We start from the raw sequence: 461373 nt of genomic DNA on the forward strand, positions 1-461373 counted from the left end.
TTCTTCGAGATCGCCGATGCCGCCGAAGAGGTCGTCGCCCCGGCGATGCCCGCGGAATGCCTGCTGGACCGCAACGCGTTGATCATGGGCTACTCGGGGGTGTACTCCAGCTTCCTCAAGCACGCCATCCGCCAGTCCGAACGCTACGGCGTACCGGCCCATCAGCTGCTGCACCGCGCCGGGCAACGCAAACTCATCGGCGGCCAGGAAGACCAACTCATCGACATCGCCCTGGAAATCAAACGCGAACAAGAGGCCCAGAACGCCTGATGTGAACATGATCGATGCGATCAGCGTTCCAGTTCACGGGCGCAGGCCGCCAGGATCGCCTCGAAATTCCACGGCAGCAGGCGTGAGGTGATCGCGTTCATCACCGCCCCGCCGGCCCACAACGGATGAGAGTAGCTGCTCACCCAGTCGACATGGGTGCCTCCGGCTTCCGCCGTCAGGGCCAGTGTCCCGCCTACGTGACCGAACGCCGGAAACGATCGCACGATGAGATACGAGTAGCGTTGCGGGCGATCGTATTCGGTGATCTGTTCGCGCAGCCACACCCCGGTGCAGACCACTGCTCGCACAGCGCCGTGACCGGGCTCCACCGAGTCCGAGGCCCAGTCGGCACGCAGGGTCATCGGGGCCGTGGCCAGGTTCACCGGGTCGGCAAGCCAGTCGAATACCTGGTCCTGCGGCGCAGTGATGACCCGTTCGACATGCAATCGCACCATGAGTCCCCCTCGACGGGAGACTACACCGGCGGCGCGTATCCCGGCTTGTTCATCAGCTCGCGCAACCCGGCGTCGATGAAGTCGGTGTCCACATCGTTGGCGCCACCGCCGGCGAAATGGCCCCAGATTCCGGGGATCACCCTGACTTCACCGTCGGGTATGAACTGACTGGCCCACTGCTCGTCTTCGGGCGGGAAGTACAGATCCTTCTCGGCGGGCATGGCCAGCAGCGGGCACTTGATCGAGGCCAGCGCCTTCTGTACATCGCCATCGAAACCCGGTGTGTTGCCGACATTTCCGCTGTGCCACGTGCCGATCATCGCGATCAGGTTGTTGGGGTCACGGCCGTCGCGGAAGAAGCCCTCCCAGAATCCGTAGAGGAAATCGTCGAAGGAGGTGTACCCGAGTTCACGCCACGTCTCTTCCCAATAGAAGGCCTGCGAGTAGCCCCATCCCGAGTACACCCGCGCGAACGCCCGCAGGCCCTTGACCGGTGGCCGGGCCGGGTCGTAGTCACCGTCGGCGAAGGCCGCATCGGCGGTCAATGCGGCCACCAGCGACTCCAGGAACACCTTGTTGTGCGGGGCGGTGATGCTGGACCCGCAGAACGGTGCGGCCCGCTGCACCATCTCCGGATGGCTCACGGCCCACTGATAGGTCTGTCCGGCACCCATCGACCACCCGGTCACCAGGGAAATCGAACTGATACCGAATTTCTCTGTCACCAAACGATATTGGGCTTCCACCTGGTCATGGAACGTCACCGCCGGGAAACGGGGTCCGTCATAGGGTGCCGGGGTGTTCGACGGTGATGACGACAGACCGTTGCCGAGCATGTTCGGGACGATGATGAATGCGGTCGCCGGGTCCAGGACGCGGCCGGGTCCGATGAGCCATTCGTTGTCGGTGTGCCAACCCGAATACCAGGTCGGGTAGACGATCACGTTGGACTTGTCGGCGTTGAGGGTGCCGTAGGTCTTGTAGGCGAGCCGAGCGTCGCGCAGCGTGAATCCGCTCTGCAGGGTGAAGTCCCCGAGATCGAAGTGTTCGGCGTCGGTGGGTGCGGGCATCAGTTGCTCACCGCGCACTGCCCGCGGTCGATCCGCTGCGGCGGCGTGCTGGACGGCCGTACATCGATATCGAAGATGGCGGTCGGAACATACAGCGTGGCACATGAATTGGGGACATCGACGACGCCGGACATCCTGCCCTCCACCGGCGCGGCACCCAGGATCAGGTAGGCCTGCTCCTTGGTCCAGCCGAATTTCGACAGGTACTCGATGGCGTTGAGGCAGGCATTCTGGTACGCCAGCGTGGTGTCGAGGTAGTGCTGGGTGCCATTGCGGTCTACCGAGAACCCGACGAAGGTGAGGAACTCCGAGTAGCGCGGTTCCACGATCCCCGGCATGAAGATCGGATTGGTGGTGACACCGTAGGTCTCCATCCCGCCCTTGATGATCTCCACGCGCAGATCGATATACCCACCCATCTCGATTGCGCCACAGAAGGTTATCTCGCCGTCGCCTTGAGAGAAGTGCAGGTCACCCAGCGACAGATTGGCGCCGTCCACGAACACCGGGTAGAAGATCCGGCTGCCCTTGGAGAGGTTCTTGATGTCCTGGTTGCCGCCGTTCTCCCGCGGCGGGGCCGTGCGGGCCGCCTCGGCCGCGGCACGCTCGTAGTCGGCTCCGGTGAGGCTGCCCAACACCGCATTGGACGGCAGCGGCGGCAAGGCGAGCGGCGGCACCCGGTCGGGATCGGTGGCGATGAGCTGAGCTTCGCGGTGATTCCATTTTGCCAACAGGTCCGCACTGGGCGCGGTGCCCATCAGGCCGGGATGGATCAAACCGGTGAACTCCACGCCTGGCACATGCCTACTGGTGGCCTTCTGGCCGGTGAAATCCCAGATCGCCTTGTAGGCGTCGGGGAACCAATCGGTGAGGAATCCACCGCCGTTGTCCTTGGCGAAGATCCCGGTGTAACCCCACCCTTGGCCGGCCACCGGTCCGGTCTGCTGGGGTACCGGCCCGACATCGAGAATGTCGACGACCAGCAGATCGCCGGGTTGCGCGCCTTCGACTGCGAACGGGCCGGACAGCTGGTGGACCATGGTGAGGTCGCAGTCACGGATGTCGTTGGCGTCATCGGAGTTGACGATGGTCCCGTCGAACCATTCCTTGGACTCCACCCGGAAGCTGTCGCCCGACTTCACCGTGGCCACGGCGGGGATGTCCGGGTGCCAGCGGTTGTGACCGACCAGCTGCTGCTCGCGAAACGGCTTGCTCTGGTCGACGGGAAAGATCACTTCGGGCATGTGTGCCTCCTCGGTTGACGGAAAACGTTCTGATACAAGGCTTTACGGTTTCGGCAGCATGCGGTGGCGCGGATCGGCGTACCGTAGGCGTGCGGGATCTGATGGACCTGGCGATCTGCGGACGACGCCGGGGTTGGCCTGGGACTGCGCATGCAGGTCCAGCGCGCGGTTGCCGGCCGGGTTCGAGCGCACCATCGCACCGCCGCCATAGACACGATTGCTTGCCGCGCAACACTGTTCGCACTCGATGCTGGCCGGTGCTGTCCCGATGGGGAAGGTCATGTCGAATGGCCCGTCGGCCGGGCAGCGATAGCGATAGCGTGGCACGGAAACCCTGTTCGTCAAATGTTCCCATTTGGGAATAATGTCGAACCTACACCGGCGGGACGCTCCGTCAAGGGCGAACCGGCGCATCTGCAGCACCGGCCGGGATTGTTCACACGATCGTCACGGCTGCGGTAGTTCACCCGGTGACCGTGGGCTGTCCGCTCTACAATGACGTAATACGCACGTCCTAGATTGGCGTGGGGTCGCCGTCCCGAAGGAAAACCATTGGGGTGATTGCCGACTCCGCGGTTCGGAGGAGTTCGGCACCATGCGACGACGACCGCAGCGTGGTTCGGCGGCGGTCCTGCGCCGAGACGGTGCGGTACACCGCGCCGAGTTCGACGAGTGCGTCGACGATGCGTGTCGCCGAGGTGGACGGAATGGCGAGCGCGTCGACGATATCGGACATCGAGCAGCCGGGGTCGTGGTGGATGACATGCAGCGCTCGCCAGCGATCGACCGTCAGGTCGGTTCCGGCGAGCGCGCCGTCGATGCTCGTGGCGACGACGGCGGCGCGCCTCAGCAATGCGAGGGCCTCGACGAGATCGTCCATGACATGCCTTCCCGATCAGGACTTCACAGCATGCCAGATCCGTTCGCCGGGACGGAACAACATCGACGCTCGCGTTCGGAGTTCCGGGTCGCGCTGGCCCTCCCGCGTCGCGGTCCGGCCGGCATCTTCGGGCTCGAGTGTCGGGCCGCCGCCGAACTGGCCGCCGCCGAGATCGACGCCGCGGGTGGGGTGGCCGGACGCGCGGTGCAGTTCGTGCACGTGGACGCCGGTGGTGATCCCGCCGGGGTCGCGAGTCGGATCAGGGAGCTGGTGGACTCCGGTGCCGTCGATGCCGTCACCGGCTGGCATCTGTCCAACGCCAGGCAGGCGATCGCCCGCGAGGTCGGCGGCCGCGTCCCCTACGTGTACGCCGCGGCCTACGAAGGTGGCGAACGCAGCGACGGAGTGCTGTGCAGCGGGGAGGTCCCCGGCGATCAGATCATCGCCTCGCTGCACTGGTTACGCACCGAACTGCGGTTGCGTCGGTGGTTCATCGTCGGCAACGACTACGTGTGGCCACGAGGATCGGCGCGGGCGACCCGGGCCGGCTTGGACGGTAGCGACATCTCGATCCTCGGCGAGCGGTTCCTGCCACTGGGTGTCGACGATCCGTGCGCGTGGGACCGGGTGCTCGCCGATATCGTCGCCGCCGGCGCCGACGGTGTCATCACACTGCTGGTCGGCTCGGACGCGGTGCGCTTCAACCGGGCGTTCGCCGCGGCAGGCCTGGATGCCACCGTCACCCGGTTCAGCCCGTTCACCGACGAGACGGTGGTACTGGCCAGTGGCAGCGAGGCGACCGGGAACCTTTTCATCTCGGCGGGCTGGTTCGCCGGCCTGGCGTCGGCCGCAGCCGCCGAGTTCAGCGCCGGATTCAGCCGCGCCTTCGATCTGGTCAACGGCACCGGCCCGATCGGGGAGTCCGCGGCACCGGCGCCCGGCACGATGGCCGAGACGACCTACTCGGGAGTGCACCTGCTCGCCGGTATCGCGACGACGTCGGTGCCCACGGTCGCCGACGCCCGCCGGGCCTTCGACGAGTGGGGTTGGGATTCCCCGCACGGCCCCGTCGATCTGCACCGGGGAGCTGCCCGGCACCCGGTGCATCTGGCCGTGGCGCGCGGTGTCGATCTCGACGTCATCGCCAGGGTGCGCTGAGCGGGCACGTCATACCCGGTTGGCACGATGGACCGATGACCACCCGCACCGACGCGCAGGCCATCCTCGAACAGCTGGCCGGGCCGCAGGCCGTCCTGCGCGATGACCAGTGGACGGCCATCGAGGCACTCGTCGTCCACCGCCGACGCGCGCTGGTGGTGCAGCGCACCGGGTGGGGCAAATCGGCGGTGTACTTCATCGCCGCGAAACTCCTGCGTGCCGCGGGCCGTGGGCCGACGGTGATCGTGTCCCCGCTGCTTGCCCTGATGCGCAACCAGGTCGAGGCCGCGCGCAAAGCGGGAGTGCAGGCGGCCACCATCAACTCGAGCAACGTCACCGAGTGGGAGGACGTGCACACCAGGGTGCGGGCCGGTGAACTCGACGTGCTGCTGGTCAGCCCCGAGCGGTTGAACAACCCGGACTTCCGCGACGCCGTGCTGCCCGCGCTGGCCGCCGACGCCGGTCTGGTGGTCGTCGACGAGGCACACTGTGTGTCCGACTGGGGGCATGATTTCCGGCCCGACTACCGGCGTATCCGCACCCTCGTCGCCGAGTTGGGCACCGACATCCCGGTGTTGGCCACCACGGCGACCGCCAACGACCGCGTCGTGGAGGATGTCGCCACCCAGCTGGGCGTCGGCGGCTCCGGGGACGGCACGCTGGTCCTGCGCGGTGGCTTGGACCGAGAATCGCTGCGGCTGTCGGTGGTACAGGCGGGCGGACCCGCGCAACGCGCGGCGTGGTTGGCCGCACATCTGGATTCCCTGCCGGGTTCGGGCATCGTGTACACGCTGACGGTGGCCCAGGCGCACGATATCGCCGCCCTGCTGCGCGAGCACGGCCACACCGTGGCTGCCTATACCGGCGGTACCGAGGCCTCCGAGCGCGAGCAGTTGGAAGCGGACCTGCTCGGCAATCGGGTCAAGGCGTTGATCGCCACCTCGGCGCTGGGGATGGGCTTCGACAAGCCCGACCTGGGTTTCGTCGTGCATCTCGGCGCGCCGTCCTCGCCGATCGCCTACTACCAACAGGTCGGGCGCGCCGGCCGATCGACCGACAGCGCCGAGGTGATCCTGCTGCCGGGCCGTGAGGACGTCGACGTGTGGCGTTACTTCGCCTCGGTCGCCTTCCCGTCGGAACCCATGGTGCGCAAGGTGATCGGCGCCCTCGAACCCGACCGCGCCCTGTCCACCGCGGCGCTGGAGCCGCTGGTGGACCTCAACAGGTCGCGGTTGGAGATGGTGCTCAAGGTCCTCGACGTCGACGGGGCGGTGCGTCGGGTGAAGGGCGGCTGGATCGCCACCGGGCAACCCTGGTCCTACGATGAGCCCCGATATGCGCGCCTCGACGAGGCGCGCAAACGTGAACAACAGGCCATGCTCGACTACCAGCGCACCACCGAGTGTCGGATGGTGTTCCTGCGCAAGCAACTCGACGACCCGGAGCTCGGTCCGCAGGCGTGCGGGCGATGCGACAACTGTGTCGGCCCGCGGTACCGATCCGAGGTCGACGCGGAGTCGGTGGAGGCGACCCGCGCGCGGCTGATGCGCCCCGGCGTCGAGATCGCACCGCGCAAACAATGGCCCACCGGCATGAGCCGGATCGGGGTGGATCTGTCCGGACGGATCGGGGACGGGCCGTCGGCGGGCCGGGTGATCGGCAGGCTGACCGATCTGGGCTGGGGTGCCCGCTTGCGGACGCTGCTCGACGAACCGGATGCCGAGGCGCCCGATGCCGTGATCACCGCGGCCATCGAGGTGCTCAAGGCGTGGGACTGGGCGCAGCGGCCGACCTCCGTACTCGCCGTCGATTCGGTGCGTCACCCGGTCTTGATCCGCAGCATCGCGACCCGGTTGGCGGCGGTCGGGAAGCTGAAAGATCTTGGTGTCCTGAACTACTCGCCCGAACACCGACCGGTGGTCGCTGCCAACTCGGCCTATCGGGTTGCCGCGCTGCGCGATGCCTGGGAGTTGCCGGCAGGCGTCGCTGGCGAGACGGTGTTGCTGGTCGACGATATGACCGATACCGGGTGGACGATGACGATGGCCGCGTTGACGGTCCGGGCCGCCGGGGCGGTCGACGTACTGCCGTTCGCGCTGGCGGCGGTGAGTTAGAACCCGGGCTTTATGCCCCCGAGGGATGCGGTGACCGCGTCGGCGGTCGCCATGAGCGCGTGCGCACGTGCCGCGATATCGGCATCGGTCAGTGCCGCGCCGATCTGCATCGTCGCCACCATCACCTGGCGGCGGTGGTGATCGAAGACGGGGGCGGCGATGACGCTGATGTCGTGGCGCGTCTCGGGATCATCGGTGCCCGGTAGGTAGACCCGCTCGCCGATATCGGAGACCAATTCTCCGAGCAGCGCCCGGAGTTCGTCGGGCAGCGTGTTCGACATACCCGCCATCAGCGCATACAGCCTTCGGCCACCCGGGGTGAGCCGCTCCACCAGATATCCGCAGGCGCGGCAGGCGGTGATCACCCGTGCGAACCGATCGCTGTCGGTATGCAACGGAATCGTGGGTTCCTTGGCGAGCCAGTCGCGGACCGCGCCGTCATCCCAGAGGACGAACATCAGCCCGACCGGCGGCGCGAACGGGTAACTCTGGCCGACTCGCACCGTGCTGGGCGTACCCGGGGGCGCGACGAGTTCGAGCAGCGTGATGCGGTCGTCGACGACACCGGACAGGGCCGCGGTGACCCCGAAGGCATCGGAGAGCGAACGCAATTCAGCCTGTGCCGCGGGGCTCACCCGCAGGGCCTGCTGCGCGGTGTGTCCCAGCGTGATCAGGGCGGGGCCGAGCCCGTAGGTCTTGTCCCGGGTGCCCTCGCCCGCCTGGCGCACGAGGTAGCCCGACTCGGTCAGGCTGGTCAGGATTCCCAGGCAGGTGGGCTTGCTGAGGTTGACCCGACGGGCCAGTTCGGAGAGTCCGAAGCGGTCATGCGGGTGCGCGGCCAGAAAGTTCAGCACTGCGACCACCCGTTCGGTGGGTGGGGACGCACGTCCGGTCGTCTGGTCCGGCACCGCACCTCCCGACGTTGACGCGAACTAGAACGCGTTCTAGTCTCAGGTCGGAAACTCTACCACGACGGTCCAATATTGGAACGAAAGGTGATGCCCGGATGTATTCGCAGCCGCTGGCCGATGCCATCGCCGAGGCCGAACGCCTCGTCACCGAAGCCCCCTTCATCGAATCCGAAGCCGATCTGCTGGAGGGCCTGCAGTATCTGGCGGGATGCATCGCGGCGTGCACGCATGTCGCGTTCGATTACGACCGCGAGCATCCGTTCCTGCACAGCGGAACCGGCCCGTTCACCAAGATGGGCCTGGACAACCCGGACACCATGTACTTCGGCACCCGCGTGCAACCGGGCCACGAATACGTCGTGACCGGGCGGCGCGGCACCACCACCGACGTCAGCTTCCAGCTCATCGGCGGTGAGTACACCGACGAGGTGGTGCCCGACAGCGAGACCGCGTTCGACGACCGCAAACTCGACATCGCCGCCGACGGCACCTTCGAATGGCGCTTCACACCGGACAAGCCCGCCCAGTTGGTCATCCGCGAGGTCTACAACGATTGGTCGGCCCAGCGCGGTGCCTTCGCGATCGCCCGTACCGACACCGCGGGTACTGCGCCGGAGCCGCTGTCCAAGGAACTGATCGAGAAGAGATTCAGCGTTGCCGGAAAGCAGTTGGTGCAACGGGTGAAGACCTGGCTGCAGTTCCCCAAGTGGTTCTATGACAACCTGCCGGTCAACACGCTGACCGCACCGCGGCTGACCCCTGGGGGGCTGGCCACCCAGTACTCCTCGGTCGGTCATTACGACATCGCGGGTGAGCAGGCGATCATCATCACCCTGCCGGTGACCGATGCGCCTTACCTCGGGTTCCAGTTGGGCAGCCTGTGGTACATCTCGCTGGATTACATCAATCACCAGACCTCGCTGAACGGCACTCAGGCCCAGGCGGATCCGGACGGCAAGATCCGCATCGTGGTGTCCGAGGGCAACCCGGGCGTGACGAACTGGTGTGAGACGCTCGGCCACCGCAAGGGGTACCTGCAGTTCCGCTGGCAGCGGGTCTCGCGGGAACTGACCGAGGCCGACGGTCCGACGATGGAGATCGTCGACCTGGACGCCGTGCCGGCGGCATTGCCCTACTACGAATCGAACAAGATCTCCCAGGATGATTGGCGTGCGCGGATCGCGCTGCGCCAGAAGTTGATCGGCGAAAGAATGGTGGGTTGAGCATGACCACGTCTGTTGGTGGACTGCTGAAGGACCGAGTTGTTGTCATCAGTGGTGTGGGCCCGGCGCTGGGCACCACACTGGCGCGCCGATGTGCCGAGGAGGGTGCCGATGTGATCCTGGCCGCCCGCACCGTGGAACGCCTGGAGGATGTCGCGGGACAGGTGCGGGCGCTCGGCCGCCGGGCGTTGGCCGTCGGCACGGATATCACCGACGAGGACCAGGTGGCCAACCTGGTGTCGACCTCGATGTCGGAGTTCGGCAAGGTCGACGTCCTGATCAACAACGCCTTCCGGGTCCCGTCGATGAAACCGTTCGCCAAGACCAGCTTCGAGCACATCCGGGAGACCGTCGAGCTCACCGTGCTCGGCGCGCTGCGACTCATCCAGGGTTTCACCCCCGCACTGACCGAGTCCAAGGGCTCGGTGGTCAATGTGAACTCGATGGTCGTGCGGCATTCCGATCCCAAGCAGGGTGCCTACAAGCTGGCCAAGTCGGCATTGCTGGCGATGTCGCAGTCGCTGGCCAGCGAGCTCGGTGAGGCCGGGATCAGGGTGAATTCGGTTCTGCCCGGGTATATCTGGGGTGGGACGCTGCAGAGCTATTTCGAGCACCAGGCGGGCAAGTACGGCACGACGGTGGACGAGATCTACAAGGCCGCTGCCGCCAACAGCGATTTGAAGAAACTGCCGACCGAGGACGAGGTGGCCTCGGCGATTCTGTTCATGGCCAGCGATCTGTCCAGCGGTATCACCGGGCAGACGCTGGATGTCAACTGCGGGGAGTACAAGTTCTGATGGAGCACTCGATATGACACGCACCGACGTGGGAACCGTCGAAGATCTGCATGCATCGGCGACCAAGGCCTGTGGGCTCGATGATTTCGGTGATGACAGCGACAACTACAAGGAGGCGCTCGCCGTTCTTCTCGACGCATATCAGCGCGATGCGGATCTGACCGAGTTCGGCAGCAAGATGCAACGCTTCTTCGTCAGGAATGCGTTGGTGGCCAGGCTGGTGTCGGAGGCGGCGTTCAAGCAGTACCCCCAGCACGCAGAGGTGCCGATCGAGCGACCGATCTTCGTGACCGGACTGCCGCGCACCGGCACCACCGTCATCCACCGGCTGCTCACCGCCGATCCGCGGCATCAGGGCCTCGAGCTGTGGTTGGCCGAGTTCCCGCAGCCGCGTCCACCGCGCGAAACCTGGCCGGATAATCCGATCTTCGCCCAACTCGACGCACAATTCACCAAGGCGCACGAGGAGAACCCGGACTACACCGGCCTGCACTACATGACCGCCGACGAGGTCGAAGAGTGCTGGCAGCTGTTGCGTCAATCGCTGCATTCGGTGTCCTATGAAACCCTGGCGCACATCCCGACCTATTCGCGTTGGCTTGCCCAGCAGGACTGGACCAAGTCCTACCAGCGGCATCGCAAGAACCTGCAGTTGATCGGCCTCAACGAGCCCGAAAAGCGCTGGGTGCTCAAGAATCCGAGCCACCTGTTCGCCCTCGATGCGTTGTTCGCGACGTATCCCGACGCGCTGGTGGTGCAATGCCACCGGCCTGCCGAGACGATCATGGCCTCGATGTGCTCGCTGGCCCAGCACACCACCGAAGGCTGGTCGAACAGCTTCTCCGGCAAGGTCATCGGCGAGGACTCCCTGGAGACCTGGTCCCGTGGGCTGGAACTGTTCAATGCCGAACGGGCCAAGCATGATCCGGCACAGTTCTGCGATGTCGACTATTTCGAGTTCATCAAGGATCCGGTCGCCGCGGTGGAGGGGATCTACCGCACGTTCGGGATCGAGTTCACCGATGCGGCACGCCAGGCCATCACCGACAGCCACGAGGAAAGCAAGAGGGGTCCGCGGGCGCCCAAGCACACCTACTCGCTCAGCGATTACGGGCTGACCGACGAGCAGGTCAAGGAGCGCTTCAAGGGACTGTGATTTCGGTGAGGATACGTACGCCGTGCGCACGTATCCTCACCGAAATCGCAAGAGAGAAGCTAGCCGTCGCCGGGGGAGGGGGCGCTGGAGAATTCCTCCAGGCAGCCCTCGGCGATGGCGTGCTTGATGCTGTCGGTGAGCCGGTGGCACGAGCGCGCCCGTGCCGGATCGCCACCGGACGCGCGGATCTCGTCGAAGACCGCGCAGCGCTTGGTCGCCGCCGAATTCCACTGCACCGACGTGTGTTCGGTGCCCAGCTTCTTGACCTGCACGGTGGCATGACAGTATCGGCAGTCCACCGAGGCCAACCCGGAGGTCAGATACCGCTGCTTGTCCCGCTCGGTAGCTTCGTGCACCGCCGCCGCCCGGAGCGGATCGGAACTGAAATCCGGTGCCTTGGACCAGTTCCCGGTACTCGGCCGGGGAGCCGGGTGGTGGTCGTGGTCGTCCTCGTCGTCGTGTCCGCCGTGCAGGAGCAGCATGGAGCGGGCCAGATCATCGACATCTGGTGTTCCGGCCCGCTCGTCATGCGTGGTCATCAGCTCGGCTGAGCCGGTTCTTTTTGCGGCTCACCCTGTTCGGCGGCATCGCGCTCGGCGGCGTCCTGCTGCAGCTTCAGGTTTTCCTCGACCTCGACATGCCACTTCTCGTTGGCGATGGTGGTGTCGACCTCCATCTCGAAGCGGTCGGTCATATCGGGGGTCACGTCGGCGACGTCGACGTAGAACTGCTGATACCAGCGGCGCATCTGATAGACGGCGCCGTCCTCCTCGACCAGCAGCGGGTTGTCGATCCGGGTCTTGTGCTTCCAGATCTCGACATCCTGCAGGAACCCCTTGGAAACACCCTCGGTGAAGACGCGGGCGAGCTTGTCGGTGGTCTTCTCGTCGAGCCCCTTGGGCTTTTCGACGATGACGCCCCACTGCAGCACGAAGGAGTTCTGGCTGACCGGGTAATGGCAGTTGATCAGGATGGACTCGGCCTTGAACCCGCCGTAGTTGTTGTGCAGCCAGTTGATCATGAACGACGGACCGAAGTAGGACGCCTCGGAATCCAGGTGCGCCTCACCGTAGGTGGTGCCGAGGTCGTTGACATCCGGACGGCCGACGTTGTGCAGGTACTGGCTGGCGATGTGGCCCTCGAAGACATTCTTGAAGTACGTCGGCAACCCGTAGTGGATGTAGAAGAAGTGCGCCATGTCTGTGACGTTGTCGATGATCTCGCGGCAGTTGGAGCCCTCGATGAGCATCGTGTTCCACCGCCAATCGGTCCAGTCGTCGCTGGCGAACTCGGGGATCTCCGGGATCCGCACCTCGGGCTGCGGTGGGTTGCCCTCGTGGTCATGCCAGACGAACAGCAGCCCGCCGCGCACATCGGTGTGCCAGGCCCGGGTGCGGGCCAGGCGCGGTGTGCGCTTGGCGTAGGGGACGAGCTTGCACTTGCCGTCGCCGCCCCAGCGCCAGTCGTGGAACGGGCAGGCCACGGTGTCGCCCTTGATCGAGCCCTGGGCGAGGTTGCCGCCCATATGCCGGCAATAGCCATCGAGAACTTTGAGTTCGCCTTCCGAATCGGCGAAGACGACGAGCATGGTCCCGAAGATCTCCACCCCGTGCGGCTTGCCGTCGAGGTAGTCCTTCACCGGTCCCAGGCAGTGCCAACCGCGCGCATAGCGGTCTGGCAGGTCGCCGGTGTCGATCTCGCGAATGCCGGCTGTCTCGGTAGTCACGGTGGGCCTCCCGTATCTGGTCTCTCTAACTAGAACACGTTACAGTTTTGACCCGGCACTGCGCAATGCAACCGCGCCAACAGCCGTTTTGTGCTCTTGATCGGTCGGAATGCGGCTCGGCTCGAGATATCGCCAGATGCGCCCGGCTCTACCGGGCGCCGAATCAGTTGTCGTCCTGCAGACCGGAGCGCAGCGCGATCTGCTGCATCTTGCCGACGGTGGTCACGTAACCGTCGGTGGTGGCGTCGCCGCCCGCGCTCTGGAACTCCAGGCGCGCCAGCGCGCGACCCTGGGTGAACATCAGCACGGTGATGTCCTTGGCCTCGTCCGGATCGGCGCCACGCACCATCACGCTGTCCGGCCCCACCCCGCCCGGCACCGGGTTTCCGGTCACCCTGCTGCCCAGCGTGCCCCGCGCTTCCTTGAGTGCGGTGGCGGCGGTGCCCGGGTTGTCATAGACGAGGATCGTCGAGCTGATGGCGCGGGTGTCCTCGGCGTTGACGAAGAACGCGCTCGCCCCCGGTAGCCCGCCGGGTGAGGCTTCGATATGCCGCTCGGTGAAGGTGTCCTCGGCGTCACTGAGATCGGCGGCGGTCACCAGCAGCCGGGTGTAATCGGTGGCCTGCGCGGGCGCACTGGTGGTGGGTGTGGCGCTGGTGGTGAATGCGGGCAGGGTCGGCGCAGCGCTACTCGGGGCACCCGGCTGGCTGGGAGCGCAGGCGGAGAGGCCGACAGCGAGCAGTGCGGCAGCGACTACATGTGATCGGGACAACATCAATTCGAGACACCTAGCGGACGAAATCGCTGCCCAGCCTACGCGATAGGCCGCGTCACACCCGGCCGTCACACCCGTTGTGCGCTGGCGGTCGCCTTGTCCACTTCCCAGTAGGCGCGCAGCGCAGCAATCTTGCCCTCGGCGTTCACGCGATAGGTGAACACGCCCTCTGCCACCACGCGGTAGCCGCCGGCGACGATGACGATATGCCCGACGTTCGCCTCCTCGTCACCGCAGACATAGGTCCTCTCAAAGTGGAATTCGAGCTGACTCGGGGCGATCGCCTTGTCGAAGAACGCCGCGATCGCTTCTCGCCCGCGATGGCCGGTGCCGTCCGGGTCGAAATGCGACGGCCCGATCGGATCCTCGACGATGGCGTCATCGGCGAACAACGCCAGCCAGGCGTCCTTGTCGCGGGCGACGGCCGCCTCCCGCGACCGCCGGCCCGCCAGCGTCACCGGTGCGGTCACCTGCTCGGCTTGTCCGCTCCGACCACCCACATGGAGTAGTACTGCGCCCCACCGCCGTAGGCGTGACCCAGCGCCTTGCGGGCACCCGGCACCTGATGATCGCCGCCCTTGCCCATCACCTGGATGGCCGATTCGGCGAACCGGATCATGCCGGAAGCGCCGATCGGATTCGACGAGAGCACACCGCCGGAGGCGTTGAACGGAATGCGCCCGCCGATCGCGGTCTCACCGGCCTCGGTGAGCTTCCAGCCCTCACCCTCGGGGGCGAAGCCCAGGCTCTCCAGCCACATCGGCTCGTACCAGGAGAACGGGACGTACACCTCGGCGGCGTCGATCTCGTCGATCGGTGAGGTGATACCGGCATCACGCCACAGCGCGGCCGCGGCATCGCGGCTGGCCTGCGGATTGACCTGATCGCGACCGGCGTAGGCCAGCGGCTCGGTACGCAGCGCGGTGGCGTGGATCCACGCCACCGGATTGCCGTTGGCCAGGTGCGCCTCGGCGGCCTCCTCGTTGCCGATCACCAGGGCCGCCGCACCGTCGGAGGACGGGCAGGTCTCGTCATAGCGGATCGGGTCCCACAGCATCGGGGACTGCATCACCTTCTCGACGGTGATATCGGGCTGATGCAGATGCGCCAACGGGTTCTTGGCCCCGTTGAGGCGGTCCTTGACGGCCACGATCGCCCCGATGTGGTTGGGTGCCCCGGAGCGGCGGATATAGGCACGGATGTGCGGGGCGAAGTATCCGCCGGCGCCGGCGCCGACCGGCTTGGTGAACGGCACCGGAATGCTCAACGCCCACATGGCATTCGATTCCGACTGCTTCTCCCAGGCCATCGTCAGCACGCGCTTGTATTTGCCCGACTGCACCAGGCTGGCTGCGACGATCGCGGTCGACCCGCCCACCGAACCGGCGGTGTGCACCCGGATCAGCGGCTTGTTGGTCGCCCCGGTCGCATCGGCCATGAACAGCTCGGGCATCATCACGCCCTCGAAGAAGTCGGGCGCCTTGCCGACCACCACGGCGTCGATATCGTCGAACGTGCAACCGGAATCAGCCAGCGCACGGTCGATCGCCTCGCGCACCAGGCCGTTCATCGACACATCGTGGCGCTTGGCGACGTACTTCGTCTGCCCGGTGCCCAGCACCGCGGCCAGCTGACCTGCCACTGTTATTTCCCTTCCAGGACGGCGACGAGGTTCTGTTGCAACGCAGGGCCACTGGTGGCGTGCGCCAGGACGCGCTGCGCGGAACCGTCGAAGATGTGTTGGGCGGCAAAGCCGATGCGCTCTAGACCCGCCGAGAACATCGGGTTGGCCGCCAGGGTGCCGCCGGACGGATTGACCTTGGTGTTGGAGCCGAGTCCGATGGCCTCGGTCAGGATCAGCTGCTGATGGGTGAACGGGGCGTAGATCTCGGCGATGTCGATCGAGCCCGTGTCACCTCCGGTGGCCGCCTTCGCCGAGGCCGCCGTGGACGGCGATGTGGTCAGATCGCGGGCACCCAGGATCGGGGTTTCGATGCGGTGCTCGATACCGGTGATCCAGGCCGGGTTCTCGCGCAGTTCGCGGGCCCTGTCACCGGCGGCCAGCACGATCGCCGACGCGCCGTCGGTGATCGGGGCGATATCGTGGCGACGCAGCGGATCGGCGAAGTACGGCTGCGACAGCAGGTCGGCCACGCTGCTGGTGACCTCGTGCCGATCGGTCCGGCCGCCCGCGGCGTAGGAATCCAGCGCCACCTGGGCCATCTGCTCCTCGGACCACTTGCCGGCATCCAGGCCGGCGCGGGCCTGCAGGCCCGCCATCGACACCGAGTCCGGCCACAGCGGGGCCACGGTGTACGGATCGGTCTGCAGCGCGAGAACCCGGCGTAGGGTGCCCGCCGAGGACTTGCCGAAGCCGTATACCAGCGCGGTCTCGACCTGCCCGGTGAGCAGTTTGATATAGGCCTCGTACAGCGCCCATGCCGCATCCATCTCGACATGCGATTCGTTGATCGGCGGGATCGCGCCGATCGAGTCGATCGCCGAGATGAACGAGAAGGCGCGACCGGCAAGGTAATCCGAGGATCCCGAGCACCAGAAGCCGATATCGGTCTGCTTGAGCCCGAGTTCGGAATAGAGCTGGTGGAAGCACGGCATCAGCATCTCGACGCCGTTGGTGGTGCCGTCGGTGCGGCGGACGTGGGGCGCGTGTGCGAAGCCCACCACTGCGATATCTGTCATGTCAGGTCCTTTGCTCTTCGCGCAAGCGCTCATCGGCGGGCACCTTCACAGATGGTGCTTGTAGGAGTCGTATTCGGCGTCGGGTTCGCCGGTGGGTTTGAAGTAGTCGATGTTGTCGATACCCAGGCCCCACTCCTCGCGCGGCTTCCACACGGCCTGCACGCGCATCCCCATCCGGACATCGGCGGGATCGATCTCGGTGACCAGATGCAGGAACGGGATATCGGCGCCGTCGAGCAGCACGTAGGCCGCGACATAGGGCGGCTTGATGCGCTGGCCGGGGAACGGGATGTTGATCACCGCGAAGGTGGTGACGGTGCCCTTGTCGACGAGCTCGATGAACTCGTCGAGCTCCAGGCCGGTGGCCGGGTCGGCCTCCTTGGGCGGGAAATACACCTTGCCCGGTTGGCCGTCGCGACCGTTCTTGGTGCGGCCACCGAGCAGCTTGCCCTCCTGCAGTGCCTTGAGGAACGTTGTCTCCGGCAGCGAGGCGGTGTGCTGGATCTCGATGAAGCTCGGCGTCACCTGCACGGTCACGGGCTCCCGGTCATCGGGCTGCCCCTCCGGCTCGGAATCCTCACCAGGGACGAAGTAGGCGATATCGGTGATCGCGCCGACGGGCTCGTCGATCCAGTGCGCATGCACCCGGTCGCCGGTCTTGATCGCGCCCTCGGCGGTCTTGACCGCGTGCAGCAGCGGGGTGTCGGCACCGTCGAGCAGGATCAGTGCCCACGCGAACGGCTTGTCCAGGGGCTGGCCCTCCAGCGGGGTGGACTGCCATGTCCAGGACTGCACCGTGCCCACCGCGCTGACCGGTACGACCTCGGTCAGTGCCGCGTAGGTGACGGGGTCATACTCGGCGGGTGGGACAAGGACCCTGCCGTCGGATCCGCGTACGCCGACGATGCGTCGCTGGCGTAGCGCGGTGAAGAACTGAGACAGGAGCGGTCCTACTGAACGGGTGTAGTCGAATGAGAGCCTCAGTGGCGCCGAGAGGGGCCGCTCATGCTCGTCGATCTGCACCGGGCTGCTTTGGCCTGTGGTCACAGCATCGAGTAGAACAGGTTCTAAGAATGGTTTCAACCACGGGTCTGGAGGCGCTTCGATGAAGCTGGGTTTGCAACTGGGTTATTGGGGCGCGCAGCCGCCGACCAACCACGCCGAATTGGTCGCCGCGGCCGAGGAAGCCGACTTCGACACCGTGTTCACCGCCGAGGCATGGGGGTCGGACGCCTACACCCCGCTGGCCTGGTGGGGCCGGGAGACCTCGCGGATGCGGCTGGGCACTTCGGTGCTGCAGCTGTCGGCCCGTACGCCCACCGCGCTGGCGATGGCCGCCCTCACCCTGGACCATCTCTCCGGCGGCAGGCATATCGTCGGCCTCGGTGTGTCCGGCCCGCAGGTGGTGGAGGGCTGGTACGGCGCGAAGTTCGGAAAGCCGCTGGCCCGTACCCGGGAGTACATCGACATCCTGCGCCAGGTGTGGGCACGCGAGGCGCCGGTGCACAGCGACGGCCCGCACTACCCGCTGCCGCTGACAGGCGAGGGCACCACCGGACTGGGTAAGAACCTCAAGCCCATCACCCATCCGTTGCGCGCCGACATCCCGGTGATGCTGGGTGCCGAGGGCCCCAAGAACGTCGCGCTGGCCGCTGAGATCGCCGACGGCTGGCTGCCGATCTTCTACTCACCGCGCATCGCGGGCATGTACAACGAGTGGCTTGACGAGGGCTTCGCCCGGCCGGGGGCGCGGCGCACCCGGGAGACCTTCGAGATCTGTGCCACCGCGCAGGTCGTCGTCACCGATGACCGTCCGGCGATCATGGAGCTGATGAAACCGCACCTGGCGCTCTACATGGGCGGCATGGGGGCCGAGGACACCAACTTCCACGCCGACGTCTACCGCCGGATGGGCTATGCCGAGGTGGTCGACGACGTCACCAGGTTGTTCCGCAGCGATCGCAAAGACGAAGCGGCCAAGATCATCCCCGACGAGCTTGTCGACGATTCGGCGATCGTCGGCAACCTCGATTACGTCAAGGAGCAGATCAAGGCCTGGGAGGCCTCGGGCGTGACGATGATGGTGGTCGGCGCCCGGTCGGTGGAGCAGATCAAGGATCTCGCCGCCCTCGTTTAGCTGCCGAGCAGACGCAGAACTGCGGTTTTGGCACCGCAATCGGCAGTTTTGCGTCTCTTCGCCGGAACAAGACGCGGCGCCACGAGTAGACACTTCCTTGCCAGGTGTCTACTGCGCGTCCTAGATTGGGCGCGTGACCCACGCCACATCGCAGTACTCGATAGCCGGCCAGACCGTGACCATGCCGGTGCAGATCCGCACGGCCGAGCAGCATATGGCGATGTTCTCGGTGGATGCCGATGCCGCGCAAGCCATGATCGACTACAGCGGGCTGACCGTGTGCCGCTACCGTCCGGGCAAGGCCGTGGTGGTGCTGATGTTGATGCGCTATATCGACGGCGACCTCGGGCCGTATCTGGAGTACGGCACCAACGTCATGGTGAACCCGCCCGGATCGACCGCATCCGGACTCAAAGCCCTCGGCGAGGCCGGCGCCTTCATCCACCACCTGCCGGTCGACGGCGAGTTCACCATGGCAGCCGGCCGCCAGATCTGGGGATATCCGAAACTGCTGGCCGACTTCACCATTCGTGACGGGCACAGCTATTCCTTCGACACCCACATCGACGGACAGTTCGCGGTCGGGATGGATTTCAAGCCCGGACTACCGATCCCGCCGGCGTTCACGGGCAAACCTCAAGTCCACCCGACCTATTCGCATCTGGACGGGGTGACCCGCCGGACGTCGGGACAGATGATCATGTCCGGCGTGCGCTACCGCCCCGGTGGTGTGACGGTCCGGCTCGGAACACATCCGTACGGCCGGGAACTGGCGGCGCTCGGTTTTCCCAAGCGCGCCATGTTCTCCGGCTCCGCCCGCAATGTGGAGATGACCTTCGCCGACGCCGAGGAGATCGCATGACAGGGGTTCTGACCGGTTCGGTCACCGAGGCACGTCCGGACGTCGACCTGGCCGACGGCCGGTTCTATGCCGACGGGCAAGCTCGCGACGCCTACCGCTGGATGCGGGCGCACGAGCCGGTGTTCCGCGACCGCAACGGCCAGGCCGCCGCGGCCAGCCATGCCGCCGTGCTCGACGCCGAACGCAACCCGGAGCTGTTCTCCAACGCCGGCGGCATCCGCCCCGACCAGCCCGGCATGCCGTACATGATCGATATGGACGATCCGGCACATCTGTTGCGCCGCAAGCTCGTCAACGCCGGCTTCACCCGCAAACGGGTGATGGACAAACTGCCCTCCATCGGCGTCCTGTGCGACACCCTCATCGATGCGGTGTGCGAGAAGGGCGAGTGCGATTTCGTCCGCGATATCGCGGCCCCGCTGCCGATGGCGGTCATCGGTGACATGCTCGGCGTACTACCCCAGGAGCGCGAGCTGCTGCTCAAGTGGTCCGATGATCTGGTCTGCGGCCTGAGCTCACATGTCGACGAGCAGACCGTCCAGTTGCTGATGGATACCTTCGCCGCGTACACCGCCTTCACCATGGATGTGATCGCCAAGCGGCGGGCCGATCCCACCGACGACCTGTTCTCCGTGCTGGTCAACTCCGAGGTCGAAGGTCAGCGGATGGAAGATGCCGAGATCGTCATGGAAACGCTGCTGATCCTCATCGGCGGTGACGAGACCACCCGACACACCCTCTCCGGTGGCACCGAACAGCTGCTGCGTCACCAGGACCAGTGGGCCCAGTTGACGGCGGATGAGGGCAAGCTACCGGGCGCCATCGAGGAGATGCTGCGCTGGACGTCGCCGGTGAAGAACATGTGCCGCACCCTCACCGCGGACACCGAGTTCTACGGCACGGCGCTGCGCAAGGACGAGAAGATCATGCTGATGTTCGAGTCCGCGAACCTCGACGAGCAGGTGTTCGGCGATCCGCAGAACTTCCGGATCGACCGCAGCCCGAACAACCACGTCGCGTTCGGGTTCGGCACGCACTTCTGTATGGGTAACCAGCTGGCGCGGCTCGAGTTGAAGATCATGATCGAGAAGGTGTTGCAACGGCTTCCCGACCTGCGGTTGGCCGATGAGAACATGCTGCCGCTGCGGCCCGCCAACTTCGTCAGCGGTCTGGAGTCGATGCCAGTGGTGTTCACTCCGACGGCGAAGGTGCGCGGCTGACCAGCGCAGCGCGCGCGGCCTGACTTCGACGGCAGTTGTCGTACCTTTGATCCGATGCGTATCGCGGTGGTGGAGGACGACGACGGCGTCGGTGAGGCGCTCGTCGACGCGCTCGCTCAGGTCGGCCATGCACCTATACGGATGCGGCGTGGTGCAGATCTGCTGCTGAACCACCGCGACGTCGACCTCGCGCTGTTGGACCTCGGGCTACCCGACGACGACGGGATGACCATCCTGCGCCGGTTGCGCGGCGTCAGCCAGATCCCGGTGGTGGTGCTGACCGCCCGTGACGACGAACGCTCAGTGGTGCGCGCCTTGCGGGCGGGTGCCGACGATTACGTGGTCAAGCCGGCACGGCTGGGCGAACTGCGAGCCCGTATCGAGGTTGCCGCGCGCCGGCGGACCGCCACGACGGCGACACCTGAGCTCGAGGCGATCCGGTCCGGTGACATCGTGGTCGACCTCGCCGCTCGCCGTGTCGAAGTAGCCGGTGACGAGATCACACTTGCACCAAAGGAATTCGAGATTCTGGCGCATCTCGTCGCACGTCGGGGAGAAGCTGTCAGCAGGCAGGAACTGATGGATGCCATCTGGGGCGATGCCTACGTGGCCATCTCTCGCAGTTTGGATGTGCACATGACCTCGCTGCGCGCGAAGCTCGGCAGGCCCGAGGCGATCGCGACCATCCGCGGGTACGGCTACCGCTGGGGCCCATGAGATGTGGCGACGTGTCCTGCTCGTGCTGGTCGTCTATTCGGCGATCGTGGTCGTCGGACTCGCGGTGCCGCTGGCGATCACGCTGGGCCGCGAGCGGATGCAGCGCTTCGGCGAGAATCGCCTCGCGGCGGCCTCCTATTTCGCTGATCTGGCCGCCCGTGCCGATGACGCGCCCGATCCCGAACTGCAGCAGGTGCTCCAGCGCTACCACCAGCTCTACGACGAGCCGGTGGTCGTCGTCGGACGCGACGGTAGGCCGCGTGCGGCGGCGGGGGTGGGCGATGACGACGGTGAGTTCGCCGATGCCGCCGCCGATGCGTTACGCAATCAGCGCAGCCGCCTCCCGGATACCGTCACGCCGTGGTCACCCGAGCGGGTGCTGATCGCCGTACCGGTCGGCACCGGCACGCAGGTCGATGGCGCGGTGGTGCTTGCCGCGTCGACGGCCGCCGCCCGCACCGAGATCAGTCGCGCGTGGGCGCTCATCGCCGCGGGCGCGGCGGGCCTGTTGGTACTGGCCTCGGCGATCGCGGTTGCGTTGTCGCGGTGGACGGTACGACCGCTGACCGATCTGGCGGGCCGCGCGGTGTCGCTGCGGCATCGCGTGCGCGACCGCGCCCCCGCCGATCCACCCACCGACGATGAGCCGATCCCCGGTCGGTACGCCGGACCGCATGAGGTGCGCCGACTGTCGGCCACCTTCGACGCGATGGCCCGCGATATCGACGCCGCCGACGCCGCACAGCGCAGGTTGATCGCCGACTCCGCGCATGCACTGCGAAATCCGTTGGCAGCACTGAGCATGCGTCTGGACACGCTGGGCATGGCGCTACCCGAATCATCGGCGGCCGCCTACCACAAGGCGACGCTGGAAGTGGACCGCCTGACCGGCATCGTCAACGATCTACTCGCCCTTGCGAGCGCGGAAAGCCGTGCCGAGACCGACCCGGCCGGCCACACCGATGATGTCGGTGCGGTCGCCGCCGAGCGGGTGGAGTTCTGGGCGGCGGCGATGGCCGAAGCCGGTATCGGCGTCACCGTCGAGATGCTCCCGGCCGTCCCGGCAGCGATATCGGAACAGGACCTGACCCAGATCATGGATATCGCCCTGAGCAATATCGCCAAGTACGCGGGACCGGATGCCCACGCACAGATCACCGTCGCCAGCCACGGCGCCGGTGCCATCCTGCTGATATGGGATGACGGCCGCGGTGTGCCCGCCAGGGACCTGCCGAGGGTGGCGACCCGCTTCTTCCGGGCTGCCAACACCGTGGGCCAGGGCTCCGGGCTGGGCCTTGCCATCGCCCGCGCCCTCGTCGAACGTGCCGGGGGCATCTTCGAGGTCGACTCCGGTCCGTCCGGCGGGCTCTGCCTGACGATGCGGATCCCGGCGCCGGTGGACACACATTCGTCCTAAGGGACTGTTAGGAGTTCATGCTGCGTCTTCCGATGTCGCTGTGACAGCCTTCACAGTAGGGAGCGACAACGATGTCGGCGCGGGCTCATCCGTGCGGGGCGTCGCGGACAAGGAGGACAGACATGACCAGTTCGGCCACCCGAGAGCCGGCCGGGGACGGGCCCGGAACTCCGCCCCCCGCATCCTCGCCGGCAGCCACCCGGCGGGCGATCTTCAACACCCTGCGCGGCTCGTCGGGCAACCTCGTCGAGTGGTACGACGTGTACGTCTACACCGTGTTCGCCTCGTACTTCGAGAACCAGTTCTTCGACTCGGCGGACAAGAACTCCACGCTCTATGTCTACGCGATCTTCGCGGTGACCTTCGTGATGCGCCCGGTTGGATCGTGGTTCTTCGGCCGGTTCGCCGACCGACGCGGCCGACGGGCGGCGCTGACGTTCAGCGTGTCGCTGATGGCCGCGTGTTCGCTGGTGATCGCGCTGTCCCCGGGCCGGGAGAGCATCGGGGTCTGGGCCGCGGTGATCCTGGTGTTGTGCCGGTTGGTCCAGGGCTTCGCCACCGGTGGCGAGTACGGTACGTCGGCGACGTACATGTCCGAGGCGGCGACCCGGGAGCGGCGCGGATTCTTCTCGTCGTTCCAATACGTCACGCTGGTCGGCGGTCACGTGCTCGCCCAGCTCACGCTGCTGGTCATGCAGGTGTTCCTGGACCGTCAGCAGATCGAGGAATTCGGTTGGCGCATAGCCTTCTTCATCGGGGGCGTGGCTGCCGTGGTGGTCTTCTGGTTGCGCCGCAGCATGGACGAGTCGCTGACTCCGGAACAGATCGAGGCGGTCCGCCGCGGTGAAGACCAGGGTTCCGGGTCCATGCGTGAGCTGGTGATCGGGCATTGGCGGGCGTTGTTGGTGTGCTTCCTCGTGACCATCGGTGGCACCATCGCCTTCTACACCTACAGCGTCAACGCGCCGGCAATCGTCAAGTCCACCTTCGAGGATCAGGGCATGACGGCCACGTGGATCAATCTGATCGGTCTGACGTTCCTGATGGCCATCCAGCCGATCGGCGGGCTGATCAGCGACAAGGTGGGCCGTAAGCCGCTGCTGGTGTTCTTCGGCGCCAGCGCATTGATCTACACCTACGTGCTGATCACCTACCTGCCGCAGACCACCTCGGCGGCGACGGCATTGACCCTTGTCTGCGTCGGCTATGTCATCCTCACCGGCTACACCTCGATCAACGCCATCGTGAAGGCGGAACTCTTCCCGTCCCATATCCGGGCGCTCGGCGTGGGATTGGGCTACGCCCTTGCCAACTCGGCCTTCGGCGGGACGGCGCCACTGATCTACCAGGCCGCAAAGGGCGGTGGTCATGTCGGATGGTTCATCGGGTACGTCACCGTGGTGATCGCGGTATCGCTGCTGGTCTACATCTTCGTCCTGAAGAACAAGTCCGAGACCGCGCTGGATCGCGAGCAGGGCCGCGCATTCGTGTGACGATCTACGCTGGCTGATCATGTCATCCGCGGTGTCGTCGAGCCTCCCGGTGTGGGATCGCAGGTCCGCACTCCGGGGCCTCGCGGCGCTCACGGCCGCGCTGGCCGCCTCCGCGTGCGGTCGCGGTGCCGTGGCGCCGGTCCGGTTGGCCGCCGGTGAGCCCGGCGGCTTCTTCTGGGAGTTCTCCGGTCTGCTCGCGGCGGCGGCCGACCGGGCCGGTTCAGTGCACCTCGAACCGGTGGTCACCGGCGGCTCGGCGGAGAACTTGCAGATGCTCCGCTCCGGGCACGCCGATTTGGCGATGAGTCTCAGTGACACCGCGCAGGATGACACCGCTGCGGACGGCCTGACCGCTGTCGGTCGGGTCTACGAGAACTACTTCCAGGTGGCGGTGCGCGGTGACTCTCCCATCGGGTCACCGGCGGAGCTCGCCGGCCGCGTCGTGAGCGTCGGAGCGCCGGGGTCGGGGGCGACAAGGTTGTCCGAACGGGTGCTCGCCGCGGCAGGATTGGCCGAACCGAGCGCGGTGCGGCGGGTGGTGCAGTCGATGCACGCGGCGGCGTCCGCGCTGAAAGCCGGCTCGGTGGATGCGGTCATGTGGGCCGGTGGTCTCCCGACACCGGCATTCGCCGACGTCGTCGGTATCCGGTTGTTGGATCTCACGACGGTGGTCGCACCCCTGCGTCGGCGTCACGGAACGACGTACGAAGCCGTGACCGTGCCTGCGGATGTGTACGGGCATCATCCGGCGGTGACCACCGTCGGGGTGGCGAACCTGTTGCTTGCGCACGGCGACCTCGCCGAATCGGTGGTCGCGGTGATGGTGGATCTGTTGCTCGACAAACCCGCCGCGCTCGTTCCCGCCCAGGCGATCGGCAGCCAGTTCCTCGACGCGCAATCCCTGATCCAGACCGGGGCCGTGCCCCTGCACCCCGGTGCTGTGGCGGAGTACCGCCGCAGGCACGGCTGACGAATACCACCGCCATTTTCTGCAACTGGCTTTTATTTTTTTCTCGGGTATGGTCGGGCCTCGAAGGTATTGCTAGCGCACAGGAGGAAAAATGGCTAGTAAATCTCAGGGGCGAGAGCTCCGAAAAGCGACCCTGACCCTGAAGGAGAAAAGGGCCGCCAAGCGCGAAAAACTCTCGGCCGAGACGGTGGTTCGCCGCAAAAAGCCCTCGCGCTGACCAGTTTTTACTGGTTTCTCATAATCGGACCGCCTCATCTCCGATGGGATGACGACGCGATCACGCGGCGGCGAATTGCAATTTCGCCGCCATTTTAAATGGTCTATTGAATCGTAATTAGGCGACGTCCGTATTTATGATCGACGTTTCATGGAAAGAATATGACGGAAAATGCTTCTCGATGAAGGGTGCGCAAACGCGGCTGCCGAACTGACGGAGGTGATCGCGATGATCGCGGCGACGGTTCCCGAATACGACGATCCGGAGTATCGGCGCGGCCACGCCGCGGCCACCAGGTACGCCCGGATCTGTGCATTGGACGAGATGGCGCGATCGGCCTCGGGCTTGCACCGCCACGGCATCGGTGCGACGCGACGGGAACGCGCGATGGTCCGCTCGGCACTCGCGCGGATCCTCGACCGGCTATCGGTCGCGGTGAACCGGGCGAAGGATGTGGGACCCGGTTACCACTGCGGTATCGCGCAGGCGTGCGCGGTGATCGAAAACGTACTGGCGGACGTCGAATCCCGGGCCGAGCCCGTGTGATCGGAGTGTGTCATGTCCAGCTCAATGGGGGCAGTTGCCATCTTGGGGCCGGAATCGGTGCTGGCGTCGAAGGTGGCCGAGCGCGTCACAGCGTCCGGCCGGGTGGTCGTGAGCGGTCCGTCGCCCTGTGTCCGGCACTCCGCGGATGGCGGGTCGGGGGACCTGGCCGCCCTATCCGAGAAGTCGGTCCACACGGTCGTGGTCATCGTCGATCCCGGCTGCGCGGCAAGGTCATTGGTGGACGGCGACGGCTACATCGGATGGCGTCGACGGGGACGCTGCGCGCGTGATACGTCGGATGCGGCCGTCACCGCGGTGCTCGGCGGCGGTGCCCGCCGGCTGGTGGTGGCGTGTCGGCTGCGGGGGCTCGCGCCGGACCGGCGGTCGGCGGTACAGACGTGGTTGCGCGACGTCGTTCGCCGGGTGCACTACGAATGCGCGATCAACGGGCGGACCGGACTCTCGTCGCACTACGCATTGGTCGATACCGACTCGGACGTCGACCGGGTGGCCGGTGCGGTCGCCACGTGGGGCTTGCGCACCGAGCGCCCGGCGCTCATTTCATCTGGAAGTTCGGCGCCCGCTTCTCCTTGAAGGCCCGCGGGCCCTCCTTGGCGTCCTCGGAGAGGAACACCGGTATGCCGTTGGCCGTGTCGGGCTTGAACGCGTCAAGCTCGTGCATGCCCTCGGTCTCGCGAATGGTCTTCAGGATCGCCTGCACCGCCAGTGGACCGTTGTTGTTGATCACCTCGGCGATCTCCAGTGCCTTCTCCAGCGCCGTGCCGTCCGGCACGACGTGCCCGATCAGTCCGTACTCCAGCGCCTGGGCCGCGGTGATGTGACGACCGGTCAGCAGCATGTCGCACGCGATGGTGTACGGAATCTGGCGAACCAGGCGTACCGCGGACCCGCCCATCGGGTACAGGCTCCACTTGGCCTCGGAAATTCCGAATTTCGCACTCTCGCCGGCGATGCGGATATCGGTGCCCTGCAGGATCTCGGTGCCACCCGCGATCGCGGGGCCTTCGACCGCGGCGATCAGCGGCTTCGTCAGACGACGACCCTTCAGCAACCCGTCGATCCGTGAGGGGTCGTAGCTGCCGTCCTTGAAGGAATCGCCGGGCGGCTTCTTGGCGGCACCCTTGAGATCCATGCCTGCGCAGAAATAGCCGCCGGCGCCGGTGAGGATGCAGGTGCGGATCTCCGGATCGCTGTCGACACGGTCCCAGGCCTCGACCATTATCGAGAGCATCTCACCGGAAAGGGCGTTGCGGGCCTCGGGCCGGTTGAGCGTCACGATGAGGGTGTGTCCGCGCTGCTCGATGAGGGCGTCGGGGCCTTTGGCGGTCTCACTCATCGGGTATCGCCTCTCTGCGTTCGGACTGCTGTGCGGGTGCTACTTGAACAAAAATGTAACACGTTCTAGTTTAGGTGCCATGGCCCTGAACATCGCCGATCTTGCCGAGCATGCCATCGACGCCGTGCCCGACCGCGTAGCCCTGATCTGTGAGGGCGAACAGCTGACGTACGCCCAACTGGAGGAGCGGGCCAACCGGCTCGCGCACTACCTGTTGGACCAGGGTGTCAAGAAGGATGACAAGGTCGGCCTGTACTGCCGCAACCGCATCGAGATCGTGATCGGGATGCTGGGCATCATCAAGGCCGGTGCAATCCTGGTCAACGTCAACTTCCGCTATGTCGAGGGGGAGTTGAAGTACCTGTTCGACAACTCCGACATGGTGGCGCTGATCCACGAGCGGCGCTACGCCGACCGGGTGGCCAATGTGCTGCCCGAAACCCCGTTGGTCAAGACGGTCCTGGTGGTCGAGGACGGCACCGACGATGACTTCGCGCGCTATGGCGGCGTCCCGTTCGAAGATGCACTCGCAAAGGGCTCGCCGGAACGCGATTTCGGTCCGCGCAGCCAGGACGACATCTATCTGCTCTACACCGGTGGCACCACCGGGTTCCCCAAGGGCGTCATGTGGCGCCACGAGGACATCTACCGGGTCCTGTTCGGCGGCACCGACTTCGCGACCGGCGAGCCGATCGCCGATGAATACGACCTGTCCAAGCAGGCCAAGGAGAACGCGCCGATGGTGCGGCTGCCTATCCCGCCGATGATCCACGGCGCGACGCAGTCGGCGACCTGGATGGCACTGTTCTCCGGCCAGACCGTGGTGCTGACACCGGAATTCGACGCCGATCAGGTGTGGCGGTTGATCCACGACCACAAGGTCAACCTGCTCTTCTTCACCGGTGACGCGATGGCCCGCCCGCTGCTGGATGCGTTGTTGGCGCATCAGGACGAGGGGAACACCTACGACCTGTCGAGTCTGTTCCTGCTTGCCAGCACTGCGGCGCTGTTCTCCACCAGCCTCAAGGAAAAGTTCCTGGAGCTGCTGCCCAACCGCGTCATCACCGACTCGATCGGATCCTCGGAGACCGGATTCGGTGGCACCAGCATCGTGGCCAAGGGACAGAGCCATACCGGTGGCCCCCGGGTGACGATCGACAAGAACACCAAGGTGCTCGACGAGGATGGCAATGAAGTCGTGCCCGGTTCGGGCGTGCGCGGCATCATCGCCAAATGCGGGCACATCCCGGTCGGCTACTTCAAGGACGAGAAGAAGACGGCCGAGACGTTCCGCACGTACAACGGTGTGCGGTACGCGATCCCGGGTGACTACGCCGAGGTCGAGGCCGACGGCAGCGTGACCATGTTGGGTCGCGGCTCGGTCTCGATCAACTCCGGCGGGGAGAAGATCTACCCCGAAGAGGTCGAGGCCGCGCTCAAGGGACACCCTGACGTGTTCGACGCGCTGGTCGTCGGCGTGCCCGACGAGCGCTTCGGCCAGCACGTCGCCGCGGTCGTCCAACCCCGTGAGGGCACCCGGCCGACGTTGGCCGACCTCGACGCCCACGTGCGCACCGAAATCGCCGGCTACAAGGTGCCGCGCAGCCTGTGGCTCGTCGACGAGGTCAAGCGATCTCCGGCCGGCAAGCCGGATTACCGCTGGGCCAAGGACACCACCGAACAACGTGCCGCCGATGACGTGCACGCCAAGCATGCAGGAGCAAAAGCATGAAAACTGAACTGTGCGAACGTTTCGGTATCGAATACCCGATCTTCGTCTTCACCCCGTCGGAGAAGGTGGCTGCGGCGGTCAGCAAGGCCGGCGGTCTCGGCGTGCTGGGCTGCGTGCGGTTCAACGACGCCGACGACCTGGAGAACGTCCTGCAGTGGATGGATGCCAATACCGACGGTAAGCCCTACGGTGTGGACATCGTCATGCCGGCCAAGGTGCCCACCGAGGGCACCAGCGTCGACATCAACAAGCTGATCCCGGAGACACACCGCGACTTCGTGGCCAAGACGCTCGCCGACCTCGGCGTGCCGCCGTTGCCGGAGGACGAGGAGAAGTCCGAGGGCGTGCTGGGTTGGTTGCACTCGGTGGCGCGCAGCCACGTCGACGTGGCGCTCAAGCACCCCATCAAGCTGATCGCCAATGCGCTGGGCTCGCCGCCCAAGGATGTCATCGACCAGGCGCATGCCGCCGGTGTGCCGGTGGCGGCGCTGGCCGGCAGCGCCAAACATGCGCTGCGCCATGCCGAGAACGGTGTCGACATCGTCGTCGCACAGGGGCATGAGGCCGGCGGGCACACCGGGGAGATCGGCTCGGTGGTGCTGTGGCCGGAGATCGTCGATGCCCTCGACGGCAAGACGCCGGTGCTGGCTGCCGGCGGTATCGGCACCGGGCGCCAGGTCGCGGCGGCACTCGCCCTCGGCGCGCAGGGCGTCTGGATGGGTTCCGCCTTCCTGACCTCTGCCGAGTACGACCTCGGCGTGCGGCAGTCCTCCGGGGTGTCGACCATCCAGCAGGCGATGCTGGATGCCACGTCGGCGGACACCGTGCGGCGAAAGATCTACACGGGTAAGCCCGCGCGACTGCTCAAGAGCCGCTGGACCGACGCCTGGGACGCCGACACCGCACCCGATCCGTTGCCGATGCCCCTGCAGAACATCCTCGTCAGCGAGGCGCATCAGCGGATGAACGAGTCCTCGGACCCGACCGCGGTGGCCATGCCGGTCGGTCAGATCGTCGGCCGCATGAACGAGATCCGGCCGGTCGCCGACATCATCGCCGAACTGGTCAGTGGTTTCGAGGCCGCCACCAAACGTCTGGACGGGATCGCACAGGGCTGAGCCGCGGCGGGTGGCACGCCGCCACCCGCCGGTACGGTTGAATCGGTGCATGACCGGTCGACCACGCGACGCCTCGATCGACGAACGGGTGCTGGCGGTGACCCGCGAGTTGCTCGTGGAGGTTGGTTGGGATGATCTCAGTGTGCGGTTGGTCGCCACCCGCGCCGGGGTCGGACGTGCCAGCCTGAACCGGCGTTGGTCCTCCAAGGCCGAGTTGGTGCTGCACGCGATTCTGGGAGAAAACCCGGACATGGCACCATTTTCCGGCACCGACCGGGCCGGTTGGATCGACTGGGTGGTGCGTGGCAGTCATCAGCTGTTCACCCGTCCCGATGTCCGGGCGGCCGTTCCCGGGCTGTTGTTGGCGTTGCGGGAGAACGCCGAACTGCGCAGGCAGTTGTGGACCGGGTTCAGCGGCCCGGCCGTGGAGCTGTTCGCCGAGGACGGTCACGGGGCCGAGCTGGATGCCAGGGCGGCCCTGGCAATGGCGGCCGGTGCGGCGTTGTTCGTGACGACGGTGGCCGACGAGGACAACTCCCCGCAGCTTCAGGACCGGATGGTCGAGCTGTTGACCTCAGCGCTGCAGGCTGGCCAGGATCGCCGGCCGGGGTGAGCGCCATGCATCGATACCCAGCGCGGTCCGGGTGTGCCGATCGTCGGTCGGTGTCGCCGAGGTCAGCAGCAGCGCTGCCTCGTAGCTGATCCCGTCGCCGAGCGGCAGCACCCGGCCGGTCAGATCGGCGACCCTTCCTATGCCACGAAAAAGACCGGGTGCCAGCGCTATCCGCCGAATCCGCCGGCCTGATCCCCGTTCCAACAGATCGATCATGTCGTCGAAGGCCACCATCTCACCGCCGCAGACGTATCGTTGCGGGCCGCGCCCGGGAACCATCGATCGCACATGGACGTCGGCGACGTCGACGACGTCGATCATCTGCATACCGCCCGGCATCCGCGGCGCCAGACCGTGAGCCACGATCGGAGCCCAGCCGCGTTCGGTCACCCCCGGTGCGGTGTGCCAGGCGGGGCCGACCACGCTGGACGGGTAGCTCACCACCACGGGCGCACCGCGTTCCTGCAGGCGTCGTGCCACCCGGTCTGCGTACGCCTTCGTCTGCGCATACGGGCTGCGTCCGGCGGCCGGCGGGGTGCTCTCGGTGATCACCCCATCCGGTGGCGGGAACAGGGCGCTGTAACTGCTCACGCAGACAACGGGATCCAGGCCGGCGTCGACGGCCCGGAGCAACAGGGTTTCGGTGGCGTAGGCGTTGATGTCCCACATCAATCGCGCTCGCCGGCGATCGGTGCCGACCACTCCGGCGGCGTGTAACACCGCGTCGCAGCCCCGCAACAGCCGCTCGACCGTGGCGGTATCGCGCACATCACCCTCGACAGGTGCCACTTCACCCTCGACTGTGAGGTGCCCGATGACCGGGTCGGCGCTCGAACCCGGCGCGACGAGCAGGCGGACCCGATGTCCGGCGGCGAGCAGTGCGCGCGTGATGTGTGCGCCGAGATACCCGGTGCCACCGGTGATGGCGATATGCATGCGAACTCCTGGTATGTTTCGATGCCAATGGTATCGAAAGCTTTCACACCACATCGGCTGGGTCCGCTGACCCTCAAGAACAGGTTCATCAAGGCCGCCACCTTCGAGGGGGTGATGCCGCGCGGTCGGGTGGGCGATGAACTCATCGCGTTCCATGCCGAGGTGGCCCGTGGCGGAGCCGCGATGACGACCGTTGCCTACCTGGCCATCTCACCCGGGGGCAGGGTGCACCGCGACACCATCGTCCTGGACGCGGCCCGAGCCGAGGCGCTGCGCACGCTCACCGACACCGTGCATGCCGAAGGAGCCAAGGTGTGTGCCCAGATCGGGCATGCAGGTCTGGTCGCCAACACAATGTCGAACCGGCAGCCGACGTTGGCACCGAGTGCGCGTATCAGCGCGCCGGCGATGGGCCGGGTCAGAACGGCCACCGCAGCCCAACTGGCCACTGTCGTCGACGATTTCGGCACGGCCGCAGCTCATGCGGTGGCGGCGGGATTCGACGCGATCGAAATCCACATGGGCCACGGATATCTGCTCAGCTCGTTTTTCAGTCCCAACCTCAACAAGCGGCGCGATGCCTTCGGCGGTGATGTGTGGCGCAGGGCGGAACTCGCCCGCCGGGTGGCAGAGCGGGTCCGCCGTGCGGTCGGCGGCACCGTGGCCGTCACGGCGAAGTTCAACATGGACGATGGTGTGCCCGGTGGATTCTGGCTCACAGACAGCCTGATCACCGCGAAGCTCCTGCAGGACGACGGGCATCTTGACGCCCTACAACTCACGGGTGGGAGTTCGTTGAGCAATCCGATGTACTACTTCCGCGGCCAGGTGCCGATGGCGGAGTTCATCGCCTCCCAGCCCGCACCGGTCGGGCTGGGCCTGCGTGTGATGGGGCGCAGACTGTTTCGGGAGTATCCGTTCGAAGAAGGCTTCTTCGTCGACACGGCGCGCCAGTTCCGTGACACATTGCGCATGCCGCTGATCCTGCTCGGCGGAATCAATCGATTGACCACCGTCGATACGGCGCTACAGGACGGGTTCGAATTCGTCGCCATGGCACGGGCGCTGCTGCGGGAACCCGACCTGGTCAACCGGTTCGAGCGTGGCGACCGCGAAACCGGTCTGTGCGTGCACTGCATGAAATGCATGCCGACCGTCTACTCCGGTACGCGGTGTGTGGTGCGCGAGGCGGCCATAATGCCGGGGTGAACGATGCCGAGCGGATCATACTGGTCAGGTGGAGTCCGGCCCTGGCAATGGGTGTGCTCGCCGGGACCGCGGTGCTCTGGGTCGTACCGCTGAGTTATCTGCTGTCCGGCTCGTACGCCGGCGCTGAACTTGTGCTGCGGTGGCTGGGGGTGGCCGCGCTGGCGGTTCCCTTCGGATGGGTGGCGTGGCGTGCACCGAAGGCGGTGCGCGGTATGGGTTTGATGATCGACGCTGCCGGCATTCACCCCTTCGACGGGCGCACCGTGGAGACCATCGGTTGGCATGAGATCGCCGGAGTCGGATTCGGTTCGTACACCGGCAACTACCGCGGCCTGCAGACCAGGACCATGGCGGCCCTGGAGATCTACCTGACCGATGCCGAGAAGACCACCGGGCACCCGCGGCTGCGAAATGACTGGCAACAGGTGGCGACACCGGCCCCGGGTCTGTCGGCCGGTTGCTTCCGCTTCACGGTCTCCCCGTACGGCGATGCCGGCGCCCGCATCGAGTCTGCGGTACGCCGGCATCGGGCGCATCTGTGGGTGGGCCCGTTCACCCACGGTTAGGGCGTGATGACGGTTTCGGTGTCGATCACATCGGTTGCCGCACCGAGGATATCGGCCTGGTCGGCCAGACCGTCCGCATTGAGCTGGAGCACGTAGAGACCGTCGCTTCCGGGGATGACGACGGTCTTCTGGGCGACGAACTTCCGCAGCCCATCCTGCTCCCAGGTCCCGGCGAGCTGATAGGCGTCGAAGCCGCTCAACTGACTGGTCGTGCCATCGGTCAGGGCCTCATAGTCCGGCAGGTTCTGCAATTCGCCGGCGGCGAGCTCGATGATCTTCGCCGGGTCGACATTCCCACTGAGTCTGGATATCAACGCCACGATGCTCGGGGTGTACTCGGCCGCCTCGGATCCGGTGTAGACGATCGCGCCGTAGGCCCATTCGGGGGTATCGGGGCCGGCATCCTGCCAACCGTCGGGGAATGGCAGATCGATGGTGGGCGAACCAGGATCGCCGCGCTTGACCGGTGTCTCCTGGATACCGTTCTGGCTGATATAGCTGGCAATGGTCTCGTACGAGCCGGGAGTGCCCTCGTCACGCGGCGCGGGCGGGGGCGCGGAGGTGCGACCCGATGTCGACGGTGCCGCAACCGGGGTGCCGTCGACGGTGGTCGAGCCGCAGCCGGACAGGAGCACGCCGACCGCGGTGGCCAGTGCGGCGACGCCGGTGAGCGCAGACGTCCTCATCAAACCCTCCGTCATGAGGTCTCAGGTTCATGGCATACGTGGCTTTGGTCGGCCATGCCCTCCGACCGGAAGCGTAGCCCACCTACCCCCGACGCAGCGCGGCTGCGACTCCGGCCACGGCGGGCCTCAGGTCAGTCCCGGCGGCAGGGATGGACGGGATCGGGACAGTCCAGTGCCTCGGCGGACAACTCCCGTTTGAGCACCTTGAACGTTTCGGTCCGCGGCAGTTCGGTGGCCACCCGCACGAAAGACGGCCATTGTTTGGGCCCGAGGTCGGGTTGATCGGCCAGGAACGCACGAAAGGCCTCGGGATCGAAATGCGCACCATCGGCGAGCACGATCGCCGCCATCACCCGGTCACCGACCGCCGGATCGGGGATCGGGTAGACCGCCACCTCGGTGATATCGAGATGCCGCAGCAGTATTCGTTCGATCGGGGCGGTGCCGAGATTCTCACCGTCGACCCGCATCCAGTCTCCGAGCCGTCCGGCGAAGTACACATAGCCGTCATCGTCACGATAGGCCAGGTCTCCGGAGTGATAGATGCCACCGGACATCCGCTCGGCCTCGGCATCGGGGGAGTTGTAATAGCCACGGAACCAACCCGACCCGGTCGGGTTGACGATCTCGCCGACGACCCCTGGTGGACAGGGTGTGCCCGTCTCGATGTCGACGATGGCGACCTCGTCGGTGAGCGGGCCGAGTGATCCGTCCGGGGTATCGGGGGTGCGCGCGATGGCCACCCCGCCCTCGGTGGAACCGAATCCGTCGACCACGTGCACGCCGAACCGCTGGGCGAAGCGTGGCAGGTCGCGGGGCGCACCCTCGTTGCCGTACAGGAACTTCAGTGGGTTGTCGGCATCATCGTCTTGCTCGGGGGTGGCCAGGATGTAGGACAGCGGTTTGCCGACATAGTTGGCGTAGGTGGCACCGAAGCGGCGGGCATCAGGGATGAAGCGCGAGGCCGAGAATTTCCGGCGCAGTGCGATGGATGCTCCGGCCGCGACCCCCACCGCCCACCCGGCCATCACGGCGTTGGAGTGGAACAACGGCATGGACAGGTAACACGTATCGGTGGGCCCGAGCCCGAACCGCTCGGCGAGCATCCGGCCGGGGAAGGCGACCTTGTCGTTGGTCACCCGCACCGCCTTGGGTTCACCGCTGGTGCCGGAGGTGAAGATCAACATGAACAGATCGTCACCGGACATCGGCGCGAACGTCACCGGAGTGCCGGAGTATGCGGCCAGTTCGGTTGCCCACGTATCGGATTCGACGTCGATGGCAACAACCCCCGCGGGTACGTCCGCACCGGAGTCAGCCAGCACGAACTGGCAGTCCGCACGTTCGGCATCGGCCGCCAGCGCCGCGCCGCGCCGCGTCGGGTTGAGTCCGACGGGGACCAGGCCGGATAGGGCCGCAGCGACCAGAACAGTCGAGAAGAACGGGGTGTTGCCCAACAGCACCCCGATATGCGGTGGCCGGGCGGCATCCAGGCGAGCGCCCAGGGCGGCGGCCAAGGCGGCGCCCGCGGCGATGTGGTCGCGCCACGGCGTGAACGACGTCTCGTCATGCACGCCGCGGTCAACGACGTCGACCAACGGTGCGAGCAGCTCGCCCACGGTCGGGCCGGTCGGGTTGTCCACGTCCTCAGACGGGGGTGTCGGCCAGTTCGCGGCCGATACGGAGCAACTGCCCGGTCGCGCTGCCGACCGCGAACTCGGTCTGCTTGGCTGCCAGGAAGTACCGGTGGATTGGGTGATCGATGTCGATGCCGACGCCGCCGTGCACGTGCACCGCGGTGTGTACCACCCGGTGCCCGGCGTCGGCGGCCCAGAACGCGGCACTGGCGACATCGATCGTCGCGGGGTGGTCCTCGGACAGTCGCCACGCGGCCTGCGTCAGCGTGGAGCGCAGCGCCTTGACGTCGATGTAGCCGTCGGCGAGTCGGGCCGAGACCGCCTGGAAGCTGCCGATCGGACGGTCGAACTGTTCGCGTTCGCGCGCGTAGGCAGCGGTGAGTTCGAGGGCGCGCTCCAGTACCCCGAGCTGAAACGCGCTGCGCCCCAGTGCGTGATGCACGGTCAGCCATTCCAGGACCTCGGCACCGCCGACCAGACGTCCCGGATCGACCGGCGTCGCGCTCAGCTCGAGGTGACCGACGGTCCCATGGCCGGTGGTGTCCAAGGTGGAGACCGTGACACCGGAGTCGGCGCGGGTGACCAGGAAGACCCGCAGGCCGTCATCGGTGTCGGCGGGGACAAGGAACGCGTCTGCCACCGGACCGTAGGCGACCTGGGTGCGCGATCCGGTCAGCCGGTAGCCGCCGTCGGTGGACTGCGCCTGCACCGGACCCTGGCCCATCTCACCGTCGAGTGCGACGGTGAGGATCGTCGTGCCGTTGATCGCCGGGGTGGCCCACTGCTCTTGCAGGGCGGCGGACCCGAACTTCGCCAGTGCGCCCGCGGCCAGCACCGCCGATTCCAGGTACGGCACGGCAGCCAATTGCCTGCCAAGGGCCGTGAGCACGGCCGATTGCTCCAGCACGCCGAATCCGCCGCCGCCCAGTGATTCCGGTGCGGCGGTGGACAGGATGTCGGCTTCGATCAGTTTGGCCCACAGGTCTCGGTCGAATCGTTCCTCGAGTCCGTCGAGTACCCGCTGGTGATCGTTGGTGACCACCGATTCGGTGATGGTGCGGACCAGTCCGCCCAGATCGACCGATGCTTCGCTTGGGGTGAAATCCATTGTCGTTCCTATCGGTTCACTCGGGGCAGGCCGAGCGCGACCATGCCGATGATGTCACGCTGGATCTCGTTGGTGCCGCCGCCGAAGGTGAGGATCAGGCAGGAGCGGTGCATGCGCTCGATGCGGCCGCGCAGCAGGGCTCCCGGTGACCCGGTACGCAGGGTGGCCGAGGTGCCCAGCACCTCCATCAACAGGCGGTAGGCCTCGGTGGCCAGTTCGGTGCCGTACACCTTGGCGGCCGACGCGTCGGCCGGTGAGGGAGCGGCGTCGGTGGCCGAGGCCAGCTCCCAGTTGATCAGTTTGAGGACCTCGGCCTTGGCGTGCACCCGGGCCAGGTTCAACTGCACCCATTCGGAGTCGATCAATCGCTTACCGTGCACATCCTTGGTGTTCTGTGCCCACTCGCGGACACCGTTGAGCGCCACGAAGATCGGCTGCGCGGAGACCAGCGCGACACGCTCGTGGTTGAGCTGGTTGGTGACCAGCTTCCAGCCGGCGTTCTCCTCGCCGACGAGGGCGGATTTGGGAACCCGGACGTCCTGGTAATAGGTTGCGCTGGTATCGACTCCGGACACGGTGTGCACCGGCGTCCAGGAAAAGCCCTCGGCAGTGGTGGGCACGATCAGCATCGAGATGCCGCGGTGCTTCTTGGCCTCGGGATTGGTGCGCACTGCCAGCCAGACGTAGTCGGCATAGGCGATCAGCGAGGTCCACATCTTCTGACCGTTGATCACATAATCGTCACCATCGTGCACCGCGGTGGTGCGCAGCGAGGCGAGGTCGGTGCCGGCGCCGGGTTCGGAATAGCCGATGGAGAAGTGCAATTGGCCCGCCGCGATTTTCGGCAGGAAGAACTTCTTCTGCTCCTCGGTGCCGAAATGCATGATCGTCGGCGCCACGCTGTTGATGGTCAGGAAGGGCACCGGCACATTCGCTATGGCGGCTTCGTCGTTGAAGATCAGCCCATCCATCGGCGGGCGGGCCTGGCCGCCGTACTCGGTCGGCCAGGACAGCGTCAGCCAGCCGTCCTTGCCCATCTGCTCGACGGTTTCGCGGTATACGTTCCCGCGGCCCATCTCGCCATCGCTGGCCGCCAGCGCCTCGGCACGTTCGGGAGTCATCAGTTTGGTGAAGTACGACCGCAGTTCGCGACGCAACTCCTCCTGCTCGGCGGTGTAACCGATCCGCATGGCGGCATCCTGTCTGTCTGAGGTTGCGGGGCGACCGGCCGAAACCGGTTGCCCGCCGATATGCTCGTTGTAACACGTTCTAGTCTTGCGGTCCAGGGCGGTACCGTTAGCCTGCACAGGGGCACACAGCCCGTGCCCGGAGCGCGAGGAGGTTCACATGCACGTAGAAGTCGACCGTGACCGCTGCGAAGGTAATGCGGTATGTGTCGGGATAGCGCCCGACCTGTTCGATCTCGATGACGAGGACTATGCCGTGGTGAAAGCCGACCCGGTACCCGCCGGCCAGGAGGAACTGGCCGAACAATCCGTGGCCGAATGCCCTCGGGCGGCCCTGATCCGTAGAGACTAGAGGTATTCATAACCGTGTCCCCTGAAGCAGCGATGAACGACAACCCGATCGACCTGTCCGGAAAGGTTGCCGTCGTCACCGGCGCGGCCGCCGGCCTGGGCCGGGCCGAGGCGATAGGCCTGGCGCGGGCCGGCGCGACGGTCGTGGTCAACGACATGGCCGGCGCGCTGGACAACTCCGACGTGCTGGCCGAGATCGAAGCGGTCGGGTCCAAGGGCGTCGCGGTCGCCGGTGATATCAGCGCGCGCAGCACCGCCGACGAACTCGTCGAGACAGCCGACCGGCTCGGGGGACTGGGCATCGTGGTGAACAACGCCGGCATCACCCGGGACAAGATGCTGTTCAACATGTCCGACGAGGACTGGGACGCGGTGATCGCCGTGCATCTGCGCGGACACTTCCTGTTGACGCGCAATGCTGCGGCGTACTGGAAGGCGAAGGCCAAGGAGACCGCCGACGGACGGGTGTACGGACGGATCGTCAACACCTCCTCGGAGGCCGGGATCGCCGGACCGGTGGGTCAAGCCAATTACGGTGCCGCCAAGGCCGGTATCACGGCGTTGACGCTGTCGGCGGCGCGCGGGTTGAGCAGGTACGGGGTGCGGGCCAATGCCATCGCACCGCGGGCCCGCACCGCCATGACCGCCGGCGTGTTCGGTGATGCACCGGAGCTGGCGGACGGACAGGTCGATGCCCTCTCGCCGGAGCATGTCGTCACGCTCGTCACCTACCTGTCCTCCCCGGCGTCCGAGGATGTCAACGGGCAGCTGTTCATCGTGTACGGACCGACGGTCACCCTGGTTGCGGCGCCGGTTGCCGCCCACCGGTTCGATGCCGCCGGTGATGCCTGGGACCCCGCGGCGTTGAGCGACACGCTCGGTGACTTCTTTGCTAAAAGGGATCCGAATATTGGGTTCTCCGCAACTGAGCTCATGGGTTCTTGATTTAGGAGAACGGCATATTCACCGGTCCGGGCCGACTAGAACCTGTTCTAGAATGACATCCGTCACACCGGCGCTGACCAGGAAAAATGCGAGTTTTACAAGAACTTTTCGGTTCTTTGACACTGTGAACGTGTTCTAGTTACTATGAGCCCGCTCACTATGAACGACGTGCACATCAGGGGTGGAAAGCCCGCCGGAGCGAACCGTTTCCCGCTATTGTCGGGTTCTTCGCCACGACGGGACGGCAGCCCCACTCGAGAATGGAGTCGAGGTTGATCGAACAGCTTTCGGCTCCGGCGCGAGCCGTGGGTGGGTTCGTCGAGATGACCATCGACACGTTCGTCAAGATGTTCCAGCGGCCGTTTCAGTTCCGTGAGTTCCTCGACCAGACCTGGATGATCGCGCGGGTCTCGCTGGTTCCCACGCTGCTGGTGTCGATTCCGTTCACCGTCCTGGTCGCTTTCACCCTCAACATCCTGCTGCGCGAGATCGGTGCGGCCGACCTCTCCGGGGCCGGTACCGCGTTCGGCACCATCACCCAGCTGGGCCCGGTGGTGACGGTGCTCGTCGTCGCAGGCGCGGGCGCGACCGCCATCTGTGCCGACCTGGGTGCCCGAACCATCCGCGAGGAGATCGACGCGATGCGGGTGCTCGGCATCGATCCGATCCAGCGCCTGGTGGTGCCGCGGGTGCTGGCATCGACATTCGTCGCGGTGCTGCTCAACGGGTTGGTGTGCGCGATCGGTCTGTCGGGCGGCTATGTGTTCTCGGTGTTCCTGCAGGGAGTCAACCCGGGTGCGTTCATCAACGGTCTGACCATCCTGACCGGACTGGGTGAGCTGGTGCTGGCCATGTTCAAGGCGCTGCTGTTCGGTCTGCTCGCCGGTCTGGTCGGGTGTTATCGCGGTCTGACCGTGCAAGGCGGCCCCAAGGGTGTGGGCATCGCGGTGAACGAGACCGTGGTCTACGCCTTCATCTGCCTGTTCGTCGTCAATGTCATCCTGACCGCCGTCGGCGTCCGGGTCCTGGAGCGCTGACCGCATGAGTTACGACGCCACACTTCGACTGCGCCGGTTCTTCCGTGGCGTGCCCCGCGCGGTGGACAACATCGGCGAGCAGGCACTGTTCTACGGCGAGTCGATGCGCTACATCCCCAACGCCATCACCCGCTACCGCAAGGAGACCATCCGGCTCGTCGCCGAGATGACCATGGGCGCGGGCGCTCTGGTCATGATCGGCGGAACGGTCGGCGTGGCGGCATTCCTCACCCTGGCCTCCGGCGGCGTCATCGCCGTGCAGGGCTACTCCTCGCTGGGCAATATCGGTATCGAGGCGTTGACCGGCTTCCTCTCGGCGTTCCTCAACGTGCGCATCGTCGCCCCGGTGATCGCCGGGATCGCGCTGGCGGCCACCATCGGCGCCGGCACCACTGCGCAGTTGGGCGCGATGCGGGTGGCCGAGGAGATCGACGCCGTCGAGGCGATGGCCGTGCATGCCGTCTCGTATCTGGTGTCCACCAGGATCATCGCCGGGCTGATCGCCATCGTGCCGCTGTACTCGCTCTCGGTCCTGGCGGCCTTCTTCGCGGCCCGCTTCACCACCGTCTTCATCAATGGTCAGAGTGCCGGGCTGTACGACCACTACTTCAATACTTTCCTGATACCGAGCGACCTGTTGTGGTCCTTCCTGCAGGCGATCGTCATGTCCGTCGCGGTCATGCTGGTGCACACCTACTACGGGTACAACGCCTCCGGCGGTCCGGTCGGCGTGGGCATCGCCGTCGGCCAGGCCGTGCGTACCTCTCTGATCGTGGTCGTCACGATCACCCTGTTCATCTCGCTCGCCGTGTACGGCGCGTCCGGCAATTTCAACCTCTCCGGGTAGGGCCAGACGATGTCAGACGGATTCGCCAAACGCAGCCATGTCAGGATCGCCGCCGCGATCCTGGCCACCATCGTGGTGATCGCGGTGGTGCTCACCTACCTGTTCTTCACCGCGGCGTTCACCGCCACCGACACCGTGACCGTCACATCGCAGCGGGCCGGTCTGGTGATGGAGCGCGATGCCAAGGTCAAATACCGCGGGATCCAGATCGGCAAGGTCGCCGATATCGAGTACGCCGGGGACCAGGCCAAGCTGACGCTGTCGATCGATCGCAGCCAGATGCGGTTCATCCCGTCGAATGCGGACGTCAAGATCGGCGGTACCACAGTCTTCGGTGCGAAATCGGTGGAGTTCCTGCCGCCGGAGGATCCCCGCCCCACCACCCTGCAGGCCGGGACCAATATCCAGGCATCGTCTGTCCAGCTCGAGGTCAACACGCTCTTCCAGACACTGACCGATGTGCTGCACAAGGTCGACCCGGTGAACCTGAATGCCACCGTCACCGCCCTCGGTGAGGGTCTGCGGGGTCACGGTGAGGACCTCGGCGTCGCGATGTCCGGCCTGAACAGCTATCTGGCCCAGCTCAATCCGAAGCTGCCCACCGTGCAGGACGACCTGCGTAAGACGGCCGTTGTCGCGGGGATCTACGGTGACGCGGGTCCCGATCTGGCCAGCATCTTCGACAACGCGCCGCGGGTGGCGCAGACGATCATCGACGAGCAGGACAGCCTCAACGCCGCGCTGCTGGCCGCCACCGGGCTGGCCCAGAACGGCACGGCCACCTTGGAACCCGCGGCAGACGACTACATCGCCGCCATCCAGCGGTTGCGTGCCCCGCTCAAGGTGGTCGGCGAGTATTCGCCGGTGTTCCCTTGCATATTGCAGGGCACCGGGAAGGTCATCGACACCTTCGCGCCCATCATCGGCGGGATCCGGCCCGGCCTGTTCGTGGCGTCGAGCTTCATCCCGGGTGCCCCGTCGTACACATACCCGGAAAGCCTGCCGATCGTGAACGCCTCCGGCGGGCCCAACTGCCGCGGTTTGCCCGATGTTCCCGGCAAGCAGTTCGGCGGATCCTGGTACCACACACCGTTCCTCGTGACCGACAACGCCTATGTGCCGTTCCAGCCCAACACCGAACTGCAGTTCAATGCGCCATCCACACTGCAGTTCCTGTTCAACGGTGCCTTTGCCGAACGGGATGATTTCTGATGAATAGCGAGCGCAGAACCCTCATCAACGTCGCGGTCTTCACCATGGCCATGGTGCTGGTGGCTGCCGGGCTGATCGTGGTGTTCGGGCAGTTCCGGTTCGCGTCAAGCAACCAGTACCACGCCACATTCACCGAAGCCTCGCGGCTCAAGAGCGGTCAGGACGTCCGGATCGCCGGTGTACCCGTCGGCTCGGTCAGTGCGGTCACCCTGAACCCGGACAACACCGTCGATGTGGCCTTCGATGTCGACAAGCGCTATCAGCTCTACACCTCGACCCGCGCGGTGGTGCGCTACGAGAACCTCGTCGGTGACCGATATATGGAGATCACCTCGGGCCCAGGGGAATTGCAGAAGTTGCCGGCCGGGTCGACGCTGTCGACGGCGAACACCCAGCCCGCGCTGGATCTCGACGCGCTGCTCGGCGGATTGCGACCGGTGCTCAAGGGCCTGGATGGGAACAAGGTCAACGAGGTCAGCAATGCCGTCATCGAACTGCTCCAGGGCCAAGGCGGCGCCATCCAGAGCATGTTGGCCAGCACCAGCTCGTTCAGTCAGAACCTGGCCGCCCGTGACCAACTGATCGGCGATGTGATCACCAACCTGAACACCGTGCTGGGCACCATCGATGAAAAGGGTGAGCAGTTCAATGCCAGCGTCGACGAACTGCAGAAGCTGATCACCGGCCTGGCCGAGAACCGCGACCCCATCGCCGGTGCGATCGCACCGTTGGCCAGCGCCGAGAACGACCTGACCGAGATGCTGAAGGCGTCGCGGCGGCCGTTGCAGGGCGTCATCGAGAATACCCGGCCGCTGATGCAGCGAATGGACGAGCGCAAGGCCGATATCAACAAGGTCATCGAGCCGCTGGCCGAGAACTACATGCGGCTCAACGGTCTCGGCGCCTACGGTGCGTTCTTCAACATCTATTACTGCTCGATCCGGATGAAGATCAACGGCCCCGCCGGTAGCGACATCCTGATCCCGTTCGGCGGACCGCCGGACCCGTCGAAGGGGAGGTGTTCGGCGAATGGCTAGTCCCGATCGCAGCAATCCGTTGCGCACCGGCATCCTCGGCATCTTCGTGGTGTCCTGCCTGGTGCTGGTGTCCTTCGGGTACACCGGCCTGCCCTGGTATCCGCAGGGCCGCAACTACGAGGCCTATTTCACCGATGCGGGCGGGATCATCCCCGGCAACGATGTGAACATCTCGGGGATCAACGTGGGCAAGGTCAGCTCGGTCTCGCTGGCGGGTGATCAGGCCAAGGTCGGGTTCACCGTCGACCGCAAGATCAAGGTCGGTAACCAGACGCTGGTGGCCATCAAGACCGATACCGTGCTCGGCCAGAAGTCGCTGTCGGTCACCCCCGGCGGCAGCGGGGATTCCACCGTCATCCCGGTGAACCGCACCACCACGCCGTACACCCTCAACACCGCGTTGCAGGATCTCGGCGGCAACGTCGCCGCACTCGACAAGCCCCGGTTCGAGCAGGCCCTGCAGACGCTGACCGATACCCTGCGCGATGCCACCCCGCAGTTGCGTGGTGCCCTGGACGGCGTCGCCGATCTGAGCCGCAGCCTGAACAAGCGCGATGCCGCGCTGGAGCAGCTGCTGCTGCACGCCAAGAACGTCTCGCAGACGCTGGCCGAGCGCTCCGGACAGGTCAATCAGCTGATCACCGACGGTAACCAGCTTTTCGCCGCCCTCGACGAGCGCAGGCAGGCGCTCAGCACGCTGATCGCCGGCATCGACGATGTCTCCCAGCAGCTTTCGGGGTTCGTCGCCGACAACAAGCGCGAGTTCCTGCCGGTGCTGCAGAAGCTCGACGCCGTGATGGCCAATCTGCTGGAGCGCAAGGAGCACATCGGGGAGGCGCTCAAGCGGCTGCCGCCCTATGCCACCGCGTTGGCCGAGGTCGTCGGCAACGGGCCCGGCTTCAACATCAACCTCTATGGGCTGCCGCCGGCAACAATGTCCGAGGTGCTGTTGGACACCTACTTCCAGCCCGGCAAGCTGCCCGACAGCCTCGCCGACATGCTGCGTGGATACATCTCCGAACGCACCCTGATTAGGCCGAAATCGCCATGACGCAACCGAAATCGAAACGATCCAGTTGGCTGCGCGGAGCCGTCGCGGTGACCCTCGTCGCGCTGCTCGCGGTCGGCGTCTACCTGGTGTGGCCGAACCGTGGTGGCCACAAGATCGTCGCCTACTTCCCGACCGCGGTCGGGCTCTACCCCGGTGACGATGTCCGGGTCGTCGGTGTTCCGGTGGGGCGCATCGACTCGATCCAGCCGCGGGCCGACGATGTCAAGATCACCATGACCGTGCAGGACGAGGTCCGGGTACCCGCCGACGCCCGGGCGATCATCATCGCCCCGAACCTGGTCTCGGCCAGGTTCATCCAGCTCACCCCGGCCTACACCGGCGGTGACACGCTTGCCTCCGGCGCCGAGATCGGCATGGACCGCACCGGTGTGCCGGTCGAATGGGACGAGGTCAAGGAACAGCTCACGGCGTTGAGCACCCAGCTCGGACCGAAGGAGGGTGGCCTGCAGGGGCCGCTGACCACCTTCGTCAACCAGGCCGCGGACACCTTCGACGGTAACGGCGATTCGTTCCGGAAGGCGCTGCGCGAGCTGTCCCAGACCGCCGGCCGCCTCGGCGACTCGCGTGCCGACCTGTTCGGCACCATCCGGAACCTGCAGGTACTGGTCAACGCGCTGTCCAACAGCAACGAGCAGATCGTTCAGTTCACCAATCATGTGGCATCGGTGTCGCAGGTGTTGGCCGACAGTTCGGCCGATCTGGACAACACCCTCGGGGTGCTCAACACCGCGCTCGGCGATGTCCGCGGACTGCTCAGCGAATCGAATTCCTCGCTGATCAAATCGGTGAACAGCCTGACCGAGTTCACCCAGATCCTCACCGATCACAGCGATGACATCGAGCAGATCCTGCACGTGACACCCAACGGCCTTGCCAACTTCTACAACATCTACAACCCCGCACAGGGCACCGTCGCGGGCCTGCTGTCGCTGCCCAACTTCGCCAACCCGGTCCAGTTCATCTGCGCGGGCACCTTCGACACCGGCGCGAACCCGGACAATTACAAGCGCGCCGAGATCTGCCGGCAGCGGATGGCCCCGGTGCTCAAACGCATCACCATGAACTACCCGCCGATCCTCTTCCACCCGATCGACAGCATCACCGCCTACAAGGGTCAGATCATCTACGACACCCCGGCCACCGAGGCCAAGTCCCGGACACCGGTTCCGTACCTGCAGTGGCAGCCGGCGCCGGGGGTGACCCCGCCCACCGCCCCGCCGGACGGCAACCTCAGCCAGCTCATCCTGCCGCCACCGGCCGTCGAAGGACAGATCTCCCCGGCCGGGCCGGTTCCGCCGCCGCCTCCGATGGGCACCGGCGCGCTACCCGGTCCGGCACCGGCGGAAGGAGCGGGTGGATGACCCGGAAGCTGTTGCGTGGCGGCGCGCTCGGCGCCTCGGCGCTGGTGTTGGCCGGCTGCCAGTTCGGTGGACTCAACTCGCTGAACATGCCGGGGACCGCCGGCCACGGTGCCGGCTCCTACGTCATCACCGCCGAGCTACCCGATGTCGCGACGTTGCCGCAGAACTCACCGGTGATGCTCGACGACGTCACCGTCGGCAGCGTCTCGGGTATCGAGGCCGTGCAGCGGCCCGACGGTACCTTCTATGCCGCCGTGCAGTTGTCCCTGGACGGCGATGTGGACCTGCCGGAGAACGCGACAGCGACGGTTGCGCAGACCTCGCTGTTGGGATCCCAGCACGTGCAGTTGGCGCCACCGGCCGACGATCCGGTGGGCAAGCTGAAGCAGGGGTCGCGGATCCCGCTGGGTGCCATCGGGCGCTATCCCACCACCGAGGAAGTGCTCTCCGCCCTCGGGATCGTGGTCAACAAGGGTAATCTCGGTGCGCTGCAGGACATCACCGATGAGGCCTACGCCGCGGTCGCCGGCCGGTCCGGCAGTTTCGCCGGTCTGCTGCCCCGCCTCGCCGAACTGACGGCCTCCCTGGACCGCCAGACCGATGACATCATCACCGCCGCCGACGGTCTGAACCGGTTCGCCTCGATCCTGGCCCGCAGCAAGGACAATTTGGGCCGCACGCTCGATACGCTGCCCAATGCCCTGCTTGTGCTGAACAACAACCGGCAGAACATCGTCGACGCGTTCGCCGCACTGCGCGGGTTCGCCGAAGTGGGCTCGCGGGTGCTCTCGGAGACCAAGGACGATTTCGCGGCCGATCTCAAGGATCTGTACCCGATCATCAAGGCGCTCAACGACAATGCCGATGACTTCATCAAGGACCTGGAATTCCTGCCGACGTTCCCGTTCCACTACAAGTACCTGCGCAATGCCGTCCGCGGTGACTACTTGAACGTGTTCGTGACCTTCGACCTGACCGTGCGCCGGTTCGGTGAGACTTTGTTCCCCACCTCGTTCTTCGACCCGAACATGAAGCGGCTCAACGAGGTGATCAACCCGCCGGACTTCCTGACCGGCGCGGTGGCCAACCTGTCCGGTCAGGCGGCCGACCCGTTCAAGATCCCGCCGGGTACCGCGACCCAGCACGAGGGGGCGCCGTAATGCTGACCCGCCTGACCCGCCTGCAGCTGTCCATCTTCGCCGTGGTGACGGTGCTGACCGTCACCGCCATCTCGGCGTTCTACCTGCACGTCCCCGCCACGCTTGGGATCGGCACCTACAACGTCACGGCCAATTTCGTGGCCGGTGGCGGTCTGTATCAGAACGCGAACGTGACCTATCGTGGTGTCACCATCGGACGTGTCGAGAATGTCGGGCTGACCGATGACGGTGTGGCCGCCAACATGCGGTTGAACACCGATACCGAGGTGCCCGCCAATGTCACCGCCACGGTGAAGAGCGTGTCCGCCGTCGGCGAGCAGTACATCGACCTGGTCCCCCCGGAGGGGCAGGCCGACTCCGAGCTGCTGCGCAACGGGTCGACCATCGGGGTGGAGCGCACCGCGATCGGCCAGGACATCGCCGGCATGCTCAAACAGGCCGATGATCTGGTCAACAGCGTCGGCGATGCCCGCATCCAGGATCTGTTATCGGAGACCTTCAAGGCCTTCAACGGGTCCGGTCCCGAGCTGGCCCGGCTCATCCAGTCCGGTCGTGATCTGGTCGACGAGGCCAATGCCGCCTATCCCCAGACCGCCCAGTTGATCGACGAGGCCGGCCCGTTCCTGGACGCCCAGATCGAGTCCGGGGACAGCATCCGTGCCACCGCCGACGGCCTGGCCCGGTTGACCGGTGAGGTCGCCAATGCCGATCCGCAGCTGCGTTCGGTGCTGCAGACGGTGCCCGGTGCCGCCGCCGAGGCCAATGTGACGTTCGAGGGAATCCGGCCGACGTTCCCGGTACTGGCCGCGAATCTCGCCAATGTCGGCCGCATCGGCGTCATCTATCACAAGTCGATCGAGCAGGCGCTGGTGATCTTCCCGGCCCTGCTGGCCGCGCTGTACACCGTCGGCACCGGTCTGCCCGCCGACGAGGGTGGCAAGCTGGACTTCAAGATCAACCTCGGCGACTCGCCGCCGTGTTCGGTCGGGTTCCTGCCCCCGACGGAGATCCGTTCGCCTGCCGACACCACGTTGCGTGAGTTGCCGACCGATTTGTACTGCAAGACGGCACAGAACGATCCGTCGGTCGTGCGCGGTGCCCGCAACTATCCGTGCCAGGAGTTCCCTGGTAAGCGGGCACCGACTGTGCAGCTGTGCCGCGATCCGGTCGGATACGTCCCGATCGGCAGCAACCCGTGGCGCGGGCCACCGGTGCCCTATGGCACCCCGATCACGGATCCGCGAAATATCACGCCGCCGAACAAGTTCCCGAACATCCCGCCGGCGGCGGATTACGATCCGGGCCCGCCCGCCGTGCAGTTGCCACCGGGTGTGCAACCGGGGCCGGGACCCGCGCCCAACGCGCCGTTCCCGAACCCGGTGCCGCCGAACAACAATCCGCCGGCACCCCCGTGGCCGTTCTATGCCCCGCCGGATCAGGTGCTGCCGCCCTACGGTCGCCAGGTGCCTGCTCCGCCGCTGCCGCCGGGTACGCCGATTTATCGGCCGCCGGGTTCAGAGGCGCCGGCTCTGGCGCCACCGCCGCAGGCGCTGGTGCCACCGGCTCCCGCACCTCCGCTGCCGGGTCCGCTACCGGCCGAACAGCCCGTGGCCAGCGCGTCCCTGACGACCACCTACGATCCGAAGACGGGAGTGTTCGCCGATCCGACGAATGGCGGCACCGGAGTGTTCGCATCAGGGAGTGACAAGTTCACCCCCGCGGAGAATTGGGTGGATCTGATGATGGCGCCAGGACAGCTGTAGATGGTCGACGGAGAAACGACCGAGAACACCGACACCGATGGCGAGCAGACCCGCAAGGTAGCGCGCCGACGGGCATCTCGGGCAGCCGGTCCCGCCGGCTCGGGTGCCACGGATGTGGCCACGACCCTGCCGGTGCCGCCGGCAGCGGTCACGGTGCCCACACCGGTGCGCGCAGCACCGTTGCCGCCGCGCCGGCCGCACCGGGCGCTGGTATCCCTGGTCTCGGCGGTGGCGGCTCTGGTCGCCGCGGCCATCCTGGTGACGGCCGTGGTGGTGCTCACGGTGCAGCGACGCGAGGCGGCCGAAAGCCAGGCCCGCGAACAGCAATTCGTCGACACCGCCTCGCAGACCGTGATGAACATGTTCAGCTACGACCAGGACAGCATCGACGAGAGCGTGAACCGCTTCGTCGACGGCACCAGCGGACCGTTGCGCGACATGATGAGCCAGGACAACAACGTCGACAACCTGAAGGCCATCTTCCGTGACACCAATGCCAGCTCCGAGGCTGTCATCAGCGGTGCGGCGCTGGAGAAGATCGACGAGATCGGCGGCAACGCATCGGTTCTGGTGTCGGTACGGGTGACCGTGACCGATATGGACGGTGTCAACACCCCGTCGCAGCCGTACCGGATGCGGGTGATCGTGCACGAGGACGGCAACGGCCACATGACCGCATATGACCTGAAGTACCCCGAAGGGGGCAATTGATGCGCACCAGACTCATCCAGGCGGCGTCGGTGCTCTTCGCCCTCGCTCTGGTCGCGCTGGCGGCCATCGCGGGCGGGCTGTACTGGGACAGGGTGCAGACGCAAGCGGCGCAGGCAGCCGAGGCCGAATTGCCCGCTCTGGCCATCCAGCAGATTCCGCGGGTCTTCGGTTACGACTTCCAGACGGTGGAGCGCAGCCTCTCCGAGGCCGCAACACTGCTGACGCCGGACTATCGGCGCGAGTTCGAGGACCGCGCCGCCAAGGACATCATCCCGCAGGCTCGGGAGCGTCAGGTGGTCAGCCAGGCACACGCCGTCGGCGCCGGAATGCTCAGTGCACAACGAGACTCGGCATCGGTACTGGTGTTCATGAACCGCACGGTCACCGACAAGTCCAAGGAGTCGGTGTACGACGGCAGCCGGCTGAAGGTCGACTACCAGAAGGTCGACGGTCGCTGGCTGATCAGCTACATCACGCCGATCTAGTCAGGGCCGGTCCCGGCAAGCGCATCCAGGAACGACCGCGCCCAGCGGTCGACATCGTGGGCGAGCACCTGCCGGCGTAATGCGCGCATCCGGCGCCTGCCCTCCTCGGGAGTCTGGTTCAGCGCCTGTTCGATTGCATCGCGAACACCATCGGTGTGGTGCGGGTTGCACAGATAGGCCTGGCGTAATTCCGCTGCGGCGCCGGTGAATTCGGAGAGCACGAGAGCGCCGCCGAGATCACTGCGGCAGGCGACGTACTCCTTGGCCACCAGATTCATCCCGTCGCGTAACGGGGTGACGAGCATGACATCGGCGGCGACGAAGAAGGCGATCAGGTCATCGCGGGGGACCGGCCGGTGCAGATAGTGCACCACCGGGTGGCCGACCTCGCCGTACTCACCGTTGATGTGCCCGACCTGTCGCTCGATACCCTCGCGCATCTCGATATAGCTCTCCACCCGCTCACGGCTGGGCGTGGCGAGTTGGACCAACACCGTGTCGGAGCGGTCGGCGCGATCTTCGGCCAGCAGCTCGGAGAAGGCCTTCAACCGGACATCGATGCCCTTGGTGTAGTCCAGTCGGTCGACGCCGAGTAGCAGCTTTCGCGGGTTGCCCAGCTCGGCGCGGATCTCGCGGGCACGCTGACGGATGCTGCGGGCGCGCGCCTTGCGATCGAGTTCGGCCGAGTCGATGGAGATGGGGAAGGCGCCCACCTTGACGGTGCGAAAACCGATCTGCACCTCACCGAAGCGCGAGCGGACGCCGATCGTGGCGCGGGAGGTGTTGGCGCCCAGTAGGCGACGAGCCAGGATCAGGAAGTTCTGCGCGCCCCCGGCCAGGTGGAACCCCACCAGGTCGGCGCCGAGGAGTCCCTCGATGATCTCGGTGCGCCAGGGCATCTGCATGAACAGTTCCACCGGCGGAAAAGGGATGTGCAGGAAGAAGCCGATGGTCAGATCGGGCCGCAGCATCCGCAGCATCTTGGGGACCAACTGCAGCTGGTAATCCTGGATCCAGACGGTTGCCCCCGGTGCGGCGGCACGCGCCGTGGCCTCGGCGAAGCGCCGGTTCACCTCGACATAGCGATCCCACCAGTGCCGGTGGTACTGCGGTTTGACGATGACATCGTGGTACAGCGGCCAGAGGGTGGCGTTGGAGAAACCCTCGTAGTAGAGCGCCACGTCCTCGGCCGACAACCGCACGGGATAGAGCTTGAGGTCCTCTTCGACGATGGGCTCTTCGTCACCGTCCGGAACGCCGGCCCAACCGATCCATGCACCGCTCTGCTTGCGCAGTATCGGCTCCAGCGCGGTCACCAGGCCGCCCGGGCTGCGTTTCCAGGTGGTGGTTCCGTCGGGGAGACGGACCTGGTCGATCGGCAGCCGGTTGGCGACGACAACGAAGTCGGCGTGCCCGGATTCCGGGATGGAGTCGGCGGAATCGACTCCGGGGGCCACTAGGCCTCGGACTTCGCGGGTCCGATACCCAGCATTGCCAGGAACATCCGGCACTCCTCGGCGTCGACGGCATAGGCGGCGACGACGCGGCGCGCCTGGCTGGCCGTATCGTCGGCGACGGGCTCGACCTCGCCGATGTCGGCGGCATCTGTTTTTGCAGGCATCCCTCAATGCTAGGCGACCGGCGTCGGCCGGGGGCTGCCAGGGAGGATTCCGTTGTCGCCGGAAACCTCGGCGCCGAGGTCAGCGGTGCCGTATAACTGGAACCTGTTCTAGTTAGGTGATCTTCTTTTCGCGGAGGTATGTCCATGCTGCTGTCGCTGGCCGAGCGCACCTATCTGGTCACCGGGGGTGGCAGCGGTATCGGCAAGGGGGTGGCGGCCGCCATCGTCGGCGCCGGCGGCAACGTCGTGCTCGCCGGCCGTAATGCCGACAAATTGGAGGCCGCGGCAGCGGAGATCGGCGGCGCGGGCACCGGTCAGGTGAACTACCAGCCCGCCGATATCACCGACGAGGACGAGGCCGCCCGCCTCGTCGACGCGGCGACCGCCTGGCACGGCAGGCTCGACGGCGTCGTGCACAGCGCAGGCGGTTCGGAAACGATCGGCCCGCTGACCCAGATCGACTCCGCGGCCTGGCGCAACACGGTCGACCTGAACATCAACGGGACCATGTACGTGCTGAAGCACTCCGCCCGCGAGCTGGTCCGCGGCGGCGGCGGATCGTTCGTCGGAATCTCCTCGATCGCCTCGAGCAACACCCACCGCTGGTTCGGCGCCTACGGGCCCAGCAAGGCCGCGCTGGATCATCTGATGATGGTCGCCGCCGACGAGCTGGGTCCGTCCTCGGTACGCGTCAACGGGATCCGTCCCGGATTGACCCGCACCGACATGGTGGCGCCGATCTTCGACGTGCCTGCACTGAGCGCGGACTACGCCGCATGCACGCCGCTGCCGCGGGTCGGCGAGGTCGAGGATGTCGCGAATCTGGCGGTGTTCCTGCTCAGCGATGCCGCGAGCTTCATCACCGGCCAGGTGATCAACGTCGACGGCGGGCACGGCCTGCGACGCGGGCCCGATCTCTCCGGGATGCTCGAGCCACTGTTCGGTGCGGACGGTCTGCGCGGTGTGGTAACCGACTAGCTGGGCAGGACGTCCGGGCAGTACACCCGGGCGGCGATACCGGCGAAGGTCGTGACGCCGTCCTTGCTCAGCTTGGTGTGATCGCGGACGTAGTAAACGGCCTTCTGCAGTTTTGCGCCGCTGCCGTCGCCGGCGATCTCGCACATCCGCTGGGCGATCCTCACGGCGTCCTCATCGCTGCCGACCTGCACGCCCTGCTGGGCGATCGCGGCGAGGAACTGCTCCTGGGTGAGTTCTTCGGCGGCGGCGGGCGCGGCGGCGCCGAGCCCGGCTCCGGCGGCCAGGACAACGGCGGCCAGCAAGCGCGTGACGGTCATGTGCTCTCCTGTCCCAGCGTCGAGCGGGATACCTCGGCAGACGCTGTGGGGACTATCGACGGGATGGCCGTCGACGTTACCCAACGGGGTCGGCGGCCAGGGATTCGGCGGCGCGTTTCACGGCGTTGACGATGCCCTGGTAACCGGTGCACCGGCAGAAGTTCCCGGACAGGCCCTCACGGATCTCCTGGTCGGTGGGATCGGGGTTGTCGCGCAGCAATGCCGTGATGGATGTGACGAAACCGGGCGTGCAGAAGCCGCACTGCAGCCCGTGACATTCGCGCATGGCCGCCTGCACGGCGGACAGGGTGCCGTCAGCATCGGCAATGCCCTCGACCGTGGTGACGTCCTGGCCGTCGGCCTGGACTGCCAACACCAGACACGCACGGACCGCCTGTCCCTCCAACAGCACCGTGCAGGCACCGCAGGCGCCGTGCTCACACCCCAGATGGGTTCCGGTCAGGCCGCAATTCTCCCGCAGGTGATCGGCCAGCGTGACGCGCGCCTCGACGCTGTCCCGGTAACGGCGGCCGTTCACGGTGATGTCGACCGGTAGTTCATGCATCGAGCGCCTCCTCGGTTGCGTCGGCCCATGCGCGGGCGACCATCGCCGAACCGACCCGGGTCCGGTAGGCCACCGATCCCTGCCGGTCGGCGGGGATGTCGAGCAGCTCGGACAGCGCCAACGCCCCGAATTCCGCGGCGGTGATATCGGTGACGGGCCGGCCGAGCACGGCGCGTTCGGCCGGGGTGCCGCGCAACGGTGTGGACCCCAGGCCCAGTAGGCCCACCGCGCACCGCCGCACCCGGTCATCGGCGTCGATCTCCACCGCCACGGTGGCGCCGGCAATGGCGAAATCGCCGTGCCGGCGCGCAAATTCGCGCACGGCGAAACCGGTGCGTCCAGACCAGACCGGGAACCGAACGGCACACAGCAGTTCGTCGCCGGCCAGCGCGTTCTCCCACAGTCCGGTGAAGAAGTCTGCTGCCGGTATCCGTCGGTCACCCCGTGCCGAGGCGGCATCGATGGTGGCGTCCAATGTCAGTGCCACCGCGGCGAACTCGGCGGCAGGGTCGGCGTGGGCGAGTGCACCGCCGAGGGTGCCGCGGTTGCGGATCTGGAAATGCCCGATATGCGGTGTAGCCAAGGACAGCAGCGGGACAGACTCGGCGACCTCGTCGTCCATCCCCACGAGTGCGTGGGAAGTACCCGCGCCGACCACCAGTTCATCGCCGTCGAGGTCGATGCCACACAACTCGGGGATCCGGGAGATGTCGACCAGGTTCTCGAAATGGGTGAGCCGCATGGCCAGTAGCGGGATCAGGCTCTGGCCGCCGGCGAGCACCTTTGCCTCGTCGCCCATCTCGGCGAGTGCCTGAAGCGCTTCGGCGACCGATGCAGGGCGGTGGTAGGCGAAGGGGGCGGCCTTCATGCCAGCAGCCTCGACAGGCCGGCGATCAGTTCGTCTGCCCTGGCCACCGCCGGACTCACGGAGTTGCGCCGGCGCCCGACGAGGAAGCCGATCACGCCCGCTGCGGCGGCCGCGCCGAGCACCGGCCCATACCGCTTGGCCATGGGAACGGCGACGAGCGTGAACAGATCGACCGAGTCGGCTCCCGGTTGGGCGGCCACCGCGGCGTTCTCCGCGGTCGGTGCTGTCGTGGATTGTGCGGATACCGTTGCGCCACCGAGCAACTCTGCTTCCAGGCGGCGTGCGAACTGGGCGATCAGATTTCCCGACACATCGGCGAGCACACCCCGGCCGAACTGGGCCGCCTTTCCGGAGATGGCCAGGTCGGTGGTGATCACCACGGTGGTGGCATCACCCTCATCCTTGAGCTGTGCTGTCACCGTTGCGGCGGCGGTGCCATTGCCGCGGGTCTCCTTGCCTTCGGCCTTGAGCACCAGCCGTCGGGCAGCAACGTCCTTCTCCTCGTAGGTGGCAACTCCCTTGTAGGACACCGTGATCGGGCCGACCTTGACCTTGACGGCGCCGGTGAAGTCGTCACCGTCGACACTGAGCAGGGTGGCGCCGGGCAGGCAGGGTGCCACCCGCTCCACGTCGGTGAAGACGTCCCAGACCGTCGCGGCCGGTACCGCGACCCGGAATTCATTGTTGAGTTCCACGATCAGCGGTCCTTCCGTTGCGCGGCAGCTTCGATGAGGTCGACGATGGCCGCAGGGGTGGCCGGCATCGAGGTGACGGTGACGCCGAGCGGCGCCAGCGCGTCGTTGATGGCATTGATGACCGCTGGGGGCGACCCGATGGCCCCGCCCTCGCCTGCACCCTTGTAGCCACCGACGCCGGGACCGGGAATCTCCACGTGGCCGAACTCGATGGGCGGGATCTCGGTGGCCGTCGGCAGCAGATAGTCGACGAACGTGGAAGCGACGGGGTTGCCCGCGTCGTCATAAGCCAGGTGCTCCAGCAGTGCACCACCGATGCCCTGGACCGTGCCACCGGCGACCTGACCCTCGACCACGTTCGGATTGATCATCGGCCCGACGTCCTCACTGACGATATAGCGGGTCAGCGAGACCTGTCCGGTGACGATGTCGACCTCACAGGTGCACACGTGGGTCGCGTTGGCCCAGTGGATCATCGCCTGCGAGTTGAACCGCGCGGTCGCTTCGAGCGTCGGGGGGACGCCACCCAGTTGGGCCGGCTCGTAGTAGGAACGGTAGGCGATATCGGCGAAGCTGACCGACCTGTCCGGATCGGAGCGCACCGTGGCGGTGGAGTCGCCGAGGGCGATGTCGTCGGCATCGACGCCGAGGATGTGTGCGGCGATCGCGACGATCTGTCCGCGCAAGATCGAGCCCGCCTCGTGCACGGCACCGGCCGTCATGGGGCCGCTGCGACTGCCTTGTGTCCCGGCCCCGTACGGTGTGACCGCGGTGTCACCTTGGATGGTGGATACATCGTCGATGTTCGCGCCAAGGGCATCCGCGGTCAGCTGGACGACGGTGGTCTCGATGCTGTTACCTGCCGAACCGCCGTTGACGTACACGTTGATCTTGCCGGTCGACTCCATCCGGATGGTGGCACCTTCGGTGGCCAGGTGCCCGGTCGCGGCGCCGGTCGGCTCGATATAGGCCGAGAAGCCCAGGCCGATATAGCGGCCGTGCGCCAATGCCTGCTCCTGCGCCTTGCGGAAGCCCTCGTGGTCGAGAATCTTCACCGCCTGCTCGAAGGTGTCCGCAGGAGCGCAGTTGTCGTACGGCATGCCGTTGGGGTTGAAGAACGGCATCTCGTCACCGCGCAGGATGTTGATCCTGCGCAACTCCACAGGGTCCATCCCGATCTTGCGGGCAGCGATGTCGAGAAGCATTTCCCGGGTGAGGGTTTCGTACTGCCACGGCCCGCGATAGGCGTGCAGGCCCGGGGTGTTGGAGAACACCGTCTTGTAATTGAAGCTGGCCTTCGGAACGCGGTACGGGCCCGGGAAGAACATCCCGATGGCCGCGGTGGTGAGCACCGGATAAGGCGTCGGGTACGCCCCGATGTCCTGGATGAAGTCGATGTCGGCGGCCAGGATCCTGCCGTCGGCGTCGAACGCCATTCGCACGGTGCCGTCGACGTGGCGGGATTGGCCGGCCGACATCAGATTCTCGCGGCGATCCTCGATCCATTTGAGCGGACCGGGCACCTTGCGGGCGGCCAGCATGATGCACATGTCTTCCCGCAGCGGCACGACCTTCTGACCGAACCCGCCACCGGTGTCCCGCACGATCACCCGCACACCCTGTGCCGGGATGCCGAGCAGACGAGCGGCGAAGGCGCGCAGCTCATGCGGGGTCTGGCTGGATCCCCACACCGTGAGCTCCGAGGTGCCCGCGGTCCACTCGACGACGATGCCGCGCGTCTCCATCGGAACCGGGACGTACATCTGCTGGTAGATGCGTTCCTTTACGACATGGGCTGCGTTGGCGAAGACGTCCTCGTCGGGCGGCATGCCGCCCATTCCGCCGGCCACGTTGTCGGGGTATGCCTGGTGCACCACGACTTCGGCGCCGATGGCTTTGCGGAAGTCGGCGAGGGCGGGAAGGGGCGTGTAGTCCACATCGACCAGATCGGCGGCGTCCTCGGCGAGCCTGCGGCTTGCGGCGACGACAAGGGCCACCGGGTCTCCGACGAACTTCACCTCACCGTCTGCCAGTGGGGGGCGGGGCGTGTCAGCGATGTCCTTACCGGCCACCGCATGCCAGGCCTCGCGGACGTCTGGATTGATATCGGCCGCGGTGAAGACCGCCTGCACGCCCGGCAGCGCCAGTGCCGCCGCGGTGTCGATGCCGTTGACGGTGGCGCGCGCGAAGGGACTGCGCACGAAGCAGGCGTGCAGCATGCCGGGTCGTTGGATGTCATCGACGTAGGTGCCCCGGCCGGTCAGCAACCGGGTGTCCTCGACACGGGGGACGCGGGCGCCGGCGTATCGGGTGTCGACGGTTCCCGTCACTGCTGACTCCCCTCGTTCGCCACTCTTCGTGCGTAAGCGACTGGCTCATGCCCGAATGCAAGTGAAATTATCCTACACAGAGAGGTCGCATTCCAGAAAGGGAGAGTCGCGTTATCGCTGGTCGTCCGCGCGTTCGTGGTGGATTCGCCCGTCGACCGCCGTGAGCGGCCGCCCGCCGCCGCCCCACCGGCGGGCGATGATCTCGGCGACGATCGAGACAGCGGTTTCTTCGGGAGTGCGCGCGCCCAGATCCAGTCCGATCGGGCTGGACAAGCGGTCGAGCTCAGCGGCACTCAGTCCCGCCTCGGCAAGTCGGGTCAACCGGTCGGAATTCGTGCGTCGCGAGCCCATCGCGCCCACATACCCGACCTCGGGGAGTCGCAGTGCCACCTCGAGGGCCGGCACGTCGAACTTGGGATCGTGGGTCAGTACGCAGATGGCGGTGCGGCCGTCGATGGCCTCGTCGTCTCGCTGGGCCCGCAGGTATCGGTCCGGCCAGTCGACCACCACTTCGTCGGCGGCCGGAAAACGGGCCGGGGTGGCGAAGACCGGACGTGCGTCACATACCGTTACGCGGTAGCCCAGGAAATCGGCCTGGCGTGCCAGGGCCGCAGCGAAATCGATCGCACCGACGATCACCATCCGCGGCCGGGGCGCGTAGCTGGCGACGAAGACCTCCATACCTCGATCGTCGGTCTCGTCGACCCGCTCGCCGTCCGGACCATAGGACAACACCGCAGTCTGTCCGGCCAGCAGCAGACCTCGCGCATCGTCGATGACGGCGGCATCGGCTCGTGCCGATCCCAGTGAACCGTCCGCACTGCCGGGCTCAATGAGGATCCGCCGCCCGATCCGGCCTGCATCGGGATGCGAGATCACGGTGGCGACGGATATCGGCCGGTGGTTGTCGATCGCCTCGGCCAGCGCCGAAAGCTGCGGAAATGTCTGTTCGGAGACCGCTTCGACGAAGACGTCCAGAATTCCTCCGCAGGTCAGTCCGACGGCGAAGGCGTCGTCATCGGTGATGCCGTAGCGCTGCAATTTCGGCGAACCGGTCGCTACGACTTCGGTGGCGAGCTCGTATACCGCACCCTCCACGCAACCGCCGGATACCGATCCGGCGACGCTGCCGTCGGGCGCCACCGCCAATGCCGCGCCGGCCGGCCGGGGAGCGGAATGGATGGTGCGCACGACCGTGGCCACACCGGCGGTACCGCCGGAACGCCAGATGTCCAGCAACTCACCGAGAATCTCTCGCACGACCGAAGTCTATGTGCGACCGCCGGTGCTGCTCGCGGCGGAATCGAATGCCGAACCGTGGATGTCCGACTAGCGGTTGCGGGTCCACATGCAGTGACCGGTCATGACGATATCGAACAATCGCGGCACCACCACGAGGGTCAGCGGTTGGCCGGGCGGGGCGTTCGTGGTCGAAGGGGGGCCGACGACACCTGCACTGACGACGCCCTGTTGCGTTGCACCGCAAGACGTTTGTGGATCCAGCGGGGTAGCAGTCCAGGTTCCCGAGGCCAGGTTCGGGTTACGCAGCCCCTCACCGTGCAGGGCCATGTCCGGACCGAAGCTCACCCAGCGATCGCTGGGATCCCCGGGCACCGTCACCGCCGCCCACCGTCCGCCCGTGCACACCAGCGGCAGGACGTGGCCGGCCTGCATCGTGGTGACACCGGTCAGGTCAGGTGTGCACGGAGTGTTCGGTGCCGGCGGATCGGCATGCGCCGGCGCCGCCGACACCAGCGCCGCGAACGTCACCGCCGTGATCGTGCGGGTACGCATGTCAGAGCTTGGCGAGGTCGGTTTTCACCAGCCACACGTTGTAGTCGTTCCACACCGAGAGGTTGAAGTACAGCTCGGTGCCGGTGCCCAGCGTCGAGGGCGACCACGGATGCATCATCGGCGCGTAGATGCCGCCACCCTGCTGTCCCATCAACACCGTCGGTGCCGACCATCCGCCCTCGGGGCGATCCGAGGTGCGCAGGATGATGTTGTTGAACTGATCCCCGTGCAGGGCAACGTATTTCCCGAGCTGCTTGTTGTACTGCACCGACATCTCGCTGACCTGGTTGCCGGCTTTGGCGATACCGCACGCCCCGGTCTCGCGACCGAAGATGGGGGAGGCCTTGCCCGGGTCGTTGCGGTACCAGCCGGCGCTATAGGCGCCGATGCCGAACAGCCAGCCGCTGCTGCCCGCACTGTAGTACTCGTACTTGGTGACATCCAGGATGTCCTTCTCGGCCACCCGCGATACGAAGGCCTGACCCTGCCGGCCGTTCGGCGTTCCGTAGGAGTACACGAACCCGTCACCGGGCCGCACGAATGCGCCCTGCTGGAAGTTCGCGTTACCGCCGAAGTTGGTGCGCACACTGCTCGGGGCGATGTACCAGTTCTCGCCGTTGTCCTCCGAATAGGCGATGGCCGAATAGTTGGTCGACCATTGTCCCGCCGCCCCCCACTGCTTGACCGACATGAAGCTGAGGTACTGGGTCGCACCGTATTTGGTACCCGGGGTGGGAACCGAGATGCCGGCCGTCGGGATCAGCGTCACGCCCGTCGGCAGTCCCTTGGGGAGCCGTTCGGGCAGGATGATCTGCCTGGCGTAATGCTCCTCCCACAGCGGGGAGCCGCCGAACATGTTGCCGTTGAACCACTGTCCGCCCGGCACGGCAAGGCCGTCGGCAAGGTTGCGGTCCGGGCTGCGGAACAGCGTGTTCAGCCGCCAGGTGCCGGTCATGTTGGGGCCGCCGAAGGTGTCGCCGAAGGCGATGAGCACCTGGCTCTCGTTGATCGGGGTGCTGGGGTCGTCGGGAATTCCGTTGTCCCACATGGTCCCGACGTCGGTGCCCCAGATCCCATACCGGTTGAAGGTGTCATTGGGGGCGAAGTTTCCGGTGACCCAATCCACGAAACTGGTAGACGGGCTGAACTGATAGCCCAGCGGGGGGAAGCCGGGACGCGGGTTGATCGCGGCCGCGGCCAGCGCGCGCGCCGAGGTGTCGGTGGCGGCGGCTGCCGCATTGGCCGCCGCGGCTGCGGCGGCGTGCGCGGGATCGAGTCGGCTGAGCAGGTTGTCCACCTCGCGCCGGGCGAAGGCCAGCAGCGCCCATGCCAGGGTCGGCGCGCTCGGGGAGCCCGGAACCACGCCCGCCGCCCAGTCGAGCACGTTGGCGACGACCTTCACCACGCCGGTCAGCGGATGCGCCGAGGCGGTGGCGGCCGGTCGGGCGGCACTGTCGGTGACGGTGGCGGTGGCCAGGGTGCGTGCCGGGGCGAACACCGCGACGTTGCCGGCCGCGGCCAAGGTGTCCGACGGGTCGGCGACCCGGGTGGTGGTCAGGCTCGCGGTCTTGGTGGTGGTCCGTGAGTCGGTGGCGCCGGGCGTGGCTGCACCGGGCTCGGGCGGCGAGCTGACTTGCTCCGTGGTCGGCGATACGCCGTGTGGCCGGTCGGATTGGCGTGCGGTGACGCGCGGTGCGGTCGGGGCCGGCTGCTCTGCCGGATCGTCCTTGTCGGTCGGCGTCGAACCGGGTTCGACGTCAGGGGACTCGTGCTCGGTGCCACCGGTGGAATCACCGGGCGGCTCGTCGTCGATCTTGGACCCGTCGATGACGTCATCGCCGGACTTTTCGTCGGACCCGGCGCCTTGTCCGGTACCACCGGACGTGACGCTCTTGTCGTTCTCGCGGTCGTCGTCGCGCTCTCGGGGCGTGCCGCCGATGCCGGGACCTTCGGATTCCTCGGTGTTCTGGCTGGTCTTCTGGCCCGAACCCGCGGTGCTGCCCGCACCCGACGACGTCGTCGTCGAGGGTCCGCCGGTGCTGTTGGACGCGCTCGACGAATTGCCGGCGCCGCCCGAATCGCTGCCCTCAGCCGCGGCGATGCCGTGCCCGCTGACGATCGCCGTTCCGACGCCCAGCGCCACGGCCAGGCCCCCGACGCGACCCACCGCCAGCCCCCCGCCCCGCCAGAAGAACGTCGATGAGCCCATGATGGTGCCTCCGTGCTGTCCGCCCCCGGCCCAACAAGTACCTCTAATAGAACCTCAGCAAAGCCGTTAACGGAAGAGGCAATTAACGCAAGCGCCGCGACCGGTCCGGCCGGCCGGGGGATTCAGCCGTGCAGACCGGCCTCACGCAGCGCCTCGATGTAGAGATCGGTCGCTTCGTCGATTCCGTTACCCGCCCAGGCGTCCACGATCGCGACGCGGTCGGCAACCAGTTGGACGCGGTTGGCCCAGCGCTCGAAATCGGCATCGCGACGCAGCTGATCGATCTGCGCTCGGCTGCCCTGGATGAGGAAGAAGCCACCGAGTTCGGTGGTCTGGGGCTTGAGGATGGCGGTGTCGTACCGTTCGATGCGCCCGGTCTCGGCCAGCTCGGTGAGGAAGTCCCGAGACGATTTCAGGGTCTCCAGTGCCAGCGCCTCGCGGCCCTGGGTGGGCAAACCCCAGGCAACCCAGAATCCGGCATCGGCCACGGCGCACCTCCCTGTCTCGCCTCACAAGCTACACATGCCCGGGTGTGGGTTCGGGCAAGGCGTTTAGTTTTCGGTCGGCGGGGAGAACCCGCGGGCATGGAACAGGACATCCAGGACGACAACGACCCGCCGGCCAACCCCGCGGACGCCACCAAGGCCACCGCCGACCAGCGCGAGGTGCAGGACCAGCTCGACCGTCGGCACGAGGATCCCGACGGACCCGGGTTACACGAGAGCCGCCGCCAGATCGCCGACGAGACCTGACGGATCGGCTGCGGGTCAGTAGGACTTCCCGTCGGCGTACCGCTGCCGCCGGATGCTCCGGCCGTTGCCGCGATTGCGGCTTTTGTACGTGGGCAGTTGGGAATCGCAGTTCGGGCACACCAGGCGCAGGTTTTCGCGCCGGTTGTTCTCGGAATTGCCGTCGATATGGTCGAGCACGAAGATCAGCGGAAGGCCTTGCCAGGTGTCCGAACAGCCGCAAAGTGCACAGCAGCCGCCCTGTTCGGCGGCCACGTACGAGCGGATGTAATGGCCACGCAGAGAACCGGCACGGCCCTGGCCGGATGCCAGCCACAGCTGCGTTCGCGTCGTGCGGCGGAACGCAATTTGACACGGATTGCTACAGAACACTTTCTGGCTGCGCCGTGTGAGTGCAACTCCGCAGCCTCGGCACTGTCTCATGCCCGCACGCTACGTTCGCGGTCCGACAACCAGCCGTGCCATAACTGAGCCCCCGGTCGGGATTGAACCGACGGCCTTTCGCTTACAAGGCGAGTGCTCTACCACTGAGCTACGGAGGCGTGTACTACGCCGGACAGCTTAGCCCTCTTCGTCGATGACGCGTTCGGAGACCACCGCGCGCGGCATGGCCGCCGTGCGGCGGCTGCGCTGACGTCCCAGCGGAATGCGCCCGGCGATGTTCGACAGCGGGTTGACCACCTGGGACAGCGTGATGACGGCTTCGTGCAGGGCGTCGATGGTCGGTGCCAGCGCCTCCAGCCCCGGCGCCAGGCGGTTGAGGGTGTCGGCGACATCGGCGAGCTTGAGCAGCGGCCCGTCCGGGTCGGTCAACGTGTCCAGCAGACCGCCATCGGCCAGCAGCGTGTCGACGACGCCGTCCTCCCGAAGGATCCGTTCGATCAGACCGTCGTCGGCGAGCAGCTGATCGGCCAGTCCGCCAGGTGCGATGAGCCGCGACAGCGCGCCGCTGTCGGTGGTCAGCCGATCGATCAGTCCGCCCTCGGCGGTGACCTGATCGACCAGACCGCCCTTGGCCAGCGCCCGGCCGACCGGGCCGTTCTCGGAGAGCAGTTGTTCGGCGACCCCGTCCTCGCGCAGTGCCCGCTCCACCAGGCCGTCTTCGGCGAGCAGTCGGTCGGCCAACCCGCCGGGAGCGATCACTCGGGAGACGACACCACCCTCGGCGGTCAGCCGGTCGGCGAGTCCACCTTCGGCGGTGATCTGGTCGATCAGCCCGTCCTCGGCCAGCGCGCGGGCAACCGGTCCGTTCTGATTGTTCAACCGATCCAGCAGACCACCCGGCGCGGTCAGCTGATCGACCAACCCGCCTGGTCGCAGCAGCTGATTGAGCGGCCCTTCGGGAGCGAGCGCCCGTCCGAGCGGGGCGTCATCGTCCATCAACCTGGCCAGCCGGTTGGCGCGGTCGACCGCATCATCGATGCCGAGCATCGCGGCAAAGCCGGTGGTACCACTGACCGGGCCGGCGTCGGTCAGTGATCGCTGCACCACCTTCAGCGTGCCACCAGCGATGTTGAGTCCGATGTCGGCAACGGCCAGCCCGACCCGCACCGGGGCCGTGGCAACCTGCACGATGGTGTTGCCGAGGTTCATGCGGCCAGTCTAGGGCGGCCGTCGGCGGGGCCGGCCGAGTTCGCATTCTCAGTGAGTTCACAGCCAGTCTCCAGGCGTGCTTCAACCAGAGAGTGCACTGTGAACTTCATGGCAATGGCAGCGATATCCGAATCTCACGACAGCATCCCCGAGGCGCGCATCCTCGTCGTCGACGACGAGACCAACATCGTGGAGTTGCTGTCGGTGAGCCTGAAGTTCCAGGGATTCGAGGTGCACACCGCTGCCAGCGGTCCCGACGCACTGGCCAAGGCCCGCGAGATCAAGCCCGATGCGGTGATCCTCGACGTGATGATGCCGGGCATGGATGGCTTCGGCGTGTTGCGGCGGATGCGCGCCGACGGCATCGACGCCCCCGCGCTCTTCCTCACCGCGCGCGACAACCTGCAAGACAAGATCACCGGCCTCACCCTCGGCGGTGACGACTACGTGACCAAGCCGTTCAGCCTGGAGGAAGTGGTGGCGCGGTTGCGCGTCATCCTGCGCCGGGTCGGCCGCGGTGTCGAAGAACCCAAGAACGCCCGGCTGAGCTTCGCCGATATCGAGCTCGACGAGGAGACCCACGAGGTGTGGAAGGCCGGCGAACCCGTATCGCTGTCGCCGACGGAGTTCACGCTGCTGCGCTACTTCATCATCAACGCGGGCACGGTGCTGTCCAAGCCCAAGATCCTCGATCACGTGTGGCGCTACGACTTCGGCGGCGATGTGAACGTCGTCGAGTCCTATGTCTCCTATCTGCGGCGCAAGATCGACACCGGTGACAAGCGACTGCTGCACACGCTGCGCGGTGTGGGGTACGTGCTGCGTGAGCCGCGGTAGACGATCATTCATCCATGATCGGTAGATACCGGCGGGCGGTGCCGCTGCGTGTCGGGTTGGTGGCGGCCACGCTCGTGTTGGTGGCTTTCGGACTGCTGGCATCCGGCATTGCCGTCACCTCGATAATGCGCCACACCGAGATCAAACGTGTCGACGACACCCTGCTGGAGGCGTCGGGCGGCTGGGCGCAGGCGCCGCACGCGTTCGCCGAACCGTTGCAGGATCCCAGCCCCGCGAATCCGCCCACCAACTTCTACGTCCGTGGCACCGACGCCGACGGCCGGATCCAGTTGGCCATCAACGACAGTTCGGCAGAGCCGGTCCTGCCGGTGAGCAACGACGTCGGACCTGAGCCGGTCACCGTCGGTTCCAAGGACGGTTCCGGCGTGCAATGGCGCGCGGTCACCGTCGGCGGTCCCGACGGCGAACTGACCACGGTGGCCATCGATCTGACCGACGTGGAGTCCAGTGTGCGCGCGTTGGTCTGGTCTCAACTAGGGATCGGGACCGCGGTGCTGCTGGTCCTCGGCGTCGTCGGTTATGCCGTGGTGCGCCGTAGCCTCAAACCGCTGGCCGAAGTCGAGGAGACCGCTGCTGCCATCGCCGACGGGGAACTGGATCGTCGTGTCCCGCAACGTGATCCGCGTACCGAGGTGGGCCGACTGTCCCTGGCGTTGAACGGCATGCTCGCCCAGATCCAGCGGGCGATGGCATCGTCGGCGGAATCGGCGGAGCTGGCACAGCAATCCGAGGAGCGGATGCGACGGTTCATCGCCGATGCCAGCCACGACCTGCGCACGCCGCTGACGACCATCAGGGGGTACGCCGAGCTGTACCGCCAGGGCGCGGCGCGCGATACCGAGATGCTGATGGGGCGTATCGAGAGTGAGGCGGGCCGGATGGGCCTGCTCGTCGAGGATCTGCTGCTGTTGGCGAGGCTGGACGAACAGCGTCCGCTGGAGCAGCGCCGCGTGGACCTGTTGGCGCTCGCCAGTGATGCGGTGCACGACGCGCAGACCGTCGCCCCGGCGCGCCCGATCGGAATGCAGGTCTTCGACGGACCGGGCACGCCGGAGGTGCTGGGCGACGAGGCCCGGTTACGGCAGGTGCTGAGCAATCTGATGGCCAACGCCTTGCAGCACACCCCGGAGAGCGCGCCGGTCACGGTGCGGGTGGGCACCGAAGGCGATGACGCGGTGATCGAGGTGTGCGATGCGGGACCCGGCATGAATACCGAAGACGCCCAACGTGTCTTCGAGCGCTTCTACCGCGCCGACTCGTCACGCACGCGGGCCAGCGGCGGCTCGGGGTTGGGGCTCTCGATCGTCGATTCGCTGGTGCTGGCCCACGGTGGCAGCGTGTCGGTGGACACCGCGCCCGGCAAGGGCTGCCGGTTCCGGGTCACCCTGCCCCGGATCGTGGAGGCCGCGGTTCAGCTCAGCTGAGCCAGCGCCGCGGTGATCTTCGCCTGCGCCTCGTCGAGGGATTCCGGCGACGGGTTGCGGTCCACACCGGCGAATCCGAAATCGCTGAGATCGCGGGCGGGGAACACGTGCACGTGCAGGTGCGGAACCTCCAGTCCGGCGATGATCACCCCGGCCCGTTCGGCGTCGAATGCGGCGCAGACGGCCTTACCGATCTTCTGTGCCACCGCCATGACCCGGCCGAAGAGGGCGGGGTCGAGATCCTGCCAGTTGTCGACCTCGGCGCGCGGCACCACCAGCGTGTGGCCCTGGGTCATCGGTTCGATGGTCAGGAATGCCACGATCTCGTCGTCCTCGTAGACGAATCGGCCGGGGATCTCACGGTTGATGATCATGGAGAAGACGGTCGCCATGGCATCGAGGCTAGTCCTTGGATCGCCTGCGATGCGTAGGCGGCACCATTAGCCTGGCCAGATGCATGGGCTGATGCAGGACCGGCCGTTGATGATCTCGTCGTTGATCGACCACGCGGCGACATTCCACGGCAACACCGAGATCGTGTCCAGGCTGCCGGAGGGCATGATCTCGCGGACCACCTGGTCGGCTGTGCGGGATCGGTCCAAGCAGGTGGCCAACGCGCTGACCGAACTCGGCATCGAGTCCGGCGACCGGGTGGGCACGTTGGCCTGGAACAGTGACCGGCATCTGTCGCTGTACTACGGAGTTTCGGGATCCGGCGCAGTCCTGCACACCGTCAATCCGCGGTTGTTCGCCGAACAGATCGTCTACATCATCAACCACGCCGAGGATCGGGTGTTGTTCTTCGACATCACCTTTGCGTCCCTGGTCGAACAGATCGCACCGCAGCTGCAGACGGTGCAGACCTACATCGCCATGACCGATCGCGACCATATGCCCGAGATCGGCGTCGACCGGTTGTTGTGTTTCGACGAGTTGGTGGGCGCGCAGTCGGTCGACTATCGGTGGCCCGAATTCGACGAGCGCAGCGCCTCGTCGCTGTGCTACACCTCGGGAACCACCGGTAATCCCAAGGGCGTCTTGTACTCCCACCGGTCGACGGTGCTACATGCGCTGGGTGCGATCCCGCGCGACAGCTTCGACCTGCACAGCGGATCGACCATCCTGGTGGTCGTGCCGATGTTCCACGCGAATGCCTGGGGTACTCCCTACACCGCCCCGATCGTCGGTGCCAAGCTCGTGCTGCCGGGGCCACACCTCGATGGTGAGAGCCTGTACGGGTTGATGCGCGACGAAGGGGTCAACTTCACCCAGGGTGTTCCCACCGTGTGGATGATGTTGTTCTCCTACCTCGACGACCACCCCGAGATCGACCCGCACGAACTGCGGCTGGAGTTCGCGGGCACCGGGGGAGCGGCCCTGCCGCAGTCCATGATCGAACGGTTCGAACGGGATTTCGGCTCGGAGGTGGTACAGGGCTGGGGGATGACCGAGACCAGCCCGCTCTGTGTGATCGGCAAGCTGGCGCCCCGGCACGCCGGCCTGTCCGCGGCAGACAAGATGAAGCTGAAACTCAAGCAGGGCCACGCCATCTGGGGTGTCGACATCAAGATCGTCGATGACGAGGGCAATCGGCTGCCGTGGGACGGCGAGGCATTCGGCGAGGTGTTCGTCCGCGGCCCGTGGATCGCCAGCGGTTATTTCAAGGGTGAGGGCGGCGACAAGCTCGATGCCGAGGGATTCTTCCCCACCGGTGACGTCGCCACCATCGACCCGGATGGTTACCTGCACCTTGTCGACCGCGCCAAGGACGTCATCAAATCCGGCGGCGAGTGGATCAGCTCTATCGACCTGGAGAATGCCGCCACCGGGCATCCGGCGATCGCCGAGGCCGCGGTGATCGGTGTGCCGCATCCGAAATGGCAGGAGCGTCCGCTGTTGCTGGTGGTGAAGCGGCCCGGACAGGATGCTTCGCGCGAGGAGATCCTGGACTATCTCGCCGAACGGGTGGTGAAGTGGTGGCTGCCCGATGATGTGGTCTTCGTCGATGAGCTACCGCATACCGCAACCGGCAAGCTGCTCAAGATCCAGCTGCGCAAGGAATACCGCGAGCACCGGTTGCCCGATACCGCTAGTTGACGGCGGCGGCGATCTCCTCGACCGTCCACGGTGGCGCGTCGTGATGGTCCCGGTAGGCGACGAATGCCGGCTGCTGCCGGTCGAAACGACCGACGAAACCCCCTGCGGCGATGAAGATCTGGCCGGTGATGTGGCGGGCGAGATCACCGGCGAGATAGGCGTAGGTAGGTGCGACATACTCCGGTGGACCGGCGTCGAGTGCCCCCTGCATGCTGACATCGTCGAGCAGGCCGCGCCGGTTCAACTCGACGATGTGCTGCTCGTACTCGGCGCCCGTCGACAACCGCGTCCTGGCACCGGGACACAACACATTCGCCCGGACGTCGTGCTCGGCGAGCTCCGCGGCGATCGCCAGGGTCAGGCTGTTGACCCCGCCCTTGCCCGCCGGGTACCCGGTGCCCCCGTAGTCGCCGAGGAAGGCGAACGAACTCGTGTTGACGATCGAACCCGAACGCTGCCGCACCATATGGGAAGCGGCAGCACGGCACGTCTCGAAGGTGGTCAGCAGATGCGCATCCAACAGGTCCCGGAACTGCGCCGAGGTGACGGTCAGGATCGAGGAGCCGGTTGGTTCGGCGGTACCGGCGCAATTGATCAGGATGTCGATGCGGCCGAACTCGTCGACGCACCGTCCGACGAGGGCGTCGGCGACCTGTGGGTCGGCAGGTGACCCTGCGAAGCCGACACCCGAGATGCGTTCGGCGGCTTCGGCGACCGCATCGGGATCGCGGCCGTTGACGACCACGCCGGCGCCCTGCGCGGCGAGCAGCTCGGCGACCGCCAGGCCGACACCGCGGGTGCCGCCGACCACGACGGCGCAGCTCTCTTCCAGCGGCCGCCCCGAAGTCCTAGCGATCGGAGGCCTCGGTGAAGGTCATGGCGTCCATGTTCCAGTAACCACGCAGGTTGGTGATCAGGCCCGCATCGTCGACGCGGTAGGTGAACACGCCCCGGACCGTGGCGACGAAACCGTTCGGAAACGTCGTCTCCAGCACCAAGATGTAGGCAATCTCCTGGGGACTGCTCGACGGAAACGTCGCCTCACAGGTGACACGCAACTGGTTGGGCCCGATGTTGGTGTCGTAGAACGCCGCCAGGGCGGCCTTGCCACGCACCCCGGTGCCGTCGGGGTTGGTGACGGCCTCCCCGATGGGATCTTCGACGACGATATCGTCGGCCATCAGCGCCAACCAGCCCTCTCGGTCACCCGATTGCACGCACCGCCACGAGTTCCGCGACGCCGCGACAACCGGGGAGACCGAGGTGTCCTGCGAGCTCTGGGTCATGCGTGGTTACCGGTCGGCGTCGGTGTAGCGGATGACGCCGCGGATGTTGCGACCCTCCAGCATGTCGGCGTAGCCGTCGTTGATCTGCTCCAGCCGGTACTGCCGGGTCACCATGTCGTCGAGATTGAGCCGGCCGGCCTTGTACATCGACAGCAGCTGCGGAATGTCGTGGTGGGGATTTCCGCCGCCGAAGATGGTGCCCTGCAGGCGCTTCTGCAGCAGGGTCAGCATCGACAGGTTGAGCTTGACGTCGTTCTCGGCCATGTTCGCCACCGCTGTGGCCACCACCGTTCCGCCCTTGGCGGTGATGTTCATGTAGTGGTCGATATCCTCGCCCTTGAGCTCACCGACGGTGACGATGGTCTTGTGCGCCATCCGGCCCTGGGTCACCTCGGCGACACCGGCCATGGCGCTGAAGATGTCCGGGTAGGCATGGGTGGCACCGAATTTGAGTGCGTTGTCGCGCTTGAACTCGACCGGGTCGACGGCGAAGATGTTGCGCGCGCCGGCGTTCAGTGCGCCCTGCAGGGCACCGGTCCCGACACCACCGACGCCCACGATGACGACATCATCACCGGGGCGCACGTCACCGCTGCGGACGGCCGAGCCGTAGCCGGTCGTCACACCGCAGCCGACCAGGCAGGCCACCTCGAACGGGATGCTCGGGTCAATCTTCACCACCGAGCTCTTGTGCACCACCATGTACGGGCTGAAGGTGCCCAGCAGGGTCATCGGGATGACCGGCTCGCCCGTCTTCACAGAGTGGATCCGGTGGGTGCCGTCGGAGACGGCCGTGCCGGCGAGCAGTCCGGCGCCCAGATCGCAGAGGTTGCGCAGGCCCTCCTGACATGCCGGACATTCACCGCAGGACGGGATGAACGACAGCACCACGTGGTCACCGGGGGCGATGTGCTCGACTCCCGGGCCCACCTCGGTCACCACGCCGGCACCCTCGTGTCCGCCCAGCACCGGGAAACCGGCCATCGGGATGTCACCGGTCACCAGGTGGTGATCGGAATGGCACATGCCCGAGGCTTCCATCTGGATCTTGACCTCGTCCTTGACGGGGTCGCCGATCTCGATCTCCTCGATCGACCACGGCTGGTTGAACTCGTAGATGAGAGCGCCTTTTGTCTTCATGCGCATATGCCTTCCACTAGAACCGGTGCCCATCAGACTAGAGGCAGTAGTTAGGTACGTCACACCCACCCCCAAGCAACCGCTTGGCCGGGTGGTCACCAGAGGGGTACGGGTGCCTCGCCGAGCGGGTAGTAGCCGGGCAGCTTCTCGCCCGCCAGTGAGCGCTCGATGCGCTTCTGCATGGTCGGTGTCAGATCGCCGGAGGAGATCAGCTTCATGAACGCCTTCTGCACATGTCCGAAGTCGAAGAAGTCGCGCTGCCACTCGATCAGCAAGTCGTCATTGAGGCGGAACCAGCTGCCGCCGATACCGTAGATCTCGTCCTTGGTGCCGTCGCTCTTGTGGGCGATCTGCTTCCAGAAGCCGACGATCTCGTTCTGCTTCTCGTCGATCAGGGTCTTCTGGTACTCGTACACCCAGTTCTCCAGCCCCTCCATCTCCAGTCCGAGTGCGACATCGCGGATCTCGTCCCGGTTGACGCACATGACGTCTTCCTTGGGGCCGATGTTCCAGCCGTATGTCGCATCCTCGGTGTAGAACTCCGCCATCGGCTTCCAGTCACCGGCCGCTTCGGCATCCCGGTTGGCCTGCAGCCAGCGCTGGACCCAGTCTTCGAGTGCTTCCCTTGACGCCATTGTCGTTGCCTTTCAGTCTTTTTCGATTATGGATAAAGCACGGGTAGGGCACATGTCGACAGCCATCTCGACAGCGTCGCGCAGATCATCGGGTGGCTCGAGGTCGAGAACCTCGACCACACCGCGTTTGGGTACCCGGAAGACATCGGGCGCCTCCAGCTCGCACATGGCGTGGCCTTGGCACAGGTCCTCGTCGAGTTCTATGCGATAGCAACCCATTGGCGATCAGTCCCGGACTCGCCTGCGGTAGCGGACCTTCGCCGGCTGCGCGAGTTGAACAACCATCTTCGAGTGGTCGTTCTGGTAGGTGTCGGCGGGCTGTGCCATCTCGAACTCGTACTCGCGCAGCAGCACCGAGAAGATCGCCTTGATCTGCATCTGCGCGAACGCCGCACCGACGCAACGGTGCTTACCCGCGCCGAACGGGATCCAGGTCCACCGGTTGACCAGGTCCTCCTGGCGTGGCTTCTGATAGCGATCGGGATCGAAGGTATCGGGATCCGGGAAGTCTTCGGGTATCCGGTTCGAGATCGCCGGGGAGGCGGCCACCATCTGGCCCTTGTGGATCGGGTAGCCCGCCACCTCGAACTCGTCCTGTGCGACGCGCATCAGGATGATCAGCGGCGGATGCAGGCGCAACGTTTCCTTCAGCGAGTTGTCCAGCTTCGGGATCTGGCGCAGGGCATGGAAACTCACCTCCTGGCCATCGGCGTAGAGCTCATCGAGTTCCTGCTGCACCTGGGCGTACACCGCTGGGTTGCGCAGCAGTTCGATCAGCGTCCAGGAGGAGGTGCCCGAACTGGTGTGGTGCCCGGCGAACATCAGCGAGATGAACATGCCGGTGACCTCGTTGGCCGTGAAGCGGGGTTCGCCCTGCTCATCCTTGATCGAGACCAGCACGTCGAGCAGATCGCGATCCTCTTTGCCCTTGGGTGGGTTGGCGATCCGGCCGTCCATGATCTCCTGGACCAGCGCAACCAGCTTCGCCCGCGACTCGTCGCGGATCCGGAAACTCTCGATATCGAGATAAGGATCGACGTAGCAGAGCGGATCGGTGCCGCGCTCCAACTGGTGATAGTAATGGGCGAACCGGCTGTCGAGTTGCTCGCGGAACTTGAGGCCGATGAGGCAGGCCGTCGAGGTGTAGATCGTCAACTCCGAGAAGAAGTCCAGCAGTTCGATCTCGCCCTCGTCGCCCCAGTCGGCGATGATCTTCTTCACCTCGTTCTCGATGGTGGCCGCGTGGCCCTTCATCTGTTCACCGCGCAGTGCGGTGTTGTGCAGCATCTCGGCGCGACGTTCGGGGTCGGCGTCGAACACCACACCCTCGCCGAAGATCGGCGTCATGAACGGATAGGCCTCGGCCTGGTTGAGCTCGGCGTCACTGGAGCGGAAGAAGAACTCGTTGGCTTCCGAACCGGACAGCATGACGACCTGTTTGTCGACGAGCTGGAACCAACCGACGTCGCCACATTCGGCGCGGACCCGCTGCATCAGTCCGATCGGATCGGTACGGAATTCCTCGAGGTGACCGTGCTCTTCCTCGCCACCTGAAACACGTTCTACTTCCTTCAGATCAGCCATTCTGCAGCATCCCTTCTTCGCCGAGGGCAAGCTTCTGGCGGTCCTTGGTGGTCGACAGCGGCGCCTCGGGCTGCAGCTCCATGTTGGCGATGAAGCCGCCGCGCGGTGTCTCGGCGACGAACGTGATGGCCCGCGCGAGGTCATCCGCGCGCAGGAAGTAGTCATGCCGGGCCTGGCCCCACTTGGCCCAGTCCTCCAGGGCCGGCCCGATGAGCTCGGCGGGCAGGCTCCAGCCCATGGACGTCTTGGTCGGTCCGGGGTGGACGATGGAGGCGCGCACGCCGGTGCCCTCGAGCTCCATCTGGTAGTTGTTCACCATCGCCACCAGGGCGGCCTTGGCCGCGCCGTAGGCGCCCATGTGCGGGCGTTGCCGCAGCGAGACGTCGGAGCCGACGAAGATCAGGTCACCGCGCCGGCGTTCGATCATCCCTGGCAGGACGGCGGAGGCGATGCGGTTGGCGCCGATCAGATGGATCTGCACCTGGGAGTCGAACTGCTCGGTGCTGATCGAGTCGAGCTTGCCGAAGTAGGTGTCGCCGGCGCCGGCGACCAGGACCTCGATATCACCGAGTTCGGTGGTGGTCTTCTCGACGGCCGCCTTCACCGAGTCCGGGTCGGTCACGTCGAGGTGCACCGCGATGGCCTCGCCGCCGTCGGCGCGGATCTTGCCGACGATCTCGTCGAGCTTCTCCACCCGGCGGGCGCCGAGCGCGACAGGAAAGCCGTTGCGGGCAAGCCGGATCGCGGTCGCCTCGCCGATACCGGAGGAGGCACCGGCCACCAGCGCGGGTCGCCGTTCGGGCAGGGGATCAAATCTGGGCATCTACGTCAGGAACCTTTCAAGCCGCTCAACGGAGGGTGACGGTCATCGGGAGGTGGGCGAATCCGCGCACGCTGCTGGAGTGGACGCGGACGGCGTTGTCCTCGTCGACCTCGTAACCGCGGATTCGTTTGAACAACTCGGTCAATGCCACCCTGGCCTCCATGCGCGCCAGGTGGGCGCCGAGGCAGAAGTGCGCGCCGCTACCGAAACTCACCGTCTTCGAACCGATCTCGCGGTCGATGCGGTACTCGTCGGGATTCTCGAAGACCCGCTCGTCGCGATTGGCCGAGCCGATCAGCAACACCAGCACATCGCCGGCCGGGACGGTGGTGTCGTAGAAGGTGAGGTCATCGACGACGGCGCGGGCGAGGATCTGACTGGATGCGTCGTAGCGAAGGGTTTCCTCGACCCAGGGCGTCACCAGGTCGTGGTTGTCGAAGACCGGAGCCAGCTGGCTCGGATTCTTGTGCCCCCAATACGCGGCATTGGCAAGCAGTTTGGTGGTGGTCTCGTTCCCGGCGACGACCATGAGGAAAAGGAAGGCCATGATCTCGTCGTCGGTGAGTCGGTCACCGTCGATCTCCGCCTCGACCAAGGCCGAGGTCAGGTCGTCGGAGGGATGTTTGCGGCGCTGTTTGACCATGTCCGCGTAGTACATCAACAGCTCACCGGAGGCCGCGATGGCCGAATCGGGAACGTCGGCAACCCCGTCCTCACGGTGCATCACCGCGTCGGCCTGGGCGCGGATGCGGACCCGGTCGGAGTCGGGAACGCCCATCAACTCCGAGATGACGTCCATCGGCAGCTTGCCGGCGAACTCGTCGACGTAATCGAAGGTGCTGCTCTGCAGGGCGGTGTCCAGATGCTGGTGGGCGATCTCGGTGACGCGGCCCTCGAGCTCACGGATGCGTCGCGGCGTGAATCCCTTCGACACCAGGGTGCGCAACCGCAGGTGGCCGGGATCATCGAGGGCCAGGAACGACATGACCCGGTGCGCCTCGTCGTTTCGGGAGATCGGGTCCAGTGCGACACCGTGCTTGTTCGACAGCGCGACGCTGTTGCGGAACCCCGCGACGACATCCTGGTGGCGTGACAACGCCCAGAACTTGAGCTCTTCGTTGTGGTAGAGCGGGGCCTCGTCACGCAGCCGCTTGTAGTACGGGTACGGATCCTCGTGGAAGTCGTAGCTGTAGGGGTCGAGTATCAGATCGACGGTGGGAGAGCTCATCTGGCGCCGCCTGGGCTCATGGTCATTGATCCTCTCCGAGGATGAGGCCGACGACGTAGGTGAGTCGGTCGGCGATCTGGTGGTAGGTGAAGGCGCCGCTGCCGGCGTTGACAAGCGCACCGAAGAACGTCATCTCCAGGGCTGAGACGATCCGGGGATCGGCGTCGGGGCCGACCGCCGAACGGATGCGCTTGTGGATCTCGGTACCGATGCGGTCGCGGACGGTGCGGACCGCGGGATCGCTGCTGCCGCTCAGCAGGGCGGTCGTGCAGGCGGCCGCGAGATCCGGCTCGTCGGCGACGACCAGGGTCAGGGCGCGCACGGCCTTGTCGACCCTGGTGCTCATGGCGTCGTTGACATCGGTGAAATAGGGGACCTGCTTGACGAGGTCGAGGTACACCTCGGCGATCAGATGGTTCTTCGAGGAGAAGTAGGTGTACGCCGTTGCCGGAGCGACCTTGGCCCGCGCGGCAACCGCGCGCACCGTCAGGTCGGCATAGGAGGTCTCGCGCAGCATCTCCATCCCGGCGGTCATGACCTTGCGGAAGGTCTCCTCCTGGCGGCGATTGCGCGTTGTCTCCGCCGGACCGCCGCTCGCGCCGTCTGTGACAGTCACCACCGAATCGCTGGACACATGTCCAAGTTATCCGACGCGGCGGCCGGTGAGCAAGCTCTGTGCTGAAAATAGCTGTACAGCGCCACAAACGGTGGCCAGTCCGGCTGGCTTCGAGTGGCCGGTCTTGCCACCGTCGCGACCGGGCGGCTATGGTTCGGTGAAATGTTGCCGGACAGCTGTCCAGGAAATCGCTAGGAGTGGGATGTCGATTCTGGCCGATCGCGAAAGCCGATTGCTCATCGACGGCAAGCTCGTCGAGGGGAGTGGCGGGACCTTCGAGACGGTCAACCCGGCCACCGAGGAGGTGCTCGGCGTCGCCGCCAATGCCGACGAATCCGATATGGGGGCGGCCATCGGGGCGGCGCGCACCGCATTCGACGAGACCGACTGGTCGACGAACACCGAGTTGCGGGTGCGCTGCCTGCGTCAGCTGCGCGAGGCCTTGCAGGCCAACATCGAGGATCTGCGGGAGCTGACGATCGCCGAGGTGGGTGCGCCGCGGATGCTGACCGCCGGAGCCCAATTGGAAGGCCCTGTCGACGATCTGGCCTTCTCGGCCGACACCGCGGCGAACTATCAGTGGCGCACCGATCTCGGGCATGCCACCCCGCAGGGCATGCCGACCAACCGTGTGGTGGCCCGCGAGGCGATCGGCGTCGTCGGCGCCATCACCCCGTGGAACTTCCCGCATCAGATCAATCTCGCCAAGATCGGGCCCGCCTTGGCGGCGGGGAACACGCTGATCCTCAAGCCGGCACCGGACACCCCGTGGGCGGCAGCGGTACTCGGCGAGATCATCACCGAGCACACCGATTTCCCGGCCGGCGTGATCAACATCGTCACCTCCGACGATCACGGGGTGGGGGCGTTGCTGTCCCAGGATCCACGGGTCGACATGGTGTCGTTCACCGGTTCGACGAACACCGGGCGTGCCGTGATGACCGATGCCGCGGTCACCATCAAGAAGGTGTTCTTGGAACTCGGCGGAAAGTCGGCGTTCGTGGTGCTCGACGACGCCGATCTGGCAGGCGCGTGCTCGATGGCGGCCTTCACCGTGGCCATGCACGCCGGGCAGGGCTGCGCGATCACGACCCGCCTGGTCGTGCCGAGGGCGAAGTACGACGAGGCCGTGGAGGCGGCGGCCGCGACGTTGGGTGGGATCAAGCCGGGGGACCCGAACAGCAAGCGCACCGTCTGCGGACCCGTGATCTCGGCGCGTCAGCGCGACCGCATCCAGGGCTACCTGGATTCGGCGATCGCCGAGGGCGGCCGGTTCGCCTGTGGCGGAGGTCGCCCCGCTGACCTGGATCGCGGCTTCTTCATCGAGCCGACCGTCATTGCCGGACTGGACAACTCGGCCAAGGTATCCCGCGAGGAGATCTTCGGCCCGGTGCTGACGGTCATCGCCCACGACGGTGACGATGACGCGGTGCGCATCGCCAACGATTCGCCATACGGGCTCTCGGGCACCGTCTTCTCCGGTGACGACGCCCGCGCGCAGGCGGTCGCGGCACGGCTGCGGGTCGGCACCGTCAACGTCAACGGCGGCGTCTGGTACTCCGCGGACGCCCCGTTCGGCGGCTACAAGCAGTCCGGGATCGGCCGCGAGATGGGCGTGCCCGGTTTCGAGGAGTATCTGGAGACCAAGCTCATCGCCACGCTCGCCACCTGAGTCGACTGGCCATTTAAGACACGCAATAACGGTCATACCGTGCAATAACTGGCCACTCGGCCGAGAGGAAGAACATGTACGCGGAATTCAAGGACAAGGTCGGCATCGTCACCGGCGCCGGCGGCGGTATCGGCCAGGCCTACGCCGAGGCGCTGGCCCGCGAGGGTGCGGCCGTCGTGGTCGCCGATATCAACCTCGAGGGCGCCCAGAAGGTGGCCGACGGCATCAAGGGCGAGGGCGGCAACGCGCTGGCGGTGCGGGTCGACGTGTCCGATCCCGAATCGGCAAGGGATATGGCGGCGCAGACGCTCGCTGAGTTCGGTGGGATCGACTACCTGGTCAACAACGCCGCGATCTTCGGCGGCATGAAGCTCGACTTCCTGGTGACCGTGGACCCCGAGTACTACAAGAAGTTCATGAGCGTGAACCTCGACGGTGCGCTGTGGTGCACCCGCGCGGTGTACAAGAAGATGGCCAAGCGTGGCGGTGGGGCGATCGTCAACCAATCCTCCACGGCGGCTTGGCTGTACGCGAACTTCTACGGGTTGGCCAAGGTGGGTGTCAACGGTCTGACCCAGCAACTGTCCCGGGAACTGGGCGGCCAGAACATCCGCATCAACGCGATCGCCCCCGGACCGATCGACACCGAGGCCAACCGCACCACCACCCCGCAGGAGATGGTCGCCGATATCGTCAAGGCCATCCCGCTGTCGCGGATGGGCCAGCCAGACGACCTGGTGGGCATGTGCCTCTTCCTGCTCAGCGATCAGGCCAAGTGGATCACCGGGCAGATCTTCAACGTCGACGGCGGACAGATCATCCGGTCATGAAGCTCGGGTATATCGGCCTGGGCAATCAGGGTGCTCCGATGGCCAAGCGGCTCGCCGACTGGCCGGACGGCCTGATCGTCTTCGACGTCCGCACCGAGGCGATGACGCCGTTGGCGGAGCTGGGCGCGCAACTTGCCGACAGTGTCGCCGATGTGGCCAAGGCCGATGTCATCAGCGTGACGGTGCTCAACGATGCTCAGGTGCGCGAGGTGGTCATCGAACTGGGCGAGCACGCCGCACCGGGCACCGTCATCGCCATCCACTCCACGATCGAGCCGGGTACCGCGCCCGAGCTTGCCGAACGACTGGCCGCCAAGGGGGTCCACATTGTCGACGCCCCGGTCAGCGGGGGAGCCGGGGCGGCGGACAAGGGTGAGTTGGCGGTGATGGTCGGTGCCTCCGAGGAGGCCTACGCCGCGGTCAAGCCCGTGTTCAAGAAGTGGGCCTCGCTGGTCGTGCGCGCCGGTGAGCCCGGCGCGGGGACCCGGATGAAGCTGGCGCGCAACATGTTGACCTTCATCGGGTTCGCCGCCTCGTGCGAGGCGATGGCATTGGCCGAGGCGTCGGGCATCGACCTGCAGAAGCTCGGCCGGGTCGTCCGCCACAGTGATGCCCAGAGCGGTGGGCCCGGTGCGATCATCCTGCGCGATGACACCAGACCGCTGGAGCCCGATCATTGGCTGTTCGACATGTTCACCCACACCCGCGGTCTCGGTGAGAAGGATCTTTCGCTGGCGCTCGGGCTCGGTGAGGCTGTCGGAGTAGAACTTCCGTTGGCGCAGGTGGCGTTGCAGAACCTGGCCGACGGCCTCGGAGTGCCACACACGAAGGAGCAATGAGGATGACCGACCGTCGGCAGCAGGGCCTGCAGAAGATGAACGAGGTCTACGGCTGGGAGATGCCCGATATCCAGGGTGATCCGTATTTCGATTTGACCGTCGAGCACCTCTTCGGTGACATCTGGACCAGGCCCGGCCTGTCGATGCGGGACAAGCGGTTGCTGACCCTCGCGGCGGTGACCGCGGTGGGGAACTCCGATCTGGCCGAGATCCAGATCAACGCGGCCCTGCACAACGAGGAACTCACCGCCGAGGAACTCAAGGAGGTGGCCGTGTTCATCACGCACTACCTGGGATTCCCGCTCGGTTCCAAGCTGGACGGCGCCGTCAGCAAGGTGGTGCGGCAACGCCGCAAGGCCGCCGAGAAGGCCCAAGGCGCGGGCGCGGAGGACAAGCGGGCCAATGTCGATGCCGCACTGCGGATGCACTCCGGGAAGTCGCTCGATGACCAGTAGGTATGCCGCGCTGTCGCGCGATGAGCTGGCCACCCTGGTACCCGAGCTGCTGCTGATCGGTCAGCTAATCGATCGTTCCGGAATGGCATGGTGTATCAGCAGTTTCGGTCGTGAAGAGATGTTGCAGATCGCCATCGAGGAGTGGGCGGCATCGAGTCCGCTGTACACCCGGAGGATGCAGAAGGCGCTTAGATACGAGGGCGTCGACATCTACACCCTTTTCAAGGGCCTGCAGCTCGATATCGGTGCCCCGCCGCAGTTCATGGATTTCCGCTATATCGTGCACGACCGCTGGCACGGCGAGTTCTATCTCGACCATTGCGGGGCGTTGCTGGACGTCGAGCCGATGGGCCCCGACTACGTGCAGGGCATGTGCCACGACATCGAGGACCCGACCTTCGATGCCACCGCCTTGGCGACCAACCGCAAGGCGCAGGTCCGGCCGATCCACCGGCCGCCGCGCACCCCTGCCGATCAGCACCCGCACTGCCGGTGGACCGTCATCATCGACGAGTCCTACCCCGAGGTCCCGTTCATCCCCGAGATGGACATCGTCGCCGCGACCAACGCGCACGCATGTGAACTGGACCCGATCGACCCCGACGACGACGGTGCGAGCGACTATTCCGGTGAGCTGCTCGCCGATGTCGACTTCGCCGCGTTCTCCCATTCGGCACTGGTGCGGATCGCCGACGAGGTGTGCCTCCAGATGCACCTGCTGGTCAAGTCGTTCCAGATCGCCGTGGAGAAGCGGGCCGGTGCGGACACCGAACTGGCCAGGTCGATCCGCACCAAACAACTCATCGGCATCGCGGGTGTGGCCGCCGATCGCATCCATAAGGCGCTGAAGCTGCCGACGACCACCGCCGGCGCCCTGCGGGTGCTGGAACTGCACCCGCTGCTCAACCCTGCGGCCTATGTGTCGGCGGATATCGACCCGGGCTTCGTGCATGTGCGCCGATCCCCGGCGTATGAGGACGGGGCCTGGATCTCCCTGATCTCACCGGTCGCCGACGCCCCGTTGCAGGCCATCGTCGCCGCCGTCGACCCGCACCTGCGCGCAGAGGTGGCGGGCACCGAATCGGACTGGACGGTGCGGGTGATCGAGACCGATACGGCGGCCAAGAAGCTGCCCGAGGTCGAGGTATGCGAGTTCAGCGGTGGCGCGTCCTGGGTGTTCGAGGAGCGTAAGTCGCTGCCGCTCACCGTGGTCTGACCGCGATTTGTGGAGCCGCACCCGCGATGAGCGCGGCCGGGACTCCACAAATCGCAAGAGGGGTCAGGGTCGCAGGGCCGGGGCGACCCAACGCCGCAGGTAGGCACGCAACTGCTCACCGGTGCGTGGCGGCCGCCCCGGGTCGACGACGAACGACTGGATGATGCGCAGCAGGTGCTCGGCGAGCTCGTCGATCTCATCATCGGCGAAACCGGCTGCGGCCCAGTCGACATCGAAGCGCCGGACGACCGACTGCGCGAACCGCAGGCCGATATCGGAGGTCACCGATCCGCTGAGCGATGGTGACCGCTCGGGGGCGAGCAGCAATCCGATGTGTTTGTCCTTGGGCAGCCATTCCAGCGCCGTCGCGATGGCCTCGGTCGCGGCGTCGGCGGGATCGGTGATGCCGCGGATGTGGTTGGCCAACCGCTCCAGGAAATCGGTCGCAGCCACCACACCGGCCTGCATCAGCAGTGCATCGGTGCTCGGAAAATAGCGGTACACGGTCTGGCGGGTGACCCCGAGGGTTCTGGCGACATCGGCGATGGAGAAATCGGCGCCCCGTTCGTCGATGGCCCGGCCCGCGGCCGCCAGGATACGGGCGACGGCCTCTTCGTCACTGGCCGGCGCCGCACCCGACCACCCGTGGGTTCGCACGCGCAGAATTGTAGCGATCAGGAGTAGGAAACCTGCAGTTCCTTCACCCCGTTGATCCAACCAGACCGAAGGCGCTGCGGCTCAGCCAGTTTGGAGATGTCGGGGATCTGGTTGGCGATCTCGTTGAACATCAGCTTGATCTCCATGCGGGCCAGATTGGCGCCGATGCAGAAATGAGCGCCGTTTCCGCCGAAAGCCAGATGCGGATTGGGGTTGCGCAGGATGTCGAACCGGAACGGGTCGGTGAACACCGATTCGTCGTAGTTCGCCGAGCTGTAGAACAACCCGACCCGCTGTCCTTGCTTGATGGTGACACCGCCGATCTCGGTGTCCTGGAGCGCGGTGCGCTGGAAGCAGTGCACCGGGCTGGCCCAGCGGATGATCTCCTCGATCGCGGTGTCGGGCCGCTCGCGCTTGAAAAGCTCCCACTGGTCCGGGTTTTCGAGAAACGCGTTCATCCCGTGGGTCATCGCATTGCGGGTGGTCTCGTTGCCGGCCACGGCCAGCAGGATCACGAAGAAGGCGAACTCCACTTCGGTGATGCCCTCTTCCTCACCCAGATCGGCCTGGACCAGGCGGGTGACGATGTCATCGGCGGGACACTTCCGGCGCTGCTCGGCCATGTTGTACGCGTAACCCATCAGCTCCGCGTTGGCGGTCGTCGGGTCGCTGTCGAAATCCGGATCGTCGGTGTTCATGATGCAGTTCGACCAGTGGAAGATCTTCGCCCGGTCCTCCTCGGGCACCCCGATCAGATCGGCGATGGCCTGCAGCGGTAGCGGCATCGCCACGTCATCGACGAAGTTGCCGGAGCCGCGCTCGGCGGCCCGTGCCACGATCTCGCGCGCCGCCACCGCCAGCTTCTCTTCCAACGCGGCCACCGAGCGTGGGGTGAATAGACGCGAGACCAGCTTGCGCAACCGGGTGTGCTCCGGGGCATCGTGGTTGATCAACAGGGCCTTGGTGAGGTCGAGTTGGTCGGCGGTGATGCCGTCGGGGAGCCGCATGACCGCGCCCTTGGCGTTGGTGGACCAGATGTCGCCGCTGTTGCGGGAGATGGTCTTGACATCCTCGTGCCGACTGATGACCCAATAGCCGCCGTCATCGAATATCGACTCGCCCTGTGCGTTCCACCAGATCGGGGCGGTCTTGCGAAGGTGGGCGAACTCGGTGACCGGAAGCCCCTGCAACAGCACCTCCGGGTCGGTGAAGTCGTACCCCGCACCGAACGGACACGCATCCATCGTCGTCATCGACAGCCTCGTTTCTGTGACCTACCGCACTCGTCCCATCGACCATACATGTTGCTGTCAAGTGTATGGCCGCGGTCCCGGCACGCGGACCGTCGCGATGCGGATAGGCTTGTCGTCCGTGCGCGTCCTCGTCATCGGATCCGGAGCCCGTGAACACGCCCTGCTGCTGGCGCTGCGGCGCGACCCGCAGGTCGATTGGTTGGGGGTGGCGCCCGGCAACGCCGGCACCGCGGCCCTCGCCGACCAGTACGAACTCGACATCACCTCGGGCCCCGCCGTGGTGGCGCTGGCTCGCAAGGTCGACGCCGATCTGGTCGTGGTGGGTCCGGAGGTACCGCTGGTACTGGGTGTCGCCGATGCGCTGCGTGCCGCCGGGATCGCCTGCTTCGGGCCGTCCAAGGATGGCGCCCGCATCGAGGGGTCCAAGGCCTTCGCCAAAGACGTCATGACCGCCGCCGGCGTGCGCACCGCGACGAGCGAGATCGTCGACAACCCCGCCAAGCTGGACGCGGCCCTGGACCGGTTCGGTCCGCCCGCAGGCCAGGCGGCCTGGGTGGTCAAGGACGACGGGCTGGCCGCGGGCAAGGGCGTCGTCGTCACGACCGACCGGGACGCCGCCAGGGCGCATGCCGCCGCGCTGCTGGACTCCGGTCATCCGGTGTTGCTCGAATCCTTCCTGGACGGCCCCGAGGTATCGCTGTTCTGCGTCGTCGACGGCGAGACCGTCGTGCCGCTGCTGCCCGCGCAGGACTTCAAGCGCGTCGGCGACAACGACAGCGGCCCCAACACCGGGGGGATGGGTGCCTATACCCCGCTGCCGTGGCTGCCTGCCGAGGTGGTCACCCAGATCGTCGACGAGATCGTCAAACCGGTTGCCGCCGAGATGGTCTCGCGAGGTAGCTCATTTTCCGGACTGCTCTATGCCGGTCTGGCAATCACGTCTGCGGGACCGTCTGTGGTGGAGTTCAACTGCCGATTCGGCGATCCGGAGACCCAGGCGGTGCTCGCGCTGCTGGAGTCCCCGCTCGGCGGTCTGTTGCACGCCGCGGCCACCGGAACGCTGGCCTCCTTCGGGGAGTTGCGCTGGCGGGACGGCGCGGCCGTCACGGTGGTGATCGCCGCCGAGAACTATCCCGGCCGCCCCCGCACCGGTGACGTGATCATCGGGGCGGAGGCGCCGGGAGTGCTGCACGCCGGTACCGCCCGGCGCGAGGACGGTGCCGTGGTCTCCGCCGGTGGGCGGGTGTTGTCGGTCGTCGGTACCGGCGACGACCTGGATGCCGCGCGGGCCGCGGCATATGCGCTGATCGACTCGATCAAGTTGCCCGGCAGCCACTTTCGTACCGATATCGGGCTCGCGGCGGCCGAGGGTCGGATCAGCCTCTGACCAACAGCGGTGCCAGCCAGGAGATCTCGGCGGGCAACTGCTGGCTCCAGAACCCGCCGTCATGGCCGCCCGGGGAGAACCCGCCGGCAGGCGGGTTGGGCAGCTGGGCGATGAACTCCCGCGTCGCCGACGCGAACGGGTCGCTGTTGCCGCAGTCGATCCGCACCGGAATCTGGCCCAGCGCGGGCAGGCCCCACACGCTGTTGGCCTCGTAGTCGGCGGCATCGTCGAAGGCGCCCGGTGCGGCAGCCCCCGGCGAGGTCCACAGCGCGGGACTCACCGCGCAGATGGCCGCGGTGCGGGCCGGTCCCAGCCGCGCGCCGAGCAGCAGCGCTCCGTAGCCGCCCATCGACCAGCCGATGAACCCGACGCGCGAGGTGTCCAGACCCTGGTCGGTGAGCATCGGCAGCAGCTCGTCGAGAACCATCGAGCCGGCATCGTCACCGGATGCCCGTTTGTGCCAGTATCCGCCGCCGCCGTCGACCGCGACCACCGCGAACGGCGGCAGCCCCGCCGCCACCGCCTCTGCCAGGCCCTGCTCCACACCGCCGGCCATCACCGTCGCGGCGTCACTGCCCTTGCCGTGCAAAGCGATCACCGGACGCAGCGGCGCCGTCTGGCCCGGCGGTCGGGCGATCGCCCAGTTCGTCTGTAGCCCGCCGCGGGCGGCCGAGCGGAACGAACCCGACTGGTATGTCGGTGCCGGTTGCGCGTGTGCGACCGGCGCGGTCGCGGATCCCACGGCATAACCGGCGAGAGCGCCCAGACCCATCCGTAACAGGGCGCGGCGATTCGGTGCGGGCATGTGCGACATCCTGCCATCGGGGTTTGATCTTGGTCCCACGGCGATACATGTGTAACGCCGTAATGATTGCCGAAAAAGCCCATGCAACTGGGATTTCGCTGGCACGATGCAATGCGTGACGGCGGCGGTGACCCCCAAGGGAGAGCGGCGGCGGGGCGCTCTGGTCAGCGCCGCCGCCGACCTGCTCTGCGAGGGCGGCATCGACGCGGTACGCCACCGTGCGGTCGCCGCCCGCGCCGGGTTGCCGCTGGCATCGACCACCTACTACTTCTCCTCGCTGGAGGACCTCATCGCCAAGGCGGTGGAGTACGTCGGGATGCGGGAGGCCGAGCAACTCCGGGCGCAGGTCGCCACCCTGTCGCGGCGTCGCCGCGGCGCCGAGTCGACGGCGGATCTGCTGGTGGACCTGCTGGTGGGCGACGCCCCTGGTGCGCGTATGCCCGAGCAGCTGATCTCGCGCTATGAACGTCTCATCGCATGTGCGCGGCAGCCGGAACTGCGCGATATCCAACGTCGCATCCTGCGGCAGCGCACCGATGCGGTGGTCGAGGTCGTCGAGCGGTCGGGCCGTGCGGTGCGCAGCGAGCTCGTCACCGCCCTGGTGTGCGCGGTGGACGGAGCTGTGGTTGCCTCATTGGTGGATGACGGGGAGGGTCCCCGCGCAACTGCACGAGCGACGTTGATCGATGTGATCGATGTGCTCGCGCCGGTCGACGACCGGGTCGCGCACGTCTGAGACCAGTGAGGGGGCGGCAGTGTCAGAGCCGAAAACCAACGACGAACCACAGCTGCGAAGGGTCATGGGACCCGGGCTGCTGCTGTTGTTCATCGTCGGCGACATCCTGGGCACCGGGGTCTACGCGCTCACCGGTCAGGTCGCGGGCGAGGTCGGCGGCGCGGCATGGCTGCCGTTCCTGATCGCGTTCCTGATCGCGACCGTCACCGCCTTCTCCTACCTGGAGCTGGTCACCAAGTACCCGCAGGCGGCAGGCGCAGCCCTGTACGCGCACAAGGCTTTCGGCATCCACTTCGTCACCTTCCTCGTCGCGTTCGTGGTGATGTGTTCGGGCATCACCTCGGCGTCCACGGCATCGCAGGCCTTCGCCTCCAACTTCGTCAAAGGGTTCGGGCTCGACTGGGGCAAGTTCGGCATCGCCGCGATCGCGTTGGCGTTCATGGCGATTCTGGCGGCGATCAACTTCCGCGGCGTCAGCGAGAGCGTCAAGTTGAACGTGGTCCTCACGATCGTGGAGATCACCGGCCTCGGCGTGGTGATCCTGGTCGGGCTGTGGGCCTTCACCCAGGGCGGCGACGTCGACTTCTCCCGGGTGACCGTGTTCGAAAGCGAAGGAGACCGAAGCACATTCGTCGCCGTGACGGCCGCGACCTCGCTGGCGTTCTTCGCGATGGTGGGCTTCGAGGACTCGGTCAACATGGCCGAGGAGACCAAGGACCCGGTCCGCATCTTCCCCAAGGTCCTGCTCACCGGGCTGGGTATCGCGGGTGTCGTGTACGTGCTGGTGTCGATCATCGCGGTCGCCCTGGTGCCGATCGGTGACCTCAAGGAGAGCTCCACCCCGCTGGTCGACGTCGTCGAGGCCGCCGCACCGGGCCTGCCGATCGACACGTTGTTCCCGTTCATCACGATGTTCGCGGTCTCCAACACGGCGCTGATCAACATGTTGATGGCCAGCCGGCTCATCTACGGCATGGCGCGCCAGCACGTGCTGCCGCCGGTGCTGGGCCAGGTGCACCGCACCCGCCACACCCCGTACGTCGCCATCGCCTTCACCACCGTGATCGCGTTCGGGCTGATCTTCTACGTGTCCGCCTTCGCCAGCAGTAAGGCCATCTCGATCCTGGGCGGTACGACATCACTGCTGTTGCTGGCGGTCTTCACGATCGTCAACATTGCGGTGCTGGTGCTGCGTCGCGATGTGAAGGCCGACGGCGCGCATTTCCGGACGCCGACGGTACTGCCGGTCATCGGGGCGCTGGCCTCGGCTTATCTGGTCACCCCGTTGTCCGGGCGGCCGGCGCAGCAGTATCTGCTGGCCGGCCTGCTGGTCGTCACCGGTGTCGTCCTCTACGGGGTGACCACGCTGATCAATCGGCAACTCGGGATCCGCGGTGAGGGCATCACCGACCCGAGCCACCTCGAGGACGCACCCTAAGCTGTGTGTCCGTGACGATCCCGAATGTTCTGGCCAACCGCTACGCAAGTGCCGAGATGGCCGAGATCTGGTCGCCGGAGAACAAGATCATCGCCGAGCGTCGGCTCTGGCTCGCTGTCCTGCGCGCCCAGTCCGAACTGGGCATTCCGCTTCCGGACGGGGTCGTCGAGGACTACGAGCGGGTGATCGGAACCGTCGATCTCGGCTCCATCGCGGCGCGCGAACGGGTGACCCGCCATGATGTGAAGGCCCGTATCGAGGAGTTCAACGCCCTAGCCGGCCACGAGCACGTCCACAAGGGCATGACCAGCCGGGACCTGACCGAGAACGTCGAACAGCTGCAGATCCGGCAATCGCTGGAACTGGTGTTCGCCCACGGTGTCGCGGTCGTCGCGCGGCTGGCCGAGCGGGCGGTGCTCTACCGCGATGTGGTGATGGCCGGGCGCAGTCACAACGTCGCGGCCCAGGCGACCACGCTCGGCAAGCGATTCGCCTCGGCCGCCGAGGAGACGCTGGTGGCGCTGACCCGGTTGCGCGACTTGATCGACCGGTATCCGCTGCGCGGGGTGAAGGGCCCGATGGGCACGGCCCAGGACATGCTCGATCTGTTCGGTGGCGACGCGGGCAAACTTGCCGAGTTGGAACGCCGGGTTGCCGAGTTCCTGGGCTTCACCGATGTTTTCACCAGCGTCGGGCAGGTGTACCCACGGTCGCTGGACCACGATGTGGTCTCCGCCCTTGTCCAGCTCGGTGCCGGCCCGTCCTCGTTCGCGCACACCATCCGCCTCATGGCCGGCCACGAGCTGGTGACCGAGGGATTCGCGCCGGGGCAGGTCGGGTCCTCGGCCATGCCACACAAGATGAACACCCGCTCCTGCGAACGGGTGAACGGGCTGCAGGTGGTCTTGCGCGGTTACGCGTCGATGGCCGCCGAACTGGCCGGCGCGCAGTGGAACGAGGGTGACGTGTTCTGCTCGGTGGTGCGCCGGGTGGCACTGCCGGACGCCTTCTTCGCCATCGACGGACAGACCGAGACGTTCCTGACCGTGCTGGACGAGTTCGGCGCCTATCCGGCCGTCATCCAGCGCGAACTCGACCGTTACCTGCCGTTCCTGGCCACCACCCGAATCCTGATCGCGGCGGTGCGCGCCGGCGTCGGCCGCGAAACCGCGCACGAGGTCATCAAGGAGCACGCGGTGGCGGTGGCGCTGGCCATGCGCGAGAAGGGTGCCGAACCCGATCTGTTGGACCGGCTGGCGGCCGATCCGCGACTGCCGCTGGACCGCATCGCCCTCGATGACGCACTGGCCGACAAGGCGGCGTTCACCGGCGCCGCCGGTGACCAGGTCGACGGTGTGGTGGCCGCCGTCGGGGAACTGATCGGCCGCTATCCCGACGCGGCGAAGTACACCTCGGGCGCCATTCTGTGACACTGGCCGACCTCACCGATCTGGACAATTTCGCGCAGGGATTCCCGCACGAACTGTTCGCGCTGCATCGTCGTGAGGCACCGGTCCACTGGCACGCACCGACCGTGCACACCCCCGACGGCGAGGGCTTCTGGTCGGTGGCCACCTACGCCGAAACCCTTGCCGTACTGCGTGATCCGGAGACCTATTCGTCGGTGACCGGAGGTACCCGTCCGTACGGCGGAACGCTGCTACAGGACCTCGCCGTTGCCGGTCAGGTGCTCAACATGATGGACGACCCGCGCCACGCCCAGATCCGGCGACTGGTCAGCTCCGGGCTGACCCCGCGGATGATCACCCGCGTCGAAGAGGATCTGCGCGCCCGTGCCCGCTCCCTGCTGGATGCGGTCATCCCGGGCCAGCCGCTCGATTTCCTGGTCGACGTGGCCGCCGAACTGCCGATGCAGATGATCTGCATCCTGTTGGGGGTGCCCGATTCCGAACGGCACTGGTTGTTCGAGGCGATCGAACCGCAGTTCGACTTCGGCAAGGCGCGAAGCGCGGCGGTGGGCCAGCTGAGCGCCGAAGAGGCCGGTTCGCGGATGTACAGCTACGGGATGGAGTTGATCGCCGCCAAACGGGCCACCCCGACCGACGACATGCTCTCGGTGGTCGCCAATGCGGATCTGGACGACTCTGTGGCACCGCTGTCCGATCTCGAGCTCTACCTGTTCTTCAGCCTGCTGTTCAGTGCCGGTGCGGAGACCACCCGCAATGCCGTCGCCGGCGGACTGTTGGCGCTCATCGAGCATCCCGAGCAGTTGCACCTGCTGCGCGGCGACCTGTCGCTGTTGCCGTCGGCCATCGAGGAGATGGTGCGCTGGACCACCCCGTCACCGTCGAAGCGGCGCACCGCCACCGCCGCGGTGACACTGGGTGGCTGCCGGATCGAGCCCGGGCAGAAGGTGCAGATCTGGGAGGGTTCGGCCAATCGCGACCCGGCGGTGTTCGTCGACCCCGACAGGTTCGATATCACCCGGAAACCGAACCCGCACTTGGGATTCGGTCAAGGTGTCCACTACTGCCTCGGCGCCAACCTGGCCCGCCTCGAGTTGCGCGTGCTGTTCGAGGAACTGCTCGCCCGGTTCGGCACGGCTCGCTTGGTCGCGCCGGTCGAGTGGACCCGCAGCAACCGGCACACCGGAATGCGGCACATGTTCGTCGAGTTCGGCTGATCGTTACCCTCGCAGATATGGTTTCGAGTCCCGACGATCACCTCCGCGTCTCCGATGCCGACCGGTCCCGGGTGAACGGACTGCTCGAACGCGCCGTGTCCGAGGGCATGCTGACCCTCGACGAGTTCGCCGACCGGACCGATTCGGTGTTGGTCGCCCGCACCCGTGGGGAACTGCGCACCGTGCTCGCCGATCTGCCCGCCCAACAGCTCGGAGTGCCCGCCCGCCCGCAGTTGCCACCCGATCAGCTGCGCGGCTGGATGACATCGATCGACCGCCGGGGGATCTGGACCGTCGCGCCGATGCTCCAGCTGCACACCCGGATGTGCAGCACCACCTTGGACTTCACCTCGGCGGTGTTGCCGGGGCCGGTGGTCCAGGTGGTCATCGACGACTACTGCAGCTCCACCGAACTCATCCTGCCCACGGGGGCCACCGCGGATGTCAACGGTGTCGACGCATTGATGGGCAGCTCGACGGTCAAGGTGCGGGGGACCCCGCCCTCGGATCAGCTGCATGTCATCGTGCGCGGGCGGATCCGACTGGGCTCGGTCACCGTGCGGCATCCGTTCGGGAGTTGGCTGCGCCGACTCGGCGGCGGAGGCTGATCCGCCTAGGTTAGGCTGGCCTAATGCTGCGCGTCACGGCCATGCTGGCCACCCTCGTCCTTGCCGTCGGCGTCCTCGCGGGGTGCGCGAGCAGCGAGCCGGCCGATCCCGCGGCCGCCGGGGATACCGTCACCATCTCGCACAAGTTCGGCGAGACGACGGTGCCTGCCAATCCGCGCAATATCGTCACGATGGGCTGGAACGACCAGGACTTCGTACTGGCCCTCGGTGTCGTCCCGGTGGGCACCCGCGCCTGGTACGACAATTACAACGACTTCCCCTGGGTCAAGGCGGAGACCGACGGTAAGGGTGTGCCGGTCATCGAGGGTGACACCATCAACTTCGAGGCCGTCGCCGCGGCCAAGCCCGACGTCATCTTCGCCATCTACGAGACCATCGACCAGAAAACCTACGACCAGCTGTCCCAGATCGCGCCGACGGTGATCCAGTCCGCCGATTACCCGGACGAGGAAACCCCTTGGGACGTCCAGCTTCTGACCACCGGCAAGGCGCTGGGCAAGGAGCAGCGGGCCACGGAACTCGTCGACCAGGTCGAGGCCAAGATCGCGCAGGCCACCAGCGAGCATCCGGACTTCGCAGGCAAGACCCTGGTCGCCGATTTCAGCTCCGAGGTCGACGCGCCCTACCTGATCGGCAAGGGTGACCCGCGCCGTGCCCTGTTCGACGAGCTCGGTTTCGGTGCGCAGGACACCGTCGGCGAGGTGTCCCAGGAGAAACTGAGCCTGCTCGAGGGGGACGTGCTGTTCGTCAACGGGGTCACCAAACAGCAGCTGGCAGGCTCACCGGCTTTCCAGCGACTGGCAGTGGTGCGCGAGGACCGCACCCTCTACGCCGGATCGGAGTCGACCCTCAGCGGCGCCCTGGCCTACGGCGGGCCCAACGCCCTGCTCTACGCCATCGACCTGCTGGTTCCGCAGTTGAGCAATGCCGTGGCCGGCAGGCCGGTCGCCGACCTGTCGGACTCTTAGCGCCGGCGGGCGCGGTCGCGCGGCGAGGCCCGCGGAACCACCAGCGGTGTGCCGGTTTCCGGGTCGTCGATGATCTGGCATTTCATGCCGTAGACATCCTCGACGAGGTCCGCGGTGATCACCCGCGCCGGTTCGCCCTGGGCGACGATGCGGCCGGCCTTCATCGCGATGATCTGATCGGCGAAGCGGCACGCATGGTTCAGATCGTGCAGCACCGCGACGATGGTGCGGCCTTGGGTGTCGTTGAGTTCGGCGAACAGGTCCAGCAGTTCGATCTGGTGGGCGATATCGAGGAACGTGGTCGGCTCGTCCAGCAGGATCAGCGGGGTCTGCTGGGCCAGCACCATCGCCACCCAGACCCGTTGGCGCTGACCGCCGGACAACTCGTCGACGGCCCGTCCCGATAGGGCCGTCACACCGGTGGCCGCCATCGCCTCGGCCACGGCCACCTCGTCGTCGCGGGTGAATTGGCGAAGTACCCGCTGATGCGGGAATCGGCCCCGCGCAACCAGATCTGCGACCGTGATGCCCTCCGGTGCGATCGACGACTGTGGGAGCAGACCCAGCTTGCGGGCGACATCCTTGGTGCGCAGCGAGCTGATATCGGCGCCATCGAGGAGCACCTGCCCCCCGGCGGGACGCAGCAGCCGAGCCAGTCCCCGCAGCAGCGTCGACTTTCCGCAGGCGTTCGGCCCCACGATCGCGGTGATGGCACCCTCGGCGATCTCGGCGTTCAAACCGGACACGATCGGGGTGTCCGAGTAGCCGAGCGTCAGGTCCTGTGCGCGCAACGTTGCCATGTTCTCCCTATCGCCGCGCCTGAATGATCAACAGCCACACCAGATACAACCCGCCGGCCACCACCGTGACCGCGCCGACCGGAAGCTCGGCGGGGGCGAAGATACGCAGCGCGATCAGATCGCTGGCAAGCAGCAGAACGGCGCCCATCACCGCCGAGGACACCAGTCCGACGCCGGGCGTCGCGGTCAACCGACGAGCCAATTGCGGGGCTGCCAGCGCGACGAACGATATCGGCCCGGCGGCCGCAGTCGCCACTGCGATCAACAACACCCCGGCCCCGAAGTAGGCCAGCCTGGCGCGTTCCGGGCTGACCCCGAGCGCACCCGCCATATCGTCACCCATCTGCAGCACCTGCAGTTGCGGCCCGATGGCCACGACACCGAGCAGCGCGACCGCGACGCAGACCAGCACCGGCCCGACCTGTTCCCACCGCAGACCGTTGAGCGTGCCCTGCTGCCAGATGGCCGCCGTCACGGCCTGGTGCAGCTTGAGCTTGAGGATGATCCATTGGTTGAGCGAACTGAGCACGGCGCTGACCGCGATGCCGACGATGATCAGCCGGAATCCGGCAATGCCGTTGCGGTAGGCCAGCAGATAGACCGCGACCGCGGTCAGCAGACCGCCGATCACCGCGCCGCCGGCGGTGAGGTAGTAGCCGCCACCGAAGAGAGCGATGGCCACCAGCGCGCCGGTGTAGGAACCGAATCCGAAACCGATGACATCGGGACTGCCCAGCGGATTGCGCGTCAGGGCCTGGAAGATCGCGCCGGACACCCCGAGTGCGGCGCCGATGACCAGGGCCGCGATGATGCGCGGCAGGCGCCATTGCAGCACGACGACACTGGTGAAACCGTGGTCGGAACCGGTCAATACGGCGACGACCTCGGCGGGGGAGACCGGGTACTCACCGACCCCGAGTGCCAGCACCGCCAATACCAACGCGGCGGCGCCCAGCGCCGACAGCACCGCGATGCTTCGCCAGGAAGCCCGCAGGGCGACCCGCGATCCGCGCCGGACCACCAGCTGCGGGCGGCCGAAATCGATGCTCACAGCGCGCTGGCCTTGCTGCGGCGTACCAACCAGATCAGGACCGGGGCACCCAGGAACGCGGTGACGATGCCGGCCGGCAGCTCGCCGGGGGACACCACCACGCGCCCGACGACATCGGCGGCCAGCAGCAGCGCGGGCCCGGCGATGACGCAGAACGCGCAGATCCACCGCCAGTCCGGGCCGGTGAACCACCGCACCGCATGGGGGACCATCAGCCCGACGAAACCGATCGGACCGGCCGCGGCGGTGGCGGCCCCGGCCAGCAGCGTCACCGCGATGAGCCCGAGCGTCCGCGTGCGCACCATGTTGCCGCCCATGGCGACGGCCAGATCATCACCGAGCGCGATCGCGTTGAGTCCGCGACTGACGTAGAAGCACAACACCGCGCCCACCACGATGAACGGCGTCACCACCCACACTCCGTCCAGACCGCGGCCGTCGAGCGCACCGGCATCCCAGAATCGCATCGAGTCGAAGGCCCGCGGGTTCTGCAGCCGGATGGTGAAGGAGACACCGTCGGCGACCGCACCCACCGCGACACCGGCCAACAGCATCCGCACCGGGGTCACGACGGCGCGACCGGCGGTCCCCACCAGGTAGACCAGCACCATGGCGACCGCCGCGCCGAGGAAGGCGAACCAGACGTAGGTCAACAGCGAACTCATGTGCAGGAAGGCGATCGCGGCCACGACGAACAGTCCGGCGACGGCATCGATGCCCAGGATCTGGCTGTCCGCCAACGGATTACGGGTCAGGCCCTGGATCAAGGCCCCCGACAGACCCAACGCGATGCCGACCACGATGCCCAGCACGGTCCGCGGGATGCGCAGGTCGTGCACGATCCACTGATCACCGCTATCGGTGTAATCGGTCACGGCCTGCCACACCGTCGAGAGCCCGACGCTCTCGGTGCCGATCGCCAGACTGAGCACGCACATCAGCCCCAGCATCGCGACGGCCAGGAGCAGACCGGCGGGGCGGCGGTCGCGGATGCTGACTGCGACGGCCGACGACATAAGGGCACGCTAACTCACCGTCCGGTGGGCGTGCGTGCCCACGTCCCTACAGGCGCACGCCCGCCGCGTGCAGTTCGAGCAACGCCAGACCGCGGATGGCAAGGCGGTCGTCACGACGCCACGCCCCGATCGGATCGGGATCCACCGCCGTCAGCTTGGCCAGCGGACGGTTGGCCAGCGCCCGCATGGCCAACAGTTCCTGCCCGGCATGCGTCGAGGCCAGCGTCAGCACCGTCAACTTTCGGCGGAAGAATCGAATCCGCAGGTAGAGCCACGGCATGGCCACCGCAAGGATCGGTGTCGCCGCCACCGCGACCGCCAGCACCCAGGCCAGCCAACTCGCCGTGGAATCGAGATTCTGACCCGCGCCGGCGATCTCGGCGGCCGCATCGCTGGCAGCGCGCAACGGTCCGCTCAGCCCGTTGCCGATCAGCGGCACATCGTCGACGCTGTTGCCTGCGGAGTCGAGGCTGCCGGAGACGCCGTCGGCGCCGTCGTGTACCTGACGGCCCACTTCGGCGATGGTGGCGACGGCGGCATACACCGCGCTGCCGACCAGCACCCAGATCGCGGTCCATGCGATGACGACGACATCGCTGACGATCTGGGCCAGCAACCGACCGGGTTTGGTCGCGTAGGGCAGGTACCGCAGTCTCATGGAGAAGATCCCAGCACATAGGGTGGGCCAATGCGCCCAGCTCTGACCGACTACCAGCATCTGGCCAGCGGCAAGGTACGCGAGTTGTACCGCATCGACGCCGACCATCTGCTGTTCGTCGCCTCCGACCGCATATCGGCGTTCGACCACATCCTGGACACCGAGATTCCGGACAAGGGCCGGATCCTCACCGCGATGAGCGTGTTCTTCTTCGACCACCTCGCCGTGCCCAACCACCTGGCCGGACCGCCGGACGACGAGCGCATCCCGCAGGAGGTGCTCGGCCGCGCCCTGGTGGTCCGCGCGTTGGAGATGCTGCCGGTGGAGTGCGTGGCCCGCGGTTACCTGACCGGCTCGGGGTTGCTGGACTACCAGAGCTCGGGCTCGGTGTGCGGGATCGAGTTGCCGGCCGGCCTGGTCGAGGCCAGCAAGTTCGCCGAGCCGCTGTTCACCCCGGCCACCAAGGCCGAGATCGGTGCGCACGACGAGAACGTCTCCTTCGACGCGGTCGTTGAACTGGTGGGTGCCGAGCGCGCCGCCAGGTTGCGCGAGGCCACGCTGAAGATCTACGCGCGCGCCGCCGAGCACGCGTTGAGCAAGGGCATCATCGTTGCCGATACGAAGTTCGAGTTCGGTATCTCGACCAGTGGGGACACCGCCGGTGAACTGGTGCTCGCCGACGAGGTGCTGACCCCGGACTCGTCGCGGTACTGGCCGGCGGACTCGTACCAGGAGGGCGTGGTGCAGCCCAGCTATGACAAGCAGTTCGTCCGTAACTGGCTGACCGGGCCGGACTCGGGGTGGGACCGCAACGGTGATGCGCCACCGCCACCGCTGCCCGCCGAGATCGCGGCCGCCACCCGGGCCCGCTATATCGAGGCCTACGAGAGGATTTCGGGTTTGAGTTTCTCTGATTGGATCGGCGCATGAGCGACGCTCGCGGAGCGAATCAACAGCCGCTGAGCGACGCCCCGGCCCCGGTGGCCAAGCGGGTCGAGCACCGCCGCGAGCACCACGGGGATGTGTTCATCGATCCCTACGAATGGTTGCGCGAGAAGGACAATCCGGAGGTCATTGCGCACCTGGAGGCCGAGAACGCCCACACCGAGGCGGCCACCGCCGTGCTGGCGCCGCTGCGGCAGCGGATCTTCGACGAGATCAAGGCGCGCACCAAGGAGACCGATCTCTCCATCCCGACCCGCCGCGACAACTGGTGGTACTACGCGCGTAGCTTCGAGGGCAAGCAGTACGGCGTGCACTGCCGTTGCCCGATCAGCGATCCGGACGACTGGACGCCCCCCGAGCTCGACGAGAACACCGCGGTCGCCGGTGAGCAGATCCTGCTCGACGAGAACGTCGAGGCCGAGGGGCACGAGTTCTTCTCCCTCGGCGCGGTCAGTGTGAGCGTCGACGGCAACATCCTGGCCTACTCGGTCGACGTCAAGGGCGACGAGCGGTACACCCTGCGGTTCAAGGACTTACGCACCAACCAGCTCTACGAGGACACCATCGTCGGCATCGGCTCCGGGGTGACCTGGGCTGCGGACAACCAGTCGGTGTACTACGTCACCGTCGACGACGCATGGCGTCCCGATACCGTGTGGCGGCATCGTCTCGGCTCCGGGCTGCCCGCCCAGAAGGTGTACCACGAGGCAGACGAACGATATTGGCTGGGCGTCGGGCGCACTCGCAGCGACAAGTACGTCATCATCGCCGCGGGCAGCGCGATCACCACCGAGATCCGCTACGCCGACGCAGCCGATCCGGAAGCGCCGTTCACGGTCGTCCTGCCGCGGCGCGACGGCGTCGAATACTCCGTCGAGCACGCGGTGGTCGGCGGTGAGGACCGATTCCTGATCCTGCACAACGACGGCGCGGTCAACTTCACCCTGGTGGACGCACCGGTCAGCGACCCGACCGCGTTTCGGACGCTGATCGAGCACCGCGATGATGTCCGCCTCGACGGGGTCGACGCCTTCGCAACGCATCTGGTGGTCAGCTACCGCCGCGAGGCGTTGCCCCGTATTCAGCTGTGGCCCATCGAATCCGATGGCTCCTACGGTGTGCCGACCGAGATCGCCTTCGAATCCGAGCTGATGTCGGCGGGCCTGGGCGGCAACCCGAACTTTTCCTCGCCGAAGCTGCGGGTCGGCGCGGTGTCCTGGGTGATTCCGGTGCGCATCTACGACCTGGATCTGGTCACCGGCGAGCGGACGCTGTTGCGCGAGCAACCCGTGCTGGGCGACTACCGACCCGAGGATTACGTCGAACGCCGCGATTGGGCCGTCGCCGCCGACGGTGCGCGGATCCCGATCTCGATTGTGCACCGGGCCGGCCTGGCGTTCCCTGCGCCGACGCTGCTGTACGGCTACGGTGCCTACGAATCCTGCGAGGACCCGCGGTTTTCCATCGCGCGGCTGTCCCTGCTGGACCGCGGCATGGTGTTCGCCGTCGCGCATGTCCGCGGCGGCGGCGAATTGGGGCGGCCCTGGTACGAGGACGGCAAGCTACTCAAGAAGGCGAACTCGTTCACCGACTTCGTCGCCGTTGCCGAGCATCTGATCACCACCGACCTGACCCGGCCCACCAATCTGGTCGCACTCGGCGGTAGTGCCGGTGGTCTGCTGGTCGGTGCGGTGCTCAACATCGCCCCGCACCTGTTCGCCGGGGTGCTGGCCCAGGTGCCCTTCGTCGACCCGCTGACCACCATCTTGGATCCGTCCCTGCCGTTGACCGTGACCGAATGGGACGAATGGGGAAACCCGCTGGCGGACAAGGATGTCTACGAGTACATGAAGGCGTACTCGCCGTACGAGAATGTCGCGTCGCTGGACTACCCGGCCGTGCTGGCGATGACCTCGCTCAACGACACCAGGGTCTACTACACCGAACCGGCCAAGTGGGTCGCCGCCCTGCGGCACGCGCAACTGGCTCCCGATACCGCCAGGGTGCTGCTGAAGACCGAGATGGTGGCCGGGCACGGCGGGATCAGCGGGCGATATGAGCGCTGGAAGGAGGCGGCCTTCCAGTATGCCTGGATCTTGGCCACCGCCGACCCGGAGAATCACGGGCAGGGACAGGTGCACAGCCTGTTCGGCGGACCCAAACTCTAGCGTCGGGCAGGATGGGCCGCTAGCGTCGAGATGGTGAGCTTGCACGAGATACCGCTGACCACGCTCGACGGTGGTGCCGCGACACTGAGCGAATTGTCCGATGGCGCAACGCTGGTGGTCAACGTCGCCTCGAAATGTGGTCTGACCCCGCAGTACACCGCCCTGGAGAAGCTGGCACGCGACTACGCCGCACGCGGTCTGACCGTCGTCGGGGTGCCGTGCAACCAGTTCATGGGACAGGAGCCCGGGACGGCCGAGGAGATCCAATCCTTCTGCTCCTCGACCTACGGGGTGACCTTCCCACTGCTGGCCAAGACCGATGTCAACGGTGCGAACCGGCATCCGCTCTACGCCGAGCTCACCAAAGCGGCCGACGCGGAGGGAACGGCGGGCGATGTCCAGTGGAACTTCGAGAAGTTCCTGATCGGACCGGACGGCACGGTGGTCAACCGGTTCCGGCCGCAAACCGAACCCGATGCCCCCGAGGTGCTCAGCGCCATCGAGGCCGTACTCCCCAGATAGCCAACTGGTGTCCGGGTGTTCGCAACCGTCGCGACATCTGACGTTGCCAGACTGCGGGTGTGACTGCCGAACTGATCGTCTCGATCTCCGGGATCAGGGACCGCACCATGGGCGCCGCCGACAGGTTCTGCGAGGACCTCGACAACCGCGGCATCCCGGTTTCGCTGCTGGTGGCCCCGCGCCTGAAGGGCGGATACCGGCTGGAACATGACCCACGCACGGTGGGCTGGCTGGCCGAGCGCCGCGCCGCCGGGGATGCCATCGTGCTGCACGGGTTCGACGAGGCCGCCACCAAGAAGCGCCGCAGCGAGTTCGCCACCCTGCCCGCGCACGAGGCGAATCTGCGGCTGATGGGCGCCGACCGGGCGATGGAACACCTCGGACTGCGCACGAGGCTGTTCGCCGCCCCCGGATGGACGGTATCCGACGGCGCCGTCGCGGCATTGCCGCGCAACGGCTTCCGGCTGCTGGCCGGTCTCACCGGGGTCACCGACCTGGTGCGCCGCCACACCGAGCGCAACCGGGTGCTCGGTATCGGTGCCGGATTCCTGACCGAACCGTGGTGGTGCCGCACGCTGGTGCTGTCCGCCGAACGCACCGCCCGCCGGGGCGGGACCGTGCGGCTGGTGGTCTCGGCCCGCCAGCTCGCCGAGGCCGGCCCGCGCCGGGCCGTCTTCGACGCCATCGACCTGGCTGTGGGGCACGGCTGCCGCCCCGACACCTATCGGTGGGAGGCCGATCCCGCCCTCACCGACGCCGCCTGACGGCTAGTTTGGTCGGCATGGCTGATGCCGATGTGATCGTGGTGGGTGCGGGACTGGCCGGACTGGTCGCCGCTGCGGAGCTGATCGAACGCGGACGCCGCGTGCTGATCGTCGACCAGGAGAATGCCGCCAACATCGGCGGGCAGGCGTACTGGTCCTTCGGTGGGCTGTTCCTGGTCGACAGCCCCGAACAACGCCGCCTCGGCATCCGTGACAGCCACGAACTGGCCCTGCAGGACTGGCTCGGCAGCGCGGGCTTCGACCGCGAGGAGGACCACTGGCCGCGCCAGTGGGCGCATGCCTACGTGGACTTCGCCGCGGGGGAGAAGCGCAGCTGGTTGCGTGAGCGCGGGTTACAGACCTTCGCGATGGTCGGCTGGGCCGAACGCGGTGGATACGGTGCGCTGGGGCATGGCAACTCGGTGCCGCGGTTCCACATCACCTGGGGAACCGGACCCGCGCTGGTCGACGTCTTTGCGCGCCGGCTGCATCGACAACCGCGGGCGAGGTTCGCCCACCGTCATCGTGTCGACGAGCTGATCGTCGAGAACGGGTCGGTGGTCGGGGTGCGCGGCGCGGTGCTGGAGCCCTCCGATGCGCCGCGCGGCGCACCATCGTCACGCAACACCGTCGGTGAGTTCGCGTTTCGCGCCCAGGCCGTCATCGTGGCCAGCGGCGGTATCGGCGGCAACCACGAGCTGGTGCGCAAGAACTGGCCGGCCCGGATGGGGCGGGTGCCCAAGCAGCTGCTGTCCGGGGTGCCCGCGCACGTCGACGGCCGGATGCTGCAGATCAGCGAGTCGGCCGGGGCGAGCATTATCAACAGCGACCGGATGTGGCACTACACCGAGGGCATCACCAACTACGACCCGATCTGGCCCGATCACGGCATTCGGATCCTGCCCGGCCCGTCGTCGCTCTGGCTGGACGCCACCGGCAAGCGCCTGCCGGTGCCGCTGTACCCGGGTTTCGACACCCTGGGCACGCTGGAGTACATCGCCACCACCGGCCAGGACTACACCTGGTTCGTGCTCAATGCCCGCATCATCGCCAAGGAGTTCGGGCTGTCCGGTCAGGAACAGAATCCCGACCTGACTGGGCGCAGCGTCCGGGCGGTGCTCGCCCGCGGACGTGATGGCGGACCGGCGCCGGTGCGTGCCTTCGTCGACAAGGGTGTCGACTTCGTCACCGGGAACACGTTGCGGGAGCTGGTGGCCGCGATGAACAACGTCCCCGATGTCGAACCGCTTGACTACGCCACCGTCGAGGCCGAAGTCACCGCGCGCGACCGGGAAGTGGCCAACAAATTCAGCAAGGACAGCCAGATCACCGCGATCCGCGGCGCCCGCGAGTACCTGCCGGACCGGATCGCGCGGGTGGTCGCGCCGCACCGGCTGACCGATCCGAAGGCCGGACCGCTGATCGCGGTGAAACTGCACATCCTGACCAGGAAGTCGTTGGGCGGTCTGGAAACCGATTTGCAGGCCCGCGCGCTACGCCAGGACGGCACGGTGTTCGACGGGCTGTACGCCGCCGGCGAGGCCGCCGGATTCGGCGGCGGCGGGGTACACGGTTACCGCTCCTTGGAGGGCACGTTCCTCGGCGGGTGCGTGTTCTCCGGCCGGGCGGCGGGCCGCGCCGCCGCGGACGCCACCGCCTGAGGCCCGGCGGCCAGGATGGCCAGGCACACCATCGCGGTGGCGAAGAACACCGAACCGATGTTGTCGGTCAGGTAGTGCAGATCGGTGGTGGCCATGCTCAGGGCGCCGATCACCCCGACCACCCCGGCCAGCACCGCCACCCACAGCACGTAACCGGTGGCCACCACCAGCATCGCCGTGACCGTGATGGCGACCGCGGTGTGTCCGCTCGGATAGGCCAACGCATCGCCCTTGTAGCGTCCGAACACCGGTTTGAGCAGCCGGGTGATGAGCACCGACACCAGCGGACAGAGTGCCACCACCACCGCCAGCCGCCACCTCCGCCGGATCAGCGCGATCAGCACGGCGATGGCCAGTGTCACCATCATCGTCAGCGACCAGCTGAAGTAGAGCATCCAGATCGGCTCGGGACCGAAGATGCGCTGCAGCACCGTCAGCGCCGAATCGTCGAAGGCCGTCGGCCCGCGGCCGACTACCACTCCGAGCAGCACCATCGCCGTGATGCCGATCGGCGGCCACCACAGCAGGATCCGGCGCGGGATCAGAACTGGGTTCCGTTCTCGGGATCGAGCACCTGGAAGTCGGTGTCGGTCATCTCCGAGAGCCTGCCGTAGAAGATGCCCCGCGCGGACGCCTCGATGATGCCCTGATGGATGGGCACCGCCCGGGCCGGCGCGACGGCGCGCAGGTAATCCACGGCCTCGGACACCTTCATCCAGGGTGCGGCCGCCGGCGTGGCCAGCACGTCGACCGGTTCGCCGGGCACGAACAGCGCATCGCCGGGATGCATCAACCTGGCCGGGTGGTCGGCATCGCCGATGAGATAGGACGTGTTGTCGATCACCGGCAGCTCGGGGTGGATGACCGCATGGGTGCCCCCGACCCCGCGCACCGACAGGTGCCCCAGGGTGAAGCTGTCCCCGGCGTGCACGGCCCGCCAGCCGCCGCCGAGCTGCGCCGCGGTCTGCGGGTCGGCGTACAGCGCGGCCTGCGGGTTTGCCGCCACCAGCGCCGGTAGCCGGGCGGGATCGGCATGGTCGGGATGCTGATGGGTGATCATGATCGCGTCGAGTCCGGTGATGCCCTCGAAACCATGCGAGAAGGTGCCCGGGTCGAACAGCACCGTTGTCTGTTTTCCGGTGCCATCCGGGAAGCTCGCGAGCAGGCACGAGTGGCCGAAGTGCGTCAGTTGCATGGGTCCATTGTGGCCCGACGGCGCGCCGGTACAGTTATGACCGTTCACGACCCGTACCGAACCCAAGAAGGAGCGCCCGTGGCCCGCGTCGTAGTGCACGTGATGCCCAAGGCCGAGATCCTCGACCCGCAGGGACAGGCCATCGTCGGCGCGCTGGGCCGACTCGGCCACGACGGCGTGTCCGATGTGCGCCAAGGCAAGCGATTCGAGCTCGAGGTCGACGATTCGGTGTCCGACGAGGCGCTCAACGAGATCGCCGAGTCGCTGCTGGCGAACACCGTCATCGAGGAGTTCTCGGTGAGCCGGGAGAATTCGTGACCGTCGGCGCCGCCGGCAAGATCGGCGTCATCACGTTCCCCGGCACGCTCGACGATGTCGACGCCGCCCGCGCCGTCCGGCTGGCCGGCGGGGAAGCGGTCAGCCTGTGGCATGCCGACGCCGATCTCAAGAGTGTCGACGCGGTCGTGGTGCCCGGCGGCTTCTCCTACGGTGACTATCTCCGTGCCGGTGCCATCGCGAGCTTCGCGCCGGTGATGCGTTCTGTCGTCGATGCGGCGGCCAAGGGACTGCCGGTCCTGGGCATCTGCAACGGTTTTCAGGTGCTGTGCGAATCCGGTTTGCTGCCTGGGGCGCTGACCCGCAACGAGGGACTGCACTTCATCTGCCGTGACGTGTGGCTGCAGGTGGCATCGAATTCCACGGCGTGGACGACCCGCTACGAGCAGGACGCAGATCTGTTGGTGCCGTTGAAGTCCGGCGAGGGCCGTTACGTGGCGTCGACGCAGGTGCTCGACGAGCTCGAGGGGGAGGGCCGGGTGGTCTTCCGGTACCGCGAGAACCTGAACGGGTCGATGCGCGGTATCGCCGGGGTCAGCTCGGCCAACGGCCGCGTCGTCGGATTGATGCCCCATCCCGAGCACGCCACCGAGCCGTTGACCGGTCCCTCCGATGACGGCCTCGGTCTGTTCTACTCCGCACTCGATGCGGTGCTGACGGCCTGACCCGCGATTCAACGCACCGAATTTTTGGTGGCCATCACGACGGTCGCGTCCGTCGTCGATGAGGTGTCCGCGGACTTAGACTGCTGATGTTCGCGCCCGCTCATCCGGTTCGGACATTCGGCGAGCGAGTTCATCGGAAGGGCCCATATGAAGATTCGTGTCGTGCTCGGGGTCCTCGCCATCCTCGCGGCATACGTCACGACGATCGTCCTGTACGCGGCCACCGGTCTCGGAGGGCCACAGGAGATACCGGTCGACCAGCCGCAGGCGGACCGAACCTCGGTCACCTTCGACCTTGAGGAGGTGCACGCGGTCAAAGGTGAGATGGTTGCCAATGTCACCGTCACCCCGGGCCCGGGCCTGATCGATCCGGACACGCAGGGCCTTACCGAAGACCTCAGTGTCACAATCTATTCGGCCGTCACACCCACTACTCGCAGCTGGCCAGAGGGCACCGTGCCCGGTGTCTTTCCGGTGGCGCTGACCATCGGCGGCGACCCCGGTGCCTACCCGTTCGACCGGTATCACTCCGGACCCATCACCGTGTCGGTGGTCAGCGGCGACGACCGGACTCCCGAGCCGACGTGGGCAACGTTCGTCGACCGGGTGCCCGGCTGGATGTTCAGCATCCCCTCGCACGGTGAGTCCGACGCATCCTCTGCGTACCGCGTGAACCTGCACCGGTCGCCGAGCACCGCCGCGTTCGCCGCGATCATCGTGGGCGCATTGATCACCATCGCCGTGCTCGGTGTGGTCGTCGCGGTGCAGACCCTGCGCAATCGACGCAAGTTCCAGCCGCCGATGACGACATGGTTCGCGGCGATGCTGTTCGCCGTCGTGCCGCTGCGCAACGCGCTGCCCGACGGGCCTCCCATGGGCGCGTGGGTGGACGTCACCGTGGTGCTCTGGGTGGTGGTGGCCCTGGTCACCTCCATGAGCATCTACATCGCCTGCTGGTGGCGGCACCTCAAACCCGAGCCCGACGACAAGCGCTGAGACACCCGGCCGGGCCGGGGGATCAGGCGGACAGCGCGACCGACGCCTCTGCGGTGTAGTTCAGGAAGGTGAAGGTCTCCTGTAGGTAGAGCTGCACGGTGTCGGCGTCGTGGCTCAGATAGCCGATCGACACATCGGTGCCCAGCTGCAGATCGAAATCGCCTCCGCGGGTGGACAACACGAAGGCACCATCGATGGCCGGGGCCCAGATGATGTCCCCGTCGACCACTCGGTTCAGGTGTTCGCGCAGCGGGTAGCCGTGTTCGGTCGTCTCGCTGACCTTGGTGTACGCGTCGGCCGACAGCAGCACCGAGTAGGGACCGTCGACACCGGCAAGCCGCAGCTCCGAGAGCGCCTGGGCGATCACGTCGGGATAGCCGCGCGGATCCTCGGGCAGCGCCAGGCCGGGATTCGAGCTGCCCGCCCGGATGCCCTGGATGTTGGCCGCCGCGTAACCCTCGAAGATCGCCCGGTCCTCGGCGAATGCCAGCTTCTTGGCGGCGTCCTTGACCGGATCCCAGTCCGAGTCCTGCGAGCCGCGTTCCACGTCGTCGATGGCATCGCGGGTGATGGTGAACGGCACCCGCAGTCGAACCAACGGACGGCTGTCGCGAAGGTGCGCGATGACACCGTCACCCGGGGAGGTCACGTCCAGCAGATGGCCGGTGGATACGGCCGCGGTGGTGGCGCCGGTCGGGCCGGTGCAGTCGACAACCCGACGCCCGGCGATATGCCGCTTGAAGGTGCGGGTGGCCTCCTGCTCGATCTCCCCCCATGCCTCGTCGGTGATCGGTGCCAGTTCGCGATACAGGTTGTTCATTGGGGTTGTCCTTTCAGGCTGCCGATCGACAGTGAACCGGAATACGTGGGCGTGCTGGCGGCTACTGCGGGGACCGGTTCGGTCGCCCCGGGCATGGGTGGCGGGTCGTCGAGGAAATCGGCCGTCGGGGTGAAGAACAGGCAACCGGTGACCGCGGTGGAGAACTCCAGGATGCGGTCGGTGTTGCCGGGCGGATCGCCGATGAACATGTTGCGCAGCATCCGCTCGGTGACCGCCGCGGTGCGCGAGTACCCGATGTAGTAGGTGCCGAATTCGCCCTTGCCGATCTCACCGAAGGGCATGTTGTGACGCAGGATCTTCAACTCGTTGCCCTGCTCGTCGGAGATGACGTTCAGCGCCACATGGGAATTGGCCGGCTTCACCGCGTCGTCGAGTTCGATGTCGTCGAGTTTGGTGCGTCCGATCACCCGCTCCTGCTCCTCGACCGACAGCGCGTTCCACGCCGACATGTCGTGTAGATAGCGCTGTACGTGCACGTAACAGCCACCGGCGAAATCGGGGTCTTCATCGCCGATCTGGCTGGCGCTCACGGCTACCGGGCCGTCCGGGTTCTCCGTGCCGTCGACGAAACCGAGCAGGTCGCGGTTGTCGAAGAACTTGAAGCCGTGCACCTCGTCGACGATGGTGATGGCACCATCCATCGCTGCGACGATCTTGCCGGCCAATTCGAAACACACGTCCAGTGATTCGGCCCGGAGGTGGAACAACAGATCACCCGGTGTCGACGGGGCGGTGTGCCGCGGCCCTTCCAGCGCGATGAACGGATGCAGTTCGGCCGGCCGGGGCCCGCTGAACAACCGGTCCCAGGCCTGCGATCCGATCGATGTGATCACCGACAGATGCTTGGTCGGATCGCGGAAGCCTATGGCGCGGACCAGACCAGAGATATCGCCCAGGGCATCGTGCACGATCTGTTCGCCGCCGTCGTCGATCGTGGCCACCATGAAGATGGCCGCCGGGGTCAAGGGTGCGAGCACCGCCTGCGGAACAAGATCGGACACATCGCAGACCCTAGCGCGGCCGGACGGCGTCGCACCGGTCAAGATGAAAAGATGCCTGCTACCCCCCAGAGCCTGTGTGAGTTCATCGACGCCTCGCCGTCCCCGTTCCACGTGTGCGCGACGGTCGCGCGGCAGCTGGCGGCCGCCGGTTACACCGAATTGTCCGAATCCGATGCCTGGCCCGACTCGGGCGGCAGATTCTTTCTCGTGCGGGCCGGTTCGCTGGTGGCCTGGGACTCGACGCCCGGCGATCTGCCGTTCCGGATCGTCGGCGGGCACACCGACAGCCCCAACCTGCGGGTCAAGCAGCATCCCGACCGGGTGGTGGCCGGTTGGCAGGTGGTCGCCCTGCAGCCTTACGGCGGGGCCTGGCTGAACTCCTGGCTGGACCGCGATCTCGGCATCAGCGGCCGGCTGTCGGTGCGTGCGGGAACCACCGTGATGGATCGACTGATCCGCATCGACGAACCGATTCTGCGGGTCCCGCAACTGGCGATCCATCTCTCCGAGGACCGCAAGGGTGTCAGCCCGGACCCACAGCGGCATGTCAATGCCGTCTGGGGGACCGGTGAGCGACGCTCCTTTGTGGGCTATGTCGCCGAGCAGGCCGGCGTGCGCGAATCCGATGTGCTCGGTTTCGACCTGATGACCCACGATCTGACCCGGTCCGCGGTGACCGGGGTGGACGGTGATTTCGTCAGCGCGCCGAGGCTGGACAACCAGGTCACCTGCCATGCCGGGGTGCACGCGCTGCTGGCCGCGCAACCGAGCGGGCAGGTGCCGGTGCTGGCACTCTTCGATCACGAGGAGGTCGGCTCGCAGTCCGATCACGGTGCCCAGTCCGATCTGCTGATGACGGTGCTGGAGCGCATCACCCTGGCCGCCGGTGGTGACCGGCAGGACTTCCTGCGCCGGCTCTCGCAATCGATGGTCGCCTCCGGCGATATGGCACATGCCACCCACCCGAACTATCCGGAGCGCCATGAGCCCGGTCACCTGATCGAGGTCAACGGTGGCCCGGTGCTCAAGGTGCACCCCAACTTGCGTTACGCCACCGACGGGCGCACGGCGGCAGCGTTCGCGCTGGCCTGTGCCCAAGCGGGTGTCCCGCTGCAACGCTACGAGCACCGCGCCGACCTGCCGTGCGGTTCGACGATCGGGCCGATGACCTCGGCGGGCACCGGTATCCCCACCGTCGACGTCGGGGCAGCCCAGCTGGCCATGCACTCGGCCCGCGAGATCATGGGCGCCCATGACGTGGCCGACTACGCGGCCGCCTTGCAGGCGTTCCTGGCGCCGGCCTGAATCACGCCAGCCCGGTCACAGCCGTCAGGGCAGGTCGATCGTGGTGGTGACCGTCACCAGTTGAGGGTCGGTCGGTGCCGACGAGAACCCGAACCGCACCGGCGGGTGCAGGTCGGCGGGCCCGCCGAGGGCGACGCCCCCGAATGTCCCCGAGACCGAGTCGATCTGCCGGGTGCGCCGGACCCCGTAGTACTCGCGCCTACCGTTGCCCGCACTGCCCGCGGTATGCACGCCGGGCACCAGCACCGCGGCGATCGGATTGATTAGGCGAAGCCACCACGGTGCCCGCGCCAACGGTGCGGGCACCAGCCGCAGCAGCCCGTCGAACCGGGCGGCACCGCCGAGGCGCACCGTGACGTCGAGGCTGTCGGTGCGCACACGCAGCCGGTCGTCGTCCAGATCGGCGGATACCGGAGCCACCCGGATCTCGTCGAAGGAGTATGTGGCCGAGACGAACTCGGCGATCTCGGCGCTGGGTGCCAGCAGGATGCGGGTGTCATCGCGGGTCTGCACCATCACATCGGCGAAGCGGCCGAACGGTGAACTGTGCCAGACTCCCACGACGAACCGGACCCCGGCGTCGGTGCCGAAGCCCGCGATGTGACCACTGAAGACCAGCCGCTGCATATGACGATTGTGCCGGTTGCGCGCGGCGGTCCGCGGCGGGCGAAAATGCCACCGGAAATGTCAGAGCACTGCCCTATGGTGCGCTCATGACGCTCAGCCCAGAAATGATCACCTTCGACTGCACCGATCCGGACCGTCTCGCCCAATGGTGGACCGACGCCACCGGCGGCACGCTCAACGCCGAGATGCCCGGCGAATTCGTCATGGTGGCGTTGCCGAGCGGGCCCCGGCTCGGGTTCCAGCGCGTGCCGGACCCGACGGCGGGCAAGAACCGGGTGCACGTGGATTTCTCGGCGCCCGATCTGGAGGCCGAGGTGACGCGGCTGATCGCGCTCGGCGCCACCGAGACCGGAAGGCACGATATCGGCGACGCGTTCCGCTGGGTGGTGCTTTCCGATCCGGACGGCAACGCGTTCTGCGTCTCCGGCGGGCACTGATCCCCGCCGGGTGAGATCCCCGGTGGCGGCGCGGCGTCACCGGTGACGCGGAGCGAATAAACTGTTCGGGTGACATCCGCGCACCCGCAGGAAATCGATACCGTCGAGCGCGCCGCAGCGTCGCCCGACCAACCCCAGCCCTTCCGGGAACTGGGCCTCAAGGACGACGAGTACCAGCGGATACGCGAGATTCTCGGCCGCCGCCCCACCGACGCCGAGCTGGCCATGTACTCGGTGATGTGGAGCGAACACTGCTCCTACAAGTCCTCCAAGGTGCATCTGCGCTATTTCGGTGAGACCACCACCGACGAGATGCGCGCAGGCATGCTGGCCGGGATCGGCGAGAATGCCGGCGTGGTCGACATCGGCGACGGCTGGGCGGTCACCTTCAAGGTCGAATCGCACAACCACCCGTCCTATGTGGAGCCCTACCAGGGCGCGGCCACCGGTGTCGGCGGCATCGTCCGCGACATCATGGCCATGGGTGCCCGCCCGGTCGCGGTGATGGACCAGTTGCGTTTCGGTGCCGCCGATGCGCCCGACACCCGCCGGGTGCTCGACGGCGTGGTGCGCGGTATCGGCGGTTACGGCAACTCCCTGGGCCTGCCCAATATCGGCGGTGAGACGGTCTTCGACCCGTCCTATGCCGGCAACCCGCTGGTGAACGCGCTGTGTGTGGGCGTGCTGCGCAAGGAGGACCTGCACCTGGCCTTCGCCTCGGGCACCGGGAACAAGATCATCCTGTTCGGCGCCCGCACCGGCCTGGACGGTATCGGCGGGGTGTCGGTGCTGGCCAGTGAGACCTTCGGCGGTGACGAAGGATCCGGTCCGGGTCGCAAGAAACTGCCCGCCGTGCAGGTCGGCGATCCCTTCATGGAGAAGGTGCTCATCGAGTGCTGCCTGGAGCTCTACGCCGCCGATCTGGTGGTTGGCATCCAGGACCTCGGCGGGGCTGGATTGTCATGTGCCACTTCTGAATTGGCCTCCGCCGGCGACGGTGGCATGCGGGTGGAGCTGGATGCGGTCCCGCAGCGCGCCGCCGATATGACCCCGGCCGAGATCCTGTCCAGCGAATCGCAGGAACGGATGTGTGCGGTCGTCACACCGGAAAACGTCGAGAAGTTCCTGGCCGTCTGCCGCAAATGGGATGTGCTGGCCAGCGTCATCGGCGAGGTCACCGATGGTGATCGCCTCGAGATCACCTGGCATGGTGAGACCGTCGTGGACGTGCCGCCGCGCACCGTCGCTCATGAGGGCCCGGTGTACCAGCGTCCGGTCGCGCGCCCGGACACCCAGGACGCGCTGATCGCCGACACCTCGGCCAAGCTGGCCCGCCCGGCCACCGGCGAGGAGCTCAAGGCGACCCTGCTGGCGTTGCTGGGCAGCCCACACCTGTGCAGCCGCGCGTTCATCACCGAGCAGTACGACCGCTATGTGCGCGGTAACACCGTGCTGGCCGAGCATGCCGACGGTGGCGTGCTGCGCATCGACGAGCAGACCGGCCGCGGTGTCGCCATCTCGACCGACGCCTCGGGCCGCTACACCCAGCTCGACCCGTACACGGGTGCGCAGCTGGCACTCGCAGAGGCCTACCGCAATGTCGCGGTGACCGGGGCCACCCCGGTCGCGGTGACCAACTGCCTGAACTTCGGCTCGCCGGAGGATCCCGGTGTCATGTGGCAGTTCTCCCAGGCCGTCCGCGGGCTCGCCGACGGCTGTGCGGCCCTTGGTATCCCGGTCACCGGCGGCAACGTCAGCTTCTACAACCAGACCGGCAGCACGGCGATCCTGCCGACCCCGGTGGTCGGTGTGCTCGGGGTGATCGACGATGTCGCCCGGCGCATCCCCACCGGGCTCGGCAACGAGCCCGGTGAAACGTTGCTGCTGCTCGGTGACACCCGCGACGAGTTCGACGGGTCGATCTGGGCGCAGGTCACCGGTGATCACCTCGGCGGTGTGCCCCCGAAGGTCGACCTGGCGCGGGAAAGGCTGCTTGCCGAGGTGCTGACCGCGGCCTCGCGGGACGGATTGGTCTCCGCGGCACATGATCTGAGCGAAGGCGGGTTGATCCAGGCGATCGTCGAGGCCGCCCTCGCGGGCGAGACCGGTGCGCGGGTGGTGCTGCCCGAGGGGGTGGATCCCTTCGTCTTCCTGTTCTCCGAATCGGCGGGCCGGGTTCTGGTGGCGGTGCCGCGCACCGAGGAGAGCCGATTCCGGTCCATGTGCGAGGCGCGCGGACTGCCGGTGGACCGGGTGGGCGTCTCAGACGAGGGCAGCGACTCCCTGGAAGTCCAGGGCCAGTTCAGCATCACGCTCGACGAGCTGCGAGCCACCTCCGAGGGCGTGCTGCCCGGGTTGTTCGGGTGATCGAGCGGACCTCGGTCCGGCACCCCGTACTGGTATGGGGCTGGAGCTTGGTCCGACTCGATTTCGTCGGTGTCGCCGTCGGTGCGTTGTTCTTCTGCATCTCGCTGACACCCTCACTGCTACCGAGAGACTGGCTTTTCGCCGGATTGATCGGCGGGATCAACGCCGCCATCGGTTACGGCCTCGGAGTATTGCTGGCAAAGCTGCTGCGGCGCTTCGTGCTTCGCAGACGTGTCTGGTGGCCACCGCGCACCCCGGTCCTGCGCGCCATGAAGGTCGCGACGGTGGTCGGCGCGCTGACTGCCCCGGTGGTCATGCTGGTGCCCGCGGCGCGCTGGCAGCGCCAGGTGTCGGCGCTGATGGGTATCGAGGGGCCCGCGACCCCCGGTTATATGCGCACCCTGGTTCTGGCGGTGTTGGTCGCCGCGGCGTGCATCGCGACCTGGCGGGTACTGGTCGATCTGGTGAAACTCATTGCCCGCACCTTGATCCGGCGTTGGCACCTGCACAGCGAGGTGGCGTTCTTCATCGGTACCGCCGTCGTGGTGGTGCTGTGTGTCATGCTGGCCAACGGTGTGCTCTACCGGGGCTTCCTGGCCGGCGCCAGCCAGGTGTTCCAGCCGCAGAACGCGACCAGCGCCCCCGGGGTCAGCCAGCCCTCGGCAAGCCAGCGGTCCGGCAGTCCGGCCTCGTTCGCGTCGTGGGACTCCCTGGGATATCAGGGCCGTAGCTTCGTCTCCGGCGGTCCTGATGCGGCCGACCTGACCGCTCTGAACGGACGTCCGGCCCGCGAGCCGATCCGGGTGTATGCGGGCTTGCAGACCGCGGACGATGACGAGCAGCGGGTGGCGGTCCTGCTCAGTGAGCTCGAACGCACCGATGCCTTCGACCGCGCGGTGCTGGTGTTGATCCCCACCACGGGTACCGGCTGGGTGAATCCGGTGGCCGCCGACGCCATCGAAGCCATGTACAACGGTGACACCGCGCTCGTCGCGATGCAGTATTCGTATCTGCCGAGCTGGATCTCGTTCCTGGGTGACCGGGAGAAGTCCGTCGACTCGGCGCGCGCGATGATCGCCGGCGTGCACGACCGCTGGGCCGCGCTGCCCGAAGACCGTCGCCCGGAACTGCTGTTGTACGGCGAGAGTCTGGGCTCCTACGGCGGTCAGGGGGCGTTCGGGTGGTTACCCGATATAGCGGAGATGGATTTCGCCGCCGTGCTGTGGGTCGGTCCGCCGCACGAGAGTTCGTTGTGGAGTGGTCTGGTGCAACGCCGAGATCCCGGGAGCACCGAGGTCGAACCCCGCTACGACAACGGCCGAACCGTGCGCTTCTCCCCGGCCTACGACGCCGCCGATGTGACCAGGACCGCCGCACCGCCATGGGAGGGCACCCGGGTGCTGTTCCTGCAACATGCCTCCGATCCGGTGGTCTGGTGGTCACCGAATCTCGTTTTCTCCCGGCCTGATTGGTTGACAGAACCGCGTGGCGCAGACCGTACGGCCTCGATGCGCTGGTACCCGATCGTGACGTTCTGGCAGGTGAGCGCCGATATGACGAATGCGTCCGGCGTCCCCGACGGGCACGGGCACAACTACGGCGACACCGTGCTCGACGGGTGGGCCGCGGTGGCACCACCGCCAGGGTGGACTCCCGCGGACACCGAGCGGATCAGGGCCGGGCTGGAACGCGGCTGGGATCGCGGCTAGGGCGAACGGGTCAGGGATTGATCGTCGGTGCGCCGATCTGCCGGCCCCACACATACTCGGTGAATATCGGCGATCCCAGTTCGACATGGTTGTACGGAGCGATGGACAAGCCGGTGTCCATCACCAGATACGGTGCGGGCCAGAGCTCCCGGGTGATCTTCTGCCAGCAGCCGGGACGCCCGCCCGGGCCGCCGCGGGCGTTCACCCGCGGTAGGTTGTCCGGGAAGACATAGGCATTGCCGACCCCGCCGAGGCCGAAGATGGTGCCCGCCGAGGCCAGCGAGAACCCGTTGTCCCCACCGAACACCTGGGCCATCAGCGGTGCCGCATCGTGATAGTTGCGCAGTGTGCACAACAGTTGCGGACTGTAGTAGTCGAACAGCGTCGCGGTGGGAAGGAGATCTTGGACCCCGCGCGCGAGATACGGTCCGGAGCGTTCGGCGATGTCGGTGCCGGTGCCCCCGACACCGACCGCGGCCAACAGGGCCGCATCCAGGGCGTCGCGTTCGTCGTCGACGGAATCCGCCGTGGTGGCCGCGGCGGACAGCGCGTCGAACAGGTCGGGACCGGCTCCGGCGTACACATCGGCCAGCGCCGTCACCGCGCGGACATCGCGGCGGAACTGTGGCAGCTGCGCGTTGAGCGAGGCCAGGATGGCATTGCCGTCGGATAGCGCGGCCCCGAAGGTGCCACCGCGACCGCCCAGCGCCTGGGCGGTCGCGGTCAGCGTCTGATTCAGCTGCACCGGGTCCACGTGTTCGGCGATGGCCAACACCGTTTCGAACAAGGAATTGAATTCGGTACTGACCCAGGTCGCGGTGATCTCGTCGTGCGCACGGGCATGCGGTCCCACCGGATGCCGTGGTGCGGCCAACGCCACGTATTTGTTGCCGAACACGGTGGTGGCCTTGATCTCTGCCCCGATATTGGCAGGCAACAACGACAGGTACCGCGGATCGACCAGCAGTGTCAGCCGGGCCTGACCGGACGAGGCCGGCGCGATCCGGCCGACGCGACCGATCTCGACACCGTTCAGCGTGACCTTGGTACCCGGATCCACCACCAAACCGGCGCGCGGTGAGAGCAACGTGAGCTCCACGCGCGACCGGAACTCACCGCGGAACTGCTGATAGAGCAGCACGCCGGCGGCGGCCAGCAGCACCAGGGCCACTGCACCCGCCACCCGGTACGGCGGTGCCGACCGGTCGACGAAAGCCACTTTGCGACACTATTCCGATGGTGGCCCGCCGCACTGCCGATCCGGCAGAGACACGCGCCGCGGTATTGGCCGTGGCGCACTGGTTGTACGACGAGGCCCAACCCGCGCCGGCCCGGGCCGATATCGCCGCCGCCGTGCGGCTGACCGCACGCACCCTGGCCGCGGCCGCCCCCGGCGCCAGCGTCGAGGTGCGGGTTCCGCCGTTCGTCGCAGTGCAGTGCATCGCCGGTCCCCGGCACACTCGCGGAACACCGCCCAATGTGGTGGAGACCGATCCCCGCACCTGGCTGCGTCTGGTCACCGGTCTGACCGCGATGACCGATCCCCGACTGCACCTCTCGGGCGCCCGGGCCGCTGAGATCGCCGACGCACTGCCCCTGGTCACCCTGCCCGGCTAGCGCATGTAGGGGTACTCCTGCACCCAGTGGAAGCCCCGGTTGCGCAACGGAAAGCTCTCCAGATCAATCGATTCCAGCTTCATGGTGACCGGGCGACCCTGCACCGTGCCGGCCAGTTCCAAGCGATCCGGTGCGGGCCTGGTGAAATCGAACTCGGCGAACTCGGCCGGATCCACCGCCGGAGCGGTCACACCGTCCGGTTTCGGGAGCGGGGTCGTGATCGTGAGATGCCGCCTGCCTGGCTCGAACTGTAGCGGTGCGTCGCGCAGGTCACCGTCCATCCACTGGATCGTCACCACCCCCTCTTTATCGAAAATTATTCGCTGCCAACGGAATCGGTCGGTGGTCAGCGGTGGTGCCTGCCGATCGTCGACGCGGAAGTCGGTGACCGTCCAGATCCCGTAGAGCTCTGGTTTGTCCCGTCCGTCACCGTATTCGTGCCACGCCTGCCAGCCCGTGACGGCCAGCCCGATGCTGATCCATACCCCGAGCCCGATCTGCACGGCGGTGGCGATGCGGTTCGCCCGATCCGATGCGAACAGCCGTGGCGTCGGCGCCGGTTGCACAGCACGGTGGCGCACGAGCACATCGACCAGACGCCGCAGATGCGGGGCGAGAAGCACGATGCTGATCAGCATCAGGTGGAACGAGAGGATCTTCACGGGCACGTCGAAGGCCATGTTGAGCAGGAACACCTGGCCCATGCTGAGCAGGCTCAACAATGCGCCCAGCAGGGCGGTGCGCGGCCAGAACAGCAGCAGGCCTGCCGTCACCTCCACCGCACCGAGGGCCATTTCGTAGGGATGGGAGGTGCCGACCTGCAGCCACAGCATCGACATCGGGCTGAACTCGCCGAGGGGTTGCACCAGCGCCGCCAGCGGCGGGGTCGGCATCTGGGTGGGGATCAGCTTGGCGAACCCGTAGAACAGCATCTGCCCGCCGAGACACAACCGCAGGAAGACCGTGAACCAGACGGCCTGCCGGGCGTAATCGGTCCGCCGGCGGTCCAGGACCGACCACAGCGCGGTGCCGAGCACGGCGATGATCAGCAGACAGAGGATCGATACCCAGATCGCGGCCTGGTCCCCGCTGCCCGAGTCCCGGCGGATCGCGGCATCGATACCGAAGACCGTGCGGCCCACCCAGCTGTTGACCGGATCGGTCACCAGCATCTGCCACATCACCGCACCGGGCGGCAGCCACAGCACGAGGACGCCGGTGAACGCGTAGGTGATCTGCGCGAACCACAAACAGAACAATCCGAAGTAGATGACGCAGAAGCGAAATGCGACCTTCGTCACTAAATTCCACACGCCAGCTGACGGTAGTTGCCGGATACCGGCCGCGGAACGGGGTAAACCCCCGTCCGGAGGTGGCGAAAACCATCTTGCTGTTGAGTTTTTCGGTGCCGATGACCGTAGACTGGCCCCGTCACCCCCAGCCCCCAGGGAGCAGCCATCGTGACCTCCGCGCCGGTAGAGCCTGACGAGACCGACCCCAAAGAGGAGTGTGGCGTCTTCGGCGTCTGGGCTCCCGGTGAAGATGTGGCCAAGCTCACCTACTACGGCCTGTACGCACTGCAGCACCGCGGCCAGGAGGCCGCCGGTATCGCCGTGGCCGACGGTGCGCAGGTTCTCGTCTTCAAGGACCTGGGTCTGGTCAGCCAGGTGTTCGATGAGCAGACCCTGGCCGCCATGCACGGACACGTCGCGGTCGGGCATTGCCGCTACTCGACTACCGGCTCGACGACGTGGGAGAACGCCCAGCCGGTCTTCCGCAACACCGCCGCGGGTACCGGTGTGGCCCTCGGGCACAACGGCAACCTGGTCAACACCGCCGAATTGGCGACCCGCGCGCGGTCTGCCGGCCTGATCGACACCCGCGGCGCGCCGGCCGCCACCACCGATTCCGACATCCTGGGTGCGCTGCTGGCGCACGGTGCCGCCGATTCCACCCTTGAGCAGGCGGCGCTGGCGCTGCTGCCCACCGTGCGCGGCGCGTTCTGCCTGACCTTCATGGACGAGAACACTCTCTACGCCGCCCGCGACCCGCACGGCGTGCGCCCGTTGTCGCTGGGCCGCCTCGACCGTGGCTGGGTGGTGGCCTCGGAGACCGCCGCCCTCGACATCGTGGGCGCCTCCTTCGTGCGCGATATCGAGCCCGGCGAACTCCTGGCAATCGATGCCGACGGCGTGCGGTCCACCCGGTTCGCCAACCCGACCCCCAAGGGCTGTGTCTTCGAGTACGTCTACCTGGCCCGGCCAGACAGCGTCATCGGTGGCCGCTCGGTCCACGCCACCCGGGTGGACATCGGCCGCCGGCTGGCCGCCGAGAATCCCGTCGAGGCCGATCTGGTGATCGGCGTACCCGAATCGGGCATCCCGGCCGCCGTCGGCTACGCACAGGGTTCCGGAATTCCTTACGGCCAGGGCCTGATGAAGAACGCCTACGTGGGCCGCACCTTCATCCAGCCCTCGCAGACCATTCGTCAGCTGGGCATTCGGCTCAAGCTCAACCCGCTCAAAGAGGTGATCCGCGGAAAGCGGCTGATCGTCGTCGACGATTCGATCGTGCGTGGTAACACCCAGCGGGCCTTGATCAGGATGCTGCGCGAGGCAGGGGCGGTGGAGGTGCACGTCCGGATCGCATCCCCGCCGGTGAAGTGGCCGTGCTTCTACGGAATCGACTTCGCCACCCCCGCCGAACTGATCGCGAACGCCGCCAGCAATTCCGCCGACGAGTCGGAGATGTTGGAAGGGGTCCGGCGGGCGATCGGCGCCGACACCCTGGGCTACATCAGCCACCACGGCATGGTGGCCGCCACCGAACAACCCGCATCGCGGTTGTGCTCGGCATGTTTCGACGGTGATTACCCGATCGAACTTCCCGGGGAGTCCGCGCTGGGTAAGAACGTCATCGAGCACATGCTGGCCAGTGCCGCGCGCAACGGCCTCCCGCTGGAGTCCACGAACGCGGGCGGGGACAACGCGGACGCCGTACGACGGCCGTGACGGCGTCCCCGGGCCGGATCATTCGAAAGGGCAGCCCGGGTTGTCCACCGAGTTGGCCAGTGGGGAGCCGGCGGGCACGATATAGCCCACCCACATCACCAGCGGGTCGGGGCCCAGGTTGCGGCCCTCGTGCACATAGCCCGGCCCGACCGTCTCGGTGATGGCGCTGCCCGCCGGGTAGGTCCCGTCGACGGAACAGTCGGCCGAGTAGTGGGTCAGCGTCCCGGACCGGATCACGCCGTACACCTGCCCGGGATGCCAGTGCCAGCCCGTGCTGCCGCCCGGGGCGATGGTGAGCTCCTTGGTGACGAAGTCCTGGCCGTCACCGGTGGACTGCACCAGGACACGTCCCTGCACACCCTCGCCGGGGGTGGCCGCCGCGGGAGCCGGCCAACCCAACGACAACATCCCGACGAGCAGCGCCCCGCACAATCTGGTCATGACCGGTCACGGTCTCACAACTGCGGTGAGAGCGGGTCGGGTCTGCAGGATGCGATCGGCGGACGCCGACCGGGTAGCCTTGGGCCCGATGAGCGAGCTTCAACGGGCGGGTCGCTGACATGGGTCAGGGACACGACGAACAACACGGTATTTCCTATGCAACGGCCGGCGTGGACATCGAGGCGGGCGATCGCGCCGTCGAGCTGTTCAAGCCGCTTGCCAAGCGGGCGACCCGACCGGAGGTACGCGGTGGCCTCGGCGGGTTCGCCGGGCTGTTCGCGTTGCGCGACGGGTACCGCGAGCCGTTACTGGCGTCCTCGACCGACGGGGTGGGCACCAAGCTGGCCATCGCCCAGGCGATGGACAAGCACGACACCGTCGGTCTGGATCTGGTGGCCATGGTCGTCGACGATCTGGTCGTGTGCGGTGCCGAGCCGCTGTTCCTGCAGGACTACATCGCGGTGGGACGGACGGTCCCCGAACGCGTCGCCGCGATCGTCTCGGGTATCGCCGACGGCTGCGTGCTGGCCGGCTGCGCCCTGCTCGGCGGTGAGACGGCCGAACATCCCGGTCTGATGGAACCCGACCACTACGACATCTCCGCCACCGGCGTGGGCGTCGTGGAGGCCGATAACGTCCTCGGGCCGGACCGGGTCAAGCCCGGCGATGTGATCATCGCGATGGCGTCCACCGGCTTGCACTCCAACGGCTACTCGCTGGCGCGCAAGGTCCTCCTGGAGATCGATCGCATGGATCTCTCGGGCCACGTCGAGGAGTTCGGCCGCACCCTCGGTGAGGAGTTGCTGGAGCCGACCTACATCTACGCCAAGGATTGCCTCGCGCTGGCGGCCGAGACGCAGGTGCGCACGTTCTGCCACATCACCGGTGGCGGGTTCGCGGGCAACCTGGAGCGCATCATCCCGCCCGGCCTGGTGGCCGAACTCGATCGTGGCACCTGGACCCCGGCGCCCGTCTTCGGCATGATCGCCCAGCGCGGGCGCATCGAGCGTGCCGAAATGGAACGGACGTTCAACATGGGCGTCGGTATGGTCGCCATCGTCGCGCCGGAGGACACCGACCGCGCGTTGGCGATTCTCACCGCTCGCCACCTCGCGTGCTGGCCGGTGGGGACGGTGGCCAAGGGCGCAAAGGATGGGGTTCGAGCTCAGCTCGTCGGGCGCCACCCGCGGTTCTAGAGACCCGTCGAGGGTCGCCGGCCGCGGGGACGCCGGCCGGCGTCAGCGACGCCAGTCGTCCTCGTCGGCATAGCGATCGACGGGCCCACCGAAATCATCGGCGCTGCCGTTGAAGTCGTCGGCACCGCCGCTGCTGCGACCGCCGTTGGACAGTTCGCGCTGAAGCCGCTCGAAATCAGTCTCTGGCGTGTTGTATTTCAGGTCTCGAGCAACCTTGGTCTGCTTTGCCTTAGCCCGGCCGCGGCCCATAGGGGACCCCCTCGCGCAATAACGGAGCGGCCCAACGTGCAGGCGGCTCCGATCTGAGTGTGTTTATTGTCCTGCCGATACCTTACCGTGCCTCGGGGCGGACCGCTGGTAGGCCCTACCTGCCAGCGGTGTCAGCGCTGGAGTCAGCGGGTGCCGCGCAGTCTCTCGACCGCCAGCCTGCCCGCGCCGACGTGCTCCGTGTCGGGCATCGACTCGGCTTCGATCGCGGCGGCGGTCTCGACCTCACCCCCGGTCACCAGGGTCGTATCGGCCGGGATACCGCGTTTGACCAGCGCCAAGGCGATCGGACCGTCATCGACATGGTCGACGACGGTGCCGAGGCGGCCCACCGCGCGGCCGCCTGCCAGCAGCGGATCACCGGTGCTCGGTCGGTCGGCGGAACCGTCGAGTTGCACGAGCACCAGCATCCGCGGCGGCTTGCCGAGGTTGTGCACCCGTGCGACGGTCTCCTGGCCGCGGTAGCAACCCTTCTCCAGGTGCACCGCGCCCTGGCCGGGCCCACCGATCCAGCCCACCTCGTGCGGGATGGTGCGTTCGTCGGTGTCCACGCCGAGTCGGGGCCGCAGCGCGCTCACCCGGTGCGCCTCGTAGGTCCACACCCCGGCCTGCCGGACGCCCACCCCGTCGAGCCGGGACAGCCAGTCCTGCTTGTCGGACCGGGGTACCACCAGGTCGAACTCGTCGGAGAACACCGCGCGCAGGAAGCCACCGTCGGGCAACGGTGTCGCGGTCCACGGTGCGGACGGCACCACCAGGCCGAGATCGGCCAGCGCCTTCGGTGCGGCGGGACCGATGAGAGAGAGCACCGCGAGGTCGACGGGGTCGACGACGACATCGGCCCAGAAGATCATCTTGCGCAGGAAGTCCAGCAACGGTTGCCCGCGCCAGCCTTCGGTATCCAGCACGGTGACCCCGTCGAGCTGGGTCTGGAGCCAGTGGTCTTCGACACGCCCCTGGCCGTCGAGGCTGAGGTTCTCGGCCACCGCGCCGTCGGGAAGCTCGCTGACGTGCTGGCTGGAGATGGTGTGCAACCAGCCCTTGCGCTCACCGCCGGTCAGTTGCAGCGTGGCCCGGTGCGAGCGGTCGACCACGACCGCGGCGGTGGCCGCGGCCCGCTGCTCGCCGAGGGGATCGCCGTAATGCCAGACCGCGCCGGCGTCGGGACCTGTTTCGGGGGCGGGAACGGCAGACATGCATCCATGCTACGACCGCTACGCTGCCCGGATGCCCCCTCGATCCGCCGACGTGGTGGTGACCCTGGATGGCGTGGTGCGGTCCCCGTCCGCCCCGCTGATCGGTGCCATGGACCCCATGTTGGTCCGTGCTGCCGGGGTGTTCGAGACGGTGCTGCTGCGCGCCGGTACCCCCTGTCTGCTGGATGCCCACCTCGGCCGGCTGGCGGCGTCGGCCGCGCTGGTCGGGCTTCCCGCGCCCGACCCGCAGCGCTGGCGGGCCGCCATCGAGGTGGCCCTGGCGCAAAGGCCAGGTGACGGTGTCCTGCGACTGGTGCACGGACCGCGGGTGTCGTTCGTGACGGTCTCGGATCTGCCGGACCGGGCCCTGCGGGCGCGCCGCGACGGGGTGGCGGCGATAACCCTCGATCCCGGGCCGCGGGGGCGGATCGCCGGTGCGAAATCGCTGTCCTACGCCATGAACTCGGCGGCCCTGCGGTATGCGCAGGCATGTGGTGCCGACGACGTTGTCTTCGTCGATACCGCGGGGGCCGTGCTGGAGGGGCCCCGCTCGTCGGTCGTGATCGCTATGGGCGAAACGCTGCTCAGTCCGCCGCCCACCCCGCAGATCCTGGCGGGCACGACGGTGGCCGCGTTGTTCGATATCGCCCCGCATTGCAGCTGGCGGCCGCTCACGGTCGCTGATCTTGTTGCCGCGCAAGGTGTTTGGTTGCTCTCTTCGGTGACGCTGGCCGCCAGGGTGCACACCCTGAACGGGGTGGCGCTGGCGCCCGCGCCCGGTGCCGACAACCTGGCCCGATTGGTCGAGACCGCGATCACCGGCTAAATCGGTTGTCGGACCCGGGTTCTGGGAGTACGGTCGCTCGTACACAGGAAGGGAGGTGGTCCGAGAAATTGAGTGACATACGGACAAGTGAGGTGGCTGCTAGCTAGCAGCACCAGGAGTGTGATGAGCGTCTTGGCTCTTCGCACACGCGTTTCGCGCACCCTGCGAGCGCTGGCGAATACCAAGTAGCCACCCGGCCCCCGAGCCCTTGGTTGGTCCAACCAAGATCAAACGGCTCGGGGGCTGCTCTTGTTTAAGGGGCTCAGCCGATGAAGCGGGTGAGCCGCGCCGAAAGATGTGGCACCAGTCCGCCGTCGGCGTCGACGCGTTCCTCGACATAGGCCAGATCGCCGCCCTCGACGATGCCGTAGAGCCGCTTCGCGCCGCCGACCAGTTGGCCGGACTTGCTGCGGGCCAGTGCATCGGTGGCCAGCTCCCAGGACGCCTGGTTCAGCGGGGTGCCGTAGAAGAGTTCGATATAACCCGACGCGTGGGCCAGCAGCAGCTCGATGGCCTGGGTCTCGTCGGGATCGGCGGGGTCGCTGACGAACCGCCAGTAACCGGTCTCGCGCAACGCGGGACCGACGTACTCACCGGTTTCCGACAATCGCCACGAACGGGAATCCCAGTTCAGATAGTCCCCGCCGTCGTGCGAGACGATGATCTGCTGGCCGAAGTGGTAGTCACCCGAGGCGTCGCGGCCCTCGCCGGAACCGCGCCACACCCCGACGAGGGGGAGTAACGCCAACAGACCGTCATGGAGATCGGCGCCCTCGCGCAGGTTCGCGGTATCGGCGGGAATCGGGAGGTCGTCGAAGGCGGGGATGTTGCGGCCCGCGGTGATCTTGGCCCGTTCGGCCGCAGCAGCCACCGCCCGGTCACCCGACCCGGGGGCAACGGACTCGCCGTCCGAAGGCCTCGGACCGCTCACCCCTCGTCGGTGACGAGCCGGTAGACGGCGTACAGCGCGAACCACGTGATGACGACGACGGCCACCACGAGCAGGAATTCGAAGAACAACACCACGGGATGATCCTAACCGCCGATGGGCACCGCGCTCGAGCCGAGGCCCGGGCGCGGTGCCACCGCACATCGACTAAGCAAACTCGACCAAGCGATCTTGACTAAGCGACCTTGACGTCGATCTCGTGGATGCCTGCACCGGTCGGGCTGATGCTGGCATCACCGTTTCCGGCGGGCGAGAGAGCACGCAGGGTCCAGCTGCCCGGCGCCGCGAAGAAGCGGAAGTCACCGGTGGCCGATGCGACGACCTCGGCGGTGAACTCGTCGGAGCCGTCGAGCAGCCGGACGAAGGCACCGCCCACGGCCTGGCCGGAACCGTCGACCACGCGGCCGGTGATGACGGTTTCCTTCTCCAGGTCGACGCCGGCGGGCAACGTCAGTCCTTGTTTAGGGGCAGAGCACATATCAACTTCCCAACTCGATCGGGGCACCCACCAGGGAGCCGTATTCCGTCCAACTACCGTCGTAGTTCTTGACGTTCTTGTGGCCGAGCAGCTCCTGCAGCACGAACCAGGTGTGCGAGGACCGCTCACCGATGCGGCAGTAGGCGATGGTCAGCTTGTCGCCGTCGAGGCCCGCGTCGGCGTACAGCTTGGCCAGGTCCTCGTCCGACTTGAACGTGCCGTCCTCGTTGGCAGCCTTGCTCCACGGCACGTTGATGGCGGTCGGGATGTGGCCGGCACGCTGGCTCTGCTCCTGGGGGAGGTGCGCCGGGGCGAGGATCTTGCCGGAGAACTCGTCGGGGGAGCGCACGTCGACCAGGTTCTTCTCACCGATGGCGGCGATGACCTCGTCGCGGAAGGCGCGGATGTCGTTGTTGGGAGCCTTGGCGGTGTAGGACGTGGCAGGACGGTTCGGCACCTCGGTGACCAGCGGGCGTCCGTCGAGCTCCCACTTCTTGCGTCCACCGTCGAGCAGCTTGACGTTCTCGTGGCCGTAGAGCTTGAAGTACCAGTAGGCGTAGGCGGCGAACCAGTTGTTGTTACCGCCGTAGAGGATGACGGTGTCGTCGTTGGCGATGCCCTTGTCCGACAACAGCTTCGAGAACTGCTGCTGGTCGACGAAGTCGCGCTTGACCTGGTCCTGCAGCTCGGTCTTCCAGTCGATGCGGACGGCGCCGGCGATGTGCCCGCCCTCGTAGGCGGAGGTGTCCTCGTCGACCTCGACGAACACCGTGTTCGGTGCGTCGAGATTGCTCTCGGCCCAGTCGGTGGAGACCAGGACGTCGGAGCGTGCCATGAAGTGGTTCCTTTCGGTTGGTGAAGCGTGTCGTTGGTGAGTCAGGGGTGGGCGGGAACGCGGCGGAACCGCGCGACGAGGGGATAGATCTGGCAGCCCAGGCAGATGCCGAAGGCGGCGTTGAGGAACGCTGCGAACAGGGCGAACGCGGTGGCCACCAGGCCTACCGTCGGGAATCCCGCGACGAAGCCGAGCGTGCCTGCCAGCCCGAAGACGAACCCGACGAGCTGGGCGAATTTCAGCGGCGGCACCGGTTCGCGTTCGGTGACCGGTCCGCGGCGCGGCGCGATCAGCGCGGCGTAGACCCGGCCGTAGGGATGGCGACGTGGTCCGGCGGTGGCGCCGATGACGAACACGACGGTCTGCAGGCCGAGGATGACCGCTGCAGCGGGCGCGCTGACCGCCGAGACGAGCAGCGTGGTGATCAGTACGGCGGTGGTCACCCAGGCGACGAACCGAGGGCCGCGGACGTCTACCTGATCGATCTGGTCGGTTGGCATATGAGTGCTCCTGTTGCTTGGCTGGACTGGGCTGGGGCAGGCCACGAGGGCGCCTCCGCGAGCATGCGCACCAAGAAAGGGGGCGCGGCTACTCAGCAGCTACAACAACAACAGCAACAACCCGCCGTGCGGCACAGATCAACTGCGCGGCGTTTCGTGAGCATCAGCTCAAGACGGGCGGTCACGACCGACATGGTACCCGTTCGCACCGTCGTCAGGCCAATAGAGGTTGCAGGGCCGAGCGCAGGTCAGCGGCCTTGGGGACACCGGTCGTGCGGTAGCGCGGATGCCCGTCGGCGTCGAAGATGACCGTCGTCGGCAGCGACAGCACCGAAAGTCGTCGTGCCGCCTCGGGATTCTCGTCCATGTCGATCTCCACATGGCCGACCGTGTTGCCCTGCTCGGCGAGGTCGGCGATCACCTGGTCGACCACCCGTCGCACCGCCGCGCACGGACCGCACCAGGTCGCGGTGAAATGCAGGATGGTGGGTCCCTCGGTGGACAGGCCCAGGCCGCCGGTGTCGATCGAGGCGGCCTCGTCGGCGGCGCGCAACATCCCCGAACGCAACGAGACCAGCTTGCCGACGATATAGCCGAGCCCGAGCACCGCGATCACCACCACGATCACGATCGCCAACGAAGTGTTCATGACTGTCTGAACCCGTCCAGGTCGATGGTTAGTCCTTCGGCGATGCCCTCGATGATCAGATCGGAACCGCGCGCTCCGGCGGTGGTGGGTTGCAGCCCGAACGGTAATCGCTGCCCGGGGATGCGGCCGGCGAACGCGTCGAGCACATCGGCGGTCTTGTCCTCGGGCACCGCCTCGTCGGCCGTGCCGGGGCCGGTCAGCACCCCGGTGGGCGTCATCACCAGGGTGGTGTCGCCGGGGTCGGCCAGTGACAGGTCCACCGCGACGCTGACGCGTTTGTCGAGACCGTCGGGCGTACCGGTGAACACCAGATCCTGGCCGCTGGAGATGCCGGACTCGGTCACCCCGGGTGATCCGTCCTCGGTCTCGCGGGTGGGTGCCTCCACTAACAGGTCCTTCATGCCGATGTACCTGCCGATGTGGGTGGAGTCCAGGATGATCCGGCTTTCCACCTTTCCGACGGGCAGGCGCGCGTCGGGCCCGATCAGCCATCCGGTGCCGGTGATGTCGATATCGTGCAGCGTGGCCTCCAGCGACACCTTCCCGGTGACCGGGTGGTCGACGCCGGCGGCCCGGATCTCAAGCTCCTGGTATCGGTGTGCGCGGGCCTGGGTCGCGAACGGGAAGCCCAGGATGCTGACCCACGGATCGAAGTCCAGGTGATTGGCTGTCCGCACGCTACGGGCGAGGCGGTATTCGGCATAGATGGCGGCTCCGAAATCGGTGCCGACGGCCCCGACAACCACCGCCACGACGGTCGAGATGGCCCCGATCAGCATCTTGCGCACCGCCACATTCTGGCGCACACCCGTGCGCCGGGGCGGGCACCCGCCGGTTCCGGTCTGCTAACTGCCAGGTGGCACGGTATTGTGGGGCGATCGTCGGTCGTAACGGCCACGTGTCAGTCATGAATCTGGAAGATGACCTCCGACACCGTTGTCCAGGGGAAGTCCACGACACCGCAAGGCGATGACGGGAGGGCACCGTGGAACTCTTACTACTGACCGTGGATCCGCATCCCGATACCGTGTTGCCGTCACTGTCGCTGTTGGCCCATAACGTGCGCACCGCTCCCACCGAGGTGTCCTCGCTGCTGGAGGCTGGCACCGCTGATATCGCGATCGTCGATGCGCGCAGCGATCTGGCGGCCGCCCGCGGTTTGTGTCGGCTGCTCGGCACCACCGGCACCTCCATCCCGGTCGTGGCCGTGGTCAACGAGGGTGGGCTGGTCGCGGTCAATGTCGAGTGGGGGCTGGACGAGATCCTGCTGCCCGGTACCGGCCCGGCCGAGATCGATGCCCGGTTGCGGCTGCTGATCGGCCGCCGTGGCGGTGTCGCCGACCAGGAGAGCGTCGGCAAGGTGACCCTCGGGGAGTTGGTCATCGACGAGGGCACCTACACCGCGCGGTTGCGCGGACGGCCGCTGGACCTCACCTACAAGGAATTCGAGCTGCTGAAGTATCTGGCCCAACACGCCGGTCGGGTCTTCACCCGCGCGCAGTTGCTCCAGGAGGTGTGGGGGTACGACTTCTTCGGTGGCACTCGCACCGTCGACGTCCACGTGCGTCGACTGCGCGCCAAGCTAGGGCCCGAGTACGAGGCGCTGATCGGTACCGTGCGCAACGTCGGGTACAAGGCGGTCCGACCGGCCCGCGGCCGCGCCCCGGCGCCCGCGGCCGAGGACGATCTGGACGAGGAGTTCGGCGGCGAACTCGACGCCGACCTCAGCCAGTCCGAATTCGGTTCCGCGGCAGGGTCGTTCGGGCCCCTGCATGGCCAGTGATCGAATGGCGCAGCGGTCTGTCCGTCGACGACCGGTCCGGCATCACCGAGCTGATCGCTGCCGCCACGGCCAGTGACGGTGTGGCTCCGGTGGGGGACCAGGTGTTACGTGAACTCGGCCGCGATGAGACCCGGCACCTGCTGGCCGTCGATGGCGACGATGTGGTGGGCTACCTGAACCTGAGTGCGAGCATGGCCGAGGCGGTGGTGCATCCGGACTTCCGTCGACGCGGTATCGGGGCACAACTGATCGGCACCGGTCTGGACGCAGGGAGTGCCGACACCCGCATCTGGGCGCACGGTGACCTCCCGGCCGCGCGCGCCACCGCCGCCACGCTGGGGCTGCAACCCGTGCGCGAACTGCTCCAGATGCGCCGCCCGCTGGCCGATCTGCCGCCGTTGTCGCCCACGCATGACGTACGCACCTACGCCGGACCGGCCGACGATCAGGAGCTGCTGCGCGTCAACAACGCCGCATTCTCCTGGCATCCCGAACAGGGCGGCTGGACCGAGGCCGATATCGCCGAACGGCGCGCCGAATCCTGGTTCGACCCGCAGGGACTGTTCCTGGCCTACGAGGGCACCCGGTTGCTGGGCTTCCACTGGACGAAGGTGCACGATCCGTCGTTGGGTGAGGTGTACGTCGTCGGTGTGGACCCGGCGGCCCAGGGGCGCGGTCTCGGAGCCGAACTGACTTTGCTGGGGTTACATCATCTGGCCGGTCGACTCGGTGCTGAGGCGGATGTCACGCTCTATGTCGAGGGCGACAACACCGCGGCGGTCAAAACCTACCGCCGCCTGGGGTTCGAGGTTTTCAGTGCCGATATCGCCTATGCCCGCCCAGCTGTGAACTAGCTGTACCTGTTCACCTCGCGTTCACTTTCCGTCCCCGGTCCGTCCATGGCGGCCGAATACGTTGCCACGGAGTCTGAAGCCGTCAACACAGGAAAGTGGGATTCGTGAAGCTCAACATCGGCATGGCCTTGTCGGCGACCGCGATCGCCGCGCTCACGCTCACCGCGTGTGGCAGCGACAACAACGCAGGCACCTCCGCCGGCGGTTCCCAGACCGGTTCTGCCTCGGCCGCGGACTGCGGCGGCAAGAACTCGATCACCGCGGAGGGCTCGACCGCCCAGCAGAACGCCATCGCGCTGTTCAACCAGGTGTGGAGCCAGAAGTGCCAGGGCAAGAACCTGTCCTACAACCCGACCGGCTCGGGTGCTGGTCGTGAGCAGTTCGTCGCCAAGAATGTGGACTTCGCCGGATCCGATTCGGCCATCAAAGAGGCGCAGGCGCAGCAGGCCGCCGAGCGCTGCGGTGGCAACCCGGCCTGGAACCTGCCGCTGGTCTTCGGTCCGATCGCCATGGCCTACAACGTCGAGGGCGTCGACGGCCTGGTGCTCAACGGCGACCTGCTGGCCAAGATCTTCCAGGGCCAGATCACCAAGTGGAACGACCCGGCCATCGCCGCGTTGAACGAGGGCAAGACCCTGCCCGACACCGCCATCACCCCGATCTTCCGTTCCGACTCTTCGGGCACCACCGACAATTTCCAGAAGTATCTGGAGGCCGCCTCGGGCGGTGCCTGGACCAAGGGTGACGGCAGCGAGTTCCAGGGCGGCGCCGGTGAGGGCGCCCAGAAGTCGGCGGGCGTCGCGCAGGCCGTGCAGGCCACCCCGGGTGCCATCGGCTACGTCGAGAAGGGCTTCGCCGACCAGGCGGGTCTGCCCTACGCGAAGATCGACAACGGCAGCGGTGCGGTCGAGCTGACCGACGAATCCGCGGGCAAGGCCATCGACGCCGCCAAGTTCGCCGCCGAGGGCAACGACCTGACCCTGGACCTCGCCTCGCTGTACGGAACCACCGAAGCCGGTGCCTACCCGCTGGTGCTGGCCACCTATGAGATCGTCTGCTCCAACGGTTACGACGCCGAGACCGCCGCGGCCGTCAAGTCCTTCCTCACGGTGGCCGCCAACGACGGTCAGCAGGGGCTGTCCTCCGCCGGCTACGTCCCGCTGCCGGAGAAGTTCAAGGAGCGTCTGCTGACCTCGATCGAGGCAATCGGACCCGCCTCCTAGTTGCACTGGCACATCGGCGAATTCGACGCGAGGATGGGTGCGGGGACCGAATGACGTACAAAGGTATCGACAAGGGTTCAGACGGGAACTCAGTGACTATTCCGAATCCAGCCGACTCGGGGTCGGGTGAGGCGTTGGCCGCACCGTTCCCCGAGCCCACACCCATCTCGACGAATCCGTCGGGGAACGCGAAGGTCCGCCCCGGCGACCGCATCTTCAGCGGTCTTGCCACCGGTTCGGGCGTGCTCGTCATCGCGATCATCGCCGCCATCGGTTTCTTCCTGCTGTGGCGCGCCATCCCGGCGCTGCAGCGCAACCAGCAGAACTTCTTCCTGTTCGGCGGCAACTGGGTCACCACGGACACCTCGGCGATGAGCTTCGGCATCCTGGACCTGCTCCAGGTGACGGTGTTCGTCTCGGTGTTCGCGTTGGTGCTGGCGATGCCGATCGCGCTGGGCATCGCGATCTATCTGACCAACTACGCGCACAAGCGGGTCAAGGGACCGCTGGCTTACATGGTCGATCTGCTGGCCGCCGTGCCGTCGATCATCTACGGCGTGTGGGGCCTGTATGTCCTCGCACCGGCGATCAAGCCGGTTGCGGTGTGGCTCAACGAGAACATGAGCTGGCTGTTCCTGTTCTCCACGGGTAATGCCTCGGTGGCCGGCGGCGGCACCATCTTCACCGCGGGCATCGTGCTCGCGGTGATGATCCTGCCGATCATCACCGCGGTCACCCGCGAGGTGTTCGTGCAGACCCCGCGCGGCCAGATCGAGGCAGCACTGGCCCTCGGTGCCACCCGCTGGGAGGTCGTGCGCACCACGGTGTTGCCGTTTGGCATGTCCGGCTACATCTCCGGGGCGATGTTGGGGCTGGGTCGCGCGCTCGGTGAGACGATCGCGCTGCTGATCATCCTGCGCGGCACCCAGACCGCGTTCGGTTGGTCGCTGTTCGACGGTGGCTTCACCTTCGCCAGCAAGATCGCCTCGGCGGCATCGGAATTCAACGACCAGTACAAGGCGGGCGCCTATATCGCCGCCGGTTTGGTGCTGTTCATCCTCACGTTCGTGGTGAACTCGCTGGCGCGTGCCGCGGTCTCCGGAAAGGACAGGTCCGCATCATGACCGCAGCGCTGGAGAAGCCGGTCAAGGCCCCCACCTTCCAGGGGGTCAGCGGCCGCCGGAAGGTGGCCGACAAGCTGGCCACCGTTCTGGTCACCGCCTCCGTCGTGGTCGCCATCGTCCCGCTGGTGTGGGTGCTCTACACGGTGGTGTCCAAGGGCATCGGGGTGGTCACCTCGAGCACCTGGTGGCTGAACTCCCAGTCCGGTATGACGGCCTTCGCCGCGGGCGGCGGTGCCTATCACGCCATCGTCGGATCGCTGTTGCAGGCGTTGGTCTGCGCCATCATCTCCATCCCCATCGGCATCTTCGTCGCCATCTACCTGGTGGAGTACGGCGGCGGCACCCGGCTGGGCAAGGTCACCACGTTCATGGTCGACATCCTGACCGGGGTGCCCTCGATCGTGGCGGCACTGTTCATCTATGCGTTGTGGGTGGCCACCCTGGGCTTCCAGCGTTCGGGTCTCGCGGTGTCGCTGGCGCTGGTGCTGCTGATGATCCCGGTGATCGTGCGCTCCACCGAGGAGATGTTGCGCATCGTTCCGATGGACCTGCGCGAGGCCAGCTACGCACTGGGTGTGCCGAAATGGAAGACCATCTCCGCCATCGTGGTACCCACCGCGCTGTCGGGCATCGTCACCGGTGTGCTGTTGTCGCTGGCGCGGGTGATGGGCGAGACCGCACCGCTGCTGATCCTGGTCGGTTACGCGCAGGCGATCAATTTCGACATGTTCAGCGGTTTCATGGGCTCGCTGCCCGGCATGATGTTCGACCAGACCTCGGCCGGTGCCGGGGCCAATCCGGTCCCCACCGACCGGCTCTGGGGCGCCGCACTCACCCTCGTCGTCCTGATCGCGGTGCTCAACGTGGGTGCGCGATTCATCGCCAAATTCTTTGCCCCGAAAAAGGTTTAGGAGTATCCGAGATGGCCAAACGCCTGGATCTGAAGGACGTCAACATCTACTACGGCGCATTCCACGCCGTGCAGAACGTCTCGCTGTCGGTGGAACCACGCAGCGTGACCGCATTCATCGGCCCGTCTGGCTGCGGTAAGTCGACCGTGCTGCGCACGCTCAACCGCATGCACGAGGTGATCCCGGGTGCCTACGTCAAGGGCTCGGTGCTGCTCGACGGGGATGACATCTATGGCTCGGGTGTCGACCCGGTCGGTGTGCGCAAGACCATCGGCATGGTGTTCCAGCGCCCGAATCCGTTCCCCACCATGTCCATCCGCGACAATGTGGTGGCCGGGCTCAAGCTGCAGGGTGTGCGCAGCAAGAAGACCCTCGACGAGGTGACCGAGCGCTCCCTCAAGGGTGCCAACCTGTGGAACGAGGTCAAAGACCGGCTCGACAAGCCCGGTGGTGGTCTCTCGGGTGGTCAGCAACAGCGGCTCTGCATCGCCCGCGCGATTGCCGTGCAGCCCGACGTGTTGCTGATGGACGAGCCCTGTTCGGCGCTCGACCCGATCTCGACGCTGGCGATCGAGGATCTGATCTCGGAACTGAAGCAGGACTTCACCATCGTGATCGTCACGCACAACATGCAGCAGGCCGCCCGCGTCTCGGATCAGACGGCGTTCTTCAACCTCGAGGCCACCGGTAAGCCCGGTCAGCTCATCGAGATCGACGACACCGAGAAGATCTTTTCCAACCCCACCCAGAAGGCCACCGAGGATTACATCTCGGGTCGGTTCGGCTAGGCCGCGCCGTCAGGGTGTGAGTACCACCCTGGTGCCAGACGGGTCGGCCGTGGTCCACGCGTCGGTGATATCGGCCAGCGGCCGTGCGGCCGTGCGCATGTGGAGACTGCCGTTGCCGACCATGTCGAACAGTCGGGGTAGTGCCTCGGTGCGCGCTGCGGCCAGGACTGCCGGCGGGACGCTACCGATGCCGACCCCCGAGAGCTGGATACCGGTGCTGCGCAGCACCGCGGCGGGCAGCGGCATCGTCGGATCGGCCATCGCGCCGACCTGGATGAACCGGGTGCGGTGATAGGTGCCGGTCGGACCGTCTGCCAGGGCGGCGAGCACCTGCGCCGCGGGGTTGCCCCACAGGTAGTCCAGCACGACGTCGAAGGGCTGCGCGGTGTGCAGGGCGTGGACCCTGGCGCGCACATCGTCATTGCGCAGGTCGATGATGTCGTCGGCCCCGACGGTGCGTAACCAGTCCAACCGGGCGGTGTCGCGGCCCGCCACGACCACCCGTCCGGCGCCGAACACCGATGCCGCCAATTGTGCGGCGAGCGAGCCGGTGACGCCGGTGGCCCCGAGGACCAGCACGTGTTCACCGGGGCGCAGCGCCGCGGCGTGTTCGAGTGCGAGCCAGGACGATATCCCCGGATTGGGTACGGCCGCTGCGGTGACGGCGTCGATCCCGTCGGGCAGTTCCACCATGTCGTGGGCGTTGAGCAGGGTGCGCTCGGCCAGCATTCCGTACGGTGGCACCGCGCCGGTATAGACGCGTCTGCCGTCGTCGAGCCGCGCGACGCCGTCAACGCCCGGGACCATCGGCAATCGCATTTCCCTGCTGGCGTAATGGGTTCCGTTGCCGATGCCCTTCGTCAGATTGGTCAGCGCGCTGGCTTCGACGGTGGCGGTCAGCGTGCCGTCACCGGGCTGCGGCTCCGGGAAGTCGGCGTAGCGGGGCGGCTGTCCCCATTGGTCGATCACGGCGGCTTTCATCGCGTCTCCTGCGTTTCCGTAGAAATGGTTTCTATGGAAACAATGTACGGCGCGCGGCATCCGATGGCAATATGGTTTCCGTGAAAACCAAGTCTCGGCTGATCGAGGACATCAACCAGCTGATCGACGCGGTGGGGGACAAGTTCGAAGGCGGCGAGGACGGCGATCCCGAGCGCGATTTCATGGTGGCGCGCTGCCCGCCGCGACTGGCGAGCGTGATCCGTGAACTCCCGCAGCTCTCGGTGCACCTGCTCGCCGAGCTGGCCGAGGGGCCGTCGAGCCTGGTGGGGTTGGCATCTCGGTCTGGTCAGTTGAAGGGCACCGTCAGCAAGCGCGTCCAGCGGCTGGTCGAGGCAGGACTGGTACACCGGGGCCCGGTCCCGGGCAACCGTAAGGAGACCCAGCTGATGCTCACCGAGGACGGTGAGCTGATCGTTGCCGCCCATCGCCGGCTGCACGAGGAGATGGACCTCGGCAGGCGGGAATTCCTGAACCGCTACACCGGTGCCGAACTCCAGGTCGTGGCAAAGGTGCTGGCCGACCTGATGGCGGCGGGCCGCGACGGTGTGCGGATCGTCGCCGACGATTCCTGAGAGCTACCGGCTACTGCGGCTCGGCCAGGTTGTCCTCGGGCAGCTCGCCGGTCGCGGTGAAGATCACCCGGCGGGAGATCTCGACCGCATGGTCGGCGAACCGCTCGTAGAAACGGCTCAGCAACGTGACATCGACGGCGGCGGTGACACCGTGCTTCCAGTCCTTGTCCATCAGCACCGAGAACAGGTGCCGGTGCAGATCGTCCATCGCATCGTCCTCGTCGCGGATCTGGCGCGCCTTCTCCGGATCGAGGGTGTCGAGGACCTCGCGTGCGCTGTGGGCCAATTCGACTGCTACGCGTCCCATTTCGGCGAAGTACCCGTTGACCTCCTCGGGTAGCGCATGCTGGGGGTGGCGGCGCCGCGCGATCTTGGCCACGTGCAGTGCCAGCGCGCCCATCCGGTCGATATCGGCGATGATCTGGATGCCGCTGACGATGGCGCGCAGATCACCGGCGACCGGTCCCTGCAGGGCGAGCAGCATGAACGCCGCCTCTTCGGCGCGCACCCGGATCTCACCGAGCCGATCCTGTTCGGAGATCACCTGCTCGGCCAGTGCCAGATCGGCCTGCAGCAGGGATTGGGTTGCGCGCTCCATCGCCACACCGGCCAGCCCGCACATCTCACTGAGCTGAACGGTCAAGGACGACAGTTGTTCCTGGTACGCAGTACGCATGTGAACACCTTACGTTCAGCGAGCTTGCAGGTCACGGCGCCACAGGTGAACGAAAGGTGAATGCCCATGGATGCCCTTGGCAGCGGTCCTACCGCCCTATTCGCAGGTGGTGTCCGCCGCGTTGGTGACCGTGAGGTCCTCCGGTAGCTCGGTGGTGGTGGTCCCGGACGACGATGAAGATGACGCCGTGCCGCGGACCATCTGGACCTGGACGGTGGAACCACTCGGCGAGGGCGGCGTGACGGAGGTGAAGTCCGTGCCGAGCACCACCCGCACCACATCGCCCATCCCGGTGGTCCGCTCGATGGTCGCGTTGTGGAACGACGATGCGACGGTCGCCGCGGCCTGCTCGTTGCCCGGGGAGAAGAACACCGTCGTGGAATGCAGCGGGCCGGGGTAGTCGTCGGGGGTGTCGACCTGGAAACCGTGCTGCTGCAGAACGGAGGCGGCGTTGGCGGCGAGTCCGGACTGGCCGGTGGAATTGGACACCCGCACGGTCACCGCGCCGGGATCGGTGGCCACCGCGTCGACGGTTTCGGCACCGTTGGCATCGGTGGTGGGGGAGCTCGAGCCGCCGTGGCTTTCGGCTGCCGGCGGGACCGGGGTGTTGTCGTCGTTGTGCTCTTCGGGCAGCGGATCATCGTCGATGATCGCGGCGAACAGTGCGGCCATATCGTCGACGCGGGGCTGCTCGTTGCCGTAGGCGTCGGCATAACCGGTGGTGGGCACCGTGACGAAGGTGATGCGCCCGGCGTTGACACCCTGCACCGATTGACCGAGGTCGACCAGGTCCTTGGTCTTGATGTTGTCCACGTAGCTGTCCTCGATGAACATGTTCACCACGTTGTTGAGCTTGGACAGGCTGAAGAACACCTCTTTGGAGATCATCGAACGCAGCAGCGAGGACAGGAACAGCTGCTGACGCTTGATGCGGCCGTAATCGCCGTTGAACTCGGTGGTGACCTGCCTGGCCCGCACATAATTCAGCGCGGTGTGACCGTCGACGATCTGGCGGCCGGGGTTGGCCAGCACGGTGCCCAGCTCGTAATCCTCGAGCGGGGTGGTGCTGCACACCTCGACGCCGCCGAGGGCGTCGACCATCTTCGAGAACCCGGTGAAATCGATGGCCATGAACCGGTTGACCGACAGTCCCGAGAGCTTCTGGATCACCTTCACCAGGCACCTGGGACCGCCGACGGCGTACGCGGAATTGAGCTTGGTCTCGGTGTACGCCTCGTCCATCCCGTACATCGGGGATTCCGGATCGGTGATCGGACCGTAGGCGCGGGTCTCCGGGTCCCACGGCTCGCACTTCATCGGCGTGATGGACAGGTCGCGTGGGAACGAGACCGCGACCACGCGCTTACGGTCGGCCGGGATGTTGACCAGCATGATGGTGTCCGACCGCGCCCCGGCGGCGTCATCGGTGGTACCCGCGCCGACCTCGGCATTCGCGCCCAGCCGGCTGTCGGTGCCCACGATCAGGAAGTTCTCGTCGCCGAACTGCTTGTTGGGGTCGAGGATATCGCGGGAGTTGGGGTCCAGCGCGGAAACCTGGTTGAGGCTGTTGTTCTTCATCGACTGCCACTGCCATGCCCCGCCGGTCACCAGCAGGGCGCAGATTGCGGCCAGCGCGGCGGCAACCCGGCCGGCAGTGCGCGCGGTCCGACCGGCATGGTGCCGGGGGCGCGCGGCGTGCACGGGCGGCCGGGCGGCGGCGAGGTCGGGAAGTTCCGGGGCGTACGCCGACGGGACGTACATCACCTCGGTCGGCGGCTCCAGCGCATCGGCACGGTCGGGATCGGCACGGTTGGTGTCGGTATCGAAGATGGCGGCCTCGACCGGGGCCACCGGGTCGGTGATCTCGGCGTCGCTCTCGGGTGCGACACCGGCGGACCCGTCCGATTCTTCGATCGCACGGCGCCGGGAGCGTCCGGTGCTGTTCGGGTTCTCGTCGGCCAGCTTGGCGATCAGATCCGCGACGGTGACGCCATCGGTGTGGTTACCGGTGTCCTGCGTGTTCGTCTGCGGGGTACTCGTGTCGGGCGTGGCGGCCCGCTCCCACGGCGCGGCGCCTGGTGCCGGCCGCTCGGATCGGGTAAGCCAGTCGTTGTCACCGCGGGCATGGTCGGGCCGGCCAGGAGTGGCGTTGTCGCCGTCACTCATGTCCTACCGACCTTCGACTCGAGGGGCGTGCGCGCCATTGCGCACGGATGTCGTATGGGCTGCCCGGATCCGGCGTTCGGACGCGGCGCACTACTTCTTGTAGCAGGCCCATGCCCGGCCGCGCCACCGGAGTCCGGGCACGTGGCCACTCATCGTACTGAGACAACCTGAGCGCGGGCCAGCGCAGTGCTGTGACGGAGCGGTCTCGGGACGATCTCGGCTCAGCCGCCGGAGTGCATCACATCGGCCGCCTCGGGCACGGTGTCATCGTCGGGATCGTCGAGCCACCCCGCGGGCAGGGACACCGATCCCGGTGAACCCTGTCGACCGCGCGGACCGTCGCCCACTTCGGGGAACGGCGCGTCCTGGTCCAGCTGGGACAGCAGTTCGTCGAGCTCCTCAACCGTCTTGACCAGCGCCAAAGCCCGCCGGGAATCGCCGCCGACGGGGAAACCGTGCAGGTACCAGGCGACATGCTTGCGGATGTCACGCATGCCCTTGTCCACCCCGAAATGCTCGGCGAGCAACTCACCGTGGCGTCGCACGATATCGGTGACCTCGCCGAGGGTGGGCGGGGTGGGGATCGGGCGGTCGTTGAAGACGGCGGACAGTTCGGCGAACAGCCAGGGGCGGCCGAGACACCCGCGACCGATGACGACTCCGTCACACCCGGTCTGAGACATCATGGCGATGGCGTCACGCGCGTCGAAGATGTCGCCGTTGCCCAGCACGGGGATGCCGGTCACGTGTTGTTTGAGTTCGGCGATGCGCGACCAGTCGGCCGCGCCGGAGTAGCGCTGGGCCGCGGTGCGGGCGTGCAATGCGACGGCGGCGGCACCCTCCTGCTCGGCGATGCGCCCGGCATCGAGGTGCGTGGTGTGCTCGTCGTCGATGCCGACCCGGAATTTGGCGGTGACGGGGATGTCGGTGCCCTCGACACCGCGGACGGCCGCCGCGACGATCTGGCCGAACAGCCGTCGCTTGAACGGGAGGGCGGCGCCGCCGCCGCGCTTGGTGACCTTGGGCACCGGGCAGCCGAAGTTCATGTCGATGTGATCGGCCAGGCCCTCGTCGGCGATCATCTTGGCCGCGCGGTAGGTGGTCTCCGGGTCGACGGTGTAGAGCTGCAGCGAGCGCGGCGTCTCATCCGGGGCGAAGGTGGTCATGTGCATGGTGACCGGATGCCGTTCGACCAGGGCGCGGGCGGTCACCATCTCGCAGACGTAGAGGCCGCTGATGGTGCCGGCACGGGTCATCTCCAGCTCGCGGCACAGTGTGCGGAAGGCGACGTTGGTGACGCCGGCCATCGGGGCCAGGACGACCGGAGAACGCAATGCGATCGGCCCGATCTGCAGGGCAGACCGGGCCGTCGGCGGGTTGTCGAGCAGCGTCATCCGGCTGCGGAGGAACTCACCAGCAGGTTCTTCATCGCCTTCTTCTCGGCGACCTTGCGCTCCCGCTCCAGGCGCCGTTCCTTGGCGATCTCGAACTTCTCGCAGGTTTCCTCGAGCTCTTCGACATGCTTGGCCAGTTCGTCGCGCAGCTTGGCGCCCTCACCGGTGAAATCCTCGCGTTCGAAGATGCGCCACTTCTTGAGCACCGGCATCACGATGTCGTCGAGGTGGATGCGCGGGTCGTAGACGCCGCCGGTGGCGATGACGACGGCCTTGCGGCGGAAATCGGGGATGGTGTAGCCGGGCATCTTGAAGTTGGTGAGGATCTTGTGCAGCGACTTCATCGCCTGGTTGGGCGCGATCTCCATACCAGCGGCGGAGACGTCCCGGTAGAAGATCATGTGCAGGTTCTCGTCGGCGGAGATGCGGCCCAACAGCTGGTCGGCGACGGTGTCATTACAGGCGCGACCGGTGTTGCGGTGGCTGACTCGGGTGGCCAGCTCCTGGAATGTCACGTAGATGACGGAGTCGAACAGGCTCTGGGCGAACAGTTCGTCACCGCCCTGCAGGTTCTGGCCGGGGGAGAAGCCACGGGTGACCTGCTCGACGCGCAGCTCTTCGAGTTCGATCGGGTCGATGGCGCGCGTGACCAGCAGGTAGTCGCGCAGGGCGATGCCGTGTCGGTTCTCCTCGGCCGTCCAGCGGTTGACCCAGAAACCCCACGGCCCGTCCATGCTGAAGTTCATCGCGATCTCGCGGTGATACGAGGGCAGATTGTCCTCGGTCAACAGGTTGGTGATCATCGCGATACGCGCGACCTCGGAGAGTTTGGACTGCTCGGGATCCCACTCCTGGCCGCCGAGGGCGTAGAAGTTCTTGCCGTCCGACCACGGGATGTAGTCGTGGGGGTTCCAGTCCTTACGCATGCTCAGGTGCCGGTTGATCTGCTTTTCCACCACGGGCTCGAGCTCGTGCAGGAGCTGCAGATCGCTCAGTTCCTCGGTCATGAACCCTCCGATGTATCTGTACCTGTTGGTTGCAGTCAATATATCTGTGTCTCACGGTGACATTCAAGTTCCGTCGGCGTGAGTCGCGTAACGGTTACCCGTCTTTTGGGCATGCGCACCGTTACCGATGAACTGCGGCGCGATTGAGCAGCAACGTGCTGCAGTGGTCGACGAATTGCTCGCGGCCCGCCGCCAGACGTCCGTTCAGGTAGGCGGTGAACAGCGCGGTCAGTGCGCCGACCAGTCCGGTGGCCACCATTTCCTGCACCGCCGGGTCGGCGATCTGGGTCAGCTTGCGCTGGATGAGGGCGATGAAGTCGGGCATCCACTCGGCACCGGAGGCGACCAGCACCGGCTCGCGTTCGGGGGCCAGCAGCAGTACTCGGCCGCGAGTCGGGTCGTCGACCATCAGCTCGACGAATTGCTCCACCGCCGCCCGCGGTGTCTGCGCCGAGAGCAGCGCCGTCATCGCCGACTCGCACACCTCGTCGTAGACGGCACGCACGAAAACGTCGCGGTCGGTGAAGCTTTCGTAGAAGTACCGCTCGGTCAGCCCGGCCGCCCGGCAGACCGCGCGGACCGTCAGCGCCGGTCCGTCGGCGGCGCCGAGCAGCGCGATGCCCGCGGTGAGGAGCTCGCTGCGGCGCAGCGCCTGGCGGTCCTGCAGGGGGACGCCGGACCATCGACGGCGTCGTTGACCGGACGGCACATCACTCCTAAGCTACTTGGTGACAACGGGTGTAGTCAGAATTGCTTCCCCGACCGGAACGGAAGGTCGTCAGTGACTCAAGATACGTCCGAGACATGCCCGGTGACCAGCGATTCCGCCGGGGCTGCCGGTTGCCCCGTGAGTGCCGGGTACGACGACATCCCGCTCGGACCCGACTCGCTCACCTGGAAGTACTTCGGGCAGTGGACGGGACTGTTCCAGGGCACCTGGGCCGGCTCGATGCAGAACATGCACCCGCAGCTCGGGGCCGCGGTCGAGGAGCATTCGATCTTCTTCATCGAGCGCATCCCCAGACTGCTGCGGTCGATCTACCCGATCGGCGGCGTGGTCTTCGACGGCGACCGGGCGCCGCAGACCGGGGCCGAGGTCCGCGACTATCACATCGGCATCAAGGGTGTGGACAAACAGGGGCGGCGCTACAGCGCGCTGAACCCGGACGTCTTCTACTGGGCACACGCGACGTTCTTCAAGTCGACGCTGTTGGCGGCCGAGAAGTTCGGCGGTGGCATCTCGCTGGCCGACAAGCGTCAGCTGTTCGACGAGCACGTGCAGTGGTACCGGATGTACGGCATGAGCATGCGGCCGGTGCCCAAGTCCTGGGAGGAGTTCGAGGCCTACTGGGAGCACATGTGCACCGAGGTGCTGGAGCGCAACTGGGCCGCGGTCACCGTGATGGATCTGTCCACGATGCCCAAACATCCCTCCCTGCAATGGATTCCGGACCCATTGTGGAAGCTGAACCTGAAGGTGATGCAGCGCTTCCTGACGTTCATGACCGTGGCGCTCTATGACGAGCCGGTGCGCGAGCTGATGGGGTACACCTGGACACCGCGTCAGCAGTTCCTGCACGACCGGCTGTGTGAGGTCATCACGTTCGCGGGCAAGGTGCTGCCCAAGCGTTCGTTGATGCACCCGCGCAAGCGCTCGGCGGTGGATCGGGCCAGTGGCCGGTTGCCCGCCGATTCGCCGCTGGTGCAGACCCCGGCCCGCAATCTCCCGCCGGTGGAATACCGGGGGAACCCGAACTTCTACTGCCCGCAGGTGTAGCCGCCGCGCGGTCTACGGTGGACCGCATGCAGCAGCCACTCGGCGGTCGCTACGAACTGCGCGGACTGCTCGGCCGTGGTGGGATGGCCGCGGTGCACGACGGCTGGGACACCCGGCTGGGACGCCCGGTCGCGATCAAGCTGATGGACCCCACGGCAGGCGACCGGCGGCGCTTCGAGTCCGAGGCGCGTGCGGTCGCCACGTTGAACCACCCGAACATCGTTGCCGTGCATGACAGCGGCGAGCACGCCGGCTTGCCCTACCTGGTGATGGAACGGCTTCCCGGGCGCACGCTGGCCGATGTGTTCGCCGCCGGTCCGGTGCCGGCCCAGCAGGTGCGGGCGCTGTTGTCGGAGTTGCTCGCCGGTTTGGCCGCCGCGCATGCCGCGGGGATCCTGCACCGCGATATCAAGCCGGCCAACATCCTGGTCACCGCGGCCGGCGGTATCAAGATCGCCGACTTCGGTATCGCCAAGAGTCCCACCTCCGCGCACACCATGACCGGTCAGGTCGTCGGGACGCTGGGCTATCTGAGCCCGCAACGGCTGGCCGGGCACCCCGCGACCGTCGCCGATGATCTGTATGCCGCCGCGATGGTGGCTGCCGAGGGTCTCGTCGGTCGCATCCCGCTGCCACACGAGAATCTGGCCGCGTTGCGCCCCGACGCCGACGCGGCGTTGGTGACGGCGATCCAGCGCGCCCTGGCCGCCGACGAGCGCGTGCGCTTCGCCAGTGCCGAGCAGATGCTTGCGGCGCTGTCGGCGCGGCCGGGGACCCTGGTGTTGGATCAGCCGCTGCCCGATCCGGCCACGGTCATGGTGGCGGTGCCGCGGCCGCGCAGCCGTCGGCGCACGGTGCTTGCCATGGCGGGCGGGGCGGTGGCGTTGCTCGTGCTGCTCGCCGCCTTCCTCGTCGACACCGCCTCCCGCAACGGGACGCCCACGCCGGCGCCGAGACCGAGCGCGACGAGTCCGTCTCCGGTCGCGCCGGTGTCCTCGCCGCCGGGCCTGTCGACGACGACCGTCGCGCCCGCCCCGGCACCCGCGCCGGGTCCGCCTGGGGGTCCCGGGCGCGGCAACGATGGGAACGGGAAGGGTGACAAGGGGCCGAAGCCCAAGCCGGACCGCTGACGCGTCGGTGATGACGCGAGAGTGACGTTCTTGCGGTCAAAGCGGCCGTCAGAGCGCAGAAACGTCACTCTCGTGGGCCGGAGTTGTCGTGGTGCCCCCACCAGGGCTCGAACCTGGGACCTGCGGATTAAAAGTCCGTAGCTCTACCGACTGAGCTATAGGGGCGTGTGCTCGAAAAGGATACTTGGCCCGCTGATCAGACGGGTGGGGGCATCCGGTTTGGGATTTCGCGCAGCTGTGTCCTAAGCTATCGAAGCTTCCAACGTCACCGGCGTTGAGAGCGGCCCGGAGAAATCCGGATAGGCCCCCATCGTTTAGCGGCCTAGGACGCCGCCCTTTCACGGCGGTAGCACGGGTTCGAATCCCGTTGGGGGTACGGCGCGACGGTGGTGACACACCGGAGTGCAGCAGTACAGAGCAAGGCCCTGTGGCGCAGTTGGTTAGCGCGCCGCCCTGTCACGGCGGAGGTCGCGGGTTCGAGTCCCGTCAGGGTCGCCATCTCGGCGAGGTATCCCGGTCGAAAGGCCGGGGCCTTCCGGCCAGGTAGCTCAGTTGGTACGAGCGTCCGCCTGAAAAGCGGAAGGTCGCCGGTTCGATCCCGGCCCTGGCCACTGCACATCGGCCCATCGCGGGCCCGTTCACCTTTCCAATGTTCCGCTGACAGCCTCACCATGCCTATATAGGCACGGTGAGGCTGTCAGCGGAACATTCGGTTCGGCACGGTAATTGTCATTTCCGTAACATCCTTCCCACCGATCACGATCAACAGTCGTGTCGCAATCATTCGGGGATGAAACACGTAATCGCCTGACCGCCGCCGCGGTCGCGCTCGTCAGCGCCCTGCTCGCGGTGTTCGCGCTCGCCGGCGCACCGGCGGCCCAGGCCCAACCGGCGGGCAAGGACTTCTCCAAACCCGCCATCGTGATCCTTGGCTACGGCCTCACCCCCGACGGCTGGATGCGACCCATCCTGTTCACCCGGGTGCTCACCGGACTGGCCGTCGCGCAGGCTTTCCCGCAGTCGCCGATCATCGTCACCGGCGGTAACCCGCGCCAGGGCCGCACCGAGGCAGGCGAGATGCGCAACCTGCTGCAGATGCTCGGGTTCCCGGCCAACCGGATCATCCTGGAGGACAAGGCCAACAGCACCGTGCAGAACGCGCGGTTCTCGGTCCCGCTGGCCAAGAAGGCCGACACCTCCGGCATCATCCTGGTGACCTCGTCGACCCATCAGGACCGCGCCGACACCAACTTCGTCGACGCCGGGGCCAATGTGCTGGCCACCGTCAGCTTCCCCGACGGCGACCCGGCGACGAACATCGGTCAGTTCGTCAAGGATGTCCTCAGTCCGGTGATGGCCATCCGATGAGGGCGGTACGCTCCGGCCATGGAGCTACTACGCAGCGTAGTTGTGCTGCTGCACATCGTCGGTTTCGCCGTCACCTTCGGCGCCTGGGCGTCGGCGGCGCTCTCGACGCAACCCCGGTTCACCAGGGTCATGGACTACGGGCTGTTGATCTCGCTGATCACCGGACTGGCACTGGCCGCGCCGTGGCCGTCGGACGTGGTGCTCAACTACCCCAAGATCGGGGTCAAGCTGGTGCTGCTGGTCATCCTGGGCGGCGTGTTGGGCATGGGCAGCGCCCGGCAGCGACGCACCGGTCAGCCCGTCGCCGCGTTGCTGTTCTACCTCGCCGGGGCGCTCTCGCTGACCGCGGCGGGTATCGCCGTCATATGGTGAGCGGGTGACGACGGATGCAGCCGGGGCCGATTTCCGCACCCGGTTGCTGGCCGCGTGTGAGGCCTCCATCGCCGAGGACGGCTACGCCAAGATGACGATCGCCGATATCGTCCGGCGGGCCAGGACATCGCGGCGCACCTTCTACGAGTACTTCTCCAGCAAGGAGGAGTGCTTCATGGCGCTGCTGGCCGACGCGAATGCCGATCAGATACGCCAGATCTCGGCCGCCGTGGACCCCGACGCGCCATGGCGCGATCAGGCCCGGCAGGCCATCGAGGCGTGGATCGCCTCGGGTGAGGCCCGCCCCGATGTGACGCTGAGCTGGATCCGCGACGGCCCGTCGCTGGGTGCCGCCGGACGCGCGCTGACCCGCGATTCCATGGAGCAGTTCATCGAGATGGTGAACGCTCTGATCGACAGCCCGCGGTTCCGCGAGGCCGGTATCGGGCCGGTGTCCCGTCCGCGCATCATCATGTTGCTCGGTGGTCTGCGCGAGCTCACCGCGGTCACCGTGGAGAACGGCGGGACGATGAGCGATATCACCGAGGACGCCGTCGAGGCCACCATCGCGCTGGTCGCCGCCGGTTGATCAGGCGGTGGCGCGGGCCTGCTGCAACAGGATCGGGTCGTGGGCGTTGACCATCAGCAGGTCGGATTCGTTGCGCGCAGCGAGCTCTGCGAGCCGGATGTGGTTGTCGCGCACCTGCTTGCGGTCGAAGGCCAGCACCATCTCCATCCCCAGGATCTTCGGTATCGGCCTACCGTCGATCCGGCCGCGGTGATAGAAGGCATCACCGGTGTGCAGTACCCAGCGGTGCCCGGCGTCCACGGCCACGCAGGCATGCCCACGGGTGTGCCCCGGTAGCGGGATCAGCACGATGCCCTCCAGGATCTCCTTGGCGGCCCCGAACCCGCGCCACGGCTCGCCGTCAGGCTCGTGCTCGACAAGCGTCGGACCGTGTGACCACTGGATGCTGCGGTAGCGCATCCGTTCCCGCAATGACGGCGCGTGCACCGCACCTGCCGCCTCCGCGGCGGTGACATGCACCTGCGCGGCGGGGAAGTCGGCGATCCCGCCGATGTGGTCGAAATCGAAATGCGTGACGACGATGTGCCGGACGTCATCGCGCGCGAACCCCATGGCCTCGATCTGGCGCGCCGCGGTCTCGGCGGGGTCCAGTACCGGCCGGGAGGCGAACCGGAAGGGTCCCAGGCGTCGCGCGGGCTCGGCGCAGTCGAGTAGACCGTAGCCGCTGTCGACCAGGACGAGTCCGTCGTCGGACTCGATGAGCATGACATGGCACACCAGCGGTGCGCTCGGAACGGGCATGCTGCCGCAATTGAGATGATGGACGCGCAAAAGTCTTACCCCCTGTGGACCTTTGCTGTGAGCTTATGGACTCCGCCCGAGCGGGTGCATCGGGGGTTGTTCGGCCTGGGGTACGTTGAGCCGATGGTCCGCCCCGCGCAAACGGCTCGCAGTGAGCGCACCAGGGACGCGCTGCGTAAGGCCGCCATGGTGCGCTTTTTGGCCCAGGGTGTCGAGGACACGTCCGCCGAACAGATCGCCGCCGATGCCGGCGTCTCACTGCGCACCTTCTACCGGCACTTTTCGTCCAAGCATGACCTGTTGTTCGTTGATTACGACGCTGGTCTTGAGTGGTTTCGCGCCGCACTGGCCAACCGATCCGCCGACGAATCCATCGTCGAGGCCGTGCACGCCGCCATCCTGGAATCCCCCTATGACGTCGACGCCGTCGCGCGTATCGCCGAGTTGCGCTCCGACGAGCTGGATCCCGGGCGCATCGTGCGGCACATCAGACAGGTCGAGGCATCCTTCGCCGAGGTCGTCGAGGAGCACTTGCGCGAGGATCAACCGCCGGCCACCGATATCGACACGCGGTTGCAGATCACCGTCACCGCGCGATGCATCGCCGCGGCGGTGTTCGGTGCCATGGAGGTGTGGATGCTCGCCGAGGACCGGTCGTTGCCCGAGCTGGCCCGGTTGTGCCGCACGGCGCTGGACTCGTTGGAATCGGGCGTGGTTCCGCACCGCTAGATGTTTTGTCAATATTGACAAAACATGGGGTCCGATGTCAGCCTCGGGTGATGTCGGACAGCTTTGATGCCATCGTCATCGGTGCGGGTCACAACGGCCTGGCTGCCGCAGCCCTCCTGCAACGGGCGGGTCTTCGCACCCTTTGCCTGGACGCCAAGCTCTATGCCGGCGGAATGGCCTCCACCGTCGAGCTTTTCGACGGCTACCGTTTCGAGATCGCCGGGTCCCTGCAGTTCCCGACCTCGGCGGTGGTGAGCCGCGAGCTCGGCCTGGACGCGTTGCCGTGCATCGACGTCGACGTCATGTCGGTATCGCTGCGCGGTATCGGTGACGATCCGGTGGTCTACTACACCGACCCGATGAAGCTGCTCACCCACCTCAACGAGGTGCACGGCGCCGAGGCGGTCAACGGGATGGCGGGGCTGATGGCCTGGAGTCAGGCCCCGACCCGCGCGCTCGGGCGATTCGAGGCTGGCCTGCCGCCCAAGACACTCGATGAGATGTATGCCTGCGCGACAAACGAATTCGAGCGTGCGGCCATCACCGACATGCTGTTCGGGTCCGTCATCGACGTGCTGGACCGCTACCTGCCCGACGCAGAGAAGCACGGTGCGCTCCGCGGCATGCTGTCGTTTCTTGCGGTCAACACCACCTACCGCGGCCCCGCGACACCGGGTAGCGCCGCGGCGTTGGCATTCGGGCTGGCGGTGCCCGACGAGAACGCGGTGCTGATGAAGAAACTCCTCGGCGGCATCGGCGCGCTGACCAATCACCTGCGCGACATGCTCGTCGACGGCGGCGGCGAGTTGCGGTTGCGATCCAAGGTCGACCAGATCCGCACCGCCGCGGGCCGGGTCACCGGGGTGCGGCTGGCGGACGGCAGCGAACTGAGCGCGCCCGTCGTCGTATCCGCACTGGCGCCCGATGCCACCGTGACCCAGCTGCTCGACCCCGTGGCACTACCCGGTGATGTGCGCGACCGCTTCGCCCGCACCGACCACCGCGGCAGCTACCTGCAGATGCATTTCGCGCTCGACGGCCTGCCCACCTTCGCCGACCCGTACACGATGCTCAACGATCCCGAGATGCAGTCGGCGATAGGTCTTTTCAGCACTCCGGAGGAGCTGCAGGAGCAGTGGGAGCAAAGCCGGCGCGGTATCGTGCCCGCCGACCCGGCGATCGCCATGCAGATGCCCTCGGTGCAGGATCCAGACCTCGCCCCGCCCGGCAAGCATGCGGTGTCGGCCTTCTCGCTGTGGTTCCCCGTCGAAGGCAACGCCCGGGCGTCCTACGGCGATCTCAAGGCCGAGATGGGTCGTCGGGTCATCGACAAGATCACCCGACTGGCACCGGATTTCGAGCAACGGATCATCCGGCACACCACCTTCACGCCCAAACATATGGGCACGATGTTCGGAGCTCCCGGTGGCGACTACTGCCACGGGCTGATACACCCCGAGCAGATGGGTCCGAACCGTCCGGGACCCAAAGGCTTTGCCGACCAGCCGATCCCGGTCGACGGCCTCTACCTCGGCAGCGCCGGATGCCATGGCGGGCCCGGTATCACGTTCATACCCGGCTACAACGCCGCGCAGGCGGTGTTCGCCGACGCGGGCTAGGCGTGTTCTTCGCCGGCCGGCGCACCGCCCTCGTCGGACCAGTCCGAGCGGTCCTCGGCACCCTTGGCCGGGTCGCTCAGGACATCGTCCTCGGCGCCCGGTTTACCTGCGTCTGACTCGGTGGTCTTGGGATCTGCGCTCACGCGATGTCGATACCCGTTTCGCGGGTGTCGAAAACGGTGCTCAGCGGTCCCGATTCTGCAGCTGCTGCATCCAGTCCGCAGGCACCCGCGAGCGGGGACCCGGCACCGACTGGTCGGTGGGATGCGCCTGGGGTGCACACAATTCCGGGCCGTCGTAGTACTGATCGGTGTCGTAGTTCCAGAACCAGTCCTCACCCGGCTCGAAACTGCGGATGATCGGGTGGCCGGTGCTGCGCCAGTGTTGTGCGGCGTGCCGGGCCAGCGAATCGTCACAGCAGCCGATGTGGCCGCAGGCGGTGCAGCGACGCAGATGAACCCACCACCCGCCGTCGGCGTCGCACTCCACGCAGCCGCTACCTGATGGGGGAACCGAGGGATCGACGTCCACGCCGGTGAGTCTACGCAGCCCGGACGCTGTGCATCACCGTGATCGAATCAAGCTGAGCTAAATCGTGCGAGGAAAGGCCACCAGCCAAATCGCATATTGACGTCGGCATATTGCTGATAGTTGCCTTTGACAGCAAATTCCGCCGGTCATAACGTCCGCCGCGATGAGCACCTCCGGTCAGTTGACGAAGTCCATGGATGCCGTGGGCGGCTTCATGGTGCTCAGCGCGGAATCGTTCGGTGCCATGTTCCGCCGCCCGTTCGCGTGGCGGGAGCTCTTCGAACAGATCGCCTTCGTGGCCCGGGTATCGATCTTCCCGACCATCATGCTGTCCATTCCCTACACGGTGCTGATCGTCTTCACGCTCAACATCGTGCTGCTCGAAATCGGTGCCGGCGACCTGTCCGGTGCCGGTGCCGCACTGGCCTCGGTGACCCAGGTGGGCCCTGTCGTCACGGCCATCGTCGTCGCCGGTGCCGGTGCCACGGCCATGTGCGCCGATCTCGGTGCCCGCACCATCCGCGAAGAGATCGACGCGATGAAGGTCATCGGCGTCAATCCGGTGCAGGCGCTGGTGGTGCCCCGCGTCATCGCGGCCACCTTCGTCGCCCTGATGCTCTACTCGGTGGTGGCCGTGGTGGGGTTGACCGGCAGCTACCTGTTCGTGGTCTACGTGCAGAACGTCACCCCGGGCGCCTTCGTCGCGGGCCTGACACTGCTCACCGGCCTGCCGCAGGTCATCGTCTCGCTGGTCAAGGCGCTGCTCTTCGGGCTCTCCGCCGGGTTGATCGCCTGCTACAAGGGATTGTCGGTGGGCGGCGGACCGACCGGCGTGGGTAACGCGGTCAATGAGACCGTGGTCTTCGCGTTCATGGCGCTGTTCCTGATCAACATCCTGGCCACCGCGCTCGGCGTGAAAGTGGCGCCCTGATGACCACTTTCGGGCAAGGGTTGGTCGACCGGACCCGCCTGCTCGGCGAGCAGACCGCCTTCTACGGCCAGTCCCTGGCCCATATCGGAGACGCGGTCCGCCGCTACCCGGGCGAGGTGCTGCGGCTGATCGCCGTGATGGGCATGGGCACCGGCGCTCTGGCCGTGATCGGTGGCACCGTCGTCATCATCGGTTTCCTGACGTTGTCCACCGGTGCGCTGATCGCCGTGCAGGGGTACAACACGTTGTCCAATGTCGGCATCGAGGCGCTCACCGGATTCCTGTCGGCCTTCCTCAACGTCCGGTTCATCGCACCCGCCACCGCCGGGGTTGCGCTGGCCGCGACCATCGGTGCGGGTGCCACCGCGCAGTTGGGCGCCATGCGGATCAACGAGGAGATCGATGCCCTGGAGGTGATGGGCATCCGGGCCATCACCTATCTGGTGTCCACCCGCATCGTGGCCGGTGTCGTGGTGGTGATTCCGCTCTACACCGTCGCCGTCCTGATGTCGTTCCTGGCAACACGATTGGGCACAACCTTCGTCTACGGTCAATCCGCCGGCGTCTACGACCACTACTTCTCGACGTTCCTGCGGCCCTCGGACCTGCTGTGGTCGTTCGTGGCGGCGCTGTCGATGGCCGCCGCGGTGATGGTCGTGCACACCTACTACGGATTCACCGCGACCGGGGGTCCGGCCGGCGTCGGGGAAGCGGTGGGCCGAGCCGTGCGGACCTCGGTCACCGCAACGGTGTTCGTCCTGTTGACCATCACGCTGTCGGTGTACGGGCAGTCCGGCAACTTCCATCTCTCGGGGTAGCGCGGTGAACAATGCGCCGCGCAGCGAGAAGATCGACCCGATCTGGTATGCGCCCATCCTGCTGATCGTCATCATCGCGCTGACGGTCATGACCGCGCTGTTGTTCTCCGGGACGCTGCGCACCTTCGTGCCCGTCACGCTGATATCCGACCGGGCCGGCTTGGTGATGGAGAACGGTGCGAAGGTCAAACTGCGCGGCGTGCAGGTCGGTGAGGTCGGATCGATCGGCACCGAATCGGGTTTCGCCGCATTGCATCTCGACATGTACCCCGGGCCGTTCGAGCATCTTCCCGCCAACGTCGAGGCTCAGATCAAGTCCACCACGGCATTCGGTGCCAAGTATGTGGATCTCATCGTGCCCGACTCCGGGCCCAGCCCGGACCGGCTCGCGCCCGGTGCGGTGCTGCGCAGTCGTAATGTCACCGTCGAGGTCAACACGGTGTTCGAGAACCTGCAGGCCGTCGTGCAGGCCGTCGACCCGGCCAAGCTCAACGCCGTGCTGGCCGCGGTATCGGAATCGCTGCGCGGCAGAGGGGACCGGATAGGCCGGGCGATCACCGAGGCGAACAAGGTGCTGCTGGCCGTCAATCCACGGATGCCCACCGTGCAACGCGACTGGCAGTTGTTCGGACAGACCGCCGCCGCGTATTCCGCTGCGGCGCAGGACATCGTATCGATCCTCGATTCGTTCTCGACCACCTCGGCGACGATCACCGGCCACGCGCAGTCGCTGGACACCCTGCTGCTCTCGGCGGTCGGCTTCTCCCGATCGGGTATCGACGTGATCGGCGGCAACCAACCCGCTCTGGTTCGCGCCATGAATCTGCTCGACCCGACCACTGCCCTGCTGATGAAGTATTCGCCGACCTACACGTGCCTGTTCCAGGGCGCGGTCTGGTTCCTGGAGCACGGTGGCCGTGATGCCCTCGGCGGCAACGGGAAATCGGTCATCATGGACGCGGCGATGCTCGCCGGTGACGACGCCTACCGATTCCCGCAGAACCTGCCCAAGACCAATGCCACCGGTGGCCCGGGTGGGAAGCCGAGTTGCGGTTCACTGCCCGATGTCAGCCAGAACTTCCCGGTCAAGGCACTGGTCACCGATACCGGTTGGGGCACCCTGCCCAACGAGATCCGCACCAACCCCGGTATCGGCTTCCCCGGCTGGGCCGACTACCTTCCGGTCACCCGCGCGGTTCCCGAACAACCGAGCATCCGCCATCCCGGCGGCCCCGCCCCGGGCCCAGGACCGTTCGGAGCTCCGGCACCGCCGTTCCCGCTTCCACCTGTCCCGGCGACATTCCCGCCCGCCCCGTGAAAGGCCCTGTCATGCGCCGCAAGAGCATCACCGGCACCGTGATGCGGGTCGCGGGATTCACCGTTATGTGCCTGGTGTTCCTGTTCGCCCTTGTCACCGTCTTCGGGCAGTTCCGCTTCGACTCGCGTGTTACCTACAGCGCCGTGTTCACCAACATCTCCGGTCTCAAGGGCGGCAACTTCGTCCGCATCGCCGGTGTCGAAGTGGGCAAGGTGACCAACCTGACCCTGCACAAGGACGGCACCGTCACCGTCCAATTCGCCGTCGACAGGGGTCTTTCCCTCACCGAGGGAACCACGGCCGCGGTGCGCTACGAAAACCTGATCGGCGACCGCTACCTCGCGCTGGAGGAGGGGCCCGGTTCGGTGCGACCGCTACAGCCGGGCCAGACCATCCCGCTGGAGCGCACCCACCCCGCCCTCGATGTCGACGCGTTGATCGGCGGCTTCCGGCCGCTGTTCCGAGCGCTGGATCCCGACCAGGTGAACGCCTTGTCCGGCCAACTACTCAAGGTGTTCCAGGGCCAAGGCGGGACGGTGTCATCGGTGCTGGCCCAGACCTCGGCGCTGACCAAGACGCTGGCCGGACGCGACGAACTGATCGGGCAGGTGATCACCAACCTCAACACCGTGCTGGGTACGTTCGCCGCACGCGATGACCAGTTCTCCGCGGGGCTGGGTGATTTGTCGAGCCTGGTGCAGGGTCTGGCCGACCGCCGCGACGATATCGCGACCGGCGTGGCGCATATCAGCGCCGCGGCCGGCACCGTCGCCGACCTGCTGGTGCAGGCCCGGGAACCGGTGAAAGAGGCGGTGGCACAGACGGACCGGGTCGCCGGACAGATCATGGCCGACCACGACTACGTCGATGAGCTGGTGCGGACCCTGCCTGATACCTACCAGATCCTGGCCCGGCAGGGCCTCTACGGCGACTACTTCGGCTTCTACCTGTGCGATGCCGCGCTCAAGGTCAACGGCAAGGGCGGTCAACCCGTGTACATCAAGCTGGCCGGCCAGGACACCGGAAGGTGCACACCGAAGAAATGAAACCCATCGCCGAACGTAACCGCGCGGCCGTCGGAGCCGTGGGCACCCTCGTGCTGGTCGCCGTCGTGGCAGCCGCGTTCTCCTACGACAAATTGCCCGTCATCAAGGGGACGTCGGACTACACCGCATATTTCGCCGAGGCCGGTGGCATCAAACCGGGCAGCGATGTCCGGGTCTCCGGATACGGCGTCGGTCGCGTGTCGAGCGTGACGTTGGAGGGCACCAAGGTTCTCGTCGAGTTCACCGTCGACGACGACGTCGAACTCGGTGACCGCACCGAGGCGGCCATCAAGACCGAGACGGTGTTGGGCACCAAGATGCTCGAGCTCACCCCGCAGGGCGACGGCGCACTCGCCGGGACCATCCCGCTGGAACGGACCACCTCGCCCTACGATCTACCCACCGCCCTCGGGGATCTCACGACCACCATCAGCGGGCTGGACACCACCCAACTGTCCACCGCATTGTCGACCCTGGCCGAGACCTTCCAGAACACCCCGGCCGACCTGAAGCTCGCCCTCGAAGGTGTCGCGCAGTTCTCCGACACCCTCAACACCCGCGACGCCCAGTTGCGCGCCCTGCTCGCCGACGCGAACAAGGTGACCGGAGTACTGGCCAAGCGCAGCGACCAGATCGCCGCGCTCGTGGTCAACGCCAACTCGCTGCTGGCTGAGCTGCTGTCACAACGAGATTCGGTGGACGCGTTCATGGGCAATCTGGCAGCGGCATCGGCCCAGCTGTCCGGCCTGGTGGCCGACAACCGCGAACAACTCACACCCGCCCTGGACAAGGTCAACGGAGTGCTGTCGATCCTGGATAACCGTAAACAGGAACTGCAGCGCACGCTGTACCTCTTGCGTCGCTACGCGATGTCCTTCGGTGAGGTGCTCGGCTCCGGCCCGTTCTTCAAGGCCTCGCTGGTGAACCTGTTGCCCGGCCAGTTCGTCCAACCGTTCGTCGATGCGGCCTTCTCGGATCTGGGTCTGGATCCGAACGTGCAGGTGCCCTCGCAGCTCGTCGACCCCGGCGTGGGCCAACCCGGTACCCCGGCGCTGCCGGTGCCGTTCCCGCGCACCGGCCAGGGTGGCGAGCCGAATCTCACACTGCCCGATGCCATCACCGGACATCCAGGCGATCCGCGGTACCCGTACCGGCCGCCGCTGCCCGGCCCACCACCCGGTGGCCCACCGCCGGGTCCGCCGGCAGCACCCCCGCCCGGCTTCTCCGGTCCTGCGCCGGTCGGCCCGACCGCGGTGTACGTTCCCGCACCCGGTGAGGTCGCACCATGACCGCGAAGGTGCGGATCGCGCTGGCCGCCGCGTTGTCGGTGCTGCTGGTCGCCGGCATCTCGGTCGTGGGCACCTCCTGGTGGGACCGCGTCGTCACCAACACCTACGTCGGCTACTTCGCCAATACCAACGGCCTCTATGTGGGTGACGAGGTCCGGATTCTCGGTGTCGCCGTCGGTGCCATCGAAGCGATCGAGCCACAACCGCAGAACATCAAGGTGACCTTCTCGGTGGACGCCCGCTACCCGGTGCCCGCCGACGTCCGGGCCGCCGTGCTGTCCCCATCCCTGGTGAGCGCCCGCGCCATCCAACTGGTACCCGCCTATGACGGTGGACCGAAACTGGCCGCCGGCGCCGCAATCCCGCAGGAGCGCACGGCCGTTCCGGTGGAGTGGGACGACTTCCGCGCGCAACTGCAGAAGCTCACCGAATCCCTGCAACCGACCACGCCCGGCGGCCCGAACTCCGTCGGAGAATTCATCAACAGCGCAGCGGAGAACCTGCGCGGCCAGGGTGGCACCGCCCGGGACACCGTCCTCAAACTCTCACAGGCCATGTCGGTGCTCGGTGACCACAGCACCGATATCTTCAGCACTGTCCGCAACCTGCAGATGCTGGTGTCGGCGCTGTCGGCCAGCAGTGACCTGATGGCCCGGTTCAACGTGAATCTGGCCGACGTGTCGACCGTGCTGTCGAACACACCCGACGAGATCGCCGACGCCACCTCAGGTCTCGATGCGGCGGTCACCGACCTGCGCGGGTTCATCGCCGACAACCGGGAATCGCTGGGCACCACCGTCGATCGGTTCACCGCCGTCACCACCGCCCTCAACGATCGCCGAGGTGATGTCAAGCAGGTCCTGCACGTCGCACCGACGGTGTTCCAGAACTTCATGAACATCTATCAGCCTGCGCAGGCCGCGGTCACCGGCATCATGGCACTGGGCAATTTCGCCAACACCGTCGGATTCATCTGCGGCGCAGTGCAGGCCGCCTCCCGGCTGAACAGCGAACAATCGGCCAAACTCTGCACGCAGTATCTGGCGCCGATCGTCAAGAACCGGCAGTACAACTTCCTGCCGATCGGTGGAAACCCGTTCGTCGGTGCGACCGCACGCCCCAACGAGATCACCTACAGCGAGAACCATCTGCGACCCGACTTCGTCCCGGCTGCGCCACCGCCGCCGGACCCGATCGACATGCTGGCCGCCGAGGGCCCCGCGGTACCGACCGATCCTGCCGCCGGTCTACCCGGTCTGATGGTGCCGGGCGGCACTCCGTGAGCCGCAGTGCGGTGGTCGGGATCTTCATCGCGGTGTTGGCGTTGGTGCCGGGATGCCAGTGGCGAGGCCTGAACTCGTTGAGCCTGCCCGGTACCGCAGGCACCGGCGACGGGGCCTACACCATCCAGGCGCAGCTACCCGACGTTGTGGTCATCCAGCAGAACACCCGCGTCCGGGTTGCCGACGTCAACGTCGGGAACGTCACCAAGATCGAGGTTCAGGACTGGCACGCCCTGGTCACCATGCGGATCGACGGAGGCGTCGTGCTGCCCGCCAACGCCACGGCCAAGGTCGGCCAGACCAGCTTGCTGGGCTCCATGCACATCGAGCTCGCCCCACCCACCGACGCGGTCCCGCAGGGTCGGTTGACCGACGGTTCGGTGATACCGCTGTCCGCGGCCGCGACCTACCCCACCACGGAGCAGACCCTGGCCTCGGTGTCGGTCCTGCTCAACGGCGGCGGGCTGGCTCAGTTGCAGGAGATCAACCAGAGTTTCGCGACAGCACTGGCCGGGCGTGAAGACGATATGCGGAGTCTGCTCACCCAACTGGACACCTTCATCAGCGCGTTGAACGCGCAAACCGACGACATCATCACCGCCACCGAACATCTCAACGACCTCGCCGGACAGGTCGCCGCCAACGACGTCGTCGTCGACCGGGCGCTGACCACCATGCCGCAGGCGCTGAAGGTTCTCGCCGACTCGCGAACCAAACTGGCCGATGCCATCGACGCGCTGGGCAAGTTCAGCGCCATCGCGAACTCGACGGTGCAGCAGAGCCGCGAGTCGTTGGTGAACAATCTGCGCCAGATCGCGCCGGTGTTCCGCGAGCTCGCCGATGCCGGACCCGCCCTGACCAGGGGCCTGGACTTCCTGTCCACCTACCCGTGGGTGAAGAGCACCATCCCGAACTGGTTCCGCGGCGACTTCGCCAATATCAGCCTCATCGTCGATCTCACCCTGAGTCGGCTGGACAGCAGCATCTTCACCGGTACCCGGTGGGAGGGCAACCTGACCGAACTGGAGATGCAGTGGGGCCGCACCATCGGCACCATGCCGAGCCCGTACACGGCGGGCAACCCGCTGGTCGCACCGTACCGGTGGGGGTCGTACTGAAGTGATACGTCTGCACCGCAAGGTTTGGATCCAACTGGCCGTCCTCGGCTCGATCACCGTGATCGCCGGCGCGGTCATGCTTTTCGGATTCGTCCAAGCACCGGCACTGCTGGGTGTCGGGCGCTATGAGGTCACCCTTGAACTGCCCCGTTCCGGCGGGCTCTATCCGACATCGGTGGTGACCTACCGCGGTGACGAAATCGGTCGCGTCACCTCCGTCGATGTGACCGACGTCGGGGTTCGGGCCGTCCTCACACTGGAATCGGACACCCCGGTGCCCGCCGATGTTTCCGCCGCAGTGCACAGCCGGTCGGCCATCGGTGAACAGTTCGTCGAACTGACCCCGAACGGGGCGGATGGCCCGAACCTGCGCGATGGCGATGCCATCGCATCCGACAGGGTATCGGTGCCCGCCGATATCGCCGGTCTGCTCGATGCGACCAATACTGCGCTGCAAGCCATTCCGCGGGAGAATCTGCGCACCCTGGTCGACGAGGCCGACACCGCGGTCGGCGGTCTCGGGCGTGAACTCGCCCGGATCGTCGACGGTTCGACCGCTGTCGCCACCGATGCCGGTGCTGTCACCGATCAGCTGACCACACTGATCGACCAGTCACCGGCAGTGCTGGACTCCCAAGCGCGGACCGCTGATTCGATCCAGACGTGGGCGTCGCGGATGACGTCGGTGACCGGCCAGTTCGCGGCCCAGGACGCCGCTTTCGGCGATCTGCTCAACCAGGGCGGACCCGCCCTGCAGGAGGGCCAGGCGCTGTTCGACCGGTTCGCTCCCGCGCTACCGGTCCTGCTGGCCAACATGGTCAGCCTGGGCGATATCGCGGTGACCTATCGCGCCGATCTGGAGCAACTGCTGGTGTTGTACCCGCAGGGAACGGCCGTCATGTCCGCCATCACCGCGGCCAATGCGAACACCAAACAGGCCTACCGCGGAATCTATCTGGACTTCAACCTGAATCTGAACTGGCCGCCGCCATGCAACACCGGATTCCTACCGGCCCGACAGCAGCGCATCCCCACCGACGTCGACGCCCCGGACCGCCCATCGGGGGAGCTGTACTGCCGCGTGCCACAGAACTCCGATCTCAACGTCCGCGGGGTGCGCAACATCCCGTGCGAGACGAAACCGTGGAAACGCGCGCCCACCGTGGAGATCTGCGAGAGCGATGAGGAGTACGTCCCACTCAACGACGGCTACAACTGGAAGGGCGACCCGAACGCGACGCTCAGTGGGCAGGGTGTGCCGCAGTACCCGCCCGGGGTGTCCGCGCCGGGCGAACCGCCACCGCCGATCGCGGGAAGCGCCCCGAACAGCACCGGTGCGCCGGCGCTCGCCGCTCCGGTCACCGGGACACCCGTGGGCGGCGCACCGCAGAATGTCGCGGTCGCGGTCTACGACCCCGCCACCGGTGGTTACATCGGACCGGACGGTCGCCGCTACACCCAGGGCGACCTGGCGCAGTCGGGCGAGCGCACGTGGGAGTCCATGCTGGTGCCGTCGGCATAGTGCACCCGAGGCGGTCCCGGGGTCGCTACTGTCAGCCCATGGCAACCAGCGTTTCCCGTGAAGTGGTCATCGAGGCGACCCCGGAGGAGATCCTCGCCGTCGTCGCCGACGTCGAATCCACCCCGTCCTGGTCCCCCCAGTACCAGAAGGCCGAGGTGGTCGACCGGGACGCGGAGGGCCGTCCGCACCGCGTCATCCAGACCATCAAGACCGTCGGTATCAGCGATCAGCTGACGATCGACTACACGTGGGAGGAGAACAAGGTCAGCTGGGTGCTGGTCAAGGCCAGTCAGTTGAAATCCCAGGAGTGCAGCTACACCCTGACACCCGAGGGGGACAAGACCCGTGTCCGCTTCGACATGACCATCGACCTGGCGATCCCGTTGCCCGGCTTCCTGCTCAAGAAGGTCATGTCCGGTGCCATCGACGTGGCCACCGACGGCTTGCGCAAGCAGGTGCTCAAGGTCAAGAAGGGGTGACCGGCGGGCAGGAGCGAAGCGACCGGGGATCAAGGAACGGCAGCGGTCCGCTGGCCGGCGTCCGGATCGTCGAACTCGGCGGGATCGGGCCCGGACCGCATGCGGCGATGATGTTGTCCGATCTGGGCGCCGATGTGGTGCGCGTCCGTCGGCCCGGCTCGTTGCAGATGCCTGCCGAGAACGTCGACCTGCTGCACCGCGGCAAGCGCGTCGTCGACGTCGATGTGAAGCGCGAACCGCAGTTGTTGCTCGATCTGGTCGCGAAAGCCGATGTGCTGCTGGACTGTTTCCGGCCCGGGACGTGTGAGCGGCTCGGCATCGGACCCGACGAGTGCACCGCGGTGAATCCGCGGCTGATCTATGCGCGCATCACGGGTTGGGGGCAGGACGGGCCGTTGGCGCAGACCGCCGGGCACGACATCAACTATCTGTCCCAGACCGGGGTGCTGAGCGCCATCGGGTATCGGGATCGCCCTCCGGTCGCGCCGCTGAACCTGGTCGCCGATTTCGGCGGCGGTTCCATGCTGGCGCTGGTCGGGATCATCGCCGCGCTCTACGAGCGTGAGCGGTCCGGCGTGGGGCAGGTGATCGACGCGGCGATGGTCGACGGGGTCAGCATGCTGGCTCAGATGATGTGGACCATGAAGGCGACGGGATCGCTTGCCGATCAACGGGAGTCGTTCCTCCTCGACGGCGGCGCCCCGTTCTATCGGACCTATGAGACGGCCGACGGCGGCCATCTGGCGGTCGGGGCCATCGAGCCGCAGTTCTTCGCGGCGTTGCTCGCCGGCCTGGAGTTACGCGCCGACGAGGTGCCCGGGCAGTTCGAACGTGACCGCTGGCCGCAGCTGCGCGCCGCGTTCGAGGCGCGAATTGCCACGCGCACGCGTGACGAGTGGGTGGCGGTGTTCGCCGGCACCGACGCCTGCGTCACGCCGGTGCTGAGCTGGGCCGAGGCCGCCGACAGCGCGCACCTGCGGGCGCGCGACACCCTGATCGACGTCGGGGGTGTGCGGCAGGCCGCGCCGGCGCCGCGGTTCTCCCGCACGCCGGCCGGACAGGTCGGTGTCCCGCCGCAGGGCGCCACCGAGCTCGCCGATCTGGGATGGTGACGGCTTTGCTGAAGAACTTGACGTCGATTGGTTAAAACCAGTTCGACAAAATCCTTGCGGCAATATAAGGACGGTCTTATATTTGCCTGATGGCTGTCAGAGCGTCGAGAGAGCTTCTCTTCGACGCCTCGCCGGAGGCGATCCTGGATGCGCTCGCCGACATCGACGAGGTGCCGACCTGGTCAACCCTGCACAGGGCCACCGAGGTGGTGGATCGTCATCCGGATGGCAGGCCCCATCACGTCAAGGCCACCGTGAAGATCATGGGCATCACCGACAAGGAGATGCTGGAGTATCACTGGGGTGACGACTGGATGGTGTGGGACGCCCAGGACACCTTTCAGCAGCGCGGTCAGCATGGTGAGTACAAGCTGATCCGCGAGGGCGACCGCACCCGGGTCCGCTTCGACCTGATCATCGATCTGGCCGCACCCATCCCGGAGTTCCTGATCCGACGCGCCAAGAAGCTGGTCCTCGACGCGGCGGTCGACCGGCTACGCGCGCGAGTCAGCCGGTTCTACGGCTGACCGGAATGCCGAAGACCAGAATCAGCGTGCGGCAAAAGGAATTCTGACCACCGTCCTGTCGCTGTCCGGTACATGCCCACCGGAATCGTTCTCGTTCCCAACCGACAGTCGGCCAACCATGTCGACGACGCCATCGCCCAGGCCCGCCGCGCCTACGACGCCGGGGTCCGCCAGATCTGGCTGGCCCAGCAGTTCGATCACGACGCCATCGGGTTGGCCGGCTTGATCGGTGCGGCCGTGCCGGGACTTGGTGTCGGGACCTCCGTCGTCCCGCTGAATCCGCGGCACCCGTTGATCGTCGCCGCGCAGGCCCAGACGGCGCAGGCCGCCGCCCACGGCAACTTCAGCCTCGGGATCGGGCTGGGCGCCCACAAACCCGAGCAGGATGCCTTCGGTCGATCGTGGCCGAACCCGGTGGCGCGGCTGCGCGAGCATCTGCAGGTGTTGCGCGCGGTGTTCGACGACGGCGCGGTCGACTTCCACGGGGACGAATTCAGCGCCGGCCCCGAGTGGCCGGTATCGGTGGCCGGTGGGACCCCGGTCCCGGTCTATGTGGCGGCGATGGGCCCGAAAGCGTTGCGGGTCACCGGTGAACTGGCCGATGGCACCCTGCCGTATCTGGCCGGTCCCCGCACGGTCGGCGAGTTCATCGGCCCGGCGATCACCGCGGCTGCCGCCGGCGCGGGCAGGCACGCCCCGAAGATCATCGCGATGGTGCCCGCACTGGTCACCGATGATGTCGCGGCCGGACGCGCGCTCGCTGCCGAGACTCTGGCCTTCTACGCGACGATTCCCTCGTACCAGAAGGTGATCGAGCGGGAACAGCTCGATTCGATCACCGACCTTGCCGCCGTCGGTGACGCCGCGACCGTGCGTGCCCAACTGCGTCGCTATCTGGACGCGGGAGCCACCGACGTGGCGCTGAGCCCGCTGGATCATTCGCTGCCGTCGTTGGAACGGCTCTGGGACGTCACCTCTTCGCTGTAGGCACGATCTTGGCAACACCGCGGCAACATCCGCGGCTTACCGTGAAGCGATGATGTCGGTACGACGTTCGGCGCTGCTCGACCACCTGGTCGCCGACCGGACCAGGACATCGCAGCACGAGATTCTCGTCGAGTTGCGGCGCGCGATCCTCGACGGTGGCGTCCCACCGGGCACCCCGATTCCGCCTGCCGAGGTGGCCGACCTGTTCGGGGTCAGCCCGATTCCCATCCGTGAAGCGCTCAAGACCCTGGTGGCCGAAGGGCTGGTGACACACCGCCGCAACGGGGGATACACCATTGCCCTGCTCACCGCGCAGGAGCTCCGGGAGATGTACATCGTGCGGGAGACGTTGGAGTCGGCGTCGCTCACCGCGGCGGTGTACAACGCCACCGATGCCGACCGCGCCGCCGCGGTGCTGGCCAATCAACGCCTCGAACAGGCCATCAACGATGGTGATGCCGCGGCGTATCACCGGGGTAGCCGACAGTTTCACGCCGCGTTGACCGCACCGTCCCGCATGCATCGCCTGCTCCACATGTTGGAGGCGGCGTGGAATGTCACCGAGCCGGTCCAGTCGATGGTCCATGTCAGTCCCTCCCATCGGGCCGAGCTGCACGCCGATCATCGCGCCATGCTGGAGGCGTTCCTTGCCGGCGATGTGGCCTGTCTGTTGGCGGTCGCCGAACACCATGCCGGGCGCCTCAATGCCGTCATCGCGACGCTGCCGCGCGATACCGGCCTGTTGGCCTGAGAAATATATTTCTCCCGCAACCGAGAAGATAAGTCCGGTGAAACGGTGGGGAAACAAAGCGGTCGCATAGTCGGCAACCATGACCGAAACCGTTGTCCCACCCAATAGCGCGCCACCTGGAGCCGCCGTCGGCGCCGGTGACATCGTCGAAGCCGCCGGACACCCCGTCGGCGGCGGCGTCATCAAGCCCGGCTACGACCCCCGGCTGACCAATGAGGACCTCGCACCGCTGGGCAAGCAGTCCTGGACCTCCTACAACATCTTCGCGTTCTGGATGTCGGATGTGCACAGCGTCGGCGGTTATGTCACCGCGGGCAGTCTGTTCGCGCTCGGCCTGGCCAGTTGGCAGGTGTTGGTCGCGCTGCTGGTCGGTATCACCATCGTCTACTTCTTCTGCAATCTGGTGGCCAAACCCAGCCAGGCCACCGGCGTCCCGTACCCGGTGATCTGCCGCACTGTGTTCGGTGTGCTCGGTGCGAACATCCCGGCCATCATCCGTGGGTTGATCGCGGTGGCCTGGTACGGCATCCAGACCTATCTCGCATCGGCGGCGCTGGATGTCGTGCTGCTCAAGCTCTTTCCCGGACTGATGCCCTACGCGGTGGTCGAGGACTATGGTTTTGCCGGGCTCTCGTTGCTGGGCTGGTGCAGCTTCCTGCTGCTCTGGGTGCTGCAGGCCTGCGTGTTCTGGCGCGGCATGGAATCAATCCGGAAGTTCATCGACTTCTGCGGTCCGGCAGTCTATGTGGTGATGTTCATGCTGTGCGGCTACCTGATCTACAAGGCCGGTTGGGGAGCCATCGACCTGAACCTCGGTGCGGTCACGCACACCGGTTGGTCGGCGGTGCCGGTCATGTTGGGCGCCATCGCGCTGGTGGTGTCCTACTTCTCCGGCCCGATGCTCAACTTCGGTGACTTCTCCCGTTACGGCAAGTCCTTCGAGGCCGTGAAGCGGGGCAACTTCCTGGGTCTGCCGGTGAACTTCCTGGTCTTCTCGGTGCTGGTGGTCGTCACCGCGTCACTGACATTGCCGGTGTTCGGGGAACTGCTCACCGATCCGGTGGAGACGGTGGCCCGCATCGACTCCACCTTCGCCATCGTGTTGGGCGCGTTGACGTTCACCATCGCCACCATCGGCATCAACATCGTCGCCAATTTCATCTCACCGGCCTTCGACTTCTCCAACGTCAGCCCGCAGCGCATAAGCTGGCGCGCGGGCGGCATGATCGCCGCGGTCGGTTCGGTGCTGATCACCCCGTGGAACCTGTACGCCAACCCGGAGGTCATCCACTACACGCTGGAGACCTTGGGCGCGTTCATCGGCCCGCTGTTCGGTGTCTTGATCGCCGACTACTACCTGGTGCGCAAGCAGAAGGTCGTCGTCGACGATTTGTTCACCATGGCCGAAACCGGAAAGTACTGGTACACCAAGGGATACAACCGCATCGCGGTGATCGCCACGGTGCTCGGCGCGATCTTGGCGGTGATCCCGGTGCTGCTCGGCGGCAGCGTCACAGGCATGTACACCGCCGCCCAGTACAGCTGGTTCATCGGCTGCGGCGTCGGCTTTGCGGTGTACTACCTGCTGGGCACCCGCGACAAGCTGGTTGCCGCATCGCTGTCCTGATCCTCGAGACGGCCGAGTGTGACGTTGTTGCGTCAATTCCTTGCCGAACAACGCAACAACGTCTCACTCGCGGCATCCGGCGGGTGTCATCGCCCCCGCAACACCTGGAGCCGGCGAATCGCCTCGTCCATGGTGTCGTCGCGCTTGCAGAAGGCGAAGCGCACCAGGTGATTCCAGCCGTCCGCGGGGTTGTCGGGGTCACCGCTCGTGAACGCGGACATCGGGATGGCCGCCACCCCGGCCTTGTGTGGCAGCTCGGCGCAGAACGCGGTGCTGTCGGTGTATCCGAGCGGACGCGGGTCGGCACACAGGAAATAGGTGCCGGCGCTGTGATGCACCTCGAAGCCCAGATCTGCCAATGCCTCGCCGAGGCGGTCGCGCTTGGCCTGCAGATCGGCGCGCAAACCGGCCACCCACTCATCCTCGTGATCGAGTGCGTATGCCACGGCGGGTTGGAACGGCGCGCCGCCCACATACGTCAGGTACTGCTTGGCCGCCCGCACACCGGCGATCAGGTCGGGCGCCGCACACGCCCAGCCGATCTTCCAACCGGTGGCGTTGAACATCTTGGCCGCGCTGGAGATCGTCACCGTGCGCTCCCGCATACCCGGGTAGCCGGCCAGTGGGTGATGCTCAACGCCGAAGACCAGGGTCTCGTACACCTCGTCGGTGATCACCAACAGATCGTGTTCGGTCGCCAGCGCGGCGACCGCCGACAGTTCGGCGTCGCTGAGGACCATGCCGGTCGGGTTGTGCGGGGAGTTCAGCAACAGCGCGCGGGTGCGTGGGGTGACCGCGGCCCGCAGCGCCTCGACGTCGAGGGCGAAGCCGCGGCCGGCGGGTGCCAACGGAACGGTGACCCGGTGGCACCCGGCCATCGCGATGACGGGGGAGTAGGAGTCGTAGAACGGCTCGATGACCAGTACCTCGGAGCCGGGCTCGACCAGACCGAGCAGGGCGGCCGCGATCGCCTCGGTGGCGCCGACGGTCACCAGCACCTCGGTGTCCGGGTCGTACTCGATGCCGTAGCGGCGCCGGCGCTGGGCGGCGATCGCGTTGCGCAGCTCCGGAATGCCGAGCCCGGGCGGGTACTGGTTGACCCCGCCGGCGATGGCGTCCTGAGCGACCTTCAGCATCTGGGCGGGGCCGTCCTCGTCGGGGAAACCCTGTCCGAGATTCACCGCGCCGATCCTGGCGGCCAGCGCCGACATCTCCGCGAAGATCGTCACCGCGTAGGGCTGCAGGCGGGAGACGGTCATACCGCCAGACTAGTTGCCCGCCCGGCAGCCCCGTGATGTCAGCCCAGTAGCGGCCGTAGGTCGGTGTCGATCCAGTCGGTGAAGCTCTGCCAGCCGATCTGCGGATACTGTGCGTGCAGTGCGGCAATATCCACGGTGTACCCACCGGCGGCAAGGAAGGTGAACATGGCCCGCATGTCGGGCGAGGCGATCTGCGACGGCTCGCGGGTCACCAATTCGACCGGACGGCCCAGGGTTTCGGACAGTGCGGCCGCCATCTGTCGACCGGACGGCTCATCGGAGGCGAGGTCGATGCGGGTGTTGCGCACCGGATCGGGATCGGTCAGCACCGCCGCGACGAACCGCCCGAGATCGCGCCGGGACAACTGCTGCAGCGGCGCGTCGGCCGGCAGCGGCAACTCGAAGACCCCAGCCTTGATGTCGGCGAGGCCGCCGAGCATGTTGTCGTAGAAGTACGACGGCCCGACGATGGTGTACGAGAGGCCGGATCCGGCCAGCTCGTGCTCGACGACGGCCTTGCTGTCGAAATGCGGGATCCCGGTGTGCTGATCGGCATCGGCCACCGACGAGAACACCAGGTGCGGAACCTCGGCTGAGCGGGCGGCCGCCAAGATGGTCCGGCCCTGCGCGATCTCGGCCTCGGGCCCCTCCTCGAACGGGGTGGTCAGCGCGTACGCCCCGGTCACGCCGGAGAAGGCCCGAGCGACGGACGCCTCATCGGACAGATCGGCGGCCATCACCTCGACACCGGCCTCGGCCAGGCGCCGCGCCGCGGGTGAGTCAGTACGCCGGGTGATCCCCCGCACCGTCGCCCCGGCCTCCAATAGCGGTTTGACCACTGCGCCACCCTGTGCGCCGGTGGCTCCCAGTACCGCGAAATATCCGCTCATCGTCCCAGCCTAGTTTCACGTGGCGAACAACCGCGAGGTCCGCTCCTCGTGACGCATTCCGCTGATCTCCAGTGCCGGTGACACGCTGCTCAACTCGCTCAGCGGCCGCTCGCAGGCCGCGTGCGCCAACACCGTCATCGCTTCGGCGTTGCGTAGCTGGATGCGCTGACTCTGCAGCGGGCCCAACCTGCCGAGCCGTACCGCCGCGCTCAGCAACGAGGCCATCATCGATCGCAGCACGCCGACGACGGCGACCTGCCGAGGGATGCCCAACAGCGACTGCACGACCCCGTCGACCACCGCAGCATGACCGGGCACCGACCCTGCCGACACCGCCAGCAGGTAGGGATGCCGTTCGCCGATCCCGACGTCGAGAGCGGTCGCCGCCAGTTGCCCGCCCGCGGACACCGAGGCGGTGCGGGTGTTGCCGAACAGCTTGTACGTCGCGGCAAGATCATCGAGTTCGGCAAGGGTGTCGGGATCATCAGCCAGCCAGGCATGCGCGGTGATGGTGGCGTCCAGCGTCCCGACACTGTGCCGCAGATATCCGCACACCACCGATTCGACGGCATCGGCATCGGCATCCGGGCGACGGTGCAGCCACTCCTCCAGACCGTGGCTGTGCACCATCCGCCCGGCGGGAAACGCACTGTCGTGCAACTGCAACCACAGCGCCAGCGCCGTCGTGACGTCAGTGGTGATGGCCAACATGGTCATCCGCGGATGTCCGCGCCCAGCCGCGGCCGGCCAATGCCAGTTCGGTCACCTCACCGGTGACACCCATCGTGGCGAGCATGTCCCTGGCGGCATCGGCACTGGTGAACAGTGGGACGGTCATACCGTCATCGTCGACGTCGACGGGGGCGTGCTGGTTGCCGAGCAGGTGACCCAACATCAGCATGGCGCGGGCGGTGTTGTCGGCGAACCGGACCCGGATGGCGGGTTCGGCCGGACGGCGGACCACCACGACGGCGTGGCCGTCGTCGGTGATCACGGCATCGTGGTGCAGGAACACGCCACGCGGCAGCATGATCCGTACCTCTATGCCGGTGTCGGTGGTGACGAGCTGCCGATGTTTGCCCGCATCACCCCAGCCGATGTCGACATGGTGCCGCCGGCGGCCGGCGAAAGCCGGATCATCGATGTGTCCGAGTACGGTATCGGCTATCACGGGGTGCTCCTGGTGATCGGTGTGGTGGGCAACATGACGCGGGCCGCATCGTGCAGTGCCCGCTGCACGGCGAGCAGCGGGGGTGCGCCATCAGTCCTGATCCGCACGAAAATGCCGGCATCAGAAGGAAGTTCGCCGGCGCCGCCCTCGATATCAGGATGATCAGCCAGCACCGCGCGCACCGCGGACAGCGCGCCTTTGACGCACCGGCCCGGCGCGAGGATCAGCAGGGTGGCCAGGTAGTCGGCCCCGATGACGGCATCCGCGGTGACCAGCTGGCGGTCCCGTGCCACCGCACGACCCTGTACCCGCACCGTGAACGCGGTATCGACGACGGCGTAGCGGAACCGCTCGCCGTGTGCGATCCGTCCGGCGGCGATCGCATCCCAGCCGATGTACACCCCGCCGGGTGCGACATCGACCTCCAACTGTTGGACGAAGCTCGAATCGGACTGCGGGATAATTGTTTTGGGCAGGTACTCCAGCGCCGCCCCGGACTCCACATCGAACGACAGACGGTGCCGGGCGCCGGGTCCGCCGCCGGCGAACACCTGGGTGGCGGCCTGGGAGGTGAGGTGCAGATGTGTGCCGGACGCACACCGCACGGTGGTGCTCAGATCGTCATCGGAGAACGTTCCGCCGCTGGGACTCTGCACACAGAGGTTGGCTGCACCGGGAAAGGCGGGATCACTGTGCAGTGCGGTGGTCACCCGCTGCGGGTATCGCTGCCGCAGCCCGGTGATCCGCGTCGCGCCGCTGGCATCGGCGCGGGTGTGCAGGCTCAGCACACCGGGGGCGATCATGCTCGCGCCGTGAGCATCACACCGCGCAGCAACTCCTCGGTCAGGGCGTCCAGGCCGGATCCGGAGCGCAGATCGGTGAACACCGTCGGCTTGGTGGGGCGGGCCACCGCGCAGTCGCGGCGCATCCGGTCCAGATCGGCACCCACCAGATCGGCGAGGTCGATCTTGTTGACCACCAGCAGATCGGCCTGCAGCAGCCCGATGCCCTTTTTGCGGGGGATGTCGTCCCCGCCTGCGGTGTCGATGACGAAGATCCAGTAATCCACCAGATCGGAGGTGAAGGTGGCGGCCAGGTTGTCACCACCGGACTCGATGAGAATCAGGTCCAGGTCCTCGAATTCGGCCGCCAACCGGCGGGCGGCGGCCAGATTTGCCGACGGGTCCTCGCGAATGGCGGTGTGCGGGCAGGCGCCGGTCTCGACGGCCAGCACCCGGTTCGGGTCGATGACCCCGCTGCGGCGCACCCGTTGCGCGTCCTCGTCGGTGACCAGGTCGTTGGTGATCACCGCAACGCCGAGACCCCTGCCGATCAGCTCGGGCACCAGCCTCTCCACCAGCCGGGTCTTACCCGATCCGACCGGACCGCCGATGCCGATGCGAAGTACCTCGCCCATCGCGTTCTCCTCTATTTCAACGTGTACCGACGGCCGAGCGGCACCGTGGTCATCGGCACGCTCTGGCACAGTTGACCGTCCACGATCACCCGGTAGGTGTCGGGTTCGATCCGGATGTCGGGAAGGTAATCGTTGTGTAGCAGATCGGCTTTGGTGAGTCCTCGGGAGCCACGACAGGCCACCAGCCGGGTCTGCAGTCCGAGCCGCGCACCCAGTCCGGCGTCGATCGCCGCGGCTGCCACGAAGTTCACCGACACATCGGCCGGTGTCTGCCCGTAGGCCGCCCACTGTGGGCGGTACTTCAACGGCTCGCACGTCATCAGCGACGCGTTGGCCTCACCCATCACCGACCATGCCGGGAAACCACCCTTGAACACGACCTCGGGGCGTATTCCGAAGAACTTCGGCTCCCACAGCACGATATCGGCGAGCTTGCCCGGCTCCAGCGAGCCGACCTCGTGATCGATCCCGAACAGGCGGGCCGGATTGATCGTCAGCTTGGCGATATAGCGCAGGATCCGGGCGTTGTCGGCGCCGGTGCTCTCGTCGGCAGGCAGGGGACCGCGTGTTGCCCGCATATGCGAGGCCAATTGCCATGTGCGGGCGATGGTCTCCCCGATGCGCCCCATGCCCTGGGAGTCCGACCCCATGGCCGAGATGGCGCCCATATCGTGCAACACATCCTCGGCGGCGATCGTCTCGCGCCGGATCCGCGATTCGGCGAAGGCCACATCCTCGGGGATGCGGGGATTCAGGTGGTGGCACACCATCACCATGTCCAGGTGCTCGTCGAAGGTGTTGAGCGTGTACGGATTCGTCGGGTTGGTCGAGGATGGAAGGCAGTACGGTTCGCCGACGACCTGCATGATGTCCGGCGCATGACCACCGCCGGCCCCCTCGGCGTGATAGGTGTGGATCACCCGGCCGCCGATCGCGGCCATGGTGTCTTCGTAGAAGCCGGACTCGTTGAGGGTGTCGGTGTGGATCTGCACCTGCAGGTCCAGTTCGTCACCGGCGTCCAGTGAGGCCCGTATCGCCGCCGGGGTGGCGCCCCAGTCCTCGTGGATCTTGAATCCGATGGCGCCGGCCAGTCCCTGCTCGATCAGCGGTGCGGTGCTGGATGCGCTGCCGTTGCCGATGAAACCGAAGTTCATCGGGAAGGCCTCCGCGGCCCGCAGCATGCGAGCCAGGTTGGTCGGCCCCGACGACGTGATGCCGACGGTCACCGGGCCGAGGCCGCCACCGATCATGGTGGTGATGCCGCTGGAGATGGCCTCCTCGACAAGGCCCGCGCTGTCGAAGTGCACGTGCACGTCGATGGCGCCCGCGGTGGCGATCAGGCCCTCGCCGGACCGGATATCGGTGCCCGCGCCGATGATCAGATCGGGGTGCACACCGTCCATGGTGCGCGGGTTGCCCGCCTTGCCGACCCCGACGATGCGTCCGTCCCGGATACCGATATCGGCCTTACGGATTCCCAACACGGCGTCGATGATGAGGGCGTTGGTGATGACGAAGTCCAGCGCCCCTTCGCCGTTGGTCATGTCACCGTGCACGGCCATGCCCTCGCGCATGGTCTTGCCACCACCGAAGACGGCCTCGTCACCGTAGACGCATGCGTCGGCCTCGACGCGGGCCAGCAGCTCGGTATCGGCGAGGCGCACCCGGTCCCCGGTGGTCGGTCCGTACAGCTCGGCGTAGCGGGCCCGGCTGATGCGGTATGTCATCTCAGCTCTTTCGAATCCGGCAGGATGTCCAAGAAACCGCGGGCGCGTACATCGCTCATCAGCGCTGCGCTCGCCGGGACATCGGTAGGGCCATTGGTGACATCGTTCTGGCCGATCACCACCCGGTCACCGCCGTAGCTGGTCAGCGATACCTCCTGCGTCTCACCGGGTTCGAAGCGCACGGCCAACCCCGACGGGATGTCCAATCGCATGCCGAACGCCGATCGCCGGTCGAAACGCAGCGCCCGGTTGCATTCGAAGAAGTGAAAGTGCGATCCGACCTGGATGGGACGGTCACCGGTGTTCTGCACACTCACCGACACGGTTGCCCGGCCCGCGTTCAGCTCGAGTTCGCCGTCGGCGGGCAGGATCTCACCCGGGGCGAAGGTGATCTCGTCGGCGGTCCGGGTGCCGGGGCCGATCGCATCGTGCACGGTGACGAGCTTCTGTCCGTCGTCGAAGAATGCCTCGACCTGAACCGAGCCCAACAGGGTGCGCACGCCGGGCATGACATCGTCATCGGTGAGCAGATCGGCCCCGATGGCGGCGGCCTCGGCCACCCCGGCACCGGATCGGGCCGCCTCGATGACCTCGTCGGCGATCAGTGCCCGGGCCTCGGCATAGGTCAGTGCCAGTCCCGCGGCGCGGTGCTTGCGGGCCAGTTCCGCGGCCAGGAACACCAGCAGTCGGTCTTCGTCCTTGGGTGTCAGATGCATGCGTCAGCCCGTGATTCCCTCGGCCCACGGATAGTTCTTGAGGAAGGGGTCGGGGGTGATGGGCTCCGGTGACTGCCAGACCTGGTCGATCAGGCCGCTGGGGACGACCTTGCCGACGCGTGCGGTCTTGGTGACGTGGTGGTTCTCCCCGTCGATGGTCACCGACCCCTCCGGTGCGTCGACGGTGACGCCGTCGGCCGCGGACTGGATGTCGGCCACCGCGAACGAGTCGGCCTTCTCCACCGTGGCCTTCCACAGATACACCGCGGTGTAGGCCGACTCCATCGGATCCGAGGTGACCCGGTCGGGGCCGTACTTGGCCTTGAAGTCGGCGACGAACTTCTTGTTGGCCGGGGTGTCGAGGGTCTCGTAGTAGTTCCACGACGACAGCTGCCCGACCAGGGTGTCGGCGCCGATGCTCTTGACCTCCTCCTCACCGACGCACATCGACATCACCGGCATGGTCTGGGCCGTCAGCCCGGCGCTGTTGTACTCCCGGAAGAAGGCCGTCAGTGAACCGCCCACCACGACGTTGAAGATGGCGTCGGCACCGGCGCTGCGGATCTTGTTGACGATCGTCGCGAAGTTCGTACTGTCCAGCGGCACATAGTCTTCGCCCTTGATCTCGATGCCGTTGGCCGCGGCGTAGGCCTTGACGATGGCATTGGAGGTGCGCGGGAAGACATAATCACTGCCGACCAGGTAGAGCGAGGTGACACCCTGCTGCTTGAGGTAGTCCAGGGCCGGGATGATCTGCTGGTTGGTGGTGGCGCCCGAGTAGAAGATGTTCTTCGATGACTCCAGACCCTCGTACTGCTGACCGTAATAGAGCAGTGCGTTGGAATCCTCGAACACCGGCAGCATCGCCTTGCGGCTTGCCGAGGTGTACCCGCCGAAAACCGCTGCGACACAATCGCTGTTGACCAGCTTGTTGGCCTTCTCGGCGAATACGGTGGGATCCGATGCGCCGTCCTCGGACAGCAGATCGAGCTGCTTGCCCAGCACCCCGCCGCTTGCGTTGATCTCGTCGACGGCCATCGCGATCGCATCATGGATGACCGACTCGCTGACGGCCAGCCCGCCGGACAGTGAGTTGATCGAACCGATGGTGACCTCCGAGCCCGATGTGTCCGCGCACCCCTGCGCCGTGGCGCCCGCGTCGTCGCCGGCCCGACTGCCGCACGCGGTCGCGAGCATGGTCGTTGTGGCGAGGAGGGCCACTCCCGCGGTGAATCTGTTCATGTGCTCGCCTTCGCTGGTCGTGGATCGTTGGCGATCAGCGTAGGAACCAGCGCATTCCCCGGGATATGGGAGGAATCTCCCATTTCCGCGGTGGGCGTTGCCTGTCCGCCGCGTGGGTGAAACATTCGCGAAACACGCCCTGCCCATCATTCTTTGGGGACGTGACAAGAAGGATCTGATGGCAGGCGCATATGCGGAGGTGCTGGGCAGCAGCGCGAGTATCGAGACGCGCGCCCACGAGATGCTCGAGGCGCTGAGCGCACGGGCGGCGTCGTCGGCATCGGCGATCAGCCTGTGGGATCCGATCCGTCGCCGGCACGTCGCCGTCGCCAATCACGGCTACCCCGATCATGTGATGGAGCACCTGAACACCTGGTTCATCGATCACGATCCGTTGTTCGACACGATGCGGGTGCGCGGTCTCGGCGCGCTGCGCTGGCGTGACTTCCCCCAGTATCGCGACACCTATTCCGTGCAGGGTGTTTTCGCCCCGGCCGGTTTCGACGAGGGGTTGTCGGCGCGGCTGGTGACCGCGGACGGCAGTTACGCCGGAACCATCCACGTCAACTGTGACGACGCCCGCCACCCCACCGATGGCGATGTGGCCGAGATCAATTCGCTGCGTGCGCAGATGGCTGCGCAGCTCGACTTCTCCTCGCGCCCGCGCATGGTCGCCGAGCTCATGGCACCCGAGGCGCAGGCTTGGGCGATCGACGGTGACGGGCAAGCGCATCTGCTGATCCACGGTGACAGCTTCGCGGCCCCGTTGGATCGCGCATTGGTGACCGAGATGGTGTTGGCCACCCGTGCAACGGGTTTGGGCTTTCGACCCGAGGCCACCCGGTGGTTCGACGGCACCACCTGGCTGCACGCCAGGATCATCGACACCGCCCGCCGCTTCGAGCGGGACAGCCTTTCCGGTGTGCTGTTGGTGACCCGCGACCCTTTGCCGTTCGGTATCACCGCCCGTGAACTCGATGCCTTGACGCTGGCGGCGCAGGGTCTGACGAACAATCAGATTGCCGCCCGCCTGTTCATCAGCGTCCGGACCGCGGGCCACCACCTGGAGAGTGCGATGGTCAAACTCGGCGCCAGTAATCGCGCGGCGTGTGTGTCGCACGCGGTGACCTGGGGCCTGCTGTCGGGGCGACTGCTGGCGGGGAATGTTTGGGCCGCCGACAGCGCTTAGACCCACATGACCGACCAGACCTTCCGTCTCGCCCCCGATGCCAGCCTGCTCACGCCGGTGCGGGTCGGAGCCACCGAAGCGGCCAACCGGGTGTTCATGGCACCTCTGACGCGCTCGCGCGCCCAGTCCGATGCCACCCCGTCGGATCTCGCTGCGCTCTATTACTCCCAGCGCGCCGCCGCCGGGCTGATCATCAGTGAGGCCACTGCGATCTGCGAGCAGGCCAACGGCGCCTATATGAACACCCCCGGCATCTACACCGACCGCCACCAGCAGGCCTGGGCCGATATCGCCGATGCGGTGCACGCCGGGGGCGGGAAGATGTTCGTGCAGCTCTGGCATGTGGGGCGGATGGCGCATCCCGATATCAGCGGGTTCGAGACGGTCGGTCCCTCGCCGGTTGCAGCGGACATGCTCACCCACACCCCCGCGGGCAAGCAGCCGCTACCGGTGCCGCGTGCGCTCACCGAGCATGAGATCGGCACCATCATCGGCCAGTTCCGCGGCGCGGCGCGCCGTGCCATCGATGCCGGCATGGACGGGGTGGAGATCCATTCGGCCAACGGCTATCTGTTGCACGAGTTCCTCTCCGATGTGGTGAACCTGCGCACCGACGCCTACGGCGGGTCGGCGGAGAATCGCGCCCGGTTGACCGCCGAGGTCGTGGAGGCGGTCGCCGACGAGATCGGTGCGGATCGCGTCGGGCTGCGGATCTCCCCGGGAAATGGTGCCGGAGATATGCGGGAGAACGATCAGGTCGGCGCTTACGAGGCGTTGCTGAACCGCATCCGCCCGTTGGGTCTGGCGTACCTACACGTCCTGATCGACCCCAGCACCCAGACGTTCGGGGCCCTGCGGGCGCTGTGGCCGGACACTCTGGTGCTCAACACCGGCCGCGATACCGATACCGATTTCTGCCAGCTCGAGTCCCTCGTCGACTGGGGTGCGGCGAGCGCCGTCGCGGTGGGCCGCAGCTGGCTGGCCAACCCGGACCTGATCGACCGGTTGCTGCTCGGGGCCGAGCTCAACGAGCCCGATGTGCCGACCTTCTACGCCTCCGGCCCCGCTGGGTACGTGGACTATCCGACGCTCGCGGAGGCCGAACCGCAGTCGGCTTGATCCCGGAAGGCCCGGTGGCCACTTGTCGCACGCTTTTCCCTGATGGCGTGCGATGGGTGGCCACTGGCGGATGGGTGGAAATTGGACCAACCAACAGGTTGGTTTACGATTTTGTTAGGGTGCGCGATCAGTGCCCTGTCACCCACCCGAAAGGGAACAACATATGTCCGAAGGTGCCTTCATCTATGAGGCCATCCGCACCCCGCGCGGTAAGCAGCGCGGTGGCGCCCTCAACGAGATCAAGCCGGTCAACCTCGTCGTAGGCCTGATCGACGAGATCCGGGCCCGCTACCCCGACCTCGACGAGAACCTGATCAGCGACGTCATCCTGGGTGTCGTGTCCCCGGTCGGTGATCAGGGCGGCGATATCGCCCGTACCGCGGTGCTGGTGTCGGGCCTGCCCGAGACCACCGGTGGCTTCCAGCTCAACCGTTTCTGCGCCTCGGGCCTGGAGGCCGTCAACCTCGGCGCCCAGAAGGTGTCCTCGGGCTGGGACGACCTGGTCCTCGTCGGCGGTGTCGAGTCGATGAGCCGCGTCCCGATGGGCTCTGACGGCGGCGCCTGGGCCGGCGACCCCGAGACCAACTACCGCGTCGGTTTCGTCCCCCAGGGCATCGGTGCCGATCTGATCGCCACCATCGAGGGCTTCTCCCGCGAGGATGTCGACGCCTACGCCGCGCGCTCGCAGGAGCGGGCCGCCGCGGCATGGTCGGGCGGCTACTTCGCCAAGTCCGTGGTGCCGGTCAAGGATCAGAACGGGCTGGTCGTGCTCGATCACGACGAGCACATGCGTCCGGGCACCACCGTGGAGAGCCTGGGCAAGCTCAAGCCCGCCTTCGCGGACCTGGGTGCGATGGGCGGCTTCGACGATGTGGCGCTGCAGAAGTACCACTACGTGGAGAAGATCAACCACGTCCACACCGGCGGTAACAGCTCGGGCATCGTCGACGGCGCCGCGCTGGTGCTCATCGGCAGCGAGGCCGCGGGTAAGGCCCAGGGGCTGACCCCGCGGGCGCGCGTGGTGGCCACCGCCACCAGCGGCGCCGACCCGGTCATCATGCTGACCGGCCCCACCCCGGCGACCAAGAAGGTGCTCGACCGCGCCGGATTGACCGTCGACGATATCGACCTGTTCGAGCTGAACGAGGCGTTCGCCTCGGTGGTGATGAAGTTCCAGAAGGACCTCAACATCCCGGACGAGAAGCTCAACGTCAACGGCGGCGCCATCGCGATGGGTCACCCGCTGGGTGCCACCGGCGCCATGATCACCGGAACCATGGTCGACGAGCTCGAGCGTCGCGGTGCCAAGCGTGCGCTGATCACGCTGTGCGTCGGCGGCGGTATGGGCGTGGCCACCATCATCGAGCGCGTCTAGGAGATATGACCATGGCAGAGAACACCATCAAGTGGGAGCAGGATGCCGACGGCATCGTCACCCTGACGCTGGACGACCCGACCGGGTCGGCCAACGTGATGAACGAGCACTACAAGCAGTCCATGCATGACGCGGTGGAACGCCTTGTCGCCGAGAAGGATTCGATCACCGGTGTGGTGATCGCCAGCGCGAAGAAGACCTTCTTCGCCGGCGGTGACCTCAAGGGCATGATCAACATCGGTCCCGACGATGCCCAGCAGGCATTCGAGGAGGTCGAGTTCATCAAGGCCGATCTGCGCAAGCTGGAGACCCTCGGCAAGCCCGTCGTGACCGCGATCAACGGCGCCGCGCTCGGTGGCGGTCTTGAGATCGCGCTGGCCACCCATCACCGCATCGCCGCCGATGTCAAGGGTGTCGTCATCGGTCTGCCCGAGGTGACCCTCGGCCTGCTTCCCGGCGGTGGCGGCGTGGCCCGCACCGTGCGGATGTTCGGTATCCAGAAGGCCTTCATGGAGGTGCTCAGCCAGGGCACCCGGTTCAACCCGGCCAAGGCCAAGGAGATCGGTCTGGTCGACGAGCTCGTCGGCAGCGTCGAGGAACTGATCCCGGCGGCCAAGAAGTGGATCAAGGACAACCCCGAGGGCGGCGTGCAGCCGTGGGATGTCAAGGGCTACAAGATGCCCGGCGGTACCCCGAGCAGCCCCGGCCTGGCCGCCATCCTGCCGTCGTTCCCGGCGCTGCTCAAGAAGCAGCTCAAGGGCGCGCCCATGCCGGCGCCGCGCGCCATCCTGGCCGCGGCCGTCGAGGGCGCCCAGGTGGATTTCGAGGGTGCGACCCGCATCGAGAGCCGCTACTTCACCCAGCTGGTCACCGGCCAGGTCGCCAAGAACATGATCCAGGCGTTCTTCCTGGACCTGCAGGCCATCAACGGTGGCGCGTCGCGTCCCGAGGGCATCGCGCCGGTGCCGATCAAGAAGATCGGTGTGCTGGGTGCGGGCATGATGGGCGCCGGTATCGCCTACGTGTCGGCCAAGGCCGGTTATGACGTCGTGCTCAAGGACGTCTCGATCGAGGCGGCGCAGAAGGGCAAGGCCTACTCCGAGGGTCTGGAAGCCAAGGCGCTCAAGCGTGGCAAGACCACCGAGGAGAAGTCCGCGGCACTGTTGGCCAAGATCACCCCGACCGCCGATCCCGCCGATCTGGCCGGTGTGGACTTCGTGATCGAGGCTGTTTTCGAGAACCAGGAACTCAAGCACAAGGTGTTCCAGGAGATCGAGGACATCGTCGAGCCCAACGCGCTGCTCGGCTCGAACACCTCCACCCTGCCGATCACGGGTCTGGCCACCGGTGTGAAGCGCCAGGAAGACTTCATCGGGATCCACTTCTTCAGCCCCGTGGACAAGATGCCGCTGGTCGAGATCATCAAGGGCGAGAAGACCTCCGACGAGGCGTTGGCCCGGGTCTTCGACTACACGCTGGCCATCAAGAAGACCCCGATCGTGGTCAACGACAGCCGGGGCTTCTTCACCAGCCGCGTCATCGGCACCTTCGTCAACGAGGCGCTCGCCATGCTCGGTGAGGGCATCGAGGCCGCCACCATCGAGCAGGCCGGAGCCCAGGCCGGCTACCCGGCCGCGCCGCTGCAGCTCTCCGATGAGTTGAACCTCGAGCTCATGCACAAGATCGCCGGGGAGACCCGCAAGGCGGCCGAGGCGACCGGTGAGACCTATGTGCCGCACCCCGCCGAAGCGGTCGTGGAGAAGATGATCGAGATCGGTCGTCCGTCGCGTCTGAAGGGTGCCGGTTTCTACGAGTACGCCGACGGCAAGCGGGTCGGTCTGTGGTCGGGCCTCAAGGAGACCTTCAACTCCGGTAGCGCCACCATCGAGCTGCAGGATGCCATCGACCGCATGCTGTTCGCCGAGGCTCTGGAGACCCAGAAGTGCCTCGACGAGGGCGTGCTGACCTCGACCGCCGATGCCAACATCGGCTCGATCATGGGTATCGGCTACCCGCCGTACACCGGTGGTTCGGCGCAGTTCATCGTCGGCTACGAAGGCCCGCACGGTGTCGGCAAGGCCGCGTTCGTGGCCCGTGCCAAGGAGCTGGCGGCCCGCTACGGCGATCGCTTCAACCCGCCCGCCTCGCTGGAGGGCTGATCGCGGCGCGCCACTCGGCGCGCGGTAAGACCAGAAGCCCCCGGGCCCGCTGTCCTCGAAACGGCGAGCCCGGGGGTTTTCTCGTGCGTGCCGGGGACTCCGCGGCGGGGGTGAGGCCATGGGCGAGCCCGTTGGCGGCGTGGATCCCGGCGGCGAATGCCTTCAGGGCGGACCAGAAGCGGAGAACGGGGCGTTGCTGGGTCATATCGACGACGATGCCGGGTCCGGTGGCGTCGGCACACCGGCACTGATGCCGTCTAACGATAAGATAGTGACATGCACATCGTCGCCATCCTGGCTTATGACGGGATGACCGGATTCGAATCCGGTCTTGCCGCCGAGATCTTCGGGATGGCCGAGTTGCCGGGACGGTTCTCCGCCGGAGTCGCCCCCGGCGGATACGCGGTCAAGCTGTGCTCCGAGCAATCCGAGATCCGGATGTTGGGCGGGGCCGTGGTGCGCACCTCCTACGGCATCGAGGATCTGGCGAGCGCCGATACCGTGCTGATCCCCAGCGTGCGCGATGTCGAGCAGGCGCCCTCGGATGCGCTGCTCGAGGCCATCCGCGCCGCCGATACCCGAGGTGCCCGGCTGGTCTCCATCTGCTCCGGCGCCTTCGCGTTGGCCGCGGCCGGTGTGCTCGACGGGCGCACTGCGACGACACACTGGATCTACGCCGACCTGTTGGCGCAGCGATATCCGTCGATCGATGTGGATCCGGCGCCGCTGTACGTCGACAACGGGCGGGTGCTCACCAGCGCGGGCTGTGCGGCCGGGCTGGATCTGTGCCTGCACATCGTGCGTGCCGACCACGGCGTGCGGGTGGCCAACGATATCGCGCGTCGGCTCGTCATCTCACCGCACCGCGCAGGCGGACAGGCGCAGTACATCGAGACCCCGGTCCCCGAACCCGCGGTCGACGGCCGGATCGCCGCCGGGATGGCCTGGGCGCTGGAGCATCTGGACCGTCCCATCACCCTCGACGAACTCGCCGAGCGGTCGTCGCTGTCAAGGCGCAGCTACCTGCGCCAGTTCGCCAGGGCCACCGGCACCACGCCCATCAAATGGCTTATCGAACAACGCATCCAGGCCAGTCTGGCGTTGTTGGAGTCCTCGGACCTCGGCGTCGAACAGATCGCGGCGCGGGTCGGGTTCGAATCGCCGGTGACCTTCCGTCATCACTTCGTCCGGCAGATGCGGACCACGCCGCGCGAGTATCGCGGGTGCTTCTCCGGATAGCGATCACGTTGTGTCTACCGACCCGGTAGAGCAGGCTGATCGGATGACCCACTTCGCCTCGCGTTCGGTAGCGAAGTTCCCGGCGATCGCCGACCAGTCGGTCCGGATCCTGCGCATCTACCTGTGCGCCACGGGATTTCTCTACACCTACGGCGTGGTGTTCACGATCTTCCCGGTGCGCACCGATCTGGAGTTCGCCAATCCCGTGGGCGGCATCCTCGCGGTCGCGCTCAGCGCAGCAGCGCTGATCCAGCTGGCTGTCCGCCCGGACCACACTGTGCCCGCAACCGCCGCCGCCGTCGTGGCGACCCCGACCGTGATGGCCTTCCACGTCACCCTGACCGCCGAATACATGTGCCTCATCGCGCCGATGTTCCTGGCGATGTACCTGCGGGCCTTCTATCCCACCCGCCGCGCGTGGACGTGGATCGCGGTACTGGTCATCTGCTGCTTCGGCGCGGTTGCGGTGGCTCCGGCACCGCACGTCGGGGTCATCACCTACCTGATCATCGCGGTCGTGATCACGGGAGCGGCGGAATCGTTCGGACTGTTGATGCGTGCCATGTTCGCCGCGGCGTGCACGGATCCGCTCACCGGCCTGGCGAACCGCGCAGGCTGGGAGATGGCGACCGCAGATCTGATCGCGCGGGCGGGTACGCGGCCGGTCACCGTTTTCGCGCTCGATATCGACGGACTCAAGACGATCAACGACACCCAGGGACATTCTGCGGGGGACCGGCGCATCACCGACTACGCGAGGCTGTGGTCGAGGTTGGTGCCGCGCGGTGCGGTGCTGGCGCGATTGGGTGGCGACGAGTTCGCGATCTGTCTCGCCGGCGCGGCCACCGCCGATCGCGAGCGACTGCTCGACGCCATCCGATCGAGCACGCCGGGGGTCAGTATCGGCACCGCCACCGATGCGCTGGCATCCGCCGGTATCGGCGAGCTCTATGCCCGCGCGGACGCCGAACTGTACCGCGGACGCGGTCGACCGCTGCGGGAGGTGTCCGACTCCGGCTAGAACGCACCCATATCGGCGGAAAACCAGTGCTGCGGCCGCAGATACACGGCCACGCTGGGCCCGTGCTCGCGCCGGGCCACCGCCAGATACGGTTCGACCGCCGCTGCGGGCAGGTAACGCCGGGCCATCTCGACGAGCTGATCGTCGGTGGCATCGTCTATCCGCGCCACCGCACCGTCGACGCTGACGTATCGGACCGTCGGCTCGACGCGATCGACCATCAGCGACAGATGCCCGGCCGCCTCGATCAGCTTGTGCTTGCGCGACCCGGCCCCAGTGAGGAACCACGGCTGTCCGCCGGGGATGTACTGGTACCAGATCGGCAGTGTCAACGGCCCACGGTGGGGGCCGGCCGCTATCGACAGCGCAGCCACATGCGGCTCGGCCAGGAATGCCTCACGCTCTTCCCTGGCCAGCGGCATGATCAGATGCAGGGGGTGAAGAACAGCAGTCGCGGCCCACAACCGAGCAGCGGACCCGGCAATCCCGGAGGCGGCGGCAGACCCGGCAAGCCGATCGGCGGCGGGGGCGGCAGCTGCGGGGGACCGGGCAGACCGATCGGCGGGGGCGGCGGGAGGCCGGGAAGCCCGGCGGGCGGCGGCGGCAAGCTGGGCAGACCCAATGCAGGCAGCGCCGTCGACATCCGTGCCACATCCGAGACCGCCGAGAAGGTCTGGCCGGTGGCCTGCACGGCGCCCAAGGTGCCGCCGAAGGGGGTGATCTCGCCGGGCAGCAACCCGAAGAAAGCCAGGGTGGCAGCGGTGTCGGCGGCGGCGCCGGCGAGCACCGCGGGCCAGCCGACGACGGTGTTGACGATGCCGAAGGACGTGCCGATGGTCGAGTTGATCTCGGGGATCGCGCCGACATTGCGAGCCAGCTGCACCACACCACCGAGCTGATCCGGGGTCAGTTTGGCAACGGCGGGCGTCCGGGCCTTCTGGACGGCGGCCGAGATCAACGACTGGCATTCGCCGGTGTCGGAGTTGCGGACCTGCGAGTCATTGCAGGTGTCGACGCAGTTGCCGTTGTAGGAGACCTGACCGCGTGAGCACTGCTCGGCGAGCGCAGGAGGTGCGAAGGCCACGGTCATGGCGGTCAGCGGCAGCGCAGCCGCCAGCGCGGCATTCGCGATGCGACGTCGGAGGGCAGTCATGACCATGTCCTTCATTTGGTGCAGCAACGATTTAAGTACAGCAACGATCCCGTCACAGTGTAGACGATGTAAGAAAGTGGCGCGTGGGCCTAAAGTCGATGGCTATGCGCTTCGGACTGTTCATCCCGCAGGGTTGGCGACTCGATCTCGTCGACATCCCCACCGAAAACCACTGGTCAGTGATGAATGAACTGGCTCGTCACGCCGATAACAGCACGTGGGACTCGGTGTGGGTGTACGACCACTTCCACACCGTTCCGCTGCCCACCGACGAGGCCACCCATGAGGCCTGGTCGCTGATGGCGGCGTTCGCGGCGGTCACCGAACGGGTGAAATTGGGCCAGATGTGCACCGCCATGAGCTATCGCAACCCGGCCTACCTGGCAAAGGTCGCCGCCACCACCGACATCATCTCCGGCGGCCGCGTCCAGATGGGTATCGGTGGCGGTTGGTACGAACACGAGTGGCGCGCGTATGGCTACGGCTTCCCCTCGGCGGGCGAGCGGCTTGGCCGCCTGGACGAGGGTGTGCAGATCATGCGGGACGCCTGGCGCGACGGCCGGGTCACCCTCGAGGGCAAGCATTATCAGGTGAACGACGCCATCGTCGCGCCCAAGCCGCTGCAGGAGGGCGGGCCGCCGCTGTGGATCGCAGGCGGGGGCGAGAAGGTGACACTCAAGATCGCGGCGAAATACGCCCGCTACACGAACTTCAGCAGCGCGCCCGAGGATTTCCGGCACAAGTCCGAGGTGCTGGCCGAGCACTGCCGAGCGGTGGGCACCGACTTCGACGCCATCATCCGCTCGGCGAACTTCAACTGCGTCCTAGGCACTTCCGAGGACGAGGTGAGCGGGCGCCTGCAGCGAATCCGGGACCGCCAGGTCGGCGCCGTCGGCGAGGATGCCGCACCCGCCATCGATGCCATGCTCGCCAACGTCGCCTCCCCGGACTCGGCCACCGGCACCCCCGAGCAGGTCATCGAACGCCTCTCCCGGCTACGCGATCTCGGGTGCGAGTACGCCATCATGTACTTCCCCGAAGCGGCCTACGACCGCTCCGGGATCGAACTCTTCGAGCGTGAGGTCATTCCGGTGCTGAGTCGGTGACAGCGCTGACCTGATACTGCGCTATGCGCCAACCCTCGGCGGTGTGGGTGAGGACAACCCCGAGGTTCAGGCTCACCCCCGTTCCGTCGGCGAAGGCGAAGTCCGCACGCAGGTAGCCCGACACCACGGTGGCGGCCAGGCGTCGCGTCTGTAGGAACGAGTAGCCGACGGTGAGTCCGGCCGGCTGCCCCGCGTAGTAGGCGTGCACACCGTCGCGACCGACGCTGTAGGGCTTGAGCCCCTGGAAGATGGTGTCCTCGGTGAACACCGCGGCTGTCCGGTCGGGATCGTGGGTGTCGATCCCGGCCTTCCACTCGTCGAGCACACCGGCCAGGATCGTCGCGGTGTCATCGCGTTCAGTGCCCGGCATGCTGGCCTCCATCGACGTGCAGGATTTCCCCGGTCACGAACCCGGCACGCTCCAGATACAACACCGCGTCCACGACATCGTCGAGCTCACCGATCCGCTGTTGCGGGTTCAGTGTCGCCAGCGCCGGATAGTCATCCGCGGCGTGCATCGGGGTGCGGATGATGCCCAGCGCGACGGCGTTGGCCCGGATGCCGCGCTCGGCGTACTCGACGGCCAGTGACCGGGTGGCGGCGTTCAGGCCGCCCTTGGTCAGCGATGCCAGCACCGACGGTGCGGCCTTGGTGGCCTGGTCGACCAGGCTGGTGGACACGTTCACGATGTGCCCGCCGGCGGGCATCACCGCAAGGGCCGCCCTGGTCACCTCGAAGAACCCACGCAGGTTCACCCCGGTGATGGCGTCGTAGTCGGCGTCGGTGTAGTCGGTGAACGGCTTGGCGATGAAGATGCCCGCATTGTTGACGACGGTGTCGACGCGGCCGAACCGCTCGATGGCCGCATCGATGATGCGCTGTCCGACACCGGGTACGCCGATGTCCCCTGCGACGGCCAGTACCGACGGGTCGTCACCGGCCACGATATTGCGTGAGTTCGCGACGACGGCGTAGCCGAGGCCGCGGTAGCCGGCGACCAGTGCTTCGCCGATGCCCTGGGATGCGCCGGTGATGACGGCGACGCGCGTGGGGTTGTTCATGATCGTGCCTTTCTGCTGTGTCTGCACCGCACAACGGCATTGCACTCGACGCCCGTCCCGGCCGATAGGACTGGAAAGCTCACTGGTGCGAGCCGGCGGCTACTACGCTGGGCCGGTGGAGTTGCGTCAGCTGCGGTACTTCGTGACCGTCGCCGAGGAACTGAACTTCGGCCGGGCGGCCGAACGGTTGCGTATCGCGGGACCGTCGCTGTCCCAGCAGATCAAGGCGCTCGAACGCGATCTGAAGGTGCAGCTGTTCGACCGCGACCGCCGGTCGGTGGCGCTGACGGCGGCCGGTGCGGCATTGCTGCCCGACGCGCGGTCGCTGGTTCGTCAGGCCGATGAGTTGCGCAGGCGGGTAACGGGTTTGGCCGCCGACGATCCGGTGCGGATCGGTTGTGTGAATTGGTGCCCGGTGGACTGGTCCGAACGTGCGGCCGGGGTGGCCACCCTGCGGGTCGACACCTGGGTGATGCCCTCGCATGCGCAGGCCGCCCGCGTCGTCGATGGCAGTCTGGATCTGGCGATCTGCTGGGTGCAGGACACCGACCTCGCCGAGTTGGACCTGTCCGCGCGCTTGGTGGGTGTCGATCGGCTCTATGCCCTGTCGGCGGGGACCGAGTCCGGGCCTGTCGAGGCGAAAGACACTGTGGTGCTGGTTGATACCGACACCGCGAGCTGGTCGTCGTGGAATCGATACGCCGAGCAGTATGCGGCGGCCACCGGTGCCCGCGTCATGCGCACCGATGACGGTGGCGTCACCGGACCGACGTTCTTCGAGCATGTCCGCCGGATCGGCCGCCCGGTGCTCAACAATCCCAAGGGGCAGAACGACACCGGTGCCGGCGACCTGGTCCGCCGGCCGGTGCGTAGCCCGGAACCGTTGTGGACGTGGTCACTTGTCTGGCGTCGCGCCGAGGACCGGGAATCGGTGCTGGCCGTCGTGGACGCTTTCACCCGAGAGCCCGTCGATCTCGACGAGGGTGCTGGGGGGCACTGGCTTCCGCCCGCCGATCCATATCGCGGCGCAGACCAGCGCAGCGACTGAGACGGTCGCCGCACCCGCCCCGAGTACGAGCCGAAAATCGCCGTGCAGCAATGGGCCGACCATCAGCGGACCCACGATCTGACCGGCCGAATAGCCGGCCGTCAGCACCGCCACCGCGCCGGGCACGCCGAGTCGGCGGCCATAGGCCAAGGCCAATGAACTGACCCCGATGAAGGTCCCGCCGAACAGAACTGCCCCCAACGTGGCCGCGGCCGTGGTGCCAAAGCAGGCCAATGCAATCCCGGCCGCCTGCAGCAGCAGCGCAACGGTCAACAGTGCCGGATGCGACCACCGCGCCGTCACGCGGTCCCACACGACGGCCGAGGGGATGACGGACAGCCCGACCACCAGCCATGCCACGCCGCCGATGGGACCGGGGGAGTGCTGCGCCATGGCGGCGACCAGGAATGTCGCGGCAATGATGTAGCCGATGCCCTCCAAGGTGTAACCGCCGAACAGCAACCAGAACCGGGACCCGTACCCGGGCCGGGTCACCCCGACCGCCGCCGGGCGCGGTCCGGGGCGCGTCCACCAGGCGGGCACGCTCAGCAGGGCGGCCAACACGCCGACCGACCACCAAGCCAGCCGCCAGTCCGCGGGCAGTGCCAACACCAGTGCCGCCGACGATGCGATGCCGATACCCACCCCGCCCAGACCCCACCCGGCGTGCCGAGGTGCCACATCGAGCAGGCCGTTCACCGCGACCACGAATGCCAGCGCGCTACCGAGACCGGCAATCGTGCGCAGTGCCAACCACATCGGTACGGTCGTGGTCAGCGCCATGGCGGGCAGGCTGACGGTGATCACCGTCAACGAGGTGAGCAAGACCGTGCGGGAGTGGGCAAGCCGGGGCAGCACCGTTGCGGCCACCGCGCCGGCCAGGTACCCGGTGTAGTTCGCCGTCGCCAGTTGCCCTGCGGTGTGCGGACTCAAAGCGGTCTGTGCCGTCATCAACGGCATGATCGGGGTATAGGCAAAACGGCCGATGCCCATCGCGGCCGCGAGCGTCGACATCGAACGCGCTACCGAACAGAGAGATTTCAGCTCCATCGGTCGATGGTCACCGTCCGGTCGCACCGGGGGCCACGACGCACGCTCTCCCAGCTGGGAGAGCAAGCCTTCCACGCGGTGGGATAAACGACCGCACCGGAGGTGTTGATCAAGACATACCGAAGGAGCGCATCATGAAAGACAACATCATCGTGCTGATCACCGGTGCCAATCGCGGCCTCGGCCGCCGGATCGCCGAAGATTTCCTGGCCCGCGGCGCCAAGGTGTACGCCGGGGCGCGGCGTCCCGAGACAGTCGACATCACCGGTGCGATCCCCGTCCAGATCGACATCACCGACCCGGAATCGGTTCGGCGGGCGGCCGAAATTGCCTCGGATGTCACGGTTCTGGTGAACAACGCCGGTATCTCCACCCGCGCCAACCTGTTGGCAGGGTCGATCGAAGATATCCGGTCCGAGATGGAAACTCACTATTTCGGCACCCTGAATGTCATCAGGGAGTTTGCGCCGGTACTCGAAAACAACGGCGGCGGAAAGATTCTGAACGTGCTTTCGGTGCTGTCCTGGGCTCATCCCGCGACCTCGGGTGCTTATGCCGCTGCGAAGGCCGCGGCGTGGGCGTTGACCGACGCGGTGCGCGACGACCTGGCACCCCGCGGCGTCACCGTCACCGCGCTGCACGTCGGCTACATGGACACCGATATGGTCAGTTACATTCCGGCCGAACAGAAATCGGATCCGGCAGCGATTGCCCGCCAAGCCGTCGACGGTGTGCTGGCCGGCACGACCGAGGTGCTGGCAGACGACACCGCGCGACAGGCGAAAGCGGCCTTGTCACGGATGAGATAGTGGCAGGTATGGAAAAGATCTCACTGACCGCCCTGGCTCGCGAGCATCTGGAGACCGCGCGTTCGGCCAACAGCGGTCGCAGTGCGCACACCGTCTACGGCGGACACGAGCACCGCCTGCGGCAGACGCTGCTCGCGCTGTCGGCGGGTAATGGGCTCGACGATCACGAGAGTCCGGGGGAGGCGACGCTGCAGGTGCTGCAGGGCCGGGTCCGGCTGACGACGGCCGAGGCGAACTGGGAGGGCTCGGCCGGCGATCATCTGGTGGTGCCGAAGGTTCGGCACGGGCTGTCGGCGCTAGAGGACTCGGTGGTGCTGTTGACCGTGGTGAAGGCCGTGGGTCCGCACGTCTAGAACGGGCTCGGATTGGACTGCCACTCGGCATCCTGCGGACGGGCGCCATAACGGCGCGCGTAGTCCTCGTGCAGGCGGGCGTTCTTCTCCCGGTTCATGGTGTCGATCAATTTGGGATCCAGCCCGTGCTGGGAAAGCCGGTGCCGACGCCACACCTTGTTCAACACGAAGGCCATGATCAATGCCCAGGTGTAGATGGGCACGGTCATCTCCAGGTGGACGTACAGTGATCCCGGCAACAGCCACAGCGGAGCGAGGATGACGGCCGGCGGGATCGCGTAGCGCAGCATGTGCCTGCGCACCGCGCCCGTGCCGGTCAGGTCGGCCGTCACCCAGTCGCGCATGGAGTCGGGCAGGCGGCGTCCGTATGCGTAGAGCACCCGCTGGAAGAAACTCGGTGTTGCGGCCATGTTTAGATAGTACCCTAATAGTTAGTAGGCAAAGCAAGTAGTACAGTGTGATGGTGGCCGCTGTGACCGAAGACCTCGACCCCCTCGCCCTGGAACGTCAGGTGTGTTTCGCGCTGGCGGTCACCAACCGCGCAGTGCTGGCGGTGTACCGCCCACTCCTGGAGCCGCTGGGCCTGACCCATCCCCAGTACCTCGTAATGCTGGCGCTGTGGGACAACGACAAGGCGGGCGGTGATGCGCTGTCGGTCAAGCAGATCGCCGGATTGCTGCAGATGGACTCGGCCACCGTCTCGCCGATGCTCAAACGCCTCGAGGCGCTCGGCTTCATCAGCCGCACCCGCAGTGTCTCCGATGAGCGCACCACACTGGTCACCCTGACCAAGGGGGGTTCCGCACTGCGTCGGCAGGCGCTGGCCATCCCGCCGGCCGTGGTGGCCCGGCTCGGGGTCGACATGGCCGAACTGGAGCAGCTGCACTCGGTGCTCACCCGGATCAACCTGGCTGCCGTGGCGGCCGGCGCGCTCGACTCCTAGCCGCGATGTGACAGCACGTTGACGATATTGCCCGCCGCATCGGCGAAGAAGAACCGCCGCACACCCCACTGCTCATCGGAGATGGGGTGCACGATGGTCAGTCCGGCGGCCACCGCCGCCGTGTACGCGGCATCGACATCGTCGACCTCGACCGACACCGTCGGATTCACCGCCGCCGTCTGATCTTTCGTCATCAGGCTCAGCTGGTGGCGATGCTCGTCGTCGGCGAGGGTGACGATCCAACCGTGATTCATCACCTCGGTCAGCCCGAGCGTCGCGATGTAGGCGGCGCGGGCGGCGTCGATATCGGACACGGTCAAGATCGGGACCACCCGGCCGACGGTCATATCGCCGGGCCCAGCAGGTCGTCGGCGTCCTTGATGAGGTAGCCGTAGCCTTGCTCGGCGAGGAACCGCTGCCGGTGGGCGGCGTACTCGGCATCCAGGCTGTCGCGGCTGACCACCGAATAGAAGATCGCGCCACCGCCGTCGGCCTTGGGCCGCAGCAACCGGCCCAACCGCTGCGCCTCCTCCTGACGTGACCCGAAGGTTCCCGAGACCTGGACGGCCACCGAGGCTTCGGGCAGGTCGATGGAGAAGTTGGCGACCTTGGAGACCACCAGGGTGCGGATCTCGCCGCGCCGGAACTGGTCGAAGAGCTCCTCGCGCTCCGCGTTCTTGGTCGACCCCTGGATCACCGGCGCACCGAGCTCCTGGCCGAGTTCGTCGAGCTGATCCAGATAGGCGCCGATCACCAGTGTCGGCTCGTTCTTGTGCTTCTCCAGGATCGACTTCACCACCGCGATCTTGGTGTGCGCCGTCGAGCACAGCTTGTAGCGCTCCTCCGGTTCGGCGGTCGCGTAGATCATCCGCTCGTTATCGGTCATCGTGACCCGGACCTCGATGCACTCGGCCGGTGCGATCCAGCCCTGGGCCTCGATGTCCTTCCACGGCGCGTCGTAGCGCTTCGGACCGATCAGCGAGAACACGTCGCCCTCCCGGCCGTCCTCGCGAATCAGGGTGGCGGTCAGCCCGAGCCTGCGGCGCGATTGCAGATCGGCGGTCATCCGGAACACCGGTGCGGGCAGCAGATGCACCTCGTCGTAGATGATCAGGCCCCAGTCGCGGCTGTCGAAGAGCTCGAGATGCTTGTACTCACCCTTGGTGCGCCGCGTGATCACCTGATAGGTCGCGATGGTGACCGGGCGGATCTCCTTGCGCTCTCCGGAGTACTCGCCGATCTCCTCCTCGGTGAGCGAGGTCCGCGCGATCAGCTCGCGCTTCCACTGCCTGCCCGCCACCGTATTGGTGACGAGGATCAGCGTGGTGGCACCGGCCTTGGCCATGGCGGCCGCGCCGACGAGGGTCTTACCGGCGCCGCACGGCAGCACGACCACCCCGGAGCCACCTGCCCAGAACGATTCGGCCGCGAGCTCCTGGTAGTCGCGCAGCGCCCAGCCGTCCTGGGCGAGGTCGATCCGGTGCGCCTCACCGTCGACGTAACCGGCCAGGTCCTCGGCGGGCCAGCCGATCTTGAGCAGCATCTGCTTGATCCGCCCACGTTCGCTGCCGTGCACGATGACGGTGTCGTCGTCGATGCGCGCCCCGAGCATCGGGGTGATCTTCTTGTTGCGCAGCACCTCTTCGAGCACCGCGCGATCCAGGCTGACCAGCGTCAGCCCGTGCGCCGGGTGCTTGACCAGCTGCAGGCGCCCGTAGCGCGCCATGGTGTCGACGATGTCGACCAGCAGCGGCTGCGGTACCGCGTAGCGGGAGAAGCTGACCAGCGCATCGACGACCTGCTCGGCGTCATGTCCCGCGGCGCGGGCGTTCCAGAGCGCCAGCGGGGTGATCCGATAGGTGTGGATGTGTTCGGGTGCGCGTTCCAGTTCGGCGAACGGCGCGATCGCGGCGCGCGCGGCGCCGGCGAGTTCGTGATCGGTTTCGAGCAGGACAGTCTTGTCGGACTGGACGATCAGCGGGCCCTCGGTGCTCATCCCATCTATTATCCAGAGTCGGCCGACACCACGGATGTCACGCGGTGGATCGCGAACTCCCGGACCCGTCCGGCGGCGGGGTCGAACGCCGTCAACTGGCCGCCCCGGATGTTGATCGGGGCCACCACCCGCTGGGTGGCCACCCCCGCCGGGTCGACGTAACCCATCACCACCGTGGTCTGCTCGACCGCCGCCTGTTGCAACAGCGCGATCAGCACCGCAGGATCCAGCCGCTCGTTGGACCGCGGCGAGGCAGCCACGCTGCGCATCACCGCGACGATCGCGCCGAGGGTCTGGTTCGTCGGCGCCGTCAGCGGCCGGAAGACCCGACGTCGGCTCAGGGTGGGCACCCGGGCCCCGCGGGCCCGGAGGTCGACCACCGCCCCGGAAGCGTCCTCGGCGGCGGGGACGAAACCGCCGGCACGCAGTGCGGCCAGCACGTCGCCGATCTGGGCCTGCGACACCGCGACGGTGGGCGCCAGGATGCGCAGCTCCAGCGGTTCGGCCGCCGGAGTGGCCACCGCCTGGGCCAACAGCGCCGGGTCCTCACAGCGCACGAATGATGCCGCCATCCCGACCCGCAGCTGACCGTGCCGTCGCGCCACATCATCGATGAGGTAGGTCAGACCCTGCGGGACGGGGGTTTTCGAGTGCTTCTCGAAAAACGCGTGCAACCCGCCCGCGGTCCGACCGGCATCGAGCGCGCGGCGGATGGACGCCTCGCTGATGCGGTAGACCATCGCCGCACCCGCGGACTCGACCGTGGCGACGACGTCGAGTTGCTCGGCGAGCTCGCGCAACAGCGGGCCGGGCACCACCACGGTCAGGTCGGCCTGCAACAGGAAATGATCCAGCGGCGCAGGCAGCACCTTGTCCATCGCGGCGATGGTGGCATCGGCGGCGTCCTCGGACTGCTGGGCCAGCATTGCCCGCGCCGGCGTCGCGATGGCGCCGCGGCCCACCAATCCGACCGCATGCGCCTCGCGCAGCAGATCGGTCACCGGGCCGAGTTGCAACCGGGCCGCCCACCGTGGGCGCTGCCAGATCATGGCCAGTGCCGCCGACTCCGCATCGACCCCGGAGCCGGCGGGCAGGCCGTCCAGCACCGTCAACAGCAGCCGACGATCCAGGGGCGCCGCCGTCGAATAGAGCGCATCGGACAGCACGCCGTAGGGCTTGCCATCGGGACCTCGCTGACCGACCAGGCTGGGCCGGGCCGGCAGATTCAACCAGGTCCACGCGATCAGCTGCCAGCGCGCTGCCGTGGACATCTCGATGAAGCGATCGGCACCGACGGTCGGTGCCCAGTACGGCGAGTTACCCGCGGCGGGCTCCGGGTCGGGGGTTCCCGGTGCGAGCAGGCCTGCCGCCGCGGACAGCTCCAGGATCAGCGCGAGGCGCTGTTCGTCGATGCCGGTGAGCTTGGTCAGTTTCTTGACATCGCGGACGCCGAGGCCGCCGCTGCGCAGCTCCGAAACCGGGGCGTCGGACAGTGTCTGGATCACCAGGTCGATCTCGCGCAGCAGGTCGATTGCGGCGCCGGCGGCGACCGAATCCACCTCGGCCCGGGTCGTGGTGTGCACCGCGGGATCGGGCGTGCGCAGGCCGGTCGGCCCCGGCAGGTCGCCGCGCAGCACCTGGCCCACCATCCGCGGCAGGATCACGGTGTCATCGGTATCGCTGGGTATGCGGTGCAGCAGCCCCTCGGCGAGCAGTCGCTGCGCGGGTCTGTCGGCGGGCGCCCCTGGGATCGCGTCCCTGGTGCGCCCGACCGGAGAACCCTCGACCAGCCGTGTCAGCAGCTCTCGGCTGGGGTCGTCGAGCCCGTCGATCAGCCGCCGGATCTCGTCGGCGGTCAGGGTGGGTCCGTCGTGCACGGCCTGCCCCGGATACCAGGGCACGCCCGCGCTCACCTCGGCGACCACCCGCAGGTTCTCGTCACCCCACACCAGCGCGCGGTCCTGCAGATCCTGGAGGACTCGGTCCACATCCGCCCGGTCGGCGCGGGCGCCGATGAAATCGGCCACCGCGTCCCTGGGCACCGCGGCGGCATCGGCATGCAGCACCAACAGCGCATCCAGGACGGCCAGGTGCAGGAAGGAAAGTGCGTCCGTGGCAGCCTTCACCGACTGGCGGGCCTGCGCCCGCGCGGCCAACGCCGCGATCGTGCTCGGCGGCGGCGCGGTGAGGTCGGGCCGCAGCTCGAGCAGCCGTACCAGGCGCTCATCGGGCAGGTCTGCCAGCCAGACGCCCAGCGGCACGCTCTTGATTCCCCGGGTCATTGCTGACCAGCGTAAAGCAGCGTCCCGGTCTCGCCACCGCGCGTAGTACCTGCCACAATGTCGGGTGTGGCAGACAAGAAGAACCAATACGTAGACAACGGCTGGCCCGAGGTGGCCGAGGGTGACCACGCGGTCAGCGAGCTCGTCAGCGACCGCACCGGATCGCTGTCCCCGTTCGGCGACGTCACCTTCCCACTGCCGGCCGAGGAACTGCCGTACGTCCACCCGGTCACCGTCGTCAACAAGTAGCGGTGAGCGGCCTTTCGCACCTCGACGAGGCCGGCGCGGCGCACATGGTCGACGTGACGGCCAAGTCCGCGACCAAGCGCACGGCCGTCGCTCAGGGGAGCGTGCACACCCGGGCCGATGTCATCGAACTGATCGCCACGGGTGGGCTGCCCAAGGGTGATGCGCTCCCCACCGCGCGGGTGGCCGGCATCATGGCGGCCAAACGCACCAGCGATCTCATCCCGCTCTGTCATCAACTGGCTCTGACCGGTGTCGACGTCGAATTCGGCATCGGGGCAACGGAAGTGACCATCACCGCGACCGTCCGCACCACCGACCGCACCGGCGTGGAGATGGAGGCGCTGACGGCGGTCAGCATCGCGGCGCTCACCGTCTACGACATGATCAAGGCCGTCGATCCCGCCGCCCGCATCGACGACGTGCACGTGCTGCGCAAAGAGGGCGGCAAAACGGGTACCTGGACCCCATGAGGACCGCGCGGGTCATCATCGCTTCCACCAGGGCAGCGGCCGGCATCTACGAAGACCGCACCGGCCCGATCATCACGGCCTGGCTCGGCGCGCGTGGCTTCGCCGCCGGTGACCCGGTGGTGGTGGCCGACGGTGACGATGTGGAGACCGCACTGCGGCAGGCGCTGACGGATCAGGTCGCGCTGATCATCACCTCCGGCGGTACCGGCATCTCGCCGACGGACCGGACCGCCGATATCACCGCCGCCGTCGTGGACTATCAGATCCCCGGGCTGGCCGATGCGATTCGACGCTCGGGACTGCCGGCGGTACCGACATCGGTGCTGTCCCGCGGCGTCTGTGGGGTCAGTGGTTCGACGCTGATCGTGAACCTGCCCGGCTCGTCGGGCGGGGTGAAGGACGGCCTCGGCGTCCTTGGCGATGTGCTGGAGCACGCGCTGGACCAACTGGCCGGGGGTGACCATGGGCGCTGACGTCCTGCGGGTCGGGCTGTCCGAGGAACCGATCTCGCTGACCGACCACGAGGACCTGGTGGCGCACGCCGCAGCCGGCGCGGTGGTCGGGTTCGCCGGGGTGGTCCGCGACCATGACGGCGGGCGCACGGTCACGCGGCTGGAGTACTCGGCGCACCCGTCGGCGCTGGAGACCCTCACCGAGGTCGTGCACGAGGTCGCGGCGGGAGCGGAGGGCGTGCGTGCCGTGGCCGTGAGTCACCGCATCGGCAATCTGAGTATCGGCGATGCCGCCCTCGTGGTCGCGGTGGCCGCCGACCATCGCGGTGCGGCATTCGCGACGTGCGCGCGGATGGTCGACATCGTCAAGGAGCGGTTGCCGGTCTGGAAGCACCAGCACTTCGGCGACGGCACCGATGAATGGGTCAATTCGGCCTAGGCTCCGCGCGACACCCAGAACCGAAGAAGCCCGCAACCTTTCGGATGCGGGCTTCTCGACGTGCTGTGTCAGGGCAGCGGCGCGGGCGGGACCGGCGTGAGGACCGGTGCGCCCGGGGCCGGCGGCGGCAGCGGTGCGCCGGGGGTGGGCGGAGCCATCGGAACCTGCGGCCCGGGGGCCTCGCCGGCCAACGAGCGCTGCGTGGTGATCGCGAGCAGGGCGTCGCGGCCGGTGATCTGCTGCTGCTGCACCGCGTTCCAGATCTGGCGCAGGTAGCTGACGTTCGGGCCCTCGTTGGGAAGCGCAGTCGGATTGAGGGTGGTTCCCGGCGGCAGGTTCTCCGGGCTGACCAGGTGCGGCACACCCTCGGCCGGGACGGCTTGATCGGCGGAGACGGGCTGGGCGGCCGGATCCGAGGCGGGCGGTGCGACGGGCGCGCCGGGCACCGGTGCCGGGGCAGGCACGGGAGCCGGGATCACTGGCGCGGGCTCCATCGGCAGCGGGGCTTCCAGTGACCACAGCTGCGGCTGGTTGGGCGCGGACTCCGCGGTATCCCAGTTCGCGGCGTTGACGGCCGGGGCCGGCGGCAGCGGGGCGTCCAGCGGCAGGGCGTCGACCGGGGCGCCGGGCAGCGGCACGGCGGGGTCCACCGGAGCCTGCGGGGCAGGAGCGGAGAGCGCGACGGCATCGACAGGTGCCGGGGCCGGTGCGGGCGGCAGCGGTGCCGGGGCGGGGGGCAGCGGTGCCGGTGCGGCCAGCGGGACGGCGTCCACGGGTGCCGGCGGCAGCGGAGCAGCGGGGTCGATCGGTGCGGGCGGCAGAGGTACCGGCGCGCCGAGAGCGACGGCATCGACGGGGGCCGGTGCAGGAGGCAGCGGTGCCGGGGCGGGCGGCATGGGTGCCGGGGCGGCCAGCGGGACGGCGTCGACCGGGGCAGGGGGCAGCGGAGCGGGCGGGGGCGGCAGCGGTGCCGGCGGCAGGGGAGCGGCGAGCGCGTCGACCGGGGCCGGAGGCAGGGGAGCCGGGGGAAGCGGAGCGGGCGGGGGAGGCGGCAGCTGCGGATTCACCAACGGGTTGTCCAGCGGAGCCGGCTCGGGCAGGACGTTGCGCGGCGTCGGGCCCGACAGGCCACGACCGCAGGTGGGCCAGGCGCCCTTGCCCTGGCTGGCGAGGACCCGTTCGGCGACGGCGATCTGCTCTTCCTTGGTGGCCAGATAGGCGGCCGGGGCGAACTCCCCACCACCGTGACCGGCCCACGTGCTCGGCGAGAACTGCAATCCACCGTGGTAACCGTTACCGGTGTTGATCGCCCAGTTGCCACTGGACTCGCAGTTCGCGACGGTGTCCCACTCGGCATCGGTGGCGGCGCCGGCGTGACCGGCGAGTGCGATGCTGCCGCCGCCGATCACTGCACCCGTGAAGGCGATCTTCGCGACGCTTATTGACGATGACGTGGGCTTACGGTGCCGTCCACTCATAAAGCTAGAAGGTCCTCTCATCAGCGCCCACGAGGTCAGCTGTCGGGTTCGGGCTGGAGAGGTTGCCCGGCTCTGTCGTGGTGACCAGTGCTTCACCCCAAGGAACCTTGCGGTCCCTGGTCTGCTTGTTCGGCGGACCGGTGGGTCCCCCGCCTCCATCCAATTTGTTGGTGTGGTCCCTTGGCTGATGGATGGAGCTCGGCGCAATCAGTCAAGGCGGGCCAACCGATTTGGGTCGAAAGGCTTGGCAAGACGGTAGCCCGTGAACCTTGGAGCGTCATCTCCGTCGACTCTCGGCGTTTCCCGTGCTTAAGAACTATGAGAGGACATTAAAGGCGCAGGGAGCTCGGGCGTTTCCGCAGGTTTTTTCGGGACGCAAACCGCAGGTATACGGCTGTTGGCCCGTACGCTATGTGACGCAAATCACGGCTATCCGCCGGCGAAAGGGGGTAACACGTCGAGCGTCTCGGACGTTGAGAGCGGAACGTTTTTATCGCGTACCGCCACCCCATCGACAAGATACGAGCAGCGTGCGAGCACCTTGGCCAACTCGGGGCCGCGCGCGGCCAGTTCGGCGACGACGGAAAGCACGGTCGTCCCACCCGGTAGTCGCAACGTTTCGGTCTCGGTTCCCGCCGCCGCCCGCGCGGCCGCGAAGTACCTGACCTCTATCTCTATCTCGCTCATGGCTAGCCGCCGATGGCGCTCATCGGTCGTGCGGGCTGGATGAAGTCGGGGTCGTTGATGCCGTGTCCGGCCGCCTTCGCCCACATCGCCGACCGCCAGGCCGCCTCGATGTCGTCGTCGTCCGCGCCGTCGCGCAGCAGCCGGCGCAGGTCGGTCTCAGTCGTCGCAAACAGACAGTTGCGGATCTGGCCGTCGGCGGTCAGCCGGGTGCGATCACACGCCCCGCAGAACGACTCCGAGACCGAGGCGATGACGCCGACGGTCCCGTTACCGCCGTCCACCCGCCACAACTGCGCCGGTGCCGAGCCCCGCGGGCTGGCGTCGGGCCGCAGGTCGAAGTGTCGGCGCAGGGTGTCCAGGACCGTCTGACCGTCGATGGTCTTGGCACGCGACCATTCATGGCCGGCGTCCAGTGGCATCTGCTCGATCACCCGGAGTTGGTAGCCGTGGTCCAGGCAGAAGCGCAGCAGCGGCACCACATCGTCGAGGCCGGTGCGCGGATCGAGGACCGCGTTGACCTTGACCGGTCCCAGCCCGGCCTCGGCGGCGGCTGCCAGGCCTGCCAATACGTCATCGAGCCGGTCGCGACGGGTGATCTGGGCGAAATGCTCGGCGTTGACCGTGTCCAGCGAGACGTTCACCCGGTTCAGGCCGGCTTCCTTGAGTCCCTTCGCGCGCCGCTTGAGGCCGAGGCCGTTGGTGGTCACGGCGATCTCGGGGCGCGGATGCAATGCCGCCGCGGCGGCGATGGTGGCCTCCAGATCGCGGGACACCAGCGGCTCCCCGCCGGTGAACCGGATGCTGGTGATGCCGAGCCGTGTGACGGCGATACGCAGCAGGCGAGCCAGTTCGTCCGCGCGCAACAGCTGGTCGTCCGGCAACCAGTCCAGCCCCTCGGCGGGCATGCAATAGGTGCAGCGCAGATTGCAGCGGTCGGTCAGCGAGACGCGCAGATCCGTGGCGACGCGCCCGAAGGTGTCGACCAACGGGCCGCTGGTCGGCATGCCCGTGGTGTTGGGCCGGGTCGGCATGGGCAACCCGAGATTGGTCACCGTCACCGCGCGACCCCGGCGAATGGCTCGTCGGTCGGCACGATCTCCTTGCCCAGCGGCATCAGCGAGACCGGGATCAGCTTGAGCGTCGCGATGGCCAGGGGGATCCCGATGATGGTGATGGCGAAGGCGATCGCGGAGAGCACGTGACCTATCGCCAGCCAGATCCCGGCCACGATCAACCAGATGATGTTGCCGATGGCCGCGCCCGGACGCACGCCGGGCTTGTCGACGACCTTGTATCCGAACGGCCACAGGGCATAGACGCCGATGCGGAACGCGGCGAACCCGAACGGGATGGTGACGATCAGGACGAAGCAGATGATTCCGGCGAGGAAGTAGCCCAGTGCCAGCCAGAGCCCGCCGAAGATCAACCAGATGACGTTCAGGATCAGGCGCATGGTCTCCTCCGGGCTGTCCTCCCAGCCTACTTGTTAGGATCAAAGCCATTGCGTCCTGCGCAGGCGGGACGCATTAATTGTGTGATCTACCGAGTGAACGGGTGACAGCAGTGCCGACCGGCAAGGTGAAGTGGTACGACTCCGAGAAGGGTTTCGGCTTTCTCTCCCAGGAGGAGGGCGAGGACGTCTACGTGCGCTCCTCGGCGCTGCCCTCGGGTGTCGAGGGGCTCAAGGCCGGCCAGAAGGTCGAGTTCGGTATTGCCGCCGGCCGCCGCGGCCCGCAGGCACTGCAGGTCAAGCTCATCGATCCGCCGCCGAGCCTGTCTCGTACGCGCCGCGAGGCTGCCACCGTCGAGCACAAGCACACCCCGGACGAGCTGCACGGCATGATCGGTGACCTGATCACGCTGCTGGAGAGCACCATCCAGCCGGAGCTGCGCAAGGGTAAGTACCCCGACCGCAAGGTCGCTCGTCGGGTCTCCGAGGTCGTCAAGGCAGTGGCGCGCGAGCTCGACGCCTGAAACGTTCGCGCCGAGACTGCGGGTTTGGCGTAGATCCGCTGATTTGGCGCGACAAACCGTAGTTCGGGCGCGAAATTGGGAACACTGGAGCCATGAGCTATGTGAACCCCGAGGGTGAGTTCAGCCGCGACACCAAGTACATCGACACCCGCATCACCGCCGACGGTGCCGACGGCTATCCCGTCGAGCCGGGCCGCTATCGGCTGGTGGTGGCGCGGGCGTGCCCGTGGGCCAACCGCGCGATCATCGTGCGCCGGCTGCTGGGTCTGGAGGACGCGTTGTCCATCGGATTCTGCGGACCCACCCACGACGAGCGCAGCTGGACCTTCGACCTCGATCCGGACGGGGTCGATCCGGTGCTGGGCATCCACTATCTGCGCGATGCCTACAACAAGCGAATCCCGGATTACCCCAAGGGCGTCACGGTGCCCGCCATCGTCGACGTGCCCACCGGAGCGGTCGTCACCAACGACTTCCCGCAGATCACCTTGGACTTCTCCACCGAGTGGACGCAGTATCACCGCGAGGGTGCGCCCCAGCTCTACCCCGAACCGCTGCGCGATGAGATCGACGAGGTGGCCCAGCGCATCTACACCGAGGTCAACAACGGGGTCTACCGCTGCGGGTTCGCCGGATCCCAGGACGCCTACGAGAAGGCCTACGACCGGCTGTTCACCGCACTGGACTGGTTGACCCAAAGGCTCTCCGCGCAAAGATATCTCGTCGGCGACACCATCACCGAGGCCGATGTCCGGCTGTTCACCACCCTGGCTCGCTTCGATCCGGTCTACCACGGACACTTCAAGTGCAACCGGTCCAAGCTCTCCGAGATGCCGGTGCTGTGGGCCTATGCGCGGGATCTGTTCCAGACTCCGGGCTTCGGCGATACGACCGATTTCGTGCAGATCAAGCAGCACTACTACATCGTGCACACCGACATCAACCCGACCCGGGTCGTCCCGAAGGGGCCGGAGCTGGCCGGCTGGCTGACCCCACACGGCCGGGAAGCCCTGGGCGGCAGGCCATTCGGTGATGGCACACCGCCCGGGCCCACGCGCGAGGGCGAGCGGGTACCGGCCGGGCACACGGCCGGTCAGTGACCGGGGTAGTCCGACACCGATTCGGGATACTGCGCCGAGGGCTCCCACACCGTACGCACCGACCATTCGGCGTGTGGTAGCGGGAACTCGTTGCCGAACTCGTCACGCACCAGGGTGGGCAGCTGCACCACCACTCCGGTCAGCTTGCCGTACCGCGCGTCGATCGGCGGGATCGTCACCGCCGTCCTCGTATTCGGGCGGAACTCCTGCACGATCGCGGCATCGGCGCCCTCGTACGTGCGCGCCAACCACCACGGCGCCCGCGCGATCGCCGGCTCGACGGACAGCTGCAGCGCACTGCGCGAGGTGAGGGTGAGTTCGCCTGTGGTCTCCGGGTTCTCGCAATCGTCGAGATTGTCGACACTGCAGTAGAAGTACGGTCCGATGCGGACGGTCTCCCCGTGGGAGTAGGCGCTGATTCGCGGAAAGGGACTGTGTGGCTGCTTGCGCAGCTGCATCACCAGTGCGACGGTGCCTGCGGTGGCCACCAGCGCGACGATGGCGAGCGCTGCCAGGCCGCGCTTCATCGGTGGCTCCGGACGGTGGGATCGGGGGAGTTCAGGATGCCGCCTTCGGTTTCGGCCAGGACGGGACGGTTACCGCCCAATCCCGGGATGAGTGATGCGCCGTTGTAACTGACCAATGTCTGGGCGAGCCCCAGAATCAGTATGGCGGTGATGGTGGTGAAGCCCGCCCACAGTTCGGTGTAGATGAGCACACCGGTCGCCCCACCGAGCACCCAGGCCAGCTGCAGCACCGACTCGGAGCGGCCGAAAGCCGAGGCCCGCGATTCCTCGGGCAGGTCGTCCTGCAGCGATGCATCCAGCGATGCCTTCGCGATGGCACTGGATCCGGAGGTGATCAGTGTCGCCGCCGCGGCGACCAGTAGGTTGCCGGTGACCGCGGCCGCCAGTGCCGTTGCCGTCACGACGATGGCCGCCCGCACCACGAGCAGGGCGGGCCTACCGAGCTTGAGCCGCGCGGCGGTGAAGTTCCCGGCGAAGTTCCCGATCGCCGCCGCGGCGCCGATGAGGCCGAGGATGCGCAGCTGCTCCCAACCACCGGCGCCGTGGGCCTTGGCCACGAAGGCCGGATACAGGAACAGGAACCCGACCATCACCTTGATCGTGCAGTTTCCCCAGAGGCTGGTGATGATGTTGCGGCCCAGGGGTTGCCGGGCGGCACTGCGATCCGGACGCCTGCGCAGCTGATCGGTGCCGCCGTGATAGCTCAGCGTGGCGGGCACCTCACCGGTGGTCACCTCCACCCATTTGGGGATGCGCATGGCCAGGACGGCGCCGCCGACCGTCGCTGCGACGAGCACATACAGCGCGCCGGGTAGCTCGAACATGTTGAACAGATACTCCGAGCCCGCGGCGATACCGCCACCGATCATCGTCCCGAAGATGAGGCCGAATGTCGTCAGCCTGGAGTTCACCCGCACCAGGTCGATCGTCGGCGGCAGCACGCGCGGCGTCACCGCACTGCGCAACACGCTGAAAGACTTGGACAGCACCATCATTCCGAGCGCACACGGGTACAGCACCCAGGACGGGAAGCTGCCCGTCGCGCCGTCGTAGTTCGCGATGAGGATGATGACCAGCACGGTACGGGCGACGAACGAGCATGCCAGCGCCACGCGGCGGCCGTGCTGCAGACGGTCGAGAGCCGGGCCGATCAGCGGTGCGATCACCGCGAACGGCGCGATGGTGATCAACAGATACAGCGCGACCTTGCTCTTGCTCTCCCCGGAGGCCGCCGCGAAGAACAGGGTGTTGGCCAGCGCCACCGCCATCGCCGCGTCCACCGCGAAATTGGCCACCACCGGCCACGTCAGCGCCGTGAGGCCGGATTTGTCGGCACCGTCGGCGGTGGCGGCCCGGTGCACCAGGCCGTACATCCGCGATCCCATCTCGCGGCTGCGCTGGGCGGCGGCGCGGGTGACGGTGATGCGCTCGCCGCCGGCGGTGCTCCTGCGCGGTGGCGGATCGGTGCGCCGGTGCGAGGTGGTCTGATCGTCCAGTGGCGGCAGCCAGCGGTTGGCGCTCGGTGTCTGCTGCCTACGCTGCCGGGGCAGGTCGGCGTCGCTGGGATAGTTGGCCATGCCCGGGTGCTCGTCCGCCGAGGGTGGCCGCGGCGGGTGGTAGCGGGGATCCCGGGAAGACACGTGCTCGATTGTCCCTCACGACGTGCGCGTCCGCGTGCAGGCCACCGGTGTGGCTCCGACGGGCCGGGTCGGGCAATATGGACGCCGATGGACAGCATGACCGAAGCCGAGAACTCCGCCCCGGACACCGAGGTGTCGCCCGAGCGAGCGCCCGCCCTGGAAGCCTTGCTGATGGGCGCCGTGGGGCCTGCGCGCGAGGCGATCGAAGAGGTCAGCGGCCCGGACTCGATCGGTGAGTACCTCGGCGCGGTGTTCGACGACCAGACGGCGGCAACTCATCGCTTCCTCGCGGTGCAACCGGGCTATCAGGGATGGCAGTGGGCCGTGGTGGTCGCCGCCTACCCCGGGGCCGAGCACGTGACGATCAGCGAGGTCGTGTTGGTACCGGGTCCGACGGCCCTGCTCGCGCCGCAGTGGGTGCCCTGGGATGAACGCGTCCAGCCCGGCGATCTGAGCCCCGGCGACCTGTTGGCCACCCCGCCCGATGATCCCCGTTTGGTCCCCGGCTACCTGTCCAGCGGTGACCCCGAACTCGATGAGCTGGCCGGTGAGATCGGCCTCGGCCGACGTCGGGTGCTGAGCCTGGAGGGGCGTCTGGACGCAGCAGAGCGTTGGCATGAAGGCGAATTCGGTCCCGCGTCGGCGATGGCGCGGGCCACCAAGCGGGTCTGCCGGGAATGTGGTTTCTACGTGCAGTTGTCCGGGTCGCTAGGCACGCTGTTCGGGGTCTGCTGCAACGAGATGTCCGCCGACGGCCGCGTGGTCGAGAGCACGTACGGCTGCGGCGCGCATTCGGACACCCCGGTGCCCGCCGGGTCGGGCTCGCCGCTGTACGTGCCGTTCGACGACGGCGTGCTCGACCTGACCTGACCCGCGTCGCTCAGCCGCGTTCGGCGGCGGCCTTGATGCGCGAGAGCGTCTGATTCATGCCGTCGACCAATTCCTCTTCGAAGCTCGGTACACCACCCATCATGGCGTTGACCAGTACCGTCGACACCTTCTTGATGCCGTTGGGTGCGCGGCGGCTCTCGATGACCCGGGTTCCGCCCTCGATGGGCTCCAGCTCGTAGCTCCACTCGGTGCCGTTCAGGTCCACCCGGAACGCCAGCTTGCGCTCGGGCTCGATCGCGATGATGGTGCTGGTCGTCGGCCACGCCTGCAGACCTCGCCGGTTGACGTTCACCGTCTTGGCGCCGACCCGCATGCTGCCGAGCAACTTCATCTTGCGGGTCTGCGGACTCCATTCGGGCATCCGGCTCAGATCCGAGATCAGCGCCCACACCTTCGCCGGCGGGGCGTCGATATCGATCTGGGCTTGTAGCAGCGGGGCTCCCATGTACGTTGTGCTCCTTGTCAGGTGAGGCCCTGTTGCGCGCCGCGGTCGCCACGTCGGGCCGAGCGCCGTTGCAACAGGAAGATCGAGGTGCCGAGGACGCCGACGCCGAGGCCGGCCACTGTGATCGGCCGCCACTCGTGCAGGGCAGGGACGGTGAAGGCGAGCAACACCGCGATCAGCCAGGCGATCGCGATCACCACGATCACCGGGACCGGGTCGAGCAACCGCGCCGGCAAGGCGGGGGGTTGCGGTGCGGCGGCGGGGCTGTTGTCGGGCATCGGTTGACAACCTAGCCGATGCCCGCTGGGTATTGTTCGGACCTGTGACAGACGACGTCGACGCCCGGTTGCCGAGCGATCTGTCGTTGGCCGTGATCCGGTTGGCGCGCCAGCTACGGTTCCGTCGACCGGACTCTCCGGTGTCGTTGTCGCAGCTCTCCGCGTTGGCCACGCTGGCCAAAGAGGGTCCGATCACCCCTGGCGCGCTGGCTGCCCGGGAGCGGGTTCGACCGCCGTCCATGACCAGGGTGATCGCGTCGCTTGTCGACCTCGGATTCGTGAACCGCATCGCACACCCGGATGACCGGCGCCAGGTGCTGGTGTCGGTGTCGCCGGCCGGTATGGAGCTGATCGAGGCCGAACGCCGGGCCAGCCGGGAATGGCTTCAGCAGCGGCTCGACGAGCTGACCGCCGATGAGCGCGCCACTCTGCTGGCCGCCGCCGACCTGATGCTCGCCATCGTCGACGAGGGTGCCTGAGCTGGCCGACATCATCGATATCGCGGATCCGGCCGACCCTCGCCTTGACGATTTCCGCGATCTGAACAGTGTGGACCGCCGCCCGGACCTGCCCAGCGGCAAGGGCCTGGTGATCGCCGAGGGTGTGCTGGTGGTGCAGCGCATGATCGCCTCGCGGTTCCGGCCGAGGGCGATGCTGGGTACCGATCGGCGTCTCGGCGAACTGGCGGCCGATCTGGGTGGCGTGGACGTGCCGTTCTACCGCGCCGGCGCCGAGGTGATGGCCGAGGTGATCGGCTTTCATCTCAACCGCGGTGTGCTGGCCGCCGCACCCCGACCTGCCGAGCTGACCGTCGCGGAGGTGCTCGACGGCGCCCGCACCGTCGCGGTCCTGGAGGGTGTCAACGACCACGAGAATCTGGGTTCGATCTTCCGCAATGCCGCCGGCCTCGGGGTGGACGCCGTGCTCTTCGGCACGGGGTGCGCAGACCCGCTGTACCGGCGCGCGGTGCGGGTATCGATGGGGCATGCCCTGCTGGTGCCCTATGCGTGGGTGCCGGCCTGGCCCGCCGAGCTCGACACGCTGCGCGACAACGGGTTCCGGGTACTGGCGATGACGCCGAATCCGGCCGCGCCGACCCTCGCCTCGGCGATGGCGGAACTCGGCGACGCGAAGATCGCGATGATGGTCGGTGCCGAGGGGCCGGGGCTGAAGGAACACACGATGCGGGCCGCCGACATCAGGGTGCGTATCCCGATGTCACGTGGCACCGACTCCCTCAATGTGGCCACGGCTGCGGCGCTGGCCTTTTACGAGCGGGCTAGATTGCAGTCATGAGCGACGCTTGCGGAGCGAATCGATGGGCATGAGCGAGTCGACACCGTGGGGTACCGGGCTGACCGTGGCGGCGTTCGTCGCCGGTGTGGTCGGCACGGCCATCGTGGTGCTCGGGCTGGGTCTGTTGCGCATCCACCCGTTGCTCGCAGTCGGCCTCAACGCTGTGGCCGTCGGTGGGCTGGCCCCGACCGTCTGGGGTTGGCGCCGGATTCCGGTGCGGCGCTGGTTCGTTCTCGGCTCGGCGGTCGGGGTGTCCGTGGGCTGGGTCGTCCTGTTGGCGATCACCCTGTCCCAGTAAGGAATCCGTCAGGCCAACATCTGCAGCGCGGGCGGCAGCGGCCCCAGATGCAGCACCCCGAGCCGCTGGGTGGCCCGGGTGAGCGCCACGTACAACTCGGCCGCGCCGCGCGGCCCGTCGGCCAGGATCTGTTCGGGTGCCACCACCAAGACGGCGTCGAACTCCAGGCCCTTGGTGTTCGCGGCGGTCACCGTGCCGGGCATGCCGGGTGGTCCGATCACCACGCTGGTGCCCTCCCGCGTCGCCTCGTCATCCACGAAAGCCGCTATCGCCGAGTCGAGTTCGTCCTCGGAGACGTGTTTGGCCCACGGTGATACGCCACAGGAACGCACCGACTCGGGGGGTTGCACGGTCGGTGCGAACTCGGCGAGCACCGCGGCGGCGACGGCCATGATCTCGGCGGGGGTGCGGTAGTTGACCGTCAGTGGCCGGTACACCCAGCGGTCGGCAGCGTAGGGCTTGAGCATCTTCGCCCACGAGGTGGCGCCCGCCGCACTGCGACGCTGCGCCAGGTCGCCGACGATGGTGAACGACCGACTCGGGCAGCGGCGCATGAGCACCCGCCAATCCATCTCGGAAAGCTCCTGCGCCTCGTCGACGACGATGTGCCGGTAGGTCCATTCGCGGTCGGCCGCGGCCCGTTCGGCGAGATCGCGGGTGTCGCGTTCGGTGAACCGGTCGGCCAATTCCTCGGCGTCGATCAGGTCCGCGGCGATCAGGTGGTCCTCATCGTCCATCAGGTCTTCACGGGCCACCATCAGATCCAGCACGCCCGCGGCGTAGGCCTGTTCCTCCTGGCGTTCCCGTTCGGCGGCCTTGTCGACCTTGATACCGCCCAGCAAGTCGACCAATTCATCGAGCAACGGAACATCGGCGACCGTCCACGCGGCACCGTCGGCGCGGTAGAGCGCCTGGTCGGCACCGGCGGCGGTGAGCCGCTCCGGGGACTCGTAGAGACCCGACAGCAGCGCCTGCGGGGTCAGCTCGGGCCACAGCTGATTCAACGCCTTGGCCAGACCCTCGTGGTCGTCGAGTTCGTCGAGCAGCTCGGAGCGCAGATGCTCCCAGGCCTGCTTGTCCTCGCGGCTCAGCCAGCCCTTGCCGATCCGCGCGATCGCCCGCTCGGTCAGCACCCAGGTGATGACGTCGACGAAGGTGGTGCGGGCATCATTGTGCGGTAGCCCCGTCTCGCGTGCCTCTTGGATGGCCCACTCCGCGGTCTCGGCGTTGATGGCCACCGTGACATCCGCCAGCTTGATCTCCAGCGGCTCCTCGGGGGTGCGCTGCCGGTCGGCGATCGCGGCTTTCAGGATGTCCAGCATTTTCAGCGAGCCCTTGATTCGGGCGGCATCGGGGTTGTCCTCGGCGGTGGTGCGGATGCCGGGGAACAGCTCGCCGGTGGTCAGGAACACCACATTGGTTTCGCCGAGGGAGGGCAGTACCCGGCCGACGTGGTTGAGGAACGCCGGGCTCGGGCCGATGACCAGGACGCCGTGGCGCTCCATCCGCTCCCGCTGCGTGTAGAGCAGGTAGGCGACGCGATGCAGTGCAACGACGGTCTTGCCGGTGCCCGGCCCGCCCTCGATGACCAGAACACCGGGATGATCCAGCCGGATGATCTCGTCCTGCTCGGCCTGGATGGTGGCGACGATATCGCTCATGCCCTCGGCGCGCGGTGCGTTGACCGCGGCCAGCAGCGCGGCATCGCTGGATGCTTCCAGTGCGCCGTCGTCCCCGGGCCTGCCCAGCACCTCGTCGGTGAAGTCGAGGACATCGCGTCCCCTGGTGTGGAACTGGCGACGTCGGCGCATGCCCTCTGGGTGCGCGGCGGTCGCGACATAGAAGGCGCGGGCCGCAGGCGCGCGCCAATCCAGCAGCAGCGGTTCGTAATCGTTCTGGTTGTCGAACAATCCGATGCGACCGATGTAGGACCGCTCACCCTCGACGCTTTCCAGTTGGCCGAAGCACAACCCGCTGTCGGCCACGTCGAGGCGGCTGACCTCACCGGCCAGCGCGCGCACATCGGCGTCACGCTGCACCAGCGTCGCACCGTCCTGCTTGTCGATATCGCCCCGAAGCGCGGCGCGATAACGCTCATCGGCGCGTGCGCGCTCGTTGTCCAGGCGTGCGTAGAGAGCGGCGACGTACTCGCGCTCGGCGAGCAGTTCCGTTTCGTACTCGTGGGAAGTCATGTGCCCCTTGTTGATTCGAATCGTCTCTGTCGTGCGTCGAGCAGCATCGCCGCGGCGGTGTCCGCCCCGTCGGTGGCGATGGTGGGGGCCAGGGCGCTCGCGCGGGTGCGTATCTCGGGCTGCAGTACCAGCCTAAGCGCTTCGGCGAGCGTGTTCACCGTCGGCGCAGGGCCGTCATGGGCGGCGCCGATCCCCAGCTCGGCGACGCGACGGGCGAAGTACGGCTGGTCGACGATCTGCGGCACCACCACCTGCGGGACACCGGCCGCCGCGGCCGTGGTGGTGGTACCCGCACCGCCGTGATGGATGACCGCCGCGACGCGGCCGAACAGCGCCTGCTGATTGACCTCGCCGATCACGAAGCAGTCCGCGGCGGAGCTGGTCAGGCCGGCCCATCCGCTGCCCAGGATGATGCGCCGGCCGTGGCTGCGGATGGCCTCGATGGCGGTGCGGGCGGCATCCTCGGGCGCGGTCACGCTGCCGAATCCGGCGTAGACCGGAGGAGGGCCGGCCGCCAGGAAGTCTTTGAGGTCGGGTGGCAGCGGGCGCCTGTCCACTCCGATCCAGGCGCCAGTCTGGATCGGAGTGATGTTCGGTGCCGGTGGCCAGGGACTGATCACCGGGTCGACGGCCAACCACGGGGTGTCGGTGAATGTGTGATCGCGGACGTCGGTGACGGCATCGAGGCCGGCCCTCGCGCGGTGCTCGTTGAGTGCCGGTCCGTAGAGGACCTGGACCTTTTCGGCGTCCAGCTCCCACAGCCGGGCGTTGTCGGTCAGGTCCTCGGGGAACGGCTTACCGGGCCGCGGCAACGGACGGTGATGCGGTGACGGCAGCACGTGCGGGGTCAACACCGCGCAGATGTACGGAATTCCGATCAGTTCGGCCACCGAACGCATACCTGCCGGCATCAGGCCGGTCCCGATGATGGCATCGCACCGCTTGGCGATCCGCAGCGTGCCGAACTGGGTGGCGACCAGTTCCGCGGCCAGCGCGGGCGCGTCCGCGTGGGTGGCCTTGCGGACGTGCACCAGTTCGTGCACCGACGGGCCGGTGGGCACGTGCTCCATGCCGTTGGCCGCGAGCAGATCCGCGAAGTCCGGAGGTGCGCAGAAGACGGCTTCGGCGCCTCGGTCGCGCAGCGCGATGGCCAACGCGAGCAGCGGCTCGATATCTCCGCGCGACCCGAATGTGTAGAGCAAAACTCGCACTGTTCCCCCTGAATTGTGTTCGAGGACAGTGATTCTGCGGCATACCCCGGGCCTTGCCGCAAGCCCGGGGGTGCGCTATAAAGTGAGAGTGGGAAGGCGCGATGCCTTCCCTTTTTTGATGCCGTGCTTGCTGTCGTGGCGTGTCACACCCCCTCGGTAGTATCGAAAGCATGTTCGAACGGTTGGAACTGTCGGAGATGAGCGATGAGGCGCTCATCGACGCAGTTGCGGCCGCCACCCGGGAGGAGTCCGCCGCTGCCGCTCGCCGGCTGGCCTTCATCGCCGAAGTCACCTCGCGCTGGTGCGATGACGAGGACGACGCTTCGGCGCTGAAGTTGATCGACGGCTGGGCTCAGGCGAAGGCCCAGGTCGGCGCGGCCTGCAACCTCGGCCCGCACGCCGCGAACACTCAGATGCATATCGGAGTCGCCCTGCGCGAACGGCTCCCGCGGACCGCCGCCGTGTTCAGTAGCGGGGCGATATCGGCCAAGGTGATCAACGCGATCACCTGGCGCACCCACCTGGTCACCGACCCTGGCGCGTTGGCCTTGATCGATGCCGGCATCGCCGAGAACGCCCACGGGTTCGGAGTGTTGTCGGAGAACGCGCTGACCGCGGCCGTCGACTTCTGGGTCCACAAATACGATCCGCTGGCGGTCATCCGGTCCAAGGCCGCGGCCAAGGACCGCTACCTCGAATTCGGCGACAAGGATGACCCCGACGGTGTCGTGTCCTTCTGGGGCCGGATGCGCACCACCGACGCCAAGATCACCGATGCCCGCGCCGATGAGTTGGCCGGCGGTGTCTGCCCCGATGATCCGCGCACCAAACGCGAACGCCGCGCCGACGCCATCGCCGCGCTGGCAGCCGGCGCCGACCGACTCACCTGCCTGTGCGGTGACAGCAGTTGCATGGGTTCGGGTAAAGATCCGCGCGCCAGCGCCGTCAACATCTACGTGCTCACCAGTCAGAACCCCGATGCCGGCGAGGGTGCCGAGCCGGGGCCGGTCGAACCCGATCGCGGGCCGGGCGACGGACCCGACGAGGATCAGCCAGCCGAGGAACTGGCCGCGCCCCGAGATCCTTCTCCGGACACCGCGCCCGGTGCCCAGCCGAAACCGGCCGCGCCGCCGGAAGCACCTGCCGCGCAGTACGCCCCGCCCGGCGCCGGAGCCGGCATCTCGCTGGACGGCGCCATCATCCCGGCCCACCTGCTCACCGAACTCATCAACACCGGTGCGAGAGTCCGGCCCCTCAGCAGTTCCGCCGACATGGGCTCCGAGACCCGATACCGCCCGTCTGCCAAGCTGTCGGCCTACGTCCGCATGACAGCCATGACCTGTGCCTTCCCCGGCTGCGGACGCCCCGCGCACAAAGCCGACATCGACCACCTCACCCCGTGGCCTGCCGGAGCCACCCACCCCGGCAACTTGCGCCCCTACTGCCGCGAGCACCACCTCGTCAAAACACTGAACACCGGTTGGACACCCACCGCCCATGCGGATGGCTCAACGACGTGGAGGGCGCCCACCGGCCACACGTACACGACCAGGCCGCTGGCCGCAGTTCTGTTCCCTCACAACACCATTCGCGCCGACGTACCGCGAACACGACGCATCAGCCTCATCGACCAGGACGACCGCGAACCTGCCCTGCCGACGCGACAGCGCACCCGAAAACAGGACCGTGAATACCGCGTCAATGCCGAGCGGGCCCGCAACGCACTACAGATCGCCCTCGACGGCGACCCGCCGTTCTAGCGAGCGATGGCAGATCAGCGCTGGGTGCCGGACCGCACGCCCAACAGCACGTCTTCCCAGGCGGGGACGGACGGCTTGGCCTTACGGGCGCGACGCGGCTTGGGGGTCGCGGGTTCGGGCGCGGCCTCTGCGACGGTGTCCTCGGTCTTCTCAGCCACGGACGCCTCTGCCACTGCGGGCTCGGGCTGGGTCACCGGCGGGGGAGTCGGCGCCGCTACGGGAGGCAGCGGAGCGGACTGGGCGACCGGCGGCACGACGGCGGCCGGCGCAGGCACCGGCGGCGTCACAGGACCGGCCACGGGCGCTGCTGCGGGAGACTCGAAGTCCAGCTGCGCGACCGCGGCCACCGGCCGCAGCGGCCTTGGCGCGAAATTCGGATCGATCAGCTCGGAGGCACTGTCGTCGAAGGCCGCCACGGTGCCCCCGTGCGATCCGGGAGTGAAGCGGAAATGTGCCTGCAGATCCGAGCGGCCGGCCTTCCAGGACAGCTGAACGGTCCAGCGGCCGTCCTCGTTGCGCCAGGCATCCCAGTTCGTCGCGTTCGGATCCAGGCCCCGGTTGATCATCGCGGTGGTGACGGTCTCCAGCAGGGTCAGCACAGACGGTCCGTCGGCCAGCACCGGATGTGCGGCGGTGGCGAGCTCGGCCGCACGCGCCCGTTCCAGCAGTACCGGGTTGGCGAAGCGGCGGATCCGATCGATGTCCTCACCGGCGATCGCGGCGACCTGTTCCACGGATGCGCCGGCCCGGATCCTGGACTGGATCTCTTTGGGGCGCAAGCCTTGGGTCACCTCGACCTCGATCTCGGTTTGATTTGAGGTCGCCTTGTCGCCGCGCACGGCAGCGCGCAGGCGATTGTCGACACGGATGGCGAAGTTGTCACCGGAGTCGGGAGCCTCGCAGATGATTCGTTTGCCGTCCACATCGAGTCCGACGACCTTGAGTTCCCGCATAGTGACCTCCTTCGCGCACCCTACGTTGTTATCCGTCCGTTACCGCGCAGACACGCTGGGGTCGGCAGGCTCAGAGGTTTGCGACCACCCAATCGACGCACTGGGTGAGGGCGCTGACGTCCTCGGGGTCGACGGCGGGGAACATCGCGATGCGCAGCTGGTTGCGGCCCAATTTGCGGTAGGGCTCGGTATCGACGATGCCGTTGGCCCGCAGCACCTTGGCCACCGCCGCGGCGTCCACGTCGTCGTTGAAGTCGATGGTGCCCACGACCTGCGAGCGCAGCGCGGGATCGGCGACGAACGGCGTCGCGAACTCCGAGGCCTCGGCCCACGAGTACAGCCGCTGCGAGGAATCAGCGGTCCGCTTGACCGCCCAGTCCAGGCCACCGTTGCCGTTGAGCCAGTCCAGTTGTTCGGCCATCAGGATCAGCGTGCCCACGGCCGGGGTGTTGTAGGTCTGGTTCTTCAGGCTGTTCTCGACCGCGATCGGCAACGAAAGGAAATCCGGCACCCAGCGACCACTCGAGGCGATCGCGTCGATACGGGCCAGCGCCGCAGGCGACAGCACCGCAAGCCACAGACCGCCGTCACCGGCGAAGTTCTTCTGCGGCGCGAAGTAGTAGGCATCGGTATCGGTGATGTCGACGGGTAGTCCGCCTGCGGCCGAGGTGGCATCGATGAGCACCAACGCGTCACCGGCGGGGCGCTGCACCGGCACCGCGACACCGGTCGAGGTCTCGTTGTGTGCCCAGGCCACCACGTCCACCGACGGATCCGAGGTGGGTTCCGGCGCGGTCCCCGGGTCGGTCTTGACGATGATCGGATCGCCGACGAACGGATTCTTGGCCACGCACGATGCGAACTTGGCGCTGAACTCGCCGTAGGTCAGGTGCAGTGAGCGCTTGTCGACCAGGCCGAATGCCGCAGCGTCCCAGAACGCCGTCGACCCGCCGTTGCCCAGGGCGACCTCGTATCCCTCGGGCACGGAGAACAGCTCGCGCAGGCCGTCGCGGACGCGGCCGACCAGATTCTTGATCGGCGCCTGCCGGTGCGAGGTGCCGAACAGGTCACCCGCCGCGGCCAGGGCGGCCAGCTGCTCGGGCCGGACCTTCGACGGTCCACAGCCGAACCGTCCGTCGTTCGGCTTGATATCGGCGGGGATCGTCAGTTCGGCCATGCCGCCAAGATTATCGGTCCGCGCACATGGTTTTTACCGCTGGGTCAGCCTTGGGCCTGGGGCACCACATAGGTCGGCTGGTACGGGTTCTGTCCATGCTCGATGGCGAGCGCCCGCAGATATGCCTCGACATTCGGATAGCCGGCGATCTCGGCCTGCTTCTGCAAGGCGACCTGGCGGGCGAGTTCGGTCTGCGCTTGGGCGGCGGCCCGGTCGGCTTCGGCCTTCGCGCGCGCGGCGTTGGCATCGGCGACACCCTTGGCCTCGGCGGCGCGGGCATCGGCGATGGCCTTCTGCTCGGCGATGATGGCGTCCTTGAGGCCCTGGTCCACGGGATCCGGTTTCATCACGGTCACCTGGAAGTTGGTGAAGAACTCCCGGCCGTCGGTGCGGGCCTTGGATGCGCCGGGCAGTGCGTCGCGCAGTGCGTTCTGGAATTCGATGCGCACCTTCTCGTCATTCCAGATCTCGCGCCAGGTGTATTTCTGGGCAACGCTGATCAGCACCTGTTCGGCGGGTTGTCCGATCACGTAGCGCAGCAGGTTCACCCAGCCGGTGGTGACCAGGCCGTCATCGTCCAGCCAGCCCTGGTACTTGGTACCGAAATCGCGGTGGAAGTCCATCAGCATGTCGCAGTCGCTGGTCAGATCGAAGGTGATGACGACGGGAACCCGAAGCTCGGCCGGCGCGGTGGCGTTGGAGACCACGATCGTGGGATCGGCTTCGGAATCGGGGCTGCCGGTGGCATCCCAGCTGATCTGTCGGGATGGGTAGCGGTAGGCCTTGAAGCCGCCCGGCGGGTTGAACGCCGAGGTTTCCGGTTCGATACACCCGTCGACCTTCGGGTCTGCGGGGATCAGCCAGTAGTCGTCGACTTTCACCGCGGTTTGTCCCGGCCCGATCTGGGTGGCGCAGGAGGACAGGATGATCGCGCCGATGACCACGAAGACCGCCGCGACGCCGATCAGGAGGAACTTCTTTTTCCCGCTGGAGCCAGACCCCGTCCCGGCGGTGATGTCGACGCGCTTGCGTGTACTCATGAGCTTCCCCGTCCGCCGAGAGTGACGGGCGAATCTTAGCTACGGGGATGTCACTTTTGCCGCTCAGCTCCACCAAAACAGTGACTGCGATCACATGTGACCCAGGTAACCCGGCTGTCCCACAGCTGGGCAAAACCCCTGTTTATTTAGTGGGACCGCGGGTACTGTCCCTAGACATCGAGCGATCGAATGTAAACCCCCGGGCAGGCGAGCCGGGCAAGGCAAGGAGGCCTCGACATGGCGGTCAAAGAAGCCAGGACACGCGTGATCCAGCGGTGGCGTAAGAACATGGACGTCCGGGATGACACCGAATACGTCGAGATGTTGCAGACCCTCTCCGAGGGCTCCGTCCGCCGTAGCTTCAACCCGTTCAACGACATCGAATGGGATTCGCCCGAGTTCGCCGTGATCCCGAACGACGAGCGCTGGATCCTGCCCGCCACCGACCCGATCGGCGGCCACCCGTGGTACCAGGCTCAGCCCGTCGATCGGCAGATCGAGATCGGCATGTGGCGCCAGGCCAACGTGGCCAAGGTCGGCCTGCACTTCGAGAACATCCTCATCCGCGGCCTCATGGAGTACTCGTTCTGGGTGCCCAACGGCTCACCGGAATACCGCTACTGCCTGCACGAGTCGGTCGAAGAGTGCAACCACACCCTGATGTTCCAGGAGATGGTGAACCGGATGGGCGTGGACGTCCCCGGTATGCCCAAGCTGCTAAAATGGCTGCAGCCGATCATCCCGCTGGCCGCAGGCCCGTTCCCCATTCCGTTCTTCTTCGGCGTCCTGGCCGGCGAGGAACCCATCGACCACACCCAGAAGAACGTGCTGCGCGAGGGCAAGTCCCTGCATCCGATCATGGAGCGCGTCATGGCGATTCACGTGGCCGAGGAGGCGCGGCACATCTCCTTCGCGCACCAGTACCTGCACAAGCGGGTCCCGACGCTGCGCCGCAAGCAGCGCTGGATGCTCTCGATCTTCGTCCCGCTCACCATGCGCACCCTGTGTTCGGCGATCGTGGTGCCGCCGCGTGAGTTCTGGAAGGAATTCGACATTCCGCGCTCGGTGCGCAAGGAGATCTTCTTCTCGGCGCCCGAATCCCGGATGTTCCTGCGCAACATGTTCTCCGATGTGCGCATGCTGTGCCATGACACCGGTCTGATGAACCCGATCGCGAAGCTGATCTGGAAGCTCTGCAAGATCGACGGACCGCCCGCCCGGTACCGCAGCGAACCTGCGCGTGAGCACTTGGTCAGCGTGGCCTAGCGCCGGTCATGCCGCATGTCGTCACCCAGTCGTGTTGCAGCGACGGGTCCTGTGTCTATGCGTGCCCGGTCAACTGCATCCATCCTTCGCCGGATGAGCCGGGTTTCGCGACCGCGGAAATGCTCTACATCGACCCGCTCGCGTGTGTCGACTGCGGAGCCTGCGTCACCGCGTGTCCGGTGGGGGCCATTTCACCGGATACCAAGCTGACCGATAACCAGCTGCCGTTCATCGAACTCAACGCGGCGTTCTATCCGAAGCGGGAGGGTCGGATTCCGCCGACCTCGAAGCTGGCCCCGGTGCTCGAGGCGCCGCGGATCGAGCCGCGCAAGGGACCGTTGACGGTGGCGATCGTCGGCTCCGGGCCGGCGGCCATGTACGCGGCCGATGAACTGCTCACCCAGCGAGGGGTCCGGGTGAACATGTTCGAGAAGTTGCCGACGCCCTACGGCCTGGTTCGGGCCGGGGTGGCGCCCGACCACCAGAGCACCAAGCGGGTCACCAAACTGTTCGACCGGATGGTCGAGCAGAACGGTCTGACGCTTTATCTCAATGTCGAGGTGGGCAAGCATCTTTCGCACGCCGATCTGCTCGAGCACCATCACGCGGTGCTCTATGCCGTCGGCGCACCCAATGATCGTCGGCTCGACATCGAGGGCATGAACCTGCCGGGAACCGGCACCGCCACCGAGGTGGTGGCGTGGTTCAACGGCCATCCCGACTTCACCGATCTGGCGGTGGACCTCAGCGGTGAGCGGGTTGTCATCATCGGCAACGGCAACGTCGCGCTCGACGTGGCCCGGATCCTGACCTCCGACCCGGATCAGTTGGAACGCACCGATATCGCCGATCACGCACTGCGCGCGCTGCGGTCTTCGCGCGTCCAGGAAGTGGTGATCGCGGCCCGGCGCGGTCCACAGTTCTCGGCCTTCACCCTCCCGGAGCTCATCGGCCTGACCAACACTTGCGATGTGGTGCTCGACGCGGCCGATCATCAGCAGGTGGTCGCGGACCTGGTCACCGCGACCGATGCGTTGACCAGGAACAAGCTGGAGATTCTCACCAAACTCGGGGACGCGTCGGCGCCGATCACCCGGCCGCGAATCAGGTTGGCATACAACGTGACACCGCATCGGGTGCTCGGCGACCAGCGAGTCACCGGTATCGAGTTCACCGGCTCCGGTGCCAGTGTGCTCGACGCAGCAATGGTGCTCACTTCTATCGGGTACCGCGGCAGGGCGATCGCGGATCTGCCATTCGACGAGGCCGCGGGCGTCGTCCCCAACGAAGGGGGCCGGGTGACCGATTCGCCGGGTACCTATGTGGCCGGCTGGATCAAGCGTGGTCCCACGGGCTTCATCGGCACCAACAAGTCGTGTGCGGCCGAGACCGTGCGCCGGCTTGTCGAAGACTACAACCGAGGACGGCTCGGCGACCCGGATCACAGGCCGGCGGCGCTGGACAAGCTGGTCCGAGGCCGCCAGCCCGCGGTCGTTGACGCCGCGGGCTGGCGTGCCATCGATGCGGCCGAGATCGCCCGTGGTGGCGGGGTACGTCCGCGGAGCAAGTTCACTCAGATTCCCGACATGCTCGGCGCGGCGGCCGTCGCGCCGCGTGCGCCACTGGGCAAGCGGCTGCTCGCGGGGCTGCGGCGCTGAAGACCGGCCAAAACGCGGTCACCGGCGGTGCCGAGCGTGTATACGGAAATGCATGCGTTGTGGTCGGGCGGCTGGATTGGCAATGGCGGTCGGTATCTGGACCGCCGTCGGAACGGGTTCACCGGGTGTGGCGTTGGCCGATTCACCCGCCGCGGACTCCCGCGATTCCCCGAGCTCTCAGGACGCGCCGGACAACCGCGAGTCGGTGACACCGGACGCCGGTGACGACACGACCGGCGGTGCGCAGACCCAGGTCGGCGCACCGGGACAAGGCGCGCCCGAGGAAGAGGCCGTCGAGGAAGAAGTTCCCGAGGAAGACGTTCCCGAGGAACTCGACACCGCTGAACCGGACGACACCGCTGAACCGGACGATGGCGGTGAGGCCGGCGCTGTCGAGGATGCCGAGGAGGGCGAAGCGTCTCCGGGCGACGTACCGTTGCAGCGGCCCTCGGATCGAACCGGCACGCGCACTGTGTTCGAGGCACGCGATACCCGGGTCGCCCGGGAATCACCCGAACCCGCCGACACCCGGCAGGACTCGCGCGCGGCCTCCGTCGAACGGTCGAGCACCACCGCTGCGCCGCTTCCCGAGGTCACTGCGATGTCCGCAGCCGCGCTGCCCACCGCCGCGGCCACCACGGCGGCCACCACGGCTTGGACGCCGACGCTGCCCAACCCGGTGACCGCTATCGGCTACGTGGTCAATGTGATCCGCAGCTTCGTGGGTGCGGTGTTGGCGCCTTTCGCCGCGGGCCTGCCTGCCGGCCCGACCGGTCCGCCGTCGCTGTGGGCGGTCCTGGCCTTCGTCCGGCGCGAATTCTTCAACTCCGGTCCGCGCATCGACTACTCCGGCGAGACCACCCAGACCAGCACCGGTCTGGTCACCGGCAACGTCGGCGCAACCGACCCCGACGGTGACGCCCTCACCTACACGGTGGTGGGACGACCGGCCAACGGTGGTTCGGTCGTGATCGACCAGAACACCGGTGCCTTCATCTACCGGCCGATGAACGCGATGGCTGCCGTCGGCGGCACCGACCGCTTCACCGTGGTGGTGTCCGACGAGCACTCCGGCGTGCACTGGCACGGCCCACTCGGATTCCTCCAGCACATACCGATCATCGGGCAGTTGCTGAATCCCGGCGGCGGTCACGCTGTGGCCAAGACGATCACCGTCACCGTCGCTCCGGTCGAAGGGATCGACCTGTCCTTCCCCGACGACTTCCATTGGGGCGTGGCGCACGCCGGATTCCAGGCCGAGGGTGGTCCCGGTTCTCCGATCGACCCGAACTCGGACTGGTACGCCTGGGTGCACGATCCCATCAACCAGGCACTGGGGTTGACCAAGGGCCTTCCGGAGAACGGGCCCGGCACCTATGTGTCCTATGAGTCCGATGCCGAGCTGGCCCGAAATGAATTGGGGATGAACACCTTCCGGATGTCCATCGAATGGAGCCGGATCTTCCCGAACTCGACGGCCGCCATCGACATCGGTGACGAAGGCGGCGGGGTCAGTCTCGCCGATCTGCAGGCACTCGATGCCTTGGCCGATCAGGAGGAGGTCGCCCACTACCGTGCGGTGTTCGCGGCGCTGCGTGCGCACGGACTGGAACCGCTGGTGACCGTCAACCACTTCACGCTGCCGATCTGGATACACGACCCGGTCGCGGCCCGTCCGCTGACCCAGTTGGGTCTGCCCGTCGAGCGTGCCGGGTGGCTGTCGGCGCGGACCCCGGTCGAATTCGAGAAGTACGCCGCCTATCTGGCATGGACGTTCGGCGATCAGGTCGACAACTGGGTCACCATCAACGAGCCGGTCCCGCCGGTGATGACCCAGTTCCTGTCCATCCCCGGCATCGTCCCGGCCTGGCCACCCGGCGTGCTGCGCCCCGACCTCGCCGTGCATTTCCTCGTCAACGAGGCCCGCGGCCATGTGGCGGCCTATGACGCCATCCACAAGTACGACGCGACGGCGTTCGTCGGCTTCGCCAACAACATGGTTCCGGCCCGCCCGTCCGATCCGGTGAACCCACAGGATGTGGCGGCCGCCGACGCCTGGAACCGGGTCTTCAACGAATGGTTCCCCAATGCCGTCATCGACGGCTGGGTAGACCTGAACTTCGACGGGCACAAGGACGCCGATGAGGTGCGGCCCGGCTTCGCCGACAAGGTCGACTTCATGGGCGTGCAGTATTACGGCTCGCAGCCGATGGTCGGCTTCGGGTTCGCGCCCGTGCCCGGATTCAACTTCCTGCAGGGCATCCCGCTGCGCTGCCAGGCAGCCGAGCAGACCTGTAGTGATTTCAACCAGCCCATCGACCCCGGCGGCTTCCGCGAGGTGCTCGAGGTGGCGGCGTCCTACGGAAAACCGTTGTGGATCACCGAGAACGGTGTCGCCGACGATGACGACACCAAGCGGCCCGGTTATATCGTCAACCACATCGCCGTGGTGCAGGATCTGGTGTCCCAGGGCACCGATATCCGCGGATACACATACTGGTCGTTCGTCGACAACCTGGAGTGGTCCGACGGCTATCACCTGCAGTTCGGCCTGTACGGTTCCGATCCGAGCACCCCTGAGCTGGAGCGCACCCCCAAGCCCGCCAGCATCTCGGCGATCAGTCAGATCACGGGGGCCAACGGCCTGCCGACGGACCTGCTGGAGTTCTACCTGCCCAGGGTCACGGGAACTCCTGCATAGCCTTCGACAGTTCCTCGTCGCTGACCTCACGCACCGGTTGGCCCAGCGACCACTTGTGTCCGAACGGATCCCGCACGACGCCGTACCGGTCGCCCCAGAACACGTCCTCGAGTGGCATCACCACCTCGGCACCGGCCTCGGTGGCCCGCGCGAAGGCGGCATCGACATCGGTGACCACCAGGTGGATGGTGACCGGTGTGCCACCGAGATTCTTCGGCGTCTCGGACTGACCGTCGCAGTACTCGGGATAGTCGTCGGCCAGCATCACCGTCGACCCGTTGATCTGTACGGCGCCGTGCACCAGTCGGCCGTCCGGGCCGGGCAACCTGCCCAGCTCGGTGGCACCGAACGCCTTGACGTAGAAATCGATGGCTGCGGCGCCGTCGTGGACGACCAGGTGTGGGATGACGGCGGGGGTGATGTCGATGGCCATGGTGCCTCCTCAGATGTCGGGATGGGTCGTCATATGGACCGGGCAGCACAGCGATTCTCATCGCGACAGCCTCAGACGACCGAAAATCCGTCGCCCAGCTCGGCGCGCCCGGTGAGGCCGAGCAGCAGTGCCCCGCCGCGGCCCGACCGGGTCGCGATCCTGGCTGCCAGGACGTTTGCGGCTTCCAGCACGTCCGCGGACGGCTGGTAGTCACGGCCTGTGGCACGGGCGATATCCAGGCCGTGCACCACCAGTTCGAAGATGCGGGTCTGCAGATACTCCGACAACGTGATGCCGATTCCGCCGATCACCGCGATTGCCGGGTCGCCGGCCTGCTCCACATCCGCGCACGCGGTGGCGACCAGTGCCGAGACCGCGGCAGCCGGGTCGTCGCCGAGATCGCGACCGGCCTGCCTGCCGCGCTCGACGATCGCCTCGGCCCCGGCTGCGACGCTGAAATCACGGACCGCGAGGTAGTACCCCGGCGCGTCGACCAGCTCGCCGGTGGGTGCGGGCTGTTTCAGGTACTCGATCACCGTCACCAGCGACCGCGACGTATGCCCGACCAAGGCACGCAGATCCCAGTCACCCAGGCCCGGCCCGTCCCAGTCCGTAGCGCCGAGTCCACGTATGAGTTGCTCGAAAGAGCGTGCGGCCGAGTCGAACACCGTCATGGACGGATCCAGCACCGTCATCGACGGATCCGGTCCCAGCCCGGCACGGATTCCGGTGTGCGCGGGGCAGGGCCGACGTAGACCGCGGCCGGGCGCACCAGCTTGCCCAACCGCTTCTGCTCCAGAATGTGGGCGCACCAGCCGGCGGTCCGGGCACAGGTGAACATGGCCGGCATCATCGACGGCGGCACCTGCGCGAAGTCGAGGATGACCGCGGCCCAGAACTCCACATTGGTCTCGATGGCCCGATCGGGACGGCGCTCGCGCAGCTCGGCCAGCGCCGCCTGCTCGAAGGCGGCTGCAGCCTCGAAGCGTGGCGCGCGCAGTCGTTCTGCGGTCGCACGCAGCACCCGGGCGCGCGGATCTTCGGCCCGGTACACCCGATGCCCGAAGCCCATGAGCTTTTCCCTGCGGTCGAGGATGCCGCGCACCACGGCAGCGGGATCGCCCGAGCGTTCGGCCTCCTCGATCATCGGCAGCACGCGCGCGGGCGCTCCACCGTGCAACGGGCCGCTCATCGCACCGACCGCCCCGGACAATGCGGCGGCCACGTCGGCGCCGGTGGAGGCGATGACCCGGGCGGTGAAGGTGGAGGCGTTCATCCCGTGCTCGGCCGCCGTCACCCAGTACGCGTCGATGGCCTCGACATGGCTTGGGTCCGGTTCACCCTGCCAACGGGTCATGAAACGCGCTGTGACAGTCGGGCATTGATCGATGGACCGCTGTGGCACCGCAGGCCGGTGGATTCCTCTGGCCGACTGGGCGACATAGGACAGCGCCATCGCCGATGCGCGTGCGAGTTGTTCACGGGCGGTGTGATCGTCGATATCGAGGATCGGTGAAAAGCCCCAGATGGGCGCCAGCATCGCCAACCCGGCCTGGACGTCGACGCGGACATCGCCGGAATGGATCGGCAACGGAAATGGCTCGGCGGGCGGCAGTCCGCGCTCGAAATCGCCGTCGACGAGCAGCCCCCACACATCACCGAAAGTGACCCGGTCCGATACCAGGTCGTCGATGTCGACACCGCGGTAGCGCAGCGCGCCGCCGTCCTTGTCGGGTTCGGCGATCTCGGTGGTGAACGCGACAACGCCTTCCAGTCCGGCGGTGAACGCGTCGGGACGATCAGGTGGAACCACTGATTCCTGCGCCATATCGAAGATTCTCGCACTCGCCGGGGAGGTGCGGCATGGGCGTACCGTCTTGCAAATGGAACCCGAGGAACTGGCCCGGATGCGCGCCGAGTACGGATCGGTGGAGAAGGACGGCAGTGCCGACCTCGACGCCGACTGGCTGGCAGACGGTTGGCTGGCGCTGTTCGACAGGTGGCTTTCCGATGCGCGTACCGCAGGGCTGACCGAACCCAACGCCATGGTCGTGGGCACCGTCGACGCGCAGGGGCGGCCGGCCACCAGGACCGTCTTGTGCAAGGGGGCGACAGAAGCCGGGATCACGTTCTTCACCAACTACGACTCCGACAAGGGTGAGCAGCTGGCAATACAGCCGTATGCCTCGGCGACCTTCCCCTGGTACGGACTCGGTCGGCAGGTGCACATCCGCGGCCCGGTCGAGAAAGTGTCCGCCGCCGACACGGCCGACTATTGGGCCAAGCGGCCGCGCGGATCTCAGCTCGGGGCGTGGGCGTCGCGCCAATCGCACCCGATCGCGTCGCGGGCCGTCCTGCTCGACCAACTCGTCGACGTCACGGCGCGTTTCGCCGAAACGGAAGCGGTTCCGGTGCCTCCGAACTGGGGTGGTTATCTGATCGCGCCCGAGGTGGTCGAGTTCTGGCAGGGCCGGGAAAACCGGGTGCATAACAGGATTCGGGTCACCGATGCCGGGGCGCGCATCGCGCGGCTACAGCCCTAGCGGTCGTGTCCGCGTGGCGAAGCCCACCGGAAACCTACCGTGCAGTCTCAGTCGCACGGGTTACCATCCTCGGGTGGCTGCGGCGAACAGGCAAACCGATCTCGGTTTGCGCGAACGGAAGAAGCAGCGGACCCGCACGACGTTGATCGACGCCGCGCTGCAGCTGTGCCTGCGCCAGGGATACGAGACGACCACCGTCGACCAGATCGCCGCGCTGGCCGAGGTGTCCCCGCGGACCTACAGTCGATATTTTGCCACGAAAGAAGCGGTCTTCCTGACCCTGCTCGAGGAGTTGTCCGAGGAGATCGCGCTGGAACTGCGTCGACTTCCACGGGGTATCGGACCCCTGGAAGCATTGCGGGCCGCACATGTTTCGGTGCTGACGCGCACCGCCGCCGGCGGAGTCGGCCGACTGACCAGCGAGCGTGTCGTGCTGATCCTGCGGATCATCAACAGCGCAGATGCGCTGCGTCAGAGTGCATTCGATTTCCGTAACGACAGCGTCGTCGCCGCGTTGTCCGACCAGATGGGTGTGCCTGCCGACGACCAGCGGATGCTGCTCGGCCTTTCGCTGTTCTCGGCGATCATCATCGCGGCCTGCGGTGATCTCGTCGCCGACGACGACGGGACGGCGCTGGGTCCACTGGTGATGGCCGATCGCCTGAACCGCGCGTGCCGGCATGTCGCCGGGTTCGCCGGGGAACTGTTCAGCACCGATAACGCTCCGGCGGACCTGTCCGGTCCGGTGGCGCCCATCGTGACCGCTCCGGTCCTGACCGAAACCGATCTACCCACGAATGTCTGATCAGCCGGAGGGGCTGCGGGCGCGCAAGAAATTGCGTACTCGGGCCACTTTGATCTCCAGCGCGGCCGAGCTGTGCCAGCGACACGGATACGACAACACCACGGTCGAACAGATCGCCGCGGCGGCCGAGGTCTCCCCGCGTACGTTCAGCCGTTACTTCCCGACCAAGGACGCCGTGGTGATCGCGATCGTCGAGGACACCGCCGCCTATGTCGCGGCGGAGTTGTCGGCGCTGCCCCACGGCATCACCGAGTACGAAGCGATGCTGCGGGCGCATCTGGTTGCCCTGCAGCCCGGGCCGGGCGGTGAGCAGACGCCGATCTTCAAGCGGATGGCTGCTCTGATCCAGATCGTGAACTCGTCGGCGAGTCTGAACGTGACCGCGATTCCGTACCGGGAACAGAAGGATCGATTTCCCACGGTGCGCGCCGTCGCTCAGCGGATGGGGGTGTCGACCGACCACGATGCGGTCTACCTGGTGCTGGAGACCTGGACTGTGGTGATGAACACAGCGTGTCACGGTCTCGGCACGCCCGGGTACCCACCGATCGAGCCTGAGATCGTCGCCACCCGTATCCAAGCTGCCTATGACCTGCTGGTCCGCACGTGGCGACCTTGGGGTCCGGAGGTGCCGTCGACCGAGGTACCCGAGGATGAACCCCGCGCAGGCGCGACGTAACGTAAGCGACTACCGTCCAGTAGTGACGCGCAGCCCAGACCACAGAAGGGGTTCAAGTGGCCGAAAACTCCAGCCCTGACGAGACGGCAACCCTGTCGTATCCGGGCGGTCAGATCGACCTCGACATCGTCAAGGCCACGGAGGGCTCCGACGGAATCGCCCTCGGGCCGCTGCTCTCCAAGACCGGCTACACCACGTTCGATGGTGGGTTCGTCAACACCTCTGCCACCAAGAGCGCTATCACCTACATCGATGGCGACGCCGGCATTCTGCGCTACCGCGGCTACCCGATCGAGCAGCTGGCCGAGCAGTCGACCTTCATCGAGGTCAGCTACCTGCTGATCTATGGAGAGCTGCCGACCGCCGAGCAGCTGGAGTCGTTCACCAACCAGATCCAGCGGCACACCCTGCTGCACGAGGACCTGAAGCGGTTCTTCGACGGATTCCCGCGCAACGCCCACCCGATGCCGGTGTTGAGCTCGGCGGTCAACGCCTTGAGCGCCTACTACCAGGACTCGCTGGATCCGCTGGACCGCAAGCAGGTCGAGCTGTCGACGATCCGCCTGCTGGCCAAGCTGCCGACGATCGCCGCCTACGCCTACAAGAAGTCCGAGGGGCAGCCCTTCCTGTACCCGGACAACTCGCTGACCCTGGTCGAGAACTTCCTGCGGATGACCTTCGGTTTCCCGGCCGAACCCTATGAGGTCGATCCCGAGATCGTCCGCGCCCTGGACATGCTGCTGATCCTGCATGCCGATCACGAGCAGAACTGCTCGACCTCCACGGTGCGGCTGGTGGGTTCCTCGCAGGCCAACCTGTTCACCTCGATCTCCGGTGGCATCAACGCGCTGTGGGGTCCGCTGCATGGTGGCGCCAACCAGGCTGTCCTGGAGATGCTGACCAAGATCCGCGACGGCGGCGACGATGTGGCGACCTTCGTCAAGAAGGTCAAGAACCGCGAGGACGGCGTGAAGCTGATGGGCTTCGGTCACCGCGTCTACAAGAACTACGATCCGCGGGCCCGCATCGTCAAGGAGCAGGCCGACAAGATCCTCGGCAAGCTCGGCGTGGAGGATCCGCTGCTCGACATCGCCAAGCAGCTCGAGGAGATCGCGCTCACCGACGACTTCTTCGTGGAGCGCAAGCTCTACCCGAACGTCGACTATTACACCGGCGTGATCTACCGGGCGATGGGCTTCCCGACCCGCATGTTCACCGTGCTGTTCGCCCTCGGCCGGCTGCCTGGCTGGATCGCGCACTGGCAGGAGATGCACTCCGAGCCTTCGAAGATCGGCCGCCCGCGCCAGATCTACACCGGCTACACCGAACGCGACTACGTCGACCTCGGCGCTCGCTGACGCGGTCTTCCGCCACGCCCCCGCCTTTCGAAGGGGTTCGGGTTGACGGTGGGACGGTTGTAGTTTCACAATAGTTGTGTGAATACAACTGTCCCCGGTCTGGGTCGCGATGCAGTGGCGGGCATGACGCCGGCGCGGAAACGCATCATTCTGGCGTCCTGCTGCCTGAGTCTGCTGATCGTGTCGATGGACGCCACCATCGTCAACGTCGCGATCCCGTCGATCCGCGCCGATCTCGGGGCGACGGCCTCCCAGCTGCAGTGGGTGATCGACATCTACACCCTGGTGCTGGCCTCGTTGCTGATGCTCTCGGGGGCGATGGGGGACCGCTTCGGGCGGCGCCGGGTGTTCCAGATCGGGCTCACCGTCTTCGCCGTCGGTTCGTTGTTGTGCAGTCTGGCCCCCGGTATCGACGCGCTGATCGCCGCGCGCTTCCTGCAGGCCATCGGTGGTTCGATGCTCAATCCGGTTGCGTTGTCCATAATCTCGCAGGTGTTCACCGGGCCGGTCGAGCGGGCCAGGGCCATCGGCGTCTGGGGAGCCGTCGTCGGCATCGCGATGGCGCTCGGTCCCACCGTCGGCGGTCTGCTCATCCATCTGATCAGCTGGCGCGCGGTGTTCTGGATCAACCTGCCGATCTGTCTGGCCGCCATCGTCTTGACTGCCCTGTTCGTGCCGGAGACGAAGTCCGCGACCATGCGCAATGTCGATCCGGTCGGCCAGATTCTGGCCGTGCTGTTCCTGTTCGGGACGGTCTTCGCGCTCATCGAGGGGCCGGCGCTGGGCTGGGACAATTACCGCGTGATCGGTGCCGCCGCGGTGGCGCTGGTGGCCTTCGCGACATTCCTGCGTTTCGAATCCCGGCGCGCGGACCCGTTCATCGATCTGCGCTTCTTCCGTAGCGTGCCGTTCGCCTCGGCGACGGTGATCGCCATTTGTGCCTTCGCATCCTGGGGCGCGTTGCTGTTCATGATGTCGCTGTATCTCCAGGGTGCGCGCGGTTTCTCGGCCGTACAGACCGGACTGATCTATCTGCCCATCGCGGTCGGAGCGTTGATCTTCTCGCCGCTGTCGGGACGCATGGTCGGGCGGTATGGGGCCCGGCCGTCACTGGTGATCTCGGGATTGATGATCGCGGTGGCCTCGACCGTGCTGGTGCTGCTGCCGGAGAACGCCGCGGTGTGGACGCTGATGCTGGTCTTCGCGGTGTTCGGTATCGGTTTCTCGATGGTCAACGCACCCATCACCAACGCAGCCGTCAGCGGGATGCCGCTGGACCGGGCGGGTGCCGCGTCCGCGGTCACCAGCACCAGCCGACAGATCGGCGTGAGTATCGGTGTGGCGCTGTGCGGTTCGATCGCCGGTGCAGCGCTGGCGGCGGCCGGATCGCCCCACGGTGCGGCGGCCGTGAATTTCGCCGACGCCGCCCGTCCGCTCTGGTCGACGTGTGTGGTGCTCGGTATCGTCATCGCCGGGCTCGGCGTGGTGTCGACCTCGTCGCGGGCGATGGAGTCGGCACGCCGGTTGGCGCCGCTCATCGAGGGGCCGAAGGTGCGCGCCGATGTCTGACCTCGCCGATGACGTGTGGCGGTTGATGTCCGCGGTCGTCATCAACAACCAGGACACCTGGAAACGCGCCGTCGTCGAACGAACGGGACTGCCGTTCAGTCGGATCCGCATCATCAGCCGGCTGGCCGACCGCGCGCTGTCGGTCAAGGAGATCGCCGACGCGGCCACCATCGACGCGCCGGCGGCCACCGTCGCGGTCAACGATCTCACCAAACGCGGTTTGGTGATCCGGGAAACCGATCCCGACAACAGGCGCTGCAAGAAGGTGTCGCTCACCGAGGCCGGCCGTGAGCTGGTGGCCGCCATCGACAGCGTCGACAATCCCGCTCCCGATATGATGCGCTCTCTCAGTGAAGCGGATCTGGCAGCGCTACAGGAGATTCTGCGAAAGACCGCGCGCGGCTAGCTCTCCAGCACCGCCATCGCGGCGTTGTGTCCGCCGATACCGGACACCGCGCCACCACGGCGAGTTCCCGAGCCGCACAACATGATCGCCCCGTGGGCGGTGGACACACCCCAGCGTTTCGCGGGGGTGTCCAGTTCTTCGGTGTCCTCGGCGAACGGCCAGCTCAGGGCCCCGTGGAAGATATTGCCCGCGGTCATACCCAACGCCTGCTCCAGATCGTCGGTCGTCTTAGCCTCGACACACGGTCGGCCATCCCGGTCCCGCATCACGACATCTTGAATCGGTTCGGCCAGCACGGTGTTCAACGAATGCAGGGTGGCCGCGGTCAGCCGGAGTCGGGCGGTGTCGGGATCCAACCCGTCCAACAGGTGATGCGGGGTGTGCAGACCGAACACGGTCAGGGTGTGCGCACCCGACCGGCGCAACGGTTCGGAAAGGATGCTCGGGTCGGTGAGCGAATGGCAGTAGATCTCACACGGCAGCGGCTCGGGCAAAGCGCCGGACGCCGCCGCCGTGTACGCCGAATCGAGCTGATGCAGCGTCTCGTTGATATGAAAGGTGCCCCCGAACGCCTGTTCCGGTGTCACGCCGGGGTCGCGCAGGCGCGGTAACCGGGTGAGCATCAGGTTCACCTTGATCTGCGCACCGGGAGCCACCGGGGGCTCGGGTTCACCGAGCAGCCGGGCAAGTGTCGCGGGCGTCACACCGGCCAGCACATGGCGACCCCGCACGAGGTTGTCGACTTCGCCTGTGCGGTAACGCACCTCGCCATCCGGGCTGATCGCGTACACGTCAGCGCCGGTCACGATCTCGGCGCCGAAACCGCATGCAGCCGCCGTCAGTGCACCGCTTACCGCTCCCATGCCGCCGACGGGCACCTCCCAGTCGCCGGTGCCACCGCCCAGCAGGTGGTACAGAAAGCAGATGTTCTGGATCAGCGAGGGATCGTCGGTGGCGGCGAACGTCCCGATCAACGCATCGGTGGCCAGCACACCGCGGACCAGGTCGCTGCTCACCGCCGCCCTTATGGTGTGGCCGATCGGCTCTTCGATGAGTGCTTGCCAGGCCGCCGCGGCCGCCGGATCACCGCTTGTCAGCACGCGGTCGCGTGCCGCCGCGCGGGTCGTCAGCGGAGAAAGCAGGGTGGGCCACAAGGCCGTCGTGACCAGTCGCACGCGGCGGTAGAACTCGGCGAACCGGGCCTCGTCGGCGCCGGCACCGACCGCGCCGAACGTGCTGTCGCGTCCGATGAGCAGGCCGGTCGCCCCGCCGGTCGCGGGGTCGGGTGTGTAGGACGACTGGCGGCGACGCACCAGTCGGAGCCGGGCACCCAGGTCGTCGATGATGCGCCGCGGCAGCAGGCTCACCAGATACGAGTACCGCGACAGACGGGCATCGACACCGTCGAAGGCGTGCGCGGAGACCGCCGCACCGCCGACGTGGTCCAACCGTTCGAGCACTCTGACGCGCCGGCCCGCGCGGGCCAGGTACCCGGCGGCGACCAATGCGTTGTGCCCGCCGCCGACGATGACGACGTCCAGATCGGTGTCCGCGTCCAAGGCCACAAAGTCAGTCTGCCCGACTACGGTTGTAAATCGTGGCAACGAAACCTGAGATTGAATTTCCCGATGGCCCGGCGCCCACCGAGCTGACCATCGAAGACATCATCGTCGGTGACGGCGCCGAAGCGGTGCCCGGGGGCAACGTCGAGGTGCACTACGTCGGCGTCGAATACGACAGCGGCGAGGAGTTCGACAGTTCGTGGAACCGTGGTGAATCCATCGAGTTCCCGTTGCGCGGACTGATTCAGGGCTGGCAGGACGGTATTCCGGGGATGAAGGTCGGCGGCCGCCGCAAGCTCACCATCCCGCCGGAGCAGGCCTACGGTCCCGCGGGCGGAGGTCACCGGCTGTCCGGCAAGACGCTCATCTTCGTCATCGATCTGCTCGGCGCCCGCTGAGCGACAGTCGATGGTCACCTCCCACCGGCGCCCGGCGGCGCGTTACTACCGGCGCGCGCCGGGCGTCGGTTGGTTGGCGGCGTTGATCGTGGTGCCGCTGGGCCTGGGGTTGATCGGTTGGGCGGGCTCACCGCAACGCCAGGCACTGCCCGACCTTCCCGTCATCGCCACCACCGCCACGGACACCGACACGGCCCGGCCGGACGCGATGGTGGCGCCGTTCTCGTTGCGGCGCAAAGGCAATGACGTCGTCTTGTCCGGTCAGCTGCCCGACCCGGCCTCGGTGGCGTTTGCCGTGGACAAGGTGCGCAACAATCTTCCCGGCACCACCGTGCTCGACCTGCTGACCCCCATCGACGGCGTCACGGCAGCCGACCTCACCCGATTCGACGGTGTGCTCAAGGCCGGTGCGCCGCTGTCGGACTTCGGATTCAGTATCGAGGGCGCCAACATCACGCTGTCCGGCACGGCGCAGTCCGATATCGCGAAAACACGCTTGGAACAGGCCGTCGGCGCAGCCTGGCCGGACCTCAAGGTCGTCGACGATATCGCGGTGCTCTCGACGGCACCGCCGGTGCCGGGATAGTCAGGGGCGGTCATGGATTTCCTGATGCAGTGGTTCGGTTACCTGCTGGCTTTCGCGCTCGGATCGGCGCTGACCTGGACGGTGCTGGTGCTGGCGGTCAAGCCGCACCCGCGGGAGAACGAGGATCGATCGTGAACACCGGCCTGCTGCTCGTGTCCTTCATCGCCGGCGTGGTGTGCACGCTCGCATTCAGCCTGCGCCGGTTGCCCTAGCTGCCGGCATGCCCTAATGCGGCGCGGGCAACCGCAACAACAACCGGGTCCCACCCAGCGGGCTTGCTTCCAGCGAGGCGGTCCCTCCGTGCAATTCGGCCTGCTGGGCCACCAGCGCCAGCCCCAGCCCGGATCCCGAGGCCGATGCCGTCGAACCGCGGGAGAACCGTTCGAACACCTTGGTGCGTTCCTCCTCGGGGACGCCGCAGCCGTCGTCGTCGACCGCGATCTCCACACCCTCGCGTGAGCTGACCGCCGACAGTTGGACCCTGGTGGCATCACCGTGCTTGACCGCGTTGGCGATCGCGTTGTCGACGGCCAACCGCAGCCCGGCCGCCAACCCGAGGATCAGCACCGTGGGCGCGGGCACCAGTGAGACGTCGAGCTCGGGATAGACCCGCATCGCGTCATGGGCGGCGCGGTCGAGCAGATCGGTCAGGTCGACCGGAGCGTGGTCGTCGGAGGTGGCCAACTGACCCTGGGCCAGTCGTTCCAGGGCCGAGAGGGTCGCCTCGATCCGCGACTGCGTGCGGATGACATCGCCGAGCACCTCCGCGCGTTGGTCATCGGGCATGTCGAGGGTGGCCAGCACCTCAAGGTTGGTGCGCATCGCGGTCAACGGCGTGCGCAGTTCGTGGGAGGCGACGGCGGCGAAGTCACGCGCCGACTCCAGCGCTGCCTTGGTGCGCTGCTGTTCGTCGCCGATGCGAGCGAGCATGCCCTCGACGGCCTCGCCGATCTCACTGGCTTCCCACACCCCGCGCACGTTCACCTCGTCCGGGTTGGACTGGGCGTTGATGGCGCGGGCCTGCTGGGCCAGTCGCCGGAACGGGGTGATCATGATTGCCGAGATGATCCACCCGACCACCATGGTGCCGCCGATGACACCGCCGCTGATGAGCAGCACCCGGCGGTGCTGGTTGTCGATCTGACGCTCGGTGTCGGTCAGTGTCGAACCCAGGGCAATCGATGCCTGGCCCGCGGTGAAGGTGCGGACCCGGTACTGCACACCGTTGATGGTGGTGGTCTGGAAACCGTCGGGGAACTCCGGCAGCACCACATCGGAGGGCACCGACACCGTCGCACCGCCGATGCGCGCGGTGCGCACCAGGTCGGGGTCGACCACCGGGGCGTCGCCGTCGTTCTTCATCGCGTCGGAGAGCAGCGTGCTGACATCGCCGAGGCTGCTGATCGAGTCGAGGCGCCGGTCGAGCTGGCTGTACTGCTCGTTGGTGACGCCGATCCACACCCAGGTCCCGATGATGATGACCGTGGTGACGACGCCGAGCGCCGCGGCCAACACGATCGTGCGCAGCGACACGATGCGCTTCGGCAGCCCGAGCGCACGGTAGAGCCGGTCGTACAGGTCCACGGGCTATTGCGTCCGCAGCACGAAGCCCACACCGCGCACGGTGTGCAGCAGTCGCGGTGCGCCGCCGGCCTCCAGCTTGCGGCGCAGGTAACCGATGAACACATCGACGACGTTGGTGTCGGCGGCGAAGTCGTACCCCCAGACCAGCTCGAGGAGTTGGGCGCGGGAGAGCACCGCGGTCTTGTGTTCGGCCAGCACCGCAAGCAGGTCGAACTCCCGCTTTGTCAGGTCGACGTCGGCGCCGTTCACCCTGGCGCGACGCCCGGGGATATCGACCTCCAGGGGGCCGACCGAGATGGTCTCCGATGAGAACGTCGCCGTCGACCCGCGGCGGCGCAGCAGCGCCTTGACCCGCGCGACCAACTCCTGCAGGACGAAGGGTTTCACCAGATAGTCGTCGGCGCCGGCCTCCAGACCGGCGACCCGGTCGTCGACGCTGGTGCGCGCGGAGAGCACACACACCGGGACGTCGTTGTCCATGGCACGCAGGGCGGTCACCACGCTGACACCGTCGAGCACCGGCATGTTGATGTCCAGAACGATCGCGTCCGGGCGGGTCTCGGTCGCGCTGCGCAGGGCCTCGGCGCCGTCGACGGCGGTGGAGACCTCGAAGCCGGACAGCCGCAGACCGCGTTCCAGTGATGCGAGGACGTCGGGATCGTCGTCGACGACGAGGACCCGAGGCGAGGTCGAGGAACCACTTTCCATGGCGCCAATACTGCCCCAAACGGCCCGGTGGCTGGGGGATGCTGGCCGGTCGGCGCTGCGCGGAAACAGTTTGACCTCATCCATTGTTCAGGTTTTACGGTGGGTACACAGCGTTAATCGGGTTGTCGGACCCATGCCGTAGAACTCAAGATGGTCGGGGGGAGGAGGTGATGGCGTATGTCGAATGCGCGTGACGGGCTGGTGTCGGCACCGGCCATCGCCGCACCGCCGCGACGCATCCGTTCTTCCTCGGACATCCTGCGGTTGCTGCCCTACCTGAAGCCCTACCGGGTCCGCTGGATCGCGATGGTGATCGCGGCCTTCGTCAGCCTCGGTGCGACCGTCTCGGTACCGCTGCTCACCAAGGCCGTCATCGACGGGCCGGTGCGGCAGAAGGATTCGGCCGGGCTGTGGACGCTGGGGTTGGCGGCGATGGCGCTGCTGGTCACTGAGGCCGTGCTGTGGTTCGTCCGGCGTTGGCTGGTGGCCCGCGCGACGATGGGCGTCGAGGCCGATATCCGCAAGGACCTTTATGCGCGGTTACAGGTGCTGCCGATGTCTTTCCACGGCAACTGGCAGTCCGGTCAGCTGCTCTCCCGCGTGATGAACGACCTGTCGGCGATCCGGCAGTTCCTGTCCTTCGGGCTGCTGTTCCTGATGCTCAACATCGTCCAGATCATCGTGGTGACCACGATCTTGTTGACGATGTACTGGCCGCTGGGTGTGGTGGTGATGGTCGCGATCGTGCCCATCACGCTCACGATCCTGCATTTCCAGCGCCAGTTCACCATGCTGTCGCGGCAGTCCCAGGACCAGGCGGGCAACGTGGCCACCCATGTCGAGGAGTCCGCGCTGGGGTTGCGGGTCATCAAATCTTTCGGCCGCGAGCAGCACGCCTACCGCGGTTTCGACGATCGCGCGACCAGCCTGTTCGAGACCGAGATCCGCAAGGTCGGGGTGTCGGCGAAGTTCTGGACGCTGCTGGAGGTCATCCCGAATATCACCCTGATCATCGTGCTGGGCTTCGGCGCCTATGCCGCCGGCCACGGACTGGTCACAATGGGCACGTTGGTGGCGTTCATCACCATGATGCTGTCGCTGGTGTGGCCGATTGCCTCGTTGGGTTTCCTGCTGTCCATGACCCAGGAGTCGATGACGGCGGCCAACCGTGTCGTCGAGATCTTCGACGAGCCGCGCACCATCACCGATGGGGCGGTGTCCGAGTTGCCCCGTGGCGGCCGGCTGGAACTGGTCGACGTGGGTTTCCGGTTCCCGGACTCGGAAGAATGGGCCCTCCAGCACGTGAATCTGACCGTCGAGCCAGGGGAGACCGTCGCGCTGGTCGGTGCGACCGGATCCGGGAAGTCGGTTCTGGCCTCGCTGTTGTCGCGGCTGCACGATGTCAGCGAGGGTGCCATCCTGGTCGACGGCACCGATATCCGGGATCTGTCGCTGCCTGCGCTGCGGCACACCGTGGCCACCGCGTTCGAGGATCCGACACTGTTCTCGATGTCGGTCGCCGAGAACCTGCGCCTCGGCAATCCGGACGCGACCGAGGAGGACCTGGCCCGCGGTATCGAGGTGGCGTCGGCCGGGTTCGTCTACGACCTGCCGTTCGGGCTCGACACCCGCATCGGTGAGCAGGGCATGAGCCTGTCCGGTGGCCAGCGGCAACGGCTTTCGCTGGCCCGCGCGATCATCGCCGAGCCGCGCATCCTGGTACTCGACGACACCCTGTCCGCCCTCGACGTGCACACCGAGGCCGAGGTCACCGAGGCGCTGGGCCGGGTGCTGCGTGATGTCACCGGCATCGTGGTGGCCCACCGCGCTTCGACGGTGCTGCTGGCCGACCGGGTCGCGCTGTTGGAGAACGGGACGGTCACCCGCGTCGGCACGCATGCCGAGTTGTTGGCCGACGCACCCGAATACCGGTACCTGTTGGCCGCCGACGACGAATTCGCCGGGGCCGAGCAATGACGGCGAACACGGATTGGCGCGGCCAGGCGGTCAGCGCCGATGACGAGAACCTGCCCATCGACGAGTCGGTATCGCGGCGACGCGAGGCCCGTTCGCTGCTGGGTTCCCTGCTGCGCCCCTATAAGGCGATGCTCGCGGTGCTGGCCATCGTGGTGGTGGTGGAGAACGCCGCTCGGCTGTCGGTGCCGCTGCTGGTGCAGCGCGGAATCGACCACGGCATCCCGCCGATCGTCGCCGGTGGCACCGCGCACGAACTCATCCTGATCCTGGCCGCGCTGTGCGGTGTGGTCGTGGTGCAGGCCACCAGCCGGATGTACTTCCTGCGCCGGTCCGGGCGGATCGGTCAGGAGATCCTGATCGAACTGCGGCGCAGGCTGTTCCGGCATTTCCAGCGCCTCGACGTGGCGTTCCACGACCGTTACACCTCCGGTCGGGTGGTGGCGCGGTCCACCAACGATGTCGACGCCATCCAGGACATGCTGGCCACCGGCTTCGACGGGCTGATCACCGCGGTGCTGACGATGTTCGGCACGGCCGTGCTGCTGGTGGTGCTGGACTGGCGGCTGGGTCTGGTCTGCCTCACGGCGTTCCCGATCCTGGTGCTGTTGACGTGGTGGTTCCGCAGCGAGTCGTCCAAGACATATCTGAAGGTGCGCGAGGCCGCCGCTCTGGTCATCGTGCAGTTCGTCGAGACCATGACCGGTATCAAGGCCGTGCAGGCCTACCGCCGCGAGCCGCGTAATCAGCAGATCTTCGAAGACGTTGCCGACCAGTACAAGTCCATCAACGAGCGGGCCTTCAAGCTGCTCGCGATCTTCATGCCCGCGGTGCGGCTGACGGGCAACCTCACCACCGGTGCGGTCCTGCTGTTCGGCGGGTACCTGGTGCTGCACGACGAGATGACGCTGGGCACGCTGACCGCGTTCCTGCTGTATCTGCGTATCTTCTTCGAGCCGATGCAGGAGATCTCGCAGTTCTTCAACACCTTCCAGTCCGCGTCGGCGGCGCTGGAGAAGATCGCCGGGGTACTCGCCCAGGACCCCGACATCCAGGATCCGGCGCACCCGGTGGCATTGTCGGACGTGAAGGGCCACATCGGCTTTCACGATGTGCAGTTCTCCTATGTGCCGGATCGGCCGGTGTTGCCGTCACTGACCTTGGACATCCCGGCCGGACAGACCGTCGCACTGGTCGGGACCACCGGGGCCGGCAAGACGACGATCGCCAAGCTGCTGGCGCGGTTCTACGACCCGGTCAGCGGCGCGGTGACCCTGGACGGGATCAACCTGCGTGACATCGCCCAGAGCGCGTTGCGCGAGCAGGTGGTGATGGTGACCCAGGAGAACTTCATGTTCGAGGGGACCATCGCCGACAACATCCGGTTCGGCAGGCCCACGGCCACCGACGCCGAGGTGCGCGCGGCCGCGGCGGCGGTCGGCGCCGACCGTTTCATCGACGGGTTGCCCGAGGGCTTCGGCACCGATGTCGCCAAGCGTGGCGGCCGACTGTCGGCGGGGCAGCGTCAGTTGATCGCGTTCGCCAGGGCGTTCCTGGCCGATCCGGCGGTGCTGATCCTGGACGAGGCGACGTCCTCACTGGACATTCCGAGTGAGCGGATGGTGCAGCGCGCCATGACCACGGTGCTGGCCGACCGCACCGCGGTGGTGATCGCACACCGGCTCTCCACGGTGCTCAGTGCCGACCGGGTGCTGGTGTTGGAGCACGGAGAGGTCGTCGAGGACGGACCGCCCAGCGAGTTGGTCGATGCTGGTGGTCATTTCGCCGGGTTGCACCGGGCGTGGGTGGAGTCGCTGGCCTAGGGGTTGCCGGGCTGGGGGCCGACGTCGGTGGTGAGCGTCGTGCGCAGCCAGTGCTGGGAGTGGTCGAGCCATTCGCGGTAGTGACGCATTGCGCAGTGATCATCGTCGGGGTAGAGCAGCAACGTCGCGTGCGGGGCAGCGTCGGCGATGTCGACGCTGTCCTGTGTGCTCAGCAGTGTGTCGCGGTCGCCGTTGATGACGAGAAGCGGGATCGTGATGTGCGAGTAGAGATCTTTGATCGACAGCGCCCGCAATGCCCGGAGAAGTTGAACCGGGTTCCTGGCGTCGAGGGTGTCGGCCAGCGCGTTGATGATCACACCGGGCATGCCGAGGCCGCCGTGGAACGAGCGATGGGTCGGCGCTCCGCAAGCGACGGCGCATGCCAGTCGGGTGTCGGTGGCGGCCATGCGCACTGACCAGTAGCCGCCGAAGCTCACCCCCACCATCGCCAACCGTCGGGGGTCCAACCGGGGGTCAGAGCTGAGCCGGTCGATGACGCGTCGGTAGATGACTTCAGAATGCGGCCCCATCGGATCGGTGTAGTCGTAGCTTCCGGGCATCTCCATCATGAAGGTCGCCAAGCCGGTATTCCGATAACGCAGTAGCCCGAATGCCAATTCGGCAACGGTTCCTTCCAGGCCGTTGGTCGTCAGGACCGCCGGGTACGGGCCCTCTCCTGTCGGCACGACGAGCCACCCGCGCACCGTGTCCTCGTCGGCGCAGGCTATGTCGTAACGCTCAACCCGCACTTCGATGGCCGGCGCGAGCGCCCGGATCAGGAGCTCGAACAGCCGCTGGGAGCGCCGGTAGGCCTCCATTCGGTGTGGGCTGTGGCCCGGAAACGCGCTCACCTGGTAGTAGGTGATGGCCTTCGTCAACGAGTCGATGACTCTGAACGCCTTGGCGATTCGCTCCCCGTCCCCGTTCTGCGGAGACGTGCCGACGATCCTGGCGATGTCGGTGCAGTGCGGCTGCGGGCCGTGGTCGGCGAACAATGCGGCGGCAGGGGTGATCAGGCTGGTCAGTGTCGCGACATCAGAATCGCTGAACGGCGCCGATCCGGTGAGTTCGGCCGGTCGCTGACCGGCGGACTGGGCGAGGTCGTGGATCAGGGCCTCGGATTCGGCGACATATTCCGCCGCGATCCGGTTCCAGTGGTCGCTCCACCGATCGTCCCGGAAGGAACGCACGGCGTCGATCTGGCCTTCGAACTCGGCGGGATCGAGACCGCCCATGTTCGCGTAACGGAGTACGAAAAGTTTCGGCAGGAACGGCTTTGCGCCGAAACGTCGGGTTGCCAGGTTGGTGGTTCCGCTGAGGGCACACGCGGTCACGAAAAGCCGCTGGGGTAGGCCGGTCCTGACCACGCTGCGATCCTCTCGAAGATTTCCGATTTCCGGAACACTTGTTCCGACTTTAGCAGGTGGCGTAGCGTGGACTCACGAATACGGCCTTCGACAGGTGGTGTGGAGATCGAGCAGGCGGAGCTACCCATGGCTGCAGGCCCAGCGGTCGGCGGCCGTCGTGCGGCCGGCAGACAGGACCGCAGGCGACGCTTGCTCGACAGTGCCGAAGAGCTTTTCGCCAACCGCGGTTACTTCGGTGTGAGCGTTCGGGAGATCACCGACCATGCGGGCACCCGACTGGCGGCTGTCAGCGAGGAATTCGAGGGCAAACACGAATTGTTCCGAGCCGTCGTCCTGCGCCGCATCCGGCCACTCAACGAGGATCGCCGTCAGCGTCTGGCGGCACGGCCCGCCGGCGGCCACCGCGTCGGGCGCCTGCGTGCGTTGGTCGAGGCGTTCGTCGAACCGATGCGGGAGCGTGCCGGCGATCCCGGCTGGGACAACTACTTTCGCCTGATTGCCCAGCAAGCCAATGCCGGACAGCCGATTCGCGTGCTCTTTGCCGATGATTTCAACGCGATTGCCGCCGAGTTCATCGCGGCACTGCGCACGATCTTCCCCGATGCCACAGAGGCGGCCATCTACGACGCCTATTTGCACATGGTGGCGGCTTCACTGCACACGTACTCCAACAACCTGCGCATGGTCAGTCTGAGTCGAGGTCGCATCCGCGGTGATGACGTCGACGAACGGCACCGCGCGTTGGTGGTGTTCGTCACCGGTGGTATCGCCGAGCTGGTCGGAGGCTGAAACGCCGGTACGCACGGTCCCTACGGAATCAGCCCGGCCCGGCGCGCCTTCGACACCGCCTCGTGCCGGGTCTTGGTCCCCAGCTTCCCCGCCGCACTGCGCAGATAGCTCTTCACGGTTTCGGTCTTGAGCGAAAGCCGTTCGGCGGCCTCGGCATTGGTGCAGCCCAACGCGATCTGGGCCAGCACGTCGATCTCCCGTGGGCTCAGATGGAACTCCGATGCCGCGGGTGCGGACAGTAGTTCGGCCAACCGGTGCAGTTCGGCGGCGGTATCGGTGTCGGCGCCGGCGGCCAGCGTGCGCAGTCCGGCATACACCTCGCGGATGGTCTCCGGATTCGCCGCGCCGGTCAGCCGCGCTTCCAGAAGTCGCATCCGGCGGTCCACCTCGTCGCGCACCCGCAGCTCGTGTGCCAGCCGACGTGCCGAGTCCACCATCAGGTCCGCGGCCAACCCGCCGAACGGTGCCCCCGAGCGGTACGCGCCGTACAGGATGGCCCGCGCAGATCCGTCGACCACGACGGGCACGGCGAGCACCGACCGGATGCCCTCGGTCAGCACCGGGGCGTCGTAATCGTGGGTGATCGATGCGGCGTTGCGGTAATCCGACACCGACAATGGCCGTCCGGCGACCATGGTCGCCCCGCCCAGCCCGGAATATGACCGCACCACCAGTCCGCGTAGCCCTGCGGTCCGGGTGCCGACGAACTCGCTCAACAACAGCGCGTCCTCGTGGACCTCACCGCCGAACAGCACCGGCACATCACCCTCGGCGGCGACCCGGCGGAGCGCGGCGCGCACGGCGTCGGTGTCGCGGGGACGCAACAGGGACGACACGGGTATCCCCTCTTCCGGGGGTAGCGGGCGGGTAAGTGTGACCTAGATCCTAGTCGCCATGAGCATCAACACCGAGCGTTATCGAGCCGCCCGCGACCAGTTGGTGGCCGTGATCAGCGATTACGACAAGGCGGTCGGCACCTTCGAGTGGCCGCATATCGAGGGCACCTTCAACTGGGCGATCGACTGGTTCGACGTCATCGCCCGCGACAACACGCGCCCGGCACTGTGGATCGTCGAGCAGGACGGCACCGAAACCAAGATCAGCTTCGCCGAGATGGCGCAGCGTTCCGATCGCGTCGCGACATGGCTCAAGAGCCTGGGCGTCGGCAAGGGGGACCGCGTCATCCTGATGCTCGGCAACCAGGTCGAACTGTGGGAGGCCATGCTCGCGGTCGCGAAACTCGGCGCGGTGATCATGCCGACCACCGCCGCGCTGGGCGCCGAGGACCTCGCCGATCGCATCACCCGCGGCGCGGCCCAGTACGTCATCGCCAACGCCGCCGATGCCGGCAAGTTCGATGCGGTGCCGGGGGAATACACGCGGATCAGCATCGGGCAGGTGGACGGCTGGCACTCCTACGCCGACGCCTACGCGGTGACCCCGCAGACCTTCGAGGCGGTGACCACGACGGGTGACCCGCTGCTCATCTACTTCACCTCCGGCACCACCAGCAAGCCCAAGCTGGTCGAGCACTCCCAGGTGTCCTACCCGGTGGGGCACATGTCGACGATGGCATGGATCGGCGTCACACCCGGTGACGTCCATCTGGCCATCAGCTCACCGGGGTGGGCCAAGCACGCTTGGAGCTGCTTCTTCGCGCCGTGGATCGCCGAGGCGACGATCTTCGTCTACAACTACAGCCGCTTCGATGCCGCCGAGTTGCTGCACCAGATCCGTCGGGCCGGCGTCAACACGTTCTGCGCGCCACCGACGGTATGGCGGATGCTCATCCAGGCCGATCTCGGGCCCAAGCCCGACGGCCTGCGCGAGATCCTCGGCGCCGGCGAGCCGCTGAACCCCGAAGTCATCAGCGCCGTCGAGCGGGCGTGGGGACTGACCATCCGGGACGGCTTCGGGCAGACCGAGACCACCCTGCAGATCGGCAACACCCCCGGCCAGCCGGTGAAACCCGGTTCGATGGGCCGCCCGATGCCCGGTGTGCCGGTGGTACTGGTCGATCCGCTGACCGGTGATCAGGCCGACGAGGGGGAGATCTGTCTGGATCTCGTTGCCAGACCGCTGAATCTGATGACCGGATACCTCGACGATCCGAAACGCAACGCGGCGGTGATGGCCGACAGCTACTACCACACCGGTGATGTGGCCAGCCGTGACGCCGACGGGTACATCACCTATATCGGGCGCACCGATGACGTCTTCAAATCCAGTGACTACAAGGTGTCGCCGTTCGAACTGGAAAGTGTGCTGATCGAGCATCCCGCGGTGGTGGAGGCCGCCATCGTCCCGCAGCCGCATGAGACCCGGCTGGCCGTACCGAAAGCCTATGTCGCACTGGCACAAGGGTGGCCGGCCGATGCCGAGACGGCCAAGGGCATCATGGAATACGCCCGTGACCATCTGGCGCCCTACCTGAAGGTGCGTCGCGTCGAGTTCTTCGAACTTCCCAAGACCATTTCCGGCAAGATCCGGCGCGTCGAACTGCGCAGGCGCGAGGATGAGGCGCACAGGTCGGGCAAGCAGATCGCGACCGAGCACCGTTACGAGGACCTCTTGGGCGAGCGAAACGATGGGAATTAGGCGGCCGGACAGATGAAAAGCTATGACGCGGGGCCCACCACAACCCCTCTCATCGAAGAGACCATCGGCGCCAACTTCGCACGCACGGTCGCCGCACACCCCGATATCGAGGCACTTGTCGACGTGGCGCAGGGAAAGCGGTGGACCTACCGCGAACTCGACGATGAGGTCGACATCATCGCGCGGGGCTTGATCGGCAGGGGTATCGCCAAGGGTGACCGCGTGGGGATCTGGTCTCCGAACAGATCCGAGTGGACCATCGTCCAGTACGCGACCGCCAAGATCGGCGCCATCCTGGTCAACATCAACCCCGCCTACCGCACACACGAATTGGCCTATGTGCTCAACCAGGCGCAAGTGCGGATGTTGATCTCGGCAACCGAGTTCAAGACCAGCGACTACGTCGGGATGGTCGCCGAGGTACGCAAGGAGGCACCCTCGCTGAGCGAGGTGATCTTCCTGGGCACCGACGACTGGGAGGCTCTGCGCGCCGACGCGGTACCCGCCGGCCGGCTGGCCGAACGTCAAGCGATGTTGTCCAACACCGATCCGATCAACATCCAATACACCTCGGGTACAACGGGTTTCCCGAAGGGGGCGACGCTGTCGCACCGCAACATCCTGAACAACGGCTTCTTTGTCACCGAGGGCATCAACTTCACCCCCGGCGATCGGCTCTGCATACCGGTGCCGTTCTACCACTGTTTCGGCATGGTGATGGGCAATCTCGGCTGCACCACCCATGGCGTCACCATGGTCATCCCGGCGCAGGGGTTCGATCCCGGGTTGACCCTGGAAGCCGTTGAGGCCGAACGATGTACGGGAGTATACGGCGTACCGACCATGTTCATCGCCATGCAGAACCACCCGAGCTTCGCCGACCGCGACCTGTCGAGCCTGCGCACCGGGATCATGGCCGGCGCGGTGTGCCCGGTCGAGGTGATGAAGCGTTGCATCAACGAGATGCACATGGCCGAGGTGGCCATCGCCTACGGCATGACCGAGACCTCGCCGGTGTCGTGTCAGACGTTGCACGATGACGATCTGGAGCGCCGCACCGCCACCATCGGCCGGGCGCACCCCCACGTCGAGGTGAAGATCATCGACCCGAACACCGGCGAAATCGTCGAGCGCGGACACCCCGGCGAGTTCTGCACCCGTGGCTACTCGGTGATGCTCGGGTACTGGGACGATCCCGACAAGACCGCCGAGGCGATCGACAACGATGGCTGGATGCACACCGGTGACCTGGCGGTGATGCGCGAGGACGGTTACTGCACCATCGTCGGCCGGATCAAGGACATGGTGATCCGTGGTGGCGAGAACATCTACCCGCGTGAGATCGAGGAGTTCCTCTACACGCACCCCGGCATCGAGGACGCCCAGGTGATCGGTGTCCCGGACGCGCGGTACGGCGAGGAGATCTGCGCCTGGATCAAGATGAAGCCGGGTGCGCAACCCCTCGATGCCCCGGCGCTGCGCGCGTTCGCCGAGGGTCGGCTGGCGCACTACAAGATCCCGCGCTATGTGCATCTGGTCGAGGAGTTCCCGATGACCGTCACCGGCAAGATCCGCAAGGTGCAGATGCGCGAGGAGAGTGTGCAGATCCTGGGTCTGTAGCGCATCGGGAATGATGGGGGACATGAGCGACGCTTGCGAGCGAATCATCGGGTACACATGCGGTAGCCGAGCCTGCGAGGCAACCGCATGACGTACCCGCAGCAGCCGCCGCCGCCACCGGCGCCGGTCTGCTACCGCCATCCCGGCCGCCCGACCTATGTCTCCTGCACCCGCTGCGGCCGCTACATCTGCGGGGACTGCATGCAGTCGGCCGCGGTGGGTCACCAGTGCCCGGAATGTGTGGCAGCCGGCGCGGCGACCGTCCGGCCGGTCCAGGGGCGGTTCGGCGGCAAGGTCGCCGGTGACACCCCGGTGATCACCTACGCGTTGATCGCCGTCAACATCATCATGTTCGTCCTGCAGATGGCGTCGGGGCGGTTGGAGAACGAGCTGACGCTGTGGCCGCCCGCGGTGGCCGACGGCCAGTACTACCGGCTGGTGACCTCGGCGTTCCTGCACTACGGGATCGCCCACATCCTGTTCAACATGTACGCCCTGTACGTCATCGGCCCGTCGCTGGAGCGCCTTCTCGGCCGGCTTCGGTTCAGCGCGCTCTACGGGCTGAGTGCCCTCGGCGGCTCGGTGCTGGTGTACCTGATCTCCCCGCTGAACACCGCCACGGCGGGCGCATCGGGCGCGGTGTTCGGACTGTTCGGTGCGATCTTCGTGGTGTCCCGCAAGCTCAACCTCGACGTCAAGTGGGTTGTCGGGCTGATTGTGCTCAACGTGGTGTTCACCTTCGCGGCCCCGCTGATCGGTGCCGGTGCCATCAGCTGGCAAGGCCACCTCGGCGGTCTGGTCGCCGGTGGTCTGGTGGCCGCCGGCTTCGTCTACGCACCGCGCGCGCAACGAAACGTGGTGCAGGCCGCGGTGGCGGGCGGGCTCCTGGTGCTGTTCGGCGTGCTGATCTGGTGGCGGACAGCACAACTGCTGGAGTTGTTCGGCGGGTATCTGCACCTGAGCTGAGGTGTGTGCTGAGATTGGTCGGTGGCAGATCCAAAACCGGCCGTCGTCGCCAGAGCAATACGGGTCAAGGGCCCGTGGGGTCCGGTCTATGGCCCGGTCGACCTGGACGTCGACGCCGGTGGCGTGACGGCCCTGATCCATCCGGCCGGTACCGGTCGCACCGCCCTGCTGTTGACGCTGGCCGGGCGGATGCGGGCGCAGTCGGGCACCATCACCGTCTTCGGGCACAGCGACGCTCGCAAGATCTTCGACGTTTCGGCACTGGCCAATATCGACGCGCTGGACAAGATCGCCGAATCGGTCACCGTCGCCGATCTGATCACCGAACAGCTGCGCTGGGACGCACCCTGGTATCGGTTCATCGGGAAGGCCGGCGCATCCGATCTCAGCGCCCTCTGCGCGACGACGTTCGGGGATGTGCCGCTGCCCGATATGGGCGCCTATTTCGACCAGGTCGGCGAGCTCAACCAGGTTCTGCTGCGCATCGCGCTGGCCAATACCGGCACCCCGCCGCTGCTGGTGGTCGGTGACCTCGACGGCATCACCGACGACAACAACCGCGCGGTGGTGCTGGACCGGCTGATCGCGCTGGGGGAGAACCAGACGGTGATCACCGCATCCGCCAATCCTGTTCCCGGCGCCAAAGCCGAGCTGAAAGTGAGTGAGTGACGATGCTGGCCGGAATGTCGCTGGGCACGGATCTGAAGCGCTTCTCCCGCGGGGCGATGCCGCGGATCGCATTGGTGACGGTGGTGCTGATGCCACTGCTCTACGGCGCGATGTACCTGTGGGCCTTCTGGAATCCGTTCGATGCCGTCAACAAGGTGCCGGTGGCGCTGGTCAACGAGGACACCGGCACCGAGGTCGACGGTAAGCCGCTGGACGCGGGCAGACAGGTCGCCGATGCCCTGATCAGCTCCGGACAGCTTCAGCTGCACGAGGTTTCGGCCGATGAGGCAGCCGACGGGCTGCGCAGCGGCAGGTATTACTTCACCGTCACCCTGCCCGAGGATTTCAGCGCCGATATCGCCTCACCCTCGGGCGGCTCACCGCAGCAGGCGCAGATCGACTTCGCCTTCAACGATGCCAACAACTACCTGGGCTCGATCATCGGGCAGAACGCCGCCCGCGAGGTCATCAATCAGGTCAACGCCAGCATCGGTCAACAGACGGTGGGCACGGTGCTGACGGGCCTGACCGATGCCGGGGCCGGTCTGGTGCAGGCCGCCGATGGTGCCCAACAACTGGCGAGCGGTAATGCCCAGGCCAACAACGGTGCTCAACGGTTGGCCGCCGGGGCGGGCGAACTGACCACCGGTCTGGTGACCGCGCGCGACGGGTCGGCACAACTGATGGCGGGCACCCAACAGCTGGCCTCCCGGGTGGATTCGGCGACCGGCCCGTTGTTGGAGATGCTGGATCGTGTCCATGGGCTGCAACTCGACCCCGACGAGGTGGGCATGCTTGCCCAGCGACTCAGCGCGGCGGTGCGCTCCACCACCGATCGGGTGGCCGCGCTGAACATCGATCAGGCGCAGGCCGCGGCGATCGTCGACCAGGCACTCGGCATCCTGCAGACAAACCCTGACCCGACGGTGCGGCACGCCGGTGACGTCCTGGCCGGTGCGCAACGACTGTTGCGCGACAACGGAATCGATCCCACGACCGATGACGGACTACTCAAACTGCGTGACAGCGCATCCCGGTTGGAAGGCGAACTCGGCGACCCGAACAGCAAGCTGCGGGTGTTCATCACCCGTGCGCTCAACGGTGGATTGCGCGATGACGTGGCCCGACTGCGCGACGGTGTCGACCAGCTGAACAACGGTGCCCACCAGCTCAACAGTGGACTGGTCCAGCTCGCCGCCGGTGGGCGCCAGCTCACCGATGGTGCCGACCAGCTCGCCGACGGCACGCAGAAACTCGCCGACGGCAGTGCGGAGCTGGCGAGCAAACTCAAAGAGGGCTCGGCCCAGGTCCCGTCCTGGACTCCGCAACAGCGCACCGACGTGGCACGCACGATCGCGACCCCGGTGGCGCTGGACCTGCACACCGACAATCCGGCGGCGACCTTCGGCACCGGATTCGCGCCGTTCTTCCTGCCTCTTGCGCTGTTCATCGGGGCGCTGATCATCTGGATGCTGCTCAAGCCGATACAGTCACGGCCCGTCGTGCACGGGCTCGGCGCCCTGCGGGTGGCGTTGGCCTCCTACTGGCCCGCGCTGCTGATCGTGGTGTGCCAGGTGGCGGTGATGTACGTCGTGGTGCATTTCGGCGTCGGGTTGCAGGCCAAACACCCGCTGGCGACGGTGGCGTTCCTGCTGTTGATCGGGGCCACCTTCCTCGCGGTCATCCAGGCCTTCAACGCCGTCTTCGGGGTGTCGGTGGGACGCGTGGTGACGCTGGCTTTCCTGATGCTGCAACTGGTGTCGGCCGGTGGCATCTATCCGGTGGAGACCACCGCCAAACCGTTCCAGATCCTGCATCCGTTCGATCCGATGACCTACGCGGTGAACGGGTTGCGGCAGACCATCGCCGGCGGGGTCGATCACCGGATGTGGATCGCCATCGCGGTGCTCGGTGGGCTGCTGGTCGCCGCGCTGACCGCCAGCTCGTGGGCGGCGCGGCGGGACCGGCAGTACACGATGGAGCGGCTGAACCCGCCGATCGAGGTCTGATCCCCGGTCAGCGCTGACGCCGCAGTGCCAGTGCCCCCGGCCCGGTGAACACCAGGAGCGCGAAGATGAAGCTGTACAGCGCCGCGGTCTCGCCGTCGTTGGCGATCGGCCAGAAACCGTCCGGGAAGTGCTTCCAGAAATAGGCGACGGCCATCACGCCGGAGGAGATGAACGCCGACACCCTGGTGGCGAAGCCCACGGCGATGAGGAGGCCGAACACCACTTCCAGCACCGCCGCCCACCAACCCGGCCAGGCACCGAAGGTGACCATCGGCCCGTTGGGAAAGGCGAACAGTTTGACCGTGCCGTGCATGGCGTACATCAGACCGACGAGGATCCGGAACACGCCGAGGGCCAGCGGGGCGCGGGCGGTCAGCGGATCCTGCAAGCGTGCAACGGCATCGACTGTCGAAGTGGTCATGGATCCAGATGTTGGCACGCACGTACCGGAAAGTGGGGGCTACCTACCTGCGGTTGATCGACAGCGCTCCCGGGCCGGTGAACACCAACAGCGCGAAGATGAAGCTGTACAGCGCGGCGCTCTCGCCGCCATTGTCGATGGGCCAGAACGCTTCCGGGAAGTGCATCCAGAAGTATGCGACGGCCATCATCCCGGAGGCGACGAATGCCGCCGCGCGGCTGAAGAACCCGACGGCGATCAACAGTCCGAGCACGATCTCCAGCACGCCGGCCCACCAGTTGGGCCAGGCTCCCAGCGTCGAGGGCGACCCGCTGGGGAAACCGAACAGTTTCATCGTGCCGTGCATGGCGAACATGAGCGCGACCAGGATGCGGAACACGCCGAGCACGATCGGGGCGTTGGCGGACAGGCGATCATCGACTGCCGGCGTGGCAGGCGTCGTGACGGTGGACTTCGAGATGGACACGGGGTCCGCCCCTTTCGGTGGATTGCCAGTTCGGTATGCCCCCAAGTCTTCTGGCCGGTCGAGCCGCCACCGCCACTCTCATAGACGATTCACATGATCTTTCCCGGCGAACTGCGGCAACAATGGAGCCGTGAGCACCGCACCAGTCGAGGACCAGGGACCGCGGCGTGCCATCCTCGGCCAGCTACCGAAGATGTACCGCCCCGACGGGTCCCCGATCCGGGTGCTGCTCGTCGACGACGAACGCGCCCTGACCAACCTGATCCGGATGGCGCTGAAGTACGAGGGCTGGGAGATCGATGTCGCCCACGATGCCGCCGAGGCGGTCGAGAAGTACCGTGCCAACACCCCGGACCTGCTCGTACTCGACATCATGCTGCCCGACCTGGACGGCCTGGGTGTGCTGGCGAAGATCCGCGAGTCGGGTCCCTACACCCCGACGCTGTTCCTCACCGCGCGCGATTCGGTCGCCGACCGCGTCACCGGGCTCACCGCGGGCGGTGACGACTACATGACCAAGCCGTTCTCGTTGGAAGAGTTGGTTGCCAGGCTGCGCGGATTGTTGCGTCGCACCGCTTATCTGACGCCGGCCGACGAGGAGTCTCTGATCGTCGGGGACCTCTGCCTCGACGCCGGCAGCCGAGAGGTGACCCGGGGTGGTGAACCGATCGCGTTGACCTCCACTGAATTCGACCTGCTGCGTTTCATGATGCGCAATCCGCGAAAGGCGCTGAGTCGCATGGAGATTCTGCAGCGGGTGTGGGACTACGACTTCGGTGGCAAGACCAGCATCGTCGACCTCTACGTGTCGTATCTGCGCAAGAAGATCGACACCGACCGGGAACCGATGATCCACACCGTCCGCGGTGTGGGATATCTCCTGCGGGCCGCGCCGTGAGGCGGATGTGGCGCAGCTGGACCCTGCTCAAGCAGCTCGTCGTCGGTCTGTCGCTGATGGTGATGCTCGCAGTGGCGACCATCGGCGCCATGTCGGTGCTGACGCTGCGGTCGTCGGTGCTCGGGATCATCGACACCCAGTTGGCCGGCGCGCTGCAGGGCTGCGTCACCTCGGTGGTGAAGTACCGGGCGACCCCCGGTGCCGATGGGCAACTGCCGGGACCGGGGGAGATGAAACCCCTGGTGAACCTGATCGGGCAGGCACAGGGCAACGTGGTGGCCCTCATCCAGGGTGGCGAAGTGGTCGATTCGGCACACTTCCTGCCCGATGACGCCGTGCCCGCACCGCCGGAAGCGGTATCGGCGATTGCCCGCATCCCGTGGGCCGACGGCGAGACCCGCACCGTGGAACTGCCCGGGCTGGGTTGGTACCGGATGGTCGGCCAACTCGGTGAGGACGGCGAGACGCTGGTCACCGGGGTCTCGCGCACCCCGGCGTGGGAGGCGATGATGCGTGAGACGGCGGTCGTCTCCGGTCTGACCCTGCTGGCGCTCGTGGTCACCGCCCTGAGCACCCTGGCCATCGTCCGGTTCGCGCTGCGCCCGTTGCACCGGGTGTCCGCGACGGCCGCCGAGGTGGCGGCGCTGCCCCTGGACCGTGACAACCACACCATCACCCCGCGGGTGCCGGTCGGCGACACCGACCCGCGCACCGAGGTCGGCCTCGTCGGCCACACGCTGAACCGGTTGCTCGACCATGTCGAGGGTGCGCTGTCCGATGTCGCCGCGTCCGACCGGCGGATGCGCCAGTTCATCACCGACGCCAGCCACGAGTTGCGCACCCCGCTTGCCGCGATCCACGGTTACGCCGAGCTGACCCGCCAAGATGCCGCCGTGCTGCCCGAGACCACCGAGTACTCGCTGGCCAGAATCGAATCCGAGACGCGGCGGATGAATTCCCTTGTCGCCGACCTGCTCCTGCTCGCCCGCCTCGACGAGGGCCAGGATCTCGACATGGCCGCCGTCGATGTGACCGAACTACTCGCCGACGCGGTCAACGACATCACGGTGTCGGCACCGCAGCACCGGTGGCGCCTCGAGCTGCCTGGGCATCCGGTGTGGGTGCGCGGTGACCGCGCGCGGCTGCATCAGACGTTGTCCAACCTGCTCTACAACGCCCGCGTGCACACCCCGGACGGGACGTCGGTGACAGCAGGGATCGTCGTGACGGACGGGTATGCGGAGCTGACCGTCGCCGACGACGGACCGGGCATACCGGACGAATTGTTGGGGCATCTGTTTGAACGGTTCGTCCGTGCCGACAAGGCCCGGGCGCGCGATGCGGGCAGCTTCGGACTGGGGCTGTCGATCGCGGCCTCGATCATCGAGGCGCACGGTGGGTCCATCACTGCCCGGTCAGCGCCTGGCGCAACGGTTTTCGTGATCCGGCTGCCGGTGCTACAACCCGATCCTGCGGTAGCGGTGCAGCCGGGTGCCGACCCGTTCCAGATCGGACATCGCCCGCAGCCGGTGTAGCTCGACGGCGATGGTCGCCGCGAGCCGCTCGGTGAACGCGCGGGGTTCGTCGGCGGCGTCGGGGTGCTCGGCGACGATCGCATCGACGATTCCGGCGCGCAGCAGGTCGGCAGACCGGATGCCCTGGGCAGCAGACAGTTCCGGCGCGTGATCGGTGTCGCGGTAGACGATGGCGCTGGCCCCCTCGGGCGGCAGCGGCGCCAGCCAGCCGTGCTGGGCGGCCAGGACCCGGTCGGCGGGCACCATCGCCAATGCCGGTCCGCCGCTGCCCTGACCGAGCAGTACCGACACCGTCGGCACCTCCAGCGTCACCAATTCGGCCAGACACCGCGCGATCTCACCGGCCAGCCCCTCCTGCTCGGCTTCGGCTGACAGTGCCGGACCGGCGGTGTCGATGATCGAGACCAGCGGTAACCGCAACCCCGCCGCCAGCGCCATCCCGCGTCGTGCCTCGCGCAGCGCCTCCGGACCGAGCATCCCGAGCCGGCGCTGACCGAGCACCACCGCGGGCTGGCCGCCGAACCTGGCCAACGCCAGCAGCATCTGCGTCGCGTTACCGGACAGCTGCACGGGGTCGGTGGTGCCGTGCCGCAACACGAACTCCGAGCCCGGCCGGTCCGGGCGTCGCGATGTCAGCACCGAATCCCAGGCGGCGGTATCGGGAATCGGCTCGGTCGCGGGTGCCGCGGGCGCGGGGCCGGGCGGGTCACACAGCACCGCCAGCGTGCGGTCGAGCACCGACCGGAGCTGCGGCAGTGCCACCACCCCGTCGATGACCCCGTGCCGGTAGAGGTTCTCGGCGGTCTGCACCCCGTCCGGGAACTTCTCGCCGTACAGATGCTCGTACACCCGCGGGCCGAGGAACCCGATCAGGGCGCCCGGTTCGGCGGCGGTGACGTGGCCGAGCGAACCCCAGGACGCGAACACTCCGCCGGTGGTGGGGTGCCGCAGGTAGACGATGTAGGGCAGGTGCTCGCGCTTGTGCAGCTGCACCGCGGCGGCGATCTTGACCATCTGCAGAAAGGCCACGGTGCCCTCCTGCATGCGGGTGCCACCCGATGCCGGCGAGGCGACCAGCGGCAGCCGCTCGGCCGTCGCGCGGGTGATCGCTGCGGTGATCCGCTCGGCGGCGGCCACCCCGATGGATCCGGCGAGGAAGTCGAACTCGCAGGCCAGCACGGCCACCCGGCGTCCGAACACGGTGCCCTCACCGGTCAGCACGGACTCGTCGAGGCCGGACTTCTGGGCCGCTGCGGCCAACTCGGCCCGGTACTGCTCAGAGGTCGCCACCTGCAGCGGGGCGGTATCCCAGCTGCGGAAGGAACCCTCGTCCAGGACGGCATCACGTAGTGCCAGCGCACTGCTCACACGAGAAGGCTAATAGGCTGGCCCCATGATTGGAGTGACCCGGGACGGCAACGTCCTCACCCTGGAGATGCAGCGGCCCGAGCGCCGCAACGCGCTGAACGCCGCACTGGTCGACGGCCTGCGCGAGGAGATCGAGAAGGCCAGCCAGGACGCCGCGTCCAGCGGAGTGCGGGCCATCGTCCTCACCGGGCAGGGCACCGTGTTCAGCGCGGGCGCCGACCTGTCCGATGCCGAAGGGGTGGCCAAGGAACTGCCGGACAAGGCCAGAGACCTCAACCTGGCCATCGATGCCAGCCCGCTGCCGATCATCGCCGCCCTCAACGGCCCGGCCATCGGGGCCGGCGTCATCTTGTCGATGATCTGTGACCTGCGCGTCGCGGTACCGGGAACCTTCTTCCAGTTCCCGATCGCCAAGTACGGCCTGGCGCTGGATAATTGGTCGATCCGTCGGCTGGTGTCGCTGGTCGGGCATGGTCGGGCGCGGGCGATGCTGATCGCCGCCGAACGCTTGGATCTGGACACCGCTGTGCAGACCGGCATGGTCAACCGGCTGGGCGATCTGGCCGATGCGCAGAGCTGGGCCGCCGAGATCGCCGGATACGCCCCGCTGTCGGTGGCGCACTCCAAGCGCGTGCTCAACGACGACGGTGCCTACGAGGAGCCGTGGCCGGCCCACAAGGAGGGCTTCGACAAGGCCTGGGCGAGCCCGGACGTGATCGAAGCCCAGGTCGCGCGCATCGAGAAGCGCGCACCGAAGTTCCAAGGCGTCTGATGTTCGGCGCGGCGGCCCGGGTGCTGGGCGGAACCGCGGCGGTGGCCGCGGGCGGGTGGCTGCTGCGTGCCGTGCAGGGCACGCCGGCCGCGCTGGGCGCCGCCGATATCGGTGCCTCAGCGAAGCGGTCACCGAACTGGCGCGACGGTGTCTTCGTCAACCGCGAACCGGCCTCGGAGGTGCAGCTGAGCCGGGAGGACCAGTTCGCGCTCGTACGCGACCTCCTGACCGGCGGCAGGCAGCAGCACCCGCCGCGGGAGATCCCGCTGGTCCGCCCGGCGCCGGACACCGCACCGGCCGATCTCGCCGCGACCTGGTACGGGCACTCGTCGGTGATGATCGAGGTGGACGGATACCGGTTATTGGCCGATCCGGTGTGGAGCGAGCGTTGTTCACCCTCGCGGGTGATCGGCCCGCAACGGCTGCACCCGGTACCGGTCGATCTCGACGAGCTACCCGCGATCGACGCCGTGATCATCAGCCACGATCACTATGATCATCTCGACATCGACACCATCATGGCGCTGGCCCGCAGTCAGCGCGCGAAGTTCTATGTTCCGCTGGGCATCGGAGCTCATCTGCGCACCTGGGGGATCCCGGCAGCGCGCATCGTCGAACTGGATTGGGATCAGAGCGCACAGTTGGGGTCGCTGACCATCGTGTGCACGCCGGCCCGGCATTTCTCCGGTCGGTTTCTCACTCGCAACGTGACGCTGTGGTCGTCATGGGCGGTCATCGGCCCTCGGCATAGGGTGTTCTTCGGCGGTGATACCGGCTACACCGAGGGATTCACGGGGATCGGCGACACCTATGGGCCGTTCGATCTGACCTTGATGCCGATCGGTGCTTACCACCCAGGTTGGCCGGACATCCACATGAACCCGGAGGAGGCGGTGCGTGCGCATCGCGATGTCAGCGACACCGGGCTGCTAATGCCGATCCACTGGGCGACCTTCCGGCTCGCGCCGCACCCCTGGTCGGAGCCGGTGGAGCGGATGCTGACCGCGGCGGCCGCCGAGGGAGTCGCGGTGGCGACCCCGCGCCCGGGTGAACAGGTGTCCGCGGACACGGGCCGATCGCCAGAGAATCAAACATGGTGGCGCGGCTGACCCTATAGCGTTGATGCCGTGAGACTGATCTTGACCTGTGCCGCGGCGGTCCTGGTGCTGGCCGGTTGCGCCACGGACTCCGGTGCGCCGGCGACCACCACGACCTCTGTGGGTGCCGCTCCCGGTACAACCGGAGCGCCGGTTCCGCCGCCGCTGGTCCCGGCCATGCCGCTACCGGAGAACGCGGTGGACAACGCCGTCGCCAAGCTGGACGGCATTGCCGAACAGCTGCTGCAGACCTCGGGCGTGCCCGGTATGGCGGTGGCCGTGGTGCACGGGGGAAAAACCATCTACGCCAAGGGTTTCGGGGTGCGTGACATCCGCACGGGTGAAGCGGTCGATCCCGACACGGTATTCCAACTGGCCTCGCTGTCGAAACCGGTGAGCGCGACCGTCACCGCGCGTGCCGTCGACGCCAAGACCGTGGGATGGGACACCCCGGTGGTCGAGAAGCTGCCGTGGTTCGCGCTGTCGGACCCGGCCGTCACCCGCATGGTCACCATCGGTGACCTGTTCTCGCACCGGTCCGGGCTGCCCGATCACGCCGGTGATCAACTCGAGGACATCGGCTACGACCGGCGCGCGGTGTTGGAGAAGCTCCGGCAGCTACCGTTGGATCCGTTCCGGATCTCCTACGCCTACACCAACTTCGGCTTGACCGCCGGCGCTGAAGCGGTCGCCGCGGCCGCTGGCGAACCGTGGGAGCAGTTGGCCCAGGAGTCGCTGTTCGAACCGCTGGGTATGACGTCGACGAGCTACCGGTTCGCCGATTACCAGGCGCGGCAGAACCGGGCGGTCGGGCATATTCGCGTCGCACCCGGCGATTACCAGCCGCGCTACACCAGGGACCCCGATGCGCAGTCCCCGGCCGGTGGGGTGAGCTCATCGGTGAACGATATGGCGCGCTGGATGTCGATGGTGCTCGCCGAAGGCCGACCGCTGATGCAACCGGCATCGCTGCTGCCCGCGCTGACCCCGCAGATCGTGTCCAGTCCGGGCAGCGAACCGGCGATGCGATCGGGGTTCTACGGCTACGGATTCAATTTGAGTACCACCGCCGCCGCCCGTACCGAGGCGAGCCATTCGGGGGCCTTCCAACTCGGGGCGGGCACCAACGTGTTGATGCTGCCCTCTGCCGATGTCGGGATCGTCGCCCTGACCAACGGGACGATCTCCGGCGTGCCGGAGGCGCTGACCGCACAGTTCGCCGATCTGGTGCAGTTCGGCGAGGTCCGTGAGCCCTGGTATGACCTGTACTCCTCCCGGATGTTGCCGATGAGTGACCCGGTCGGATCGCTGGTCGGCAAGACTCCGCCGGCCGATCCCGCGCCGGCGCAGCAGCTTTCGAGCTATGTGGGTACCTACCGCAATGACTTCTGGGGTCCGGCGACGGTATCCGAGCGGGACGGCAAGCTGTTCCTCGGGATGGGTCCGCGCGGGGACTCCTTCGAGCTCACCCACCGGGACGGCAACGTGTTCACCTTCTCCTTCGTCACCGAGAACGCACCGCCGGGGACGATATCGGCGGCCACCTTCGACGGCGCGAAGCTGACGCTGGAGTACTACGACGACGGGGTATTTACCAAATGACAGCGATGATGGCCGGTCTGTCCGACGCCGAGGTTGCCCAGCGGGTCGCCGAGGGCAAGACCAACGACGTACCGACCCGGGCCGCGCGCAGCGTCTCGGAGATCGTCCGCGCCAACGTTTTCACCCGCATCAACGCGATCCTCGGCGTGCTGTTCGCCATCGTGGTGGCCACCGGGTCACTGATCAACGGGCTCTTCGGACTGCTCATCGTGGCCAACAGCGCCATCGGCATCATCCAGGAGCTGCGGGCCAAGCAGACCCTGGACAAACTGGCCATCGTCGGACAGGCCAAACCGGTGGTGCGCAGGCAGTCCGGTACCCGGGCCGTGGCGCCGAGCGAGGTCGTCCTCGACGACATCATCGAGGTCGGTCCCGGTGACCAGATCACCGTCGACGGAGAGGTGTTGGAACATAACAACCTTGAGGTCGACGAATCGCTGCTGACCGGCGAGGCCGATCCGATGCCCAAGGATCGCGGTGACAAGGTGATGTCCGGCAGTTTCGTCGTCGCGGGCACCGGTGCCTACCGCGCCACCAAGGTGGGCCGCGAGGCCTATGCCGCGCAGCTGGCCGAGGAAGCCAGCAAGTTCACCCTGGTGAAATCCGAACTGCGCAGCGGTATCAACAAGATCCTGCAGTTCATCACCTACCTGCTGGTGCCCGCCGGTGCGTTGATCATCTACACCCAGCTGTTCACCACCGACGCGGGGTGGCGGGAATCAGTGCTGCGGATGGTCGGCGCCCTGGTCCCGATGGTGCCCGAGGGCCTGGTGTTGATGACCTCGATAGCGTTCGCCGTGGGCGTGGTGCGGCTGGGCCAGCGTCAGTGCCTGGTTCAGGAACTGCCCGCCATCGAAGGCCTGGCCCGTGTCGACGTGGTCTGTGCGGACAAGACCGGCACCCTGACCGAGAACGGTATGCGGGTCAGCGATCTGGAGGCTTTCGGTGAATCGGAGGCGGCCGCGGTATTGGCCCAACTGGCCGCCGATGACACCCGGCCCAACGCCAGCATGGCGGCCATCGCCGAGGCGTACGCTGACCCGCCCGGCTGGACCGCCACCGCCAACGCCCCGTTCAAATCCGCCACCAAATGGAGCGGCAGCTCCTATGGCGAGCACGGCAACTGGGTGATCGGAGCCCCGGACGTCCTGCTCGACCCGGAATCCCCCGAGGCCGCCGAGGCCGAACGCATCGGTTCGCGTGGGCTGCGGGTGCTGCTGCTCGGGTCCTGTGACACCGCGGTCGACGCCCCGAACGCGCCAGGCACCGTCACCCCCGTCGCGCTGGTGATCCTGGAGCAGCGGGTGCGGCCCGACGCCAAGGACACCCTCGAATACTTTGCCTCCCAGCGGGTCACGGTGAAGGTGATATCCGGGGACAACGCCAAATCGGTCGGCGCGGTCGCCGGCACGCTGGGCCTGCACGGGGAGACGCTGGACGCCCGGCGATTGCCCGAGCAGACCGAGGAAATGGCCGACGCGCTGGATCAGTACACCACCTTCGGGCGGGTTCGCCCCGACCAGAAACGCGCCATGGTGCACGCGCTGCAGTCCCGCGGGCACACCGTCGCCATGACCGGTGACGGTGTCAACGATGTGCTGGCACTCAAGGACGCCGACATCGGTGTGGCGATGGGTTCGGGCAGCTCCGCCTCGCGTGCAGTCGCACAGATCGTGTTGCTGGACAACAAGTTCGCCACCCTGCCCTATGTGGTGGCCGAGGGACGCCGGGTGATCGGCAACATCGAGCGGGTTTCCAACCTGTTCCTCACCAAGACGGTGTACTCCGTGCTGCTCGCCGCGCTGGTCGGTATCGGCGGCCTGACGTCCACGCTGTTCGGCACCGATCCACTGCTGTATCCGTTCCAGCCGATCCACGTCACCATCGCGGCCTGGTTCACCATCGGTATCCCGGCCTTCATCCTGTCATTGGCGCCCAATCATGAGCGGGCCAAACCGGGGTTCGTGCGCCGGGTGATGACCTCCGCGCTGCCGGCCGGCGTCATCGTCGGGGTCAGCACGTTCGTCTCCTACCTGCTTGCGTATGAGGGGCGAGGTGCTACGGCAGAGCAGCAGACCCAGGCGTCGACGACCGCCCTGATCACTCTGCTGGTGGCCTCGGTATGGGTGCTGGCGGTGGTGGCGCGCCCCTACGAGTGGTGGCGGGTGGCGCTGGTGGCGATGTCCGGGTTGGCCTATGTGGTGATCTTCGCGCTGCCGCTGGCCCAGCGGACCTTCCTGCTCGACCCGTCGAACCTCGCGCTCACCTCGATGGGACTGATGATCGGAGCCGTCGGGGCCGTGCTGGTCGAGATCGCGTGGTGGGTGGAGGGCAAACTGTCCGGTGAACCCAGGAAACTGTGGCGCTAGGGTTGGGGTATGAGTTTCTTGGACAAGATCAAAGGCCTGGTGGCGAAGAACACCGACAAGGTCGACACCGTGATCGAGAAGGCCGGTGACCTGGTCGACAAGAAGACCCAGGGCAAATACGCCCAGCATGTCGACAAGGTGCAGGAGGCCGCGAAGAAGGCCGCCCGCGAACACACCGGTGCCGAGCAACCGCCGCAGGTGCCGCCCAACCAGCAGTCGGGGCAGCCACCGGCCGGTTCGCCCCCACCTCCGGCGGCGCCGTAGATGGCCAAATTATCGGTTTCCATCGATGTTCCGCTGTCACCGGAGCAGGCCTGGGAAGCGGCATCGGACCTGTCCCGGTTCGACGAGTGGCTGACGATCCACCGGGTGTGGCGGTCGAAGTTGCCCGAGACCCTGGACAAGGGCACCAAGATCTCGTCCATCGTCGAGGTCAAGGGGATGAACAACCGGGTCGACTGGACGATCGTGAACTACAAGCCGCCGGAGTCCATGACGCTCAACGGCGACGGTGTCGGTGGGGTCAAGATCAAGCTGATCGCTCGGGTGAAGCCTGTCGCCGATGGGGCGTCGGTGCAGCTGGACATCCATCTGGGTGGGCCCGCGCTGTTCGGGCCGATCGGCATGATCGTGGCCGGTGCGCTCAAGAGCGATATCAAGCAGTCGCTGGAGCGGTTCAAGAAGGTCTACTCCTAGCTTCGCCGCGAGAGTGACGCTGTGGTTGCTGCGGGGAGTGCGTCGGCGACCACAGCGTCACTCTCGGCCGAGGTCTGCGGTGAGCGATGAGTTTCGGCGGTGAGCCGGGTCGTTATGGGCATGACCACTTCACACCCGCTCGGTGCCCCCTGCTGGATCGACCTGTCGACCTCGGATATCGACGGCGCGCAACGCTTCTACGGCGCGGTGTTCGGCTGGGCGTTCGAGTCCGCCGGACCTGAATACGGTGGCTACGTCAGCGCGTTCGTCGACGGTGTCCAGGTTGCCGGGCTGATGCCCAACGATCCGCAGTGGGATATGCCCGATGGCTGGACCACCTACCTGCACACCGCCGATGTCGACGCCACGCTGCGGGCGGTGACAGATGCCGGTGGGTTCAGCTGTGGGGGAGCGATGGACATCCCGGCCAAGGGCCGGATGGCGGTCATCTCCGATGTGACCGGCGGGATGGTCGGGCTCTGGCAGCCCGCCGGCCACCTGGGTTTCGAGGCGACCGGTGTCGCCGGCGCCCCGGTGTGGCATCAGGTGACGACGCGGGACTTCGCGGCGACCGTGGACTTCTACCGCACGGTGTTCGGGTGGCAGACCCAGGTGGAGGCCGACAGCGACGAATTCCGCTACAGCACGGTGACCTTCGGCGGTGAACCACGCATCGGCGTGATGGACGGCGCAGCCTTCATGGCTGCCGACGAACCGTCGAACTGGTTTTTCTTCCTCGGTGCCGATGATGTCGACAAGACGATCGAGTTGATCGTCGACCACGGCGGTACGGTCGTCCGAGCCGCGGAGGACACCCCCTACGGCCGGCTGGCCTCGCTTGCCGACCCGACCGGGGCCGGGTTCAATCTGTCGTCGGTGCCCCCGCACTGAGGGCGAAATCGGCGAAGTCGAAACCGGGGACCACCACGCAGCTGACCAGGGTCGGCGCCTGGTCGCGAGGGGTTGCCCGTTGCCAGTATCCAGGTGGCACCACGGACTGCGGCTGCTCGTTGGCGGCGATATCGGGCCCCAACAGCACGCTGTCGGCGTCGTGTTGCTCGCGGCCCACCTCCAGCACTAACGGGCTGCCGCGGTGGTAGAACCACAGTTCGGCACTGCGTACGGTGTGCCACGCGGACTGCTGGCCGGGCATCAGCAGGAACAGGATCGCGGTGCCGGCCTGGCGTGGCCCGGAGTAGTCCGGAGGCAGTGCCGACTGCGGAATGGTGAGGTCACTGCGCCAGGTTTCGCGGAACCACCCACCCTCGGGGTGCGGGGAGAGGTCGAGCTCGCGGGCCCAATCGGGCAGTTCCGTCATGGCAGTTCAGCCTACGCAGACCCACCCGATAATCTGTGGCGCATGGCTCGATTGCGTCCCGGCTGGCTGGTCGCCTTCTGTGCGCTGGTGCTCGCGGTGAGCGCCTGGCTGCCGTGGTTGACCACGGCCGCGGGACGGGCCAATGCGATCGGTGGCAAGGTCGGCAGCATCGACGTGCCGCCGCCCGGTTTCGGCGTGGGCCAGCTGATCGTGCTGCTCTCGGCGCTGCTGATGGTCGCGGCGGCGATGGCGGCCCGGGAGCTGTCCGCGCGGTGGGCTTCCGCTGCGGCGCTGTCTGTTTCGATGATCATCGGTGCGCTGATCGCCTGGTACTTCCGCCTCTACGTCCACGATCCGGTGGTGGTCGGCTATGGCATGTACCTGGCGGCCGGTGTCACCGTGGTGTCGGTGCTGCTCTCGGTGGCGACCATGGTGCTGGCCTGGAGACGGGCGGACGCATGAGTTTCCGGGCGCCGGTGGTGCTTACCGGGCGGCGCTGGGCGGTATTGGAGCCGCTGGGTTCGCACCACGCCGACGAGATCGCGGCCGTCGCCGATGCCGGCGACCTGTGGTTCACCTCTGCACCGTCACCGCAGACGACGCATGCCTGGGTGCAGACCAGACTCGCCGATGCGCGGGGCAGCACGTTCGTGGTGCGCCGGCTGGACGGCACGTTGGTGGGGTCGACGAGCTACCTCAACATCGACGAACCCAACCGCAGGCTGGAGATCGGTGCCACCTGGTACACGGCCGCCGCGCGGCGCACCGGGGTGAACACCGAGACCAAGTTGTTGTTGCTGTCTCACGCATTCGACGAGCTCGGTTGTGTGGCAGTGGAATTCCGCACGCACTTCATGAATGCCGACAGCCGCGCGGCAATCGAACGCCTCGGTGCCAAGCTCGATGGGGTGCTGCGCAGCCACCAGCTGCTGCCCGACGGATCGCGCAGGGACACCGTGGTGTACTCGATCCTGGACATCGAGTGGCCGGCGGTGCGGTCCAATCTGAACCACCGACTGGACCGCACCGCCGCGAACTAGTCGGCGTCGACGGTCGGTGCCTCGACGGATTTCTGGGTGTTGTGTGCGATCTCGATCCGACGCGGCTTCGCGCGTTCGGCCAGCGGGATGGTCAGGGTGAGCACCCCGTTCTCGTAGGTCGCCGAAATGGCCGCGGTGTCAATGCCTTCGCCGAGCGAGAGCTGCCTACGGTAGCTGCCGAAGAAGCGCTCGTTGGCGAACCATTGCACCGAGTCCTCGGAGCGGGCCGTGCGGTGGGCGGAGATCGTGAGCGTGCCGTTGTCCACGCTGATGTCCACCGATCCGGGATCGATACCGGGCAGGTCTGCGGTGAGGACGTAGTGATCGTCGATCTTGCACAGGTCCATCGGCATGAACCTCGGCGTGCGATTCGAACCGGTCTGACCGGTCAGCAGGTTGCGGGTCATGGAATCAAGGTCGCTGAACGGATCGAAACGGAGCACAGCAATCCACCTCCTCGTCGATCAAGAGCCCACCACCCTGGCGGGCAGCCAATCACTGTGCACCACCGAATTTAGCACTCGAGTGCGTCGAGTGCCAACCCTCTTTCGATGTCATTTCCGCGCAGAGTGCCGTTGCATCGGTCACATGTCAGCGTGGCGACAAAGGCTGCGCCGCAGCCGATGTGGGTAACGGTCACCGCCGGACCCTCGGCGGCGACGAACCAGCGTTGCGCCCAGTCGAGGGCGGTGACGATGATCGGCAGAACGGCGTCGCCTTTCGGTGTCAGCCGGTAGCCACCGTCGAGCACGCCGTTGCTCACCAGGAGCTGCAGCCGGTCGGTCAGCGAAGCAGGGGGAGCGCCGAGTTGCTCGGTGAACTCGGAGAACCGGGTGGTTCCCACGAAGGCGGCCACCATGATGGCGAAGGCCCACCGGTTGCCGAGGATGCTCATCGTGTGCGGGAAAAGGTCCGAGGCTCCGTTGGCGCGGTCGCGGTGGGACCGGCGCCGGGTGGCGACCTCGGGTATCGAGCGTGCCCATGATCCGCTGGGTCCCCACTGGGCGGTGAGGTCGCCGGTCGTGACGTGCCGGCGGCAGTTGCGGCATGTCAGCGTCGGCGAGCAGGCCGCACCGCACACCGTGTGCCGGATCGCGGGCAACGGCTCGGGATGCTCGGGCACCCAGCTTCGTTCCCAGTGCCAGATGCTCGTCAGCACCGGCCACAGGCTCTGCGCACGCTCGGTGGCGGTGTACTCGAAGCGGGGCGGGTTGTCCTGGTAACGAACACGTTTGAGTAGATCCTCGGTGGTCATCGCCGTCAGGCGTCGACTCAGCACCGAATGTGAGATGGGCAGACGCTCGGCGAACTCGGCATACCGGGCGGCCCCCAGCAGCGATTGCTGCACGATCAACAGGGTCCACTCGTCGGCGAGCACCCCGAGCATGCGGCCGACGGCATTGACATCACCGGCGGCCAGGCGGGTCGGTGTCACCGGGCCGTCGCAGATCCTTCTGGCCGGAACCGCCGCAGTTCGGACCCGGGCGCCCAGGTGGAATGTGTTCCGCTGGAGACCCGTTCGGGAAGCTGCAGCTTGCACACCGGGCCGTCGGAAACCCTGGCGGCATCGAACACCAGGCAGTACGACGCGTCGGCGCTCATATCGGTGGTGATGGTGACCAGGTAGCCGTCGTCCTCACCGCGGCTTCCCACCCGCGGTGCCATGGCCGTCTCGCTGCCGTACACACCCGCGCCGAACGAGAAGCGCTCCTCGGCGCCGGTCTGCAGGTCGTGGCGCACCAGTCCGTCGAAGAGGAACCAGCCCGGCTTACCGGTGGCGGCGTAGGCGTAGCGATACGGGCGACCGGCGTAACCGGAGTTGATCATCCCGAACTCGGTCAGACTGTCGGACAGCTGCTCCTCGCGGGTGGCGCCGGTGACGAGGTTGAACCGCCAACGGTGCAGGCGGGTCTGCATACCGTCGAGGGACAATCCGCGGAAGATGCGCTGCCACTTCGGATTCATCCCGTTGTCGATACCCGTCACCGGCTCGGGATCACCCTGGAAGAAGCCGTCCAGCACGATCTCGTCGCCGTCCTCGTAGGCGTTGGTGAAATGCAGGACATAGGTGGTGTCGGCCTCGAACCATTTCACCTCCGATCCGCGGCGCGGGATCACCGCGAAGCGCGACGGCAGGTCGCGGTGCAGCCGGGGGACATGGGCGTTGTGCTTGAGGAACTCGGCGTCCCAGAACAGCGGAAAGTCGTTCAGTATCACGTAGTTCTCGGTGAACGCCATATCGTGCGGTAGGCGTGGTCCCGGCAGTTCCACGTCGACGTAGTGCACCAGGGTGTCGGTCTCGTCGACCACTCCGTAGTGCATGTACGGCGCATCCTTGCCGTAGTTGAAGAACAGCAGTTCGCCGGTGGCATCGTCGACCTTGGGATGTGCCGACACCCCGAGCCCGGCGGGTGCCCAGGCCTGCTTGCCGAGGGTGTCGCCGGTGCGCGGGTCGATGCGGTACAGATCGCCGCATTGGTAGAAGCTCGTCATCGCCACCCCCCGGTGCACGGTGACATCGGTGCTCGACGCGTCCTTCATCAGGGTGCGCGCACCCCAGCCGTGATCGCGCTTGGCCAGCTCGACGGGTTCGGCGATCCCGGGCCACAACGGCCCACCGGCTTCGTACTCGGCCAAGAATCCGTCGGTCTTGACGAACCTGTTGCGGTAGAACGCCTTACCGTCACCGAAGCCGACGATGTGCAGCATCCCGTCACCGTCGAACGGGTGATAGGCCTTGAACGCAGGGTGCAGCGGGTTCTCGGTGTTGCGCAGATACACCCCGTCCAGATCGTTGGGGATCTCGCCCTCCACGGCGATCAGGTCGTCGGCGTCCCATTCGCAGGTCTGCGGCCGCCAGGGCCCGGTGCGGTAGGGATGATCGTCATCCTCGGGCAATGTCGACAGATATTTGGCGACCACATCGGTGTTCACGAAACCTCCTCGGCAGTGCCGATCACGAAGCTGATGGTGGTGGCGGTGCTACCACCGAAATTCAGGGTGCCGAAGGTCTGTGCGCCGTCGACCTGGTACTCGCCGGCGGTGCCGGAGACCTGGCGGGCGGCGTCGAGGATCATCCGGATGCCGGTGGCCCCGACCGGATGCCCACCGCCGATCAGGCCGCCACTGGGATTGATCGGCAACCGGCCGCCGATCGCGATCTCGCCGTTCTCGATGGCCTTCCACGATTCGCCGGGCCCGGTCAGACCGATATGGTCGATCGCCAGATACTCACTGGGAGTGAAGCAGTCGTGCACCTCGAACCCGTCCAGCGTGTCGAGGTCGACCTCGGCGCGGGCGAAGGCGTCCTGGACGGCCAGACGCACATGCGGAAAGACGTACTCGTCGGAGCGGTCCAGCTTCTGCGCCAACCCGAGGCCGACGGTGCGGTGCCCCCATCCTGCGATCACCGCGATCGGGTGTGCGTCGGGATGGTCGCGCAGGTACTCATCGGACACCAGCACCACACCCGCGCCGCCGTCGGTCATCTGACTACAGTCCAGCCGCCGGATCCGTCCCTCGACGACGGGGTTGGACTCCGGATCGACCCGCCATGACCGGGTCTGGGCGTTCGGGTTGGACCGGGCGTTGGCGTAGTTCAGTGCCGAGATGGCATCGAGGTGGATGTCGTCGATGCCGTAGCGGCGGTCGTATTCGTCGGCGACCCGCGAGAACATCGACGGCCACATGAAGGTCGCGTCGCGGCCCTCGTGTCCGGTCCAGGCGGCGGCGCCGAGGTGGCGGGCGGCGATATCACCGGGGACCGTCTTCTCCAGCTCCACCCCGAGCACCAGGGCGCTGGGATAGGCGCCCGATCGGAGATCGGCGATGGCGGCCAGCACCGCCGCGCTGCCCGATGCGCAGGCCGCCTCGTGCCGGGTGGCGGGGGTGCCCCAGAGATCGGACTCGACGCTGGCGGGCATCGCGCCGAGGTGGCCCTGATGGGCGAACAACTCGCCGAAGGCGTTGGCCATATGGATCACACCGATATCGGCCGCACGGGTATGCGCCGCGGCGAGGGTCTCGCGGACCACCTCGGCGGTCAGCGTGCCCAGATCGCCGCCTTCACGCTGCACATTGCGGGCGAAGTCGCTCTGGTAACCCCCGAGGATCCACACGTTGGCGGGCATGTCGACCGACGCTACTACAACTAAGAGAGTGACTGGGGGTGATCTCACGTTTCGCCCGCCGCCGACGTCTACACAATGTGAGCGTGCGACCCTTCGAGAGCATCGTGACCGAGTACGGCCCGATGGTGCTGCGGGTATGCCGGGCGGTCCTCGGTCCCATCGACGCCGAGGACGCCTGGTCGGAGACATTCCTCTCGGCGATGCGCGGCTATCCGGATCTCGATCCCGACGCCAATGTGCAGGCCTGGCTGGTGACGATCGCGCACCGGCGGGCCATCGATATCGGCCGCTCGCGAACTCGGGCTCCCGCACCGGTCGCCGATATCCCCGAGGCCGGCCGCGTCGACGGGTTCGACCCCGACCTGTGGGCCGCGCTGGCGGCACTTCCCGACAAACAACGCCGCACCCTGGCCTACCGCTACCTGGCCGGCCCGCCCTACGGCGAGATCGCCGAACTGTTGGGCGGTTCGGCCGAGGCCGCCCGCCGTGCCGCGGCCGACGGCATCAAGACCCTGCGCACCACCTACCCGAGGGAGTCCTCATGACCGAGATCTTCGATCGGCTGACCGTCGACGACAGCGCGCTGAACCGGTTGCGCGACCGGTTGGCCCGCGATGCCGAACGCGCCGGCACGCTCGACGTCGCCTACCGCACCGTGGATACCGCTGTCGGCCCCCTGCTGCTCGCAGCGACACCGGACGGGCTGGTGCGGGTCGCGTTCCTCGCCCACGATGCCGAGGAGGCCGAGCTGGGCAGGCTCGCCGCGAAGGTCAGCCCGCGGGTGTTGCGCGCCCCGGCTCGCCTCGATGATGCCGCCGCTCAGATCGAGCAGTATCTGGCCGGTGACCGGACCGCCTTCGATCTGCCGCTGGATCTGCGACTCACCGCCGGATTCCGGCGACAGGTGGTCGAACACCTGCGGGATATCGGCTACGGCCGCCGCGAGAGCTACGCCGATGTCGCCGCCGCCGTCGGGAACCCGAAGGCGGTGCGGGCGGTGGGCAGCGCCTGCGGGCACAACCCGCTGCCCCTGGTCATCCCGTGTCACCGGGTGGTCCGCACCGACGGTTCCATCGGCCAGTACGCCGGCGGCGCGGAGATCAAGGCGACCCTGCTGGCGCTGGAGGCGGCCTCAGGGTGAGTGCTGTGCCCGGCCTGAAGTGTCCCGACGGTGCGTGGAGATCGTGAATATTGCCGAGATCACGATCTGCGTGCACCGTCGGCGGTGAACGGGTAGCCCAGAGCCCGGTACGCTGAGGTACCGTGGCGGCGCGTCTGGGCAGGGTGAACACCGTGCGATTGACGCTGCTCGCGCTGGCCCTGTTCATCGTCGGCACCAACGCCTTCGTCATCGCGGGCCTGCTCCCCAAGATCGGGGAAGGACTCGGCGTCGGGCCGGGCACCGTCGGGTATGCCATCTCCGTCTACGCCGCCGTCGTCGCAATCGCCTCGCCCGTCGTTTCCGTCGCCTGCGGCCGCATGCCCCAGCAGCGCGTGATGGCGGGCGGACTCGTCCTGATCGCCATCGGCACCTTCCTGGCCGCCGCGGCCGACACCTTCGCGGTGTTCACCACCGGCCGGGTGGTCGCCGCATTCGGCGGAGCCGCACTGGTGCCGACGGCGATCGCGGCCGCACCCGTGCTGGTGCCTGCGGCGGTGCGTGGTCGCGCGATCGCCTTCGTCGGCATGGGGTTCACCCTCGCCATGGCGATCGGATCACCGATCGGGACCGCACTGGCCGATATCGGCGGATGGCGGCTGCCGCTGGCCCTGCTGGCCGGCCTGGCCGCCGTCCTGGCCCCGGTGCTGCTCCTGGTGGTGCGTGACGTTCCCGTCGGTGACGGCGTGCGCCTGCGCGACCGGGTGGCCGTGATGCGCAACCGGCACATCGTCTTCGCGACCGCCGCATCGTTGCTGATGATGTTGGCGTTCAACATGGTCTACATCTTCAGCGCGGTCATCACCCACGACGCGACCGGCGGTGACAGTTCGAAGACCGCCGTGCTGCTGTTGGTGTACGGCATGGCCGGTATCGCGGGCAACGTCCTGGGCGGCAGGCTGACCGACCGCATCGGCAGTCGCCGCACCCTGCAGGGGGTGCTCACCGTCCAGTGCGCGGCGTTCCTCACGCTGATACCGGCGCATCACTCCGTGGTCGCCACCGCGGCGGTCTTCGCCTGCTCGGGCCTGGCCGGAACCGCGGCGTCGGTGGCCATCCAGTACCGGCTCGCCGTCATCGACTCCCGGTCCGCCGGGGTGGCCCTGGCCTGGTACTCGACGGCGATGTACATCGGCATCTCCATCGCCCCGCTGATCGGTGCGGCGGCGTTGCCCTACGGATTCGCGGTCCTGCTCGCCGCCGCGGCGGGCTCCATCCTGATCGCCCTGCTGGCCTCGGAGCTCGGCCATTTCCGCGAGCCGCGCGAGATCAGGAGCGGCTCGGCCGCGCCGGGGGAACTGCCGCCAACAGAGCTCGGGTGTAGTCCTGCTCGGGTGCGCTGAAAAGCTCGTCCGCACTGCGATATTCGACGGTCCGACCACCCTGCAGCACCAGCACGGCGTGGCTCATCCGCTCGATCACCGCGAGGTCGTGACCGATGAATAGGTAGGTCAGCTCCAACTCGCGCTGCAGACGGGCCAACAGCTCGAGCACCGTCGCCTGTACCGACACATCCAGCGCGGCGGTCGCCTCGTCGAGGATCAGCAGGTCCGGCTCCGCCGCCAGTGCGCGGGCGATGCTGATGCGCTGGCGCTGACCGCCGGACAGCTCGTGCGGATAGCGCCCGGCGAAGTCCGCGTCCAACCCCACCATCTCCAACAGTTCGGCCACCCGTGCCCGGCGCTGCGCGCGGCCGTCGACCAGCCGATGCACCACCAGCGGCTCCGCGATCGACACACCCACCGCCATCCGAGGATTCAGCGAGGCGAACGGATCCTGGAACACCATGCCGATACGCCGCCGGTCGGCCCTGCGGTCCAGCACATCGATGCCGTCGAGCACCGCGCTGCCACCCTCGGGTTTCACCAATCCGGTCAGCGCGGCCGCCACCGTCGACTTACCCGATCCTGATTCGCCGACCAGACCCAGCGTCGTGCCGCGCCGGATCTGAAACGACACATCGTCCACCGCACGTACCCCGCCGTAGCGCACCGCGAGGTCGCGCACATCGAGCAGCACGTCGGTGTCGGCGGGCGCGGTGGACGGACCGGTGCCACCGAGAAGCGGGCGCGCGGCCAACAGTTCGCGGGTGTACTCCTGGCCAGGGGCATCGAAGATCTGGTCGATCGTGCCCTGCTCGACGACGCTCCCGTCCCGCAACACGGTCACCGTATCGGCCACCTCCCCGATGACCCCGAGATCGTGGCTGATCCAGATGACCGCCGTTCCGAAGTCGCGCTGTAGCTCGCGCACCAGGTCGATGATCTGGGCCTGGGTGGTGACATCGAGGGCGGTGGTCGGTTCGTCGGCGATCAGCAGCCCCGGATCGCAGGACAGCGCGATCGCCACCATCACCCGCTGCCGCTGGCCACCCGAGAGCTGATGCGGATAGGACTCCAGGCGTTTCTCCGGGTCGGGCAGCCCCACGGCCGTGAGCAGTTCCAGCGCGCGCTGCCGGGCAGCCCGGCGCGTCATCCTGCGGTGTGTTTCCAGGGATTCGGTGATCTGGCGTTCGACGGTCAGCAGCGGATTGAGCGACGTGCCAGGATCCTGGAACACGAAACCGATCCGACCACCGTGCACTCCGCGCAGCGTCCTGGCCGAGGCCCCGATGAGTTCCTGTTCTCCGGCAAGGACACTCGAACCTTCGACCACGGCACCGGGTGCATCCAGCAGGCCGGTGGCCGCCAGCACGGTCATCGACTTTCCCGACCCCGACTCGCCGACGATTCCCACGGTCTGTTCGGGTTCCACCGCCAACGACACATCGCGCACGATCTCGCGGCGCCCGATCCGCACCGAGAGGTCACTGATAGTCAGAATGCTCATCTGGCCCGCCGGGCTTCTATCATGGTGCGCTGCTTGGGGTCCAGCACATCGCGCAACCCGTCGCCGAGCAGGTTGAGCGCCAGCACGATCAGGAAGATCGCCAGACCGGGGAACACCGCCATCCACCAGGCCAGCGTCACGAAACCCTGTGCGTCGAAGATCATCCTGCCCAGTGAGGGTTGCGGTGGCTGGATGCCCAAGCCGAGAAAGGACAGCGCGGCCTCGGCCAGGATCGCGAACGCCAGCGACAGCGACGTCTGCACGATCAGCGGCCCGCTGATGTTGGGCAGGATGTGCCGGGTCAGGATGTATCGCGGACCGGTGCCCATCGTGTACGACACCGAGACAAAGGGTTCCACGCGCACCGACAGTGTGCTGGCGCGTGCCACCCTGGCAAAGATCGGGGTGTAGACGACCCCGATGGCCAGCATGGTGGTGCCGATCCCGGGGCCGAGCACCGCGACGATGGCCAGTGCCAGCAGCAGCACCGGGAAGGCGAACATCACGTCGACGATGCGCATCAGCACGGTGTCCACCCAGCCGCCCTGGCGGCCTGCCAGGTATCCGGCGATCACGCCGACCGTCACACCGATGACGGCGGCGAAGGCGACGCTGACCACCGCCACCTTCATCGAGGCCTGAACGGCGACCATCACCCGGGACAGCACATCACGGCCCAGTTCGTCGGTGCCGAACCAATGTGCACCGCTCGGCGGCTGCAGGGCCTGCGGCACGTCGATATCGTTGACGCCGTACGGCGCGATCCATTGGGCGGCAACGCTGATCACCACGACCGCTGCCAACACCGCTGCGCTGATCAGCGTCACCGGGTTGCCGGCCAGCAGCCGCCAGGCGTTCACTCGGGTCATGACAGCCGGATCCTCGGGTCGACGATGGCGTACAACAGGTCCACCAGCAGGTTGATCGCCAGGAACAAGACGGCGATCAGCAGGACCGCACCCTGGATCACCGGGTAGTCGCGGGCGGCCACCGAGGTGTAGACGAGCCTGCCGATACCCGGCCAGGCGAACACCACCTCGACCACGATGACGCCGCCGAGGATGGTGCCCAACTGGATTCCGGTGATGGTCAGGATGGGCACCAGCGCGTTGCGCACCGTGTGTCGCAATGTCACCGTGCGCGGCGGCAATCCCTTCGACCGGGCGGTGCGGACATAGCCCATGGCCGCGACTTCCAGGACGGCAGAACGGATATAGCGGGTCATGATCGCCGCGGCCACCACTCCCACCGTCAGGCCGGGCAGGATGATGTGCCGTAACCAGCCGGCGGGATCCTCCAGCAGCGGTCGATATCCCGATGTGGGCAACCAGCCCAATGTCGTGGAGAACAGCGATATCAGCAGGATGCCCAGCCAGAAGTCCGGAACCGACACGCCGAATTGGCTGGTGACCCGCACCAGCGCATCGCTAACCCGGCCCTCGTGCAGAGCCGCCCAGGTGCCTGTGGGCAGCGCGATCAGTAGGGCGATCGCGATGCCGACGAGGGCCAGAGAGACGGTGGCGGGCAGGCGTTCCAGCAGGACCTCGGTCACTGGGGCACCGTTGCGGAAGCTGACGCCGAGATCACCGGTCACCGCGCGCCCCAGATACTGGAAGAACTGGGTGAGCAGCGGCTGGTCCAATCCGCTTGCTGTGCGCAGTGCGTCGTAGGCCTGCGGGGTGTAGCGGGTGCCCAGCGCGATGCGGACCGGATCTCCTGGAACCAGGTGCACCAGGGTGAACACCACGATCACCACCCCGACAAGGACCACCGCCGAATAGGCCAACCGGCGGGCCAGGAACTTCACGATCGTCACGACTCACCGCCCAGCGACGCGTCACGGAACCGGATGGCCTTGTCCCGACGTGCCTCATACCCGTGCAGGTTCGGTGTCCACGCCTGCAGTACCGCGGGGTTGTACAGGAAGATGTAGCTCACCCCATCGGCGATCAGGGTGGCCGCGGTGGCGTAATCGCGTTTGCGTGCCTGCGGATCGACCTCGGAGCGGCCGGCATCCAGTGCGGCGTCGACGCGTGGATCGGAGAACTTCTGGGCGTTGTTCGCACCGTCGGTGTGGTGCTGGGCGTAATAGAAGTCGTCCGGATCGATGTTTCCCAGCCAACCCATCATCAGCATGTCGAAATTGCCGTTGTTCTGCTCGTCGAGCCAGGTGGCGAAGTCCACGGTGCGGATATTCACCGTGATGCCCAGAGGTTGCAGATTGTCGGCGACAACCTGTGCCGCGGTCACCGTCTGCGGATACTCGTTGGTGACCAACATGTCCATGCGCTCCGGGGCGGCACCGGCTTCGGAGAGCAATTGCTTGGCCCGGTCGATATCGCGGGTGTATCGGTCATAGGGGGTGAACCACGGATTGCCCGGCGGGATCGCCAGTTGGTTCGCCTCCGCGGTGCCGTAACTGGTGGCCTGCACGATCGACGGCCGATCTACGGCGTAGGCGACGGCTTGGCGGACCCGGACGTCGTTCCACGGCGGGCGAGCGGCGTTGAGCGCGAAGTACCAGTAGTCGTTGCTCGGGGTGCGGGCCAACCGCAGGGAGTCGTCACCTTCCAGCTGAGGTACCCGCTGCGGGGGGACCGCGTCGGTCCAGTCGACCTCGCCGGCCTGCAGCGCGGCAAGCGCCGTGGAGGTCTCGCTGATGAACCGGAAGGTGACGCCCGGCAGTTTCGGGGGCCCACCCCAGAAGTTCGGATTGGCCGTCAGGGTGATGGAGTCGCCGCTCTGCCGGCCTGCGAAGGCGAACGGTCCGGTGCCGATCGGGTGGGTGGCGATCGAGCCGTCCTCGACGTTGCGCCGCGAGACGATCGCCATTCCCTTGAATCCGCCGAGGTTGGTCAGCAGGTTCGGAGTGGGTCGGGACAGGCTGATCCGGACGGTGCCGGGGTCGATGGCGTCGACGGCGGTGACGGCGTTGAACTTGTCGACGGTGGAGAGCTTCTCGTCGATGATGCGCCGGTAGGAGTAGACGACATCATCGGCGGTCAGTGGGCTGCCGTCGTGGAAGGTCACCCCGGGGCGTAGGTGAAACGTCCAGCTGAGCTGGTCGGGTGCGGTATCCCAGGACTCCGCGAGCGCCGGTGCCATATTGAGGTCGGCATCGGGCTCGACCAGCGTGTCGAACACGTTCTCCAGGACCTCGAACGAGAAATATGCGCTGGTCTTGTGGGGGTCGAGCTGGTCGGGCTCGCCGGCGATGGCGGCGATCAGGTTCCCCGAGCCCTGCCCCAGGTCGACTCCCCGGCCCGGCGAACACGCCACGCAGGCCACGACGAGCACGGCCGCGAGGAGGGCAGCCGGGATCCGCATGAGAAATCTGTACCCCATGGCGGTCCGGACTACACCCGCGCTGACCAGTATGAACGACGGCGACGGCCGCGGCGGCTGCGCGCGATGGCCGGTATCGGCAGCTGACCTCGGATACCGGGTTCGTCGTCTGCCCGTGTTGTGCGGATAGACTCTGGCCGTTGCCACCTTCGGGTGGGTAAAGATGTTCGGAGGTATCGATGAGTAGCCAGCAAGACCCCACTCCCAGCCGTGCAGCGGCTGTCGGCGAGGTCGAGGAACGTCGTGTCGGCGATATCAGCGTGGTTGCTGTGAGCGGAACGGTCGACATGTTGACGGCTCCGAAGCTGGAAGCGGCCATCGTGGCGGCGGCGCAGAGTTCGCCGTCGGCGGTCGTCGTCGATTTCACCGCCGTGGAGTTTCTGGCGTCGGCCGGGATGGGAGTCCTGGTCGCCGCCCATGGTGACCTCTCGCCTCGGGTCAAACTGAGCGTGGTGGCCGACGGGCCGGCGACCAGCCGACCGCTGAAATTGGTGGGCATCGCCGATATCGTCGACCTCTACGCCACGCTGGATGAAGCGTTGGCAGCGTTGCAGAGTTAGAAAAACCGGCGAACGGGTAGCCAGCAGTCCGACATGACACAGCAAGGCGCCTCCGCTAGCTTCGCCAAGGTCGGCATCCTCGCCGATCCGCAACTCGCCGCCCAGGTGCGGGAGGAGTTCGCGGCGTGGCTGCGGGATCATTTCCAGCTGGATCCGGAGAAGTCGAGTGACGTGCTCCTCGCGGTTTATGAGGCGTTGGCCAATGCGGCCGAGTTCGCCTATGTCGGCGCGCCGGAGCCCGGTCTGATGCACATGCACGCCGCCTTCGATCCGGGAGACGGCAGTCTGCAGGTCACGATCACCGATGAAGGCGTGTGGCGGACGAAGGACGAGAGCATGGTCGATTCGGCGCGCGGGCGGGGGCTACCGCTGATCCACGCGCTGAGTGACCGCGCCGATATCGACACCACTCCGACCGGCACCAGCGTCCGGTTGGAGTGGGATCACATCACCCCCAATTACAGCTCAGAACTGCGGTAGCCGCACCACCTGGACGAAGAATTCGTCGATCTGGCGCACCGCGCTCATGAACTGGTCCAGGTCGACCGGTTTGGTCACATAGGCGTTGGCGTGCAGCTTGTAGCTGCGCAAGATGTCCTCCTCGGCAGAGGACGTCGTGAGAACGACGATCGGGATGTGGCACAGGCTCTCGTCGTTCTTGATCTGCTCCAGCAGCTGCCTGCCGTCGTACTTGGGCAGGTTGAGGTCGAGCAGGATCAGATCCGGTCGCGGCGCATCGGCGAACTCGCCGCGTCGGTAGAGGAAGTCCAGTCCCTCCTGCCCGTCGTGCGCGACGTGCAGGTTGTTCTTGATCTTGTTGTGCTCGAACGCTTCTCGCGTGATCAGCTCGTCACCCGGGTCGTCCTCCACCAACAGGATGTCGATCGCGCGCCCCTCGGGTAGCTTCATCGGTTGGTTCCTTCCAGCTGGGCATCGAGCGCCCCCTCGGGCGCCAGATTGGGTTCGGTGACCGGAGTCTTGGGCAGGGTGAAGACGAAGCGGGTGCCGTCGGTGTAGTCGGTGTCGATTCCGATGGTGCCGCCGTGATGCTCGATGATCTTCTTGCACAAGGCCAAACCGATGCCGGTACCGGCATACGCGTCACGCCCGTGCAGGCGCTGGAAGATGACGAACACCTTCTCGACGAACTCGGCGCTGATCCCGATACCGTTGTCCGACACGGTGAAAACCCAGTTCTCGGCATTCTCGCCGGTGCCCTCATGACACTCGATGAGCACCCGGGGGCTGACCCCTTCGCGATGGAACTTCACCGCGTTGCCGATCAGGTTCTGCCACACCATGACCAGCAGCGTCGGGTCACCGTCGATCGTGGGCAACGGTTCGTTCGGGCGGACGATGGCGGCACCGGACTCCTCGATGGTGCTGCTGAGGTTGTGCATCGCGGCGTCCACGGTGGTGTCCAACGCGACCTCGCTGATGGTCGCATTGAGCCGGCCGACCCGGGAGAAGGTCAACAGATCGTTGATGAGGATCTGCATCCGCTTCGCGCCATCGACGGCGAAAGCGATGTATTCGGTTCCGCGTTCGTCGAGTTTGTCGCCGTAGCGCTTCTCCAGGAGCTGGCAGAACGAGGCAACCTTGCGCAGCGGTTCCTGCAGATCGTGGGACGCCACGTAGGCGAACTGCTCCAGTTCGGCATTGGAGCGCCGCAATTCGTCGGTCTGTTCGTCCAGTGCGCGGCGGGCGGCACGGGATATCTCCAACTCGTCGACGATGCGTTGACGCATGTTCTCGACATCCGTGGCCATCGCCCGGATGTCCTTCGGCCCGCTCGGAACGATGCGCTCACCGAAGTTGCCCTCGGTGATGCGGCGGCATGACGCGGCCAATTGCGACAGCGGCCGATTCACCGCGGCACGCATCACCACCGCCAACAGCACCGCGGTGGTGACGAACGCCAGGATCATCGCCACCAGGGTGGCGTCGCGCCACTGCCGGATCTGCTCCAGGCGGGCCAGTCCGGCCTCCCTGGCCTCGCTCAGATGATCGTTCTGAACCGTGAACAGCGAGCGCAGCCGATCGAAGAGGGCCTTGCCCTCCTCGATCCCGGCCTCTTCGGTGGCCCTGGTCGGCGCGGCACTGGCCAGTAGGGGATCGGCGTACTCGACACGCCAGGTCTGCGCGGCGACCTCGATGTTGTCGAGGTCGTCGAGCAGGTCCGGATACTCGCCGATGGTGTCCCGGATCTCCTCCACGGCGGCGGCCTCGGCGGTACGGCCGTCGTTATAGGGGTCCAGGAAGCGGCGGTCGGCGGTGATCAGGTAGCCCCGGACGGCGGTCTCCTGGTCCCGCAGTGCGGCCTGGAGTTGGTACGCGGCGACACGAGCCGGCTGGACACCGTCGCGCAGCCTGTTGGACACCTTGTCGGCCTGGCTCACCAGGATCGTCGTGGCCACCGCGCATGCCAGCACCGCGGTGCCGATGACCGCGAGTACCAGGTTCTGCCAACCCTGCACCGTCAGCTTCATGTCCGTGATCGCTCCACTCGGATGACGGCGATATCGTCGGTGAGGCCGCCGTGTTGCTGCGCGCGCGCCTCCGCATGTTCGATGAGTGCCTCGACGAACTCGGCATCGGGCAGTGCGGCCAGGGAACGCGCGATGGAGAGCAGGCCGTGTTCGCCGAGTCGCTCCTCGCCGGGACCGGAATGCCCTTCGAAGAGGCCGTCGGTGAGCAGCAGCAGCCCGTGATTCTCGGGCAGCTGGTACTCGTTGACCGGCCATTCCGTGGCGCCCAGACCGAGCGCCTTACCCGCGACGGGCTCGATCCATTCGACGGTGCCCCCACCCTGCAGCAACATTCCGGGATGGCCGGCACGCAGGATGGTGAACGCCCCGGTGTCCGGTTCGAGCGCCACGCTCGACAGCGTTGCGAAGATGCCCTTGTGCGGGCGCTCGCTGACCAGGATGCGGTCCAATTCGCGCATTCTTTCGTTTCCGCGCAATCCGGCGAACGTGAGGGCCCGCCAGCCGATACGCAGTGCCACGCCGAGGGCGGCCTCGTCGGGGCCGTGCCCCGCGACATCGCCGATCATGACGTGCACGGTCCTGTTGGGGGTCTGTACGACGTCGAAGAAATCGCCACCGACCAGGGCATCCTGGCGACTGGGGCGGGACCGGGTGACGATGTTGACCCCCGGTGAGTCCAGCAGGACGGGCGAGGGGAGCAATCCACGCTCCAGCCGGGCGTTCTCCAGGGCGCGCATCTGGCTGGCGTGCAGGTCGACCGTGGCGATCTCGGCGCGCTTGCGCTCGATGGCATAGAGCACCGCGCGGCGCAGCATCTCCGGGTCCACACGGTCTTTGACCAGGTAGTCCTGTGCGCCGGAGGTCATCGCGTTGACCCCGAAGTGCTCATCGGAGTGCCCGGTGAGCACGATGATGGGGATCGACGAGTCCAGACTGCCGATGCGATGAACGGCATCCATGCCGTTGGCGTCGGGCAGGTTCAGGTCGAGAAGAATGCAGTCCGGTCGACTCTGGGCGACGGCGCGTTCGGCATCGCCGATCGACTGCGACCAGTTGAACTGGAATCCGGCGCCGGCATCTTCGATCAGCTCCTCGACGAGCAACGCATCGCCACGGTCATCCTCGACCAGGAGCAGGGACAACGGCGCTCGTCCTATGGGTGAGGCAACATTGAGCCCGGGTGAAGCCAGCGGACGCTGTGGTGCGGGCATGAAAGGTGAACGTCCCCCACCTGAGGCCCCGGCCCCGGTCTCGCTGAATCTCCTGCTTACTGACAACACTTATGACCCTACCCATAAGTCACCCCACAGGGACGCCAGGCTGATCTTGTTCGTCGCTGATTGGCCGAACACGCTCGTCGACGGTGCCGCGGGCGGTCAGGGGTCACGAGCAGTGCGAATCGGACGAGCAGCCGCGCAATTGGGCGTAGCGTTCGACCGGTCGATCCGTCCAGATCCACGCCTGAGGAGTTACCGGTGCACTATCGCCCCGACGACACCGCCGTGGTCGTCATCGACCCGCAGAACGATGTCCTGAGCCCCGCGGGGAAGAACTGGGCCGTGCTCGGCGCGAGCGTCACCGAGAACGATGTGGTGGCACACCTCGGTCAGATTCTGGGCAGCGCCCGGGACAACGGCTACGCCGTGTTCGTCTCGCCGCACTACTTCTATCCCCACGACCACCGCTGGAGCTTCAACGGACCGCTGGAGGATGACGAGTTGAGCACGGGCACCTTTGCCCGCACCGGGGTGCTGAACCTGGACGGCCTGGCGGGCTCGGGTGCCGACTGGGTCGCCGAACTCGCACCGTTCATCGAGGACGCGGCGACCACTGTGGTCAGCCCGCACAAGGTGTGGGGTCCGCAGACCAACGATCTGGTTCTGCAGCTACGCAAGCGGCGGGTGCAACGGGTGATCCTGTGTGGGATGCTCGCAAACATCTGCGTCGAGTCGCATCTGCGAGATCTGCTGGAGCAGGGTTTCGAGGTCGCTGTCGTCCGCGATGCGACCGCCGGTCCGCGACATCCGGTGCGCGGTGACGGATATCAGGCCGCGCTGGTGAATTTCGCCTATCTCGCACATGCGGTACCGGACACCGCCGAGATCGTGGCGGCGATGGCGCGACGGCAGGGCTGAGGGCCCGTCATGCCGGACACCGCGGGGCATCCGAGGTTGGTGTCGATCAATGTCGGTATGCCCCAGGATGTGCCGTGGCAGGGCAGGGTCGTCAGAACCGCGGTGTACAAGTCGCCGGTGTCGGGGCCGGTCATGGTGCGCAGGCTCAATATCGACGGGGATGGGCAGGGCGACCTGGGCGGGCACGGCGGCGAACAGCGCGCGGTCCTGGTGTATCAGCTCGGCTCGTATGAGCACTGGTCGGCGGCACTTGGCCGAGATGACCTGCGGCCCGGGCATTTCGGCGAGAACTTCACGGTCACCGGCCTCGCCGACGACGAGGTGTGCATCGGGGACAGGTTCCGCGTCGGGACGGTGGTGCTGGAGGTCACCCAGCCACGGGTCACCTGCTATCGCGTCGGGATGCGACTCGGTGAGCCACGCATGGCCGCGCTGCTGGTGGCCGATCATCGCCCGGGCTTCTACTGCCGCGTCATCGAAGAGGGCGAGGTGCAAGCTGGGCAGCTGATCACCAAGATCGCCACCGGTCCCGAGCAGGTGTCGGTCGCCGAGATCGACGCGCTGCTCTACCTTCCCGGCCATTCCCCCGAAGTGCTCGCGCGGGCGCTGCGGATCCCTGCGCTGAGCCCGGGTTGGCAACAGTCGCTGCGCGCACTCGTCGAGCGGGATCAGCAGCGGCCCCAGTCGACCGGTAATCCCGGCCTGACCGCGGCCGCAACTGCACCGCCGGCCTGGACCGGATTCCGTCGGCTCACGGTGCGCACGCTGGAACGCGTGGGCGCCGATATCGTTGTGCTGACGTTGGTTGCTCGCGACGGCGACACACTGCCGGTGTGGCAGCCGGGGCAGTACATCACCGTGCGCCTGACCCCGGAGGATGGTCCGCCGGTCATCCGCAGTTACTCGCTGTCCAACCTGCCCGGTTCGGCGGAGTTCCGGGTCGCGGTCAAACGCCTTGCCGGGGGCGTGGCCGGAGAGTACCTCCATACCCGGTTGGGTGTAGGCGATGCGGTGGACGTGGCCGCACCGCGCGGGGTGTTCGCCCTCGACGACGATCCGGGCCCGGTGGTGCTGCTGTCGGCCGGGATCGGTGTCACACCGGTGTTGTCGATGTTGCACATGCTCGCCGAACACCGTTCGATGCGCGAGATCTGGTGGATTCACGGGTCGCGCGACGGTGGCGAACATGCCTTCGCCGAGGAGGTCCGGACGCTGACCGGCCGGCTGGCGCATGCGCACAGTCGCACCTTCTACAGCCGTCCGCGTGCGGCGGACCGTCTCGGTGTCGACTACGACGATGCCGGACGGATATCCGTGGAAACCTTACGCGGAATGGATGTTCCGTTCGGTGGTGATATCTATGCTTGTGGCCCAACAGGATTCATGAACGATCTGGTGACCGGACTGGAGGAATTCGGTGTCGGCACCGAGCGTTTGCACACCGAGACCTTCGGCGCCGCCGCCGCGGTCAATCCCGGTATAGCGGGGGCGGGGACGGTCGGGGTGCATCCGCCAGCCGAAACCGGTTCTGGGCCTGCGATATCCTTTGCCCGCAGCTCGCTGACCGTGCCCTGGAGTGACCGCTACAACAGCCTGTTGGAGATCGCCGAGGCTTGTGATGTACCGACAAGGTGGTCGTGTCGCACCGGGGTCTGCCACACCTGTGAAGCGGGACTGCTCGCCGGTGAGGTCACCTACGATCCGGACCCGCTCGAACCGCCCGCCGACGGCAACGTGTTGCCTTGCTGCGCGCATCCGGTGGGGGCTGTGGTGCTGGACATGTAGTGCTGTGCTGCACGCGCGCTGGGGCTGCCGGCGATGGCAGGTGGTTAGAATCTCGCGGATGTATCTCTGCAGATCCTTCCCGGCGACGCGATGAGCACGGAGCGTCGGTCGCAGCGGGAACGCGTCGAGGAGTCCTCGCGCCGACTAGCCGAAGCCGCAATCGAACTCATCGCCGAGAGGGGGTACAACAACGCGACGGCGCAGGAGATCGGCATCAGGGCGGGCTACAGCCGGGCCATGGTGCGGGAGCGTTTCGGGTCCAAGGAAGCGTTGTTGGAGACGGTGCTGCAGGAGTACGAGCGGCGCATCGAGGTCGAGCCCGAGCCGGGTGCTTCCGGCCTGCAGAGAGTGCTCGCGCCGGTGCTGGCGCTACGCGAGTTCGCCGCCGAGGACCCACGGTTGTTGCGCGCGGCGCTGACACTGAACTTCGAGGCCTTGCATGACCACGACATCCTCCGGCCGCGTATCGAGGGATGGCTCGCGCGAACGCGCGCCGGTCTGCGTCAGGCCGTGCTCGACGGACAGTCCGATGGTTCGGTGGCACCGGAATGCGACGCCGAGGAGATCGCCTCGGAACTGACCGCGGCAGCGATCGGGTATGCCTACGCATGGTTGCTCAGCCCAGAGACGATGGATGTCGACGAGACACTGGGCCGGCTGCACGACCGATTGGCTGACAGGCTGACCAACGGGCATCGTTGACCGGCGCGTTCAGCCGAGCGCGGCGCGGACGGCGCTCATCGCATCGCAGTCGCCGATGATCGCCACACTGCGCTCCATCAGGACCTGGAGAAGTTCGCGTCCACGATCGTTGACGTTGTCCCAGGACATCATGGCCGCCAGCGGCAACGCGATCTGTAGCACGGTGGCGATCTGGAACTGCCGCCAAGCCTGGTCGAACGGGTAATCGACACCCAGTCCCGCCAGCGTGGTGAGGTAATGGCGGACCAGTTCGATCTCTCGGCCGTCGCGTTCGGCCGGCGACATACCCTGGCCCACCAGATAGGCGACATCCCACATACCGCATCCGCGACCGGTGAACTGGAAGTCCACGGTCACGTGTGAGCCATCCTCGGCGAAAAACAAATTGTCGGCCCGCAGGTCCCCGTTGATGAGCGTGGTGGGCGTCGCCAGAGCTGCTAACAGAGTCGGCGCCGATGCGGCATAGTCGTTGATCACCGCCGCCAGATCGGTAGGCGCAGAAGCGCGTCCGTGCTTGGCGAACACCTGCCATCCCGCCGCGGTGCCGGCGCTGAACAGCCCGGCCATCCGCGCGTCGTCGAGGTCGAGAAAGGTCGGGTGAGCGGTGACCGGTGGTGTCGTGTCCCAGCCCCAGGCATGGAAGCGCGCAGTTTCTGCGAGCACCGCACGGGCCCGGTCGAAACTCAATCCGGCCACCTGGTCGGCATTTTCGAGAGCACCCACGTCTTCCATGACGATGACGAACTCGCCGGTGGTGCCATCGAACGCGGCCGCGTGCGCGCGTGGGGTGCGCACGGGAGCCGACGTGGCCACGGCGTTGTAGAACGTCACCTCGCGCTCGTAGAGCTGGATCGAGGAGGCCAGTAGCTGGTAATCGGGGTAGTCGGTGGGGAACTTGGCGATCACGCTGGCCGGACCCGCGCCGTCCAGACCCAGGTGCACCCGATACAGGAACGAAGCGAAGCCGACGCCCTCGGCGATGCGCTGCGCGCGGAGTTCGGTGACGTGTGTCCCTGGTGCGATGGCCCCCGAGGAGGTGAGGATCTCGGTGAGCCAGCTCGCCGTCAGCTCGGACGCGGAGCGGGGAAAAAGCTGTGTTGTCGACGTCATATTCGAAAAGTAGTTGTTAACTTGCACGCAAGCAAGTAAAAATGTGGTCATGGTTACACCGGAGGGCCAGACGCCGATGGGGACACTCAGTGCTCACTCGACCGATCCGCGAACTGTCGTCGAGCGCTACAACTACGAGCTGTGGAATGAGCGGAACTACGCGGTCGGCGAGCAGATCATCGGTGAACAGATCATCCGGAACACCCCGGGCCGCCGAACCGTGCTCACCCACGACGAGGCGGTGCAGCGGGTGCGGGATCTGTGGGAGGGCGTGCGCAGCGTGCACTTCACGCTGCCGCAGATCGTCGCCGACGAGCAGCTGTGTTCGATTGTCTACCAGGCAGACATCGTCCAACACGACGGAACGCGCGATGTCATCTCCTCGATAGAGGTCTATCGGGTCGTCGAGGGGCGCATCGTCGAGGTATGGAATCCCTGCATCTACGACCATGACCGATGGCCCGAACTCGCCGAGGAGACAACGTTGTGACCGTGACCACGAAACCCGAGCTGGGCTTTTACACCCTTGGCGGACAACCGGAATCACCGCGCGTGATGATCGATGAGATCCGCCGCGCCGAAGAACTCGGACTCGGCCACGTCTTCATCTCCGAGCGCTTTAACACCAAGGAGGCATGCACCCTGTCCGGGGCCGCCGCCGCGGTGTCCGATCGGATCGGTATCGCCACCGGTGCCACCAACCACAACACCCGACACCCCATCGTCACCGCCGCCTACGCGCTCACCATGTCGCGCCTCAGCGAGGGCCGCTTCACCCTGGGTATCGGCCGGGGTGTGCCGCCGCTGCAGGATGCGTTCGGGATGCCGCGCATCACCACCGCGCAGATGGAGGACTTCGTCGGCGTGATGCGCCGACTGTTCCGCGGTGAGACCATCGTCGGCCATGACGGTCCGATGGGTAGCTTTCCCTTGTTGCGGCTCGGCCAGGACTACGACGTCGACATCCCGATGGGAATGGTCGCCTTCGCGCCGAACTCGCTTGAGTTGGGTGGCCGTGTCATGGACCAGGTCATCCTGCACACCTTCTTCACCGACGAGACGTTGGCGCGCTGCGTGAAGACGGTGAAATCCGCCGCCGAGCGGGCCGGCCGCAATCCGGACGATGTGAAGGTGTGGTCATGCCTGGCGACCATCGGGGACCACCTCCCCGAGGAGCTGCGGCTGCGCAAGCTCGTCGGCAGGCTGGCCACCTATCTGCAGGCCTATGGTGATCTGTTGGTGCGGACCAATCGCTGGGATCCGGCTGTCCTACAGCGTTTCCGTGATGACGAGGTGGTTCAGAGCTTCTATGTGGGTGGATTGCAGGCCATCGACAGCCCCACCACCCCCGTCGAGAAACTCGAGCATATTGCGACGTTGCTGCCCCCGGAGTGGACGGAGCCGGCGGCGACCGGTAGTCCGCAGGAGTGTGTCACCACCATTCGTGAGCAGTTGGCCCTTGGTGCCGACGGGGTGATTCTGCACGGCGCCACACCCTCGGAGCTGGAGCCGATCCTCGCGTCCTATTGACCGATCTCGGAGGGCTCAGCCCGACTGCCTGATCAGCAGCCACACCAGATACGCGCCGCCGATACCCCAGGTGATCACGCCGACGGGCAGTTGGCCGGGCAACAGGTGCTGGGCCGCGGCATCGGATGCGGCAAGGATCGCCGCGCCCATCGCCGCCGACGGGGCCAGCCGCAGACCCCCGCCGCGGGTGACCTGGGCGGCCAGCTGCGGTGCGGCAAGCGCCACGAAACTGATGGGCCCGGTGAAAGCGGTTGCCATGGCCACGCATCCGACACCGACGGCCAGCATCAACACTCGAGTGGCCTCCGTGCGCAGCCCGAGCGCGGCGGCGACGTCATCGCCCAGCTGGGCCACCGGCATCCGCCGGGCGATCACGGCCAGCGGCACGACGAGCACGGCGGTTCCGGCGAGGACCACCAGGACCTGATTGTTGGTGACATTGGCCAGGGTGCCCGCACCCCAAGCCGCTGCCGATATGGCGACCTGCAGATTGGCTTTGAGAATCATCCACGTGTTGACCGCCTCGATCATGATGGCGACCGCGACGCCCACGATGATCAGCCGGAAACCGGCGATACCACGTTTGAAGGCAAGCAGATACACGATGGCGGCGGTCGCGAAGCCGCCGGCGACCGCGCCGACGGCGAGGAGCGCGCTCGAGTGCGCACCGACGAACAGGATCACCACGAGCGCACCGAAGTAGCAACCCGAGTTGAAGCCGATGACGTCCGGACTGCCCAGCGCATTCTTGGTGAGCGACTGGAAGATGGCACCCGAGATGCCCAGCAACGCACCGAGTATCAGCGCCATCAACACTCGTGGCGCCCGCCACTCGCGGACCACCACGATGTCGAACGGCGCGCCGCTGCCGAACACCGCGCGCAGCACGTCCCAGGGTGCGATGTCGTAGTCACCGGCACCCAGGCTGAAGATCGACACCATGATCGCGGCGAGGACCAGCACCGCGGTGGTGACCACGGAGATGACGTCGATACGCAGGTTTCGCCATCTGAGCGTGGGGCGCCCGAAATCGACGCGTCCGGTCCTCGTAGTCACGGGCGGGGTCACGGATGGGGTCACGGTTGGATCGCCGTCTTGCGCCGGACCAACCAGATCAGGGCGGGTGCCCCCAGGAACGCGCTGACGATGCCGACGGGCAGTTCTGCCGGGCGTAACGCAATCCGGCCGAGGACGTCCGCGGACAACACCAGCGCAGGGGCCGCGATCGCCGAGATGAGCAGGATCCACCGTTGGTTCGCGCCGACCAGCCATCGGGCGATGTGCGGGATCATCAGCCCCACGAAGACGATCGGACCGGCCGCAGCGGCCGCCGCGCCGCACAGCAGGGTGATGGCGATGAGGCCGAGGGTGCGCGTCCGGGCCAGCTGGGTACCGAGTGCGCGCGCCATATCGTCACCGAGGGCGATCGCGTCCAACCCACGGGCAACCGATGCCGTGATAGCCAGTCCGACAAGGACGAACGGCAGCACCGCGACGGTGACATCCCAGCCGCGCCCGGCGATCGATCCTGCGTCCCAGGCCCGCATCTGGTCGAATGCCGACGGGTTCAACAGGGTCAGGGCCAACGTGAAGGCGGTGAAGACCGCGCCGATGGCGATTCCGGACAACGTCAGCCGGATGGGTGTCGCGCCCCAACGCCCCGAGCGACCGATGGCGTAAACCATCGCCATGGCCACCGCGGATCCGATCAGCGCGAACCACAGGTATTGGTGGATGGACCGCAACCCGAACACCCCGACCGCAAGTGCCACGCTGAACATTGCGCCGGGGGTGATGCCCAGCACGACGGGATCGGCGAGCGGGTTGCGGGTGACGGCCTGGATCATCGCGCCGCCGACGCCGATCGCCACGCCGACCACGAGACCCAATACCGTGCGGGGAATGCGGGACGCGCGGACCACGACTTCGTTATCGGATCCCTGGTAGTCGAACAGCGCCCGCATGACCGTCGATATCGGGATGTCACGGGTGCCGACGGCAGCGCTGGCGATACAGGCGAGCAGCAGGACGAGGCAGAAGACGGCCAGCCAGGCCAGGCGAGTCCGGGTGCCCGTGGCGCGGGATTCCCTTGTGACGGCGGGCGGGGACTGCACGGCTTCAGCGCTCATCGGCAGCCCGTCATGTCCGGTCATCCAGCGGGTGGTCGAGTTCATCGCGGCCGAGGCGGGCGGCCAGGTGCGCGATGACCGCGAACACCACCGGTGCGACGCCCGCGACGATGAAGACACCCGTGGTCCCGATCAGATGCGCGGCGGGGACCGCCAGCGCCAGCGAGGCCGGCATCATCACCAGGCTCACGAAGAAATCCAGACTGGATGCGCGGCCGAGCATTTCGGCGGGCACCCGCCGCTGTAGCAGTGTTCCCCAGATGACCTGCCCCGCCTCGGATGTGGCGCCGACGACCACCATCACCGCGGCGATCATCCAGATCGCGTCGGTGTAGCCGATCAGGCCAAGCGGCAGCGCGCCCAATCCCCACAGCACGAGCATGACGGTGATGTAGCGGCGTGGCAACGGGCGCGAGGCCACCAGCAGCGCGCCCACCGCACCGGCCATCCCGAACACCGCCAGCACGGTCGCGTGATGCCCGGGGGCTCCGCCGATATCGCGGATCACGAAGGGCAACAGCACCTCGATGGGGCCGACGACGACGAGCACATTGCCCACGGCGAACAACAGCGTCGCGAAGAACCACTTGGTGCGATACATGTACCGCAGTCCGGCCAGCAGGTCACCCAGCGCCGATTCCGGTTCGTCGTCCTCGCCGTCGGGCGCGACGGCCGAAGGGGGCCTGATGAACCCGAGGATGATCGCGGCGAGCACGAACATCGCGCCCTGGGTCAGGATCGCCCACCCCGGCGACCACAGTTGCACCAGAAGCGCGCCGATCGCCGGGCCGAGAGCGAATTGCAGACCGGGACGCAGAACCCCTTCGATTCCGTTGGCGGCCAACAGATCCTCCGGCGCCAGGATGGTCGGCAACAGCGCGGTGTAGGCGGGTATGTAAAAACCCTCGGCGATGCCGAACGCGAAGCCGGTGACCGCCAGATGCCAGATCTGCACCTGGTCGCCGATGGCAAGGACCCCGACGATGATCAGCAGCGCCGCCTGCACCCACAGCGAGGCGCGCATGACGACGAGCTTGGGCAGCCGGTCGGCCGCCACCCCCGCGGGCAGCACACTGATCAGCAGGCCCGCGCTGAACATCGTCATCACGATCGCCGCCTGGCCGGCACCGCCTCCCATCGCGATGACCTGCCACACCAACGCGACCGACCAGAGCCCGTTGCCCAGCAGGGTGGTCGACAGCCCGAGCGTGAGCAGCCGATAGTCGCGGTTGCGCAGCGGCCACAGTGCACGGGGCAGGTACGAGATCTGCGCATCGCGGTCGTCAGGCACCCGGACAGGCTAGCGGTCGGACACGCCCGGGTGGTGCGCCCCGTGCCGCTTGAACCGGTCACCGTGCGAGGTTAGGCTCACCAAATTCGACCATCGGAGGGAATCTTTGTTATGACCATGGCGGCAACCATGCCCGAGCGACAGACCAGCACGGACCGCCGTGGCGGCAACGGGGGGCGCGGCCGCGCATTGATGCTCTTCGTGATGTTGTTCGCGCTGGTCGCGGCCGGTTGCTCCAGCAGCCAAACCGACTCCGCCACCACGTCGGCCCAGCCGTCGGGGTCCTACCCGGTCACCCTCGACCATCGATACGGCAGCACCACCCTCGATCAGAAGCCCAGCCGCGTCGTGGTGATCGGGCTGCAGGAGCAGGACACCCTGATCGCGCTCGGGACCGTGCCCGTCGCCGTGATGACCTGGGACGGATACTTCACCACCGGCGTGCTAGGCCCGTGGTCGAAGGACCTGCTCGGGGACCGGCAGGCGCCGGCCGAGTTGCCCTTCGCCGCCGACGGGGCGCCGCCGTACGAGGAGATCGCCAACCTCAAACCGGATCTGATCGTCGGTCTGTACTCCGACCTGACCGATACGCAGTACGCGCGGCTGTCGCAGATCGCGCCGACGTTGGCGCAGCCGAAGGACACCAACGATTACGCTGCGACCTGGGAACAGATCACCCCGATCCTCGCGCAGGCCCTGGACGAGAAGGTTAAGGGTGACGAGCTGCTGGCCCAGACCCGCGAGAAGATCGCCGAGACCAAGTCCACCTACCCGCAATTCGAGGGCAAGACCGGTCTGTCGGTCTACCGCAACGAGGACGGTTACAGCGTCTCCGCGGCGACCGATCCGCGTGGCCAGTTCCTGCAGATGCTCGGGTTCACCCAGTCCGCTGCCGTCAAGGACGCGCTGGGAGAAAACTTCGACGCCACCATCAGTTTCGAGCGGGCCGACCTGATCGATGCCGATGTTCTGGTCTGGGAGCCCAAGGATGTCGCGGCGCTGAAGGCCGAGCTGGCCGCCGATCCGATCTTCTCCCGGCTGCGCGTCGCCCGTGAGGACCGTTCGGTGTTCATCCAGGGCGGCTCGGACGCCAGCTGCGCCTACTACTTCGCCTCGGTGCTGTCGATCCCGTACCTGCTGGACCGGCTGGCCCCGCAACTCGCCGTGGCGCTCGACGGTAACCCGGACACCGTCCCGGCAATCGTCAGCTGACCCCGACGCGGTAACACACACCGCGAACGCAGCGCGTCGACCGCGCCGCGTTCGCGGTGTGTTGTGTTCAGGGGATCGGTTCGCCGACAGCCACTCTCATCGGTTCATCTCGGCACTCAGCTCTGCGACGGTCGCCAGTTCGGCGACGGTGCGGTGCTCGAAGATCTGACGCGCACTGACGGCGATCCCGGCGGCATGGGCGGCGGCGACCAGACGCATCGTGGCGACGCTGTCGCCGCCCCGCTCGAAGAAGTCGTCGTGGATACCGATGTCGGCACAACCGATGACCGCGGCGACCGCATCGCACAGCGCGGCCTCCAGGTCGTTGCGCGGTGGCACCGCCGGCGCGGCGGCCAGATCGGGCATCGGCAGAGCGGCCCGGTTCAGTTTGCCGTTGGGCAGCAACGGAATGGCCTCGACGAGCACGACCGACGCCGGGACCATATAGGCCGGTAGCCGGGTGGACAGTTGCCGGTTGAGCTCGGCGGGATCCGGTGCGCAACCGGGGGCCCGCACCGCATAGCCGACCAGCACCGCATGATTGGCCGTGTCGTGGCGGGCCACGACGGCCGCGTCCGCGACATCGGGCACTGCCCGCAGCGCAGACTCGATCTCGCCGAGCTCCACCCGGTAGCCGCGGATCTTGACCTGCTCATCGGCCCTGCCGTGGTAGACCAACTGCCCGTCGACCGACCAGCTGACAAGATCACCGGTCCGGTACATCCGCTCGCCGTCGCGGTAGGGATCGGCGACGAAGCGCTGTGCGGTGTTGGCCGATTGGCCGAGGTACCCGCGCGCCAGACCTGCTCCGGCGACGTACAACTCACCGCGCACCCCGGGCGGAACCCGGCGCAACCCCTGGTCGAGCACGTAGACCGTCGAGTTCGACACCGGGGTACCGATCTTCGGTTCGAGCGAACCGTCGGGCTCGGCGACCAGGGCGTCGACGGTGGTCTCCGTCGGCCCGTACAGGTTGTAGGCCCGGGTGCCCGGCATCGCGCCCAGCTCGGCCCACAGCTCCGGCGGGACGGCCTCGCCGCCGACACCGATCGCGGACAAGCGGCACACCCCGTCGCGGACGGCTCCGGCGCGGGCGACGCTGTCGAACATCGACGGTGTGAGCTCGATGAAATCGAATCGCTGGTCGTCGAGCTGGGTGGCCAGCAGCGCCGGATCACGACGTGTCTCGTCGGACACCAGACAGATGGTGTGTCCGTCGTAGAGCCACAGCTGCGGTTGCCACGACGCGTCGAACGCGAACGACCAGGCGTGCCCGACCCGTAGCTGGTCGCGACCCGCGGTCGCCATCGTCGGCCGGTAGAGGCGTTCGCGGTGGCTGGCGAACAGGTTGACGATGCTGCGCTGCGGCACGATGACACCCTTGGGCTTCCCGGTACTGCCCGAGGTGTAGATCAAGTAGGCGGCATGATCCGGATGCGTTGGGGTGCGGCGCTCGGCATCGGTGACGTCGGCATCGGAGAGCGTCTGGTCACCGTCCGCGTCGGCCATCGTCTCGGCGGTGATGGTGAGCACCGGGCGGGCATCGGCGAGCATGTGCGCGATCCGTTCGCTGGGATACTCGGCGTCGAGCGCCAGATATGCCCCGCCGGCCTTGTGTACGGCCAGAATCGCGATGAGGACATCGGCCGAACGGGCCAGATCCAGCGCGGCGATATCGTCGGCGCCCAGACCCCGCGCGATCGCGTGGCGTGCGAGCCGGTTGGCCCGACGGTTCACCTCGTCGAACGTCAGCTCCCGCGCGCCGTCGATGATCGCCAGGGCACCGGGAGTGGCGCGCACCTGGGCTTCGAACAGCGCGGTCAGCGTTGCCGCCGGGGTGGTGAGCTCGGTGCCGTGCTCCCATCCTGCGATCCGGTCCGGCTCGGGATCGATCAGCATGTCGATATCGGACAGCCGGATGTTCGCGTCCTGCGACACCCGGTCGAGCACCGCCACCAGACGGGCCAGCAGCGCGTCGATGGTCGACGCCTCGAACAGATCGGCATTGTATTCCATTGTGAGGGTGACTGATTCGTCGGCATGTTCGACGAAATCGATCGACAGGTCGAACTTCGCCGTACCGGTATCGACCTCATCGGCGGTAAGGGTCATCCCGTCGATCTCGATGCGCTCGGTGTCCCCGCTCACCAGGTACATCATCATGATCTGGAACAGCGGGTGCTGCCCGCGGACGCGAATCGGATTCACCTCCTTGACGATCCGGTCGAACGGGATGTCCTGGTGGTCGAATGCACGCAGAACGCCCGCCCGATTGTCGGACAACAACTCGGCGAAGGTCTGCCTGCCGCGCACCTGGGAGCGCAGGACCACCGTGTTCAGGAAATAGCCGATCTGGTCGTGCAACAGCACATCCGATCGCCCCGACACCGGCGTTCCGACAACGATATCGTCGCCGGAACCCATCCGGTTCAGCAGCGTGACCACCGCGGAGTGGGCGACCATGAACATCGTGGACTGGCTGTCGCGTGCGAGTGCGCGTAGCGCGCCGACGGTCTCGGGCGGCAGCGATGTTGTCACGGTGCCGCCACGGAACGTATTCGTCGGCAGGCGTGGGTGATCGGTCGGCAGGCCGGTCTCTTCGGGAACCCCGGCCAGTGCCTCCCGCCAGTACTGCAACTGCTCCTCGGCGACACCGTCGAGCAATTCGGCATGCCACAGCGCGTAGTCGGCGTACTGCAGTGACAGCTGCGGCCATTGCGGTGCCAGCCCGGCGCGACGGGACTCATAGGCCGTGCGCAGATCACGCAGCAGCGGTTCGTCGGACCACTCGTCGGTGGCGATGTGGTGGATGTTGACCAACAGCACGCTCTCGGCGCCCCGGGCAACGAGGTACACCTTGACCGGGATCTCCTCGTCGAGGCGGAAGCAGTATCGTGCCGCGTCGCGGAGCTCGTGGTCGGCGATCAGCTCGACCTGCAGATCGACCTCGGCGGGGTCGAGGACACGAGGTTCGAAGACACCGTCCCGGTCGGGATAGATGGTCCGCAAGATCTCGTGGCGTCCGACCACGTCGTGTAGCGCGAGTTCCAGTGTCGCGATGTCGAACCTACCGTCCACCCGCCACACCATGGGCACGTTGTAGGTCGGGTTCGGTCCCTCCAGTGCGTAATGCAACCGCATGCTGGACTGCCCCGGTGACAGCGGCACCCGGTCGGGCCTTGGCCGCGCACCCAACGCCGGCCGTACCGCCGCGACACCGCTGTCCTGGTCGATACGGGTCGAGAGTTCGGCGACGGTCGGAGCGTCGAACAGCTCACGGAGACTCAACTCGACGTCCAGGACCGCGCGGATCCTGCCGAGCAACCTGATCGCCGACAGCGAATGCCCACCGAGAGCGAAGAAGTCGTCGTCGATGCTGACGGCTTCGACGCCGAGGACATCACCGACGAGCTCGCATATCGTGACCTGGGTCGGCGTGACCGGTGGCCTGCCGCAACCGGGCGAGGGCTGCGGGGCGGGTAGCGCATCGCGATCGAGCTTGCCGGTCGCCGTCACCGGCAGCGCATCGAGCTCGACGAACGCGGCGGGCACCATGTGCATCGGCAGCGATTGCGCACCGAGGCGCCGGAGTTGTTCGGCGGTAGGCGAATCCGCGCCCGCACACACGTAATAGGCGACGAGTGCACCCGCGCGCAACAACACGCGGACCGAGCTCACGGCCGGGTGCCTGGCGAGCACCGCCTCGATCTCACCGGGTTCGATGCGCACACCGCGGACCTTGATCTGGTCGTCGTCGCGGCCGCGGTACTCCAGCTGTCCGTCCGGCCGCCACCGCACCACATCACCGGTGCGGTACATCCGGGCACCGGCCGGTCCCCAGGGGTCGGCGACGAAACGTTCGGCCGTCAGTGCCGGTCTGCCCAGATATCCGTCCGCCAGCTGCACGCCGGCCAGGTACAACTCGCCGGGAATGCCCGGGGGAGTGGGACGCAGGCGACCGTCCAGGACATGGACACGGACGTTGGCACCCGGGACGCCGATAGCGACAGGGCCGTCGTCGGCGGTCCAGCCGAGAACGTCCACGGCGGCCTCGGTCGGGCCGTACAGATTGTGCAGGGGTACACCCAGGCGGCGGGCGGTCCGTTCGGCGAGTTCCCGCGACAGTGCCTCACCACCCACGGTGACCCGGGTCAGGCTGGACAGATCAGCCGAGTGGTCGGTGTCGACATCGAGTTCGTCCAGGAACAGTTCGAGCACCGAAGGGACGAAGTCCACGGCGGTGACGCCATGCGCGGCAATGGTCTCGGCAAGGTAGCGGGGTTCGCGGTGCCCGCCGGGTCGGGCGAGCACCAGCGTCGCGCCCACGCTGAGCGGCCAGAACACCTCCCACACCGAGGTGTCGAAGCTGATCGGTGTCTTGACCAGCATCCGGTCGGTCACCGACAGCGGATAGGCCTCCTGCAACCAGGCGATCCGGTTGGCGATGGCGCGGTGCGGCACCGGCACACCCTTGGGCCGTCCCGTGGTCCCGGACGTGTAGAGCACATACGCCCAGTGCTCACCCCGGGCTGGGCTCTCGGATCTGGCTGTCCCGGTGGTGCTTTCACCGTGCCGGGCGGCCCGGATCCGGGTGCTGTCCCGCAGTACGGTCACCGGCTGCGCGTCGTCGAGCATGAACTGCAGTCGGTCGGCGGGGAAGTCACTGTCCAGGGGTAAGAATGCCGCACCACACCGGGCGATCGCCACCAGGGCGACGATCAGCTCGACCGAGCGCGGCAGCGCCACCCCGATGAGCGTGCCGGGCCCGGCACCCTCGCCCGCCAGCTCGGCGGCCAGCCGGCGTGACCACTCATCGAGCTCGGCGTAGGTGAGCGCAGTATCCGCCTCGTCACCGCGCACCGCGACGGCATCGGGGCTGCGCAGCGCCTGACGGATCACCATGGTGGCGAGGTCGTCCGGCGATACCGGTGCGACCGGCCCGGAGCTCACCGTGTCGAGCCATTGACGTTCACCGGGCAGGAACACCGCGGAATCCGCTATCCGGATCGTGGGTTCGGCCACCACCTGGGTGAGCAGGGCCAGCAGGCGTTCGGTTATGCGCTCGACGGTGTCGGAATCGAACAGGTCGGTGGCGAACTCCGCCAGGACCGTCATCTGCCCACGGGCGATGTTGTCGATCAGGGTGAAGCCGAGGTCGAACATGGCGGCGGTGACGTTGGGCGACAACCACTCTGTCGGAAGATTCAGCACATCGGCGGTCGCATCATCGCGGTAGTGGTAGCCGACGAACGTCTGGAACAGCGGATTACGTCCCGCGGCACGCGGTGGGTTGAGTGCCTCGACCACTCGGTCGAACGGCAGATCCTGGTGATCGAAGGCCGCCAGGTCGACATCGCGAACCCGGTCGAGCAGTTCGACGAATGTGGGGTTGCCCGACACGTCGACGCGCAGCACCACGGTGTTGACGAAGAACCCGACCAACGGGTTCAGCTCGGCCTCGGTGCGTCCGGCAACCGGTGTGCCGACCACGATGTCCTCACCCGCGCCGAGGCGGTACAGGAGTGCGGCGACGGCGGCATGGAAGCACATCACGGTGCTGACCTGGTGCTCGCCGGTCATCCGGCGCAGGCCCGCAACCACCGAGGCCGGCAGGTCCAGTTGTAGCGTGCTGCCTGCGCCGCTGGGCTTGGCCGGGCGCGGCCTGTCGGCGGGCAGTGCGAGCTCATCCGGTGCACCCGCCAGCGTCGCGGTCCAGAATGCGGTCTGCTCGTCGGCTACGGAGGACAGCAGGTTCTGTTGCCATAACGCGTAATCCGCGTACTGCAGGGGCAGTGGCGACCACGCGGGTGCCTGGCCGGCCCGCCGAGCCCGGTAGGCGATGGCGAGGTCGTCGAGCAATGGTGCATCCGACCATTCGTCGACGGCGATGTGGTGCAGGATCAGCGCGATGACATGGTCGTCTTCGGCGAGACGCAGCACCGTCGCGCGCAGCGGGATGTCGGTGTTCAGGTCGAAGCGGTGGTTCGCCGCGGTGTCGACGAGGCCACCTACGGCGGCTTCGTCGCAGTCGAGCACCGTGACCGGCACCCGCGCACCGGCGGGCAGAATGGTCTGGTGCGGGGTGCCGTCATGCGTTGTGAAGACGGTGCGCAGCACCTCGTGGCGGTCCACCACATCGGTCAGCGCCGCGGTGAACGCGTCCGTATCGAGCGGTCCGCGGAGCCGGAATGTGAGCGGATAGTTGTATGCCGCACCGGTTTCGCCGAGCTGTTCGAGGACGAACAGCCGTTCCTGCCCGGCGGACAGCGGCAGCCGGTCGGGGCGTTTCGCGGTGGTCAGCTCCGGGCGGGTGGGACCGTCGAGCCGGAGTTTGGTGGCCAGCTGGGCCACCGTCGGGGCATCGAACACATCGCGGATGGTGAGTTCGGCGCCCATCGCGCTGCGAACCCGGCTCATCAGCCGGATGGTCAGCAGGGAATGACCGCCGATGTCGAAGAAGTTGTCCTCGACGCCGACCTCGTCGACGCCGAGCACCTCGGCGAACAACTCGGCCAGGAGCTCCTCGACGGGATTCTGGGCGGCGCGGCTGGCAGAGACCGGTGCGGCCGCATCGGCATCGGGTAGTGCCCGGACATCCAATTTGCCGTTGTCGGTCAACGGGATCCGGTCCAGCGCGATGAATGCCGAGGGCACCATGTAGTCGGGCAGGGTGTCGCGCAGGTGGCGGCGCAGTGCCGAGAGGGCCGCCGCGCGCTCGCGCGCCCCGGCAGGATTGTTGCCGAGCTCCTCCAACGGACGGTCGACGGTAGCCCGGGCGTAGAGGTCGCCGAGCGGCTCGTCGGTTGGGGTGAACACGGCATCCATCAGGGCCGGGTCGCCGGGATGCCAGGTCAGTCGGACCGTCCACCCGGTCTCATCGGCGAGCGTGTACAGCTGCGACGGATCGATACCGGCGGGATTGCGCAGTGCGGTCCTGGCCCCGGCGATATCGCCCGCCGCGAGGTGTGCTGTCGCGGCGATCTCACCGGCCAGTCGCCCGTTGGGGATGGCCGTGACCCGCAACCCGTCCGAACCTGCTTCTGTGAGTGCGGCTTTCACCGCTTCCAGATCACCGGGCCAGTGCAGTACCGGGCGGTTCGCCGGTGCGACGGGGGTGCCTGCGCGCAGGATCACGTCGTAGCGGTGCCGGGTGAGTTCGTTGTGGAATGCACCGGTCTTGAGTCTGATCTCGGCCGTCAGGCCGAGACGGTGTGCGAGCGCGACGAAGAAGTCGGGTTCGAGCAGCAGTTCCTTCTCCAGCTCCACGCCCCGTTCGGCGGCCCGCCGAACCTGTTCGGCGTCGGTGCCCTCAGCGGCACTTCGTGACAGCGCGATCGCGGTGTGGAAGGTGTCCAGCAGCAACCTGTTACGGACATCGCCGATGAAGAGCGCACCGCCGGGTCGCAGGTGCCGGGCCGCACTCTCGATCACGTCGGCCAGGTAGCGCACCGACGGGAAGTATTGGATCACCGAGTTGATGACGACCACATCGAAATGGCCGGCGGGGATTTCACCGAGCCGATCGGCGGGGGCCACGGTCAGATGGATCCGATCGCTCAGTTCCGGATCGCTGCGCAGTTCGTTGCTCAACGCCTCGATCACCGGTGCGGCCAGGTCGGTGCCCCAGTACTCGTCGACCCGTGGCGCGAGCTGTCCGAGCAACAATCCGGTGCCGACGCCGATCTCGAGGATCCGTGCCGGGGACAACCCGGCGATGGCGGCCACCGTCGTGGCTCGCCATTCCGACATCTCCTCGAACGGAATGGGTGCACCGTCGTAGCTCGAATCCCAGCCGGCGTAGTCCTCGACGAACACTGCGGTGGAGATCGTCGAGTATTCGTCGGAGTAGATCTGTTCCCATTCGCCGACGTGGGCGCTTTCGGCGGCCGTGCGGTCGTCCTCGGGAATCGCGGCGGGCACCAGATAGGCGACGAGTCGTTGTGTGCCCGGCACCCGTGGGTCGTCGGTGGCGATCACCGCGGCCTGGGCGGCGCCCGGATGGGCGACGATCGCTGACTCCACGTCACCGAGTTCGACGCGGTGCCCGCGGATCTTGACCTGCTCGTCGGTCCTGCCGAGGAACTCGATATTGCCGTCGGCGCCGCGCCGGACCAGGTCACCGGTGCGGTACATCCGGGTGCCCGCCGGTGCGGTGGCGGTGGGGTACGGATTGGCGACGAAACGCTGCGCCGTCAAGCCGAATCGGTGCGCGTAGCCGCGTGCCAGGCCGGCACCGGCGATGTAGAGCTCGCCGGGACGGCCGTCGGCCACGGGGCGCAGCCACGGGTCGAGAATATGCGCATCGGTGTTCCAGATCGGCTGCCCGACGGTGGGTTCGGCGCTGTCGTCGGTGCCGCCACCGAGGGTGTTGATGGTGTACTCGGTGGGTCCGTAGAGGTTGTAGCCGTAGGTGGTGGGGTCGTCGCGGAGCCGGTCCCACACCGACGGTGGCACCGCCTCACCGCCCAGCAGGACCAGGACGGGGTGGTGTGCACCGTCGTCGAGCAGGCCCTCTTCGAACAACAGTTGGGCGTAGGTCGGCGTCACGTTGATGACGTCGATCAGGTGTGCCCGGCAGTACGCCACGAGTGCGGCCGCGTCACGGCGCAATACCTCGTCGCAGATGTGCACCTCGTGCCCCTCGACCAGCCACAGCAGTTCTTCCCAGGACATGTCGAATGCGAAGGAGACCGTGTGGGCGATGCGCAGCCGCCGGCCGCCGGCCTTGGCGATCGCGGGGGCGAAGATGGCTTCGCGGTGGTTGAAGTGCATGTTGGTCAGGCCGCGGTAGGGCGTGACGACACCTTTGGGCTTACCGGTGGACCCGGATGTGTAGATGACATACGCCGGGCGGTCCGGCGTGGGTCGTTCGCCGGTCCAGCTCGGCGGCAGCGCGTCCAACGCACTGTGGATTTCCGCGTCGTCCAACGTGATCCGCAGGCAGTCCGGCGGGGTGATGGCTTCGATGCGCTCGCGCACCGCCGTCGTGGTGAGCAGGATGCGCGGACGGGCGTCGTCGAGCATCACGGCCAGGCGCTCGTCGGGATAGTCCAGCTCCAACGGCAAGTACGCCGCACCGGCACGCAACACTGCGAACAGGGCGACCACGGTGTCGATGGAGCGGGGGATGGCCAGCGCGACGGTGTCCTCGCCGGTGATGCCCTCGGCGGCAAGCAGACCGGCCAGTCGGCTGACCCGCTGGTCCAGTTCGGTGCGGGTGACCGAGGACGATCCGTACACCAGTGCCGTGCTGTCGCCGTCGGTGTAGTCGGCGAGCATCTCGGCGATGGTCAGGTCGGGTACCTCGTGATGGGCCCACCTGCTGCGGTCGGCACGGCCGTCACGTTCGTCGGGGAGCTGGACCGCGACGGAGCACAGCGTGGCATCGGGTCGGGTGGAAAGGAATTCGACGACGGTGCGGTAGCGGTCCAGTAGGCGTCGAGCGGCCGATTCGGTGACGAAATCGGGTCGGTACTCCAGTTTCACCGCGAGGGTGTCCCCGGGTGCGACCACCCACGTCAGCGGGTAGTGGGACGCGTCGAAGGTGTCATGGCGCAGGATGCCGAATTCGCTCTCGGCATCGGCGAACGCCTCGTCGCTCCAGAAGTTCTGCAGCACGAACAAGTTGTCGAACAACGCGCCGCCGCCGGCGAGCAGACCGGAGCCGCGGTGTGCGTCGGCCACCGCGCGCTGGATATCGCCGAGGCCGAGGAACTCATGGTCGAGGGATCGCAGGCGATCCGATTGTGCACCGCGCACGGTGTCGGCCACCGATGCGCCGGGATCGAGGCGCAGGCGCACCGGAACCGTGTTGAGGAACAACCCGATGACCGCGTCGGAGCCGTCCACTTCGGTGGGGCGGCCGGCGACGGTGGTGCCGAAAACGACGTCGTCGCGGCCGGTCTCATAACCGAGGACGATGCCGAGCGCGGTGGTGAGCAGCGCGTTGAGCGTGACGCCGAGTTTTTGTGCGGTCTCCCGAAGCGCGTGCGCGCAATCGTCGGACAGCTGTAGGTCGACCCGCGAGGTCATCGCCGGTTCGGCACCCGCGGCCTCGGGCAGCAGCAGGGTCGGTTCGGTGAGTCCGTCGTGGACGTGAGCCCAGTAGTCGGCGGCGGCCGTGCTGTCCTGGGCGCCCAGCCAACGCAGATAATCCTGGTAACCGTGCGCGGGACCGCGCGGCGGGCTGAGGCGTCCCTGCGTGGCCATCGCGTAGGCGCTGAGCAGGTCGCGCATCAGCAGTTCGCGTGACCAACCGTCCATCAGCAGGACATGGCAGCTCAGGATCAGCGCGTCACCGCCGCGCCTGCGGATGACGGTGAGCCGCGACAACGGCGGCGCGGTCATGTCGAAGGGAACGTGTCGGTCCTGCTCGATCAACCGTTGGGTGTCGGTTACGGCACTGTCCCGGTCGCCTTCGGAGAGATCGACGAGCTGCACGCGGCAGGACGGGTCGCCGGCGATGAAGGCCACCGGGTGGGGCAGATCGTCGGCCACGAACCCAGACCGCAGCACGGGGTTACGTTCCAGCACAAGTGCATACGCCCATTGCATGGCGGCGATGTCGACGTTGTCGCGCAGCTCGATGACGTTCTGGAGGATGTAGACCGCGGCGTTCTCCGCGTAGCGGGCCTGGAAGTAGATCCCCGCCTGCAGGGGCGACAGCGGCCACACGTCGACGACGGTGCGTTCGGTTGCCGCCGCCACCCGGTCGCGTTCGGCCGCGGAGAGTTCCAGCAGTGGCCCGTCTGCGACGGGGGTCGACGCGCGCGTCTCGGATTCGGCGGCGAGGGCGGCTGCCACCGCGGCGGGCGTCCGATGGGCGAAGACCACCTGGGGCTTGAGCGGAAGTCCGCTGCGGCGCGCGCGTCCGGCGAGGCGGATCACCAGCACGCTGTCACCGCCGAGGGTGAAGAAATCGTCGTCTGCGCCGGCCGGGACACCCAGGAGATCGGTGTAGAGGCCGGCCAGCTGCGCCACGACCGCTGCGTCGGCGGTTGGGGCGGGTGCACCGGCTGAGACGGTTGCTGTGGTTGTTGTCGCGGCTACCGCATGTACCGGGGGCAGCGCTGCGATCGTCGCGGCGGGGTCGGCCGCGAACGCCTCGAGGATGGTCACGACATCGTCGAGCAGATCGCCGGCGGGTGCGGCGCCGATCAGGCCGGGTTCGTAGTCGAGTCGCAGCTCGAGGTCGGCGGCGGCGTCGGCGACCAGCGCGACCGGATAGTCGGTCTTCACGCTGGAGCCGTCGAATCCCCGGTAGGTCAGAGCGTTTCGAGCACCGTCGGTGGCGCCCGTGTCCGGGAAGTTCTCCATCACGACGACGCTGTCGAACAGGGTGCGGGTTCCGGCGGATCGGGTCAGGTCGGTGAGCCGCGCGTGCTGGGCCTCCAGCACGCGGTTCTGCTGTTCCTGCAGTCGGGCGGCCACCGAGCCCAGGCTGTCCGTGGGTTGCCACGACAGCGGCACCGGTACCGTGTTGATCAGCAGGCCGACGATCGATTCGACACCGGGATGGCCCGTTCCGCGCCCGGAGACCAGCGAACCGAACACGACGCGGTCGATCCCGAGCCGGCGACCGAGCACCAGGCCCCACGCCGCGTGCACGACGGTGGCCGCGGTGACACCCGCATGCCGGGCGGCCGCATAGAGACGTTCGGTGCGAGCGCGAGACAGACTGGCGGTCACGTCGCGGTGGTCCTGGCTCGCCACCGCGCGCGAGTCGGTTCCGGCGAGCAGGGTGGGACGGACCTCGGCCAGGATGGTTTCCCATGCCCGCGAGGAATTCTCGGCGCGACGTTCGGTCTGTGCGACGAAATCGGCGAAGCCGTCGACGGCGATGTCCGGCGAGGAGCCGGCCACGATCGCGTTGTGGACCCGCGCGATCTCGTCGAACATCGATGACAGCGACCAGCCGTCGGCGACGATATGGTGCATCGACTGGACCAGCCGGTGGTCATCATCGGCCAGCGACACCAGGACGTGGCGAAGCAGGGGCGCCCGGTCGAGGGGCAGCGGCGCGGCCTGTTCGGTGGCGGCGATGCGCAATAGTTCGGCCTGTGCCGCGTCGGAGTCGGTACCGCGTAGGTCGACAGTGCGCCAACGAGGTTCGATATCGTCGAAGACCACCTGCACCGGTGATCCATCGACCAGTGTGTGCATCGCCACCCGCAGGGCAGGGTGCCGTGCGATGACCGTCCGGATTGCTTCGTGCAGGGCATCGGGGTCGAGCGGGCCACTCAGGTGGGCGATCTGTTGGATGCGGTAGAGGTCGGTCTCCGGCTCGGTATAGGCCGAATGCAGGTACATCCCGTACTGCAGGGGCAGCAGTGGCAGGACCGTGTCGATCGGCCCGAGGGCGGACAGTTCCGCACGGTCGGCGGCGCTGAGTTCGATGGCCGCGGAGGTGCCTGCTGTAGCGGAGTGGCTGTCGGCCACAACACCGCGCGCGACCGTGGCCAGTGCCGCGGGTGTGGGGTGTTCGAGCACCTGCCGGGGCGTGACCGCGACGCCGCGGCCGCGTGCCAGCGATGCGACGCGGATGGCCGACATCGAGTCGCCGCCCATGGCGAAGAACTGGTCGTCGGCGCCGACGACCGCGATCCCGACCGCCGTGGCCATCGCCTCGCAGAGCACCGTCTCGAACTCGGTGCGGGGCGCGCGCCCGGCGGCGACACCGGTGAATTCCGGATCGGGCAGCGCCAGGCGATCGATCTTTCCGGTTGCGCCACGCGGCATTTCGGGAAGCTGGACCAGGGTCGCGGGGACCATGTAGTCGGGCAGCCGGCGGGCCAGCTCGGCCCGGCAGACTTCCGGGTCGACGTTGTCCTCGGCGGTGACGTAGCCGATCAGTCGCCTGCCCCCGGCCGGGTTCTCCCGGACCGCCGCGGCGGCGTTGTGCACACCGGGTAGCGCGGCGAGGGCGGATTCGACCTCGGCGAGCTCGATGCGGAATCCGTGCAGGCTCACCTGGTCATCCGCTCGGCCCAGGTATTCGATCTGATGCTCGGGTGTCCACCTGGCGATGTCACCGGTGCGGTAGAGCCGCTCCCCGGCTCCGCCGTGCGGGTTGGCGACGAAACGTGTGGCGGTGGGTCCCGGTTGACCGACGTAGCCGCGTGCCAATTGGAGTCCGCTGACATAGATCTCACCCGCGACGCCTGGCGGTACGACTTCCAGGTGGGGTCCCAGGATGTGAATGGTGACCCCGGGTACGGGGCGACCCAGCGATATCCGTCCGTCGTCGACGATGGCCGTCGACACATCACCGGCAACCTCGGTCGAACCGTATGAGTTGACGAGTTCGGCGTTGGGGGACACCGCCCGCAGTGCCGCCACCGTCGAGGAATCGAGTCGCTCACCGCTGCAGATCCACCGCGCGACGGAGCCGAGCCGCTCGGGGGCGGCCTCGGCGATGGCCCCGGCCAGGCTGGGGACCGCGAGTATCTGTGTGGCGCCTGCCTGTTCCATCAGTTCGGTCAGTGCGTCACCGTCGCCTGCGGTGTCGTCGTCGGCGATGACGACCAGTGCGCCGGCCAGCAGTCCGCCGAGTATCTCGGTGCTGCCGTCGATGAAACCGATGGAGCTCTTGGCGATCCGGATGTCTGCTCCGACCCGGGCCGACCATGATCGGGCGGCCCACCACAGGCGGTTGGCCAGTGCACCGTGGGTGCCGATCACTCCTTTGGGCCGCCCGGTGCTGCCCGAGGTGTAGACGACGTAGGCCGCATCGTCGGGGTCGAGCGGTGCGGTTGCGGGCGGTTGCGCACGGGCGGTGACGGGCACCGCGGGATGGTCGGACCAGTCCGGCGCACTCGCGTCGTCGATGATGATGACGCGGGGTTGCGCGTCGGACCACATGTACTGCGCACGCTGCGCCGGGTAGCGCCGGTCGATCGGCAGATACGCTGCGCCGGCGCGTAACACCGCCAGCAGCGCGATCACCAGGTCGGTGCCGCGAGACAGTGCGATGGCGACGGTGTCACCGCGGCGCACGCCGGCTTCGGCCAGTGCGCCGGCGAGCCGGTCGGCGGCGTCGGACAGTTCGTCGTAGCGGATCTCGTTGTCGCCGTGGCGCAGTGCGATGCTGCGGGGGGCGCGGCGCACCTGCGCGTCGAACAGTTCGGTGACGGTGGCGCGCAGTCCGGCAGGTCCGATGCCCACGGCGGACCAGCGTTCGGCGTCGTCGACGAGGGGGATGTCGCCGAGCCGGATATCGGGGTCGGCGGTCACCGCGGCGAGCGCGCCGAGTAGTCGGCGGCCGAGCAGTTCGACACCGGTGCGGTCGAAGATGTCGGTGCTGTAGATGATTCGCAGCCGGCGTCCCCCGGAGGGCAGGTCGAAGAATTCGAATGCGATATCGAATGCGGCGGGGGTGATCACGGGGTCGAGCAGGCGGCCCTGGACATCGGGGAGATCGAGGCGTTCCGGATCCGCCGGCTGCAGCGACACTATCGTCTGGAACAGTGGGTTGCGGTTCGGGGAGCGGACCGGGTTGACGGCGTCGACGATCTTCTCGAACGGGACTTCCTGATTGCTCAGCGCCGCGAACAGCGTGCGACGGCCCCGCTGCAGCAGTTCGGAGAACCGCGGATGACTGCTGAGGTCCAGCCGCAGCGGCAGCATGTTGATGAAGAAGCCGACCAGGTCGTCGAATTCCTCTTCGAGTCGGCCTGCCACCGGCGTGCCGAGCGGGATGTCGTCACCGGCACCGAGCCGGGAGAGCACCGCGGCCACCGTGCTGGAGAGCACGACGAACGGTGTGACATCGGTTGCCCGCGCGATATCTGTCACCCGTCGGGACAGCTCATCGGGTAGCGGGATCAGCACCGCATCGCCGCGGTAGTTGCGCACCTGTGGGCGTGGTCGGTCCAGCGGCAGTGCCACCTCGGCAGGGGCGCCGTCGAGCACCTCGCGCCAGTGGTCGAGCTGTTCGTCCTGCAGGCCCGGGGTCTCCAGGAGTTCGCGGTGGTAGTGCACGTAATCGTGGTATTGGGCCGAGGGCGGTTCGCCCGCGTCACCGGCACCGTCTCGGTGTGCGCGGTAGCTGCGTTGCAGGTCGTCGAACAGCGGGCCGATCGAGTTGCCGTCGATGGCGATGTGGTGGACAACCAGCGACAGCACGTGTTCGTCGGCCGACACCCGCAGCAACCGAGCGCGGAACGGGATCTCGGTGCCCAGGTCGCAGGCCCAGTTCTCCAGGTCGGCCCGCACCGTCGTCAGGTCTTCCCGGCGGCATTCGATGACCTCCAGGGCGGCGGCCTCGGGATCGACGATGGTCGGGTGGAGCCGTCCGTCGATCTCGGCGTACACCGTGCGCAACGGAACATGGCGCCGGGCAACGGCGACCACCGCGTTGTTCAGTGCGTCGACATCCAGCGGTCCCTGGAACTCGACGGCCAGTGGCACATTGTTTGCCGCAGTCGGGCCGTCCAGGCGGTACAGCGACCACAGCCGAGCCTCGCCGTAGGACGCTTCGCGCTCGTCGACAGCATGCATGTATGCGCTCCCGGGTCTGGTGGTAGAGGGCGGCTCACCGATGCGAAGTGCACCCACGCAGGGCCGATAGCGCACCGGGCACCGGACGTCTTTCTACTGACGGCAGCTTAGGCTAACTTAACTTGCCGTGGGATAGTCTCTGCGGGCGGCGACGCCAGCAAGGTCTGCATTTGCGAAGGAGACGCACGAAACGATGGCCGAACAGGTACTCCATCACATGTTCTGGCGCCACGCCGAGCGGCTTCCGGGTTCCCTCGCACTGTCGCATGTGACCGAGGCGGGGCGGTCTGAACTGAGCTATGTCGAACTGGAGAAGGCATCCCGTCGGCTGGCCGACGCCCTCACCGATGCCGGTCTGCAGCCGCAGACGCCCGTGGTGATCATCGCCGATCGCGGCCCGTCGATGGTCATCGCGATGTTCGGAACACTCACCGCTGGTGGCGTTTTCGTCGTCGCCAACCCGGCGCACCCCGTCGACCGGGTTCGGCATGTCATCAGTGCGGCACGGCCAGGGGCCATCCTGATCGACGATGACGCGCCGCAGGAGCACCGCAGGCTCGTCAAGGACGAGTTCGCTCACCTGCCGCAACTGTCGACCACCCCCGCCGCTTCGACGTCCACGCGATTCGACCGACCCGATGTGACCTGCAACGATCCTGCATATATCGCGTTCACCTCCGGATCCACGGGTTTGCCCAAGGGCATCCCGCACCGGCATGCCACGCTGCAGCAGTTCGTCGACTGGCAGGCGGTGGCGTTCGGGGTGTCCGCGGGCAGCCGGGTCGCGGCGCTGGCGCCACCCGGGTTCGACGTGTCGTTCTGTGAGATCTTCGGGGCGTTGACCCGCGGTGCATCCGTCCATTCGGTCTCCGATGAGATCCGCAATGATCCCGCCGCGCTGGCGCAGTGGCTGCGGACAGAACGTATTTCGCTGCTGCAGATCGTGTCTGGGCACTGGGCCACGTTGCTCGCGGAGATCGAACAGACCGGTGCCGACCTGCCGCAGCTTGCCACCGTCCTGTTCGTCGGCGAGGCCCTGTCACCGTCGGTGGTCGCGCGATCGCGTCAGCTGCTCTCACCCACCACGAAACTGGTCAACGTCTACGGCCCCACCGAGGTGGTGGCGGCGACCTTCTACCCGATCGGGGAGCTGCCCGCCGACCTGGGCACCGTCCCGATCGGGCACGCCATTCCCGGCCGGACGGTCACCCTGCGTGATCAGGACGGGAACGTGGGCGACGAGGGCGAGATCTGCATCGCCAGTTCCTATCTGGCCAAGGGATATCTGAACGATGACGCGGCGACCGAGAATCGTTTCGTCACCGTGCCCGATACCGGCGAGGTGATCTACCGCACCGGCGACGTCGCGCGCCGATTATCCGGCGGGGAGCTGCTTTTCCTCGGCCGCACCGACAATCAGGTGAAGATCAATGGTCAGCGCGTCGAGTTGGAGGATGTGGAAGCCGCGGTCATGAACACCGGTGCGGTGCTCGCGGCCGCCGCCGACGTGCGGACCTCGCCGACCGGGGCGACCACCCTGGTGGTCTTCGCCGTGGCACAGCGGGCGGACGATTTCGATCCCGAGTCCGTCAGGGAACAACTCGCCGCCGCCCTGCCCGCGTACATGGTCCCCTCGACCGTCATCGCGGTAGCGCACCTGCCGCGCAACGCCAACGGCAAGATCGACCGGCCCGCGGTGGCGCAGCTGGCCGTAGGGGAGCCCCACCAGGACGACGGCGACCAACCCACCGGTGAGGTGGAGGTGGCCATCGCCCAGATCTGGCAGGACCTGCTCAAACAGCAGGGCATCTCACGGTCGGCGAACCTGTTCCGGATCGGTGGAGATTCCCTGGTGGCCACCCGGATCCTGTCGCGGGTGCGCAAACAGTTCGGGGTGCGCATCAGCCTGGGCACGTTCATCGATGATCCGACGATCCAGGGTCTGGCCATCGCCGCGGCATCGGCCCCGGCCAGTCCGGTGATCGGCGGTACGGCGGGGGTGCGCGCCGCGCGATGAACTTCTCCCTGATGTTTTTCGCCAGCCTGGCCACCGGTGACGCCCAACGGCACTACCAGCTGCTCCTGGATGCCGCGCGGATCGCCGACCGACAGGGTTTCGCCGGAATCTGGACCCCCGAGCGACATTTCGACGAATTCGGTGGTGTCTTCCCGAACCCGGTCGTCACGAATGCGGCGCTGGCCGCGGTGACCGAGAACATTCAGTTGCGGGCGGGCAGCGTCATCTCGCCGTTGCACGATGCGCTGCTGATCGCCGAGGACTGGTCGATGATCGACAACCTGTCCGGCGGCCGGGCCGCGGTGTCCTTCGGCTCCGGGTGGAATCCGAATGACTTCGCCCTGGCGCCCGCGCAGTACGGCGGTCGCAAGGACCTGATGTGGGAACAGATCGACACGGTGCACGCGCTGTGGCGCGGGCAGCGGATCCGGCGGACCAACGGCGTCGGCGCGCAGGTCGAGGTCGAGCTGACCCCGCGGCCGGTGCAACCCCAGTTGCCGGTGTGGATCACCACCGGGGGCACCGCCGAGACGTTCGTGCGCGCCGGCGCCGCGGGAGCGAACCTGCTGACCCATATGATCACCCAGGATTTCGCGGAGCTGGCCGAGCTGATCGGCCAGTATCGCCAGGCCCGGCGGTCGGCCGGTCACGATCCCGAAACCGGTTGCGTCACCGTCATGTTGCACACCTTCGTCGGTGCGGACGCCGACCATGCACGAGCGGTGGCCGCCGCGCCGTTGCGCCACTACCTGGGTTCGGCCCTGCAGCTCGACATCAAGGCGGCGGCCGCATCGGCCGACGGTGACGGCTATGACGACGACATCCTCGACGAACTCCTCGACCTGCGCGTCGAACGGTACTTCGACGGTGTGGGCCTGCTCGGCGATATCGATCAATGCGTCGATGTCGCTGGACGATTCGCCGGGATCGGTGTCGACGATATCGCCTGCCTTGTCGATTTCGGCGTCGACGCCCACGAGGCCCTGGGAAGTATCGAACGGCTCGCCACCGTCAAAGACCGTTGTTCCGCGGCGGCTCGCTGAATCAGCGGCTGCCGCGCCACCATCGAACATCAGAAAGACGAAGTGATGACAGAAACTCGTAGTATCTCGCTGGACTTCTATCGCCTCGACGATATCGCCGATATCGTCGACAACGCACAGGAACTCACTCTCGACGGCGAGGTGCAGGAGTGCATCGGCCGCGGTGCGGATTACATTGCCAGCATCGCGGGCGAGGACCGCCACATCTACGGGATCAACACCGGATTCGGCTCGCTGTGCGTGCGGCGCATCGAGGAACACGAGCAGTCCGAACTGCAGCACCGCCACCTGCTGTCGCATGCCTGCGGGGTGGGAGAGCCGATGCCCGCGCGGATCAGCCGGATCACCACGGTCATCAAGCTGCTCACCTTCCGCAGCGGCTACTGCGGTATCACGCCGAACACCGTCAACCGCATGCTCGACTTCTGGGGCCGCGGCATCGTGCCGGCCATCCCCAAGAAGGGAACCGTCGGTGCCAGTGGCGATCTCGCGCCGTTGGCGCATCTGGCCCTGCCGCTGATCGGCGAAGGGAAGGTCTACTACCGGGGCGAACTCGTCGACGCCGCCACGATGCTAGCGGGCGAGGGCTTCGAGCCGCTGCGGCTGCGCCCCAAGGAGGGGCTGGCGCTGACCAATGGCGTGCAGTACATCAACGCGATCGCCGTCGACTGCCTGCTGCGTGCCCGCACCCTGATCCGGTTCGCAGATCTTGTGACGGCGTTGAGCATTCAGGGCTTCAGCACCGCCAAGAGCTTCTACCAACCGCTGCTGGAGAAGACCTGGCGGCACCCCGAGCGCGTCACGGTCGCCAAGAACCTCGAGACATTGCTGGAGGGCAGCAACCACCACGAGCTGCCACAGTGCAATATCGCCCACGAAGATCCGTACTCGTATCGCTGTGTGCCGCAGGTGCATGCCGCGGCGCGTCAGGCGATCAACTTCGCCACCCAGATCATCGAGCAGGAATGCAACACCGTCTCGGACAATCCGGTCTTCTTCTACGAGGAGGGCACCGAACTGTGCGCGGGTAACCTGCACGGCGCCTCGTCGGCGATGGTGATGGACCTGCTGGCGATCGCGTTGACGGATCTGTCGAGCATCTCCGAACGCCGCACCTACCAACTGCTCTCCGGCCAGCACGGCCTGCCGGACTATCTGGTGGCCAAGCCCGGCCTGGATTCCGGGCTGATGATCCCGCAGTACACCTCGGCCGCCCTGGTCAACGAGAACAAGGTGCTCTCGGCCCCGGCCAGTGTCGACACCATCGCCACCTGCCAGCTGCAGGAGGACCATGTGAGCATGGGCGGGACGTCGGCCTACAAGCTGATGCAGGTCATCGACAACCTGACCTACATTCTGGGTATCGAGTTGCTGACCGCCGCGCAGGCCATCGACCTGAACGAGGGGCTGCGGCTCTCACCGGAGACGGCGAAGCTGTTCAACGAGTTCCGCTCCGAGGTGAGCCATCTGGACCAGGACCGCTACCAGCACCCCGATATCGAGAAGGCGCGGCAGTTCGTCGAGCAGCGCGCGCGGCGGTGGTGTGACGAGCTGGCGGTGCAGTGACCGAAGCGGGTCGCTACACCGCAAAGATGCCGGCGGTCGAGATTTCGAATCCCCGGCCATTGGCGGTGCAGGTCATCCCCGACTCCTCCGACAGGCAGGTGAACGGCCCGAGCGTTGCGCTCTGGCCATAGGCGAGGACGCCCTGATCTGTGGGCCCGTCACTGCCGCAGGTCGGGCCGGTGCAGACGTCCGTCAGCGACCCATCGGCGCGGATTTGTACGCTCTGTAGTGGTTGCTGGGACATGCAGTAGACCCCGTCCGGCATAGATTCCGCGCCTGCAGCGGCGGGGGCGCGTCCGAAGTTGATTTCGCATTGGATGTTGCCCGTCGGCGACCTGAAGAACTGAACGTGCGCGTCGTCCGCCCCGGAGTAAGGATTGGCGGCGGCGTGCGGCGCGAACGTCGCCAGCCCCATCACCGTCATTAGGAGCGACATCCCGATTCGCGCGCCGACAACCTTCTTCATCGTGGGAGCATAGGCACAGCGGACGCGGTGCAACTCCCGATTCCGTGCACTTCGCCGATTGTTGGCTTGTGTCGCGGACGACTCCGCTACCGCGTAGGTCGACGGCCATGCCAAGGTCTCGCAGTATCCCAGAGTGCCCCCGGCAGGATTCGAACCTGCGACACCGGCTTTAGGAGAGCCGTGCTCTATCCCCTGAGCTACGGGGGCGGCACCTGCCGAGGCAGACCTGCAGAAGTCTAATTGACTCCCCTCCACGCGCGTCCGCTGGATCGCGGGCGACGAACTCAGGACACGCAGAAGGGGACGGTTCTGGGCGAACCGTCCCCTTCTGGGATAAGACCTACTTCGACTCTTCGGCGGCCTTCTGGCGGGCCTCGTTGGCCTCGGCGGAGCCGCGTGCGGCTTCGGCCTCGGCTTCCTTCTTGGCCACGTCGCGCTGGGCGTCGGCCTTGTCCTGCTGGGCCTCGCCCTCGCGGCGGAGGTCGTCATTGCCGGTCACGGCGCCGGCCGCTTCCTTCAGCTTGCCCTTGGCGCCCTCGACGACGCCCGAAATGCCCTCTGCTGCTCCATTGCTGTCACCCATGTCGGCTCCCTTGCTGGTCGCGTGAACGGTGTGCTGTGTTCTCAACCCCACCAAACGTCTGCGTGCAGTGGATGCCCACCCCACGTCCGTCGAAAACCTCCGGCTTGAAGTGGCGCGCGTCACGATCCGGCCATATGAGCGCGGGTCGATCCAATTGTTTTGCGGCACAACAGAAAATCAGCGCAGCGCGGCGATGACCTGCCCGAACGCCTCAGCATGGGCCTCCTGCACCACCAGGTAGCTCGCCCCGTACTCGTCGGCCAGCCGGCGCACCTTGGCGGCCATCTCGTCGACCGACCCGGACAACACCCCGGGCAGCTCCAGCAGTTGCTCATCGGTCAGGCCCGGCGCGTAGTGCCGGGTCATGGCCAGGTTCGGGATCCCGGAGCCGTCGGTGGGTACCGCGGTGATGGCAACATTGAGTTCGATATCGGCGAAGCGCTCACCGACAACGGAACGCAGGAACGCGATCCGTTCGGCAAGCGGATCCTCTCCACTACCGCCGGTGACGCCGACGATCGCCGCCCACCGCGCGGCCACGGTCAAAAGCCGGTCGCCACCACCGGCGATCATGATCGGCACATCGGGAACGTGCTCGGCCAGGTGCGCGGTGACGTGCTCCAGATACTCGACCCGTTGCCGCGCGGAGGGGAAAGGTAGCTCGGCGGCCTCGAACTCCTCCCGCACGTAGCCGGCGCCTAGGCCCACCTCGAAACGACCCGCCGACAGCTCATGCAATGCCGCGACGTCACGCGCCAGCAGGGCCGGTTTGTAGAACCCGGCATTGAGCACGAAGGTGCCCAGCCGCAGTGTCTCGGTGACGGCGGCGATGGAAGAGAGCACCGGGAACGGTGCCGGTGCGCCGAGGTGGTCGGGCACCAGCACGATGTCGTAGCCGAGATCCTCGGCGCGACGGGCCGCCGAGCGCACCGTCGCCGCCGAGGAGGTGTCGCGCAGGCCCAATCCGAATCGGAACATGGGCCCGATGGTAGGCACCTAGGTCAGCGGCAGGGAGGCAAACGGTGTACTGGTGGGCGCGGCCGAACCCTCACCGGGTTCGACGGTGAAGGCCAGCGTGATCGAGTCGCCGAGATCGGGCAGCACCGCCGTCGTCGACGGGGCGATCGCCTTGGCGTTCATGGTGCCCGCCGAGTGCGGTCCGGCGTCGTCGATCAACCACATCTGATAGACGGTGCCGTTCGCGGGCGGGTTGACGTTGTTCATCACCAGCACCCCGGCGTTGCGTTCGCGGGAGAACACCACGGTAGCCGTGCCGCCGGTCGGGATGTCACCGGACACCGTACGGACGTCGGGCGCGGCGAAGATCTGTTCGGCCGTGGTGGCTTGTGGCACCGGACGCAATGACCAGCCGATCCCGAAGGTGGCGACACCGACCACCACGGCGGCCGCGGCGGCGGTGAGCAGGGTCGTCCACCGCCGGGGTTCGCGGCGACGCAGCTGACGCACCGGATCGGCGTCGACGGCGGCCAGCACCCGGTCGCGCAGTTGATCGGACGGTTCGGTGGCAGTGGCCGACGAGATGAGAGCCATGGCCTCGCGGACCTGCCGGACCTCGGTGGCGAACTCCTCGGCGACGGACGCAGGCGCCGCGCTCAGTCGCCGGTCGATATCGGCGCGCTCGGCGTCGTCGACCGCGTGCAGCGCGTAGGCGGTCGCCAACGCCAACAGATCATCATGTGGGCTGGTCATGCTGCCCCCAGGCAGTTGCGGAGTCCGCGGATCGCGTCGCGCATCCGCGATTTGATGGTCGCCAAGTTCGCCGACAGCCGGTCGGAGACCTGGACATAGGTCAATCCGTCGTAATAGGCGAGTTCGATGCACTCGCGTTGTTTGTCGGTCAGCGCACCCAGGCACTGGGTCACCTGGCGGTAATCCTCGTTGTCGAGCACCCGGTCGGCGACCTGGTCGACGGGAGGTTCCACGGTCGCGGCACCGTAGCGGGATTCGCGGTCGGCGCCGGCCTGCTCCGAGCGCACCCGGTCGACGGCGCGACGGTGCGCCAAGGTCATCAGCCAGGAAAGCGGCGTGCCCATCGCCGGGTTGTAGTCCCCGGCATTGCGCCAGACCTGCAGATAGATGTCCTGGGTGGTTTCCTCGCTGTACCCGGGATCCCGCAGAACCCGCAGGACCAGACCGAACACCCTGGCTCTGGTGTGGTCGTAGAACGCGGCGAAGGCGTCCACATCGCGTTGCGCTACCCGGCGCAGCAATGCGTCGAGGTCTGACGTCACGTTCCGTAGAATAGCGGGCTCGTCGAGCAGCGTCACGGAATGCCCCGTTTCATCTGCGACCTCCCATCTGCGTGAACCGCCGTCCCTGGCTGCTCGGCCGGTCCGAAATGGCTTGCGCCCGAGACGTACTGACGACGCCGAAGGCAATCAACATGGCATCGCCTCGGATTCCCGTGCCGCCGGCCACTGTGCTCCCAACCGCTCGGCGGCACGCACGCCGGAGGCGGCGCCGTCCTCGCGGAATCCCCAGCCGTGATAGGCGCCCGCGAATACCACCCTGTCATCGTTCAGTAGCGGCAACAATCGTTGGGCAGCAATGGATTCCGTCGTGTATAGCGGACGCTGGTAGGTCAGCTCGGTGATCACCGCGGCCGGGTCCACCCGCCCGGAACCGCCGAGGGTCATCAGGTAGTGGTGCGGACCCGTCACGCCCAACAGCCGACCGATGTCATGGGTGATCAGCGCATCCCGCCCGCTCTCCGGCAACAGATAGTTCCGCAGCGCCCTGGCGGCGGGCCGGGTCGGCAACACCGAGGTATCGGTGTGCACGCAGACGTGTTCGGTCGAGTACCGGATGGCCCCCAGCGCTGCCCGTTCGGCGTCGGTGGGTTCGTGCAGTGCCTGCAGTGCCTGATCCGCCCGGGTCGCGATGACCACGGCATCGAACTCGCGCAACGCCCCGCCGGCGCGCAGCTCGATCCCATCGGGGATGCGCCGCACGGCGCCGGCCGGGGTGCCGGTGCGCACCTCGTCGACGTGTTCGGCGATGGCGTCGACGTAGCCGGCCGTCCCGCCGACGACGGTGCGCGTGGTCGCCGACTCAGATCCCGAGAGCATCCCGTGCTGCTGCAGGAACACGAACAGGTAGCGCGCGGGAATCTCCATGGTCGTGCGCGGTCCGCCGGACCAGACGGTGGCCACCAGCGGGGTCATGAAGTGATCGGCGAAGTATCGGGAGAACTTGTGCACCGCGAGGAAGGCGCCCAGCGTGCCGGTGTCCTCGGCGTCCCCGGTGGCCAGCAGGGTGGCGGCCGCCCGGTGAAACCGGTTGACCTCGGCCAGCAGGCGCAGATATCGGGGCCGAGCGAGATTCGACCAGGAAGGGAACAGCCCACCGAAGCCGCGCATACGCGCGTACTGCAGGCCGATGCGGTCATCGCGAACCGAGAGCGAGGGGTCGGCATCGGCGGTGTCGACACCGAGATCGGCGAACAACCGACACAGCGTCGGGTGGGTGTCGTCGTGGATCAAGAAGGCCGAATCGACGGCCACCGTGCCGCCGGAGCCGTCGTCGACACGGTGGTCGCGCCGGTGGCCGCCGAGCTGATCCTCGGCCTCGAACAGCGTGACGTGGTCATGCGCGGACAGCAGATACGCCGCCGTCAACCCGGCGATGCCGCTTCCGATGACGGCGATGGACCGACTCCTCCGATACTGCACGATGGTGATTCGGGACCGGTCGGCTAACGGATGGGTGACATTCGGATTGCTAAACTCCCAACCCCGCGTAAGGTGCAAATCCGTGGTGTCGACCCTGTTTCGCAACGGATCCGTGTGGGCCGGCGTGCCCGGCCAATCGTCCTCCGACGCATTGCTGGTCACCGACGGGGCCATCGTCGCCATGGGACCCGACGCGGTGGCCGAGGCACCCGAGGGCTCCGACATCGTCGACCTGCAGGGTGGCTTCCTGATGCCGTCCTTCGGCGACGGCCACGCCCACCCGCTACTCGGCGGCCTGGAGTTCGTCGGCCCCGCGGTACGGCCCTGCACCTCGGTGGACGAGATCGTGGCAGCCGTCCGCCGCCACGCCGAGGACCATCCCGATCAGGAATGGATCGTCGGCGCGTCCTATGACGGCAGCCTGGCAACCGACGGCCTGTTCGACGCGCGCTGGCTCGACGCCGCCGTCGCCGACCGGCCGGTGGTGCTGCGGGCCTGGGACTATCACACCGTGTGGTGCAACACCGCCGCGCTGGAGCGTGCGGGCATCACGCCGGACACCCCCGATCCCGAACTCGGCGAGATCCCGCACCGTCCGGACGGATCGGTACTGGGCACCCTGCGCGAATGGGGCGCGGTCGACCTGGTGACCGCCGTCATGCCCGCCCGCGACGAAGAGGTCCGGCTGGCCGCCCTGGGTACCGCGGCCGACTACTATTTGGCCCACGGCGTGACCTGGGTACAGGACGCCTGGGTGGAACCCGCCGACGTGCAGACCTATCTGGAGGCGGCCCGACGCGGCGCGCTGCGGGTCCGGTTCAACCTTGCCCTTTACGCCGACCCTCGGCATTTCCACGATCAGGTGGCGCATTTCGCCGACGCCCACCGGCAGGTGACCGAACTCGGCTCACCCATGCTGACCGCGCAGACGGTGAAATTCTTCGCCGACGGTGTGGTCGAGAACGAAACCGGTGCGCTGCTGCAGCCTTATTGTTCGGGCCTGCATTCCCACGGCATGACCGTCTGGGAGGGAGACTCGCTGGCCCGGGCCTGCCAACGCGTCGACGAACTCGGTTTGCAGATCCACATCCACGCCATCGGCGACGCCGCCGTTCGCCAGGCTCTCGACGCCATCGAGTACACCGTGGCGCAGAACGGGCCCCGCGACCGCAGGCCCGTGATCGCCCACGTCCAGCTGGTCGATGACGCCGATCTGGACCGCTTCGCCGCCCTGGGCGTCATCCCGTGCATGCAGCCGCTGTGGGCGCAGGAGGATGCGCTGATGAACGTGCTGACCGTGCCCCGGCTCGGCAGGGAACGGGCCGACAAGCAGTACCGGATGCGCTCCTTGGCCGACTCCGGCGCCCCGCTGGCGCTGGGTTCGGACTGGCCGGTGTCCTCGGGAGCGCCGCTGGACGGTATCGCCGTGGGCGTATCGCGGCAGACCGCCGAGGGAGAACCGGCCGGGGGCTGGACCCCGCAGGAAACGCTGGCCATCGAACGTGCCCTGGCCGCCTACACCGCCGGCGTGGCCGATCAGGCCTTCGCCGAACGGATCTGGGGCAGGCTGACGCCCGGTGCCAGCGCCGACCTGGTCTGGCTGGACCGCGACCCGCGATCGACCCCGCCGCTGGAACTGCCCGGCATCGGGGTGCGGGCCACCTACCTCCGGGGCGAGCCCGGGTTCATCGCGTCCACATCACCGTAAAGAGGGAGTGCACATGTCGACTTCGGAGCCGCTAGTCGGTATCTCGGCAGATCCGCACGAGGGCAGGCTCAAACGCGCCCTCGGAGTGCCCTCGCTGGTGCTCTTCGGCCTGGTCTACATGGTGCCGCTCACCGTGTTCACCACCTACGGCATCGTCACCGTCGAGTCCGGCGGCCGGGTGCCGCTGGCCTATGTGGTGACGCTGGCCGCGATGATCTTCACGGCCCGCTCCTATGCCAGGATGGCGACGGCGTACCCGGTGGCCGGGTCGGCATATGCCTACACCCAGAAGACCTTCGGGGCGCCGGTGGGATTCCTGGCCGGCTGGTCGTTGCTCTTGGATTACCTGTTCCTGCCGATGCTGAACTACATGGTGATCGGGCTGTACCTCAACGCCGCGGTGCCGTCGATCCCACAGTGGGTGATCGTGCTGGTGACCATCGTGCTGGTGACGGTCCTCAACATCGTCGGCATCGTCTCGGTGGCCCGCGCGAACGCGGTGATCATCGCCGTTCAGGCGGTCTTCATCGTGGTGTTCCTCGTCATGGCGGTGGCGACGATCTCCGGTTCCGGGACGGTCGACATCATGGCGCCGTTCACCGGTGACGGCACCGCGGGGGGCATGGCGCCGGTACTGGCCGGTGCGGCCATCCTGTGCCTGTCGTTCCTCGGGTTCGACGCCGTGTCAACACTTTCCGAGGAGGCCAAGGATGCCCGGCGCGATGTGCCGAAGGCCATCATGCTGGCCACCGTGATCTGCGGTGTGCTGTTCATCGTGCTGTCCTACGCCTCGCAGCTGGTCTTCCCGTCGAATGCGTTCGAGAGTGTCGACACCGGGTCGGTGGATGTCATGGTCGCCGCCGGCGGCGCGTTCCTCTCGGCGTTCTTCACCGCGGCCTATGTGGCAGGTGCCACCGGATCGGCGCTCACCTCGCAGGCCTCGGTGGCGCGCATCCTGTATGCGATGGGCCGCGATGGCGTGCTGCCGCGCAAGGTGTTCGGGCACGTCTCGGTGAAGTTCAGCACCCCGACCTGGGCGATCCTGGCGGTATCGGTGATCTCGCTGCTCGCGTTGGTGATCGACCTGGCGCTGCTGGCATCGGTGGTCAGTTTCGGTGCCCTGGTGGCCTTCTCGGCGGTGAACCTGACCGTGATCAAGCACTACTTCGTCGACGCCGGTGAGAAGAACGTGCTGAACAACCTGATCCTGCCCGGTATCGGTTTCGCGCTGACGGTGTGGTTGTGGACAAGTCTGTCCGGTGACGCGTTGCGGCTCGGGCTGATCTGGCTGGCCGTCGGATTCATCTGGCTGCTGGTGGTCACCCACGGTTTCCGGCGGCCGACGCCGGTGCTCGACATGAAGGAGTAGTGGTCGCGTCGAATCTGGAGAAGGTGGCGGCTTTTCGTCGAATCGGCGCGATCGTCTTCAGATTCGGGGCCAGGCCCGGGCCGCCGAGACCAGTCCGGCGATCAAGGCGCGGGTCGGTCGGCTCAGCCCGTCCTCGCCGAGCGGTCCGCTACGCGGGCTGATCCCGCGCACCCGCGGTGCCAGTTCCAATTGCACACCGCCGCCGCGGGTTCGGTTGACCGGATTGTCCGGGTGCAGTCCACGCAGTTCACGCGGGATCGCGTCCAGATCGGTGATGACCCGATGCCCTGGGATGTCGAGATGCGCGGCCACGTGCCCGGCCAGTTCGCGATTTCCGCCGCCGGCGAGGAGTTCGTTGCTGCGCCCGACGCGACCGTAGCCGTGCAGGGAGACGACGTGCTCGGCGTGGTCCAGGAACTCGGCCAGGCGTTCGGATTCGGCGGCACGATAGGCCGCCGAGGACAGATGGTGCGGGTAGTCCGGCGGGTGGCGCACGACGTACACCGACGCCCCGGCCAGCTCCGCGGCGCGCTCGGCGATGACATCGGTCATCCGTTCCAGCCCGCCGCCGTGGATGGCAAGGAAGCCCAACGGCCCACGCAGAATCGAATACTCCGAGATCAGTGGGTCCGACAGCAACTCGGTGAGGGTCCGCGGTCCCGGCTTCTCGGAGGGAGCAAGTGCCCGTGGCCAGTTCGCGGGATGCCAGCGGTCCAGGAAATCCAGCCAGCGCTGCGGAAGTCCGTGGTGCGAGGCCCCGGCGATGACGCGTTCCAGATAGCCGGGGCGCGGTGCGCCCGGTTCGATGCGGTGATCGATGTAGATCCAGGCGTCGCGGGGGCCGTCGTCGGTACGGACCGTCGCGCGATCACGCCGATATCGGACCGGGATCCCTTCGGCACGGTCGAGCACGGCCAGGTCGGCATCGCTGATCCGCCACACCACCCCGTGCACCTCGGCACCCGCGGCGGGCTCGATGGTGGCCACGCCCCGCTCGTTGATCAGCCAGTCGTGATCGGCCAGCATCGCCCGGACCGGACCGCGGGCATCCGGACAGCGTGCGGCCATCTGGTCGTTGCACAGGTTGGAGCCGTAGGCGAAGTAGAGATGGTCGGCCACCGGTCCAGCCTAGGGTGCGGCGTACAACCCCTTGCCGGTGATCAGCGGGAGATCGAGTGTGGTCGTGATGCCCGGTTCGGCCGCGACCACCGCCGCGATGGCGTTGACCACTCGTGCGGCGGTAGCCACCAAACCGGCGTGATTGTGGTCGCCCTTGCGGCTGCTCAGGCACAGGTCCAGCGCGTAGGACGGCTCGCCGGTGACCTCGACTCGGTAGGAACCGCCCTCCTGGGCGGGCTGGGGCCAGTCCGGGCAGAGGTCCGCGCGCAGCCGGGTCACGTGCTCCAGCACCACGGCGGGATGTCCGTCGACCATGCCGCGCACCTCGAAACGCATGGCGGCGGTGCTGCCCGCGGGAATCGGTCCGGCGGCGATCCGGAAGTCCTCGGGGGCCGGGATCCGGGTGTGGGTTTCGGTGACCTCGTCGAGTTCGATGCCCAGGCCGGCGGCCAATTGACGCACCACCGAGCCCCAGGCCAGGCTGAGCACACCGGGCTGCAGCAGCATCGGCAGCTCGTCGATGCTCTTGCCGAAACCCATCACGTCGAACATGACGGTGGGACTGTCGTAGGTGGCGTAGTCGACGATCTCCATACAGCGGATCTGCTCGACACTCTGGCAGGTCCCGGCGAGCGCCAGCGGCAGCAGGTCGTTGGCGAAACCGGGATCGATGCCGTTGACGAAGATGCTCGACGATCCTGTGCGGGCCGCCTCCTCGATCGGGGTGACCAGTTCGGCGGGCAGCACCTGCCACGGGTACTGCAGGAACACCGCCGCGCTGCCGACGACGTTGATGCCTGCGGCCAGCAGGCGCCGGTAATCCTCGAGTGCGTCGGGCAGCCGGTTGTCGGCCATCGCCGTGTAGACCGCGCAGTCCGGTGCGGTGGCCAGGATGTCGTCGAGATTGTCCGTCGCCGTGATGCCGGTCGAAACGTCCAGTCCGGCAAGCTCTCCGGCGTCCTTGCCGGTCTTGGCTGCCGAGGACACCCACACACCGGTGAGTTCGTATTGCGGATCCTCGATGAGCTGGCGCAGGGCGTGGCGGCCGACGTTCCCGGTACCGATGGCGGCGACCCGGATCGGGGTGGGCGGCGAAGCTGATGTGTCGGTCATGGGCGTCCTCACAGGTCCGGGATGGGCAGGTCGAGGTTGGGGAAGGTGAGGCCACCGTCGACCTCCAGGGTCTTGCCGGTCAGGTAGCTGCCGGCGGGGGAGGCCAAATAGACTGCCGCCGCCGCGATATCGGCCGGGTCGCCCAACCGGCGCATGGGCGTCGCCTTCTCCATCGGGTCGCGCAGCGCCTCGTTGGACGCGACCACGTCCAGTGCGGAGGTGAGGATCGATCCCGGCGCGATGGCGTTGACGCGGATGCGCGGGCAGAGGTCCAGCGCCGAGAGGCGGGTGTAGTGCGCCAGCGCCCCCTTGGCGGTCCCGTACGCCGCGAAGGCGCGCCCGGCCAGCCTGCCCATCGTCGAGGTGATGTTGATGATGGACCCGCCGCCGGAATGCTCCAGCATCAGCGGCGCCGCCGCGGTGGTCAGCGCGTGGGCGGTGCCGACGTTGAACGTGAAGGCGTCTTTGAGGTCCTTGGTGGAGGTGTTCAGCAGGGGGCCGGGCATGGTTCCCCCGACATTGTTGACGACGATGTCTAGTTTCCCGAAGGCCTCGACGGCCTGCCCCGCGAGTGCCGCCGTCGCCTCGGGATGTGCCAGGTCGGCGACCACGATGTGCGCGCGCCGACCGGTCGCCTCCACCTGTGCGGCGACCTCCTGCAGCTGGGACTCGGTACGCGCTGCGATCAGCACGTCAGCACCCGCTTCGGCGAAGGCCACCGCGATGGCGGCGCCCAATCCGCGACCGGCGCCGGTGACCACGGCCACCTGATCGTCGAGTCGGAACCTGTCCAGAATCATGCCTGCCCTCATTTCTGTGCTCGGCGCCACGGTAACAAGCATGGCGGAGCCCCGGAAGCGATTTCTGGAACACGTTCTAATTTGACGGCGGCTGACAGATCTGGCGGCAGCCCCGATTCGGGGTCGAGATAGGAGGGTCACGGAAACCACTGGGATGCAACACCCTCGGGATGTGAATTCGTGGCTCCGGTGGCGCGAGTTTCACATCGGGGACATTCTCGGAACGAGATCGGTCCCAGGTGTGAATCTCGGTCGCACTATTTCTTGGCGGCGGCTTTCTTGGCCGGTGCTTTCTTCGCAGGTGCCTTCTTGGCGGCCGCCTTCTTCGCCGGTGCCTTCTTGGCCGGCGCTTTCTTGGCCGGTGCCTTCTTGGGCTCGTCCTTGCCCGACGATCCGGATCCGCGGGCCTTCACGCTGGCCTCCAACTTGGCCAGCAGGTCGGAGACGTCCTCGGTCTCGTCGAGATCGGTCGGCTGTTCCTCGACGGTGAACGCCTCGCCGCCTTCGAGTTTGGCCTGTACCAGTTCGTGCAGCTGCTCCTGATAATCATCGCGGAACTGGTCGGGCTTGAAGTCGTCGGTCATGGATTCGACGACTTGGCCGGCCATCTTGAGCTCGGCCGGTTTGATATCGACATCCTTGTCCAGGGAGGGGAAGTCCGGGTCGCGGATCTCGTCGGGCCACAGCAGCGTGTGGATCACCATGACATCGCGCTTGCTGAAATCCTTGACCCGCAACGCGGCCAGGCGCGTCTTGTTGCGCAACGCGAAGTGCACGATGGCCACCCGATCCGTTTCGGCGAGTGTCTTGGCAAGCAGCACATAAGATTTCGTCGACTTGGAGTCCGGCTCCAGAAAGTAACTCTTGTCGTACATCATCGGGTCGAGCTGATCGGCGGGCACGAACTCCACGACCTCGATCTCGCGGCTGCGTTCCTCGGGCAGGGTGGCGATGTCCTCATCGGTGATGATGACCGTCTGGCCGTCCTCGGAGTCGTATGCGCGGGCGATATCGCGGTACTCGACCACCTCACCGCACACCTCGCAGGTGCGCTTGTAGCGGATGCGCCCGTTGTCCTTCTCGTGCACCTGGTGGAACTTTATGTCGTGGTCCTCGGTGGCGCTGTAGACCTTGACCGGCACGTTGACCAGACCGAAGGAGACCGAACCTTTCCAGATCGACCGCATAGGCAACGGTAGCAGCGGGCATTCCGATCTGGTGGGTGCCGGGAAATATCATTCGGTGGTGGAGCGTGTGGGCCGGGTCAAACTGACGAATCCGGACAAGGTGCTGTACCCGAAGACCGGCACGACCAAGGCCGAGGTGTTCGATTACTACGTCGCGGTCGCGGCGGCGATGCTGCCGCATATCGCCGGTCGCCCGGTTACGCGTAAGCGGTGGCCCAATGGTGTTGACCAATCGGACTTCTTCGAAAAGCAGCTGGCGTCGTCGGCACCGGACTGGCTGCGCCGTGGATCGGTGACGCACCGGTCCGGCACCACGACCTACCCCATCATCGACACCGCCGAAGGATTGGCCTGGATCGCCCAGCAGGCATCGCTGGAGGTGCACGTTCCGCAGTGGCGTTTCGACCCACAGGGCGCGCCCGGACCGGCCACCCGCATCGTGTTCGACCTCGACCCGGGCGAGGGTGTGACCTTCCGGCAGCTCTGTGCGGTCGCCCATGAGGTGCGCGGATACGTCGAGGACATCGGACTGACCGCGTATCCGCTGACCAGTGGCAGCAAGGGAGTGCACCTCTACGTGCCGCTGACGGATCCGATCAGCTCCCAGGGGGCGTCGGTGCTGGCCAAGCGGATCGCACTGGCGCTGGAGAAGAGCATGCCCACCCAGGTCACGGCCACCATGACGCGCAGTCTGCGCGACGGGAAGGTGTTCTTGGACTGGAGCCAGAACAGCGCGGCCAAGACCACCATCGCGCCCTACTCGATGCGTGGTCGCGCCGAGCCCACCGTGGCCGCGCCGCGCAGCTGGGAGGAACTCGCCGATCCCGGCCTGCGGCAGCTGACCTTCGAAGAGGTGCTGGACCGACTGGAACGCGACGGCGATCTGCTCCTGGATCTGGACGATCCGTTGCCCGTCGAGGATCGGCTGAGCACCTATCGCACCATGCGCGATGCCGGAAAGACTCCTGAGCCGGTCCCGACGGCACCGCCGGCGGTGGGGCATGACAACACGTTCGTCATCCAGGAGCACCACGCGCGCCGGCTGCACTACGACTTCCGGCTGGAACGCGACGGCGTGCTGGTGTCCTGGGCGATCCCGAAGAACCTGCCCGAGACGACATCGGTGAACCACCTGGCTGTCCATACCGAAGATCATCCGCTGGAGTACGCCACCTTCGAGGGGGACATCCCGGCCGGCGAGTACGGCGGCGGGAAGGTGATCATCTGGGACTCCGGGACCTATGAGGCCGAGAAGTTCCGAGATCCCGGTGTCGACGGTGAGAAGCCGATCGACCCGGGCGGACAGGAACACGGAAAAGGGGGTAAAGGGGAGGTGATCGTGACGTTGCACGGCGCCAAGGTGCGCGGGCGTTACGCGCTGATCCAAACCGGCGGCAAGAGCTGGCTGGCGCACCGCATGAAGGAGCAGCCTGTCACGACGGTGACCGACCTGAAACCGATGCTCGCGACCCATGGTTCGGTGGCCAGGCTGAAACCGGCCGGCTGGGCGTTCGAGGGCAAATGGGACGGCTACCGGATGCTGGTCGAGATCGATTACGGGGAGTTGATGTTGCGGTCGCGCAGCGGTCGTGACATCACCGAGGAATTCCCTCAGTTGCGTTCGCTGGCAGCCGATCTCGCCGAGCATAGGCTGATCCTCGACGGTGAGGTCGTGGCGCTGGATGCCGATGGCGTGCCGAGTTTCGGCGCCATGCAGAACCGGGCGGCGGGTAGCAATATCGAGTTCTGGGCATTCGATCTGCTCGCCCTGGACGGCCGCTCGTTGCTGCGCGCGAAGTATCGCGACCGCCGAAAGCTGCTGGAACTGCTGGGCCGGGACGGAGCGCTCATCGTGCCGGATCTGCTCGACGGTGATGGTGCCGCCGCGCTGGAGTACGTGCGCAAGCACGGCTATGAGGGCGTGATCGCCAAGAAGTGGGACTCGACCTATCAACCGGGGCGACGCTCGCAGTCCTGGATCAAGGACAAGCTCTGGCTCACCCAGGAAGTCGTCATCGGCGGCTGGCGAGCCGGCGAGGGTGGCCGTACCAGTGGGATCGGCGCGCTGGTCGTCGGTGTGCCGGACCGGGACGGACTGCAGTTCGTCGGCCGCGTCGGTACCGGCTTCACCGAAAAGATGCTCAAAGACCTGCGGACCACATTGACACCGCTGGAGACCCCCGATTCCCCCTTCACGACAAGGCTTTCCGGGCCGGATGTCAAGGGCGTCACCTACGTGCGGCCCGAACTGGTGGGGGAGGTCCGCTACAGCGAGCGGACATCGGACGATCGCCTGCGTCAGCCCAGCTGGCGGGGGTTACGCTCGGACAAATCGCCTGATGAGGTGGTCTGGGAATAGGGCTACCGGTCGGTGGCCGGCGGTAATGAATGCACGGTGTAACGCTGCATGTCCTGCTCGGGGCGGTAGGCGGCGTTCCGCAGCAGCACCGTCCGTGCCCGGAAGCGCTCGTCGGAATCGTCGAGCGCCAGCAGGCCGGCGGTCGAATCGTGCGCGCTGAACCCGTCCACCGTGATGGCGATACGGTCGAACTCCGCGGCGGTGTCGGCATACCGGCCCGGGGCTTGGTTGCACCGTTCGAGCAATCGCAATGCGTCCAGCCCGGCAAGCGCGAAAAGGTCGCTGCCGTCGAGGAACAACGGGCGTCGTGGATGGGCTGGCATGATCTCGCAGAGCCGGTCCGCCTCATACCGCAGCACGAGGTCGCCCCGCGTTTCGGTCACGCTGTCCGCGGACGGACCGCTGCCGGTGTACTCGGCGATGAAGGCCTGTTTCTCGTCCTCGCTCATGGCGTCACCGAACATGGCCAGGGTCTCGCGCAGCATATCGTCGGCGACACGATCGGCGCCGCGACCGCTGATGACCCCGTAGGTCGCCGACAGCGCGTCGACCTGCGCCGGGGACATGCCGAATTCGATCCGGCCCAACCCCACCCGGGGACGTATGGTCCAGTCTGCGTCTGATGTCATGGTGTTCACCAGGTTGCCATGGCTCGGAAAGGTGTCCTCATCCCGGTCGCTGCCTCAGCTCACGGCGAGAGGACACCCCGAGCTTGAGGAAAATCTTGCTCAGGTGCCATTCGACCGTGCGTGGACTGATGAACAGATGGCCGGCGATCTCGGCGTTGGTGTAGCCGTCACCGGCCAGTCTGGCGATATAACTCTCTTGAGTCGTCAGCGTCGTTTCCGACGCGTCACGCCGCCGCTTTCGGAGCGGCTCACCCGCAGCCGCCAGTTCTCGTCGGCTGCGTTCGGTGAAACCGTCGGCCCCCATGTGCACGAACATCTCGTACGCGACGCGTAATTCACCGCGCGATTCGGTCCGGCGGTTCTCCCTGCGCAACCATTCACCGAACAGCAGATGGGTTCGCGCGGTCAGGACATTCAGCGGTGAACGTTCCAGTTCAGTTATGGCCAAACGAAATTCGCGTTCGGCTTCGGATCCCGAACCCAGCAGCGCCCTGGCGCGCGCGGCGTAACCGCGCGCCGTCGCGGTATCGGATGCTTCGGCAAGCGCCGTCAGTTGAGCGGCCGCGGCTCGCGCGGCGTTCATCTCGCCGGATCTGGCCGCAGCCTCGACCGTCTCACTGAGCACGTGGCCGTACATTCCCACGTCGTGGTACTCCAAGGCGGTGGTACATGCGGCGAAGGCCTCGTCGTACTGTGCGAGCCCGTTGTGCAGGACCGCCAAAGCGAAGTGAACGACTGTGATCTCGCTGCCTTCCCCCCGCTCTCCGGCTTCGGCGATTGTTGCCCGAGCAAGCTCGCGGGCCTGTTGCTCCTGTCCGCGGCAAGCGGCGAGATACGTCCGAATGGAGTGGTGCGGTGGTGCCCCGGTAGCGGTCGAGATCGCATCGGACTGTTCGAGCAGGTCCTGGGCCGTGGCGAAATCACCGGAAGTGACACATGATCCGGCATAGGTCGTCAGGGCAGCGGGCAACACCGTCAACTCGCCCGCCGCGCGCAATAATTCGAGCTGGCGGAAGTTGAGGTGATTGTAGGTGTCCTGGTCGAACAGGTCGAGAAGCACCCGAAGCGTGATGTCGTGCAGGCGGGGATCTGCGGTACCGGCGGCGTCCTCGGCAAGGTACCTGGCGATGGCGTTCCGCAGCAACGGCGCCGCTGAGGCGTGGCCGTCGATGAGCCGCACGACGAGTCCCTCGAGCAAGAGGTCGGTCGCGGTCGCCTCATTCGACGGCGGTGGCAGCTGTCGCGCCGCGTGGGCGATGGCTGCCGCAGAACTTTGCGTACCAGAGTGCAGCCGGCCCACGATCATCGCGGCCACCAGAGCCTCCAGATACGCATCACGTGCCAGCGCCGCGTCGATCGACCTGAGCTTCTCGGCCGCCGCCAACAGTAGCGGCGGTGCATCCCGGCCACGCTGGACGGCGAAGGCGATCCTGGCACGAACCAGATCTGCTCGTGCAGTAAGAAATTCACTATCGCTGCCGGCCACCACCGTCAGCATGTCGGTGGCGGCCGCGGGATCACCCGCATCCAACGCGGACGCCGCGGCGGAGAGCGCGCGCTCGCCTCGTCGAAGAGGATCGGGTGTGAGCGCGGCGGCGTAGGACAGGAAGGCGGCGGCCGCGGCCGCGCCACCACGACGGCTGGCTTGCTCGGCGGACCGTTCGAGATCGCGGGCCACCGATTCGTCCGGTGCGTTCGTCGCATGAGCTCGATGCCAGACCCGGTGTTCCGGTGCGATGGACCCGGGAATGACCTGTGCCAGGGCGTCATGAGCCTGCCGGCGTGCCGGCGGGTCGGCGCCGCTGTAGACCGCCGATCGAACCAGCGGATGCCGAAAGCGCAACCGGGTGTCCACCGTCACCAGGCCGCTGCGCTCCGCTGCTACCGCGGCGTCTGCTCCGATGCCGAGCCGTGTTGCGGCGGCCCACAGCCAGGTGGGTTCGCCGGTGGGCTCGGCGGCCGCGATCAGCAGCAGCGTGCGTGTGTGCGGTGGAAGCTCAGCCAGTCGCTGCCCATAGGTTTGTTCGATCCTCAGCGCAACCGATCTGGCGGATGCCAAGCCGTATCCGCCGGCGAGCCGCGCCGGGGGGAGGGCGTGACTCAGTTCGCACAACGCCAACGGATTTCCGCCCGATTCGGCGAGGATGTTCTCCCGGACTGCATCGTCGAGGCGAGTCGGCAGAACCGTCGTCAGCAGTGCGCGGGCATCGCCATCGGCGAGGCCGTCCAGGTGCATGTGGGGCAGCGCCGCCAGCTCTGGATAGGCGTGTCCGCCGCGTAGCGCGAAGACCATCATCACCGGTTCGGCCGACAATCGCCGCGCGGCGAAAACCAGTGCGTGACGTGATGCGCGATCAATCCACTGGGCATCGTCGACGATGCAGATCATCGGCCGCTCCGTCGAGGACTCCGAGAGCAGCGACAACACCGCCAGACCGACGTGGAGGCGGTCCGGTGTCGGGCCGTCGCGAAGCCCCAGCGCCACTCGGAGTGCGTTCTTCTGTGGGTCGGGCAACCGATCGATATGGCCCAGCAGCGCTGCACACAGTTGTTGGATCCCCGCGTAGGTGAGTTCGAGTTCTGATTCGGCGCCGCTGAGGGCGATGACGCGAAGGTCTGCTGCCCGCTTCACGACATCCTGCAGCAGCGCTGTTTTGCCGATACCGGGCTGTCCTCGAATGACGAGGACGGCGCTGTTGCCCGCTCGAGCCCGGTCGACCAACTGCGTCAGCTGTTGTTGCTCGACGCGCCGTCCCACCAGCGTGCCGCCTCTGAGGTCGCCGACCATTCGGTGATCTTGACATGGCTGCGCAAGCACGGCAGCCAAAGCACGTGCATACCCCGGCGGCGGGTAAACCAGTGATTTCTACGGGGTGCGCTCCGGCCGCCGTGCGGTGTGATTCGGGTGATAAACCCCGCATCACACGCGAAGGGCGCGAAAATGGCCGATCCCACCTCTGTCCACCAGGTCACCTACGACCTGCTCCGTACACTCGGCGTGACCACGGTGTTCGGCAACCCCGGGTCCACCGAGCAGACGTTTCTCCAGAACTTCCCGGACGATTTCACCTACATCCTCGGGTTGCAGGAGGCCTCTGTGCTGGCCATGGCCGACGGCTTCGCCCAATCCACCGGCAAGCCGGCATTGGTCAATCTGCACACCGCGGCCGGAACCGGGAATGCGATGGGCAGTCTGGTGGCGGCGTACCGTGCGAACACGCCGTTGATCGTCACCGCCGGCCAGCAGACGCGCGAGATGTCGCTGTGTGACCCGTACTTGAACAACCCCGACGCGACGGCGATGCCGCAGCCATGGGTGAAATGGGCCCACGAACCCGCGCGAGCGGAGGACGTGCCTGCGGCCTTCATGCGGGCCTACGCAGTGGCCATGCAACCGCCGGCCGGACCGGTCTTCCTGTCCATCCCGCTCGATGACTGGAACAAGCCGGCATTGGGGCCCGCGGTGGTGCGGACGGTCAGTACGCGTGTGCAACCCGATGCCCGGCGGTTGCGCGAGTTCGCGGCGCGGATCAGCCAGGCGGAGCGACCACTGTTGGTTCTCGGGCCCGAGGTCGATCGCGCGGGCGCCTGGGATGCCGGGATCGCCTTCGCGGAGAAGCTGCGCGCCCCGGTGCGTGGCGGTCCGCTCGCTCCGCGGTGCTCGTTCCCGGAGGATCACCCTCTGTACGCGGGGCCACTGCCGCTGACGATCGCCGGTATATGCGAAGCGGTGCAGGGCTTCGACCTCGTCATCGTCATCGGCGCACAGGTGTTCAGTTACTACCCCTATGTCGCGGGTGAGTATCTGCCGGAGGGAACCGATCTACTACAGATCACCGTCGATCCACACCTCGCCGCGGTCGCACCGGTGGGGGACAGCCTCGTCGGTGACATGAACACCGTCCTTGAGGACCTCGTGGATCTGGTGGAGGTGCCACCGGAGCGCCACCTGCCACCGGGTCTGCAGCGGAACGTCCATGCCGAGTTGCCCGTCGCATCCGCGCCACTGCTGCCCAACGATGTCTATGCCGTGCTGAGCTCGGTGAAGCCGGAGGACGCGGCCGTTGTCATGGAATCCACCTCCACGCTGGCCGACCTCATCCGTTGGTGGCCGACCCGGCGACCGGGCAGCTTTTTCGCCACCGGAAGCGGGGGGATCGGGTGGGGTGTTCCCGCAGCTGTCGGTATTGCGCTCGGCGACCGAGCACGTGGCGTGAGGCGAACAATCGTCGCTTCCATAGGGGACGGGTCCTTCCAGTATTCGATCCAGGCCATCTGGACCGCTGCGCAGCACAGACTCCCGATCGTGTTCGTGGTCCAGCGCAACGGTGAGTACTGCGTGTTGAAGTCCTTCGCTCTGCTGGAAGAAACGCCCAATGTTCCTGGGCTGGACTTGCCCGGACTCGACATCGCCTCATTGGCAGAGGGTTTCGGGTGCCGGACAGCCAACGTCGGAAACACCGAGGAACTCGCCGCGGAGTTCAAGGCGGCGCTGGCGGCCGACGGCCCCACCGTCATGGTTGTGCCCACGCAGCCTCATCTGCCCGCGCTGGGCTGACCGATGCCCGTCTACACGTGCACGACCGTGCAGTCGACACTGAGCGCCGACACGAAGGCAGCTCTGGCGGCTGAGGTCACCAGGATCCACTCGATGATCAATCACGTTCCCGGCGCGTATGTGAACGTCGTCTTCCACGAACTGCCCGCCGACGCCGTCTATACGGACGCGCACCCCGCAGAGCCGCTGTTGATCAACGGTTGGGTTCGCACCGGACATCCGGAAGCCCAGAGCAGCCAACTGGTCGCCGAAATCGCCGCGGCAGCGACGCGGATCAGCGGCATCCCTGCCAAGAGGGTTCTGGTCGTGATCCAGAACAGCCCGGCGCATCTGGCCATCGAAGGCGGGCGTGTCCTGCCGGCTCCCGGTGAAGAGGAAGCGTGGCTGAAAGGGTCGGCGGCCGACGCGCAAGGTGGTGAGTCGCATGCCGACTGACACCGAGCCCCACCGCACCCCGAACAGCGACGCGCTGGGACGGTTCGCCGCGGCGGCCGCCGAGCACGGTGATGTCACCGCCGATGCGGATGTACTCGCCCAGTGCGGCCGTGACTATTGGGGCGTCGGTGGGGTAGCGGAGCTACTCGTGCGCCCGCACAGCAGCGCCGATATCGCCGCGATCCTGGTACTGGCCAACGCCCATGGCGTCGCGGTCGTGCCACGCGGGGGTGCGTCGAACTGTTCCGGCGGGGTGATGCCGGCCGCGGGACGAGTCCTGCTTGATCTTTCCGGCCTCAATCGAATACTGGACATCGACACCGAAAACCGGCGCGCACGGGTCCAATCCGGTGTCATCAACTCGGACCTACAAGATGCCGTGGCTCCATACGGGTTGTGCTTCTCGCCCGACCCCGTCTCGGCGCACCTGGCTACGGTCGGCGGCAACATCATCGAGAACGCCGGCGGCCCGCACGCTCTGAAGTACGGCGTCACCTACAACCACGTGCTGAGCATCGAGGTCGTCCTTCCCGACGGTTCGATGGTCACCCTCGGTGCCGACGACGAAGGTCCCGATCTACTCGGTGTCCTCATCGGATCCGAAGGGACACTCGGAATCGTCACCGAGGCAACCGTTGCCCTGCGCCCTGTCGCCGATGTCACCCACAGTCTGATGGGCGCGTTCGCCTCGGCGCGGGAGGCCGCTGACACCATCGCCGCGATCATCGCCACCGGTGTGGTGCCCGCTGCGGTGGAGTGGCTTGATCGGGCCGGTATCGCCGGGCTGCAGCAGTTCTACGACACCGGGTATCCGGTCGATGCAGATTCGATAGTGCTCATCGACGTCGACGGAACCGCGGCGGAAGTGAGGCGCGATCAGGCCATCGTCGAACGTGTGCTCGGCGAATACGCCACCGAGGTCCGGATCGCTGAGAATGAGGAGGACCGTGCCGCATTGTGGTACGGCCGCCTCAATGCCCCCAATTCGGTGGTGCAGAGCGGGAAGGGGTTCTTCATCGGGGACGTCACCGTGCCCCGCGACCGCATACCCGAGATGCAAGAGGCGATCCAGGCCATCGCTGCGCGCCATCGCGACGGGCTGCTGTTCATCGCGGTGTGCGGGCACGCCGGCGATGGCGACCTGCACCCCACGACGTTCTACGATAAGGCCAATCCCTTGGCGGCGTCCGCGCTGGAGGCAGCCAACAACGAGATCATCGCAGCTGCACTCGGTCTCGGGGGCACCATCACCGGTGAGCACGGTGTCGGCACCGAGAAGATCGGTTTCATGACCGCACGCTTCACACCGGTGGAAATCGCCGCGCAAAGGTCGATCAAGCGGGCCTTCGATCCGGCCGGGCTGCTCAACCCCGGTGTCATGCTGCCGGGCGTCTGCGCCGACGAGCCCGACACCGTCGCTTTCGGCGCTGCCGTGCGCGATGCTCTGACTGGCAACCTCACCTTCGATCCGGCCGCCGTGCTCACCACCGGCGGCAACACCGATATCACCGTCAACCTCGGAAACCTCAGCCTCATCGTGGGCGCGGACACCACCATCGAGACACTCAACCGACACCTCGACGGGTGTGGAGTCATCTGCTCCGCGATACCGGACGTCGACACCGAGCGCACAATCGGTGAACTCGTCGCCGCGGCCACCAGTGTCGAACGGGACGAGGTCAGGCATGCCCTACTCGGAGCAGACGTCACCGTCATCGACGGACAAGCCCGTGCTCGCTTCGGTGCGGAAACCATGAAAGATGTTGCGGGCTATGACGTCAAGAGGCTCTATATCGGGGCCCGCGGTGCCTTCGGCGCGCTTGAGCGACTCATCTTCAAGATCGTGGTGAAGGCCTAGTCGAAATATCGAGGTGATCAGCCTGCGGCGGCCACCGCGGCTTCCAGCCCCCGAGTTGCCAACACGTCGGCCAACTCGTTGTCGGCGATACCGGAATGGCCCTTCACCCAGAACCATTCGACCTGATGGCGCGCGCAGGCGGCCTGCAACCGCTGCCACAGGTCGACGTTCTTGACCGGCGCCTTGGCAGCGGTCATCCAGCCGTTGCGCTCCCAGCCGCGTACCCAGGTGGTGATCCCGTTCCGCACGTAGGTGCTGTCGGTGTACAGATGCACCGTCACCGGCCGGGTGAGCGCCTCCAACGCCATGATGGGCGCGGTGAGTTCCATCCGGTTGTTGCTCGTCCGGTCCGGCTCGCCACCGAACATCTCCCGGACGTGATGGCGCTGGCGCAGCACCGCGCCCCAACCACCCGGTCCCGGGTTGGGCCGGCAGCCACCGTCGGTGTGGATGATGACGGGCTCGTCGGTCATCAGCCGAGAATAGGTGCCGAGATGAACGCACTGGGAACCGACATACCGAGGCGCTGGTGGCGCAGCGTGGTGATCCGGCGCCCGGGTTGAACGGCGTCCTTGACCCGCGAGGTGAGCTCGCCGAGGAATGCCGCGGCGTCGTCGATATCGGCGACGGTGTAGGTGATTCCCCACAGGCTCGCAGGCCCGTCGGCGCGTGTCTCGGGTGAACCGATGACCTCCAGGACGACCGCGCCGAGCCGATAGAAGATCTGCCGGACGGGTCGTCCGCCGAGTTCGGTATCGCGTTCCCGGCGCGGCTGTACCCCTGCGGAGCTCAGGGCCGCAACGGTGCGTTCCAGGTCGGGCGACATCATCACGACGTGGTCGATGTCGACGACGCCATTGGGGTGCGCACCGGGCAGCGGCGGTTCGGTGCGCGACGGTGTGCTCGGGATGCCGTCGACATCCGTGCCGTCGAAGTCTCGTAGCGACCAGCCGATGATGCCGGTGCCCCGATCCCTCCCGACCAGGCGTATCCGCACGGACCCCACCCGGCAGACGCCGTCGGCATCTACGTCGAATCCGGCCGCGGTCCATGCGGCCGCGGGGTCGGCCACCAGGATTTCGTCGATGGTGAGTGCCACGCCTGAAGATCTTGCCCGGTGCGGTGGCACCGCCGTAGCGTAGGGTCCGTCCGTTTGCTGGTGGGCAGGTGGGGTTCCGGAGCAGCTCGCTCGCCAGTTCCCTGACGTCGGTGCCGACGCATTGGTAGCCTCGTGTGGATTTGCTCAACACCCTGAACGGAGCGATGACGGTGGTCGGGACTCCATCGAGGCAGTGGTTGGCGCGAACCCACCACTACGAGTGGATCACCGATTATCTTGCGGCGCGCGGCGCCACCGGTGCGGTGCGGGTCGTCATGGCGATCATCCCGGCATCCTTGGCGATCTGCCTGCTGGTGTTGTTGCGCAGTGTCGACGCCCCCCGACCCGGTGTACCCACCGCCATGATGTGGGCGGCCTTCTGCGGCGGGGTGGCCGGATCCATCCTGTGGGCCTCCCGATGGCCGTCACGACATCAATCGCTTGCGTTCGCGTTGGTGACCAACGCGTCCGTGGCGCTGGCGTGTCTGTCCTTCTCCGATCCCCAGGGCGCCTTGCTCGGCTGCGTCGCGTTCGCCACCTGTGCCGCCTATATCGGCTTCTTCCATTCGACGGTCCTGGTCGTCTACAACTTCGTGGTCGCCTCCACGGTCGCGATCGTCATCGCGTCGCGGATCGTAGCGACCGGGCACATCGGGTTGGCCGCGGTCGATCTGTTCCTGGTCACCCAGATCAACATCGTCATGCCCATTGCCATCCACTTGCTCATCCGGTCGCTGGGGGTGGATCTGGAACGCGCGGGTCGGGATTCGTTGACCGGATTGCTGAACCGCCGGTCCTTCGATCGGTACGCCGCGCGGATGCTCGACGAGAGCGATATCGACCCCGACGCGCATCTTGTGGTGGTGATGATCGATCTCGACAATTTCAAACGGCTCAACGACACCCGCGGCCATCAGGCCGGTGATGACGCGCTGGTGGCGGTCGGGCGCGCCCTCGGCCAAGCCGTCGCCGATATCGTCGCCATCGTCGCGCGTACCGGCGGTGAGGAGTTCGTCGTCGCCGCGGAGTGGCCTACCGACGATCCTGGTCCGCTGGCCCAGCGATTCTGCGATGGGATAGCAGACTTGCCGATGTCGATCACCGCCAGTGTGGGGACCGCGTCGGTACCGATCCGCTCGCTGCGTCGGGGCGCCGGCCATCTGCAGGCCCGGGTGAATCAGCTGGTGGGCGCGGCCGACGATGCGATGTACGAGGCAAAACGTGCCGGCGGCAACAGGTATCACCACTCCACCGCGCACTGATCCGGATCGGTCCGCACCCACGGCTGAGTCGTGCGTTTGACGGTGCCGACGGCGGGTAACCAGTTCCGCTGTGAACGACGAGCAGGTGGTCCTACTTGACGATGCGGGCAGGACGATCGGCAGTGCCGACAAGGCCACCGTCCATCACGCACACACCCCGTTGCACCTCGGCTTCTCGTGCTATCTCTTCGACGATGACGGCCGCGTGCTGCTGACCCGGCGGGCGCTGACCAAGCGCACCTGGCCTGGGGTGTGGACCAACTCGTTCTGCGGGCACCCCGGCCCACACGAGCCGACGGTGGACGCGGTGCATCGTCGCGCTCAGCAGGAACTCGGCACCACCGTGCGCGACGTGCACTGCATTCTGCCCGAGTTCCGGTATCGCGCGACCGCGGCCGATGGGACGGTGGAGAACGAGCTGTGCCCGGTGTTCTGCGCCCTGATCGACGGACCGCTGGACGTGGTACCCGAGGAAGTGATGGACACCGCGTGGGTGCATTGGCCCGAGATCCGCACGGCGGCACAGCTGGGTTGGGCGATCAGCCCCTGGGCGCAGACTCAGGTTCCGTTGCTCGACGCGGCTGATCTTCCGTCATGGGCGCGGCGCTCGGCGGCTTGAGCAACTCCGCGGTGCCGTCGCCGTCCTGGCGGCGGACCTGCTGAAGCCGCTCGGCATACTCCAGGTCATCGCGCCAGAGCCGGTGTGCGGCATGGCGCATGAACGGGGTGATCAGGCCTTGCACGCGTCCGGCACGCGCGAAGCCCGGTCGGTCCGAGTGCGCGATGACGGCCTCGATGACCCTGCTCTGCGGTCCGCCGTCCCGACCATTGCGCAACGGTGTCGCGTGGGTTTCCACCACGCTGCCGCACCCCTCACCTTCGATGATGCGCATCGTCAGGGTGCGTGGCTCCGGACTGGTGAACTCGGCGATGACCGGAATGCCCAATCTGCCGAGCCGAAAGGTGACCGCGACGAGGAAGCGGTCCTCTTCCTCGGGTAGGTCCAGATCCGTTGGCGGAGCGCTGAGCACCTCGAGCTGGGTGAAGGAGTACGGATGAAACCAGGCGCCGTGCCAGGGATCCATCCTGTTGGCGATGATGTCCTCGGGTTGGCAGTCACCGGTCATGGCGGCGACGGCAGAAATCCGCGGCAGCCCCGGCCGCGCCGGAAGAATCGGTGCCGCGGTGGGGGTTTCACCGCCGATGCGGTCGAGCCGAACCCAGACCAGTACACCGTCGTCGTGGATCGGAACCGCCGACCAGTCCGCGCGGGACCGCCCGGTCAACTGGAGCCCGTGCCACGGGCAGATCAGGTTGCCCCGCTCGACCACACCGGTACACAGGTCGGCTCCCAGGTGCGGGCACCGTGCCGGACCTGCGCGCAGTTCACCGTCGCCGTTGCGCCAGCAGACCAGTTCGGCACCGGCGACGGTGGCGGCGAAGGGTTTGGCGGTGATGTCGGTGCTCGCGCCCACCACATACCAGTTGCCGCTGGGTCGGTTCTGCGATCGCTTCAGTGCGGCGTCGATCACCGCGGGTTCGGCCTGCCGGAAGGTCGGCTTCTGCTGGCTCCACGGAGTGCGCGGGAGTAGTCGGAACGGCCACGCCTTCATGTCCACACCCGCCCTTCGACCCGTTCGGCGAAGTACCGCAGGACTGCTGACCTGCCGCGCACCGGTACCGTGAAGATGTCGTGCCCGCGTACCCCGAAACGTTCGAGCAGGGTATTGGCGGCAAAGACGCCGGTCGTCGCCGCACGTTCCATCAGCGCCACCGGAAGATCGATGCGGATCCCGTCACCGGCAAGCACCAGTCCGTCCTGAGGCGTGCGAACGCCGGGCCGGCCGGCGAAGTCACCGGGCGCCAGGCGCGGGCAGTCGTTGCGGCACAGCGTGATCTCGTGGACCACCCGGGCATCGGCTGTCTCGGGGAAAAGCTCGTACAACCGACTGTCCAGAGCTTTCCGGACTTCCGGGCTGTCCTCGCTGATCGAGTAGGCGTGCAGTTCCACCACGGACCCGCCGTGCTGGTCGGCCCAATCCGCCGCTTCCCGCTCATAGCGTTCCAGCACGCTGATGTTGTCCAGCGGTGGCAGGCCGCCGGTGCCGAGGAACGCGGGCCGCTCGGAGCGGACCGGCCGGTCCAGCCAGAGGCGGCGGACCAGGAACGGTGCAGCGGTACCGAGATCAGCCACCGCAGAACGCCATTGCGCATCGCCCAGACCGGGGGAGTCGGAGACGATGCGTTGCAGCGCGGGCACCTCGGTGGCCAGGACCACACCGTCGACGCGTAGCGCATCAAAGGACTCGCCGGTGACGAGGAAGCGACCCGCATCATCGGTGGTTATGTTGGTGGCGGCCACGCCGGTACGGACATCGGCCCCGTGCCGCAACAGGTAGCGCTCCAACGGCTTCCACAGGGCAACGTCGAAGTTCTCGGCGGCCACGTCGAACACCAGTCCCTCGCTGGAGCCGAGGAAGTAGATGTGGAACATGGTGGCCAGTTCGGCCGCCGACAGGCCGTCCGGTCGGGTGAAGAAGCTGCGTGAGAACACCTCGAAGGCGAGATGCTGTGCCGCGGTGGGGAAGTTGATATCCCGCAGGAATGTCTCGGCATCGGAATCATCGAGCTGCCAATATGTTTCGGGCACCGATACCGAGGCCAACGGGGCTGCCGCCCTCGCGTCGAGGCGGATCAGATCGCGCAGCCGAAAGGTGGGGCTGCGTAATGCGAAAGCCATGGCGTTCAGCGGTGGGGTGCCGGGCAGGCCGCGGAAGGTGTCGCGTCGGCCCTGACCGTCCACGAGCGGGTAGTCGTCGAGGGGGGTGAACATGGACAGTTCGGGGTCGACCCTGCGCAGCACATTGCGCAGGTTGTAGTACTGCCGGAAGAACGCGTGGAAGCCGCGATTCATCGCCAGACGCGAACCGTCGGGCGTGGTTTCGGTCCATCCGCCGACGCGACCACCCAGATAATGCTCGCGCTCGAACAGGTGCACGGCGACCCCACGATCGGCCAGCGCAGTGGCCGCACTCAGTCCGGCGATGCCCCCACCGATCACGGCGACGGCGGGACGGTCGGCGAGATAGGCCCCGTGTGGCTGGCCGGGCCCGGCGCGATGGCGGACGCGGCGACGATCGGTCATGATGCCGCCCTGCCGAGGAAGGTGTGCACGATACCGCGCTGCCAACCGGGCATAGTCATGCTGTGCACATCGGTGAAGCCGTTGCGCTGCAACCGCTCCCGGAACTGGGTTACACCGTCGAAGTCGTTGACGCTGCGACGCAGATAACGATAGAGATCGGCGTCACCGGTGCGGACTCGGCCCGCCGGGATGATGACCGCGGCACACACCGCGTTCCAGAGGATGCCGGCAGCTCGCGAGTCACGGACCGAGTACTCGTGGGCGGCGAAGACACTTCCCGGGGAAAGCATGCCAAGCAGCATACGCAGCACCGGATCGGGGTCGGGCAGATTGCGCACCAGGTAGGCCGCCAGGATGCCGTCGAACGGGCCGTTCACCCCCGCCTGCGCCAGGTCCTCGGCCCGGCTGTGCACGAAGGACACCGTGGACGGCCAGCGCTTGGCGCGGGCTTGGTCGAGCATGCCTGCCGAACCGTCGACACCGATGATCTCGGCATGCGGGGCGACATGCAGTAGGGCCGCAGTGGACGCGCCGGTGCCGCAACCGATATCGAGCAATCGCAGCCCACGCCCACCATCGCGGATTCCCATGCGCTGCGCCGAGAGGCGGAGATGACGGTGATATCCGGGATTTGCGCCGACCAGGCCGTCATAGGCCGCCGCACCTGCGTCGAAGGCCTCGGGAACGTCGTATGTGCTCACGCCGCCTGCCGGATACGGGCGCGCCACGCCGCGGCAAGCCCGCGTGCGGCGACCTGCAGACGCCGTCCGTTGGACACGGTGGCCCGCTGCGTGAAAACCTCGAAGTCGATCTCCTCGATGCGATCCAGGATCTCGGAGTACAGCGTCAGCGCGGCACGGATGCACGGCCGCGACTGTGGCCGCAGCATCGGGATGCCGAGTTCGGCCTGTCGATAGATGTCCCTGGTGATCGCGTGCTGCTCGACCAGCGCCGCTCGGAGCCTCGCGTCGGTACGCCGATTACGCTGGCACCAGTACAGCACCTCACGGTCCACACCGTGTGCGGCGATTTCATCAGCGGGCAGGTATACGCGGCCGCGGGTGAGATCCTCATCGATGTCCCGGAGGAAGTTGGTGAGCTGGAACGCTTTTCCGAGCGCGGCGGCATGCGGCGCGGCCTCGGCGGTGGGGACCACGGTGCCGAGGATGGGCAGCAACTGTAAACCGATGACCTCGGCCGACCCGTAGACGTAGCGGTCCAACGCGGCCCGGTCCGGGTAGTCGCTGATCGTCAGATCCATCCGCATGGAGGACAGGAAATCCTCGAAAAGCTGCCATGGCAGACCGTAGTGGCGGGCGGTATCGACGACCGCGTCGAGCACCGGGTCGTCACCTGCCATCCGGTTATCGACCAGCCTGCTGTACAGCGCATCCGAGAGCTCACGCAGCTCGTCCTCGCGCTCGGTGGCGGTGCGATCGTCGAATCCGTCGAGCACGTCGTCGGCACGACGGGCAAAACCGTACAGCGCGTGTACTGCCGGGCGTTGGCCCGGCGCCAGCAACCGCGTCGCCAGAAAGAAGGTCTTGCCGTGCGCGGCGTTGAGCGCCCGGCAGCGTTGATACGCCTGACGCAGTTCCCTGCCCTGTACACCCGCTGCATCGAGCTCTGAGCCGAGCATCATCTGGTCCTCCTCATCGGGTGAAAATTCGGGGACGGACCGAGGTATCGGCTCCGGTGATTCGGTCGGCGGCCAGGCGGCCGGAGACGATGGCGGTCGGGATCCCGACACCGGGAACGGTCGAGGAGCCGGCGAGGATGGCGTTGGCGACACCGCGCACGGTGTTGGCGGGACGGAACGGACCGGTCTGCCCGAAGGTGTGCGCCAAGGCGAACGGTGTTCCGGCGATCATGCCCTGACGGGCCCAGTCCTGTGGGGTCACCACGTCGAGGACCTGCGGGTCGGCGATCACGTCCGGCAATCGCCCGGCCAAGGTCTCCAGCATGTGCGAGGTGTACTGATCGCGCTGTCCGTCCCAGTCGCGTGCGCCGACATCCAGATTGGGTGTCGGGGCGAGGACATACAGCAGGTCCCTGCCGTCCGGCGCGAGGCTCGGGTCCGCCGCGGTGGGGCGGGTGACCAGCAGCGACGGGTCCACCATGGGCACACCCTCGTCGATGATCTCCTCGAAGGTGCGCGCCCATTCGTTGCCGAACAGGATGTTGTGGTGTGCGGCGCCGACGGCAGGATCGATTGCCCGGCAACCGATATGGGCGACCACTGCCGACGGCGCCGGCCGTAGCTTGGTCAGCCTTCGGGGACTACGTCCCAGCAGGCGATAGGTATCCGGCAGCTCGGTGGTCAGCACCACGGCGTCGGCAGCGAATCGGGCACCGGTGGCGGTGCGGACCGCGGTGATGCGATCGCCGGTGCGCTCCAACTCGGAGACCGGTGCGTCGTAGTGGAACTCGACTCCGGCGTCGGCCGCGGCGGCGGCCAGCGCATCGGGCAGTGCGCGCATCCCGCCCTTCGGGAAGTACACCCCGGAGATCGTGTCCATATAGGCGATCACGGCATAGGCGGCCAGTGCCCGCCGCGGTGGCACACCCGCGTAGAGAGCCTGGAAGGTGAAGACTCGGAGCAATCGCTCGTCGGTGATGAACCGCCGCACCATCGTCTCCCAGCCGCGGAAACCGCCGATGGCGGCCAGCTTCGCCAGCTGCGGGGTCAGCAGCGACAGCGGGGAGTCGAAGTTCGACGAGATGAAGCCCTGGAACTCCACCTGATAGAGCGTGGTCAGCCAATCACGCAGGCGCAGATAGCCTTCGGCCTGGGTGCGACCGGCGAAGCGTTCGATCTCGGCGGCCATGACGGCCGCGTCACTGTGCACGTCGATACTGCTGCCGTCGGCGAAAGACGCCCGGTACGCCGGGTCGACCTGATGCAGCTCCAGGCGGTCGGCAGTGGATTCGCCGACCGCAGCGAAGGTCTCGTCGATGATGTCGGGCATGGTCAGCACCGTCGGACCGGTGTCGATGCGGTAGCCGGAGATGTCGGCGCGGCCCATCCGGCCGCCGGGATCCGACCCGCGTTCGACGACGGTGACCCGGCGACCCCTGCCGGCCAGGTGCAGCGCCGCCGAGAGTCCGGACAATCCGGCCCCCACCACGACCACATGGTCGGTGCGACCAGCCACCGTGCGCATCAGGCGGCCCGCTCGGTGCAGGCGGCGGCGGTCGCGACGAGCGCTGCGCGCACCTCCGGGTCGAGTGCACCGGCCACACCGTCCAGAGCGGCCGTCGCCGCGGTGAATCGCGAATGGATCAGATCTTCGATCCGCTGCACCGTTCCCACCTCCGAGATCAAATTCTGCCAGCGAGCCATGTCGTCATCGCCGAGTCGCTCGGCGGTCATGAATTCCTTGAACTGACGCTGCTGGGCACCGGTGGCCAGTTCGTACGCGGCCACCACCACGGTCGTCGCCTTGCGGGCCACCAGGTCGGTGCAGATCGGCTTACCGGTGGTCGCCGGGGCGCCGAAGACGCCGAGCAGGTCATCGCGTAATTGGAAAGCCTCGCCGATGTTCTCGCCGTAGCGGCCCAGAGCCTCCGATACCGCATCGTCGCAGCCGGCGAGCGCGGCCCCGATCTCAAGAGGCCTGCGCACGGTGTAGTTACCGGACTTGCGCCGGGCCACGTCCAGTACGCGGTCCAGGGTCGGGAAGCCTGCGGTGTCGTTGACCAGATCGGCGAACTGCCCGACGGCCAGTTCGGTGCGCATATCGTCATAGCGCGGCCAGGCCCGGGCCAGCGACTCGGCAGGCAGCCCGCATCGGCGCAACATCTGCTCGGCCCACACCAGGCACAGGTCGCCCAGCAGGACCGCGGCCGACTCGCCGAAACGTTCCGAGGACCCGGGCAGTCCGCGTTCGCGATGCCAGTCCTCGAAGGCCCGGTGTGCGCTCGGGCGTCCGCGTCGCATCGGCGACTCATCCATCACATCGTCCTGGAACAGGGCGAAGGCGTGCAGGAACTCCAAGCTGCCTGCCGCGCGGACGGCGGCGCGACTGCCGTCCGCCCCGGCCCGCCAGCCCAGATAGAGATAGGTCGACCGCAGACACTTGCCCTCGGCGAGCATCTCGCGCAGCACGCGTTCGGTGATGTCGACATGGCTGCCGCGTAGGGCGTCGGCGCAGGTGTCATCGAGGAAGTCGGACACGGCATCGAGGACATCTGCGCGCAGCGAAACAAGCCACGCAGGAGGTGGATCGCTGCGTGCGTGAAGCGCAGCCTGCATGCCTGAAGCCATCGCGGGGGTACGTACCCGTTTATCGGTGTTTTCATGCCTGCCGGGGGAACGTTTTTCCCGGTGGATGTGACTCTGTCCCACAGGGGGTTGGTTCGTTTCATCCGCGCTGTCGCGCGAGCCGGTGACCAACTCTGCGACATCCGAAGGGTGGTCCACCGTGACAACCCTATTCGTACCGACGACTTCCTGCTCGCAGCGTCTCGGCGGTCCGCTCGACGATCGGCGGCGCACGCCCGGCGCGATGAGTAGCGTTGTCGTCATGACCGCAGAACTGCCCGAAGACGATCAGGGATACAGCCCGGAAGAAGAAGACCAACTCACGGCTGAGGACACCCTGCTCGACCGCGGCGTCGACGATCTGCTCGACGAAGGCTATTCACCGCCCGAGCGCTGGCAGGAGCCGCGTGAGCACGAGAGCCTCGATGAGCGGCTGGCCGATGAGCAGCCCGACCCCGCGTTCGATGAGAACTACCGTCCCGATGAGCAGGCCGGTGACGACGAGGTGGGCGACCGGCGCTCCGGCCGGTTGGTGGCGCCCGACGAAGGCTCCGGGGTGGATACCGAAAAGGATCTGCTCGGCAGTGAGGTCGGCATCGACGGTGGTGCGGCGTCCGCCGAGGAGGCCGCCGTGCACATCATCGACGAGTAGCGCGTCCCAGCAACACCGACAGCGTCAACACGAGCAGGCCGCACACGGCCAGGATCGATCCGGCAGCAGCCGGGGCGGTATAGCCGAGTCCGGCGGCGATCACCAGTCCGCCGACCCAGGCGCCTGTCGCGTTGCCGATGTTGAGTGCCGAGTGATTCAACGCCGCCGCGAGTGTCTGCGCGTCGTGCGCCACGTCCATCAAGCGGGTCTGCAATGCCGGTCCGACGGCCGATCCCGCGGTGCCGATCAGGAACAGCACCGGAAGTGCTGTCCAGGGGTTGTGGGCCGCGGCCACGAACACCAGCAGCACCACACCGAGTGACCCGAGGGACAGATACAGGGCTCGGACCACCGAGATATCGGCCAACCGGCCGCCGACGAGATTGCCGACCACCATGCCGAGGCCGAACACCATCAGCGCCACCGGGACCAGCGCCCTCGGCAGCCCGGCGACATCGGTCATCGTCGTGCTGATGTAGGTGTAGACGGCGAACATCCCACCGAAGCCGATCATCCCGACCATCACCGCCAACCAGACCTGAGGGCGCCGCAGAGCGCCCAGTTCGGTCAGCGGGCTGGTCACGTGCATGGTTCGCAGTTGGGCGGGCAACCAGAACCACAGCGCTGTCAGCGTGATCAAGCCGATGACGACCACCAGCGCGAAGGCGCTGCGCCAACCGAACGCCTGCCCCAACCAGGAGGCCAGCGGGACACCGAGGACGGTGGCGACCGTCAGGCCGGACAGCACATAGGCCACCGCCTTGGCCCGGTTGCGCGGGCCCATCAGATGCGCCGCCGCCAGCGCCGCGATGCCGAAGAAGGCACCGTGGGGCAATCCGGCGACGAATCGGGCGATGACAAGGGTGGCGTAGGACGGGGCGAGCGCGCTGGCGAGGTTGCCGAGTGTGAAGACCGCCATCAAACCCAATAGCAGCGCCCGTCGCGGGACGCGGGCGGTCAGCGCGGCGATCGTCGGCGCGCCGATGACGACCCCGAGAGCATAGGCGGAGATGACGTGTCCGGCCGTGGGTTCGGAGACGTCGAAACCCCTCGCGATATCGGGCAACAGGCCCATGGCCACGAACTCGGTGGTGCCGATCCCGAATCCGCCGAGGGCAAGCGCGAGGACGGCGAGTGCGCGCACCGCCGGATCGGCGGCCACGACCGACTGCGGGGTGGTGGGGCGTTGGGTGCTCGGACTCACCGAATGGAGCCTACGGATGCTTAGGCTCGGCAATCAACCTATATATGTCTTTTTCGGGCGAAAGTGGCCCATCTTACGCAACTGTGCTGCAATGAGGTGTGGCCACCGTCGGCGAGATCTTTGCCCTGATCAGGGCCAATGGAGAGATGACGCGTGCCGAGATCACCGCGCTGACAGGGCTGTCCAGGACTGCGGTCAGTGCCAGGCTGGCGACCCTGCTGGGCGCCGGGCTCATCAAGGAGTGCCAGCCGGCTCCCTCGACGGGTGGGCGTCCGGCCACCCAACTGAGCGTCGATACCGATGCCGGGATCGTGCTCTCGGTGGCAGTGGGACTCAGCCGCACCCGACTGGCGGTCTGTGATCTGGCCGGCGGGGTGTTGGCGCTCTCCGATATCGACTCCGAGGTCGCGCTCGGTCCCGCTGACCTGATGCCCGATATCGGCAAGGGGCTCGACGTCCTGCTGGAGTCGTTTTCGGGCTTCGACGTCCACGGTGTCGGGCTGACCTTGCCGGGCACCGTCGATGCCGAACGGGGTTGCAGCTGCGGATCGGCGATCCTGCGTGGCTGGGACGGCGTCCCGCTGCGCCCCTACCTGGAGGCGTTGCCGCGCATCGGATCCGCGCCCATCGTGCTGGACAATGATGCCAATGCCATCGCGCTGGCCGAACGCGGCGGTGATGACGATGTGCTCGTCATCAAGGCCTCCAGCGGTCTCGGCGCCGGCATCATCGCCGGGGGCGTGCTGTTGCGGGGTGCCAATCAAGCCGCAGGCGAATTCGGTCACAACAAGGTTGTCGGCGCGGAGGGCATCCCGTGCCGCTGTGGAAACACCGGTTGTCTTGAGTCGATCGCGGGCGGATGGGCGATCGTGCGGGCGCTGCAGCAGCAGGGCATATCCGTCCGGCACCTGCGTGATGTTGCCGAGCTGGCCGCCGATGGTGACCCCGAGGCGCGCCGGATGGTGCGCGAGAGTGGTCGCGCGGTGGGTACGGGGATAGCCCCCGCGGTGAACCTGCTCAACCCGGCGGCCGTGGTGATCGCCGGTGATATGGCCGAAGTGTACGAGATGTTCGTGGCGGGCCTGCGAGAGTCGTTGTACGGCAACGCCACCGCCGAAGCGACCGGGGCGCTGCAGGTGCGCCCGGCGGCACACGGCGACCGTTCCGCCACGGTCGGTACGGCGACGCTCGTGCTCGAACACGTGCTCAGCGTGGCTGCGATCGACGCACGCTGCTGACGCCGTGACGCGGCCGGCGCAGACGGTGCCAGAATGATGTGCCATGACCGAGAACTGGCGGGCGCTGAATCTGGCGAACTGGGAGTCCCGGGTGCCGGTACACCTGGGCCCGGGTGGCTACGAGCTCGACGGTTTCGAAGACCCCCGGTACCTCTCCGGCGTGGTGCGCTACGACCTGCCGCGCCTCGGGGACATCAGCGGACTCGACGTCGTGCACCTGCAATGCCATATCGGCACCGACACCGTGTCGTTGGCCCGGCTCGGACCGAGATCGGTGACCGGACTGGACTTCTCGCCGTCGGCCATCGCCGCGGGCATCGCCTTGGCGGAGCGCGCCGGCAACCCCGTGACATTTGTCGAGTCCGACGTCTATGACGCGGCCGGCGCGCTCGGTGGGCAGTGCTGCGATCTGGTCTACACCGGCATCGGCGCGTTGTGCTGGCTGCCCGATATCCGGCGATGGGCGACGGTGGTCGCCGAACTCCTGCGTCCCGGCGGCCGGTTGTTCATGCGGGAAGGACACCCGATGCTCGATACGATCGGCGACGACCGATCCGATGATCTGCTGGTGGTGCACTACCCGTATTTCGAGACGGCCGGAACCGCGTTCGACGAGGCGAGCAGCTATGCCGGGCAGGGAACGCTCAGCGCATCGGCCGGGGTGTCCTTCAATCACGGTCTCGGCGAGGTCTTCACCGCCCTGACCGCGGCCGGTCTCGTCGTGACGGCGCTGGAGGAACATCGCGAGGCGCCGTGGAAAGCGCTCGACGCCATGGTCGAGAGCGCCGAGCACGACGGTGAGTACGTGCTCGCCGAGCACCCCGAACGGCTGCCGCTCACCTATACCGTGCAGGCCGTCAAGCCGGGGTAGTGCGCCGCCGGTGTCAGGCCTTCGTTTTTCAGGCCTTGGCGATGACGTTCTCCGCGAACCACTCCAGGTTGCGGATCTTGTCGTCCAGCGGCTCGGTGTCCTGGCCCATGATGTAGGGGATCCGGAAACCGACGATGACGTCGGTGACGCCCTTGTCCTCGAGGCGCTTCACCCCGTCGAGGGTGAACCCGTCGATGGAGATGACGTGGATCTGGAACTCGTCGGCCTTGCCGATGCGCTCCTCCTCCTCGCGGAACTTCGCCAGCTTGGCCAGCAGCGGATCCAGATCGGCCGGATCGCCACCACCGTGCATCCAGCCGTCGTTGCGGGCGGCCCGGCGCAGCGCGGCATCGGCGTGGCCGCCGACCAGGATGGGCACCGGTTTGGTGGGCGCCGGGGTCATCTTGGTGCTCGGGATGTCGTAGAACTCGCCGTGGTACTCGAAGTAGTCCCCGGAGGTTAGGCCGCGGATGACATCGATGCACTCGTCCATGCGCTTGCCGCGGCGGGCGAACGGCACACCCATGATCTCGTAGTCCTCGGGCCACGGGCTGGTGCCGACGCCGAGTCCGAGCCGGTTGTCGAACATGGCGGCCAGTGACCCGGCCTGCTTGGCCACCAGCGCCGGCGGCCGGATCGGCAACTTCAACACGAAGATGTTGAAGTGGAGTTTGGTCGTGACGGCCGACAGCGCGCCGATGAGCGCAAACGATTCGATGAACGACTTGCCGTCGAGGAACTCTCGGTTGCCGTCCTCTGTGTAGGGATACTTCGAGTCCGAGACCTCGGGGTAGGCGATGCTGTCCGGAATCGTCATCGCGTGGTATCCGGCCTCGTCGGCGGCCTTGGCCAACGGGATGTAGTACTTCGGATCGGTCATGGCTTCCGCATAGGTGAACCGCATGGGCCCGATACTAGAACACGTTCTAGTTATTGGGTGCCAAATGCCGAGGTCGAAATCCGGTGACCGCTGCCGACCTATCTCGGGAAGGGAGGTGTGCCCACCCCGGCGACTGAGTAGCCGCCCTGCTGGCTGCGCTCGGTGACCTTCGCCGATGCGGTGCGTTCGCCGATGGTGATCGAGACCTGGTTCGCGCCGCCCGCGGTCAGCGGCTCCAGAACCGTTCCGCGCCAATGATATTTACCATCGATCGGATCCAGATGGCCTGCCAGCAGGACCTGGACCGCGCGGCCGTCGACCGTGGCGGGACCGCTGTAGACGTCATCATCCGACGGGCCGTCCAGGCCGGTGTCCTCGACACGGCCGGTGGTACCGAGCGTGCCGCTGGGCAGGAATCCGCTGCGAAGCCACATCCGCCGGGCGATCGGACCCATCAGCCCGACCTCGTCGAGGAATGACGCCAACGGTGCGAACCCGGCGATCTGTACCTGCCGGCGGTGCGGTGAACGGCGGGCGATCCGGCGCGCTGCCCTGCCGTCGAGGCCCACCCGGCGGTACTGCACCGCGTTGGTGAACAGGTGGCGGAAGAACGGCCCGCCGAGCCCGTTGAGATTGCCGACCCAGATCCGCTTGGCGCGCGACATCTCCGGCCTGCGCTTGCGCAGACCGTCACGGGCGAACTGGATGTGGCGGGCCTCCTCGGTGACGTGGATGCGCATGAGTCGCTGAACCATCGGCTGCAACTCGTCATCGTCCATCATCTGGCGCTGCAGGGAATCGAAGATCTCCTCGCCGATCAGCGCGGCCACCCACAAAACCGACCCGCGGAACGCGAACGGTAGGGCGTTGATGATGATCCGCTGGTAGAGCCGCGGCCGCACGGGCTTGGCACCCACCTTGGCGATTGCCTTGCCGAACATCACCATGTGGCGGGTCTCGTCACCGAGTTCGGTGAGCTCGTAATGTGTGGTCGCCGCGGTCGGGTCGGCATGCATCATCTTGCGGAGCAGTGACTGGTTGAGGATGTTCTCGAACCAGATGCCTGCCGACAGCGTGTTGACCAGTTCCTGGCGGGACAACTCGATCTGCTCGGCCCGGCTCATCGACTCCCAGAGTTCGGTGCCGTACAGCGAGACGACTTTCGGCGGCAGGTAGAACTTGTCGGGATCCAGGGGTGCGTCCCAGTCGATGTCGACGATCGGCTCGTACGACTTGCGCACCGACCCCTTGAGCAGGCGCTCGGCGAACTCAGCGCGTGTGGTCCCTGCCTTCACCGAAGCGGTCATCGTCGACTCTCCCTTGAGCGGTCCGAAGATTCGACGGTAAGCCCGTTACCGGCGGTAGTCAATACCTGCGGTACCGGGTAAATCCGATCGACTAACCTTTTGCGGGTGCGCACCATTCATGTGATCGGCATCGGAGCAGGCGACCCCGACTACGTGACGGTGCAGGCCATCTCGGCACTCAACGACACCCAGGTCTTCTTCGCGATGGACAAGGGCGAGTCCAAGGACGATCTGGTCGCGCTGCGCAGACTCATCTGCGATCGCTTCATCGAGAAACCCGGATACCGGTTCGTCACACTGCCCGATCCCACCCGGGCCGCCGACGTTCCCTACGAGCAGGCCGTCGACGACTGGCACGCGGCACGGGCGAAACTGTGGGCCCGTGCCATCGAGACCGAGTTGCCCGACGGCGGCGCCGGATCCTTCCTGGCCTGGGGTGACCCGTCGCTGTACGACAGCACCCTGCGCATCCTGGACCGCGTCGCCGAACACGTGGATTTCGAAGTCGACGTCATACCCGGCATCACCGCCATCCAGTCGCTGACCGCGCGGCATCGCATCCCGCTCAACGATATTGGCGAGCCGGTACTGATCACCACCGGACGCCGGCTGCGTGCCGACGGGCTCACCGGCGCGGCCGTGGTGATGCTCGACGGAGATTGCTCCTTCCGTGGCTGCCCACCCGGCACCCGGATCTGGTGGGGTGCCTATCTCGGGACGCCGGACGAGTTGCTGGTGGCGGGCACCGTGGGTGAGGTCGCCGACCAGATCGCCGAAATGCGCGCCGCGGCAAGACAACGGCATGGCTGGATCATGGACATCTACCTATTACGCGCGGCAGACTGACGGCCATGGGTTTCGTGCTGCGGGCCGCGCTGACCGGGGTCGCGCTCTGGGTGGTGACGATGCTCGTTCCCGGAATCAGCATCGTCGGTGGCGACTCGACTCTGCAGCGGGTCGGCATTATCTTCATCGTCGCCGTGGTATTCGGGCTCGTCAACGCGATCATCAAGCCGATCGTGCAGTTCATCTCGATCCCGCTCTACATCCTGACCCTGGGCCTGATCCACATCGTCATCAACGCCTGGATGCTCTGGATCACCTCCTGGATCACCGAGAACACGACCCACTGGGGTCTGCAGATCGACGAGTTCTGGTGGACCGCCATCTGGGCGGCGATCGTGCTGTCGATCGTCAGCTGGTTGCTGTCCGTGCTGGCAAGTGATCTGAAAAGGTCTGAGCGCTAAGAGTTCTCCGGGTGCTCGCGTACCCAACACGCAGCCAACATCCGATACGCGTCCTGTTCGGTGGTCGCCACCGTCGGCCACAATCGCTCGGCCTCGGCGCGTTGCACGGCCGACCCGCCGATCGCCGCCTGATAGGTCTCCAGCAGCGCCAGTGCGCTCAGTTGCAGATCCCGGCGCGCTGCTCGGGCCGGTGCGCTGGCGACCGCCCCGGCCTGCAGATGTACATCGGTCCGACGGGTCGCCGCGACGGTTCGGGCCAGCGCGGCGTTCAGCGGAGCAGGCCCGTGCCTGCGCAGCGCCACCCAATACACCAGAAGTGCGATCACGCAACCGATCACGGTATCCAGGCCCCGGGTCACGAGAAAGTGACCGAGGTCGGCGACGGGACGGCCACCGGCGGCGATGGTCAGTGCCAGCGGGGTGATGAACGTGACGGCGATGGTGTAGTTGCGCACCACGAACATCTCGATGGCGAACTGGAGTACGGCGACCACCGCCACCAACCACCAGCCCTGCGGCTGCCAGGCCAGGATCGCGGCCGCCAGCCCCAGTCCGAGCAGCGTGCCCACCATGCGTTCGGCACCGCGTTGCACCGTGCGCGACCAATCGAAACCCTGGTAGAGCACCAGCACCGCGGCGGCCATCGCCCAATACGAATGGTCGGCGGTGAACAGCAATGCCGTCACACCGGACAACGCCACCGCCACCCCGACCCGCAGCGTCACCCGCATGGACTCCGATCCCGGCGTCAATGCCCGCCGCAGCAGGGCCGCATTTCCGGGCCTGCCCAGCGGTAACCGTGCACTGTTCTCGGCGGGTGGGGAAGCTGGGAGCGGGGCGCCGTTGACGATGGCGCCGAACACCCGGTGCAGATGCAAGTTCTCCACACGCAGGCGGTCGACCACAGCATCGGGTTTGACGTGCGTCGGCTGGTAGTTGACCAGCGTCGTCCATGCGTGATGCAAGGCCTTGGCGGCCAGATGCCGGTCGGTGTTGTCGCAGCTGCTTCGATAGCGCTCGACGGCGGTGCGGGCGGCAGCCACCGCGCGTATCTCCGGTCCGTGCTTCCCTCGGCCGCGTTGCTCGCCAAGGAGCAACTCCCACAACGCCCCGAGCATGTGCACCACCCAGGAGAACGCGCCGCCGGCGAGCACAAGGAGGCCGATATGCCAGGGCGGCAGATGGGTCGCCGCGGTGGCGGTACCGGCGGCACAGCCCAGGACGAACATGAACGCGCCCGGCGGACCCACACCCAGCGCATGGCACACCAGGACGGCCACCATCGCGATCGCGGTGATGGTCACCAGCCCCAGCCACGGGATTGCCGCCGCCCAGTCGCCGAGTGCCACCGCGGTCGCGAAACACACCGCGATCGTCGCCAGGTAGCCGGCCCGGTTCCGGTACGGTCTGCCGCTGCCATAGAGCGAGGTGAATCCGCCGATCACGGCGATCAACCCGGCGCCGGTGTCGCCGAGCAGCCAACCCACCAATACTGGAACCGCCATGCAGATGGCGGCGCGCACCGCGAACTGCCACCGCCCCGGCGCCGGGTTGATCACCAGGAACCGCCGCACCGCCGCCAGCACATCAAAGACGATATCGGTGCCTGTCCTGCACACTGGAACCATGCCCGAGCTTCCCGAGATCGAGGCGCTCGCCGACCATCTGCGCCGTCACGCCGTCGGCCGACAGATCGTGCGGGTGGACATCTCCGCGTTGTCGGTTCTGAAAACCTTCGATCCGCCCGTGACAGCGCTGAATGGGCAGCAGGTCACCGGGGCCCACAGGTGGGGCAAGTACCTCGGTCTGGAGGTGGGCGAGCTGTACCTCATCACCCATCTGTCACGGGCCGGGTGGCTGCGCTGGTCGGACAAGCTCGCACCCGCACCGCTGAAGCCCGGCAAGGGCCCGATCGCGCTGCGGGTGCACCTGGCCGGAGACGATCCGGGCCAGACCGTCGGTTTCGACCTCACCGAGGCAGGCACCCAGAAACGGCTTGCCGTCTGGGTCGTCCGAGACCCGATGGAGGTCCCGCAGATTGCCGGGCTGGGACCCGATGCCTTGGCGTTGGGACCCGAGGAGCTCAAGGACGTGCTCACCGCGCATGGCGGCCGGATCAAGACGGTGATCACCGACCAGAAGATCATCGCCGGTATCGGCAATGCCTACAGCGACGAGATCCTGCACGTGGCCAAGTTGTCACCGTTCGCGACGGCCAACAAGCTGTCCGAGGCGCAGCTGGCCGATCTGCATGATGCGACGTCCTCGGTGCTCACCGATGCCGTGGCACGGTCGGTGGGGCAGCAGGCGGCGACGCTCAAGGGCGAGAAACGGTCCGGGCTGCGCGTGCACGCACGCACCGGGCTGCCGTGCCCGGTCTGTGGTGACACGGTTGCCGAAGTCTCCTTCGTGGACAAGTCCTTCCAGTACTGTCCCACCTGTCAGACCGGTGGTAAGAAGCTCGCCGACCGGAGAATGTCGCGTTTGCTCAAGTAGCAGCGAGGAGGCCGGTGGCCAGTCCGACCGAGGTGTCCGGTACGGCCGCGACGATGACGATCCTGGCCACCGGACTGGGATCGAGCATCACCTCCGCTGACCCGGTGATCCTGTCGGCCAACATATCGGCGGTGCGGCACGGATTGCACTTGTCGGCGAGCACCGCCAGCTTCGTGGCCAGCGTGGCGACTCTGGCCCTGGCCGCCGGGGTACTGGGTGCGGGTGCGCTCGGCGACAAGTACGGCATGAAACGCATGTACTCGCTGGGGCTGCTGGGCACCATGCTGTTCGGGACACTGGCGGCACTGGCACCCAACGCCGCGGTGCTGGTGGTGGCCAGGGCCGGCATCGGACTGGCCTTCGCATTGCAGCTCGGACTGGCACTGGCGATCGTCAACGTCGTGTTCCCGCCCGAGCGTCGAGCCGCGGCCATCTCGCTGCATCTGGGGGCAGGGTTCGCCGTCGCGGTGCCGATGCCGGCCATCGGTTCGCTGCTGGTCGAGCACTTAGGTTGGCGTGCAGCATTTTTGGTAGCGCCGGTGCTGGCCGTCGTTGCATTGGTAATGGTGCGCAGATACGTGCCCGAGACGCCGCGGGGTGACCGGCGCCTCGACGTGGTCGGTCTGCTGCTGGTCGCCGTCGCGCTGCTGGCCATCGTCTACGGGCTGTCTCGGCTACAGACCGGGCTCGGTGCGGGTGTGCTCGGTGTGCTCGGCATCGGCCTCATCGCCGGTATCGCCTTCATCCTCTTCGAGCGGCACACCCCCAGTCCCGCATTGGATCTGCGACTCTTCCGGTCCGGGTCCTTCGATGCCGCCGTCGTGGCCGGGATGGCCTTCAATTTCCTGTCCGGCGGTGTGACGGTTCTGCTGGCCTTCTACCTCGTCGCCGTGCGCGGTGAATCACCCACGCTGCTCGGTGTCCTGATGGCGCCCGCGGCATTGCTGTCGGCCATCGCGGCGGCCGCAGCCGGGCGGGCCGCGGTGCGGCTCGGGCAGCGCACCGTGTTGGTCAGCGGACTGGTGCTGCTGCTCATCGGGCTGCTGGTGCTGACCCGGCTCGGCGAGGACAGCTCGATGTGGGTGCTCTTCGCAGTGGTGGGCTTCAACGCCGTCGGAGCGGCGGTGGTCGAGACCATCGAGGCGACAGTCATGTTGCAGGCCGCGCCGGTGAAGTTGAGCGGGGCAGTCGCGGCGGTGAAAAGCGCTGTCGGGCAGGCGGCCTACTCGATGGGCCCGGCTGTGTTCGCGCTCGTCGGCACCACCGCGTTCGTGCACACGTCCGGAATCGACTCCGCGCAGGCGCGCGAAGCGCTGCAGTCGGCACAAGGGCACAACGTCCTGGACCCGCAACGCGCCCGTGCGGTCGTGGACGGTGTGCACCTCGACATGATCGAGGCCATGCACACGCTGGGTTGGTTGCTGACGGCTGTGCCCGTGGTGGCGATAGCGGTGGCGCTGGCGTTCTTGCGGCCGTCCAAAACACAAGGAACGCAGCATGTCTGATACGACCACCACCGTCGAGTTCATTGCCCGGCTCGGGTCGGCGATGCTCAGCGCAGACTATCCGGTGACGATGGTGCGTCACACGCTGGAGCGTGTCGCCGCGCGGCAGGGCACGGACTGCCCGGTACTCGTATTGCCGAACTTCATCCAAGCCGGGGACCGGCAACACACGACCGTGGCCCGTGGGGCGGCATTGCGCTATGACCAGACCTTCCCGCTGGGCGAGCTCGTGGAACGGGCTCAGACGCAGCGGATGGATCCGGCCGAGGGCCTGGCCGAGCTGGACCGGATCCACGCCATGCCACGACGATTCGGCGGTGGCGTCAGCGTCATCGGCTACGGATTGCAAAGTGCGGCGTACGCACTGATCCTGCAGCCGACCGTGCTCTCGCTGATCGCCGCGACCGGCTTCGGGCTGTTGGTCGGATTGCTGGAATTGCTCACCCGGCGCAATCCGGCACTGCGCCAACTGCTCCCGGTCCTCAGCGCGTTCCTGGTGACCTATGTCGCCTTCAGCCTCGGGCGGCTCCTGCACATGGGTCACGACAGCCTTCGGGTGCTGATCGCACCGCTGACGTTGTTCCTCCCTGGGGTCGCCATCACGCTGGCCGTCATCGAGTCGTCCACCAGCGAAATGGTCTCCGGGTCGGCACGTCTGATGGCGGGAGTGATGCGCCTGGCCCAACTGGCGCTGGGCATCCTGCTGGCCGTGCAGTTGCTCGGTCTGACGTGGTCCGAGCTGGTCGATGTGCCGGTGAACACCCTGGGCAGCTGGGCGCCCTGGCTCGGGGTCGCGGTCTACGCCGTCGGGATCATCCTGCACCTCGGCCCGCCGCGCGGGTTCGCACCGTGGCTGACGCTCGTCCTGTTCACCGCCTACGGCGCCCAGCTGCTGACCAATGCGGTCTTCGGGGGCTATGTCAGCGGATTCGGCGGCGGACTGATCCTCATCTTGAGCGCGTTGGCCCTGAGCAGACTGTCCATGACGCCGGTGGCGCAGGTGATGTTGGCACCCGGCTTCTGGCTGTTGGTGCCCAGCTCGATCGGGATGATCGGCCTCGCCCAACTCGCGTCGGGACAGGGCAGTGCGGCAATCACGGTGATGCTCGTGTCGATGATGTCCATCGCGTTGGGTTTCACCACCGGATACGCCATGTGGAATGCGTTCGCACGCCGCGGCGCGGACTCCGATACCGCGACCGAACTCTGAGGGTTTCCGGCGAGCTATCTAACTCGGTTATCCTGCTGCCATGACCCGCCAGAAGATACTCATCACCGGTGCGAGCTCCGGCCTCGGTGCCGGGATGGCCCGCGCCTTCGCGGCGATGGGCCGCGACCTGGCGCTGTGCGCGCGCCGCCTCGATCGACTGGAAGAACTGCGTGCCGAGATCCTCGACAAGCACCCGTATGCCAAGGTCGCCATCGCCGCGCTCGACGTCGACGACCACGAGGCCATCCCGCAGGTCTTCGGGCAACTGTCCGACGAACTGGGCGGTATCGACCGCGTGATCGTCAACGCAGGCATCGGCAAGGGGTATCAGATCGGTGGCGGCAAGCCATGGCACAACTCCGCGACACTCACCACCAATCTGGTCTCCGGGCTGGTGCAGATCGAGTACGCGCTGCAGCTGTTCCAGAAGGCGGGCGGCGGGCACCTGGTGCTCATCTCCTCGGTGCTCGGCAACACCGGTGTGCCCGGCACCAAGGCCGCCTACGCGGCCTCGAAGGCCGGCATGACCTCGCTCGGTGAATCCCTGCGCGCCGAGTACGACAAGGGACCGATCCGGGTCACCGTGATCGAACCCGGCTATATCGAATCGGAGATGACGGCCCAGGCGGCGAACACCTTGCTGATGGTCGACAACGAGACCGGCGTGCGCGCCATGGTCGCGGCCATCGAGAAGGAGAAGGGCCGCGCCGTGGTGCCGAACTGGCCGTGGGCGCCGCTGACCCAGATCATGCGGTTGCTGCCGCCGAAGTACACCAAACGCTTCGCCTGATCTCGAGAAGATTGCGATCCGGGTGATGTTTAGCCCGGCTTAGTCAGTGGTAACTCTCTTTTCATGATGGTGAAACTGACGAAGATGACCCCGTTCCTCTTTGCCGGTGCTGCGGGTGCGGCCATCGCGTTCGCGCCTCTCGCCGGTGCAACCCCGGCCCCGCCACCGTGCTGGAATGCCGACGGCACCCCGTGTGCGGTCAACGGCACCGCGGGTCCCGGCGGCGCCAGCGGCGCCATCCCCGGCGGACCCGCAGGTGAGGCCGGACCCGGCGGCGCAAGTGGTGTGATCCCCGGCGGACCGGGCGGTGAGGCCGGACCCGGCGGTGCCAGCGGTGCCCTCGCACCCGGTGGGCCGGCAGGTCAGGCAGGTCCCGGCGGTGCCAGCGGCGTGATCCCCGGTGGTCCCGGTGGCGAAGCCGGTCCCGGAGGTGCCAGCGGCGCCATTCCGGGTGGCCCCGCGGGTGAGGCCGGTCCGGGCGGAGCGAGCGGTTCGCTCGCACCCGGTGGGCCGAGCGGTACCGCAGGCCCCGGTGGGGCGAGCGGCTGCATCCCGAATGTGGGTTGCGCAACCATTCCGGCTCCGTAACACAAGATCCTTCGCAAGCGCGTACCCGCTGCTCGCCGAAAGGCGCAGCGGGTACGCGCTTTTCGGGCTGAGTGTCGAAAGTGACGTAATGGCTGCCCCCGACGCATCGGGAGCAGCCATTACGTCACTTTCGGCGCCGAGGACTCAGGCTGATCGACCGCGCTCCGCGCGGTAGTGCCGCACGAGGGCATCGGTCGACGAATCGGTCTGCTTCGCAGGTGAGGCGTCCTCGGTCAGCACCGGCAGAAGAGCCTTCGCCTGGGTCTTACCCAGCTCGACGCCCCACTGGTCGAACGAGTCGATACCCCAGATCACGCCCTCGGTGAACACCTGATGCTCGTACAGCGCGATCAGTTGGCCGACCACCGACGGGGTCAGCTTGGTGGCCAAGATCGAGGTGCTCGGCCGGTTCCCCGGCATCACCTTGTGCGGCACGACATCAGCGTCGGTGCCCTCGCCCGCGATCTCCTCGGCGGTCTTGCCGAAGGCCAACACCTGGGTCTGGGCGAAGAAGTTGCTCATCAGCAGGTCGTGCATGCTCCCGGTGCCGTCGGCAGTCGGTAGATCGTCAGTCGGCTGGGAAAAACCGATGAAGTCCGCCGGAATGAGCCGGGTGCCCTGGTGCAGCAGCTGATAGAACGCGTGCTGACCGTTGGTTCCGGGCTCGCCCCAATAGATTTCGCCGGTATCGGTGCTGACCGGTGTGCCATCCGCGCGCACCGACTTGCCGTTGGACTCCATCGTCAGCTGCTGCAGATACGCGGCGAACCGGGACAGGTCGTTGGAATACGGAAGCACCGCGCGGGACTGCGCACCGAAGAAGTTGTTGTACCAGACGCCGATCAGGCCCAGCAGAGCCGGCGCATTCTGCGCCAACGGTGTCGTCCGGAAGTGCTCGTCGACCAGATGGAACCCGGCCAGGAATTCCGCGAAGCGCTCCCGACCGATCACCGCCATCACGCTCAGCCCGATCGCCGAGTCCACCGAGTAGCGGCCGCCCACCCAATCCCAGAAGCCGAACATGTTGGCGGTGTCGATACCGAATTCTTCGACGAGCTTCTTGTTCGTCGACACCGCGACGAAATGCTTGGACACCGCATCATCGCCAAGGGCGGCGGTCAGCCACCGTCGCGCTGCGGTCGCGTTGGTCAACGTCTCCAGCGTGGAGAACGTCTTCGACGCCACGACGAAAAGCGTTGTGGCCGGGTCCAACCCGTCCAATTTCGCGATGAGGTCGGCCGGGTCGACATTGGAGACGAAGCGTGCCGAAATGCCTGCGTCGGCGTAGTGGCGCAACGCGTCGTACACCATCACCGGACCCAGGTCCGAGCCACCGATGCCGATGTTGACCACCGTGGTGATCCGCGCACCCGTGGCGCCGGTCCACTCGCCGGAACGCAACCGGTCGGTGAACGTGCCCATCGCGTCGAGCACCTCGTGGACGTCGGCAACCACATCCTGGCCGCCAACGCTCAGTTCGGCACCCCTTGGTAGCCGCAGGGCCGTGTGCAGAACGGCGCGGTCCTCGGAGGTGTTGATGTGCGCACCGGAGAACATCGCATCGCGGCGATCCTCCAGCCCGGCCGTGACGGCGAGCTCGACCAGAAGTGCCAGCGTCTCGCGCGTCACCCGGTGCTTGCTGTAGTCGATGTAGAGATCGCCGACGGTCAGCGTGAGATCGGTGCCGCGGGTCGGATCTTCGTCGAACAGTTCCCGAAGATTCTTCGACGCCACCGCCTCGTGGTGACGTTGCAACGAATGCCATGCGGCCGTCTCGGTGATGTCAGCACTCATTCTTCCGACCTTAGTGCGGTGCCGGGATCGAGGGTGTACATGATGGATGTATGCGCATTGAAGAGTTGATTTCATCCGTGCCCACCGGTCTGTGGATCGGTGGTGAGGAGCGGGGCTCGGCGTCCTCCCAGAAGTTCGACGTGCTCAACCCCGCGACCGACGAGGTGATCACCTCGGTGGCCGACGCGACGCCCGAAGACGGTATCGCCGCGCTCGATGCCGCCACCGCCGTGCAGGCCGATTGGGCCGCCACCCCGGCGCGTGAGCGTGGTGAGATCCTGCGCTCGGTGTTCGAAACGCTCACCGCGCGAAGCGAAGACCTCGCGACGCTGATGACCCTGGAGATGGGCAAGGTGCTGGCCGAGAGCCGGGGCGAGGTGAAATACGGCTCGGAGTTCTTCCGCTGGTTCGCCGAGGAGGCCGTCCGCATCGACGGGCGCTACACCCACAGCCCGGCGGGTACCGGACGCATCCTGGTGACCAAGATGCCGGTCGGCCCGTGTTACGCCATCACGCCGTGGAATTTCCCGTTGGCCATGGGGACGCGCAAGATCGGCCCCGCCCTCGCGGCCGGGTGCACCATGCTGGTCAAACCGGCGCAGGAGACCCCGCTGACGATGCTGCTGCTGGCCAAGCTGATCGACGAGGCCGGTCTGCCCAAGGGGGTGCTCTCGGTGCTACCGACCACCAAGCCCGGCGACCTGACCGGAGCGCTGATCGACGACGGCCGGCTGCGCAAGCTGACGTTCACCGGATCGACCGGGGTGGGCAAGGCCTTGGTGAAACAGTCCAGCGACAAGCTGTTGCGCACCTCGATGGAACTCGGTGGCAACGCCCCGTTCGTGGTGTTCGACGATGCTGACGTCGACGCCGCCGTGGAGGGTGCGCTGCTGGCAAAGATGCGCAACGGCGGTGAGGCCTGCACGGCGGCCAACCGCTTCCACGTCGCCAATGCGGTGCGCGCGGAGTTCACCGAGAAGCTGGTCAAGCGGATGAGCGAGTACTCGCTGGGCAACGGCCTAGAGGAGTCCTCGACGTTGGGCCCGCTGATCTCGGCCAAGCAACTCGGCATCGTCGCCGACCTGGTCTCCGACGCGGTGTCCCGCGGCGCCGAGGTGGCCGTCGGCGGAGTGGCCCCGGACGGTCCCGGGCATTTCTACCCCGCCACCGTGCTGGCCGACGTCCCTGCCGACTCCCGCATCCTGAAGGAAGAGGTGTTCGGGCCCGTCGCGCCGATCACCGGCTTCGATACCGAGGAGGAGGGTATCGCCGCGGCCAACGACACCGAGTACGGGCTGGCGTCCTATATCTACACGCAGTCCCTCGACCGTGCGCTGCGCGTCGCCGAGTCCGTCGAGGCGGGCATGGTGGGCGTCAACCGCGGTGTCATCTCGGACGCCGCGGCGCCGTTCGGCGGGATCAAGGAGTCCGGGTTCGGGCGTGAGGGAGGCTCGGAGGGTATCGAGGAGTACCTGGAGACCAAGTACATCGCCTTCACCCCCTAGTTGTTTCGGTGAGGATGCGTGCGGTCAGCGCACGTATCCTCACCGAAATCGCAGGGGGTGGACTAGTGGCCGAGGCGGCCGCGACCCAGCCGCAACAGCAGCATGGCCAGGTCCTTACCCTCGGGGCCGAGCTCGCTGTAGCGCTCGATGACCTTCATCTCGCGGCTGTGCACCAGCCGGGTGCCGCCGGAGGCCATCCGTGCCTTGCCGATGATGCGCGACACCTCCGCGCGGCGCTTCACCGCGGCCAGGATCTCCGCGTCGAGGCGGTCGATCTCCAGGCGCAGTTCGTCGATATCGGCGGCCGTCTGTGTCTCGGCACTCACGGGGTTCTCCTCGCTGTTGGTGGCGTCTTGGTTCATCCGGTTCGGGGCCTCACACAACAGAGCCCCGGATCGCAGATGCGGACCGCGGGGCTGGAAGGGAAGCAGCTAGACCACGGGCACCGCGGACCGGTACCCGTAAAAAAATCGTCGCTGCCGATGGAGCACGAATCGAGTGTGCCACCGACGGCCGATTCGGCGCAAAGGTGACCGCACCGCACCTCGTGGGGCATGACCCGGGTGTCACCCATCGGCGGTAGATTCGAGACCGAAATGACATCTCTTTTTGACGCGCCGGCCCAGGGTTCTGATACCGAACAATTGCTCGACGGGCTCAACCCGCAGCAGCGCCAAGCTGTGCTGCATGAAGGATCCCCGCTGCTCATCGTGGCCGGTGCGGGATCAGGCAAGACGGCGGTGCTGACCCGGCGGATCGCCTACCTGCTGGCCGCCCGCGATGTCGGTGTCGGGCAGGTGCTGGCCATCACCTTCACCAACAAGGCCGCCGCCGAGATGCGCGAACGCGTTGTCGGGTTGATCGGCCCCCGGGCCCGCAACATGTGGGTGTCCACCTTCCACTCGACCTGCGTGCGCATCCTGCGCAACCAGGCCTCGCTGCTGCCCGGACTGAACTCGAACTTCTCGATCTACGACTCCGACGACTCGCGTCGGTTGCTCATGATGATCGCCAAGGACATGGGTCTGGACACCAAGCGCTACACCCCGCGGTTGCTGGCCAACGGCATCTCGAACCTGAAGAACGAGCTGATCGATCCCGACCAGGCGCTCGCCGACCTGACCGACAGCTCCGATGACATGTCCAAGACCATCGCCGCGGTGTTCGGCGAATACCAGCGCCGGCTGCGGGCGGCCAACGCCCTGGACTTCGACGATCTGATCGGCGAGACGGTGGCGGTACTGCAGGCCTTCCCGCAGATCGCCCAGTACTACCGGCGCCGGTTCCGGCACATCCTCGTCGACGAGTACCAGGACACCAATCACGCGCAGTACGTGTTGGTGCGCGAGCTCGTCGGTCTGGAGACCACCCCGGATGGCGTCACCCCGGCCGAGCTGTGCGTGGTGGGCGATGCCGACCAGTCGATCTACGCGTTCCGTGGCGCCACCATTCGCAATATCGAGGACTTCGAGCGCGATTATCCCAACGCCAGAACGATTCTGCTGGAACAGAACTACCGCTCGACGCAGACGATCCTGAACGCCGCCAACGCCGTGATCGCCCGTAACGCCGGCCGACGCGAGAAGCGACTGTGGACCGACTCCGGGGAGGGCGAGCTGATCGTCGGCTATGTCGCCGACAACGAGCACGACGAGGCGCGGTTCGTCGCCGGTGAGATCGACGCGCTGGCCGACCAGAACCAGATCTCTTACAACGACGTCGCGGTGTTCTACCGCACCAACAACTCCTCCCGGGCACTGGAGGAAGTCTTCATCCGCTCCGGCATCCCCTACAAGGTCGTCGGCGGTGTCCGCTTCTACGAGCGCAAAGAGATCCGCGATATCGTCGCCTACCTGCGGGTGCTCGACAACCCGGGGGACTCGGTGAGCATGCGCCGCATCCTGAACACCCCGCGGCGTGGAATCGGGGACCGCGCCGAGGCCTGTGTGGCGGTGTACGCCGAGAACAGCGGCGGCAGCTTCAATGATGCGTTGCAGGCCGCCGCGGAAGGCCGGGCGCCGATGCTCAATACCCGCTCGGAGAAGGCCATCGCGTCCTTCGTGCAGATGCTCGATGAGCTGCGCGGCCAACTCGACGGTGAACTCGGCGACCTGGTCGAGGCGGTGCTGGAGCGCACCGGATACCGGCGTGAACTCGAATCATCCAGTGACCCACAGGATCTGGCCAGACTGGACAACCTCAACGAGCTCGTCAGCGTCGCCCACGAATTCAGCATCGACCTCGCCAACCGGCAGGCGTTGGCCGAAGAGGAGGACCGCGACGAGGACATCCCCGACACCGGGGTGTTGGCCCAATTCCTGGAAAGGGTCTCGCTGGTGGCCGACGCCGACGAGATCCCCGAGCACGGCTCCGGGGTGGTCACCATGATGACGTTGCACACCGCCAAGGGCCTGGAGTTCCCGGTGGTCTTCGTGATCGGCTGGGAGGACGGCATGTTCCCGCACATGCGGGCGCTCGGTGACCCCACCGAGCTCAGCGAGGAACGCCGGCTGGCCTACGTGGGTATCACGCGGGCGCGGCAGCGGTTGTACCTGAGCCGCGCGAAGGTGCGCTCGTCATGGGGACAGCCGATGCTCAACCCCGAGTCACGGTTCCTGCGCGAGATCCCCGAGGACCTGGTCAACTGGCGGCGCGTGGAGGCACCCTCGGCGGCGCTGAGCGCGCCGCGGGTCGGCCGCTTCGCCGAGAATGCCCGTCCCGCACCGGGTAAGGCGCGCAACCGCACGATCATCACGTTGGAACCGGGTGACCGGGTCAGCCACGACAAGTACGGGCTCGGCCGCGTCGAGGAGGTCTCGGGGATGGGCGAATCGGCCATGTCGCTGATCGACTTCGGCAGCGCGGGCCGGGTCAAGTTGATGCACAACCACGCGCCGGTGCAGAAGCTCTAGCGGCGCGGGGCCCGGGACCACCGCCGGGTGGCGGGCAGCAGGGTCAGCACCACCGTCGCCAGCGGCAGCACCGGCATCGCGAAGACCACCGGGTGCAGTTTGGCCCCGGCCAGGAAGAGGCTGCCGAAGATGAGCAGTCCGATGGCCGCACCGACGATGATCAGCAGTCGTCCCATCCGGCGTTGCAGCAACAGGGCGATCAGCCCGGCGATGCCGGCGCCCGCCGAGATCGCGGTCAGGAAGCCGATCGCGATGCAGAACAGCAGATCGGTGTTCCACCAGCCGGCGATCAGATCGGTGGCGATGACCGCGGTGGCCCACCCGCTGAGGATGCTCGCAATGGCGGCTGAGATCGCGGTGGCGGGCCCGGCGGCGGAGCGGCCGGGGACGGCCACCGGAACCGGTCGGGGAATGTAGGCGGTCTGCGTGGTGTCGGCCACCGCGGGAACCAGCGACGTGCGGTCCTCAGCGGGATCGGGGGCGAGCGCCGGGAAGGAACCCGTCGGATGCCGACGGATGATGCGGGGTTGTTCGGCGGGTGGCACCGGAGGTTCTGCCGTCACCCCGACCACGGTAGTTAACCGACGTAATTACCGGGGGAGAGCCCGCGCTGAGCCAGCCACGGCACCGGGTCGATGCGGTTGGAGCCGTTCATCAGCACCTCGAAGTGCAAGTGCGGACCGGTGGAGTTGCCGCGGTTGCCCATGGTGGCGATCTGGTCGCCGGCCATCACGCGCTGGCCCTTGCTGACCAACCAGGTGTTGATGTGTCCGTACAGCGTCACGGTGCCGTCGGAATGGCGAAGCTTGACCAGCGCGCCATAACCGGCGGCAGGACCGACATCGACGACGACGCCATCGCTGGCGGCCAGGATCGGCGTGCCGATCGGACCGGCAATGTCGATGCCACCGTGCAGGACGCCCCAGCGGTAGCCGAAGCCGGAGGTCCACACACCCTTGGTCGGCATCACGAACATGGGCCGGGTCAGTCGGGCCTCGCGGTCGGCGCGCTCCTGGGCGAAGGCCGCGGCCTTGCTGATCTCCTCGGCGTGCACTGCCGAGGACGCCACCGGCTGCACGGCGACGATCTGCACACCGTCTGCCGATCCGGTGATCGAGGCGCCCTCGATGAGGGTGCCGTCGGCGGCGAGCACGGTGTCCGGTGCGGGGGTCGCTTCGTTTGCCGTGGACAGCGAGTAGGCACCCGACGCGGTCGCACCGGCGGCCATGGCGGCGATCATCAGCCGGCTCTTGACCGCGCCCACGGTCTGCTTGCGGTGCGCTCCGCCGCTGCGGTGTGCCCGCATGTCGATGACATCGGTCAGCGCGGTGCCATCACTGAGATCGACGTGGCTGTCGCGGTAGGCGTGCGCGGACGGCTCGCTGTCGGACTGGAATTCGCTGGGGATGACCAGTCGCAAGGGGACCAGGTCGTCGGTGTCGTGCAGGTCATCGAGTTCCGGGGCGGCGATCACGCGTTGTTCTTTGTCGAACGCGGAGCTGTCCCGGAAGTCGAGTTCGCACAGATCGCCGAACTCGTTGAAGGGGATGATGTCGGTGACCGCTGCCGGGTTCTCGGGCCGCTGGGGGCTGCGCCGTCCCTTCGTCGCTGCTCCCCGTGGGGATCGAGACGAACTGTGCTCAGCCAACCTGAAAATTCCTTAGCGCCGTGACCTGACCGTTACCGAGACCAAGAGGCACGTTAACCAAATCCCAATGTTGGTGGCAACTTATGAGCTCATTCCCAGCGGGAATGTGACTTGTATCACCAATGGGCCTCGGTGAGATGTACCACATGAACGGTGGGCGGTGCGGGTGCCCGCCATGCGGGTGGATACAGTGCCAGCGAGCCAGTCACGGCCATCGGTCTGTCCGGCCCACTACCTGTGAAGTCAGTTCGAAACGTCACCTAGACAGACACCCTTTTAGGAAACTCATGGATCTGTTCGAGTACCAGGCGAAGGAACTCTTCGCCAAGCACAACGTACCGACCACGCCGGGCCGGGTCACCGAGTCCGCCGAGGACGCCAAGGCCATCGCCGAGGAGATCGGCAAGCCGGTCATGGTGAAGGCTCAGGTGAAGGTCGGCGGCCGCGGCAAGGCCGGCGGCGTGAAGTACGCGGCCACCCCCGCCGACGCGCTGGAGCACGCCAACAACATCTTGGGCCTGGACATTAAGGGCCATGTCGTGAAGAAGCTGTTGGTCGCCGAGGCCAGCGATATCGCCGAGGAGTACTACATCTCCTTCCTGCTCGACCGCTCCAACCGCACCTATCTGGCCATGTGCTCGGTCGAGGGTGGCATGGAGATCGAAGAGGTCGCCGCGACCAAGCCCGACCGCCTGGCCAAGGTGCCCGTCGACGCTGTCAAGGGTGTCGACCTGGCCTTCGCGCGCGAGATCGCCGAGAAGGGCCACCTGCCCGCCGAGGTGCTCGACGCCGCGGCCGTGACCATCCAGAAGCTCTGGGAGGTGTTCATCGGCGAGGACGCCACCCTGGTGGAGGTCAACCCGCTGGTGCGCACGCCGGACGATCAGATCCTGGCACTGGACGGCAAGGTCACCCTGGACGCCAACGCCGACTTCCGGCAGCCCGGCCACGCCGAGTTCGAGGACAAGGACGCCACCGATCCTCTAGAGCTGAAGGCCAAGGAGAACGACCTCAACTACGTCAAGCTCGACGGCGAGGTCGGCATCATCGGCAACGGTGCGGGTCTGGTCATGTCGACCCTCGACGTCGTCGCCTACGCCGGTGAGAAGCACGGCGGCGTAAAGCCCGCCAACTTCCTCGACATCGGCGGCGGCGCCTCGGCCGAGGTGATGGCCAATGGTCTGGACGTGATCCTCGGCGACAGCCAGGTCAAGAGCGTGTTCGTCAACGTCTTCGGTGGCATCACCTCGTGCGACGCCGTCGCCAACGGCATCGTGAAGGCGCTGGAGATCCTGGGCGACGAGGCCAACAAGCCGTTGGTCGTGCGTCTGGACGGCAACAATGTCGACGAGGGTCGCCGCATCCTGGCCGAAGCCAATCATCCGCTGGTCGTACAGGCCGAAACCATGGACTCCGGCGCCGACAAGGCCGCCGAGCTGGCCAACAAGTAAGGGAGCCAACAAGAATGTCTATCTTCCTGAACAAGGACAGCAAGGTCATCGTCCAGGGCATCACCGGTGGCGAGGGCACCAAGCACACCAAGCTGATGCTCAAGGCCGGTACCCAGATCGTCGGTGGCGTCAACGCCCGCAAGGCCGGCACGACCGTCAAGCATGAAGACAAGGACGGCAACGAGATCGAGCTGCCCGTCTTCGGTTCGGTCGCCGAGGCCATGAAGGAGACCGGCGCCGACGTGTCGATCGCCTTCGTGCCGCCGGCGTTCTCCAAGGACGCCATCATCGAGGCCATCGACGCCGAGATCCCGCTGCTGGTCGTCATCACCGAGGGAATCCCGGTGCAGGACAGCGCCTATGCGTGGGCCTACAACGTCGAGAAGGGCCAGAAAACCCGGATCATCGGCCCGAACTGCCCCGGCATCATCACCCCGGGTGAGTCGCTGGTCGGCATCACGCCGAACAACATCACCGGCAAGGGCCCGATCGGGCTGGTCTCCAAGTCCGGCACCCTGACCTACCAGATGATGTACGAGCTGCGCGATCTCGGCTTCTCGACCGCCATCGGCATCGGCGGCGACCCGGTCATCGGCACCACCCACATCGACGCGCTCGAGGCGTTCGAGAAGGATCCCGAGACCAAGCTGATCGTGATGATCGGTGAGATCGGTGGCGACGCGGAGGAGAAGGCTGCCGCCTACATCCAGGCCAACGTCACCAAGCCGGTCGTCGGCTACGTCGCGGGCTTCACCGCTCCCGAGGGCAAGACGATGGGCCATGCCGGCGCCATCGTGTCCGACGGTGCGGGCACCGCGGCCGGCAAGCAGGAGGCTCTCGAAGCCGCCGGTGTCGCCGTCGGCAAGACGCCGTCGGAGACCGCCGCCAAGGCACGCGAGCTGTTCAACAAGCTGTAATTTCGCTGCGCGAGAAGACGCAAAACTGCCCCTTTTCACAAGAAAAGGGGCAGTTTTGCGTCTGTTCACCGTCAGGTGCGGCCGCCCAGGTGTTCGGCGAGGAACCGCTCCACGGCGTGATACATGGCGATGTTGTTGTCCGGGTTGACGAAGCCATGCCCCTCGTCGTCCTTGACCATGTACTCCACCTCGACACCGCGAGCGCGCAGGGCGGCGACCATATTGTCGGACTCGGCTTGCACGACTCGAGAGTCGTTGGCGCCCTGCACCACCAGTAGCGGGGTGCGGATCTGGTCCACCCGGGTGATCGGGGAGCGGGCCAGCATATCGGCCTCAGCCTGTGGATCCGACGGATTACCAACGTACAGATGCCAATTGGTCGCCAGGAAGCGTCTGCCTACATTTGGCAGCGTCCGCATGAAGTTCGGCAGACTGGAGATGCCGACGTAGTCGATGGCCGCGGCGAAGACGTCCGGGGTGAACGTCACCCCGACCAGTGCGGCGTAGCCACCGTAGGACCCGCCGAAGATGGCGACCCGGTCGCGATCGGCGTATCCCTGCTCGACGGCCCAGTCGACCGCGTCGATCAGATCATCGTGCATCCGGCCGGCGAACTCGCCGATCGCGGCCTGGGTGAAGGACCTGCCGTACCCGGTCGAACCGCGGAAGTTCACCTGCAGCACCGCATATCCGCGGTTGGCCAGCAGTTGCACATCGGGCTGATAGGACCACACGTCCCGCGCCCACGGACCGCCGTGCACGAGCAACACCATCGGCAGATCTCTGGGCTCCACCCCGACCGGGAGGGTCAGATATCCGTGCAGCGGAAGTCCGTCGCGGGACTGTAGGTGCACTGGCTGCATCGGCGCCAACGTGGCCGGATCGAGATTCGGATAGGGCCGGAACAGTAGCCGGCTCTCATCGGTGCTGCGATCGTAGAAATAGGTGACGCCCGGCTCGCGGTCGTGTTGAAAACTGACCACCCATCGTCGCCCGCTGTGATCGCAGGAGATGGTCGACAGGTCACCATCGGACAGGCCGTCCAGCCTGTCCAGCACCTCGGCGAAGTCGGGATCCAGCGCGTGAATCACCTGCCGCTCACCGTAATAGCGGGCGCCGATCAGCTCGCCGGTCTGCTCACTGAGGATGAACGGGGACGGCAACATGATCTGCGCGCCGAGGTCGAAGCGGGGGTGGCTGTCCACCTCGGTCTCGGTGCCGGTTGCGACGTCCAGCCGCACCAGTCGCATCCTGTCACCGCCGGCGAAGGAGCCCAGCCAGATCCCGGTGCCGTCGGGCGTGGGCGCGATCGGGTGGATGCCCAGCGGGTAGTCGCGCCCGTCGTACAGCTTGATGGGCCGCAGGGTGTGGGTGGCCGGGTCCCATCGGGATATCTCGACATCGCCGTCGGCGGTGAGGGTGTTGGTGAAAAGGTCCCCGTTCGGTCCGCTGACCCATCCAATGGCATTACCGGGATTCTCGGCGAGCATCGTGAGTTCGCCTGTGGCGATGTCCAGTTCGTAGGCGTCGACCAGCTCGGGATTGCGTGCGTTGTGCTGCACGACGGCCTTCCCCGGCCGGGTCTTGAGCAGCTCGTAGCTGACCCGGGTGTTCGGGAAGGGCGTGAGATCGACCGCGGCACTTCCCGGGTCGTCGAGGTCGACGCGGTGCAGATGCCAGTTCTCGTCACCGCCGCCGTCCTGCATGTACAACAGGTGGCGGGAGTCGTGGGTCCAGCTGTAGAGGTAGACGCTGCGGACCTCGTCGGCGGTGACACATCGCGGTTCGAGTGCACCCTCGACGTCCTGCACCCAGATGTTGAGGCGGTTGCGCCATGGTGCCAGGTAGGCGATCCGGGTGCCGTCGGGGGAGATGGTGGCGCCGGCGCGTTCCGGCGGATTGAAGAACTGCTCCACCGAGATGCGCGGTGGGAGTGTGGTTTCGGTGCTGTGGTGGGCCACGGGTTCCTTTCTAGGTGCCGACCGGTGCGCCGATGCGGCCGTTGGTCGCATCGAGGACGGCGCGGTCGATCAGCGTCAATATGTCCTGGCTTTCGAAGGTGCGGCCGTGCACGACGACAGCGGTGCTGACGTCCTCGTCGACCACCCGCAGTGCCGCGGTGGTGGCGGCCGCGCACAGCCGCACCGTCAGATCCTGGGCGGGCAGGCCCAGCCGTTTGGCGATCACGGGGATGAAGCCGCGCTCCATCTCGTCGTGGACCATGAGATATGCGGTGCGCAAGGCGGGTTCGGTGGCCGACATGGCCGCGATCCGCATGGCCGCCGTCTCGTCGGCGAGGTCCTGTTCGGAGAACGGGTGCGCGATGGCATCGGCCCGCATGTGCTGTCCCAGGGAAAGCTCGGCAGGCCAACGGTCCAGCACTGCGATGAACCGGTGCGTGGACTTGGCGAGCAACGGTTCGACACACGCCTCCTTCGAGCGGAAGTACCGCCAGATGGTGCGGGTCGACAGGTTTGCCGCAGCGGCGATGTCGTCACCGCTGGTGCCGGACACCCCCCGTTCCCAGAACAGCGCCGCGGCATGCCGGGACACCCGCAGTCGCGCGGCCGCTGCCTTGTCGTCGATGGCGATCCACCTCCTTGGGTGTCACTTAGTGACATCTCGACTGTGTCACTAAGTGACATAAACGTCAAGCTGCCCTCCGGCCCAGGTGGGCGATCCGGCATCGGTTAGCCTGACGAACTAACACGTGCCAGGAGGTCAGTGATGGTGGATCCGCGTACCCCGGTGATCGTCGGCGTCGGACAGTTCACCGAACGCATCGACGACGACGGCTACCGGGGAATGTCCTCAGTGGAGTTGGCCACCGAGGCGGCCCGGGCAGCGGTGGTCGATACCGGTGCCGACCCGGCCGCAATCGCCTCCGCCATCGAAGTCTTCGTCGGGTTGCGTCAGTTCGAGATCTGCACCCCGTTCTCGCAGGCCCCGCTGGGCTGTTCGGACAACTACCCGCGCTCGGTTGCCGCACGTATCGGCGCCGACCCCGCTCGCGCGGTGCTCGAGCCGCTCGGCGGGCACGGATCGCAGAAGGTGACCACCGAGTTCGCCGGCGTCATCGCCGCCGGTGATGCCGAGGTGGTGCTGGTGCTGGGATCCGAAAACGGTTCGACACTGCGCTATTTCGCGGGCCGCGAGGACAAGCCGGACCACTCCGAGACCGTCGGCGGCCAGCTGGAGGATCGCGGCTACGGGTTCGACCAGTACATGAACGAATACACCGCCACGCACGGTCTGACGGGGGCGCCCGTGCAGTATGGCCTGCTGGACAACGCCCGCCGGGCACGCCTCGGCGCAACGGTGGCCGACTATCGCCGTCAGATGGCCGAACTCTTCGCGCCGTTCTCGGAGGTGGCCGCCAAGAATCCGTTGGCGTCGTCGCCGGTGGAACGGACGGTGGACGAACTCGCCACCGTCACACCCGAAAACCGGATGATCTGTGACCCCTACCCGCGCCTGATGGTGGCCCGCGACCAGGTGAACCAGGGCGCCGCGGTGCTGCTGATGTCGGTGGCCGCCGCGCGCCGGCTTTCGGTGCCCGAGGAGAAGTGGGTCTATCTGCACGGTCATGCCGACCTCGTCGAACAATCCCTGCTCGACCGCGCCGATCTGAGTGCCAGCCTCTCGGCGGAAATGGCTGTGGCAGAGGCGCTTCGGGTGGCCGAGGTGGAGCTTTCCGAGGTATCCACCTTCGACCTCTACAGCTGTTTCCCGTTCCCGGTGTTCTCGGTGTGCGATTCGGCCGGGCTGGCCACCGATGATCCACGCGGACTCACCCTCACCGGAGGGCTGCCCTTCTTCGGCGGACCGGGCAACAGCTACTCGCTGCACGGCATCGCCGAGACGGTGTGCAGCGCCAGGGAGCAGCCGGGCCGATTCGGCCTCGTCGGCGCCAACGGCGGTGTGATGAGCAAATATTCGGTCGGCGTGTACTCGACCGTGCCGGTCGATTGGCGTCCCGACCGCAGCCGGGAACTGCAGTCGCGGATCGACGAGCAGCCGACGGTTGCCGTCGCCCGGCACCCCGAAGGTCGCGGCACGATCGAAACGTACTCGGTGCGTTACGACTGGCCGACGACCACCGGGGTCATCATCGGCAGGCTCGACGCCGACGGCAGCCGGTTCATGGCGCTGACCACCGACGAGGATCTGCTCGCCCTGATGGCCGACGGCGACCCGCTCGGTGCCGCGATCACGGTGACTGCGGGGGAGAAGGAGAACCACGCCACGCTGGCGTGAACCCGCTCGCTCAGACCAGCTGAGCGAGCTTCCCGGCCAGCCGCTCCACGTAGGAGCCGACCTCGGCCTCGGATTTGTCCGGCAGGCCGAACAGCACCTCGGTGACCCCGAGATCGCGCCAGTGCGCCAGCTTTTCGGGATCGGGCTTGAAGTCCAGCGCGACGATCTGGGGGGCGCCGGACCGGTCGGCCGCGGCCCAGGTGTCCTGCAGCAGTTTCACCGGTTCGTCGATGGTGAAATCGCGCGGGGTGGTGATCCAGCCATCGGCGGATCGGGCGATCCACTTGAAGTTCTTCTCGGTGCCCGCCGCCCCGACCAGCACCGGGATATGCGACTGCACCGGCTTGGGCCAGGCCCAGGACGGGCCGAAGTTGACGAATTCGCCGTCGTACTCCGCCTCCTCCTGCGTCCACAGTGCGCGCATCGCCTCCAGGTACTCGCGCAGCATGGTGCGCCGACGACCCGGCGGGACCTTGTGGTCGGCCAATTCGTCGGTGTTCCAACCGAATCCGACACCGAGGCTGACCCGGCCGCCAGAGAGGTGATCCAGCGTGGCGATCGACTTGGCCAGGGTGATCGGATCATGCTCGACGGGCAGCGCGACCGCCGTGGACAGTCGCACCCGGCTGGTGACCGCGGCGGCGGTGCCCAGCGACACCCACGGATCGAGGGTGCGCATGTACCGGTCGTCGGGCAGCGATTCGTCACCGGTGGTGGGGTGTGCGGCCTGACGCTTGATCGGGATGTGCGTGTGCTCAGGCACGTAGAAGGTGGTGAAGCCGTGGTCATCGGCCAGCTTGGCCGCAGCTGCCGGGGCGATGCCGCGGTCACTGGTGAAGAGAACGAGCCCGTAGTCCATGATCAGAATTAGAACGTGTTCTAGTCCGTTGGCGCAAGGCCGACGCCCCGATGTTCGGCTCACCACGATCCTTAACGGTGACGCGAGACGGCGCGGAATGCTGCCATGGCAACCATGACGACCGAACGCATCGCCGATCACACCACGTTCGCCTACTGGGTGCCCAACGTCAGCGGTGGCCTGGTCACCAGTGATATCGAGCAGCGCACCGACTGGAACTACGAGTACAACAAGAAGTTGGCCCAGACCGCGGAGAACAACGGTTTCGAGTACGCCCTGTCCCAGGTGCGCTACGAGGCCAGCTACGGGGCGGAGTACCAGCATGAGTCGACGAGCTTCAGCCTCGCGCTGCTGTTGGCCACCGAGCGCCTCAAGGTGATCGCGGCCGTCCACCCCGGGCTGTGGCAACCGGCGGTGCTGGCCAAACTCGGCGCAACCGCCGACCAGCTCTCCGGCGGTCGATTCGCGGTCAACGTCGTCTCCGGCTGGTTCAAGGACGAATTCACCCACCTGGGTGAGCCCTGGCTCGAACACGACGAGCGCTACCGGCGCAGCGCGGAGTTCCTGCAGGTACTGCGCAAGATCTGGACCGAGGACGATGTCGATTTCCGCGGCGACTTCTACCGCATCCACGATTTCACCCTCAAGCCCAAGCCCCTGAACACCCCGGCGCGGCCCAACCCGGAACTGTTCCAGGGCGGCAACTCCACCGCGGCCCGGCGCAACGGTGGCTACTACGCGGACTGGTATTTCTCCAACGGCAAAGATTTCGACGGCATCACCGAGCAGGTCGTCGAGGTGCGCGACCACGCTCGTGACGCCGGTCGCGAGGTCAAGGTCGGACTCAACGGTTTCATCATCGCTCGGGACACCGAGAAGGAAGCCAAGGAAACGCTGCGGGAGATCATCGCCAAGGCCAACAAGCCGGCCGTCGAGGGTTTCCGCTCGGCGGTCCAGCAGGCCGGAAACTCCACCGGGGACAAGAAGGGCATGTGGGCCGATTCCTCCTTCGAGGACCTGGTCCAGTACAACGACGGATTCCGGACCCAACTGATCGGCACTCCCGAACAGATCGCCGAACGCATCGCCGCCTACCGCAAGCGCGGCGTCGACCTGATCCTCGGCGGTTTCCTCCACTTCCAGGAGGAAATCGAGTACTTCGGCGCCAAAGTGCTGCCGCTCGTCCGCGAAATCGAGGCCTCCGAGAGTGCGGTCGCCGACAGCCCGGTGCTCGTATCGGCCTGAGCCGGCTCCCAGGCCGGTGCGCTAGCGTGGGTCGAAATCGCCCACACAGGAGAGTCATGACCTACCCACCCGGTAGCCCCGGATATCCGCCTGCACAGCAGGGCAACCAGTACATCGCGCCGACGCAGCAGTTCGGCAAGGTAGGGGAGCCCGAGCAGGCCGGACCCAGCAAGCTGCCCGCGTACCTGAGCGCGGCGGTGGCGGTGTTCGGTCTGGGCACCTACGTCTTCAACTTCGGACCGCTGCTGACCATCAGCAACTCCGACTTCCCGCAGTTCGGCAGTGCCAGCGGCAGCACCCCGGGCCTCGGCCTCGCCGTCGCCGCTTCGGTGCTGGCCGCCCTGCTGGCCGCCATCGGCCTGCTGCCCAAGCAGAAGTCGCGGGCGGGCCTGGTGGCCGTCGTGGCCACGCTGTCCTTCCTGCTGGTGCTGTCCGAGGTCATCAACGCCCCGACCGGGTTGTCGATCGGCTGGGGGCTGTACCTGATCATCGCCACCACGCTGTTCCAGGCCGGTGCGGCGATCGCGGCACTGCTGTTCGACGCCGAGGTGCTCACCCCGCCGGTGCCCAAGCCGCGCTACGAGCAGCCCTACGGCCAGTACGGTCAGCCGCCCTACGGCTATGGACAACCCCAGGGCCAACCCCAGCAGTACGGCCAGCCCCAGCAGCGCCCGGGCTATCCGACGCCGTACGGCTCCTACCCGGGTGGCCCGTCCACCGGTGGTTTCTCCGGTGCCGGGTCGGCGGGTTCCTACAGCGACGCCAACACCGATTCGCACGCCGCGGGCGGGCACTCCGGTCCGCCCACCCCGCCCACCGGTTTCCCGGCCTTCGGGCAACCGCAACAGCAGGGATCGTCGGCGCCCACCACCGCGGTGCCGACCCAATCGCCGACACCCCCCACACAGTCCGACTCCACGCCGCAATCCGGGCCGCCGTCGTCGTAGTCTGGGCGTCGCGTGCCCGGACAGCGGGGATCAGGCATGCGTGATACCAGCGTGCGAGGAGCGACCCAGCTAGTGGACAACCGATCGGTCGGCACCCGGCAGGCCCGTGACCTGCTGCGGGTCGCGTTCGGGCCGTCGGTTGCCGCGCTGGGCATCATCGCCGCGATCACCCTGCTGCAGCTGTTGATCGCCAACAGCGATATGACCGGCGCGTTCGGCGCCATCGCCAGCATGTGGCTCGGCGTGCACCAGGTCCCGGTCTCGATCGGCGGCCGAGAGCTCGGCGTGATGCCGCTGCTACCGGTACTGCTGATGGTGTGGGCCACCGCGCGTACCACCGCGGCCGCCGCGGCGCGGTCGTCGTGGTTCGTCATCCGCTGGGTGGCGGCCTCGGCGCTCGGCGGACCGTTGCTGATCGCGGCGATCGCGCTGGCCGTGATCCACGATGCATCCTCGGTCATCACCCAGCTGCAGACCCCCGACGCATCGCGTGCCTTCGCCGGGGTCTTCCTCGTGCACCTGTTCGGTGTGCTGATCGGCATCGGGATGACCGGACGACTCGCCGGCCTGCCGTGGCTGCCGCGCTGGCTTCCCGAGGCGCTGCGCGCCGCGGCCACCGGTGTGCTCGCCCTGCTCGGACTGTGCGGTGTGGTGGCCGTCGGCTCGATCGTCGTGCACTGGGGGACCATGCACGACCTCTTCGGGATCACCGACTCGATGTTCGGTCAGCTCAGTCTGGCCCTGCTCTCGATTCTGTACATACCGAACGTGTTGGTGGGCACGGCGGCCGTGGCCGTGGGGTCCAGCGCCCACATCGGGCTGGCGACGTTCAGCTCGTTCACCGTGCTGGGCGGCGACATCCCGGCGGTACCGGTACTGGCCGCGTTGCCGACGCCGCCGCTCGGCCCGATCTGGGTGGCGCTGCTGATCGTGGCGGCCGTGGCGGCCGTCGCGCTGGGGCAACAGTGTGCCCGCCGTCCCGCACCCTGGCCGATCGCACTGGCCAAGCTCGGCGTCGCCGCGGTGGCCGCGGCGCTGACCATGGCACTGCTCGGTTATGCCGGCGGCGGTCGGCTGGGCAACTTCGGTGACGTCGGGGTCGACCAGACCACCTTCGGTCCGGCCGTGTTCCTGTGGTTCGCCGTCATCGGGGGTCTGACCGTGGTCATGGCCGGCGGCCTGACGCGGCGACCCAAGCCGGTGAAACCCGTTCCGGCTCCCGAACCCGAGCACTATGACGAGGACGCGATCACCGAGGTCATCGTCGACAGCGAATGGAGTTCGGACCGCCCCGAGGATGTCATCGACGCCGAGGTGATCATCGACGCCGAGATCGATGACGAGGTGATGCTCGGCGAGCCCGACTATCTCGACGCCGAGATCGTCGAGGCGCCGGTCCTCGGTGATGACGACCCGCTGCTGGATCCCGAGGAACACTTCATGGTCGACGGTGACATTCCCGACGTGGTCGCCGAAAAGCGACGCGAGCAGGACGACTAGGCTGCTGCGCGTGCCGCAGCCACCGTTCCGAGTGCCGCCCAGCGCACCGGCTCGGCTGGTGGTGCTGGCGTCGGGCACCGGTTCCCTGCTCGAGGCACTGGTGTCGGCCGCGGTCGGCGACTACCCGGCGCGCGTGGTCGCGGTCGGGACCGACCGCACCTGCCGGGCACTGGAGATTGCCGAGGACGCCGGACTCCCGTCGTTCCGGCTGCGCGTCGCCGATCATGCCGACAGAACCGCCTGGGATGCCGCGCTCACCGCGGCCGTCGCCGAGCACGAGCCCGATCTGGTGGTCAGCGCCGGGTTCATGAAGATCCTGGGACCGCAGTTCCTCGAGCGCTTCCACGGCCGCGTGGTCAACACCCATCCGGCGTTGCTGCCCGCCTTTCCCGGCGCCCATGCCGTCGCCGACGCCCTGGAGCACGGGGTGCGGGTGAGCGGATGCACGGTGCACCTGGTGGACTCCGGTGTGGACACCGGGCCGATCCTGGCGCAGCAGGCGGTACCGGTACGCGACGATGACACCGAAGAGACCTTGCACGAGCGCATCAAGACCGCCGAACGGGCGTTGTTGGTGGACGTGCTGGCCGCGCTGGCGACGCGCGGTCTGACCTGGAGCGGACGAAAGGCAATCCTGGGATGAGCGAACGTAAGCCGATCCGGCGGGCGTTGATCAGTGTGTACGACAAGACCGGTCTGGCCGATCTCGCCCGCGGCCTGCACGCCGCCGGCGTGAGCATCGTCTCGACCGGGTCGACCGCGAAAACCATTGCCGATGCCGGAGTTCCGGTGACCCACGTCGAGGATGTCACCGGCTTCCCCGAGGTGCTCGACGGCCGGGTCAAGACGCTGCACCCCAAGGTGCACGCGGGCCTGCTGGCCGACCTGCGCAAGCCCGAACACGAGAGTGCGCTGGCCGAGCTGGGGATCGCGCCGTTCGAGCTGGTCGTGGTGAACCTGTATCCGTTCAGCGAGACGGTGGCCTCCGGCGCGGCGCCCGACGAATGCGTGGAACAGATCGATATCGGCGGCCCGTCGATGGTGCGCGCCGCTGCCAAGAACCATCCGAGTGTGGCCGTCGTGGTCGACCCGCTCGGCTATGACGGTGTGCTGGCAGCCGTGCGCGATGGCGGCTTCACCCTGGCCGAACGGAAGAAGCTGGCCGCGTTGGCCTTCCAGCACACCGCCGAGTACGACGTGGCGGTGGCGAGCTGGATGGTCTCGGTGCTGTCCCCCGAAGAAGGCACGGCGGACGCGTCCGCGCTCCCCCGCTGGGTCGGTTCCACCTCACGGCGCACCGCGGTGCTGCGTTACGGCGAGAACCCGCATCAGCGCGCGGCCCTCTACCGGGACGACACGGCCTGGCCGGGCCTGGCCCAGGCCGAGCAGCTGCACGGTAAGGAGATGTCCTACAACAACTACACCGATGCCGATGCCGCATGGCGCGCGGCGTTCGACCACGAGCAGACCTGTGTTGCGATCATCAAGCACGCCAACCCCTGTGGCATCGCGGTGTCGACGACGTCGGTCGCCGACGCGCATGCCAAGGCGCATGCCTGCGATCCGCTCTCGGCGTTCGGTGGGGTGATCGCGACCAACACCACCGTGAGCGTCGAGATGGCCGAGACGGTGGCCGATATCTTCACCGAGGTGATCGTCGCGCCGGCGTATGAGCCCGGCGCGGTCGAGGTGCTCGCCAAGAAGAAGAACATCCGCATCCTGGTCGCCGGTGAACCCGAGGGCACCGCCACCGAATTGCGGCCGATCAGTGGTGGCCTGCTGGTCCAGCAGCGCGATGCTCTCGATGCCGAGGGTGACGATCCGAACAACTGGACGCTGGCCACCGGCGCGGCCGCCGATCCCCAGACGCTGGCCGATCTGGTCTTCGCCTGGCGGGCCGGCCGGGCCGTGAAGTCCAATGCGATCGTGATCGCCAAGGACGGCGCCACCGTCGGCGTCGGTATGGGCCAGGTCAACCGGGTGGACGCCGCCCGGTTGGCAGTCGAGCGGGCGGGGGAGCGCACCCAGGGCGCGGTGGCTTCCTCCGATGCGTTCTTCCCGTTCCCCGACGGGCTGCAGACACTGATCGATGCCGGGGTGAAAGCTGTTGTGCATCCGGGTGGTTCGGTGCGTGACGATGAGGTGACCGCCGCTGCGACGGCCGCCGGGATCACGCTGTACCTGACCGGGGCCCGGCACTTCGCCCACTAGGTTCCTCGCCGAGTGGCCACTTGTGGCACGGTTCCGTCGAGAATGCGTGCATGAAGTGGCCACTGGGCGCCGGGAGGTCAGGCCGCCTTGCTGGCCTCGGTGGTGACGTGTTCGACGAACGAGGCGATCTCGTCGATGGCGCGGCGGGCGTCGGGGTTGACGTCGAAGGTCAGCTGGAACATGTGCATGGCCTTGTCCCACACCTGAACCCAGACCGGCACCCCGGCGGCCTTGAGCTGATCGGCCAGCACGAAGGTGTCGTTGCGCAGCATCTCGTTGGTGCCGATCTGCAACAAAAACGGGCCGAGGCCCGCGGCGTTGGCCTCGGCGGGCATGATCGGCACCGGACGGGTGCCGTTCACCGTCGCGAAGACGTCATAGATGAACTTGACCGTCATGAACGGGAAGAGCACATCCCGATGTTGTTTGAGTGCCTGGTACTTCAGATCCATATCGGCAGAGGTCAACGCCGACAACAGGATCTGCCCGGCCGGCACCGGGAGCCCGGCGTCGCGCACGGCCAGCGCGGTGTCGGCCGCGATGAGACCGCCCGCCGAGTCGCCGGCGAACACGATGCGGCTCGGCGCGAAGCCGAGATCCAAAGCGCGGCGGTAGGCATCCACCCCGTCCTCGACGGCCTCTTCGATCGCGGCCTGGGGCGCCAGGCGGTAACCGACGTTGAGCACCTTGGCTCCGGTCGCCGCCGACAGTTTGGAGACGAATCGGCGATGTGAGTTCAGCCCGAGGGTGACCAGCGCCGAACCGTGGAAGTAGATGATCAGGTCGGTGGATGTGCCGGCGGCGGGAGCGCTCACCCATTCGGCCGGGCAGTGCGGCAGCGCCTCGCGGGTGACCGTGGTCCCGGGGAGGGCGGAGATCACCCGCAGCGGCCGGTCGATGACGTCCAGATGCGCCCGTTGCAGGCCGGCCGGCCACACGCGATTGACCAGCAGGCCGAGCAGGGTGGACAACCCGAGCACGGGGCGGAGGGTCAGCGCGGTGAGCACACCCAGCAACCGCGACTGCCAGGACGCCGGACCGTAGTGCGTCGTCATCGGCCGGTCATGCCATTCGAGCAAATTCACGGTACCGAGGGTACCGGGTAGTTCGCGGCAAGCGAAAACCGGCATTCGCCCGGTGACCATGCCTGCGGTCGACAGCAGTCGTAGCGTGGAGGTCGTGACATCACCTAACGACTTGCCCCGCACTCTCGGCGAACTGCGCGCCTCCGGCCATGTCGAGCGCGGGATCAAGGACGAGATCCGGGCCAACCTGCTGGCCCGGTTGGCCGACGGCGAAGAGGGCACCGCGATCTGGCCCGGTCTGTTCGGTTTCGAGGACACGGTGCTGCCGCAGGTCGAACGTGCCCTGATCGCCGGCCACGATTTCGTCCTGCTCGGTGAGCGGGGGCAGGGCAAGACCCGGTTGCTGCGCTCGCTGGTCGGGCTGCTCGACGAATGGACCCCGGTGATCGAGGGGTCCGAACTGCACGAGCACCCGTACTCGCCGATCACGCCGGAGCAGATCCGGCGCGCCGCCACCTCCGGTGACGACCTCCCGGTCGCCTGGGTACACCGCAGCGAGCGCTACACCGAGAAGCTGGCCACCCCCGACACCAGCGTCGCCGACCTGGTCGGCGATATCGACCCGATCAAGGTGGCCGAGGGACGCAGTCTCGGCGACCCGGAAACCATTGCCTACGGCCTCATCCCGCGCGCACACCGCGGCATCGTCGCCGTCAACGAACTGCCCGACCTGGCCGAGCGCATCCAGGTGTCCATGCTCAACGTGATGGAGGAGCGCGACATCCAGGTGCGCGGGTACACCCTGCGGCTGCCGCTGGACGTGCTGGTGGTCGCCAGCGCCAACCCCGAGGACTACACCAACCGCGGCCGCATCATCACCCCGCTCAAGGACCGGTTCGGCGCCGAGATCCGCACCCACTACCCGCTGGAACTCGACGCCGAGGTCGCCGTCATCGCCCAGGAGGCGCATCTGAGCGCCGAAGTCCCGGACTATCTGCTCGCCGTGGTGGCTCGATTCGCCAGGGCGTTGCGCGAGTCCACGGCCGTCGACCAGCGCTCTGGGGTGTCGGCCCGGTTCGCGATCGCCGCGGCCGAGACCGTCGCGGCCTCGGCACGGCACCGCGCGGCCATCCTCGGCGAGCAGGATCCGGTGGCGCGTGTCGTCGATCTCGGCACCGTGATCGACGTGCTGCGCGGCAAGCTGGAGTTCGAGTCCGGTGAGGAGGGCCGCGAGCAGGCGGTGATGGAGCACCTGCTGCGCCGCGCCACCGCCGACACCGCGGCCAGGGCACTGGGCGGGCTGGACGTCGGGCCGCTGGTCACGGCGGTCGAAGAGGGCTCGCCGGTGACCACCGGTGAGCGGGTCAGCGCCAAGGACGTGCTCGCCGCGCTGCCGGAGCTGGCGGTGATCGACCAGATCGCCGAACGCCTCGACGCCCGCACCGAAGGGCAGCGCGCCGCCGCGGTGGAGCTGGCGCTGGAAGGCCTGTATCTGGCCAAGCGGATCGACAAGACCTCCGATGATGGTGAAACCGTCTATGGCTAAACATAATTCGCGGTATTCGCGCTACACCGGCGGGCCCGACCCGCTGGCACCACCGGTTGATCTGCGCGAGGCGCTGGATCAGATCGGTGAGGACGTGATGTCCGGCGCGTCCCCGCGGAGGGCCTTGCAGGAGCTGATGCGCCGCGGTACCGCCTCCATGCCGGGCGCGGACAAGCTGGCCGCCGAGGCCAACCGGCGGCGCCGGGAACTGTTGCAGCGCAACAACCTCGACGGCACCCTCGCCGAGGTCAAGAAGTTGCTCGACGAGGCCGTGCTGGCCGAGCGCAAGGAACTGGCCCGGGCGCTCGACGATGACGCCCGGTTCGGCGAGATGCAGATGGAGGCGCTGTCGCCGTCACCGGCCAAGGCCGTCCAGGAACTCGCCGATTACGACTGGCGCTCGGCCGAAGCGCGGCAGAAGTACGACCAGATCAAGGATCTGCTCGGCCGCGAGATGCTCGACCAGCGGTTCGCCGGAATGAAGGACGCACTGCAGAACGCCACCGACGAAGACCGCGCCGCCATCAACAAGATGCTCGATGACCTCAATGACCTGCTGGAAAAGCACGCCAGGGGAGAGGACACCGACGAGGATTTCGAGAAGTTCATGGCCGAACACGGCCAGCACTTCCCGGAAAACCCGCGCAATGTCGACGAGCTGATGGATTCGTTGGCCAAGCGCTCCGCGGCCGCCCAACGGTTCCGCAACAGCCTGTCCGAATCGCAGCGCGCAGAGCTGGATGCCTTGGCCCAGCAGGCCTTCGGTTCGCCGTCGCTGATGAGTGCGCTGAGCCGGCTGGACGCCAACCTGCAGGCCGCCCGCCCCGGTGAGGACTGGAACGGTTCGCAGGAATTCCGTGGCGAGGATCCGTTGGGCATGGGCCAGGGCGCACAGGCCCTCGCCGATATCGCCGAACTGGAACAGCTGGCCGAACAACTCTCGCAGGGTTATGCCGGGGCCACCATGGAGGATGTCGATCTGGACATGCTGGCCCGCCAGCTCGGTGACGAGGCCGCCGTCAATGCCCGCACACTGGCCGATCTGGAACGTGCACTCACCGAACAGGGCTTCCTGGACCGCGGGTCCGACGGCCAGTTCCGGCTCTCGCCCAAGGCGATGCGCCAGCTCGGGCAGACCGCGCTGCGCGATGTCGCCCAGCGGCTGTCCGGCCGGCACGGCGAGCGGGAGACCCGCCGCGCCGGTGCGGCCGGTGAGCTGACCGGTGCGACCCGGCCGTGGGCGTTCGGGGACACCGAGCCGTGGAACGTCACCCGCACGATCACCAATGCCGTACTGCGGCAAGCAGGCTCAGGGGTGATCGACGGCCCGGTGCGGATCGGCGTCGAGGACGTCGAGATCTCCGAGACCGAGACCCGAACCCAGTCCGCTGTCGCGCTGCTGGTGGACACCAGCTTCTCGATGGTCATGGAGAACCGGTGGTTGCCGATGAAGCGCACCGCGCTGGCGCTCAACCACCTGGTGAGCACTCGGTTCCGCTCCGACGCGCTGGAGATCATCGCGTTCGGGCGGCACGCGCGCACCGTCAGCGCCGCCGAGCTGACGGCCCTGGAGGGCGTACGGGACCAGGGCACCAACCTGCATCACGCGCTGGCGCTGGCGGCCCGGCATCTGCGCAAGCACCCCAACGCCCAGCCGGTCGTGCTGGTGGTCACCGACGGTGAGCCGACCGCCCACCTGGAGGATTTCGGCGACGGCGCCGAGGCGTTCTTCTACTACCCGCCGCACCCGCGGACAATCGGGCTGACGGTGAAGGGTTTCGACGATCTCGCAGCTCTGGGCGCGCAGTTGACGATCTTCCGGCTGGGCAGCGATCCTGGACTGGCCCGGTTCATCGACCAGGTGGCCCGCCGGGTCGGCGGGCGCGTCGTGGTGCCCGATCTCGATGGGCTCGGCGCGGCAGTGGTCGGCGACTATCTACGCGCGCGGCGCCGCTGATCGGTGCGCCGTTCAGCAAAACAAGCATCGCGGAAGCGAGCTTTTCAGCAAATGACGGTCAGCTGTTCTTACGTTTCTTGCGCTTGACGCCGACGCTGCCCCACAGGGAGAACCCACGGATGGTCACCCGGGGAGCTCCCGGCGTCCCTGGCTCGCCGACATGATCGAATGAGCCCATCACGGCGTGCCCGCGGACCGCGACGTTGACTTCCGGCGGGACCAGGATCGTCTGGCCGCCGAAGATGGAGATCGTGTGGATGTCCACATCGGGTGAGGTGAAGTCGGCGTAGCGCAGATCGATGACGCCGCCACCGAACAGCGCGAAGGATGTCAGACGCTTCGGGACGTTCCAGCGACCACGCCGCTCGAACCCACTCAAGATGGCCAGGAGCAGGGTCGATGGTGCAGGCCGGCGAGGTCCGCACTGCGAGGTCGTCGCAAAGTCCGGCAGATCGGACGAGAGTCGGGCGAGCTCACCGCGTGTGGTGGCTGCGTAGGCCTTGGCCAGCCGCTGCTCATACTCGTCGACACTGAGCCGACCCTGGGCGGCGGCGTCGGTGAGAAGCTGGGCAGCCTGCGCCCGCTCGGCATCACCGGCTCGGGTGGAGCCAGGTTCGGCGGCTGAGGTGCTCATCGCAGACGAGCCTACGACTCATGCTCACGAATGCAAGCTCGTGGGCAAAACTGTTACGGCAAACTTCGCCGCTCGGACGCCCCGCTGGCAAACGACAGCTACTTTCTCATGTCCAGGACGGCCGGCGTTTCTGCAGGAAAGCGAGCATGCCTTCGTGCGCCTCCTCGGACACGAACAGCCGCGCCGATTGCTCGGTGAGTTCTTCGGCACGTTCGTCGAAGCCGGCCAGCACCGAGGCGGTGGTCAGCGCCTTGGACGCGGCAAGCCCCTGCGGCGAAGCCTTGGCGATGCTCGCGGTGAGATCGGCGACCGTCGCGGCGACGTCATCGACGGCCGCGGTGACGAGCCCGATCCTGGCGGCCTCCGTCGGCCCGAACTTCTCGCCGGTGACGAAGTATCGGCCCGCGGCGCGGGCGGTCAGCTTCGGCAGCAGGGTCAGCGAGATGATCGACGGAGCCACCCCGATCCGCGCCTCGGTGAGAGCGAAGGAGCTCGCGGGTCCGGCCACCGCGATATCGCAGGCGCCGACCATACCCATGCCGCCGGCCCGCACGTTCCCGTCGACCGCGGCGATCACCGGGACCGGCAGCTCCAGGATCGCGCGCAGCAGGCGGGTCATCTCGCGGGCCCGGTCGACCGCCACATCCCCCGGTTCTCGGCCGGCCGCCTCGGACAGGTCGGCACCCGCGCAGAACGTCGGACCGGTATGGCCCAGCACCACCGCGCGCACATCGGCGGCCGCCGCGTCGGCGAACCCCTGATGCAACTGTTCGACCAGCGCCGTGGACAGCGCGTTGTGGTTGTGCGGCGAGTTCAGCGTCAGGCGGGCGATCCGGCCCTCGACCGTGTAGTCGACCAGCATCGTCAGTAGGACCGGGGCAGACCCAGCGAGGTCTGTGCGACGAAGTTGAGGATCATCTCCCGACTGACCGGCGCGATACGCGCCAGGCGGGAGGCGGTCAGCACCGAGGCGATGCCGTACTCCTTGGTGAGTCCATTTCCGCCGAGGGACTGCACGGCCTGGTCGACCGCGCGCACCGATGCCTCACCGGCGGCGTACTTGGCCATGTTCGCCGACTCGGCGGCACCGAAATCATCTCCGCTGTCATAGAGCGCCGCGGCCTTCTGCATCATCAGCTTCGCGAGTTCGATCTCGATGTGGTTCTGGGCCAACGGATGCGCGATGCCCTGATGCGCGCCGATCGGGGTCTTCCACACCTGGCGGGTCTTGACGTACTCGGTGGCCTTGTTGATGGCGAACCGGCCCATCCCCACCGCACTGGCCGCGCCCATGATGCGCTCGGGATTCAGCCCGGCGAACAACTGCGCGATGGCGGCATCCTCGCTGCCGACGAGTGCGTCCGACGGCAGTCGCACCTCGTCGAGGAAGACCTGGAACTGGTATTCGGGACTGAGGATCTCCATCTCGATCTTGGTCCAGGACAGGCCGGGGGTGTCGGTCGGCACCACGAACAGTGCGGGCTTCAGGTTGCCGGTTTTATGGTCCTCGGTGCGGCCGACCACGAGGATGGCCTGGGCCTGGTCGACACCGGAGATGTACACCTTCTGACCCGAGAGGATCCAGTCGCTGCCGTCATGGCGCGCGGTGGTGGTGATCCGGTGACTGTTGGAGCCGGCATCGGGTTCGGTGATGGCGAAGGCCATCGTGATCGACCCGTCGGCGATACCGGTGACCCAGTGCTTCTTCTGTTCTTCGGTCCCGAACTTGCTGATGATCGTGCCGTTGATGGCGGGGGAGACCACCATCATCAGCAGCGGACAACCGCCCGCCGACATCTCCTCCATCACCATCGACAGCTCGTACATGCCGGCCCCACCGCCGCCGTACTCTTCGGGGAGGTTCACCCCGATGAAGCCCAGCTTGCCCGCCTCGGACCACAGTTCGTCGGTGTGCTGACCGGCCCGCGCCTTCTCCAGGTAATAGTCCTGGCCGTAGTTGGCGGCCATCGCGGCGACGGCCTTGCGCAGCGCCTGCTGCTCCTCGGTTTCGATGAAGCCGGTCATGACTGTTCTCCTTCTATTCGGGCCAGCACAGTGCCGACCTCGACCTGCTGGCCTGCCTGTACGTTCAGTTCGGCGAGCACACCGTCGCTCGGCGCGGCGATCGTGTGCTCCATCTTCATGGCCTCAAGCCAGATCAACGGCTGCCCGGCGGTCACGGCATCACCGGCCGCCGCGCCGACCCGGACCACCGAACCGGGCATCGGCGCCAGCAACGATCCGTGCGCCACCGCCGAGTCCGGATCGGGGAATCGGGGAAGACTCGTGAGGCGCACGGCACCGCGCGGCGAATCGACGAAAACCTCTGCGCCATAGCGTGTCACCGCGAAGGTCTCCTCGACACCGCTGATCGACAACACCACTTGCCCAGGGCCGGTGGACACCACGGTGACATCATCGACGTCGGGCACCTCGACACCGTCGCGTCCGATCCGATAGCGAACCAGGTGCTCCCGGTCGTCGCCATCGCGAAATGAGCGGGACTGATACCCGGAGAACAGATTGCGCCACCCGCTGGGTGCGGGTCCGAATGCCGTTGCCGTGGCGCGATTGTGCGCGGCGTCGGCGAGCGCGGCGGCCAACGCCGACGGTGCGGTGATGTCCCTGACCGCGACCAGTCGGTCAAGGCCGTGGGTGTCGAAGAACGCGGTGTCGGTGTCCCCGGCGACGAATGCCGGGTGTCGTAACACGTTGACCAACAGGTCACGGTTGGTGCCGGGACCGTGGATGACCGCGTGGGCCAGCGCCTCGGCCAGTGCGGTGGCGGCCCGTTCTCGGGTATCGGCGAACGAGATCACCTTGGCCAGCATCGGGTCGTAGAACACCGAGATGACCGATCCGTCGAGTACACCGGAATCCAGCCGAATCCCGGTGCGGCCCAGGGTGTCGAATTCGGTGCGGGCGGCCGGGACGGCGAACCGGTGCAGTGTTCCGGCCTGTGGTTGCCAGCCCTTGGCCGGGTCCTCGGCGTAGAGCCGGGCCTCGATCGAATGTCCGCGGGTGGCAGGTGGGCGGGCGTCGAGGTGGACGCCGTCGGCGACGTCGATTTGCAGCGCCACCAGGTCCAGGCCGGTGGTCTCCTCGGTGACCGGGTGTTCCACCTGCAGACGGGTGTTCATCTCCAGGAAGTAGAAGTCGCCACTGGCCCCCGGATCGGAGCTGGCCATGAACTCGACGGTCCCGGCGCCGGTGTAACCGATCGCCTCGGCGGCCAGTCGGGCGGCCTCGAAGAGCTTGTCGCGCATGCCCGGAGTCCGGTCCACCAGCGGGGACGGTGCCTCTTCGATCACCTTCTGGTGTCTGCGCTGAATGGAGCACTCGCGTTCTCCGACGGCCCACACGGTGCCGTGCCGATCGGCCATCACCTGTACCTCGATGTGATGACCGGCGGCCAGGTAGCGCTCGCAGAAGACGGTGGGATCGCCGAACGCCGACTGTGCCTCGCGCTGCGCGGCGGCGACCTCGGCCGGCAGTTCGGACAGCTCCCGCACCACCCGCATGCCGCGGCCGCCACCACCGGCGGACGCCTTGATCAAGACGGGCAACTGGTCGGCGGTCACGGTGTCCGGGTCCAGTTCGGCCAGTACCGGCACGCCGGCCGCGGCCATCAACTTCTTGGCCTCGATCTTGGAGCCCATGGCCTGCACGGCGGCCACCGGCGGCCCGATCCAGGTCAGGCCGGCTTCCTGTACCGCGGCCGCGAAATCGGGGTTCTCCGAGAGGAACCCGTAACCGGGATGTATCGCGTCGGCACCGGCGGCGCGCGCCGCCGCGATGAGCTGGGCGCTGTCGAGATAGCCGTTGCGGCCCTCAAGCCGGACCCGGAAGTCGGCCTCGGTGACATGTGGGGCGTCGGCGTCGGGGTCGGTGTACACCGCGACGGTGCCGATCCCGAGGCGGCGACAGGTGGTGAACACCCGGCGGGCGATCTCGCCGCGGTTGGCGACGAGGACTCTGCTGATCATCGAACTCCCTCCGCGATTTGGGCGCGTTCGCGCTCGCTGTGCGAACGTGAGCGCGCCGAAATCACAGTCACATCCGGAAGACGCCGAAGTTCGACGTCCCCTCGATCGGTCCACTGGCGATGGCGGACAGGCACATCCCGAGCACGGTGCGGGTATCGCGCGGGTCGATCACACCGTCGTCATAGAGGCGCCCGGACAGGAACATCGGCAGCGACTCGGCCTCGATCTGCGCCTCGACAGCGGCGCGCAGGGCAGCGTCGGCGGCCTCGTCGACCTGCTGACCGCGAGCCTCGGCGGCCGCGCGGCTGACGATGGAGAGCACCCCGGCGAGCTGGGTGCCACCCATCACCGCGGACTTGGAACTGGGCCAGGCGAACAGGAAGCGGGGGTCATAGGCGCGCCCACACATACCGTAGTGGCCTGCACCGTAGGAGGCGCCGATCAGCAGGGAGATGTGCGGCACCGTCGAATTGGAGACGGCGTTGATCATCATCGACCCGTGTTTGATCATCCCGCCCTCCTCGTACGCCCTGCCCACCATGTAGCCGGTGGTGTTGTGCAGGAACAGCAGTGGGGTGTCGGAGCGGTTGGCCAGCTGGATGAACTGGGTGGCCTTCTGGGATTCTTCGGAGAACAGCACGCCGCGGGCGTTGGCCAGGATGCCGACCGGGTAGCCGTAGAGCGTCGCCCAGCCGGTGACCAGTGACGAACCGTACAGCGGCTTGAACTCGTCGAAGTCCGAACCGTCGACGATGCGGGCGATCACATCGCGCGGGTCGAAGGGGATGCGCAGGTCGGCACCGACGATGCCGAGCAATTCCTCGGCGTCGTACTCGGGTTCGCGCACCGGTAGTGGTGCCGGGCCCTGCTTGCGCCAGTTCAGCCGCGCGACGATGCGCCTGCCGATCCGGATGGCGTCCAGTTCGTCATTGGCAAGGTAGTCGCCGAGCCCCGATGTGCGGGCGTGCATCTCGGCCCCGCCGAGCGACTCGTCATCGGATTCCTCACCGGTGGCCATCTTGACCAACGGCGGACCGGCCAGGAACACCTTGGAGCGGTCCCGGATCATCACCACGTGGTCGGACATGCCGGGGACGTAGGCGCCGCCGGCGGTGGAGTTGCCGAACACCAGCGCGATGGTCGGGATGCCCGCCGCCGAGAGCCGGGTGAGGTCACGGAACATCTGCCCGCCCGGGATGAAGATCTCCTTCTGGGTGGGCAGGTCTGCGCCACCGGACTCGACGAGGGAGATGACCGGTAGCCGGTTCTGGATCGCGATCTGGTTGGCGCGCAGGATCTTCTTCAGCGTCCAGGGGTTGCTGGTGCCGCCCTTGACCGTCGGATCGTTGGCGACGATCAGGCATTCCACGCCTTCGACCGCACCGATACCGGTGACGACGCTGGCGCCGACGGTGAAATCGCTGCCCCAGGCGGCCAGCGGGCTCAGCTCAAGGAACGGCGAGTCGGGGTCGACCAGCAGCTCGACGCGTTCCCGCGCGGTGAGCTTGCCGCGGGCATGGTGACGGTCGACGTACTTGGGACCACCGCCGGCGAGGCTGCGCTCATGCTCGGCCGCCAGCTCGGTCAGCTTGGTCGTCATCGCCGCGGCGGCATCGGTGTAGGCCGGCGTGCGTGGGTCGAGGGTGGATTTCAGACGGGTCATTGGAATCCCAGCGTCTTGGCGGCCAGCGAGGTCAGGATCTCGGAGGTGCCGCCGCCGATACCCAGGATGCGCATATCGCGGTATTGGCGTTCCACCTCGGATTCGGCCATGTAGCCCATCCCGCCGAACAATTGGACGGCCTGATTGGCCACCCATTCACCGGCTTCCACGGCGGTGTTCTTGGCGAAACACACCTCGGTGATCAGATTGGACTCACCCGCCATCTCGCGCTCGACGAGCTGATGGGTGTACACCCGTGCCACATCGATGCGACGGGCCATGTCGGCCAACGTGTTCTGCACGGCCTGCCGGGAGATCAGCGGTCGTCCGAACGTCTCGCGGTCGCGGCACCACTGCACGGTCAGGTCCAGGCAGCGCTGCGCACTGGCGTAGGCCTGCGCGGCAAGCCCGACCCGCTCGCTGACGAACGCGCCGGCGATCTGGAGGAACCCACTGTTCTCCGCGCCGACCAGATTCGCGGCTGGCACCCGCACATCGGTATAGGACAGTTCGGCGGTGTCGCTGGATCGCCAACCCATCTTCTCCAGCTTGCGGCTGACCTCGAAGCCCTCGGACTCCTTGTCGACCACCAGCAGCGACACCCCGGCCGCACCCGGGCCGCCGGTGCGCACCGCGGTCACCACGTAATCGGCGCGGACACCGGAGGTGATGTACGTCTTGGCGCCGTTGACGATGAAATCGTCCCCGTCCCGGACCGCTTTCGTCGTCAGGTGCCCCACATCGGACCCGCCGCCGGGTTCGGTGATGGCCAGCGATCCGATGAGCTCACCGCTCAAGGTGGGGCGCACATAGGTGTCGATGAGCCGTTGGTCGCCCGAGGCGATCATGTGCGGCACCGAGATGCCGCAGGTGAACAGCGAGGCGAACACCCCGCCGGGCACACCGGTCTGATGCAGTTCCTCGCAGATGATCACCGCGTCGGCACTGTCGCCGCCCCCGCCGCCCACCGATTCCGGGTAGGGCGCACCGAGCAGTCCCGCGGCGCCTGCCGCCAGGTGCAGTTCGCGGGGCAGTTCGCCGGCGCGTTCCCATTCTTCGACGTGCGGCAGAATCTCGCGTTCGGCGAACGTACGCACCGTCTTTCGCAGGTCCTCGCGTTCGGGTGCATTCCAGACGCTGGTCACAAGCTTGTCCTCATCACAACAGCCTTTCCGGGATGTCGACGTGTCGGGATCTCAGCCATTCACCGAGACCCTTGGCCTGGGGATCGAACCGCGCCTGGTACGCGACACCTCGGCCGAGGATGTCCTCGATGACGAAGTTGACGGCGCGCAGATTGGGCAGCAGATGCCGGGTGACCGGCAGGTGTGCGGTCTCGGGTAACAGCTCGCGCAACGCCTCGACGGTCAAAAAATTTGCCAGCCAAGACCATTCGCTGTCGGTACGCACCCAGACGCCGACGTTCGCCGATCCGCCCTTGTCGCCGCTGCGTGCGCCGGCGATGCGGCCCAATGGTGCGCGGACAGTGGGACCGTCCGCGGGTGGGTCGGGCAGGCGAGGATCCTCGACCGGTGCCAGCTCCCGGGTGTCGGCCGCCGGGGCGATGTCGACGCGGGTGCCGTCGGCGTGCACCGCGGTATGCGGCACCTCGGCCGCGTCGACATAACCGGGGGTGAACAACCCGTACACCTGACCGTCGCCCGGCGGAGCCGTCGCGGTGAAGCCGGGGTAGCTGGCCAACGCGAGTTCGACTCCGGCGGCGGAGAATTGGCGTCCGACCACGGCCGGGTCGGGGTCGCGGACCACACAATGCAATAAGGCGCTGGCCGTCTCTTCGGTGTCGGCATCGGCATGGTCGGTGCGGGCCAGCGTCCACTCCAACTCGGCCGGCCGCGTGGTCAACGACGCCTCGAGCTGACGGCGCACCAACGCGGCCTTGGCCTCGATGTCGAGCCCGGTGAGCACGAACGTCGTCGCGTTGCGGAACCCGCCGATGCTGTTGAGTGACACCTTCAGCGTCGGTGGCGGCGCCTCACCGCGCACGCCGCAGACCCGCACCCGGTCGGGCCCGTCCTGCTGCAGCATCACCGAATCCATGCGCAACGTGACATCGGGGTTGGCGTACCGGGCGCCGGTGATCTCGTAGAGCAGTTGGGCGGTGACGGTACCGGTGTCGACCAGGCCGCCCGTGCCGGGGTGTTTGGTGATGACCGACGAGCCGTCGGCACTGATCTCGGCGATCGGGAAACCCGGGTGGTCGAGGTCGGGCGGGAAGAAGGCGTAATTGCCGCCGGTGGCCTGGGTGCCGCATTCGATGATGTGTCCGGCGGCGACGGCACCGGCCAGCGCGTCGTAGTCGGTGGGTGACCAGCCGAAGTGAGCGGCGGCCGGGCCGACGATGACGGAGGCATCGGTGACCCGGCCCGTCACGACGACATCGGCCCCGGCGTTCAGACACTCGACGATGCCCCAGGCGCCCAGGTACGCGTTGGCCGAGAGGGGAGACCCGAACCCGAGTTCGTCGGCGCGCGCCACCACATCGTCACCCTCGACGTGTGCCACGTTCACGCTGAGCCCGAGCCGATCGGCGAGTTCACGGACGGCGGCGGCCAGGCCCGCCGGGTTGAGTCCACCGGCGTTGGCGACGATCTTGACTCCGCGGTCCATCGCCAGGCCCAGGTTGTTCTCCAACTGGCGGAGAAAGGTCTTGGCGTAGCCCAGATCGGCGTTGCGGGCGCGGTCGCGGGCCAGGATGAGCATGGTGAGTTCGGCGAGGTAATCGCCGGTCAGGTAGTCGAGCTCGCCGCCCGCGAGCATCTCGCCCATGGCCGACATCCGGTCCCCGTAGAAGCCCGAGCAGTTGCCGATCCGTACCGCTTCCGAGGCCACCCACACTCCCATCGAATTCCGACCAACCGGTCAGTAGGTTAACCGGTACCGACGGTATCGCGTCAAGAGGTTGGGCCGGATCCGTCGCCGTGGTCCAGTCTTGCCCAGCCGGTGCCGGCGGTTCGGCGGTTTGGAGGCATCCGGCGGTGCGGGCTATTCTGTGGTGCACATTGCCGTCGCTGTTTACTGCGCGGCGGAAACCCCGCAAGAGGAGATCTCGATCATGGCTGTGCCCAAGCGCCGGATGTCGCGCTCGAACACCCGTAGCCGCCGCGCGCAGTGGAAGGCCGAGGCTACCGGCCTGGTCACCGTGTCCGTTGCCGGCCAGCAGCGCAAGGTGCCGCGTCGCCTGCTCAAGGCCGCGCGCCTGGGCCTGGTCGACCTCGACCGCAAGTAGGTCGGCGCGCCTCTCAGGTCGCTCTCAGATGGAGGGATGACACTGTGGCTGTGCGCATTCTTGTCGTTGACGATGACCGCGCTGTGCGCGAATCCCTGCGCCGGTCGCTGTCGTTCAATGGTTATTCCGTCGACCTGGCCCAGGACGGTGTCGAAGCCCTCGAGGCCATCTCGAGCGATCGACCGGATGCTGTCGTTCTCGATGTCATGATGCCCAGGCTCGACGGGCTTGAGGTGTGTCGACATCTGCGCAGCACCGGTGACGATCTGCCCATCCTCGTGCTCACCGCGCGTGACTCGGTGTCCGAACGGGTGGCCGGGCTCGATGCCGGGGCCGACGACTACCTGCCCAAACCGTTCGCGCTGGAGGAACTGCTGGCCCGGATGCGTGCGCTGCTGCGCCGCCGGGCCACCCCCGAGGAGACCGCCGACAACCGGGCGCTGACGTTCTCCGATCTGAGCCTGGACCCGGTGACCCGCGAGGTGACCCGTGGGGAGCGGTCCATCAGTCTGACCCGGACCGAGTTCTCGCTGCTAGAGATGCTCATCGCCAATCCGCGGCGGGTGCTCACCCGCAGCCGGATCCTGGAAGAGGTGTGGGGCTTCGACTTCCCGACCTCGGGCAACGCGCTTGAGGTCTATGTCGGCTACCTGCGCCGCAAGACCGAGGCCGAGGGCGAGCCGCGGCTGATCCACACTGTGCGCGGTGTCGGGTACGTGCTGCGCGAAACCCCGCCGTGAGGCTGCGGCTGCGCCGGCCGAAGAGCCGAAAATCCGGGCAGACCACGCAGCGGCGCTACAGCCGCAATGTCAGCACCGTCTCGCTGCGTTGGCGGGTGATGCTGCTGGCGATGTCGATGGTGGCCATGGTCGTCGTGCTGATGGCTGTCGCGGTGTACGCCGTGGTGTCGCGATCGGTCTACGACGATATCGACACCCAGTTGCATAGTCGTGCACAGCTGCTCATCGAAAGCGGTTCGCTGGCAGCCGATCCGGGCAAGGCCATCGAGGGCACCGCCTACTCGGACGTGAACGCGATGCTGGTGAGCCCCGGCCGTTATATCTACACCGCCAACCAACAGGGACAGACGCTGCCGCTCGGGCCGCCCGAGAAGGCCGTTGTGCAAGGCGAGTTGCTGATGAGCCTGCGCACCACGAACAATCAGCGGGTTCTCGCGGTGCACCTGGCCGACGGTAATTCGTTGCTGATCTCGAAGAGCCTGGCTGCCACGATCGCGCTACTGAACCGGCTGGGGACGGCGCTGGCGATCATCGGTGCCTCGGGTATGGCGGTGGCCGCCATCGCCGGTGGGATGGTGGCCCGCGCCGGACTGCGCCCGGTGGCCCGGTTGACCAGAGCGGCCGAGCGGGTGGCGCGCACCGACGACCTGCGCCCGATCCCGGTGGTCGGCACCGACGAGTTGGCCCGGCTCACCCACTCGTTCAACATGATGCTGCGGGCATTGGCCGAGTCCCGGGAGCGCCAGGCGCGGTTGGTCACCGACGCCGGCCACGAGTTGCGTACGCCGTTGACCTCGCTGCGCACCAATGTCGAGCTGCTCATGGCGGCGATGGCGCCCGGGGCGCCGCGGCTGCCCGACGGTGAGATGACCGAACTGCAGGCCGATGTGATCGCCCAGATCGAGGAATTGTCCACATTGGTGGGCGATCTCGTCGACCTGACCCGTGACGATGCCGGCGTGACGGTGCGCGAGAAGGTGGACCTGCCCGACGTGGTGGACCGCGCGCTGGAGCGAGTCCGGCGGCGCCGCAACGATATCGAGTTCGACGTGCAACTGATCGACTGGCAGGTCGACGGTGACCCCGCCGGACTCTCGCGCGCCGTTCTCAACGTGCTCGACAACGCCGCCAAGTGGAGCCCGCCCGACGGCCGTGTCGTGGTGCGGTTGTGGCAGCGCGACGCGGTGCATGCCGAACTGGCCATCACCGATTTCGGCCCGGGCATTCCGCCACACGAGCGGGACCTGGTCTTCGAGCGGTTCTATCGGTCCACTTCGGCGCGCGCGATGCCCGGATCGGGGCTCGGGTTGGCCATCGTCAAACAGGTGGTTCTCAAGCACGGCGGCACGATCGGCGTCGAGGAGGCGGTCCCCGGTGGTGACCCGACGGGGACGACGGTCAGGATCGTGCTGCCGGGCAGGCGGGTGTTGCCCGACGGTGACGATGCAGTCGGAGCGATGGCGCCGGCGGCGACACGCGGGGACTGATCGTGGACCGCGTCGCCGCCGACACCCACAATTGACGGCGCGGGCGATCCGCGGGGGAATTCTGTGCGAATTCATAGGGGACCACCGGGTACTTCTCTAAGTGGATTCTCAGCCCAGTTCGGCACTGTGAGCGTGCGTAACGCGTTGTACGAAGTAACTGATCCGCTGAGTAGAGAGAGCGACCAGACCTATGACGAACCACCCGAGGTACACCCCGCCTCCGTCCCAAGCGGGTAGCGGCCCGAGTGGATACGAGTCCGGTTACGAGGGGCGGGCCACCGGATACCCCGGTGGCTACACACAGCCCTACGACTGGCGTTACGCACGGCAAGCCCATCCGCAGCAGTCGCAACAGCACGGCCAGCAGCCGCACGCCCAGCAGCCGCGTCCGCAGTACGACCCGTACCGGCCCGCGCAGGGTCCGGGCGGTGGCCAGAAGCGTTCACGCACGGGCGGCCTGCTCGCCGGCGCGCTCGCGATCGCGGTGGTGTCGGCAGGCATCGGCGGCGGCGTGGCGGTATTGGCCACTCCCGACCAACCGGCCACCAGCTTCTCCAGCAGCAGCGGCGCCACCCCGGGCCAGCCGGCAGCCAGCGTCCCGGCCGGCTCGGTCGAGCAGGTCGCGGCCAAGGTGGTGCCCAGCGTGGTGAAGCTGGAGACGAATCTGGGCCGGGCCTCCGAGGAGGGGTCGGGCATCATCCTGTCCAGCGACGGTCTGATCCTGACCAACAACCACGTCGTGGCCACCGGCGACGCGCCGGGCGGACGGGCAGAGACCAAGGTGACCTTCGCCGACGGGCGTACCGCGCCGTTCCGCGTGGTCGGTACCGACCCGAGCAGTGATATCGCCGTGGTGCGGGCCGAGGGCGTCTCGGATCTGACGCCGATCACGCTCGGTTCGTCCTCGGACCTGCGTGTCGGCCAGGACGTCGTCGCCATCGGTTCGCCGCTGGGCCTGGAAGGCACGGTGACCGTCGGCATCGTCAGCGCGCTCAACCGGCCGGTCGCCGCCGGTGGCGACAGCAAAAACCAGAACACGGTGCTCGACGCCATTCAGACCGATGCCGCCATCAACCCCGGTAACTCCGGCGGCGCGCTGGTCAACATGAACGGCGAACTGGTCGGCGTGAACTCGGCGATTGCCACCCTAGGTAGTTCCTCGGGCGGCTCGCAGAGCGGATCGATCGGACTGGGCTTCGCGATCCCGGTGGATCAGGCCAAGCGCATCGCCGATGAGCTGGTCCAGAACGGCACCGCCTCGCATGCCTCGCTCGGTGTGCAGGTGGGCAACGACGCGTCGGTCGACGGTGCCAAGATCGTCGAGGTCACGCAGGGTGGCGCGGCCGCCGCGGCCGGGTTGCCCAGCGGTGTGGTGGTGACCAAGGTCGATGGCCGGGTGATCAACAGCGCCGACGCCCTGGTGGCCGCCGTGCGGTCCAAGGCTCCGGGCACCAAGGTGACCTTGACCTTCGATGGACCCGGCGGGTCGCAGACGATGGACGTGACCCTGGGCAAGGCCGACAAGTGACCAACGAGATCGAACTGGCTCCGGCGATGATGACCGAGCTGGCGGCCACCTTGTCTGCGTCGCTGTCGTCGGCCGGATATACGGTGACAGGCATGGAGAAACCAGGGGACATGGTCGGCCGCGCACTCGTCGTCGTCGTCGACGATCGGACGGCACACGGGGACGAAGAAGACCACAGCGGGCCGTTGGTCACCGAGCTACTCGCGGAGAGCGGATTTCTGGTCGACGGCGTCGTGGTCGTCTCCGCCGACGAGGTGGAGATCCGCAACGCGCTCAACACCGCGGTGATCGGAGGGGTGGACCTGGTCATCTCGGTCGGTGGTACCGGAGTCAGTCCACGCGATGTCACCCCGGAGGCCACGGTGGATCTGTTGGACCGCGAGCTGCTGGGCATCTCGGAGGCGCTGCGGGCATCGGGTCTTTCGGCGGGCATCGTCGATGCGGGTGTCTCACGCGGCCTGGCCGGAATCTCGGGGAGCACGCTGGTGGTCAATATCGCCGGTTCGCGGGCCGCGGTCCGGGACGGGATGGCGACCCTCTCACCGCTCGCGGTCCAGGTGATCGGTCAGCTCTCCCGGTTGGACATCTGACCCTCCCGTGGATGGCCATGACGGGGTAATGATGCAGGTCCGCGCATTCTTTTCGATTCCGGAAGGTTACGGTCAGGTGAACAGAATTCCCGGCCAAAAAGTGATCTTGGTCACAAGGGATAGTGGGCTGTGACCGAGTCGAAGCGGTCCCCGCGGGATGTAGTTAACGCTGTCTTCGGAGAGGAACTTCCGAGTACCACGAGCGATGAGCGCGACAGCGATCACCGCGAGGACTACACCGACCGCGATCGGTGGCTGCGCGACAACGTGCCGCCGCACCACGGCTGAGCAGTGCTTTCATCTTGAACGGCTGGAATCGTCCTGATTCCAGCCGTTCTTGGTATTCACCCCCGGGTGCGGAGCAACATCGGTCGCGTTATCTTGCTCCGCCCTTCCTGCCGCCCAAGCTGTAGGTGATCGGCGACCCCAGCAAACTTCTCGTGGCTCTCGCTCGCCGTCCGATCGGTTGGACGTACGCGTTGCCGGGCGGATGCCGCACCGTTATGTTGCTCTGGTCAACGATGAGCAATCCGTAAGAACTAAATGTGAAGTTTCTAATTCCGGTCACATGAAGCTCTTGCGGGGTGTGAAGTTCCGGCTAGGGCCGGGGTGGCACATCAACAACACGGTGGACAAACCGTCGGCACAGCTTAGGGAGAACATGAAGACAATCAGTCGGGTGTTTCTCGCGATGATCGCGGCGATCGCGGCGATGTTCGTGAGCACTGGCACCTCGAACGCAGGCCTGGACAACGAGCTCAGCCTCGTCGACGGCAAGGATCGCACCCTCACGATCCAGCAGTGGGACACCTTCCTCAACGGTGTGTTCCCCCTCGACCGCAACCGCCTGACCCGTGAGTGGTTCCACTCCGGCAAGGCCAAGTACATGGTCGCCGGCCCGGGTGCCGAGGACTTCGAAGGTGTCCTGGAGCTGGGCTACCAGGTTGGCTTCCCGTGGTCGCTGGGCGTCGGTATCAACTTCAGCTACACCACCCCCAACGTCGCCCTGAGTGGTGACCCCGGCTTCGGTGTCCTCGGTATCGGTGGCCTGCCGCTCGTCGGTGAGATCGCGACCCCGCCGCTGCTGCCCGGTGCCTCCATCAGCGCCGACCTCGGCAACGGCCCGGGTATCCAGGAAGTCGCGACCTTCTCCACCGAGGTCGCCGGCCCCGAGGGTGCCGTCGCGGTGTCCAACGCTCACGGAACCGTCACCGGTGCCGCCGGCGGTGTGCTGCTCCGTCCGTTTGCTCGACTGGTCTCGAGCCTCGGCGACAGCGTCACCACCTACGGCGAACCGTGGAACATGAACTGACGTTCGTTCTCTCGCGCTGACGATCGGTCCCCGGTGTATGCCGGGGACCGATCTTCATTTCGGCGCACAGCCGTTGCGGCCGGATTGGTTAGCATGGCTCGCTCGGCTCTCAAATCAGCTCGGCGACTTGATGTTTCGGCATTCGACCCGTTGCCTGCCGGCGATATCCCCGCCCTGTGAAGAGGGGTTGTTTGGCAAGCGCAACGGGGGGATGCCTGCTATTCTCTTATTGCAATTAACGGCTCGGGCCACAGTCCGTGCGTGTCTCGGAATGGAAGGTGTTTCAGTGATGGCCGAAGCCATTGATCGCGTCAAGAAGGCCGGAATCGTCGGCATCGGTGCATTTGCCGCGTCCTGCGCGTTGCTGACCTTCGGGGCAGGCACCGCCAGCGCCGATGACACCGGGCCCGCCCCGACCGAGATCGGTTCACAGGGTGTCGTGTCCTCGCCGCAGTCGGCCGCGGTTGCAGGCGCCAAGCGTTGCGAGACCAGCGCGGGCACCCTGAGCACCGCATCGGTGTACATGCCCGATGGCAGCGTCCCCAAGCAGGTGACCGAGGAGAAGGGTCCCGAAGAGGTCGGCTCCAACGGCTGGATCGCGATCAACGTGAACCCCTCCAGCCCGTGGAACGCCTCGTTCTTCAACGGTGCCAACACCGGCCCGCAGTGCTCGCTGGTGCGTGCCCCCGGTGCCACCGGTCGCGGCCTGCAGTAGGCCCTGATAGCTCTGACACGCTGAGAGCCCCGCCTCGCCGATTGCCGGCAAGGCGGGGCTCTCTGCTTTGGCGGCGTCGAACAGCGCACACAAGAATGCCCGACCGGCGTCCGGTCGGGCATTCTCGCGTGTGAGCTCGGTCAGGCGGTGGGCTTGGGTGCGTCGGGATCCAGACGCTGCTCGACAGTCGGTCCTGGACGCTGCGCCAGCAGATCGCGGATCTCGGTCAGCAGCACCACCTCGGCCTCGACGGTCTCCTCTTTCTGCTTCCGGAACCTGCTGAACGGCAGCACGATCACGAAGTACACGACGGCCGCGATCAGGACGAAGTTGATGGTCGCCGACAACAGCACGTTCAGATCGATCGTCTGATTGCCGCCGATGGGGATGCGCAGGATGCCGTAATCGGAGTCGCCGCCGGCGCCGATCCGGTCGATCAGCGGTTGGATGATGCTGTCGGTGAACGCGGTGACCAATCCGGTGAACGCGGTACCGATGACGACCGCGGTCGAGAGGTCGATGATATTGCCGCGGAGCAGGAACTCCTTGAAACCCTTGAGCATGCGGGGACCCTTCCAGCAGTTCGTGGTCAGCCAGTTTCCGCAATCAGTATGGCAGTGCTCGACCGGTGGTGGATCAGTGGAACGTCACGGTGAGGTGTCCGGTCAGGGCCGCACCGGCCACGGCGGTGGCGGCCTGCCGGGGCAACACGACCATGACGACCCGTTGCGTCCCCGCCGATGGTCCGTTCGCTTCGGCGGACACCATCGCGACCACCGCACGGGTGGCGATCAGCTCGGGTGGGGAGCCGGAATCGGAGGCGGCCAGCACGTCGAGGACGTCGCCGGGACGGATCAGCTCGACCACGGCCGCATCGGTCAGCGGTATGGGCACGACCCGTGCATCGGGACCGGCCGTCGCCTCGGTGAGGCGGGTGCCGAGCAGACGCACGTCGGTGAGTACCTCGCCGCGGCGCGCGGGTGCGGTCAGGTGCGCGCCGACCACATCGCCGATATCGGTCTGCGCGCCGTCGGGCACGGTGGCCGTCAACCGCGACTCGATGGTCAGATCACCGGCTTCCAACGGAGAACCGGGGGCGAGGTCGGCCGCGGCGATCACCACATGGGTGCGCTCACCGGCAGGGTCGGGGCGTAAGGCGATCACGGCGGCCAGCACGACGAGAACACCGGCGGCGGCACGCCGCGCGGCGACGGTCCGCGTCCAGTCGGGGCGCAGAGCCGCGCGTACTCGCGTCAGGACCGTCGGATCAAGCGATTCCCCCATCCGGTCACGCTAGGACGGTGGGCCCGGACGGCGGAAGATCGCGCCGGCGACCTGTGGATAACCCTTTCGGGGATCAGCTGGATGCGGCTGCCGGGGTCGACGAGCTCGACGATGACGTGCTGGTGGATGACGAGCTCGACGAGGACGAGGAGCTCGATGTCGAACTCGAGGAGGAACCGGAATCCGACGAGCTGCTCGAGGAGCTGTCGCCGCTGCTGCTCTTGGCGCTCGAGCTCGACGACTTGGACGAGTCGCGGCTGTCGGTGCGGTAGAAACCGCTCCCCTTGAAGACCACGCCGACCTTGCCGAACAGCTTGCGCAGCCGTCCGTTGCACTTGGGGCACGCGGTCAGCGCATCGTCACTGAACGCCTGAACCACGTCGAACCGATTGTCACACTCGGTACACGCATAGGAATAGGTAGGCACGACAACCTCCGAGACAGTCAAACTATTTGGCACTCTACCGGTCCAAGTGCCAAAACCGCTATGTGGGCCCGGTCATTCCCGGCCACCCACCGGGATGAGTCCACCACCGGGCGTCAATGCGTGCGTCACCGGCACGTCATGCGATTCGGCAGGGATCGCGTCGAGCAGTTCGTCATCACGCACCACCGCGACCAGCGGGGCCGACGGATCGGCGAGGTGCAGCGCCCGATCGTAGAAACCGGCGCCGCGGCCCAGCCTGGTGCCGTCGCGGGCCACCGCCAGCGCCGGTATCAATACCAGGTCGGCCTGCGCGATGGTGTCCGGGGCGAGCCACGGAGGTGCCGGTTCCAGGAGACCGAACGGCGCAGACACCAGCGCACCTCGGCGGTAGACGGCCCACTGCATCGGCTGCCCGGCACGGGCGATGGGCAGCAGGATGCGCGAGCCCGCCAGGCCGTCGAGCAGCGGCACCGCATCGGGATCGGCACCCGGTTCCGAACCGACCGGGATGTAGGCGGCGATGGTCTCGACATCGGCGGCCAACTGTGCCGTGTGCGTTTGCAGCGACCGTGTTTCGCGTTCACGGACCGCGGCGGGCAGTGCGCGGCGAGCCGCGAGGATCTGGCGTCGCAGGGCCGGTTTCGTCAGGATTGCCACCTTTGCGCCGACACCCTTCGCCTGAACCCCCGATGGGGATTAATGTGTCAACGATGACACAGGCAGAGGTACCGATTCCGCGGACGGCCGTCGTCCCGGCGGCTGGTCTGGGGACGCGTTTTCTTCCCGCGACGAAGACCGTCCCCAAGGAACTGTTGCCGGTGGTGGACACCCCGGGCATCGAGCTGGTGGCCGCCGAAGCCGCCGAGGCCGGTGGTGAGCGACTGATCATCGTGACCTCCGAAGGCAAAGACGGTGTCGTCGCGCACTTCGTCGAGGACCTCATCCTGGAGGGCACGCTGGAGGCCCGCGGTAAACACGTGATGTTGGAGAAGGTGCGCCGCGCACCGGCTCTGATCAAGGTCGAGGCCGTCGTGCAGGCCGAGCCGCTGGGCCTCGGTCACGCCGTCGGTTGTGTCGAGGAGAAGTTGCTGCCCGACGAGGACGCCATCGCCGTCCTGCTGCCCGATGACCTGGTGTTGCCGACCGGTGTGCTGGAAACCATGTCGAAGGTCCGCGCCAAGCGCGGTGGTTCGGTGCTGTGCGCCATCGAGGTGCCCCAGGACGAGATCAGTGCCTACGGTGTCTTCGATGTCGAGGTGGTGCCGGACGCGGCCAATCCGAACGTGCTCAAGGTCAACGGCATGGTGGAGAAGCCCAAGGCCGAGGATGCGCCGTCGCCCTATGCGGCGGCCGGCCGTTACGTGTTGGACCGCGCGATCTTCGATGCCTTGCGGCGCGTCGACCGCGGCGTCGGCGGGGAGATCCAGCTCACCGATGCCATCCAGTTGTTGATCGACGAGGGACATCCGGTGCATGTCGTGGTGCACCGCGGCTCCCGACACGACTTGGGAAATCCCGGCGGGTACCTCAAGGCTGCGGTTGACTTTGCGCTAGAACGCGACGACTACGGACCGGAGCTGCGGCGCTGGTTGGTCGAGCGATTGGGCCTGGCCGAGAACTGACGACGCACGGCGGGTCTTCGAAGAGGAGAAAGGCATGCAGTGCGTTCGGTTGAGGAGCAGCAGGCTCGAGTAGCGGCCGCTGCGGTGGCTCCGCGGCCGGTGCGCGTCGCCATCGCCGAATCCCAGGGGCTGATGTGTGCCGAGGAGGTCGTCACCGAACGACCTCTTCCGGGGTTCGACCAGGCCGCCATCGACGGCTATGCCGTGCGCAGTGTGGATGTGCTGTCGGTCGGCGGGACCGATGACGACGGGCTGAACCGGGAGGTCAGTCTGCCGGTGGTCGGCGAGATCGCGGCCGGGGCGCGGACCCCGAGCCGGCTGCAGCCACGGCAGGCCGCGCGGGTGCAGACCGGTGCGCCGATGCCGACGCTGGCCGATGCGGTGTTGCCGCTGCGCTGGACCGACGGCGGGCAGTCCCGGGTGCGCGTGCTGCGCGGTGTCCGCTCGGGGGCGTATGTGCGGCGCACCGGCGATGATGTGCAGCCCGGTGATGTCGCGGTGCGCGCGGGCACGATCATCGGTCCGGCCCAGGTGGGTCTGCTGGCCGCCGTCGGGCGCGACAAGGTGATGGTCCATCCGCGGCCCCGGATGACGGTGCTGTCGGTCGGCGGTGAGCTGGTCGACGTCTCGCGCACCCCGGGCAACGGCCAGGTGTACGACGTGAACTCCTACGCGCTGGCCGCGGCCGGCCGCGATGCCGGCGCCGAGGTGAACCGGGTCGGCATCGTCGACACCGATCCGGCGGCCCTGCGTGAGGTGGTCGAGGGTCAGATCAGCCGGTCCGAGGTGGTCGTGATCGCCGGTGCGGTCGGGGGAGCGGCGGCCGAGTCGGTGCGGGCGGTGCTCGCCGAACTGGGCGAGATGGAGGTGGCGCGCATCGCGATGCACCCCGGTTCGGTCCAGGGTTTCGGGCAGTTGGGGCGCGACGGGGTGCCGGTGTTCCTGCTGCCGGCCAATCCGGTGAGCGCGCTGGTGGTCTTCGAGGTGATGGTGCGCCCACTGATCCGGATGTCGCTGGGTAAGCGGCAACCGCTGCGTCGGGTCATCCAGGCGCGGACGTTGGCGCCGATCACCTCGGTCGCCGGCCGTAAGGGCTATCTGCGCGGCCAGTTGATGCGCGATCAGGACACCGGCGAGTACCTGGTGCAGGCGCTCGGCGGCGCGCCCGGCGCGTCCTCGCATCTGCTGGCCACCCTCGCCGAGGCCAACTGTCTGGTGATCGTGCCCAGCGAGGCCGAACAGATCCGTACCGGCGAGGTCGTCGACGTCGCCTTCCTGGCACAACGCGGATAAACGCGTGACTCGCTGGCGCACCAGCCCCGCCCACCCCGGCTGGCCGGTTCCGGTGGGGCCGCTGCGCGTGCCCGGCGGGGTGGTGACCCTGCGCCCGGTGCGGTTGCGTGACGGCGCCCAGTGGAGCCGATTGCGGTTGGCCGAGCGTGCCCACCTCGAACCGTGGGAGCCCAGCTCGGAAGTGAGTTGGGAAGCGCGCCATGCCCTTTCGTCGTGGCCGGCGGTGTGCTCGGGTCTGCGGGGTGAGGCCCGGCGGGGGCGGATGTTGCCGTTCGTCATCGAGTTGGACGGTCAGTTCGCCGGTCAGCTCACGATAGGAAACGTCACGCACGGGGCGTTGCGCTCGGCGTGGATCGGTTACTGGGTGACCAAACAGTCCAATGGTGCGGGGGTGGCGACCGCGGCGTTGGCGCTCGGTCTGGATCATGCGTTCGGGCCGGTCATGTTGCACCGGGTGGAGGCCACCGTGCGGCCGGAGAACGCGGCGAGTCGGGCGGTGCTGGCGAAGGCGGGATTCCGCGAGGAGGGGCTGCTCAAGCGCTACCTCGACGTCGACGGCGGGTGGCGCGACCATCTGCTGGTGGCGTTGACCATCGAGGAGGTCCAGGGTTCGGTGGCCGCGACCCTGGTGCGCGCCGGCCGGGCCAGCTGGACCTGACTGGTGAAACGCGCGTATCCGGGTGCTGGGGCTCCTACGGCACCGGAAATTCGCGGCCCGGAGACGACAACTGTTACTGATGTGACTTAAGTGACTAATGGTGCTTGTATCTGGTGAATTACAGGTGTGTAATTGACCTCGGCGCGCCGCACATGGATGCGCAGGTCACCGACCTAGCCTGATGGGGAAAGGAGCAGGCGACATGCCAAGCATCCCCCAATCTCTGTTGTGGATCTCCCTCGTCGTTCTCTGGCTTTTCGTGCTGGTGCCGATGTTGGTGAGCAAACGAGACAATGTCCGGCGCACCAGTGACGTCGCCCTGGCGACTCGGGTGCTCAACTCGGGACGCAATGCGCGCCTGCGCCGGCCGCGAGCCAGCGCCGGGCACCACAGCGACCCGGACTGGAAACCCGCCGCCGACGACGAGTTCGACGCCGACCTGGAGGCCGAGCTCGACGAGCAGACCGGACAGCGCAAGCGTGCCGTCGTGCTCGCCGCGGCCACCGAGGAGCCCGCCGAATCGCCGTATCTGGATGTCGACATCGTCGACGAGGACTCCGGTGCGCTGCCCATGGGCTCCCTGCGTGTCGAGGATCCCGAGGCGCCGGTGACCGAGGAACTGACGCTCGACTTCGACGGTGCCGAGGCGAAGGCGGAACCGACCGTCGAGCACGCGGCCGAGGAAGCTGCCGAGAAGTCGGTGTCCGAGGATCCGGTCACCGATGACTACGAGTATGTCGAGGACACTGCGGGGCTTGAGGTCGAGGACGACGATGTCGCCGGAGACCCGGAGCTCGCCGAATCGATGGCCAGCGCTCGCCGCAACCGCTACGAGTCCAAGACGGCGCAGGCTGTCAGTGCCCGCAAGTACACCTTCCGCAAGCGGATGCTGCTGGGCATGTCGGTGACGTTGATGACCTCGACGCTGCTGGCCTTGATCGTCTCGCCCAGCCTGTGGTGGCTGGCGGGCATGGCCGGTGCGGTCACCGTGCTCTACCTGGCATACCTGCGACGTCAGACGCGCATCGAGGAGCAGCTGCGCCGCCGCCGCGCCCAGCGGATGATGCGGTCGCGGCTGGGTGTGGAGAACACCGAGGACGGCGAGTTCGACGTGGTGCCCGCACGGCTGCGCCGCCCCGGGGCGGCCGTCCTGGACATCGACGACGAGGACCCGATCTTCGAGCACCTGGACTACGCATCGTTCGCGCGGCATTACGATCTGCCGCGCGCGGCCGGTCAGTAGCAGCCGGTTTCGGTTGCCGAGGGTCTTCCTGGTAGCCTCCTAACCGGTCAAGGGGCTATAGCGCAGTTGGTAGCGCGTCTCGTTCGCATCGAGAAGGTCAGGGGTTCGATTCCCCTTAGCTCCACTTCACATGACGTTGTTCGGTGAGCGCATCGGTCGCCGGTTTTCTAAGATTTGGGCCTGCCGATCAGAGATTCTTCTGCGTCGCCGCCGCAGCCGGAATATGCGCCGCGATGGCGGGCAGATCGGCGTAGGTGGCGATACCCGGCCGGGCCGCACACACCGCCGGAATCGCGTTGATCAACGGACCCGCGGTGATGCGCAGGCCGATGCTGCGCATCCGCTGCGGGGTGAGATCGGCAAGATCGGCATCGGTGGGCATCAGATCGACCCGAACGTGCACGTTCGGGTCGCCGACCACCTCGATGCGGTATCCGTGCTCGACGGTCCACGGCGGGTCGAGTGCCTCGGTGGCGACCCAGCGCTGTGTGACCGTGAGAACCTCGCGACCGCCGACCACGCCGAACCACCGAACGTCCATGGCGCCGACGTGGCCCTTGGGCAGGGACACCCCGTCAGTGATCACATCCTCGGTCGTATGGGCGAAATCGACTGTGCAGTCGATGCTGTCGAGCTCGACGTTCGTGAGGCGCGCGAGGACGTCGACCGCCTCGGCGAACACGGCGGTGCCGCGACGCACATCCTCGACATGGCCCGGATCGTCCCTGGGTCGACCCCAGCCCACCGCTTGGAAGTTGGCATCACCGATGAACTGGGCGACGTTGACCGACTCGGTCATCGACACCCGCCGCACGTCGGTCGACACCCCGCTGGAGATGGCGGCCACCAGCTGCGCGAAACCGGGATTCATGCCACTGCCGAACAGCGTCGCTCCGCCCGCCCGGCCCGCGGCATCGATATCGGCGCGCTCGACGTCGGTGAGATTGCGACCGGTGAGGAACTCCGCGCTGGTGACGATGTTGACACCGGCGCGCAGGATCCGCTGTACCTCCGCGGGATCGAAGTGCAGCGGGTTGTAGACGACGCAGTCCGGCCGCGTAGCGAGCAGCGCGTCGACGTCATCGGTGGCCCGGACACCGATGTCGTCGCCGAGGCCGCACAACTGCCCCACATCCACCCCGACCTTCCCCGGGGAGTGGGCGTAGGCGCCCACCAGCTGCATATCGGGTCGGGCGAGCACCGCGCGCACCGCTTCGGCCGCGACGTTGCCCGTTGTCCATTGCACCACGCGCAGAACGGGTTCGGGGTGTGGCAGCGTCATGCGGCCTCCTGATGATTCGGTGCCGCTAGAGTTTGAAGCGGCCGGCGAAGCCGCGCAGTGGAAGGTCGGCACTGGTGATGATGCCGGGTGCGGCCGCGACCACGGATTTGATGGAGTGCAGTGCGGGCATCCCCGTCACCGTCATCCCGATGGAGGCGAAGTTGTCCGGATTCGACAGGTCGACTCCGGGTTTGGGGAAGATCATGTGCTTGTTGTAGATGTTGGGGTCGCCCTTGATCTGAGTGATGTAGCAGCCCTTGATATCCCAGCTGGGATCGGTGTGCGGGGTCATCTGCCATTCCAGATGGGTTTCCACCCGTGGTACGCCGTCGACCGTGCCGACGTACTTGATGTAGTTGCCGCCGAGGGATCCCTTGGGGAGCTGGTACCAGCCCAGGTCGACATCCTTGGTGCATGCCCCCAGCTCGTACTCGAACTTCACCTCGTCGAGCTCGAGTCCGAAACAGTCGGCCATCATGTACACCGAGTCGGCGAACACCTCGGTGTACTTGCGCAGCTTGTCCGGGATCGAGGGATCGTCGACGGGTTGCCCATAGCCGACCTCGATCCAGGTGTCCTTGGAGTGATGGCATGACACGTCGACGGATTCGATGGTGGTGACGTTCTCGATCTCGGCGACATCGGCCGAGCACACCACGCCGAGAATCTGATTCACACCCGGATTCATCCCGGTGCCGTAGAACGTCGCACCGCCCTTCTCGCACGCCTCCTGGAGAAGCCGGCTGACGAGCTTGCCCGACGGGTGCGGGTGGTTGGTGTCGCGGTGGAACCCGGTGATCCAGTCGGCGGTGGTGACGATGTTGATCCCGGCCTCAAGGACTTTGACATACAGGTCCTCATCGGGGAACACACCGTGGAAGGTCAGCACATCGGGCTTGGCGGCGATGATCTCCTCGACGGTGCCGGTGGCGATCACCCCGTTGGGCGCAATCCCGGCCAGCTCGCCGGCGTCCCTGCCGATCTTGTCCGGCGAGTAGCAGTGCACACCGATCAGTTCGAGATCGGGTTCATCGGCTATCCGCTTGATCATCTCGGAGCCGACGTTGCCGGTCGCGACCTGGAAAACCTTGATTGCCATCGAAAACCTCTCTGGGTCAGATCGTTTGGTCAGTGTGTGGCTCGGGCAGCCAGGTCGGCGGCGCTGCCGCCTTTGCCATCCGGGTAGAACTTCAGGGCCCAGTTGCGGATCGCGGTGAACCCCTTCATCTCCGAACTGGCGAGCGCGGGAGGGTCGGAATAGCGCTGATGGGACCAGATATGGATGTCCTGGCGGAACTGTCGGATGACCTCGGCGCCGAACTCCTCGGCCTTGACGCGGGCGCGCTCGGGGTTGCGCACCTCGCCTTTCGGCCGTCCGATGTAGACCATGAAGCGGATGTCGGAGGTGCGCTCGTCGACCGGCGTGATGGCCGAGATGGTGCGGTTGTCGATCATTCCCCAACTCTTGGTCACGGCGATACCCAGGCCGCCGTTGATCGCCTCGACGCCGCTGTTGATGTCCTCGATTCGCTGCCCGTCGTCACCCTCGAAGGTGATGGTGAAATCGACATAGGACACCGGCTCGTCGAAGTCGTGCCGGGTGAAGATCGGGTTGATGGGCGTGCCGTGCACGTACTTGAAATGTGCGAAATCCACGCCATTTTCGAGCACGTACTGTGGATGCATCTCACGCCCGGGCTCGAACAGTCGCTGCTGCGGGTAGTAGTCGGCCTCGCTGGTGCCGTCGCCGAAGCTGGCGAACACGTCGGGGGCGTCGAAGAACGGCTCCCGGTCCTCGATGTCATGCCAGATGTAGATCGACGCGTTGCGTTCGGTCACCGGATAGGTCTTGATGCGACGTCCGCGGTTGGGCCGATTCTCGTAGGGAATACAGACGTTACGGCCCTGCTGATTCCACTGCCAGCCGTGGAAGGGACATTGCAGCACCTCGCCATGGACGGTGCCGCCGTATCCGAGGTGGGCACCGAGATGCTCGCAGTAGGCGTCCATCACGGTGACCTGCCCGGACTCGGAGCGCCAGGCGATCAGCTCTCGATCGAAATACTTCATGGGGTGGACCGCGCCGATACCGACCTCGTCGGACCAGGCGACCTGGAACCAGCCGGTGGGCTTCATGGACAGGGGCGGCTTGGCCATGCGGGAAGCATAGAACAATCAATGAAACTTGCATAGTGGCCTTTATGATTTTGCCCGATGCGCGATATCCTCGACTGATGACCGACACGGCCGAGGCCTCCATGCCGGCACGTCGCCCGAATCGGCGCGGCCAGGCGACCCGCGAGAACATGCTGGAGGCCGCGTTGAAGGCGCTGGCCTCGGGTGATCCCGCATCGGTATCGGCCAACCGGATAGCCAAGGACATCGGCGCCACCTGGGGCGCCGTGCAGTACCAATTCGGTGACGCCGACGGCTTCTGGGCCGCCGTGCTTCATCGCACGGCACAACGCCGAGCCGATGTGTTCGCATCGTTCAGCACCGACCCCGTCTTGAGCAAGCGCGTCGCCAACATCATCGACACCCTTTTCGAGGGTCTCGATTCGCCGGATTCCCGGGCCATCGAGAACCTGCGTGCGGCATTGCCACGCGATCATGCCGAACTGGAGCGGTTGTATCCGCAGACCGCGGCCGAGCTGTACTCCTGGGGTCGGTCATGGCTGGAGATCTGCCGCAACGCATTCGAGGATCTCGGCGCCGACCCGGATCGCGTGCGTGAGGTCGCCACGCTGATCCCGGGGGCTATGCGCGGTCTGGTCTCGGAGCGCCAGCTCGGCTCATATTCGGACCTGGACCTCGCGCGCCGTGGGTTGACCAATGCACTGGTTGCCTACCTGGAAGCTGAAGGCTGAGGGGCACTAACCCATTCCCAGCATCGCACGCAGCGATGCGTCCGGGTCCGTCGCCGAGATGACGCTGTATGCGGCGACCAGCAGCCCGCCCACCGCATTCAGGGAGGTCAAGGTCAACAGCGCCGTGTACATTCGCGCGGCGCGCCGGTCGCGGCCGCGTGCGGTGGTGCGCCGGCGCCACGGCCTGAGTGCACCGGCCACGGCCAGCGCCGTCAGCGCTGCGGTGCCCACCGCCAGCACCCAGTGATACCGACTCACCTGCTCCAGCAGCTCGGTCATTGCGGGAGTGTCGGCCAGTGCGTCGGCGGGCAGCGAGCCCGGCGTTGTCCACGGCAACAGTGCGACCATCGGGACGGCGGTGGCCTGGACATTGATGACCAGCAGCCAGCAGGCCGCGAAGGCCAGGACACCGGCAACGTTGGCCGCCAACCCATATGACACGGCATGCCGGCCCTCCCGGCTCAGGTAGCGCGTCCAGCATGCGGCGGCGAGGATCGCGAAGGACAGCACCAGCGCGACGCTGATCCCGATCTTGATGGCGTGCCATTGGAACCAATAGTCGGACAGCCGCGCCAGTTCCGGTGGTAGGGCGGGAGTGGGTGAAATCAGGAATTGTTTCAGCGCCGAGGTCACCGCGTCAGGCATCCCGTCGACATCTGCATATTCGGGAAACGAACGTTTCAGTAGTTCGGCGGGTCCGCGGATGAACGCAGCCACCAGCAGCGCCCCGCCCCCTGCGCTCAGCGCAACGGTCCACCGGTAACGCGCAATTCGATCGAATGCCGTTGTCATGTCAAGCTCCGCGACCGCCGTCGGATTGCGGGCAGGTGGCCGGTCACCGCACCGATGGTCAGCACCGCGACGGTAGTGCCGAGCAACACGAGAATGCCGGTGTCACCGGCCAAGTACTCATTCACCGCCACCGGATACGTCGTGCTGATCACCGATGCACCCAACCACCCGAACGCGACGTTGTGTGCCATATGGGCCATCACGGCGGGCCAGACACTGCCTGACAGGTCCCGCAGCATGCCGAACAACACCGAGAACATGATCACACCGACCACGAAGAGGATCAGCACGAGCCCACGGTTGCCCACGGCGTGGTATCCGTTGGTGAACAGAATGTAGGGCAGATGCCATGTCGCCCAACACACACCGATCACCGCATAGCTGCACCACGGGTCCATCCACGAGGTCAACCGTGGCTGAAGGTAACCGCGCCAGCCGATCTCCTCGGCGGCCGCCAGGACGGTACCGGTCACCAGCAGAACGCCGAGATCGACAAGCCCATCGCGCGACGGCGTGACGAGGTGGCCGAGGCCGCTGACCACGACGGCCATGGCGGCGACCAGTGAGGTCCCCGCGGTGGCCAACACCGCCGCCGGCCACCAACGAAACCCGGCCCCGATGAGACCCAGACCTCGCCATCCGGCGCCACGGTAGCCGTCCCGCGTCACGACGAACATCATGACGATGGTCACCATCAGCGGAGAAACCGCGAGGATCGCGCCGTCCGCCACGGTGGCCGTGGCGCATGCGATGCCGACGACCACGACCATGAACAGCGCCGACGCCGAACGATCGGAGAGTGTGAACACGCCGGCAACTCTGCTGTGCGGCCAACGGATCCACCAGGGGGAAATCCCCCGTAAAGGGTGCGGAGAACCCCGAAACACCAGTGCGTGCCGGTGCCTCAGCCGAACCGCACCCCGGTCAGTTGTTCCGAGAGGTCCCACAGCCGGTCCGCAGCGGGGCTGTCCCGCAGGGGTTTCCACAGTTTCTGCACACCGGGTGGTCCACCCGCGTTACCCGGCCACTGGGGACCGTAGAACCCACCGGGATCGGTGGCCGTCGCCGCCATCAGCGCCGGGAGTTGTGCGGTCGCCACGGTGCCGACGAGTAGCCCGCGAGCCGAGAGCCACCTGATGAACCGAACCTGGGCGGTGTCCTCGGTCCTGCCCATCTCGGGGCGGGCGGCCAGCAAGCTGGTCGGAGCGACGCCGGGATGGGAGATGGTGCTGCTGATCTCCCAGCCGGCCGCGGCGCTGCGCCGGGCCAGCTCCAATCCGAACAACCCGCAGGCGATCTTGGACTGCCGGTAGGCCGACATCGCGTCGTAGGTGAGCTCCCAGTTGGGGTCGGTCCAGTTGATCTGCCCGCCGCGCGCGGCGACGCTGGTCTGTGTGGTGACGCGGGCCCCACCGGCCCGCAACACCGGCAACAGCGCCCCGGTCAGGGCAAAGTGGCCGAGATGGTTTGTGCCGAATTGCAATTCGAAACCGTCGACGGTGTTCTCGCGCCGAGGGGGTGTCATCACTCCGGCGTTGTTGACGAGAAGATGGATCGGAGCGCCCTCGTCGCACAGCCGTTCGCCGAGTAAGCGCACCGAGGCCAGCGACGCCAGGTCGAGTGATTCCAGTCGCAGTCGCGCCGCCGGGTGCCGTGACCGGATCACCGCGGCGGCCGCCTCACCTTTCACTCGATTGCGGACGGGCATCAGCACCTCCGCGCCGGCGCCGGCGAGCCGGGTTGCGATGCCGAGTCCGATGCCATCGCTGGCGCCGGTCACGACGGCACGGCGTCCGGTGAGATCGGGTAGGGAGATTTCGTATCGTCCAGGTGGCATACAGACGACACTGCCGGTGATGGTGCGCGATAACCATGGACGGACGATCCGTGGTTGAGCTGCCCGGCGCGCAGCACAATGGCGGTCATGATCGATCGACGGGGACTGGCGGATTTCCTCATCCACCGGCGCGATGCGCTGCAGCCCGAGGATGTCGGGTTACCCCGCGGCCGGCGCCGCCGCACCACCGGTCTGCGCCGGGAGGAGGTGGCTGCGCTGTGCCACATGTCCACCGATTACTACTCGCGCCTGGAGCAGGAGCGCGGACCCCAGCCGTCGGAGCAGATGATTGCCGCGATCGCGCAGGGCCTGCATCTGACCCGCGACGAGCGCGACCACCTGTTCCGGTTGGCGGGCCACCGGCCGCCGGTGCGCGGGTCGGGAACCGACCATGTGGGACCCGGCATGTTGCGGATCTTCGACCGGCTGGCCGATACCCCCGCCGAGATCGTCACCGAGCTGGGGGAGACGCTGCGCCAGACGCCGATGGGTGTCGCGTTGATGGGGGACCTGACCCGGCACACCGGTGCCGCGCGCAGCAGCGGATACCGGTGGTTCACCGATCCGACCGCACGCGACCTCTACCCACCAGAGGACCACGAGTTCTATTCGCGCATGTATGTTTCCGGGCTGCGGGGACTGCTCGGGATCCGCGGGCCGGAGTCGCGAGCGGCCGAACTGGCGGCTCTGCTCGCCGAGCAGAGCGCGGAGTTCCGTGCGCACTGGGACCGCCATGAGATCGGCATCAGACCTCGCGAGGTCAAGCGCTACGTCCATCCCGAGGTCGGTGCGCTCGAACTGAACTGTCAGATCTTGCTGGACCCCGAGGAGTCGCACACGTTGCTGGTCTACACCGCCGCGCCGGGCAGTCAGAGTTACGAGAAACTGCAACTGCTGTCGGTGCTGGCAACCGGTTGACCGCCGGAACCTACTGCCGAGCAGTAGGTTCCGCAGTCACCCGGCGTCCCAGCACGAAGCCCAGGGCCAGCATGCCGATCGCCAAACCGAGATGCAGCCAGTTGTCGGCGTCGTTGACCGGAACGAAGTTCATCGCGCTCTGATGGTCGATCACCAGGCCGTAGATGAACAGCACCAGATAGACGGCACCGCCGCCGATCAGGTAACCGCGGGCCGACGTGAAGGTGCGCGCCAGCGCGATGCCGGCGACACCGAAGGCCAGATGTACGAGATTGTGCAAGACCGACACATTGAAGATACCCAGCAGGGCGGCCTCGGAATGGTGGCCCGCGAAGGCCAGCTGGTCGTAGTGCGCGGTGATACCCGGTATGAACCCGAGGATTCCGACCAGCAGGAACACCACCCCGACGGCCAATGAGGCCTTCTGAACCGGCGTGCGAGCGGTGGCGGTGGATGTGGTGGTGGCGGGCGTCGAATGGGGCTCGGTCATGGGGATCCTCACGTAGGTGGGCGGACGGGTCGTCGCTCCCCCTTGTCTTGAGGATGTTCGTCGACCAGGGCGGCTTACCCGTTGACGCTCGCGGCAAACAGGACACCCTGGCTTTCAGATGGGCATCCGGAAGCCGAAGTACTCGTGGTCTTCGTTGTAGCCACCGTGCCCCTTGCCGATGTGCTCGAAACTGTCGACGAATTCGATGGATTCGATCCACTTAACCTGTTTGAACCCCAGTTCGACCTCGTTGCGCAAACGCAGCGGTGCGCCGTGGGTCTCGGTGAGCGGGGCGTCGTTCATCTCGTAGGCCAACAAGGCCATCGGATGACGCATGTGGCTGATCTTGTGGCAGTCGTAGTAGCGTCCGGCACCCGGTTCGGACCCGTCTGCCATCGAGTAGAAGACCACCCAGCGCGCGGACGGCAGCGGCCGGACGATATCGAGGATGTCCGCCATGCGGACGCCGCCCCACTTGGCCACGCCAGACCAGCCCTGGATGCAGTAGTGCTGGGTTATCTGTTCATGTTTGAGCATCGCGAGTAGATCGGCATAACTGAATTCGGTCGGGTTCTCCACCTGCCCGCCCACCCGCAGGGTGTAACCGGACCAGTAGCCGGCAGCCAACTCCCGATACGTCGATGACGCCGGCAGGGTTCCGTTCGGCCAGAAGTACGCGGAGATGTCCCTCTCGGAGTACTCGGCCTTGGGGTGCACCCATTCCATCAGTCCCTTGATCCATCCGATCGCGAATCGACCCACTCGTTGCACGATGCGCGGGTACCGCAGGGTGGCGGGGGACGCCAGCATCCACAGGGCGACGATCACCGCCATCGCGATGAGATACATGACCAATGCCCATGGGGATTCGGTGTCGGTACCGAAGACGATGTGGTTGAGATTGCCGACCAGGCCGGTCGTGAAGACCATGATGGTATGGATGGCGATGAAGAAAACCATCCACACCAGAACCAGGAAATGCACCGAGCGCGCGACCTGACGGTTGGCCGGTCCGGCACCGAGGCCGAATCGGGCGGCGATCGCCGGTGCCTGCAGTATGCCGGTGAGGAAAGCCAATGGCGCGAAGACGAATACCGTCAGGAAGTACGCGATCAACTGCAGCGCGTTGTAGGCGACGAAGCCGTCATTGGCCGGGAAATCCAGGGACAGGTACTGCACCATCGTCGACAGCGCGTTGGGGAGCACATCCCAGGACTGCGGAACGATGCGACGCCACTGACCGGTGGCCAACAGCAGGATGTAGAACACGGCACCATTGAGTAACCACAGGGCATCGAAGGTGAGATGCCACCAGCGCGCCAGGCCGATCGTGTGTCGGACACCGGGTATGCCAAGCCATTTCGGCAAGGACACCGAGTCGTCCTTGGCGGTCCACACCCGTGCCGGGTCGGCAGGGTCGAGTCGATCGGCAGGTATCGGCCCGCGAAGTCGCAGCCACGCAGTACCCGGTGTGCTGCCCGAATTGAGATACAGCCGAGGGTGGTCGGCCAGGATCTGCAGACCGGCTCGGATGATGAACATCATGAAGACGATGTTGAACAGGTGACTCCAGCGCAGCCAGGCCGGTAATCCTGGTTCGATACCGCCCAGAGGCGCAGACGTTCCGGGATAACGCTCGATGAACTCCTGCATCCACTCGTGCTGACGAAGGTGCTGGGCGATGGCGACGCCGACGATCAATGCGGCGATCGTCAGCGGCACGAGCCACGCCGTGCTGACCCAGCGGCGTCCGATCCGGATGACGGGGACCGTGGCCTGCTCGTCGGCAATCCCGCCTGCCCACTCGCCCTGGCGGATACGTTCATGATTCGACGTGTGATCAGTCACCACGGGGCAGACCTTAGACGACCGCATCGACGCCGGGACCGGATCGCTTTACAGTCAGCCGATGAGCGCTTGGTTGGTTGAACATGTTCCCGCGGGTGCCCTGTTGGTCCTCCTGGTGGTGCTGATCGCCGGCGGGGCGGTTCTGCTGCAGATGCTGGTACGCCGGCGATTCCCGGGGCTGCAGGGTGATGACCACAACGACGTCGTCCGATTCACCTACGGGGTGATCGGTTTCGTCTACGCCTTCTTCATCGGTTTCGTCGTCTCGTCCATGTGGGGCCATATCAACACAGCCGATGCCAACGTCAGGGCCGAGGGCGCGGCGGCGGTTCAACTGGCAAGGGACACTGCGGCTTTCGCCGACGTGGACGCTCAGCGGCTGCGCGGCGTCCTGCTCGAATACGGTGAGGCGGTGCTCCAGGAGTGGCCCGGCGGGAATGCGACCACCACACCCGAGGCCGACCGGGCGCTGGCCGCGGTGTACCGGGCATACGGTGAGCTCGAGGCGTCCACCGACGCCCAGCGCAGCCGGTTGACCACATCGCTGGGCAATCTGGACAAGGTGAGCCAGGCCCGCACGGTCCGCCTGCTGCAGGCGCATGATGACGACGGCGCGCCGTGGCCGTTGTGGGGTGTCATCTTCTTGACCAGCACGCTGGTGCTGGGCACCGCCATCATCTACGGAGTCGAGCGGTCCACGATGCACTACCCGATGGTGGCGATCGTCGGTGTGCTGGTGGCGACGAACTTGTTCCTGGTGCTGCAGTTGTCCCACCCGTTCATCGGCGACGCGGCGACCTCGGCCGACCCGCTGCGCGAGTTCGTCACCGTGCTACACCAGCCGCGCGGCTAGGAAAAGCGTTACCCAGGTCGATATCCGGCCGATCCGAGCGATCAGTCTGCTTCCAGGTGCGTCCGGACATCCTCGTCGAGTTCGATGCCCAAGGACCGAAGCATCCAACCGAGCGTCTCGTAGGCGCCGACGGTGAAGATCGCATCGAGAATCTCCTGAGTGCTCAGGAAGCCCGTCAACGCGGTCCAGGTGGAATCGGAGATGGTCCCATCGGTGATCAAATCGTCGGCGACACGCAGAATGGCAGCATCTTCCTTCGACCAGAGTGCAGAATCCGGGCCCCAGGCGATCTGGGCCAGCTCGGTCCGGGAGATGCCGACGTCACCGGCAATCACGACGTGCTGAGCCCATTCGTACTCGGACTGCCGGATCACGGCCGTGCGCAGGATCAGCAGTTCGCGACGACGCGGAGTAAGTGATGTCGCAGCGAGCAGATGCCCGTTGAACGTGAAGAACGCGTGTGCGAGTTCGGGGTGATGGGCGAGCGCACCGAGAACGTTGAGACCTTTCGGGCGGCCTTCGGTCTGCAGTGGCGGATGACGGCGGACCGGAGGGTCCATCGCGGCCAGCGCCGCGCGCATCTCGGTCGGCCACTCCGCTGCCGGCAGCGGGACAACACGCGTCATAGACCTCATTCCTCTCGATCGCCATCGGGCGCGACGGCCCGCGGAAATGACGTTCTCCTAGGATTGCACGTCGATATCGAGTGAAGCGAATGCCGCGCTACGTCGGCACAGCGTGGAGGGGAGGTTCACGCGCTCAGCTGGCGGCCGGCGCCCGCAGTGCCCACAGGTCGTTGGACAACAGTCTGCGCAACCTGTCGATGACGGCGGCCACCTCGTCGTCGGTGCCGACGAAGCCGGCGTAGAAGCCCATGCCGAACATCAGCACCAGCAACATCTCGATGAGGGCGTTGCCATCGGTTTCGTCGGCCAATTGACCATTTGCGATCGCGTCGCTGACGGCTTCGGCCAGAAAGGCGCGGATTCCGTCGCGCGGGGCATATTGGTCGTTCTTCAACTCGGGGTGGCGATGGGCCTCCAGCATCGAGGTGACAAGGAAAGCTGCGGCAGAGTCGATCTCGCGGTGCGCGGCCAGCATGCCGCTCATCAACGCGGTCAGTTTGTCCAGCAGAGTGGTCTGGCCGGCGGCTGCGGCGATGCCGGCTTCGATGAGTCCGGTGTGGGTTGTATCCAGCACGTTCTGATAGAGATCGCGCTTGTTGGAAAAGTAGTGATTGATTGCTGGGCGGGTCAGATCGGCGCGCTCGGCAATCTCCTGAAATGTCGACGCATCGTAGCCAAGCTCGCTGAAAACTTGACGAGCCGCGAAGATAATCCGTTCGCGGGTTTCCGCTCCGTTAGCTGCTCGTGGGCGCCCCCGAGTGCGGCGCAGCGCTTGTGTCATACGCGGAGTTTGCCACAAATTACTGACCGGTGCGTAGAAAACTTTTCCAACCGGCCTGCGCCCACGTCCATAGCAAACCTGATCTTGACCGTTGTTGCCGACCCCGACGACCGCGCCGTAGCCTCGTGAGGTGTCCGGAGCGACCGCTGACCGTGCCGACGAACTGGCTGCACTTGAGTTCTTCGCCGGGTGCGCGCCCGAGTCACTACGTCCCCTCGCGTCCCAGCTGCAACCGCTGTTCGCCGACCCGGGGCAGGTCCTGATGCGACAGGGCGAGACGGCGTTGACCTTCCTGTTGATCGCCACCGGACAGGCCGAGGTGACCCACGTCGGCGACCGTGGTGAGTCCATCACGATCACCGTCGATCCCGGCCTCGTGATCGGTGAGATCGCCTTGCTGCGGCACACCCCACGCAGCGCCACCGTGGTGGCCGCCACGTCGCTGACCGGTTGGGTAGGCGGACCCGAAGCCTTTGCCGCGCTTGTCGAACTGCCGGGGGTGATGCCACGTTTGGTGCGCACCGCCCGCCAGCGGCTGGCGGCTTATCTGACGCCGATCGAGATCGCGCTGCGGGACCACCTCGTCCTGCATCTGCGTCCCGTGCTGCCCGGTGACAACGTGCGCACGATCGACGGACCCATCGAGTTCTCGGCCGAGACGTTGTATCGGCGCTTCCAGAGCACCCGGGTCCCGACGCCCTCGCTGATGGCCTACCTGTTCGAGGTGGACTATGTCGATCACTTCGTCTGGGTGATGACCGCAGGACCCGACGGCCCGGTGGTCGCCGACGCCCGGTTCGTCCGGGAGGGGCACGGGGTGAGTACCGCAGAGGTGGCGTTCATCGTCGCCGACATCTACCAGGGCCACGGCATCGGCACATTCCTCATGGACGCGTTGGCCGTGGCCGCGCACGTCGGCGGCGTCACCCGCTTCTCGGCACGGGTGTTGACCGACAACTATGCGATGCGCGCCATCCTGGATCGTGCCGGTGCGCACTGGGTGCGCGATGATCTCAACGTGGTGGTCACCGAGATCGACGTCCCGCCGGCCGGCGCGTTGTCGCTGCGTCCGGAAATCTACGACGAGATCGCCGCCCTGGCACGACGAGTGATGGGATCGGTGGGCTGATGTCCCAACCCGCGCGCAGTGCCGGCCGGCCGCCGCTGAACAAGGACACCACGCTGTGCATCTCGCTTGCCGCGCGGCCCAGCAATATCGGCACGCGGTTCCACAACCATCTGTACGAGGAACTGGGCCTGGATTTCATCTACAAGGCCTTCACCACCACCGATATTGCCGCCGCCATCGGCGGAGTTCGGGCCCTCGGCATCCGCGGCTGCTCGGTCTCGATGCCGTTCAAAACCGACGTGATGGCGCTGGTCGACGATATCGAGCCGTCGGCACGGGTCATCGAATCGGTGAACACCATCGTCAATGACAACGGTCACCTCACCGCGTCCAATACCGATTACCTTGCGGTACAACAACTCATCGCCCAGCATGAGCTCAATCCCGACGATGCGGTGGTGCTGCGCGGCAGCGGTGGGATGGCCAACGCGGTGGCCGCCGCGTTCGTCGGAGCGGGATTCTCCCGCGGGGTCGTCGTGGCCAGGAACGCCGACACCGGTCGCGCTCTGGCCGACCGGATCGGTTGGGAGTACGCCACTTCCGCGGACGGTGTGCGGGCACCGATCCTGGTCAACGTCACCCCGATCGGGATGGCCGGCGGTCCCGAGGAGTCCGCGCGATCATTCGACGAGGACGCGATCAATGCCGCGGCGACCGTGTTCGACGTCGTGGCCCTGCCATCGGAGACACCATTGATCATCGCCGCCCGCGCCGCGGGCGTCCCGGTCATCACCGGGGCAGAGGTCATCGCGCTGCAGGCGGCCGAACAGTTCGAGCGCTATACCGGGGTGCGCCCCAGCGCGGCGCAGATCGCGGCGGCGTCGGCGATATCGCGGGCCTGATCAGCTGGGCGTGATGGTCGTCTGCTCGTCGATGGCCGCGGTCGCGTCCATCAGCGGGCCCATCTGTTCCTCGGTGCCCTCGGCGTTGATCTGCAGGACGAACAGCCCGTCGTCGGCGGGGATGACCGTCGTCTTCTGCGCGACCAGCAGGGTCTTGCCGTTCTTGACGTACGTTCCGCCGACCTGCACGGCGTCGAATCCGCCGAGCTTGCCCGGCTGCCCCTCGTTGCCGCCGTTGTAGTCGGGGAGATTCTTCAGCTCGTTGGGTGCGTACTCCAGAATCTTGGCACCCTCGACATCACCGGTCAGCTTGGACAGGATCGCGGTGATGGTCGGCGGCGGCGGCGGCATGCTCGGGTCGGCGTAGACGAGCTGGCCCCACGCCCATTCCGGGGTGGCCGGACCGGCGTCGACCCAGCCCTGCGGCGCAGGCAGATTCACCGACGGTGACCCGGGGGTGCCACGTTTGACCTGCGCCTCGGTGATGCCGTTCTGCTGGATGTACTGGGCGATGGTCAGATTCTCGCCGGTGTCGGCGGGCGCGTCGCTGTCGGTCTCCGGCGCGGCGGCAGCCGAGGTCGAGGTGGAGGTCTCCTCGGCGCTGGAGCTCGTATCGGTCTTGGTGTCGGATCCGCAGCCGGCCAGGGCGAGGCTGAGCACCGCAACCGCGACGGCCGCGCCTCGGGCTGTGGTCTGCTTGTTCATCGGTTCTCCTGTCCGTCGAATCTCGGATCGGACGTTACAGGGCCGGAGGGAAACCGACGGCATGTCGTGAAACGCGTTTCGCCGGGGAAACCTGGGGCGTCGGTGTGGTAACACAGGCGGTGTGCGTGGCTACGCGATCGGCCTTGGCGCGGTGCTGGTGATCAGCGGTTGTTCCGCCCCTGCGCCCGCCCCGCCGACCGTGGAGGCCGGCGGCTCGGATACGCGTGCCGTGAAAGTGATGAATCCTGCTGCGGTGCAGCGTGTTCAGTCCGACCTTCCGCCGGGGTACGAGGTCACCCCACTCACCGACAATGCGGCACCGGCCGGTTTCTGGGGGATGACGGCGGGCTGGGCCGCCGAGCCCGGTCAATGCGCGGCGTTGGCCGATCCGGGCGCCGGTGCGCCGACGCACGGTTGGTCGGCCTCCGGGCCCGGGGGCATCATTCATGCGGTGGTGGCCGGTCCCGGAACCGTCGCCGCCATCCCGTCCGGCTGTCAGGCCTGGACGCTGCGGGGCGGGCGAACCTCCGCGACGGTCACCGCGGTCGCTGCTCCGGATATCCTCGGCATGCCCACTGCGGCGATGTCCACCGTGGCCACCACCGTCGTGGAAGGCGGTACCGAGACCCGTTCACACGCCGACACCGCCATTGCTTACCCCAGCCCCGGCTACGTCGTGACCGTCACCGTCGTCACCGATCCCGGCTCGGCGCTGCCGGAGCTCGGGCCGGATGTCGCCGGTCGGCTGTTGCGCTCGGCGACCGACGAGATCTCCGGCAGCGCGGAGCCGGCCGGGTAGATTGGCGGCGATGCTGACGTCACGGGCGCTGGCCCTGGTTACCTGTGCTGCCGCCTTGGCGGCGTGCTCCTCCGCCGACTCGTCGAAGGCCGATATTGCCGGTGTCTTCGCGGTGAAGTCGGTCTTCGACTCCGGCTTTCAGGTCACCACCACGGGACCGACCGGTATCGACCCGAAGATGCTGGCACCGCAGACGGTGCCCGCCGGGGTGACGATCGAACCGGCGGCCTGCGCGAAGTTCGCCGGGGGCCTTGCGATTCCCGAAGGCGCGCAGGGGAATATGGCCGCCACCACAGCGGAGGGCAAGGGCAACCGGTTCATCGCGATTGCCGTGCAGACCTCCGAGCCGGTGCCGTCCAATGATCCCGGTCCCGACTGCCAGAAGGTCGCCTTCGGCGGGCCGGGGGTGCGCGGCCTGGTCGAAGTCGTGGAGTCTCCGCAGATCGAGGGCGCTCGGGTGCTCGGCACCCATCGCGTCGTGCAGACCACCGTCGACGGGAAGCCGCGCAGCGGCGAACTGTTCAATTACGTCGCGAATTTCGACACCTTCATGGTCATCGTGACGGCCAACCCGCTCGTCGTGCCGAACACCCCGGTGGCGCCGGTGGACACCGAAAAAGCCCGCGAGATGCTCACCGCCGCGGTCGAGGATGTCCGGGCCGGCCGCAGCTAGCGGACGTCGCGCACCCGGAACTGGATGCTTATCCGCGGCCCGGTGGGCCGGGCGGTCTTGGGTACCGCGTGCTCCCAGGTCCGTTGCGCCGATCCGCCCATCACCAGCAGGTCGCCGTGGGCCTGGGGCAATCGCAGGCTGCGTCCGCCGCCACGCGGCCGCATCGCGAACACCCGGCGCGCGCCGAGGCTGACGATGGCCACCATGGTGTCCTCGGTGCTGCTGCGTCCGACGGTGTCTCCGTGCCAGGCCACGCTGTCGTTGCCGTCGCGATAAAGGCACAGTCCGGCGCTGGTGAACGGTTCGCCGAGTTCGCCCGCGTAGATGTCGTTGAGCCGGACCCGCAGCCGGGCGATGGCCGGATGGGGGGCAGGGGCGGCGGTCAGGTCGTGGAAGCTGACCAGACGCGGCACGTCGAGCACCCGTTCGTACATCTGCCTGCGTTCCGCGCGCCACGGGATGGCGGTCAGCAGCTCGTCGAACAGGGTCTTGTCATCGTCCAGCCAGCCGTTGAGCCAGCCGGCGCGCACGTCGATCCAGGCGCCTGCACCCAGGCTCCGACGTTCCGAATGGTCGAATAGCGACCCCTGAACGGCCAGTGACACGAACCAAGGCTATCGCACAGACGTTCGATATCACAGGTTGGCCGCGCCAGGACCCTGATCTGCCAGCACGTCGTCGGGGTTGGCCAGCCGGCACGCCTTCAGGCTCAGGCATCCGCACCCGATGCAGCCGGCGAGATTGTCGCGCAACCGCTGCAGATGCAGGATCCGTGCGTCGATGTCCTCGCGCCAGCCCGCCGACAATCGCGCCCAGTCCTTGCTGGTGGGCACCCGGTCGTCGGGCAGGGTGGCCAGCGCGTCGCGGATCCTGGCCAACGGGATGCCCAGCCGCTGCGACATCCGGATGAAGGCCACCCGGCGCAGTGTCTCGCGCCGATAGCGGCGCTGGTTGCCCGATGTGCGCCGCGATACGATCAGACCCTCGCGCTCGTAGAAATGCAGCGCAGACACGGCCACCCCGCTGCGGAGGGCCATCTCACCGGGTGTGAGCTCATGTGTCTCCATACACCTCAACCATAGTTGAGTTAACGTTCTGAACGTGGAAGCGATACCGCTGGGGTCCAATTCGGAGGTCGGCAGGCTGCGGACGGTGATCCTGCACCGTCCCGGCGCGGAGTTGCAGCGGCTCACCCCGCGCAACAACGACACCCTGTTGTTCGACGGGCTGCCCTGGGTCGCCAAGGCCCAGGAGGAGCACGACGCGTTCGCGGCGTTGCTCGCCTCGCGCGGTGTCGAGGTGCTGCTGCTGGGTGATCTACTGGCCCAGGCGCTGGCCTCCGGTGCCGCCCGGATGCACGGCATCTCCGCCGCCGTCGATCCGCGTCGGCTGGGAATCCCATTGGCCCAGGAGCTTTCGGCATATCTGCGCACCCTCGAACCGGACGCGTTGGCGCACGTGCTGATGGCGGGCATGACCTTCGACGAACTGCCGTTCGCCTCCACCGAGTTCTCGCTGGTGCGCCGCATGCACCACGGCGGCGATTTCGTCATCGACCCACTGCCCAACCTGCTGTTCACCCGCGACTCGTCGTTCTGGATCGGACCGCGGGTGGCCATCACCTCGTTGGCGCTGCCGGCGCGGGTCCGCGAGACCTCGCTGACCGACCTGATCTATGCCCACCACCCGCGGTTCCTCGGTGTGCGGCGGGCCTACGAATCGCGGTCGGCCCCGGTCGAGGGTGGTGACGTGCTGCTGCTGGCCCCAGGGGTGGTCGCCGTCGGCGTAGGCGAGCGCACCACCCCGGCCGGTGCCGAGGCCCTGGCCCGCAGCCTGTTCGACGATGATCTGGCGCATACGGTGCTGGCCGTGCCGATCGCGCAGGAACGGGCCCAGATGCATCTGGACACCGTCTGCACCATGGTCGACGCCGATGCGGTGGTCATGTACCCGAACATCGTGGACTCGTTGTCCGCGTTCACCATTCACAAGGTCGACGGCGGGGGAGTGAAGATCGACCGGGCGGCGCCGTTCGTCGAGGCCGCCGCCGACGCCATGGGCATCGGCAAGCTGCGCGTCATCGACACCGGGCTGGACCCGGTGACCGCCGAGCGCGAGCAGTGGGACGACGGCAACAACACCCTTGCCGTGGCGCCCGGTGTCGTGGTGGCCTACGAACGCAACACCGAGACCAACACCCGGCTCGCCGACTCCGGTATCGAGGTGCTGCCGATCGCGGCATCGGAGCTCGGTACCGGCCGCGGTGGGCCGCGCTGCATGTCCTGCCCGGCAGCGCGTGACCCGCTGTAGCGCGAGGTTTGCCGCGCCCGCGCACGGGGCAGCATGAAGGACATGCCTACGTTGCTGTGGTTCCGGCGCGACCTGCGGTTGCACGATCTGCCCGCCCTGCTGGACGCCGCTCAGGAGGACAGCGAGGTGCTGGCGTGCTACGTGCTGGATCCGCGACTGCACGCCAGCTCGGGCCCGCGCCGGCTGCAATACCTCTACGACGCACTGCGCGATATCCGCGACCAACTCGACGGCAGGCTGCTGGTCACCGAGGGGCGCGCCGAGGAGCGAATCCCGGCCCTGGCCAAGGCGATCGACGCCTCGGCGGTGCATGTCTCCGGTGATTTCTCGCCCTACGGGAAGCGCCGCGACGCCGCGGTGCGCGACGCGCTCGGCGATATCCCGCTGGAGGAGAGCGGCTCGCCGTATCTGGTCTCCCCAGGGCGGGTCACCAAAGATGACGGCACCCCGTACAAGGTCTTCACCCCGTACTTTCGCGCCTGGCGCGAGCACGGCTGGCGGGCGCCGGCCAAGACCGGGCCGAAGAGTGCGACGTGGATCGACCCGAACGATGTCGGGCGCGCCGCCAAGGCCACCGACATCCCCGACGGCGTGGCGCAGCTGGACCTGCCGGCGGGGGAGACCGCCGCGCGCAAGGCGTGGAAATCGTTTCTCAAGAACAAGATTGCCGACTACGGCGATGACCGCAACCGCCCCGATATCGAGGGCATCAGCCGGATGTCGGCGCACCTGAAGTTCGGCGCCATCCATCCGCGCACCATGGCCGCCGATCTGAAGTCGGGGGAGGGCCCGCAGGCCTATCTGCGGGAACTGGCCTTCCGCGACTTCTATGCCACGGTGCTGGATTCCTGGCCGCGCAGCGTGTGGTGGAACTGGAACAAGGCCTTCGACGCGATCGAGGTGGACGAGGACGCCGACGCCAAACGGCGGTTCGAGACCTGGAAGGCCGGTAAGACCGGATTCCCGATCGTCGATGCCGGGATGCGCCAGCTCGCCGAGTCGGGCTTCATGCACAACCGGGTCCGGATGATCACCGCGTCATTCCTGGTGAAGGATCTGCACCTGCCGTGGCAGTGGGGCGCGCGCTGGTTCCTGGAGCAGCTGGTCGACGGGGACATGGCCAGCAATCAGCACGGCTGGCAGTGGGCCGCCGGCTGCGGCACCGACGCCGCCCCCTACTTCCGAGTGTTCAATCCCGACACCCAGGGCAAGAAGTTCGACCCCGACGGCGCGTATGTGCGGCGCTGGGTGCCCGAGTACGGCAGCGACGACTACCCCGAGCCGATGGTCGACCACAGCGCCGAGCGCAAGGAGGCGCTGCGCCGCTACGAGGCAATCCGCTGAAACAAGCGACTTGGAAAACCTAAGTAAACAGGATGATCTCGCCGGCTATTCGTCTATTGATACACGGCTACCGACGTCGAATGACTATCTGCTAATCTCGCGATGAATAGCGTTTCGTTGGATCACTCGACATTTTCGCAACTATGAGTCAAGCTAGAACTTGATGCCTACTGGACCGGATATAAAAAACCCGACGCCCGTTCTCTGGCCCGACGAGCCACTTGGTCCTGACGACGAGGACAAACTCAACCGTGGGCTGTTCGTTAGCATGATTGCAGAACGCCTGAACGCAGCTGTGTTGGGTCAGGCTAGTACAGTTTTTGGCTTGGTCGGTCCGTGGGGAAGCGGAAAGACATCGTTACTTAGCAGACTCCGTTCTCAACTTGACGAGACTTGGAAGGTTGTCGTCTTTTCACCATGGGCGACCTCAGATGTTAACAGCCTTCAGATCGAGTTCTTGTCGGCACTAACATCCATTTTTGACGAGACTCAGCAGCCGAATGCGAAAGAAAAAGTACGCAAATATTCCCGTATGTGTACATCGCTGTTGAAAATAGTCCCGGTCGCAGGGGAAGCTTTGTCAAGTGCGGTGCAGGAAGCTGTCGAAGTTGCGACGGCTGAGAAGCCTTGGCGCGAACAGTTCGAACAGGCCTGTGATGTGTTCTGCGATTTAGGTTACAAAGTTCTCATAATTGCAGACGACATTGACCGACTTGATTCGGAAGAGGTCCTAAGTCTTCTGAAAGTTGTTCGTTTATTGGGAAGGTTTCCGAACGTACACTATTTGATTGCATATGATCAAACAACGATTGAAGACTTACTGAAATTCCGAGGCTTGGCGACAAAATCCTCGGATTTCATGGAAAAAATTGTTCAGTACCCGTTCGAAGTGCCACCTCTTGCGGCTGTGGTCCAGCGCCGTCTACTAACTGAGACCATAGATGAGTTGATTGCGCGGCACGGGATAACGCTGGACGCCCAGGCAGCGGACCGACTGTCAGAGCTAGTGGCGGTGATCGCCCCAGCACTTCTGACGCCACGTGCGCAGTCACGGTTTCGCGAGCAAGTTCTCGCGTTTGCCGAAATGCTTAGTTTTGCCGAAGTAGACGCGATCGACTACGTTGCGCTCAGCTTCATCAGGGTATTTCATCACGAAGTATACGAGCAGATTGCTGGATGGAAAGTTGCGCTTCAGTCCGGCAAAGTGCCGTTAGGTTTTTTGGATTCCAGTGAACTGTCACATGAAGATTGGCACAATCGAATTCGACCACTCGTTGAAACTGAGAACGACGTCTCGTTGATAATGGCTATCCTTTCCGGTCTTTTTCCTGGGATTCAGTCGCAAGGTCTGATTTTTTACCGAGATCACCCGTTAGCGTTGTCAAACGATCTCTATTTTCAAAGATACTTCATAATGGGTATTGCTGATGACGACGTCGAAGACCGGATCATTGCCAATGCGATCACCAGAATCGTTGATAATGATGTCGATCAAAGCGACGTAATTCGGTTTGCGGAGATTATCGACGGCGACGATCTCGACTTGGCTGCCTTAGCGCTTGAGAAGGGTGCTAAATTCAGGGGCTCGCACTCTTCCGGCAGTCCTAAACTCGTGGAGTTTTTGATCGACCGACACAACGCGAACTCGGATGGCCAGGAGGGATTTGCGTCGCCACTACGAGCGCTTCGTCGCTGGCTAGACAGCGAAATTATGCTCGCTCTGACCGAGAGCGCGCTAACTGTCGACAGGCTGAAAAGTATAATGGCGGCTCCGGATATTCTGTTGTTTGCCACGCGCAGCATTGCAAGCAACCGTTTGTCTAGCCGGTCACCAGAAAATGTTGTGGCAGATTTGGGTGTTTATTTTCTTGACATTCTAGAAAATGAGTTATTGTCGGCGCTAAGCTTTGGCATATCCTTGGCTTACCTAGTCGATACGTGCTGGTGGTTCACTGGCGGCGATAAGGGCGACGAACGTGTGTCTGATATCGGAACTCGTATTGCTAACGTGTACCAACGCTCAGATTTGGAGAAGGTCATCGTTGGCTTCGTCATACAGGAAGATTGGGTCGGAAGCGATGGATTGAGTCCAGAGCTGCGATTCCAGGAAGCCTCGTTTCGACGGTTGTTTGGTCCGGAGGCGACACGTGAGCTTGACGGAAAGCTTCTTTGGTACGGCGCCAGCAAAATAGACACCGAAGACTTATCTCTCGGTAATCGGCTCAAGCTCGCGCGAGCGAAGGTGGCCGAGGTTGCCCGCAATTAGATCGGCTTCCCTCACTGCTTGAGGACTGCGGCGTCCTAATACGGCCCGTTCGGGTCGCGGCCGCTGACGGGTCATTTAAGCTGGTGTCGCTTCGTCGCAGTGGATACGCCGTTGTTAAGGCGATTGGTACTTGCGTGCGTCACCGCCAGCTGGGCAACCAGATCTGCATATGCCAGGTCGTCTGCGAGATGGGCAGCCCGGTCAGGATCGGATATAGCCAGGCGAAGTTCGTGATCACCAGCGCCACGTAGAAACTCACCGCGATCACGCCCAGCGTTCGCCGCTCGGCGTTCTGTCGTGGCTGATACAGGATGTCGCCCAGGATCAGCGCTATCAGCATCACGAAGAACGGCGCCATCGCGGTGGCGTAGAAGAAGTACATCTGCCGGTCGATGGCCAGGAACCACGGTAGGAATCCGGCGCAGTAGCCGACCAGCACCGCCGCGTACCGCCAGTCCATCCGCACGAACGTCCGCCAGCAGGCCCACAGCAGTACCGGCACCGCGATGAACCACATGGTCGGGGTTCCGACCAGCATCACGGCCTTCACACAGGACTCCGCCCCACAGCCGGGCACGTTCTGCTGATCGATGGCGTAGAGCACCGGACGCAGCGACATCGGCCACGTCCACGGTTTGGACTCCCACGGGTGGTGGTTACCCGCGGCGTTGGTCAGTCCGGAATGGAAGCGGTACACCGAGGCCGTGTAGTACCAGAGCGAGCGGATGGCATCGGGCAGGAAGCCGCCCTCGCCGATGGTGCGGCCGACCTCGTGGCGGTACACCCCGGTCTCCGAGGCGAACCAGCGGGCGTAGGAGGCCAGGTACACCGCGAAAGGAATGAGCACCAACGCGTACAGCGACGGCCCGACGTCGCGGCGCACCGCACCGAGCCACGGCCGCTGCACCCGGTACTGCCGTCGCGCGGCGATATCGAAGGCCAGCGTCAGCAACCCGAAGAAGGCGACGAAGTACAGCCCCGACCATTTCGTCGCGCACGCCAACCCCAGCAGCACACCGGCCCCGAACCGCCACCACCGCACACCCAGGCGCGGTCCCCACGGGGTGTCGGTGATGCGGCCCTCCAGCAGCGCGATGTGCATCCGCTCCCGGACCTGATCGCGGTCGACGATCACCGCCCCGAACGCCGCGACGACGAACACCACCAGATACACGTCCAGCAGCGCGGTGCGGGAGGAGACGAAGCTGACCCCGTCGGCGATGATCAGCAGCCCGGCGATCCCGCCGACCAGCGTGGACCGGCTGATCCGCCGGACGATCCGCGAGACCAGGATGACGATGATGACGCCGCACACCGCGCCGCTGAACCGCCAGCCCAGCCCGGTGTAACCGAAAAGCCATTCACCGATGCCCATCAGCATCTTCGACATCGGCGGGTGGACCACCAGGCCGTAACCGGGATTGTCCTCGATGCCGTTGTTGTGCAGCATCTGCCAGGCCTGAGGCGCGTAATGCTTCTCGTCGAAGATCGGGGTGCCGGCGTCGGTCGGCGACCCCAGGTTCAAGAACCGAGTCAGCGCGGCCAGCGCCCCGATGATCGCGGTCATCACCCAGCCCTGCAGCCGGTCGACGGGCCCGAAGTCGGGAACCGGGACGAGTGGTCCCGGACTGATCATGGGTGCGGCGCGCTCCGGTTGCACGGTGTCAGGAGCGGTCATCACCGACGATCGTAGGCTTTGCAGTTGTGGAACCCCCGCTCGCTACGCCCGCACCCGCCGGAACGTCCGACGGCCGACTGCTCTTGGGGGCCACTCCGCTGGGGCAGCCCGGCGACGCGTCGGCGCGGTTGGTCCGGGCCATGGCCACCGCGGATGTCATCGCCGCCGAGGACACCCGGCGGGCCCGGACACTGGCCTCGGCGCTGGAGGTGACACCGGCCGGGCGAGTGCTCAGCCTGTTCGACCAGAACGAGGCGTCGCGGGTGCCGATGCTGGTCGACGAGATCGCCGCCGGTGCCACCGTGCTGCTGATCAGCGACGCCGGCATGCCGCTGATCAACGACCCCGGCTACCGTCTGGTGACCGCCTGCGTGCAGGCCGGACTGACGGTCAGCTGTCTGCCGGGTCCCTCGGCGGTCACGACGGCGCTGGCGGTGTCCGGGTTGCCCGCCGACCGGTTCTGTTTCGAGGGGTTCGCCCCGCGCAAGCAGGTCGCCCGGCGAAACTGGCTGACCGGGTTGGCCGTCGAGGCGCGCACCTGTGTCTTCTTCGAGTCACCGCGGCGGCTGGCCGACACGTTGACCGACGCCGTCGACACCCTGGGCGGTGACCGGCGCGCCGTGGTGTGCCGGGAGCTGACTAAGACCCACGAGGAGATCCGGCGCGGGACGCTGGCCGAGTTGGCCGACTGGGCCGCCGGCGGGGTGCTCGGCGAGATCACGGTGGTGCTGGCCGGGGCGACGCCGTCGGCCGATCTGGACACCCTGGTGGCCCAGGTGGGCGATCTGGTCGACGACGGTATGCGGGTCAAGGACGCATGTGCCCAGGTCGTTGCGGCCAATCCGGGCGCACCGTCCAAGCGTGAGCTCTACGATGCGGTGTTGAAGTCGCGCGACTGAGCCTGCGGGGGTGTGTTCGGTATGAGTACGACGGTGTTCGTGGTGTTGCTTGTCGTCGGGATCCTGGTCGCGGTGGGTGCGCTGATCGCCATCCCGCTGCTGTGGTGGTTACCGCGGCGCAGCGAGGCCGCCGCCGCGCAGTTCGGCGCCGAACTGGCCGGCGAACCGATGGTGCGTGGACCGGAGAAGGGGTCCTACCGCGGGGCCACCGCGCCGGGTTATCCGACGGTGAAGAATGCCGGTTTCATCGCGCTGACGGCGCGCAGGTTGGTGTTTCGCACGTTGACTCAGAAGACCATCGAGGTCCCGGTCGCCGAGATCACCGGAGTCCGGGAGGCGACCGCGTTCAAGGGTTCGGTGGTGGGCGGGCAGACGCATTTGATCGTCGACACCGCCGCGGGGGAGATCGCGTTCTACGTCTTCTCCGGCAATGCGGCCTGGGTGACGGCGCTGACCGGGCTGCAGGCGTCGTCCTGAACTTCGCGGTCTTGGCCCAGCGCGATGATGGAGGACGCCTTGTGCAGACACTCCTGCCATTCGGCGGCCGGGTCGGAATCGGCGGTGATACCGCCACCGACGCCGAGCACCGCGTTCCCCTCGGCGTCGAATTCGACCGTGCGGATGGCCACGTTCAGCTCGGTACCCGCCGACGGTGAGGCCAGGCCGACTGTGCCGCAATAGATTCCGCGCCGATACTGTTCCCAGTCGCCGAGCAGCTCGCGGGCCCGACCCTTCGGAGTGCCGGTCACCGACGCCGGCGGGAACGTCGCGTCCAGCACTGCCGACATCGGCGTCGCGACCGGGATCCGCGCGGCGACGGTCGACACCAGGTGCCACACCCCGGGTGCGGGTCGGATCCGCAGCAGCTCCGGGACGGACACCGAGCCGGTGACGGCGAGCCTGCCGAGGTCGTTGCGCACCAGGTCGACGATCATGATGTTCTCGGCGACGTCCTTGGCCGAGGCGCGCAACATAGCCGGCGACTCATGCAGCGGCAGTGTGCCTTTGATGGGACTCGACGAGATCGCCTCGCCGCTGCGGCGCAGGAACAGCTCCGGTGACAACGAGGCCACCGCACCCCAGCTGCCTGCGATATAGGCCGCGCGCGCCGGTGCGGTGCGCGTGACGGCGTCGACGAAGAAGTCCAGTGGATCACCGGTGAGCTTGCCGCGGAACTGGGTGCACACGCAGGCCTGGTAGACCTCGCCGGCGCCGATCGCGTCCAGGCAGGCGGTCACACCGGCGAGGTGCCGGTCGCGGTCGGGGGCGGTCCACTCCAGCCGGTACGGTCGCGAAGGCGCGCTCGATACTCCGGAAAGCCAATCGGGAAGTGCTGTGTCGGTGAGGCTCTCATGCCACCATTGCCCGTCTGCGTCCTGCCGCAACACCGAGTCCGACCAGCCGCCCGCGGCCTCCGGGATACGTGGTTGCCCCGGTCCGTCAGGGTAGGACAGGTAACCGAACCAGCCGCCGCCGACCGACGTCGAACTGCCCGGGTAGGCCTCGAACAACTCCGGAAGCGGTTCGGCCGCCAGCGAGGGGGCGATCACCGCACGTGAGCCGAACCAGTCGCCGATCAACGCGGCAGGCGCCGCCTTTCCGTGGCGCGCCGCCGCATCGGCGATCCAGCGCAACACCTCGGGGGCGTTGCCGAGGTCGCCGAGCCGGTCGATGCGCACCGGTTCAGCTTTCCAGAAGCTAACGGCCGATGGCTCTCGGGATGGCGGCGGTGGTGAGCTTGTCCGGGTTGCGCATGGCGTAGAAGTGCGAGATCTTGCCGGCGGTGAATTCCACGGTGATGACGCCCTCGAAGCTCTCGCCGAGGTAGAGGTTGAGCGCGGGTGCGTTGTTGTAGGTGGTGTATTCGACCCTGCCCTGCTCACCGGACATCCGGAACAGGCCGATGATGAGCCGTGCCACCCGGTCCGCACCGCGCACCGGACGGCGGGCTGCGCTGACCTTGCCTGCGCTGTCGGCGGTCCACACCACATCGGGGGCCAGCATCTCGACGAGCCCGGCGATATCGCCGGTGGCCGCGGTGAGCAGGAATTGTGCGGTCAGCGCCTCGCTGACTGCGCTGTCGATCGGCTCGTAGCGTTTGCGCCGGGCGTGCACGTGTTCGCGCGCCCGGTGCGCCAACTGCCGGACCGCGGCCGTGGATTTGCCGACCGCAGCGGCGATCTCGTCGTGGCCGAATCCGAACACCTCGCGCAGCACGAACACGGCGCGCTCGTCCGGTGACAATGTCTCCAGGACCACCATCATCGCCATCGACACCGATTCGGCCAGCACGACATCCGAGCTCGCGTCGGTGTCCTGCACCCGCAGCGGCTCGGGCAGCCACGGCCCCACGTACTCCTCGCGCCTGCGGGCCTGCGCGCGTAACGCGTTGAGTGACTGCCGGGTCACCAGCTGGGCAAGATAGGACTTGGTGTCGCGGACGGTGCCCAGATCCACCTCGGCCCAGCGCAGATAACTCTCCTGCAGGACATCATCGGATTCCGTTGCCGATCCCAGGATTTCGTAGGCGATGGTGAACAGCAACGGGCGCAACGCCGTGAAGCGCTCGGCGTGCTCGCTCACGCGGTTGCCTCCCAGGCTCGGCTCCCGCGTGCCGTACCGATGATTCGCTCGCAAGCTTCGCTCATGCGGTCTCCAAATCGAGCGCCTTGGCGCGCTTGGCGCTCTTGAGCCAGAAGTAGGCACCGGGCTTGCGGGCCTCCTTACGCAGGAACGCCAGCGTGCCTTTGCACACCTGCTCCTTGACCAGGGCCGCGGCCCGGCCGCCGAGGTACAGCGGGATCGGGGTGTCATCGGTACGCGCCAGCTGGATGGTGCCCGCGGCGCGGCCCAGGCTGATGCACTGGCCGGTGAAGGCCTGGCTGATCGGGGCAGGCTCGGTTCCGGCAATCCGGGCCAGCACGGTGTTGGCGGCCTGGGCGCCCAACGGCAGCGCGGCCTGGCAGCTCATCCGCAGCGACACCCCGGACGGGGCGGCCGCATCCCCGGCGGCGACGATTCGATCGTCGTCGATGCTGGTCAGCGTCTCGTCGGTGAGTAACCGGCCCAATGCGTCGGTGCGCAGTCCGCTCGCGGCGGCCAGTGCAGGCACCCCGAATCCGGCAGTCCAGACGGTGGCGGCCGCGGGCAGTGTGCGCCCGTCGGACAGCGTCACGTCCGTGGCACCGACGGCATGGACCGTCGACCCTTCGATGATCGTCACGCCGAGCTTGTGCAGTTTCTTGGCCACCGACCGCCGGCCCGGAACGCTCAGTGAGGGTCCGAGGACCGCGCCGGCGACCAGGGTGACGGCGCGGCGGGCTTCGGCGAACTCCGCCGCGGCCTCGATACCGGTCAGCCCGCCGCCGACGACGACGATCGGCGCGTCGGCCGGCAGCTCCCGCAGGTGCACGGCCAGGCGGTGCGCGTCCTCCAATTCACCCAGCCGGTAGGCGAATTCGGGTGCGGCGCCCCCGGTGCTGCCAACGGCATAGATCAGGTGGTCATAATCCAGCGCGGCACCGGAGGCGAGCTCGACGCGGCGGGCGGCGGTGTCGATCCGGTGGGCCGTGTCGACCACCAGTCGCACGCGTGCCCCGAGCAGTTCGGCGTAATCGGCGACGGCGTCGTCATTGCCGATCGCCAGCTGGTGCAGCCGGATCCGCTCGACGAACTGCGGGCGGGCGTTGACCAGGGTGATATCCACGTCATCGCGCTGGAGCAGATGGTTGGCGGCCAGTGCGCCGGCGTAACCACCGCCGACGACGACGATGCGCGCCGCGGTCTCGGTCATGATGTCTCCTCGTGTGGGCCAGTGATGCCCTCAAGACACCGGTGCGCCCGACAATGTGACATTACGTGACGTAGGTCATGTTCTCGTTGGTCGCTGGATCGGCTGCAGGGGAGCCGCTCTCATGGCCTGGGTCATCGCGGTGGCAAGTCAGTTGGTGATGTCGAGGGCCGCCCTGACGATGCTGTCGGTATCGATGCCGTGGTAGCGGTAGACGTCCGGCAGATCACCGGCCTGCCCGAAACCGGACACCCCCAGTGCGGTCAACGGCACCTGCCGGATACCGGCCAGGAACGCCAGGGTGTGCGGATGCCCGTCGAGCACGGTCACCATCGGGGTCGCGCGGTCGGCGGGGAACAGCTGGTCGAGAATCCAGGTGTCCGCCGAGCGTCGGCCCTGCCGCGCCTGCCAGGCCTCGAACAGCAAGCCGGGGCTGGTCACGCACAGCACATCGGCGGGGATGCCGACCTGGTCCAATCGATCTGCCGCGGCGAGCGCTTCGGTGACCATGGTGCCCACGGCGGCGATGGTCACCTTCACCTCCGATGCCGGTGATCGGCGCAGCGGATAGCCGCCCGCGACCACCTGTCGGCGGCGGCGTTCGCGCGCGGCGGGATCCTCCGGGACGTGGGCGAGCGCCTGGTCCACCGGCCTTGTCGACAGCCGCAGGTACGCCGAGGATCCACCCGGACGGCCCAGTCGCGCCATGCTGGCCAACAGGGTCCATTCGACGTCGATCGCGAAAGCCGGTTCGTAGCTGATGCAACCGGGCTGCTCCAGGCCGATCGATGGCGTCTTGATGGACTGGTGCGCACCGCCCTCGGCGGCCAGACTCACCCCCGACGGGGTGCCGACCAGGATGGACTGGCCGCCGGCGTAGATGCCGAACGACCATGGTTCCAGGGCCCGTTCGACGAACGGGTCGTACAGCACGCCGATGGGGAACAGCGGCTCGCCCCATCGGCTCCAGGTGGCGCCCAGTTCCCCGATCAGCCCGACCAGGTTGGTCTCGGCGATACCGAGCTCCATGTGTTGTCCGCTGGGCCGTTCGTTCCAGTGCATCAGGGTCTGGGCGTCGTCGGCGAACCAGTTGCGCCGCTCATCGGACGACCACACCCCGACCTTGTTGACCCAGCCCGCGAGGTTGGTGGTCGAGCTGACATCCGGGCTGACGGTGACGACTCGCTTGGCCGCGTCGGGCGCCTCTCTCGTCAGATCCAGCAGTAGGCGTCCCAGCGCGGCCTGGGTGGTCGAGGTGCCCTTCGGGGTACGACCGATATCGGTGGGAATGTCCGGCATGGGTGCCGACGGCGTGGGATCCCGCCGCAGGCGCGCCGCGGTCTCGACGCACAATCTGCCCATCGCACTGGCGGCGCCGAATCGGCGCCATGGGTCGGCCACGTCCATACCGAGTCGCGCTGCAAGCGAGGCGTATTCGTCATTGCTCAACAGCGCCGAGTGGTTCTGCGGATGTCCTTCTGTCGGAAGCCCGTAACCCTTGATCGTGTACGCCAGGACGACCGTTGGCCGCGTATCGTCGATCTGCCGGTACGCCTCGGCCAGCGCGGTGAGGTCGTGACCGCCGAGGTTGCGGATCGCCGCGGTCAGGGTGGCGTCGTCGAGGGTGTCGAGCAGTATCGCGATCTCGGCGGCCGACGGACCGTCGCCGGGCAGGCGTTGCCGGATCTCGCTGGCATCGCAGCGCAGCAACCGCTGGTATTCCGGGTTCTCCATCGTGACGATGCGCCGGCGCAGCGCCTCTCCGCCGGGTTGGGTGAACAGCGACTGCAGCAGGCGGCCGAAGTTGACCGTGAGGACCTGCCAACCGGCCGCGGCGAACATGGTTTCCAGTCGGCGCGCGGCGATATTGGGCACGACCCGGTCCAGCGATTGACGGTTCATGTCGACGATCCAGACCACCTCGCCCAGTTCGGCGATACCCGGATCGAGGATCGCTTCCCAGACCGCACCTTCGTCGAGTTCGGCATCGCCGACCAGGGAGTACTGGCGTCCGGTGCCGCCGGCGCCCAGATGGGTGTTCACATAGCGGCGCGCCATCGCGCCCCAGATCGGCGCGGTGGCTCCGATGCCGACGGATCCGGTCGAATAGTCCACCGGGTCAGGATCTTTGGACCGGCTCGGATAGGACTGCAGACCGCCGAACTCACGCAAGGTGGTCAGGTACTTCTCATCCAGTTCGCCGAGCAGGTAGTTGATGCTGTGCAGCACCGGGGAGGCGTGCGGTTTGACCGAGACCCGGTCACCGGATTGCAGCTGCTGAAACCACAGCGACGTCATGATCGCGACCATCGACGCGCTGGAGGCCTGATGCCCACCGACCTTGAGTCCCGAGACATTCGGCCGAATGCGATTGGCGTGGTGCACGATCGAGGTGGACAACCACAGCACACGTTCGGCGACGCGCTCCAGTGCGTCGGTGGTGTCGAGGTCTCCGTCGGTGTCGGCGGCAGTGGTGTTCACACGGACCTACTCACGGTTGGTTTGCGCAGATAGTTCATCCAGTGCAGCACCTGCTGTAATTTGGGTCAACATGGTTGCACCGGATTGATCACTTTGCGTTTCCGTGGATCACGACGACGAGTGGAGTTGCGCACAATGACCAATTACCGAGCGACCAATTACCGAGCGACCAAACCCGCTGCGGTCGTCGACGAGGTCGACGCGCGTGTCCTGCGTGCCCTTGTCCATGAGCCGCGGGCCACCACCGTCGCCTTGGCGGAAGCCACCGGGTTGGCCAGGAACACCGTGCACTCGCGACTGGCGAAACTCGAAGAGGATGGCGTACTGCAGTCGTTCGAGCGGCGGATCGATCCGGCGGCACTGGGTTACCCGTTGACGGCCTTCATCATGGTGACGGTCACCCAACGTCGATTGCGCGCCATCGGCGATGCCCTGGCCGACGTCCCCGAAGTGCTTGAGGTGCATGGTCTCAGCGGCGTCACCGACCTGCTCGTGCAGATCGTCGCCCGCGACGCCGACGATCTCTATCGGCTTGCCGGGCAGATTCTTGACATCGACGGTGTCGAGAAGACCACCACCGGGTTGGTCATGCGACGGCTGGTCGATTATCGGCTCGGCCCATTGCTCGACCGGCCGCGCGGCTAGACCAGGCCCAGCGCCGCCATCGCATCGGCCACCCTGATGAATCCGGCGATATTGGCGCCCGCCGCGTAGTTGCCGGGCTGTCCGTATTCGTCGGCCGTGGTGAGGCAGGTGTGGTGGATGCGACCCATGATCTCGGCCAGCCGCGCCTCGGTCTCCTCGAACGTCCAGGAATCCCGTGAAGCGTTCTGCTGCATCTCCAGGGCGCTGGTAGCCACCCCGCCGGCGTTGGCGGCCTTGCCGGGAGCGAATGTCACCCCAGCCTCGCTGAAATACTTGACGGCATCGGGGGTGCACGGCATGTTGGCGCCCTCGGCGACGATGCGGCACCCCGATTCGATGAGGGCGCCGGCGTCGGCGCCGGACAATTCGTTCTGGGTGGCGCAGGGCAGGGCGATATCGCAGGGCACCTCCCAGACGCTCTGCTTCGCCACGAAGTGCGCGCCGTTGCCGCGGGCGTCGGCGTACTCGTCGATCCTGCCGCGGCGCACCTCCTTGATCTCCTTGACCAGATCGAGGTCGATGCCCTTGTCGTCGACGATGTAGCCGCCGGAATCCGAACAGGCCACCACGATCCCGCCGAGGGACTGCACCTTCTCGATGGCGTAGACGGCCACGTTGCCCGACCCCGACACCACGACCCGCTTGCCGTCGAACGAATCGCCTGCGGCCCGCAGGATCTCGTCGACGAAGAACACCGTCCCGTATCCGGTGGCCTCGGTGCGGACCTGGGAGCCGCCCCACGTCAGCCCCTTGCCGGTGAACACGCCGGCCTCCCACCGGTTGGTGATCCGCTTGTACTGGCCGAACAGATAACCGATCTCGCGGGTGCCGACGCCGATATCGCCGGCGGGCACATCGGTGTATTCACCGATGTGGCGGTAGAGCTCGGTCATGAACGACTGACAGAACCGCATGACCTCCTGGGGCGAGCGACCCTTCGGATCGAAATCGGATCCGCCCTTGCCGCCGCCGATCGGCAGACCGGTCAACGAGTTCTTGAAGATCTGTTCGAAGCCGAGGAATTTCACGATGCCCAGATACACCGACGGGTGGAACCGCAGTCCGCCCTTGTAGGGACCCAGGGCGGAGTTGAACTCGACCCGGAATCCTCGATTGATCTGCACGGCACCGGAATCGTCGACCCACGGCACGCGGAAGATGATCTGGCGCTCCGGTTCGCAGAGCCGGCGGATCACCGCGTTGTCGGCGTACTCCGGATGCTTGGCGACCACCGGTCCGAGACTAGTGAGCACCTCGTAGACGGCCTGGTGGAATTCCGTCTCGCCCGGATTGCGCTGGGCCACTTCGTCATAGATGTCGTGGAGCTTCTCGTGCAGGGTGGTCATCACACATCCGTCTGATAGCGGGGGAACACGCCTTCGGGTTTGGGCAACGTGACACCCGGCGTGAGCCGGGCGTCGATCGCACCGAAATCGCGTGCCTCGGCCGGCTGGCCGAGCAGGTCGAGCAGTTTGGCGGTCGCGGTCGGCATCACCGGCTGGGTCAGCAGGGTCGCGATGCGCACCGTCTCCAGTGTCGTGTAGAGCACGGTGCCGAAACGCTGCTGCGCTTCCGGAGTTTCGGACTTGCGCAGCACCCAGGGTTCCTGTGCCGAGAAGTAGCGGTTGGCTGCGCCGAGGACCGACCAGATGGCATCGAGCGCCAGATGCATTGCCTGCTGGTCGTAGCAGTCGCGCACCCGGTCCAGTAGCGCATCGGCGGCGGCCAGCAGTTCGTTGTCCTCGGGGGTGAACGCCCCGGGAACGGGAACCACGCCGTCGAGATTCTTGTTCACCATCGACAACGACCGCTGCGCCAGGTTGCCCAGTTCATTGGCCAGATCGGCATTGATCCGGCCGATGATCGCCTCTTCGCTATAGCTGCCGTCCTGGCCGAAGGGCACCTCGCGCAGGAAGAAGTAACGCACCGCGTCCACCCCGAACTCGTCGACGAGCACCAGGGGGTCGACCACGTTGCCCAGTGACTTGCTCATCTTCTCGCCCTTGACGTTGATGAATCCGTGGGCGAATATCCGCTTCGGCAGCGCCAGCCCGGCCGACATCAGGAACGCGGGCCAGTAGACGGTGTGGAACCGGATGATGTCCTTGCCGATCATGTGCAGATCGGCGGGCCAGTACTTCTCGAACGCCTCGGAGGCGGTGTCCGGGAAGCCGACACCGGTGAGGTAGTTGGTCAGCGCATCCACCCATACGTACATGACGTGATCGGGGTGATCGGGCACCGGGACGCCCCAGTCGAAGGTGGTGCGCGAGATCGACAGGTCGCGCAACCCGCCGGAGACGAAGCTGACGATCTCGTTGCGGCGCACATCGGGCCCGATGAACTCGGGGTGCTCGGCGTAGAGCGCCAGCAGGCGATCGGTGTAGGCAGACAGCCGGAAGAAGTAGGTCTGCTCCTCGGTCCAGGTGACCTCGGTGCCGGTCTCGATGGCGGTGCGCGTCCCGTTCTCGCCCACCTGGGTCTCGTCCTCGGCGAAGAAGCGTTCGTCGCGCACCGAGTACCAGCCCTGGTAGCTGCCGAGATAGATGTCGCCTGCCTCGTTCATCCGGCGCCAGATCTCCCGGGAGGCCTCGTAGTGGTCGGCATCGGAGGTCCGGATGAACCGGTCGTAGGAGGCACCGAGTCGTTCCTGCATGCGCTCGAAGACATCGGAGTTGCGGGTGGCCAGCTCGGCGGCGGTGATGCCGAGCTTGGCGGCCGTCTCCGCCATCTTCAGGCCGTGCACGTCGGTGCCGGTGAGGTAGCGCACGTCGTAGCCGTCGAGACGCTTGAACCGGGCGATGGCGTCGGTGGCGATGTACTCGTAGGCGTGACCGATGTGCGGATCGCCGTTGGGGTAGGCGATGGCAGTGGTGATGTAGAAAGGGGCGCCTGGGGTTCGCGTCCCCGCGCCGGGGAAAGACGTAGTCATTTGGCTCTCACCTTAGGGTGTGGGTCGTGAGCTCGAAGAGAGAGAAGCCGCCCGCCCCCGAGCCGCTGGCCCCGCTGATCGATGCGCACACCCACCTCGATGCCTGCGGTGCGCGGACCGCCGAGGACGTCACCGCCATCCTGGACCGCGCCGGTGCGGCCGGTGTCCAGGCCGTCGTGACCATCGCCGATGACCTCGACGCGGCCCGCTGGGCAGACGCGGCCGCCGACTGGGACCCGCGGGTGTATGCCGCCGTGGCGTTGCATCCGACCCGTGCCCACACCCTCGACGACGCCGCCAGGGCGGAGTTGGCGACGTTGGCCGCCCACCCGCGGGTGGTGGCGGTGGGCGAGACCGGCATCGACATGTACTGGCCTGGCCGCCTCGACGGCTGTGCAACCCCGGATCAGCAGCGCGAGGCCTTCGCCTGGCATATCGACCTGGCCAAGCGGACCGGCAAGCCGTTGATGATCCACAACCGCGACGGTGACGCCGAGGTGCTGGACGTGCTGGCGGCCGAGGGCGCCCCCGAGACGGTCATCTTCCACTGTTTCTCCTCCGACGCACAGATGGCCCGCACCTGTGCCCGCAACGGCTGGCTGATGAGCCTGTCCGGAACGGTGAGCTTCCGCAATGCCCACGCCCTGCGCGAGGCTGCCACCGTCATCCCCGACGAGTTGCTCCTCGTGGAGACCGACGCGCCCTTCCTGACCCCGCACCCGTACCGCGGGGCGCCCAACGAGTCCTACTGCCTGCCGTACACGGTGCGTGCGCTGGCCGACATCCTGGACCGGCCGGCCACCGAAGTGGCTCGCGCGACCTTCGAGAATGCGGTCCGGACCTACGGCTTCGGTACCCTCACGAGTTGGCGCGGTTGACCTAACTTCGTTACCGTCCTGTTATCGAACGCGGCGGGCCGGTTGGGCTGACGCAGATGCCGCGCTCAACTAGTCGGGAAACACAGCATTGAACGTTCTGAACAAACTGCATGAAACGCGCTCGCCCGCGCTACACCTTCTGGTCGGTGCGCTGCTGCTCACCCTGGTGTTTGCCGGGGGTGTGGCGGTGGCCTCCCACAAGACCGTGACCCTGAGCGTGGACGGTGCGCCGATCACCGTCGCCACCATGAAAAACCGGGTCATCGACGTCGTCGAAGAGAACGGTTTCACCGTCGGTGACCGTGACGATCTGTTCCCGGTGGCCGATGCCCAGGTTCACGATGCCGACACCATCGTGCTGCGTCGCAGCCGGCCCCTGCAGATCTCGATGGACGGACAGGGCAGCACCGAGGTCTGGACCACCGCGGCCACCGTTCAAGAGGCGCTGGCCCAGCTGTCGATGACCGATACCGCACCCGCCGCAGCCTCGCGCGGCAGCCGTGTTCCGTTGGCGGGCATGTCTTTGCCGGTGGTGAGCGCCAAGACGGTGCAGATCAACGATGGCGGCAACATCAGGACCGTGCGGTTGGCCGCGCCCACCGTCGCAGGCCTGTTGGAGGCCGCCGGTGTGCCGCTGCAACAGCGCGACACCGTGGTGCCGGCGGCGACGTCACCGGTGATCGACGGCATGCAGATCGCTGTGACCAGGATGCGGATCGAGAAGGTCACCGAGCAGATCCCACTGCCGCCGGCCAGTGAGCGGATCGAGGATCCGACGCTGAATCAGAGCCGCCAGATCGTCGAGGATCCGGGTACCCCGGGCCTGCAGGATGTCACCTTTGCTGTCGCGCGCGTCAATGGGCAGGAGACCGGCAGGCTGCCAGTAGCCAATGTCGTCGTCAATCCCGCGCGCGAAGCGGTGCTGAGAGTCGGGACGAAACCGGGCACCGAGGTGCCGCCGGTGTCCAACGGTCACGTCTGGGACGCCCTCGCCGGATGCGAATCCGGAGGTAATTGGGCCATCAACACAGGTAACGGATTTTACGGTGGCGTCCAATTTGATCAAAACACCTGGGAGCGACAGGGTGGTTTGCGCTATGCTCAGCGCGCGGATCTGGCAACTCGAGAAGAGCAGATCGCGATAGCTGAAGTAACGAGGGCGCGCCAGGGTTGGGGTGCCTGGCCGACATGTAGCGCGAGATTGGGGTCAAGATGACCATCCGGCTGCTCGGGCGTACCGAGATCAGGCATCTGGCACGGGAGATCGACTTCCGTCCCAGGAAGGCGTTCGGGCAGAACTTCGTGCACGATGCCAACACCGTACGCCGAATCGTGTCCGCATCCGGGATTCACCGGCAGGACTGTGTCGTCGAGGTCGGTCCTGGCCTCGGTTCGCTGACCCTCGGTCTGCTGGACCGCGGTGCCCGCGTGACCGCGGTCGAGATCGATCCCGTGCTCGCCAGGCAGCTGCCCAAGACGGTCGCCAATCACTCGCACAGCGAGATCGGTCGGCTGACGGTGCTCAACCGCGACATCCTCACGCTGAAGTCCGGTGATCTCGAAGAGCAGCCGACCGCGCTGGTCGCCAACCTGCCCTACAACATCGCCGTCCCCGCGCTGCTTCATCTGATGGCCGAGTTCCCGTCCATCAAGACCGTCATGGTGATGGTGCAGGCCGAGGTCGCCGAGCGGCTCGCCGCCGAGCCCGGTGGCAAGGACTACGGCGTGCCCAGCGCGAAGGTCCGTTTCTACGGCGAGGTGCGCCGTTACGGGATGGTCTCGCCGACGGTGTTCTGGCCGATCCCGCGGGTGTACTCCGGTCTGGTGCGCATCGACCGCTACGAGAACTCGCCGTGGCCGACCGACGCCGCCTTCCGCGAGCAGGTGTTCGAGCTGATCGACATCGGTTTCGCGCAGCGGCGCAAGACCTCCCGCAACGCCTTCGCCGAATGGGCGGGTTCCGGGAACGAGTCGGCCGAGCGCTTGTTGGCGGCCAGTATCGATCCGGCCCGTCGCGGTGAGACGCTGAGCATCGCGGACTTCGTCCGGCTGCTGCAGCGTTCGGGCGAGTTCACCCCGGCCGCCGCCCCGTCGCCGGCCGAACCGCGGCTCGAAACGCCCTCTGCGGCTAACTTGCTGAGCTGATCCCCTGGCCGCTTCACGGCCCTCAATGTGCCGTTGACAGCCGTACTCTTCGTCTCGGTGTGATCCTTGACACATTGCGTTGGCAAACGTTATTGTCGGCGTCAGCGGCGGGATCGACGAGGGGTATCTCACCACGTATGCGGTCGGTGTCGGTGTTGATTTCACCGGCGCAGCGGTAGGTTCGTTCGGTGTCTGCTTCGTCAGGGGATGCCGCCACCGAGTGGACAGGCACCGAGTCAGTCGGTTCGGTCACCGTCCGGGTTCCCGGCAAGGTCAACCTGTACCTGGCCGTCGGCGATGCGCGCACCGACGGCTACCACGAGCTGACCACCGTTTTCCACGCCGTCTCCCTCTTCGACGAGGTGACGGTTCGCGACGCCGACGTCCTGGCGCTGAAGATGTTCGGCGAGGGGGCCGAGGCGCTGCCGGCCGATGACCGCAACCTGGCATGGCGTGCCGCCGAATTGCTGGCCGAACACGTCGGCCGCGCCCCTGACGTGTCCATCTCGATCACCAAGTCGATCCCGGTGGCCGGCGGAATGGCGGGCGGCAGCGGGAATGCCGCGGCCGTCCTGGTGGCCATGAACGCGCTCTGGGATCTCGGTGTGCCGCGCCGCGATCTGCACGCGATGGCCGCGCAGCTGGGCAGCGATGTGCCGTTCGCCCTCCATGGTGGAACCGCCCTCGGCACCGGCCGCGGTGAAGAACTCGCCACGGTCCTGGCTCGCAGCACCTTCCACTGGGTCTTCGCCTTCGCCCATGACGGACTGTCCACGCCGGCGGTGTTCGCCGAGATCGACCGGCTGCGCGCCGATCCGCAGTGGAGCGGTCCACCCCGCCTCACCGATGCCGAACCCCTGCTTGCCGCCCTGGCGACCGGGGACCCGCACGTCCTGGCGCCGTTGCTCGGCAACGACCTGCAACCGGCGGCGCTGAACCTGCGCTCCGATCTGCGGCGCACCCTGCGGGCGGGCCAGGACGCCGGCGCCCTGGCCGGGATCGTCTCCGGGTCCGGCCCCACCTGTGCATTCCTATGTGCCTCCGCCGCGCACGCCGTCGATGTCGGCACCGCGCTATCGGGTGCGGGTGTCTGCCGGACGGTGCGAGTGGCCAGCGGGCCCGTGCCCGGTGCCCGGGTCATGTCCGAACCCCTGCGGTGAGGGCGGCCCGCGGGAAATCAAACCCGCACGCGGTGTGACACATGCCTCAATCGGCGCATCCGTTTGGCAGTTACTTAAGGGTTCTTTAAGATGGGTGCGGTGGAAACTGGCCTGTCCACAAAAGGCCGGTGACCACCGGAATGAGACACAACTGCGTCCCAATTGTGTGTGCGCGCCTCTCCTGAAGAGTGCACCTGCAGGCGGAATATAGGGAAACGCGCGAGGAACCTGGAGCCGACGACGACGTCGCTTCGGCCCCAGACACCCCAGGAGGTTGCCGTGAGCCGCTTTACCGACAAGATGTACCGCAGCGCCAAGGAGAGCACGCGGGGCATGGTCACCGGCGAACCCTACGAGCCGGTGCGGCACACCTGGGCCGAGGTGCACGAGCGCGCCCGCCGGGTGGCCGGTGGACTGGCCGCTGCCGGTATCGGTCCCGGCGACTCCGTCGGCGTGCTGGCGGGTTTCCCGGTGGAGATCGCCCCGACCGCCCAGGGCGTGTGGATGCGCGGCGGCAGCCTCACCATGCTGCACCAGCCGACCCCGCGCACCGACCTCGCCGTCTGGGCCGAGGACACCATGACCGTCATCGGCATGATCGAGCTCAAGGCCGTCATCGTCTCCGAGCCGTTCATCGTCGCCATCCCGGTGCTCGAGGAAAAGGGCATCAAGGTCCTCAAGGTGGCCGACCTGCTGGCCGCCGACCCGATCGATCCCGTCGAGACCGGTGAGGACGATCTGGCGTTGATGCAGCTGACCTCCGGGTCGACGGGATCCCCGAAGGCTGTGCAGATCACCCACCGCAACATCCACTCCAACGCCGAGGCCATGTTCATCGGCGCCGAGTACGACGTCGACACCGACGTCATGGTCAGCTGGCTGCCCTGCTTCCACGACATGGGCATGGTCGGCTTCCTGACCATCCCGATGTACTTCGGTGCCGAGCTGGTCAAGGTCACCCCGATGGACTTCCTGCGCGACACCCTGCTGTGGGCGCGCCTCATCGACAAGTACAAGGGCACCATGACGGCCGCCCCGAACTTCGCCTACGCGCTGTTCGCCAAGCGGCTGCGCCGCCAGGCCAAGCCCGGCGAGTTCGACCTGTCCACGCTGCGCTTCGCGCTCTCGGGCGCCGAGCCCGTGGAGCCGGCCGACGTCGAGGACCTGATCGACGCGGGCAAGCCGTTCGGGCTGAAGGCCTCGGCGATCCTGCCCGCCTATGGCATGGCCGAGACCTGCCTGGCGGTGTCGTTCTCCCCGTGCAACGCCGGTCTGGTCGTCGACGAGGTCGACGCGGACCTGCTGGCCGCGCTGCGCCGCGCGGTGCCGTCGAGCAAGGGCAACACCCGCCGGTTGGCCTCGCTGGGCCCGCTGCTGCGCGACCTGGATGCCCGCGTCGTCGACGAGGACGGTGCTGTGCTGCCGGCCCGCGGTGTCGGTGTCATCCAGCTGCGTGGTGAATCGGTCACCCCGGGCTACATCACGATGGCCGGCTTCCTGCCGACCCAGGACGAGAACGGCTGGTACGACACCGGCGACCTCGGTTACATCACCGAAGAGGGCAACGTCGTGGTGTGCGGCCGCGTCAAGGACGTCATCATCATGGCCGGGCGCAACATCTACCCGACCGATATCGAGCGGGCCGCAGGCCGGGTCGAGGGCGTCCGCCCCGGTTGTGCCGTAGCGGTGCGTCTCGACGCCGGTCATTCGCGCGAAACCTTCGCCGTCGCAGTGGAATCCAACGCATACCAGGATCCCGCAGCGGTGCGTCGCATCGAGCACCAGGTCGCTCACGAGGTGGTGACCGAGGTCGACGTGCGCCCGCGCAACGTCGTCGTGCTCGGACCGGGCACCATCCCGAAGACGCCGTCGGGCAAGCTGCGCCGGGCCAACTCGGTCGCCCTCGTCACCGGCTAGGCTCGCTCCTCACGTTTTCGGCGAGCGTGCGTGTCTGCGGGTGAACACGCCGCTGCGCACGCCGAGTTCTCGCACGCTCGACGCACCCGGGCGGTCCGTATCCTGGTGTGATGCAGCGATCCACCCACGTCCTGCTCGGCTGGTTCGGTGTGCTCGGTGCCGCCATCTCGGTGGCCGCCATCCTGTCCCTTGACGCGATCATCGGCGGCCAGTCGCACCGGCCCGGCCGCACGCTGCGCATGGCGACCATCTCCGAGTACATCTACACCAGCGGTGACTGGGCCTTCCTGACCGGTGTGCTGGCGCTCGCACTCGGCTCGATCCTGCTGCTCACCGGACTGGTCCACGCCGGGTTGGTCGCACCGCTGTCGCCCGGCTCGATCCTCATGTCGCTGTGGGTGATCGGGCTGGTCGGGATCGCCGCGTTTCCCAAGCACAATTGGGAGATCGGGCCCAGCACAAGCGGATCCATCCATCGGATGGCCACCCTGCTGGCATTCGTCTCACTACCCGCGGCGGTGCTGGCCATCACCCGCCGACATCGCAGCGCCCGGCCCGCGACCTGGCTGGCCTACGGATCGATCGGGTGGCTTGCGGTGTTGTTCGGGGCCATCGCGGTGAGCATGGTCACCGATCTGCGGTGGTATCGCATCATCCCGCTCGGCATCGTCGAGCGGGGGATCGTCGCCTTCGAGGTCGCGGCCGTCATCGCCGTGGGAGTCTGGTTGATCCGCGGGGAATTTCGCGACGAGCGTGCGCTGACTTCGAGCTGAAAGCGGTGTTTCGGGGTGCAGACACGCACGCTCGCCGGGAACGGGGCCGACAACGGGTCTACCAGGCGTGCACGATGTTCTGCGCAGGCTCCAGGCCCTGCTCGAGCAGCAGCTCGGTCGCGTCGGCGGCCTGTTCACAGATGATCGGAACCTCGGGCCGCTCGACGGAATTGAACGGCTCCAGCACATAGGCGGCCGGGTCCTTACGGCCGGGTGGACGGCCGACGCCGATACGCACCCGCTGAAAGTTCTTGGTACCCAACGCTGCCGCCACCGACTTCAGCCCGTTGTGGCCGCCCTCGCCACCGCCGAGCTTGAGCCTGATGCGACCGAAGTCGATGTCCAGTTCGTCGTGCAGGATCACCACATCGGCGGGGGCGATCGAATAGAACGCTGCCAACGGGCCGACCTGACGTCCCGACTCGTTCATGTAGACCCGCGGCTTGGCGAGCACAACAGGCCGGTGGCCGAGGCGACCCGTGGTCACCTCGGCACCGGACTTCTTGTGCACCTTGAATCCTGATCCGATGCGTGCGGCCAGGATGTCGGCCACCATGAAACCGAGGTTGTGTCTGGTCTTGGCGTAGTTGGGCCCGGGATTTCCCAGGCCCACCACCAGCAGGGGCTCGGCCATGACGGCAGCTGCGCCGGTTACTCGGCGGCTTCGGCTTCGGCAGCCTCGCCCTCATCGGCGGTCTCTTCGGCCGCAGCCGCACCCTCGGTGGCCTCGCCCGCACCCTCGGCCTCGAGATCTTCCTCGGTCGGGGCGGCGACGACGTTGACCACCAGGGTCTCGGCGTCGACGGTCAGGCTGACGCCACTGGGCAGCTCGATCTGGCCGGCGGTGATCTGGGTGCCGATCTCGGCATCCTCGACCGACACGGTCAGCTGCTCGGGGATCGACAACACATCGGCCTCGACGGCGATGGTGTTGGCTTCCTGGGTGACCAGGCTTCCGGGCGCGGCGTCACCCTCGACGACGACGGGCACGTCGACCTCGACCTTCTCGCCGCGCTTCACGACGAGCAGGTCGACATGCTGGATGTTGCGGCGCACGGGGTGGATGTCGAGGGCCTTGGTCAGCGCAAGCTGCTCGGTGCCGTCGATGTCCAGGGTCAGAATCGCGTTGGTGCCGGAGTGGCGCATCACGGCGGCGAAATCACGCGCGTTGAGCTCCAGGTGCTGCGGGTCGGTGCCGTGGCCGTACAGCACGGTCGGGATGTTGCCGTCGCGGCGGGCCTGGCGCGAGGCACCCTTGCCGGTGCGGGTACGCACGGTGGCGGTCAGCTTGTTGGGGGCCGAGTTCTTGGCAGCCATGTTGTCTCTCCTGTAGCCGGTTCACACACGGCCAGGGTCCAACGAAATGGGTTCCCGTCGATAACGGTGTTTTGGTAACCACCCTCGCCGTGACGTCGCCAAGGGTAGCCGACGGATGCCTCAGATCCGAAATTCGGTGTCGGTGAGGTGCGCGGACAGTGCCCACAGCGCCGAAGCCGTCGCGGAATTGCGGGCCAGCGGGCTGCGCGGGCTCGGACCGGTGGGCCCACGCATGCCGAAGCGCGGGCCGATGAAGGTGTCACCGGGGATGTCGGCGGCCGCCGCGTACAGCGTCTGGCGCGCCCCGAAGTCGGCGTCGGTGGCCAGCGCGTTGGCCGCCTTGAAGATCTTGTCACCGGTCGCGTTGCCGGTCTGGCCCTGCAGGTTGGTCGCGGAGTAGCCGGGATGGGCTGCCACCGCGCGCACCGGGGAGCCCGCGGCGCTCAGCAGCCGCTGCAACTCGGTGGTGAACAGCAGATTGGCCAGCTTGGACTGTCCATAGGCCAGCCACGCCGAATAGGGCCGGGCCCGCCAGTTCAGATCCTTGAGGCTGATGACGCCGAGCAGGTGCATCACCGAGGACACCGTCACGACGCGGTCGGTGATCTTGGGCAGCAGCAGGTTGGTCAGTGCGAAATGGCCGAGGTGGTTGGTGCCGATCTGGCTCTCGAAACCGTCTTCGGTCCTGGCGTAGGGCACCGCCATGATCCCGGCGTTGTTGATCATTACGTCGACGGCCTCGGTGCCGTCGGCGAATTCACGCACCGACGCCAGGCTCTGCAGGTCCAACCGCCGCACGTCGACGTCACCGGTCATCTGTGCGGCGGCCTCGGCGCCCTTGTCGGTGTTGCGGACCGCGAGCGTGACGGCCGCGCCGGCGCGAGCCAACTCACGCGCGGTCACCAGTCCGAGTCCGCTGTTGGCGCCGGTGACGATGACGCGACGGCCGGCAAAGGAGGGCAGATCGGCGGCGGTCCATGAGCTCATGGCAGCCACAGTAGCTACTTGGCCGTGACGTCGAACCCGGAGATGATCTTCTCGATGTCCGGACCGTGCTGTTGGGCGTCATCGGCGAAACTGGTGATGGTCAGTTGCACCAGGTACTTCTGGGCCTCCGGCTCGAGCTTGCCGGGCGCGGGCTTGTCGGGCATCGTCCCGGTGGCGAACACGATGCGGTTGTAGCTCTGCATCAGCTGCCCGCTCAGCTCGTAGGTGCCCTCGATCATCGAGGACGGGAAGCCCTTGAAGTCATCGCGGGAACCGTTGAGCTTCTTGAAGTTCGGTGACACCTCGGCATCGACGTCGGCATGCTTGAGTGCCTCGGCGGTGTCGAAATCGCCGTCGAGGGTGAAGACCATCAGCATCGCCGTGGGGTAGGTGTCGCCATCGGCGATCACCCGGGTGCCGGCCGCGAGGTTGGTGTTGGTGTAGTCCTGCCACCCTTCGGGGCGCGGCACCGTCACGGCGAGGTCGGTCAGCTTTTCCGGAGCGACCGGCTTGCCCTCCACGCCGACGCTCTCCAGATATGCCGACAGCGGGACCGTCTCGTCGGAGGTGGGCTGTGACGTCGGGCGGGTGGGGGTGGTGGCCAACAACGACTGGTAGTCGGGCGTGGCGTCACCGCATCCGGCCAGCGCCAGGCACGCCAACAGACCCGCGGCGATCTTCCTCACAACAGTTCGCGGATGTTCTCGATCGGGCGGGCCAGCCGGGTGCCCTTGTCGGTGATCACGAACGGGCGCTCGATCAGGATCGGGTGCTCGGCGAGCGCGTCGAGCAGTTCGTCATCGCTGGCCTGCGCCAGATTCAGTTCCTTGTAGAGGGATTCGCGCTTGCGCACCGCATCGCGCACCTCGATACCGGCATCGGCGATCATCGCCGCCAACTCGGCCCGACCGGGTGGCGTCTTCAGGTACAGCACGATCTCCGGTTCGATCCCGTTCTCACGCAACAGATCCAGTGTCTTGCGTGACGTCGAGCATTTCGGATTGTGGAAGATGCGGGCCGTCATGTCTGAATCACTCCTCGCGCAAACGCTCGACGCTAGGCCGACCCGTCGAACAGCCCGGTCACCGACCCGTTGTCGAAGACCGCACGGATCGTGTTGGCCAGCAACGGTGCGATGGACAGGACCGTCAGCGCCGGGAACCGCTTCTCCTCGCCGATCGGCAGCGTGTTGGTGACGATGACCTCGCGCGCACCGCAGTCGGCGAGCCGCTGGGCGGCCGGGTCGGACAGCACACCGTGCGTCGCGGCGATGATCACGTCCTTGGCACCGTCCTGACGGAGCAGGTTGACCGCGCCGGCGATGGTGCCGCCGGTGTCGATCATGTCGTCGGTCAGGATGCAGGTCTTGCCCTTGACATCGCCGACGACGCGGTTGGACTTGACCTGGTTGGGGACCAGCGGATCGCGGGTCTTGTGGATGAAGGCCAGCGGGACACCGCCGAGCGAATCGGCCCACTTCTCGGCGACCCGGACCCGGCCGGAGTCGGGGGAGACGACGACCTTGTCATCATCGGCATAGTTCTCGGCGATGTAGCCGGTGAGCAGCTTCTGGGCGCGCATGTGGTCCACCGGGCCGTCGAAGAAGCCCTGGATCTGATCGGTGTGCAGATCCACGGTGACGATGCGGTCGGCGCCTGCGGTCTTGAGCAGATCGGCGACCAGGCGGGCCGAGATCGGTTCACGGCCGCGGTGCTTCTTGTCCTGCCGGGCGTAGGGGTAGAACGGCAGGATCGCGGTGATGCGCTTGGCGCTTCCGCGCTTGAGGGCGTCGATCATGATCAGCTGTTCCATCAGCCACTGGTTCAGCGGGGCCGGGTGGGACTGCAGGACGAACGCGTCACAGCCGCGCACGGACTCGTCGAATCGGACGAAGATCTCGCCGTTGGCGAAGTCGCGCGCGGTCTGCGCGGTCACCGGGACGTCGAGTTCCTTGGCCACCTGCTCGGCCAGCTCTGGGTGCGCCCGGCCGGCGAAGAGCATCAGGTTCTTGCGATTGTCGGTCCAGTCGTGGCTCATCTGTTGTGCCCTGCCAGTCGGGGGTCGATTACGCGCCAATCGTACGTAGCTTTTCCTGGCAGTCGTGCACGGGTTACCAGATTGCCAACATCAGGCGTCGGGTTCGCTCGCCCCGGCCTTGCGCGCGGCCTCGGCGGACGTGCTCGCCGGACGCTTGCGCAGCACCCATCCCTCGATGGTGCGCTGGGTGTTGTCCGACACCGCGAGCGCACCCGGCGGGACATCGTCGCGCAGTACCGTGCCCGCACCGGTGTAAGCGCCGTCACCGACGCTCACCGGTGCCACGAACATGGTGTCCGAGCCGGTCCGGACGTGCGATCCGATGGTGGTGCGCTGTTTGGTCTCGCCGTCGTAGTTGACGAAGACGCTGGATGCGCCGATGTTGCTGTGCTCGCCGATATCGGCGTCACCGACGTAGGTCAGGTGCGGCACCTTGGTGCCCGCCCCGATGGTCGAGTTCTTGGTCTCGACGAACGCGCCCAGCTTGCCGCCGGCACCCAGCGTGGTCCCGGGCCGCAGGTAGGTGAACGGACCGACGGTGGCACCGGGACCGATCACCGAGAGCTCACCGTGGGTGCGGATAACGGTGGCACCGTCGCCGACCTCCATCGACGTCAGTGTGGTGTCCGGTCCGATGGTGCAGTTGGCGCCGATGGTGGTGACACCCAGCAGCTGGGTGCCCGGCGCGATCACCGTGTCGGGGCCGATCTCGACATCGACGTCGATCCAGGTGGTCGCCGGATCGGTGACGGTGACCCCGGCCCGTTGATGTCCGATGATGGTGCGCCGGTTCAACTCGGCACCCAGCGCCGCGAGCTGCACCCGATCGTTGACGCCGGAGACCAATGCGGTGTCGGCGACATGCTCGGCCTGGACGGGCAGACCCTGGTTGCGGATCAGCGCGATCGCGTCGGTGAGATACAGCTCGCCCTGGGCGTTGTCGGTGCGCAATTGGGTCAGCGCCGAGCGCAGGGCGGCGGCGTCGAACGCGTACACCCCGGAGTTGATCTCCGCGACGGCGCGTTGGGCGGCGTCGGCATCGGCATGTTCGACGATCGCGGTGACACCGCCGTCGTCATCACGGATGATCCGCCCGTAGCCGGTCGGATCGTCGAGTGTGGTGGTCAGGATCGTCACTCCCGCGCCGGCATGCGCTGCGGCCAGGCCGGACAGGGTCGCACCGTCGAGCAGGGGCACATCGGCGGTGGTGACGATGACGGTCCCGGCGAAATCATCGGGCAGCCCGGTCAACCCGACGCCGACGGCGTGGCCGGTGCCCAGCTGCTCCTCCTGGACGACGGCCGTGACGGTGACCGCGCCGCCGGCGAATCGGTCGATCTCGGCGCTGACCTGTTCCCGGCCGTGGCCGATGACGACGGCCACGTGATGCGGGTTCAGGGCGGTGACGGCGTGCAGGGTGTGGCCCAGCATGGTGCGGCCGCCGAGGGGGTGCAGGACCTTCGGGATGACCGAGCGCATCCGGGTGCCCGCGCCCGCGGCGAGGATGATCACGGCTGTTTCGGTGGACACGTATTCCTCCTCCGCGACCGAGGAGTGCCTACCCGCGGACACACCGTCGACGCTGTGGTTTGGGGTCGCTCGCGGCTGTTGAGCTCCGTCGCCAGGACTCGAACCTGAACTATCTGAACCAAAATCAGAGGTGCTGCCGATTACACCACGACGGACCGATCACTCCGAGACTCTAGTGCAAGCCGACTAAGGTCATGGGCGTGGCAGCACCCGAGAAAGACGTCCGTGCGCCGCGCGCCCGGATGACCGGCAGTGAACGCCGTCAGCAGCTCATCGAGATCGCCAAGTCGCTGTTCGCCGAGCGGGGCTTCGACGGTACCTCCATCGAGGAGGTCGCCCAACGGGCCAATGTCTCCAAGCCGGTGGTGTACGAGCACTTCGGGGGCAAGGAGGGCCTCTACGCCGTCGTCGTCGACCGCGAGATGTCGACGCTGCTGGACGGCATCACCTCCTCGCTGGTGAAGAACCGGTCGCGGGTCCGGATCGAACTGGTGGCCCTGGCACTGCTGACCTACGTCGAGGAACACACCGACGGGTTCCGCATCCTGGTCCGCGATTCGCCGGCGGCGCTCACCTCGGGCACCTACGCGACGCTGCTCAACGACGCCGCCAACCAGGTCGCCTCGATCCTGGCCGGCGATTTCTCCCGTCGCGGTCTGGATCCTGATCTGGCGCCGCTGTACGCGCAGGCGCTGGTCGGATCGGTCTCGATGACCGCGCAGTGGTGGCTCGACGTGCGCGAACCCAAGAAGGAAGTGGTCGCCGCGCACGTGGTCAACGTGGTGTGGAATGGGTTGACCCACCTGGAGGCCGACCCGCAGCTGCACGCGGAGTGAGCTAACTCGGCGCTGCCTCGCGCGCCTTGCGCTTGGCCTCGGCCGTCAGGTAGCACCCGGTGGTCACCTGCAGCGACGCGGCCACCATCGATCCGAAGGCCACCCGGCCGCCGTAGGCATCGCTGATGGTCAGGTCCTTGGCCTCGTCGTCGGTCGGGTTCTCGGTGCGGCCGGTGACATCGGTGAACCCGTACCGCGCCGCGATATCGATGACGGCCTGGGCGGCCTGCGGCCACAGGGCGGCGGAGACCGGTACTTCCGACACGTAGTTGCGGCTGAAATAGATGTTGCCGTCGGTGGAGCCGAAATCGCCGCAGTGGCTGCTGCGTTCGTCGCGATTGGGCAGCCAGCGCGATCCCGGAACGATCCGGCTGAGCTCGGTGGTCATCTCACCGATCATCCGGTCCCGGTCGGCCAACACCTCCTCGGCATCGCGGCGCTCCAGCAGGACGCCGAGTTCGGCGGGGCTGCCATGGCCGCTGTCGCCCTCGGCCGGGCCCTGGTACTCGGACTCAAACATCGGCCCGCACCCCGTCAGCAGTACCGCCAGCAGGAATGTGATCAGCGTGCGCCACATCAATCCTCCACTTTCACGTATCGGTCGTCCTGTCCCAGTCCGGCCACCACCACCGCCTGGTTGTACAGGGCCGTGGTGTCGACGAACGAGTACTCGCTGTGGCCGGTGGACTGGTTGCGCTGACCCAGCGGCGTGGCCTCGGCGTTGGTGGACAGGTCGATGAATCCCGGCAGCGAGGACGGGATGGCCCCGCCGAATCTACCCAGGTTGGCCACCACATCGTTCTCGGCGTGCTGGACGAAGACGTTGCCCTCGGCCATATGCAGGTCCGCGGGAGTCACACTGTCGAAGAATTGCAACGGGTTGGTCTCCAGCCCCGGGGACCCCATGAAGACGACATCGTCGGCGGCGGTGCCGCGTTGCAGCGCCTCGCTGGCCAGTGTCGATCCGTAGGAGTGGCCGAGCACGGTCAGGTGCGGGTCGGTGTCGCGCGAGCTGTCCAGGCCGTTGATGAACGACGCCAGTGCGGGTGCGTTGTCGTCGGCATAGTGTGCGCTGCCGGCCTGGGCGAGGTTGGCGGGCGGTTCGTAGCCGAGCCACGCGACGGTCGCGACGGTTTCGTCGCTCTTGCCGGCGTTGTCCAGCACCCGCTCGGTCTCGGTGCGCAGCCATTCGGATTGTTCGATATAGGTGGGCAGGTCGTTGCCGGCATTCGGCTTGTCATAGGGCACCGATCCGGTGCCTGGCACGTAGACGCTGACATGGTCGGCGGTGTCGACGTTGCCGGAGGCCACCGCCACCTTCGGATGTTCACCGTCGAAGTCCAGCACCAGCAGCTGGCGGTCCGGCTTGGAGATGGCATCGTCGACGGCCGCGATGGTGCCGCGTTCCTCGGCGGTGAGGTTCGGATCCTTGCGCAGCTGCGCAAGCCGATTACGGTTCGCCTGATCGCGTGCGGTGCCGGGCACCCCGTCCAGATTGCCGACCCATTCCGGTTTCTCGGCGATGATGCGTGCCTGGTCCTGTGGGCTGAGACCGTCCCACCACTGGTTGACCTCGGTATCGGTCGCGCCCTCGGGGGGCTTCAGTTCCTCGATATCGGGTCGGGTCGGCGTCTCGGTGGGCATCTCACCGGGCGTGCTCAGGGGAGTGGCACCGTCAATGCCCTGGGAGGTGGCCCGGTCGACAGCCCCGAACTGTGTCAGCATCGTCTTGAGCGCAGTGCTGTACGCGGCGGCGACCTCCGGGGTCATCGGACCGGTGCCGGACGGTGCGACGGTGCCATCCGCGCCGACGATCGCACCCAGCGCGGCGGCCTGGTTGGTGAGGTCGACGATCGCCTGGCGCAGCGGTGTCATGTTGGTACCACCGCCCTCGAGCGTGGTCGCGATCGTCTGCAGCCGGTCCCGCAGCTCGGTCAACCGGGCGGTGTTCTGCTCACCTCGGGCCTGCGCCGCCCGCGATGCGGTGCCCTGCCAGCCGCCGGCCAGATCACCGAGGGCGCTCCGCTGGGCGGCGATGAGGGAATCGACTTGGCCGATCTTGGTTTTCAGCTGTGCGGCCGCACCGGACAACGCAGCGGGGCTGCTGGCAGCGACGGCCGGGATCGTCAGCGTCACCGTCTCACCCCCGCCCCAGGAACCCCACCGAACACGCTAACACCGGGCGACCCGGCGATTGCGCACCGAATTTCGGACCGGACGCAGGCCGCCTACGATGGAGCCATCATGACCGCACCGGGGCACACTCATGTCCAAATCCCGATCGCGGGGCTCGTCGACCTGGCGCTCACCTCGCCCACCTTCCTGGATCTGATCGACCGCGCCGAAAGCCGGCCCGACACGCTGGCGATGGTCGGTCCGGCCAGCGCGCGGCTGTTCACCGCCGCCGCGCTGGCGCGTACCGGCCCGCTGCTCGTCGTCACCGCGACGGGTCGCGAAGCCGATGACCTGACCGCCGAACTGAAGGCTGTGTTCGGGGACGCCGTCGCGCTGTTCCCGTCCTGGGAGACGCTGCCGCATGAGCGGCTCTCACCCGGGGTCGAGACGGTCGGCGCCAGGATGTTGGTGTTGCGCCGGCTGGCCCGCCCCGACGCCGAGCACCTGGGTCCGCCGTTGCAGGTGGTGGTCACCACGGCTCGGTCGTTGATGCAGCCGATGCTGGCCGCTCTCGGTGAGATCGAGCCGGTGACGTTGGCCGTCGGCGCCGATTCGGATTTCGACGAGACGATCGCGCGGCTGGTCGAGCTGGCCTACACCCGGGTGGACATGGTGGCCAAGCGCGGCGAGTTCGCGGTCCGCGGCGGCATCCTGGACATCTTCCCGCCGACCGCCGAACATCCGGTGCGCGTGGAATTCTGGGGTGACGAGGTGTCCGAGATGCGGATGTTCTCGGTCGCCGACCAGCGTTCCATCACCGAGATCGAGATCCACCGCGTCGACGCCGTGGCCTGCCGCGAGATCCTGATCACCGAACAGGTCAAGCAACGCGCGGCCCAGCTCGTCGACGCCCAGCCCCAGACCGACAACACCATCGCCGGATCCATCGGCGACATGCTGGCCAAACTGTCCGAGGGCATCCCGGTCGACGGGATGGAGGCGCTACTGCCGGTGCTGGAGCCCACCGAGCTCACGTTGCTGACCAGCCACCTGCCCGAGGGCACCCCGGTGCTGGTGTGCGATCCCGAGAAGGTGCGCTCGCGCGCCGCGGATCTCATCCGCACCGGCCGCGAATTCCTGGAGGCATCCTGGTCGGTGGCGGCCATCGGTGGTGCCGCTCCGGTGGATGTCGAAGCGCTGGGCGGTTCGGGCTTCCGCGAACTCGACGAGGTGCGCGCCGGTGCGGCACGCTGGTGGACGCTGAGCCAGCTGACCGACGAGGGTGCCGTCGAACTCGACGTGCGACCCGCGCCGTCGGCGCGCAGCCAACACGCGGTCGACGAGATCTTCGCGATGTTGCGGGCGCACGTGGCGACCGGTGGCTTTGCCGTGGTGGTGACGCCGGGGTCAGGTACCGCGCAGCGCGTCGTCGAGCAGCTCGCCGAAGCCGATACGCCCGCAACGTTGTTGGAGGCCGGAGCGCAGCCGACCGCCGGTGTGGTCGGGGTGCTCAAGGGGCCGCTGCACGACGGTGTCGTCATCCCCGGCGCCAACCTGGTGATCATCACCGAGACCGATCTGACCGGTAACCGCGTTGCCGCCACCGACGGCAAACGCCTTGCCGCCAAGCGTCGTAACGTGGTCGACCCGTTGGCATTGACGGCCGGCGACCTGGTGGTCCACGATCAGCACGGCATCGGCAAGTTCGTCGAGATGACCGAACGCGTCATCGGCGGCGCACGGCGCGAGTACCTGGTGCTCGAGTACGCCTCGGCCAAACGCGGTGGCGGCACCGACAAGCTCTATGTGCCGATGGACTCGCTCGATCAGCTGTCCCGCTACGTCGGCGGGCAGGCGCCGACGCTGAGCCGGCTCGGGGGCAGCGACTGGACCAACACCAAGACCAAGGCGCGCAAGGCCGTTCGTGAGATCGCCGGTGAGCTGGTCTCGCTGTATGCCAAGCGGCAGGCCGCGCCCGGGCACGCCTTCGGTCCGGACACCCCGTGGCAGGCCGAGATGGAGGATGCGTTCGGGTTCACCGAGACCATGGACCAGATGACCGCCATCGCCGAGGTCAAATCCGATATGGAGAAACCGGTTCCGATGGACCGGGTCATCTGCGGTGACGTCGGCTACGGCAAGACCGAGATCGCGGTGCGCGCGGCGTTCAAGGCGGTACAGGACGGTAAGCAGGTCGCGGTCCTGGTGCCCACGACGCTGCTCGCCGATCAGCATCTGCAGACCTTCAGCGCGCGGATGGCCGGTTTCCCGGTGACGGTCAAGGGACTGTCGCGGTTCACCGACGCGAACGAGTCCAAGGCAGTGCTGGACGGAATGGTCGACGGCTCGGTCGATGTCGTGATCGGCACGCACCGGCTGCTGCAGACCGCGGTGCGCTGGAAGGACCTCGGCCTGGTCATCGTCGACGAGGAGCAGCGCTTCGGCGTCGAACACAAGGAACACATCAAGAGCCTGCGCACCCACGTCGACGTGCTCACCATGAGTGCGACCCCGATCCCGCGCACCCTGGAGATGAGCCTGGCAGGCATCCGCGAGATGTCGACCATCCTCACCCCGCCCGAGGAGCGTTTCCCGGTGCTGACCTACGTCGGCCCGCACGATGACAAACAGGTCGCCGCCGCGCTGCGCCGCGAACTGCTGCGCGACGGGCAGGCGTTCTACATCCACAACCGGGTCAAGTCGATCGATCAGGCCGCCGCCCGAGTGCAGGCGATGGTGCCCGAGGCCCGGGTCGTGGTGGCGCACGGCCAGATGGCCGAGGAGACCCTGGAGAAGACCGTCGAGGGCTTCTGGAACCGTGAGTTCGACATCCTGGTGTGCACCACCATCGTCGAGACGGGTCTGGACATCTCCAACGCCAATACCCTGATCGTGGAGCGGGCGGACACCTTCGGCCTTTCCCAGCTGCACCAGCTGCGCGGCCGGGTGGGGCGCAGCCGGGAACGCGGATACGCCTATTTCCTGTATCCGCCCGAGGTTCCACTCACCGAGACCGCCCACGACCGGTTGGCCACCATCGCCCAGAACAACGATCTGGGTGCCGGGATGGCGGTCGCCATGAAGGATCTGGAGATCCGCGGGGCCGGCAACGTGCTGGGTGTCGAGCAGTCCGGGCACGTCGCCGGTGTCGGGTTCGACCTGTACGTGCGGCTGGTCGGTGAGGCCGTCGAGGCCTACCGTGCCGCCGTCGACGGGAAAACCGTTGTCTCGCAGGAGGAGCAGAAGGACGTCCGAATCGACCTGCCGGTCGATGCGCACCTGCCGCCCGACTACATCGGCAGCGACCGGCTACGTCTGGAGGCCTACCGAAGGCTTGCCGCCGCGTCGGACAATGCCGGGGTGGCCCGCGTCATCGACGAGCTCGTCGACCGTTACGGACCGCTACCGGAGCCTGCTCAGCGTTTGGTCGCGGTCGCAAGATTGCGGTTGCTGTGCCGTGAGTACGGGGTCACCGAGGTGTCCACCGTCTCGGACTCCACCCTGAAGGTGTCGCCGTTGACCCTGCAGGATTCCGGTCAGTTGCGGCTCAAGCGCATCTACCCGGGCTCGGCCTACCGTGCCACGACATCGACGGTCCAGATCCCGATCCCGCGGGCGGGCAGTGGGGTCGGTGCGCCGCGCATCCGCGATCTGGACCTGCTGCAAGCAGTGGCGGGGATGCTGTTGGCCCTCGACGGCCGAGCGGCCGATGAGGTCGACATCACCGGCGGCACAGCACTATCCGAGCCGGGAGCGGACCGTTGACCACGGTCGTCCTCGTCGATCCGCGCCGGCCGTCGTTGGTGCCGGTGGAAGCCGTCGCGCTGCTGGTCGGCGAGGTCGCTTACACCGAGGAGATGCCGATCAAGGTGCCGTGGTCGCTTCCCTCGGCCCGGCCGTACCTGCCCAGTGCCGCCGGCGAGGCGCCGGTGCTGTTGTCCTCGGATCCCCAGCATCCCGCCGTGAAGGCCAGCCTGGCGGCGGGGGCCACCCTGATCGCGGCGCCCGGCCCGCAGGTCGGGGAACGGCTGGTCGACGCCGTGGCGGTCATGGACCGGCTGCGCACCGACGGTCCGTGGGAGAGCGAGCAGACCCACGACTCGTTGCGTAGGTACCTGTTGGAGGAGACCTACGAGTTGTTCGACGCGGTCCGCAGCGGCGACCTCGACGAGTTGCGCACCGAACTCGGAGACGTGTTGCTGCAGGTTTTGTTTCACGCCCGCATCGCCCAGGATGCGCCTGCGGGTGCCTTCGACATCGACGATGTGGCCGACGCGCTGGTGCGCAAGCTCGGTCACCGTGCGGCCGGGGTGCTCGCCGGCGAGTCGGTCTCCCTGGAACAGCAACTGGCCCAGTGGGAGGAACGCAAACGCACCGAGAAGGTGCGCGCCTCCTGCATGGACGATGTGCCGACCGGCCAGCCCGCGCTGGCGTTGACCCAGAAGGTTCTCGAACGGGTCGCCGGTGCCGGCCTGCCCGACGATCTGGTGCCCGCGGGGCTGCGGCAGGTGCATATCGGTCCGGATACCGACGCCGAGAATGCCCTGCGCACCGCGGTATTGGAGTTCATGGACGCGGTGCGGGCCGCTGAGAAGAACGTGCTGGCGACCCGCGGTGGCGCACCGATCGGGGATACCCCGCCGGAGCCGATCGGCGCCGACGAATGGCGTGCGCACTGGCCCGCGTAGTCGTGAGGCCGAATCTGAACTAGATCGCGAGATCTGCGCACAAAGGCGCCATGGACTTCAGATTCGGCGGTCGGGTCAGGAGAGCAGGGCGCGGCTCATGACGACGCGCTGGATCTGGTTGGTGCCCTCATAGATCTGGGTGATCTTGGCATCACGCATGAACCGCTCGACGGGGAAGTCCACGGTGTAACCGGCGCCGCCGAACAGCTGCACCGCATCGGTGGTGACCGCCATCGCGATATCGGAGGCGAAGCACTTCGACGCGGCCGAGATGAAGTGCAGGTCGGGCTCGCCGCGCTCGGCCCGAGCGGCCGCGCTGTAGACCATGAGGCGGGCGGCCTCCACCTTCATCGCCATATCGGCGAGCATGAACTGCACCCCCTGGAACTCGCTGACCGATTTTCCGAACTGCCGCCGATCCCGGGTGTAGTTGATCGCTGCCTCGAGGGCGCCCTGGGCGATTCCGACCGCCTGGGCACCGATCGTCGGACGGGTGTGGTCCAGCGTGGCCAACGCCGTCTTGAAACCGGTGCCGGGTTCCCCGATGATCCGGTCACCGGGAATTCGGCAGTTCTGGAAGTGCAACTCGACGGTCGGTGAACCCTTGATCCCCAGTTTGCGCTCCTTGGGGCCCACGGTGAAGCCCTCGTCGTCGCGATGCACCATGAACGCCGAGATGCCGTTGGCGCCCTTGTCGGGGTCGGTCACCGCCATCACCGTGTACCAGGTCGACTCACCGCCGTTGGTGATCCAGGCCTTGGTCCCGTTGATGATCCAGTCCTCGCCGGCGGGTTTGGCGCGGGTCTTCATGCCTGCGGCATCGGAACCGGCCTCTCGTTCGGACAGAGCGTAGGAGGCCAGCGCCCCGCCGACCAGGTCGGGCAGAACCGTCTTCTTCAGTTCCTCGCTGCCCCGCAAGATCAACCCCATGGTTCCCAGCTTGTTGACCGCGGGAATCAACGACGCAGAAGCATCGACGCGGGCCACCTCTTCGATCACGATGCAGACTGCCACCGAGTCCGCGCCTTGGCCGCCGAACTCCTCGGGCACATGCACGGCATTGAACCCCGACATCGCCAATGCCCCCGATGCCTCGTGCGGAAACCGGGAATCCCGGTCGCACTCGGCGGCGTATGGGGCGATCTCTCTTTCGGCCAGCCCTCGGATCACCGCCCGCAGTTCCCGCAGCTCCTCCGGTAGCTGGAATAGATCGAATGACGACTTGCCTGACACGCTCATCTTCTCTTCTCTGTCTGTGGTGGCCGGCGCCGATCGGGACTATCCCTTGATACGAGTCGAATGCCCTTGCCACTCGGCGTCGCGAAGCGCGTTCTTGCGAACTTTGCCCGTCGAAGTCTTGGGCAGGGCGTCGACGAACTCGACCGCGCTCGGTGCTTTGTACGCGGCAATATGCGACCTGACATGGGCGATGAGATCGCCCTCTTCCAGGCGCTTCGCGTTCTTGGTCACCACGAACGCCTTGGGTCGCTCACCCCACTTGTCGTCGGGTGTGCCCACCACGGCGGCTTCGAGTACCGCGGGGTGCGACAGGATCGCGTGCTCCACCTCGATGGTCGAGATGTTCTCACCGCCGGAGATCACGATATCCTTCGCGCGGTCCCGGAGTTGGACGTATCCGTCGGTGTGCATGACGCCGAGGTCGCCCGAGTGAAACCAGCCACCCACGGTGGCGTCACGGGTGCCTTCCTCGTCGTCGTAGTAGCCCTTCATCACTCCGTTGCCGCGCATGACGATCTCGCCCATCTCCGTGCCGTCGGCGATGACATCGACCAATTCTCCTGTCGGAGAGAGCTCTTCACGAACCACGCGGACGCGCTCACCGGTGATGAGCCCGACTCCCTGTCGCGCCATCAGTTCGGCCTGACGGTCATCGTCGTCGTCGGCCCATTCGGGTTGCGGTTCGCAGACGCTGTACGGGCCGTAGGTCTCGGTGAGGCCGTAGACGTGCACGATGGTCGCGCCCAGTTTGCGGATCGCGGCGATGATGGTGGGGCTCGGCGGGGCCCCACCGTTGGAGATCGTCAACGGGGTGCGCAGCGGGTGAGACAGTTCGGCATACGCGAGGATCGTTAGAACCGTTGGGGCTCCGCTGAGGTGAGTGATGTGATGCTCGTCGATTGCCGCCCACACCGTCTCGGCGCGGACTGCCCGCAGGCAGAAATGGGTGCCCATCGCGGCGGTGACACCCCATGTCGCGCACCATCCGTTGCAGTGGAACATGGGCAGCGTCCACAGGTACTTGGTCGACTGGGTGAAGCCGGAATGGTGGATGCCGCCGAGCGCGCAGAGGTAGGCGCCGCGGTGGGAGTACATGACTCCCTTCGGTCGTCCGGTGGTGCCGGAGGTGTAGTTGATCGATATGGTGCGGGTCTCGGTATCGATGTCCCAGGGCAGATCGGCGCCGTCTGCCCGCGCCAGGAACTGCGGGTAGCCGACCGCCGGAGCGGTTGCCGATGTCGTGCCGTCGGCCGCCGGTAATTCCACCCATTCCTCGACGCCCGTGAAGTCGGGGTGGGTGGTGTCGAGGCCGTCCAGCAGCTCGCGGTCGCCGAACATGATCCGCGCACCGGAATGCCGGCAGATGTAGCCGATTTCATCGGGTGCGAGCCTGGTGTTGATGGCGACCAACACTCCCCGTGCCAGTGGAACCGCGTAGTGGGCTATCAACATCTCGGCGGAGTTGGTGGCCAGGACGGCAACGCGCTGGCCATCGATGACCCCGGACGCGTGCAACGCCTTGGCCAGTTGTTGCACCGCGGCGGCGAATTGGCGGTAGGTCCACCGGCGATCACCGTCGACGATCGCCATCTTGTCCGGCATGACATCGCTTGCACGTTGCAGGAAACGGACCGGGGTGAGGGTGACGTCAAGTCCTGCCATGGTGTTCTCCTCCAGATGAAGACGCTGTCGCTGAAATCGCGACGAGATGAGTGATGGATCAATAGGCCTGTTCGAGAACGTTCTTCGTGATCGCCGGCGGCCAATCGGGGGCCGAACCCGGGCCGGCCGGCAGCTGCAACAGCCGGCACGCGCTGGTCACACCATCGCCCGGCCATCCCACGACATGAGCTTTCTCGAGTCCGAAATACCGCATGAGCGCGGTGATACACCCCTGCGCCGTCTCGTCGTCGGACACCGCAGCGGTCCTGTCGGATTGGCCCGTGCGCAGATGGATCAGCATCCCGCCGGTGCTCTCTACTCGCTCGCGGTAGCCGTCGAACAGAGGTTGACAGTCGCAGCGCGGCCCGAACGGATCGCGGTGCCTACATTCGCCGACCACGTACACCGAGGGCACCCGTCGAGCCGGCAACGGCCCCACCATGACCGTGTGTCGGGCACCGGTCAACTCGTCGTCGAAGTCGAGGACACGGGTGGATCTGCTTCGGATCTGCCGGCCGGACGGGGTGATGCGGGCCGCGCGCCCCAATGTTCCCCTGCCGTGATGGATGAGGTGGCCGACGATGTCCTCGACGGTGACCAGCGTGGTGCCGTGCTCGCGGGCGAAAGCGACCGTGTCGTCACCTCGTAGCGGGCGTCCACTGTGTTCGTCGAGCAGGGTCGCCGTCAGCGCCAGCGGCACCAGTCCCGCACTGCCGCACAGATCGATCGCGGCTTCGGCAGCGGCACGCCGCTGCAACACACCCTGTTCGGCGGCTCTGATCGGCATCACGTGCCCGGGCCGGACCAGGTCCTCGGCTCGCGTCTCGGGGTCGGCCAGCACCCGACCGGTGTGTGCGCGGTCGGCGGCGCTGATGCCTGTGCCGATGCCCACCGCCGCATCCACCCCGACGGCGAATGTGGGCACCTTTGGACTCTGGCTCGTCGCAGGCACGATGGGTGGGAGGCCGAGTGCATCCGCGTGGCTCGATCGCATTGCGGCGCAGAGAAATCCCGAGGTATGCCGGATGGCCCAAGCAGTCCAGGCGGATGTTGCCAGGGCCCCCGCCAGCACCACATCGGTCAGTTCCTCACCCGTCCGACCGTGGTTGAGCAGGACGGGGCGGCCCAGCGCCAGGTCACCGACGGCGGAGATGACCGACTGGCTCGTCGTTCTCATGACGCGTCGGCCCCGATGAGGCTGTGATAGCGGCTGTCGTGGAATACCAGGGGAGTGCTCGACTCGTTGATGCCCGCGGAGTCCACCTGCAGGATGACCACATCGTGGTCACCGGCCGCGATGGCGGTCGAGATGCTGCAGTCGAACCAGGCCGCCGCGTCGTGGAGAAAGATGGCCTGCGAATCCGTGCTGAACCAGGACAGGCCGCCGAACCGGTCGGCGTTCTTCGCCGCGAGCTGGCGAGAGGCCGCCTGATGTGTGGAGGACAGTACCGAGACACCGAGGTGATCCCCGCTGGAGAGCACCGGCCAGGTGGTGGAGGTGTGTTGGACACAGACCGAGACGAGTGCGGGATCCATCGACACCGGCACGAAGGACGTCGCGACGATGCCGACAGGTTCGCCTTCCCGCAATGCACACAGCGCGGCGACACCGGTGGGGTAACGACCGTAGAGTCTGCGCAGTCTGGAGATGTCCAGTGCGAGGTCTCCCGTTCGGACGGGGTGAAGATTGTTCACGGCACGGCACCTTTACTTTTCGGGCCAAGTGTTTTCCGGTGGGATGGTTGCCGGTGGAGGTCAGGCGCCACGTTCGCGCGCGTAATCGGCGATCAAGGCCGAGACCGTCTCCAGACAGGCGGTCCCGATGGCTGCACAGGATCCGGTCGGATCACCGAGTATGCCGTTGGGAGAGACCGAGTGGATTCCGTCCCGCATCGCCGCGTCCACGATGGTGCGGTCGGCGCCGACGGGGTGTCCGGGCATGAACCGCTCGCTGCGCACCTTCTCCGGGTCCAGCACCAACATCACCGAGGTTTCGGCGATATCTGCGTGGCCGCCGACATTCTCACCCAAACCGGCGACCCTGGTCGCGCAGAGCCGCCACGAGTCCAGTATCGCCGCGGCGTCGGTGAACACGATGACAGCCAATGGGGCCAGCTGCTGCTGCAGTCGGGACTCGAAATCCCGCATCACAGCGTAGTTTCCGATATGCCCGGAGAACAAGATGACCCGCTCGAACCCGTGCTGGGCCAGATGCGCCGTGTAATCGACACAGATCGACTCCAGCGTGGATGCTCGAAGGGACAGTGTCCCAGCGAATTCCAGATGGTGCGGTGAGTATCCAACCCTGACGGTCGGAAGCACCAACGCATCGCCGAGCCGCCGGGCGATCAGCACGGCGAGCTCGTCTGCATGATCGGCATCCATGGACAGCGGAAGGTGGCTACCGTGCTGTTCGATCGCGGCCAAGGGCAGGATCGCCGTGCGGTATCCCGCCGTCACGGCCCTGCCGATCTCCGGGCTCGTGAGGTACTCGATGCGCACCTCCCCGGCCGGGACTGTGTCGATGCTAGGCACGGTCGCCCCTGATGAGGCGGGCCTGCCCGGCGATGACGTCTTGTTCGCTCCCGTCGTACATCTCTTCGACGAGGTGGGCGAACGAGGCAACCACATTGGCGCGGCGGATGGTGCCCTTGAGCGTGAGCTCGCCCGCTTCGGCCGACAGTTCTCGGGGAAGTACCCGGAAGTCCTTGATCTGCAATGGTCGGGAGAGTTCGGAGTTGACTCCCTCGATCCATCGGCGCAGCAGGATATCGCGCTCGTCGGTGCTCATCGACTGTGTTTTCGCGCTGACGGCCAACAGCGCAGTGAGGTACTTCCGTCCCTCACCCACCACGATGGCTTCTTCCAGCAGGGGACTGGATTTCAGCTTCACCTCGATCGGTTGTGGGCTGACCGATTTTCCGCCGCTGGTCTTGATCAGGTCCTTGGACCGGCCGATGATCTTCACCTCGGCATCTGCGTCCAGTTCAACCAGATCCCCGGTGCTGTACCACCCGTCGTGCACCGCTTCCGATGTCGCCTGTGGGTCATTCCAGTAACCGGTGAACAGACTCGGCGTGCGCACCTGCAGCTCGCCGTCGGCGGATACCCGCGCCGCCCAGCGCGGATCCGGCATGCTCTTGCCGATGGTGCCGGGCCGGGGAAAGGGCCGGTCCCACTGGGCCAGAACCGCGCCGCAGGTCTCCGTCGTGCCGTAGAGCTCGCGCAGATCGAGGCCCCACATGTGCCACAGCGCGGCCACATCGGGGGGCATGCTGCCCGAAGCGGTCCAGCTGACGTTGATCCGGTCCATTCCGACCCTCGCGCGCAGCGGCAGGAATACGGTCTTTAGGCAGATGCCGTAGAGCACATCGAGGTATCTGGGCGGTCGGCGATCGGCCCATCTTTGTGCACCGATGCGTCGCGCGATCTGCATTGCCGCCGCGTATTTGATGCCGAAGAGCCGTCCCGAGTGGGTGACGGTCTGCAGAACCTCGCTGGCCAGCTTCTCGTGCATGCGCGGCGGCCAGACCACGGCGGTCGGGCGCACCCCGATGAGGGCGGGCAGACGCTGTTCCATCGTGCAGTAGGTGATTACGAGCTTGGTCATGATCGGCGCGAAAACCCCGATGAGGGCGGGGGCGACGTGCGACAGACCGAGAAACCCGACGAGGTCATGGTGGGTACGACCGATATCGGGGTAGGTCATCGCCACACCCAGCACCGAGAACTGCAGAGTGCGATGGGTGTGCACGACTCCCTTAGGGATTCCGGTGGAGCCCGATGTGGAGAACAGCGCGGCCGGTTGGTCGATATCGCCTTCCGCCACGAGATCGGCGAACCGGCTTGGGTCGGCGGCTGCCAGCGTCCCGCCGGCAGCCAGGAGCGAATGCCACCCGCTGACCGAGACGCTGTCGGGCATGCCTGCGGGCTGTGCGTCGAACCCGATCACCGCGCGCAGGGTGTCCAGCCGGGGCGCTATCGCGGCCACCTTCTCCAGAGCGGGTTGACTCTCGGCGAAAATCGCAGACACCCCGCATGTTTCGAGCACCTGCGCGAGCTCCTGTTGCGAGCTTGTCGGGTACACCCCGACCAGCACGGCGTTCACGCTGAGGATGGCCAACGCTGCTACCACCCACTCCGCGCGGGCCGAGGACATGATGGCCACCCGGTCACCCGCGCCGACACCGAGGTTGTCCAGTTCGAGCGCGGCCCGACGTACGGATTCGGCGTACTCGCCCCAAGTGGTGGGGTGTTGGGCACCCGATTCCCAGGTATAGAAGGCGACCGAATCGGGCTCGTGTCGGGCTCGGTCGTGCAGCAGCTGGGCAAAGGTTCGTGGGACTGCCTCGAACCGCGACACGTCTTGGAGCACCGGTACCGAGTGGGTGCCGTTGCCCTCGGCCGGGTTCGATGAAACGGGAGTATCTGGTGCCATCAATGTGATTCCTCTGCCGGCCGCTCGTCATGCGGCGGTGGTGTGGCTGCGTGCGTACGTGCCCGATTGCGCTGGACGCTCCAGCCCCCGCGCAGTGCGCGGGCGACGGGATCGTCGAAGTAGGCGGCGGCGTCGGCCAAGGTGCTGCGCAGTGATCTCTCGTCCGCAGCGTCGTCCGGGCCGTTCACGCTGCGCTTGAGTGCGCGGTAGAGCACGCGCGCCTCGGCTGATGCTTGCTCGGCGACGGCGATGGCGGACGGCAGCAGTTGGGCGGGTTCGACGATCCTGTCGACCAGACCGAGTGCCGCGGCGCGCTGCACACCGAAGAGCTCTCCCGACAACAACATCGTGCGGGCGGCGCGGGCCCCGAGAATTCGGATGGCACGCTGGATGCCCTTGTCGGCGGGGAGGAGTCCGTGCTTGATCTCCGGGAAGCCGAACTGTGCATGCTCGACCGCCAATACGGTGTCGCTGAAGAGTGCGATCTCCATGCCGCCACCGACGCAGTACCCGTTGATGGCACCGATCACCGGACGAGGATACCGGTCCAGCACCACCAGCAACGCGTGGAAATCCCGCATTCTTCCGTCGATCTGGTCGGCAGCGACCCCGTCGAGTTCTTTGATGTCACCGCCGGCGCTGAAGAACCGATCACCGTGTCCGGTGAGGACCACCGCGGGGGCGTCGGCAGACGCGGTGCGCTCGGCGAAAAGGTGCGTCAGTTCACCGATGACGGAGCGGTTCAGTGCATTGGCAGGCGGGCGGTTCAGCGTGACCACGAGCACCCCGCCGTGATCGGCGAGTGTGAGCCCGGTCGGCGGCATGTCCTCGGGACTGGTCATCGTGGGCTCAGCCGACGGTGGCGTGGTCGGCTGCGGTCGATTGCGCGTCGTGGCCACCGGCGGAGGGAAACACCGGCGTGCGCCCCTCGCGGAAGGCTTGCCGAGCTTCGAGGTAATCGGCTCCGGCGAACCCGAGGGTCTCCAGGGCCGCTGAAAGCTCCTGTTGAGGAAGCGCGTTGGTGAGCCAGCCGGTATTCAACGAGCGCTTCGTCCAGCGGATGGCCTGTTGGGATCCGTGTGCGAGGTCGTCGGCGATCGCCAGCGCGCGATCCAGCACGGCCTCGGGGCGTTCGGTGATGCTGACCAGCCCGATGCGCTCGGCTTCACGTCCGGTGAGGCGTGCCGAGGTCAGCTGGTAGAACTTCGCTTTGGCCATCCCGACCAAGAGCGGCCAGATCAGTGAGGAGTGGTCACCGGCGACGACGCCGACCCGAGTGTGGCCGTCCATGAGGATGGCATCTTCGGCCGCGACGCTGATATCGGCAAGCAGCCCCATGGACAGGCCCCAGCCCACGGCCGGACCGTTGATCGCGGAAATGAGCGGCTTGTCCATGTTGAGCAGCGCGGAAAGGCGGCGTCGTTCCACCTCCATCAGTGCGATTGCGTCGTCCAGACTCGGGTCCGGCTGCGATACGTCCATCCCCGTGCAGAATCCGCGGCCGGCACCGGTGATGACGGCAACTTTGGTCAGGGGGTCACGGTCGATATCGACCCAGATATCGGCCATGTATTCGAACATGGGCATCGTCAGGGAGTTCAACTGGTCTGGGCGATTCAGCGTGATCAGCAACACCCCGTTGGGCTTTCGCTCGATCAGGATCTCATCGGGGTAGCGACGGTAGATGTCATCGGCTGCTGTCGTGGTCATCGGCTTTCTCCAACCTGGATGGTGTTGCCGTTCATGGCATGTGCAGATGTGAACGCTTCGAGTTCGGCGTAGTGCGCGGGCCGCAGGCCGCGGATGTCGTCCAAGATCGCCTCGGCGGGACGAACCACGGCGCGCGGGTTCTTGAATCGCGGGATGACGTACTTGCCGAAAAGCTCGATCGACTTCATCAATTCGGCGTGCGGCAGGCCGTCGATGCGCATGACCAGTGCATCGGCACCGAGATCCGCATACCGCTGGACCTGCGCTATGCAGTCGTCGGGGTCCCCGACGATGAAACCGGCCGAGTCCTCGAACATGTAGCGCTCATCGCTGAAATCGACGTTCTTGACCGCGCCCATGTACTGGTAGTCGGCCGACAGCTTCGACAAGCGCTCATAGGCGTCTGTCGATAGTGCGACCGTCTCGGTCAGGTGGCGCGCCCATTGATGGGCCTCCTCGCGCGTTTGTGCGCAGTGCATGCCGCCGGCAACGGCCACCAGCTTTTCGGCCTGGAGGGGATAGGTGTGGGTGGCCGAGGAAAGGGCCTCGTCGTAGATGCCGAGCATGTTCTCCAGGAAATCGAATCCCAGGTAGAAGCCACCGACGATGGCGCCGACGCCGAGTTCCGCTGCAGCTCTGACGGATTCGGGGCTTCCGGTCGCCATGTGAATCGGCGGATAGGGTGTTTGGATTCCTCTGGGGACCAGGCCGCGCGGCGGAATCTTGTAGTGCTCGCCCACGAAGGAGAAAATGTCGTTGTGTAACGCGCGGCGGATCACCTCGAGACCTTCGAGCTGCTGCGCCTTGTTCTCGGCCGGCGACACTTCGAACGCGCGTAGGGCGAGGGTGGTGTTGCCCCGCCCGACACCGAGCTCGACCCTGCCGTTGGACAGGATGTCCTCGGTGGCCAGTCGCTCAGCGACCCGGAGGGC

434 protein-coding genes, 8 tRNA genes, 3 pseudogenes and 1 riboswitch (1 of these 446 only partly in view) are annotated in these 461373 nt (G+C 66.9%); of the genes and pseudogenes, 227 read left to right on the forward strand and 218 right to left on the reverse strand.

All coding sequences use genetic code 11. From position 1 onward, the window contains the following. Positions 1-270: pseudogene (locus IC40_RS0101780) on the forward strand (4-hydroxy-2-oxovalerate aldolase); the annotation flags it as partial. A gap of 20 nt (positions 271-290) precedes the next feature. Here the strand turns inward: IC40_RS0101780 and IC40_RS0101785 are convergent. The 4 genes from IC40_RS0101785 to IC40_RS0101805 all read right to left on the reverse strand — a co-directional run bounded on the left by IC40_RS0101785 (position 291) and on the right by IC40_RS0101805 (position 3919). Beyond that, on the reverse strand, positions 291-725 hold the full coding sequence (locus IC40_RS0101785; RefSeq protein WP_030133060.1) for an SRPBCC family protein: 435 nt from the start codon (positions 723-725) through the stop codon (positions 291-293). 20 nt (positions 726-745) lie between these two features. Continuing rightward, complete coding sequence (locus tag IC40_RS0101790; RefSeq protein WP_030133061.1) at positions 746-1795, reverse strand: alpha/beta fold hydrolase; 1050 nt, start codon at positions 1793-1795, stop codon at positions 746-748. Further along, the gene (gene fmdA / locus IC40_RS0101795) at positions 1795-3039 is read right to left on the reverse strand and encodes a formamidase (RefSeq protein ID WP_030133062.1); all 1245 of its coding nucleotides are present in this window, start codon (positions 3037-3039) and stop codon (positions 1795-1797) included. Before fmdA ends, IC40_RS0101790 begins: the two co-directional genes overlap by 1 nt. A gap of 514 nt (positions 3040-3553) precedes the next feature. After that, positions 3554-3919 (reverse strand): MarR family winged helix-turn-helix transcriptional regulator, encoded by a 366-nt coding sequence (locus IC40_RS0101805; protein WP_030133064.1) that lies wholly within the window; start codon positions 3917-3919, stop codon positions 3554-3556. 30 nt (positions 3920-3949) lie between these two features. Between IC40_RS0101805 and IC40_RS0101810 the strand changes: the two genes are divergently transcribed. Then, positions 3950-5077: a substrate-binding domain-containing protein gene (locus IC40_RS0101810; protein ID WP_042509852.1), complete on the forward strand. Its 1128-nt coding sequence runs from the start codon at positions 3950-3952 to the stop codon at positions 5075-5077. Between the two features lie 35 nt (positions 5078-5112). After that, positions 5113-7191, forward strand: a complete 2079-nt coding sequence (locus tag IC40_RS0101815) for a RecQ family ATP-dependent DNA helicase (RefSeq protein ID WP_030133066.1) — start codon at positions 5113-5115, stop codon at positions 7189-7191. Here the strand turns inward: IC40_RS0101815 and IC40_RS0101820 are convergent. Continuing rightward, positions 7188-8099, reverse strand: coding sequence for an IclR family transcriptional regulator (locus IC40_RS0101820; RefSeq protein ID WP_030133067.1), 912 nt, complete (start codon positions 8097-8099; stop codon positions 7188-7190). The genes IC40_RS0101815 and IC40_RS0101820 overlap by 4 nt on opposite strands. Positions 8100-8197: 98 nt before the next feature. Here IC40_RS0101820 and IC40_RS0101825 point away from each other — a divergent pair, with 98 nt between their 5' ends. Genes IC40_RS0101825 through IC40_RS0101835 form a run of 3 tightly spaced genes read left to right on the forward strand, consistent with a single transcriptional unit; the run spans position 8198 to position 11278 of the window. Further along, the gene (locus tag IC40_RS0101825) at positions 8198-9325 is read left to right on the forward strand and encodes a hypothetical protein (RefSeq protein ID WP_030133068.1); all 1128 of its coding nucleotides are present in this window, start codon (positions 8198-8200) and stop codon (positions 9323-9325) included. A gap of 2 nt (positions 9326-9327) precedes the next feature. Then, on the forward strand, positions 9328-10122 hold the full coding sequence (locus IC40_RS0101830) for an SDR family oxidoreductase (protein ID WP_030133069.1): 795 nt from the start codon (positions 9328-9330) through the stop codon (positions 10120-10122). Between the two features lie 13 nt (positions 10123-10135). Beyond that, positions 10136-11278: a sulfotransferase family protein gene (locus IC40_RS0101835; protein ID WP_030133070.1), complete on the forward strand. Its 1143-nt coding sequence runs from the start codon at positions 10136-10138 to the stop codon at positions 11276-11278. A 59-nt stretch (positions 11279-11337) separates the two neighbouring features. On the opposite strand, the gene IC40_RS0101840 is transcribed toward IC40_RS0101835, so the two are convergent. The 7 genes from IC40_RS0101840 to IC40_RS0101870 all read right to left on the reverse strand — a co-directional run bounded on the left by IC40_RS0101840 (position 11338) and on the right by IC40_RS0101870 (position 17526). Continuing rightward, positions 11338-11817 carry a hypothetical protein gene (locus IC40_RS0101840; protein ID WP_030133071.1) on the reverse strand — a complete coding sequence of 160 codons (480 nt, stop codon included), beginning with the start codon at positions 11815-11817 and terminating at the stop codon, positions 11338-11340. Beyond that, on the reverse strand, positions 11817-13004 hold the full coding sequence (locus IC40_RS0101845; protein ID WP_030133072.1) for a 3-ketosteroid-9-alpha-monooxygenase, oxygenase component: 1188 nt from the start codon (positions 13002-13004) through the stop codon (positions 11817-11819). Before IC40_RS0101845 ends, IC40_RS0101840 begins: the two co-directional genes overlap by 1 nt. A gap of 163 nt (positions 13005-13167) precedes the next feature. After that, entirely contained in the window at positions 13168-13779 is a 612-nt protein-coding gene (locus tag IC40_RS0101850) for a hypothetical protein (RefSeq protein ID WP_030133073.1), read from the reverse strand. A 68-nt stretch (positions 13780-13847) separates the two neighbouring features. Then, positions 13848-14249 (reverse strand): nuclear transport factor 2 family protein, encoded by a 402-nt coding sequence (locus IC40_RS0101855; protein ID WP_030133074.1) that lies wholly within the window; start codon positions 14247-14249, stop codon positions 13848-13850. Then, the gene (locus IC40_RS0101860) at positions 14246-15421 is read right to left on the reverse strand and encodes a thiolase family protein (RefSeq protein WP_030133075.1); all 1176 of its coding nucleotides are present in this window, start codon (positions 15419-15421) and stop codon (positions 14246-14248) included. The genes IC40_RS0101855 and IC40_RS0101860 overlap by 4 nt, the downstream gene beginning before the upstream one ends. Before the next feature lie 2 nt (positions 15422-15423). Further along, complete coding sequence (locus IC40_RS0101865) at positions 15424-16479, reverse strand: thiolase family protein (RefSeq protein WP_030133076.1); 1056 nt, start codon at positions 16477-16479, stop codon at positions 15424-15426. 45 nt (positions 16480-16524) lie between these two features. Beyond that, positions 16525-17526: a Zn-ribbon domain-containing OB-fold protein gene (locus IC40_RS0101870; RefSeq protein WP_036460244.1), complete on the reverse strand. Its 1002-nt coding sequence runs from the start codon at positions 17524-17526 to the stop codon at positions 16525-16527. A gap of 58 nt (positions 17527-17584) precedes the next feature. On the opposite strand from IC40_RS0101870, the gene IC40_RS0101875 reads away from it, so the two are divergent. The 9 genes from IC40_RS0101875 to IC40_RS0101915 all read left to right on the forward strand — a co-directional run bounded on the left by IC40_RS0101875 (position 17585) and on the right by IC40_RS0101915 (position 26652). Next, positions 17585-18616 (forward strand): LLM class F420-dependent oxidoreductase, encoded by a 1032-nt coding sequence (locus tag IC40_RS0101875; protein ID WP_030133078.1) that lies wholly within the window; start codon positions 17585-17587, stop codon positions 18614-18616. A 181-nt stretch (positions 18617-18797) separates the two neighbouring features. Beyond that, the gene (locus tag IC40_RS0101880) at positions 18798-19478 is read left to right on the forward strand and encodes an acetoacetate decarboxylase family protein (protein WP_042509902.1); all 681 of its coding nucleotides are present in this window, start codon (positions 18798-18800) and stop codon (positions 19476-19478) included. Further along, complete coding sequence (locus IC40_RS0101885) at positions 19475-20698, forward strand: cytochrome P450 (RefSeq protein WP_030133080.1); 1224 nt, start codon at positions 19475-19477, stop codon at positions 20696-20698. Before IC40_RS0101880 ends, IC40_RS0101885 begins: the two co-directional genes overlap by 4 nt. Before the next feature lie 54 nt (positions 20699-20752). Continuing rightward, positions 20753-21415 (forward strand): response regulator transcription factor, encoded by a 663-nt coding sequence (locus IC40_RS0101890; RefSeq protein WP_030133081.1) that lies wholly within the window; start codon positions 20753-20755, stop codon positions 21413-21415. Between the two features lies 1 nt (position 21416). Next, positions 21417-22832 carry a sensor histidine kinase gene (locus IC40_RS0101895; RefSeq protein WP_030133082.1) on the forward strand — a complete coding sequence of 472 codons (1416 nt, stop codon included), beginning with the start codon at positions 21417-21419 and terminating at the stop codon, positions 22830-22832. A 122-nt stretch (positions 22833-22954) separates the two neighbouring features. Further along, positions 22955-24325 carry an MFS transporter gene (locus IC40_RS0101900; RefSeq protein WP_030133083.1) on the forward strand — a complete coding sequence of 457 codons (1371 nt, stop codon included), beginning with the start codon at positions 22955-22957 and terminating at the stop codon, positions 24323-24325. A 19-nt stretch (positions 24326-24344) separates the two neighbouring features. Beyond that, positions 24345-25295 carry a TAXI family TRAP transporter solute-binding subunit gene (locus IC40_RS0101905; protein ID WP_051644253.1) on the forward strand — a complete coding sequence of 317 codons (951 nt, stop codon included), beginning with the start codon at positions 24345-24347 and terminating at the stop codon, positions 25293-25295. A 388-nt stretch (positions 25296-25683) separates the two neighbouring features. Further along, entirely contained in the window at positions 25684-26058 is a 375-nt protein-coding gene (locus IC40_RS0101910; RefSeq protein WP_030133085.1) for a hypothetical protein, read from the forward strand. Between the two features lie 12 nt (positions 26059-26070). Then, positions 26071-26652 carry a hypothetical protein gene (locus IC40_RS0101915; protein WP_138158183.1) on the forward strand — a complete coding sequence of 194 codons (582 nt, stop codon included), beginning with the start codon at positions 26071-26073 and terminating at the stop codon, positions 26650-26652. Here IC40_RS0101915 and IC40_RS0101920 read toward each other — a convergent pair. Beyond that, positions 26615-27415 (reverse strand): crotonase/enoyl-CoA hydratase family protein, encoded by an 801-nt coding sequence (locus tag IC40_RS0101920; protein WP_030133087.1) that lies wholly within the window; start codon positions 27413-27415, stop codon positions 26615-26617. The genes IC40_RS0101915 and IC40_RS0101920 overlap by 38 nt on opposite strands. 79 nt (positions 27416-27494) lie before the next feature. On the opposite strand from IC40_RS0101920, the gene IC40_RS0101925 reads away from it, so the two are divergent. Genes IC40_RS0101925 through IC40_RS0101935 form a run of 3 tightly spaced genes read left to right on the forward strand, consistent with a single transcriptional unit; the run spans position 27495 to position 30878 of the window. Continuing rightward, positions 27495-29147 (forward strand): medium/long-chain-fatty-acid--CoA/3-oxocholest-4-en-26-oate--CoA ligase, encoded by a 1653-nt coding sequence (locus IC40_RS0101925; protein WP_030133088.1) that lies wholly within the window; start codon positions 27495-27497, stop codon positions 29145-29147. Continuing rightward, entirely contained in the window at positions 29144-30265 is a 1122-nt protein-coding gene (locus tag IC40_RS0101930) for an NAD(P)H-dependent flavin oxidoreductase (protein WP_030133089.1), read from the forward strand. Before IC40_RS0101925 ends, IC40_RS0101930 begins: the two co-directional genes overlap by 4 nt. A 49-nt stretch (positions 30266-30314) precedes the next feature. Further along, positions 30315-30878 (forward strand): helix-turn-helix domain-containing protein, encoded by a 564-nt coding sequence (locus tag IC40_RS0101935; RefSeq protein ID WP_030133090.1) that lies wholly within the window; start codon positions 30315-30317, stop codon positions 30876-30878. On the opposite strand, the gene IC40_RS0101940 is transcribed toward IC40_RS0101935, so the two are convergent. Then, positions 30840-31814, reverse strand: coding sequence for an NAD-dependent epimerase/dehydratase family protein (locus IC40_RS0101940; protein WP_030133091.1), 975 nt, complete (start codon positions 31812-31814; stop codon positions 30840-30842). The genes IC40_RS0101935 and IC40_RS0101940 overlap by 39 nt on opposite strands. Positions 31815-31841: 27 nt before the next feature. On the opposite strand from IC40_RS0101940, the gene IC40_RS0101945 reads away from it, so the two are divergent. Continuing rightward, positions 31842-33023 (forward strand): NADH:flavin oxidoreductase, encoded by a 1182-nt coding sequence (locus IC40_RS0101945; RefSeq protein ID WP_030133092.1) that lies wholly within the window; start codon positions 31842-31844, stop codon positions 33021-33023. After that, on the forward strand, positions 33020-33589 hold the full coding sequence (locus IC40_RS0101950) for a hypothetical protein (RefSeq protein ID WP_234411633.1): 570 nt from the start codon (positions 33020-33022) through the stop codon (positions 33587-33589). The genes IC40_RS0101945 and IC40_RS0101950 overlap by 4 nt, the downstream gene beginning before the upstream one ends. On the opposite strand, the gene lpqN (IC40_RS0101955) is transcribed toward IC40_RS0101950, so the two are convergent. The 4 genes from lpqN (IC40_RS0101955) to IC40_RS0101970 form a co-directional block, all read right to left on the reverse strand. Continuing rightward, on the reverse strand, positions 33586-34275 hold the full coding sequence (gene lpqN, locus IC40_RS0101955) for an envelope biogenesis lipoprotein LpqN (protein ID WP_030133094.1): 690 nt from the start codon (positions 34273-34275) through the stop codon (positions 33586-33588). The genes IC40_RS0101950 and lpqN (IC40_RS0101955) overlap by 4 nt on opposite strands. Before the next feature lie 131 nt (positions 34276-34406). Then, on the reverse strand, positions 34407-35918 hold the full coding sequence (gene fadD17 / locus IC40_RS0101960; protein WP_030133095.1) for a long-chain-fatty-acid--CoA ligase FadD17: 1512 nt from the start codon (positions 35916-35918) through the stop codon (positions 34407-34409). A 4-nt stretch (positions 35919-35922) separates the two neighbouring features. Continuing rightward, positions 35923-37020: an acyl-CoA dehydrogenase family protein gene (locus IC40_RS0101965; RefSeq protein WP_030133096.1), complete on the reverse strand. Its 1098-nt coding sequence runs from the start codon at positions 37018-37020 to the stop codon at positions 35923-35925. Positions 37021-37028: 8 nt separating this feature from the next. After that, on the reverse strand, positions 37029-38210 hold the full coding sequence (locus IC40_RS0101970; RefSeq protein ID WP_030133097.1) for an acyl-CoA dehydrogenase family protein: 1182 nt from the start codon (positions 38208-38210) through the stop codon (positions 37029-37031). Between the two features lie 157 nt (positions 38211-38367). Here IC40_RS0101970 and IC40_RS27060 point away from each other — a divergent pair, with 157 nt between their 5' ends. From IC40_RS27060 to IC40_RS0102030, 12 genes are all read left to right on the forward strand, one after another. Further along, entirely contained in the window at positions 38368-38559 is a 192-nt protein-coding gene (locus tag IC40_RS27060) for a ferredoxin (protein ID WP_081843291.1), read from the forward strand. 32 nt (positions 38560-38591) lie between these two features. After that, on the forward strand, positions 38592-39503 hold the full coding sequence (locus tag IC40_RS0101980; RefSeq protein WP_030133099.1) for a 3-oxoacyl-ACP reductase: 912 nt from the start codon (positions 38592-38594) through the stop codon (positions 39501-39503). A gap of 272 nt (positions 39504-39775) precedes the next feature. Continuing rightward, entirely contained in the window at positions 39776-40540 is a 765-nt protein-coding gene (locus IC40_RS0101985; protein ID WP_023986310.1) for an MlaE family ABC transporter permease, read from the forward strand. Positions 40541-40544: 4 nt separating this feature from the next. Next, positions 40545-41387, forward strand: coding sequence for an MlaE family ABC transporter permease (locus IC40_RS0101990; RefSeq protein WP_030133100.1), 843 nt, complete (start codon positions 40545-40547; stop codon positions 41385-41387). A gap of 9 nt (positions 41388-41396) precedes the next feature. Continuing rightward, the gene (locus IC40_RS0101995) at positions 41397-42599 is read left to right on the forward strand and encodes an MCE family protein (RefSeq protein WP_030133101.1); all 1203 of its coding nucleotides are present in this window, start codon (positions 41397-41399) and stop codon (positions 42597-42599) included. Then, the gene (locus IC40_RS0102000) at positions 42599-43636 is read left to right on the forward strand and encodes an MCE family protein (protein ID WP_030133102.1); all 1038 of its coding nucleotides are present in this window, start codon (positions 42599-42601) and stop codon (positions 43634-43636) included. The genes IC40_RS0101995 and IC40_RS0102000 overlap by 1 nt, the downstream gene beginning before the upstream one ends. Further along, complete coding sequence (locus IC40_RS0102005; protein ID WP_030133103.1) at positions 43629-44687, forward strand: MCE family protein; 1059 nt, start codon at positions 43629-43631, stop codon at positions 44685-44687. Before IC40_RS0102000 ends, IC40_RS0102005 begins: the two co-directional genes overlap by 8 nt. Then, positions 44684-46069: an MCE family protein gene (locus IC40_RS0102010; protein WP_030133104.1), complete on the forward strand. Its 1386-nt coding sequence runs from the start codon at positions 44684-44686 to the stop codon at positions 46067-46069. The genes IC40_RS0102005 and IC40_RS0102010 overlap by 4 nt, the downstream gene beginning before the upstream one ends. After that, positions 46066-47229: an MCE family protein gene (locus IC40_RS0102015; protein ID WP_030133105.1), complete on the forward strand. Its 1164-nt coding sequence runs from the start codon at positions 46066-46068 to the stop codon at positions 47227-47229. Before IC40_RS0102010 ends, IC40_RS0102015 begins: the two co-directional genes overlap by 4 nt. Further along, positions 47229-48992 (forward strand): MCE family protein, encoded by a 1764-nt coding sequence (locus IC40_RS0102020; RefSeq protein ID WP_030133106.1) that lies wholly within the window; start codon positions 47229-47231, stop codon positions 48990-48992. The genes IC40_RS0102015 and IC40_RS0102020 overlap by 1 nt, the downstream gene beginning before the upstream one ends. Next, complete coding sequence (locus IC40_RS0102025) at positions 48993-49703, forward strand: Rv1363c family protein (protein ID WP_030133107.1); 711 nt, start codon at positions 48993-48995, stop codon at positions 49701-49703. After that, on the forward strand, positions 49703-50188 hold the full coding sequence (locus IC40_RS0102030; RefSeq protein WP_030133108.1) for an Rv1363c family protein: 486 nt from the start codon (positions 49703-49705) through the stop codon (positions 50186-50188). Before IC40_RS0102025 ends, IC40_RS0102030 begins: the two co-directional genes overlap by 1 nt. Here IC40_RS0102030 and IC40_RS0102035 read toward each other — a convergent pair. After that, on the reverse strand, positions 50185-51645 hold the full coding sequence (locus tag IC40_RS0102035) for an alpha,alpha-trehalose-phosphate synthase (UDP-forming) (protein WP_042509854.1): 1461 nt from the start codon (positions 51643-51645) through the stop codon (positions 50185-50187). The genes IC40_RS0102030 and IC40_RS0102035 overlap by 4 nt on opposite strands. Further along, entirely contained in the window at positions 51645-51809 is a 165-nt protein-coding gene (locus IC40_RS28000) for a hypothetical protein (RefSeq protein ID WP_019511039.1), read from the reverse strand. Before IC40_RS28000 ends, IC40_RS0102035 begins: the two co-directional genes overlap by 1 nt. A gap of 144 nt (positions 51810-51953) precedes the next feature. On the opposite strand from IC40_RS28000, the gene IC40_RS0102045 reads away from it, so the two are divergent. Continuing rightward, positions 51954-52787, forward strand: coding sequence for an SDR family oxidoreductase (locus IC40_RS0102045; protein WP_030133110.1), 834 nt, complete (start codon positions 51954-51956; stop codon positions 52785-52787). Here IC40_RS0102045 and IC40_RS0102050 read toward each other — a convergent pair. The 9 genes from IC40_RS0102050 to IC40_RS0102090 form a co-directional block, all read right to left on the reverse strand. Further along, entirely contained in the window at positions 52784-53104 is a 321-nt protein-coding gene (locus tag IC40_RS0102050; RefSeq protein WP_030133111.1) for a DUF732 domain-containing protein, read from the reverse strand. The genes IC40_RS0102045 and IC40_RS0102050 overlap by 4 nt on opposite strands. Positions 53105-53180: 76 nt before the next feature. After that, entirely contained in the window at positions 53181-53669 is a 489-nt protein-coding gene (locus tag IC40_RS0102055; protein WP_030133112.1) for a (2Fe-2S)-binding protein, read from the reverse strand. Beyond that, positions 53662-54537, reverse strand: a complete 876-nt coding sequence (locus IC40_RS0102060; RefSeq protein WP_030133113.1) for an FAD binding domain-containing protein — start codon at positions 54535-54537, stop codon at positions 53662-53664. Before IC40_RS0102060 ends, IC40_RS0102055 begins: the two co-directional genes overlap by 8 nt. Beyond that, positions 54534-55232: an SRPBCC family protein gene (locus tag IC40_RS0102065; protein WP_030133114.1), complete on the reverse strand. Its 699-nt coding sequence runs from the start codon at positions 55230-55232 to the stop codon at positions 54534-54536. The genes IC40_RS0102060 and IC40_RS0102065 overlap by 4 nt, the downstream gene beginning before the upstream one ends. Before the next feature lie 2 nt (positions 55233-55234). Further along, complete coding sequence (locus IC40_RS0102070; RefSeq protein WP_030133115.1) at positions 55235-57562, reverse strand: xanthine dehydrogenase family protein molybdopterin-binding subunit; 2328 nt, start codon at positions 57560-57562, stop codon at positions 55235-55237. A gap of 111 nt (positions 57563-57673) precedes the next feature. Next, positions 57674-58822 carry an XdhC family protein gene (locus IC40_RS0102075; protein ID WP_030133116.1) on the reverse strand — a complete coding sequence of 383 codons (1149 nt, stop codon included), beginning with the start codon at positions 58820-58822 and terminating at the stop codon, positions 57674-57676. A gap of 69 nt (positions 58823-58891) precedes the next feature. Next, complete coding sequence (locus IC40_RS0102080) at positions 58892-59356, reverse strand: hypothetical protein (protein WP_030133117.1); 465 nt, start codon at positions 59354-59356, stop codon at positions 58892-58894. A gap of 1 nt (position 59357) precedes the next feature. Next, the gene (locus tag IC40_RS0102085) at positions 59358-61565 is read right to left on the reverse strand and encodes a DUF4185 domain-containing protein (RefSeq protein WP_051644254.1); all 2208 of its coding nucleotides are present in this window, start codon (positions 61563-61565) and stop codon (positions 59358-59360) included. Between the two features lie 122 nt (positions 61566-61687). Beyond that, positions 61688-62053: a hypothetical protein gene (locus tag IC40_RS0102090; protein WP_030133119.1), complete on the reverse strand. Its 366-nt coding sequence runs from the start codon at positions 62051-62053 to the stop codon at positions 61688-61690. A 96-nt stretch (positions 62054-62149) separates the two neighbouring features. On the opposite strand from IC40_RS0102090, the gene IC40_RS28005 reads away from it, so the two are divergent. Further along, positions 62150-62317 carry a hypothetical protein gene (locus IC40_RS28005; protein WP_169740066.1) on the forward strand — a complete coding sequence of 56 codons (168 nt, stop codon included), beginning with the start codon at positions 62150-62152 and terminating at the stop codon, positions 62315-62317. Positions 62318-62332: 15 nt separating this feature from the next. Here IC40_RS28005 and IC40_RS0102100 read toward each other — a convergent pair whose 3' ends face one another. The 3 genes from IC40_RS0102100 to IC40_RS0102110 all read right to left on the reverse strand — a co-directional run bounded on the left by IC40_RS0102100 (position 62333) and on the right by IC40_RS0102110 (position 63907). Continuing rightward, complete coding sequence (locus IC40_RS0102100) at positions 62333-62737, reverse strand: HNH endonuclease signature motif containing protein (protein WP_030133120.1); 405 nt, start codon at positions 62735-62737, stop codon at positions 62333-62335. A 47-nt stretch (positions 62738-62784) separates the two neighbouring features. After that, a tRNA-Thr gene (locus IC40_RS0102105) sits at positions 62785-62856 on the reverse strand. A 19-nt stretch (positions 62857-62875) separates the two neighbouring features. Next, complete coding sequence (locus IC40_RS0102110; RefSeq protein WP_030133121.1) at positions 62876-63907, reverse strand: hypothetical protein; 1032 nt, start codon at positions 63905-63907, stop codon at positions 62876-62878. Positions 63908-64015: 108 nt separating this feature from the next. Between IC40_RS0102110 and IC40_RS0102115 the strand changes: the two genes are divergently transcribed. Then, a complete protein-coding gene (locus tag IC40_RS0102115; protein ID WP_031601696.1) occupies positions 64016-64744 on the forward strand; it encodes a response regulator transcription factor in 729 nt (242 codons plus the stop codon). A 14-nt stretch (positions 64745-64758) separates the two neighbouring features. Continuing rightward, positions 64759-66189 carry a sensor histidine kinase gene (locus IC40_RS0102120; protein WP_030133122.1) on the forward strand — a complete coding sequence of 477 codons (1431 nt, stop codon included), beginning with the start codon at positions 64759-64761 and terminating at the stop codon, positions 66187-66189. Here IC40_RS0102120 and IC40_RS0102125 read toward each other — a convergent pair. Next, entirely contained in the window at positions 66177-66581 is a 405-nt protein-coding gene (locus IC40_RS0102125; protein ID WP_019511051.1) for an HIT family protein, read from the reverse strand. The genes IC40_RS0102120 and IC40_RS0102125 overlap by 13 nt on opposite strands. A gap of 61 nt (positions 66582-66642) precedes the next feature. On the opposite strand from IC40_RS0102125, the gene IC40_RS0102130 reads away from it, so the two are divergent. Continuing rightward, complete coding sequence (locus tag IC40_RS0102130) at positions 66643-68286, forward strand: long-chain-fatty-acid--CoA ligase (protein ID WP_030133123.1); 1644 nt, start codon at positions 66643-66645, stop codon at positions 68284-68286. Here the strand turns inward: IC40_RS0102130 and IC40_RS0102135 are convergent. The 9 genes from IC40_RS0102135 to IC40_RS0102175 all read right to left on the reverse strand — a co-directional run bounded on the left by IC40_RS0102135 (position 68279) and on the right by IC40_RS0102175 (position 75616). After that, entirely contained in the window at positions 68279-69097 is an 819-nt protein-coding gene (locus tag IC40_RS0102135) for an SDR family NAD(P)-dependent oxidoreductase (protein ID WP_030133124.1), read from the reverse strand. The two genes, IC40_RS0102130 and IC40_RS0102135, sit on opposite strands and share 8 nt — an antisense overlap. A gap of 37 nt (positions 69098-69134) precedes the next feature. Further along, positions 69135-69572 (reverse strand): nuclear transport factor 2 family protein, encoded by a 438-nt coding sequence (locus IC40_RS0102140; RefSeq protein ID WP_030133125.1) that lies wholly within the window; start codon positions 69570-69572, stop codon positions 69135-69137. A 6-nt stretch (positions 69573-69578) separates the two neighbouring features. After that, positions 69579-70712: an NDMA-dependent alcohol dehydrogenase gene (locus IC40_RS0102145; protein WP_023986301.1), complete on the reverse strand. Its 1134-nt coding sequence runs from the start codon at positions 70710-70712 to the stop codon at positions 69579-69581. A 95-nt stretch (positions 70713-70807) separates the two neighbouring features. Beyond that, on the reverse strand, positions 70808-71347 hold the full coding sequence (locus IC40_RS0102150) for a nuclear transport factor 2 family protein (RefSeq protein WP_030133126.1): 540 nt from the start codon (positions 71345-71347) through the stop codon (positions 70808-70810). Between the two features lie 12 nt (positions 71348-71359). Next, on the reverse strand, positions 71360-71566 hold the full coding sequence (locus tag IC40_RS0102155) for a ferredoxin (protein ID WP_030133127.1): 207 nt from the start codon (positions 71564-71566) through the stop codon (positions 71360-71362). Between the two features lie 6 nt (positions 71567-71572). Beyond that, positions 71573-72931 (reverse strand): lanosterol 14-alpha demethylase, encoded by a 1359-nt coding sequence (locus IC40_RS0102160; RefSeq protein ID WP_030133128.1) that lies wholly within the window; start codon positions 72929-72931, stop codon positions 71573-71575. Further along, a complete protein-coding gene (locus IC40_RS0102165) occupies positions 72924-73754 on the reverse strand; it encodes an SDR family oxidoreductase (protein ID WP_030133129.1) in 831 nt (276 codons plus the stop codon). Before IC40_RS0102165 ends, IC40_RS0102160 begins: the two co-directional genes overlap by 8 nt. A gap of 25 nt (positions 73755-73779) precedes the next feature. Further along, a complete protein-coding gene (locus tag IC40_RS0102170) occupies positions 73780-74982 on the reverse strand; it encodes a cytochrome P450 (protein WP_030133130.1) in 1203 nt (400 codons plus the stop codon). Positions 74983-75004: 22 nt separating this feature from the next. Continuing rightward, on the reverse strand, positions 75005-75616 hold the full coding sequence (locus IC40_RS0102175; RefSeq protein ID WP_030133131.1) for a TetR family transcriptional regulator: 612 nt from the start codon (positions 75614-75616) through the stop codon (positions 75005-75007). 184 nt (positions 75617-75800) lie between these two features. Between IC40_RS0102175 and IC40_RS0102180 the strand changes: the two genes are divergently transcribed. The 5 genes from IC40_RS0102180 to IC40_RS0102200 all read left to right on the forward strand — a co-directional run bounded on the left by IC40_RS0102180 (position 75801) and on the right by IC40_RS0102200 (position 80610). After that, positions 75801-77270, forward strand: coding sequence for an aldehyde dehydrogenase (locus tag IC40_RS0102180; RefSeq protein WP_030133132.1), 1470 nt, complete (start codon positions 75801-75803; stop codon positions 77268-77270). A 74-nt stretch (positions 77271-77344) separates the two neighbouring features. Further along, on the forward strand, positions 77345-78100 hold the full coding sequence (locus IC40_RS0102185) for an SDR family oxidoreductase (RefSeq protein WP_030133133.1): 756 nt from the start codon (positions 77345-77347) through the stop codon (positions 78098-78100). Next, positions 78097-78939 carry an NAD(P)-dependent oxidoreductase gene (locus tag IC40_RS0102190; RefSeq protein WP_030133134.1) on the forward strand — a complete coding sequence of 281 codons (843 nt, stop codon included), beginning with the start codon at positions 78097-78099 and terminating at the stop codon, positions 78937-78939. Before IC40_RS0102185 ends, IC40_RS0102190 begins: the two co-directional genes overlap by 4 nt. Before the next feature lie 2 nt (positions 78940-78941). Further along, positions 78942-79394: a carboxymuconolactone decarboxylase family protein gene (locus IC40_RS0102195; RefSeq protein ID WP_030133135.1), complete on the forward strand. Its 453-nt coding sequence runs from the start codon at positions 78942-78944 to the stop codon at positions 79392-79394. Continuing rightward, a complete protein-coding gene (locus IC40_RS0102200; RefSeq protein ID WP_030133136.1) occupies positions 79384-80610 on the forward strand; it encodes a hypothetical protein in 1227 nt (408 codons plus the stop codon). Before IC40_RS0102195 ends, IC40_RS0102200 begins: the two co-directional genes overlap by 11 nt. 63 nt (positions 80611-80673) lie before the next feature. On the opposite strand, the gene IC40_RS0102205 is transcribed toward IC40_RS0102200, so the two are convergent. Then, entirely contained in the window at positions 80674-81267 is a 594-nt protein-coding gene (locus tag IC40_RS0102205) for a TetR/AcrR family transcriptional regulator (protein ID WP_030133137.1), read from the reverse strand. A gap of 17 nt (positions 81268-81284) precedes the next feature. Further along, on the reverse strand, positions 81285-82520 hold the full coding sequence (locus IC40_RS0102210) for a cytochrome P450 (RefSeq protein WP_030133138.1): 1236 nt from the start codon (positions 82518-82520) through the stop codon (positions 81285-81287). Positions 82521-82638: 118 nt separating this feature from the next. Between IC40_RS0102210 and purD the strand changes: the two genes are divergently transcribed. Next, positions 82639-83907 carry a phosphoribosylamine--glycine ligase gene (gene purD / locus IC40_RS0102215; RefSeq protein ID WP_030133139.1) on the forward strand — a complete coding sequence of 423 codons (1269 nt, stop codon included), beginning with the start codon at positions 82639-82641 and terminating at the stop codon, positions 83905-83907. On the opposite strand, the gene IC40_RS0102220 is transcribed toward purD, so the two are convergent. Next, positions 83897-84721, reverse strand: a complete 825-nt coding sequence (locus IC40_RS0102220; protein WP_030133140.1) for an alpha/beta hydrolase — start codon at positions 84719-84721, stop codon at positions 83897-83899. The two genes, purD and IC40_RS0102220, sit on opposite strands and share 11 nt — an antisense overlap. A gap of 97 nt (positions 84722-84818) precedes the next feature. Between IC40_RS0102220 and IC40_RS0102225 the strand changes: the two genes are divergently transcribed. From IC40_RS0102225 to IC40_RS0102250, 6 genes are all read left to right on the forward strand, one after another. After that, positions 84819-85448: a TetR/AcrR family transcriptional regulator gene (locus tag IC40_RS0102225; protein ID WP_030133141.1), complete on the forward strand. Its 630-nt coding sequence runs from the start codon at positions 84819-84821 to the stop codon at positions 85446-85448. Positions 85449-85512: 64 nt separating this feature from the next. Beyond that, complete coding sequence (locus IC40_RS0102230) at positions 85513-86886, forward strand: APC family permease (protein ID WP_277624702.1); 1374 nt, start codon at positions 85513-85515, stop codon at positions 86884-86886. Between the two features lie 11 nt (positions 86887-86897). Then, the gene (gene purB / locus IC40_RS0102235; RefSeq protein ID WP_030133143.1) at positions 86898-88316 is read left to right on the forward strand and encodes an adenylosuccinate lyase; all 1419 of its coding nucleotides are present in this window, start codon (positions 86898-86900) and stop codon (positions 88314-88316) included. Next, positions 88313-89530, forward strand: a complete 1218-nt coding sequence (locus tag IC40_RS0102240) for a cytochrome P450 (RefSeq protein WP_030133144.1) — start codon at positions 88313-88315, stop codon at positions 89528-89530. Before purB ends, IC40_RS0102240 begins: the two co-directional genes overlap by 4 nt. A 17-nt stretch (positions 89531-89547) precedes the next feature. Further along, entirely contained in the window at positions 89548-90138 is a 591-nt protein-coding gene (locus IC40_RS0102245; protein ID WP_030133145.1) for a DUF1707 SHOCT-like domain-containing protein, read from the forward strand. Between the two features lie 23 nt (positions 90139-90161). Beyond that, positions 90162-91127, forward strand: coding sequence for an ABC transporter substrate-binding protein (locus IC40_RS0102250; protein WP_030133146.1), 966 nt, complete (start codon positions 90162-90164; stop codon positions 91125-91127). Here the strand turns inward: IC40_RS0102250 and IC40_RS0102255 are convergent. From IC40_RS0102255 to IC40_RS0102270, 4 genes are read right to left on the reverse strand one after another with little or no spacing between them, the layout of a single operon-like run. Continuing rightward, positions 91124-91927 carry an ABC transporter ATP-binding protein gene (locus IC40_RS0102255; RefSeq protein ID WP_030133147.1) on the reverse strand — a complete coding sequence of 268 codons (804 nt, stop codon included), beginning with the start codon at positions 91925-91927 and terminating at the stop codon, positions 91124-91126. The two genes, IC40_RS0102250 and IC40_RS0102255, sit on opposite strands and share 4 nt — an antisense overlap. A 7-nt stretch (positions 91928-91934) precedes the next feature. Beyond that, entirely contained in the window at positions 91935-92978 is a 1044-nt protein-coding gene (locus IC40_RS0102260) for a FecCD family ABC transporter permease (RefSeq protein ID WP_030133148.1), read from the reverse strand. Further along, the gene (locus tag IC40_RS0102265; RefSeq protein ID WP_030133149.1) at positions 92975-93994 is read right to left on the reverse strand and encodes an iron chelate uptake ABC transporter family permease subunit; all 1020 of its coding nucleotides are present in this window, start codon (positions 93992-93994) and stop codon (positions 92975-92977) included. The genes IC40_RS0102260 and IC40_RS0102265 overlap by 4 nt, the downstream gene beginning before the upstream one ends. Positions 93995-94040: 46 nt before the next feature. Next, positions 94041-94652 (reverse strand): hypothetical protein, encoded by a 612-nt coding sequence (locus IC40_RS0102270; RefSeq protein ID WP_030133150.1) that lies wholly within the window; start codon positions 94650-94652, stop codon positions 94041-94043. Positions 94653-94682: 30 nt separating this feature from the next. On the opposite strand from IC40_RS0102270, the gene IC40_RS0102275 reads away from it, so the two are divergent. Genes IC40_RS0102275 through IC40_RS0102295 form a run of 5 tightly spaced genes read left to right on the forward strand, consistent with a single transcriptional unit; the run spans position 94683 to position 100712 of the window. After that, positions 94683-95582 carry a phosphoribosylaminoimidazolesuccinocarboxamide synthase gene (locus IC40_RS0102275; protein ID WP_030133151.1) on the forward strand — a complete coding sequence of 300 codons (900 nt, stop codon included), beginning with the start codon at positions 94683-94685 and terminating at the stop codon, positions 95580-95582. Further along, positions 95579-97765, forward strand: coding sequence for a S9 family peptidase (locus IC40_RS0102280; protein WP_030133152.1), 2187 nt, complete (start codon positions 95579-95581; stop codon positions 97763-97765). Before IC40_RS0102275 ends, IC40_RS0102280 begins: the two co-directional genes overlap by 4 nt. 30 nt (positions 97766-97795) lie before the next feature. Further along, on the forward strand, positions 97796-98287 hold the full coding sequence (locus IC40_RS0102285) for a glutathione peroxidase (RefSeq protein ID WP_277624682.1): 492 nt from the start codon (positions 97796-97798) through the stop codon (positions 98285-98287). Positions 98288-98346: 59 nt separating this feature from the next. Continuing rightward, on the forward strand, positions 98347-99051 hold the full coding sequence (locus tag IC40_RS0102290; protein ID WP_030133154.1) for a DUF2334 domain-containing protein: 705 nt from the start codon (positions 98347-98349) through the stop codon (positions 99049-99051). A gap of 17 nt (positions 99052-99068) precedes the next feature. Then, positions 99069-100712 (forward strand): FAD-binding dehydrogenase, encoded by a 1644-nt coding sequence (locus IC40_RS0102295; RefSeq protein ID WP_030133155.1) that lies wholly within the window; start codon positions 99069-99071, stop codon positions 100710-100712. Here IC40_RS0102295 and IC40_RS27740 read toward each other — a convergent pair. Next, positions 100625-101206, reverse strand: coding sequence for a phosphatase PAP2 family protein (locus tag IC40_RS27740; protein WP_138158182.1), 582 nt, complete (start codon positions 101204-101206; stop codon positions 100625-100627). The two genes, IC40_RS0102295 and IC40_RS27740, sit on opposite strands and share 88 nt — an antisense overlap. 47 nt (positions 101207-101253) lie before the next feature. Beyond that, positions 101254-101907 carry an MBL fold metallo-hydrolase gene (locus IC40_RS0102305; protein WP_030133156.1) on the reverse strand — a complete coding sequence of 218 codons (654 nt, stop codon included), beginning with the start codon at positions 101905-101907 and terminating at the stop codon, positions 101254-101256. A 78-nt stretch (positions 101908-101985) separates the two neighbouring features. On the opposite strand from IC40_RS0102305, the gene purS reads away from it, so the two are divergent. The 3 genes from purS to IC40_RS0102320 all read left to right on the forward strand — a co-directional run bounded on the left by purS (position 101986) and on the right by IC40_RS0102320 (position 103904). Beyond that, a complete protein-coding gene (purS, locus tag IC40_RS0102310) occupies positions 101986-102225 on the forward strand; it encodes a phosphoribosylformylglycinamidine synthase subunit PurS (protein ID WP_030133157.1) in 240 nt (79 codons plus the stop codon). Beyond that, entirely contained in the window at positions 102222-102908 is a 687-nt protein-coding gene (purQ, locus tag IC40_RS0102315; protein ID WP_030133158.1) for a phosphoribosylformylglycinamidine synthase subunit PurQ, read from the forward strand. Before purS ends, purQ begins: the two co-directional genes overlap by 4 nt. A gap of 147 nt (positions 102909-103055) precedes the next feature. Beyond that, positions 103056-103904, forward strand: a complete 849-nt coding sequence (locus IC40_RS0102320) for a DUF4436 domain-containing protein (protein WP_036460268.1) — start codon at positions 103056-103058, stop codon at positions 103902-103904. A gap of 22 nt (positions 103905-103926) precedes the next feature. On the opposite strand, the gene IC40_RS0102325 is transcribed toward IC40_RS0102320, so the two are convergent. Both IC40_RS0102325 and IC40_RS0102330 read right to left on the reverse strand, forming a co-directional pair. After that, positions 103927-104724: a family 1 encapsulin nanocompartment shell protein gene (locus IC40_RS0102325; protein WP_030133160.1), complete on the reverse strand. Its 798-nt coding sequence runs from the start codon at positions 104722-104724 to the stop codon at positions 103927-103929. Continuing rightward, complete coding sequence (locus IC40_RS0102330; protein ID WP_030133161.1) at positions 104721-105746, reverse strand: Dyp-type peroxidase; 1026 nt, start codon at positions 105744-105746, stop codon at positions 104721-104723. Before IC40_RS0102330 ends, IC40_RS0102325 begins: the two co-directional genes overlap by 4 nt. Before the next feature lie 51 nt (positions 105747-105797). Between IC40_RS0102330 and IC40_RS0102335 the strand changes: the two genes are divergently transcribed. Next, complete coding sequence (locus IC40_RS0102335) at positions 105798-107051, forward strand: M18 family aminopeptidase (protein WP_030133162.1); 1254 nt, start codon at positions 105798-105800, stop codon at positions 107049-107051. A gap of 24 nt (positions 107052-107075) precedes the next feature. Here IC40_RS0102335 and IC40_RS0102340 read toward each other — a convergent pair whose 3' ends face one another. After that, the gene (locus tag IC40_RS0102340) at positions 107076-107678 is read right to left on the reverse strand and encodes a hypothetical protein (RefSeq protein WP_030133163.1); all 603 of its coding nucleotides are present in this window, start codon (positions 107676-107678) and stop codon (positions 107076-107078) included. 86 nt (positions 107679-107764) lie between these two features. On the opposite strand from IC40_RS0102340, the gene IC40_RS0102345 reads away from it, so the two are divergent. The 3 genes from IC40_RS0102345 to IC40_RS0102355 all read left to right on the forward strand — a co-directional run bounded on the left by IC40_RS0102345 (position 107765) and on the right by IC40_RS0102355 (position 112191). Continuing rightward, on the forward strand, positions 107765-108115 hold the full coding sequence (locus IC40_RS0102345; protein WP_030133164.1) for a VOC family protein: 351 nt from the start codon (positions 107765-107767) through the stop codon (positions 108113-108115). A gap of 69 nt (positions 108116-108184) precedes the next feature. After that, a complete protein-coding gene (gene purL, locus IC40_RS0102350) occupies positions 108185-110482 on the forward strand; it encodes a phosphoribosylformylglycinamidine synthase subunit PurL (protein ID WP_030133165.1) in 2298 nt (765 codons plus the stop codon). Beyond that, positions 110479-112191, forward strand: a complete 1713-nt coding sequence (locus tag IC40_RS0102355; protein ID WP_030133166.1) for an alpha/beta hydrolase — start codon at positions 110479-110481, stop codon at positions 112189-112191. Before purL ends, IC40_RS0102355 begins: the two co-directional genes overlap by 4 nt. A 10-nt stretch (positions 112192-112201) precedes the next feature. Here IC40_RS0102355 and IC40_RS0102360 read toward each other — a convergent pair whose 3' ends face one another. Beyond that, positions 112202-113410 (reverse strand): MCE family protein, encoded by a 1209-nt coding sequence (locus IC40_RS0102360; protein WP_030133167.1) that lies wholly within the window; start codon positions 113408-113410, stop codon positions 112202-112204. Between the two features lie 17 nt (positions 113411-113427). Here IC40_RS0102360 and IC40_RS0102365 point away from each other — a divergent pair, with 17 nt between their 5' ends. Then, positions 113428-113808, forward strand: coding sequence for a sterol carrier family protein (locus IC40_RS0102365; protein WP_030133168.1), 381 nt, complete (start codon positions 113428-113430; stop codon positions 113806-113808). Here the strand turns inward: IC40_RS0102365 and IC40_RS0102370 are convergent. Further along, a complete protein-coding gene (locus IC40_RS0102370; protein ID WP_030133169.1) occupies positions 113805-115121 on the reverse strand; it encodes a hypothetical protein in 1317 nt (438 codons plus the stop codon). The two genes, IC40_RS0102365 and IC40_RS0102370, sit on opposite strands and share 4 nt — an antisense overlap. Positions 115122-115268: 147 nt before the next feature. On the opposite strand from IC40_RS0102370, the gene purF reads away from it, so the two are divergent. Further along, positions 115269-116819: an amidophosphoribosyltransferase gene (purF, locus tag IC40_RS0102375; RefSeq protein WP_030133170.1), complete on the forward strand. Its 1551-nt coding sequence runs from the start codon at positions 115269-115271 to the stop codon at positions 116817-116819. 18 nt (positions 116820-116837) lie between these two features. Here purF and IC40_RS0102380 read toward each other — a convergent pair whose 3' ends face one another. Further along, positions 116838-117260 (reverse strand): cupin domain-containing protein, encoded by a 423-nt coding sequence (locus tag IC40_RS0102380; protein WP_042509858.1) that lies wholly within the window; start codon positions 117258-117260, stop codon positions 116838-116840. A 119-nt stretch (positions 117261-117379) separates the two neighbouring features. Here IC40_RS0102380 and purM point away from each other — a divergent pair, with 119 nt between their 5' ends. Beyond that, positions 117380-118456, forward strand: coding sequence for a phosphoribosylformylglycinamidine cyclo-ligase (gene purM / locus IC40_RS0102385; protein ID WP_019511103.1), 1077 nt, complete (start codon positions 117380-117382; stop codon positions 118454-118456). A gap of 42 nt (positions 118457-118498) precedes the next feature. On the opposite strand, the gene IC40_RS0102390 is transcribed toward purM, so the two are convergent. After that, the gene (locus tag IC40_RS0102390; RefSeq protein WP_030133172.1) at positions 118499-118705 is read right to left on the reverse strand and encodes a DUF3073 domain-containing protein; all 207 of its coding nucleotides are present in this window, start codon (positions 118703-118705) and stop codon (positions 118499-118501) included. 143 nt (positions 118706-118848) lie between these two features. Further along, positions 118849-119919, reverse strand: a complete 1071-nt coding sequence (gene ygfZ, locus IC40_RS0102395) for a CAF17-like 4Fe-4S cluster assembly/insertion protein YgfZ (protein ID WP_030133173.1) — start codon at positions 119917-119919, stop codon at positions 118849-118851. Between the two features lie 52 nt (positions 119920-119971). Between ygfZ and IC40_RS0102400 the strand changes: the two genes are divergently transcribed. Next, the gene (locus IC40_RS0102400; protein ID WP_191293566.1) at positions 119972-120745 is read left to right on the forward strand and encodes an aminodeoxychorismate lyase; all 774 of its coding nucleotides are present in this window, start codon (positions 119972-119974) and stop codon (positions 120743-120745) included. Between the two features lie 262 nt (positions 120746-121007). On the opposite strand, the gene IC40_RS0102405 is transcribed toward IC40_RS0102400, so the two are convergent. From IC40_RS0102405 to lmeA, 7 genes are all read right to left on the reverse strand, one after another. Continuing rightward, a complete protein-coding gene (locus IC40_RS0102405) occupies positions 121008-121676 on the reverse strand; it encodes a heme-binding beta-barrel domain-containing protein (RefSeq protein WP_030133175.1) in 669 nt (222 codons plus the stop codon). A gap of 193 nt (positions 121677-121869) precedes the next feature. After that, positions 121870-122172 (reverse strand): DUF1416 domain-containing protein, encoded by a 303-nt coding sequence (locus tag IC40_RS0102415; protein WP_023986283.1) that lies wholly within the window; start codon positions 122170-122172, stop codon positions 121870-121872. A gap of 1 nt (position 122173) precedes the next feature. Next, positions 122174-123007 (reverse strand): sulfurtransferase, encoded by an 834-nt coding sequence (locus IC40_RS0102420; protein WP_030133176.1) that lies wholly within the window; start codon positions 123005-123007, stop codon positions 122174-122176. A gap of 41 nt (positions 123008-123048) precedes the next feature. After that, positions 123049-123507, reverse strand: a complete 459-nt coding sequence (locus IC40_RS0102425) for a DUF4395 domain-containing protein (protein WP_030133177.1) — start codon at positions 123505-123507, stop codon at positions 123049-123051. Between the two features lie 92 nt (positions 123508-123599). After that, complete coding sequence (locus IC40_RS28520) at positions 123600-123701, reverse strand: Ms5788A family Cys-rich leader peptide (protein WP_368858985.1); 102 nt, start codon at positions 123699-123701, stop codon at positions 123600-123602. 20 nt (positions 123702-123721) lie between these two features. Next, positions 123722-124156, reverse strand: a complete 435-nt coding sequence (locus IC40_RS0102430) for a thioredoxin family protein (protein ID WP_030133178.1) — start codon at positions 124154-124156, stop codon at positions 123722-123724. After that, positions 124153-124962 carry a mannan chain length control protein LmeA gene (lmeA, locus tag IC40_RS0102435; RefSeq protein WP_090558764.1) on the reverse strand — a complete coding sequence of 270 codons (810 nt, stop codon included), beginning with the start codon at positions 124960-124962 and terminating at the stop codon, positions 124153-124155. Before lmeA ends, IC40_RS0102430 begins: the two co-directional genes overlap by 4 nt. A gap of 179 nt (positions 124963-125141) precedes the next feature. Between lmeA and IC40_RS0102440 the strand changes: the two genes are divergently transcribed. The 6 genes from IC40_RS0102440 (at position 125142) to pstB (ending at position 130839) form a co-directional block, all read left to right on the forward strand. Next, the gene (locus tag IC40_RS0102440; protein ID WP_036460280.1) at positions 125142-125939 is read left to right on the forward strand and encodes a winged helix-turn-helix transcriptional regulator; all 798 of its coding nucleotides are present in this window, start codon (positions 125142-125144) and stop codon (positions 125937-125939) included. Further along, positions 125936-126793, forward strand: coding sequence for a mycothiol synthase (gene mshD / locus IC40_RS0102445; protein WP_030133181.1), 858 nt, complete (start codon positions 125936-125938; stop codon positions 126791-126793). Before IC40_RS0102440 ends, mshD begins: the two co-directional genes overlap by 4 nt. A gap of 122 nt (positions 126794-126915) precedes the next feature. Then, positions 126916-128016 carry a phosphate ABC transporter substrate-binding protein PstS gene (gene pstS, locus IC40_RS0102450; protein ID WP_110783443.1) on the forward strand — a complete coding sequence of 367 codons (1101 nt, stop codon included), beginning with the start codon at positions 126916-126918 and terminating at the stop codon, positions 128014-128016. Between the two features lie 50 nt (positions 128017-128066). Continuing rightward, entirely contained in the window at positions 128067-129140 is a 1074-nt protein-coding gene (gene pstC / locus IC40_RS0102455) for a phosphate ABC transporter permease subunit PstC (RefSeq protein WP_030133183.1), read from the forward strand. Further along, positions 129137-130051, forward strand: a complete 915-nt coding sequence (gene pstA / locus IC40_RS0102460) for a phosphate ABC transporter permease PstA (RefSeq protein WP_030133184.1) — start codon at positions 129137-129139, stop codon at positions 130049-130051. Before pstC ends, pstA begins: the two co-directional genes overlap by 4 nt. 11 nt (positions 130052-130062) lie before the next feature. Beyond that, positions 130063-130839 (forward strand): phosphate ABC transporter ATP-binding protein PstB, encoded by a 777-nt coding sequence (gene pstB / locus IC40_RS0102465; protein WP_019511119.1) that lies wholly within the window; start codon positions 130063-130065, stop codon positions 130837-130839. 9 nt (positions 130840-130848) lie between these two features. On the opposite strand, the gene IC40_RS0102470 is transcribed toward pstB, so the two are convergent. Beyond that, positions 130849-131820, reverse strand: coding sequence for a quinone oxidoreductase family protein (locus IC40_RS0102470; RefSeq protein WP_030133185.1), 972 nt, complete (start codon positions 131818-131820; stop codon positions 130849-130851). Between the two features lie 80 nt (positions 131821-131900). Between IC40_RS0102470 and IC40_RS0102475 the strand changes: the two genes are divergently transcribed. Further along, the gene (locus IC40_RS0102475; protein ID WP_030133186.1) at positions 131901-132413 is read left to right on the forward strand and encodes a MarR family winged helix-turn-helix transcriptional regulator; all 513 of its coding nucleotides are present in this window, start codon (positions 131901-131903) and stop codon (positions 132411-132413) included. 10 nt (positions 132414-132423) lie between these two features. Here IC40_RS0102475 and phoU read toward each other — a convergent pair whose 3' ends face one another. From phoU to IC40_RS0102500, 5 genes are all read right to left on the reverse strand, one after another. Then, positions 132424-133089, reverse strand: coding sequence for a phosphate signaling complex protein PhoU (gene phoU / locus IC40_RS0102480; protein WP_030133187.1), 666 nt, complete (start codon positions 133087-133089; stop codon positions 132424-132426). A gap of 96 nt (positions 133090-133185) precedes the next feature. Next, the gene (locus IC40_RS0102485; protein ID WP_030133188.1) at positions 133186-135255 is read right to left on the reverse strand and encodes an LCP family protein; all 2070 of its coding nucleotides are present in this window, start codon (positions 135253-135255) and stop codon (positions 133186-133188) included. A 221-nt stretch (positions 135256-135476) separates the two neighbouring features. After that, a complete protein-coding gene (gene dusB / locus IC40_RS0102490) occupies positions 135477-136649 on the reverse strand; it encodes a tRNA dihydrouridine synthase DusB (protein ID WP_030133189.1) in 1173 nt (390 codons plus the stop codon). Next, positions 136646-137656, reverse strand: coding sequence for an acyl-ACP desaturase (locus IC40_RS0102495; protein ID WP_019511125.1), 1011 nt, complete (start codon positions 137654-137656; stop codon positions 136646-136648). Before IC40_RS0102495 ends, dusB begins: the two co-directional genes overlap by 4 nt. A 121-nt stretch (positions 137657-137777) precedes the next feature. Continuing rightward, entirely contained in the window at positions 137778-138365 is a 588-nt protein-coding gene (locus tag IC40_RS0102500) for a TetR/AcrR family transcriptional regulator (RefSeq protein WP_030133190.1), read from the reverse strand. Positions 138366-138437: 72 nt separating this feature from the next. Here IC40_RS0102500 and IC40_RS0102505 point away from each other — a divergent pair, with 72 nt between their 5' ends. Further along, entirely contained in the window at positions 138438-139433 is a 996-nt protein-coding gene (locus IC40_RS0102505; protein ID WP_030133191.1) for an oxygenase MpaB family protein, read from the forward strand. A 26-nt stretch (positions 139434-139459) separates the two neighbouring features. Beyond that, positions 139460-140563, forward strand: a complete 1104-nt coding sequence (locus tag IC40_RS0102510; protein ID WP_030133192.1) for a serine/threonine-protein kinase — start codon at positions 139460-139462, stop codon at positions 140561-140563. An 89-nt stretch (positions 140564-140652) separates the two neighbouring features. On the opposite strand, the gene IC40_RS0102515 is transcribed toward IC40_RS0102510, so the two are convergent. Continuing rightward, positions 140653-140728, reverse strand: a tRNA-Lys gene (locus IC40_RS0102515). A gap of 138 nt (positions 140729-140866) precedes the next feature. Between IC40_RS0102515 and IC40_RS0102520 the strand changes: the two genes are divergently transcribed. The 6 genes from IC40_RS0102520 to IC40_RS0102545 all read left to right on the forward strand — a co-directional run bounded on the left by IC40_RS0102520 (position 140867) and on the right by IC40_RS0102545 (position 142892). After that, a tRNA-Glu gene (locus tag IC40_RS0102520) sits at positions 140867-140939 on the forward strand. A gap of 45 nt (positions 140940-140984) precedes the next feature. Then, a tRNA-Asp gene (locus IC40_RS0102525) sits at positions 140985-141061 on the forward strand. Positions 141062-141100: 39 nt separating this feature from the next. After that, a tRNA-Phe gene (locus IC40_RS0102530) sits at positions 141101-141174 on the forward strand. A 160-nt stretch (positions 141175-141334) separates the two neighbouring features. Beyond that, positions 141335-141931 carry a YdcF family protein gene (locus IC40_RS0102535; protein WP_042509860.1) on the forward strand — a complete coding sequence of 199 codons (597 nt, stop codon included), beginning with the start codon at positions 141335-141337 and terminating at the stop codon, positions 141929-141931. Positions 141932-141949: 18 nt separating this feature from the next. Then, positions 141950-142303 carry a hypothetical protein gene (locus tag IC40_RS0102540; RefSeq protein WP_030133194.1) on the forward strand — a complete coding sequence of 118 codons (354 nt, stop codon included), beginning with the start codon at positions 141950-141952 and terminating at the stop codon, positions 142301-142303. A 4-nt stretch (positions 142304-142307) separates the two neighbouring features. Then, positions 142308-142892: a TetR/AcrR family transcriptional regulator gene (locus IC40_RS0102545; protein WP_030133195.1), complete on the forward strand. Its 585-nt coding sequence runs from the start codon at positions 142308-142310 to the stop codon at positions 142890-142892. On the opposite strand, the gene IC40_RS0102550 is transcribed toward IC40_RS0102545, so the two are convergent. Then, positions 142893-143663, reverse strand: coding sequence for an MBL fold metallo-hydrolase (locus tag IC40_RS0102550; protein WP_030133196.1), 771 nt, complete (start codon positions 143661-143663; stop codon positions 142893-142895). It lies immediately after the preceding gene. A gap of 93 nt (positions 143664-143756) precedes the next feature. Here IC40_RS0102550 and IC40_RS0102555 point away from each other — a divergent pair, with 93 nt between their 5' ends. Then, on the forward strand, positions 143757-144362 hold the full coding sequence (locus IC40_RS0102555; protein ID WP_030133197.1) for a TetR/AcrR family transcriptional regulator: 606 nt from the start codon (positions 143757-143759) through the stop codon (positions 144360-144362). Positions 144363-144412: 50 nt separating this feature from the next. Beyond that, the gene (locus IC40_RS0102560) at positions 144413-145981 is read left to right on the forward strand and encodes a phytoene desaturase family protein (RefSeq protein WP_030133198.1); all 1569 of its coding nucleotides are present in this window, start codon (positions 144413-144415) and stop codon (positions 145979-145981) included. Here the strand turns inward: IC40_RS0102560 and IC40_RS28010 are convergent. After that, positions 145978-146124: a hypothetical protein gene (locus IC40_RS28010; RefSeq protein ID WP_019511135.1), complete on the reverse strand. Its 147-nt coding sequence runs from the start codon at positions 146122-146124 to the stop codon at positions 145978-145980. The genes IC40_RS0102560 and IC40_RS28010 overlap by 4 nt on opposite strands. Before the next feature lie 40 nt (positions 146125-146164). Next, on the reverse strand, positions 146165-146512 hold the full coding sequence (locus IC40_RS0102570; RefSeq protein ID WP_030133199.1) for a UBP-type zinc finger domain-containing protein: 348 nt from the start codon (positions 146510-146512) through the stop codon (positions 146165-146167). Between the two features lie 163 nt (positions 146513-146675). Here IC40_RS0102570 and IC40_RS0102575 point away from each other — a divergent pair, with 163 nt between their 5' ends. The 14 genes from IC40_RS0102575 to IC40_RS0102640 all read left to right on the forward strand — a co-directional run bounded on the left by IC40_RS0102575 (position 146676) and on the right by IC40_RS0102640 (position 161320). Beyond that, entirely contained in the window at positions 146676-147443 is a 768-nt protein-coding gene (locus IC40_RS0102575) for an MlaE family ABC transporter permease (RefSeq protein ID WP_030133200.1), read from the forward strand. After that, the gene (locus tag IC40_RS0102580) at positions 147443-148261 is read left to right on the forward strand and encodes an ABC transporter permease (RefSeq protein ID WP_030133201.1); all 819 of its coding nucleotides are present in this window, start codon (positions 147443-147445) and stop codon (positions 148259-148261) included. Before IC40_RS0102575 ends, IC40_RS0102580 begins: the two co-directional genes overlap by 1 nt. A 4-nt stretch (positions 148262-148265) precedes the next feature. Further along, positions 148266-149579, forward strand: a complete 1314-nt coding sequence (locus IC40_RS0102585; RefSeq protein WP_042509861.1) for an MCE family protein — start codon at positions 148266-148268, stop codon at positions 149577-149579. Positions 149580-149590: 11 nt separating this feature from the next. Next, positions 149591-150625, forward strand: a complete 1035-nt coding sequence (locus IC40_RS0102590; RefSeq protein ID WP_030133203.1) for an MCE family protein — start codon at positions 149591-149593, stop codon at positions 150623-150625. Then, on the forward strand, positions 150622-151914 hold the full coding sequence (locus tag IC40_RS0102595) for an MCE family protein (protein ID WP_030133204.1): 1293 nt from the start codon (positions 150622-150624) through the stop codon (positions 151912-151914). Before IC40_RS0102590 ends, IC40_RS0102595 begins: the two co-directional genes overlap by 4 nt. Beyond that, positions 151911-153197, forward strand: a complete 1287-nt coding sequence (locus IC40_RS0102600) for an MCE family protein (RefSeq protein ID WP_030133205.1) — start codon at positions 151911-151913, stop codon at positions 153195-153197. Before IC40_RS0102595 ends, IC40_RS0102600 begins: the two co-directional genes overlap by 4 nt. Then, positions 153194-154315: a virulence factor Mce family protein gene (locus IC40_RS0102605; protein WP_030133206.1), complete on the forward strand. Its 1122-nt coding sequence runs from the start codon at positions 153194-153196 to the stop codon at positions 154313-154315. The genes IC40_RS0102600 and IC40_RS0102605 overlap by 4 nt, the downstream gene beginning before the upstream one ends. Before the next feature lies 1 nt (position 154316). Next, the gene (locus tag IC40_RS0102610) at positions 154317-155837 is read left to right on the forward strand and encodes an MCE family protein (RefSeq protein ID WP_030133207.1); all 1521 of its coding nucleotides are present in this window, start codon (positions 154317-154319) and stop codon (positions 155835-155837) included. A gap of 38 nt (positions 155838-155875) precedes the next feature. Beyond that, positions 155876-156316, forward strand: coding sequence for an SRPBCC family protein (locus tag IC40_RS0102615; RefSeq protein ID WP_030133208.1), 441 nt, complete (start codon positions 155876-155878; stop codon positions 156314-156316). After that, entirely contained in the window at positions 156313-157428 is a 1116-nt protein-coding gene (locus IC40_RS0102620) for a CaiB/BaiF CoA transferase family protein (protein WP_042509862.1), read from the forward strand. The genes IC40_RS0102615 and IC40_RS0102620 overlap by 4 nt, the downstream gene beginning before the upstream one ends. Before the next feature lie 89 nt (positions 157429-157517). Then, positions 157518-157955, forward strand: coding sequence for an SRPBCC family protein (locus IC40_RS0102625; protein WP_030133210.1), 438 nt, complete (start codon positions 157518-157520; stop codon positions 157953-157955). A gap of 72 nt (positions 157956-158027) precedes the next feature. Beyond that, on the forward strand, positions 158028-158942 hold the full coding sequence (locus IC40_RS0102630; RefSeq protein WP_030133211.1) for a TIGR03564 family F420-dependent LLM class oxidoreductase: 915 nt from the start codon (positions 158028-158030) through the stop codon (positions 158940-158942). Between the two features lie 52 nt (positions 158943-158994). Continuing rightward, positions 158995-159693 (forward strand): GntR family transcriptional regulator, encoded by a 699-nt coding sequence (locus IC40_RS0102635; RefSeq protein ID WP_372494018.1) that lies wholly within the window; start codon positions 158995-158997, stop codon positions 159691-159693. Positions 159694-159772: 79 nt separating this feature from the next. Further along, complete coding sequence (locus IC40_RS0102640; RefSeq protein WP_030133213.1) at positions 159773-161320, forward strand: NCS1 family nucleobase:cation symporter-1; 1548 nt, start codon at positions 159773-159775, stop codon at positions 161318-161320. A gap of 86 nt (positions 161321-161406) precedes the next feature. Here IC40_RS0102640 and IC40_RS0102645 read toward each other — a convergent pair whose 3' ends face one another. From IC40_RS0102645 to urtA, 9 genes are read right to left on the reverse strand one after another with little or no spacing between them, the layout of a single operon-like run. Then, positions 161407-162579 carry a pyridoxal phosphate-dependent aminotransferase gene (locus IC40_RS0102645; RefSeq protein WP_030133214.1) on the reverse strand — a complete coding sequence of 391 codons (1173 nt, stop codon included), beginning with the start codon at positions 162577-162579 and terminating at the stop codon, positions 161407-161409. A 38-nt stretch (positions 162580-162617) separates the two neighbouring features. Beyond that, positions 162618-163469: an NmrA/HSCARG family protein gene (locus IC40_RS0102650; protein WP_030133215.1), complete on the reverse strand. Its 852-nt coding sequence runs from the start codon at positions 163467-163469 to the stop codon at positions 162618-162620. Between the two features lie 15 nt (positions 163470-163484). Next, the gene (locus tag IC40_RS0102655; protein WP_030133216.1) at positions 163485-164180 is read right to left on the reverse strand and encodes an urease accessory protein UreF; all 696 of its coding nucleotides are present in this window, start codon (positions 164178-164180) and stop codon (positions 163485-163487) included. Beyond that, complete coding sequence (locus IC40_RS0102660; protein ID WP_030133217.1) at positions 164161-164640, reverse strand: urease accessory protein UreE; 480 nt, start codon at positions 164638-164640, stop codon at positions 164161-164163. The genes IC40_RS0102655 and IC40_RS0102660 overlap by 20 nt, the downstream gene beginning before the upstream one ends. Next, a complete protein-coding gene (locus tag IC40_RS0102665; RefSeq protein ID WP_030133218.1) occupies positions 164637-165443 on the reverse strand; it encodes an urease accessory protein UreD in 807 nt (268 codons plus the stop codon). The genes IC40_RS0102660 and IC40_RS0102665 overlap by 4 nt, the downstream gene beginning before the upstream one ends. Beyond that, a complete protein-coding gene (ureG, locus tag IC40_RS0102670) occupies positions 165440-166057 on the reverse strand; it encodes an urease accessory protein UreG (protein WP_030133219.1) in 618 nt (205 codons plus the stop codon). The genes IC40_RS0102665 and ureG overlap by 4 nt, the downstream gene beginning before the upstream one ends. Before the next feature lie 11 nt (positions 166058-166068). Next, a complete protein-coding gene (gene ureC / locus IC40_RS0102675) occupies positions 166069-167784 on the reverse strand; it encodes an urease subunit alpha (RefSeq protein WP_030133220.1) in 1716 nt (571 codons plus the stop codon). Next, on the reverse strand, positions 167781-168500 hold the full coding sequence (locus IC40_RS0102680; RefSeq protein WP_036469212.1) for an urease subunit beta: 720 nt from the start codon (positions 168498-168500) through the stop codon (positions 167781-167783). The genes ureC and IC40_RS0102680 overlap by 4 nt, the downstream gene beginning before the upstream one ends. Before the next feature lie 3 nt (positions 168501-168503). Further along, positions 168504-169742: an urea ABC transporter substrate-binding protein gene (gene urtA, locus IC40_RS0102685; protein WP_030133222.1), complete on the reverse strand. Its 1239-nt coding sequence runs from the start codon at positions 169740-169742 to the stop codon at positions 168504-168506. A 178-nt stretch (positions 169743-169920) separates the two neighbouring features. On the opposite strand from urtA, the gene IC40_RS0102690 reads away from it, so the two are divergent. The 6 genes from IC40_RS0102690 (at position 169921) to IC40_RS0102715 (ending at position 177844) form a co-directional block, all read left to right on the forward strand. Then, the gene (locus IC40_RS0102690) at positions 169921-170931 is read left to right on the forward strand and encodes a helix-turn-helix transcriptional regulator (RefSeq protein WP_030133223.1); all 1011 of its coding nucleotides are present in this window, start codon (positions 169921-169923) and stop codon (positions 170929-170931) included. Positions 170932-170937: 6 nt separating this feature from the next. After that, on the forward strand, positions 170938-172050 hold the full coding sequence (locus IC40_RS0102695) for an alkene reductase (RefSeq protein ID WP_030133224.1): 1113 nt from the start codon (positions 170938-170940) through the stop codon (positions 172048-172050). 163 nt (positions 172051-172213) lie between these two features. After that, positions 172214-173425 carry an acetyl-CoA C-acetyltransferase gene (locus IC40_RS0102700; protein ID WP_030133225.1) on the forward strand — a complete coding sequence of 404 codons (1212 nt, stop codon included), beginning with the start codon at positions 172214-172216 and terminating at the stop codon, positions 173423-173425. Between the two features lie 11 nt (positions 173426-173436). Beyond that, entirely contained in the window at positions 173437-175584 is a 2148-nt protein-coding gene (locus IC40_RS0102705) for a 3-hydroxyacyl-CoA dehydrogenase NAD-binding domain-containing protein (RefSeq protein ID WP_030133226.1), read from the forward strand. 276 nt (positions 175585-175860) lie between these two features. Further along, positions 175861-176823 (forward strand): helix-turn-helix domain-containing protein, encoded by a 963-nt coding sequence (locus tag IC40_RS0102710; RefSeq protein WP_030133227.1) that lies wholly within the window; start codon positions 175861-175863, stop codon positions 176821-176823. 43 nt (positions 176824-176866) lie between these two features. Next, positions 176867-177844 carry a GGDEF domain-containing protein gene (locus IC40_RS0102715; protein WP_036469216.1) on the forward strand — a complete coding sequence of 326 codons (978 nt, stop codon included), beginning with the start codon at positions 176867-176869 and terminating at the stop codon, positions 177842-177844. Here IC40_RS0102715 and IC40_RS0102720 read toward each other — a convergent pair. Both IC40_RS0102720 and IC40_RS27950 read right to left on the reverse strand, forming a co-directional pair. Then, positions 177841-178266 (reverse strand): pyridoxamine 5'-phosphate oxidase family protein, encoded by a 426-nt coding sequence (locus tag IC40_RS0102720; RefSeq protein WP_030133229.1) that lies wholly within the window; start codon positions 178264-178266, stop codon positions 177841-177843. The genes IC40_RS0102715 and IC40_RS0102720 overlap by 4 nt on opposite strands. Before the next feature lie 2 nt (positions 178267-178268). Beyond that, entirely contained in the window at positions 178269-178997 is a 729-nt protein-coding gene (locus tag IC40_RS27950) for a hypothetical protein (RefSeq protein WP_162179251.1), read from the reverse strand. A gap of 104 nt (positions 178998-179101) precedes the next feature. On the opposite strand from IC40_RS27950, the gene IC40_RS0102730 reads away from it, so the two are divergent. After that, positions 179102-180103, forward strand: coding sequence for an LLM class F420-dependent oxidoreductase (locus IC40_RS0102730; protein WP_030133230.1), 1002 nt, complete (start codon positions 179102-179104; stop codon positions 180101-180103). On the opposite strand, the gene IC40_RS0102735 is transcribed toward IC40_RS0102730, so the two are convergent. Next, a complete protein-coding gene (locus tag IC40_RS0102735) occupies positions 180081-180473 on the reverse strand; it encodes a nuclear transport factor 2 family protein (RefSeq protein WP_030133231.1) in 393 nt (130 codons plus the stop codon). The two genes, IC40_RS0102730 and IC40_RS0102735, sit on opposite strands and share 23 nt — an antisense overlap. After that, complete coding sequence (locus tag IC40_RS0102740; protein ID WP_030133232.1) at positions 180460-181164, reverse strand: SDR family NAD(P)-dependent oxidoreductase; 705 nt, start codon at positions 181162-181164, stop codon at positions 180460-180462. Before IC40_RS0102740 ends, IC40_RS0102735 begins: the two co-directional genes overlap by 14 nt. A gap of 115 nt (positions 181165-181279) precedes the next feature. Here IC40_RS0102740 and IC40_RS27070 point away from each other — a divergent pair, with 115 nt between their 5' ends. Next, on the forward strand, positions 181280-182212 hold the full coding sequence (locus tag IC40_RS27070; RefSeq protein ID WP_081843308.1) for a LysR family transcriptional regulator: 933 nt from the start codon (positions 181280-181282) through the stop codon (positions 182210-182212). 42 nt (positions 182213-182254) lie between these two features. Here the strand turns inward: IC40_RS27070 and IC40_RS28180 are convergent. Further along, positions 182255-183262 (reverse strand): annotated as a pseudogene (locus IC40_RS28180) (YbfB/YjiJ family MFS transporter); the annotation flags it as partial. Positions 183263-183396: 134 nt separating this feature from the next. Between IC40_RS28180 and IC40_RS0102755 the strand changes: the two are divergent. Then, positions 183397-184071 carry an SDR family oxidoreductase gene (locus IC40_RS0102755; RefSeq protein ID WP_030133235.1) on the forward strand — a complete coding sequence of 225 codons (675 nt, stop codon included), beginning with the start codon at positions 183397-183399 and terminating at the stop codon, positions 184069-184071. An 8-nt stretch (positions 184072-184079) separates the two neighbouring features. Beyond that, positions 184080-184424 (forward strand): cupin domain-containing protein, encoded by a 345-nt coding sequence (locus tag IC40_RS0102760; RefSeq protein WP_030133236.1) that lies wholly within the window; start codon positions 184080-184082, stop codon positions 184422-184424. Here IC40_RS0102760 and IC40_RS0102765 read toward each other — a convergent pair. Beyond that, positions 184421-184834: a DUF5313 domain-containing protein gene (locus IC40_RS0102765; RefSeq protein WP_030133237.1), complete on the reverse strand. Its 414-nt coding sequence runs from the start codon at positions 184832-184834 to the stop codon at positions 184421-184423. The two genes, IC40_RS0102760 and IC40_RS0102765, sit on opposite strands and share 4 nt — an antisense overlap. 50 nt (positions 184835-184884) lie before the next feature. On the opposite strand from IC40_RS0102765, the gene IC40_RS0102770 reads away from it, so the two are divergent. Next, positions 184885-185367, forward strand: coding sequence for a MarR family winged helix-turn-helix transcriptional regulator (locus IC40_RS0102770; protein ID WP_036460312.1), 483 nt, complete (start codon positions 184885-184887; stop codon positions 185365-185367). On the opposite strand, the gene IC40_RS0102775 is transcribed toward IC40_RS0102770, so the two are convergent. Genes IC40_RS0102775 through IC40_RS0102785 form a run of 3 tightly spaced genes read right to left on the reverse strand, consistent with a single transcriptional unit; the run spans position 185364 to position 189645 of the window. Then, entirely contained in the window at positions 185364-185714 is a 351-nt protein-coding gene (locus IC40_RS0102775) for a VOC family protein (protein WP_030133239.1), read from the reverse strand. The genes IC40_RS0102770 and IC40_RS0102775 overlap by 4 nt on opposite strands. Then, positions 185711-187363 carry a DNA repair helicase XPB gene (locus tag IC40_RS0102780; protein ID WP_030133240.1) on the reverse strand — a complete coding sequence of 551 codons (1653 nt, stop codon included), beginning with the start codon at positions 187361-187363 and terminating at the stop codon, positions 185711-185713. Before IC40_RS0102780 ends, IC40_RS0102775 begins: the two co-directional genes overlap by 4 nt. An 8-nt stretch (positions 187364-187371) precedes the next feature. Then, a complete protein-coding gene (locus IC40_RS0102785; RefSeq protein WP_030133241.1) occupies positions 187372-189645 on the reverse strand; it encodes a helicase-associated domain-containing protein in 2274 nt (757 codons plus the stop codon). Between the two features lie 57 nt (positions 189646-189702). Here IC40_RS0102785 and IC40_RS0102790 point away from each other — a divergent pair, with 57 nt between their 5' ends. Genes IC40_RS0102790 through IC40_RS0102805 form a run of 4 tightly spaced genes read left to right on the forward strand, consistent with a single transcriptional unit; the run spans position 189703 to position 191255 of the window. Then, positions 189703-189894, forward strand: a complete 192-nt coding sequence (locus IC40_RS0102790) for a hypothetical protein (protein ID WP_019511177.1) — start codon at positions 189703-189705, stop codon at positions 189892-189894. Between the two features lie 44 nt (positions 189895-189938). Further along, positions 189939-190364 carry a cyclic pyranopterin monophosphate synthase MoaC gene (gene moaC / locus IC40_RS0102795; protein WP_042509905.1) on the forward strand — a complete coding sequence of 142 codons (426 nt, stop codon included), beginning with the start codon at positions 189939-189941 and terminating at the stop codon, positions 190362-190364. After that, on the forward strand, positions 190361-190837 hold the full coding sequence (locus IC40_RS0102800) for a MogA/MoaB family molybdenum cofactor biosynthesis protein (RefSeq protein ID WP_030133243.1): 477 nt from the start codon (positions 190361-190363) through the stop codon (positions 190835-190837). The genes moaC and IC40_RS0102800 overlap by 4 nt, the downstream gene beginning before the upstream one ends. Then, positions 190827-191255, forward strand: a complete 429-nt coding sequence (locus IC40_RS0102805) for a molybdenum cofactor biosynthesis protein MoaE (RefSeq protein WP_030133244.1) — start codon at positions 190827-190829, stop codon at positions 191253-191255. The genes IC40_RS0102800 and IC40_RS0102805 overlap by 11 nt, the downstream gene beginning before the upstream one ends. A 68-nt stretch (positions 191256-191323) precedes the next feature. On the opposite strand, the gene IC40_RS0102810 is transcribed toward IC40_RS0102805, so the two are convergent. From IC40_RS0102810 to IC40_RS0102825, 4 genes are all read right to left on the reverse strand, one after another. Next, positions 191324-192733 carry a transglycosylase family protein gene (locus tag IC40_RS0102810; RefSeq protein WP_030133245.1) on the reverse strand — a complete coding sequence of 470 codons (1410 nt, stop codon included), beginning with the start codon at positions 192731-192733 and terminating at the stop codon, positions 191324-191326. Positions 192734-192742: 9 nt separating this feature from the next. Next, a riboswitch (cyclic di-AMP (ydaO/yuaA leader) is annotated at positions 192743-192916 on the reverse strand. Between the two features lie 246 nt (positions 192917-193162). Beyond that, positions 193163-193420 carry a MoaD/ThiS family protein gene (locus tag IC40_RS0102815; RefSeq protein WP_030133246.1) on the reverse strand — a complete coding sequence of 86 codons (258 nt, stop codon included), beginning with the start codon at positions 193418-193420 and terminating at the stop codon, positions 193163-193165. A 2-nt stretch (positions 193421-193422) separates the two neighbouring features. Continuing rightward, positions 193423-194478 (reverse strand): GTP 3',8-cyclase MoaA, encoded by a 1056-nt coding sequence (gene moaA / locus IC40_RS0102820; protein ID WP_030133247.1) that lies wholly within the window; start codon positions 194476-194478, stop codon positions 193423-193425. Continuing rightward, complete coding sequence (locus IC40_RS0102825; RefSeq protein WP_030133248.1) at positions 194475-194873, reverse strand: YccF domain-containing protein; 399 nt, start codon at positions 194871-194873, stop codon at positions 194475-194477. Before IC40_RS0102825 ends, moaA begins: the two co-directional genes overlap by 4 nt. Before the next feature lie 110 nt (positions 194874-194983). On the opposite strand from IC40_RS0102825, the gene IC40_RS0102830 reads away from it, so the two are divergent. Both IC40_RS0102830 and IC40_RS0102835 read left to right on the forward strand, forming a co-directional pair. Beyond that, positions 194984-195394 (forward strand): cold-shock protein, encoded by a 411-nt coding sequence (locus IC40_RS0102830; RefSeq protein ID WP_030133249.1) that lies wholly within the window; start codon positions 194984-194986, stop codon positions 195392-195394. Between the two features lie 92 nt (positions 195395-195486). Beyond that, a complete protein-coding gene (locus IC40_RS0102835) occupies positions 195487-196494 on the forward strand; it encodes a glutathione S-transferase family protein (RefSeq protein WP_030133250.1) in 1008 nt (335 codons plus the stop codon). On the opposite strand, the gene IC40_RS0102840 is transcribed toward IC40_RS0102835, so the two are convergent. Together IC40_RS0102840 and IC40_RS0102845 are read right to left on the reverse strand one after the other, a co-directional pair. Beyond that, complete coding sequence (locus IC40_RS0102840; protein ID WP_030133251.1) at positions 196488-197021, reverse strand: DUF2771 domain-containing protein; 534 nt, start codon at positions 197019-197021, stop codon at positions 196488-196490. The two genes, IC40_RS0102835 and IC40_RS0102840, sit on opposite strands and share 7 nt — an antisense overlap. Continuing rightward, positions 197018-198598 carry an MFS transporter gene (locus tag IC40_RS0102845; RefSeq protein WP_030133252.1) on the reverse strand — a complete coding sequence of 527 codons (1581 nt, stop codon included), beginning with the start codon at positions 198596-198598 and terminating at the stop codon, positions 197018-197020. Before IC40_RS0102845 ends, IC40_RS0102840 begins: the two co-directional genes overlap by 4 nt. Before the next feature lie 150 nt (positions 198599-198748). On the opposite strand from IC40_RS0102845, the gene IC40_RS0102850 reads away from it, so the two are divergent. Beyond that, positions 198749-199531, forward strand: coding sequence for a DUF3027 domain-containing protein (locus IC40_RS0102850; protein ID WP_030133253.1), 783 nt, complete (start codon positions 198749-198751; stop codon positions 199529-199531). Positions 199532-199541: 10 nt separating this feature from the next. On the opposite strand, the gene IC40_RS0102855 is transcribed toward IC40_RS0102850, so the two are convergent. Continuing rightward, a complete protein-coding gene (locus tag IC40_RS0102855; RefSeq protein WP_030133254.1) occupies positions 199542-199997 on the reverse strand; it encodes an SRPBCC family protein in 456 nt (151 codons plus the stop codon). Between the two features lie 17 nt (positions 199998-200014). Then, complete coding sequence (locus IC40_RS0102860) at positions 200015-200275, reverse strand: DUF2530 domain-containing protein (RefSeq protein WP_030133255.1); 261 nt, start codon at positions 200273-200275, stop codon at positions 200015-200017. A gap of 44 nt (positions 200276-200319) precedes the next feature. Here IC40_RS0102860 and IC40_RS0102865 point away from each other — a divergent pair, with 44 nt between their 5' ends. Genes IC40_RS0102865 through IC40_RS0102875 form a run of 3 tightly spaced genes read left to right on the forward strand, consistent with a single transcriptional unit; the run spans position 200320 to position 201869 of the window. Next, on the forward strand, positions 200320-200754 hold the full coding sequence (locus IC40_RS0102865; protein ID WP_030133256.1) for an Rv0880 family HTH-type transcriptional regulator: 435 nt from the start codon (positions 200320-200322) through the stop codon (positions 200752-200754). Further along, positions 200747-201571 carry a TrmH family RNA methyltransferase gene (locus tag IC40_RS0102870; protein ID WP_030133257.1) on the forward strand — a complete coding sequence of 275 codons (825 nt, stop codon included), beginning with the start codon at positions 200747-200749 and terminating at the stop codon, positions 201569-201571. Before IC40_RS0102865 ends, IC40_RS0102870 begins: the two co-directional genes overlap by 8 nt. Before the next feature lie 28 nt (positions 201572-201599). Further along, entirely contained in the window at positions 201600-201869 is a 270-nt protein-coding gene (locus tag IC40_RS0102875) for a DUF2537 domain-containing protein (RefSeq protein ID WP_030133488.1), read from the forward strand. Positions 201870-201877: 8 nt separating this feature from the next. Here IC40_RS0102875 and helR read toward each other — a convergent pair whose 3' ends face one another. Continuing rightward, complete coding sequence (helR, locus tag IC40_RS26380) at positions 201878-204061, reverse strand: RNA polymerase recycling motor ATPase HelR (RefSeq protein ID WP_036469221.1); 2184 nt, start codon at positions 204059-204061, stop codon at positions 201878-201880. After that, the gene (locus tag IC40_RS0102885) at positions 204058-205272 is read right to left on the reverse strand and encodes a glycosyltransferase (RefSeq protein WP_030133258.1); all 1215 of its coding nucleotides are present in this window, start codon (positions 205270-205272) and stop codon (positions 204058-204060) included. Before IC40_RS0102885 ends, helR begins: the two co-directional genes overlap by 4 nt. A gap of 170 nt (positions 205273-205442) precedes the next feature. Here IC40_RS0102885 and IC40_RS0102890 point away from each other — a divergent pair, with 170 nt between their 5' ends. After that, complete coding sequence (locus IC40_RS0102890; protein WP_030133259.1) at positions 205443-207032, forward strand: HNH endonuclease signature motif containing protein; 1590 nt, start codon at positions 205443-205445, stop codon at positions 207030-207032. A 14-nt stretch (positions 207033-207046) separates the two neighbouring features. Here IC40_RS0102890 and sepH read toward each other — a convergent pair whose 3' ends face one another. The 3 genes from sepH to IC40_RS0102905 form a co-directional block, all read right to left on the reverse strand. After that, the gene (gene sepH, locus IC40_RS0102895) at positions 207047-207985 is read right to left on the reverse strand and encodes a septation protein SepH (RefSeq protein WP_030133260.1); all 939 of its coding nucleotides are present in this window, start codon (positions 207983-207985) and stop codon (positions 207047-207049) included. Between the two features lie 70 nt (positions 207986-208055). Continuing rightward, positions 208056-209162, reverse strand: a complete 1107-nt coding sequence (serC, locus tag IC40_RS0102900) for a phosphoserine transaminase (RefSeq protein ID WP_030133261.1) — start codon at positions 209160-209162, stop codon at positions 208056-208058. A 44-nt stretch (positions 209163-209206) separates the two neighbouring features. Continuing rightward, positions 209207-210202, reverse strand: coding sequence for an SPFH domain-containing protein (locus IC40_RS0102905; RefSeq protein WP_081843296.1), 996 nt, complete (start codon positions 210200-210202; stop codon positions 209207-209209). Between the two features lie 237 nt (positions 210203-210439). Between IC40_RS0102905 and IC40_RS0102910 the strand changes: the two genes are divergently transcribed. The 3 genes from IC40_RS0102910 to IC40_RS0102920 all read left to right on the forward strand — a co-directional run bounded on the left by IC40_RS0102910 (position 210440) and on the right by IC40_RS0102920 (position 215827). Further along, complete coding sequence (locus IC40_RS0102910; protein ID WP_030133263.1) at positions 210440-211468, forward strand: AurF N-oxygenase family protein; 1029 nt, start codon at positions 210440-210442, stop codon at positions 211466-211468. Between the two features lie 8 nt (positions 211469-211476). After that, the gene (locus IC40_RS0102915) at positions 211477-213126 is read left to right on the forward strand and encodes an FAD-dependent oxidoreductase (RefSeq protein WP_030133264.1); all 1650 of its coding nucleotides are present in this window, start codon (positions 211477-211479) and stop codon (positions 213124-213126) included. A gap of 82 nt (positions 213127-213208) precedes the next feature. Continuing rightward, entirely contained in the window at positions 213209-215827 is a 2619-nt protein-coding gene (locus tag IC40_RS0102920) for a family 1 glycosylhydrolase (RefSeq protein ID WP_081843297.1), read from the forward strand. Here IC40_RS0102920 and IC40_RS0102925 read toward each other — a convergent pair. From IC40_RS0102925 to IC40_RS0102935, 3 genes are all read right to left on the reverse strand, one after another. Further along, a complete protein-coding gene (locus tag IC40_RS0102925; protein WP_030133266.1) occupies positions 215808-216260 on the reverse strand; it encodes a VOC family protein in 453 nt (150 codons plus the stop codon). The two genes, IC40_RS0102920 and IC40_RS0102925, sit on opposite strands and share 20 nt — an antisense overlap. A gap of 71 nt (positions 216261-216331) precedes the next feature. Continuing rightward, positions 216332-216955 (reverse strand): maleylpyruvate isomerase family mycothiol-dependent enzyme, encoded by a 624-nt coding sequence (locus tag IC40_RS0102930; protein WP_030133267.1) that lies wholly within the window; start codon positions 216953-216955, stop codon positions 216332-216334. After that, entirely contained in the window at positions 216952-218088 is a 1137-nt protein-coding gene (locus IC40_RS0102935) for a citrate synthase 2 (protein ID WP_030133268.1), read from the reverse strand. Before IC40_RS0102935 ends, IC40_RS0102930 begins: the two co-directional genes overlap by 4 nt. Positions 218089-218143: 55 nt before the next feature. On the opposite strand from IC40_RS0102935, the gene pdxH reads away from it, so the two are divergent. From pdxH to IC40_RS0102965, 6 genes are all read left to right on the forward strand, one after another. Beyond that, positions 218144-218803, forward strand: coding sequence for a pyridoxamine 5'-phosphate oxidase (gene pdxH / locus IC40_RS0102940; protein ID WP_036469224.1), 660 nt, complete (start codon positions 218144-218146; stop codon positions 218801-218803). 73 nt (positions 218804-218876) lie between these two features. Then, complete coding sequence (locus IC40_RS0102945; RefSeq protein WP_036469226.1) at positions 218877-219608, forward strand: TetR/AcrR family transcriptional regulator; 732 nt, start codon at positions 218877-218879, stop codon at positions 219606-219608. Further along, positions 219601-220287, forward strand: a complete 687-nt coding sequence (locus IC40_RS0102950) for a TetR/AcrR family transcriptional regulator (RefSeq protein ID WP_051644255.1) — start codon at positions 219601-219603, stop codon at positions 220285-220287. The genes IC40_RS0102945 and IC40_RS0102950 overlap by 8 nt, the downstream gene beginning before the upstream one ends. A gap of 56 nt (positions 220288-220343) precedes the next feature. After that, the gene (locus IC40_RS0102955) at positions 220344-221645 is read left to right on the forward strand and encodes a citrate synthase (protein WP_019510287.1); all 1302 of its coding nucleotides are present in this window, start codon (positions 220344-220346) and stop codon (positions 221643-221645) included. A 123-nt stretch (positions 221646-221768) separates the two neighbouring features. Further along, a complete protein-coding gene (locus tag IC40_RS0102960; RefSeq protein WP_030133273.1) occupies positions 221769-223214 on the forward strand; it encodes an MFS transporter in 1446 nt (481 codons plus the stop codon). Beyond that, positions 223207-223620, forward strand: a complete 414-nt coding sequence (locus IC40_RS0102965) for a MarR family winged helix-turn-helix transcriptional regulator (RefSeq protein WP_030133274.1) — start codon at positions 223207-223209, stop codon at positions 223618-223620. Before IC40_RS0102960 ends, IC40_RS0102965 begins: the two co-directional genes overlap by 8 nt. On the opposite strand, the gene IC40_RS0102970 is transcribed toward IC40_RS0102965, so the two are convergent. Continuing rightward, positions 223617-225179 (reverse strand): phytoene desaturase family protein, encoded by a 1563-nt coding sequence (locus IC40_RS0102970; RefSeq protein ID WP_030133275.1) that lies wholly within the window; start codon positions 225177-225179, stop codon positions 223617-223619. The two genes, IC40_RS0102965 and IC40_RS0102970, sit on opposite strands and share 4 nt — an antisense overlap. Positions 225180-225217: 38 nt before the next feature. Here IC40_RS0102970 and IC40_RS0102975 point away from each other — a divergent pair, with 38 nt between their 5' ends. From IC40_RS0102975 to arfB, 3 genes are read left to right on the forward strand one after another with little or no spacing between them, the layout of a single operon-like run. After that, a complete protein-coding gene (locus tag IC40_RS0102975) occupies positions 225218-225580 on the forward strand; it encodes an FKBP-type peptidyl-prolyl cis-trans isomerase (RefSeq protein WP_019510291.1) in 363 nt (120 codons plus the stop codon). 10 nt (positions 225581-225590) lie between these two features. Next, complete coding sequence (gene arfA, locus IC40_RS0102980; protein ID WP_030133276.1) at positions 225591-226166, forward strand: channel-forming protein ArfA/OmpATb; 576 nt, start codon at positions 225591-225593, stop codon at positions 226164-226166. A gap of 12 nt (positions 226167-226178) precedes the next feature. Next, positions 226179-226301: a channel accessory protein ArfB gene (arfB, locus tag IC40_RS28430; RefSeq protein WP_267880950.1), complete on the forward strand. Its 123-nt coding sequence runs from the start codon at positions 226179-226181 to the stop codon at positions 226299-226301. A gap of 90 nt (positions 226302-226391) precedes the next feature. Here the strand turns inward: arfB and IC40_RS0102995 are convergent, their stop codons facing one another. Together IC40_RS0102995 and prrA are read right to left on the reverse strand one after the other, a co-directional pair. Beyond that, positions 226392-227750 (reverse strand): sensor histidine kinase, encoded by a 1359-nt coding sequence (locus tag IC40_RS0102995; protein WP_042509864.1) that lies wholly within the window; start codon positions 227748-227750, stop codon positions 226392-226394. Between the two features lie 3 nt (positions 227751-227753). Further along, positions 227754-228458, reverse strand: a complete 705-nt coding sequence (prrA, locus tag IC40_RS0103000) for a two-component system response regulator PrrA (RefSeq protein ID WP_019510295.1) — start codon at positions 228456-228458, stop codon at positions 227754-227756. A gap of 177 nt (positions 228459-228635) precedes the next feature. Between prrA and IC40_RS0103005 the strand changes: the two genes are divergently transcribed. Together IC40_RS0103005 and IC40_RS0103010 are read left to right on the forward strand one after the other, a co-directional pair. Continuing rightward, the gene (locus tag IC40_RS0103005) at positions 228636-230435 is read left to right on the forward strand and encodes an ABC transporter ATP-binding protein (protein WP_030133278.1); all 1800 of its coding nucleotides are present in this window, start codon (positions 228636-228638) and stop codon (positions 230433-230435) included. Continuing rightward, a complete protein-coding gene (locus IC40_RS0103010) occupies positions 230432-232255 on the forward strand; it encodes an ABC transporter ATP-binding protein (RefSeq protein ID WP_030133279.1) in 1824 nt (607 codons plus the stop codon). The genes IC40_RS0103005 and IC40_RS0103010 overlap by 4 nt, the downstream gene beginning before the upstream one ends. On the opposite strand, the gene IC40_RS0103015 is transcribed toward IC40_RS0103010, so the two are convergent. Continuing rightward, positions 232252-233622 carry an alpha/beta hydrolase family protein gene (locus tag IC40_RS0103015; protein WP_042509866.1) on the reverse strand — a complete coding sequence of 457 codons (1371 nt, stop codon included), beginning with the start codon at positions 233620-233622 and terminating at the stop codon, positions 232252-232254. The two genes, IC40_RS0103010 and IC40_RS0103015, sit on opposite strands and share 4 nt — an antisense overlap. Positions 233623-233748: 126 nt before the next feature. Between IC40_RS0103015 and IC40_RS26750 the strand changes: the two genes are divergently transcribed. Next, entirely contained in the window at positions 233749-234411 is a 663-nt protein-coding gene (locus IC40_RS26750) for a TetR/AcrR family transcriptional regulator (RefSeq protein ID WP_138158181.1), read from the forward strand. 20 nt (positions 234412-234431) lie between these two features. Here the strand turns inward: IC40_RS26750 and IC40_RS0103025 are convergent, their stop codons facing one another. Further along, positions 234432-235247, reverse strand: coding sequence for a helix-turn-helix transcriptional regulator (locus IC40_RS0103025; protein ID WP_110783409.1), 816 nt, complete (start codon positions 235245-235247; stop codon positions 234432-234434). Positions 235248-235305: 58 nt separating this feature from the next. On the opposite strand from IC40_RS0103025, the gene IC40_RS0103030 reads away from it, so the two are divergent. From IC40_RS0103030 to IC40_RS0103050, 5 genes are all read left to right on the forward strand, one after another. Further along, entirely contained in the window at positions 235306-237009 is a 1704-nt protein-coding gene (locus tag IC40_RS0103030; RefSeq protein ID WP_030133283.1) for an AMP-binding protein, read from the forward strand. Between the two features lie 12 nt (positions 237010-237021). Next, the gene (locus IC40_RS0103035; RefSeq protein ID WP_030133284.1) at positions 237022-238629 is read left to right on the forward strand and encodes an AMP-binding protein; all 1608 of its coding nucleotides are present in this window, start codon (positions 237022-237024) and stop codon (positions 238627-238629) included. Between the two features lie 87 nt (positions 238630-238716). Further along, positions 238717-239595 carry a rhomboid family intramembrane serine protease gene (locus IC40_RS0103040; protein ID WP_030133285.1) on the forward strand — a complete coding sequence of 293 codons (879 nt, stop codon included), beginning with the start codon at positions 238717-238719 and terminating at the stop codon, positions 239593-239595. A 21-nt stretch (positions 239596-239616) separates the two neighbouring features. Then, positions 239617-240264, forward strand: a complete 648-nt coding sequence (locus IC40_RS0103045) for an ATP-binding cassette domain-containing protein (RefSeq protein WP_036469229.1) — start codon at positions 239617-239619, stop codon at positions 240262-240264. Positions 240265-240266: 2 nt separating this feature from the next. After that, entirely contained in the window at positions 240267-242273 is a 2007-nt protein-coding gene (locus tag IC40_RS0103050) for a YhgE/Pip domain-containing protein (protein ID WP_036469232.1), read from the forward strand. 7 nt (positions 242274-242280) lie between these two features. Here the strand turns inward: IC40_RS0103050 and IC40_RS0103055 are convergent, their stop codons facing one another. Next, complete coding sequence (locus IC40_RS0103055; protein WP_042509867.1) at positions 242281-242694, reverse strand: DoxX family protein; 414 nt, start codon at positions 242692-242694, stop codon at positions 242281-242283. Positions 242695-242737: 43 nt separating this feature from the next. After that, positions 242738-243160, reverse strand: coding sequence for a DoxX family protein (locus IC40_RS0103060; RefSeq protein WP_051644257.1), 423 nt, complete (start codon positions 243158-243160; stop codon positions 242738-242740). A gap of 193 nt (positions 243161-243353) precedes the next feature. Here IC40_RS0103060 and IC40_RS0103065 point away from each other — a divergent pair, with 193 nt between their 5' ends. Both IC40_RS0103065 and IC40_RS0103070 read left to right on the forward strand, forming a co-directional pair. Continuing rightward, positions 243354-244058, forward strand: a complete 705-nt coding sequence (locus IC40_RS0103065; RefSeq protein ID WP_042509909.1) for a response regulator transcription factor — start codon at positions 243354-243356, stop codon at positions 244056-244058. Positions 244059-244063: 5 nt separating this feature from the next. Next, positions 244064-245593: a sensor histidine kinase gene (locus tag IC40_RS0103070; protein WP_042509910.1), complete on the forward strand. Its 1530-nt coding sequence runs from the start codon at positions 244064-244066 to the stop codon at positions 245591-245593. Here the strand turns inward: IC40_RS0103070 and IC40_RS0103075 are convergent. Beyond that, the gene (locus tag IC40_RS0103075) at positions 245516-246961 is read right to left on the reverse strand and encodes an acetyl-coenzyme A carboxylase carboxyl transferase subunits beta/alpha (protein WP_030133292.1); all 1446 of its coding nucleotides are present in this window, start codon (positions 246959-246961) and stop codon (positions 245516-245518) included. The genes IC40_RS0103070 and IC40_RS0103075 overlap by 78 nt on opposite strands. Positions 246962-246986: 25 nt before the next feature. On the opposite strand from IC40_RS0103075, the gene IC40_RS0103080 reads away from it, so the two are divergent. From IC40_RS0103080 to IC40_RS0103110, 7 genes are all read left to right on the forward strand, one after another. Then, positions 246987-247733 carry an enoyl-CoA hydratase gene (locus IC40_RS0103080; RefSeq protein ID WP_030133293.1) on the forward strand — a complete coding sequence of 249 codons (747 nt, stop codon included), beginning with the start codon at positions 246987-246989 and terminating at the stop codon, positions 247731-247733. Continuing rightward, on the forward strand, positions 247733-248842 hold the full coding sequence (locus IC40_RS0103085; RefSeq protein WP_030133294.1) for an MBL fold metallo-hydrolase: 1110 nt from the start codon (positions 247733-247735) through the stop codon (positions 248840-248842). Before IC40_RS0103080 ends, IC40_RS0103085 begins: the two co-directional genes overlap by 1 nt. Positions 248843-248860: 18 nt before the next feature. Beyond that, positions 248861-250432 carry a serine hydrolase gene (locus tag IC40_RS0103090; protein WP_030133295.1) on the forward strand — a complete coding sequence of 524 codons (1572 nt, stop codon included), beginning with the start codon at positions 248861-248863 and terminating at the stop codon, positions 250430-250432. Positions 250433-250437: 5 nt separating this feature from the next. After that, positions 250438-252801 carry a cation-translocating P-type ATPase gene (locus tag IC40_RS0103095; RefSeq protein WP_335334760.1) on the forward strand — a complete coding sequence of 788 codons (2364 nt, stop codon included), beginning with the start codon at positions 250438-250440 and terminating at the stop codon, positions 252799-252801. Between the two features lie 9 nt (positions 252802-252810). Further along, on the forward strand, positions 252811-253065 hold the full coding sequence (locus tag IC40_RS0103100) for an antitoxin (protein ID WP_030133297.1): 255 nt from the start codon (positions 252811-252813) through the stop codon (positions 253063-253065). Next, positions 253066-253497: a type II toxin-antitoxin system Rv0910 family toxin gene (locus IC40_RS0103105; RefSeq protein WP_030133298.1), complete on the forward strand. Its 432-nt coding sequence runs from the start codon at positions 253066-253068 to the stop codon at positions 253495-253497. A 114-nt stretch (positions 253498-253611) separates the two neighbouring features. After that, positions 253612-254388 (forward strand): VOC family protein, encoded by a 777-nt coding sequence (locus IC40_RS0103110; protein WP_030133299.1) that lies wholly within the window; start codon positions 253612-253614, stop codon positions 254386-254388. Here IC40_RS0103110 and IC40_RS0103115 read toward each other — a convergent pair. Beyond that, a complete protein-coding gene (locus tag IC40_RS0103115; RefSeq protein WP_030133300.1) occupies positions 254360-254815 on the reverse strand; it encodes a cupin domain-containing protein in 456 nt (151 codons plus the stop codon). The two genes, IC40_RS0103110 and IC40_RS0103115, sit on opposite strands and share 29 nt — an antisense overlap. A 42-nt stretch (positions 254816-254857) precedes the next feature. Here IC40_RS0103115 and IC40_RS0103120 point away from each other — a divergent pair, with 42 nt between their 5' ends. Together IC40_RS0103120 and IC40_RS0103125 are read left to right on the forward strand one after the other, a co-directional pair. Next, positions 254858-255277: a hypothetical protein gene (locus tag IC40_RS0103120; RefSeq protein ID WP_030133301.1), complete on the forward strand. Its 420-nt coding sequence runs from the start codon at positions 254858-254860 to the stop codon at positions 255275-255277. Continuing rightward, positions 255274-255855 carry a GNAT family N-acetyltransferase gene (locus tag IC40_RS0103125; protein ID WP_030133302.1) on the forward strand — a complete coding sequence of 194 codons (582 nt, stop codon included), beginning with the start codon at positions 255274-255276 and terminating at the stop codon, positions 255853-255855. The genes IC40_RS0103120 and IC40_RS0103125 overlap by 4 nt, the downstream gene beginning before the upstream one ends. Here the strand turns inward: IC40_RS0103125 and IC40_RS0103130 are convergent. The 4 genes from IC40_RS0103130 to IC40_RS0103145 all read right to left on the reverse strand — a co-directional run bounded on the left by IC40_RS0103130 (position 255852) and on the right by IC40_RS0103145 (position 259985). Then, positions 255852-256298 carry an Hsp20/alpha crystallin family protein gene (locus IC40_RS0103130; protein ID WP_030133303.1) on the reverse strand — a complete coding sequence of 149 codons (447 nt, stop codon included), beginning with the start codon at positions 256296-256298 and terminating at the stop codon, positions 255852-255854. The genes IC40_RS0103125 and IC40_RS0103130 overlap by 4 nt on opposite strands. Positions 256299-256369: 71 nt before the next feature. Continuing rightward, complete coding sequence (locus IC40_RS0103135) at positions 256370-257242, reverse strand: winged helix-turn-helix transcriptional regulator (RefSeq protein ID WP_030133304.1); 873 nt, start codon at positions 257240-257242, stop codon at positions 256370-256372. A gap of 44 nt (positions 257243-257286) precedes the next feature. Next, entirely contained in the window at positions 257287-258789 is a 1503-nt protein-coding gene (locus IC40_RS0103140) for a carotenoid oxygenase family protein (RefSeq protein ID WP_030133305.1), read from the reverse strand. After that, positions 258786-259985, reverse strand: coding sequence for an acetyl-CoA acetyltransferase (locus IC40_RS0103145; RefSeq protein WP_030133306.1), 1200 nt, complete (start codon positions 259983-259985; stop codon positions 258786-258788). The genes IC40_RS0103140 and IC40_RS0103145 overlap by 4 nt, the downstream gene beginning before the upstream one ends. 77 nt (positions 259986-260062) lie before the next feature. On the opposite strand from IC40_RS0103145, the gene IC40_RS0103150 reads away from it, so the two are divergent. From IC40_RS0103150 to IC40_RS0103160, 3 genes are all read left to right on the forward strand, one after another. Next, complete coding sequence (locus IC40_RS0103150; protein ID WP_030133307.1) at positions 260063-260530, forward strand: RNA polymerase sigma factor; 468 nt, start codon at positions 260063-260065, stop codon at positions 260528-260530. Beyond that, positions 260527-261126 (forward strand): methylated-DNA--[protein]-cysteine S-methyltransferase, encoded by a 600-nt coding sequence (locus IC40_RS0103155; protein WP_030133308.1) that lies wholly within the window; start codon positions 260527-260529, stop codon positions 261124-261126. Before IC40_RS0103150 ends, IC40_RS0103155 begins: the two co-directional genes overlap by 4 nt. 122 nt (positions 261127-261248) lie before the next feature. Further along, the gene (locus IC40_RS0103160; protein WP_030133309.1) at positions 261249-262487 is read left to right on the forward strand and encodes an MFS transporter; all 1239 of its coding nucleotides are present in this window, start codon (positions 261249-261251) and stop codon (positions 262485-262487) included. On the opposite strand, the gene IC40_RS0103165 is transcribed toward IC40_RS0103160, so the two are convergent. The 4 genes from IC40_RS0103165 to IC40_RS0103180 are packed head-to-tail and all read right to left on the reverse strand — an operon-like array spanning position 262414 to position 267300. Then, positions 262414-263973 carry an ABC transporter ATP-binding protein gene (locus IC40_RS0103165; protein ID WP_030133310.1) on the reverse strand — a complete coding sequence of 520 codons (1560 nt, stop codon included), beginning with the start codon at positions 263971-263973 and terminating at the stop codon, positions 262414-262416. The two genes, IC40_RS0103160 and IC40_RS0103165, sit on opposite strands and share 74 nt — an antisense overlap. Further along, complete coding sequence (locus IC40_RS0103170; protein WP_030133311.1) at positions 263970-264842, reverse strand: ABC transporter permease; 873 nt, start codon at positions 264840-264842, stop codon at positions 263970-263972. Before IC40_RS0103170 ends, IC40_RS0103165 begins: the two co-directional genes overlap by 4 nt. Further along, positions 264839-265789, reverse strand: a complete 951-nt coding sequence (locus IC40_RS0103175) for an ABC transporter permease (RefSeq protein WP_030133312.1) — start codon at positions 265787-265789, stop codon at positions 264839-264841. Before IC40_RS0103175 ends, IC40_RS0103170 begins: the two co-directional genes overlap by 4 nt. Next, entirely contained in the window at positions 265786-267300 is a 1515-nt protein-coding gene (locus IC40_RS0103180) for an ABC transporter substrate-binding protein (RefSeq protein ID WP_030133313.1), read from the reverse strand. Before IC40_RS0103180 ends, IC40_RS0103175 begins: the two co-directional genes overlap by 4 nt. Positions 267301-267497: 197 nt before the next feature. Between IC40_RS0103180 and IC40_RS0103185 the strand changes: the two genes are divergently transcribed. Continuing rightward, a complete protein-coding gene (locus IC40_RS0103185; protein WP_030133314.1) occupies positions 267498-267878 on the forward strand; it encodes an STAS domain-containing protein in 381 nt (126 codons plus the stop codon). A 33-nt stretch (positions 267879-267911) separates the two neighbouring features. Further along, the gene (locus tag IC40_RS0103190) at positions 267912-268358 is read left to right on the forward strand and encodes an ATP-binding protein (protein ID WP_030133315.1); all 447 of its coding nucleotides are present in this window, start codon (positions 267912-267914) and stop codon (positions 268356-268358) included. On the opposite strand, the gene IC40_RS0103195 is transcribed toward IC40_RS0103190, so the two are convergent. From IC40_RS0103195 to IC40_RS0103205, 3 genes are read right to left on the reverse strand one after another with little or no spacing between them, the layout of a single operon-like run. Beyond that, the gene (locus tag IC40_RS0103195; RefSeq protein WP_030133316.1) at positions 268344-268787 is read right to left on the reverse strand and encodes a response regulator; all 444 of its coding nucleotides are present in this window, start codon (positions 268785-268787) and stop codon (positions 268344-268346) included. The two genes, IC40_RS0103190 and IC40_RS0103195, sit on opposite strands and share 15 nt — an antisense overlap. Next, the gene (locus tag IC40_RS0103200) at positions 268784-270367 is read right to left on the reverse strand and encodes a sensor histidine kinase (RefSeq protein WP_030133317.1); all 1584 of its coding nucleotides are present in this window, start codon (positions 270365-270367) and stop codon (positions 268784-268786) included. Before IC40_RS0103200 ends, IC40_RS0103195 begins: the two co-directional genes overlap by 4 nt. Beyond that, positions 270364-271578 (reverse strand): PP2C family protein-serine/threonine phosphatase, encoded by a 1215-nt coding sequence (locus IC40_RS0103205; protein WP_030133318.1) that lies wholly within the window; start codon positions 271576-271578, stop codon positions 270364-270366. Before IC40_RS0103205 ends, IC40_RS0103200 begins: the two co-directional genes overlap by 4 nt. Before the next feature lie 264 nt (positions 271579-271842). Between IC40_RS0103205 and IC40_RS0103210 the strand changes: the two genes are divergently transcribed. The 3 genes from IC40_RS0103210 to IC40_RS0103220 all read left to right on the forward strand — a co-directional run bounded on the left by IC40_RS0103210 (position 271843) and on the right by IC40_RS0103220 (position 274989). Beyond that, the gene (locus IC40_RS0103210; protein WP_030133319.1) at positions 271843-272502 is read left to right on the forward strand and encodes a cysteine hydrolase family protein; all 660 of its coding nucleotides are present in this window, start codon (positions 271843-271845) and stop codon (positions 272500-272502) included. 9 nt (positions 272503-272511) lie between these two features. After that, entirely contained in the window at positions 272512-274287 is a 1776-nt protein-coding gene (locus IC40_RS0103215; RefSeq protein ID WP_030133320.1) for an MOSC and FAD-binding oxidoreductase domain-containing protein, read from the forward strand. Between the two features lie 90 nt (positions 274288-274377). After that, positions 274378-274989 carry a TetR/AcrR family transcriptional regulator gene (locus IC40_RS0103220; protein ID WP_030133321.1) on the forward strand — a complete coding sequence of 204 codons (612 nt, stop codon included), beginning with the start codon at positions 274378-274380 and terminating at the stop codon, positions 274987-274989. 9 nt (positions 274990-274998) lie between these two features. Here IC40_RS0103220 and IC40_RS0103225 read toward each other — a convergent pair whose 3' ends face one another. Next, a complete protein-coding gene (locus tag IC40_RS0103225; protein WP_030133322.1) occupies positions 274999-276099 on the reverse strand; it encodes a phosphotransferase in 1101 nt (366 codons plus the stop codon). A gap of 49 nt (positions 276100-276148) precedes the next feature. On the opposite strand from IC40_RS0103225, the gene IC40_RS0103230 reads away from it, so the two are divergent. Both IC40_RS0103230 and IC40_RS0103235 read left to right on the forward strand, forming a co-directional pair. Further along, the gene (locus IC40_RS0103230) at positions 276149-276589 is read left to right on the forward strand and encodes a nuclear transport factor 2 family protein (RefSeq protein WP_138158180.1); all 441 of its coding nucleotides are present in this window, start codon (positions 276149-276151) and stop codon (positions 276587-276589) included. Then, positions 276556-277629, forward strand: coding sequence for a TIGR03857 family LLM class F420-dependent oxidoreductase (locus tag IC40_RS0103235; RefSeq protein ID WP_042509870.1), 1074 nt, complete (start codon positions 276556-276558; stop codon positions 277627-277629). Before IC40_RS0103230 ends, IC40_RS0103235 begins: the two co-directional genes overlap by 34 nt. 15 nt (positions 277630-277644) lie before the next feature. On the opposite strand, the gene IC40_RS0103240 is transcribed toward IC40_RS0103235, so the two are convergent. The 3 genes from IC40_RS0103240 to IC40_RS0103250 are packed head-to-tail and all read right to left on the reverse strand — an operon-like array spanning position 277645 to position 280995. Further along, positions 277645-278685: a FecCD family ABC transporter permease gene (locus IC40_RS0103240; protein ID WP_030133325.1), complete on the reverse strand. Its 1041-nt coding sequence runs from the start codon at positions 278683-278685 to the stop codon at positions 277645-277647. Between the two features lie 20 nt (positions 278686-278705). Next, positions 278706-279758: an iron chelate uptake ABC transporter family permease subunit gene (locus IC40_RS0103245; RefSeq protein ID WP_030133326.1), complete on the reverse strand. Its 1053-nt coding sequence runs from the start codon at positions 279756-279758 to the stop codon at positions 278706-278708. Between the two features lie 10 nt (positions 279759-279768). After that, complete coding sequence (locus IC40_RS0103250) at positions 279769-280995, reverse strand: MFS transporter (protein ID WP_030133327.1); 1227 nt, start codon at positions 280993-280995, stop codon at positions 279769-279771. Positions 280996-281178: 183 nt separating this feature from the next. Between IC40_RS0103250 and IC40_RS0103255 the strand changes: the two genes are divergently transcribed. After that, complete coding sequence (locus IC40_RS0103255) at positions 281179-282261, forward strand: iron-siderophore ABC transporter substrate-binding protein (RefSeq protein WP_030133328.1); 1083 nt, start codon at positions 281179-281181, stop codon at positions 282259-282261. Positions 282262-282357: 96 nt separating this feature from the next. Here IC40_RS0103255 and IC40_RS0103260 read toward each other — a convergent pair whose 3' ends face one another. Next, complete coding sequence (locus IC40_RS0103260) at positions 282358-297759, reverse strand: non-ribosomal peptide synthetase (protein WP_051644259.1); 15402 nt, start codon at positions 297757-297759, stop codon at positions 282358-282360. 193 nt (positions 297760-297952) lie between these two features. Here IC40_RS0103260 and IC40_RS0103265 point away from each other — a divergent pair, with 193 nt between their 5' ends. From IC40_RS0103265 to IC40_RS0103275, 3 genes are read left to right on the forward strand one after another with little or no spacing between them, the layout of a single operon-like run. Continuing rightward, positions 297953-299776 (forward strand): non-ribosomal peptide synthetase, encoded by a 1824-nt coding sequence (locus IC40_RS0103265; protein ID WP_030133330.1) that lies wholly within the window; start codon positions 297953-297955, stop codon positions 299774-299776. A gap of 11 nt (positions 299777-299787) precedes the next feature. Next, entirely contained in the window at positions 299788-300819 is a 1032-nt protein-coding gene (locus IC40_RS0103270) for a MupA/Atu3671 family FMN-dependent luciferase-like monooxygenase (protein ID WP_234411636.1), read from the forward strand. Positions 300820-300864: 45 nt separating this feature from the next. After that, complete coding sequence (locus IC40_RS0103275) at positions 300865-302385, forward strand: HAL/PAL/TAL family ammonia-lyase (protein ID WP_030133332.1); 1521 nt, start codon at positions 300865-300867, stop codon at positions 302383-302385. 13 nt (positions 302386-302398) lie between these two features. Here IC40_RS0103275 and IC40_RS26755 read toward each other — a convergent pair whose 3' ends face one another. From IC40_RS26755 to IC40_RS0103310, 7 genes are all read right to left on the reverse strand, one after another. Further along, complete coding sequence (locus IC40_RS26755) at positions 302399-302851, reverse strand: hypothetical protein (protein ID WP_051644260.1); 453 nt, start codon at positions 302849-302851, stop codon at positions 302399-302401. A gap of 134 nt (positions 302852-302985) precedes the next feature. Then, positions 302986-303058, reverse strand: a tRNA-Arg gene (locus IC40_RS0103285). A gap of 133 nt (positions 303059-303191) precedes the next feature. After that, positions 303192-303434, reverse strand: a complete 243-nt coding sequence (mbp1, locus tag IC40_RS0103290; RefSeq protein ID WP_030133334.1) for a microaggregate-binding protein 1 — start codon at positions 303432-303434, stop codon at positions 303192-303194. 177 nt (positions 303435-303611) lie between these two features. Next, positions 303612-304412 carry a TIGR03621 family F420-dependent LLM class oxidoreductase gene (locus IC40_RS0103295; protein WP_030133335.1) on the reverse strand — a complete coding sequence of 267 codons (801 nt, stop codon included), beginning with the start codon at positions 304410-304412 and terminating at the stop codon, positions 303612-303614. Positions 304413-304430: 18 nt separating this feature from the next. Beyond that, positions 304431-305144, reverse strand: coding sequence for an anti-sigma factor (locus IC40_RS0103300; protein ID WP_030133336.1), 714 nt, complete (start codon positions 305142-305144; stop codon positions 304431-304433). After that, positions 305141-305722 (reverse strand): sigma-70 family RNA polymerase sigma factor, encoded by a 582-nt coding sequence (locus tag IC40_RS0103305; protein WP_030133337.1) that lies wholly within the window; start codon positions 305720-305722, stop codon positions 305141-305143. The genes IC40_RS0103300 and IC40_RS0103305 overlap by 4 nt, the downstream gene beginning before the upstream one ends. Before the next feature lie 111 nt (positions 305723-305833). Next, positions 305834-307126: an NAD(P)/FAD-dependent oxidoreductase gene (locus tag IC40_RS0103310; protein ID WP_030133338.1), complete on the reverse strand. Its 1293-nt coding sequence runs from the start codon at positions 307124-307126 to the stop codon at positions 305834-305836. Between the two features lie 82 nt (positions 307127-307208). Here IC40_RS0103310 and IC40_RS0103315 point away from each other — a divergent pair, with 82 nt between their 5' ends. Beyond that, positions 307209-308834 carry an amidohydrolase gene (locus IC40_RS0103315; RefSeq protein ID WP_030133339.1) on the forward strand — a complete coding sequence of 542 codons (1626 nt, stop codon included), beginning with the start codon at positions 307209-307211 and terminating at the stop codon, positions 308832-308834. Positions 308835-308847: 13 nt separating this feature from the next. Next, positions 308848-310203 (forward strand): APC family permease, encoded by a 1356-nt coding sequence (locus IC40_RS0103320; protein WP_030133340.1) that lies wholly within the window; start codon positions 308848-308850, stop codon positions 310201-310203. A 57-nt stretch (positions 310204-310260) separates the two neighbouring features. On the opposite strand, the gene IC40_RS0103325 is transcribed toward IC40_RS0103320, so the two are convergent. The 4 genes from IC40_RS0103325 to ku form a co-directional block, all read right to left on the reverse strand. Next, a complete protein-coding gene (locus tag IC40_RS0103325; RefSeq protein WP_030133341.1) occupies positions 310261-311322 on the reverse strand; it encodes a poly-gamma-glutamate hydrolase family protein in 1062 nt (353 codons plus the stop codon). A gap of 9 nt (positions 311323-311331) precedes the next feature. Further along, positions 311332-312435 carry an NAD(P)H-dependent amine dehydrogenase family protein gene (locus IC40_RS0103330; RefSeq protein ID WP_030133342.1) on the reverse strand — a complete coding sequence of 368 codons (1104 nt, stop codon included), beginning with the start codon at positions 312433-312435 and terminating at the stop codon, positions 311332-311334. 8 nt (positions 312436-312443) lie between these two features. Beyond that, complete coding sequence (locus IC40_RS0103335) at positions 312444-313235, reverse strand: SDR family oxidoreductase (protein WP_030133343.1); 792 nt, start codon at positions 313233-313235, stop codon at positions 312444-312446. Between the two features lie 257 nt (positions 313236-313492). Then, positions 313493-314422, reverse strand: coding sequence for a non-homologous end joining protein Ku (ku, locus tag IC40_RS0103340; RefSeq protein ID WP_030133344.1), 930 nt, complete (start codon positions 314420-314422; stop codon positions 313493-313495). A gap of 55 nt (positions 314423-314477) precedes the next feature. Here ku and IC40_RS0103345 point away from each other — a divergent pair, with 55 nt between their 5' ends. Further along, positions 314478-316781, forward strand: coding sequence for an ATP-dependent DNA ligase (locus tag IC40_RS0103345; RefSeq protein WP_030133345.1), 2304 nt, complete (start codon positions 314478-314480; stop codon positions 316779-316781). Positions 316782-316783: 2 nt separating this feature from the next. On the opposite strand, the gene IC40_RS0103350 is transcribed toward IC40_RS0103345, so the two are convergent. Beyond that, a complete protein-coding gene (locus IC40_RS0103350) occupies positions 316784-317410 on the reverse strand; it encodes a hypothetical protein (protein WP_030133346.1) in 627 nt (208 codons plus the stop codon). Positions 317411-317447: 37 nt separating this feature from the next. Further along, the gene (locus IC40_RS0103355) at positions 317448-320198 is read right to left on the reverse strand and encodes an AAA family ATPase (protein ID WP_036469234.1); all 2751 of its coding nucleotides are present in this window, start codon (positions 320196-320198) and stop codon (positions 317448-317450) included. 153 nt (positions 320199-320351) lie between these two features. Between IC40_RS0103355 and mdlC the strand changes: the two genes are divergently transcribed. Genes mdlC through IC40_RS0103370 form a run of 3 tightly spaced genes read left to right on the forward strand, consistent with a single transcriptional unit; the run spans position 320352 to position 324261 of the window. Then, the gene (gene mdlC / locus IC40_RS0103360) at positions 320352-321968 is read left to right on the forward strand and encodes a benzoylformate decarboxylase (protein WP_030133348.1); all 1617 of its coding nucleotides are present in this window, start codon (positions 320352-320354) and stop codon (positions 321966-321968) included. A 3-nt stretch (positions 321969-321971) separates the two neighbouring features. After that, the gene (locus IC40_RS0103365) at positions 321972-322403 is read left to right on the forward strand and encodes a tautomerase family protein (protein ID WP_030133349.1); all 432 of its coding nucleotides are present in this window, start codon (positions 321972-321974) and stop codon (positions 322401-322403) included. Then, positions 322393-324261 (forward strand): FAD-binding oxidoreductase, encoded by a 1869-nt coding sequence (locus IC40_RS0103370; RefSeq protein WP_030133350.1) that lies wholly within the window; start codon positions 322393-322395, stop codon positions 324259-324261. Before IC40_RS0103365 ends, IC40_RS0103370 begins: the two co-directional genes overlap by 11 nt. Before the next feature lie 17 nt (positions 324262-324278). Here IC40_RS0103370 and rnhA read toward each other — a convergent pair whose 3' ends face one another. Next, complete coding sequence (gene rnhA / locus IC40_RS0103375) at positions 324279-324734, reverse strand: ribonuclease HI (protein ID WP_030133351.1); 456 nt, start codon at positions 324732-324734, stop codon at positions 324279-324281. Next, the gene (locus IC40_RS0103380) at positions 324734-325360 is read right to left on the reverse strand and encodes a VOC family protein (protein ID WP_030133352.1); all 627 of its coding nucleotides are present in this window, start codon (positions 325358-325360) and stop codon (positions 324734-324736) included. Before IC40_RS0103380 ends, rnhA begins: the two co-directional genes overlap by 1 nt. A 134-nt stretch (positions 325361-325494) precedes the next feature. Between IC40_RS0103380 and IC40_RS0103385 the strand changes: the two genes are divergently transcribed. Both IC40_RS0103385 and idi read left to right on the forward strand, forming a co-directional pair. After that, positions 325495-326622, forward strand: a complete 1128-nt coding sequence (locus tag IC40_RS0103385) for a GGDEF domain-containing protein (RefSeq protein ID WP_234411637.1) — start codon at positions 325495-325497, stop codon at positions 326620-326622. A 70-nt stretch (positions 326623-326692) separates the two neighbouring features. Beyond that, positions 326693-327241: an isopentenyl-diphosphate Delta-isomerase gene (gene idi, locus IC40_RS0103390; protein ID WP_030133354.1), complete on the forward strand. Its 549-nt coding sequence runs from the start codon at positions 326693-326695 to the stop codon at positions 327239-327241. Here idi and IC40_RS0103395 read toward each other — a convergent pair. Genes IC40_RS0103395 through IC40_RS0103420 form a run of 6 tightly spaced genes read right to left on the reverse strand, consistent with a single transcriptional unit; the run spans position 327162 to position 334022 of the window. Further along, a complete protein-coding gene (locus IC40_RS0103395) occupies positions 327162-328235 on the reverse strand; it encodes a DUF5914 domain-containing protein (protein ID WP_030133355.1) in 1074 nt (357 codons plus the stop codon). The two genes, idi and IC40_RS0103395, sit on opposite strands and share 80 nt — an antisense overlap. Continuing rightward, entirely contained in the window at positions 328232-329767 is a 1536-nt protein-coding gene (locus IC40_RS0103400) for an FAD-dependent oxidoreductase (RefSeq protein WP_030133356.1), read from the reverse strand. Before IC40_RS0103400 ends, IC40_RS0103395 begins: the two co-directional genes overlap by 4 nt. Continuing rightward, positions 329764-330468, reverse strand: a complete 705-nt coding sequence (locus tag IC40_RS0103405) for a class I SAM-dependent methyltransferase (RefSeq protein ID WP_030133357.1) — start codon at positions 330466-330468, stop codon at positions 329764-329766. The genes IC40_RS0103400 and IC40_RS0103405 overlap by 4 nt, the downstream gene beginning before the upstream one ends. Further along, a complete protein-coding gene (locus tag IC40_RS0103410; protein ID WP_030133358.1) occupies positions 330465-331406 on the reverse strand; it encodes a phytoene/squalene synthase family protein in 942 nt (313 codons plus the stop codon). The genes IC40_RS0103405 and IC40_RS0103410 overlap by 4 nt, the downstream gene beginning before the upstream one ends. A gap of 13 nt (positions 331407-331419) precedes the next feature. After that, a complete protein-coding gene (gene crtI / locus IC40_RS0103415) occupies positions 331420-332931 on the reverse strand; it encodes a phytoene desaturase family protein (RefSeq protein WP_030133359.1) in 1512 nt (503 codons plus the stop codon). Further along, positions 332931-334022, reverse strand: coding sequence for a polyprenyl synthetase family protein (locus IC40_RS0103420; protein WP_030133360.1), 1092 nt, complete (start codon positions 334020-334022; stop codon positions 332931-332933). Before IC40_RS0103420 ends, crtI begins: the two co-directional genes overlap by 1 nt. A gap of 271 nt (positions 334023-334293) precedes the next feature. On the opposite strand from IC40_RS0103420, the gene IC40_RS0103425 reads away from it, so the two are divergent. Beyond that, a complete protein-coding gene (locus IC40_RS0103425; RefSeq protein WP_030133361.1) occupies positions 334294-334683 on the forward strand; it encodes a DUF5709 domain-containing protein in 390 nt (129 codons plus the stop codon). Here IC40_RS0103425 and IC40_RS0103430 read toward each other — a convergent pair. After that, positions 334670-335887: an MFS transporter gene (locus tag IC40_RS0103430; RefSeq protein WP_030133362.1), complete on the reverse strand. Its 1218-nt coding sequence runs from the start codon at positions 335885-335887 to the stop codon at positions 334670-334672. The two genes, IC40_RS0103425 and IC40_RS0103430, sit on opposite strands and share 14 nt — an antisense overlap. A gap of 98 nt (positions 335888-335985) precedes the next feature. On the opposite strand from IC40_RS0103430, the gene IC40_RS0103435 reads away from it, so the two are divergent. Together IC40_RS0103435 and IC40_RS0103440 are read left to right on the forward strand one after the other, a co-directional pair. Next, positions 335986-337125, forward strand: a complete 1140-nt coding sequence (locus IC40_RS0103435; RefSeq protein ID WP_030133363.1) for an ROK family transcriptional regulator — start codon at positions 335986-335988, stop codon at positions 337123-337125. Between the two features lie 43 nt (positions 337126-337168). Then, entirely contained in the window at positions 337169-337996 is an 828-nt protein-coding gene (locus IC40_RS0103440; RefSeq protein WP_030133364.1) for a class I SAM-dependent methyltransferase, read from the forward strand. A gap of 28 nt (positions 337997-338024) precedes the next feature. Here the strand turns inward: IC40_RS0103440 and IC40_RS0103445 are convergent, their stop codons facing one another. Continuing rightward, positions 338025-338900: an LLM class flavin-dependent oxidoreductase gene (locus IC40_RS0103445; protein ID WP_030133365.1), complete on the reverse strand. Its 876-nt coding sequence runs from the start codon at positions 338898-338900 to the stop codon at positions 338025-338027. Between the two features lie 74 nt (positions 338901-338974). Continuing rightward, complete coding sequence (locus IC40_RS0103450; RefSeq protein WP_030133366.1) at positions 338975-340183, reverse strand: diiron oxygenase; 1209 nt, start codon at positions 340181-340183, stop codon at positions 338975-338977. Between the two features lie 105 nt (positions 340184-340288). On the opposite strand from IC40_RS0103450, the gene cobF reads away from it, so the two are divergent. Together cobF and IC40_RS0103460 are read left to right on the forward strand one after the other, a co-directional pair. Then, positions 340289-341029 carry a precorrin-6A synthase (deacetylating) gene (cobF, locus tag IC40_RS0103455; protein ID WP_030133367.1) on the forward strand — a complete coding sequence of 247 codons (741 nt, stop codon included), beginning with the start codon at positions 340289-340291 and terminating at the stop codon, positions 341027-341029. A 5-nt stretch (positions 341030-341034) separates the two neighbouring features. Beyond that, the gene (locus IC40_RS0103460) at positions 341035-341430 is read left to right on the forward strand and encodes a phage holin family protein (protein WP_030133368.1); all 396 of its coding nucleotides are present in this window, start codon (positions 341035-341037) and stop codon (positions 341428-341430) included. Here the strand turns inward: IC40_RS0103460 and IC40_RS0103465 are convergent. Further along, on the reverse strand, positions 341427-343058 hold the full coding sequence (locus tag IC40_RS0103465; RefSeq protein ID WP_081843301.1) for an FUSC family protein: 1632 nt from the start codon (positions 343056-343058) through the stop codon (positions 341427-341429). The two genes, IC40_RS0103460 and IC40_RS0103465, sit on opposite strands and share 4 nt — an antisense overlap. Between IC40_RS0103465 and IC40_RS0103470 the strand changes: the two genes are divergently transcribed. From IC40_RS0103470 to IC40_RS0103490, 5 genes and pseudogenes are all read left to right on the forward strand, one after another. Next, positions 343057-343926: an Fpg/Nei family DNA glycosylase gene (locus tag IC40_RS0103470; RefSeq protein WP_030133370.1), complete on the forward strand. Its 870-nt coding sequence runs from the start codon at positions 343057-343059 to the stop codon at positions 343924-343926. The genes IC40_RS0103465 and IC40_RS0103470 overlap by 2 nt on opposite strands. A 14-nt stretch (positions 343927-343940) precedes the next feature. Next, a complete protein-coding gene (locus IC40_RS0103475) occupies positions 343941-345431 on the forward strand; it encodes an MFS transporter (protein ID WP_030133371.1) in 1491 nt (496 codons plus the stop codon). After that, entirely contained in the window at positions 345424-346641 is a 1218-nt protein-coding gene (locus IC40_RS0103480) for a threonine/serine exporter family protein (protein ID WP_030133372.1), read from the forward strand. The genes IC40_RS0103475 and IC40_RS0103480 overlap by 8 nt, the downstream gene beginning before the upstream one ends. 40 nt (positions 346642-346681) lie before the next feature. Then, positions 346682-347431 (forward strand): SDR family oxidoreductase, encoded by a 750-nt coding sequence (locus IC40_RS0103485; RefSeq protein WP_030133373.1) that lies wholly within the window; start codon positions 346682-346684, stop codon positions 347429-347431. A 63-nt stretch (positions 347432-347494) separates the two neighbouring features. Beyond that, a pseudogene (locus IC40_RS0103490) lies at positions 347495-347881 on the forward strand (hypothetical protein); the annotation flags it as partial. A 282-nt stretch (positions 347882-348163) separates the two neighbouring features. On the opposite strand, the gene pgi reads toward IC40_RS0103490, so the two are convergent. Continuing rightward, positions 348164-349813, reverse strand: coding sequence for a glucose-6-phosphate isomerase (gene pgi, locus IC40_RS0103495; protein ID WP_030133375.1), 1650 nt, complete (start codon positions 349811-349813; stop codon positions 348164-348166). Positions 349814-349863: 50 nt separating this feature from the next. Here pgi and IC40_RS0103500 point away from each other — a divergent pair, with 50 nt between their 5' ends. Beyond that, positions 349864-351318 (forward strand): NAD-dependent succinate-semialdehyde dehydrogenase, encoded by a 1455-nt coding sequence (locus IC40_RS0103500; RefSeq protein ID WP_030133376.1) that lies wholly within the window; start codon positions 349864-349866, stop codon positions 351316-351318. A 62-nt stretch (positions 351319-351380) separates the two neighbouring features. Here the strand turns inward: IC40_RS0103500 and IC40_RS0103505 are convergent, their stop codons facing one another. Continuing rightward, positions 351381-351680, reverse strand: coding sequence for a chorismate mutase (locus IC40_RS0103505; RefSeq protein ID WP_042509872.1), 300 nt, complete (start codon positions 351678-351680; stop codon positions 351381-351383). 234 nt (positions 351681-351914) lie between these two features. Here IC40_RS0103505 and pcrA point away from each other — a divergent pair, with 234 nt between their 5' ends. Beyond that, positions 351915-354230, forward strand: a complete 2316-nt coding sequence (gene pcrA / locus IC40_RS0103510; RefSeq protein ID WP_030133378.1) for a DNA helicase PcrA — start codon at positions 351915-351917, stop codon at positions 354228-354230. Here pcrA and IC40_RS0103515 read toward each other — a convergent pair. Both IC40_RS0103515 and IC40_RS0103520 read right to left on the reverse strand, forming a co-directional pair. Continuing rightward, positions 354227-354793 carry a hypothetical protein gene (locus IC40_RS0103515; RefSeq protein WP_042509919.1) on the reverse strand — a complete coding sequence of 189 codons (567 nt, stop codon included), beginning with the start codon at positions 354791-354793 and terminating at the stop codon, positions 354227-354229. The genes pcrA and IC40_RS0103515 overlap by 4 nt on opposite strands. A gap of 14 nt (positions 354794-354807) precedes the next feature. Continuing rightward, positions 354808-355878 (reverse strand): M23 family metallopeptidase, encoded by a 1071-nt coding sequence (locus tag IC40_RS0103520; protein ID WP_030133380.1) that lies wholly within the window; start codon positions 355876-355878, stop codon positions 354808-354810. Between the two features lie 287 nt (positions 355879-356165). Here IC40_RS0103520 and sucC point away from each other — a divergent pair, with 287 nt between their 5' ends. Next, complete coding sequence (sucC, locus tag IC40_RS0103525; protein ID WP_030133381.1) at positions 356166-357329, forward strand: ADP-forming succinate--CoA ligase subunit beta; 1164 nt, start codon at positions 356166-356168, stop codon at positions 357327-357329. 14 nt (positions 357330-357343) lie between these two features. After that, on the forward strand, positions 357344-358246 hold the full coding sequence (gene sucD, locus IC40_RS0103530) for a succinate--CoA ligase subunit alpha (protein WP_030133382.1): 903 nt from the start codon (positions 357344-357346) through the stop codon (positions 358244-358246). Positions 358247-358317: 71 nt separating this feature from the next. On the opposite strand, the gene IC40_RS0103535 is transcribed toward sucD, so the two are convergent. Both IC40_RS0103535 and IC40_RS0103540 read right to left on the reverse strand, forming a co-directional pair. Continuing rightward, a complete protein-coding gene (locus tag IC40_RS0103535) occupies positions 358318-360207 on the reverse strand; it encodes an alpha/beta hydrolase family protein (protein ID WP_030133383.1) in 1890 nt (629 codons plus the stop codon). A gap of 10 nt (positions 360208-360217) precedes the next feature. After that, positions 360218-360799: a TetR/AcrR family transcriptional regulator gene (locus tag IC40_RS0103540; RefSeq protein WP_234882656.1), complete on the reverse strand. Its 582-nt coding sequence runs from the start codon at positions 360797-360799 to the stop codon at positions 360218-360220. Positions 360800-360970: 171 nt separating this feature from the next. Between IC40_RS0103540 and IC40_RS0103545 the strand changes: the two genes are divergently transcribed. Then, entirely contained in the window at positions 360971-362503 is a 1533-nt protein-coding gene (locus IC40_RS0103545; protein ID WP_030133385.1) for an acetyl-CoA acetyltransferase, read from the forward strand. 10 nt (positions 362504-362513) lie between these two features. Here the strand turns inward: IC40_RS0103545 and IC40_RS0103550 are convergent, their stop codons facing one another. Then, positions 362514-363362: an LLM class F420-dependent oxidoreductase gene (locus tag IC40_RS0103550; protein ID WP_030133386.1), complete on the reverse strand. Its 849-nt coding sequence runs from the start codon at positions 363360-363362 to the stop codon at positions 362514-362516. A gap of 114 nt (positions 363363-363476) precedes the next feature. Between IC40_RS0103550 and sfnG the strand changes: the two genes are divergently transcribed. The 5 genes from sfnG to purH all read left to right on the forward strand — a co-directional run bounded on the left by sfnG (position 363477) and on the right by purH (position 369265). Next, positions 363477-364607 (forward strand): dimethylsulfone monooxygenase SfnG, encoded by a 1131-nt coding sequence (sfnG, locus tag IC40_RS0103555; protein ID WP_023986221.1) that lies wholly within the window; start codon positions 363477-363479, stop codon positions 364605-364607. 56 nt (positions 364608-364663) lie between these two features. After that, positions 364664-365554, forward strand: a complete 891-nt coding sequence (locus IC40_RS0103560; RefSeq protein ID WP_030133387.1) for a DUF5336 domain-containing protein — start codon at positions 364664-364666, stop codon at positions 365552-365554. A 72-nt stretch (positions 365555-365626) separates the two neighbouring features. Continuing rightward, complete coding sequence (locus tag IC40_RS0103565) at positions 365627-367054, forward strand: cell division protein PerM (protein ID WP_030133388.1); 1428 nt, start codon at positions 365627-365629, stop codon at positions 367052-367054. A 31-nt stretch (positions 367055-367085) separates the two neighbouring features. Next, positions 367086-367697, forward strand: a complete 612-nt coding sequence (gene purN / locus IC40_RS0103570) for a phosphoribosylglycinamide formyltransferase (RefSeq protein WP_030133389.1) — start codon at positions 367086-367088, stop codon at positions 367695-367697. Then, positions 367694-369265: a bifunctional phosphoribosylaminoimidazolecarboxamide formyltransferase/IMP cyclohydrolase gene (gene purH, locus IC40_RS0103575; protein WP_030133390.1), complete on the forward strand. Its 1572-nt coding sequence runs from the start codon at positions 367694-367696 to the stop codon at positions 369263-369265. The genes purN and purH overlap by 4 nt, the downstream gene beginning before the upstream one ends. Before the next feature lie 77 nt (positions 369266-369342). Here purH and IC40_RS0103580 read toward each other — a convergent pair whose 3' ends face one another. Further along, positions 369343-370350, reverse strand: a complete 1008-nt coding sequence (locus tag IC40_RS0103580; RefSeq protein WP_030133391.1) for an alpha/beta hydrolase — start codon at positions 370348-370350, stop codon at positions 369343-369345. 94 nt (positions 370351-370444) lie between these two features. On the opposite strand from IC40_RS0103580, the gene IC40_RS0103585 reads away from it, so the two are divergent. Beyond that, positions 370445-371836, forward strand: coding sequence for a sigma 54-interacting transcriptional regulator (locus IC40_RS0103585; protein ID WP_030133392.1), 1392 nt, complete (start codon positions 370445-370447; stop codon positions 371834-371836). Further along, on the forward strand, positions 371829-373793 hold the full coding sequence (locus IC40_RS0103590; RefSeq protein WP_030133393.1) for a vWA domain-containing protein: 1965 nt from the start codon (positions 371829-371831) through the stop codon (positions 373791-373793). The genes IC40_RS0103585 and IC40_RS0103590 overlap by 8 nt, the downstream gene beginning before the upstream one ends. 58 nt (positions 373794-373851) lie before the next feature. On the opposite strand, the gene IC40_RS0103595 is transcribed toward IC40_RS0103590, so the two are convergent. The 7 genes from IC40_RS0103595 to IC40_RS0103625 all read right to left on the reverse strand — a co-directional run bounded on the left by IC40_RS0103595 (position 373852) and on the right by IC40_RS0103625 (position 382938). Next, positions 373852-374427: a DUF1707 SHOCT-like domain-containing protein gene (locus IC40_RS0103595; RefSeq protein ID WP_030133394.1), complete on the reverse strand. Its 576-nt coding sequence runs from the start codon at positions 374425-374427 to the stop codon at positions 373852-373854. 106 nt (positions 374428-374533) lie between these two features. Beyond that, positions 374534-375295 (reverse strand): enoyl-CoA hydratase family protein, encoded by a 762-nt coding sequence (locus IC40_RS0103600; RefSeq protein WP_036460409.1) that lies wholly within the window; start codon positions 375293-375295, stop codon positions 374534-374536. Beyond that, entirely contained in the window at positions 375292-376452 is a 1161-nt protein-coding gene (locus tag IC40_RS0103605; protein ID WP_030133396.1) for an acyl-CoA dehydrogenase family protein, read from the reverse strand. The genes IC40_RS0103600 and IC40_RS0103605 overlap by 4 nt, the downstream gene beginning before the upstream one ends. After that, positions 376449-378413 carry an acetyl/propionyl/methylcrotonyl-CoA carboxylase subunit alpha gene (locus IC40_RS0103610; RefSeq protein WP_030133397.1) on the reverse strand — a complete coding sequence of 655 codons (1965 nt, stop codon included), beginning with the start codon at positions 378411-378413 and terminating at the stop codon, positions 376449-376451. The genes IC40_RS0103605 and IC40_RS0103610 overlap by 4 nt, the downstream gene beginning before the upstream one ends. Positions 378414-378480: 67 nt before the next feature. After that, positions 378481-380076: an acyl-CoA carboxylase subunit beta gene (locus IC40_RS0103615; protein ID WP_030133398.1), complete on the reverse strand. Its 1596-nt coding sequence runs from the start codon at positions 380074-380076 to the stop codon at positions 378481-378483. Then, positions 380073-381221, reverse strand: a complete 1149-nt coding sequence (locus tag IC40_RS0103620) for an acyl-CoA dehydrogenase family protein (RefSeq protein WP_030133399.1) — start codon at positions 381219-381221, stop codon at positions 380073-380075. Before IC40_RS0103620 ends, IC40_RS0103615 begins: the two co-directional genes overlap by 4 nt. 13 nt (positions 381222-381234) lie before the next feature. Next, complete coding sequence (locus IC40_RS0103625; protein WP_030133400.1) at positions 381235-382938, reverse strand: acyclic terpene utilization AtuA family protein; 1704 nt, start codon at positions 382936-382938, stop codon at positions 381235-381237. Positions 382939-383149: 211 nt separating this feature from the next. Between IC40_RS0103625 and rpmF the strand changes: the two genes are divergently transcribed. From rpmF to IC40_RS0103660, 7 genes are all read left to right on the forward strand, one after another. Then, entirely contained in the window at positions 383150-383323 is a 174-nt protein-coding gene (gene rpmF / locus IC40_RS0103630) for a 50S ribosomal protein L32 (RefSeq protein ID WP_023986216.1), read from the forward strand. A gap of 50 nt (positions 383324-383373) precedes the next feature. Continuing rightward, complete coding sequence (locus tag IC40_RS0103635) at positions 383374-384063, forward strand: response regulator transcription factor (protein WP_036460412.1); 690 nt, start codon at positions 383374-383376, stop codon at positions 384061-384063. A gap of 8 nt (positions 384064-384071) precedes the next feature. Further along, entirely contained in the window at positions 384072-385550 is a 1479-nt protein-coding gene (locus tag IC40_RS0103640; protein ID WP_042509923.1) for a HAMP domain-containing sensor histidine kinase, read from the forward strand. Between the two features lie 190 nt (positions 385551-385740). Further along, complete coding sequence (locus tag IC40_RS0103645) at positions 385741-387078, forward strand: S1C family serine protease (RefSeq protein WP_030133403.1); 1338 nt, start codon at positions 385741-385743, stop codon at positions 387076-387078. A gap of 29 nt (positions 387079-387107) precedes the next feature. After that, the gene (locus IC40_RS0103650; protein ID WP_030133404.1) at positions 387108-387668 is read left to right on the forward strand and encodes a MogA/MoaB family molybdenum cofactor biosynthesis protein; all 561 of its coding nucleotides are present in this window, start codon (positions 387108-387110) and stop codon (positions 387666-387668) included. A gap of 661 nt (positions 387669-388329) precedes the next feature. Then, positions 388330-388980 (forward strand): porin MspA, encoded by a 651-nt coding sequence (locus tag IC40_RS0103655; RefSeq protein ID WP_030133405.1) that lies wholly within the window; start codon positions 388330-388332, stop codon positions 388978-388980. A 289-nt stretch (positions 388981-389269) separates the two neighbouring features. Further along, the gene (locus tag IC40_RS0103660) at positions 389270-389695 is read left to right on the forward strand and encodes a hypothetical protein (protein WP_030133406.1); all 426 of its coding nucleotides are present in this window, start codon (positions 389270-389272) and stop codon (positions 389693-389695) included. Positions 389696-389835: 140 nt separating this feature from the next. On the opposite strand, the gene mscL is transcribed toward IC40_RS0103660, so the two are convergent. From mscL to IC40_RS0103680, 4 genes are all read right to left on the reverse strand, one after another. Then, positions 389836-390258 (reverse strand): large-conductance mechanosensitive channel protein MscL, encoded by a 423-nt coding sequence (gene mscL / locus IC40_RS0103665; RefSeq protein WP_030133407.1) that lies wholly within the window; start codon positions 390256-390258, stop codon positions 389836-389838. 73 nt (positions 390259-390331) lie between these two features. Next, positions 390332-390979, reverse strand: coding sequence for an SAF domain-containing protein (locus tag IC40_RS0103670; protein WP_030133408.1), 648 nt, complete (start codon positions 390977-390979; stop codon positions 390332-390334). Positions 390980-391052: 73 nt separating this feature from the next. Then, positions 391053-391406 (reverse strand): FmdB family zinc ribbon protein, encoded by a 354-nt coding sequence (locus IC40_RS27075; RefSeq protein ID WP_081843302.1) that lies wholly within the window; start codon positions 391404-391406, stop codon positions 391053-391055. 72 nt (positions 391407-391478) lie between these two features. Next, on the reverse strand, positions 391479-392063 hold the full coding sequence (locus IC40_RS0103680; protein WP_036469249.1) for a 5-formyltetrahydrofolate cyclo-ligase: 585 nt from the start codon (positions 392061-392063) through the stop codon (positions 391479-391481). Positions 392064-392116: 53 nt separating this feature from the next. On the opposite strand from IC40_RS0103680, the gene IC40_RS0103685 reads away from it, so the two are divergent. The 5 genes from IC40_RS0103685 to IC40_RS0103705 all read left to right on the forward strand — a co-directional run bounded on the left by IC40_RS0103685 (position 392117) and on the right by IC40_RS0103705 (position 396346). Next, positions 392117-393028 (forward strand): UTP--glucose-1-phosphate uridylyltransferase, encoded by a 912-nt coding sequence (locus IC40_RS0103685; RefSeq protein WP_030133411.1) that lies wholly within the window; start codon positions 392117-392119, stop codon positions 393026-393028. A 39-nt stretch (positions 393029-393067) separates the two neighbouring features. Next, complete coding sequence (glp, locus tag IC40_RS0103690; RefSeq protein ID WP_030133412.1) at positions 393068-394321, forward strand: molybdotransferase-like divisome protein Glp; 1254 nt, start codon at positions 393068-393070, stop codon at positions 394319-394321. A 4-nt stretch (positions 394322-394325) separates the two neighbouring features. Next, positions 394326-394979, forward strand: coding sequence for a GNAT family N-acetyltransferase (locus IC40_RS0103695; protein ID WP_030133413.1), 654 nt, complete (start codon positions 394326-394328; stop codon positions 394977-394979). A 202-nt stretch (positions 394980-395181) separates the two neighbouring features. Further along, a complete protein-coding gene (sepX, locus tag IC40_RS0103700) occupies positions 395182-396222 on the forward strand; it encodes a divisome protein SepX/GlpR (RefSeq protein WP_030133414.1) in 1041 nt (346 codons plus the stop codon). 51 nt (positions 396223-396273) lie between these two features. After that, positions 396274-396346: transfer RNA gene (locus IC40_RS0103705), tRNA-Ala, on the forward strand. Positions 396347-396409: 63 nt separating this feature from the next. Here the strand turns inward: IC40_RS0103705 and IC40_RS0103710 are convergent. From IC40_RS0103710 to IC40_RS0103720, 3 genes are read right to left on the reverse strand one after another with little or no spacing between them, the layout of a single operon-like run. Further along, complete coding sequence (locus IC40_RS0103710) at positions 396410-397504, reverse strand: NAD(P)H-dependent amine dehydrogenase family protein (RefSeq protein WP_030133415.1); 1095 nt, start codon at positions 397502-397504, stop codon at positions 396410-396412. Between the two features lie 25 nt (positions 397505-397529). After that, entirely contained in the window at positions 397530-398603 is a 1074-nt protein-coding gene (locus IC40_RS0103715; RefSeq protein ID WP_030133416.1) for an NAD(P)H-dependent amine dehydrogenase family protein, read from the reverse strand. Between the two features lie 29 nt (positions 398604-398632). After that, entirely contained in the window at positions 398633-399661 is a 1029-nt protein-coding gene (locus IC40_RS0103720) for a Rieske 2Fe-2S domain-containing protein (protein WP_030133417.1), read from the reverse strand. 77 nt (positions 399662-399738) lie between these two features. On the opposite strand from IC40_RS0103720, the gene IC40_RS0103725 reads away from it, so the two are divergent. Continuing rightward, complete coding sequence (locus IC40_RS0103725; RefSeq protein WP_030133418.1) at positions 399739-400371, forward strand: TetR/AcrR family transcriptional regulator; 633 nt, start codon at positions 399739-399741, stop codon at positions 400369-400371. A gap of 6 nt (positions 400372-400377) precedes the next feature. On the opposite strand, the gene IC40_RS0103730 is transcribed toward IC40_RS0103725, so the two are convergent. From IC40_RS0103730 to IC40_RS0103740, 3 genes are all read right to left on the reverse strand, one after another. Beyond that, complete coding sequence (locus tag IC40_RS0103730; RefSeq protein WP_051644261.1) at positions 400378-401163, reverse strand: hypothetical protein; 786 nt, start codon at positions 401161-401163, stop codon at positions 400378-400380. After that, the gene (locus IC40_RS0103735) at positions 401160-401972 is read right to left on the reverse strand and encodes a CPBP family intramembrane glutamic endopeptidase (protein ID WP_030133420.1); all 813 of its coding nucleotides are present in this window, start codon (positions 401970-401972) and stop codon (positions 401160-401162) included. Before IC40_RS0103735 ends, IC40_RS0103730 begins: the two co-directional genes overlap by 4 nt. Positions 401973-402067: 95 nt before the next feature. Next, positions 402068-403000 carry an SDR family oxidoreductase gene (locus tag IC40_RS0103740; RefSeq protein ID WP_030133421.1) on the reverse strand — a complete coding sequence of 311 codons (933 nt, stop codon included), beginning with the start codon at positions 402998-403000 and terminating at the stop codon, positions 402068-402070. 87 nt (positions 403001-403087) lie between these two features. Here IC40_RS0103740 and IC40_RS0103745 point away from each other — a divergent pair, with 87 nt between their 5' ends. Then, complete coding sequence (locus IC40_RS0103745) at positions 403088-403918, forward strand: helix-turn-helix transcriptional regulator (RefSeq protein ID WP_030133422.1); 831 nt, start codon at positions 403088-403090, stop codon at positions 403916-403918. Between the two features lie 10 nt (positions 403919-403928). On the opposite strand, the gene IC40_RS0103750 is transcribed toward IC40_RS0103745, so the two are convergent. Then, positions 403929-404408 (reverse strand): DUF4383 domain-containing protein, encoded by a 480-nt coding sequence (locus IC40_RS0103750; protein WP_030133423.1) that lies wholly within the window; start codon positions 404406-404408, stop codon positions 403929-403931. 114 nt (positions 404409-404522) lie between these two features. Then, positions 404523-406259, reverse strand: a complete 1737-nt coding sequence (locus IC40_RS0103755) for a molybdopterin-dependent oxidoreductase (RefSeq protein ID WP_030133424.1) — start codon at positions 406257-406259, stop codon at positions 404523-404525. Between the two features lie 58 nt (positions 406260-406317). On the opposite strand from IC40_RS0103755, the gene IC40_RS0103760 reads away from it, so the two are divergent. After that, entirely contained in the window at positions 406318-407109 is a 792-nt protein-coding gene (locus IC40_RS0103760; RefSeq protein WP_030133425.1) for a bestrophin-like domain, read from the forward strand. Positions 407110-407150: 41 nt separating this feature from the next. On the opposite strand, the gene IC40_RS0103765 is transcribed toward IC40_RS0103760, so the two are convergent. Together IC40_RS0103765 and IC40_RS0103770 are read right to left on the reverse strand one after the other, a co-directional pair. Next, entirely contained in the window at positions 407151-407735 is a 585-nt protein-coding gene (locus IC40_RS0103765) for a carboxymuconolactone decarboxylase family protein (protein ID WP_030133426.1), read from the reverse strand. A gap of 133 nt (positions 407736-407868) precedes the next feature. Continuing rightward, on the reverse strand, positions 407869-408516 hold the full coding sequence (locus tag IC40_RS0103770) for a TetR/AcrR family transcriptional regulator (RefSeq protein ID WP_081843303.1): 648 nt from the start codon (positions 408514-408516) through the stop codon (positions 407869-407871). A gap of 130 nt (positions 408517-408646) precedes the next feature. Here IC40_RS0103770 and IC40_RS0103775 point away from each other — a divergent pair, with 130 nt between their 5' ends. Beyond that, the gene (locus tag IC40_RS0103775; RefSeq protein WP_030133428.1) at positions 408647-409645 is read left to right on the forward strand and encodes an acetyltransferase Pat; all 999 of its coding nucleotides are present in this window, start codon (positions 408647-408649) and stop codon (positions 409643-409645) included. Then, positions 409645-410487: a shikimate 5-dehydrogenase gene (locus IC40_RS0103780; RefSeq protein ID WP_030133429.1), complete on the forward strand. Its 843-nt coding sequence runs from the start codon at positions 409645-409647 to the stop codon at positions 410485-410487. The genes IC40_RS0103775 and IC40_RS0103780 overlap by 1 nt, the downstream gene beginning before the upstream one ends. Here IC40_RS0103780 and lpqN (IC40_RS0103785) read toward each other — a convergent pair whose 3' ends face one another. Continuing rightward, positions 410488-411192, reverse strand: a complete 705-nt coding sequence (gene lpqN, locus IC40_RS0103785; RefSeq protein WP_030133430.1) for an envelope biogenesis lipoprotein LpqN — start codon at positions 411190-411192, stop codon at positions 410488-410490. A gap of 121 nt (positions 411193-411313) precedes the next feature. Here lpqN (IC40_RS0103785) and IC40_RS0103790 point away from each other — a divergent pair, with 121 nt between their 5' ends. Next, positions 411314-411991: a DUF5642 family protein gene (locus tag IC40_RS0103790; protein ID WP_169740067.1), complete on the forward strand. Its 678-nt coding sequence runs from the start codon at positions 411314-411316 to the stop codon at positions 411989-411991. 10 nt (positions 411992-412001) lie between these two features. Next, complete coding sequence (locus tag IC40_RS0103795; protein WP_030133432.1) at positions 412002-412664, forward strand: DUF5642 family protein; 663 nt, start codon at positions 412002-412004, stop codon at positions 412662-412664. On the opposite strand, the gene IC40_RS0103800 is transcribed toward IC40_RS0103795, so the two are convergent. Next, the gene (locus IC40_RS0103800) at positions 412661-413269 is read right to left on the reverse strand and encodes an alpha-ketoglutarate-dependent dioxygenase AlkB (RefSeq protein ID WP_030133433.1); all 609 of its coding nucleotides are present in this window, start codon (positions 413267-413269) and stop codon (positions 412661-412663) included. The genes IC40_RS0103795 and IC40_RS0103800 overlap by 4 nt on opposite strands. A gap of 30 nt (positions 413270-413299) precedes the next feature. Beyond that, on the reverse strand, positions 413300-413731 hold the full coding sequence (gene soxR, locus IC40_RS0103805) for a redox-sensitive transcriptional activator SoxR (protein WP_030133434.1): 432 nt from the start codon (positions 413729-413731) through the stop codon (positions 413300-413302). A 43-nt stretch (positions 413732-413774) separates the two neighbouring features. Between soxR and arcA the strand changes: the two genes are divergently transcribed. The 3 genes from arcA (at position 413775) to IC40_RS27080 (ending at position 418584) form a co-directional block, all read left to right on the forward strand. Continuing rightward, positions 413775-414974, forward strand: a complete 1200-nt coding sequence (gene arcA, locus IC40_RS0103810; RefSeq protein WP_023986204.1) for an arginine deiminase — start codon at positions 413775-413777, stop codon at positions 414972-414974. A 42-nt stretch (positions 414975-415016) separates the two neighbouring features. Then, entirely contained in the window at positions 415017-416318 is a 1302-nt protein-coding gene (locus IC40_RS0103815; protein ID WP_030133435.1) for a cryptochrome/photolyase family protein, read from the forward strand. Between the two features lie 163 nt (positions 416319-416481). Further along, positions 416482-418584, forward strand: a complete 2103-nt coding sequence (locus IC40_RS27080) for a KAP family P-loop NTPase fold protein (RefSeq protein ID WP_081843304.1) — start codon at positions 416482-416484, stop codon at positions 418582-418584. 139 nt (positions 418585-418723) lie between these two features. Here the strand turns inward: IC40_RS27080 and IC40_RS0103825 are convergent, their stop codons facing one another. Then, a complete protein-coding gene (locus IC40_RS0103825) occupies positions 418724-420262 on the reverse strand; it encodes a dolichyl-phosphate-mannose--protein mannosyltransferase (RefSeq protein ID WP_030133437.1) in 1539 nt (512 codons plus the stop codon). 26 nt (positions 420263-420288) lie between these two features. Here IC40_RS0103825 and rsmI point away from each other — a divergent pair, with 26 nt between their 5' ends. Then, positions 420289-421161 carry a 16S rRNA (cytidine(1402)-2'-O)-methyltransferase gene (gene rsmI / locus IC40_RS0103830; protein WP_042509876.1) on the forward strand — a complete coding sequence of 291 codons (873 nt, stop codon included), beginning with the start codon at positions 420289-420291 and terminating at the stop codon, positions 421159-421161. 21 nt (positions 421162-421182) lie between these two features. Beyond that, on the forward strand, positions 421183-421638 hold the full coding sequence (locus IC40_RS0103835; protein WP_030133439.1) for a hypothetical protein: 456 nt from the start codon (positions 421183-421185) through the stop codon (positions 421636-421638). Here the strand turns inward: IC40_RS0103835 and IC40_RS0103840 are convergent. From IC40_RS0103840 to IC40_RS0103855, 4 genes are all read right to left on the reverse strand, one after another. After that, a complete protein-coding gene (locus tag IC40_RS0103840; RefSeq protein ID WP_030133440.1) occupies positions 421575-422840 on the reverse strand; it encodes an aminodeoxychorismate synthase component I in 1266 nt (421 codons plus the stop codon). The two genes, IC40_RS0103835 and IC40_RS0103840, sit on opposite strands and share 64 nt — an antisense overlap. Before the next feature lie 19 nt (positions 422841-422859). Then, positions 422860-423744, reverse strand: coding sequence for an RNA polymerase sigma-70 factor (locus IC40_RS0103845; protein WP_030133441.1), 885 nt, complete (start codon positions 423742-423744; stop codon positions 422860-422862). A 61-nt stretch (positions 423745-423805) separates the two neighbouring features. Next, positions 423806-424954 carry an NAD(P)/FAD-dependent oxidoreductase gene (locus IC40_RS0103850; protein WP_030133442.1) on the reverse strand — a complete coding sequence of 383 codons (1149 nt, stop codon included), beginning with the start codon at positions 424952-424954 and terminating at the stop codon, positions 423806-423808. Between the two features lie 147 nt (positions 424955-425101). Then, positions 425102-427432: a thiamine pyrophosphate-binding protein gene (locus IC40_RS0103855; protein WP_030133443.1), complete on the reverse strand. Its 2331-nt coding sequence runs from the start codon at positions 427430-427432 to the stop codon at positions 425102-425104. Positions 427433-427567: 135 nt separating this feature from the next. On the opposite strand from IC40_RS0103855, the gene IC40_RS0103860 reads away from it, so the two are divergent. Further along, positions 427568-428077 carry an Lrp/AsnC family transcriptional regulator gene (locus tag IC40_RS0103860; RefSeq protein ID WP_042509926.1) on the forward strand — a complete coding sequence of 170 codons (510 nt, stop codon included), beginning with the start codon at positions 427568-427570 and terminating at the stop codon, positions 428075-428077. Here the strand turns inward: IC40_RS0103860 and gdhA are convergent. Both gdhA and metG read right to left on the reverse strand, forming a co-directional pair. Further along, positions 428074-429423, reverse strand: a complete 1350-nt coding sequence (gene gdhA, locus IC40_RS0103865) for an NADP-specific glutamate dehydrogenase (RefSeq protein WP_030133445.1) — start codon at positions 429421-429423, stop codon at positions 428074-428076. The two genes, IC40_RS0103860 and gdhA, sit on opposite strands and share 4 nt — an antisense overlap. Then, positions 429423-431009 (reverse strand): methionine--tRNA ligase, encoded by a 1587-nt coding sequence (gene metG / locus IC40_RS0103870; RefSeq protein ID WP_042509877.1) that lies wholly within the window; start codon positions 431007-431009, stop codon positions 429423-429425. The genes gdhA and metG overlap by 1 nt, the downstream gene beginning before the upstream one ends. Positions 431010-431035: 26 nt before the next feature. Here metG and IC40_RS0103875 point away from each other — a divergent pair, with 26 nt between their 5' ends. The 6 genes from IC40_RS0103875 (at position 431036) to IC40_RS0103900 (ending at position 437882) form a co-directional block, all read left to right on the forward strand. Then, positions 431036-431887 carry a TatD family hydrolase gene (locus IC40_RS0103875; RefSeq protein WP_191293560.1) on the forward strand — a complete coding sequence of 284 codons (852 nt, stop codon included), beginning with the start codon at positions 431036-431038 and terminating at the stop codon, positions 431885-431887. An 88-nt stretch (positions 431888-431975) separates the two neighbouring features. Further along, positions 431976-433103 carry a resuscitation-promoting factor gene (locus IC40_RS0103880; RefSeq protein ID WP_030133448.1) on the forward strand — a complete coding sequence of 376 codons (1128 nt, stop codon included), beginning with the start codon at positions 431976-431978 and terminating at the stop codon, positions 433101-433103. Further along, positions 433100-434032, forward strand: a complete 933-nt coding sequence (rsmA, locus tag IC40_RS0103885) for a 16S rRNA (adenine(1518)-N(6)/adenine(1519)-N(6))-dimethyltransferase RsmA (RefSeq protein ID WP_036469253.1) — start codon at positions 433100-433102, stop codon at positions 434030-434032. The genes IC40_RS0103880 and rsmA overlap by 4 nt, the downstream gene beginning before the upstream one ends. A gap of 188 nt (positions 434033-434220) precedes the next feature. Further along, a complete protein-coding gene (locus IC40_RS0103890; protein WP_030133450.1) occupies positions 434221-435192 on the forward strand; it encodes a 4-(cytidine 5'-diphospho)-2-C-methyl-D-erythritol kinase in 972 nt (323 codons plus the stop codon). A gap of 279 nt (positions 435193-435471) precedes the next feature. Continuing rightward, positions 435472-437109 carry a fatty acyl-AMP ligase gene (locus IC40_RS0103895; protein WP_030133451.1) on the forward strand — a complete coding sequence of 546 codons (1638 nt, stop codon included), beginning with the start codon at positions 435472-435474 and terminating at the stop codon, positions 437107-437109. Between the two features lie 110 nt (positions 437110-437219). Next, positions 437220-437882 carry a DUF998 domain-containing protein gene (locus tag IC40_RS0103900; RefSeq protein WP_030133452.1) on the forward strand — a complete coding sequence of 221 codons (663 nt, stop codon included), beginning with the start codon at positions 437220-437222 and terminating at the stop codon, positions 437880-437882. Positions 437883-437940: 58 nt separating this feature from the next. On the opposite strand, the gene pth is transcribed toward IC40_RS0103900, so the two are convergent. From pth to IC40_RS0103940, 8 genes are all read right to left on the reverse strand, one after another. Continuing rightward, positions 437941-438516: an aminoacyl-tRNA hydrolase gene (pth, locus tag IC40_RS0103905; protein ID WP_030133453.1), complete on the reverse strand. Its 576-nt coding sequence runs from the start codon at positions 438514-438516 to the stop codon at positions 437941-437943. Between the two features lie 17 nt (positions 438517-438533). Further along, positions 438534-439199: a 50S ribosomal protein L25/general stress protein Ctc gene (locus IC40_RS0103910; protein ID WP_030133454.1), complete on the reverse strand. Its 666-nt coding sequence runs from the start codon at positions 439197-439199 to the stop codon at positions 438534-438536. Between the two features lie 120 nt (positions 439200-439319). Next, complete coding sequence (locus IC40_RS0103915; protein WP_030133455.1) at positions 439320-440186, reverse strand: oxidoreductase; 867 nt, start codon at positions 440184-440186, stop codon at positions 439320-439322. Between the two features lie 14 nt (positions 440187-440200). Continuing rightward, positions 440201-440872 (reverse strand): LpqN/LpqT family lipoprotein, encoded by a 672-nt coding sequence (locus IC40_RS0103920; RefSeq protein WP_030133456.1) that lies wholly within the window; start codon positions 440870-440872, stop codon positions 440201-440203. Then, positions 440869-441210, reverse strand: coding sequence for an arsenate reductase (glutaredoxin) (gene arsC, locus IC40_RS0103925; RefSeq protein WP_030133457.1), 342 nt, complete (start codon positions 441208-441210; stop codon positions 440869-440871). Before arsC ends, IC40_RS0103920 begins: the two co-directional genes overlap by 4 nt. A 32-nt stretch (positions 441211-441242) precedes the next feature. Beyond that, positions 441243-442223, reverse strand: coding sequence for a ribose-phosphate diphosphokinase (locus IC40_RS0103930; RefSeq protein ID WP_019511911.1), 981 nt, complete (start codon positions 442221-442223; stop codon positions 441243-441245). Between the two features lie 90 nt (positions 442224-442313). Beyond that, on the reverse strand, positions 442314-443702 hold the full coding sequence (gene glmU, locus IC40_RS0103935; RefSeq protein WP_234411652.1) for a bifunctional UDP-N-acetylglucosamine diphosphorylase/glucosamine-1-phosphate N-acetyltransferase GlmU: 1389 nt from the start codon (positions 443700-443702) through the stop codon (positions 442314-442316). 134 nt (positions 443703-443836) lie between these two features. Then, positions 443837-443908, reverse strand: a tRNA-Gln gene (locus IC40_RS0103940). A 39-nt stretch (positions 443909-443947) separates the two neighbouring features. Between IC40_RS0103940 and IC40_RS0103945 the strand changes: the two genes are divergently transcribed. After that, on the forward strand, positions 443948-444589 hold the full coding sequence (locus IC40_RS0103945) for a TetR/AcrR family transcriptional regulator (protein ID WP_030133459.1): 642 nt from the start codon (positions 443948-443950) through the stop codon (positions 444587-444589). Position 444590: 1 nt separating this feature from the next. On the opposite strand, the gene IC40_RS0103950 is transcribed toward IC40_RS0103945, so the two are convergent. Together IC40_RS0103950 and IC40_RS0103955 are read right to left on the reverse strand one after the other, a co-directional pair. Then, the gene (locus IC40_RS0103950) at positions 444591-445166 is read right to left on the reverse strand and encodes an LppA family lipoprotein (protein WP_030133460.1); all 576 of its coding nucleotides are present in this window, start codon (positions 445164-445166) and stop codon (positions 444591-444593) included. Then, entirely contained in the window at positions 445166-446725 is a 1560-nt protein-coding gene (locus tag IC40_RS0103955) for an alpha/beta hydrolase (RefSeq protein WP_030133461.1), read from the reverse strand. Before IC40_RS0103955 ends, IC40_RS0103950 begins: the two co-directional genes overlap by 1 nt. Before the next feature lie 108 nt (positions 446726-446833). Between IC40_RS0103955 and mfd the strand changes: the two genes are divergently transcribed. Both mfd and IC40_RS0103965 read left to right on the forward strand, forming a co-directional pair. Continuing rightward, positions 446834-450469: a transcription-repair coupling factor gene (mfd, locus tag IC40_RS0103960; protein WP_030133462.1), complete on the forward strand. Its 3636-nt coding sequence runs from the start codon at positions 446834-446836 to the stop codon at positions 450467-450469. Further along, positions 450466-451392, forward strand: coding sequence for a nucleoside triphosphate pyrophosphohydrolase (locus IC40_RS0103965; RefSeq protein WP_030133463.1), 927 nt, complete (start codon positions 450466-450468; stop codon positions 451390-451392). The genes mfd and IC40_RS0103965 overlap by 4 nt, the downstream gene beginning before the upstream one ends. Positions 451393-451467: 75 nt before the next feature. On the opposite strand, the gene IC40_RS0103970 is transcribed toward IC40_RS0103965, so the two are convergent. The 9 genes in view from IC40_RS0103970 to IC40_RS0104010 are tightly spaced (at most 60 nt apart) and all read right to left on the reverse strand, a layout consistent with a single transcriptional unit that may run on beyond the window. Further along, on the reverse strand, positions 451468-452631 hold the full coding sequence (locus IC40_RS0103970) for an acyl-CoA dehydrogenase (protein WP_030133464.1): 1164 nt from the start codon (positions 452629-452631) through the stop codon (positions 451468-451470). Positions 452632-452670: 39 nt separating this feature from the next. Next, positions 452671-454293 (reverse strand): AMP-binding protein, encoded by a 1623-nt coding sequence (locus IC40_RS0103975; protein ID WP_030133465.1) that lies wholly within the window; start codon positions 454291-454293, stop codon positions 452671-452673. Positions 454294-454351: 58 nt separating this feature from the next. Further along, on the reverse strand, positions 454352-455470 hold the full coding sequence (locus IC40_RS0103980) for a 3,4-dihydroxy-2-butanone-4-phosphate synthase (protein ID WP_051644262.1): 1119 nt from the start codon (positions 455468-455470) through the stop codon (positions 454352-454354). Beyond that, positions 455467-455988: a flavin reductase family protein gene (locus tag IC40_RS0103985; protein WP_030133467.1), complete on the reverse strand. Its 522-nt coding sequence runs from the start codon at positions 455986-455988 to the stop codon at positions 455467-455469. The genes IC40_RS0103980 and IC40_RS0103985 overlap by 4 nt, the downstream gene beginning before the upstream one ends. A gap of 60 nt (positions 455989-456048) precedes the next feature. Continuing rightward, complete coding sequence (locus IC40_RS0103990) at positions 456049-456828, reverse strand: creatininase family protein (RefSeq protein WP_234411639.1); 780 nt, start codon at positions 456826-456828, stop codon at positions 456049-456051. Continuing rightward, entirely contained in the window at positions 456821-458731 is a 1911-nt protein-coding gene (locus IC40_RS0103995; RefSeq protein ID WP_030133469.1) for an AMP-dependent synthetase/ligase, read from the reverse strand. The genes IC40_RS0103990 and IC40_RS0103995 overlap by 8 nt, the downstream gene beginning before the upstream one ends. Beyond that, complete coding sequence (locus IC40_RS26385) at positions 458731-459573, reverse strand: enoyl-CoA hydratase/isomerase family protein (protein ID WP_051644263.1); 843 nt, start codon at positions 459571-459573, stop codon at positions 458731-458733. Before IC40_RS26385 ends, IC40_RS0103995 begins: the two co-directional genes overlap by 1 nt. A 7-nt stretch (positions 459574-459580) precedes the next feature. After that, positions 459581-460441 (reverse strand): enoyl-CoA hydratase-related protein, encoded by an 861-nt coding sequence (locus tag IC40_RS0104005; RefSeq protein ID WP_030133471.1) that lies wholly within the window; start codon positions 460439-460441, stop codon positions 459581-459583. Beyond that, a protein-coding gene (locus IC40_RS0104010; protein ID WP_030133472.1) for an LLM class flavin-dependent oxidoreductase crosses the window boundary here: on the reverse strand, positions 460438-461373 show its 3' portion. Its footprint extends 255 nt past the window's final position; the window shows 936 of its 1191 coding nt (coding positions 256-1191); its start codon lies off the right edge, out of view — the gene reads right to left on this strand; it ends in the stop codon at positions 460438-460440. Before IC40_RS0104010 ends, IC40_RS0104005 begins: the two co-directional genes overlap by 4 nt.

Origin of the sequence: Mycolicibacterium neoaurum ATCC 25795 (genome assembly GCF_000691525.1) — a bacterium.
In the GTDB taxonomy this organism is placed as follows: domain Bacteria; phylum Actinomycetota; class Actinomycetes; order Mycobacteriales; family Mycobacteriaceae; genus Mycobacterium; species Mycobacterium neoaurum.

Coding starts and splice junctions, on each gene's coding strand:
- IC40_RS0101785 (WP_030133060.1), bottom strand. CDS start 725: ATGGTGCGATTGCATGTCGAACGGGTCATCACTGCGCCGCAGGACCAG.
- IC40_RS0101790 (WP_030133061.1), bottom strand. CDS start 1,795: ATGCCCGCACCCACCGACGCCGAACACTTCGATCTCGGGGACTTCACC.
- fmdA (WP_030133062.1), bottom strand. CDS start 3,039: ATGCCCGAAGTGATCTTTCCCGTCGACCAGAGCAAGCCGTTTCGCGAG.
- IC40_RS0101805 (WP_030133064.1), bottom strand. CDS start 3,919: ATGGACGATCTCGTCGAGGCCCTCGCATTGCTGAGGCGCGCCGCCGTC.
- IC40_RS0101810 (WP_042509852.1), top strand. CDS start 3,950: ATGCCAGATCCGTTCGCCGGGACGGAACAACATCGACGCTCGCGTTCG.
- IC40_RS0101815 (WP_030133066.1), top strand. CDS start 5,113: ATGACCACCCGCACCGACGCGCAGGCCATCCTCGAACAGCTGGCCGGG.
- IC40_RS0101825 (WP_030133068.1), top strand. CDS start 8,198: ATGTATTCGCAGCCGCTGGCCGATGCCATCGCCGAGGCCGAACGCCTC.
- IC40_RS0101830 (WP_030133069.1), top strand. CDS start 9,328: ATGACCACGTCTGTTGGTGGACTGCTGAAGGACCGAGTTGTTGTCATC.
- IC40_RS0101835 (WP_030133070.1), top strand. CDS start 10,136: ATGACACGCACCGACGTGGGAACCGTCGAAGATCTGCATGCATCGGCG.
- IC40_RS0101840 (WP_030133071.1), bottom strand. CDS start 11,817: ATGACCACGCATGACGAGCGGGCCGGAACACCAGATGTCGATGATCTG.
- IC40_RS0101850 (WP_030133073.1), bottom strand. CDS start 13,779: ATGTTGTCCCGATCACATGTAGTCGCTGCCGCACTGCTCGCTGTCGGC.
- IC40_RS0101865 (WP_030133076.1), bottom strand. CDS start 16,479: ATGACAGATATCGCAGTGGTGGGCTTCGCACACGCGCCCCACGTCCGC.
- IC40_RS0101875 (WP_030133078.1), top strand. CDS start 17,585: ATGAAGCTGGGTTTGCAACTGGGTTATTGGGGCGCGCAGCCGCCGACC.
- IC40_RS0101880 (WP_042509902.1), top strand. CDS start 18,798: ATGCCGGTGCAGATCCGCACGGCCGAGCAGCATATGGCGATGTTCTCG.
- IC40_RS0101885 (WP_030133080.1), top strand. CDS start 19,475: ATGACAGGGGTTCTGACCGGTTCGGTCACCGAGGCACGTCCGGACGTC.
- IC40_RS0101890 (WP_030133081.1), top strand. CDS start 20,753: ATGCGTATCGCGGTGGTGGAGGACGACGACGGCGTCGGTGAGGCGCTC.
- IC40_RS0101895 (WP_030133082.1), top strand. CDS start 21,417: ATGTGGCGACGTGTCCTGCTCGTGCTGGTCGTCTATTCGGCGATCGTG.
- IC40_RS0101900 (WP_030133083.1), top strand. CDS start 22,955: ATGACCAGTTCGGCCACCCGAGAGCCGGCCGGGGACGGGCCCGGAACT.
- IC40_RS0101905 (WP_051644253.1), top strand. CDS start 24,345: ATGTCATCCGCGGTGTCGTCGAGCCTCCCGGTGTGGGATCGCAGGTCC.
- IC40_RS0101910 (WP_030133085.1), top strand. CDS start 25,684: ATGCTTCTCGATGAAGGGTGCGCAAACGCGGCTGCCGAACTGACGGAG.
- IC40_RS0101915 (WP_138158183.1), top strand. CDS start 26,071: ATGTCCAGCTCAATGGGGGCAGTTGCCATCTTGGGGCCGGAATCGGTG.
- IC40_RS0101920 (WP_030133087.1), bottom strand. CDS start 27,415: ATGAGTGAGACCGCCAAAGGCCCCGACGCCCTCATCGAGCAGCGCGGA.
- IC40_RS0101925 (WP_030133088.1), top strand. CDS start 27,495: ATGGCCCTGAACATCGCCGATCTTGCCGAGCATGCCATCGACGCCGTG.
- IC40_RS0101930 (WP_030133089.1), top strand. CDS start 29,144: ATGAAAACTGAACTGTGCGAACGTTTCGGTATCGAATACCCGATCTTC.
- IC40_RS0101935 (WP_030133090.1), top strand. CDS start 30,315: ATGACCGGTCGACCACGCGACGCCTCGATCGACGAACGGGTGCTGGCG.
- IC40_RS0101940 (WP_030133091.1), bottom strand. CDS start 31,814: ATGCATATCGCCATCACCGGTGGCACCGGGTATCTCGGCGCACACATC.
- IC40_RS0101945 (WP_030133092.1), top strand. CDS start 31,842: ATGGTATCGAAAGCTTTCACACCACATCGGCTGGGTCCGCTGACCCTC.
- lpqN (WP_030133094.1), bottom strand. CDS start 34,275: ATGAGGACGTCTGCGCTCACCGGCGTCGCCGCACTGGCCACCGCGGTC.
- IC40_RS0101965 (WP_030133096.1), bottom strand. CDS start 37,020: ATGGATTTCACCCCAAGCGAAGCATCGGTCGATCTGGGCGGACTGGTC.
- IC40_RS0101970 (WP_030133097.1), bottom strand. CDS start 38,210: ATGCGGATCGGTTACACCGCCGAGCAGGAGGAGTTGCGTCGCGAACTG.
- IC40_RS27060 (WP_081843291.1), top strand. CDS start 38,368: ATGCACGTAGAAGTCGACCGTGACCGCTGCGAAGGTAATGCGGTATGT.
- IC40_RS0101980 (WP_030133099.1), top strand. CDS start 38,592: ATGAACGACAACCCGATCGACCTGTCCGGAAAGGTTGCCGTCGTCACC.
- IC40_RS0101990 (WP_030133100.1), top strand. CDS start 40,545: ATGAGTTACGACGCCACACTTCGACTGCGCCGGTTCTTCCGTGGCGTG.
- IC40_RS0101995 (WP_030133101.1), top strand. CDS start 41,397: ATGTCAGACGGATTCGCCAAACGCAGCCATGTCAGGATCGCCGCCGCG.
- IC40_RS0102000 (WP_030133102.1), top strand. CDS start 42,599: ATGAATAGCGAGCGCAGAACCCTCATCAACGTCGCGGTCTTCACCATG.
- IC40_RS0102005 (WP_030133103.1), top strand. CDS start 43,629: ATGGCTAGTCCCGATCGCAGCAATCCGTTGCGCACCGGCATCCTCGGC.
- IC40_RS0102010 (WP_030133104.1), top strand. CDS start 44,684: ATGACGCAACCGAAATCGAAACGATCCAGTTGGCTGCGCGGAGCCGTC.
- IC40_RS0102015 (WP_030133105.1), top strand. CDS start 46,066: ATGACCCGGAAGCTGTTGCGTGGCGGCGCGCTCGGCGCCTCGGCGCTG.
- IC40_RS0102020 (WP_030133106.1), top strand. CDS start 47,229: ATGCTGACCCGCCTGACCCGCCTGCAGCTGTCCATCTTCGCCGTGGTG.
- IC40_RS0102025 (WP_030133107.1), top strand. CDS start 48,993: ATGGTCGACGGAGAAACGACCGAGAACACCGACACCGATGGCGAGCAG.
- IC40_RS0102030 (WP_030133108.1), top strand. CDS start 49,703: ATGCGCACCAGACTCATCCAGGCGGCGTCGGTGCTCTTCGCCCTCGCT.
- IC40_RS28000 (WP_019511039.1), bottom strand. CDS start 51,809: ATGCCTGCAAAAACAGATGCCGCCGACATCGGCGAGGTCGAGCCCGTC.
- IC40_RS0102045 (WP_030133110.1), top strand. CDS start 51,954: ATGCTGCTGTCGCTGGCCGAGCGCACCTATCTGGTCACCGGGGGTGGC.
- IC40_RS0102050 (WP_030133111.1), bottom strand. CDS start 53,104: ATGACCGTCACGCGCTTGCTGGCCGCCGTTGTCCTGGCCGCCGGAGCC.
- IC40_RS0102055 (WP_030133112.1), bottom strand. CDS start 53,669: ATGCATGAACTACCGGTCGACATCACCGTGAACGGCCGCCGTTACCGG.
- IC40_RS0102060 (WP_030133113.1), bottom strand. CDS start 54,537: ATGAAGGCCGCCCCCTTCGCCTACCACCGCCCTGCATCGGTCGCCGAA.
- IC40_RS0102080 (WP_030133117.1), bottom strand. CDS start 59,356: ATGCGTACCCGCACGATCACGGCGGTGACGTTCGCGGCGCTGGTGTCG.
- IC40_RS0102085 (WP_051644254.1), bottom strand. CDS start 61,565: ATGGGCTCATCGACGTTCTTCTGGCGGGGCGGGGGGCTGGCGGTGGGT.
- IC40_RS28005 (WP_169740066.1), top strand. CDS start 62,150: ATGGAACAGGACATCCAGGACGACAACGACCCGCCGGCCAACCCCGCG.
- IC40_RS0102100 (WP_030133120.1), bottom strand. CDS start 62,737: ATGAGACAGTGCCGAGGCTGCGGAGTTGCACTCACACGGCGCAGCCAG.
- IC40_RS0102110 (WP_030133121.1), bottom strand. CDS start 63,907: ATGAACCTCGGCAACACCATCGTGCAGGTTGCCACGGCCCCGGTGCGG.
- IC40_RS0102115 (WP_031601696.1), top strand. CDS start 64,016: ATGGCAATGGCAGCGATATCCGAATCTCACGACAGCATCCCCGAGGCG.
- IC40_RS0102120 (WP_030133122.1), top strand. CDS start 64,759: ATGATCGGTAGATACCGGCGGGCGGTGCCGCTGCGTGTCGGGTTGGTG.
- IC40_RS0102125 (WP_019511051.1), bottom strand. CDS start 66,581: ATGGCGACCGTCTTCTCCATGATCATCAACCGTGAGATCCCCGGCCGA.
- IC40_RS0102130 (WP_030133123.1), top strand. CDS start 66,643: ATGCATGGGCTGATGCAGGACCGGCCGTTGATGATCTCGTCGTTGATC.
- IC40_RS0102140 (WP_030133125.1), bottom strand. CDS start 69,572: ATGACCCAGAGCTCGCAGGACACCTCGGTCTCCCCGGTTGTCGCGGCG.
- IC40_RS0102145 (WP_023986301.1), bottom strand. CDS start 70,712: ATGAAGACAAAAGGCGCTCTCATCTACGAGTTCAACCAGCCGTGGTCG.
- IC40_RS0102150 (WP_030133126.1), bottom strand. CDS start 71,347: ATGGCGTCAAGGGAAGCACTCGAAGACTGGGTCCAGCGCTGGCTGCAG.
- IC40_RS0102155 (WP_030133127.1), bottom strand. CDS start 71,566: ATGGGTTGCTATCGCATAGAACTCGACGAGGACCTGTGCCAAGGCCAC.
- IC40_RS0102160 (WP_030133128.1), bottom strand. CDS start 72,931: ATGGCTGATCTGAAGGAAGTAGAACGTGTTTCAGGTGGCGAGGAAGAG.
- IC40_RS0102165 (WP_030133129.1), bottom strand. CDS start 73,754: ATGCCCAGATTTGATCCCCTGCCCGAACGGCGACCCGCGCTGGTGGCC.
- IC40_RS0102170 (WP_030133130.1), bottom strand. CDS start 74,982: ATGAGCTCTCCCACCGTCGATCTGATACTCGACCCCTACAGCTACGAC.
- IC40_RS0102180 (WP_030133132.1), top strand. CDS start 75,801: ATGTCGATTCTGGCCGATCGCGAAAGCCGATTGCTCATCGACGGCAAG.
- IC40_RS0102185 (WP_030133133.1), top strand. CDS start 77,345: ATGTACGCGGAATTCAAGGACAAGGTCGGCATCGTCACCGGCGCCGGC.
- IC40_RS0102190 (WP_030133134.1), top strand. CDS start 78,097: ATGAAGCTCGGGTATATCGGCCTGGGCAATCAGGGTGCTCCGATGGCC.
- IC40_RS0102195 (WP_030133135.1), top strand. CDS start 78,942: ATGACCGACCGTCGGCAGCAGGGCCTGCAGAAGATGAACGAGGTCTAC.
- IC40_RS0102200 (WP_030133136.1), top strand. CDS start 79,384: ATGACCAGTAGGTATGCCGCGCTGTCGCGCGATGAGCTGGCCACCCTG.
- IC40_RS0102210 (WP_030133138.1), bottom strand. CDS start 82,520: ATGACGACGATGGATGCGTGTCCGTTCGGTGCGGGGTACGACTTCACC.
- IC40_RS0102220 (WP_030133140.1), bottom strand. CDS start 84,721: ATGTCGCACATGCCCGCACCGAATCGCCGCGCCCTGTTACGGATGGGT.
- IC40_RS0102225 (WP_030133141.1), top strand. CDS start 84,819: ATGCAATGCGTGACGGCGGCGGTGACCCCCAAGGGAGAGCGGCGGCGG.
- IC40_RS0102230 (WP_277624702.1), top strand. CDS start 85,513: ATGGGACCCGGGCTGCTGCTGTTGTTCATCGTCGGCGACATCCTGGGC.
- IC40_RS0102245 (WP_030133145.1), top strand. CDS start 89,548: ATGGTTTCGAGTCCCGACGATCACCTCCGCGTCTCCGATGCCGACCGG.
- IC40_RS0102250 (WP_030133146.1), top strand. CDS start 90,162: ATGCTGCGCGTCACGGCCATGCTGGCCACCCTCGTCCTTGCCGTCGGC.
- IC40_RS0102255 (WP_030133147.1), bottom strand. CDS start 91,927: ATGGCAACGTTGCGCGCACAGGACCTGACGCTCGGCTACTCGGACACC.
- IC40_RS0102265 (WP_030133149.1), bottom strand. CDS start 93,994: ATGTCGTCGGCCGTCGCAGTCAGCATCCGCGACCGCCGCCCCGCCGGT.
- IC40_RS0102270 (WP_030133150.1), bottom strand. CDS start 94,652: ATGAGACTGCGGTACCTGCCCTACGCGACCAAACCCGGTCGGTTGCTG.
- IC40_RS0102275 (WP_030133151.1), top strand. CDS start 94,683: ATGCGCCCAGCTCTGACCGACTACCAGCATCTGGCCAGCGGCAAGGTA.
- IC40_RS0102280 (WP_030133152.1), top strand. CDS start 95,579: ATGAGCGACGCTCGCGGAGCGAATCAACAGCCGCTGAGCGACGCCCCG.
- IC40_RS0102285 (WP_277624682.1), top strand. CDS start 97,796: ATGGTGAGCTTGCACGAGATACCGCTGACCACGCTCGACGGTGGTGCC.
- IC40_RS0102295 (WP_030133155.1), top strand. CDS start 99,069: ATGGCTGATGCCGATGTGATCGTGGTGGGTGCGGGACTGGCCGGACTG.
- IC40_RS27740 (WP_138158182.1), bottom strand. CDS start 101,206: ATGGTGCTGCTCGGAGTGGTAGTCGGCCGCGGGCCGACGGCCTTCGAC.
- IC40_RS0102305 (WP_030133156.1), bottom strand. CDS start 101,907: ATGCAACTGACGCACTTCGGCCACTCGTGCCTGCTCGCGAGCTTCCCG.
- IC40_RS0102320 (WP_036460268.1), top strand. CDS start 103,056: ATGAAGATTCGTGTCGTGCTCGGGGTCCTCGCCATCCTCGCGGCATAC.
- IC40_RS0102325 (WP_030133160.1), bottom strand. CDS start 104,724: ATGAACAACCTGTATCGCGAACTGGCACCGATCACCGACGAGGCATGG.
- IC40_RS0102335 (WP_030133162.1), top strand. CDS start 105,798: ATGCCTGCTACCCCCCAGAGCCTGTGTGAGTTCATCGACGCCTCGCCG.
- IC40_RS0102340 (WP_030133163.1), bottom strand. CDS start 107,678: ATGCAGCGGCTGGTCTTCAGTGGTCACATCGCGGGCTTCGGCACCGAC.
- IC40_RS0102345 (WP_030133164.1), top strand. CDS start 107,765: ATGACGCTCAGCCCAGAAATGATCACCTTCGACTGCACCGATCCGGAC.
- IC40_RS0102365 (WP_030133168.1), top strand. CDS start 113,428: ATGGTGGCCCGCCGCACTGCCGATCCGGCAGAGACACGCGCCGCGGTA.
- IC40_RS0102380 (WP_042509858.1), bottom strand. CDS start 117,260: ATGACCAGATTGTGCGGGGCGCTGCTCGTCGGGATGTTGTCGTTGGGT.
- purM (WP_019511103.1), top strand. CDS start 117,380: ATGGGTCAGGGACACGACGAACAACACGGTATTTCCTATGCAACGGCC.
- IC40_RS0102390 (WP_030133172.1), bottom strand. CDS start 118,705: ATGGGCCGCGGCCGGGCTAAGGCAAAGCAGACCAAGGTTGCTCGAGAC.
- ygfZ (WP_030133173.1), bottom strand. CDS start 119,919: ATGTCTGCCGTTCCCGCCCCCGAAACAGGTCCCGACGCCGGCGCGGTC.
- IC40_RS0102415 (WP_023986283.1), bottom strand. CDS start 122,172: ATGTGCTCTGCCCCTAAACAAGGACTGACGTTGCCCGCCGGCGTCGAC.
- IC40_RS0102420 (WP_030133176.1), bottom strand. CDS start 123,007: ATGGCACGCTCCGACGTCCTGGTCTCCACCGACTGGGCCGAGAGCAAT.
- IC40_RS0102425 (WP_030133177.1), bottom strand. CDS start 123,507: ATGCCAACCGACCAGATCGATCAGGTAGACGTCCGCGGCCCTCGGTTC.
- IC40_RS28520 (WP_368858985.1), bottom strand. CDS start 123,701: ATGTCGGTCGTGACCGCCCGTCTTGAGCTGATGCTCACGAAACGCCGC.
- IC40_RS0102430 (WP_030133178.1), bottom strand. CDS start 124,156: ATGAACACTTCGTTGGCGATCGTGATCGTGGTGGTGATCGCGGTGCTC.
- pstS (WP_110783443.1), top strand. CDS start 126,916: ATGGCCTTGTCGGCGACCGCGATCGCCGCGCTCACGCTCACCGCGTGT.
- pstC (WP_030133183.1), top strand. CDS start 128,067: ATGACGTACAAAGGTATCGACAAGGGTTCAGACGGGAACTCAGTGACT.
- pstA (WP_030133184.1), top strand. CDS start 129,137: ATGACCGCAGCGCTGGAGAAGCCGGTCAAGGCCCCCACCTTCCAGGGG.
- pstB (WP_019511119.1), top strand. CDS start 130,063: ATGGCCAAACGCCTGGATCTGAAGGACGTCAACATCTACTACGGCGCA.
- IC40_RS0102470 (WP_030133185.1), bottom strand. CDS start 131,820: ATGAAAGCCGCCGTGATCGACCAATGGGGACAGCCGCCCCGCTACGCC.
- phoU (WP_030133187.1), bottom strand. CDS start 133,089: ATGCGTACTGCGTACCAGGAACAACTGTCGTCCTTGACCGTTCAGCTC.
- IC40_RS0102485 (WP_030133188.1), bottom strand. CDS start 135,255: ATGAGTGACGGCGACAACGCCACTCCTGGCCGGCCCGACCATGCCCGC.
- dusB (WP_030133189.1), bottom strand. CDS start 136,649: ATGACGCTGCTCGACAACCCGCCGACGGCCCGGTCTGCCCTGCAGATC.
- IC40_RS0102495 (WP_019511125.1), bottom strand. CDS start 137,656: ATGACCGAGGAACTGAGCGATCTGCAGCTCCTGCACGAGCTCGAGCCC.
- IC40_RS0102510 (WP_030133192.1), top strand. CDS start 139,460: ATGCAGCAGCCACTCGGCGGTCGCTACGAACTGCGCGGACTGCTCGGC.
- IC40_RS0102540 (WP_030133194.1), top strand. CDS start 141,950: ATGGAGCTACTACGCAGCGTAGTTGTGCTGCTGCACATCGTCGGTTTC.
- IC40_RS0102555 (WP_030133197.1), top strand. CDS start 143,757: ATGGTCCGCCCCGCGCAAACGGCTCGCAGTGAGCGCACCAGGGACGCG.
- IC40_RS0102560 (WP_030133198.1), top strand. CDS start 144,413: ATGTCGGACAGCTTTGATGCCATCGTCATCGGTGCGGGTCACAACGGC.
- IC40_RS0102575 (WP_030133200.1), top strand. CDS start 146,676: ATGAGCACCTCCGGTCAGTTGACGAAGTCCATGGATGCCGTGGGCGGC.
- IC40_RS0102580 (WP_030133201.1), top strand. CDS start 147,443: ATGACCACTTTCGGGCAAGGGTTGGTCGACCGGACCCGCCTGCTCGGC.
- IC40_RS0102590 (WP_030133203.1), top strand. CDS start 149,591: ATGCGCCGCAAGAGCATCACCGGCACCGTGATGCGGGTCGCGGGATTC.
- IC40_RS0102595 (WP_030133204.1), top strand. CDS start 150,622: ATGAAACCCATCGCCGAACGTAACCGCGCGGCCGTCGGAGCCGTGGGC.
- IC40_RS0102600 (WP_030133205.1), top strand. CDS start 151,911: ATGACCGCGAAGGTGCGGATCGCGCTGGCCGCCGCGTTGTCGGTGCTG.
- IC40_RS0102615 (WP_030133208.1), top strand. CDS start 155,876: ATGGCAACCAGCGTTTCCCGTGAAGTGGTCATCGAGGCGACCCCGGAG.
- IC40_RS0102625 (WP_030133210.1), top strand. CDS start 157,518: ATGGCTGTCAGAGCGTCGAGAGAGCTTCTCTTCGACGCCTCGCCGGAG.
- IC40_RS0102630 (WP_030133211.1), top strand. CDS start 158,028: ATGCCCACCGGAATCGTTCTCGTTCCCAACCGACAGTCGGCCAACCAT.
- IC40_RS0102635 (WP_372494018.1), top strand. CDS start 158,995: ATGTCGGTACGACGTTCGGCGCTGCTCGACCACCTGGTCGCCGACCGG.
- IC40_RS0102640 (WP_030133213.1), top strand. CDS start 159,773: ATGACCGAAACCGTTGTCCCACCCAATAGCGCGCCACCTGGAGCCGCC.
- IC40_RS0102645 (WP_030133214.1), bottom strand. CDS start 162,579: ATGACCGTCTCCCGCCTGCAGCCCTACGCGGTGACGATCTTCGCGGAG.
- IC40_RS0102650 (WP_030133215.1), bottom strand. CDS start 163,469: ATGAGCGGATATTTCGCGGTACTGGGAGCCACCGGCGCACAGGGTGGC.
- IC40_RS0102655 (WP_030133216.1), bottom strand. CDS start 164,180: ATGTTGGCCATCACCACTGACGTCACGACGGCGCTGGCGCTGTGGTTG.
- IC40_RS0102665 (WP_030133218.1), bottom strand. CDS start 165,443: ATGATCGCCCCCGGTGTGCTGAGCCTGCACACCCGCGCCGATGCCAGC.
- ureG (WP_030133219.1), bottom strand. CDS start 166,057: ATGGGCGAGGTACTTCGCATCGGCATCGGCGGTCCGGTCGGATCGGGT.
- ureC (WP_030133220.1), bottom strand. CDS start 167,784: ATGACATACCGCATCAGCCGGGCCCGCTACGCCGAGCTGTACGGACCG.
- IC40_RS0102680 (WP_036469212.1), bottom strand. CDS start 168,500: ATGCATCTGACACCCAAGGACGAAGACCGACTGCTGGTGTTCCTGGCC.
- urtA (WP_030133222.1), bottom strand. CDS start 169,742: ATGAACAGATTCACCGCGGGAGTGGCCCTCCTCGCCACAACGACCATG.
- IC40_RS0102690 (WP_030133223.1), top strand. CDS start 169,921: ATGGCAGGCGCATATGCGGAGGTGCTGGGCAGCAGCGCGAGTATCGAG.
- IC40_RS0102695 (WP_030133224.1), top strand. CDS start 170,938: ATGACCGACCAGACCTTCCGTCTCGCCCCCGATGCCAGCCTGCTCACG.
- IC40_RS0102700 (WP_030133225.1), top strand. CDS start 172,214: ATGTCCGAAGGTGCCTTCATCTATGAGGCCATCCGCACCCCGCGCGGT.
- IC40_RS0102705 (WP_030133226.1), top strand. CDS start 173,437: ATGGCAGAGAACACCATCAAGTGGGAGCAGGATGCCGACGGCATCGTC.
- IC40_RS0102710 (WP_030133227.1), top strand. CDS start 175,861: ATGCACATCGTCGCCATCCTGGCTTATGACGGGATGACCGGATTCGAA.
- IC40_RS0102715 (WP_036469216.1), top strand. CDS start 176,867: ATGACCCACTTCGCCTCGCGTTCGGTAGCGAAGTTCCCGGCGATCGCC.
- IC40_RS0102720 (WP_030133229.1), bottom strand. CDS start 178,266: ATGCCGCTGGCCAGGGAAGAGCGTGAGGCATTCCTGGCCGAGCCGCAT.
- IC40_RS27950 (WP_162179251.1), bottom strand. CDS start 178,997: ATGACTGCCCTCCGACGTCGCATCGCGAATGCCGCGCTGGCGGCTGCG.
- IC40_RS0102730 (WP_030133230.1), top strand. CDS start 179,102: ATGCGCTTCGGACTGTTCATCCCGCAGGGTTGGCGACTCGATCTCGTC.
- IC40_RS0102735 (WP_030133231.1), bottom strand. CDS start 180,473: ATGCCGGGCACTGAACGCGATGACACCGCGACGATCCTGGCCGGTGTG.
- IC40_RS0102740 (WP_030133232.1), bottom strand. CDS start 181,164: ATGAACAACCCCACGCGCGTCGCCGTCATCACCGGCGCATCCCAGGGC.
- IC40_RS0102755 (WP_030133235.1), top strand. CDS start 183,397: ATGAAAGACAACATCATCGTGCTGATCACCGGTGCCAATCGCGGCCTC.
- IC40_RS0102760 (WP_030133236.1), top strand. CDS start 184,080: ATGGAAAAGATCTCACTGACCGCCCTGGCTCGCGAGCATCTGGAGACC.
- IC40_RS0102765 (WP_030133237.1), bottom strand. CDS start 184,834: ATGGCCGCAACACCGAGTTTCTTCCAGCGGGTGCTCTACGCATACGGA.
- IC40_RS0102770 (WP_036460312.1), top strand. CDS start 184,885: ATGGTGGCCGCTGTGACCGAAGACCTCGACCCCCTCGCCCTGGAACGT.
- IC40_RS0102775 (WP_030133239.1), bottom strand. CDS start 185,714: ATGACCGTCGGCCGGGTGGTCCCGATCTTGACCGTGTCCGATATCGAC.
- IC40_RS0102780 (WP_030133240.1), bottom strand. CDS start 187,363: ATGAGCACCGAGGGCCCGCTGATCGTCCAGTCCGACAAGACTGTCCTG.
- IC40_RS0102785 (WP_030133241.1), bottom strand. CDS start 189,645: ATGACCCGGGGAATCAAGAGCGTGCCGCTGGGCGTCTGGCTGGCAGAC.
- IC40_RS0102790 (WP_019511177.1), top strand. CDS start 189,703: ATGTCGGGTGTGGCAGACAAGAAGAACCAATACGTAGACAACGGCTGG.
- moaC (WP_042509905.1), top strand. CDS start 189,939: ATGGTCGACGTGACGGCCAAGTCCGCGACCAAGCGCACGGCCGTCGCT.
- IC40_RS0102800 (WP_030133243.1), top strand. CDS start 190,361: ATGAGGACCGCGCGGGTCATCATCGCTTCCACCAGGGCAGCGGCCGGC.
- IC40_RS0102805 (WP_030133244.1), top strand. CDS start 190,827: ATGGGCGCTGACGTCCTGCGGGTCGGGCTGTCCGAGGAACCGATCTCG.
- IC40_RS0102810 (WP_030133245.1), bottom strand. CDS start 192,733: ATGAGTGGACGGCACCGTAAGCCCACGTCATCGTCAATAAGCGTCGCG.
- IC40_RS0102815 (WP_030133246.1), bottom strand. CDS start 193,420: ATGAGCGAGATAGAGATAGAGGTCAGGTACTTCGCGGCCGCGCGGGCG.
- IC40_RS0102825 (WP_030133248.1), bottom strand. CDS start 194,873: ATGCGCCTGATCCTGAACGTCATCTGGTTGATCTTCGGCGGGCTCTGG.
- IC40_RS0102835 (WP_030133250.1), top strand. CDS start 195,487: ATGAGCTATGTGAACCCCGAGGGTGAGTTCAGCCGCGACACCAAGTAC.
- IC40_RS0102840 (WP_030133251.1), bottom strand. CDS start 197,021: ATGAAGCGCGGCCTGGCAGCGCTCGCCATCGTCGCGCTGGTGGCCACC.
- IC40_RS0102845 (WP_030133252.1), bottom strand. CDS start 198,598: ATGGCCAACTATCCCAGCGACGCCGACCTGCCCCGGCAGCGTAGGCAG.
- IC40_RS0102850 (WP_030133253.1), top strand. CDS start 198,749: ATGGACAGCATGACCGAAGCCGAGAACTCCGCCCCGGACACCGAGGTG.
- IC40_RS0102855 (WP_030133254.1), bottom strand. CDS start 199,997: ATGGGAGCCCCGCTGCTACAAGCCCAGATCGATATCGACGCCCCGCCG.
- IC40_RS0102860 (WP_030133255.1), bottom strand. CDS start 200,275: ATGCCCGACAACAGCCCCGCCGCCGCACCGCAACCCCCCGCCTTGCCG.
- IC40_RS0102875 (WP_030133488.1), top strand. CDS start 201,600: ATGAGCGAGTCGACACCGTGGGGTACCGGGCTGACCGTGGCGGCGTTC.
- helR (WP_036469221.1), bottom strand. CDS start 204,061: ATGACTTCCCACGAGTACGAAACGGAACTGCTCGCCGAGCGCGAGTAC.
- IC40_RS0102890 (WP_030133259.1), top strand. CDS start 205,443: ATGTTCGAACGGTTGGAACTGTCGGAGATGAGCGATGAGGCGCTCATC.
- sepH (WP_030133260.1), bottom strand. CDS start 207,985: ATGCGGGAACTCAAGGTCGTCGGACTCGATGTGGACGGCAAACGAATC.
- serC (WP_030133261.1), bottom strand. CDS start 209,162: ATGGCCGAACTGACGATCCCCGCCGATATCAAGCCGAACGACGGACGG.
- IC40_RS0102905 (WP_081843296.1), bottom strand. CDS start 210,202: ATGAGTACACGCAAGCGCGTCGACATCACCGCCGGGACGGGGTCTGGC.
- IC40_RS0102910 (WP_030133263.1), top strand. CDS start 210,440: ATGGCGGTCAAAGAAGCCAGGACACGCGTGATCCAGCGGTGGCGTAAG.
- IC40_RS0102915 (WP_030133264.1), top strand. CDS start 211,477: ATGCCGCATGTCGTCACCCAGTCGTGTTGCAGCGACGGGTCCTGTGTC.
- IC40_RS0102920 (WP_081843297.1), top strand. CDS start 213,209: ATGGCGGTCGGTATCTGGACCGCCGTCGGAACGGGTTCACCGGGTGTG.
- IC40_RS0102925 (WP_030133266.1), bottom strand. CDS start 216,260: ATGGCCATCGACATCACCCCCGCCGTCATCCCACACCTGGTCGTCCAC.
- IC40_RS0102930 (WP_030133267.1), bottom strand. CDS start 216,955: ATGACGGTGCTGGATCCGTCCATGACGGTGTTCGACTCGGCCGCACGC.
- IC40_RS0102935 (WP_030133268.1), bottom strand. CDS start 218,088: ATGGCGCAGGAATCAGTGGTTCCACCTGATCGTCCCGACGCGTTCACC.
- pdxH (WP_036469224.1), top strand. CDS start 218,144: ATGGAACCCGAGGAACTGGCCCGGATGCGCGCCGAGTACGGATCGGTG.
- IC40_RS0102950 (WP_051644255.1), top strand. CDS start 219,601: ATGTCTGATCAGCCGGAGGGGCTGCGGGCGCGCAAGAAATTGCGTACT.
- IC40_RS0102960 (WP_030133273.1), top strand. CDS start 221,769: ATGACGCCGGCGCGGAAACGCATCATTCTGGCGTCCTGCTGCCTGAGT.
- IC40_RS0102965 (WP_030133274.1), top strand. CDS start 223,207: ATGTCTGACCTCGCCGATGACGTGTGGCGGTTGATGTCCGCGGTCGTC.
- arfA (WP_030133276.1), top strand. CDS start 225,591: ATGGTCACCTCCCACCGGCGCCCGGCGGCGCGTTACTACCGGCGCGCG.
- arfB (WP_267880950.1), top strand. CDS start 226,179: ATGGATTTCCTGATGCAGTGGTTCGGTTACCTGCTGGCTTTCGCGCTC.
- prrA (WP_019510295.1), bottom strand. CDS start 228,458: ATGGAAAGTGGTTCCTCGACCTCGCCTCGGGTCCTCGTCGTCGACGAC.
- IC40_RS0103005 (WP_030133278.1), top strand. CDS start 228,636: ATGTCGAATGCGCGTGACGGGCTGGTGTCGGCACCGGCCATCGCCGCA.
- IC40_RS0103010 (WP_030133279.1), top strand. CDS start 230,432: ATGACGGCGAACACGGATTGGCGCGGCCAGGCGGTCAGCGCCGATGAC.
- IC40_RS26750 (WP_138158181.1), top strand. CDS start 233,749: ATGGCTGCAGGCCCAGCGGTCGGCGGCCGTCGTGCGGCCGGCAGACAG.
- IC40_RS0103030 (WP_030133283.1), top strand. CDS start 235,306: ATGAGCATCAACACCGAGCGTTATCGAGCCGCCCGCGACCAGTTGGTG.
- IC40_RS0103035 (WP_030133284.1), top strand. CDS start 237,022: ATGAAAAGCTATGACGCGGGGCCCACCACAACCCCTCTCATCGAAGAG.
- IC40_RS0103040 (WP_030133285.1), top strand. CDS start 238,717: ATGACGTACCCGCAGCAGCCGCCGCCGCCACCGGCGCCGGTCTGCTAC.
- IC40_RS0103050 (WP_036469232.1), top strand. CDS start 240,267: ATGCTGGCCGGAATGTCGCTGGGCACGGATCTGAAGCGCTTCTCCCGC.
- IC40_RS0103055 (WP_042509867.1), bottom strand. CDS start 242,694: ATGACCACTTCGACAGTCGATGCCGTTGCACGCTTGCAGGATCCGCTG.
- IC40_RS0103065 (WP_042509909.1), top strand. CDS start 243,354: ATGTACCGCCCCGACGGGTCCCCGATCCGGGTGCTGCTCGTCGACGAC.
- IC40_RS0103070 (WP_042509910.1), top strand. CDS start 244,064: ATGTGGCGCAGCTGGACCCTGCTCAAGCAGCTCGTCGTCGGTCTGTCG.
- IC40_RS0103080 (WP_030133293.1), top strand. CDS start 246,987: ATGATTGGAGTGACCCGGGACGGCAACGTCCTCACCCTGGAGATGCAG.
- IC40_RS0103085 (WP_030133294.1), top strand. CDS start 247,733: ATGTTCGGCGCGGCGGCCCGGGTGCTGGGCGGAACCGCGGCGGTGGCC.
- IC40_RS0103095 (WP_335334760.1), top strand. CDS start 250,438: ATGATGGCCGGTCTGTCCGACGCCGAGGTTGCCCAGCGGGTCGCCGAG.
- IC40_RS0103100 (WP_030133297.1), top strand. CDS start 252,811: ATGAGTTTCTTGGACAAGATCAAAGGCCTGGTGGCGAAGAACACCGAC.
- IC40_RS0103105 (WP_030133298.1), top strand. CDS start 253,066: ATGGCCAAATTATCGGTTTCCATCGATGTTCCGCTGTCACCGGAGCAG.
- IC40_RS0103110 (WP_030133299.1), top strand. CDS start 253,612: ATGGGCATGACCACTTCACACCCGCTCGGTGCCCCCTGCTGGATCGAC.
- IC40_RS0103115 (WP_030133300.1), bottom strand. CDS start 254,815: ATGACGGAACTGCCCGATTGGGCCCGCGAGCTCGACCTCTCCCCGCAC.
- IC40_RS0103120 (WP_030133301.1), top strand. CDS start 254,858: ATGGCTCGATTGCGTCCCGGCTGGCTGGTCGCCTTCTGTGCGCTGGTG.
- IC40_RS0103125 (WP_030133302.1), top strand. CDS start 255,274: ATGAGTTTCCGGGCGCCGGTGGTGCTTACCGGGCGGCGCTGGGCGGTA.
- IC40_RS0103135 (WP_030133304.1), bottom strand. CDS start 257,242: ATGCTCGGGGTGCTCGCCGACGAGTGGACCCTGTTGATCGTGCAGCAA.
- IC40_RS0103145 (WP_030133306.1), bottom strand. CDS start 259,985: ATGCCCGCCAACGTGTGGATCCTCGGGGGTTACCAGAGCGACTTCGCC.
- IC40_RS0103155 (WP_030133308.1), top strand. CDS start 260,527: ATGACCGAGATCTTCGATCGGCTGACCGTCGACGACAGCGCGCTGAAC.
- IC40_RS0103165 (WP_030133310.1), bottom strand. CDS start 263,973: ATGAGCATTCTGACTATCAGTGACCTCTCGGTGCGGATCGGGCGCCGC.
- IC40_RS0103170 (WP_030133311.1), bottom strand. CDS start 264,842: ATGACCCGAGTGAACGCCTGGCGGCTGCTGGCCGGCAACCCGGTGACG.
- IC40_RS0103180 (WP_030133313.1), bottom strand. CDS start 267,300: ATGCGGATCCCGGCTGCCCTCCTCGCGGCCGTGCTCGTCGTGGCCTGC.
- IC40_RS0103185 (WP_030133314.1), top strand. CDS start 267,498: ATGAGTAGCCAGCAAGACCCCACTCCCAGCCGTGCAGCGGCTGTCGGC.
- IC40_RS0103190 (WP_030133315.1), top strand. CDS start 267,912: ATGACACAGCAAGGCGCCTCCGCTAGCTTCGCCAAGGTCGGCATCCTC.
- IC40_RS0103195 (WP_030133316.1), bottom strand. CDS start 268,787: ATGAAGCTACCCGAGGGGCGCGCGATCGACATCCTGTTGGTGGAGGAC.
- IC40_RS0103200 (WP_030133317.1), bottom strand. CDS start 270,367: ATGAAGCTGACGGTGCAGGGTTGGCAGAACCTGGTACTCGCGGTCATC.
- IC40_RS0103205 (WP_030133318.1), bottom strand. CDS start 271,578: ATGCCCGCACCACAGCGTCCGCTGGCTTCACCCGGGCTCAATGTTGCC.
- IC40_RS0103215 (WP_030133320.1), top strand. CDS start 272,512: ATGCCGGACACCGCGGGGCATCCGAGGTTGGTGTCGATCAATGTCGGT.
- IC40_RS0103220 (WP_030133321.1), top strand. CDS start 274,378: ATGAGCACGGAGCGTCGGTCGCAGCGGGAACGCGTCGAGGAGTCCTCG.
- IC40_RS0103225 (WP_030133322.1), bottom strand. CDS start 276,099: ATGACGTCGACAACACAGCTTTTTCCCCGCTCCGCGTCCGAGCTGACG.
- IC40_RS0103230 (WP_138158180.1), top strand. CDS start 276,149: ATGGTTACACCGGAGGGCCAGACGCCGATGGGGACACTCAGTGCTCAC.
- IC40_RS0103235 (WP_042509870.1), top strand. CDS start 276,556: ATGGCCCGAACTCGCCGAGGAGACAACGTTGTGACCGTGACCACGAAA.
- IC40_RS0103245 (WP_030133326.1), bottom strand. CDS start 279,758: ATGAGCGCTGAAGCCGTGCAGTCCCCGCCCGCCGTCACAAGGGAATCC.
- IC40_RS0103255 (WP_030133328.1), top strand. CDS start 281,179: ATGCCCGAGCGACAGACCAGCACGGACCGCCGTGGCGGCAACGGGGGG.
- IC40_RS0103260 (WP_051644259.1), bottom strand. CDS start 297,759: ATGCATGCTGTCGACGAGCGCGAAGCGTCCTACGGCGAGGCTCGGCTG.
- IC40_RS0103265 (WP_030133330.1), top strand. CDS start 297,953: ATGGCCGAACAGGTACTCCATCACATGTTCTGGCGCCACGCCGAGCGG.
- IC40_RS0103270 (WP_234411636.1), top strand. CDS start 299,788: ATGTTTTTCGCCAGCCTGGCCACCGGTGACGCCCAACGGCACTACCAG.
- IC40_RS0103275 (WP_030133332.1), top strand. CDS start 300,865: ATGACAGAAACTCGTAGTATCTCGCTGGACTTCTATCGCCTCGACGAT.
- IC40_RS26755 (WP_051644260.1), bottom strand. CDS start 302,851: ATGAAGAAGGTTGTCGGCGCGCGAATCGGGATGTCGCTCCTAATGACG.
- mbp1 (WP_030133334.1), bottom strand. CDS start 303,434: ATGGGTGACAGCAATGGAGCAGCAGAGGGCATTTCGGGCGTCGTCGAG.
- IC40_RS0103295 (WP_030133335.1), bottom strand. CDS start 304,412: ATGTTCCGATTCGGATTGGGCCTGCGCGACACCTCCTCGGCGGCGACG.
- IC40_RS0103300 (WP_030133336.1), bottom strand. CDS start 305,144: ATGACCAGCCCACATGATGATCTGTTGGCGTTGGCGACCGCCTACGCG.
- IC40_RS0103320 (WP_030133340.1), top strand. CDS start 308,848: ATGTCGACTTCGGAGCCGCTAGTCGGTATCTCGGCAGATCCGCACGAG.
- IC40_RS0103330 (WP_030133342.1), bottom strand. CDS start 312,435: ATGACCGACACATCAGCTTCGCCGCCCACCCCGATCCGGGTCGCCGCC.
- IC40_RS0103335 (WP_030133343.1), bottom strand. CDS start 313,235: ATGATTCTGGACAGGTTCCGACTCGACGATCAGGTGGCCGTGGTCACC.
- ku (WP_030133344.1), bottom strand. CDS start 314,422: ATGCGGTCGATCTGGAAAGGTTCGGTCTCCTTCGGTCTGGTCAACGTG.
- IC40_RS0103350 (WP_030133346.1), bottom strand. CDS start 317,410: ATGACATCAGACGCAGACTGGACCATACGTCCCCGGGTGGGGTTGGGC.
- IC40_RS0103355 (WP_036469234.1), bottom strand. CDS start 320,198: ATGGTCGGCGACCTCAGAGGCGGCACGCTGGTGGGACGGCGCGTCGAG.
- mdlC (WP_030133348.1), top strand. CDS start 320,352: ATGGCCGATCCCACCTCTGTCCACCAGGTCACCTACGACCTGCTCCGT.
- IC40_RS0103365 (WP_030133349.1), top strand. CDS start 321,972: ATGCCCGTCTACACGTGCACGACCGTGCAGTCGACACTGAGCGCCGAC.
- IC40_RS0103370 (WP_030133350.1), top strand. CDS start 322,393: ATGCCGACTGACACCGAGCCCCACCGCACCCCGAACAGCGACGCGCTG.
- rnhA (WP_030133351.1), bottom strand. CDS start 324,734: ATGACCGACGAGCCCGTCATCATCCACACCGACGGTGGCTGCCGGCCC.
- IC40_RS0103395 (WP_030133355.1), bottom strand. CDS start 328,235: ATGAAGGCGTGGCCGTTCCGACTACTCCCGCGCACTCCGTGGAGCCAG.
- IC40_RS0103400 (WP_030133356.1), bottom strand. CDS start 329,767: ATGACCGATCGTCGCCGCGTCCGCCATCGCGCCGGGCCCGGCCAGCCA.
- IC40_RS0103410 (WP_030133358.1), bottom strand. CDS start 331,406: ATGCTCGGCTCAGAGCTCGATGCAGCGGGTGTACAGGGCAGGGAACTG.
- crtI (WP_030133359.1), bottom strand. CDS start 332,931: ATGCGCACGGTGGCTGGTCGCACCGACCATGTGGTCGTGGTGGGGGCC.
- IC40_RS0103420 (WP_030133360.1), bottom strand. CDS start 334,022: ATGCAGGCTGCGCTTCACGCACGCAGCGATCCACCTCCTGCGTGGCTT.
- IC40_RS0103425 (WP_030133361.1), top strand. CDS start 334,294: ATGACCGCAGAACTGCCCGAAGACGATCAGGGATACAGCCCGGAAGAA.
- IC40_RS0103440 (WP_030133364.1), top strand. CDS start 337,169: ATGACCGAGAACTGGCGGGCGCTGAATCTGGCGAACTGGGAGTCCCGG.
- IC40_RS0103445 (WP_030133365.1), bottom strand. CDS start 338,900: ATGCGGTTCACCTATGCGGAAGCCATGACCGATCCGAAGTACTACATC.
- IC40_RS0103450 (WP_030133366.1), bottom strand. CDS start 340,183: ATGACCGCTTCGGTGAAGGCAGGGACCACACGCGCTGAGTTCGCCGAG.
- IC40_RS0103460 (WP_030133368.1), top strand. CDS start 341,035: ATGGGTTTCGTGCTGCGGGCCGCGCTGACCGGGGTCGCGCTCTGGGTG.
- IC40_RS0103470 (WP_030133370.1), top strand. CDS start 343,057: ATGCCCGAGCTTCCCGAGATCGAGGCGCTCGCCGACCATCTGCGCCGT.
- IC40_RS0103465 (WP_081843301.1), bottom strand. CDS start 343,058: ATGGTTCCAGTGTGCAGGACAGGCACCGATATCGTCTTTGATGTGCTG.
- IC40_RS0103480 (WP_030133372.1), top strand. CDS start 345,424: ATGTCTGATACGACCACCACCGTCGAGTTCATTGCCCGGCTCGGGTCG.
- IC40_RS0103485 (WP_030133373.1), top strand. CDS start 346,682: ATGACCCGCCAGAAGATACTCATCACCGGTGCGAGCTCCGGCCTCGGT.
- pgi (WP_030133375.1), bottom strand. CDS start 349,813: ATGAGTGCTGACATCACCGAGACGGCCGCATGGCATTCGTTGCAACGT.
- IC40_RS0103500 (WP_030133376.1), top strand. CDS start 349,864: ATGCGCATTGAAGAGTTGATTTCATCCGTGCCCACCGGTCTGTGGATC.
- IC40_RS0103505 (WP_042509872.1), bottom strand. CDS start 351,680: ATGAACCAAGACGCCACCAACAGCGAGGAGAACCCCGTGAGTGCCGAG.
- pcrA (WP_030133378.1), top strand. CDS start 351,915: ATGACATCTCTTTTTGACGCGCCGGCCCAGGGTTCTGATACCGAACAA.
- sucC (WP_030133381.1), top strand. CDS start 356,166: ATGGATCTGTTCGAGTACCAGGCGAAGGAACTCTTCGCCAAGCACAAC.
- sucD (WP_030133382.1), top strand. CDS start 357,344: ATGTCTATCTTCCTGAACAAGGACAGCAAGGTCATCGTCCAGGGCATC.
- IC40_RS0103550 (WP_030133386.1), bottom strand. CDS start 363,362: ATGGACTACGGGCTCGTTCTCTTCACCAGTGACCGCGGCATCGCCCCG.
- sfnG (WP_023986221.1), top strand. CDS start 363,477: ATGACGACCGAACGCATCGCCGATCACACCACGTTCGCCTACTGGGTG.
- IC40_RS0103560 (WP_030133387.1), top strand. CDS start 364,664: ATGACCTACCCACCCGGTAGCCCCGGATATCCGCCTGCACAGCAGGGC.
- purH (WP_030133390.1), top strand. CDS start 367,694: ATGAGCGAACGTAAGCCGATCCGGCGGGCGTTGATCAGTGTGTACGAC.
- IC40_RS0103590 (WP_030133393.1), top strand. CDS start 371,829: ATGGCTAAACATAATTCGCGGTATTCGCGCTACACCGGCGGGCCCGAC.
- IC40_RS0103595 (WP_030133394.1), bottom strand. CDS start 374,427: ATGAGCACCTCAGCCGCCGAACCTGGCTCCACCCGAGCCGGTGATGCC.
- IC40_RS0103605 (WP_030133396.1), bottom strand. CDS start 376,452: ATGACCGGCTTCATCGAAACCGAGGAGCAGCAGGCGCTGCGCAAGGCC.
- IC40_RS0103610 (WP_030133397.1), bottom strand. CDS start 378,413: ATGATCAGCAGAGTCCTCGTCGCCAACCGCGGCGAGATCGCCCGCCGG.
- IC40_RS0103615 (WP_030133398.1), bottom strand. CDS start 380,076: ATGACCCGTCTGAAATCCACCCTCGACCCACGCACGCCGGCCTACACC.
- IC40_RS0103625 (WP_030133400.1), bottom strand. CDS start 382,938: ATGGGAGTGTGGGTGGCCTCGGAAGCGGTACGGATCGGCAACTGCTCG.
- rpmF (WP_023986216.1), top strand. CDS start 383,150: ATGGCTGTGCCCAAGCGCCGGATGTCGCGCTCGAACACCCGTAGCCGC.
- IC40_RS0103645 (WP_030133403.1), top strand. CDS start 385,741: ATGACGAACCACCCGAGGTACACCCCGCCTCCGTCCCAAGCGGGTAGC.
- IC40_RS0103650 (WP_030133404.1), top strand. CDS start 387,108: ATGACCGAGCTGGCGGCCACCTTGTCTGCGTCGCTGTCGTCGGCCGGA.
- IC40_RS0103655 (WP_030133405.1), top strand. CDS start 388,330: ATGAAGACAATCAGTCGGGTGTTTCTCGCGATGATCGCGGCGATCGCG.
- IC40_RS0103660 (WP_030133406.1), top strand. CDS start 389,270: ATGGCCGAAGCCATTGATCGCGTCAAGAAGGCCGGAATCGTCGGCATC.
- mscL (WP_030133407.1), bottom strand. CDS start 390,258: ATGCTCAAGGGTTTCAAGGAGTTCCTGCTCCGCGGCAATATCATCGAC.
- IC40_RS0103670 (WP_030133408.1), bottom strand. CDS start 390,979: ATGGGGGAATCGCTTGATCCGACGGTCCTGACGCGAGTACGCGCGGCT.
- IC40_RS0103685 (WP_030133411.1), top strand. CDS start 392,117: ATGACACAGGCAGAGGTACCGATTCCGCGGACGGCCGTCGTCCCGGCG.
- sepX (WP_030133414.1), top strand. CDS start 395,182: ATGCCAAGCATCCCCCAATCTCTGTTGTGGATCTCCCTCGTCGTTCTC.
- IC40_RS0103710 (WP_030133415.1), bottom strand. CDS start 397,504: ATGACGCTGCCACACCCCGAACCCGTTCTGCGCGTGGTGCAATGGACA.
- IC40_RS0103715 (WP_030133416.1), bottom strand. CDS start 398,603: ATGGCAATCAAGGTTTTCCAGGTCGCGACCGGCAACGTCGGCTCCGAG.
- IC40_RS0103720 (WP_030133417.1), bottom strand. CDS start 399,661: ATGGCCAAGCCGCCCCTGTCCATGAAGCCCACCGGCTGGTTCCAGGTC.
- IC40_RS0103725 (WP_030133418.1), top strand. CDS start 399,739: ATGACCGACACGGCCGAGGCCTCCATGCCGGCACGTCGCCCGAATCGG.
- IC40_RS0103730 (WP_051644261.1), bottom strand. CDS start 401,163: ATGACAACGGCATTCGATCGAATTGCGCGTTACCGGTGGACCGTTGCG.
- IC40_RS0103740 (WP_030133421.1), bottom strand. CDS start 403,000: ATGCCACCTGGACGATACGAAATCTCCCTACCCGATCTCACCGGACGC.
- IC40_RS0103745 (WP_030133422.1), top strand. CDS start 403,088: ATGATCGATCGACGGGGACTGGCGGATTTCCTCATCCACCGGCGCGAT.
- IC40_RS0103750 (WP_030133423.1), bottom strand. CDS start 404,408: ATGACCGAGCCCCATTCGACGCCCGCCACCACCACATCCACCGCCACC.
- IC40_RS0103760 (WP_030133425.1), top strand. CDS start 406,318: ATGAGCGCTTGGTTGGTTGAACATGTTCCCGCGGGTGCCCTGTTGGTC.
- IC40_RS0103765 (WP_030133426.1), bottom strand. CDS start 407,735: ATGACGCGTGTTGTCCCGCTGCCGGCAGCGGAGTGGCCGACCGAGATG.
- IC40_RS0103770 (WP_081843303.1), bottom strand. CDS start 408,516: ATGACACAAGCGCTGCGCCGCACTCGGGGGCGCCCACGAGCAGCTAAC.
- IC40_RS0103780 (WP_030133429.1), top strand. CDS start 409,645: ATGTCCCAACCCGCGCGCAGTGCCGGCCGGCCGCCGCTGAACAAGGAC.
- lpqN (WP_030133430.1), bottom strand. CDS start 411,192: ATGAACAAGCAGACCACAGCCCGAGGCGCGGCCGTCGCGGTTGCGGTG.
- IC40_RS0103795 (WP_030133432.1), top strand. CDS start 412,002: ATGCTGACGTCACGGGCGCTGGCCCTGGTTACCTGTGCTGCCGCCTTG.
- soxR (WP_030133434.1), bottom strand. CDS start 413,731: ATGGAGACACATGAGCTCACACCCGGTGAGATGGCCCTCCGCAGCGGG.
- IC40_RS0103815 (WP_030133435.1), top strand. CDS start 415,017: ATGCCTACGTTGCTGTGGTTCCGGCGCGACCTGCGGTTGCACGATCTG.
- IC40_RS27080 (WP_081843304.1), top strand. CDS start 416,482: ATGCCTACTGGACCGGATATAAAAAACCCGACGCCCGTTCTCTGGCCC.
- IC40_RS0103825 (WP_030133437.1), bottom strand. CDS start 420,262: ATGACCGCTCCTGACACCGTGCAACCGGAGCGCGCCGCACCCATGATC.
- IC40_RS0103835 (WP_030133439.1), top strand. CDS start 421,183: ATGAGTACGACGGTGTTCGTGGTGTTGCTTGTCGTCGGGATCCTGGTC.
- IC40_RS0103850 (WP_030133442.1), bottom strand. CDS start 424,954: ATGACCGAGACCGCGGCGCGCATCGTCGTCGTCGGCGGTGGTTACGCC.
- IC40_RS0103860 (WP_042509926.1), top strand. CDS start 427,568: ATGACCAATTACCGAGCGACCAATTACCGAGCGACCAAACCCGCTGCG.
- gdhA (WP_030133445.1), bottom strand. CDS start 429,423: ATGACCACCCTGCACGAGAAGCTCCACGACATCTATGACGAAGTGGCC.
- metG (WP_042509877.1), bottom strand. CDS start 431,009: ATGACTACGTCTTTCCCCGGCGCGGGGACGCGAACCCCAGGCGCCCCT.
- rsmA (WP_036469253.1), top strand. CDS start 433,100: ATGACCATCCGGCTGCTCGGGCGTACCGAGATCAGGCATCTGGCACGG.
- IC40_RS0103900 (WP_030133452.1), top strand. CDS start 437,220: ATGCAGCGATCCACCCACGTCCTGCTCGGCTGGTTCGGTGTGCTCGGT.
- pth (WP_030133453.1), bottom strand. CDS start 438,516: ATGGCCGAGCCCCTGCTGGTGGTGGGCCTGGGAAATCCCGGGCCCAAC.
- IC40_RS0103910 (WP_030133454.1), bottom strand. CDS start 439,199: ATGGCTGCCAAGAACTCGGCCCCCAACAAGCTGACCGCCACCGTGCGT.
- IC40_RS0103915 (WP_030133455.1), bottom strand. CDS start 440,186: ATGAGCTCATGGACCGCCGCCGATCTGCCCTCCTTTGCCGGCCGTCGC.
- arsC (WP_030133457.1), bottom strand. CDS start 441,210: ATGACGGCCCGCATCTTCCACAATCCGAAATGCTCGACGTCACGCAAG.
- IC40_RS0103930 (WP_019511911.1), bottom strand. CDS start 442,223: ATGAGCCACGACTGGACCGACAATCGCAAGAACCTGATGCTCTTCGCC.
- glmU (WP_234411652.1), bottom strand. CDS start 443,702: ATGCGCTCGGTCATCCCGAAGGTCCTGCACCCCCTCGGCGGCCGCACC.
- IC40_RS0103945 (WP_030133459.1), top strand. CDS start 443,948: ATGGGCGTGGCAGCACCCGAGAAAGACGTCCGTGCGCCGCGCGCCCGG.
- IC40_RS0103950 (WP_030133460.1), bottom strand. CDS start 445,166: ATGTGGCGCACGCTGATCACATTCCTGCTGGCGGTACTGCTGACGGGG.
- mfd (WP_030133462.1), top strand. CDS start 446,834: ATGACCGCACCGGGGCACACTCATGTCCAAATCCCGATCGCGGGGCTC.
- IC40_RS0103970 (WP_030133464.1), bottom strand. CDS start 452,631: ATGAGCGTGTCAGGCAAGTCGTCATTCGATCTATTCCAGCTACCGGAG.
- IC40_RS0103975 (WP_030133465.1), bottom strand. CDS start 454,293: ATGGCAGGACTTGACGTCACCCTCACCCCGGTCCGTTTCCTGCAACGT.
- IC40_RS0103980 (WP_051644262.1), bottom strand. CDS start 455,470: ATGAGAACGACGAGCCAGTCGGTCATCTCCGCCGTCGGTGACCTGGCG.
- IC40_RS0103995 (WP_030133469.1), bottom strand. CDS start 458,731: ATGGCACCAGATACTCCCGTTTCATCGAACCCGGCCGAGGGCAACGGC.
- IC40_RS26385 (WP_051644263.1), bottom strand. CDS start 459,573: ATGACCAGTCCCGAGGACATGCCGCCGACCGGGCTCACACTCGCCGAT.
- IC40_RS0104005 (WP_030133471.1), bottom strand. CDS start 460,441: ATGACCACGACAGCAGCCGATGACATCTACCGTCGCTACCCCGATGAG.